This window comes from Amycolatopsis sp. NPDC114505, from assembly GCF_055633615.1.
Window position 1 is genome coordinate 222,679 of the sequence record NZ_JBVKDV010000004.1, and the last position, 461,373, is coordinate 684,051.

A 461,373-nucleotide genomic window follows, 5' to 3' on the forward strand; every position below is an offset into this window, starting at 1 on the left:
GAGAACGACCTCGTCATGGTGCACCTGCACGTGGCCGGGACCGCCATCGTCGACATCCTGCGCGTCGAGGACGGCCTGCTCGTCGAGCACTGGGACGTCAAGCAGCCCGGGTGATCACGCAGGTTCCCGACGCCGTCGCCAGCAGCTTGCCTTCGGCGTCGCGGATCTCCCCTTCGGCGAACGCGATCCGCGAACCCTCCTTCACGACGCGGCCGGTCGCGCGGATCTCGCCGCGGCCCGCGTGGATGGCGCGCAGGTAGCTCACCTTCAGCTCCACCGACGAGTAGCCGACGCCGGCCGGCAGCGTCGTGTGCACCGCGCAGCCGACCACCGAGTCGAGCATCGTGGCCGCGACCCCGCCGTGGACCATCCCGATCGGGTTGTACAGCGACTCGTCGGGCTCGATGACGGCGACGACCTCGCCGTGGCCGATCCGTTCCCAGGTCATCCCGAAGTGCGCGGCGATCGGCGGCCCCGGGATGCGCCCCTCGGCGATCGCGGTCAGGTACTCGAACCCGGTCATCGTGGCGCCGAGCCGGGCGGTCGGCAGCGGGTCCTGCCAGGTGATGGTCTTCGAGCGGGTCTGCGCCCCGGCGGCCACGTCGGTCATCTCGGCTCCTCGATTATGACAACTGTCTTAATCGCAGCCTCGCCCGCGCACCCGCCGGCGTCAAGCGGGGCGTGACCCAGGCCACCGGTGGTCGGCCCCCGGCCCGGGTGGAATCATCCGGGAGTGGACAACGACGCCGGCCGCAAGCTCATCGACCCCGAACGGGTGGCCGCCGCGGTCGACGGGCTGGGCGACCGCGCCGTCATCGACGAGTGGGCCCAGCGCTTCTCCGTGGTCGCCGACCCGTCGCGGCTGGCTCTGCTGGTGTCGATCCACTACGCCCGCGAAATCAGCGTCACCGACCTCGCCGCCGTCACCGGCATGACGGACACCGCGGTTTCCCAGGCCCTGCGGCTCTTGCGCGCCCACGGACTGGTCACCACCCAGCGCACCGGGCGCGTCGTGCGCTACCGGCTCGCGGACGCCACCGTGCACGAGCTGATCCACCGGGTACGGCCGCACCCGGAACAGCCCGTGACCGACGAGGACCGGTAGCGTGCGAGCATGACGGGATTGCCCGAGACCATCACCGCCTGCCTGTTCGACCTCGACGGAGTTCTTACCGGTACGGCCGTTCTCCACAGCCAAGCCTGGAAACGGACTTTCGACGAGTTTCTTCGCGCCCGCGACGGCGAAGGCTTCCGCGAGTTCACCGACCAGGACTACGCGACCTATGTGGACGGCCGCCCCCGCGCCGACGGGGTCCGTGAATTCCTGCGCTCGCGCGGGATCGAACTGCCCGAAGGCACCCCCGACGACCCCCCGGACGCCGCCACCGTCAACGGCGTCGGCAACCGCAAGAACGAGCTCGTCCTGAAGATCATCGACGAAAACGGGGTGAACACCTACCCCGGCTCGGTCCGCTACCTCGAAGCCGTGAAAGCCGCCGGCCTGCGGATCGCCGTCGTGACGTCGTCGGCGAACGGCAAGAAGGTGCTCGACGCCGGCGACCTGAGCAAGTACGTCGAAGCCCGCGTCGACGGCCTGACCATCCGCGAGCGGAACCTCAAGGGCAAGCCCGCGCCGGACTCGTTCCTGGCCGGTGCCGCCGAACTCGGCGTCGAACCCGCCCACGCGGCCGTGTTCGAGGACGCCCAGTCCGGTGTCCAGGCCGGGAAGGCCGGCGGCTTCGGCTACGTCGTGGGCGTGAACCGCGCGAACCAGGCCGACGCGCTGAAGGCGCACGGCGCCGACATCGTCGTCGACGACCTCGCCGACCTGCTGGAGGATTGATGACCGAGGAAGAACCCCGCGGCTACGAATGCGCGGCGTGGGAGCTGCGCTGGCGCGGGATGGACGTCGACGCCCTGCAGCGCACCGAGTCGGCGTTCGCAGTGTCGAACGGCCACATCGGGCTGCGCGGCACACTCGAGGAAGCCGAGCCGCGCGGCCTGCCCGGCACCTACCTCAACGGCTTCTACGAACAGCACGAGCTGCCGTACGCCGAAGCGGGTTACGGCTACCCCGAAGAGGGCCAGACCGTCGTCAACGTGACCGACGGCAAGATCATCCGGCTGCTGGTCGAGGACGAGCCCCTCGACATGCGCTACGGCGCCGCGACCAAGCACGACCGGGTGCTCGACTTCCGCAAGGGCACGCTCTGCCGCAGCACCGAATGGTCGTCGCCGACCGGGCGGCGGGTCCGGGTGCGCACCGAACGGCTGGTTTCGTTCACCCAGCGCGCGATCGCCGCCATCCGGTACGAGGTCGAGCCGCTCGACGAGGACCTGCAGCTGGTCGTCCAGTCCGACCTGCTGGCCAACGAACCGATCGAGTCCGACACCAGCGACCCGCGGGTGGCCGCCGCGCTGAACTCGCCGCTGGTCGGCGAGTTCCACCGCGCGACCGACTACAACGCCGTGCTGGTGCACCAGACCCGCCGGTCCGGGCTGCGGATGGCCGCGGCGATGGACCACAAGATCGAGGTGGACGACGGGATCCGCGCCCGCATCCACTCCGAGGAGGACCTCGCGCGGCTCACCGTCGCGGTCGACGTGCCGAAGGGCGGGCGGCTGCGCATCACCAAGTTCCTCGCCTACGGCTGGTCCGCGCAGCGCTCGGTGCCCGCGCTGCGGTCCCAGGTCGAAGCCGCGCTGGCGGGCGCGCGCCAGACCGGCTGGAAGGGCCTGGTCACCGAGCAGCGCCAGTTCCTCGACGACTTCTGGGCCACTTCGGACATCGAGATCGAGGGCGATCCCGAGCTGCAGCAAGCCGTCCGCTTCGCGCTGTTCCACCTCCTGCAGGCCGGTGCCCGCGGGGAAAGCCGCGCGATCGCCGGCAAGGGGCTGACCGGCCCGGGCTACGACGGGCACGCCTTCTGGGACACCGAGTCGTTCGTCCTGCCGGTGCTGACCTACACGATGCCGGACGCCGCGCGCGACGCCCTGCGCTGGCGGCACTCCACAATGGACAAGGCGCGGGACCGCGCGCACCAGCTGGGGTTGCGCGGCGCGGCGTTCCCGTGGCGGTCGATCAACGGCGCCGAGTGCTCGGCCTACTGGCCGGCGGGCACCGGCGCGTTCCACGTCAGCGCGGACATCGCCGACGCCGTGCTGCGGTACCTGAACGCGACCGGCGACGAGGAGTTCGAACGCGACTACGGCGCCGAGCTGCTGCTGGAAACCGCGCGGCTGTGGGCGTCGCTGGGCCACCACGACCGGCACGGCGCGTTCCGCATCGACGGCGTCACCGGGCCCGACGAGTACTCGGCCGTGGCGGACAACAACGTCTACACGAACCTGATGGCGCGCCGGAACCTGCTGGCCGCCGCGGATTCGTGCGAGCGGCACCCGGACGTGGCGGCGCGCTTCGGCGTCGACACGGTCGAGCTGGACACGTGGCGCGCGGCCGCCGCGGCCATGTACCTGCCCTACGACACGGAACTCGGCGTGCACCCGCAGTCGGAGGGCTTCCTCGACCACGACGAGTGGGACTACGAGCACACGGACATGGCGCAGTACCCGCTGCTGCTGCACTTCCCGTACTTCGACCTGTACCGCAAGCAGGTCGTGAAGCAGGCGGACCTGGTGCTGGCGCTGTACGTGTGCGGCGACTCGTTCAGCCCGGAGGAGAAGGCCCGCAACTTCGCCTACTACGAGGCGAGGACCGTGCGCGACTCGTCGCTCTCGGCGGGGACGCAGTCGGTGGTCGCGGCCGAGGTCGGGCACCTCGAGCTGGCTTACGACTACCTCGCCGAAGCCGCGCTGACCGACCTGCACGACGTGCACAACAACGTCCGCAACGGCCTGCACATGGCGTCGCTGGCCGGGGCTTGGCAAGGCGCCGTGGCCGGCTTCGGCGGGCTGCGCGACCACGGCGGGACGCTGGCGTTCGCGCCGCGGCTGCCGCCGCAGCTGGACCGGATCACCTTCCGGCTGATGTTCCGCGGCACCCGGTTCCAGGTCGAGATCGACCGTGACCAGGCGACCTACCACGTGCTGGACGGCGACCCGATCGACGTGCTGCACCACGGCGAACGCGTCACGGTCGCCGTCGAGCCGCAGCGGTTCGCGATCCCGAAGATCGACGCGGGCGACCCGCCGAGCCAGCCCCCGGGCCGCGCTCCCATGCGGCGCGACTCGGAGAAGGTCCGTCAGTACGCGGATCCGACCAACCCGGTCACCCTGGAAGGTCGCTGACGACGTCCCGTCCGGGTGGGGCCGGAACCTCTTCGGTCCCACCCGGGTTGACGTCCGGGTCGGGCGCGGTGGGCACGTCGTGGGTCAGCTGGCCGGGGGTCGGCAGCTTCGGGAGCTCGTCGTCTTCGTCGTCACGGGCGTGGATGCGCTGCTGCTCGCTCATGCTTTCCGGGATACCCGGTTTTCCCGGCCACGGCCAGGGGTCAGGCCGCGGCGACCTTGTTCGCCTTCTCCCGGCCGGCCTTCTCCCGCGCTTTGTCCTGCAGGGTCAGCAGCAGGCCGTCGCGGGTCGACCAGGGGCAGATCGCGACCTTGCCACCCGCGACCGTCAGCAGCGCTTCCGCCACGATCGCGCCCGCCAGCGCCTGGTGGGCGCGGCTGCGGGAGATGCCCGGCAGCTTCGCGCGCTTCGACGGCGGCAGTGCGGCGAGCCGCGGGATCCAGGCCCGCAGGTCGTCGAGGAGCAGTTCCTTGCACTTGTTCGGGCGGGCACCCGAAAGCCGCGCGAGCTGCTGCAGCACCTTGGAACACCCGATGACGCGCGGGTCGTCGACGTCCGCGGCGCCCAGCGTGGTGGTCACGACGTCGAGCGCGTGCGCGCGCAACGCCTTGACCTGCTTGGTCGACACGCGCTCGCCCGGCAGCCAGTCGCGGGTCATCGACCGCGCGCCCAGCGGCAGCGACCGCGCGAACGTCGCCTGGTCACCGCGGCCCGCGGCCAGCTCGACCGTGCCCCCGCCGATGTCGAGCACCAGCAGCGGCCCGGCCTCCGCGCCGTACCAGCGGCGAGCGGCGACGTAGGTCAGCTCGGCTTCGCGGCGGCCGGAGAGGAACCGCAGCTCGACGCCGGTCTCGCCGGCGACGTGCCGGACGACGTCGGCGGCGTTGGCGGCGTCGCGGATCGACGACGTCGCGAGCGGGTAGACGTGGCTCACGCCGTGGCGGTAGGCGGCGCTCATCCCCGCGGCGACGGCGGCCGTGACGGCGGTGATGCCGCGGGCGGAGAGGCGGCCGCGGTCGTCGAGCTCGCGGTCGAGGCGCAGCCGAGTCTGGTGGTTCAGCACCGGCTCGCGCGGCGATCCGTCGACCGGGACGACCACCAGGCGGGCGCTGAACGATCCGACGTCCAGTACGCCCACGGCGGGCTCTTCGATTTTTCGCACGGCTCGGCGCACCTCACTTCCGGACGGGTGGATATCCCCAGTTCGACAGGTTGAAACACGCAATACTGCCCGAAATCGCCGCGGTTCGCCGGGAATTGTCGGATTTACCTCCTCCGAAGGTGCTTTGTTGATGCGTAGGTCACAGTGAGGTAATCCGATCGAGTGAACCGGAGCACTCCTGGACACGATTCGGTAACGCCCCCTCCCCGCGTCCCGACTCACCGGTGTGCGGCAGGGGAACGAGAGCGAGCGGCATTCGACGCTCATCCGGCCGGCCGCCGCCGTGCTCGCGGTGGTGGCCGGGCTCGGCTGTGTCCTGCTCGGCGTCACCACGGTGCTCACCCCGGGCGCTCCCGGGGTCGCCGCGGACCGGCCGGTGACCGTCGGCGCCGGTGTCCTGCCGGCCGCCCTGGCGATCCCCGACCTGGGCCTCGCGCTGAACCACCTGGTCGACCTCGGGCACATCGGCGGCCGCCGGGAGCAGCCCGGCACGGCGCTGGGCGTCGGCTGGTTCACCGACAGCCCTGCCCCGGGCGCGCCGGGCGTCGCCGTGCTGTCCGGGCACGCCGGCTTCGGGTACTCCAGCGGCGCGTTCGCCCGCCTCGACGCGCTGCTGCCGGGCGCCGCCGTCGTCGTGCGCGACGACGAGGGCCGCGAGGCCCGCTTCCAGGTCCGCCGGACCGCGACGTTCCCCGCGGACGAGCCGGACAGCACGCTCGTCGCCCCGGACGGCCCCGGCCCGGAGCTGCGCCTGATCACCAGCGACGGGACCCACGACCTCGCCGGGATCGACTCGCCGCGGATCGCCGTCTACGCGGTCCCGGTCTGAGCGCTCAGCCGAGCAGCTCCTTCAGCTGGGCCACCGCCGACACCCGCGCCTCGCGGCCGGGCAGCATCGGGTTGACGACCAGCGTCGTCGCACCGGCTTCCCTGAAGGCCGCCAGCCGCTCCTTGACGTACCCGGCCGGGCCGACCAGCGAGATCGAGCGCAGCAGCTCGAGCGGCACGGCCGCCGCGGCTTCGTCCTTCTTGCCGTCGAGGTAGAGGTCCTGGATCAGCTTCGCCTCGGCCTCGTAGCCGTAGCGGCGGGCGAGGTCGTTGTAGAAGTTCTTGCCGCGCGCGCCCATCCCGCCGACGTAGAGGGCCACGAGCGGCCGCAGGTGGTCGAGCAGCGGCTCGACGTCGTCGCCGATCGCCAGCGCGGCACTGACGAACGTGTCCAGCTCGCCGAGCGCCGGGTCGCGCTTGGCCTTGCCCGCGGCCAGGGACTCGCCCCAGACGTCGGCGGCCTTCTCCGGGTGGAAGAAGATCGGCTGCCAGCCCTCGGCGATCTCGGCGGTGAGCGCGACGTTCTTCGGCCCGAGCGAGGCCAGCAGCACCGGGATGCGCTCGCGGACCGGGTGGTTGATCAGCTTCAGCGGCTTGCCGAGGCCGGTGCCCTGCTCCGGCGGCAGCGGGATCGTGTAGTGCTTGCCGTCGTGGACGACGCGCTCGCGGCGCCACACCTGGCGGCAGATCTCGACGATCTCGCGGGTGCGGGCCAGCGGCGCGTCGTACTTCACGCCGTGGAATCCCTCGATGACCTGCGGGCCGGAGGCGCCGAGCCCGAGGATGAACCGCCCGTCGGAGACGAAGTCGAGCCCGGCCGCGGTCATCGCGGTGAGGGTCGGGGTGCGGGTGTAGATCTGGAAGATGCCGGACGCGAGCTGGACGCGTTCGGTCTTCGCCGCCAGGTAGCCGAGCTGGCTGACGGCGTCGAAGGAGTAGGCCTCGGGCACGAAGGCGACGTCGAGCCCCACCTTCTCGAGTTCGACGATGTCGGCGACGCTTTCGGCGAAGCCTCCGGCGTAGTTGATCCCGGTCCCGATCCGCATGGCCACCTCCGTTGCTGAGCAAGCGCTTAGTCGCGGATCCTAACGGGACCGGCCGGGCCGCGCGCCGGCGATGTGCCCGCCGCCACTCAGCGGCCGGTGAGCGTGCGGACCACCAGCTCCGCCGAAGCCCCGGCCCCGAGCGTCGTGCCGGCGTAGCGGACGTCGGCGGCGAGCGTGCCGGCCGGCGGCTCGTCCCGGACCGTCAGCCACACCGTGACCATCAGCAGCCAGCGGACGACCAGGTAGACGAACAGCAGCACGCCGACGAGCGTGCCGAAGGCCGCGACCGCGGGCGAGCGGCCCAGGAGGTGCAGGTACAGCCCGCCGGCCTGCTGGAGCGCGGCGAGCCCGACGGCGGCGGCCCCGGCCGGGCGCAGCGTCGAGCGCAGCGCCAGCGGCCGGCGCGGCAGGCGGGCCAGGCACCACGCGATGACCAGCCAGTTCGCGGCGAGGCCGAGCAGCAGCGAGCCCGCGACGAGGACGAAGTGCGCGAACCCTCCGGTCAGCCCGGTCAGGTCCAGGAGCCGGCTGCCGGCCGCGCCGGTGAGCGCCGCCAGCCCGAAGGACACGGCCATCGCGAGCCCCACCCCGGCCAGCACGACGACGTCGGCGGCGATGCCGCGCAGCAGCGGCCGCGGGGTGCGCTCCTGGCCGAGCATCGACGTGACGGCGTCGCGGACGTTGCTGATCCAGCTCCAGCCGGAGTACGCGGCGACGCCGAGCGCGAGCAGCCCGATCCGGCCGCGTTCCCCCACGACGGTGTGCACGACACCGGTGACCTGCCCGCCGATCTCGGGCGGCAGCGAGCCGTCGATGACCCTGTCGAGCTCGGTCGCGAGCAACCGGTCACCGGCCAGCACGAACCCGGCCACCGAGACGGCGACCATGACCAGCGGGACCAGCGCGAGCAGGCTGAAGAAGGTGACCGCGGCCGCGTAGTGGTCACCGTCGCGTTCCCGGTATCGGGCCAGCGTCGACCCGGCCCGCCGGACCCCCTTGCCCACGACGGTTTTCCCCGCTCCACGTCCCACCGGCCGACCCTCTCATCCGCGTGCGTCTCCCGCAGTCCGACACCGCGGCGGGGAAAACGTCACGCGATCACGGCCGGATCTCGCGCGTTTGTTTCCTGTCGACATCAATCCCGTGGGTGCGGATTCCCGAATTCGGGGACCACCGTGCCCCGGACGTCGCCGAAACCGATGCGGGTGCCGGCCGGGCCGGGGGCCGTCGCGCTGATCACGACCTCGTCGCCGTCCTCCAGGAACGTCCGCTGCTGCCCGCCGGGGAGGTCGAGGGGTTCGCGACCGCCCCAGGACAGCTCCAAGAGCGAGCCGCGCTGGTCGCGGTCCGGGCCGGTCACCGTGCCCGAGGCGAACAGGTCGCCGGTGCGCAGGCTGGCGCCGTTGACCGTCAGGTGCGCAAGCTGCTGCGGCGCGGTCCAGTACTGCGTCGCGAACGGCGGGCTCGACACCAGATGGCCGTTGAGCCGGACCTCGAGCGCCAGGTCGAGGCCCCAGTTCTGGTCGGTGCGCAGGTAGTCGAACGGTTCCGGGTCCTGCGGCGGGCCCGCGACCCGCGCGTGCTCCAGCGCGTCCAGCGGGACGATCCACGGCGACACCGACGTCGCGAACGACTTGCCGAGGAACGGGCCCAGCGGCTGGGACTCCCAGGCCTGGATGTCGCGCGCGGACCAGTCGTTGACCAGGCAGACGCCGAAGACGTGGTCCGCGAAGTCCTCAGTGGACACCCGGGTGCCCGGAGTGGACGGGACGCCGACGACGAACCCCACCTCCGCCTCGATGTCCAGCCGTTGCGAGGGGCCGAACGAAGGATCGTCGGCGTTGCGCGGTTTGCGCTGCCCGTGCGGGCGGACGACCGGCGTGCCCGACGCGACGACCGTGCCCGCCCGGCCGTGGTAGCCGATCGGCAGGTGCTTCCAGTTCGGCGGCAGCTCGGCGGCGTCGGGCCGGAAGATCCGGCCGGCGTTGAGGGCGTGCTGCTCGCTGGAGTAGAAGTCGACGTAGTCGGCGACCTCGAAGGCCAGGTGCGTGGTCACCTCGGCCAGGGGCACGAGGTGCGGGCGCAGCTGGTCGGCGTAGCGGGGTTCGGTCAGCCAGGTCAGGACGCTCTCGCGGACCTCCCGCCAGGTGTCCGGCCCGGCGGCCAGCAGCGGGTTGAGAACGCCACCGGTGAGCAGCGGCGCGAAGGCCGCCGCGGTCTCGGCGGCCGCGGCGGTCAGGTCGAGGACGTGCGCACCGACGGGAACGCCGACCCGCCGCTCGGGCGCACCGCCGACCGAGAACACGCCGTAGGGCAGGTTGTCCAGGCCGAACGGCGTGTCGTCGGGGAGGTCGAGCCAGGTCACGTCTGCTCCTCAGGATCGATGGTGCGGGTTCCGCGGCCGGTGCGGAGGTCGAGCCCCCGCCGGCCCGGCGGCGCATGGCCGCCGGGCCGTTCGAGGCGTGATCGGAACGCCGGCACGCGTGATTGCGGAGTCGACACGCGTGATTGCCGGGTCGACACGTGATCGCCGAGCCAGCACGCGTGATTGCCGGGTCGACACGGGTTCCGCCCGGCGTTATTCCTCGCCTCCGCTCGAGCGGGCCGCGACCCAGGTGGCCACCACGTCCGCCAGGACCGGGAGCGGGAGGGTTCCGCTGCCCAGCACCGTGTCGTGGAACTCGCGGATGTCGAACCGCCCGCCCAGCTCTCGCTCGGCGTCGGCGCGCAGGCGCTCGATCTCCAGGCGGCCCACCATGTAGCCGAGTGCCTGGCCGGGGTGGCCCGCGTAGCGGTCGATCTCCGCCTCGATCTCGAGCTGGGCCATCGGCGTGTTCTCGACCAGGAAGTCGACCGCCCGCTGGCGGCTCCAGCCCAGCGCGTGCAATCCCGTGTCGACGACCAGCCGCGCCGCGCGCATCGAATCCTGCGTCAGCAGGCCGAAGCGGGACACGTCGTCCGAATACAGCCCCATCTCGTCGGCGAGCCGTTCCGCGTACAGGCCCCAGCCTTCGGCGTAGGCGTTGAAGATCGCGATCCGCCGCAGCAGCGGGACTCCGGTGAGCTGCTGCGCGAGCGTCAGCTGGAAGTGGTGCCCCGGCACGGCTTCGTGGAACGCGACCGACTCGCCCAGCGTCCGCTGCCGCTGGTCCGCCTCGTGCGTGTTGGCGTAGTACGTGCCCGGCCGCGAACCGTCGAGCGACGCGTCGATGTAGTACGCGATCGAGCCGCTTTCGGCCTCGGCGGCGGGCACCGGGGCGACCTCGCACTTCTGCTCCGGGATGCGTGAGAACCACTGCGGCGCCACGGCTTCCGCCCGTGCGATCGTCCGGCGGGCGGTATCCAGCAGCTCCTCGCCGTCACGCCAGCGCAGCGCCGGGTCCGTGCGGATCCGCTCGAAGATCTGCGCGAGCTCGGTCGTGCCGAACACCTTCTCGCCCAGCTCGCGGTACTCCCCCGCCAGCCGCTCGATGATGGCCAGCCCGGTGTCGTGCAGGTCCTGGGCCGTGCGCTCGGTCGTCGTCTCCGCGCGGATCAGCGCCGCGTAGCGCGCCGGCCCGCCCGGCAGGTCGCCGATGCCCGGCGACGTCTCCGGCCGCGAAACCGGGACGACCTCGTCGGCCAGGAAGTCGCGGTAACGCGCGTACGCCGGCCGCACGACCTCGTCCAGCAGCCGATCGCGCTCGGCCTCCAGCCCGTGGACCGGCACCCTCAGCGGGTCGGCCTCCGGGGCCGCGAGGTAGCGCTCGACGTACCCGACGCCGATGCGCGCCAGGAACTCCGGCGGCGTGAGGCCCTGCGCGAGCACGGCCCGCTGCCGCTCGATCAGCTGGTCCAGGTACGTGCCGATCGCCGCGAGCCGGCTCAGGTAGCCGCGGGCCTTGGCCTCGTCGTCGAGCACCGTCTGCGGCAGCATCATCAGCAGTTCCAGCGCCGGCGCCGCGAGCCCGTCGCTCACCGCGATGTCGGCGCGGCCGGAGTCGAGCACGTCGATCGTCGTGCGCGCCTGCCAGATCACGACGTCCCGCGTGACGCGTTCGGCCGGAGGCAGCGGGCCGAGCGCTTCGGCCCGTCTGATCAAGCCGGCGAACGCGGCGCGCTGCCGGGCACCCGCCTCGGCGGACTGGTCGGCGAGCTTGTCGTGCGCGCCGGGAAGGCCGTAGAGCGACGGCAGCAGCGGCTGCGCCTCGAACATCAGCTCCAGGCACTCGTCCGCGAGCGAGTCCGGGGTGTCGATCCGGCTCGCGACCCAGTCGGTGACGACCTTCGCCAGCGCCGGCAGCGGCAGCATCCCGTGGCCCAGCACGACTTCGTGGAAGTCGCGGATGTCGAACCCGTCGCCGAGCGCCGCCTCAGCCTCGGCGCGCAGCCGCTGGATCTCCAGCCGCCCCACCATGTACCCGAGGGCCTGGGCGGGCCAGCCGGCGTACCGGTCGATCTCCGCCTCGATCTCCATCCGCGCCATCGGCGTGTGGTCGACGAGGAAGTCGATCGCCTGCTGCCGGCTCCAGCCGAGGGCGTGCATCCCGGTGTCGACGACGAGCCGGCCGGCCCGCATCGAGTCCTGCGTCAGCATGCCCAGCCGCGCGACGTCGTCGGAGTACAGGCCCATCTCGTCGGCCAGCCGCTCGGCGTAGAGCCCCCAGCCCTCGGCGTAGGCGTTGAACATGCCGATCCGCCGCAGCAGCGGCAGGTCACGCAGCTCCTGGGCGAGGCTGAGCTGGAAGTGGTGGCCCGGCACGGCTTCGTGGAACGCGATCGCCTCGCTGGTGAACCGCGGGCGTTTGTCGGCTTCGTGGGTATTGGCGTAGTAGGTGCCCGGCCGCGAACCGTCGAGCGAGGGCTGCAGGTAGTACGCGATCGTGCCGCTCGCCGCGTCGGCCTCGGGCACCGGCGCGACCTCGCACTTCTCCGCCGGGATGCGCGAGAACCACTGCGGCGCCACCGCTTCGGCGCGGGCGATGGCGTCCCGGGCCGCGGACAGCAGCTCCTCGCCGTCGCGCCAGCGCAGCGCCGGATCGGTGCGCAGGCGCTCGAAGATCTCGGCGAGATCGGTGGTGCCGAACACCTTCTGCCCCAGCTCGCGGTACTCCGCCGAGAGCTGCTCGATGATCGCGAGCCCGGTGTCGTGCAGGTCCTGGGCCGTGCGCTCGGTCGTCGTCTCCGCGCGGATCAGCGCGGCGTACCGCTGCGCGCCGCCGGGCACGTGGCCGATCCCGGGCGCGGTGTCGGGCCGGCCGACCGGCTCGACCTCGGTGCGCAGGAAGTCGCGGTAGCGGGCGTAAGCGGGGCGGACGACTTCGGCGAGCAGCCGGTCGCGCTCGGATTCGAAGCCCTCGAGGGCCGCCGTCGTGCCGACCTTGAGCGGGTCGCTGTCCGGCGCGGCGAGGTAGCGGTCGACGTACTCGACGCCCACGCGCGCGAGGTAGGCCGGCGGCACGAGCCCGTCGGCCAGGCTCTCGCGCTGCCGCTCGGTCAGCGCCTCGAGGAACGCGGGGATCGCGCCGAGCCGGGCCAGGTAACCGCGGGCCTTCTTCTCATCGTCGAGCTTGTAGTACGGCAGGTACAGCAGCAGCCCCAGCGCGGGCGCGGTCAGCCCGTCGCTGACCGCGATGTCGGCGCTGCGGGCCGCGAGCCGGTCGGCCTCGACCTCGGCGGAGGCGACGATGACCTCGCGCGTCACGGCTTCTTCCGCGCTCAGGCTGTCACCGGGCAGCGCCCGGGCCCGGGCGGCCAGGTCGCGGTAGGCGGCGAGGAACCGTTCCTGCGCGGCCCGGCTCGGGTCGGCGAGCCGGTCGTGGTCGCCGGGCAGGCCGAAGACCGACGGGTACAGCGGCTCGTGCTCGAAGGTCAGCTCGACGAGCTCGCCGGCCAGGCCGTTGGCCGTGTCACCGTGCGCGGCCACCCAGTCGTCGACGGCGGAAGCGAGCGCCGAGAGCGGCAGCGCGCCCCCGGCGAGCACGAGGTCGTGGAACGCGCGGACGTCGAACCGGGACCCGAGCCGCTCCTCGGCGCCCGCGCGGATCCGCTGGATCTCCAGGCGCCCCACCATGTACGCGAGCGCCTGGCCCGGCCACGCGATGTAGCGGTCGATCTCGGCTTCGATCTCGACGCGGGCCATCGGCGTGTGCTCGGCCAGGTAGTCGACGGCCTGTTGCCGGCTCCAGCCCAGCGCGTGCATGCCCGTGTCGACGACCAGGCGGCCCGCGCGCATCGAGTCGGCGGTCAGCATGCCGAGCCGCGCGACGTCGTCGGAGTACAGCCCCATCTCCTCGGCGAGGCGCTCGCTGTAGAGGCCCCAGCCCTCGGTGTAGGCCGTGAAGCTGCCGATGCGGCGCAGCAGCGGCAAATCGGTCAAGCCGGTCGCGACGCTCAGCTGGAAGTGGTGCCCCGGCACGGCTTCGTGGAACGCGACCGACTCGGCCGAGTGCCGGAACCGTTCGGTGGCCTCGTGGGTGTTCGCGAAGTAGATGCCGGGCCGCGAGCCGTCGGCGGCCGGGCGCAGGTAGTACGCCGGGGGCGCGCCGGGCGCGGCCTCCTCCGGCACCGGCTCGACCAGGCAGGGCTGCGCCGGGACCGTGCCGAACCACTTCGGGGCTTCGGCGGTCGCGCGGGCGACGGCGGTGCGGGCGGTGTCCAGGAGCTCCTCGGCGCTGGTCCACCGCAGGGCCGGGTCGGTGCGCAGCCGCCGGAAGATCTCCGCCAGGTCGTCGGTGCCGAACACCTTCTGCCCCAGCTCGCGGTACTCGGCCGCCAGCGACGCGATGATGTCGAGCCCCGTGCGGTGCAGCTCCTCCGGGGTGCGGTCGGTGGTCGTGTGCACCTTCGCGAGCCGCGCGTACGTCTCTTCGCCGCCGGGCAGCCACTTCAGGCCGGCCTGCTCCGGGGGCCGGCCGTGCGGCCCGACCTCGGTGACGAGGAACTCGCGGTACTCGGCGAACGCGGGGCGGACGACGTCGGCCAGCAGCTCGTCGCGCCGGCGCCCGAACTCTTCGTCCGGCGCCGGCTGGCGGCGCAGCGGGTCCGCGTCCGGGTCGGCCAGGTAGCGGTCGAGGTGCGCGACCGCGGCCTCGACCAGGTGCGCCACCGGGACGCGCCCGGCGGCGATGCCCTCGGTGTGCCGCCGCGCGGCCTGGCGCAGGTACTCCGGGATCGCGGCCAGCCGCCCCAGCTGGGCCTCCGCGGCCTCGCCCGCCGTCACCGTCGTCATCGGCAGCGCCATGAGCAGCGACGCCGCGGGCGCGACCATGACGTCGGTGACCGTGAACTCGGCCATCCGGCTGTCGATCGACGCCATGCGGTCTTCGGCCGTCGCGATCAGCACCTCGCGGGTGACGCGGTCTTCGGCCGACAGCCCGCCGGCGTCCAGCGCGCGGGCACGCTCGGCGAACCCGGCGAGCCGGGCCCGGTGCGCCTGCTCGGCTTCGGCGGACTGGTCCGGCAGGCCGGGCTCGGCCGGGCGGATGCCCAGCAGCGCCGGCGTCAGCGGATCGGCGGCGAACAGCGCTTCGACGAACTCGTCGGCGAGTTCGGTGACCGCGGTCATGGCAGGACCCCCAGCTTCGGTGATGTGCTCCACGGCCGACCCTAACGGAGATCACCGACAGGAACGGTGTGCTGTTCGCCGGGGGCGGACCACCTCGGCGTGACCGCTCCGGCGAGGCGGTAGCGTTCAGGGGGTGGCCGTGACCGATCCCGTCGATACCCGCCTGCTCGCCGCGCTCGCCGACCTCGGCAAGGCGGCGGTGCACGAGCTGGCGGCCAAGGTCGGCATGGATCCGCGCGAGGTCGCCTACCGGCTGGTGGCGCTGTCCGGCAGCGGGCTGCCGCTGCTCGTCGGCGTCGAGAGCGACCCCCAGGGCCTCCGGGCGGCGATCGCGGGCTCGCCGCCGTCGTGGGCGAACCGGCCGCCGCAGCAGTTCCCGCCCCCGCCGTCCCAGCCGGTGCCTCAGCAGCAGTTCCCGCCTCCACCGCCGTCCCAGCCGGTGCCGCAGCAGTCGCCGATGCCACCGCCGGGCCCGCACGGGGTGCCGTCGGGTCCGTACAACGTGCAGGGTGCGCCCTCGGGGCCGTACAACGTCCAAGGGGCGCCGTCCGGGCCGTACAACGTCCAGGGGACGCCGTCCGGCCGGTACCCGGGCCCGCCGCCCCAGCCGCGTCCGCCCCAGCAGTTCGCGCCGCCGCCGGACCCGGTGGTGAGCACCTGGGGCCTGCCGCAGACGGCGTCGTGGGCCCGCGGCGACGAGCCCGCCCGCCCCGCGGCCCCGGCCGGCGGCAAGAAGGGCCAGATCCGCGAGGTCCTGGAGACCCAGGGCCTGGAGGGCGAGCAGCTGTCGGTGCAGCTGCTGGAGGTCCAGGACCCGGCCGACTACCTGTTCAGCGCGGCCGGCTACCGCCTGGAGGAGGGCGAGCGCTCGGTGGTCGTGCACACCGAGATCACCAACCGCGGGGCGATCCCGTTCGCGTCGCTGCCCGACAATTACCTCGAACTGCTCGCCGCCGACGGCACCGCGATCGGCAAGGCCCCGGTGTCGCTGACGTCGCGGCCACCGCACAAGATCGGCGTCCAGCCGGGCGAAACCCTGGGCGGCCACACCGTGTACGTCCTCCCGGACGCGACGCGGGTGGTGTCGGTGCGCTGGAGCCCGCGGCCGGAACCGGACGAGCGCACTCTGACCTGGTCGATCGAGGACTAATAGCTCTCGTCCTGCAGGATCTTCAGCGCGTTCGCGAGGTCGTCCGGGTACTCCGACTCGAACTCGACCCAGCGGCCGTCCGCCGGGTGGGCGAACGCCAGGGTCTTCGCGTGCAGCCACTGGCGGCTCAGGCCGAGGTGGCGGGCCAGGACCGGGTCCGCGCCGTACGTCAGATCGCCGACGCACGGGTGCTTCAGCGCCGAGAAGTGGACGCGGATCTGGTGCGTGCGCCCGGTTTCGAGCTTGATGTGCGCCAGTGACGCCGCGCGGAACGCCTCGACGACCTCGTAGTGCGTCACGCTCGGGCGGCCGCCCTGGACGACCGCGAACTTGTAGTCGTGGCGGGGGTGGCGGTCGATCGGGGCGTCGATCGTGCCGCGCGTCGGGTCGGGGTGGCCCTGGACGATCGCGTGGTAGCCCTTGTCGACCGTGCGCTCCTTGAACGCGCGCTTCAGCACCGTGTACGCGTGCTCGCTCTTGGCCACCACCATCACGCCCGTCGTGCCCGCGTCGAGCCGGTGCACCACGCCCTGGCGCTCGGCCGCGCCCGACGTCGCGATGCGCAGGCCGGCCGCGGCGAGGCCGCCGACCACCGTCGGGCCGGTCCAGCCCGGGCTCGGGTGCACCGCGACGCCGACCGGCTTGGAGATCACGACGATGTCGTCGTCGTCGTGGAGGATCTTCATCCCCTCGACCGGCTCGGCGATGATCTCGACCGGGTTCGCCGGCTCCGGCAGCGTGATCTCCAGCAGGCCGCCGCCGGACAGCCGGTCGGACTTGCCGGCGGGACGGCCGTCGAGCAGCACGTCCCCGGCTTCGGCCAGCTCCGCGACGACGGTCCGCGAAAGGCCCAGCAGCTTGGCGAGGCCGGCGTCGACCCGCATCCCGTCGAGCCCGTCGGGCACCGGGAGCATCCGCGCGCTCACGCCTTTTCCTCCGGCTGCCCGGCCTTCTTCTTGTCCTTGGTCGACGTGCCGTCGTAGTCCTTGCCCAGCAGGGACAGCAGCACGATCAGCGCGCCGCCGACGCAGATCGCCGAGTCGGCGATGTTGAAGATCGCGAAGCCCTTGCCGTTCGGGGCGAACGCCGAGATGAAGTCGACGACGTGGCCCTGCAGCCCGCCGGGCGCGCGGAAGACGCGGTCGGTCAGGTTGCCCAGCGCTCCGGCGAGCACGAGGCCGAGCCCGATGGCCCAGCCGATCGAGCGCAGCCGCCGGGACAGCCAGATGATCGCGATGACGACGGCCAGCGCGACCAGCGCGAGCACCCACGTCATGCCGGTGGCCATCGAGAACGCCGCACCCGGGTTGCGGATCACCTGCAGGTAGACGAGGCCGCCGAGGATCCGGACCGGCTCCTTGCCCTCGAGGTTGGCGGCGACCAGGTTCTTCGTCACCAGGTCGATCGCCCAGAAGACGACGGCGACGGCGAACACCCAGCCCACGCGGCGCTTCGGCAGCGGCTTGGCCGGCGCCTCCGAAGTCTCCGAAGTCTCCGGAGTCTCGGCCGCGGTCTCGGGCACCGCCTCGTCGGGCGCGGCGGTGTCGGGTTCGGAGTGGCTGGGATCGGTGCTCACCGCTCCATTCTCCACGGCTGGTCAGGGTGCGTCGGCGGCAGTGTCGCGGGGGCGCCGCAGGAGGACCGCGAACGCGGCGGCGAACAGCACGCCCGCCGCACTCAGCGCGCCGGTCACAGGCGTCAGTAACAGCACGCTGACCAGCGCGAACACCACACTCACGGCGAGCGTGAACCAGCTGCGCTCGTACGCCGCCAGCACCAGCAGCCCCAGCGTCGCCACGAACACGCCCCGGACGTCGCCGGACAGCCTCAGCTCCAGGGTGGCGACCAAGTCGAGCAGCGGGACGGCCGCCAGCGCGCCCAAGGTGCCGAGCGCGAAGCGGACGGGCCGCGGCGGGGTGCCGGCGCGGCGCAGGCTCCGCCAGTACCAGGCCGCGACGGCGAGCACCACGCAGGCGAGGCCGGCCGTCCAGCCGAGGGCCGCCGGGGGCACCACGTCCACCGCGAAGGCATTCGCCGTGGACCGGGCGCCGTCCGCGAGCCCGGTGCCGCCGATCGCACCGGTTCCCAGGTCGTGGAGCTCCTGCGTCATCCGGTAGCCGCGCATGTTCACGAACTCGCCGGTCACCGGGGCGGCCGGGACCAGCGCGACCACCGCCATCACGAGCTGGGCGAACCCCAGCGCCGCCAACGGGAACCAGAGTCGTCGTCCATCCCCCATCGGGGCAGGATAGCGCCCGCCAGCAGGACGGCGGCCGAGATCACCACGCCCGGCAGGTCCGCCACGGCGACGGCCACCCCGCCGGCGAGCACCGCCACCGCGAGCACCGGGAGACTGCGTTCGTACCAGGCGACCACGGCCAGGCCGAGCGTCGCGAGCAGCGGGCCGCGGGTGGGCGCGCCGAGGTCGAACCAGCTGAAGGCCAGCAGGTCCAGCAGGGGCACGGCGAGCACGACGCCGGCGGTCGCGAGGGCGGTCACCTTCGCTCCCCACCGCCGGGCGTAGCACGCCACCACGGCGGCGAACGCCGCGATGAGCGTCCACTGCCAGGCCGGTCCGCTGCCGCCGTAGGCCAGGACGGTGTCGGCGATGCTCAAGAACTGCTGCCCGCCACCGTGGTCTTCGACGGTGAACCCGAAGATGCTGTCGTAGGACGGCCCGCCCGGCCCGGCCGGGAAGTGCGCCGCCAGGTCCGCGGTCACGGCCGAGCGGTGCACCAGCTCGACCGTCACCAGGACCAGCTCGGCGAAACCCAGCAACGCCAACGGAACCCCGTGCCTCCCCATCGGCCCAGGCTAACGCTCAGCAGAACGGCGGCAGCTCCCGCGGGTCGCCGGCCGGGGCCCAGCGGCCGTCCACCTTCGCGTACTCCCAGCGCGCCCCGCGCGCGACGATCTGGCGCAGCGCCAGCACGACGCGGTCGACGTGCTCCTCGGTGCTGCCCAGGCCGAGGCTGACGCGGATCGCCTGCCGCCCGTCGCCGCCGGTGACGCCGATGAGCCGCTTGGCCGCGATGTGGGCGCAGAAAGCGCCGTCGCGCACGCCGATGCCGTACTCGGCCGACAGCACCGCGGCCACCCAGCCGGGGTCGAAGCCGTCGAGGACGAAGCTGAGCGTGCCGACGCGGTCGACCGGCGCGTCGAACAGCCGCAGCTCGGCGCAGCCCGGGATGGCCTCGAGACCCTTGCGCAGCCGGGTGAGCAGGGCCTGCTCGTGCGCCACGACGGCGTCCCAGTTCTCGCTGAGCGTCTCGCAGGCGACGCCGAGCGCGTACACGCCGACGGTGTTGGGCGAGCCCGCTTCGTGGCGCTCGGGCCCGGTGTTCCAGACCACCGCGTCCTCGGTGACGAGCTTGGTCGCGCCGCCGCCGGCGAGGTACGGCTTGGCGGCGCGCAGCCAGTCGGCGCGGCCGATCAGCGCGCCCGCGCCGAAGGGGGCGTACAGCTTGTGGCCGGACAGGGCGACGTAGTCGACGTCCAGCTCCTTGATCGAGATCCGGCGGTGCGGGGCCAGCTGGGCGGCGTCGAGCGCGATGCGAGCGCCGTGCTTCCGTGCCACCGCGGCGATCTCGGCCACCGGCAGGAGCTCACCGGTCACATTGGACGCTCCGGTGACGACGACCAACCGCGGTCCCTGCGGGGAGTCCGCGAGGGCTTCGTCCACAGCGGACACTGCCGCGAGACGCGTGCGCGGGGTCGGGATCCGCCGGACGTTCGGGCCCTGCCACGGCAGCAGCGCGGCGTGGTGCTCGGTGTCGAACACGACGACCGTGGTGTGCCGGGGCAGGCTGCGGGCGAGCAGGTTGAAGGAGTCGGTGGTGTTGCGGGTGAAGACGACGGTGTCGGTCCGGCGGGCGTCGACGAAGCGGCGCAGGACGTCGCGGGTGCGCTCGTAGAGCTTGGTGGAGACCTGCGACGCGAAACCGGCGCCGCGGTGGACGCTGGCGTACCAGGGCAGGAACTCGTCGACCTTGGTGCGGACGGCGTCCAGACAGGGTGCGCTCGCGGCGTGGTCGAGGTTGGCGTAGCCGATGGTTTCGCCGGTGACGAGCGGGACCCGCAGGGACGCCCCGGCGACGGCCGGAACGGCCTGCGGGACAACGAGTCCGGTGAAGTCGGGCGAAGTGCTGGTGCGATCGATGGCGAGAGTCATCGGTGCCTCCTCGGCGGTCCGGGGGACCCCGGCGAGGGGCCCGCGCTTGCCCGTCGCACGACGCGACCGGCCCGGTCTTCACCCGGGGCACCCCACCGCGGAAGGAGGGTTGCCGGCCAGCAAGCCGGGGCTGAACGCTGGCACTCATGACCTGAGCCAGAAGGTAACCGAGAACGCCGCCGCCGGCCAACCCCCGACTTGCATTCTGAGACGGCGCTCACACACCGTGAGGTCTCAGAGCTTCGCGCGGAAGCGTCCCGGCAGCTGCGTCACGGCGTTGTCGGCGAGGTGCGTCGCCGTGCCGGTGTACTGCTCGGCGCCCGCGGTGAAGCGCCAGCCGCCGATGGTCTTGCCGTCGACGGCCTCACCGCTGGCCGCCGCGACGGCAGTCGAGACCTCGGCGAACGACTTGCCGTCCCAGTTCGCCGCCGCCGGGGCGTCCGGCAGGGTCCAGAGCGTGAAGTGCACGTGGGCGCCGGTGCTGCTGCCCCCGCACGGCAGCGCGTTGCCGGTCGAGCCGAGCTCGGCCCCGGCCTCGACGTGCTCACCGTCGGTGACCGTGATGCCCTCCATGTGGTAGTAGCCGGTCCGCCAGCCGCCGGCGTGGTCGAGGGTCACCCAGTCCCCGCCGGCGCAGTGCTGCAGGTGGACGGTGCCGGCCAGCGGCGCGCGCACGGTGCGGTCGGCCGGGCTGAAGTCGATGGCGTTCTTGACGCCGGTGCTGCCGTCGTCGGAGTGGATGCCGGCCGAGTAGACCTGCTGGCCGGCCTTGAACGGCAGGGCGAGCGCCGGGAACGGGGCGATTTCGGCGGTCGCGGCCGGCGCGGTGGCCAGCCCGAGGATCGCGGTCATCGCGGCGGCGAGGGCCGCCCCACGCACGTGAAGTTTGGTCACCCTGCGTACTCCTTTGACTCTGCACTCACCCATTCGAACTAACGAATGGAGCGCACAGTAAGCCAAAAGAGGGAACGAAGGGAAGATCGTGTGAGATTTTTGTGGGACAAGCGCCGGACATCGGCACTGGTTAACGGCCCGACTCGCCCTTCCAGCGGGCCAGGCGGCCGGCCCGGTCCACCGCGCGGAGCCGTCGCTCGACGTCGTCGCGGACGCCGCTCGTGGTGACCACCAGCAGCTGGTCGAGCTCCTGGAGCCGGCTGGTCTTCTGCGGCGTGAAGCCGGCGCCTTCGCGCACGACCAGGCTGACCGTCGCGCCGACCGGCAGCCGCAGCTCAGACAGGTACACGCCGTGCAGCTTCGACCCCGGCTGGATGCGGACCTGCAGCAGCTCGGCGCCCAGCTCGTCCAGCGGCGCGGAGTCGACTTCGATCTCGTGCGCCTCGGAGCTCTTCGCCAGCCCGAGCCAGCGCCCGAGCGGCCCGAGCGTCGCGCCCTGGACCAGCGTCAGCACGATGACCAGCACGAACACCGCGTCGACCAGCCGTTGCGCGCCCGGCACCCCCTGCGACAGCGGGATCATGGCGAGCACGATCGGCACCGCGCCGCGCAGGCCCGCCCACGACAGGAACGCCTGTTCCCGCCACGGCAGCCGGAACGGCAGCATCGCCAGCACGACCGACATCGGCCGGGCCAGCAGCAGCACGACGGCCCCCGCGACCAGGCCCGGCAGCACCGACTCGAGCACCCGGCTCGGCGAGGCGAACAGGCCGAGCAGCACGAACAGCCCGATCTGCGCCAGCCAGCCGAGCCCTTCGGCGAACGACAGCGTGTCCGAGCGGTGCGGCAGCCGCGAGTTCCCGAGCACCAGCGCGGCGACGTAGGTGGCGAGCAGCCCGGACGCGTGCAGCAGCTGCCCGGACGAGTACGCGACGACGCACACCGCGACCGTGGCGACCGGGTAGAGACCGGTCGCCGGCAACGCGGCCTTGCGCAGCGCGAGGCCGCCGAGCCAGCCGAACGCGAGCCCGATCGCCAGCCCTGCCGCGAGTTCGTAGACGACCAGCAGCGGCAGTGTCCAGTCCACAGTGGTGCCTTCGGCCAGCACCACGACGGCGATGTACGCGGGCGCGTCGTTGATGCCCGACTCGAGTTCCAGCGCCCCGGTGAGCCGTTTGCCGATCCCGGCCGAGCGCAGCACGGAGAACACCGCGGCCGCGTCGGTCGAGGCGAGCACCGCGCCCCACAGCAGCGCGAACCGCCAGTCGAGGCCCAGCAGCCAGTGCAGGGCGGCGCCGGTCACCGCGATGCTCACCACAACGGCCACAGTGGACAGTGCGATCCCGATGCCCAGCGCCGGTTTCACCGCCGACCAGCGGGTCGTCAGCCCGCCTTCGGCGAGGATCATGACGAGCGCGGCGAGGCCGAGCGACTGGGTCAGCTCGGGGTTGTCGAACCGGATGCCGAACCCGGCTTCGCCGAGCAGCACGCCGATCGCGAGGTAGAGCAGCAGCGACGGCAGGCCCAGCCGGATCGACACGCGCACGGCGAGCACGGAGGCGAGCAGCACGACGCCGCCGACGCCGAGCAGCACGGGAAGCTGGTCCATGCCGCCTCCCTCCGAGTGCCGTGGGCCCTCAGAATAGTGAAGCGGTCGAGTTAACTCCTTCGTGTACCGCTGGGGCGCGCCGACGGCGTGGTGTGTTAAGGCCCACCGAGCGCGGCGAGATCGACACCGAGCGCCGCGAACGGCTTCTCCGCCGCCGGAAACACCTTCACCGCGCGATGCCCGTCGCGGCCGACCCAGCCGGCGCCGACCGCGCGCTCGAGCAGCGCGGCGGGTACGGCTCCGGCGAGGTGGTCGCGCCGCTCCGTCCAATCCAGACAGTCGCGCAGCGGCGACCGCCGCCCGGGCTCGACCGGCACGCCGAGCTCGGCCAGCACCTCGCGGCCGCGGCCGGTCAGCGCCAGGCCGCCGTCGGCGTCGACCAGGCCGGTGGCCAGCATGCCGTCGCGGACCGCGACGCCGAGCACGCCGGCGAGGTGGTCGTAGCAGGTCCGCGCGAACCCGAGCCGCTTTACCCGCAACGACGACTTCAGCCCGGTCACGGGCCGGTGCTCGGCGTGCTGGGCGAGGTGCTCGATCAGCTCGGCGACGCGCGGGTCGGCGATCCGGACGTAGCTGGCCCGGCCCTGCTTGACCCGGGCGACGAACCCGGCGTCGACCAGCCGGGTGACGTGCTCGCTGGCCGTGGAGAGCGCGATCCCGGCCGCCTTCGCGAGCTCGCCGACGGTCCACGCCCGCCCGTCGAGCAGGGCGAGGCACATGGTGGCCCGGCTCGGGTCGGCGAGCACCGCGGCGACCTCGGCGAGAGCGATCGTCTCCATGCGCCCACGGTACGGCGGCCACCCTTCGCCCGCGGCCGAAGCGTCGCACGGACGACACGCGTACCCAGGCGGACGACCCGCGTACCCAGCTGGACGACACGCGTACTCGGGCGGACGACACGACCCAAGTCCGGCGTGTCGTCCATCGGGGTACGCGTGTCGTCTGGCCAGGTACGCGTGTCGTCCGCGCAGGTACGCGTGTCGTCCGGGCGGGTGCGGGTCAGAGGGCTTTCAGGAACTTCGCGGCCAGGGTGACCGCCGGGCCCGAGTCGTTCGAGTCCTCCAGGACCACCGCGAAAGCCACGTTGGCGCGGTAGCCGACGAACCAGCCCGTGGCCTCCGAGCCGTCGCCGAACTGGGCCGTTCCCGTCTTGCCGAAGACGTTCCCGGCGCCCGCCGCGCCCCGGCCCGTTCCGCTGGTGACGACCGCGCGCATCATCGTCCGCACCTGGCCGAGCACCGACGCCGGCGGCGGCGAGTAGCCCTTGACGACCGTCGTCTCCTGGTCGTGCCACAGCCGGGGCGTGATCGCCTTGCCGGACGCGACCGTCGCCGCCATCACCGCGCCGCCGAGGCAGCTCGCCTGGATCCGGCCCTGGCCGAACCCGTCCTCGACCTGCTCGTCCTTGCTCGCCGCGGGCTCGACCTTGCCCAGCTCGGTGTCGATCCCCGGGATCTCGTAGTCGGCGTTGAGACCCAGCTCGTTCGCGGCCTTCACCAGACCGTCGGCGGGCAGGTCCAGCGCGAGCCGCCCGAACGTCGTGTTGCACGACCGCGCGAACGCCGTCTGCAGGTTCGTCGCGCCCAGCTCGAAGCCCTCGTTCTTGACCGTGCGCGTCCCGATCGTCGCGACGCCGGGGCAGTCGACCGGCGACTGCGCGGTCAGGCCGCTCTGCTGGACCGCGGCGACGGACGTCGCGATCTTGAACGACGAACCGGGCTCGTACAGCCCGCTGAGCGCCTTCGGTGACAGCCCGGCGGCGCTGTTCTGCGCGACGGCCAGGATGTCGCCCGAGCCCGTGTCGAGCGCGACCAGCATCGCCGAGCCCTTGAAGCTGTCGACCGCGGCCTGCGCGGAGTTCTGCGCGGCCAGGCTCAGGCTCGACGTCACCGTCTTCGCGTCGCCGTCGGCCTTCCCGAACAGCGTCTCCAGGCTCTTCCCGCCGGTGTCGACGCGCTCGACGGCGAAGCCGCCGCCCGTCGCCGCCGAGACCTGCCCGACCAGCGCCGAGTGCAGCAGCGGAGCGGGGTTGCCCTCGACCGTCCGCAAGCCGCCGGCCCCGTTGACCAGCAGGGGCTTGCCGTCGCGGTCGGCGACGGCGGTCGTGTCCGGCACGGCCGTGCTGACGACCAGCCGCTGCCCCGTCTCCAGCTTCGGGTGCAGCAGCGACGGCGCCCAGTGCACGAGCCACTTGCCGTCGGCCTGGGTCAGCTCGAACGGCACGTCGTAGGTCCAGGTGCCCGGCTTCAGCGCCCACGCCATGCTGAACGTCCCGCTGGTCCGCTTGGCCCCGGCCGGGGTCGGCTGCAGGACGGTCAGCTTGGCCACGACCGACCTCGGGCTCAGCGTGTTCCGCGCGTCCCGCAGGGCCACCGCGGCCGCGGGTGCGGCGTCGGTCAGCTTGGCCGCCGCGTCCGGGTTGTTCTCGGCCACGTCCTGCAGGTACTCCGTGATCGCCGAGTGCGGGTCGGCCGCGCCCGGGCTCTCGACGCTCGTGGCCCCGGCTTCCGCCTCGGGCGCCGAACCGCCGTTCAGCACGAAGAACGCGGCGACGACGACCGCCACGACCAGCAGCACGCCGCCGATCAGGACACCGCGTCTCTTGGCAGGACTCATTTCGCGTACCCCTCCCCCAAGGAACGCCACCGCCGTGGGTGACCGGCCGATCTTAGCGGTCACCCACGACAGCTCGTCAGGCTTTCGCGACCGAAACCGTCACCTTCGTGCCGTCGCCGACCGTGCCCGCGAAACCCTCGGCCACCTCGCCGTGGGTCACCGACGTCGCCAGCGTCTCCGACGCCAGGAAGTCCTCGTGCGTCCGGGCCGCTTCGACGACGTCGGCCGGCGACTCGACGGTCAGCGCGATCCGGTCGGCGACATCGAGCCCGGCGTCCCGGCGGGCCTGCTGCACGACCCGGACCAGGTCGCGGACCAGGCCTTCGGCCGCCAGCTCCGGCGTCACCCCGGTGTCGATCAGGACCAGCCCGGACCCGCCGGGCAGCTCCGCCGCCGCGCCGCCGCCCTTGGCGACCAGCCGCCGCTCGAACTCGCCTTCCCGCAGCGAGATCCCGGCCGCGACGACGGTGTCGCCCCGCAGCGACCAGTCGCCCGCCTTGACGGCCTTGATCACGGTCTGGACGTCCTTGCCCAGGCGCGGGCCGGCGGCGCGGGCGTTGACCGCGACCTCGAACCCGCCGTGCGCGGCGACGTCGGTGGTCAGCTCGACCGCCTTGACGTTCACCTCGTCGCGCAGGATGTCGGCGAAGGGCGCCATCGACTCGGCGTCGCCGGCCGCCACGACCAGCGACGACAGCGGCAGCCGCACGCGCAGCTTGTTGGCCTTCCGCAGCGACAACGCCGAGGACGCCACCTGCCGCACCCGGTCCATCGCGGTGACGAGCGCCGCGTCGGCGGGCAGGTCGAGCGCGTTCGGCCAGTCGGTGAGGTGCACCGAACGGCCGCCGGTGAGCCCGCGCCAGACGACCTCGGTGGTCAGCGGCAGCAGCGGCGCCGCGACCCGCGACGTCACCTCCAGCACGGTGTGCAGCGTGTCGATCGCGTCCTTGTCGCCGGCCCAGAAGCGGTCCCGCGAGCGCCGCACGTACCAGTTCGTGAGGACCTCGAGGAAGTCCCGCACGGTCTGGCACGCGCCCGCGACGTCGTAGTGGTCCATCGCGTACTCGACGTCGGTGACGAGCTCGTGCGTCTTCGCCAGCACGTACCGGTCGAGCACGTTCGGCGAATCCGTGCGCCACTGGCCTTCCACGCCTTCGGCATTCGCGTAGAGCGCGAGGAAGTAGTACGAGTTCCACAGCGGCAGCACGGCCTGGCGGACGGCGTCGCGGATGCCCTTGTCGGTGACGACCAGGTTGCCGCCGCGCAGGATCGGGCTCGCCATCAGGTACCAGCGCATGGCGTCGGAGCCGTCGCGCTCGAGCACCTCGTTGACGTCCGGGTAGTTGCGCAGCGACTTGGACATCTTCGCGCCGTCCGAGCCCAGCACGATGCCGTGCGCGACGCAGGCGCGGAACGCCGGCCGGTCGAACAGCGCCGTCGCGAGCACGTGCAGCAGGTAGAACCAGCCGCGGGTCTGCCCGATGTACTCGACGATGAAGTCGCTCGGGTAGTGGTGCTCGAACCAGTCGGCGTTCTCGAACGGGTAGTGCACCTGGGCGTACGGCATCGAGCCCGAGTCGAACCAGACGTCGAGGACGTCCGGCACGCGGCGCATGGTGGACTTCCCCGTCGGGTCGTCCGGGTTCGGCCGGGTCAGCTCGTCGATGTAGGGCCGGTGCAGGTTGTCCAGCCGCACGCCGAAGTCGGCCTCCAGCTCGTCGAGCGAGCCATAGACGTCGGTGCGCGGGTACTCGGGGTCGTCGGACTGCCACACCGGGATCGGCGTGCCGAAGTACCGGTTGCGGGAGATCGACCAGTCGATCGCGTTCTCCAGCCACTTCCCGAACTGGCCGTCCTTGACGTTCTCCGGGTACCAGGTGATCTGCTGGTTCAGCTCGACCATCCGGTCCTTGAACTGCGTCACCGCGACGAACCACGACGAGACCGCGCGGTAGATCAGCGGGTTCCGGCAGCGCCAGCAGTGCGGGTAGGAGTGGTCGTAGGTCTCGTGCCGCAGCAGCACGGCACCCTGCTGCCCGGCCGAGCCCGTGCCGTTCTTGAGGTCCCGCACGATGTTCGGGTTGGCGTCGAAGACCTGCTGGCCCTCGTAGTCCGGCACGGTGGCGTCGAACTTGCCGTGCGCGTCGACCGGCGTGACCGGCGGGATGCCGGCGGCGTCGGTGACCACCTTGTCGTCGGCGCCGTAGGCCGGGGCGATGTGGACGATCCCGGTGCCGTCGTCGGTGGTGACGTAGTCCGCGGCGAGGACCCGGTGCGCGTTGTCGGTCCCGACGAAGTACGGGAACGGTGGCGCGTAACGGGTTCCGAGCAGCTGGGTGCCGGTGTAGCGCGCGACGACCGCCGGCTCTTCGCCGAGTTCACGCTCGTACGCGGCGACGCGCGCTTCGGCGAGCAGGAACCGCTTGCCGTCGCTCTCGACGACGACGTAGTCCACGTCCGGGTGCACGGCCGTGGCGAGGTTCGACGGCAGCGTCCACGGCGTGGTCGTCCAGATCAGCAGGTAGGTGCCGTCGAGCTCGTTGTCGTTGGCCTCCAGGCGGAACCCGACGGTGACGGCCGGGTCCTGGCGGTTGCGGTAGACGTCGTCGTCCATGCCCAGCTCGTGGTTGGACAGCGGCGTCGCGTCGCGCCAGCAGTACGGCAGGACGCGGTAGCCCTCGTAGACGAGTCCCTTGTCCCACAAGCGTTTGAACGCCCAGAGCACCGACTCCATGTACGTGACGTCGAGGGTCTTGTAGTCGTTGTCGAAGTCGACCCAGCGGGCCTGGCGGGTCACGTAGTCGCGCCACTCGTCGGTGTAGCGCAGCACGGACTCCTGCGAAGCCGCGTTGAACTTCGCGATGCCCATCTCTTCGATCTCGGACGTCTCGGTGATGCCGAGCTGGCGCATCGCTTCGAGCTCGGCGGGCAGGCCGTGGGTGTCCCAGCCGAAGCGGCGCTCGACCTTGCGGCCCTTCATCGTCTGGTAGCGCGGCACCAGGTCCTTGACGTACCCGGTGAGCAGGTGGCCGTAGTGCGGCAGGCCGTTGGCGAACGGCGGGCCGTCGTAGAAGACGTACTCGTTGTCGCCGTGCTCGCCGGCGGGGCGCGCGTCGATGGATGCCTGGAACGTCCGGTCCGTCTCCCAGTAGGCGAGGACCTGCTTCTCCAGCTCGGGGAAGGACGGCTGCGACGGCACACCCGCGCTGTCGTCGAGCTTGGCCTGGGGGTACATCCGGGTGCTCCTCGGTTCGTCTCTCTCGTACGGACGACCGGCTCCCGGTCACCCACACGGGGACGAGACGCCTTGCGGCGTTCCGCGGTACCACCCCGCTTGCCCGGCATCGTGCTCTCCGGGCCGCTCGTTCGACGGCTGTCACGGGCCGCACCCGTCCGGTTCTACTGAGAGCGGTGACGCTCGGTTCTTCCGGAGGCTCCCCGGTGATGGCCGGATCGACGCCTTGCTGGTTACCAGGTTAACCGGCCCGCGCAACCCGGTTGTCACGAGGGGCGGGTACGCCGGCCAGCGTCACGCCGATCGCCAGCAGCCACAACGTTCCCGCGATCAGGCCGGCGGTACGGAGGCCGCCGGGCGACCCGTCGCCCGCCACGGCGCCGAGCACCGCCACCCCGAGCGCGCCGCCGGCTTGGCGGGCGGTGTTGGTGATGCCGCTGGCGACGCCCGCGCGCCCGGGCGGGGTGCCGCCGACCGCGGCCGTCACGACCGCGGTCGTCAGCAGGCCCATGCCGATCCCCAGCCCCAGCAACGTCGACAGGAGGGCCGGATAGCCGCTGTTTTCCTTGAGCAGCACCAGGTTCAGCATCCCGGCCGCCCCGAGCGCGAGCCCGGCCACCATCAGCGGACGCGGCCCGGACCGGGCCACCAGCCGGCCCGCGACCGGTGCCAGCACCGAGAGCGGCAGGAACAGCGGCAGCACTTCGAGCCCGGCTTCCAGCGGCCCGGCGTGCCGGACGCCCTGCAGGTACAGCGTCAGCACGAGGATCGTGCCGATGCCGACGAAGTTCATCGCCGCCGCGACGAAGTTCGCGCCCGCCGTCCGCCGGGCGACGTCCAGGGGCAGCATCGGGTGCGCCGAGCGGCGCTCGACGACCAGGAACGCACCCAGCAGGGCGACCGCGAGCACCCCGGCGCCAATGCTCCGGCCGATGACCGCGTAGACCCCGGCGCCGAGCGCGGGCGCGGCGGTGACGATGCCGGCGACGTCGACCCGCCGCCCGGGCACGCGGTCGACGCGCGGGACGAGCCGACGGGTCGCGACGGCGGCCGCGAGCACGACCGGGACGTTGAGCCAGAACACCGGCCGCCAGCCGGCCGCGGCGACGATCGCGCCGCCGATCACCGGACCCGCCGACAGCGCCAGCGCCGACACGCCGGCCCAGATCCCGAGGGCTCGTGCGCGCTCGGCGCGTCCCGGGTAGGCGTTGGTGATCACGGCCAGGGTGCCCGGCAGCAGCAACGCGGCGCCCAGTCCCTGCCCGGCGCGGGCGACGACGAGCCACGCCGCGTCGCCGGCGAGCCCGCACGCGGCCGACGCGGCGCCGAACAGCGCGAAGCCCGCGAGGACGACCCGGCGGTGGCCGAAGACGTCGCCGAGTGCGCCGCCGGTGAGCAGCAGCGCGGCCAGGACGACCGCGTAGCCGTCCACCACCCACTGCAGTGCGGCGAGGTTCGCGCCGAGCTCGGTCCCGATGGAGGGAAGGGCGACGTTGACGACCGTGACGTCCAGCTGCACCAGGAACATCCCGGCGCACATAGTGAGCAGGAGCATGTCCCCAGTGGACCGCGCGGACGCTTCCGTCGCGGTGGAAGTGTGCCGGGAGCATCCTGGAGGCATGGCTGGAGGCAGGGAAGGCGACGCCGACATCGCCCGCACCGCGGCGCTGTTCGCGGACCCGGCGCGGGTCCGCGTGCTGCTCGCGCTCGCCGACGGCCGGGCGCTGGCGGCGTCGGTGCTGGCGGCCGAGGCCCGGCTGTCCGCGCAAGGAGTCAGCGCGCACCTGGCGAAGCTGCGGGCCGCGGGCCTGGTGGTCGCCGAGAAGTCGGGGCGGCACCGGTTCTACCGGCTGGCCGGCCCGGAGCCGGCGGAGCTGATGGAGACGCTGGCGCGGTTCTCGCCGGCCCAGCCGGTGACGTCCCTGCGCGAGGGCACGCGCGCGGAGGCGTTGCGGACGGCTCGGACGTGCTACGACCACCTGGCCGGCCGGCTCGGGGTGGCGGTGACGGCGGCGTTGCTCGATCGGGAGGCGCTGTCCGGGGCGTCCGACACGCGGCGGCGGCCGGGAGACCGGATTTCGGCTCCGCTGCGCGAGCACCCGTACACGCTGGGTCCGTCGGCGGCCGCGGTGTTCGGCGAACTGGGCGTCGACCTCGACGCGGCGGCGGCCGGACGTCGTCCGCTGCTGAGATTCTGCCTGGACTGGAGCGAACAGCGGCACCACCTGGCGGGCGCGCTGGGCGCGGCCGTCGCGACGCGGTTCGTCGACGCGGGCTGGGTGCGGCGGCGCGGCCGGGCGCATCGCGCCGTGAAGCTCACGCCGGAAGGAGCGCGGGCGCTGGAGACCCATCTGGGCTTGGCCGGCCTCGCCGCCTGACGGCGTGTCGTCGCACCGCGCTCGCGTGTCGTCGGCTAGCGGTGGGCGGCGACCATGGTCGCGTCGGGGCGGCAGCGGTCACAGGGAGTGAACCCGAGCTGACGGGCTTCGCCGATGCCGATCGGGATCGTGTCGCGCGTGCCCAGCCAGACGCACGTCGTCAGGTGGTAGCGCGGGTGCTCGTCGACGACCACGACCTCGTCTTCGAGGTCGGCCAGGACGGCGATGTCGGCCGCCGCGGTCTCTTCCTCACCCGGGTCGCTCTCGGGTTCGGGCTCGGGCTCGTCCTTGGGTTCGGTCTTGGCCTCGGCCGGGGCCTCCGCCGCGGCGGGTTCCGCGGTCACCGGCTCTTCGGGCTCGGGCGTGTCGGCCGGATCCCCCAGGTCACCGGCGGCCGGGATGAGGACGGTCTGCTCCGCTTCGGCCGGGTGCTCTTCGGCCGGCGGCTCTTCGGAGACGGGCTCTTCGGCGGCGACTTCCCGCGGTGCGGGCTCGGCCGGGGCCGCGGCACGGCGCCGGCGGCGCAGCCAGTCGGCGACCAGCATCAGCCCGGCCAGCACGGAGAGACCGATGGAAACCCACGCCCACAGCGAAGAAGCGGTGATGAGCGCGGTGACGAGCAACCCCAGAGCCGCCAGTACCAGTACCAGCACGATGTAAAGCACGGTGAATTACAGCACGAACGGGGCAAGATCGTCGGCCGACCCGCCCACGTGCGGTACCGGATCGGCTCCGAGCCGTGATCCACCCCGCCGGCTCGTGCCGACGGGGTGGATCAGCGGAAAGACTCAGCCCGCCTCGGCCCGCGGGCCGAACGAGTAGCCCTGGCCACCGCTGGTCGAACCGGACGGCTGCCCGGAGTTCGACGAGGCCGACGCCGGGGCCGCGGAGCCGCGGTCGTCGAGCTCGCGGAGCTGGGACTCGAGGAACCCGCGCAACCTCGTGCGGTACTCCCGCTCGATCGTGCGCAGCTCTTCGATCTTCTTGCCCAGCCCACCCTTCTCGGAGTTGAGGCTGTTCATCGTCTCGGTGTACTTGCGCTGCGACTCGCGCTCGAGCGTCGTCGCCTTGTCGCGCGCCTGGCGCTCCAGCGTCTCGGCCCGGGTCCGCGCGTCGTTCAGCATCGTGTCGACGCGCGTGCGCGCCTCGTTGACCATCGAGTCGGACTTCGCCCGGGCGTCCGAGAGCAGCTGCTCGGACTTGGTGCGGGCCTCGGCCAGCATCCCGTCGGACTCGGTCTTCGCCTCGGCGGTCAGCCGGTCGGCCATCTCCTGGGCGAGGCCCAGGACCTTGGCGGCCTGCACGTTCGGCTCGGCGCTGTCGCCGACCATCGAGTGCGCCTGGGTCTGCTCCATGGCGGACTGCGGCGGCGGCACCGGCGCGAGGCGCCGGGACGGCTCTTCGCGCATCGGGGGCTGCGCGGATTTGGCGTTGTCGAGCTCGCTACGAGTCGACTCGAGCTCGGCGTCGAGCTGCTCCATCTGCTGGCGCAGCTCGTTGTTGTCCTCGATCAAGCGGGCCAGCTCGGTCTCCACCAGGTCGAGGAACGCGTCCACCTCGTCCTCGTTGTAGCCCCTCTTGCCGATGGGCGGCTTGCTGAACGCAACGTTATGCACGTCAGCGGGGGTCAACGACATCAGATCACCTCACGCACTCCATGGCCTGCAGGTCCCTCCAAGTTCTTCCCCGATCAACTTGGAGTCGCCAGTTGCATCGCGAAGAACACAACCAGCAGCAGAACCATAATCGACAAGTCCAGTCCCACGCCGCCGATTCGAACCATCGGAATGATTCGTCTGAACAGACGAACCGGCGGGTCCGTCACTGTGTAGATGGTCTCGAGCGTCACCGCAACCCCTCCGGCCGGATGCCACTCACGGGCGAACGTCCGGACGAGTTCGATCACGATCCGCGCCGTCAGCAGCAGCCAGAAGGCGAACAGCACGTACCAGACGACCAGCCACACAGCTTCCACGTACCTACTCTAACCGGGCGTCCTCGGAGAAGACGCAGTTGAGGGGGTCGACGCGGCATCGGGTCGACAAAATCACGTCTGCTTGCGCTCAGCGGTAAGCGCGACTTCACCCGCGCAGGAACAATCCGCCCTCGGCAATCCGCCGGCGGTCCTCCGCGGTGACGTCCACATCGGGCGGTGAGAGAAGGAACACCTTGTTGGTGACCTTGTCCATCGACCCGCGCAGCGCGAACGCCAGCCCGGCGGCGAAGTCGACGAGCCGCTTGGCGTCCGCGTTCTCCATCTCGGTGAGGTTGATGATCACCGGGATGCCCTCGCGGTAGTGCTCGCCGATGGCGCGCGCCTCGACGTAGCTCGTCGGGTGCAGGGTCGTGATCCGGCTCAGCGGGTCACGCATCGGCGGCCGGGCCGGCTCGGTGACCGGGCGCAGGCGTGCGACCGGTTCCGGCTGCCGGTCCATCGCCAGCGCGCCGTGGACGGCGGGCTCGGCCGCCGCCACGGAGCGTGATCGGCTGCGGCTGACGGGCTCGTCGTACGTGTCGTCGACGTCGCGGTACCGTGAGCGGGACGTCCGGGGCGCGGGCTCCTCGTACGAGTCGTAGTCGTCGTCGTAGCCGCGCCGGTAGTCGTCCTCGGCTTCGTAGCCGTCGTCGTCTGCGGGCACCATCCCGAAGTAGGCCTTCAGCTTCTGCAGCGCGCTCATGCCTCTCCCTAGCCCTAGCCGCTCCCGCACCAACGCTTCTCCACGCCGTCAGTGCCCCGCGCGGACGAACACTAAACGTGACGGCCGCGCGAGCTCCCTACGGCGAGGCTAAACCGCGTCCGCCGAGCAACGCGGTTCCGACACGCACACAGGTCGAGCCGTGCGTGATCGCCTGCTCGAGATCATGGCTCATCCCGGCGGAGACTTCTGCGGCATTCGGGTGATCTTCACGGAGCCGCTCACCGGCCAGAGCGAGCCGTTCGAAGACCGCCGAGGGGTCCGCGCCGAGCGGTGCGACGGCCATCAGGCCGCGAAGCCGCAGTTCACCCATGTGAGTGACGCGCTCGGCGAGCGCGCCGAGCTCGTCCAGCGGGCAGCCGCCGCGCTCCGGGTCGTCGTCGAGGCTGGCCTGGATCAGCACGTCGAGGGGTTCGTCACGTATCTCTGCGTCACGAACCGCACGCACCGCCTTCGCGAGCGCGTCGGCGAGCCGGGCCGAGTCGAGCGACTGCACTTCCTGTGCCCACCCGACCACGGAACGTGCTTTGTTCCGCTGCAGCCGGCCGACCATGTGCCAGCGCAGCGCCGCGTCCGGCCGGAGCCCGGCCACCTCCGCGGCCTTCGGGCCGGCGTCCTGGTCGCGGTTCTCGCCGAGGTCGGTGACGCCGAGGTCGGCGAGCAGCGCGGCGTCGGACGCGGGGAACGTCTTGGTGATGGCGACCAGTTTGACCTCGTCCCGGGCGCGCCCGGCGGCGCGGCAGGCCGCGGCGATCCGCTCTTCGACCTCGGCCAGGTTCGCGGCCAGCTCGGCCTTGCGGTCGACTGTGTTCATGCCGCCTCCGCGGGGAAGAGAACGTCGGCGGTCATGCCTCGATCCAGGTGATGCCCGCGATCCGCCCGGTGGTGCCGTCGCGGCGGTAGCTGAAGAGCGTCTTGTCCTCGTTCGTGCACCGCGGGTCGACGCCGATCTTGCCGACGCCGAGGTCCGCGAGCTGCTGCCAGAGCCCGGCGCGCAGGTCGAGGCCGGGCGTGCCCTGGCGGGTCTTGCAGGCGCTGCCCGGAACGTGCTTCTCGACGTCGGCGGCCATCGCGGCCGGGACCTCGTAGCAGTCGCCGCAGATGGCCGGGCCCAGCAGCGCCTCGATGCGGCCCACCTCCGCGCCCGCCGCTTGCATCGCGGAAACCGCAGCCGGAACGACGCCGACCCGCGTGCCGACACGCCCGGCGTGCACCGCCGAGACCACGCCGGCCTCGGCGTCGGCCAGCAGGATCGGGACGCAGTCGGCGACCAGCACCACGAGCGCAACACCCGGGGTCGCGGTCACCAGGGCGTCGGTCGCCTCGGCGGCCCGGGTCTCGGAGCCGTCCACAGTGGTCGCCGTGCGGCCGTGGACCTGTTCCATCCAGGCCAGCTTGTCCTCGGCCAGGCCCAGCTCGGCGGCGAGGCGCTTGCGGTTCGCGAAGACGTTGCCCTCGTCGTCGCCGACGTGGTCGCCCAGGTTGAACGTGTCGTAGGGCGGCCGTGACGCGCCGCCCGCCCTGGTCGTCACCACTCGCCGAACCCGCACGAATCCTCCTGAACATCGCTGAAGGCCACCCCCTGCCGACTCTAGTCAGCGGGTGGTGGCCTTCAGTGTGGTGTCTAGCGCCGCATGAACGGCGGCACGTCGACCTCGTCGTCCGACGGGTCGTCGTGCACCGGCATCGCGCGGCCGGGCAGGCTGCCCTGGGTCGCGTTGGAGCCCATCGGCGAGTAGCCGCGCGAGCCGCCGCCCGGCTGCGGGAGCCCGCCCGAAGCCGGGTTCCCCGTGGCCGAGGGCAGCGGCGAGTGCGACCGCGGCGGCGCGACCGGGTAGCCGGAGCTGCCGGACGACGGCACCGGGGTGGCCCCCGACGGCGGCTGCGAGTTCGAGACCTGACCCGCGGCGGCCGAGGCCGTCGTGGACGACGAGCGCGAACCGAACGCCGGCGGGTCGAGCTTCTTGTGCGTCGGCGCGCCCGCGTCGAACCCGGCCGCGATCACCGTGACGCGGACCTCGTCGCCGAGCGAGTCGTCGATGATCGTGCCGAAGATGATGTTGGCGTCCGGGTGCGCCGACTCCTGCACCAGCGAGGCGGCCTCGTTGATCTCGAACAAGCCCAGGTCCGAACCACCCGCGATCGAAAGCAGCGCGCCGTGCGCACCGTCCATGGAGGCCTCGAGGAGCGGCGAGTTGATCGCCTTCTCGGCCGCCTGGATGGCTCTGCCTTCACCGCGTGCGGACCCTATTCCCATCAACGCCGAGCCCGCGCCGGACATGACGCTCTTGACGTCGGCGAAGTCGAGGTTGATCAGGCCCGGGGTGGTGATCAGGTCGGTGATGCCCTGGACACCGGACAGCAGCACCTCGTCCGCGGAGCGGAACGCGTCCATCAGCGAGACGCCGATGTCGCCGAGCTGCAGCAGCCGGTCGTTGGGGATCACGATGAGGGTGTCGCACTCGTTGCGCAGCGACTGGATGCCGTCCTCGGCCTGCTTGCCGCGGCGCTTGCCCTCGAAGGTAAACGGGCGGGTCACGACGCCGATGGTCAGCGCGCCCAGCTTGCGGGCGATCTGCGCCACGACCGGGGCGCCACCGGTGCCGGTGCCGCCGCCTTCGCCGGCCGTCACGAACACCATGTCGGCGCCCTTGATGACCTCTTCGATCTCTTCACGGTGGTCTTCGGCGGCCTTCTGGCCGACCTCGGGGGCGGCGCCCGCGCCGAGGCCCCGGGTGAGTTCGCGGCCGATGTCGAGCTTGACGTCGGCGTCGGACATGAGCAGTGCCTGGGCGTCGGTGTTCACCGCGATGAACTCGACACCCTTGAGGCCGACCTCGATCATGCGGTTCACGGCGTTCACGCCGCCACCGCCGATGCCGACCACCTTGATCACCGCAAGGTAGTTGTGCGGGGGCGTCATCGAAGTCCGCCTTCCTGATCGTTGTGCCCGTACAGCCCGCCGGCCGGTGATCAACTCTCAACCTAAACCGCAGATTGAGAGTTATGTCAACTGCCGACGTTAGGCAGGACGGTAGGCACCAGGCACGCTCTAATCCAGTAGGCACGCCGTGTGTCGCAAAGGTGTTTTGCCACAACACGTTCGAGCGCGCAAGAGCGAGGAGTCGGGAGCACCGCTCCGGCCGCGTCTGCTATGGCGCTCCCGTCAGGCCGGGACGGGCATGCTCATGAGCACGTCGGTGGGTGCCCCGCTGGGCGATCCGCCGGCCTGCTCGAGGCTCACCGCCAGGTGGTCGGCGCTCCCGACGCCGTCGGCGACGACCAGGCCGCCGTCGGCCGCCGAGGCGATCACCCCGGCCGAGCGCGGCGCGTCCTTGCCGGTGATCAGCCAGGCCTCGTAGACCTTCCCGCCCGCCTGCGCCGGCAGCCCGGCGTCCATCACCATCACGCGGTTCAGCGACTTCGACAGCACGACCGTCACGCCGCCGCCGGTGGGCGCCTCGCCGTGCGCGGTCTTCGCGTCCGGGGCCGCGAGCAGCGCGGCGACCGGCGCGTACCGGTCCTTCGCCTGGTCGAGCTGGGACTGCGCGGACTGCAGCTCCTGCTGCTGGGTCAGCGCGATCCCGCCGAACATCCCGCCCGCGGCGAGCCCGACGACGGCGGCCGCGGCCGCCACGACGACGGCCCAGCGCGGGGCCCGCGCCGACCGGCGGTGCCGCTCGGGTGAGCCGGGGCGGGTCCGCGGCGGCAGCTGGCGGGTGGCGTGCATGGCGGTCATGACCCGGTCCTTGAACTCCGGCGGCGGCTCCTCGGCCATCGCCGCGCCCAGCCGGGCCGCGGTCGCGCGCAGCTCGGCGACCTCCTGCGCGCACGAGTCGCACTGCTCGAGGTGGCGGGAGAACTCCGCCCGCTCGATGTCGGACACCGCGTCGAGCGCGAACGCGCCCGCCAGGGTGTGCATCTCCGGCGTGCTCACGCGGTCACCCCCAAGCAGTCCCGCAGGCGGATCAGCCCGTCCCGCAGCCGCGTCTTGATGGTTCCTTGCGGCGTCGACAGCACTTCGGCCACCTCGCGATACGTATAGCCCTGGTAGTAGGCGAGCAGCACGGACTCGCGCTGCAGATCGGTCAGGAAGGACAGGCACTTGCGCACCTGGGAGCGTTCGAGCCGGGCGGTGACGGACTCGGCGACCTCGTCGAACGGCCGGCCGCGGGCGGCTTCGAAGGTCGCCTTCTGCTCCCGCTCGGTGCTGGCGCGGGCCGAGCGGACGCGGTCGACCGCGCGGCGGTGCGCCAGGGTCATCGCCCAGTTCAGCGCCGAGCCCTTGTCGGGCGCGTACCGCGTCGCGGTGCGCCAGAGCTCGACGAGCACCTCCTGGGCGACCTCTTCGGACTGGGCCGCGTCGCGCACGATCCGCCGCACCAGCCCGAAGATCGGCCCCGCGAGCTGGTCGTAGAGCAGCTCGAAGGCCCGCTCGTCGCCTTTTGCGACGCGCACCATGAGCTCCTCGGCGGTCGGCCCCGCCGGGACTTCGGCGGGCACCGGGACCATCGGACGCGAGCGGGCCGGCTCATCCATGCAGCTGTCCTCCGGCGTTCTGCGGGGTGCGCGCGATGACCGGCGCCTTCCGCAGCCACAACGCGACGCCGTGGCGGCGGATCAGCGCGGACACCCGCTGCGGCAGCAGGGGCCGGGCCAGGACCAGCCGGGCCAGCCACCGCGGGTCCACCGGTCGGCGAACCCCCCGCAGCGTAGCGACCAGCGGCGTCGAGGTCCCGCGGCGCAACGCCACGGTGAGGTCGAGCAACGCTTCCGGGTGGGGCAGGCGCATCCGGTACTCGCCGTCCATCTCCTGGAACGGCGAGACGTAGAACGCCTTGTCCGCGCGGGCGCGGCCGGCCTCGTCGGGGTGCAGCAGGTAGGCGTGCCGGCCGCCGTAGGTGTTGTGCACCTCGGCGACGACGCACTCCAGGCGCCCTTCGGGGTCGTGGCACCAGTAGACGCTGATCGGGTTGAAGACGTACCCGAGCACGCGCGCGGCGGCCAGCATGACGACCTTGCCACCGCGCAGGTCGACGTCGCGTTCGGCCAGCCAGGCGTCCAGCTTCTCCCGGACCCCGCGCGGGTCGCTCGCCTTGAAGTGGTCACGGGGGTCGAAGCGCGCGAACGGACGCGCCCACCACGGCAGCTCCGGCGGCGCGTCCAGATCGACGAGCCACAGGTACACCCGGTGCGCGAAGGAGTGCGGCGGGTCGATCCGCCGCACGTGCGCGACCGTGGCGTCGTAGAGCGCGTTCGTCACCAGGCGACCCCGAGGCTTTCGGCGGCGCGGGCACCCGAAGAACAGCCGTCCTCGTGGAAGCCCCAGCCGTGGTACGCGCCGGCGTAGGCGAACACGCCGTCGTTGAGCTCGGGCAGGCGTCGTTGCGCCGCAACGGATTCCGGCGTGTAGACCGGGTGCTCGTAGTGCATCTTGGCGACCAGCGCCTCCTTGCCGGTGCCCGCGCCCGGGTTGAGCGTGACGACGTAGCCGGTCGGCTCGTCCAGCCGCATCAGGCGGTTCATGTCGTAGCTGACCTGGACCGCGCCGGTCGGGGCGCCGCACACCGGCGCCCGGTAGTTCCAGCCCGCGCGGGCGTCGGCCAGCGACGGCAGCACGCTCGTGTCGGTGTGCAGCCAGGCTTCGTTCTCCGAGTAGCGGAACGCGCCGAGCACGTCGCGTTCGGCGCCCGTCGGGTTGGCCAGCAGGGACAGCGCCTGGTCGGCGTGGGTGGCGATGACGACCCGGTCGACGCGGTGCGGGGTGTCGGCGTCGTCGCGGATTTCGACGCCGCCGCCCGTCCGCAGCACCGAGCGCACCGGCGTGGACAGGTGCACCGCGGTGAGCTGCTTGGCCGCGCGTTCGACGTATTCGCGGGACCCGCCGACGACGGTCCGCCAGGCCGGCGAGTTCTTGACCGACAGCATGCCGTGGTTGCGGAGGAACTCGAACAGGTAGCGCGCCGGGTAGCGCAGCGTGTCGCTGCGGTCGGCCGACCAGACCGTCGAGACCAGCGGCAGCATGAAGTGGTCGGTGAAGTAGCGGGTGTAGCCGCCGATGGCGAGGAACGCGCCGAGGGTGACGTCGCCGGCGTCTTTCGCGTCCAGCAGGCGCTTGGCGTGCCGATGGAACTTCTTCACCTCGGCCAGCATCCGCAGGTAGCGGGGCCGCGCGAGGTTGCCCCGCTGGGCGAACAGGCCGGGCAGCCCCTTCGCGCCGGCGTACTGCAGGCCGCAGCCGTCGCACCGGATGCTCATCGACATCTCGGTGTCGCGGGTGCGCACGCCGAGCTCCGCGAACAGCTTCAGCAGCGTCGGGTAGGTGCGCTCGTTGTGGACGATGAACCCCGAGTCCACGCCGATGGTGCCGCCGTGGGCACTGGGTACGTCGTGGGTGTGCGCGTGCCCGCCGAGCCGGTCGTCGGACTCGAAGAGCAGGACCTCGTGCTTGCGTTGCAGCAGGTATGCCGCCGTCAGCCCGGCCACCCCGCTGCCGATGACGGCGATGCGTTCTCCCGTGATCTCCACACCGGTGATTCGCCGCCGCACCGGATGTGGATTGGATGGACCCGGCACCAATCCACCGCGCAGGAGAGAGCGAATCCCGGACATGCCGAACAGCACCGCGCACCGCCTCGCCTCGTTCGCCGAAAAGCTCCTCGGCGGGCAGCTCCCCGTGGGCTTGCGGACCTGGGACGGAACCCGCGCCGGCCCAGTGGACGCGCCCACCGTCGTCCTCCGCAACCGCCGCGCCCTGCGCCGCCTCCTCTACGCGCCGGGTGAGCTGGGTCTCGCCCGCGCCTACGTCACCGGTGACCTGGACGTCGAAGGCGATCTCGCCGACGGCTTCCGCCGGATCTGGGCCCTCACCCGCGCGGGTGAGCTGAACCGGGTGAAGCTCGGTCCCCGCGACTGGGCGGAGGCCGCCAAGCTCGCCGCGTCGCTCGGGGTCTTCGGCCTCCCGCCGAAGCCGCCGGCCGAGGAGGCCCGGCTGACCGGGAAGCTGCACAGCCTGCTGCGCGACAAGTCCGCCATCGCCCACCACTACGACCTGGGCAACGCGTTCTACCAGCTGCTCATGGACGAGTCGATGGCCTACTCCAGCGCGTACTTCACCTCCGACGAGCCGGGCTACGGACTGGCGGAGGCGCAGGCCGACAAGCTGGAGATGATCTGCCGCAAGCTGGACCTGCGTCCCGGCATGCGGCTGCTCGACATCGGCTGTGGCTGGGGCTCGCTGCTGGTCCACGCGGCCAAGCACCACGGCGTGCACGCCGTCGGCATCACGCTCTCGGCCGAGCAGCTGCAGCACATCCGCGGCCGGCTCGCCCAGCACGACCTCGAGGACCGCGTCGAGGTCCGGCGCCAGGACTACCGCGAGCTGCCGGACGCGCCGTTCGACGCGGTGGCGTCGATCGAGATGGGCGAGCACGTCGGCGAGGTCAACTACCCGACCTACACCGCGACGCTGCACAAGATGGTCAAGCCGGGCGGGCGCGTGCTCATCCAGCAGATGTCCCGCGGGAACGTCGCCCCCGGCGGCGGCGCGTTCATCGAGCGCTACATCGCCCCGGACATGACCATGCGCCCGGTGGGCCGGACGGTCGACCACCTCGAGACGGCCGGGCTCGAGGTCCGGGACGTGCACGCGATGCGCGAGCACTACGTCTGGACGGTCCGGGCCTGGGCCGACACCCTGGAGGAGAACTGGGCCGACGTCGTCGCGCTGATCGGCGAGACCGGAGCGCGGGTCTGGCGGCTGTACCTGGTGGGCGGAGCACTGGCTTTCGAGGAGAACCGGATGGGTGTGGACCAGATCCTGAGCGTGCGGCCGGACGAGCACGGCGTCAGCGGCATGCCGGCGACGCGGGAGTGGCTCCGATGACCCTCGGCGGCACGCTGCTGCTCACCGCCGGCGTCACGCTCGTGGCGGTCGTGGTGACCTTCGGGATCGCGCGGGCGCGCGAGCGCTACGACACCGTCGACACGTTCTGGGGACTCGGCTTCGCGATCGTCGCGCTGGCCGCGTTCCCCTTCGGCGACGGTCCCCTGCCGCTGCGGCTGGTGGTCGTGGTCTTGACGGTCGTCTGGGGCGGGCGCCTTTCGCTGCACCTGCACCTGCGCAACCACAAGCTGCCGGAGGACCCGCGGTACGCGCGGATGGGGTTCGCGCCGCTGAAGATGTTCGTCCGCGTCTACCTGTTCCAGGGCGTGGTGCTGTACTTCGTCTCGCTGCCGGTGCAGTTCGCGATGTTCGGGACGGGCATCGGGGTGCTCGGCTGGCTCGGCGTCGCGGTGTGGCTGGTCGGGTTCGGGTTCGAGACGGTCGGCGACGACCAGCTGCGCCGCTTCAAGACCGATCCCGCGAACAAGGGCAAGGTGCTCGACACGGGCTTGTGGCGCTACACGCGGCACCCGAACTACTTCGGCGACGCGTGCGTGTGGTGGGGCCTCTACCTGCTGGCCTGCTCGACGTGGCCGGGCGCGCTGACGATCCTCTCCCCCGTGGCGATGACCTTCACCCTGGCCCGCGGCACGGGGAAACCCATGCTGGAGAAGGGCATGGCGCGCACGCGCCCGGCGTACGCGCACTACGTCGAGCGCACCAGCGGCTTCTTCCCGCTGCCGCCCAAGAAGGTCATTCCCCGGTGAGCCCGTCGGTCAGCTCGCGCAGCAGGTCGAGGTGGCCGACGTGCCGGGCGGTCTCCTCGATCATGTGCGTGAGGACCCAGCGGACGTTGAAGGTCTCGTTCTTGTGCGTGACCTCGTCGTCCAGGTCGTGCTTCGCCACGATCTCGCGACTGCGGGCGGACTGCTTCTCGTAATCGGCGAGCAGCTGTTCTGTCGACGTCCCGGCCGGGACCCGGAACTCGGCGTCCGGGTCCTGCTCGAGCTTGGCCTCCCAGGTGTCCTCCTCGCCGTCGACGACCACGGCGAACCAGAACCACTCGTTCAGCGTGAGGTGGGCGAGCAGACCGGCGACGGTCGTCAGCTCGCTGGGCAGATGTTTTTCGCGCGCTTGAGCTTCGGTGAGCCCGCCGGACTTCCACGCGACGGTGGCGCGGTGGTAGTCGAGCAGGCTCGTGAGGATTTCGCGCTCGCCGCCGGTCAGCGGGACCTTCGGGCGCTCGGGTCGTTCGGTCATGGGCCGGACTCTGCCAGAGGGGTCCGACAACTTTTCCGCAAGATCATTTATCCGGTCGTCTGCTTCCGATGCCGAAGTTCGGCTGGTGAGCCACATCTGACCAGGGCGAATCGGCACACTTGCCGCCCGGAAGAGACGGTCTCACGCCACGCTCCGATGACAGAGTAGTAGCCGTCGTACCGGTACTCGGTCATTCCAGTCAGAGGTTGTGGGCAGGACGGTCCGCCATGACGGACCACCCGCACAGGACGCTTCAACTGCCAACTGGTGTATAGCGCAGCGTTACCAGAAGCCTCGAACGTCTGATCTACAACCTGCACACCACGCGAATCACGACCGCCGTGCCCGGTGTAAACGATAAAGTCACCGGAATCCAAGTCTGCGGATTCGCCGACGACAATCGACTCGGCTCCAAGTCGTCGGGTACCCGCGATACCGGCTTGCATCGCTCGATGAACTCCCGATGCACTCAGTTCGAGCCGTGAACCAAAAACTACACCCTCGGGGAAGACGGCTCCAGGAGGCAACGAGAGCCAGGGGCGCTCGGTCGGCCGCACCGGAGCAGGCTCGTCGTCGGCACGCACACGCTTCTTCCTCGCACGTAGCCGATTCCGCAGTTCGGAGAACCTCGCCGGGACGCCTTCGAACATCGCCGTTTCCAATTGCGAGGCAACCCAGATCGGCCTTTTGACGTAGGGAACCTCGTAAAATTCCGCAATGAGTTCGCATCGACGGTCGTGCCCGCGAGGGTAGGTGAGCACGATGATCCGAAGGCAAACTCCCGGCGCGAACCCGAACAACAGGATCGCCACGAGAAGCTCCGGCCACACCCGAGCAAAATCGATGAGTTCGGACATCAGGCGAACCGTCCGATCATTCCGGTGAACCGGACGTCTCGCCGCGCAGACTCGAGCACGGCGCCGAGTTCCACGCAGCCCTTCTCGGTCAACTCGTAGTATCTCCTCGGAGGACGCTTCTTACCGCGCGTGGCAGTTGAGTCCTCCCAGCCATCGGTCAGCCAGCCCTCGTCGAGCATTCGCGCGAGCATGGGGTACAGGACCCCGGAACGAACACCGGCGCGCTGCGACAAGTCGTATCCCCACTGCCGCGCCGATGACTGCTCCATCAGCGCGAGAGCCACTTGCACGAGCGAGTGCGTCTTCCGCATAGGTCTTACTCTACATAGGTAGGCCTACTGCCGCACGCAGCACCTCGACTCACGGCACCGCATTACCTTGCGCACGATGTAATCGTGGACTAGGTTCATGGGCGTGCCGGATGAGTTCCTCTTGGACGAGCAAGCCTGCTTCGCGCTCTACGCGGCGTCGCGCGCGGTGACGGACTCCTACCGTCCCCTGCTCGGCGAACTGGGGCTCACCTACCCGCAGTACCTCGTGCTGCTGGTGCTGTGGGAGTCCGACGCCCGGCCGGTCAAGGAGATCGGCGAGGCACTGCACCTGGACTACGGCACGCTTTCCCCACTGCTCAAACGACTCGAGGCCAACGGGCTGGTCACGCGGGCGCGCCTGCCCGAAGACGAACGCACCGTGGTGATCAGCCTGACCGAGGAGGGCCGGACGATGCGTACGCGCGCCGCCGGTGTCCCGTCGGCCATCGGCTGCGCACTGGGCCTCGACGACTCCGGGCGGCGGCAGCTGATCGAAACCCTGCGGCGGCTGACGGCGTCGGCCGCCGCCCACTCACTTGGAGGCCCTGATGCCCAGCCGTGACGCGACCACCCACTGGGTCGGCGGACTGCAGAACGGGAAGGGCGAGGTCACGCTCGACTCGTCCAACGCCGGCACGTTCTCCGTGTCGTTCCCGACCCGCGCGGGCAACCCGGACGGCCAGACGAGCCCCGAGGAGCTCATCGCGGCGGCGCACTCGTCGTGCCTGGCGATGAACCTGTCGGGTGTGCTGGAAGCCCAGAAGCTGACGGCGGACTCGATCGACGTGAGCGCGGAGGTGACCCTCGGCCCGGCGGCCGGCGGCGGCTTCGAGATCAGCGGCATCGCGATCACGCTGCGCGCGTCCCTGCCCGGCGTGAGCGCGGAGCAGTTCGCGGAGTACGCCGAGACGGCGGAGAAGACGTGCCCGGTGTCGAAGGCACTGGCCGGCACGACGATCACCCTGGACGCGGCCCTCGTCTGAGGCCCGTCGCGAACGGCCCCCTCCTTTTCGCCGAGGGGGCCGTTTCGCGTCCGCGCACCAGCCGCGTCAGTGCACCTTGGCTCGATAAGTCGACTTCTTCGCCTGGTTCCCGCAGATCTCCATCGAGCACCACCGCCGCGTCCCCGGCCGGGACGTGTCCAGGAACAGCGCGCCGCAGCGCTCGCCCGCGCACCTCCGGACGCGCGCGAACTCCGGGGACGTCGCCAACTCGAGCGCGTCCCGCACCAGCAGTGCCAGCATCGCCGACGCCGGATCCGCAGCCTGCCAACGCAACTCGCCCGACGTCGTCAGCGACGGCGCGGGTACCGGCAGCGCCGCGAAGCGGTTCAGACGCTGCCGCGTCGCGGGACGCACGGAGTCCGTGAGCAACGCGTGGATCGCCTCCCGCGCCGCCCACGCGTCGTCGGCCGACGACGGGCGCACCGGGACCGGGTACGGGCCGAACGCGTCGATCCACGCTCCCCACGCCGTCGCGTCCGGGAGCTCCTCCACCGCCGCGGGCGTCCCGCGGTAGCGCAGCGTCCGGATGAAGTCGAGGCACGGTCTGCCCGCTCCGGAGCGGAATCGGTCCGTCATGGGGATCACAGTACGCCGGAACCGGTTTGACTGGTACCGTCGGGAACCGATCAAACCGGTTCCACAAGGGGGCGCACATGACGGACACGAAGCAGGAAGCCCCACCCGGCTGGCTCGTGCTGCTGCTGGCCGTCTCCTGTGGACTGACCGTCGCCAACCTCTACTACGCCCAGCCGCTGCTCGCCGAGCTGCGGCACACCTTCGGGGTCGGCGAGGCCGCCGCCGGCGGGGTCGTCACCGCCACCCAGATCGGCTACGCCGCGGGGATGCTGCTGCTCGTCCCACTCGGTGACCGCCTCGAGAACCGCGGCCTCGTCGCGACGCTGCTCGCACTCGCCACCGCGAGCCTGGTCGCCATCGGCGTCGCGCCGGGGTTCGGCGTGCTGCTGATCGCCTCCCTGGTCGCCGGGGCCACGTCGGTCGTCGTGCAGATCCTCATCCCGTTCGCCGCCGACATCTCCCCCGACGCCATCCGCGGCCGGATCGTCGGGCGGGTCGTGAGCGGGCTGCTGTTCGGCATCCTGCTCTCACGCGTGGTCGCGAGCTTCCTGGCCGAGGTCACGAGCTGGCGCGTGGTGTTCCTGATCTCGGCCGGCGCGATGGCCGCGCTCGCCGTCGTGCTGCGGTTCATCCTGCCGCGCCGGGCACCCAAGACCGACGTCCACTATGGACAGCTGCTGCGCTCGACCCTCGCGATGTGGAAGAAGCACCCCGCGCTGCGGCACCGCGCGCTGTACCAGTCGGCGATGTTCGGGGCGTTCAGCGCGTTCTGGACGACGATCGCCTTCGTGCTCACCGCGCCGCCGTTCAACTACAGCCAGCTCGGCGTCGGGCTGTTCGCGCTGGCCGGCGCGGCGGGCGCCGCCGTGGCACCGCTGGCCGGACGGCTGTCGGACCACGGCCACGGCCGGCGGCTCACCGCGGGCGCGTTCGCCCTCTGCGCGGCCGCCTTCGCGCTCGCCGGGTTCGGCGCCCACAGCGTCGTGCTGCTGGCGATCGCCGCGATCGCGGTCGACATGGCCGTGCAAGCGACGCTGGTGACCGGCCAGCATGTGATCTACCAGCTCGACCCGTCGGCGCGCGCCCGCGTCAACAGCGTCTACCTCGGCACGTTCTTCATCGGCGGCGCGATCGGCTCGCAGGCGGGCTCGATCGCCTACCACCTCGGCGGCTGGACGGCGGTCGTCGTCTTCGCCGGCGCCCTCCCGCTGCTCGGCCTGGCCGGAATGGCGCGCACCCGAGTGTGAAATCGATGAATTCGATGCTGCCCGGCCATTGTCCACAGTGCAGCCGAAAAGCGTAGATCACTGCCACATTGGATTCAGTCAACGCGCGGCTTTCCGGCCGAAAATGTCCGGAAGTGACGAAGACCGGACAAAAACGGTAACTCTCCAGCTGATCGACACGACGACCCCGGTGCCACCCAACTGGAGGTCTCGGGATCATGGCCTGGAACCCTCGTCGTCGCCTGTCGGTCACCCTTCGAAGAAGTCGCAAGCAGCTGGCGCGGGGAGTGGTTCTCCTCCTCGTCGCGGCTCTGCTGCCGCCGGCCCAGAACGCCGGCCTCGCGCCGCTGCCGACGTCCGCCTCGCCCGGGGGCGGCGCGGTCGACGTCCCCGCCCACCCGGACGGGGTGTCCTTCAACCCCAACCAGCTCAAGGGAATCCAGGCGGCCGACCCCGGCACCGGGATCAACCTCATCCAGCCGCCGACGGCGAACAACACCGGCGAAGCCCGGCTGAACTACCCGATCGAGCTCCCGCCGGGCCGGGGTGACGCGCAGCCGCAGCTGTCGCTCGCCTACGACTCGGCGAACGCCGACGGCTGGGCCGGCATGGGGTGGGACCTGCGCCTGCCGTCGATCACCATCGACACCCGCTGGGGCGTGCCGCGCTACGACGCCGGGCTCGAAACCGAGACTTATCTGCTCGACGGCGAACAGCTCACCCCCGTGGCCAATCGGACGCCACTGCTGGCCAGAACCGCGGAAAAGGTGTTCCACACCCGGACCGAAGGACAATTCCGCAGAATCGTCCGGCACGGCGCCACCCCGCGCGAATACTGGTGGGAGATCATCGCCAAGAACGGGACGCGGACGATCTTCGGCGGCCCGGCCGCGGCCGGCACCGACAGCACCACGCTCACCGACGACGCGGGCGACATCGCCGTCTGGGCGCTGAGCGAAACCCGGGACACCCACGACAACTTCGTGCGCTACCACCACGTCCGGGTCAGCGATCCGGGCGTCACCGGCGGCACCGTGCCCGGCGTCGCGCTGTACGCGCAGAAGATCACCTACACCGGCCAGGGCAAGATCGAAGGCCGCTACAGCATCACCTTCACCCGGGACCGCGACCGCGGCGAGCCCCGGCGGCCGGACGTCCAGATCGACGGGCGGAACGGGTTCAAGCAGGTCACGGCCGATCTGCTGCGCCGAGTCGACGTCTTCCTCGACGACAAGCCGATCCGCGGCTACGAGCTGAACTACCGCACCGGCGCGTTCGCCAAGACGCTGCTGCAGTCGGTGACCCAGTTCGGCGAAGACGGCTCGCCGTTCACCACCCACACCTTCGACTACTACGACGACATCCGCTCCGCCGACGGCCGGTACCAGGCGTTCGGCGACGCGCTGGGGTGGAGCGTGCCGGGCGACTCGCTCGGGGAAAGCGTGCCCGGCGGACACGCGAGCGCGCTGTCGGCCACGACGTCGCGCAGCGCCGGCGGGCACCTCTACGTCGGGTTCAACCCGGCCGTGGCCCGCAAGTCCGGTTCGGCGGGCGCCAAGGTCGGGTTCAACGCCGGCAGCTCCGAGGGTCTGCTCTCGCTGACCGACGTCAACGGCGACTCGTTGCCGGACAAGGTGTTCCGGACCGGCGCCGGGATCTTCTACCGGCCGAACCTCGCCGGCCCCGGCGGCACGCCGAAGTTCGGCGACACGCCGATCAAGCTCCCCAACCTCCCCGGGATCGCCGCGGAGGAGACCCGGTCGACCACGTCCGGCGTCGAGGCGTACTTCGGCGTGGCCGCGCAGCTCGACCAGGTCTCGACCACCACCCGCACCGACCGCTACCTCACCGACGTCAACGCCGACGGCATCGCCGACCTCGTGAACGACGGCGGCGTCCTGTTCGGGCACCTCGACGCCCAGGGCAACCCGGCCTACAGCACGAACAGCAACGACACCCCGGTGCCGATCGGCAGCGGCGCCGCGAACGGGACCATCGTCGGCGACCAGACCGCCGAAATCGAGCGCCAGGTCGACGCCTTCCCGCTGCTCGACAGCGTGCGCCGGTGGGTCGCGCCCTACGACGGCACGGTGCGGATCGGCGGGGGCGCGCGGCTGACCTCCGACCCCGGTGCCGACCGCGCCGCCGACGGCGTCCGCGTGGCCGTGCAGCACGAGGACACCGAACTGTGGGCGCAGCGCATCACCGCGCGCGACCACGCCGTGTACGCACCGTCCGGTGTGGACGGTGTCGACGTGCACCGCGGCGACCGGCTCTACTTCCGCGTCCAGTCCGTCGCCGACGGCCGGTTCGACCAGGTCGACTGGGACCCGGACGTCACCTACACCGGCGTCACGCCGACGACCGACGTCAACGGCCTCGACGCCTACCGCTACCTCGCCTCCCGCGACTTCACCCTGGGCGGCCGGCCCTCGACGGTCACCGCTCCCCTGACCGGGACGCTGCACCTCTCCGGTGACGTCTCCAAGGTCGGCCCGACGACCGACGACGTCGCCGTGGTGATCACCCGCAACGGCACCGACGTCTTCAGCCGCACCCTGCCCGCGGCGAGCGGGACGACCGTGCCGGTCGACCTCGACATCCCGGTGTCGGCGAACGACACGCTGTCCTGGCGGCTCAAGGTGGACTCGCCGATCGACGCGGGGACGCTGAACTGGGTGCCGTCGGCGCACTACGTCGCGGCCGAGGGCGGCGTGCCGGTCGTCGACCAGCAGGGCAACCCCACGCTGGTCATCGACCCGCCGTTCGACCTGGACCTCTATCCCGTCGACACGTCCACCGCGCCGCAAGGGACCTACACCGCGGACCGCACCGGGGACCTCGTCGTCCGGCCCGAGCTGGCACTCACCGGGGACGCGCACGTCGTGTTCACCATCAAGCGCCGGGGAGCGCTGCTGGCCAAGCGCGTCCTCGACGTCGTGGCCGGCCAGGTGCCCGACACGCAGCTCACGGTGCCGGTGAACGAAGGCGACGAGCTGTTCTTCGACTACTCCACGCTCGACACCGGCCTGGCGGGCCGGGTCACCGGTCAGTCGGCGTCGGTCAGCACCGACGGCGTGACTTTCACACCGGTGCCGAGCGCGTTGCACTCCTCGGCCGAGCAGGGCGCCTTCGCCCAGCCCTACCGCGGCTGGGCGGCCATCGGCTACCAGGGCAACCGCGACCGCGCGACCGCGCCGATCAAGCAGTCCGACCTCGTGATCGACGCGAGCTACCGGGACAGGATCCCGGGCGCGCCACAGGAGTCCGACGTGCCCGGCTTCGACGGGCGGGTCAGCACGCCGAACGCCGTCGTGCTCGCCCCGCGGCCCGCGCTGGAGCGCTGGGGCAGCGACGACGGCAACACCTGGATCGCCGCCGGCTCGGCGGCCTCGTCCCGGTTCGGCACCGACCGGATCGACGTCGCCCAGGACGCCGACATCGCCGGCGCGACCGGCGTGTCCCGGGTCGCGCGCACGCAGCAGATCTCGACCACGTTCGGCGCGAGCGTGCCCGGCGTCCCGATCGGGGCCGGGGCCAGCGTGGCCCGCGGCCGCAGCTCCGGGCAGGTCGACTTCCTCGACCTCAACGGCGACCGCTTCCCCGACGTCGTCGGCCCGGCCGGGATCCAGTACTCCGACCAGACCGGCGGGCTCGGCACGACCCGCGGCAGCCTCGGCACCGGCAGCGTCCGCGAGTCCGACTCGACGGCGTTCACCGCGTCGGCCAACGCCGGCAGCCCGGCCCGCAGCGCCGCCAACGGCCGTGGCATGTCCGCGCCGTCGGCGGACAAGCCGGCCACCACGGCGCAGTCCGGGAGCGAGCTGCCGAGCCTCGGCATCGGCGGCAGCGTCGGCGGCGGCGAGTCCGACGCCGCGTTCGACCTGCTCGACATCAACGGCGACACGCTCCCGGACCGCGTCTACGCGGACGGGAACGCGGCGCTCAACCTCGGCTACCGGTTCGCGGCGCCCGAGCCGTGGCCGGGCGGCCCGCTCGCCGGCTCCAGCACCCGCAGCAGCGGCGCCAACCTCGGCTTCAACACCGACTTCTACGGTCTGGCCGGCGGGGTTTCGGCCACGAACGGCGAGTCCAAGTCCGAAGCCGGGCTCCAGGACGTGACCGGCGACGGCCTCCCGGACCGGGTGTTCTCCCGCAACGGCCAGCCGCTCTCCGTCGCGATCAACACCGGCAGCGGCTTCGCGCCACCGACGCCGTTCGGCGGCAGCCAGGCCGGGATCACCACCGACAGCAGCGCGAACCTCGGCGCCGGTGCCTACTTCACCTTCGGGTTCTGCCTGGGCATCCTGGGCGGCGCCTGCGTCGTGTTCAACCCGGGCGCCGACACCTCCCGGGGCATCGGGCGCAGCGAGGTCGCGCTGCGGGACGTGAACGGCGACGGGTACGCCGACCAGGTCCGCTCCACCCGCGACGACGAGCTGGTCGTCGCGGAGAACCGGACCGGGCGCACCAACCTGCTGCGCACGGTCAACCGCCCGCTGGGTGCGCGCTTCGAGCTCGACTACACCCGCGACGGCAACACGGAGAACCTGCCGCAGTCGCGCTGGGTGCTCTCGCGCACGACGCTGTTCGACGGCCACCCGGGTGACGGCCAGGACTTCCAGGTGTCCACCTTCCGCTACACCGACGGCCGGTTCGACCGGCTGGAAAGGCAGTTCACCGGCTACGGCCGCGTGGTCAGCGAGCAGCGCGACGGCGACACGGTCTACCGCAGCACCACCAGCGACTACCGCACGGACACGGTCTACGCGCGTGGCCTGCTCACCCGCACCGCCACCGCCGACGGCGGCGGGCACCTGTTCACCGAGACGCTCAACAGCTACGTCCTGCGGGACGTGGCCACGGGCAAGATCGCGGACCCGGCCAGCACCGTGGCCACGGTGTTCCCGCTCTTGTCGCGCACCGAGCAGCGCTTCTACGAAGGCGGCGCGGCCGCGGGCAAGACGACCGCCACCGAGAACGAGTACGACGCGTTCGGCAACCTGACCCGCGTCCTCGACACGGCGGACACCGGCGCCGCCGACGACGTCGAGACGAAGATGCAGTACACGGCGGCCGACGCCGCGTGCCGCGACCGCAACATCGTGGGCGTGCCGGACGTCGTGGACGTGGTGGCCGTCGCGGCCAAGGCGACGACCCGGCACCGGGAGTCCACAGTGGACTGCACGACCGGCGACGTCCGGCAGGTGCGCGCGGTGCTGGCCGACGGCTCGAAGGCCGTCACGGACATGGAGTACCTCGGCAACGGCAACCTCAAGGCCGTCGTCGGGCCGGCGAACAAGGCCGGTCAGCGGTACCGCCTCGACTACGGCTACGACCCCGTGGTCGGCGTCCACATCGAGACCATCGTGGACAGCTACGGCTACCGCACGGCCATCACGCACAACTACAAGTACGGCCTGCCGGAGACGACGCTGGACAAGAACTTCCAGCGCGTCCACACGAACTACGACCGGTTCGGCCGGGTGTCCTTCGTCGCGGGGCCGTACGAGATCCCGGAGAACCGGGTGACCGTGAGCTTCGAGTACCACCCCGAAGCGCCGGTTCCGTACGCCGTCAGCAGGCACATCGACAACACGGCCGGCAGCGTCCGGGACGACACCATCGACGTCGTCCAGTTCACCGACGGGCTCGACCGGGTGCTGCAGACCAAGAAGGACGCCAGCGTCGCGACCGAAGCCGGGGCGGACCCGGAAGCGGTGATGACCGTGTCCGGGCACACCGTGTACGACTTCGCCGGGCGCGCCGTCGAGCAGTACTACCCCGTCACCGAACCGAAGGGAGATAACAACTTCGCGTTCGACACCGCGGTCGACTCCGTCACGCCGACGCGGCTGGGCTACGACATCCTCGACCGCACGATCCGCACGGAGATCCCGGACGGAGGGGTGTCCAGCACCGCCTTCGGGTTCGGCGCCGACCGGTCCGGCACGACCCGGTTCGAGACGGTCAGCACCGACGCGAACGGCAAGCAGCGCCGCAGCTACTCCGACACCCGCGAGCTGACCACCGCGGTCAAGGAGGCCAACCCGGCCGGCGGCCAGCCGGTGATCTGGACCAGCTACGGCTACGACGCGATGGGCCAGATCACGTCCGTCGTCGACGACCGGAACAACACGACGAAGGCGACGTACGACAACTTCGGCCGGCGCACGGCCGTGGAGAGCCCGGACTCGGGGAAGGTCGAGACCGGCTACGACCTCGCCGACAACGTCACCAGCAAGGTGACGCCGACCCTGCGCGCCCAGCGCAAGGCCATCCAGTACGACTACGAGTTCACGCGGCTGACCGGGATCCGGTACCCGGTCTTCACCGGCAACGACGTCCAGTACACCTACGGCGCGCTCGGCGCCCCCGAGAACGGCGCGGGCCGGATCACGTCGATCCACGACGCCGCCGGCACCGAGACCCGCGGCTACGGGCCGCTCGGCGAGCTCACCCGGGAGACCCGGACGCTCGGCGGTGACGTGGGCACCAAGGACGACCGGGGGAAGTCGTTCACCACGACGACCCGGTACGACACCTGGAACCGGGTGCTGGAAACCACCTACCCCGACGGGGAGGAGCTGACCTACGGCTACGACACCGGCGGGCAGGTCACCCAGCTCACCGGGGTCAAGAACGGCACCCAGTACGCCTACCTGGCGCGGCTGGACTACGACAAGTTCGAGCAGAAGGTGCTGCAGGAGACCGGCTCCGGTGTCCGGACGACCTACCGCTACGACGCCACCGACCGGCGCCTGGCCACGCTGAAGTCGGCGCAGCCCGACGGGAACACGTTCCAGAACCTCTCCTACGGCTACGACAAGGTCGGCAACGTCACCACGCTGACCAACGACGTCGCGGTGCCGGGCGCCAAGGAGCTCGGCGGTCCCAGCAGCCAGACCTACGGCTACGACGACCTCTACCGGCTCACCTCGGCGACCGGGTCGTACCGCAACGACAACGCCAAGCTGAACCACTACCAGCTGGACCTGGCCTACGACACGCTCAACAACACGACGAACAAGACCCAGAAGCACGACCTCACGGCCACGTCGGGCGCCACCCAGCCGCAGAGCAAGACCAGCTACACACAGAAGTACACCTATTCGGCGCTGCCGCACGCGCCGAGCAAGATCGGCACCGACGTCCAGAAGTACGACGCCGGCGGGAACCTGATCGACATCACCGCCGGCAGGAGCGCCGATGCCGCGAGTGCTGACTCCGTGGTGCTGACGGCCGAGACCAGTGGCGGCAAGCGGACCCAGTTCGTCTGGGACGAGGAGAACCGGCTCGCGTGCGCCTACGACGACGAAGACGACACGGTCAAGCAGGAACCCGCGTCCTGTGACGACAAGGGCGACCAGCCCGACGTCCGGTTCGTCTACGACGACGCCGGCAACCGCGTCGCCAAGGAGGGCAAGCAGACCCACGTCGCGATCGGCACCACCTACAGCCGGGTCGACGGCAAGCCCGTCAAGCACTACTTCCTCGGCGACACCCGGCTGCTGAGCAAGAAGGCCGCCGACGCGGGGTACGAGCACGACCAGTTCTACTTCCACGCCGACCAGCTGGGTTCGGCCACGTACGTCACCGACGAACACGGCAAGCTCGCCTCGCACCAGGAGTACTTCGCCTACGGGGAATCCTGGGTCGAGGAGAACAAGGCCCAGGAACCGGTGCCGTACCAGTACAACGGGAAGGAGTTCGACAAGGAGACCGGGCTCTACTTCTACGGCGCCCGCTACTACAACCCGCGCACGAACCTGTGGCAGAGCGCCGACCCGGCCGCCGGGTCCTATCTGGACGGTGCGCCGAACGGCGGCGTGCACCAGCCGTTCAACCTGGCGTCCTACAGCTACGCCTCCGACAACCCCGTGCGGCTGTCCGACCCGGACGGGCGCAGCACGTGGAACCGCGTCATGGGCGGGCTGAAGCTGGTCGGCGGGTTCGCCGAGTCCGCCACCGGGGCTACGGTCGGCGTGGCGACGTCGTGGACCGGCATCGGCGCGGTCGCCGGAGCCGTGGTGTTCGTCCACGGCGCCGACACCGCGGCCACCGGGCTGCGGCAGCTCGTCTCCGGCGAGGACGAAAGCTCGCTGACCAGCCAGGCCATCCAGCACACGACCGGGCTGAGCAAGGAGACCGTCGACCAGGGCGAAGCCGTCGTCTCGCTCGGTGCCACGCTGGGCATGACGGCGGCCCTCAAGGCCCCGCAGATCGCCGCCGCCACCAGCTCCAACGGCTCGGTTTCCCGGGCGCTGGCCTCGACCGGCCTGATCGCGGGCGGGCTGTCCAAGCCGGGCGCGCTGCGCGCGGCGGCGATCGAGGTGCACGACCTGGCCCTGCTCGAGAAGGGCGGGCAGATCCGGCACACGATGTCCACCGTGGCGTTGCACGAGGCCCGGCTGGCCGACGGCACGACGCAGATCTTCGCGTCGGGCTCGAGCGGCCGGCTGTCCACGGCGCAGATCGCGCGGCTGGTCGAGCTCGGCGTGCCACGGGCGAACATCGTGCGCGGCGGCTTGCACGCCGAACGGAACATCCTCGCCGCCGTACCGGAAGGAGCGGAGCAGGTGCGGTGGGGCATCGCCTGGAGCACGGCCAACAAGCCGGTACCTTGTGGCAAGTGCGCCCCGTTCCTGAAGGGCATCATCGAAGGAGCCGAATGACCTCGGTCGACATCGGCTCGCTGGCCGCTTCGGCGGCCGGCGGGCCGGCCACCCGCTCTCCGGCCGACGGCTGGGCGGCCTGCGCCACGATCTGGGCGCGGGTCTACGTCCAAGCCGGCCCCGGGTGGGCGAAGTGGCCGCACCTGGCCGCCACGGCCGGCGCGGCGCTCACCACCGCGCTGGCCCGTGCGGCCGGAGCCGAGGTCTCCGGCGAGGAGGACATCGCCCGCCTGAGCGCGTTCGACGTCGAAGACGACGGGTCCGACGAGTGGCAGCACGTCCTCGACCTGACGACGATGCTGCTGGCCGCGTTGTCCGACGACGACGTCGAATCCACGCTCGAGAGCGCGGTGACGACCTACCTGGAGGGCACGTTCACCGTGCTGGCCAACGACCACGCCCGCACCGCCGGCCGCCCGCTCGGCCAGCCGGAGGCGGAAGAGGCACTGGCGGCCGACGAACGTTGGCAGCGCGCGGTCGGCTTCGTCCGCGCGCTGTGAGCTAGCCGAACACCGCCCGGTTCGCCTCGGCCCACTCCGCGTAGGTCGTCCCCGGGCGGCCGAGCAGGTCTTCGACGACACCGGTCGGGACCTGCGGGTGCCGCAGGGTTTCCTCGAAGCCGTCCATCAGCCAGTCGACGGCGGCTTCGGGGACCCCGTACCCGACCCACTGCGCACGTTGCTGTGCCCTGGTCAGCTCACGGAACCGGATTTCCTTGCCCAGCACGGACTCCAGCGTCGCGACCTGCCCCCGCAGGCTGATCGCCTCCGGTCCACTGAGGACGTACGTGGCGCCTTCGTGGCCTTCGGTGGTGAGCACGCGGGCGGCCACCGCGGCGATGTCCCCGAGGTCGATCGGGGTCTGCGTCGCGTCGCCGTAAGCCATCGCGGCCTCGCCCGCGGCGACCATGGGCGCCCAGTCGAGCGTGTTGTTCATGAAGACGCCGGGACGCAGGAAGGTCCATGCGAAACCGGCGTCACGGACCGCCTTCTCGACGGCGCCGTACTCGTTGCCGCTGGAGCCTTCGTGGTCGTCCCCGACACTGCTGCCCGACAGCGCGGCCACCCGCTTGATGCCGGCTTCGGTGGCGAGTGCGCAGAACTTCCGGACGGTCCGCGCCATCGGGGCGAGGTAGACGGCATCGACGCCGTCGAGCGGCAGGGTCGACGGCCGGGCCAGCGACCCGACCACCACTTCGGCCTCCGGCGGCAGCTTCGCGCGTTCGGGGTCGACGGTCAGCGCTCTGACCGGCGCTCCCAGCGCCAGCAGCTCGTCGACCACCAACCGGCCCACGCTGCCGGTCGCGCCCGTCACCAGGATCGTCATCGTCATGCCCTCCTCGTTCTCGTATGCCGTACGAGATCGTACGGCATACGGGAACCCTGGCGCACGTAAAACCAGACTTCAGGACGTGATGGTCGGCAGCTCAGGCGCCGCGACGTCGTAGACCTTGCCCTCTTGGGTGAGCAGCGCCGCCAGGACCTTGGCCTTGCGGTCCGTCTGCTCCGGTGTCCCCCAGCGGACGATCTTGCCGCTCGACAGCGTGAACTCCACGCTCGCCGGGGTCTTCGCCGTCGCCGTCGTGACCTGCTTCAGCAGCTGCTCCGGGATCACCCCGAGGACCGCCGTCACCGCCCGGGTCACCGGGTCGTCCGCCGACACCTTCGGCAGCTTGAGCTCCGGTAACCCCGCCGGTCGTGACGGCACCGTCTTGAACACCACGCCGCCGCCGTCGACGAGGTGGACGCCGTCGCCGCCCGGGCCGCTGTCGAAGAACGCGATCGCCGTCCGCTCGGTCACCGTGATCTCGACCGTGTTCGGCCACGACCGCGACACCTCGACCGTCGCGATGCCCGGCATCCCGGCCACCCGGTCGCGGATGTCGTCGGTGCTCAGCAGCAGCATCGGCTTGTCCAGCGGCACCGCCGCGACCGCGCGGATCCGGTCGGCCGCCACCGTGCGCGAACCGCTGACCGAGACGTCCTTCGCGCCCAGCATCGAGCTGAAGAACAGCAGATACACCAAGGCGATCACGGTCAGCACCGAGAGCAGGGCCACCCACCGGCGGCGGATCTCGACCCGCCGGTTGGGCCGGTTGCGCGGCGACGGACGCGTGGCCGCGCGGGTGCGGCGGCGCTCCTCGTCGGAGCGCCGCCCCCGGCGTTCCCGCGCCAGGGCGGCACGATCCCGTTCGTCCTCTTCGGACGGACGGCGGCGTTCCCTGGTCGGACTCATCGGCTCAGCGTTTGTCCAGCTCGGCGAGGATCTCCGGGCCCAGCTGCGTCACGTCCCCGGCGCCCATGGTGACCACGAGGTCGCCGGGCTTCGCCAGCCCGGCCACCAGCGGCGCGGCGACGTCGAACGCCGGCTCGTAGTGCACCGTCGCCGTCACCCGGTCCGCGATCAGCGCGCCGGTGACCCCGGGCTCGGGCTCCTCGCGCGCGCCGTAGACGTCCAGCACGACGACCTCGTCGGCCTGCGACAGCGCCTCGGCGAACTCCGCCGAGAACGTCTTGGTCCGCGAGTACAGGTGCGGCTGGAACACCACGATCACCCGCCCGGTCCCGGCCGCCGTCCGGACCGCGCGCAGCTGCGCGGACACCTCGGTCGGGTGGTGGGCGTAGTCGTCGTAGACGCGGACGTCGCCGGCGCGGCCCTTGAACTCGAACCGCCGCCGCACGCCGCCGAACACCGCGAGCCCCTCGACCAGCCCTTCGACGGGCGCGCCGAGCTCGATCCCGGCCAGCAGGGCCGCGAGCGCGTTGTTCGCCATGTGGTCGCCCGGCACCGCGACCTTCACGTCGATCAGCTTGGTCTTCAACGAGATCCGCACGACCCCGCCGTCGGGCTGCGGCTCGTAGGACATGACCTTGGCGTCGTCCGGCCCGCTGACCCAGTGGCCGTACCGCTGCACGCGGACACCGCGCTTCGCGGCGGCGTCGCCCAGCGCGTCGGCCCCTTCGTCGTCGGCGCAGACGATCAGCAGCCCGTCCGGGTCGAGCCGGTCGACGAACTCGGTGAACACCTTCGTGTAGGCCTCGGCGGTGCCGTGGTGGTCCAGGTGGTCCGGCTCGACGTTCGTCACGACCGCGACCGACGGCGAGTAGGCCAGGAACGAGCCGTCGCTCTCGTCGGCCTCGGCGACGAAGATGCCGCCCTCGCCGTGGTGGGCGTTGGCCCCGGACTCGTTGAGGTCGCCGCCGATGGCGAACGACGGGTCGAGCCGGCAGTGCTGCAGCGCCACGGTGAGCATCGACGTCGTCGACGTCTTGCCGTGCGTGCCCGCGATGCAGGCGACGCGGTGGCCCTCCATCAGCCCGGCCAGCGCCTGGGCCCGGTGTAGCACCGGGATCCCCGCGGCGCGCGCCGCGGCCAGCTCGGGGTTGGTCTCCTTGATGGCCGTCGAGACGACCACCGACGACGGCGGCTCGGCGAGCGCGGTCAGGTTCGCGGCGGCCTGGCCGACGAACAGCTCGGCGCCCTGGGCCCGCAGCGACAGCAGCGCGCGCGACTCCTTCGCGTCCGAGCCCGACACGAAAGCACCGCGGGCCAGCAGGATCCGCGCGATACCGGACATGCCGGCGCCGCCGATCCCGATCAGGTGCGCCCGGCGCAGCTCTTCAGGCAGTTCAGGCACCAGCGGCCTCCAAGACGATGCGGGCGAGGGTCTCGTCGGCCTCGCGGTGGCCCATGCCGGCCGCCGCCGCGCTCATCTTCGCGACGCGGTCGGCGTCGGTGACCAGCGGGACGACCAGCTCGGCGACCTTGGCCGGGCTCAGGTCGGCGTCGGCGATCATCAGCGCGGCCCCGGCGTCGACGGCGGGCCGTCCGTTGGAGGCCTGCTCGCCGTTGCCGATCGGCAGCGGGACGAACACCGCCGGCAGCCCGACCGAGGTCACCTCGGCGACGGTCATCGCGCCCGAGCGGCAGATCGTGACGTCCGCGGCCGCGTAGGCCAGGTCCATCCGCTCCAGGTACGGCACCGGCACGTACGCCGGCTTGCCCGGGAACTCCTGCACGACCAGGGTGTTCTTCGGGCCGTGCGCGTGCAGCACGCCGACCCCGGCGTCGGCCAGGTCCTTGGCCGCGCCGGACACCGCGGCGTTGATCGACTGCGCGCCCTGCGAACCGCCGAACACCAGCAGCGTCGGGGCGTCCGGGTCCAGGCCGAAGTGGGCGCGGGCCTCGGCCCGCAGCGCGGCGCGGTCCAGCGAGGTGATCGACCGCCGCAGCGGGATCCCGACGACCTCGGCCTTCGGCAGTGGCGTCCCCGGGACGGCGACGGCGACGCGGGCGGCGAACCGCGCGCCGACCTTGTTGGCCAGGCCGGCCGACTTGTTGGCCTCGTGCACGACGATGGGGACGCGCCCTCGCGCGGCCAGGTAGGCGGGCAGGGCGACGTAGCCGCCGAAGCCGACGACGACGTCAGCGCCGACCCGGTCCAGCACTTCACGGGTCTTGCGGACCGAGTCGCGGACCTTCAGCGGCAGCCGCAGCAGCTCCGGGGTCGGCTTGCGCGGCAGCGGGACCGGTGGGATCAGCTCCAGGTCGTAGCCGCGGGCCGGGACCAGCTTGTTCTCCAGGCCGCGCTCGGTCCCGAGGGCGATCACCGTCGCGTCCGGGCGCAGCCGCATGACGGCGTCGGCCAGGGCGAGGGCGGGTTCGATGTGTCCTGCGGTGCCACCACCGGCGACCACGACCACAGGCCCTTTGCCCGTGGCGGACCGCTCGGTTCCCTTGACGGGCTTACTCACCAATGACCTCTCCGGTTCGCGGTACTCCGGGTACCACGGCTCGCTGTTGTCCGCGCGGCCCCGCCGCGTGACGTGGCCGTGCTCGTCCGTGCCGCGCTGCGGCGCACCGGTTCGCGGACCGACCTGCGTCGTTCCTGCGCCGGGGCGGGCCGCGCCGCACGGGGCGCGGGCCTGGCCGCCTTCGCCCCGGTGCGCGCCGCCCCCTTGCGGGTGGCGGGCGGGCGGTACGGATCGGGCGCGGGCAGCCGCAGCAGGCGTCCGAATTTACCCGGCCCCTGTGTGCGCAGCGCGGCCACCGCCTCCGGTTCGTGCCGGGCGGCGTTCGCGAGCACCCCCATGATGAGCATGGTGATCACCAGCGAGGTGCCGCCGTAGGAGATCAGCGGCAGCGTGACGCCGGTGACCGGCAGCAGGCCGACGACGTAACCGATGTTGATGCCGGCCTGCGCCACGAGGAACACGGTGAGCGTGCCGGACACGATCCGGATCCACGGGTCGATGTTGCGGGTGGCGATCCGCAGGCCCACGACGGCGACCGCGGCGAACAGGGCGAGCACGACGACGCACCCGATCAGCCCGAGCTCCTCGCCGATCAGGGCGAAGATGAAGTCGTTCTGCACGTTCGGCAGGTAGTTCCAGCTGGCCGCGCCCTGGCCGAGGCCCTTGCCGAGCAGCCCGCCGTCGGCGAGCGCCAGCTTGGCCTGGTTCGCCTGGAAGCCCTCGGCGCTGGTGTCGGCGTCCGGCGAGAGGAACGACATGACGCGGGCGAGCCGGTAGGGCGCGATGAGGGCGAGCACGAGCACGCCGGCCAGGCCGCCCGCGAGGATCACGCCGAACAGCCGTTTCGGGGCGCCGGCGAACCACAGCAGCGCCAGCAGGACGACGGCGAGGGTGACCGTGCCGCCGAGGTCGGGCTGCAGCATGACCAGGGCGAACATCAGCAGCGCGATCGGCACCACGGGCACCAGCAGGTGCCGCCACTGGTGGATCACGTTGTACTTGATCACCAGGATGTGCGCGCCCCAGAACGCCAGCGCGACCTTCGCGGCCTCGACCGGCTGGAAGGTGAAGTCGCCGAGGCGGAACCAGCCCTGCGAGCCGTTGACCGTCGACCCCAGCGGGGTCAGGACCAGCACCAGCAGGCCCAGGCAGATCACCGTCGCGGTGGCCGACATCCGCCGGATCCGCTCCAGCTTGACGCGCATGCCCAGCCAGAACACCACGCCGCCGAGCGCGACGAACACCAGGTGCTTGGTGAACAGCGCGTACACGCCGCTGCCGGTCTTCGGGTTGTACGAGCCGACCGACGACGCCGAGAGCACCATGACGATGCCGATGACGGTGAGCACACCGGTCAGCGCGAGCACGAGGTGGAACGACGCCAGCGGGCGCGAGAGCCACGCGGTCAGCGCGGTCCGGAACGCGACGAAGCCGCTCTCCTTGCGCTCACGGCGCGGGCGCTTCGGCGGTGTCTTGGGCTTGGGCTCAACTGCCGTCACTCGGCTCCCCCGCTGCGTCGTCGCGGAGGACGTGCACCGCCGCGGCGAACGCGTCGCCGCGCTCGCCGTAGTTGCGGAACATGTCCAACGACGCCGCGGCGGGTGCGAGCAGCACCACGTCACCAGGCCGGGCCATCGCGCTGGCCGCACTCACCGCCGCAGTCATGGGTTCATGGTCACCCGGACGGAGGCTGTTCACCGGGACATCGGGCGCGTGTCGCGCGACCGCGGCGGCGATCACGGGTGAATCGACCCCGAGTAGCACAACTCCGCGCAAACGGCCCGCGATGCTGCTCACCAGTTCTTCGACGGAGGCGCCCTTGAGCTGGCCACCGGCGATCCAGACGATGCTCTGGTGCGCGCGCAGCGACCCGGCGGCGGCGTGCGGGTTGGTCGCCTTCGAGTCGTTGACGTAGCGGACCCCGGCGACCTCGGCCACCTCGACGGCCCGGTGCGGGGCCGGCTGGTACTCGCGCAGCCCCTTCAGCACGGCTTCCGGCGGGACGCCGTGGGCGCGGGCCAGCGAGGCCGCGGCGAGGGCGTTGGAGACGTTGTGCGGGCCGGGCGGGCGGACGTCGGCGAGGGTGGCGAGCTCCTCGGCGCTGTTCGCCGGGTCGGCGACGAAAGCGCGGTCGACCAGCAGGTCTTCGACCAGGCCCAGCTCTTCGGCGGCCGGGGTGTCGAGCCGGAAGCCGACGCGGCGGGCGCTCTCGGGCGCGTGCTCCTGCGCGATCCGGGTGGACCACTCGTCGTCGGCGTTGTGCACGGCGACCTTGGCGCGCGCGTACACGTGCCCCTTGGCGGCGGCGTAGGAGTCCATCGAGCCGTGCCAGTCGATGTGGTCCTCGGCCAGGTTGAGCACCACGGCCGCGTCCGGGGCCAGCGTCGAGGACCAGTGCAGCTGGAAGCTCGACAGCTCCACGGCCAGCACGTCGTAGCCCGCGCGCACCGCGTCCAGCGCCGCGTAGCCGATGTTCCCGCAGGCCACGGCGTTGCTGCCGGCCGACTTGAGGATCGACTCGAGCATGCCGACGGTGGTCGTCTTGCCGTTGGTGCCGGTGACCACCAGCCACGACGGCGGGTGCTCGCGCAGCTGTCCGACGCGCCAGGCCAGCTCGACGTCGCCGATCACCTCGACACCCGCTTCGGCGGCGGCGACCAGCAGTGGCGACGTCGGCCGCCAGCCGGGGCTGGTGACGACGAGGACGACGTCGGCGGGCGGCTCGGTCAGCCCGGGCACCAGCTCGGCGCCGAGGCCTTCGAGTTCGGCGAGGCGCTCGGCGTTGCCGTCGGTGACGGTCACGCGAGCGCCCAGCTCGGTGAGCACGGGCACGATCGACTTCCCGGTGACCCCCGCACCGGCGACGAGAACGTGACGACCGGCGATGTCCACGTTCCGACCTTCCTCCCCGCCACCGCCCTCAACGGAGACGCTTCGCGCCACTGGTTCTACCCTCCGAAGCCGAGCTGCTCGCTGTAGAACAGGCCGAGGCCGAACATGCAGCAGATCGCCGAGAGCAGCCAGAACCGGATGATGACCGTGGTTTCCGCCCACCCGGCGAGCTCGAAGTGGTGGTGGAACGGCGCCATCCGGAACAGCCTTCGCCGCGTCGTCCGGAACACCGCGATCTGCGCGACCACCGAGATCATCTCGACCATGAACAGGCCGCCGATGACGATGGCGAGCAGCTCGGTGCGGGTGGTCATGGACAGGCCGGCGACCAGGCCGCCGAGGGCCAGCGAGCCGGTGTCGCCCATGAAGATCTTCGCCGGGGCCGCGTTCCACCACAGGAACCCGACGCAGGCGCCGGCGGCCGCGGCGGCGACCACGGCCAGGTCGAGCGGGTCGCGGACGTCGTAGCAGGCCGGCGCCGGGCCGTTGGCGCAGTTCAGCCGCTCCTGCCAGAACGCGATCACGACGTAGGTCGCCAGCACCATGGCCGCCGAGCCGCCCGCCAGGCCGTCGAGCCCGTCGGTGAAGTTCACCGCGTTCGACCAGCCGGAGATCACGATGTAGCAGAAGATCACGAAGATCACCGACGGGAAGGTGATCAGCGCGAGGTCGCGGACGTAGGAGAGGCTCTCCGACGCCGGCGTGATGCCGCGCGAGTCCGCGAAGTTCAGCGCCAGCACCGCGAAGGCGATGGTGACGACCAGCTGGCCGACCAGCTTCGCCGTCTTGTTCAGCCCCAGGTTGCGCTGCTTGCGGATCTTGATGAAGTCGTCGAGGAACCCGACGATCCCGAGGCCCACCGCGAGCATCAGCACGAGCAGCCCGGAGGCCGTCGGCGCGCCGCTGCGGGAGTTGAACATCCAGTTGATCAAGTGCGCGGCGAAGTACCCGACGACCATCGCGATGATGATCGCGACGCCACCCATCGTCGGCGTACCGCGCTTCGACTTGTGTCCCTGCGGGCCTTCCTCACGGATCTCCTGGCCGAAGCCCTGCCGGGAGAACACCCGGATGAGGTAGGGCGTGAGCAGGATGGAGATCAGCAGGCCCGCCCCGGCCGCGATCAGGATGCTGATCACGCGTCACCACCGTTCGAGCGATTCTCGGAGTTGTCGGTTTCCCGGGGTTCGAGCAGGGCTTCGGCGACCCGCCAGAGACCGGCGGCCTTGGAGGCCTTGACCAGCACGACGTCCCCGGGACGGAGCTGATCATGCAGCAGGGCGATCGCGGCGCTCACGTCGGGTACCAGAGCCGATTCCTCGCCCCAGGAGCCTTCCTGGTGCGCGCCCTGGTGCATGGCCGCCGCCTCGGGGCCGATCACGACGAGCTTGGCGATGTTGAGCCGGACGACCAGCCTGCCGATCTCGTCGTGGGCGTTGACGGCGTCCGCGCCGAGCTCGCCCATCACACCGAGCACGGCCCAGGACCGGCGGCCGCTGTCCCGCGTCATCGCCGCGAGGGCCTTCAGGCCGGCTCGCATCGACTCGGGGTTGGCGTTGAAGGAGTCGTTGAGGATCGTCACGCCGTCTTCGCGGGTGACGACCTCCATGCGCCGCGCGGACCGGCGTTCGAGGCTCGACAGCCGCGTGGCGATCTCCGCCGGCGTCGCGCCCAGCTCCAGCGCGACCGCCGCGGCGGACAGCGCGTTGCCGACGTGGTGCTCGCCGTGCAGCGGCAGCTTCACGTCGGCCTCGCCGGCCGGGGTGACCAGCCGGAAGGAGGCGCAGGCCTCGTCGTCGAGGGTGATGCCCTCCGCGCGGACCTGCGCCGAGGCGCTTTCGCCGACGAACACGACGCGGGCCTTCGTGCGGCTCGCCATGGCCGCGACCAGCGGGTCGTCGAGGTTGAGGATCGCGACGCCGTCTTCCGGCAGGGCCTCGACCAGCTCGCCCTTGGTCTTCGCGATGCCGTCGCGCGAGCCGAACTCGCCGACGTGCGCGGTGCCGACGTTGAGCACGACGCCGATCTTCGGCGGTGCGATCTCGGCGAGGTGGGCGATGTGCCCCGGCCCCCGCGCGGACAGCTCCAGCACCAGGTGCCGGGTCTCCGCGTCGGCCCGCAGCGCCGTCCAGGGGTGGCCCAGCTCGTTGTTGAACGACCCGGGCGGCGCGACCGTCGGGCCGAGCGGCTCGAGCAGCTGCGCGATGACGTCCTTCGTCGACGTCTTGCCGGACGAGCCGGTGACGCCGACGACCGTCAGGTTCCCCTCGGCCAGGCGCTGCACGACGAACCGGGCGAGCTTGGCGAGCGCCGCGAGCACGGCCGCCCCGGAGCCGTCCTTGTCGCCGGTCAGCGCGACCGACCGTTCGTGGGCCTCGCCCGGCGCCAGCGGCGGGACGACGATCGCGGGCGCGTCGACCTCGCGCGCGGCCAGCACGGCCACGGCGCCGGCCTCGACGGCCTGCGCGGCGAAGTCGTGGCCGTCGACCTTCTCCCCCGGCAGGGCGACGAACAGGCTGCCGGGCGTGAGCTGCCGGGTGTCGAACTCCACGCTGCCGGTCACCTGCGCGCCCGGGTCGGCGCGGTGCAGCCGGCCGCCGACGACGTCGGCGATCTCGGCCAGGCTGAGCACGATCACACACTCACCTCGAGTTTGTTGCGGATGGCCGCGGCCAGCTCGTCGCGGTCGGAGAACGGGTGCACGACGCCGCCGGCCTCCTGGCCGGACTCGTGCCCCTTGCCGGCGAGGAAGACGATGTCGCCGGGCTCGGCGAGCGCGACGGCGTGCTCGATGGCCTGGCGGCGGTCGCCGATTTCGACGACCTCGCCGCCCTCGGCGGGCCCGACGGCGCGGGCGCCGGCGAGCATCGCGGCGCGGATCGCCGCGGGGTCTTCGGAGCGCGGGTTGTCGTCGGTGACGATCAGGACGTCGCTGCGGCGGGCCGCCGCCTCGCCCATCATCGGGCGCTTCGCGGTGTCGCGGTCGCCGCCGCAGCCGAGCACGGTGATGATCCGGCCCTCGGCGCGGGCGCGCAGCGCGTCCAGGCCCTGCGAGACCGCGGCCGGCTTGTGGGCGTAGTCGACGACGGCGGTGAACTCCTGGCCGACGTGGACCCGCTCCATCCGGCCCGGCACCTGCACCTGGGCCAGCCCGGCGACGATGTGCTCCAGGCTCACCCCGGCGGTGCTCAGGATCGCCGCCGCGAGCACGGCGTTGGCGACGTTGAACTCGCCGGGCAGCGGGATCCGCGCGGGTGCGCTGAGGCCGTCCGGGCCGTGCAGGGTGAACGTCTGCTCGCCGTGCGGGGTGGCCTGCAGGTCGGTGGCCTTCCACGCCGCGTCGGTGCCCGGGTCCGTGGTCACCGTGACGGTCTGCGGCGTGAGCAGCGCCTGGCCCCACGCGCTGTCGACCACGACGACCTCGGTGGTCGAGCGGCCGTCGAACAGCAGCGACTTCGCGGCGAAGTACTCCTGCATGTCCTTGTGGAAGTCCAGGTGGTCCTGGGAGAGGTTGGTGAACGCGCCGACGGCGAACCGGGTGCCGTTGGCGCGGCCCAGCGCGAGCGCGTGGCTGGAGACCTCCATCGGCACGTGCGTGACGCCGCGCTCCAGCATCACCGCGAGCAGGGCCTGCAGGTCCGGCGCCTCCGGCGTGGTGAACCCGCTGACCAGGCGTTCGCCCGCGATCCGGGTCTCGACCGTGCCGATCAGGCCGGTGGTCAGGCCGGCCGCCTGCAGACCGGCGTCGACCAGGTAGGACGTCGTGGTCTTGCCCGAGGTCCCGGTGACGCCGAGGACGGCCAGCCGCAGCGACGGCTCCCCGTAGATCCAGGCGGCGATCTCGCCGAGAGCGGCCCGCGGGTCGGCGTGGACGAGGATCGGGACGCCGGCGTCGCGCAGCGCGGGGCGCTCGGCCCCGTCGGCGTCGGTGAGCACCGCGACGGCGCCCGCGGCGATCGCCTGGTCGCTGAAGTCGGCACCGTGGGCCCGGGCACCGGGCAGGGCGGCGAACAGGTCGCCGGGCAGCACGTGCTGGGCGCGCAGGGTGGTGCCGGTGACGGTGAGCTCGGCGGCGTCGGGACGGTCGGCGATCAGCCGCGCGTCCGCCCTGGCGAGCAGCGTCGCCAGCGGGACCGGGTCGATGCGCGCCGGGCGCGGCGGCGCGGGGACCGCTTTCACCGGGCTTTCCGGCACCTGGGAACTGGACGAGGACACGGACACGGCCAAGAGGCTACCGGCGGGCGTCCGGGGGGCCCGCACGCGGTACGGCGATTGCGCGCGGCTGAGGCAGATGTGCTAGGCGGCGCCGCCCACCCCGTTGCGCCGCAACGCTTTCCCCGGCGCTTCGGACCGATGTGGACGCTGGACACGGCAAAGCCCCCTCACCCGGGTGAGGGGGCTTTAACGGATCGTGCTCACGGCACGATGAGCGGGACCTCCGGCGACGGGCCGTCCGACAGCGGGATCTGGTACCGCTGCGTCAGGTACGACGCGATGCTGTGGAACAGCGGCGCGGCGGAGTGTCCCACCGGCAGCGTCGTGTCGGGCGCGTCCAGCCGGATCCCGACGACGAACCGGGGGTGGTCGGCGGGCAGGATGCCGGCGAAGGTGATGTTGTAGAGGTGGTCGCTGTAACCCTTGTTCCGCGGGTCGATCTGCTGGCCGGTGCCGGTCTTGCCGGAGATCTGGTAGCCCTCGACCGCCGCCGTCGGCGCGGTGCCCTTCTGCAGGCCCTTGCCGTTCTGCACGACCGCGCGCATCATGTCGCGCACCGTCTTCGCCGTCTGCGGGCTCACCACCTGGACCTGCTTCGGCGCGGGCTCCGGCACGGTCGTCCCGTCCGGGTTCACCTTCGCCTTGACGATCCGGGGTTCGACGCGCAGGCCGTCGTTCGCGATCGCCTGGTACAGCCCGGCCATCTGCAGCACGGTCATCGACAGGCCCTGCCCGATCGGCAGGTTGCCGAAGGTGGTCGCCGACCACTGGCTGCGCGGCGGCACCAGGCCCGCGCTCTCCCCGGGCAGGCCGACGCCGGTGCGCTGGCCGAGGCCGAACTTCTTGAGCAGCTCGACGTAGCGGTCCTCGCCGATCTTCTGCGCCAGCAGCAGCGTGCCGATGTTGGAGGACTTGGCGAAGATCCCGGCGGTGGTGAACGTCTGCGTCCCGTGCGTCCAGGCGTCGTGCACGGTCTTGTTGGCGACCTGCAGCTGGCCGGGCACCTGGATGGTCGACTCCGGGGTCGCGATGCCGTAGTCGATCGCCCCGGTGGCGGTGACGATCTTGTTGACCGAGCCCGGTTCGAACGGCGTGGTCACCGCGGGGTTGGCCAGGCCGTCGTTGGTCCAGCTCGACTGGTCGTTGGGGTCGAACGTCTTGTCGTTGGCCAGCGCGTAGACCTCGCCGGTCTTGACGTCCATGACCACTGCCTGCCCGCCCTTGGCGTGCGACTGCTGGACGTAGTCCGTCAGCTGGCGCTGCACCTCGTACTGCAGGTCGGAGTCGATGGTCAGCTCGAGGTCCGACCCGGGGACCGCGGCCTGCAGGTCGCGCTCGGTGCCCGGGATGACGACGTTGTCGCTGCCGTTCTTCGTGTTGACCAGCATCCGGCCCGGCGTTCCCGCCAGGTCGTTGTCGCGCAGCAGCTCCAGCCCGACCAGGCCGTGCAGGTTGTGCTTGGACACGTCCGGGTCGTCGGAGCGCCAGTTCGCGGCGCCGACGATGTTCGAGGCCAGGCTCCCGCCCGGGTATTCGCGCAGGGCGCGCTTCTCGAGGCCGATCCACGCGAAGTTCTTGACGATGTCGGCGGCGACCGACGGCTCGACGTTGTGCTCGAGGTAGGTGAAGGACGCCTGCTTGTGGAACAGGTCCAGCAGCTGCTGCTCGGTCAGCTGGCCCGGCACCTTGGCGGCGATGTACTTCGCCGCCGCGGCGGTCTCGGCGTCGAAGGTCTTCTTCGTGCCGGGGTTCTTCGCCGCGAAGTCGTCCATGCTCTTGTGCAGCGCCTTGAGGTTCACCGACAGCGAGCGCACCTCGACGCTGAACGCCAGCTTGGCGCCGCTGCGGTCCACAATGGACCCGCGCTGGGCCGGGATGTCGATGGTCTGGGCGCGCTGCCGCTCGGCCGCGGCCGAGAGCGCCGCGGCGTCGAACCACTGCACCTGCACCAGTTTCACGCCGGCGACGAGCAGCAGCGCGACCAGGATGAGGCGCACCGCGGAGAACCGGCTGCGGTTCCCGCCGTTGCCCCGGCGCGCGGCCGCGCTGCGCGTCCCGGCGGCGTAGGTCCGCCGCGCGCTCCCGGTGGTGCGCGCGCGGGCCTGGCCCCGGCTCGAAGCCATCACTGGCCGCCCCCGGGCTGCGCCGGCGGTGCGGGCTGCTCCTCGGCGGGCACGGCGGGCTGGTCGCCCTCGATCGGCGCGCCCTGCTCCGACTGCGTGCCCGCGGCGGGCGCGGCCGGCGGCGCGACCGGCACCGCCGGGGCGTCCGCCTTGGCCTTCTTGGGCTCGCCGACGAGCGACGTCTTCCCGTCCGGGCCCACGAGGATGCGCGCCGGGTCGCCGCCCGGCACCATGCCCAGCTGCTGGGCCGCGGGGGCCAGCGACGCGGGCGACTCGGCCTTCGCGACGTCGCGCTGCAGCTGTTCCTTCGTCTCGGCCAGGTTCGAGTTGGTGGTGCGCAGCTGCTCGAGCCGGTAGGAGTCGGCGATCGCCTGCGTCGTCAGCCACAGCGTGGTGGCCACGCCGGCGGCCAGCAGGGCCATCATCAGCAGCACGAACGACGCGCGCGACTTCGGCAGCCGCAGCTTGAGCCGGACCTTGGGCACACCCGGCTCGGCGGTCTTCGGCGCCGGCCGCGGCTCGCGCTCCTTGAGCAGGTCGGCCCGCTGGGCCCGGCGCGCGTAGGCGCGCTCGGCCGCGGACGTGCGGCCCCGCGACGCGCGGCGCGGCGCGGCCGTGCCCGGCTCGGTGGTCCGCGGCTCTTCGACGGTGGTCCCGCGCGCCGGCTCGGCACGCTTGCGCGTCGCGGGCCCACCGGCCCGGCGCTTCGTGGGAGCGGTCATCGCGGCTCTCCGATCCTCTCTGCGGCCCGCAACCGCACCGAAGCGGCGCGCGGGTTCCGGTCGATCTCCTCTTCGCCGGCCTTTTCGGCCCCCCGGGTCAGGAGCTTCAGCTCCGGTCCGTGTCCCGGCAGCTCGACCGGAAGCCCCTCCGGGGTGCGGGACTTCGCGAGCTCGGCGAGCGCCTGCTTGACCGGCCGGTCTTCCAGCGACTGGTACGACTCGACGACGATCCGCCCGCCCATGGCGAGCGCGCCCAGCGCAGCGGGCATGGCCCGGCGGAGCACCTCCAGCTCGCCGTTGACCTCGATCCGCAGCGCCTGGAACGTGCGCTTGGCCGGGTGGCCGCCGGTCCGCCTGCTGGCCGCCGGCACGGCGTCGTAGAGCAGCTCGACCAGGCGGCCGCTCATGGTGAACGGCTCCTGTTCGCGCGCTTTCACGACGGCTTTGACGATCCGCTGCGCGAACCGTTCCTCGCCGTAGTCCCGCAGGATCCGGATCAGCTCGCCGGGAGCGTAGGTGTTGAGGACGTCGGCGGCGGTGAACCCGGTGGTCGGGTCCATCCGCATGTCGAGCGGCGCGTCCTTCGAGTACGCGAACCCGCGCTCGGTGCGGTCCAGCTGCATCGACGAGACGCCGAGGTCGAACAGGATGCCGTCGGCCTTGGCGATCTTCAGGCCGGCGAGGGCCTCGGGAAGCCCGTCGTAGACGGTGTGCACGAAGTCGACGCGGTCACCGTGACGGGCCAGGCGTTCGGCGGACTTCTCCAGCGCGGCCGGGTCCCGGTCCAGCGCGACGAGGCGCAGCCGCGGGAAGGCGTCGAGGAGGGCGTCGGAGTGGCCGCCGAGGCCGACGGTCGCGTCCACGAGGACGCCGTCGCGCTCGGCGAACACGGGAGTGAACAGCTCGACGATGCGGTCGAGCAGCACCGGGACGTGTTCGGGTGCCGTCATGTTCCCTCCCCCTTTCTCGCCTGGGCGGCCCGGGGGAAATATGGCGGATGCCGTCAGGTCCCTGTCCGCCCGCTGCCGACCTGGTACCGGGGAAGGTGCACCAGGGCTGTTGAGCGGACAGAGGCCTCACGGCATCCGGGTGGGCGTCTCCCACCGCGCGGACGGCGAACCTCTTCGTCCCCCGACGACGAAGGTGCACCGCGACCGCGCGTCTAGAAGACGCCCGGCAGTACTTCCTCTCGAGCCTTCGCGTAGCTGTCTTCGTGTTCTTCCAGGTAGCCCTGCCACGCTTGGGCGTCCCAGATCTCGAGCCTGGTGATCGCCCCGATCACCACGCAGTCCTTGCTGAGCCCCGCGTAGCGGCGAAGCTCGGGCGCGATGCTGATGCGCCCCTGCCCGTCAGGGCGTTGCTCGTCGGTCCCGGCGAACAGGTAGCGCTGGTAGGCCCGAACCGCCTCGTTGGTGAACGGGGCCTCGGCGACCTTGCGCGCCATCTGCTCGAACTCGGCGCGGGGGAAGACGAAGAGGCAGTGGTCCTGCCCCTTGGTGAGCATCAGCCCGCCGGCCAAGGCGTCGCGGAACTTCGCGGGCAGCGCGAGCCGCCCCTTGTCGTCCAGCTTCGGGGTGTGGGTGCCGAGGAACACGGCCTCCACCTCCCTACCGCGACCGGTGGCGGACCACCGACTGCGGCTACGGGGCTTCCCTTCCGCCCCACTGGCCACCACCGTACCCCACTTTTCACCACAGTCAACGCGTGAAACCGGCGACTCACTCCGTCGTGTGCTTTGTTTGCGCAGGTCAGCAGGGTGGGGGTCAGTGGGGGGTGCGGTGGGGGACGGTGGGCAAGATCCCCCGTGCCGGGGTCCGGAGCAACCTCAGCTGCACCCCATGCGTCCGCATAACGGCCGCGAAAGAACCCAGGGACGGGTAAGTGGGGCCGCGTGGGGAGCCCGGGTGGGGCCCGGTGGGGGCACGAGGTGGGTCCCGGTGGGGACACACACGTGATCAGCCGGGCATCACCCGTGATCCAGCAGGCATCACCCGTGATCCAGCGGGCATCACCGTGATGCCCCTCCAGTCACGCGTGATGCCCTTCCAGTCACGCGTGATGCCCCTCCAGTCACGCGTGATGCCCCTCTGGACACGCGTGATGCCCCCGCGGGCTCAGTCCTCGGGGGTGAGGAGGGCCGCGACGCGGGACGCGAGCCGTGCGCTGTCGACCGGCGTCACGCTCACCCACTCCTCCCCGCCCCGTCCCGGGGTCTTGGTCGCGCAGTACGCCCCGACGTCCGTGTCGAACCACGTCAGCCCGCCCACCCGCGAAACCCGCCCGGACGGCGCCCGCCGGCTCACGCTGAACTGCCCCGCCGCGAACACCGGCCGGGCCTGGATCGCCAGCACCTCCTGCTGCTGGACGGACTGGCCGGACTGACCCGAAGCCGGCCCCGCGCCCGAAAGCGCCGAAGCCGCGAGGTTGACGCCGTAGCCCGGCCCCGCCGTCAGCTCCGGCAGGACGTCGACGAGCGCCGCGCAGAGCTCGGTCGAACGGATCGAGTCCAGGCCGATCGTCTGCTCCGGCTGGGTCGCCAGCACCCCGCTCCGGCCGCGGGCCGCCGTCACCGCGCGGAACGGCGTCGGCGCCGTCATGTCCGCCAGCGCCTCGCACGCCACGAACACCTCACCGCCCGCCAGCAGGTCCAGGCGCGAGGCCAGCGCCGGTGCCAGCGTGCCGTCGTACAGGCCGCGCTCGGCGAGGTTCTCGTACACCGCCTTCCGCACCTCGGCGCGTTCCTCCTCGGTCCCGCCGACGCTGCGCACGGTCAGCGGCTCCGGCGGACGGTCGTGGCCGAGGTCGGTCCAGAGGATGTCGAACGCCGACGCGGAAACGCGGATCAAGCCGGCCCCAGCGTGGGCGGGTCGGCGAACGTCTCGGCGGGCACCTGCCCGTGCAGGGCCGCGTCGCGGGTCCGCATGACGTCGATCGCCTTCTGCCGCGCGGCCTCCGCCTCGGCGCGGCGAGCCGCCATCTCGTCGGCCAGCCCGGCCAGGACGAGCACGTTTCCGGACGACGCGGCCTCGCGGATCATCGCCGCCGGGTCGTAGGTCACCGGCGGCGGCATGTCCGCGCGGGCCCGCGCCGCCGCGTCCGCCTGCGCGCCGACCGCGCCGCCCACCGAAGCCGAGACGGCGGCGGAGTGCGAAAGCCACTGCGCGGCCCGGCCCAGCGCCGCGCGGGCCGCATCCCCCGCGTCACCGCGCCAGTTCTCCTGTGAAGAGGAGACCAGCGCGGCGAGGTCGGCGGTCGACTCGTGCAGCCGTTTCGCCAGCGCGTCCCAGCGCGCACCCGCCTCGCCCGCGGCGACCGGGTCGTTGCCGCGCTCGACCTCCGCGGCCATCGCTTCGTGGCTGTAGGCCTCGTACCTCGCGGTCGGCACCGGGGGTTCGGACACGACGCACCTCTCGGGTTCAGGGCAGCTTGGGCTCGACCAGCCCGGCCACCGTGCCCGCGCGGCGGCACGCGAGCGGGGTGTCCGAGAAGCCGGTGTTGCTGACGTCGATCTGGACGCTGGCCGAGTCGCCCACCCCGAGCAGCACGGCGCAGGTGCCGTCGGCGGCCTTCTTGTCCGCCACCTGCAGCGCCGGGTGCGCGCCGACCTTGGTCTTCGTGGCGGTCTTCTTCGCGACCTCGAGGTCGGCCAAGCCGTCGGTCTCGCTGAGGGTCACGGTGACGCCGAAGGTGCCGGGCACGGTCCAGTCGCACGCGCGGGCGCCGGCGATGTCCTTGGGCTTGCCGGGCACGCTGACCCCGGCGGCCGACCGCTCCTGCGGGTCGAGCAGCGCGCAGGGGTCGATCGCGGCGAGGCCGGTCCACGCGACGACGGGCGGCGGCCCGGCCGAGGCGGTGGCCTGCGCCGAGGTGTGCCCGGCGGCGGCCGGCTCGGCGGCTCGCTGCTGCCCGCACCCGGCGACCGGCACCAGGGCCAAGACGGCGAGTGCCCCCACATATCTCTTCCGCACCGCGTCAGCCACCCGAGCAGTCCACCCCGTCCGCCGCCTGCTCGTCGGCGTGCTGGTACTTCGCCAGCGCCTGGCCGATCCGGTGCTTGAGCGTCTCGAGCTCCTTGCCGAACGCCGTCAGCTGCTGCACGGCCGAGCCCCGCCCGCCGATGCCGTACTCCGCCATGAACTTGCCGATCTCGCCGGCGTACCCGCCGCCGAGCGGGACGCTCCGGCCGAGCACCTTGGCCTCGCGGACCATCTCGCCGACGAGGTCCTGCAGGGCACCGAGCTTCGCGTAGGCGTCGGTGGCCAGCTCGGGCGCGACCGCGAACCCGCGGACGTCGTACGTCTGCCCCCGCACCTCGCTCATGAGCGGTTACGCCTCTCTGAAAGCGGACACAGCCGGGCGATCCTTGACTAACAAGCATAGAACAGAGCAGAGCGTCAGCGGGAGCGCCCAGAATCGGGTGACAACACACCCGTTCGGGGTATCGTCGCTGCTTGCGCAGTGTCATCAACCGACGTGCCGGGCGTGATCCCCGGGCTTCGCGGGGTTCCGCCCCCGGGTTCGCCCGGGTTTGACACACTGGATGGAAGGCTGGTCGCTGCGCGCGGACAGCAGCGATGGGGGCCGTTCGGCCCGGCGGTGCGCACAGTGCGCGCGGCCATGCGCCACCAGGAGGTCGAGTGACGTCGAGAATCCAGTCTGCGACGCCCGGATCGGGCGAGCAGGCATCCGGGCGGCCGCCTTACCCGGCGGAGTCCACGGGCAACGGCCGGGCCGCCGGCCGCCCCGCGAGAGTGTCGCTGGACGAACTGCACGAGGCCGCGCGGCGGATCGCCGCGAACGTGGAGCGGGTGCTGGTCGGCAAGCCCGAGGTCATCCGGATCGCGCTGGTGACGCTGCTCGCCGAAGGCCACCTGCTGGTCGAGGACGTGCCCGGCGTCGGGAAGACGTCGCTGGCCAAGGCCCTCGCCCGGTCGATCGACTGCACGGTCAGCCGCATCCAGTTCACGCCGGACCTGCTGCCGAGCGACGTCACCGGCGTCTCCATCTACAACCGGCAGAGCGGCGGGTTCGAGTTCCGGCCCGGCCCGGTGTTCGCGAACATCGTGGTCGGCGACGAGATCAACCGCGCCTCGCCGAAGACGCAGTCGGCGCTGCTGGAGTGCATGGAAGAGCACCAGGTCACCGTCGACACCTCGACGTACCACCTCGACGAGCCGTTCATGGTGATCGCCACCCAGAACCCGATCGAGATGGAAGGCACCTACGCGCTGCCCGAAGCCCAGCGCGACCGGTTCACCGCGCGGGTCTCGATCGGCTACCCCGACCAGCAGGCCGAGCTGGCCATGGTCGACGAGCACGCCGGGCACAACCCGATGGACGACCTGCAGCCGGTTTCCGACGGCGAGACCGTGCACCGGCTGATCGAGACGGTCCGCGGCGTGCACATGGCGCCGGAGGTCCGGCGCTACGCCGTCGACGTCGTCGCGGCCACCCGCCAGGTCCCGGAGATCCGCCTCGGCGCGTCCCCGCGCGCGACGCTGCACCTCGTCCGCGCGGCACGGGCGCAGGCGGCGCTGTCGGGCCGCGACTACGTCGTGCCCGACGACCTGCACACGGTCGCGGTGCCGGTGCTCGCGCACCGCCTGGTGCTGACCACCGAGGCTCACGCGGCGCGCCGGTCGGCGACCGACGTCGTGCGGGCGGTGCTGCACCGGGTGCCGGTGCCGCAGGGCTCCCGGCCCGGTGCCAATCCGACCCAAAAGTAGGCCGGCCCCGGAGCGGAACTTGTCCATCGCCGCAAAAGCCATCCGGCCGTGACTGTGGTCGGGTTGGCACGAACTGCACCGTAACCGCACCGCGAAGGGGAGACAACGACGTGCTGCGTGCCCTGTCCGGCCTGACCACCCGCGGCCGCTGCCTGCTGGCCGCGGGGCTGGCGGCCGCGGTGTGTTCGTTCGTGCTCAACGAACGCGACCTGCTGCGGGTCGCCGTCTTCGTGGTGGCGCTGCCGCTGCTGGTCGCCGTGTTCATCTCGGCGACCCGGCTGCGCATCGGCGCCACCCGCGCGTTGCGCCCCCAGCGGGTCGCGGTCGGCGGCGCCGGCGAAGTCCAGCTGGAGCTGTGGCGCAGCGGGCGGCTGCCCGCGGGCGAGGTCCTCCTCGAGGACGGCGTGCCGTACGCGCTGGGCTCGCGGCCGCGGTTCGTCGTCGAACGCCTCCCGCACGACCGCCGGGTCGCGCTGCGCTACCCGCTGCAGCCGGTGCTGCGCGGCATCCAGCAGGTCGGCCCGCTGCGCGCGACCATCACCGATCCGTTCGGCCTGTGCGAGTTCGAGCGCGAGCTGATCGGGCACTCCCGGCTGGTCGTCGTGCCCCGGGTGGTCCCGCTGTGGGGCCTGCCGAGCGGCGCGGGCATCGGCGTCGGCGACGACGGCACGGTCCGGCTGCACGCCGGCCAGGGCGAGGCCGACGTGATCGTCCGCCAGTACCGCCAGGGCGACGACCTGCGCAAGGTCCACTGGCGCTCGACGGCGCGCCGCGACGAGATCATGGTGCGCGTCGAGGAACGGCCGTGGCGCGGCGGCACGACGGTGCTGCTCGACCACCGAGCGGCCGCCCACCACGGCAGCGGCCCGGCCGCCAGCCTGGAGTGGGCCGTGTCCTTCGCGGCGTCGGCCGCGCTGCACCTGCGCCGGTCCGGCCACCGCGTCCGCTTGGTCAGCGAGCACGGCGCGACGCTCGCGGACACCCCCGGCGACGGCGGCGACCACTACGACCACGTCGTGCTCGACGCACTGGCCGCGTTGCAGCCCGCCCACCAGCGCGACATCACCCTGGCGAGCGACCCGGCCGACGGCCAGGAGCTGATCGCCGTACTCGGCACGGTCAGTACGGAGGCGGTGCACGAGCTGGCCCAGTTCCGCCCGCGCGGCATCCGCAGCCTCGCCGTCCTGCTGGACACGCCGACGTGGTCGGCGGGGGTGACGGCCCCCGAGCAGAGGGCCGCGGCCACCGAGGACTCGGCGGCCCTGCTGCGCGCTTCCGGCTGGGGCGTGGTGATCGCCGGCCCGGGTTCACCGATGCCCCAGGTGTGGGCAGAGCTGTGCCGCAGCGGCGCCCGCCGCGGCACACTGATCGGCGGCCCGCGATGACGACGACCGCCCCGCCGCAGCCCTCCGGTTCCCAGCACCTCCTCGCCGAACGGCAACCCGCGATCGCCACCACCGCACCGCACCCCGCCTCGCGGTTCGCACTTTCCGGCGCCGCATGCAGGCCGGGCCACTCGCCCCGCCAGCACCTGCGCACCGCCGCCTCGCACCAACCCCCCGCCTCCCAGCACCTCCTCGCCGAACGGCAACCCGCGATCGCCACCACCGCACCGCACCCCGCCGCCCCGCGGCTCGCGCTTTCCGGCGCCGCACGCAGGCCTGGCCGCTCGCCCCGCCGGCACCTGAGCACCGCCGCCCAGCGCCGCGCAGCCGAGCACCCCATCGCCGACCGCCGGTCCGCGATGGCCACCACCGCGCCGCACCGCGCCTCGCGGTTCGCGCTTTCCGGTACCCCCCGCAGGCCTGGCTGCCTGCCCCGCCAGCACTTGCGCACCGCCGCACCGCACCGCGCCGCCGAGCACCCGACCTCCCAGCGACCCCTCGCCGAACGGCAGCCCGCACCGCGCCCCGCAGCCGAGCGCCACCCCCGGCCGGCAAGCCCGTCCACTCCCTTCTCCCCGATCGGCGGTCCGCGATGAGCACCGCCGCCCCGCCGCGCCCGTCCGGTGCCTCGGCGAAACGTCCCTCCTCCCAGCACCCCCTCTCGGCCTGGCGCGGCAGCCTGCTCGCCCCGTCGGCCGCCGGGATCGCGACCCTCTGTGCCGCCACCTCCGTGACCAGCGTCGTTTCCGGGCTGGCCTGGTTCGGCTACCTCTTCGTCGCCGTGCTGCTGATCGCCGCGACCGGGCTCGCGCTGCGCTCGCTGCAGGTGCCGACCGTGCTCGTCGGGCTCGGTCAGCTGCTCGTGCTGCTCTTCCTGATCACCGGTGCCTTCACCACGCACGGGATCCTGCAGGTCATCCCCGGCCCGGAGGCGTTCGGCGAAATCGGGAGCACGCTCTCGGCCGCCGCCGACCAGATTCGCGTCGGGCTGCCGCCCGTCGAGGGCAGTCAGCCGATCCTGTGCCTGGTGACGATCCTGGTCGGCCTCGTCGCCGTCCTCGTCGACACGCTGACGGTCGCCGCCGCGGCTCCCGCCGCCACCGGGCTCGTGCTGCTCTGCGTCTACGCCGTGCCGGCCGCCCTCTCCGAAGAAATGCTGCCGTGGTGGACGTTCCTGCTCGGCGGGGCCGCGTTCGCCGGCCTGCTGGCGGTCGACGGCAACCACCGGCACCGCCGCTGGCGGACCCGGGAAGCACCCGGGCGCAGCGGCAAGCCGGGCGTGCTGTCCGCGCCGGTCGCGGTGGTGGCCGCGGCGATCGTGCTCGGCCTGTTCGGCGGGGCGATCAGCTGGGTCGGCACGGTCGGGCGGATCCCGTTCGGCAACGGCGGCGACGGCCCCGGCGCGGGAGCCGGCGGCTTCGGCATCCAGCCGTTCACCGAGCTGCGCGGCTTCCTCGACCAGGGGTCCAACCGGGAGCTGTTCAAGGTCCGCGGACTCGGCACCGACAAGCGGCTGCTGCGCGCGATGACGCTGGACACCTACTACCCCAACAAGGGCTGGGGCCTGCACGACGAAGGCCGTTCGCAGCAGGGCGTCCCGGTCGGGCCGCAGCTGCCGCCCGCGCCCGGCGACGACGGCAGCGGTGCCGCGCGCCGGATCGACGTCGAGCCGTCGAGCTGGCGCGACAACTGGCTGCCGGTGTACGGCGCGCCGCGGGTGATCGACGGCGCCGCCAACGGCTACCTCTACGACCAGGTCAGCGGCACGGTGTTCACGACGCGCAGCGAGGTTCCGCCGTCCTACACCGAATACGCGTCGCTGAAGGAACCCACGGCCCAGGAGCTGCGGGTCACCCCGCGCGTCGACGACCTGCCGCCGCGCTACACCCAGATCGACCGCGTCGACGACCGCGTCCGCGCGAAGACGCAGCAGCTGATCGGCGCCGAGTCCAACGACTTCGACCGCGCGTCGGCGATCTGGCGGTACTTCACGGCGCAGAACGGGTTCGTCTACGACACCAAAACCGCGCCGGCGAACGACTCCGACGCGCTCGCGGACTTCATCCTCAACGGCAAGCGCGGCTTCTGCGAGCAGTTCGCGTCGGCGATGGCCGTGATGCTGCGGGTGGCGGGCATCCCGTCGCGCGTGGCCATCGGGTTCACCCCCGGCGTGCAGGTCAACGACTACCTCTCGATCAGCACCCAGGACGCGCACGCGTGGGTCGAGGCGTACTTCGGCGACAAGGGCTGGGTGACGTTCGACCCGACGCCGCTGTCCGACGGCCGCGGCATCACCCCGTCGTACCTGCAGGCCGGTACACAGGACGGCAACCAGCCCGACGACACCCAGGTGGCGCCGAGCACGGTCCAGTCGAGCGCCGCGCCGACCGGCGTGCCGCGCGACACCGACCAGAACCCGCAGGCCCAGGGCCCGCAGAACACCGACGAGGGCACCCCGGCCGTGGTGTGGGTCCTCCTCGGGGTGCTGGCCGCGCTCGCGCTGGTGGCGACGATCCTGGTGATCGCCGGCGGACGCAGGAGACGGCCGGATCGCGAACCCGCGTCGACCGGGCTCGGGGCGCTGCTCAAGAACTGGCTGCCGCTGATCGCGGCGGCGCTGTGGGTCGTGGTGCTCGGCGTGCTGACGTGGCTGGTGGCCTGGTGGTTCAGCCTGATCGTGGTGCTGCTGCTGGCTGGGCTGCTGGGCCCGTCGGCGGCGCGCGACGTCGGCCGGCGGCGACGGCTGCAGGAGATCGTCGGGCAGCGCCCCGGTGCGGCGGACGCGGCGTGGTCCGAGCTGCGGGCCGAGTGCGCCGACCGCGGGCTGCCGATCCCGACGAGCGACACGGTCCGCGTGGCCGGCCAGAAGCTGGCGGCGAAGCACCACCTGGACGACGAGGGCCGCGACGGCCTGCGCACGGTGATCGGCGTGGTGGAGAAGTCCTGGTACGGCGAGGACGGCGAGGCCGACCCGACGCTGCCCCCGGCGTTCGACCACCTCCGGCGGAGCCTGCACCGCAACGCCCCACTGTCCTGGAAGGGCCGGTTGTTCCCGAAGTCCCTTTTCCGCAACCGCGACTGACGGTCGTCAGGACCCCGAATGGGGGTCACCCGACTGGGCATAACCCGGCGTCACCGTCGCCGGAGCGGGACCACCGGAGTGGTCGAGCACACAAGAAGATCCGCGTCCCGCCAAGCGGCGGAACGCGGATCCCTTGGTCTTGCGGCGCTACTGCTCCTCGAAGCGCTGGCGGAAGCGCTCTTCCATGCGCTGGGTGAAGGAGCTCCGGCGGCCCGCCTGCTTGGCCCCGCGAGATCCCGATCCACCCCCGCCCTTGCCGTCCGATTCGGCGCCGTGCCGGATCGATGTGACGGCCAACATGACCCCGAAGAACATCACGAGGAACCCGAGCACGCTGATCAGCGGGATGTCGGCCACCCGGAACTGCGGCACCACCACGCCCAGCACCAGCAGGGCCACGCCCACTACGAACAGGGCGATGCCCTGGATACGCCGTCGGCGAGCGGGGCGACGCAACCGGGTGCCACGCACCGTGGATGCGAACTTGGGGTCCTCGGCATAGAGCTCGCGCTCGATTTGATCGAGCAGCCGCTGCTCATGCTCGGAGAGTGGCATCTTTCCTCCTCCGGCACAGCTGTCGCGGGCGCCGGGCCGCGCAACGTTCTGGACCCAACAGCCAACCCCAGGCGGGGTGGCACTGTCCAGGATACGAGGCCCGCGCCCGGACGACTACCCGATCCCGCATCCAGAAGGGATCGAATTGGGCTAAATCCCGCCGGAGCGGGGTTGCGGACGGTCACCGCCACCGAAAGTGACCGATTCACGGCCCGAGCGGCGATGTGGGGGATGGCTGTCGAGCCGAAGATCACGCGGCGTGCGCGAGGCGAAATGCGGGGTGCCGGCTCGAGCCGACGGATTCAGCGCGCGACACGAAGATCGGCGGAACCAGTACGCACTCAACCCCCAGAGCAAGCCCCATCACTCCTCCCGCGGCCCCAGCAGCGACGCCGGTCGCACGGCCGCGGAGCCGAACTTCGACCTCGCCACGTCCGCCGCCACCTCCGCGTCGCGCCACCTCGGCGCCGGGGACTCGAACACCAGCTGCTCCCCCGCCTCCCCCGTGTCGAGGCCCTCCACCCGCACCCCGATCAGCCGGACCGCTCCCGTCGGCGCGTGCTCCGCGAGCAACGCCACCGCCACCGCGTGGATCTCGCGCGCCACGTCGGTCGCCGAGACCAGCGTGCGGGCGCGGGTGATCGTGCGGAAGTCCGCGAACCGGACCTTGATCGAGACCGTCCGGCCGCGCACGCCCCGCGAACGCAACGTCGCCCCCACGCGCGAAGCCAGGCGCAGCAGCTCCAGGCCCAGCTCGGCCCGGGAATGGCGGTCGACGTCGAACGTGTGCTCCGCGCCGATCGACTTCTCCGGCGAATCCACGACCACCGAGCGCTCGTCGACGCCGTGCGCGAGGCGGTACAGGTGCTCGCCCACCGCCGTCCCCAGGGACTTCTTCAGCCGTTCGGGCGGGAACGCCGCGACGTCGGCGATCGTGCCCAGCCCCAGCCGGCGCAGGTGCTCCTCCGTGCGGGCCCCCACTCCCCACAGCGCCGACACCGGCAGCGGGTGCAGGAACGCCAGGGTCTCCGCCGCGGGCACGACGACCATGCCGTCCGGCTTCGCCATGCCCGACGCCAGCTTCGCGACGAACTTGACCTTCGCGACGCCGACCGAGCACGTGATCCCGTGCTCGGCCTCGACCCGCGAGCGGATCCGCGCCCCCAGCGACGCCGGGGTCGCGCCCAGGCGCCGCAACGCCCCGCTGACGTCCAGGAACGCCTCGTCCAGGCTCAGCGGCTCGACCAGCGGCGTCAGCTCGCGGAAGATCTCCATCACCCCGCGGGAGACCTCGCTGTAGAGCCCGCCGGTCGGCGGGATGTTGATCAGGTGCGGGCAGAGCCGCTTCGCCGTCGAGAACGGCATCGCCGAGCGCACGCCGAACTTGCGCGCGGGGTAATTCGCCGCCGCCACGACGGCCCGCGGCCCGCCACCGGACACGACGACCGGTTTGTCCACCAGCTCGGGCCGGGTGCGCAGCTCGACCGACACGAAGAACGCGTCCATGTCGACGTGCAGCATCCCGCAGCCGGTGTCGTCCGGCGGCGGTTCACCCGGCCGGACGCGGAACCGGCCCATCCCACCTGGCAGCTCAGCATTTCGCCCCACACCCCAGGACGCTACCGGCCACCACCGACAGTTTCGGATCAAGCGCGAGCACGACGGCCGGAACCCGCCGGAAAGAGGTCAGGCGAGGCGCGCGACCGCGTGCAGCCGGCTCGCGACGTCCCGCAGCGCCGGCACCCCGGCCGACACCCGCTCGAACTCGGCCAGCTCGTCTTCGCGGACGTCGCCGCCGACCAGGTCCGAGATCACCCGGTCGCCCTGCAGCAGCGTCACGTCCAGGCCCGCGGCCACGAGCTGGGCGCGCAGCCCCTCGGCGTCGAACCGGCGCAGCACCGTGTCACCCGGGACGATCCCGTCCGTGCTCTCGAGCAGCCGCTGGGCCTCGGAGACCCGGCCCGACAGCGCGCGGTAGAGCACCGCCGCGTGCCGGTTCGCGACCAGCACCGACACCGCCCCGCCCGGCGCGACCGCCGTGGCCAGCGCGCCGAGCACCGCGGCCGGGTCGTCGACGATCTCCAGCAGCCCGTGCGCCAGCACCAGGTCGGCCGAGCCGGCCTCGACGTGCCGGCCGAGCGCGTCCGAGTCGTCCGCGACGACCGTGATCAGGTCGGAGACGCCTTCCTCCTCGGCCCGGCGCTGCAGCGTGGCCAGTGCGTTCGGGCTCGGCTCGACCACGGTCACCCGGCAGCCCGCCGCCGCGAACGGCACCGCCCAGCCGCCGCTGCCGCCGCCCACGTCGACGACGCGGGGGTGCTCGGCGCCCCGGGCGCGGGCGGCCTTCAGCTCGGCCTCGAGCACCCGGCGGACGGCGCCCGAACCCCGGGCCGCCACGGTCTCCGTCTTCATGCCGCACAGGGTAGTGCCCGCCCCGGCCCGCCTCCCCGGCTCCTCCCTTCGAGTGAACGCCCCTTGCCCGGCGGCGCGCCTCGCCCGCACCCGTAGGCTGGTGAACGTGCACACGGTCGCCGTACTCAGCCTCAAGGGAGGCGTCGGCAAGACGACGGTAGCTCTCGGTATCGCGTCCGCCGCCCTGCGTAGGGGCACCCGGACGCTGGTCGTGGACCTCGATCCGCAGGGCAACGCCACGACCTCGCTCGACCCGCCGTACACCGACGCGACCCTCGCCGACGTGCTCGAGAACCCGACGCGCGAGACGCTGGAAAGCGCCATCGCGCCGAGCGTCTGGAGCGAGGACGTCGACGTCCTCGTCGGCACCGAAGAGCTGGAACTGCTCAACGACCCCGACGCCGACAGCGAGCGGCTCGCCAACTTCTCCCGCGCGCTGGACGAGCTGCACCGCACGCCGCTGCGCGAGACGCCGTACGAGCTGGTGATCCTGGACTGCCCGCCGTCGCTGGGCCGGCTGACGAAGTCGGCGCTGGTCGGCGCGGACAGCGCGCTGATCGTCACCGAGCCGACGATGTACGCCGTCGCCGGCGCGAACCGGGCGCTGGAAGCGATCGAGAAGATCCGCAAGGAGCTCAACCCGGACCTGCGCGCGATCGGCGTCCTGGTGAACAAGCTGCGCGTGCGGTCCTACGAGCACCAGTTCCGGATCGCCGAGCTGCGCGACAACTTCGGCTCGCTGGTGATGCCGACGGCGATCGCCGACCGGCTCGCGGTGCAGCAGGCCCAGGGCGCGTGCAGCCCGATCCACGAGTGGCACTCGCCGGGCGCGCAGGAGATCGCGCTGACGTTCAACATGGTGCTGGCGAAGATCCTGCGTTCCAACCGGGCGGGCCGCCACCGCATCGCCGGCGAAGAGCCCGAGGGGCCGGACTGGCCCGAGGGCCCGGCCCCGGAGACGCCCGAGGCCCCGGCCGAGGTGTCCGAATCCGCGGGGTGAGCCGTGCCCGAAGGTGACACCGTGTACCTCGTCGGGAAGCGCTTCGACCGGGCGATCGCGGGGAAGACGTTGCTGCGCGGGCAGTTCCGCGTACCGCAGCTGGCCACTGTGGACCTCACCGGCCGCGAGGTCCTCGGCGTCGGGACGGTCGGCAAGCACCTGTTCACCCGCTTCTCCGGCGACCTCACCCTGCATTCGCACCTGATGATGGACGGCATGTGGGACGTCTACCCGGCCGGCGCGAAGTGGCGCCGGCCCGGTCACCACGCCCGCGTGGTCCTGACCGCCGCCGACGTCCAGGTGATCGGCTTCCGCGTCCACGACCTCAAGCTCGTGGCCACGCCGAAGGAACGCGACCTCGTCGCCCACCTCGGCCCGGACCTGCTGGATCCACAGTGGACGGACGAGCACGCGGCCCGCGCGACGGCGGCGCTGGCCGCCGATCCCGGGCGCGAGCTGGGCCTCGCGCTGCTCGACCAGCGCGTGATGGCGGGCGTCGGGAACCTCTACAAGTGCGAGATCGCCTTCCTGCTCGGCGTGACGCCGTGGACGCCGGTGTCCGAAGTGGACGCCGGCCGCACGGTCGCCCTCGCGCGCAAGCTGCTGCTGGCCAACGCCTCCGCCGGGCGCTTCGACCAGAGCACCACCGGCCACCTCGACCGCAACCGCAAGAACTGGGTCTACGAGCGCACCCGCCAGGGCTGCTTCCGCTGCGGCGGCAAGGTCCAGGTGCGCACCCAGGGCCACGACGTCCAGCGGCGGCCGACGTGGTTCTGCCCGAAGGACCAGCACGGCCCGGCTCCGGCGCAGTAGACTCGGCGCCGTGACGTCGTTCAAGCTCCCGCTCTACGGGGCCGACACCGAACGCGGCGACCTCGCTCCCTGAGCCGCCCGCGCCCTTTCCGTCACCCTTCTTCCGCACCCCAGGGAGCACAGTCATGCCCGGAATCCGCCCCGGGCAGGCGCTGCGCGCGTTCGCGCACGCCCTGCCCAAGGTCGAACTGCACGTCCACCTCGTCGGCTCGGCGAGCCTGCCCACCGTCCGGGAACTGGCCCGGCGGCGGCCGTCCGCCGGCGTCCCCACCGGTGAACGCGAGCTCGCGGAGTTCTTCACCTTCCGCGACTTCGCCCACTTCCTCACCGTCTACCTCGCGGTCACCTCGCTCGTGCGCGACCGCCACGACGTCCACACGCTCGTGGCGGGCCTGGCCGCGGACCTCGCCGCGCAGAACTGCCGCTACGCCGAAGTCACCGTGACGCCCTACAACCACCTGCTCGACGGCGTTCCCGGCGACGACCTGCTCGCCGGGCTCGCCTCCGGCCGGGCCCGCGCCGCCGAACTGGGCGTCGAGCTCGCCTGGTGTTTCGACATTCCCGGCGAAAAGGGCACGAAGGCCGGGCGGGAGACGCTCGTGTTCGCGCTGCGCGAACGCCCCGAGGGCTTGGTGTCCTTCGGCCTCGGCGGCCCGGAGCTCGGTGTCGGGCGCGCGCGGTTCGAGCCGTTCTTCACCCGGGCCAGGGAAGCCGGGCTGCACAGCGTCCCGCACGCCGGGGAAACCACCGGCCCGGCCACGATCTGGTCCGCGCTGCACGACCTCGGCGCCGAGCGCATCGGCCACGGCACCAGCTGCGCCGCCGACCCGGCCCTGCTGGAACACCTTGCGGCACACCGGATCCCGCTCGAAGTCTGCCCGACGTCGAACGTGCGCACCGGGCAGGTCCCGAGCGTCGCCGCGCACCCGGTGCGGCGGATGCTCGACCACGGCGTCGTCGTCACGCTCAACACCGACGACCCGCCGATGTTCGGCGCCACGCTCACCGGCGAGTACGTCGCCGTCGCCGAAGCCCTCGGGCTGAGCGCGGCCGAACTGGTGCTGCTGGCGGAGAACGCCGTCGACGCGTCGTTCCTCGGCGAGGAGCGCAAGGCCGGTCTGCGGAGTGAGATCGGAGAAATGACATTGCCGGACACCGGGAACTTCGCCTAGCGTGGCAGTACACAAGAGAGGAGGTGGTCCTAAGTTGTATTCCAACAGGACTTGTGAGGTGGCTGTCCGCTAGCGGATGGCACGTGGAGGACTTTGAGCAGCGTTACAGCTGAGCCACCTTCGGCTCATCGCCTGCTCCACGTGATGCCTGATAGCGAATACCAGGCAGTCACCGTGCCCCCGGGGTTTTCGAGCACCAGTCCGGCTCGGGCTCAAGCGTTTGACGGCGCTTGAGAGACACCCCGGGGGTTCCTTAATGCGCTCATTTGTGCAGGTCAAACCGCCTGCCGACGCCGGACGACCGCCCGGCGATCCGGGCCCGGATTCGCTGAACGCAGAATGCCGTTCCGTCCCCCGGACGGCTGAAGGTCGCTAGCCTGGAAGCATGCTCCGGCCCGACTACCCGGTCACCACGGAACGCCTGCTCCTGCGCCCGTTCACGCCCGGCGACCTCGACGCGCTGAACTCCTTCCAGTCCCGCGCCGACGTCGCCCGCTACCTCTACTGGGGCCCGCGCAGCCGCGCCGAATCGGCCGCGGCGCTGGCGAAACGGGTGCACAGCTCGACGTTGACCAAGGAAGGGCAGTTCCTGGCCGTCGCGGTCGAGCTGGCCGCGACCGGGCAGCTGATCGGCGACCTGAACCTGGAGTGGCTCAGCAGCGAGCACCGGCAGGGCGAGATCGGGTTCGTCTTCCACCCGGACCACCACGGCAAGGGCCTGGCCGCCGAGGCGACCACGGAACTGCTGCGGCTGGGCTTCGAAGATCTGGGGCTGCACCGCATCATCGGCCGGTGCGACGGCCGCAACGAAGCCTCCGCCGCGCTGATGGAACGCCTCGGGATGCGCCGGGAAGCGCACCTCAAGGAGAACGAGATCGTCAAGGGCGAGTGGACCGACGAGCTGGTCTACGCGATGCTCGAAGACGAGTGGAAGGACCGCGACTAGTGGTCCCGTTCACGCGGGGGTGACGCTCCGGTCGCGGCTTTCGCGCGGTTTGGCAGCATGGGGGCGTGTTCTTCGACAAGATCGTCCGCCCGGCGCTGTACCGGCTCTCCTACCACGACCCCGAGCTGGTGCACGAGCGCACGATCGGCGTCCTGGCCCGGCTCGGCAAGCTCGCCCCCGCGGTCGGCGGCGCCCTGCGGGTCGACGACCCGGTGACCGTGCTGGGCCTGCGGTTCCCCAACCGCGTCGGCCTCGCCGCCGGGATGGACAAGAACGGCCGCGCGCTGCCCGCGTGGGCCGCGCTGGGCTTCGGCTTCGTCGAGGTCGGCACGGTGACGCGGCTGGCCCAGCCGGGCAACCCGAAGCCGCGGCTGTTCAGCCTCCCCGCCAGCGACGCGGTGATCAACCGGATGGGCTTCAACAACGAGGGCGCGGAAGCGCTTGCGGCCAAGCTCGCCCGCGACGGGAAGCCGGGCGTGCCGCTCGGGATCAGCATCGGCAAGTCGAAGGTCACGCCCCTCGCGGACGCCGTCGAGGACTACCGCTTCTCCCTGCGTGCGCTCTACCCGTACGCCGACTACTTCGCCGTCAACGTCAGCTCGCCGAACACGCCGGGGCTGCGGCAGCTGCAGGACCGCGCCGCGCTCGGCGAACTGCTCGGTGAGCTGCGCACGACGGCCGCGGAGCTCGCCGGATCGGCCACGCCGACCCCGATCCTGGTGAAGGTCGCGCCCGACCTGACCGACGACGCCCTCGCCGAGCTGCTGGAGGTCGCGCTCGAGCACGGCGTCGCCGGGATCATCGCCACGAACACGACGCTCGCCCGCGACGGCATCGCGCCCGCGGAGAGCAGCCTGGCCGGACAGGGGGGAGGCCTGTCCGGCCGGCCGCTGACCACCCGCGCGGCGGAGGTCGTGCGGTTCGTGCACGACCACACCGGCGGGAGCCTGCCGATCATCGGCGTGGGCGGGATCATGGGCCCGGACGACGCCGTCCGCCTGATGGACGCCGGGGCGTCGCTCGTGCAGCTCTACAGCGGGTTCGCGCTGCACGGGCCGGGCCTGGTGCGCCGGGTCAGCCGGGGTCTCGCGGCCCGGCCGTCGAGGTGAACCGGACGTAGCCGCGCCAGGATTCGTAGCGGTCCAGACCGGTCCCGCCGGTCATCGCGGCGCACCGGACCGCGAGCGGCCGGGACCCGTCGTCGAGCTCGACCCGCTCCAGCACGAACGGTTCCTTCAGCGTGGTGACGAAACGTTCGAACGCCGCCGGGGACAGCCGCCAGCTTTCGCCGTCGAGGCTGCTGCCTTCGGCGTGGTCCAGCACGCCCGGCTGCGGCGGTTCGGTGTCCAGCAGCACCATCCGGTAGCTCTCGGTGGTCCGGACCGGCCGGGTGAACCGGGCGCCGAGCTCGGTGAGCCGGGAGTTGAGCGGCTGGCCGCGCAGGTGCGCGCCGAACACGACGACGTCCTCACCCGGTTCCGGGTAGGGCGTCATGGGCTCGTCGGTGCAGACGGTCGCGAGGTCGAGGCCGATCTGGTCCTCGAACGCCCGCGTCAGGAAGGTGACGCCGAACGGGCGCTTGTCGCCCGGCAGCACCGGGACGGTGACCGCCGCCAGGTCGAGCAGGTTCGCGAAGGCGGTGCAGCCGGCGAGACGGTGGTTGACGGCGGCCGGGTCGGCCAGTGCCTCGGCGAGCTCCGGGTGGTCCGGCACGGTGGGCAGGAGGAGCGCGTCGAAGCCGTCGGGCACCCCTCCCGAGACGGTGACCGGTTCGAGGACGACTCCCGCCGCCGTCAGCCGCTTCACGGTGTTCTCGAACGCGATGGCCGCGGCGGGGCCCAAAGGCAGGTCACGCGCGTACGCGACGCGCGGGTGCTCACCGGCGCCGAGGCGGGTGTCGGCGGGCCAGCTGCGGGACGGGGAGATGCCGTCCGGTCCGGTCATCAGGGCGAGCGCGCGGCGGCCGGCGACCAGGCCGTCCGTGTACACCGAGACGGCGTCGGCGGAGCGGACGCCGGTCATGGGCAGCAGGCCGCGGGTCGGCTTGAGCGCGACGACGGCGTTCAGGGCCGCCGGGACCGCGCCCGCGGTGCTCAGCGCCAGGTCGACGATGCCGAGCGCGACGGCGACGGCGGCACCGCGGCCGCCGGTCTTCGTCCGGTCCCAGGCCGAGGCCACGGTGGCGCACCCGGTCTTGCCCAGCACGACGGCGCCGGCGGCGGTGAGCCGCGAGACGACCGTGGCGCCGGTTTCGGGGACCGACCGGCCGGACGGCTGCCCGGCGACGTCGATCAGCTCCGGCACGGCGAAGACGGTGCCCGCCAGCGGCAGGTCCTCCCCCGCCTGGACGCGCTCTTCGACGGCCTTGGCGTCGACGAGGACGTCTTCGACGGCGCGGAGGGTGGACCAGAGTTCGGGACGGTTGGCCTCGGTGATGCGTTCGAAGGCCGCGATGACGCGCTGCGAGGCTGTGGGCGGGGTCGGCGGGGTGGGATCCGGGTCCGGCGGGAGCGTGTTCACGGGGCGTCCTTCCCTCGGCGATCGAGAAAGTCCACTGTGTACGGTCGGCACCGGCGATCCTCAAAGCACGGCGGGCCTCCCGGCGAGTGACACCTCTACATGCATGACAGAAACGTTAGGTGGTCGACGTTTCCGTAGCCAGCGGTTTCCGATTACGCGCGGGTTTCGGGACCAAGGGGTGAACAGGGCGCGACGCCGGGGTGAAACGCACGATCACGCACGCCGGGTGACGAAGGGCGGAAACCGCCGGATCCGGCACCCGAACGGCCGAGTTTCAAATCCCAACGGCCCAGCGACGCCCGAATCCGCGTGATCAGGAGGTCGACACGCGTGATTCGGGGGTCGACACGAGCCCGCCGGCTGTGTCGACCCTTCAATCACGCGTGTCGACCCTTCAAACACGCCGGGGGGTGGGTCAGGAAAGTTCGCGCAGGGCCATGGCCAGGCCGGCCAGGCGGTCGGTGGCGTCGGTGAGGGCCTGTTTGGACGTCACGAGGCCGTCGCTCGACGCGGCGACCGTGTGGCCGGCCGCGGCGACCAGGCCGCGGTAGCCCTCGAGGCCGTCTTCGAGCTGTTCGCGGAGCTTGCCGACCGCCGCGTCCAAGGCCGCCTGCTCGCGGGCCGGGGCGGAGTTGCGGCCGCGCTCGATCGCCTGGATGCGGCCGGCCAGGCCGCGCAGGGCGGCCGCGGCTTCGGTCGCGGTCTGCCCCGCGTCCGCGACGGACACTTCGGACACCGGCACCGTGCCCACCGAGGACGGAACGGAGAGCTGACGCAGCAGCTCACCCAAGGAGGCCTCGCACTCCGCCAGCCGTTCCATCGGCTCGCGCGCGGCGGACCCCGCGGGCGGCAGCGGCGGCGGGCCGGCCGGTGCGGCCGGGAGCGGGGTGCGCTTCAGTTCACGCAGCTTGAGTCCGCTTCGGACGCCGAACGTGCCGAACACGACGGCTCCGGCGAACGCCATGATCGCCTGCGGCATCATCGCGGCGCCGGTCGCGCTCATCCAGCCCAGCCCGGCCGAGACCGCGAGGACGCCGCACAGGATCGTCAGCAGGATCCACAGCGTCATCGCGCGCGATGTCCGGCGCTTGCGACGCTCGTGCTTCGCGGCCGGGTGGTTCCAGCGGTCCCACTTCGCCCGGGCCTCGGCGAACGCCGGGACCTGGTTCGCCATGGTCGAGAACGTCGCCGACACGTCGGGCCGGCGCACCGGCGGCCGCTGCAGCGGGTTGGGCCGGGGACGCTGCGGTGCGGGCTTCCCGCCGGCCTGGTCGGCCGGCGGGAAGTACTTCTGCACCTTTTGGAGCTTTTCCTGGGCGCGCACGGCGTAGTCGGGCAGCTTCTCGATGTGCTTCTCCAGCTTCGCGCTGAACTCGCCGAAGTCGCGTCGTCTGCCCTGCTGCCCCATGCTCGCCCCCTTCGAACTCGCTGCCCGCGTCAGGCCGGGTTCTTGCCCTGTTCGGCCTGCACGCGCGCCTGGATCTCGCGCTGGATGTCGGCCGAGCTGCTGGCCGGCTGCTGGGCCGCCTTGCCGCCGTCGGTCACCTGGGCGACCGAGTCACCGCGCATCGACGAGCGGATCTGCTCGAGCCGCGAGTGCCCGGCCAGCTGCGTCGTGGAGGCCTGGACCTCCATCATGCGCCCCTGGACCGAGTTCTGCGCCAGCTCCGCCGAGCCGAGCGCCGTGGTGTAGCGCTTCTCGATCTTGTCGCGGACCTCTTCCAGCGACGGCGTGTTGCCCGGCGCCGCCAGCTGGCTCATCTGGTTCAGCGAAGCGGAGACCTGCTCCTGCATCTTCGCCTGCTCCAGCTGCGAGAGCAGCTTCGTGCGCTCGGCCAGCTTCTGCTGCAGCATCTGCGAGTTGCGCTCCACGGCCTTCTTGGCCTGGGCCGCGGCCTGCAGCGACTGGTCGTGCAGCGTCTTCAGGTCCTCGATGTTCTGCTCGGCCGTGACGAGCTGCGTCGCGAAGCTCTCCGCGGCGTTCTCGAACTCGACGGCCTTCTGCTCGTCACCCTTGGACCGGGCTTCGTCCGCGAGGACGAGGGCCTGCCGGGTCGAGGCCTGCAGCTTCTCGACGTCGCCGAGCTGCCGGTTGAGCTTCATCTCCAGCTGCCGCTGGTTGCCGATCACGGAGGCGGCCTGCTGCGTCAGCGCCTGGTGGTTGCGCTGCGCCTCCTCGATGGCCTGCTGGATCTGTACCTTCGGGTCGGCGTGTTCGTCGATCTTCGACGAGAACGCCGCCATCATGTACTTCCAGAACTTCACGAACGGGTTGGCCATCTCCTCCGCCTGCCTTCTTGCGTCCCACGGGCCTAGGTACTCGGGGTGTGGGGCGTCGCTCCCCTGCACATGCAACGCACCGACCCCGGCGTTGGGTTCCATCGTGTCAGGTCGGCCACGTCCGTTCCAGGCGACCCCGGGGGATTTCAGGGTTCGTCCCTGATCACCCCTGGTGGTACTGGGCCGTTCGTTACCAATCCGACCGCGGCCACGGCGGAAACCGACCGGTCGCGGAACGCGTCCGCCTGCCTCCGGTCGGAGTGATAACGCAAACGGCCCCGGGCGGGTTGCCCGGGGCCGTCTTCGCGTTCGATGCGCCCTACGCGGCGATCGTCGAGGCCATTTTCGGCTGCCCGATCGTCGTGCGCAGGGTCGTGTTCATCCGTGGCGCCGGGGAAACCCGCAGGTCGGCCAGGTCGTTGCCGATCAGCTCCGACATCAGGCGGCCGCCTTCGATGCCGGCCGAGGCACCGCGCTCGGGCACCTTCTCCCGGGGCGCGCCCTCACCGATCCGCTCGCCGACCGGTGCGACCTCGACGTTGTCGAGGGCCGAAACGTCCGCTGCCACTTTGTGCAGCAGTTCGCCGAGCGGAAGGTCCAAGGCCTGGCAGATGGACGCGAGCAGCTCGCTCGACGCCTCCTTCTGGCCCCGTTCCACCTCCGAGAGGTAGCCGAGGCTGACCCTGGCGGCGCGGGAGATGTCGCGCAGCGTACGACGCTGGTTGGTGCGGGCATGACGGAGCCGATCACCGATCGCCTCACGCAACAGCACGGTCATCACGCGCCTCCCTTCCGTACAAGTACCCCCTACGTTACCCAGAGCGGCGCCCCGAGCGCAGGAGTTGGTGTGCCCGTACGCCAAGGGCGAACGCCCGATTCACGTCAGATGTTCCCCGAGCAGGGAAAACGCCGCCCGGACCGAGTGGGTTCTGATCAAGTCCCGGTCGCCGTTGAGGGCCAGGGTACGGACTGTACGTGTTCCCGGCCCGGCGAGCCCGACGTGCACGGTCCCCGGCGCGACCCCGTCCTGGGCGGCCGGCCCGGCCACACCGGTGAGCCCGAGGCCCCAGGTGGCCCCGCACCGGTCCCGCGCGCCTTCGGCCAGCTGCGCGGCGACCTCGGGGTGGACGGCGCCGTGCTCGGCCAGCAGGGCGGCGTCGACCCCGGCCAGCGCGGTCTTCAGCTCGGTGGCGTAGACGACGAGGCCCCCGCGCAGGGCGGCGCTCGCCCCGGGCACGCGGGCGAGGGTGGCGCAGACGAGCCCGGCGGTCAGCGACTCGGCGGCCGCGACGGTCTCGCCCCGCCCGGTGAGAGCGGCGATCAGCGCGGCGGCTTGCTCGTCGCCTGGGCTTACGGCGGGTCGCGAAGGGGTCATTCGCGGGGCTCCGGCAGGGGTGCCGGGCGTTTCGGCCCCGGTCTTCGGCTCGGCTTCGCCGGCCTCCGAGGCGCTTCGCCGGCTGGCCTCGCCGGCTGCCGGGGTTCGGCCGCCAAGCTCGCCTGCTGCTGGATCACGGCCGCGGCCTCACCAGCCACCGAACCGGCCTCGCCAGCCCCGCCGGCTGCCGAACCACGGCCACCAGCCTCCCCAGCCGCCGAACCGTGCACTCCTGACTCGCCGACTGCCGGACCACGGCCACCAAGCTCGCCGGCCGCCGAACCGGCCTCGCCAGCTGCCGGACCGCGGCCGCCAGCCTCGCCGGCCGCCGAACCGGCCACGTCGGCCACTGTCAGCTCCCGGTGACGCGGCGCCCGGCGGCGCGCAACCGCACGGCCCTGACCAGGTAGTCCACGCCCGTCACCACCGTCAGCACCAAAGCCAGCCCCATCAGCGCCCACCGCACCGGGTCCGCCCCGGCCGGCAGTGGCAGCAGGTACGCCGTGATCGCGGCGATCTGGGCCATCGTCTTGGCCTTGCCGCCGCGGCTGGCCGGGATCACGCCGTGGCGGATCACCCAGAAGCGCAGCAGTGTGACGCCGATCTCGCGGACCGCGATCACGATCGTGACCCACCAGCCCAGCTCGCCCAGGATGCTCAGCCCGACCAGCGCGGCGCCGGTCAGCGCCTTGTCCGCGATCGGGTCGGCGATCTTGCCGAAGTCGGTGATCAGGCCGTACTTGCGGGCCACCCAGCCGTCCAGCTGGTCGGTCGCCGAGGCGATCGCGAACAGCCCGGTGGCGATCGCGCGCCAGGTGGTGTCGTGGCCGTCGCCGACGAACAGCGCCGCGATGAACAGCGGTACCAGGACCAGCCGCGACAACGTCAGCAGGTTCGCGAGGTTCAGGGTCGGAACCGGGGTCGGTTCGGGAACTTGCGCGGGTGCGTCGCCGGCGGCGTGGGTCAGGCCCTCGTCCGCGGCGTCGCTCGGGAGCGCACTCACCGGTCGGCGTCCGGTACCGCGCGGACGACCAGGTCCACGCCCGCCGAGTCCACGACCTCGCAGCGCAGGAAGTCACCCACCTGCACCTTCTCGGGCGCGTCGAGGATGACGCACTCGCCGTCGACCTCGGGGGCCTGGTGCGCGGCGCGGCCGGTGAGCTCGCCGTCGTCGTCCAGCTCGACGAGCACGTCGACGAAGGTGCCGATCCGGTCCTCGGCGCGCTGCGCGGTCAGCTCCTCGACCAGCGCGGAGATCCGGGTGACGCGGGCGGCGACCTCGTCGGCGTCGAGCTTGCCGTCGAAGCCCTCGGCCTCGGTGCCGTCCTCGTCGGAGTAGCCGAAGACGCCGACCGCGTCGAGGCGCGCGCCGGTGAGGAAGCGTTCGAGCTCGCTCAGGTCGTGCTCGGTCTCGCCCGGGAAGCCGACGATCACGTTGGTGCGGATGCCCGCCTCGGGCGCGTACTCGCGGATCTGCTCGGTCAGCGCGAGGAACGAGTCCGTCGAGCCGAACCGGCGCATCCGGCGCAGCACCTGCTCGCTGGAGTGCTGGAACGACAGGTCGAAGTACTCGGCGACCCCCGGCGTGGTCGCGATGGCCTTGACCAGCTGCGGGCGCGTCTCGGCCGGCTGCAGGTAGGAGACGCGGACGCGCTCGATGCCGTCGATCTCCGCCAGCCGCGGCAGCAGCCGCTCCAGCGCGGTGGCGCCGTCGCGGCCGAAGTCCTTGCCGTAGGACGTCGAGTTCTCGCTGACCAGGAACAGCTCCTTGACGCCGTGCTCGGCCAGCCACATCGCCTCGGCGACGACCTCGTCCGGCTGCCGCGAGACGAAGGAGCCGCGGAACGACGGGATCGCGCAGAACGAACAGCGCCGGTCGCAGCCGGAGGCGATCTTCAGCGCGGCCACCGGCGCGTCGTCGAGGCGCGTGCGCAGGACCCGCGGGCCCCAGCCGTGCTGCGCGTGGCCCGGGACCTCGACGGTCTCGGCCGCGGCGGGCCGCTGGACCGGGCTGATCGGCAGCAGCTTGCGGCGGTCGCCCGGGGTGTGCGAGGCGAGCTTGCGGCCCGCGACGACGTCGTCGAGGCGGTCGGAGAGCTCGGCGTAGTGGTCGAAGCCCAGCACCGCGTCGGCCTCGGGGAGGCTGTCGGCGAGCTCGTGGCCGTAGCGCTCGGCCATGCAGCCGACCGCGACGACCTTCTTGCCCGTGTCGGACGCCGCCAGCAGGGTGTCGACCGAGTCCTTCTTGGCCGACTCGACGAAGCCGCAGGTGTTGACCACCACGACGTCGGAGTCCTCCGGATCGGCCGCCAGCTCCCAGCCGCCGGCCGCCAGCCGGCCCGCCAGCTCCTCCGAGTCGACCTCGTTGCGGGCGCAGCCCAGGGTCAGCAGGGAGACGCGTCGGGTGGCGGCAGGGTCAGTGGCAGGAGAAGGCACGACGTTCAGGGTAGCCGCCGGTCCCGGGCGGGCCGACGACGGCGTGGCCCGGTCGCGACAACCGGGGCCGGGAGCTTCGCCGCCCGGACCCCCGAAAAGCAGTTGTGCCGGAGAAGCCGGCGCCGCGCGATGTGGCAGGGTTGACGATCGTGCCGTCCGCCTCCCCCGCCGTCCGCCGCGCGCGGATCGCCGACGTCCGCAAGATCAAGGCCCTGGTCGACTCGGACGCGGGTCGCGTCCTGCTGGAGAAGGACCTGGTCACGCTGTACGAAGCGGTCCAGGAGTTCTGGGTCGCCGAGGTGGGCGACGAGGTCGTCGGCGCGGCCGCGCTGCACGTGCTCTGGGAGGACATCGCCGAGCTGCGCACGGTGGTGGTCGACAAGGCCGTCCGCGGCCAGGGGGTCGGGCGCGTGCTCGTGGCCCGCCTGATCGACGAAGCGCGTGAGCTGGGTCTCAGGCGGCTGTTCGTGCTGACGTTCGAGACGAGCTTCTTCCTCGGGCACGGCTTCGTGGAGATCCAGGGGACGCCGGTCTCGCACGAGGTCTACGAGGAGATGCGGCGCTCGCACGACACCGGCGTCGCCGAGTTCCTCGACCTGCCGTACGTCAAGCCGAACACGCTCGGCAACTCGCGGATGCTGCTCCAGCTCTGACCACACGGGCGTCAGTACCACCCCTACTGCGCCCGAACTCTGAAAGTTTCCCGACAACATTCTTTCGGGCGGTGACGCGCGCCACCCGAGAGCCGATGCTGATCACGCACATCCGTCCCCTGATCAGCAAGGAAACAACACAACGATGCGTTCGACACTGCGGAACCTGGGGGCCACCATCGCGGTGGCCGCGACTGTCGGCGGAGGTGCCCTGCTGGGCGCCGGTACCGCGGCGGCCGTCGACATCCCGACGGTCACCGACCAGTACCTCTTCTCGACCTCGCTCTCGAACTTCGAGACGATCCGGGGACAGGCGCCCTACAACGGCCAGCTCGACTGGTCCTCGGACGGCTGTTCGTGGGCGCCGGACAACCCGTTCGGCTGGAAGTTCCTGCCGGGCTGCCACCGGCACGACTTCGGCTACCGCAACTACAAGAAGCAGGGCCGCTTCTCCGAGGCGAACCGCCTGAAGATCGACGACAACCTGTACTCGGACCTGAAGAGCGTCTGCGGCTCGAACGTGGCCTGCAAGGCCGCCGCGTGGACGTACTACCAGGCCGTGCGCAAGTTCGGCAGCTGACGCCGGCGGCCCGGGCCGCGCGACCGGCCCGGGCCCGTCAGGATAGGTGCATGGACATCGACCACCTGCTCAGCACGACCCGCGCGGTCCGCCGGAAGCTCGACCTCGACCGGCCGGTGGAACCCGAGGTCATCGAGGAGTGCCTGAACCTGGCGCTGCAGGCGCCGACGCCCGGCAACGTCCAGGCCTGGCGCTGGCTCGTGGTGCGCGACCAGGACGTGAAGAACCGGCTCGGCGCGATCTTCCGCGAAGTCGGCGAGGCCTACCTGGCGGAGCGGGCGAGTGCCGCGCCTTCGCGGGCGCTGGCCTCCGGGCGGCACCTGATCGACGTGATCGAGCGCGTCCCGGTGTTCGTGATCCCGGTCGTGGCCGGCCGCCCGGCCGGGGACAACGCGGTCGACGCGGCCTTCTACGGCGGCATCTTTCCGGCGGTGTGGAGTTTCCAGCTGGCGCTGCGCTCGCGCGGGCTGGGCTCGACGCTCACGACGTACCACCTGGCGCGGGAGGCCGAAGCCGCGGAGATCCTCGGCATCCCGGACGGCCACACGCAGGTCGGTCTGCTGCCGGTGGCGTACACGACGGTGCCGGACTTCAAGCCGGCGCCGCGCACACCGCTGTCCGAAGTGGCCTTCCTCGACCACTGGGGCACGCCCCTCAGCTGACCCGGACCGTCGCCGTCAGGCCGTCCTCGCTCACCGACACCAGCTCGACGCGGTTGGCGGCGAACGAGGTCGCCTGGGGGCCGGTGCGCGGGCCGCTGTGCAGCTCGGCCGTGGTGCTTTCGCCGCGGCCGGGCTCGCTCAGCAGGAAGGCGAGCGTCGCCTCGCCCTGCCAGATGCACGTCATATTCGGGCGGCACCGCGAGTCGCTCACCAGGCGCGTGTAGCGGACCGACAGGTCCTTCCCCTGGATCGCGGCTTCCTGGCCGAGGCGCAGGGTGACGTCGCCCTCCGGCGCGGTGCTGACGGTCGACGGCGCCGCCGGCCGGGCCGGGACCGGCTGCCCGGAGGCGACCGAGCTCCCGGCGCCCACCGCGACGACGGCGATGGCGAACAGTCCGGCTGCGATGCGCTGCGGGTCCATGTGCTCAGGACGGAACAGACCCGCCGGCGGGTTGCACTACTCGTCGTCCGGGTCGGCCGGGACCGGGTCGCCGCCGCGGATCATGAACAGGACGCCTTCCAGCTCCTCCGGCTTGATCAGCACGTCGCGGGCCTTCGAGCCCTCCGACGGGCCGACGATCCCCCGGCTCTCCAGCAGGTCCATCAGCCGGCCCGCCTTGGCGAACCCGACCCGGAGCTTGCGCTGCAGCATCGAAGTCGAGCCGAACTGGGACGTCACGATCAGCTCCGCCGCCTGCAGCAGGACGTCCAGGTCGTCCCCGATGTCCGGGTCGATCTCCTTCTTCTCGCCGGCCTTCTGCGCGGTGACGCCGTCCTGGTAGTCCGGCTGCGCCTGATCCTTGGCGTAGTTGACGACCGCGGAGATCTCTTCGTCGCCGACGAACGCGCCCTGGATGCGGACCGGCTTGCCGGCGCCCATCGGCAGGTAGAGCGCGTCGCCCATGCCGATCAGCTTCTCCGCGCCCGGCTGGTCGAGGATGACCCGGGAGTCGGTCAGCGACGACGTCGCGAAGGCCAGCCGCGAAGGCACGTTGGTCTTGATCAGGCCGGTCACGACGTCGACCGACGGCCGCTGCGTGGCCAGGACCAGGTGGATGCCGGCGGCGCGGGCCTTCTGGGTGATCCGGACGATCGCGTCCTCGACGTCGCGCGGGGCGGTCATCATCAGGTCGGCGAGCTCGTCGACGATCGCCATGATGTAGGGGTAGGGCCGGTACTCGCGCTCGGACCCCGGCGGCGCGGTGATCTCGCCGGACTTGACCTTCTTGTTGTAGTCGTCGATGTGCCGGACCTTGTTGACCTGCATGTCCTGGTAGCGCTGCTCCATCTCCTCCACCAGCCAGGCCAGCGCGGCGGCGGCCTTCTTCGGCTGGGTGATGATGGGCGTGATCAGGTGCGGGATGCCCTCGTAGGGCGTCAGCTCGACCATCTTCGGGTCGATCAGGATCATCCGGCACTCGTCCGGCGTCGCCCGCGCGAGCAGTGACACCAGCATCGAGTTGACGAAGCTCGACTTACCGGACCCGGTGGACCCCGCGACCAGCAGGTGGGGCATCTTCGTGAGGTTCGCGGTGACGAAGTGGCCCTCGATGTCCTTGCCGAGGCCGATCACCATCGGGTGGTTGTCCTTGACCGTGGTCGGCGCGCGCAGGACGTCGCCCAGGCGGACCATCTCGCGGTCGGAGTTCGGCACCTCGATGCCGACCGCGGACTTGCCGGGGATCGGCGCCAGCAGCCGGACGTTGTCGGTGGCCACCGCGTAGGCGATGTTCTTGGTCAGCGCGGTGATCTTCTCGACCTTGACGCCCGGCCCGAGCTCGACCTCGTAGCGGGTGACCGTCGGGCCGCGGGTGAAGCCGGTGACCTGCGCGTCGATGCTGAACTGCTCCAGCACGCCGGTGATCGCCTCGATCATGGCGTCGTTGGCCTTGCTGCGGGACTTCGGCGCGTCGCCGAGCTTCAGCAGGTCGGGCGGCGGGAGCTGGTAGTCGCCTTCGACGGTCCGCGTGACGGCGAGCGGCGGTTCCGGCGCCTTCTTCGGCTTCTTCTCGGGCACCTCGGCCGGCTTGGGGACGACTGTGCTCGCCTTGGGTGGCTTGATCGGCGTCGGCGGCTCGGCCAGCATCGCGTCGATGTCGAGCTGCTCCCCGTCGTGGTCGCCGCTGCTCTGGCGGCGGCGCGACGGCTTGCGCAGGCGCGCGGACTTCGGGTCGGCCTCGGTGACGGCGTCCTCGTCGGTGGCGAACCCGGACTGCTGCTCCGCCTCGGCGATCTCTTCCTCGTCGAGGCCCCAGTTGCGCAGCCTGGTCGGGATCTCCCGCACCGGCGTGCCGGTGAACACGAGCACGCCGAAGACCAGCGCCAGGATCAGGATCGGGACGGCCACCCAGGTGGTGACGCCCATGGTCAGCAGGCCGCCGGAGAAGGCGCCGATGATGCCGCCGGCGTACATCCGGCCGTCGTTCGTGCCCGGGAGCGCGGTGAAGATGTGCAGCATCCCGAGCACGGACAGGACGACCATGATCGTGCCGATCACCATCCGCGGCCGCGTCTCGGGGTGCGGCTCGGACCGCATCAGCGCGACGGCCACGACGGTGAGGACCAGCGGGAGCGTCACGGCCCCGGCACCGAGGACGGACCGGGTGGCGATCTCGACGCCGGCCCCGATCGGCCCGGCGGCCCGCCACCAGACCCCGACGGCCGCGACGATGGCAAGCGCGATCAGGCCGAGCGCGAGGCCGTCCCGACGGTGTTCGGCCTCGAGCTCGCGGGTGCGGCCGACGGTCCTGGCCAGCGTGCCGATGCCCTTGGCCAGCAGGTTCCAGGTGCCGCGGACGCCCTTGCCGAAGATCCCGGGCGTCTTGCGGCGCGAGCGGGGAGCCGGCTTGCGAGCGGACGACGTACGTGGCTTCGCGGGTGTACGCGGCTTACGCGCCGCTGCCCCCTTCGCGCCGCTTCCCGTGCTTCGCTTCCTCGTCGCCGACCCAGCCATGCCCTTTACGGTAACCGGCCGTGGCCGTTCGTCCCATGCGCCACTCTCGGCCCAGGGTGAACTTCTGCCTCACCGCGGTCCGTGAGCGACCATCCGGGTGAACCGATCCGGCCAGTGCGCATCCGGGTGAATCCGGCGTCTGCCATGCTCTGCCCCATGGTCGCGCTGCACTCCGACAACACCTCCCGCCGGGCCCCCGCCATCTGGCGGACCATGCTGAACATCGACCGCGGGCTGGTGAACCTCGTCGGCAGGCTCACCGTCTCCGGCCGGATCCCGGCGCGGCTGCGCGGCAAGCCGCTGCTGATGACCGCGAACCACATCGGCGTGTTCGACGCGTTCGTGCTGATGGCGGCGTGCAAGCGGATCGGCATCAACCCGCGGTTCATGCTGGCCGGCGGCATCCTGGACGCCCCCGTCATCGGGCCTGCGCTGCGGGTCAGCGGCCACCTGCGGGTCGACCGGAAGGTCGCCGCGACCGCCGTCGGGCAGTTCGCCGAGGCCGTCGAGGCGCTCAAGACCACGCGCGAGCCGATCATCGTCTACCCGGAGGGCCGGATCAGCCACGACCCGGGCCTGTGGCCGGAGCGCGGCAAGACCGGCGCGGCGCGGCTCGCGCTGGCCGCGGACGTGCCGGTGATCCCGATCAGCCAGTGGGGCGCGCACGAGGCCGTCTACTGGGGCACCGAGACCGTCAACGGCCCGGCCGACCTGATCCCGCTCGCCCGCTCCGGGCTCAGCGCTCCCCTGCGCCGGCCCCGCTTCAGGGTCCACTTCGGTGACCCGGTCGACCTGTCGGACGTCGAGCCGGAGCGGCCGGGCGCGGGGGTGCGCGCGCACGCGAAGATCATGCAGGCGATCACCGACGGCCTGGTCCCGCTGCGCGCGGGCGAGCTCGACCGGCCCCGCTTCCACGACCCGACGCGGCCGACGGACACCGTCAGCCCGTGGAAACCTCAGCGGCCCGAGTCCGGATTCTGAGCTGGGGTTTCGCGCACCGGCTAAACCCTTTTCCCGCCACGGACGTGAGTGCCGCGTTCTCGTCGGCGACGCAAAGGGCAGGTTTCCATGCGAAGGATCGCGAAGACCGTGGGCTCGGTTCTGGCTGTGCTCGGCATCGTGCTGACCACCGGAGCCGTCACGGCGGCACCGGCGAACGCCGCGGTGTCGTGCTCGGGGACGAAGACCTACGACAGCAGCAGCGGCACCCTCGGCTTGGGCGAGCTGACGATCTACTACAACAGCTCCAACGGCGGGACCAACAGCGCCTGCTTCTACCACCGCGGCGCCACCTACGGTGTGGCCGCGGAGACCTGGGTGAAGATCCAGCGCTGTGTCGAAACCAGCGGCGAAGGTCAGCTGTGCACCCCCGACCGCTCGTCGACTCCGGACACGGGCAACTACGCGTACTACGCGGGCCCCAAAGGTGTCACGGGCACGGCGAACCGCTGTGTGGCCGCCATCGGCTGGGTCTTTTGGCACGAGCAGTACTACGTGATCGACAGCGGCCGCCAGGGCTGCTGACGCCGTCCGGATCCTGAGACACCGGCGCGGGTGCCCCTAGAGTCGGCGGCGTGAGCACACGGATACTCGTCGTCTACTACAGCTCGACCGGGAACACCGCCGCCCTCGCCGAGTCGCTCGCCGCGGGCGCCCGCGAGACCGGGGCCGAGGTCCGGGTGCGGACCGTGCCGGAGACGGTGCCCGCCGAGGCGATCGCGCAGAACCCGCGCTGGCAGGCCTGGATCGACTCGGGCCCGCACCACGCGCTGGCCACGCTCGACGACCTTGTCTGGGCCGACGGCCTCGCCGTCGGCAGCCCGACCCGGTTCGGCGGCCCGGCGGCCCAGCTCAAGTCCTATTTGGACAGCACGGGCGGGTTGTGGGCGAAGGGGAAGCTGGCCGACAAGGTCGCGACGTCGTTCACGACGGCGTCCACCCGGCACGGCGGCCTGGAGTCGACGCTGCTGGCGATCAACAACGTCTTCTACCACTGGGGCGCGATCGTCGTCCCGCTCGGCTACACCGACCCGCACCTGATGGAGTCCGGCAACCCGTACGGCGGCTCGTTCGTGTCGCGCAAGTCGGCCGCGCCGGACGAGCTGGCCCTCGGCGCGCTGCACGTCCAGGGGCGGCGGCTCGCGACCATCGCGACGCACGTCGCGACCGGGCTGAAGCAGGCCGAATAACCGCGAAAAGCGCTTTGGCAGTGACGCGGCGGGCCTTACAGTCGCGAGGGTGACCACCGAGCTGCCCGTCCTCGCACCTCCCCGGGTCGCCCACCGCGGCCGCGGGACCACGCTCGTCCTGCTCGCGGCGCTGTTCTTCAGCACGTCGGGCACGCTGGGCAAGTCCGCGATGTCCGCCGGCTTCAGCCCGGAGCAGGTGGCCGCGATGCGGATCGGGCTCGCCGGGCTCGTGCTGCTCGCCGGGGTGGCGCTGGTGGCGCCGCGCAAGCTGCGGGTGCGCCGGAGCGAGCTGCCGGTGCTGGCCGGGTACGGCCTGCTGGGCGTCGCCGGGGTGCAGCTGCTGTACTTCGTCGCCGCGGGCCGGATCCCCGTCGGCATCGCGATCCTGCTCGAGTTCATCTCGCCGGTGCTCATCGCGCTGTGGGTGCGGTTCGTGCGGGAGCACCGGCTGCCGCGGTCGGTGTGGGGCGGCATCGCGCTGGCCATGGTGGGCCTTTCGCTGGTCGCCCAGGTCTGGCAGGGCGTCACGCTGAACGGCGTCGGGCTGCTGGCCGGCTTCGGCGCGGCACTGTGCTCGGCCGGGTACTTCCTGCTCGGCGAGCGCGCGGTGGCCGACATCGACCCGCTGGGCCTGGTCACCTGGGGCATGGTGATCGGCGCGGTGCTGATCAGCCTGGTCGCGCCGCCGTGGACGTGGCCGGTGGAGCTGCTCGCCGCCGACGTCGAGTTCGGCGCCTGGCGCCCGCCGGTGTGGCTGCTGATGACGCTGCTGGTGCTGGTCGCCACCGTGTTCGCCTACATCTTCGGGATCTCGTCACTGCGGCACCTGCCGGCGTCGGTGGCGAGCGTGCTCGGGCTGGTCGAGCCCGTGATCGTCACGGTCACGGCGTGGGCGCTGCTCGGCGAGGAGCTCACCTGGCAGCAGCTGCTCGGCTCGGCGATCCTGCTGGGCGGCGCGTTCCTGGTGCAGCGGAAGTCGGCGATCCTGACGAGCTGAACTCTTCACGGGGTGGCGCGCGAGTGCGAGAATTCCCCACCGTGACGTCTCAGGGATTGCGCCCCGAACTGCGCCAGCGGCACGTCCGGATGATCGCCCTCGGCGGCATCATCGGCGCGAGCCTGTTCATCGGCAGCGGCGCGGTGATCCACACCGTCGGCCCGGCGGCCGTGCTTTCCTACGCGCTGGGCGGACTGCTCGTCGTGCTCGTCATGCGGATGCTCGGCGAGATGGCGACGGCGGCGCCGGCACTCGGCTCGTTCATGGAGTACGCGCGCGACTCGCTCGGCGGCTGGGCGGGCTTCACGATCGGCTGGCTGTACTGGTACTTCTGGGTCGGCGTGGTCGCGTTCGAAGCGGTGGCGGGCGCGAAGATCCTGCAGGGCTGGATTCCCGGCGTGCCGCAGTGGGTGTTCTCGCTGGCACTGATGCTGCTGCTGACGGCGACGAACCTGGCGTCGGCGCGGTCGTTCGGCGAGACGGAGTTCTGGCTGGCGTCGATCAAGGTCGCCACCATCGTGGTGTTCCTGGTGCTGGGCTTGCTGTTCGTGCTCGGTCTCTGGCCGGGCGCGCACTTTTCGGTCGGCAACATCGGGCTCGACGGTTTCGTCGTGAACGGCGGGTTTTCCGTCGTCCACGGCGTGGTGATCGTGATCTTCTCGTATTTCGGCGCGGAGATCGTGACGATCGCGGCGGCGGAGTCGAGCGAGCCGGAGACGGCGGTCCGCAAGGCGACGTCGACGATCGTGTGGCGCGTGATCGTGTTCTACGTGGGTTCGGTGGCACTGCTGGTGATGATCACCCCGTGGCGCGAGATCCCGAGCGAAACGAGCCCGTTCGCGGCGGCGTTCGGCAGGTTCGGCGTCCCAGCGGCGACGACGATAGTAAGCGCGGTCGTCCTGACGGCGGCGCTGTCGGTGCTGAATTCGGGTCTGTACACGGCATCCCGCATGCTGTTCGCCCTGCACCGCCACGGCTGGGCCCCGGCGTGGGTGGCGGACACGAACCGGCGAGGCGTGCCGTGGAAGGCGATCCTGGTGTCGACGTCGGTCGGGTACGTGGCGGTGGTGATGAGCTACGTGTCCCCGGACAAGATCTTCTACTTCATCATCAATTCGGCGGGCGCGGTGGCGTTGTTCGTGTACGCGATCATCTGCGGGTCGCAACTGCGAATGCGGCGGCGGCTGGAGTCGGAGGCGCCGGAGACGTTGAAGCTGCGGATGTGGGGATATCCGTGGTTGAGCTGGCTGACGTTGGTTTTGACCCTGGTCGTGGTGGCTTCGATGCTGTTCGTGGACGAGGACACTCGGGCGCAGCTTTACCTGAGTTTGATCAGCCTGGCGGTGATCTTGGCGGTGTACGCCGTCATCCGCCGGCGATCCACTCGAAAACCAACCGAAGTCAAAACCGATTAGCATTCAGGTTCCTACGCTTGCCCATGCCGACCGACTCGCCCCACACCTCCACCACCAATCACGTACTGGCTTTACGCACAAGTCCGGTGTAACCAACAAGAGCAAGCGTTGCCAAAGCCCATATTCCCGCCTGCACAAACCATACGGCGGCAGTGAACGCACCACCCCAGGACGTGTCGACGTTGAGGTCACAGCGGCCGCGCACCCCGGTCGAGGAAAGCGGCAGTCCTCTGTCAAGACCGACACCGATCAGTTCGATTGACGTGCAGGGCACTCCGACAACGCTCCCAAACGAGGCAGTGCGTTCTACAGTGTGATGATTTCCGTCACTGACGTGCCCCGCCCACAGACCAAGCGCTGCCGCTATCAGCAGCGCCAACAGGAGTGCCGCAGCCGTACGACGCGTCAGGTAGCCGTAACCCGCCAGGACACCCCACAACCGATGAAACCGCCGGGCCCACCAGTTGCCGATCGCATCGGGTGCACGCTGATATAGGTCCCGTTGCTGCGAAATCAAGATCTTGCGGGCATTGCCATCGTGACCAGCAGTCCGTTCCACCTCCGCCAACTGCCGGTACGGCCCAGGGCGGTAGAATTTCGTGTGGAATCGAATAAGGTGCAGCCACTCCTTCCAATCGGTTGCGTCGAGTCCATCGAACGTAAATCTGTCAAGGTCAAGATTATTGGCGTCCGCACACATAAGGCCGGGCCGCCACGCAGCACACACGGTGCGAACTGACATTGAAATCGTCGCAACGTCCCCATCTCTGATATCGATCAGCAGATGACCAGCAACATTCACCACTTCGGCGGAGTCTAGGCCAATTCGGCCATCGACCTGCGCGTTGACAAGACGAACCGTGCCGACATCACCTGAGCCGGTAAGCCGCACACCGTGAAGGTGCACGTCACCCCCGACCTGCAGCCGATCGGCATGCAGGGCCGGGCCGCCGTCGTTGACGATCCCGACGGACTCGAAGTCAACATGGAAACCGACATGAGCACCGGCAAGACAAACGGCGCCGGCCTCACCAGAACCTGAGACTTGCATGCCACGGAGATCCAGCGTGCCACCAACCTGCAGCCGATCGGCATATAGTCCAGGTCCACTCTTGTTGATCACCTTCGCACCGTGAAGCGCAACTTGACTGCCGACCTGGGCACTGAGTAGACGAACCGCGCCAACCTTTCCGACACCGGAGGCCTGAAACTCCCGAAGAAAAAGCCCACCGCCGACCTGCAGACGATCGGCGAAGAGGGCAGGACCGCTGTCGTTCACCACATCCGCACCGTCGAGGTCTACGTACCCACCGACGCGGGCACCACGAAGCCGGATCACTCCCGACTGAGCCGCGCCAGAGGCCTGAATTCCCCGCAGCTTCAAATCACCGTCGACTCGCAAATCTTCGCCAAGAAGACGATTGATCCGACTGTCCTGCACAGCAATCCGAGGAAAGTGACTTCCAGTCAGGGAGATTGATTTGGTGACCACGCATCTTCTCAGTGAGATACCGGCAACGGCCGTGATTTGGTCAAGTCTCAGCTTGCCTATGATTCTGAGTCCCACCAGCCGAACACCTTGCGGATCAAGAGGACCCCGTCGCCCGAGAAGCAGTTCTCGCAGCAATTCCGCACGCACTTCGTGTGCAATCTCCTCGCCTTCGGACAACTCGTCAAGCGCGAGGGCACTGCATCTCAGCTCAACGCCACGTCGTGCAGCGTCGATTACTCTCTCTTCACGATCGGTCAGGTTGTCCAACACGGGTAGCGGCAAGAAGTCAGTCACTCCTACCAAGTCGGCATCGGAGGGCGCCGTGCTACATGACAACCACCAACGTGAACCTCGGACAGTCGACCAATTGCAGTCGAGACTGCTCTGGTGCTCACCGTGTCACAGCTAAACCCTGAGGGCTAGCCGCCGGCGATTCGGCTCAATGCCCCGAAAAACACGTCCGTGATCTTCGCCGGGTCCGGGGCCACGAAGGCCTGACCACCCGTGGCCGCCGTCAACTGGTCCAGCTCCGGTTTGTCCGCGTCTGGGCCGATGCCCACTCCGATCAGGGGGATCGGGCGGCGGGGGTCCTGCAGCTTTGCCAGCTCCGCCAACAACTCAGCGCGGGAAATCCCGTGTGGGTCCTCGTTTCTCCCGTCCGTCAGCACGATCACCAGGTTGAGCCGGCCCGGCTCCCACTCGCGGCGCGCCGTGCGGTACGTGTCCAGCACGCTGTCGTACAGCCCCGTTCCGCCGTTCGCCGTGGCCTTCACCTGGGCGAGCTTGTCCAGTGCGCCACTCGCCAGGTGCTGGGCCACCGAGGCCATCGGCAGCAGCTCGCGGTAGTCCTTGTCGCCGTCCAACCTCGTCGAGAACGCCAGCATGCGCAGCTGGGTCGTCGGCTTGAACAGGTGCAGTGCCTTCGCCGTCGCCTGCATCGACAGCTGCATCCGGTTCAGCCCGGTCCCCGGCACCTGCGCGTTCATCGACCCCGACACGTCGACGAGCACCTGCACCCGCGCGCTCAGGTTGATCCCGGACCACTGGTTGAGCAGCTCCTCGACGACCGACGCGGGTGGGAGGTTCGCCGCCCGGAAGCCGGACGTCGTCACGTGCGGGTCGTCGGCGTGCTCGCGCAGCGCCTGGCCGCCCGCCGCGCGCAGGCCCGTCTTCGCGATGGCGTCCGCGCCCGCGTCGCCGAGTGTCGCTTGCCGCAGCGCGTCGATGATCGGGCGTTGCTGCGGGGTGATCCCGCCCAGCTCGGCGAACGGGTAGTCCAATGTGGGCACCGCGGTCGAGTAGACGGCGACGAGCGGCGAGCTCGCGTCCTCGATGTTGTGGCGCAGCACGGAGTTCTCCGACGCGGGGAACGTCGTCACCGCCGCCGTGCCGCCGGTGCCGCTCGAGCCCGGCAGCCGCGCCATCAGGTCCGTCTCCGCGCCGAGCGTGTTGGCCGAGAACCGCCGCAGCAGCGCGACGTACGCGGCCGCCGGCTCGGTGGCCGTCTTGACGCTCTCCTTGAGGCCCAGCAGCGCCGCGACGCCGACCGAGTCCTGCGCCGGGTCGGACATCCCCGGGACGGCACCCGGCGACCCCAGGACGTCCGCCCAGGTGGCCGTGCGCTCGGGCCAGCCCATGCCCTTCGCGACGCCCTCGGCGACGGCCAGCACGACCGGCGAGCTGGCCACCGACGCCCCGGTCTCGGGGACGTCGGAAGCGCCGAACTGGCGGGCGCGGCGCAGCGCGAGGGTCGAGTCCGGCACCCACACCTGCGGCCGCGGGCTGCCGTCGGACAGGGCGAGCTGCTCGGCCGTGGCGGCCGGCTCCCTGGTCTGGACCTCGACGCTGCCGCACCGGAGGTCGAGACCACGCGCGACGAGCGAGAGCGCGGGCGCGATGTCGGCGGACGCGGTGACGAGGACCTTCGCCTGCTGCTCGCACGGGGGCTGGGCCGGGGTCATCCGCGAGACGGTGACCCAGGTCGCGGCCCCGAGGACGACCACGAGACCGGTCGCGAGGGCGGGCAAGAGCAGCCGGCGTCGTCGTCCGTCCGGCGAGTGACGTCCCATCGGGCGCGGCCTCTCTTCGGCGAGGCGGGGTGGGGATCAAGGCTAGCGCCCGGCAAACCACCGGTTCGTGGTCCGGATGGCCTAACAGCGGGCCTCATACCCGGGAGGGAGGCGAATCCCGTCCCGGAGTCGGATGTCCGCGCCCGATTCGCGCGCGACACTGGGGGCCTGACCGCTTGGGGGTACGCATGAAACCGACACGAGCCGACCAGCGCCGGGCGCGGCGGGCCCTGCTCCGCCAGACCGCCACCGTAGGCCTCGCCCTGCTCCTCACCAAACTGGGGCACTGAACGCACCGAAGGCCACCGTCCGGCGGACCGGATGGTGGCCTTCGGCGGCGGAACCTAGACCGGGATGACCGTCGGGACGATCATCGGGCGGCGGCGGTAGGTGTCGGCGACCCAGCGGCCGACCACCCGGCGGACCGCCTGCGCGATCCGGTGGGTGTCGGTGATGCCTTCGGCCTCGGTGCGCGCCAGCTCCATCTCCACCAGCGGCACGACGGCGGCGAGCGCCTTCGGGTCGTCGGAGAAGCCGCGGCCGGACACCGTCGGGGCGCTGACCGGGCGGCCGGTGGCCGATTCGATCGCGACGCTGATCGAGATGAACCCGCCCTCGCCGAGGACGAGCCGGTCGGACAGGGTCGACTCGCCGACGTCACCGACGGACAGGCCGTCGACGTAGACGTGGCCGACCTCGACGCGGCCGGTGCGGGACGCCTTGCCGTCGACCAGGTCGACGACCACGCCGTCTTCGGCGATCACCACGTTGTCCGCCGCGACGCCGGTGCGGATCGCCAGCTCGGCGTTGGCCTTCAGGTGCTTCCACTCGCCGTGGACCGGCATGACGTTGCTCGGCCGCACCGCGTTGTACAGGTAGAGCAGCTCCCCCGCCGACGCGTGGCCGGACACGTGCACCTTGGCGTTGCCCTGGTGCACGACGTTCGCGCCGAGCCGGGTCAGGCCGTTGACCACGCCGAACACCGCGGTCTCGTTGCCCGGGATCATCGAGCTGGCCAGCACGACGGTGTCGCCCGCGCGGATCGAGATCTGCCGGTGCTCGCCGCGCGCCATCCGCGACAGCGCCGAGAGCGGCTCGCCCTGCGAACCCGTCGAGACGAACAGGACCTTGCTCTCCGGCAGGGTGCTCGCCTGGTCGAGGTCGACCAGCAGGCCGTCCGGCACGTTGAGCAGGCCCAGCTCGGCCGCGATCCCCATGTTGCGGACCATCGACCGGCCGACGAACGCGATCCGGCGGCCGTGCCGGAGCGCGGCGTCGAGGACCTGCTGGACGCGGTGGACGTGGCTGGCGAAGCAGGCCACGATCACGCGCTGGTCGACGCGGCGGATGACGTCGTCGAGGACCGGGCCGATGTCGCGCTCGGGCATGACGAACCCGGGGACCTCGGCGTTGGTCGAGTCGACGCAGAAGAGGTCGACGCCTTCGTCGCCGAGCCGGGAGAAGCCGGCCAGGTCGGTGAGCCGACCGTCGAGCGGGAGCTGGTCGAGCTTGATGTCGCCGGTGTGCAGGACCACGCCCGCCGGGGTGCGGATGGCCACGGCCAGCGCGTCCGGGATGGAGTGGTTCACCGCGAAGAACTCGAGGTTGAACACGCCGACGTCGCGGCGCTCCCCCTCGCGGACCTCGATCAGCTTCGGCCGCTGCCGGTGCTCCTTGGCCTTCGCCGCGAGCAGCGCGTTGGTGAACCTCGAGCCGTAGATCGGCAGGTCCGGCCGCAGGCGCAGGAGGAACGGGACGGCACCGATGTGGTCCTCGTGCCCGTGGGTGAGCACCAGTCCTTCGATGTCGTCGAGCCGGTCCTCGATCGCGCGGAAGTCGGGCAGGATCAAGTCGACGCCGGGCTGGTCGTCCTCGGGGAAGAGGACCCCGCAGTCGACGATGAGCAGCCGGCCGCCGTACTCGAAGACGGTCATGTTGCGCCCGACCTCGCCGATACCGCCCAGCGCGACCACGCGCAGGGCTCCGGCGGGCAGTGCGGGCGGGGCGTTGGTGGGGCCTGGACCTGGGGGAAGTGAGCTCACCGAGGCAGGGTCCCAACGCTGGTGTGCGAGGTCGGCGCCACGTAGGCGGCCCTCGAATCTGCTTGTGCCACCCGCTCACCATGCCAGTCCCGGGCCGCCGTGTCGCCCAGGGGCACGCCGCCTTGCCCCAGATCACCGGCGATCAGGGCCGTCTGGTCGGCCGTCGGCGCGACGATCGGGAGCCGCGGCTCGCCGACGTCGAAGCCGCGCAGCCGCAGCGCCGCCTTGCTGAACGCGACCCCGCCGACCCGCGACATCGCGCGCAGCACCGGAAGCATGCCGCGGTGGTTGGTGCGCGCGGTGGACGTGTCGCCGTTCTCGTAGGCGTCGATCATCGCGCGGATCCGGCCCGCGACGACGTGACCGATGACACTCACCACGCCGGTGCCGCCGACGGAGATCCAGGGCAGGTTCAGCCCGTCGTCGCCGGAGTAGTAGGCGAGGTGGGTGTTGGCGATGACCTCGGACCCGGCGATCAGGTCGCCCTTGGCGTCCTTGACCGCGACGATCCGCGGGTGCTCGGCCAGCCGCAGCAGCGTGTCGACCTCGATCGGCACGACCGAGCGCGGCGGGATGTCGTAGAGCATCACCGGCAGGCCCGCGCTGTCCGCGACCGCGGTGAAGTGCGCGTGCAGGCCGGCCTGGCTCGGCCGCGAGTAGTACGGGGTGACGACCAGCAGGCCGTGCGCGCCGGCCGCTTCGGCCTGCTTCGCCTGCTCGATGCTGTGCGCCGTGTTGTTGGTGCCCGCGCCGGCCACGATGGTCGCGCGGTCGCCGACGGCCTCGACCACGGCGCGGATGAGCTCCTGCTTCTCCGCGTCGCTCGTGGTCGGGCTCTCGCCGGTGGTGCCGTTGATGACGAGGCCGTCGTTCCCCAGCTCCACGAGGTGCTCGGCCAGCTCCTGCGCCCGCTTCAGGTCCAGCGCGCCGTCGGCGTCGAAGGGGGTGACCATCGCGGTGAGCACGCGCCCGAACGGCCGTCCGGGCGCTGCGGTAGGTGGGTTGGACATGCCCAGACGGTACCCCGTCCCCCCGACGAAAAACGCGCCGACCTGGCCACCTCGGCGGAAGTGCGGAGGATTTCCGGAACCCGGCCGCTCGTCGCGGAACTTCTACTTGACCTTGGTCACGATCGGCGCGGTGATCGGCCCGCCGTCGGCCCGGGCCAGCAGGCAGTAGTACTCGCGGGTGGGGGTTTCCCCGCTTTCGGACGGCTTGCGCTGCCACTCGGCCTCGGTGGGGATCAGCGCGCGGTAGGTCAGGTCCTGCCGCTGGGTCTCGGGCACGATCGACGAGCGGAACGCGGTCGCGCAGGCCGCCTCCGCGCTCGCCTGGATCGCGGTCTGCCCCGGGTAGTCCGCCACCTTCGCGTCGTCGGCGTTCCAGTTCTCGATCGACAGCACGTTGCCGATCTCGAAGATCTCCTGCGCGTGGCTGCGGTTGCACTCGATCTTGTTGTCGTCCTGGCTGATGATCCCGCCGTCCTGGATGGTGGCGTTGTAGCAGCGGTAGTAGTCGGTGATGTCGACGCGCAGCTGGCCGTTGACGCCGAAGGTCATGGTCGGCTGCTTCTGCTTGTCGACCGCGGGCGTCTCGTAGGCCTTGCCGGCGAAGAAGCCGCCGACCAGTGCCCCGACGACCAGCACGGCGGCCAGGGACAGCCACAGGGCCCGCAGGTTCCGCTTGGGCGGCTGCGACGCGACCCGCGTCATCGGGCCGCCCTGCTGCAGCATCGCGGTGCCGTTCGGCGGCGTCGGCCGGACGCCCTGGGCCGTGGTCAGGAGGTTCTGCGCCTGGGCGGCGGTGAGGCGCGCGTCGGGGTTGGCGACGAGCAGGCCGAGGATGGCCGCGGCGATCGGGCCCTGGCCGCGGGTCAGGTACGGGATCTCGGTCATGATCGCGTGCAGCGTCGCGGCGGTGGTCGCGCGCTCGAACGGGATCGAGCCTTCGACGGCGAAGAACAGCGTCGCGCCGAGGGACCACAGGTCGGACGCGGGCAGGGCTTCGCGGCCCTCGACGCGCTCCGGCGCCATGAACGCGGGCGAGCCGACGATCATGCCGCTGGTGGTCAGCCGCGGGTCGTCGATGGCGTGGGCGATGCCGAAGTCGGTGAGCTTCACGCGGCCGTCCGGCGCGACGAGGATGTTCGCCGGCTTGACGTCGCGGTGCACGATCCCGGCGGCGTGCGCGGCCTGCAGGGCGGCCAGCACCCGCTCCCCCATCAACGCGGCCTGCGCGGCGGGCATCGGGCCGCGCTGGCGCACGAGGTCGGCCAGCGACGGCGCCTCGACGAGCTCCATCACGATGAACGTGGTGCCGCCGTCGGTGACGACGTCGTAGACGGTGACGACGGCGGGGTCGTTGAGCCGCCCGCCGGTGCGCACCTCGCGCAGCGCGCGCTCGGAGAAGACGGCGGCCGATTCGGCGTCGGGCAGCCGCAGTTCCTTGACCGCGACCTGCCGGCCGATGACCTGGTCCTGTGCCCGCCAGACGACGCCCATGCCGCCCCGGCCGAGTTCGCCGAGGAGGGCGTAACGGCCGGCGACAACCCGCTGACCAGGCGTGGCGGGCGCCTGCGGTGGGTACGGCCGGGTCTGTTCGTCGGTCACGGTGCTCCTTCAAGCGGCGGTCGCGCAGATGCTAGTCGGACCGTTCCGGAGCGTTCGGGGTTCCGCGGAATTCGTGACTCGACCGGTGACCACGGGACGCCGGGCGGGCCGTCGCTCAGCGGCGTGGGGCGTAGGCCTCGCCGCGGTACGGGATCCACCGGTAGCCCGGGGCGAAGTCGCTGAACGCGGCGCGCTTGCCGGTCGCGCTCCAGATGTCTTCGCTGACCACGAGACCGGGGAAGCGCGTCAGGTCGTTCTCGGCCATCAGCTCGTCGTACGTGCGGAACCGCTCGGTCTCCACCCCCGCCAGCGCGTACCGGTAGACCGGCGGAGCCGTGCGGAGCAGCCAGTAGAGCCGGCGCCCGGCGGCGGTCATGGCCGTCGCGTCCTCGGCGGACTCGATGCGCTTGTCGCCGAGGTCTTCGGGCGCGACCCCGCACCACCAGCCGCTGCCGCCGTCGGAGAAGACGCGGGCGGGGAACCCTTCGAAGTGGCGCGCGAGGTCCCGGGCGTGGGTCTCCCGCCCACCGCATTCGGCGTTGAGGGCGAAGATCCAGGCCATGGCCGCGGCCTCCCTGTTTCGTGGGCTCAACCGGTGAAGGTGAGATAGATCAGCACCAGGTTGAGCGCGATGATCACCACCGCGATCGAGGATGCCGCGATGGTCGTCAGCCTGCGGTTGGCGTCCGCGCCCATCAGATCACGGTCCGCCGTCAGCCGGATCAGCGGTACCAGCGCGAAGGGGATCCCGAACGACAGCACGACCTGCGAGACGACCAGAGCCGCGCTCGGATCGGCCCCGAGGGCGAGCACCACGATCGCCGGGATGAGCGTGACGAGACGGCGCAGGACCAGCGGAATCCGCTTGTGCAGCAACCCTTGCATGATCATCGCGCCCGCGTACGCGCCCACCGAGGTCGACGCCAGGCCCGACGCCAGCAGGCCGATCGCGAACAGCAGCGCGATGCCCGGGCCGAGGGCCACCGCGACCGCGGCGTGCGCGCCCTCGATGCTGTCGACGCCCGCCTGGCCCTGCAGGTTCGTCGCGGCCAGCAGCAGCATGCCCAGGTTCACCGCGCCGGCCAGCAGCATCGCCAGGCCGACGTCGGCGCGGGTGGCTCGCAGCAGGCGGCGACGCGTGGTGACGTCCGGGAGGCCGTGCCGGTCGCGAACCAGGCCGGAGTGCAGGTAGACGGCGTGGGGCATGACCGTCGCGCCCAGCATCGCGGCGGCGATGAGGATGCTGCCGGAGCCGTCGAACATCGGCACCAGCCCGCCGAGCGTGCCCGACGCCGACGGCGGCTCGACGAACAGGCTGGCCAGGAACCCGACCGCGATGACCAGCAGCAGGCCGGTGACGACCCGCTCGAACGTCCGCTGGCCGCCGCGGTCCTGGACCGCCAGCAGCGTCAGCGAGACCGCGCCGGTGACCAGGCCGCCGGCCACCAGCGGCAGGTCGAACAGCAGGTAGAGGGCGATGGCGCCGCCGACGACCTCGGCCAGGTCGGTGGCGATGGCGACGATCTCGGCCTGCACCCAGTAGGCCAGCCGCGCCGGCCGGGACAGCCGGGCGCGCAGGGCCTCCGGCAGCGACATCCCGCTGACCAGCCCGAGCTTCGCCGAGAGGTACTGCACGAGCACGGCCATCAGGTTCGCCGCGACGATCACCCAGACCAGCAGGTAGCCGTAGCGGGCGCCGGCGCTGATGTTGGACGCGACGTTGCCGGGGTCGACGTAGGCGATCGCGGCGACGAACGCCGGGCCCAGCAGGGCCGAGCCGGTGCGCAGGCGCGTCACGAGTCTCGGCCGGACAGCCTCGGTGACCGCCATGAAGCCTGCCTCTCAACCGGATGTCGGGGAACCCAAATCGAAGTTTAGGCGTGCCGAACTTTCGATTTCAAGGGTGACGGCTCCCACTCTCGTCCCCGGGGTACCCCGAACGGCTCAGGGATGCGCGACTTCGTGGCCGGACTCGCGCAGCGCCTTGACGGCGTGGCCGAGGTCGGTGGCGCGGACCAGGATGTGGTCGGTGTCGAACGTCGACATCGAGAACAGCGCGACCCCGGCCGCGGCCAGCTCCGAGGCCAGCGCGGCGATGATGCCGGTGAGCGTGAACTCCAGCGGCCCGCGGACCGAGAGCAGTCGCCAGCCGTCCTCCGCCGTGCCGCCGGCCGGTTCGCGCCCGGCCGGGCAGATGATGGACAGCTCTTCGGGCGTCCGGGTCACCGAGACGAACGCGGGCTCGCCGGGAGCGAGGAGCTCGGCGGGCACCGGGGCGTCGGCGGGCAGCCGCACGACGGCGTACTCACCAGGGCGGACATCGATCGCGAGACGCTTCATCAGCCTTCGAACACCTTCGGGCTCGTAGCGATCTCGGTGCCGTCCGGCAGCGTCGAGATGGTGAAGTCGGCGAACACGTTCGCCGCGGCTTTCTGCAGGTGCCGCAGGCATTCCACGGCCAGTCCCCGGATCTCGACGTCGGCGTGCTCGGTGGCGCGCATCGCGACGAAGTGGCGCCAGGCCCGGTAGTTCCCGGTGACGACGATCCGGGTCTCGGTCGCGTTCGGCAGCACCGCCCGCGCGGCCTGGCGGGCCTGCTTCCGGCGCAGCGTCGCGCTCGGGACGTCGGCGAACTTCTCCTCGAGACCGGCCAGCAGCTCTTTGTAGGCGTCGACGCTCGCCTGCGCCGCGGCGAGGAACTTCTCATGCAGCACGGGGTCGTTCGCGATGACGTCCGGCTCGACGATCTCGGCGTCGCGCTCGGGCACGTACCGGCGGGACAGCTGGGAGTAGGAGAAGTGGCGGTGCCGGATCAGCTCGTGGGTCAGCGAACGGGAGATGCCGGTGAGGTAGAAGGTCACCGATCCGTGTTCCAGCACCGCGAGGTGGCCGACGTCCATGATGTGCTCGAGGTAGCCGGCGTTGGTCGCGGTGGCGGGGTTCGGCTTGTCCCAGGACTGGTAGCAGGCGCGGCCGGCGAACTCCGCGAGCGCCTCGCCGCCGTCCGCGTCGGTCGTCCAGGGAACGTCCGCGGGCGGGAAGAACTCCGTCTTCGCGATCAGCTGCACCCTCGGTGACACGGTTTCGGCCACGTCCGCACTCCCTTCGCCGGCTCCCGTAAGCAGCCTAACCGCGCGCGGGCGCCCACTCCCGGGGGACACGTGACAGCACCGCTTCCTTGACTGACGCCACCCATGACGTCATAGTGGTGTCATGGACCTGACGCCGTACATCGCCAACCTTCGCGAGGACCTCGCGAACACGGCTGCCGCCGGGGACGAGCACACCCGGCGGGCGGCCGCGCTGCTGTCCTCCGCGCTCGAACCCGCCGTCCGCCTCACGCTGATGAATGCTCTCGCCGACCTCGCCGCCGAGGTCACGGCCGCTTTGCCCGGCCAGGTGGTCGACGTGCGGCTGGACGGCCGGGACGTCCGCGTGGTCGTCACCGGAGCCGCCGAAGAGGCGCCGCCACGCGAGACACCACGTGACACCACTCCGCCACCACCGATCGACGGCGGTGACATCTCGCGCATCACGCTGCGCTTGGTCGAGCAGATCAAGGGGCAGGCCGAGCGCGCGGCGCAGGCGCAGGGCGTCTCGCTGAACACGTTCGTCTCCCAGGCCGTCCAGGGGGCGCTGGGGCACGGTGCCCTCGGCGGGGGCGCCAAGCACCACGGCAAGGGCACCCGGCCCGGGTCGCACCTGCACGGCTGGGTCGAAGGCTGAGGGGATCGAAGATGAGTGACGAAGACACGACACCGGCCGAAGAGACGGCCACGCCCGCCGAGGAGCCGGCCGAGGAGCCCGCTGCCCGCGACGAGCTGGTACGGATCGACGAGTTCGAGACCGACGTCCCGCTGGAGCTGGACCTCGGCGTGACGATCGGGCGCGTCGAGGTCGTCCTGGAAGGCGACTCCGGCGCCCGCGTCGAGCTGCGGCACGACCAGGGCGAGCAGCAGCCGTGGGTCGCGGGGGTCAACAGCCTGCTCTCCTGGGTCGGCGAGCGCTTCGGCGACCAGCTGGGCGTCGACCCGTCGGGCGCCGACCCGGCCGAGGCCGTGCGGCAGAGCCGGATCGAGAAGCTCGGCAACCGCCTGGTCGTCCAGGCGCCGAAGGCGTGGCAGCTGCGCAACGTCGCGCTGTCGGTGACCGTGCGCGCCCCGGCGGGCTCGCACGTCGAGGTCCGGGCCGGCGCGGCGGACGTCACGGTGACCGGTTCGGCCGGGCGCGTCGACCTGCTGACCGGCTCCGGCGAGGTCAAGCTCGACCGCGCCGACGGCTCGGCGACGATCCGCACGGGCAGCGGCGGCATCAAGCTCGGCCCGACGCTGGGCGGGCTGCAGCTGCGCAGCGGCAGCGGCCACGTCGAGGCGTCGTCGATCGCCGGCTCCGCGACGCTGGCGACCGGCACGGGCGACGTCTGGCTGGGCGCGGTCTCGGGCGAGGTGATGGCCCGCACGGGCAGCGGCGACCTGTCGGTGGCCGAAGCGGCGTCGGGCACGCTCGACCTGATCACCGGCTCGGGCGAGGTCCGCATCGGCATCCGCGGCGGCACGGCGGCGGAGGTCGACCTGACCTCGAGCGGCGGCAAGGTGTCCAGCGAGCTGGACGTCGCCGACAGCGCCCCCGAGGGCGGCGTGAAGCTGAAGGTCCGGGCCCGCACAGGCTCCGGCAACGCCGTGGTGACGCGCGCGGCCGGCTGATGAAAAGGGGGTGACGGGCCGTTCCCGGTGGGGGTTACCGGGGACGGCCCGTTTCTTTTTGTCTACTGTGGACGGCGCCCCGCTTCAGCGCACCAGTTTCTTCAGGGCCGGGGCCAAGTCGCCGCGAGAACCCACTGCCACGCCGGACAAGCCGAGCCACTCCGCCATGTGCCGCAACTCCCCTGCCAGCTCCGGCAGCACTCGCGCCACGTCCGCGCCCTCCTCCGCGAACGCCCCTTGCACCCGAAGCACTCCCGCCGCGCGGTCGGACTTCAGGTCCACCCTCGCCACCAGCTCGCCGTCCAGCAGGAACGGGAACACGTAGTACCCGTACACCCGCTTCGGCTCCGGGACGTAGATCTCGATGCGGTAGCGGAACCCGAACAGCCGCTCCGTGCGGGCGCGCTCCCAGATCAGCGGGTCGAACGGGCACAGCAGTGCCCGCCCCGTCACCGAGCGCGGCGTGCGGGCCTCGATGTGGCGGTACGCCGTCGCCTTCCAGCCGTGGACGGTCACCGGCTCCAGGACTCCCGACTCCACCAGCTCCGACACCGCCTGGCGCGCCGGGGCCGGGCCGAGGCGGTAGTAGTCGCGCAGGTCCGTCTCCGTCGCCACGCCGAGGGCCCGCGCCGAACGCTCGATCAGGCCCCGCGCGCCCTCCTCCGCGGACACCGACCGGGACAGGACCTCCGGCGGGACCACCCGCTCGGTGAGGTCGTAGAGCCGCTCGAACGACCGGCGCGTGCCCGTGGTCAGCTGGCCGATGCCGAACAGGTACTCGCAGACGCGCTTGACCTCCGAGCGCTCCCACCACGAGCCCGGGCCGCGCCGCTGCGCGTCCGCCGCCACCTCGCGCTCGATGCCGCCGGCGCCGATCGGGCCCAGCTCCTTCACCACGGACAGGATCTCCTCGACCAGCCCCGGTGACTTCTCGATCAGCGGCCCATAGTGCTTCCACCAGCCGTCGCGCTTCGCGCCGGACCGGATCAGCGGCCAGTCCTCGACCGGGAGCAGGCTCGCCTCGTGCGCCCACGTCTCGACCAGCATCCGCGGCTGGCGGGCCGAGTGCGACCACGCCGCGCCGTCCAGGAGCGCGGGCTCGTACGCGCCCAGCCGCGAGAACACCGGCATGTAGTGCGCCCGGACCGCGACGTTCACCGAGTCCAGCTGCAGCAGCTGGACGCGCGAGAGCACGCGTTTCAGGTGCCGCCGGGACGGCTCACCGGAGGGGCGCGGGTCACTGAAGCCCTGGGCGGCCAGGAAGGTCTTCCGGGCCGTCGGGACGCTGATCGTCTGCATGGTGCCGTCATGGTGCCACCCACCACCGACAAAAACGCGGCCCCGGATATCTTCAGCGCATGAGCGACGCCGCTGTCCGCCCCGCCGACCTGTCCGACGCCGCGGAGATCGCCCGCATCCAGCGCGACACCTGGCACGCCGCCTACGAGGACCTGCTCGGCAAGAGCGCGCTGGCCGAGCTGGACGCCGCCGACCTCACCGGCACCTGGACCGAGACCATCGACTACCCCGGCAGCCAGGTCTACGTCGCCACCGAGGGCGAGTTCGTCGTCGGGTTCTGCGTCGCGGGCCGGGCGCCCGAAGGCGAGGTCGCGGCCGCCGACGGCAGCCTGCCCGAGGACGCCGGCAGCACCGGCCTCGTCGCCACCCTGCTCGTCGAGCCGCGGTGGGGCCGCCGCGGGCACGCCGGACGGCTACTCGCGACGGCCGCCGCGGGCCTGCGGGCCGACGGCGCCGGCCGCGGCATCGCCTGGGTCGCCCAGGGCGACCACGCCTCCCTCGGCTTCTACCGCCGGGCCGGCTGGAACCCCGACGGCACGGTCCGCACCCTCGACACCGGCGACCGCATGGTCCGCGAGGTCCGCCTCACCGGCACCCTCGACCTCGAGCTGGCCTGAGCCGGCGTCCCGGAAGATCACCCACCGCATCACGGTGTACATGAACACGCCCTCGCAGGCGCCCGCGAGCACCCGCGCGAGGTGGTATTCGACGCCCAGCGCCGTCAGGCCCGCGCCCACACCCAGCAAAAACGCCGCGTAATTGACAGCAATCGCACCGATGTAAAGCGTCAGCTGGATTCCGACCGCGGCGTGGGAATGGAAGTTGAACGTCCGGTTCAGAACGAAGCTCAGCCCGAACGCGCATCCGTAAGACAGCGTTATGGAAAGCCAGAGCGGCCAGCCGGCGAGGCCGTGGAAAACGGTCAGCAGCCCCAGGTCGACGCCGAACGTGAACCCGTTGATGAGGCAGAAGCCGAGAAACGTCGGGGCCACGACCCGCGACAACCCCAGTGGCAGTACCCCTACGATCGCCGCGCAGAGGGCACCGAATCGGTCAGCGGGCGTACGGGATTGCTCGGCGGCCACCCCGTCAGCGTTCCAGCGGAAGGTGACCGGAAACCGTCTTGCAGGTGATCTTCTGGTGCGACCCCCCTACCGCATAGGGGGGTTATCCCCCGTGACTCCAGGTTTCGCGCTGATAACTTGGAGGAACACGATCGAGCGCAGGAGGTGACACGATGAGCTGGATCCTGTTGACACTAGGGGTCGCTTTCGGTTCGGCCATCGTGCCGCTGATCAACGCCGAGGTCTTCCTGCTCGGGCTGTGCGCGAGCCAGCCCGGGCTGCACTGGCTGTGGCTCGGCGCGGCCGTGGCGGTCGGGCAGATCGCGGGCAAGACGCTTTACTTCCTCGCCGCGCGCGGCACGATCAAGCTGCCGAAGCCGCTGCACGACCGCCTCCACCGCGAGCGGCCGATGACGGCCCGGCGCGTGCGCTGGGAACTGCGGACCAAGCGGATCCGCGCCTGGATCGACCGCCTGCGCGACCGCTGCCACCGCCACCCGCACTGGATGGCGGGGACGTACGGAGTGAGCTCCCTGGTGGGCCTGCCCCCGTTCATGGCGACGAGCGTGCTGGCCGGCATGGTCCGGATGCGGCTCGTGACGTTCTTGACCACGGGGTTCGCCGGTAGGTGGATCCGCTTCAGCCTGATCGCCGCTTCACCCGCGGTGTTCGCGGGCTGGCTGCACCACTGAGCCGGACTTCAGCGGTCGGCGGCTTCCAGCTCCACGGCCTTCTTCATCGTCTCGCGGGCCCGGCGCCGGTCGCCCGCGATGTCGTACGCGTACGCCAGCTTGTACCAGACGCGCCAGTTCTCCTGGTCCGCTTCGACCTCCGCGCGGCGGTCCTGGAACCACGCGTCGGCCGCGTCGCGATCCACGCGGCCCGATGGACGGCGCGGCAGGTCCGAGACGTCCGGAAGTTCGCCCTCCGCGTCCAGCCGGCGGGAGAGGCGCTGGATCTGCACACCGTTGCGCCAGGTCACGACGACGATCCAGATACCCAGGATCGGCAGCAGCAGGACGCCGACGCCCAGCGCGATACCCGCGCCCGTTCCCGACGCGAACAGGGCGAACGCCCGGTCGGCGAGCAGGACCAGGTAGACCACCAGCGCCGCCGTCATCAGCAGCGCGATGTTGCGAGCCTTCACAGGTCGAGGACGTTTTCCAGCCCGACCGTCAGGCCGGGCCGCGCCACCACCGTGCGCACGCCGAGCAGCACACCCGGCATGAACGACGTCCGGTCGAGCGAGTCGTGGCGGATGGTCAGGGTCTCGCCCTCGCCGCCGAACAGGATCTCCTCGTGCGCCACCAGGCCCGGCAGCCGGACCGAGTGCACCCGGATGGCCTCGACCTCAGCACCGCGGGCGCCGTCGAGCTCGGACGTCGTCGCGTCCGGCCCCGGCGTCACGCCGGCCTCCGCGCGGGCCGCGGCGATCATCCGCGCGGTGTGCGCGGCGGTGCCCGACGGCGCGTCCGCCTTGCGGTTGTGGTGCAGCTCGATGATCTCCGCCGACGCGTAGAACTTCGCCGCCTGGGCCGCGAACCGCATCGCCAGAACCGCGCCGAGAGCGAAGTTCGGCGCGATCAGCACGCCCAGCGAGGGCTTCGGCTCCAGCAAACCACGCAGCTCGGCCAGCCGCGCGTCGCTGAAGCCCGTGGTGCCGACGACCGCGTGGATGTCGTGCTCCACCAGGTACTTCAGGTTGTCCATAACGGCGTCGGGGTGGGTGAAGTCGACGACGACCTGGGCCTCGGCCAGCGCCGCGAAGTCGTCCCCCGCGTCGAGCGCCGCGACGACCTTCATGTCCGCGGCGTTTTCGACGGCGTTCACCACCGTCGCCCCCATCCGGCCGCGCGCACCGAGCACACCGACGTTGATGGTCATGAAGCGATCACCTCGTGCAGGTCGTCAGGAAGGTCGTCGGCGTGAGCGTACGGCCCGACGACCGCCGCCGCCGAGACCCCGCCCGGCCGCGCGAACAAAGTGCGAGCGAGCGCACACACCTCTTCGGTGGTGACGGCGTCGATGCGCGCGATCGTCTCGTCGACGCCCAGGTAGTGGCCGTAGTTGAGCTCGCTCTTGCCGATCCGCGACATCCGCGACGACGTGTCCTCCAGCCCCAGCACGATCCCGCCGCGCAGCTGGCCCTTGGCACGGGCCACCTCGGCTTCGGTCAGGCCGTCGACGCCGACCTTGTCGAGGACCTCGCGGATGACGCCGGCGACGTCACCGAGCTTCTCCGGCTGACAGCCCGCGTACACGGCCATGTGCCCGGTGTCGGCGTAGCTCGCGACCGACGAGTACACCTGGTAGGCCAGCCCGCGCTGCTCGCGGATCTCCTGGAACAGCCGCGACGACATGCCGCCGCCGAGCGCCGCGTTGAGCACCGACAGCGCGAAGCGGCGCTCGTCGTGGCGCGACAGCGAACGCAGGCCGAGCATCACGTGCGCCTGCTCGGTGTCGTCGGTGTGCAGAGCCAGCTTCGGGAGGGTCTTGATCCGGGCGCGGCCCTCGCGCGGCGCGACCGGCGTCGCGTCGCCCGTCAGACGATCGCGAAGCGCCTTGCGCACCAGCCGGAGCACCTGGCTGTGGTCGATGTTCCCGGCGACGGCCAGCACCATCCGCGGCAGCGTGTAGCGGCGCTTGTAGAACCCGCGCAGCGCGGCCGGGGACATTTCGATGATCGACTTCTCGGTGCCCAGCACCGGGCGGCCCAGCGGGTGCTCGCCGAGGATGGCGGTCACGAACGTCTCGTGCAGCAGGTCCTCGGGGTCGTCGTCGCGCATCGAGATCTCTTCGAGGACGACGCTGCGTTCCATGTCCATGTCGCGGTCGGTGCAGAGCGCCTCGAACACGACGTCGGTGACCAGGTCCACGGCGAGCGGGAGGTCGGCGTCGAGCACCTGCGCGTAGTAGCAGGTGTGCTCCTTCGCCGTGAAGGCGTTGAACTCGCCGCCGACGGCGTCGATCTCCTCGGCGATCTGCGTGGCGTCACGGTTCTTCGTGCCCTTGAACAGCAGGTGTTCGAGGTAGTGCGCGGCACCGGCGACGGCGACCGGCTCGTCACGGGAGCCGATGCCGACCCACAGCCCGACCGTGGCCGAGCGGGACGCCGGGACGTGCTCGGTGATCACGCGCAGGCCGCCGGGCAGGACGCTGCGCTTGACGACCGCACCGTCCGGAGTGGACTCCAGCGTGCGGGTGGTACCGACGGGCTGCTCGTGCCCGGAAACCTGCCGTGCCATGGGTTCCTTACTTCCGCATGCCGTGAAGGCCCCCTCACCGGCCACAAACGCCGGCGAGGGGGCCTTCACGGACCTACAACGAGCTGTCTTACTTGGCGTCGGCCGTCTCGGCGTCGGCGGCGGGCGCCGGGGCCTCGGCAGCGTCGTCTTCCTGAACGACGATCAGGCTGATCTTGCCGCGGTTGTCGATGTCGGCGATCTCGACGCGGAGCTTGTCGCCCACGTTGACGACGTCCTCGACCTTGGCGATCCGCTTGCCGTTGCCCAGCTTGGAGATGTGCACCAGGCCGTCCTTGCCCGGCAGCAGCGAGACGAACGCGCCGAACGCGGCCGTCTTCACCACGGTGCCGAGGAAGCGCTCGCCGACCTTGGGCAGCTGCGGGTTGGCGATGGCGTTGATCAGGTCGATCGCCGCCTCCGCCGACGGGCCGTCGGCCGCGCCCACGTAGATCGTGCCGTCGTCCTCGATGGAGATGTCGGCACCGGTCTGCTCGGTGATCGAGTTGATCATCTTGCCCTTCGGGCCGATGACCTCGCCGATCTTGTCCACCGGGATCTTCACGCTGGTGACGCGCGGCGAGTACGGGCTCATCTCGTCCGGGCCGTCGATCGCCTCGGCGATGACCTCCAGGATGGTGAGGCGAGCGTCCTTCGCCTGCTTCAGCGCGGCGGCGAGCACCTCGGAGGGGATGCCGTCGAGCTTCGTGTCCAGCTGCAGGGCGGTGATGATGTCCTTGGTGCCGGCGACCTTGAAGTCCATGTCGCCCATGGCGTCCTCGGCACCGAGGATGTCGGTCAGCGCGACGTAGCGCGTCTCGCCGTCGACCTCGTCGGAGATGAGGCCCATCGCGATGCCCGCGACCGGCGCCTTCAGCGGCACGCCGGCGTTGTACAGGCCCATCGTGGACGCGCAGACCGAGCCCATCGAGGTCGAGCCGTTGGAGCCCAGCGCCTCGGAGACCTGGCGGATCGCGTACGGGAACTCGTCCCGCTTCGGCAGCACCGGCACGAGGGCGCGCTCGGCGAGCATGCCGTGGCCGATTTCGCGGCGCTTCGGCGAACCGACGCGGCCGGTCTCGCCGGTGGAGAACGGCGGGAAGTTGTAGTGGTGCATGTAGCGCTTGTGCGTCTCCGGGGACAGCGAGTCGATCTGCTGCTCCAGGCGAAGCATGTTCAGCGTGGTGACGCCCAGGATCTGGGTTTCGCCGCGCTCGAACAGCGCCGAACCGTGCGCCCGCGGGATCACGGCGACCTCGGCCGCGAGCGACCGGATGTCGGTGAGGCCACGACCGTCCATGCGGATCTTGTCCGTGAGGACGCGCTTGCGCATGACCTTCTTGGACAGCGCCTTGAACGCGGCGCCGATCTCCTTCTCGCGGCCCGCGAAGGCTTCGCCCTCGCCGACGCCGACCTTCTCCAGGACGGCGGCCTTGACCTCGTCGGTCGCGGCGTCACGGGCCTGCTTGCCGGCGATCTGCAGCGCGTTCGCCAGGTCGTCGGTCGCGATCGCGGCGACGGCGTCGAAGGCGTCCTGCTGGTAGGCCAGGAAGACCGGGAACTCGCCGGTCGGCTTGGCGGCGACGTCGGCCAGCTTCTGCTGGGCCTCGCACAGCACCTTGATGAACGGCTTGGCGGCCTCGAGGCCCTCGGCGACCGAGACCTCGTCCGGCGCCTTGCCGCCCGCGGCGATCAGGTCGAGCGTGTTCTCGGTGCCTTCGGCCTCGACCATCATGATCGCGACGTCATCGCCGACGATGCGGCCGGCGACCACCATGTTGAAGGTGGCCTTCTCCAGCTGCGACCAGGTCGGGAACGCGACCCACTGGTCCTCGATCAGGGCGACGCGGACGCCGCCGACCGGGCCCGAGAACGGCAGGCCGGCGATCTGGGTCGACGCCGACGCGGCGTTGATGGCCAGCACGTCGTACGGGTCGTCCGGGTTGAGGCTCTGGACGGTGATGACGACCTGGATCTCGTTGCGGAGACCGTCGGTGAACGACGGGCGCAGCGGCCGGTCGATCAGGCGGCAGGTCAGGATCGCGTCGGTCGAGGGACGGCCCTCGCGACGGAAGAACGCGCCGGGGATGCGGCCGGCCGCGTACATGCGCTCCTCGACGTCCACCGTCAGGGGGAAGAAGTCGAAGTGGTCCTTCGGGTGCTTCGACGCGGTCGTCGCCGAGAGCAGCATCGTCTCTTCGTCGAGGTACGCGACGACGGCGCCGGCGGCCTGCTTGGCCAGGCGGCCCGTCTCGAAACGAACGGTGCGGGTACCGAACTTGCCGTTGTCGATCACGGCTTCGGTCTCGTGCACGGTGACTCCGGTGGAGTCGGTCATAGGGTGTTTCTCCTCTTTAGTTCCTTCTATACGGCGCGAGTCTCCCACCCTGGGACCCATTTCGCCTGAGGACGCTCGAGGAGTGATGCCGGTCTTCGATCGAAGCCCCCGGGACTCTTCCCGGAAGCCACTACCGAGGACCGGCGGACGGTTCCCCGGGCGCGCTCGCGCCGTTCTTCTCTTAAAGCGAGGGGGAGCGACCGGCGGTCACTCCCCCTCGGGTTCAAGCTATCGGCGCAGGCCGAGACGCTGGATCAGCGCACGGTAACGCTCGATGTCCACCTTCATCACGTAGTTCAGCAGCCGGCGGCGACGGCCGACCAGCAGCAGGAGCCCGCGACGCGAGTGGTGGTCGTGCTTGTGAGCCTTGAGGTGCTCGGTGAGGCCGACGATCCGCTTGGTCAGCAGCGCGACCTGGGCCTCGGGGGATCCCGTGTCCGAGTCGTGCACGCCGTACTCGGCCAGGATCGACTTCTTTTCTTCGGTGGACAGCGCCACTTGTGTTGCTCCTCGAATGATCAGTGCCGTGCGGCCCCGGACGCGGAATGAACGCCGGGAAGTCGGTCACGGCCGCCACGGACTGCAGCCGAACCCGGTCACGACGTTACCAGCCCGCTGAACTGGGCCTTCAGGCGCCGTCCAGCTCGAAGGCACGGGCGACCCGGTAGCGGGTCGCGCCCCGTTCGCGTTCGCTGGTCATGAGCACCACCTCGGTGGCAGGCCAGCGGCGGCTGGTGAAACCCAGCAGACGTTGAGTGCAACGCCCGGCGAGCCCCGGTTCTTCCCGGGGGAACCGCGCCAGCGTGAGGTGGGGCACGTACGGCCTCGCCTCGGCACCGGCCCCCGCGGCGAGCGCGAGCGGCGTCAGTTCGCTTCCGGCGGCAGTCAACCACAGCACCCCGGGGAACGTCGCGGCCTTTTCCAGCCGGACGTCGACGGCGGGCCGCCCGGCCAGCCGGTCCGCGAGCCACGCGGCCCGGGTGCCCACGTCGTCTTGCCCGTAGTAGGCGAGGGTGACGTGCCAGCGCTCCGGCGGCTCCCAGCGCAGGCCGTCCTCCAGGTCACCGAGGGCTGTGAGGTTTTCGGCGACCGCTTCGACGACGTCGTCCGGCGGGACCAGCGCGCTGAACAGGACCGGCATCAGGCGCCGTTGTCGGCCCGGCGCAGCAGGTCGGCGATGGCCGGGAACTCGTCGTCGAGCCGCTTGGCGGCCTCGCCCAGGTCCTCGTCCTCGGCCAGGTCACGCAGGTAGGCGAGGACCTTCGCGTCTTCGTTGACGACCGGGATGTTGTCGCGGCCGACGGTGGGCCGCGAGTCGCGGACGTCCTCCATCGCGGCCAGCATCGCGTCGCGGTTGCCGGCGGCGACCTCGGGCACCAGGATCTTGCGCTCGAGCATGATCATCCTGGCGAGCACGACCGGGTTGCCGATCTTCGCCCGCCGCCCGCTCATCACCTGGCTGAGCATGGGGGCGCTGATCCCGAGGACCTCGGCCAGGAACGCCTGCGAAACGTCGAACGCGACGACCAGCCGGCGGACCCGGTCGCCGAGCGGCTCCCCGTACCACTCGCGCTGCAACGCGATGTTCCGCTGGACGATCTTGTGGTCCTCCACCTGTTCCGCTCCCCTAGACCGCTTCGACCCGACTACCTGCGCGCACCGTCCGTGAGCATCTTGCCATCGCTGCCACGTGCGTGACCGCGAAACCGCCCTATTCGCCCCCGGTCGGGGCGTCCGGGGGCACCTGCAGTGCCTTTCTCGTCTCGACGACGTCGTCGTCGATCTGCGTGACCAGCCCGGCCGAGTCGGCGAACCGCACCTGGTCGCGCAGCCGCGTCACGAAGTCGATCGCCACGTGCTGGCCGTAGAAGTCCTCGTCGACGTCGAGGACGAACGCCTCGACGGTCCGCTCGCGCCCGGAGAACGTCGGGTTCGTCCCCACCGAGACCGCGGCGCGCAGCCGGCGCGACGGGTCCGCCGAGCGGGTGAACCAGGCGCTGTAGACGCCGTCGGCCGGGACGGCAGCGAAGCGCGGTGTCGACAGGTTCGCCGTCGGGTAGCCGAGCTCGTGGCCGCGGCCGTCCCCGCGGACGACGATGCCCTCCAGGCGGTGCGGGCGGCCCAGCGCCTCGGCCGCGGCGACGACGTCCCCGGCGTCGATGCACGACCGGACGTACGTGCTCGAGAAGGTGATCGCCGACTGGTCCTCTTCGGACAGTTCCTTGCCCTGCAGCTCGGCGCCGTACGCGGCGAAGCCGAACCGGCGGCCGAGGGTGCGCAGCATCGCGACGTCGCCCGCGGCCTTGGCGCCGAAGGTGAAGTTGTCGCCGACGACCACCGCGGCCGCGTGCAGCCGGTCGACGAGCACCTCGTGCACGAACTCCTCCGGCAGCAGCCGGGACAGCTCCAGGGTGAACGGCAGCACGCAGAAGACGTCGATGCCGAGGCCTTCGACGATCTCCGCCTTGCGCCGCAACGTGGTCAGCTGCGCCGGGTGGCTCCCCGGGCGCAGCACCTCCGACGGGTGCGGGTCGAACGTCAGCATGACGCTGGGCAGCCCGCGTTCGGCCGCCGCGGCCACGGTCCGGCTGACCAGCTCCTGGTGCCCGCGGTGGACACCGTCGAACACGCCGATGGTGACCACGCACCGGCCCCAGCCGCCGGGGAGGTCCCCCAGCCCACGCCACCGCAGCACGTCGAACTCCCGTCTCTCAGAAGCCACCCTAGGCGGGCAGCAACACGACCACTGCCCGGGACACGCCTTCTTCGTCGGCGGCCAGGGCGAGCACCTTGCCGTCGGGACCGAAGAGCCCGTAGGTGCCCTCGACCCCGGCCGCCGGGATGCGCTGCCCGTGCCGGACCGCTTTCGCCGACGCGGCGTCCAGGTCGCGCCGCGGGAAGGCGGCGGCGACGGCGGCGTCGAGGTCGAGGCTCAGCTCGGGCGTCTCCTCGAGCCGGTCGAGGGTCTTCGCCTTGGCCAGGGTGAAGGGGCCGACCGTGGTCCGGCGGAGGGCCTGGAGGTGCCCGCCGACGCCGAGGTCGGCGCCCAGGTCGCGGGCCAGCGCGCGGACGTAGGTGCCGGACGAGCACTCGACGACGGCGTCGACCTCGACGTGGTCCTCTTCGTGGCGGACGCCGAGGACGTCGAAGCGGTAGACGGTGACCGGGCGCGGCGGGAGGACGACCTTCTCGCCGGCGCGGACGCGGGCGTACGCGCGCTTGCCGTCGATCTTGACCGCGCTCACCGCGCTGGGCACCTGCTGGATGGCACCGGTCAGCTTCTCGACGCCGTTCGCGACGGCGTCGTCGGTGACGTCCTTCGTGTCCGCCGTCGTGAGGACCTCGCCCTCGGCGTCGTCGGTCGTCGTGCTGCTGCCGAGGCTGAGGGTGGCCAGGTAGGTCTTGCGGTCCAGCGCCAGGTGGCCGAGTAGCTTGGTGGCGCGCTCGATGCCGAGCACCAGCACGCCGGTCGCCATCGGGTCGAGCGTGCCGGCGTGCCCGACCTTGCGGGTGCCCATGATCCGGCGGGCACGGGCGACGACGTCGTGCGACGTCATACCGGCGGGCTTGTCGACGATCACGAGACCGGGCGGCGGGGCGGGACGGCGGGGCGGTTTGGGGCTCGACACGCGGCAAACCCTAGCGGCCGCTTGTCGTGGTTCGATCAGGCCGCTCGGCCGGGCCACGATGGAGGCGTGACGGAGATCGAAGTCCGGGCCGCCCGGCCCGCCGAGTTCGAAGCGGTCGCCGCGCTCCGGTGGCGCTGGGTGGCCGAGCGGGACGGCCTGCCCGGCGACGGTCGCGAGGCGTTCGTGCGGGAGTTCGCCACGTGGGCGCGGGAGAACGCGGCCACCCACCGCTGCCTCGTGCTGGTGCGCGGCCGCCAGGTGCTCGGGATGGCGTTCCTGGCCATCACCGCGCGCGTGCCGACGCCGTCGGCGCCGTCGCGGGCCGCCGGGGACGTGCAGAGCGTGTACGTCGTCCCGGAGGCCCGCGACGGCGGCCTCGGCGGGCTGCTGATCGAAGGCGTCCTGCGGCTGGCCGGGGAGCTCGGGCTGGAGCGGGTCACCGTGCACTCGTCGGCGCGGGCCGTGCCGGCCTACGAGCGGCGCGGGTTCTCGGTGGCGCCGCAGCTCATGCAGGCGCTGGTCAGGCGGCCACGATCGGCGTCTCGGGCAGAGCGGCGTCCCAGCGACGGCGGGTGATGCGCACCGGCAGCTCCTCGCCGCGGGCTTCGGCGAGGAACAGCTGGGCGCGCGTCCGGCGCCACCACACGAGCAGCCGGGACGTGCCCAGCGCCAGGATCGCGACGATCGCCAGCAGCGAGAGCCGGAAGCTCCCGCCGGTCCACTGCAGCAGGACGCCGACGAGCAGGGCGGCGATGGTCGTCGCGACGAAGCCGCCGACGTTGACCACGCCGGTCGCCGTCCCGACGCGGGACAGCGGGTTGTAGTCGCGGGCGAGGGCGAAGCCGATCATCGACGCCGGCCCGCCGAGGGCGAGGAAGGCGAACGCGGGCACCAGCACCGCCACCGGCACCTGCCCGGGCCAGCTCAGCAGCACCGCCCAGATCAGCGCGGCCCCGCCGATGTACCCGCCGACCAGCGGCATCCGCAGCGACGGGTACCGGCCGATCACGCCGCCGAGCAGCGGGCCGCCGGCCATCGAGCCGAAGACGAAGACGGTGAGCAGCGCGCTCGCGGTGGCCATCGACTGCCCCTGGCCCTGCACCAGCCAGGGCACACCCCACAGCAGCGTCAGGGCGTTGGGGGCGAACATCGTGCTGAAGTGGACCCAGAAACCCAGGCGCGTCCCGGGTGTCCGCCACGCCTCGGCGACCTGGTGGGCGAGCTGGCGCGCGCAGACGGCTTCGCGGACCGGCGGTTTCTCCCCGGCCGGGACGTCGCGGACCCGGAGCGTCACGACCACCGTGTAGAGGACGGTGACGGCGCCGGCCGCGAGGAAGGTCGGGGTCCAGCCGGCGCTGTCGAGCACCAGCGAGAGCGGGACGGTGGCGGCGAGGTTGCCGATGTAGCCGACGGCCGCGGTGAACGACGTCAGCAGCGCGTACTGGCGGCCCGGGAAATGGGCGGCGACCAGGCGCAGGACGCTGACGAACGTGAGCGCGTCGCCGAGGCCGAGCACGCCGCGCGCGACCAGGCCGAGGCCGTAGGAGTGGGCGACGCCGAGCAGGAGCTGGCCGGCGCCGAGCACCAGCACCGCGACGGTGAGGACGCGGCGGGGGCCGTAGCGGTCGACCAGGACGCCGGTCGGGATCTGCATCGCGGCGTAGACGCCCACCTGCAGCACGGTGAACGTCCCGAGCGCGGCCGAGCCGACGCCGAAGCGCTCGGCCGCCTGCAGCCCGGCGACGCCGAAGGAGGTGCGGTGGAAGACCGCGAGGAGGTAGACGGTGACAGCGGCGAGCCAGATGAGCCAGGACCGGGCGGTGGCGCGGCCGGTGGCGGGCGGCACAAGTTCCTCCAGGGTTTCGGCGTTCCGATCATACGGACGCCTGCACTGCCGTCCCTACTACTTGTAGCGCCTAAGCAACGACGAAACATAGCTGTTATCCCGGTGGCGTTCGCCACATGGTTGTATCTGAATGTTCTTCACATTCGGGGGTGGTTTCGTGACCGGGCTGCACGGGGCGCACGCGGTGATCACGGGCGGGTCCAGCGGGATCGGCCTGGCGACGGCGGCGGCGCTGGCCGCGCGCGGCGCGTCGGTGTCGCTGGTGGCGCGGGACGAATCGCGGCTGCGGAAGGCTTCGGTGTCGCTGAAGTCACGCGGGGCCTCGGTGCGGACCGCCGTCGCCGACGTCTCGTCGCAGGCCGAAGTGGAGCAGGCGTTCGCGGAGCTGGTGGCCGCGGCGGGGCCGTGCGACGTGCTGGTCACGTGTGCGGGCCAGGCGCGTCCGGGCGAGTTCCTGGAGCTCGACGACGAGGTCTTCCGGCGGATGGTCGAGGTCGACTACTTCGGGACGCTGCACGCGGTCCGGGCGGTGGCGCCGTCGATGGTCCGGCGGCGGTCGGGGTCGATCGTGGCGATCTCGTCGGCGGCCGCGGTGCTGGGGATCTACGGGTACACGGCGTACGCGCCGGCGAAGTTCGCGGTGCGCGGGCTGATGGAGGCGTTGCGGGACGAGCTGAACCCGGCCGGGGTGCACGTCGCGTGCGTGTACCCACCGGACGTCGACACGCCGCAACTGGTGGAGGAGAACCGCTGGAAGCCGGCGGAGACGGCGGCGATCAGCGGGACGATCCGCCCGATGGCGGCCGAGGCCGTCGCGTCGTCGATCGTCCGGGCGGTGGAGCGGGAGCGGTACGCGGTCTACCCGGACCGGTCGGTGGCCCTGCTCGCGGCTTTGGGCCCGCTGGCCGCGCCGTTCCTGCGCCGGATGGTGGACCGCCGGGTCCGTCACGCCCGCCGAGCCCGTGCTTGAAGGGGCATCACGCGTGATCAGGGAGGCATCACGCGTGTCTGGAAAGGCATCACGCGTGATTGGAGAGGCATCACGGCGATGCCCGCTCAATCACGCGTGATGCCCGCCTGGACACGCGTGATGCCCGCTCAGTCACGCGTGATGCCCGTTCAAGCACGTCAGGCGGGGCGGATCGCGCCGGTTACCGCCCAGTTTCCGGAGCGCCAGCGGACCAGGACGAACGCCAGGCGGAGGACCATGAACAGCGAAAGTCCGGTCCAGATGCCCGTCAGGCCCCAGCCGAAGCCCAGGGACGCCCAGATCAGCGGCAGGAAGCCCAGTGCCGCGCTGCCGAGGGTCGCGTTGCGGAGGAAGGCCGCGTCGCCCGCTCCCAGCAGGACGCCGTCGAGGGCGAAGACCACCCCCGCGATCGGCTGCAGCGCCACGAAGAACCACCACGCGTGCGGGATCTCCGCCAGCACCCCCGGGTCGGACGTGAACGCGTGCGGCAGCACCCACGACAGCGCCGCGAACAGCACGCACAGGAAGCACCCCAGCAGCAGCCCGTACCCGGTGATCTGCGCCGCCACGCCCCGCGCCTGCCGCGCCGCGTTCGCCCCGAGTGCCGCCCCCACCAGGGACTGCGCCGCGATCGCGACCGAGTCGAGCACCAGCGCCAGGAACGTCCACAGCTGCAGCACCACCTGGTGCGCGCCCACCGCCTCGGTCGACGTCCGGGCCGCGACGGCCGCCGCCGAGACGAAGCACGCCTGGAACGCCAGGCTGCGCAGCACCAGGTCGCGGCCGAGGCCGAGCTGCGCGCGCATCACCGTGAAGTCCGGCCGCAGGCCGACCTTCTCCCGCACCAGGGCCGCGATGAACAGCGCCGCCGAGATCACCTGCGCGACGACGTTGGCGATCGCCGAACCCTCCAGCCCCAGCCCGGCCCAGTAGACGAGCACCGGGCAGAGCACGGCCGAGATCCCGTTGCCCGCCAGGACGTACCGCAACGGCTTCGCGGAGTCCTGGACCCCGCGCATCCAGCCGTTGCCGGCCATGGTGACCAGGATCAGCGGCGCCCCGAACAGCGCGATCCGGATCCACGACACCGCCGCCGACGCGACCTCGTCGCTGCCCGACAGCACCCGCGCGATCGGCCAGGCCAGCAGCTGCCCGGCGACCAGCACGAAGAGCCCGACGAACACCGCGAGCCACGTCGCCTGCACGCCCTCGCGGACCGCGTCGGCCCGGCGGCCGGCGCCGTGCAGCCGAGCGGTGCGCGACGTCGTGCCGTACGACAGGAACGTCAGCTGGCTCGACACCTGGGCCAGCACGACGCCGCCGAGCGCGAGCCCGGCCAGCGGCAGCGCGCCCAGGTGGCCGACCACCGCGGTGTCGACCAGCACGTACAACGGCTCGGCGGCCAGCACCCCGAGCGCGGGCACGGCCAGGCCGAGCACGCGCTTCGCGGGGATCCGCTCCGTTTCCTCCACGTTCACCACGATCCGGACTCTAACCGCCGGGACCGACAGTTCCGGCCGTCGGGAAGGTCACAGCAGCGGCGCCCGCTCCAGCGCCTCCCGCAACCCGGCCAGGACCTCCTCGGCGGTACCCGCGATCATGCAGCCCGCGGCCTGCCGGTGCCCGCCGCCGCCGAACTCCGCCGCCACCGCCGAGACGTCGATCCCGATGGAGCGCAACGAGATCTGCCACTGCGCCGGGTTCGTGACGTCCTGTTTGAGCACCGCCGCGACGGCCGCCTCGCGCACCGAGCGGACGACGTCGATCACCGACTCGACCTCTTCGGCGCGCACCGTCCGCGCGGCGTCGACGCGGACCACGGCGTGCACGAAACCCTTGCCCTGCGCGGCATCCGGTTCCAGAGAAGCCTCGCGTAGCACGGACGAGAGCATCGGCAGCCACGCGAACGGCCGCTCGTCGACGATCTTCCGCACCACCGCTTCGGCGTCGACGCCCGCCTCCAGCAGCCGGGCCGCCATCCGGTGCGTCTCCGGGCTCGCGCGGCGGAACCCGCTCGTGTCGGTGACGATCCCCGCGTAGATCCCGCGTGCGATCGGCTCGTCGAGCTCCACGCCCAGCGCGTCCAGGATCCGGAACACGAGGATCGCGCTGGCCTCGGCGGACTCGTCGACGACGTTGCAGGTGCCGTAGAACGTGTTGGTCGCGTGGTGGTCGACCACCAGCACCGAGCCGGCCAGCTCGACGCGCCCGGCGAGCCGGCCCAGCCGCTTCGGCACCGGCGTGTCGACGCAGACCAGCAGCGCCTCGCTGTCGGGCAGGTCGTCCGGGTGGGTCAGCAGGCCGTCCTCGTCGAGCCACCTCAGCGTCTCCGGGGCCTCGTCGGGCTCGCCGAAGGACACTCGGACGCGAGCGCCACGCTGGAGCAGCGCCCGGCCGAGGGCGAGCGCGCTGCCGAGGGCGTCCGCGTCCGGGCGGACGTGGCCGAGCACCGTCACGTCGGTGGCCGACGCGAGCAGGGCGGCCGCGTCCCGGATGTCCTGCGCCAAAGTAGGGGTCACGGTGCGTCACGCTACGCTCTGCGGGATGCCTGAGTACGTGATCCTGGTCCACCCGTCCGCCAATCGGGTCTACGCCGCCTCCTCCCCCGCGCTGCTGCGCGCCGAGCTGGCGGTGTTCGGCGCGGCGCTGTCGGCCGAGCTGTCCGGGATCGAGGAGGTCGAGCTCGGCGGCGTCGGCTACGTGCGCTTCACCAGTTCGGCGCCCCTGGGCGAGCCCGACCTCGCGCTGCTGTCGAACCTGTCGTCGCTGTACGCGCTGTTCGAGCTCGGTGACGGCGTCCTGCGCCCGGTCACCGTGACGCCGCTGGCGAAGGCCGACTCGGACCTGCTGACCATCCTGAAGTACGCCGGCAAGACCAACGAGACGTTCACGAAGCTCCTGCTGAACGTGACGCTGCTGGCGACCGCGGACCCGTTCTCTGGCAAGCCCAAGTACCTGCTGGACCCGCTGTGCGGCCGCGGCACCACGCTCAACCAGGCGATCATGTACGGCCTGCACGCCACCGGGCTGGACGTCGACGCCAAGGACTTCGAGGCCTACGAGGCGTTCATCAAGACGTGGCTGCGCAACAAGCGCGTCAAGCACACCGCCGACTCGGGACAGCTGCGGCGCAACAAGGTCCGCCTCGGGCGCCGGCTCGACATCGAGTACGCGCTGGACAAGGAAGACTACAAAACGGGCGACACCCGCAAACTCACCTACTTCCAGGCCGACACGCTGACGACCGACGAGGTGCTGCGGGCGAACTCGTGCGACGTGATCGTCACCGACGCGCCGTACGGCGTGCAGCACGGCAGCCACCGCGAAGCCGGTCTGCAGCGCAGCCCGCGCGACCTGCTCGCGGCGGCCGTCCCGGTGTGGACGCGCGTCCTGCGTCCCGGCGGGGCGCTCGGCATCTCTTGGAACACGACCGTGCTGCCGCGTGAGGAGCTCGTCCAGGTGCTGCGGAAGTCCGGGCTCGACGTCCGCGAAGGCGGGCCGTGGGAAGAGTTCACCCACCGGGTCGACCAGGCCATCCTGCGTGACCTGGTCGTCGCGGTGAAGCCCTCGTCTTGAACCGATAGAGCCTGAGTCGACAAAGCGCTACTGGGTCAGCTCACCCCGCGCCGGTGCCGGCGCTTGCCCGTTCTCCTCCGGAGCCACCGGGGCCGGCGCGGGCGGCGTGCTCAGCCCGCGCTTCACCGAGTCCAAGATGGACAGACCCTGGCCGACGAGCCCCGCGGCCATCTCGCCGAGACCGTCGGCGCCGTTGAGGATGTTGACGTTCGCACCGGACAGCCCGCGTCCCGCCTCCTTGACGATCTGCGGCAGCTGGTCGATGAGCATCCGGTCGAGCGCGACGCGGTTGTTCGACGCGGCCGCCTCCGCCTGCACGCGCATCTTCTCCGCCTCGGCCAGCGCCAGGATGCGGATCCGCTCGGCCTCCGCGTCGGCCGGCTTGATCACCTCGGCGACCAGCTGCTGCTGCCGCAGCTCGGCCTCGCGCTGGGCCAGCTCGGTGCGCGCGTCGATGACCTCCTGCTGCGCCTTCGCCTGCGCGAGCGGCCCGGCCTGGGCGGCCTCGGCCTGCGCCGCCTCGACCTCGGCGCGGTACTGCGCCTGCACGATCGACGTCTGCCGGGCGTACTCCGCCTGCGTCCGCTGCGACTTCTGCTCGGCCTCGGCCGCCGTCTGGTTCGCCACCGCCTGGGCGATTTGGGCGTCCCGCTGGATGGCGGCGTTGTGCGGCGCGGCCATCGCGGCGATGTAGCCGAGCTTCATGTCGTCGATCGACTGGATCTGCAGCGCGTCGACGGTCAGCCCGATCTTGGCCATCTCCACCGCGGAGCCGTCCAGCACCTCGGTCGCGAGCTTCTGCCGCTCGGTGATGATCTCCTCGACCGTCATCGACCCGATGATCGAGCGCAGGTGGCCGGCGAAGATCCGGCCGGTCAGCACGGACATCTGGTCCTGGTCGGACAGGAAGCGCTGCCCGGCGTTGACGATGCTCTCGGTGTCGTTGCCGACCTTGAACGCGATCACCGCCCGGACCGTCAGCGCGATGGCCTGTTTCGTGACGCACACTTCGGTCACTTCGGCCTCACACATGGAAAGCGTCAGGAACCGGACTTTCCGGAAGACCGGCATGACGAACGCGCCGTGGCCGGTGACGACCCGGAACGGCGACGACCCGCTGCTGTGCTTGCCCCCGGAGATGAGCATCGCCTCGTTGGGGGCGGGAACGCGATAACCGAACACCGCTGTCCTTCCGCGAACACTTAGGAAGCAGGATCCGAGGCGTCCCACGCCACGACGTCGACCGTGCGCCGGCCCCGGGTTTCCACGACCAGGACGGTCGTGCCCTTCGGCAGCTCCGTGTCGGACCAGGCCAGGAAGGTTTCCAGCCCACCCCGGATCCTGATCAGCACCTCCCCCGGGCCCCGCTGCCCGCGGGTGCCGACGAGGAGGACTCCGGTCCGGCCGGCCGGCGAAAGGTCGGAGTGCACGGGTGCCCGACCTCCCCTCGGTGGCCGCCTCGGTGCGGGTGAGCCCCCGCTGGTTCCCATTGTGCTCCCGGCGGACGCGGGCGGCGGGCACTGTGAGGTTCCGATCAGGAGGCAACCACGCGGGTCTCTCGCGCGTGGGGACGGATGTCCGGCTTGGCTATACTCCGGAGCGTGACGGTCGAGCAACGCCCCCTGCGCGCGGACGCCCGGCGCAACCGGGAGGCGCTGGTCGCGGCCGCGCGGGAGGTGTTCGGCGCCAAGGGCGTCGACGCCCCGCTCGACGAGATCGCCCGCCGCGCCGAGGTCGCGATCGGCACCCTCTACAACCGGTTCCCGACGCGAGCGGACCTCGTCGAAGCGGCGTTCCTGCCGACGCTCGAAGAAGCTCGAGCCGTGACCGAAGAAGCCCTCGCCCTCGACGACCCCTGGGACGGTTTCGTGCTCTTCCTCGAACGGTCGGTCCTGATGCAGGTCAGCGACCGGGGCTTCACCGAAGTCTGCTCACGGGTCTTCGATCCGGCGTCCGGACTGGAGAAAGCCAAGCACGCCAACGCTTCCCGGATGAACCGGATCATCACCCGGGCCCAGGAGGCCGGGGCGTTGCGACGGGACTTCCGCGGCGAAGACCTGGCGATCGTGTTCGCCGCGGCGACGGCGACCCCCGACTGGCGGCGCGCGCTCGGCATGGTCCTCGACGGGCTGCGCGCGCGATGAGCTGGCTCGCGGACACCCGCACGTCGTACGACACGGTCGCTTCGAGCTACGCGGAATTCGCCTCGGACGCCTTGTCTTCCCAGCCCTACATGCGGGCGGCGCTGACCCTGTTCGCCGCCGAGGTCGACGGCCCCGCGGTGGACGTCGGCTGCGGCCCGGGTCAGTTCACGGCGTTCCTGCACTCGCTGGGCGTCGACGCGTCCGGCATCGACCTTTCACCGGCGATGATCGACATCGCTCGCCGGACGCACCCCGGCCCGCGGTTCGAGGTCGGTTCGATGACGGACCTGGCCCTGCCGGACGCGTCGGTGGCGGGCGTGCTGGCGTTCTGGTCCCTGATCCACGTCCCGGACGACGACGTCCCGGTGACCCTCGGGCACTTCCGGCGCGTCCTGCGGCCGGGCGGCCTGCTGATGATCGGCTACCACGTCGGCGCGGGAACCCGGCTGAAGACCGAGGGCTACGGCGGCCACCCGATGCGGGTGAACGTCCACCTCCGGCAGCCGTGGTGGCTGGCGAAGCGGGTGCGCGCGGCGGGGTTCACGGTCGAGGCGGAGTGGTCGCTGAACCCGGAAAACAAGGTGTCGCAAGCGATCCTGTTCGCGCGCGCGTCAGCTTAGGCGCTGTCCCACGAACTTCAGGACGTCCGGCAGGATCCCGCGCCAGTACTCGTCCTTGTGACCGCCCGGCGAAAACTTCGACACCGCCGGGTTCGCGGCCTTCACCAGCTTGCGGTTCGCGCCCAGGAACGGATCCGCGTCGCCGCACCAGATGCCCAGCTGCTCCGCGCGCAGCTCTTCCGTGTGCAGCAACGGTTCCTCCGCGCGCCAGTTGTCCTCGCCGGAGAACACCTTGCGGCTGCGGGCATCCGGCCAGCTGACGAACAGCGCCGCGCTCGCCGTGGCGACCGCCTTCAGGTCCGGGTGGGCGCGGGCGAAGCGCAACGCGCCGAAGCCGCCCATGGAAATGCCGAACACCGCCGACGCCGGACGCAGGTCGCGGCCCGCCAGCCAACCCGGGACTTCGTCGGTGAGCATCCGCTGCGGGTCGTCGCCGGACCCGACGTCGGCCCAGTAGTGGTCGCCGTCGACCGCGGCCACCGCGAACGGCGGGGTGCCGGCGCGCACGGCCGCCGTCAGCGCGGCGGGGACGCCCAGTTCGAGGAACGTCCGCGCGCGAGCGCCGCGACCGTGCAGGGCCAAGCACACCGGCAAACCCGACGACGGAACGCCTTCGGGGGTGATCAGGACCAGGTCGACGTCCGTGCCGCGGGCGGCCGACGGCATGCGCTGGACCGTCACCGGCTCACGCACCGGGGACGGACCGGTCGGCGCCGGCACCGCGGGCGGGCCCGGCGGCGGCCCGGACGGGGAAGCCGAGCAGCCCGCCAGCAGCGCCAGTGCGCTGCCGGCGAGCAAGCCGCGGCGGGAGAGCACGGGTCAGCCCCGGCTCTCCTTCTCCGCGAACTCGTCGACCTCGACGTCTTCGGTGTCGTCTTCGTCGTCGGCGTCTTCGCGAGGCGCCTTGTACGGGTCGACATCGCCGGCGTGCTGGGCACCGGCCGAGCGACGCGCGACCTCCGCGTCGGCCTCGCGGGCCTTCGCGAGGAGGTCCTCGATCCGCTTCGACTCCTCGGGGATGGTGTCCGCGACGAACGTCAGCGTCGGGGTGTAGCGGACCCCGGTGCCCTGCCCGACCTTCGTGCGGAGCATCCCGCGCGCCGATTCGAGCGCGGCGGCGGCGCCGGCGAAGTCCGGGGGGACGTCCAGCTTCTCGCCGAGCACCGTGTAGTACACCGTGGCGTCGTGCAGGTCGCCGGTGACCTTCGTGTCCGTGATGGTCACGTAGTCGAGCCGGGTGTCCTTGACCTCGTGTTCGATCGCGGACGCCACGATCTGCGAGATCCGCTTGGCGAGCTTGCGAGCCCGAGCCGGATCAGCCATGTCGTTCTCCTAGAAAAGTCAGTCGTCCGGGCCGAGCAGCCGGCGGTGCGCGGAAAGCAGTTCGAACTCCGGCCTGCTCGCCACGTACCGCTCACACGAGTCGAGCACGTCACGCACGTGTTCGCCACCTTCGGCGACCACGGCCACCCCGATGAGGGTCCGGCGGTGCAGGTCGGTGTGCCCGGCTTCGGCCACCGAGACGTCGAAGCGCTTGCGCACCTCCGCCAGCACCGGACGGACCACGGATCGCTTCTGCTTCAGCGAATGGACGTCACCGAGCAGGATGTCGAGCTCGAGGGCTCCGACGAACATAGGCAATGGGTGGTGTCGTAGGAATGGGAAGCGAATCCCCGGGTGTGCGGCCGAAACCGCACACCCGGGGACACACGCCTTACGCGCGCGGCTTCTCGCGCTGCTCGTAGGTCTCGATCAGGTCGCCGACCTTGAGGTCGCCGTACGAGCCCAGCGTGAGACCGCACTCGTAACCTTCACGGACCTCGACCACGTCGTCCTTGAACCGCCGCAGCGAGCTGATCGGCAGGTTCTCCGCCACGACGGTGCCGTCGCGGAGCAGACGGGCCCGGGCGTTGCGCCGGATCTCGCCGGACATGACCAGGCAACCCGCGATCGTGCCGATCTTGGAGGACTTGAAGACCTCGCGAACCTCCGCGCGGCCCAGCTCGACCTCTTCGTACTCCGGCTTGAGCATGCCCTTGAGGGCCTGCTCGATCTCGTCGATCGCCTGGTAGATGACCGTGTAGTACCGGACGTCGACGCCCTCGCGGGTGGCCCGCTCGGTCGCCTTGCCCTGGGCGCGGACGTTGAACCCGAGGACGATCGCGTCGGACGCGGTCGCCAGGTCGATGTCCGACTCGGTCACGCCACCGACACCGCGGTGGACCACGTTCAGCTCGACCTCGTCGCCGACGTCCAGCTGGAGCAGCGAGGCTTCGAGGGCCTCGACCGTACCCGAGTTGTCACCCTTGATGATCAGGTTGAGGCTGTTCGTCTCCTTCAAGGCGGAGTCGAGGTCCTCGAGGCTGACCCGCTTGCGGCGCGACGCGTTGAGCGCGTTGCGCGTGCGAGCGGCGCGGCGCTCGGCGATCTGCCGGGCGACGCGGTCCTCGTCGACCACCAGGAAGGTGTCGCCCGCACCCGGCACCGAGGTGAACCCGATGACCTGGACGGGACGCGACGGCAGCGCCTCGGTGACGTCGACGTTGTGCTCGTCGACCATCCGGCGGACGCGGCCGTAGGCGTCACCCGCCACGACCGAGTCGCCGACGCGCAGCGTGCCGCGCTGGACCAGGACGGTGGCCACCGGGCCGCGGCCGCGGTCGAGGTGCGCCTCGATCGCGACACCCTGGGCCTCCATGTCCGGGTTGGCCCGGAGGTCCAGAGCGGCGTCGGCGGTCAGCAGGATCGCCTCGAGCAGGCCGTCGATGTTGATGTTCTGCCGCGCGGAGATCTCGACGAACATCGTGTCGCCGCCGTACTCCTCGGCGACCAGGCCGTACTCGGTCAGCTGCTGCCGGATCTTGTCCGGGTTCGCGCCTTCCTTGTCGATCTTGTTGATCGCGACCACGATCGGGGCCTTGGCGGCCTGCGCGTGGTTGATCGCCTCGACCGTCTGCGGCATCACACCGTCGTCGGCCGCCACCACGATCACCGCGATGTCGGTCGAGTTGGCACCACGGGCACGCATGGCGGTGAACGCCTCGTGACCCGGGGTGTCGATGAAGGTGATCAGGCGCGGGTTGCCCTCGAGCTCGGTCTCGATCTGGTACGCACCGATGTGCTGCGTGATGCCGCCGGCCTCGCTCTCGCGGACCTTCGTCTTCCGGATCGTGTCGAGCAGTCGGGTCTTACCGTGGTCGACGTGACCCATGATGGTCACGACCGGCGGCCTGACCTGCAGGTCCTCTTCGCCACCGGCGTCGTCGCCGTAGGTGATGTCGAAGGTCTCCAGCAGCTCGCGGTCTTCTTCCTCGGGGCTGACGACCTGAACCGTGTAGTTCATTTCGCCGCCGAGCAGCTCGAGGATGTCGTCCGACACGGACTGCGTCGCGGTGACCATCTCGCCGAGGTGGAAGAGCACCTGCACCAGCGAAGCCGGGTTGGCGTCGATCTTCTCGGCGAAGTCGGTCAGCGAAGCACCCCGCGGCAGCCGGATCGTCTCGCCCTGCCCCTTGGGCAGGCGGACGCCGCCGACGCTGGGCGCCTGCATGTTGTCCATGTACTCCTGGCGCTTCTGCCGCTTCGACTTGCGACCCTTGCGCGAGGGACCACCCGGACGCCCGAAGGCACCCGCGGTGCCACCACGGCCACCGGGGCCACCACGGCCACCGCCGCCGCCGCGGAAACCGCCGCCGCCGGCCGGGGCACCGGTGCCGCCACCCGGACGGAAACCGCCACCGCCGCCACCGGGACCGCCGCCGCCGGGGCCGCCGCGGAAGCCACCGCCGCCGCCACCGCCACCGGGACCGCCGCGGAAGCCACCGCCGCCACCGCCACCGGGACGACCGCCGCCGCCACCGGGGCCGCCACGGGCGCCGCCACCGGGACCACCGCGAGCGCCACCGCCGGGACCGGCCGGGCGCTGCGTGCGGCCCGGCATCATGCCGGGGTTCGGCCGCGGGGGCATGTTGCCCGGGCTCGGCCGGTTGCCACCGGCGCCGCCACCGGGACGGGGAGCCGGACGGTCACCGCCGCCACCGGTCCCGCCGGGACGCGGCGGGCGGTTGTCGCCGCCCTGGCCGCCACCCGGGCGCGGGCCCTGCGGACGCGGCGGGGCGCCGGAACCGACGCCGAACGGGTTGTTGCCGACCCGCGGGGTGCGCGGACCGGGCTTCGGACCGCCGGGCTTGGGGCCCTGCGGCTTCGGCGGGACGACCGAACCGGTGTTGCCCGAGGGCGCGGCCGGGGTCTCCTGCTTGGGTGCGGCGGGCGCTTCGGCCTTCGCGGCCGGGACCTGCTCCTGGGGAGCGGGCGCGGCCGGCTGCTGACGCGGGCCGGGACGCGGACCGGGGCCCGCGGGACGGCCACCCGGTGCGGCGGCCGGCTTCGAAGCCGGTGCCTGCTGCTGCGGGGCCGCCGCGGGGGCGGCCTTCGCCGCGGGCGCCTGCTGCTGGGGAGCGGGCGACGCGGGCTTGGGCGCGGGAGCGCCCGGCTTGGCGGCCGGGGGCCCGGGGCGCGCCGACGGACCGGGGGTCGGAGCGGGCTTCTTGGCGCCCTTGGGCGCGTACGCGTCCCGGAGACGGCGGGCGACGGGCGCCTCGACCGTGGACGACGCGGACTTTACGAACTCGCCTTGTTCCTTCAACTTCGCGAGAACGTCCTTGCTGGTAATGCCGAGCTCCTTAGCGAGCTCGTGTACTCGGGCCTTGCCTGGCACAGCTCTCCTCATCTAGGGGAGGCCAGGCGGAGAACCCGCTGACCTCGTCCTTATTGTCTCGCGTTCATGGCTTCAGCTTCACGGCTGACTCATGACGGGTCGACCTGCTTCCTTGGTTCCTCGCGAAGCCGGGTATGTCCCGGCCTCGTGGTGCGAAGTGGTGCGCCCGACGTGCTCGCCGACCTCGCGAACGTCGAGCGCCCCGGGAGCCCGCAAGGCTCTCGGGAAGGCTCGCCGCCGTTCGGCCTTGGCCAGGCAGTCCGGGTCGGGGTGCAGCCAAGCTCCCCGGCCCGGCAGCCGCCGACGTTCGTCGACGACCACCCGCCCGGCCACCGCGACCACGCGCAGCAGCTCACCGATCAATGCCCGCCGCTTGCAGCCGACACAAGTCCGCACCGGAGAATTCCGGTGGGGCTGGTGCTCGGCTACCCGCCGCGGGCGTTGAACCACTCCTGAGTCTAGCGCTTCGACCTTCACTCAGCCGAACCGGTTGCCGCGGCGGGCCGCGACGGACCGGCGTGGTCTTGATCACCCTCGTCGTCCACCGGTGCGGCGTCGCTGCGGATGTCGATCCGCCAGCCGGTCAGGCGGGCGGCGAGGCGGGCGTTCTGGCCCTCCTTGCCGATCGCCAGCGACAGCTGGAAGTCCGGCACCACGACGCGGGCGGTCTTCGCCCGCTCGTCCACTACTCGTACCGAAACAACCTTCGCCGGGGACAGGGCATTCCCCACGAACCGGGCCGGATCCTCCGAGTAGTCGATGATGTCGATCTTCTCACCGGCCAGCTCGCTCATCACGTTGCGCACGCGCGCGCCGACCGGGCCGATGCAGGCGCCCTTGGCGTTCACGCCCGCCACGGTGGACTTCACGGCGATCTTCGTGCGGTGCCCCGGCTCGCGCGCGACGGCGGCGATCTCGACCGTCCCGTCGGCGATCTCCGGGACCTCCAGCGCGAACAGCTTGCGCACGAGGTTGGGGTGCGAGCGCGAGAGCGTGATCTGCGGGCCACGGTTGCCGCGCGAGACGGTGACGACGTAGGCCTTGATCCGGCTGCCGTGCTCGTACGACTCGCCGGCCACCTGCTCCGCCGACGGCAGCACGCCCTCGGTGTCACCCACCTGGACCACGACCATGCCGCGGGCGTTGGCGCGGGCGTCGCGCTGGATCACGCCGGCGACGATCTCGCCCTCCTTGGTGGAGAACTCGCCGAAGGTCTTCTCGTGCTCGGCGTCGCGCAGCCGCTGCAGGATGACCTGGCGCGCGGTGGTGGCGGCGATCCGGCCGAAGCCCTCGGGGGTGTCGTCCCACTCCTCGTCGGTCTCGCCGTCGTGGGTCAGCGTGCGCGCCAGCACGCGCACCAGGCCGGTCTTGTGGTCGATGTCGATGCGGGCGTGCGACTGGTGGCCCTCGGTGTGCTTGTACGCGGTGAGCAAGGCCGTCTCGATGGCCTTGATCACCGTTTCGAAGGGGATGTCCTTGTCCCGTTCGATCGCCCGCAGCGCGGCGATGTCGACGTTCACTTCTGCCCCTTCTCCGTCTCGGCGGCGATCATGCCGGACGCGTCGTCTTCGAGCAGTTTCAGGTCCTCGGCGGGCGGCTGCTTGAACTCGATCTCCACGACCGCCTTCGCCACGTCGGCGTAGCGGACGTCGCGGATCTTGCCGCCTTCGAGGACGCGGGCGGCGTCCTCGCCCGCGTGACCGACCCGGCCCACGAAGGCCGTGCCCTCGGCCGGGGTGATCTTCACCAGGCGGAACCGCGCGCGCCGCCAGTGCCGCCGCTCGACGAGCGGGCGGTCGAGGCCCGGCGAGGTGACCTCCAGCGTGTACGCGCTCGCGAGCACGTGCTCGTTCTCGTCGAGCGCCGCCGAGACCTTGCGGCTGACCTCGGCGACCTCGTCCAGCCCGACACCGTCGTCGGAGTCGACGACGACCTTGACCAGCTGCCGCCGGCCGGCCTGCTGCACCTCGAACGAATCGAGGTCGAAACCCGCGGCGGTGACGGCTTCGGCCACTATCGGCTGAAGCCGGCTGGCGAGTTCTCCTGGCACGTGGGGCTCTCCTTGTTTCGGAACGCGGTGGCGCGGGTCGGTGGTGGACCAGCTTATCCGGTCGCCCCCTCGGCCCGCGCGAGCGGCGGGGCCACCTCGGGGCCTGGCAGGATGGGCCGACGTGACCGGAAGACCGACCGACCTGACCCGTCGTGCCGCCCTCCGCGCGGGGGCGCTGGCCGCGCTGGCCGTCCCCCTGGCCGCGTGCGGGCCCGGCTACGACGAGAGCCCCGACCCGTTGCAGCCGCTGCTGGCCGCCGCCGAGGCGGACGCCGCCGCCGCGCGGACGCTGGCCAAGGGCGAGAACGCCGACGCCGCCGGCCAGCTCGCCGACGCGCGCGCGGCCCACGCGGCCGCGCTGAAGTCCGAAGTGGACCGGCTGAACCGGCCGAAACCCTCGTCGTCGGCGACGCCGCCGGCGCCGGCCTCGCTGGGTGACCTGAAGGAGCGGCTGGCGACCGCGCGCAAGCAGGCCGAAGACCTCGTCGGCGGGCTGCCGCGCTACCGCGCCGGGCTCGTCGCGGCGGTGGCGGCGGGCTGTGCGGCGCTGCAGCGCACTGCCCCGGCGCTGGGCCCCGGCGAGGACGCCCCGGCGATCGCCGGGACCACCGGCGCGGTGCCGGCGGAGGCGGTGGACCCGCTGCAGACGGCGCTCGCCGCCGAGCACGCCGCCGTCTGGGTGTACGGCCTGGTCAGCGCGTTCCTGCCGGCCGACTTCGCCGAGGGCGAGAAGGCCGGCGCGGCGGAGCACGCCGTGCGCCGCGACCTGCTGCAGACGATGCTGTCCGCGTCCGGGGCGACGCCTGTCGCGCCCGAAGCGGCGTACGTGCCGAAGAAGCCGGTGACGGACGCGAAGTCGGCGTCACTGGTCGTCGCGACGGCCGAGGCCGACTGCGCGTCGGCGTGGCTGGCGGTGGTGAACCACACCGACGACGGGGCCCTGCGCACGACGGCCCTGCACGCGCTGGTGGCGGCTTCGCGACGCGGGACGCCGTGGCGGTCCGAGGCGGGCGAGAAGCCGGTGGCGATCGCGATGCCCGGCCAGGCGAGCTGAGCCCCTGCTGAAGCCGTGAAGGCCTGCTTACCGGCCTTCACGGCTTTCGGGAGAGCGGGTCAGCCCTTGAGGTCGGCCGACAGGCGCACGGCGTCGTCCGCGATGGCCTCGATCAGCTTCTTGTCCTTGTGCTTCGCGTAGAAGTCGGCCAGCACGATCGTCGTGTTCGTGCCGTCCACGCTCGACGCGTACGCCGCGTCCGAGCCGCTCACGCTCGGGACGTCGTCGCCGGTGAACGTCTTGTCCTTCACCAGGTCCGTGACGTTGCCGGTGCCGTCCTGCTCGGTCAGCGTCTTGAGCGCCTTCGCCTTCGTCGAGTCCGGCATCCCGACCAGCACCACCGACACCAGCGCCTTCGCGCCGCCCGACTCCGTCGTGTAGAGCGCGCGGACCAGCGACTGGCACTCGTTGTCCTGGAAGAAGTCGTGCGTCTTGCCGTACGACTTCGTGGCGCACTCGTTGGACTTCGCCGGCCCGGCGACCAGCGTGAACTGGTACTTCCCGGTGTTCTGGACCGGCGGCTGCGCGACCGGCCCGTCGGGCGTCGAGTCGTGCCGGATCAGGAACCACAGCAGCCCGGAGACGACGGCGATCGCGACCAGCCCGGCGCCCCTGATCAGCAGGGACCGGGTGTCGCGCGCCGGCGGTCCGGGCGCCGGGGGCCGGGGCTGCGGGGGAACCGCGCCCAGCGGGGCCGTGTCGGACGGGCCTGGGGTGAAATGCGCACCAACCACGGGGCCATACGGTAGTTCACCGTCCCGGAGCGGTTCACTCGAATGCGGGTAAGACGCGTTCGACGTCGTCAGCGGTGCTGTAGAGGTGGAAGCCGACCCGCACCCGGCCGCCGCGGACGCTCGAGACGATCCCCGCCGCCGCGACCCGCTCCGGATCGGCGTCGAGCGAGACGATCGCGCTGCCGCGCGGGGGCAGCCCGAGCTTCTCGAGCAGCAGGTCGGCCAGGCCGGTGTTGTGCGCCGCGACCTGCGCGAGGTCGAGGCCGCCGAGGTACTCCAGCGCGGCCGCGGCGCCGACCTGGGCGAGCCAGACCGGCGAGAGGTCGAACGCGCGGGCGTCGCCGGCCAGGCGCAGCGGGAGGCCGTAGACGGTGGCCCACGGGTCCTCCCCCGCGTACCAGTTCGCCGCGACCGCCCGGGTGCGCTCGTGCGCGTCCGGCCGCACGGCGAGCCACGCGCAGCCGCGCGGCGACAGCAGCCACTTGTACCCCGCCGCGACCACCCAGTCCGCCCAGGCGACGTCCAGGGGCAGCCAGCCCACGGCCTGGGTGGCGTCGAGCAGCACCGCCGCCCCGGCGGCCTCGGCGGCAGCCCGCAGCGCGGGGAGGTCCACGATCCGGCCGTCGGCGGACTGGACGACGCTCACCGCGACGACGTCGTGGCCCTCGACCCGCTCGGGCAGCAGCTCCAGCGGCACTTCGGTCACCGTGACGTCCTGAGCCGCGAACGGGAAGGTCACGCTGGTGAAGTCGCCCTCGGCGGCGAGCACGCGGGTGCCGTCCGGCAGCGCGGCGGCGACGTTCGCGACCAGCTGCGAGACCGACGCGCCGATCGCGACGCGCCCGGGTTCGACGCCGAGCAGCCGGGCGAACCCGGCCCGCGACCGGTCGACGTACTGGTCGAACTCCCCCGGCCGGGTCGCGCCGGTGCGCCAGCGTTCGACCGACTCGGCCACCGCGGCGGCCACCGGGGCCGGCGGGATGCCGACGCTGGGCGTGTTGAGGTAGCCGGGCGGGACGGCGAAGTCGGTTCCGAAGGCGCGCATGCCTTCGAGCCAAGCAGACCCGCGCGGGACAGTTCACCCCTTACAGCAGCGCGACGACGTCGGCGTAGCCCGGCGGGCTCAGCGGCAGCGCACCGCCGTCGCGGACCGCCAGCGCCGTCTCCGCGGCGGCCCGCAGCGCCATCCGGTAGGGCAGCGAGCCGAGGCTGACCCGCGCGACGCCCAGCTCCGCCAGCCCGGCGAAGGTGACCTTCCCGGGCAGGAACAGCAGGTTGACCGGCAGCCCGGCGGCGACGACCCGCTCGACGTCGGCAGGGTCGGCCAGGCCGGGCACGAAGACTCCGTCGGCGCCGGCCGCCGCGTAGGCCTTCACGCGTTCTTCGGCGGAGTCGATCGAGCGGTCGCCGGACCAGTGGGTGTCCGTGCGGGCGTTGAGGAACAGGTCCGGGACGCGGTCCTTCACCGCCTCGACCAGCGCTATTTGGTGTTCGACCGGCGCGAGCGAGCCGTCCGCACGGCCGTCTTCGAGGTTGACGCCGACGGCACCGGCGTCGGCGAGCTCGGCGGCCAGGTCGGCGACGGCGGCGGGATCGGCGCTGAAGCCGTCGGCGATGTCGACGCTGACCAGGACGTCCAGCCGGGCGAGGCGGCGGGCCAGTGCGACGGTGGCGTCCCGCGTCGACGGCGCGCCGTCGGGCTCACCGGCTGCCGCGGAGACGCCGAGGCTGGTGGTGCCGAGGGCGCGGAAACCCTGCGCGGCGAGGAAGGCGCCGACGCCGAACTCCCACGCGTTCGGCAGCAGCAGCGGGGACCCGGGTACGTGCAGGGCACGGAATTCGTCCATGGCCCGAACCTAGGCGCGCGACGCTTCGGCGGGCGCCGAACTCACGCGCTCGCGGGGGTGTGCTCCGCGTCGTAGGCGTCCCGGGCGTCCTGGACCGCCGTCATGTGCTGCCGGGCCCACTGGTCCAGCATCTCCAGCGGCTCGGACAGGTTGCGGCCCAGCGTCGTCAGCTCGTACTCCACCTTCGGCGGGATCACCGCGTACGCCGTGCGGGTCAGGATCCCGTCGCGGACCAGGCTGCGCAGCGTCTGGGTCAGGACCTTCTGCGAGATCCCGTCGACCCGGTGCCCGATCGCCGTGAACCGCAGCGGCCCGTCCTTCAGGGCGCCGACGATCAACACCGTCCACTGGTCGCCGATGCGGTCGAGCAGCTGACGGGTCGGGCAGTTGCGATCGTACGGGTTCGACAGCACGGCACGTCTCCTTACTTTCCCAGGGAGAGTAACACGCCGTTCAGGCGGTAGCGGCCATCAAGGTGGTGAACAGGAGGCGCAGGTGCCGGCGGCCGCGCTCCCAGCGGGCCTCCAGCTCCTCCTGGTCCCGCGTCGCCCAGCTCGCGATGAGGATGCCGCGCACCACGTCCATCGCCGTGTACACCGCGTGCAGGAACTCGTGGTGCGCCGCGTGCTCCGGCAGCAGCGCGCGGCCGAACTCGACCAGGCTGGACGTCGCGATCGGCTCGACCTCCGCCATCTGCCCGCGCAGCTCCGGGTCCGTGCGGGCGGCGACCCACAGCTCGACCGTCGCCGAGAACACCGGGCCCTGGTGCATCTCCCACATCAGCTGCAGCGCGTCGCCGACCGGGTCGCTGGACGCGCGGAGGCGGTCGAGCTCGGCCATCGCGACCTCGGTGCGCTTGCGGGCGAGGTGCCGGATCGCCGACGTCACCAGGTCGGCCTTAGTCGGGAAGTGGTGCACCTGCGCGCCGCGCGTGACGCCGGCGCGATCGGCCACCCGGGTGGTCGTCGTGCCCGCGTAGCCGTATTCGACGAGGCAGTCGATCGTCGCGTCGAGCAGCCGGACGCGCATCGCCGCGCTGCGTTCCTCCTGCGTGCGGCCGGTCGTTCCCCGTCGTGGCGCTGACATGCGCCCACTTTATGGGGCCGCGCGCACCCCGGCCGCGTCGACCAGCCCGGCGACCACCCGCCCGATGAAGCGGCCGAGGAACCGGCGATAGAACCAGCCGGTGCCGGGGATCTTCGCCGTGAAGGTCGAGTGCCAGTGGATCTCCGTGCCACCGCCGTCCACCGGGGACAGGTCCACGTAGGCGACGTAGTCCCGCAGGGGAAGGCCGTGGTCGAGCGCGTAGCCGAACCGCAGGCCGGGCTCGAGGGCGACGATCTCCTCGTACGAGCGGAGACCACCGGTCCGGAACAGCCGGATCGCACCGAGGCCTTCGGGCTCGTCGACACCTTCGCGGACCAGCTCGAACGACCCCAGCGGCGACCAGCGGGGCCAGCTCGCACCGTCCCGCAGCAACGCGTAGACGGTGTCGGCGTCCGCGTCCGTCGTCCCGCGGACCGAAATTCTCTGTACCATTTGGTACGTGTACCATCTGGTACATGATCGACACAAGCCCGCGCGCGAAGCTCCTCGACGCGGCGATCGACCACATCGCCCACCACGGTGGCGCGGAGCAGAGCCTGCGGACACTGGCCACCGGGATCGGCACGAGCCACCGCATGCTGATCTACCACTTCGGCTCCAAGGAAGGCCTGCTCACAGCGGTGGCGCGCGAGGTAGAGGCCCGGCAGCGGAAGGCACTGGCCGGCCTAGACCCAGCGGAGTTCTGGCGCCGGCTGACGGCGGACGACCTGCGCGCCAACGAGAAGCTCTTCTTCCAGCTCTACGGCCAGGCCCTGGGCGGCACCCCGGGAACGGCCGAGTTCCTCGACGGCGTCATCGAGGACTGGCTGGGCCCGATCGAGGCACTGCTGGCCGAGCGAGGCGTCCCAGAAGCCGACCGGCCAGCGCAGGCGCGCCTCGGCCTGGCCGTCACCCGCGGGCTGCTGCTCGACCTCGTGACGACGGGCGACCTGGACGTCGTGAACGCGGCGATGGAGCAGTTCGCGGCACGCTACTGACGCAAGGGTCACGGAGAACGAGGACGAGCGAGAACCCAGACCTCCCCCGCACCCCGATCCGAAGCCAGAACACGGCCGGCAGTGCCGGGTCAAGGCATCTTTCCCGCCTTGACGCGGTGCGGCCGGCCGTAGTCACAATCAAGCTTCGGGGTGCCGGAGACACCGACGGGCAGCCGTTCGACCCCGCGGACGTCGGTCACCATCGGCCTTACAAACCCCGAACACTGGGCGGACGCCGCCCGTACACCGTCCGGCCAGAGTTCTCCTCGTAAGCACGACACGAGGGAGACACCATGCGAGGAACCACCTGGACGCGGCTGGCGCTGGCGGGCGGCGCGAGCGCGGCCTGCCTGCTGGTGGCGGCGCCGCTGGCCTCGGCCCAGACCACGTCGCCGGCGCCGGTCGCGCCGATCACGCTCAGCCCCGAGGAGTCGCAGCAGGTCTGCGGCGACTGGGTGCCGAAGCTGCAGAAGAAGGCCGCCAACCTCGAGAAGCGGATCAACGGCGGCGCCGAGGTCGCCGGCTCGGTCGCCAACCTCAAGGCGCGGGCCCAGGACCAGCGCACCGCGGGGCACGAGGACCGGGCCAAGAAGCTCGACGACCGCGCCACCAAGCGCCAGGGCCGGATCGGCGAGCTGAACACGGCGAAGCAGAAGCTCGACGCCTTCGCCACCGCCCACTGCAAGCCGGCCAAGTGAGGGGCGCGAGGGTCGCGGCGGCGGTCGGGGCCGCCGCGCTCATCGCGCTCGGCTGCTCGGCCTGCCGCGACAACCTGATGGGCTCCCCGGACTCCGGGAGCGCGCCGGCGTCGTCCGAGCTGAGCGGCGTCGAGTCGACACTCAACGGCATCGAGTCGGACATGAACAGCGATGGCTCGCCCTGACCGGCTAGCGTCTCCCCTCTGACAGCGGCGGAGACGGGAGCAGGCATGGGGTCACCGGGGCGCGGCCTCGTCCTCGTGGTCGAGGACGAGGCCGCGATCGCCGAGCTGGCGGCGTTGTACCTCAAGCGCGACGGCTTCGGCGTGCACGTCGAGGCGGACGGCGGGCGGGCGCTCGACGCCGTCCGGCGGCTCAAGCCGGTGGCGATCGTGCTCGACATCGGACTGTCCGGAATGGACGGTATCGAGATCTGCAAGGCGCTGCGCGCGGCCGGGGACTGGACGCCGGTGCTGTTCGTCACCGCCCGCGACGACGAGCTGGACCGCCTGCTGGGCCTGGAGATCGGCGCCGACGACTACCTGACGAAGCCGTTCAGCCCGCGCGAGCTGGCCGCCCGGGTCCGGACGGTGCTGCGCCGCGCGTCGGGGGCGACGCCGGCCGCCTCGGTGCTGACCGTCGGCGGCGCGCGCGTCGACCTCACCAGCCGTCGCGCCTGGGCGGGGGACGCCGAGGTTTCCCTTACTTCGACGGAGTTCGACCTCCTGACGCACCTGCTCCGGCACCCCGGGCAGGTGCTTTCGCGCGACCAGCTGCTGAGCGCCGTCTGGGGGTACGCCGCGGCGGCGGGGACGCGGACGGTGGACGTCCACGTGGCGCAGCTGCGGGCGAAACTCGGCCTCGCCAGTCCGATCAGGACGGTGCGCGGCATCGGCTACGCGGCGGACCCGGCATGAGGTACCGCGGCACCCTGGCCGGGCGGATCACGCTGGTCTGCCTCGCCGTCGCGGGCGTGGCGGTGATCGTGGCCGGGCTCGTCGCGGCCCGGCTGATCCGGACCACGGCGGACAACGTGCTGCAGTCGTCGCTGGCCGCGCAGGCCGACGTCGTGGCGTCGCAGCTCGACGAGACCGGCATCGGGAACCGGCTCGGCGTGGGCAAGGTGGCCGACGTCGTGCGCGGGCAGGGCATCTCCGTGGTGGTCCGGCGCGCGGGCGGGCAGGCGGCCGGGGACGCGGTCGCCGTGCAGGCCGCGGGCAAGCTCGGGCTCGGCGCGGACCACTCCGGGCGCGTCACGGCCGGCGGCGCGCAGTACCTCGTCGAGACGCGGGTGGTCGGCACGCGCGGGGCGGCGTTCGCGCTGGTGCAGCCGGCCCGCAGCGCCGAAGCGACGCAACGCGCGCTGGTGCGCAACATCGCGCTGGCGCTGGGCATCGGGCTGCTGGTGGCCGCGCTCGCGGGCTGGGTTTCCGGCCGGCTGCTGGGCCGTCCCCTGCGCCGGGCCGCGCTCGCCGCGGGATCGCTGCGGGCGGGGCGGCGGGACGTCCGGGTGCCGGTGCAGGGGCCGCGTGAGGTGGCCGAGGTCGCCGGGTCGCTGAACTCGCTGGCCGACGCGCTGGCGGTGAGCGAAGCGCGGCAGCGGGACTTCCTGCTGTCGGTGTCGCACGAGCTGCGGACGCCGCTGACCGCCGTGACCGGGTTCGCCGAGGCGATCGCGGACGGCGTCGCGTCGGGGCACGACGCGATCCGCGCCGGGCAGACGATCCAGCGGGAGGCCGCGCGGCTGGAGCGGCTGGTGTCCGACCTGCTGGAGCTGGCGCGGCTGGGCGCCGACGAGTTCCGGCTGGACGTCACGTCGCTGGACCTGGGCGCGCTGGTCCGCGACTGCGCCGACGTGTGGCAGCTGCGGTGCGCGCGCGAGGACGTACGGCTGTCCGTTTCGGTGCCCGCGTCCCCGGTCCCGGTGCTGGCGGACGCGCGGCGGCTGCGTCAGGTGGTCGACGGGCTGGCGGAGAACGCCCTGCGCGTGACGCCGGCCGGCGCGCCCATGGTGTTTTCGCTGTCGGCGTCGCCGTCCGAGGCGTCCCTGTCGGTCCGCGACGGCGGCCCCGGTCTGGCCCCGGAGGACTACCCGGTGGCGTTCGAGCGCGGGGTCCTGAACGCCCGCTACCGCGACCGCCGCCCGGTGGGGTCGGGCATCGGCCTGGCCCTGGTCCACGGCCTGGTCACCCGCATGGGCGGGGGCCTGACCGCCGGCCCCGCCCCGGAGGGCGGCGCGGCGTTCACGATCACGTTCCCCCTGGCCGCCTCAGCAGCCACAGTCCCCCTCCGCCGCCCCTGAACACCGTGATGCCCCTCTAAACACGCGTGATGCCCCGCCAATCACAGGTGATGCCCCTCCGATCACACGCGATGCCCCGCGGCGCACGAACACCCGGTGTGCGGAGCCGGGCATCACACGTGATTGGCCGGGCATCACGCGTGATTGAGCGGGCATCACGCGTGATTGGAGGGGCATCACGGGCGGGCCGTAGGGTTTGGGCATGGAGATGCTGCACCTGCGCTACTTCGTCGCGGTCGCCGAGGAACTGAACTTCTCCGCGGCCGCGCGGAAGCTGCACATGGCCGCGTCGCCGCTTTCCCAGCGGGTCAAGGACCTCGAGCACGAACTCGGGCAGCAGCTTTTCGATCGCAGTACCCACCACGTCACGCTCACCGCCGCCGGGAACGCGCTGCTGCCGCTCGCGCGGGACGTCCTCGAGCAAGTGAGCGCCATCCCGTGGCGGCTGAAGGAGGCGACCGAGCCGCAGCGCAGCACCGTCTTCCTCGGCATGCCCGCCGGGGTGCACCCCGATCTTCGGGATCGCGTCAACGCCCTCGCCGGGCGCGTTCGCGACCGGTACGAGCTCAAGCGCTGGCCCGGGACCACCGCCGACCTCGTCCAGGGTGTGCACGAGGGGAAGCTCGCCCTCACGCTGGCCCGGCTGCCGGTCACCGACCCCGCGCTGGAACAGGTGCCGGTGATGTCGGAACGGCTCGGCGCCGTCGTGCCCGCCGATCTCTTCGCCGGGCGGGACTCGGTGAGCCTCGCCGAGCTGACCGAATTCCCGTACGTCGCCTCACCTGGGGAAATCACGCCGGCGTACTTCGACCAGCTCGACCACCAATTGGCCGAACTGGGCGTCAAGAAACGCATTCGCCTCACCAACACCGGTTACGGCGGGACGTCCGAAATCATTTCCAGCGGCGAGGCCTTTTCCATTTCCATGCTGGACGACAAGAGCCCGATGCACGGCTACCGGCTCGACAACGTCATCGTCCTGCCCTTCACCGACTTCCGCCCCCAGCTGGACACCGGCCTGCTCTGGCGCCGCGATCGCACCGACGGCGACCTGCGTGAGCTCGTCGAAGCCGCGAAAGACGTCTTCAAAGACCCGATCAGCACCTGAAAGAATGGTATGACCACCACGGTCATACCATTGTGCGCATCATGATCATTCCCTTTCACGCCGCTCGCGCCTACGTTCGTAAGTAGAGCGAAGAGCGCGAAAGGACGAAATGATGACGGACATCACCACCGGCCCCCTCGACGGCGTTCGGGTGATCGACCTCTCGACCGTGGTCATGGGCCCGTACGCGGCCCAGATCCTCGGCGACCTCGGCGCCGACGTGATCAAGATCGAGTCCCCCGCGGACACCGTGCGGGTGGGCCAGTACCGCACCACGCCGGGCATGACCCCGCTGAACCTGAACGTCAACCGCAACAAGCGCAGCGTGGCCCTCAACCTCAAGGACGAGACCGAGCGCGAGCAGGCCCTCAAGCTGATCGACACCGCCGACGTGCTGATCACCAACATGCGCCCCGGCGCGCTGAGCCGCCTCGGCCTGAACTACGCCGACGTCGCCGAGCGCAACCCCCGCCTGGTCTACGCCCACGCGCAGGGCTTCCGCGGCGACTCCGACCGCGCCGGCAACGCCGCCTACGACGAGACCGTGCAGGCCTCCTCCGGCCTGGTCGACGTCGCCAACCGCGCGCTCGGCGAGCCGGTCTACCTGCCGACGATCATCGGCGACAAGGTGTCGTCGCTGACCATCGCCTACAGCGTGCTCGCCGCGCTGGTGCACCGCGACAAGACCGGCCAGGGCCAGCAGATCGAGATCCCGATGACCGACACGCTGCTCGCGTTCAACCTGGTCGAACACCTCGCCGGGCACACCTACGAGCCGGCCGAGGGTCCCACCGGGTTCGCGCTGTCGATGACGAAGGGCCACGCCGCGGTCCGCACGAAGGACGGCCTCGCCTGCGTCATCCCCTACAACCCGAAGAACTTCCGCGACTTCTTCGCCGCCGCCGAGCGCCCGGACCTGGCCGAGGACCCGCGCGTCAACGGCGAGGCCATCGACCGCGCCGACAACGAGTGGCTGACCGGGCAGATCGCGGCCTGCGCCCCGGCGCTGACCACCGACGAGTGGGCCGAGGTCTGCGCGAAGCACAGCATCCCGATGGCGCCGGTGCTCGAGCTGGACCGGGCCCACGAGGACCCGTACGTCCGCGACGGCCACCTGCTCGACACCGTCGAGCACCCGAGCGAGGGCGCCATCCGCACGGTCGGCATCCCGGTGAAGTTCTCCGCGACGCCCGGCTCGATCCGCCGCCTGGCCCCGCTGGCCGGCCAGGACACCGCCGAAGTCCTCGCGGAACTGAACTGAAAGAAGCAAGACGATGGACGTACGTACCGAACGGATCGGCAGCACCCTGCTGATCACGATCGACCGGCCCCAGGCCCGCAACGCGGTCAACGCCGCCGTCGCGGCCGGGCTGGCCGCCGCACTGGACGAGCTGGAAGCCGATCCGACGCTGCGAGCGGGCGTCCTGACCGGCGCCGAGAACACCTTCAGCGCCGGCATGGACCTCAAGGCCGCGTTGAAGGGCGAGTCGCCGGAGATCCCGGGACGCGGGTTCGGCGGCCTCACCGAGGCCGAGCTGGCCAAGCCACTGATCGCGGCGGTCGAAGGGTTCGCGATGGGCGGCGGGTTCGAACTCGCGCTCGGCTGCGACCTCATCGTCGCCGCCGAAGACGCCAAGTTCGGCCTCCCGGAAGTGAAGCGCGGCCTGATCGCCGCCGGTGGTGGCGTGCTCCGGCTGCCGAAGCGGATCCCGCACCACCTGGCGATGGAGTTCCTGCTGACCGGCGAGCCCGTCACCGGCCGTCGCGCCGGCGAGCTGGGCCTGGTCAACCGCGTGACGCCGGCCGGGGACGCCGCCGCCGTCGCGCTCCAGCTGGCCGAGAAGCTGGCGGAGAACGCGCCCCTCGCGCTCGCCGCCGTCAAGAAGATCGTGCGCGCGGCGGATCCGAAAGCCGTGCAGCGCGAGGAAGTCAAGAAACTGATGCAGTCCCGAGACGTCCGCGAAGGCATGACCGCCTTCGCCGAGCGCCGCGCTCCGAAGTGGACAGGCGAATGAAGATCGAAGAAGTCCGGCAGCACGTGACCACTCCCCTGACCGCCCCGGCGTTCGCGCCCGTGGTCCCGAGGTTCACGAACCGCGAGTACCTGAACATCGTCTACCGCACCGACGCCGACGCCCTGCGCGCTGTCGTCCCCGAGCCGCTTCAGATCGAAGAACCGTTGGTGCGCTTCGAGGTCATGAAGATGGGCGACGTCTCCGGCTACGGCCCGTACACCGAGTCGGGCCAGGCGATCGAGGTCAGCTTCGACGGCGAACGCGGCGAGTACCTGCACGCGATGTACCTCGACAACTTCCCGGCGACCGCGTCCGGGCGCGAGGTCAGCGCGTACCCGAAGACCATCGGCCGCCCGGACCTCTACGCCGACAACGGTGTTCTCGTGGGCACCTTGGACTACGGGACGCTCCGGGTGGCGACCGCGACCATGGGCTACAAGCACCACGAGCTGGACGTCCGCGAAGCCGAGCGCCAGATCACGGTCCCGACGTTCATGCTCAAGACGATCCCGGGCTACGACGGCGCGCCGCGCGTGCAGGAGCTGGTCCGCACCGAGATCACCGACGTCGTGGTCAAGGAGGCCTACACCGGCCCCGCGCGGCTGCAGCTGTTCCAGCACGTCCTGGCCCCGCTGGCCGACCTGCCGGTGCTGGAGGTCGTCTCCGCGAGCCACATCCTCACCGACCTGACGCTCGCCCCGGTCAAGCCGGTCTTCGACTACTTGAAGGGAGCGCGGTCATGAAGAACGCCGCAGTCATCGGCGCCGGAACCATCGGCCTGTCCTGGACGGCGCTGTTCGCCCACCACAGCCTGACCGTCCGGGTCACCGACCCCCGGCCCGACCTCGCCGACGCCGTCGCCGACGCGCTGGCGAAGTTCGCCCCGCACCTCGGGACGACCGCCGAGGACCTGGCGAGCCGGGTGAGCATCGCCGCCGACGTCACCGAAGCCGTGCGCGACGCGGATGTCGTGCAGGAGAACGGTCCCGAGAACGTCGAGTTCAAAAAGGACCTGTTCGCGAAGCTGGTTGAGGAAGCCCCGAAGCACGCGCTGCTGCTGAGTTCGTCGAGCGCCATCCCGTCGACGGCGTTCACCGGCGAGATCGACGGCAGCCGTGTCCTCATCGGACACCCGTTCAACCCGCCGCACCTGATCCCGCTCGTCGAGGTGGTCCCCGGTGAGCAGACCAGCGACGAGTCCGTGCGAAGCGCCGTCGAGTTCTACACCGCCCTCGGCCGGACGCCGGTCGTGGAGCGCAAGGAGATCCCCGGCTTCGTCGGCAACCGGCTGCAGAACGCTCTCAGCCGCGAGGCGATCTACCTCGTCGAGCAGGGCGTCGTGACACCGTCCGAACTGGACGCGGTGATCACCAGCTCGCTCGGCATCCGCTGGGCGACCGTCGGGCCGTTCCTCGGCTCGCACCTCGGTGGCGGCCCCGGCGGCTACCGGCACATGGCCGAACACATCGGCAAGTCGATGAAGAAGATGTGGGCCGGGCTGGGAAACCCCAGCCAGAGCCCGGAAGAGCAGGAACGGCTCATCGAAGCCGTCGAAAAGGCTTACGGCTCCTCCACGTACTCGGAACTCGCCGAGACGCGCGACCGCAAGCAGCTCGCAGTGTTGACCGCAGTGGAGGAGAACTGACATGGAACCGCTCGAGGACAAGCTGACCGCCGACTTCTACGACTTCGAGGCGCTGCTCCCCGACGACGAGCGCAAGCTGCTCGTCAAGGCGCGCGAGTTCATGACGCACGACGTCAAGCCGCTGGTGAACGAGAACTGGGAAGCCGGCACCTTTCCGAAGGAACTCATCGGGATGTTCCGCGACAGCGGTCTCGCCGGTCTGCCGTACGAGGGCTACGGCGAGCACAAGCCCGCGGTCAGCCACCTGCTCACCGGCATGATGGCGATGGAGATGAGCCGCACCGACGCGTCCGTCGCGACGTTCTTCGGTGTCCACAACGGACTCGCGATGTACTCCATCTACAGTGGCGGCAGCCAGGAACAGCGCGACCGCTGGCTCCCGGAGATGGCGGCGATGGACAAGATCGGCGCGTTCGCGATGACCGAACCGCTCGGCGGCTCCGACGTCGCGGGTGGCATGCGCACCACGGCCAAGCGGGACGGTGACACCTGGATCCTCGACGGCGCCAAGAAGTGGATCGGCAACGCGACCTTCGCCGACTACGTCGTGGTGTGGGCGCGCGACGTCGACGACAACCACGTCAAGGGGTTCGTCGTCGAGAAGGGCACGCCGGGGTTCGTGCCGGAGAAGATCCAGGGCAAGACCGCGTTCCGGATCGTCGAGAACGCCGAGATCACGCTGACCGGCGTCCGCGTGCCGGAGGCGAACCGCCTGCAGGGCATCGACTCCTTCCGCGACGTCGCGGAGATCCTGCGCGCCACCCGCGGCGGCGTCGCGTGGCAGGCGCTCGGCGTGGCGATCGGTGCCTACGAAGCCGCGCTGGCCTACGCACAGGAGCGCAAGCAGTTCGGCCGGCCGATCGCGCGGTTCCAGCTGGTGCAGGACCTGCTCGTGAAGAGCCTCGGCAACATCACCGCGTCGTGGGGCATGCTCGTGCAGCTCGCCCGCCTGCAGGACGCGGGGATCTTCAAGGACGAGCACTCGTCGCTGGCCAAGGCGTTCGTCACGTCGCGGATGCGCGAGGTCGTCGCCTGGAGCCGGGAGATCTTCGGCGGCAACGGGATCGTGCTCGGCTACGACGTCGCGCGGTTCTTCGCCGACGCCGAGGCGATCTACTCGTTCGAGGGCACGCGCGAGATGAACACGCTGATCGTCGGGAAGGCGATCACGGGACAGTCCGCGTTCGTCTGAGCACTCAGCTCACGCAGCCGGCGGCCGCACTGGTCGCCGGCTGCTTCGTGGTACCGGGCGTCTGCGTCGCGGCCACCGGCTTCACACCGCCGGCCGTGTCGTCGCCCGAGGCCTGGACCGCGGGTGTGCTGATCGCGGTGCGCACGAACTGCTGCACCTGCGCCGGGTCGACCTTCACCGCGTCACCGTCGGACGGCGTGGCCAGCGACAGGCTCTGCACCGGGATCGTGGCGAACGCGATCGCCCCCGAGCTCATCCCCCGCAGCTGCTGCGCGAAGCTCAGCACGTCCCAGCCCCGGTCCAGCACCACGGACCCCTGCACCGCGTCGACCAGCGCGGACAGCTTCGCCGGGTTGGTGAACGTGCCCGCGCTGAGCACCTTCTGCGCCATCCCGGACAGGAACGCCTGCTGCCGCGCGATCCGGTCGAGGTCGCTGGTCAGGCCGTGGCGCTGGCGGACGAACGCGAGTGCCTGCGGCCCGGACAGCGTCTGCGTCCCGGCCGGGAAGTCCGCGCCGGAGTACTTGTCGTGCACCGGCGCCTTGAGGCAGACCTCGACGCCGCCGACGGCCTGCGACAGCGCGTCGAAGCCGGCGAGGTTGATGGCCGCGTAGTGGTTGATCGTCAGCCCGGTGAACTTCTCGATCGTCTGGATCGAGGTCTTCGCGCCGGCCTCGTTCGCCGCCATCTCCAGCTGCGCGCCGGAGAGGCCCTGGGACCGCAGCCCGGCCATCGCGGCGTTCTTGCCGCGGCTGTACGCCGAGTTGATCTTGTGCTTGCCGTACCCGCCCGCGATGTCCACATAGGAGTCACGCGGGATCGAGATCGCCGTCGCCGCGGCACCGCCGGCCGGGATGTGGACCACGATCATCGTGTCGGTGGTGTCACCGCCGTCGTCGCCGCCGCCGGCGTGGAGGGCGTCGAGCACGTTCTGCGGCAACGGGTTGCCGTACGCGTCGGTGCGCGCGTCGATCCCGACGAGCAGGACGTTCTGCGCGACCTTGAGCGGTTCGCCGGGAATGGTGTCTTCGTCCTCGACCTGCCCCGACGGCGAAATGACGTTGGCGGTCACGAGACCGTGGTCGAGTTTGCTCAGCTGCGACCAGGCGTACCCGGTGGCGCCGAGCACGAGCGCCGACACGACGCCGAGCGCGACCCGCACGCCGATGCGACGCCCCCGGGACGACAGCAGCACGACACTTCCCCTTGCTTCCCTGTGGTGAACCTCCGACCCCGCCTTCGAGGATCACCGGGTTAGCTGGGAATCAGCTGAGAAACTTGTTGAAAGCTCGTGACGTTGCCCGATCGGCCGAGCTGAGTCGAGCCGATCGGCCGATTTCGCGACGGAAAGTACCGGCGCGCACACGAGAACGTGCTGTGGCGGTGGCCACAGCTAGCGCGGCAGCCGGCGCCAGACCGCGCGCGGCAGCAAGCGCATTCCGAAGAAGACCGGACGGAGCACACCGGGCACCCAGACGACCCCGCGGCGCTTGCGCAGCGCGGCGACGGTCGCGTCGGCCACCTGCTCCGGCGTGCTGGAGAACGGCGCCGGGCTCATGCCCTCGGTCATCCGCCCGACGACGAAGCCGGGGCGGACGAGCAGGAGGTGGACACCCGAGCCCACCAGTGCGTCGGCGAGGCCGCTCGCGAAGCCGTCGAGGCCGGCCTTCGCCGAGCCGTAGACGTAGTTGGCGCGCCGCACGCGGACCCCGGCGACGGACGAGAACACGACGAGGCTGCCGTGGCCCTGGGCGCGGAGCAGGTTCGCGGCGTGGGTCAGGACGCCGACCTGGGCGACGTAGTCGGTGTGGACGATGGCGGCGGCGTGGGTGGCGTCCGCTTCGGCGCGGGCCTGGTCGCCGAGGATGCCGAAGGCGAGCACGACGACGTCCAGGGGCCCGTGCTCGGCGGCGACCTTCTCGAGGAAGGGACGGTGGGCGGCGAGGTCGTCGGCGTCGAACTCGGCCGTCTCGACGGTCTCGGCGCCGGCCGCGCGGAGGGTGGTCGTGGCGGCGGTCAGGTCCGCGCCTGGGCGGGCGGCCAGCACGACCTTCCCGTGGTCGCCGGCCAGGCGTTCCGCCACGGCCAGCCCGATCTCGCTGCGTCCGCCGAGTACCAGCACCGTTCCGCTCACGGGGGCAGTCTCGCAGCCGGCGGTGGCCGCGGTGCGGGCACCCGCCGGTCTCGGGCCGGAGGGGGTGACGATGCCGGGACGGACCCACGCGCGGGAGATCTCCCGCCGGTCTCGGCCCGGGGCAGACCCTGCCCGGGGAAATCTCCCCGCCGGTCTCGGCCCGGGGCAGACCCCTACCCGGGAGATCCCCCGCCGGTCTCGGCCCGGAGGGACCACGGCGCCAGGGCGGACCCGCGCGCGGGAGATCTCTCGCCAGTCTCGGCCGGGGCAGACCTCGGCCCGGGGAAATCTCCCCGCCGGTCTCGGCCCGGAGGGTCCACGGCGCCGGGGCGAACCCCGCCCGGGAAGGTCTCCCGCCTGCCGGGCCGCGGCGCCCGAACCTCGGTCGCTCGCACCCGGGATCCCCAGCGGCCCGGCGGAACCTCGCGAATCGGGTGGCTGGCAGCCAGCCTGCGGAACCGAGGCCCGGAGCGCGGGAACTGCGCTAGCGTGCCCGGGTGGGTCACGCTCCGGATTTCGAGACGGTCGTCGCGCGGCATCGGCGGGAGATCCAGGTGCACTGCTACCGGATGCTCGGCTCGCTGAGCGATGCCGAAGACCTCGCCCAGGAGACCTTCCTGCGCGCTTGGAAGGCCCGCGACCGGTTCGAAGGCCGGGCCAGTGTGCGGACCTGGCTGTACCGGATCGCGACCAACGCCTGTCTCGACGTCCTCGCCCGGCGGCCGCGACGGGTGCTGCCCGATCAGCTCGGGCCCGCCGGGGAGCCCGACGGTCCCATCGCCGCCGTCGATCTGCCATGGCTCGAGCCGGTCCCGGACCGGCTGCTCGACGAGGCCGGGCCGGACGCGCTCGTCGTCGAGCGGGAGACCATCGAGCTCGCCTACCTCGCGGCCGTCCAGTACCTGCCGCCGCGGCAGCGGGCCGCGCTCGTGCTGCGCGACGTCCTCGGCTGGTCGGCCAAGGAGACCGCGGACCTGCTGGAGACGAGCGTCGCGTCGGCGAACAGCGCCCTGCAGCGCGCCCGGACGACCCTGCGTGAGCGACTGCCCGCGCACCGTACCGAATGGACGGCCGGCGATCCGACGGCCGCGGAAACCGCGCTGCTCAAGCGTTTCATCGAGGCTTACGAACAGGGCGACCCCCAAGCGGTCGCCCGGCTGCTGCACGCGGACGCCCGCGCGGTCATGCCGCCGTACGAGCTGTGGTTCGACAGCGGCGCGGCGATCGTCCGGGCGTTGTCGCTGTCGCTCGACCCCGCGTCACCGCACTGCGTCGGCCGCTTCCGGATGCGGGCGACGCGCGCCAACCGCCAGCCCGCGGTGGCGACCTGGCTCCGGCGTCCGGGCGCGGCCGACTACACCTGGTTCGGGGTGTCGCTGCTGACGATCGAGGACGGCCTGGTCACGGAGCTGGCCGCGTTCGAGTCCGTCCCGGCCGCGGTGTGGGGACTGCCGGAGATCTGGCGCGACGAGTGAGCACGATGACCCCGGGTCGCCACAACCGTCACCGCGCACCGATGACCGGCGCGTGCATTCGGTAGTGCATCGCGCACCCCGGTCGGGCGTGAAAAAGCCCGGGCGGGTGATTCACGGGGAATCACCCGCCCGGGCGCACACCACTCGGAATGAAATTCTTCCGATTTCGGTGTTCGGCTTCCTGGCCGCCGGGAAGAGGTCACCGGCGGCGGGTCAAGCTGCTCGGTGCCGCTGCGGCGCGGTGCGCGTCAACCGGCGTCGGTCCTCGGCGGTGGTCCCGCCGAAAACACCGTGGTCCAGGCCGTTGTCGAGCGCGTAGCCGAGGCATTCGCCGCGGACCGGGCAGCGCGCGCACACGGCCTTGGCCTGCGCCGTCTGCCGGGCACCGGGGCCCATCGCGGAGATCGGGAAGAACAGTTCCGGGTCCTCGTCCTTGCAGGCCGCGAGGTCCGCCCAGCCCGTCATCGTGGCTTCCATTTCCTTCGTTCACCTCCCTCAGCTTCTACTGTTTCCCATTGTCGTGACGCGTCAACCGACTTGACCGCGGCGGACGCGCGAGCGTATCCGCCTGGGTCAAGGGGGTTTTGGCGTCGGTCCCCGGCTCACCCTCCGGGCAACCAAGACTGCAACACATGAGAGTACGCCTTCCTTCCCGGGATCTCGATGTCGATCACGTCACCCGATCGGCGAGATCGCGCTCCGGCGCGACCCGCGCGAGGGCCGCCCGCCCGTCGAGGGCGACGAGCTCCGCGGCCCGCCCGGCGGGGCGGTCTTCTCCGCACCCCGCAAGGCTTTCCGATCCGGCTCCGGCCGCCGCGGCCGCACCTTCCCGGCCCCGGCGGGTCCGGGTCCCGGCACCTTCGCCGTGAGCCCGGCCGGCGTCCGGAATCCGCCGTTCGCGGCCCGGCGCCCGCGTCTGCCGGTCGCCGCCGGCGAAGGCCGCCTCGATCCGGATCGAGAGCGGCGGGCGCCGGCTCGTGTCCACTGGGTCATCGAGCCCCGGGTACCCGAGATACCCGCACCCATTCGTCACCGGCCGTCACCATCCGGAGCAGGCCATTACTCCTCCTGTGCAGTCTTGATCGAATCGTTACACGTAGCGGTCACCTCAGCGCACTTGTTCCAGTGGAGGCGAGGGGTGGTGAGGGGTCCGTGTGCGCTGGCGACGATTTCGACGCGTTCTTCCGCGCCGACTTCCCCCCGCTCGTGGCGTTCCTGTGCAAGGCCGGGTTCGAGGCCGAGCTGGCCCGCGACATCGCCACCGAGGCGATGCTGCACGCGCTCGAGGCGTGGCCGACCCTCGAAGACCCGCGGGCCTGGGTCCGCCGCGTCGCCGGGCGGCTGCTCGACGACGCGCGCACGGACTGGACCCGCGCGGCCGACCCGCAGGACGACGAGAAGCTGGCCGCACTGGTCGACCAGCACGCGGGGCTCATCGACCTGCTCGCCTCCCTCCCCGGCCAGCAGCGGACGGTCCTCGCCTGGTCCCTCGACGGCTTCACGCCCACAGAGATCGCGACGGCGCTGCGCATCGCGCCCGCGACCGTCCGCTCCAACCTCCGCCACGTGCGGGAACGCCTCAGGCGCCACCGGGCCGCTCGACCCGGCGACCAGCGGGACAGGGAAGGGTGAGCACCATGCCGGCAACCGAGTACGGGGACCCCGCGATCACCGAGCTGCTGCGGGAGTCCAACGCCGCGCTGCACGACTCGCTGCGCGTCGGGCTCGACGTGGAGGGCACCCTGCTCCGGGTGCGCAGCCGCGCCCTCGTCCGTGAGATAGCCGCGGCGCAGCCCCCGGAGGCGTTCCCCGCCCACTGGCGGCGCCACGACGAGCCGGTCGCCGACGCGATCGGCGGCGACCACGCCGCGACCGCCCGTCTGCTCGCCACCATCCGGCCGCTGGTGGTGCGCTACTGCCGCGCCCGCGTCGGCCGGCACGAGCGTTCGTTCGCCTCGGCCGACGACGTCGCCCAGGAGGTGTGCGTGGCCGTGCTGACCGCGTTGCCCTCCTACCGCGACCAGGGCCGCCCGTTCCTCGCGTTCGTCTACGGCATCGCCCAGCACAAGGTCGCCGACGCGCACCGCTCGGCGGCCCGCAACCGCTCCGACCCGGTGCCGGAGGTCCCCGACGGCGTGTCCGAAGCGGACGGCCCGGAGCAGCGCGCCCTGCGGTTCGAGCTGAACGAACGGCTGGCACGGCTGCTGGACGTGCTGCCCGCGAAGCAGCGGGAGATCGTCGTGCTGCGGGTGGTCGTCGGGCTGTCCGCGGAGGAGACGGCCGCCGCGGTGGGCTCGACCCCCGGCGCCGTCCGCGTCGCCCAGCACCGCGCGCTGGCCCGGCTCCGACGATTGCTGAAAGGGGAAGAGGACTAGCGCCGCACGCGGTCGAGGATGAACTCCTCCAGCGCCGCCGCCGGGCCCTCCATCGATTCGCGGGCCAGCAGCATGAACTCGATTTCGCCGGGCTCGGGGAGGCCGTCGAGCTCGACGAGGTCGGCCGGCACCAGGCTGCGCGCGTGCAGGGTGACGCCCAGCCCGGCCGCCGCCGCGGCCCGCAGGCCGGTGAGGCTCGACGTCTGGCACGCTGCGCGCCACTCCAGGCCGGCGCGTTCGAGGCACTCCACCGCGAGCTGCCGCGTGATCGACGGCATCGGGTACTGCACCAGCGGCACCGGCCGGCCGGGCTCCAGCACCGTCGCCGCCGAGCCGATCCAGACCAGGGGCTCTCGCCAGAGCAGCCGGCCGTGGTGGGCGCCCGGGCGGCGCTTGCCCAGCACGAGGTCCAGCTGACCGGCGCGCAGCCGCTGCGCGAGGACGTCCGAAAGCTCGACGGTCAGCTCGACGTCGACCAGCGGGTGGCTGCCGCGCAGCCGGTGCAGGATCTCCGGCAGCTCGCCGAGCGCGAAGTCCTCCGAGACGCCGAACCGCACGCGGCCGCGCAGCTCGGCCCCGCGGAAGTGCCGCTCGGCGCGCTCTTCGGTGTCGACGATCGTCTGCGCGAAACCCAGCATCGCCTGCCCGCGCGCGGTGAGCTCGACGGTGTGCGTGTCGCGGGCGAAGAGCAGCCCGCCCGAGTCGCGTTCGAGGCGGCGGACGTGCTGGCTGATCGTGGGCTGGCCGACCCCCAGCCGCCGCGCGGCCGCGGTGAAGCTGCGCGTCTCGGCGACGGCGAGGAACGAACGGCACAGGCGCGGGTCCAGCACAGGGTCACTTTATCGTGATTCGCGATGACAGTCAGTCCGGTCATCGGGGTTCACAATGAGCGAGGTCTCGCCGAGAATTGTCGGGGAAGGAGATCCATGTCCCGGTTACGTCTCGACCCGTTCGTCGTCGCCATCCTCGCCACCGTCGGGGTCGCCACCCTCTTGCCCGCTTCCGGCGTCGTGGCCGACGGTTTCAGCACCGCCACCACGATCGCCGTCGGCTTGCTGTTCTTCCTCTACGGCGCCCGGTTGTCGACGCCGGAGGCCCTCGACGGGCTGCGGCACTGGCGGCTGCACGCGGTCGTGCTGGCCGCGACGTTCGTCCTGTTCCCGCTGCTCGGCCTGGCGCTGTTCCTGCTGCCGCCGTCGGTGCTGCCGGCGCAGCTCGCCGCCGGAGTGCTGTTCCTGGCCGTGCTGCCCTCGACCGTCCAGTCGTCGATCGCGTTCACCTCGATCGCCCGCGGCAACGTCGCGGCGGCGATCTGCAGCGCGTCGCTGTCCAACCTGGCCGGGATCGTGCTCACGCCGCTGCTGGTCGCGCTGCTGCTGTCGGGAGACGGCGCCGGCGTCGACGGGTCGGCCGTGCTCGGGATCGTGCTGCAGCTGCTCGCGCCGTTCGTCGCCGGACAGCTCGCGCGGCGCTGGATCGGCGCCTGGATCACGCGCAACTCCGCGCCGCTCAAGCTGTTCGACCGCGGGTCGATCCTGCTGGTCGTCTACACGGCGTTCAGCGCGGGCATGGTCGAGGGCATCTGGCACCGGCTCGACGTCGGCCACCTGCTGGTGCTCCTGGGCGTGTGCTGCGTGCTGCTCGCGGCGGTGCTGGGCGCGACGGGCTGGGGTGCCCGCGTACTGGGCTTCGCCCGCGCCGACCGGATCACGATCGTGTTCTGCGGCTCGAAGAAGAGCCTGGCGAGCGGGTTGCCGATGGCGACGGTGCTGTTCGGGCACGCGCAGGTGGGGCTGATCGTGCTGCCGCTGATGCTGTTCCACCAGATCCAGCTGATCGTGTGCGCGACGCTGGCCCGCCGGTACGCGGCGTCTTCGGAGCTCGTCCCGGCTTGACCGATGAGTTTTCCGGGCGGCGCCCGTCGGTAAGGGTGACCCTCTACCGGAAGGCGCCACCATGGCCAAGATCCTCTACCACATCACGATGTCCCTCGACGGCTTCGTCGCCGGCCCCGCCGACGACATGACGTGGATGTCCGGCCTGCCCGCCGGGCCGAGCCCGGTCGTTTCGCGGCTCCTCGGGCAGATCGGGGCGGTGGTGATGGGGCACAACACGTACGCGCCGGCGACGACGGCCGAGGGCAAGGTGTACGGCGGCAGCTGGGAGGGCCCGATCTTCGTGGTGACCCGCGACGCGGCGCCGTCACCGGGCTTCACCCTGGTCGACGACCTGGGCAAGGCGGTGGCGGCGGCGTCCTCGGCGGCCGGGGACGGGTACGTCGCGGTGCTGGGCGCCACGACGGCCCGCCGCTGCCTGGAAGCCGGTCTGCTGGACGAGGTGCTGGTGCACATAGCCCCGATCCTGCTCGGCGATGGGGTCCGGCTGTTCGACCACCCCGGCGGCACGCGGGTGCGGCTCGAGCCCGTGGAGCTGAGCACCACGGGGGCGATCGGGAACTTCTGGTACCGGGTGGCGTGACCCGGCACCGTCCACTGTGTACAGCGGGGAGCGAGCCGGTGCCCTCGTGGTGACGGCCGGCGCGGTGGCCTTCGCCGGCGCTTCAGCCACCGTCGCCCGCGCCGATCGGTCGGGCGGCGCAGGCCACGTTCGGGCCAGATCTGGTTCGCCTACGCGGCCTACGGTTCGCCGACGCCGCCGGTCACCACGACCCCACCCGAAACGACGGCCACCACGCCCGCGTTCCCCACCAGCAGTCCGGGAAACTGAGCGGAATCCGCACTCTCACCGCGGTCGAGGGGACGGCTTCCGCAGTTCTTCGGCGAAAATCGCGTCCACGCGGCGGTTCGCTCGGCGCAGGACTCGGGCCGCCGCGCGGAGGGCGTAGCCCAGCGCGAACGCGAACAGCAGACCCAGGCCGATGGCCGCGAGGTTCGCCACGAGCGTCTCCCGGTACTGGTGCGCCAGGTAGCCCAGGCCCGCCCCGGCGATGAGTGCGTCCAGCAGCGCCAACCGAAGCGCGTACGGGCCGTGCGGAGTGGCTCGCGGTATCGAGACCATCGCCCACCCTCCCGCCGTTCCGTTCAGCGGTGACGCCCTTGCAACCTAGACGAGGCTGCGCCGGTCGGTGGGCACTTCAACCTGTTTGGCCTACCGGATCTGCCCGGATGGCCGCTGTGATAGCTTGAAGCGAACTGAGTCTTCTGTGCGAATGCAAATCCCGGGGGCGGTAGCTCAGTTGGTTAGAGCAGGGGACTCATAATCCCTTGGCCGCGGGTTCGAGCCCCGCCCGCCCCACCCGAGGCGGCTCCGGCTGCTCGGTGCTGACGCACCTTCGCCGGTGCCCGCAGTATCTACCCGGGGGACAACCCCCGGACCCCCGGCACGTGGTGGTCGCGTTTCGCGGTTCGGCCACACCGTCCACAATGGACGTCAATGCATGCGGTCGTAGACCGCTGCCGTCTCGCCTTGGTCGCCCGTTTCGTGGTGGGTCAGGCGCCACTTCGACGCCGGTAGGCCGTCGTCGAACAGGCGGGGGCCGCCGCCCGCTATCTCCGGGCAGGTCATCAGGTACAGGCGGTCGAGCAGGTTCGCCGACAGCAAAGCCTTGATGATGCTTGCGCTGCTGTTGACCAGGATGTCACCCGATCCGGTGGCTTTCAGATCCGCGATGACGTCCGCGGCCGGGGCGTTCACCACGCGGGTGCGCTCCCACGGCGACTCGCTCACCGTCGACGAGAACACCACCTTTTCCACGTCCACCAGCCACTTCGCGTAACCGCGGTCGCGCGGGTCGGAGTTCTCGTCCGCGGCCACTGTCGGCCAGAAGCCCAGGAAACCTTCGGCGTTGAGACGGCCGAGCACCGCCGTCGTCGCGCCCTCCCAGATCCGCGTCAGGTGGCGGCGTGCGACGTCGGTGGTCGCGTACGAGACGATCGCGCCCATGTCGCCGGGCCCACCGGGGCCGCGGTAGCGCCCGTCGAGCGTGAGGCTCAGGTTCGCGGTGACTCTGCGCTCGGTCATGGTCGTCAGCTCTTTTCCTGGGTGAGCACTTCGGTGAGGTGGTCGAGCACCTGGTCCCAGCCCGTTTCGATCCCGGCGATGGCGGAGACGGCGCCGACCGTCGTCGCGGTGATGCGCAGGCCGAGCCGCAACCGGGTGCCGCCGGGCACCGGCGTCAACTCGAGGTCGTAGTGGCCGGTGAAGGACGCGGCGCCCGTGACCGCCAGGTCGAACGCGAGCCGCCCGGGCTCGCCGGCGAGGCGGACCCACCCTTCCGAGTGGTATTCGCCGTCGGCGTCGCGGTAGGCGAGCACCGCGCGCCCGCCGGTCCGCGGCTCGAGGACGCAAGCGGTGACCGTCATCGACGGCGGGACCCACCACGACGCCAGCAGCTCCGGGTCGGTCCAGTGCCGCCAGACGGCCTCACGCGGCACGGCCAGCAGCCGCTCGAACGCGAACTCCCGCCCGTCCGCCCACTGGTCGCGGTCCGCGGCCGCGGCGTCCTCTTCGATGGCCGCGCGGTACCGCATCACGACGTCCCGCTCGCCTTCGTGCGCTTCGGTCGCCTTCGCCAGCTCCGTCAGCTTCCCCGCGAAGGCCGCCAACGGCTCGGCCTCGAGGGCGTAGACGCGACGCTGCCCCAGCGGGAACACGGTGACGAGCCCGGCCCGGGCGAGGGTCTGGAGGTGCTTGGTGGCTTGCGGCTGCCGGAGGCCGGTCAGCTCGGCCAGCTCGCCGACCGACCGGGGACGCTCGGCGAGGAGCTCGACGATGCGCCACCGTGCCGCGTCCCCCAATGCTGCCGCGATCCCGTCTTCCATGCCCCCAGTATTCACAAGCCGAAGTATTTACAAGCCGAAGCATTCACATGAAAGAATATTCAAGTCAAGGAATATCACTCAGGGACTTTCCTGGGGCACCCAGCGCAACCCGTAGGCGTAGCCCAGCTGCGGAGCCTTGAACTCCTGCGCCACCTCGCACGCGCCGTCGAGCCTCAGCGCCGGGCCCGGTTTGGCGGGGTCGGCGAGCACCGAGGGCGGGACCCGGTCCAGGCGCCACACCGTCCGCGGCAGCCGCTGCGGGTCGAACCGGACCCGCACGGTGAACGACTCGCACGTCACCAGCGGCAGGAACGCGTACGACGGCCGGATCGGCAGGCCGTCCCGGACCCGGATCACCAGCGCGTACGTGTGGGTGTCCCCGCGCGCCAGCGGCCGCGGGAGGTCGAGCAGCCAGCGGAAGTGCCGCTGCCCCACCCGCTTGGCGTCGGTGATCCGGACACCGTGCTGGGCATCGGCGGCCACCAGCCGTTCGCCGTCGCCGCCGTCGTCGACGCGGGGCACGGTGAACTGCGCGGAGATCCGGCTCAGCCCGTCGCGCGTCGCGACGATCTGGCGTTCTTCGATCAGCTCCGGCCCGTCGGTGTCCAGCCGCACGATGGCGCGCAGCCGCTTGACGAACCAGCCCTGGTCCGGGTCGTCGGGCGCGCCGTCACCGGGCCGCAGGCCGGCCTCGATCTCGGCGGCCAGCCGCGCGAACGACCGGTCGATCCGGCGCCGGGCCGTGCGCGCGGACACCCGCAGCTGGTCCGCGAGCACCTCGACGCGGTCGCTGAGCAACGCGTGCTGCGCGCCGGGAGCGATGCCCAGCGCGACGTTGACCGCCAGCCGGTCGTCCGCCGGGAACTCGGCGATCGCGGCGGAAATGGCGTCACGCAGCACCCGCCGCGCTTCACGGTCGTTCGCCGTCCGGTGGATTTCACACCAGCCGGAAACGAGCGGCCCGAGCCGGCCGCGCAGCCGTTCGGTTTCCAATCCCCAGCCGCGGCGCAAAGTGGTGAGCTCGCGGAGCAACCCGTCCTCGTATGCCATGGGATTTCGATTGTGACACGCGGACTTCCGGGCGATCGGCGGTGCGGGCTGCGCCGATCAGGTGATTCCGGAGTGGCCAGTGGCTGGCCAGTTCCGGCGCTATTCGGCCAGGCGGCGGCCTTTTCCGGTTCCCCGGCTGACCGACCATTTCCCCGTCGACGACATCCGGGGAGGACAAGTTGCTCGACACCACTTTTCCGACGACCGGACCGGCCGACGTCGCCGGGGTCCGGAAGCTGGCCCGCGACGGCAGGCTGGCGGACTCGGCCTCGGCCGCCCCGCCCGGCGACCGCGCCCGCCTGCGCGGCGCGGTCTACTCCGTCGCCTGGCCGCTGGTCTTCGCCCGGATCACCAAGCCGCTGGAACGGCAGCGCCGGCACCCGGACTGCGCCCGCGGGCTCGAATGGCTGCGCCCCGACTGCCTCGACCGCTTCCACGACGACGTCGAGGCCGTCGTCGAGCACGCTTTGCGGCGCGCGACGGACCCGATCGAGAACTTCGACGGCTGGCTGGCGACCCGCCTCAGCCCGGCGACGGTCGACGCGCACCGGCGGCGGCGCGGCGAAATCGGGGCCCTGCAACGGCCCCGGCTGCCGGCCTGGCTGGGCGAAGCCCTCGGCGGCGACCGGTGGCTGTGCGACCTCGCCCTCCAGATCCTGGTGTGGGCGGGGGTGCCGGCGACCGCGGGCGCGGAGCTGTGGCCGCTCGACGGCTGGGCCGCCCGCCGCGCGGAGGTCACCGGGGCGCCACCGGCCGGCCGCGACACGCGCGACACGCTCGACCGCGAGGTGCGGACGGTCCTGACCGCGATGCGCAGCCGCCCGAAGTGGTACGCCGAGCACGTCGAGCGCCCCCTCGGGCACAAGCGGGCACCGGTCGCCCCGATGCCGGCGGACGGCGCGGCCGAGCCGGCCCCGCTGCGCCTGGTCGACCCGGACGAGGCCGACGACGCTCGCCTCGCCGGCCAGGCCGAGGAGGCATTGCGCGCGATCGAGGCCCGCCTGGACCGCGGCGAGGATCCGCGGACGGCGGTCACGGCGGTCGTCCGGCGGGTGTTCGGGTCGGGTGGGAGTGCGCTGGACCGGTTGCCGCACAACGGATCCACCCGCGACGACTGGCTGGCGGCGGCCCTCGCCGACGAGGCGACGCTCGACCGGATAGTGACGACGGTGCTGGCCATCCTCGGCCGCTGAGCGCGGTCGGCCGGGGTCCGACACGACCCTCACCGACAGGGCTGGGCTCGCGACGGCCGCCCCGACTCCTCGGCCACCGAACGCAGCGGCACCCGGCCAGGTTCAGGCACCACCCTGGCCGACCAGGCCGGGCTCGCAACAACCGCCCCGGACTTCCTCGGCCACCGAACCCGACCGCAAGCACCGGCCGCGATTCAAACGCCACCCTCACCGACGAAACCCGGCTCACAGCAACCATCCCGGGCATCCTCCGCGACCAACCGCAGCCGCGCGTCCAGGATGTCCGACAGCACCTCCGGTGGGCAGCCCTCGGCTCGCGCGCGCGTGCCGGCGGAGGTCAGCTCCGCCAGCAGCACCTCGCGCACCGCTGCGCGGGTCTCGTGCGGGAGTCTTGTGGGCGGGACAGCTGATGTGGCCACCCCGGCCTCCTTTCGCCCGGCGCCGGGTTCGGCCGGCCCAGCCTTCCCCTGACGGACGGCGTTCACCGCCACCACGACGGCGGGGGTACCGGGAGCCGCAGGGGGCAGCCCGGGTGGCGGCCCGCCCAGGAGTCGGCCAGCCAGCGGGTCAGCGACACCGGCCCGAGCAGGCTGTCCTCCCACACCGGGGTCAGCTCGCCCGCCCGGCGCAACATCGTCTCCGCGGTGGCACAGAAGGAGATGATCGCGGCGACGGCGGCGTCGGCCCGCTCCACCGGCCAGGCGACGGCGGCTCCGGGCAGCCGGGCCGGGATCGCCAGGCCCGTGCCGACAGTGCAGTTGCGAGCCAGCTGGACGGCGAGATCGAACTCGACCGATTCGGCGTGGCATTGCCGGACCCGCCAGCGAGGCGAGGCCGCGGCGGCGTGCAGCCCGGCGAGCCGGGCGGCGACCAGCCCGTCCCACACCGTCAAAAGCACCCCTCGGGTATCGGCCGGGTGAATTCCGGCGAGGTCGAGGGTGACGGCGCTGAGCCAGGCACACGGGTCCTTGACTTGACGATCAGCGGCGACGGTCACGGCAGCCAGTCTCGCACCGGAAAGCACGTCCGGCAGCAAGATGATCATGGTTCGCGGCAGGACCACCCGGTCGGTGGCGAACCGTTGAGCGGCTGGGTAATTCCTTCGGGCACTGCGGGTGACCGGACTGTGACAGGTGTGTCATCATGTCGGCGCTCAGTGCCGAGCACGCCCCCCTCGTTTTTCCTTCTCCGAAAGGCCGTCGCAGCGTGATCAAGACCAGCAAGAGCCGGGCCGGCGCTCAGCGGGTGACGTTCAGCCTCCCCGCCGGGGCACCCCCCGGCCGCGTGAGCGTGGTGGGCTCCTTCAACGACTGGACGCCCGGCCGCCACCACCTGACCACGCGCTCCAACGGCCGCCGGTCCGCGTCGGTGGACGTGACGCCGGGGACGGTCATCCAGTTCCGGTACCTCGGCGAGGACGGCCTGTGGTTCGACGACCCCGACCTGCCGGACCGCGCCGACGGCAACTGCGTCTACTCGACGAACTGAGGCGCGCGGCCGGCGGTCAGGACTTGCGGCGCGGCTTCCCGCGCTTGGGCGCGCCGCCGCCGGTTCGGCGGGCCGGGCGCTTCCCCGCCGACTTCGCCGGCGCGGGCTTGCGTTCCGGGCGCTTCTTCTCCTCCGGCGCCGGCTGCGTGCGTCCGCGCGTGCTGTTGACCGTGCGGCCGCGCACGATCCCGATGAACGTCTCCATCAGGTCCGTCGTCTCGTCCTCGAGCCACGACAGCGCGACGCTCGACTGCGGTGCGTCCGTGATCGTCCGGTACGTCAGGTCACGGCGGTGGTGCAGGCGGGCCAGGGACTGCGGGACCACCAGGACGCCGACCCCCGCGGCCACCAGCTCGATCGCGTCGGCCGTCGTCTCCGGGCGGGACACGGCGGGCCGGCCCGGGGGCGAAGGCCACTCGATCGTGTCGTCCGACGGATGCAGCACGACCTCGTCCGCCAAGTCCGCTGTGGACACTTCGTCCGCCGCGGCGAGCAGGTGGTCCTTGGCGACCACGACCACCGTCGTCTCGGTGTAGAGCGGGATCGCGTGCAGGCCGTCGCGGTCGATCGGGGACCGCAGCAGCGCCGCGTGCGCGCCGCCCTCGCGGAGCAGGCCCGTCGCGTCGGCCGCGGCGACCGGGACCAGCTCGAGCGGCACGTCCGGCTGCCGCTCGCCCCACGTCCGCACCCACTTGGCGGGGGTCGTACCCGGGACGTACGCGAGACGGAACGAGGTCACCGGGTCAGGCTACCGGGCGGGGCGCTGGCTACCCTGGACGGCATGACGTCGCACAAGACCTCCCAGACGATGAAGCCCGCGACGGCGGCGAAGAAGCTGGGTGTGTACCTCGAAGCCACGCCCCCCGAGTTCCAGGAGGGCGTCGTCTCGCGCGACGAGCTGAACGCGCTGCAGACCGACCCGCCCGAGTGGCTGCGCGAGCTGCGCCGCACCGGCCCGCACCCGCGCCCGGTCGTCGCGGCGAAGCTCGGCGTCTCCATCGGCGGCCTCAGCCGCGGCGGGATCACCGAGGCCCTCACCACCGAGCAGATCGACGCCCTGAAGGCCGAAAGCCCCGACTGGCTGGTGCGGGAACGCGCCACGCAGGCCGAGGTGCGCAAGGAAACCGTGCGGGTCCAGGAGAAGGACCACTGACCACGCTCGAGGAGGCCCGGCGCCTCGACGCCGCGGACGAGCTGGCCGCGTTCCGGGACCGCTTCGTCCCGATCACCGACCCCGGCGTCGTCGCCTACCTCGACGGGAACTCGCTGGGCCGCCCGCTGCGCGCCACCGCCGAACGGCTGCGGGAGCTCGTCGCCGACGAGTGGGGCGCGCGGCTGATCCGGTCCTGGGAAGAGCGCTGGCTCGCGCTGCCCGAACGGATCGGGGACGAGCTGGGCCGCGTCGCACTGGGCGCCGCTCCCGGCCAGACCATCGTCGCCGACTCGACGTCCGTGTGCCTGTACAAGACGCTGCGCGCGGCGGCCGCGCTCCGGCCGGGGCGCGACGAGATCGTCACCGACTCCGTCAACTTCCCCACCGACCGGTTCCTCGTCGAGAGCGTCGCCGCGGAGCTCGGTCACACGGTCCGGTGGATCGAAGCGGCCGACGTCCGCCCGGACGACGTCGCGGCGGTCACCGGGCCGCGGACCGCCGCCGTGGTGCTGTCCCATGTGGACTACCGCACCGCCGCGATCGCCGATCTCGCCGGGATCACGCGGCTGGTGCACGACCGCGGCGCCCTCACCGTCTGGGACCTCTGCCACAGCGTCGGCTCGATCCCGGTCGAGCTGGACGCCGGCGGGGCCGACTTCGCCGTCGGCTGCACGTACAAGTTCCTCAACGCGGGGCCCGGCGCGCCCGCCTTCCTCTACGTGAACGCCCGCCACCACGCGGACTTCGGGCAGCCGATCACCGGCTGGATGGGCGCGGCCGACACGTTCGGCATGGCCGAGCACTACGTGCCGGCGCCCGGCATCCGGCGCGCGCTGTCCGGCACCCCGCCGGTGCTGGGCATGGTGGGCGTCCAGGAAGGCGTCGCGCTGCTGGCCGAGGCCGGGATCGAGCGCGTGCGGGCCAAGGCCGTCGCGCTGGGGCGCTGGGTGCTGGCCCTCGCCGACGAGTGGCTCGTCCCGCTCGGCTTCACCGTGGCCTCGCCGCGCGAAGACGCCCGCCGCGGCGGGCACGTCACCCTGCGGCACCCGGACGCCGATCGGCTTTCCCGCGTGCTCATCGAGCACGGCGTGCTGATCGACTTCCGCCGTCCCGACGGCATCCGCGTCGGACTGAGCCCGCTGACCACCGGGTTCACCGAGGTCCGGGCGGCCATGGACCGGATCCGGGAGCTCGCCGGACAGTAGCCATGTACTTAGTAGCCATGTACTGTATTTGACATGAGCACCCCCGGCCACCTCGTCTGGCGACTGTCCATGAAGTGGCGGGCGGCCGTCGACCGCGCCCTCGCGCCGGTCGGGCTGACGCACGCCCAGTACGTCTTCCTGGCTTCGCTCTCCGGCCTCGAACGCGCCGGGGAAAGCCCCAGCCAGCGCGAACTCGCCGACCACACCGGCCTGGAAGCGCTCTACGTCTCGAAGCTCGCCCGCGCCCTCGACGCGGACGGTCTCGTCGAACGCACCCGCGACACCGCCGACACCCGGACGGTCCGGCTGAGCCTCACCGCCCGCGGCCGCGACGTCGTCGAGCCGGCGATCGCGACCGTGGCCGAGCTGCTCGACCGGCTTCTCGCGCCGCTCGGCGGCCGGGACGGGGACCGCACCGCGGCACTGACCCGCGAGCTCACGCTCCTGCTCGACACCCCGCTGGCTCCCTGAAGGGACACCCCATGGACCTCCACTACGAAGAATCCGGTTCCGGCACCCCGATCGTCTTCCTGCACGGCAACCCCGGCTCGTCGCACGGCTGGCGGAACGTCCTCCCCCACGTCGGCGGCGGCCGGCTGCTCGCGCCCGACCTCATCGGCATGGGCCGCTCGGCCAAGCCCGACATCGCCTACTCCTTCGCCGACCACGCCCGGTACCTCGACGCCTGGTTCGACGCGCTCGGCCTGGACGACGTCGTCCTCGTCGGCCACGACTGGGGCGGCGCGCTCGCCTTCGACCACGCCGCCCGCCACCCCGGCCGCGTCCGCGGGGTGGCGTTCTTCGAAGCCATCGTCAAGCCGCTGGCCTGGGATGACCTGTCGCCGCAGGCGGTCGAGCGGACGCGGAAGATCCGCACGCCGGGCGTCGGCGAAGAGCTGGTGCTGACGCAGGACCTGTTCATCCGGCAGGCGTTCACCGGCGGCGTGCGCACGCCGGTGGCCGACCTCGAGCCGTACCTCGCGCCGTTCCCCACCCCCGAGAGCCGCCGGCCGGTGCTCGCGTGGGCGCGGCAGCTGCCGCTCGGCGGCGAACCGGCCGAGCTGATCCCGCGCATCGAGGCCTACGACGAGTGGCTGGCCACCAGCACCGGCACGCCGAAGCTGCTGATGACGTTCGAGGGCTCCCCCACGCTGTCCATCGGCGAGAAGGTGGCGCGGTGGTGCGAAGAGAACATCGCCGCGCTCGACGTCGTCCCCGGCGGGGAGGCCGGGCACCACGCGCAGGAGGACCGGCCCGAGGCGATCGGCACCGGGATCTCGGCGTGGCTGGACCGCCGCGGCCTCCGGTGAGTCAGCGGTGCCGCAGCGGCGGGGTCGCGTCCACGCCGAGGACGCGGGCGGCGACCCACGCCAGGGAGTCGGCGGTGCGGGCGGGGGTGTCCGACGGCTGCATGACGTGGCTGAGCACCGTGCGCACGACGATGTCGATCACGACGGCGACCTGCTCGTCGGCGAGCGGGGGGCGGTAGGCGGCGACGCGCGCGGTGAGCATCACCTTCGCCCGCGTCAAGAGCGTGCCCGCTTCGGTGGTCAGCAGCGGGAGCAGCTCGGGGGCGGTGCCGTGCGTGGCGGAGGCGATCGCGCGCAGCAGGATGTTGTCGTCGGCCAGCTCGAGGACGGCGCGGACGGCGTCGTACATCGCCTCGACCAGGTCGCTCTCGTGCCGGTCGAAGGCCGCGACGACGACCGAGAGGAACCGGTCGAGCTCGTGGCTGACCATCGCCTCGGCCAGCGCGGCCTTCGAACCGATCTCGTTGTAGACGGTCTGGCGGCTCACGCCGACGACCTCGGCCAGCCGCGCCATCGTGACCGCCTGCCAGCCGGACCGCGCGGTCAGCTCGATCGCCGCGGTGATGATCGGCTGCCGGTGCTGACCACCTTCGGGCGCCGCCGGAAGTGCCGCACTCATGGTCGCCATCCTAGGCCGCACCCGCGAAGGCCAGCGCCTCCTCCTCCCATGCCCCCGCCACCACCCTCAACGGAGGCGCTTCGCGCCACTGTGTCGATCCAGGCGGCTCGCGCGGCCACGCGCCGGCGGTACTTCATGATCTCGCGCGGGCGGTCGACGGTCAGCGCGCCGACGAGCCGGTCGCCGCGCCGGTACAGCGTCACCCCGCGCGCGGACACGACCTCGTCGGCGCGCGGGGTGCCGACGAACTGGATCCGGTGGCCGTACCAGTCGGACCAGAAGTACGGCACGGCTTCGAGTGCCCGCGCCGACGCCGGGTCGAGCGCGTGGCGAGCGGCGGCCGCGCCCTGCTCGGCCGCGTTCGTCCAGTGCTCCGGCCGCATCGGCTCGCCGTCGAACAGCGGGTTCGCCACGTGCGCGACGTCGCCCGCCGCGTAGACACCCGGCGGTCCGGCCGACAGCGTCGCGTCGCACACCACGCCGCGGTCACGCTCGTGCAGCGTCAGCCCGCTGCCCTCGAGCCAGCCGGTGGCCGGCGCCGCGCCGATCCCGGCGACCACGAGGTCCGCGGGCAGGACTTCGCCGGTGGCCAGCCGGACGCCGTCGCCGCCGACGCCGGTGACCTCGGTGGCGAGCCGCAGCTCGGTCCCCGCTTCGCGGTGCAGCGAGGTCAGCTCCGCGCCGGCTTCCGGCCCGACCGCGCGGGCGAGCGGGACGGCCGACGCCTCCACGATCGTCACCGGCAGGCCGCGCTTGCGTGCCGCCGACGCGACTTCCGAGCCGATGAACCCGGCGCCGATCACGACCGTGCGCGCGCCGTCGTCCAGCGCCGCGCGCACCGCGAGGGCGTCTTCGGCCGTCCGCAGCGTGCGCGCTCCCGGAAGGCTTCGAGCGGTCGCGCCGGTGGCGATGACCAAAGCCTCGTAGGGCACGGCCGTGCCCGCGACGGTCACTTCGCGCGCGCCGGTGTCGAGGCTTTCGGCCGGAGCGCCCAGCATCAGTTCGACGCCGAGTTCGTCCCGCAGCGCGGTTTCGGAGTGGAACGGCTCGACGCGGCCGGGCCCGCCGGCGTCGAGGAACGCCTTCGACAGCGGGGGCCGGTCGTAGGGCAGGTGCTCCTCGGCCCCGGCCAGCACGATCCGGCCGCGGTACCCGGTGCGGCGCGCGGACTCCACCGCGCGCAGCCCGGCCAGCGAGGCGCCGACGACGAGGAGGGTCACAGCAGCTTCAACGCCAGCACGGGACAGGAGTCGACCGCCGCGGCGAGGTCCGTCCGGTGTTCCTCGCCGGGGCGCTCGTCGAGCACCACGACCGTGCCGTCGTCGCCCACCTCGAAGAAGTCCGGCGCCATCGCCTCGCACATGCCCAGGCCGTCGCACTTGCCGCGGTCCGCTTCGATCCGCATCACGCACCCACCCGGCCCGGTGCGACGAAGTCGACCTTCTCGCGCACGCCGCAGTCCGGGCAGCACCACGAGTCCGGGATCGCCGACCACGGCGTGCCGGCCGGGAAGCCCTCGCGCGGGTCGCCGAGCTTCTCGTCGTAGACGTAGCCGCAGCCCGGGCACATGCCGCCCTCGCTGGCGTCGCCACGGGTGTCGGCCGTCTCCCGGACATCCCTCGTGACGCGGGTCCCGTAGCGCGCGAGGAGCTTGTCCCGCTTGCCCGGCTGGAGGTTGGCCCGGGAGAGGTCGCCGTCGAAGTGGGCGAGCACGCGCGGGTCCATCACCCGGCGCCACAGCGGCGGGACCAGCGCCAGCACGATCATCCCGGCGTACCCGGTGGGCAGCACCGGCGACTCGGCGAAGTCGCGCAGCGTCTGGTAGCGCCGGGTCGGGTTGGCGTGGTGGTCGCTGTGCCGCTGCAGGTGGTAGAGCAGGACGTTGGTGGCGATGTTGTTGGAGTTCCAGCTGTGGCTGGGATCCACGCGCTCGTAGCGGCGCTTACCGGGCGCGCCGACGCGCTGCCGCAGCATGCCGTAGTGCTCCATGTAGTTGACGACCTCCAGCAGCGAAAACCCGATGACGGCCTGGATCACCAGGTACGGCAGGATTTCCACGCCGAGCCACGCGATCATCGCGGCCCAGAGGACCGCCGACATCAGCCAGGCGTTGAGGACGTCGTTGCCGAGGCGGTACGGGTGCTTGTCCCGGCGGGCGTAGCGCTTGCGCTCCAGGCGCCACGCCGACTTCAGCGAGCCGAAGACGGTGCGCGGCCAGAAGCGGTAGAAGCTTTCGCCGACGCGGCTGCTCGCCGGGTCCTCCGGCGTCGCCACGCGGACGTGGTGGCCGCGGTTGTGCTCGATGTAGAAGTGGCCGTAGAAGCTCTGCGCCAGCGCGATCTTCGACAGCCAGCGCTCGTGGCTTTCCTTCTTGTGGCCCAGTTCGTGCGCGGTGTTGATGCCGATCCCGCCGATGCAGCCGATCGACGCGGCGAGCCCGATCTTGTCGGCGACGCCCAGGTCGCCGCGGGCGATCAGCCAGAACGCGGCGGCGAAGCCGAGGTACTGCACGGGCAGGAAGGCGAAGGTGATCCAGCGGTAGTAGCGGTCCTGCTCCAGCCGTTCGAGGACGTCGTCGGGCGGGTTGCTCTGGTCGAGCCCGGCGAGCAGGTCGATGACGGGCACGATCACGAGGATCACGATGGGCCCGATCCAGAACCAGACGGACCAGCCCGTGGCCGCGTGCAGGCCGATGGCGAGAAACGCCAGGGACGGCACGACCAGGCCGATGAGCCACAGGTAGCGCTTGCGGTCGCGCCACCGCTCGGTCGACCCGGCGGGGATCGTCGCTCCGATCATCACACCCTCCTCCGTTGGCTGGGTTTACAGAACGATAGTGGATGTACAGCTCGATTGACAAGAGTTCGTCCGATGTAAAGCTCGGCGGAATCATCTCTCGCCGCTCGTGACGAAGATCATCTTCCCGGTGTGGCAGCACGCTCTGTTGTCACGAACAGGCCGTCAATGGCGGTCGCCCGGGCACCGCCCCTGCCCGTTCTTTCTCGTCCCGTGAACACCCCGGCGCGGCGAACCGGACTACTTCACTTTCACCCGTTCGGCCCAGTGTGCAAGAGCCGGAAAAACCGCCCGGGCCCGTTACCAGAGGAAATGCGGGTAATCGCCCGGACGCACTCGGTAAACACTGTTCAACAGCCGGCGGACAACCGTCCGGAGACCAGGCCAGGACCACCGCGGCTCAGTGGTTCGTGGTAAAAAACGGACCCTGATCGATTCCGCGGCAACACGGAGGGTGAGGCGAAGACGGGTGACGGCGGCAGCTGTGTCCCATCGTCGTGTCCGCTTCCTCGTCCGGGTCCCCGTTTATCGCCGACCGTCACTCAGGAGTTCGTGAACCGCCGTGCAGAACAAAGACGCTCAGGACGAGTCGGACAAGCCGTACGACAAGTCGATCCGCAAAAGGCTGACCAGGACCGTTCTCATTCCCAGCGTGACCCTGCTGGTGCTGTGGATCGCGGTCTCCTCCTACTTCCTCTTCAACGGCGTTTACGTCCGGCTGGTCGCGGCGTCCGTGCGCGAGGTGTCCATCCCCGCCGCCACGGCGCTCGCCGAGTTCCAGAAGGAACGCCAGACCGCGCTGCAGTACCTCGACGACCCGGCGCTCGGCCCGGGCCGGCTCCAGGTGCAGCAGAAGGCGACCGACGAAAAGCTCGGCGCCCTGCAGGACGCGTTCGCCGCGACGATCTCCAACGCGCCGGACGAGATCGCGGCCAAGGTCAACGCCCTGAAGTCCCAGTTCGACCAGCTGCCTGTGCTGCGCTCGCAGATCAGCTTCCGCAGCATCGACCGCGGCCAGGTCAACAACTACTACAACGGCGTGATGGACACGGCGTCGAACCTCTTCGACACCCAGGCCCGCGTCGTGCCCGACGCCGACGCGGCGACCGGTGGCATCACGGCGACCTCGGTCTTCCGCGCCGGGGACGCCATGTCGCGCGAAACGTCGCTCGTGTCGACGGCCTTCTCGGCCGGTACCTTCGCGCCCGACGACTTCGCCCAGTTCGCGCAGCTGTCCGGGACCTACCGGACGCAGCTGGCGCAGATCGAGCCGTTCCTCGACCCGAGCGTCCGCACCAGGTACCAGACGCTGACCAAGAGCACGGCCTGGCAGCAGCTGGCCACCGCCGAGGTGGGGATCGTCAAGCACGGCCCGTGGTCGCCCAGCGAACAGAACTCCGTGCCCGTGTCCGAAACGGACTGGCTGAACGCGACCAACCAGGTCGCCCAGGGGCTCAACGACCTCGCGATCACCCAGGCGGACAAGGTTTCCGCGGCCGCGATCGACTCCGGTGACGCCCAGCTGCGCAACGTGATCATCGGCAGCATCCTGGCGCTGCTCGCGTCGCTGGCGGCGATCATCGTCGCGGTGCGGGTGTCCCGCTCGCTCGTCGACCGCGCCCTGATGACACGCCTCGCGCGGCTGCGCAACGACTCGCTCGACCTCGCCCGCAACCGGCTGCCGGACATCGTGGCGCGGCTGAAGAACGGCGAAGCCGTCGACCTGAAGGAAGAGCTCCCGCAGCTCGACCACGGCCGCGACGAGATCGGCCAGGTGGCGGAGGCGTTCAACACCGCCCAGCTGACCGCCGTCAACGCCGCGGCGAGCGAGGCGAAAGCCCGCAGCGGCGTGCACAACGTGTTCCTCGGCATCGCGCACCGCAACCAGGTCCTGGTCCACCAGCAGCTGCAGATCCTCGACGAGATGGAAGCCCGCGAGGACAACTCGACGCAGCTGGCCTCGCTGTTCCAGCTCGACCACCTCGCCGCCCGCGCCCGCCGCACCACCGAGAACCTGATCATCCTCGGCGGCAAGCAGCCGGGCCGCCGCTGGCGCAAGCCGGTGGCGCTGATGGAGGTCCTGCGCGCGGCCGTCTCGGAAACCGAGCAGTACGCCCGGGTCCAGGTCGAGCAGGTGCCCGACGTCGCGATCGTCGGCGCCGCGGTGGCCGACACGATCCACCTCGTCGCCGAGCTGGTCGACAACGCGACGTCGTTCTCGCCGCCCGGGTCCCCGGTCGAGGTCACCAGCCGCGCGGTCGCGCGCGGGATCGTCGTCGACGTGTCGGACCAGGGGCTCGGCATGAAGGACGGCGTCCGCGACTGGGCCAACGCGATGATGGCCGAGGCGCCCGAGTTCGACGCGATGGCGCTGCGGGCCGACTCCAGCCTCGGCCTGTTCGTGGTCGCGCGGCTGGCGGCGAAGCTCGGCATGACCGTGACCTTCGACCCGTCCCGCTACGGCGGTCTCCGCGCCACCGTGCTGATCCCGTCCCAGCACCTGGCCGGCCAGCAGGAGGAGCTCCCCGCCGAGCCCGGCTCGTCCCCGGCGGAGACCACCGCGGTCCTCGCCCCGGTGGGCGCACCCGCCGCCGCGGAGAGCTCGAGCGGTTCCCTGGACTCGCCCAGCTCGTTCACCGGCCAGATCCCGATGAAGCGAGAGGCCAAGCCGAGGCCGTACCCGGCACGCGCGCTCACCCCGCCCGACCCGCTGCCCGCCGTGCCGGTGGCCACCCCGCCGCCCGCCGCGGAGCCGGCACCGGCGGCCGCCACACCGGCCGGCCCCACCGACGACCGGCCCCGGCTGCCCCGGCGCGAACCGCAGCAGAACCTCGTCGCCCAGCTCGAAACCGAACCCGACGAAAGCGACGACGTCGTCGCACCCGGCGAGGGGACCGCCCGCACGCTCGCGGCGTTCCACAAGGGCACGCGCCGGGGGCGGGTCCGGTCGGACGATGCCTGATCCCCGACAGCACACAGAAAAGTCCTTAGAGGAAAGTCAAGGTCTCTGACGCATGAACGAGTACGGGAACCCCAAACCCGATCTCAACTGGCTGCTCGACGACGTGGTCAACCGCGTGGTCGGCGCGCAGAACGCCATCGTGCTGTCCGCCGACGGGCTGCTGATCGGCAAGTCGGCCGGCATGAGCAAGGACGACTCCGACCAGCTGTCGGCCATCGCCTCCAGCCTGCAGAGCCTGGCCAAGGGGGTGAGCAAGCAGTTCAACCGCGGCCCCGTGCTGCAGAACATGATCGAGATGGAGCGCGGCTACCTGTTCGTCTCGGCCGCCGGCGCGGGCGCTTGCCTCGCCGTGCTGGCCGCGGACAACGTCGACGTCGAGATGATCGCCTACGAGATGAGCCGCCTGGTCAAACGGGTCGGCGACTACATGGTGTCGGCGCCGCGCGAAGCGGCGCAGATCCTGCGGGAGGCCACGTGAGTGACGAAGGCTGGTACGACGAGGCCGCCGGGCCGCTGGTCCGGCCCTACACGATCACCAGCGGCCGGACACCGTCCGACGCGGCGCGGCTCGACCTGTCGACGCAGGTGATGACGCTGCGCTCGGAGCAGGAGCCGGTCGGGCTGGGCCCGGAGCACGTCGCGATCGTGCAGCTGTGCCGCCACCCGGTTTCGGTGGCCGAGATCGCCGTCTACGTGAAGATCCCGCTGGGGGTCGTGCGCGTGCTCGTCGGCGACCTGATCGAACGCGGCCTCGTGATCACGCGCTCCCCCACCCACAACCCGGCGCAGTCGCCGGACCTCGAAACTCTCCAGGCGGTTCTCGATGGCCTCATCAAGTACTGACGGCACCGGGGCCGACATGGTCCCCACGCCCGTCAAGATCATCGTCGCCGGCGGGTTCGGTGCCGGCAAGACCACCATGGTCGGCTCGGTCAGCGAGATCCCGCCGCTGACCACCGAGGAGGTGCTCACCGAGGCGAGCGCCGGGGTGGACGACCTGTCCGGCGTCGAGCGGAAGACCACGACGACGGTCGCGCTCGACTTCGGCCGGATCACGATCTCGCCGCGGCACGTGCTGTACCTGTTCGGGACGCCGGGCCAGGCGCGCTTCTGGTTCATGTGGGACGACCTCGCGCGCGGGGCGATCGGGACGATCGTGCTCGTCGACACCCGGCGGCTGGAGACCAGCTTCGCCGCGATCGACTTCTTCGAGCGCCGGAAGATCCCGTTCGTCGTCGCGGTGAACTGCTTCGACGCCGCCCCGCGCTACACCGCGGACGAGATCCGGGAGGCCCTCGTGGTCCCGGATCGGGTGCCGATCGTCATGTGTGACGCGCGTGACAGGGATTCGAGCAAGCTCGCGCTGATCCGCTTGGTCAAGCACGCGATGACGGTGGTGCCGGTGCGGGTCTGAGACCTGCGCTTTGTCCGCTCCCTGTCCGGTCCGGACAGCGCCGGTGTCCGATGTGTCCGAGCGTGTCCACCTCGGACACCGGCAAACCCACATGGCCCAATTGGTTGGACCACCCGGGTGCAGCTTTTTAGTTGAGCAAGCATCAAACTGATAGCATCCGCACGTGACGATTCACGTGCCGAAGTTTCCTGAATATATAAGGGAAAACTATCCGGCACAGGGTCGTCTCTTCGGTGACTTTCTGTGCGGGCTTTGGGCCACCGCCTGTGAAGCGCTCGAGGTTCCGGTGGAGCAGTCCGTCCGGACCACGCGGATGCTGCGCGCCCTGCTGCCGCCGTGGGCGCACGAACGGATCGGGGCCGAGCCGGCCGAGCCGTCCTATGTGGCGGACGACGGCTTCCCCGCCGAGATGTCGGTGAACTGGTCCGGGGGCCATCCGGAGCTGCGGGTGCTGTTCGACAGCCTCGGCCACGACGTGGGTCCCCCCGCGGAGAGCGGTTTCCCCCGGCTGCACGAGGTCCGGGAGATCTTCACCCCGCGCGGTGGCCGGCCGTCGCCCGCTCCCCTGTGGCACTCCATCGCCTGGCGTCCGCCGTCGCGGATCGTCCACAAGACCTACTTCGGGCTCTACCTGTGGCCGCACAGCCAGCGCGAGGCGGCGGTGGCCGAAGCCATGGCCCGGCTCGGCATGGCGGCGGCGTGGGACACCACCCGGCGCCGGGTCGAAAGCGTCGAAGGCACCCGGGAGATCGAGTTCTTCGCGGTCGACCTGGCCGACGAGGCCGCGGCCAGGGTGAAGATCTACTACCGCAACCACGGCGCCGGCCTGGCCGAGGTGAACCAGGTCGCTTCGGTGGCGCTGCGCCACGACGCCGACGACGCGCGCGCCGCCTACCGAACCCTGACCGGTGGCCGGGAAGACGCCGGCAAAGCGGCCTTGAGCTGCTTCGCGTTCCGTTCCGGACAGGACCGGGCCGCCGAGTCCACGACCTACCTGCGCCTGCCCGATCTCGCCGCCAGTGACGAAGAAGCCGTCGAACGCACCGCGGAGCTGCTGCACCGCGAAGGCGTCGACCCGGGCCGGTTCCGCCTCCTCACCGCCGCGCTGGCGCCGGGACCGTTGTCCGGGACGGACATCCTCGAGCTGGTGAGCTACCGCACAGCGGGCCGCCGCGGCGACGTGACCACGTACTTCCGGTTCCCCGTGTACGACCGCTCCCGCACTCCTGTTGATCTTGCCTGAAGTCCCGGGAAAGATGATTTCCGCGCAGCACCAAGGTAAGGAGCAGACCGTGACCCAGCAGGACGTCGAGCGCGTGGCCCAGCACAACGAGCAGCGGCAACGGGAGTACGAAGGGTCGGACCTGATCCGGCTGCTGACCGACGCGAGCACCACCGACGACACGAAGAAAGCGGTGCTCACGTACCTGCAGCCGTGGTCGAACGCCTTCCAGCGGATGATCAGCGCCCGGGTCACCTTCGAGAGCGATCCGGAGCTGCGGGCCCTCGCCCTGGAACACCAGGAGGAGGAGATCGGGCACGACAAGATCCTGGCCCGCAGCCGCGCGGACGACCGGCAGCTGGTCTGGGACCCGGTGATCGAAGCGGGCGCGTCGTGGTTCGTCGACCAGTTCGGGATCCTGCCCGGGGTGCAGCGCGCGGTGCTGGCGCACCTGGCCCTCGAAGCCGGCAGCCTGGTGTTCAGCCAGGCCGGCACGCGGGCGTTCCCGCGGGACGAATACTTCGACCTGCACGACGAAGCCGACGTCGAGCACCTCGAGATGGGCTACGAACTGTTGCGCCGCCGCGAAGACTGGACGGTCGACGGCGTCGTCGAGGTGCTCGACCGGGCGTGGCAGGTGATCGGCGTCGTCTCCGACCGCATCGCCGAGTGCGCGCGCCGCGATACGGTGGCGGCATGACCACGACCGACCCGGCTTCGGCCGCTCGCGAAATCGCCGCCGAAGCCGCGCAGGCCTACCAGGAAGCCTTGGGAGAGCGCCTGATCGGCGCGTATCTGCTGGGCAGCCTGTCCTACGGCGGCTACGCCCCGGCGGCCAGCGACATCGACCTGGCGCTCGTCCTGACCGACTCCGACGGCGCGTCGATCGCGGACACGACGGCGGCACTGCAGGAGCGGAGTCCGTTGCACCGCAAGCTGTCGGTGTTCTGGGCGTCGTTGCCGGCGTTGCGCGAAGGCCGCGACGACGGCCGCTTCCCGGCGCTGGACCGCCTGCAGCTGGCCGACCACGGCCGCGTCCTGCTCGGCTCCGACGTCCTCGCGGAGATCGCCCGCCCGGCGGCTTCGGAACTGCTGCTGGAGAGCGCTTCCTTCGCCATCACCGTCCTGGCGACGCCTGAGGTGACGGCGGAGTTCCGCGAGCCGCGCCGGCTGCTGGTGGACACGGTGTGGTTCACGAAGGCGGTGCTGTTCCCGGTCCGCTTCCTGTACTCCGGAACACTGGCCTCCGGTCGTGCGGCGAACAACGACGAGGCGATCGAGTGGTACCTGGCCCGGCCGGACGCCCCGGCGAAGACGCTGGTGCGGCTGGCGTTGCGGGTCCGGGAGGGGCATCCGCTGGACGCGGACGAGCTGCGCCCGGAGCTGGCGGCGGGGCTGGTTCCGTTGTACCGCTACTACATCGAGGACCAGCTGCGGCAGCTGAAGGAGATCGACGCGCCGGCCGAGCTGGTGGCGGCGTTCGCCGACTGGGACGCACGGCTCGGCTAGCGCCGGAAGACCTGGGCCGCCCAGGCGGCGACCTGGCTGCGCGAGTCGAACTCCAGCTTGCGCAGGATCCGGTTCACGTGCCCCTCGGCCGTCCGGCGGGAGATGACCAGCTTGTCCGCGATCTCCTGGTTGGACCGCCCGTCCGCGATCAGGAGCGCCACCTCGTGCTCCCGGTCCGTCAGCGGTGTCGGCCGCGCCGGGCCGGGGGCCGGTGACGGCGTCGCGTCGCCCAGCGCGTAGGCGATCGCTTCCTCCAGGCCGAACTCGCGTCCCCGGCGGAAGGCCGCGTCGAACGGGCCCTCCCCCAGCCCCTGGCGCGCCCGCGTCTCGCACTCCCCGTGCGGGGCACCGAAGTACCGCGAGCCGAACATCGGGAACCCGACCGACTGCCAGATCGGCTGGACGGACCCGAGCATCGTCGCCGCCGGTTCCCAGTGGCCGCGGGCGGCTTCGTTCCAGGCCAGCACCTCGATCGCCAGCACGATGCCCAGCAGGTCGTGGAACTTCCGCTTGACGCGCAGGCAGTGCCGCCCGTGCTCGGCCGCCGCCGCGAAGTCGCCGCGGGCCATGGCAACCAGGGCCTGCACGAAGATCGCGTACGCCTGCGCCCACTGCTCGCCGTGGGCGACACCGGTCGCGCACGCCTCTTCGCACAGCTCGCCCGCGCGGTCGAGGTCACCCAGGAAGATCGACGCGACCGCCAGCTCGATACCGGCCAGCATCACGTTGCTGTTGAGCTCGCCGAGCTGCCGGTACCGGGCCTGCGCCTCCTCGAAGAGCGCCTTCGCGTCGCCGACGTCGTCGCCGACCAGGAGGTTGCAGCCGAGCCGGTGCGTCGCGTAGGCCAGCGCCACGTCGTCACCGGTCTGCCGGGCGTACGCGCGGCACTCCTCCAGCATCGCGACCGCACCGGCGTTGTCGCCCTGCAGCGTCGCGACGTACCCGTTGACCCACAACGCCTTCGCGCGTTCGCCGCCGGGTTCGGGGGAAAGCGCGAGCGCGCGGTCGAGCCAGTGCCGGCCTTCGCCGAACACCCCGCAGCCCGCCCAGTAGAACCAGAGCGTCGAGGCGAGGCGGAGGCCGGTTTCGAGCTCGCCCGGCACCGTGAGGCTGTACTCCAGCGCGGCCCGCAGGTTCGCATGCTCCAGGCGGGTCCGGCGGAAGGTCTCGGCCTGCTCCGGGCCGAACCACTCCCGTTCGCTGCGCACCGCCAGGTCGAGGTAGTGGTCTCGCATGGACCGCAGGACGGCGTCCGCCTCCCCGGACGCGGCCAGCTTCTCCCGGCCGAACTGCCGCAGCGGCTCCAGCAGCCGGAAGCGCCCGGCTTCGCGGATCAGCACCGACTTCTCCACCAGCCCGGCGAGCCCGGCCCGGACGTCCTCGCCCGGGCAGACGCGCTCGGCCGCCGGCAGGTCGAAGCCGCCGGCGAACAGCGACGTCCGGGCCCACAGGCGCCGTTCGGCCGGGTCGCACAGCCGGAAGCTCCAGTCGACGGCGGCCAGCAGCGTCTGGTGCCGGGGCTCACCGCCCCGTTTCACCGTCCCGGGCAGCCGGAAGCAGTCGCCCAGCCCGGATTCCAGCTCCGCCAGCGTCAGCACCCGCAGGCGCACGGCCGCCAGCTCGATCGCCAGCGGGATACCGGCCAGCATGCGGCACACCTGCGCCACGCGCTCCTGGTTCTCCGCGGTGACGGCGAACCCCGGGTCGACGGCGGCCGCGCGTTCGGCGAACAGCGTCAGCGCCGGATACCGCAGCCAGGCCCCGCCGGCCAGCGGGCGGCCGGGTTCCGGCAGCGGCAGCGGCGACACCGGCCAGAGGTGCTCGGCGGCGAGCGCGAGCCGCTCCCGGCTGGTCGCGAGCAGCCGCAGTCCGGGCGCGGCCCGCAGCAGGTCGTGCGCGAGCGCGGCGCAGGGTTCGAGGACGTGCTCGCAGTTGTCCAAGATGACCAGCAGCCGCCGGTCCCGCAGGTGCTCGGCGAGCACCCGCGCCGGCGCCCGGCCGGTTTCGTCGTGGATGCCCAGCGCTTCGAGCACGGTGTGCGCGACGAGCGCCGGATCCTGCAGCCCGGCGAGCTCGACCAGCCAGACGCCATCGGGAAACGCCCGCGACAGCCCGGCGGCGGTCTGCACGGCCAGCCGCGTCTTGCCGACGCCGCCCACGCCGGTCAGCGTGACCAGCCGGGCCCGTGTCAAAAGGTGCTTGACCTCGGCCACCTCGGACCTTCGCCCCACGAAGCTCGTGGTCTCCGCGGGCAGGTTTCCCGTCACGCCGGACTTCCCCACCCGTGCACCGTAAGGACGCCCGCGCGGGCCGGTCAATGCGGACCCCTCGGAGGAAGCAACCGCCCCGGGTGGCGGGGAGGTGGTTCGGGGGTGGGTGAGCTGGTGCGGCTGGTCGGCTCCTGACGACGCTCGGGCACTGGAGCCGCGCGGCCGCGACGGGGCGCCTCACGCGGCACACCCCGCCGGCTCCCCACGACGCCTCGGCCACCGGAGCTGGGCGACCACGGCCGGGCGCCTCAGGCCGCCCAACGCGGGCACGCCGCTACCCCCACCGGCACCGCCCGGCCGCCGACGCTGGGCGACCACGGCCGGACGCCTCAGGCGACGCAGCGCGCGTGTGCTGGTGAACCCACCGGCGCCGCGCGGCCACGACCGGGCGCCCGAGGCGGCGCAGCGCGGGTGGACCGACTCCCCACGCGCCGCCCGACCACCCGCGTCGCGCGGCCACGGCCGGGCGCCTCACGCGGCACAGCACAAGCGCGCCGCCCGACCCACCGGCGCCCAGCGACCCAGCCGGGTGGCTCAGGCGTCGGGGAGGCTGTACAGCGTGGGTGCGTCGCCGCCGTGCATTGCCGACAGGCTCGTGCGGCATGCCTGGCGGACCTCGCGGTTGGCCGCCGAGTCGGCCTGGCCGCAGCGGGGGCAGTACAGGTGGACCGCGCCCGGTGGTGTCTCGTCGACGGCCACGTCGACCGGGCACTCGCAGCGGCGGCACCAGCGGTGGCCGGTGACGACGAGGACGTGCAGCACGTTGCCCACGCACTGGTGCGCCCAGCACCGGTGGACGTAGCAGGTGCTGCGGGTGTGCGGGTTGAGGCCGTGCTCTTCCGCCGTGTCCTCGGCGGCCAGGATGGCGGCCAGCCGCCGGTCGTCGAGGTCGGCGTAGCGGTCTCTCGGCCCCGAGGTGGCCGGTCGCGGCTCCGGGACGTCCGCGGGGGCAGCGACGACCCGGAGAAGGGGACGCGACCGGCCGTGCACCATGGGTTGTCCGACCTCCTGCGGTCGTCGGGGGCCCGACCAGCTTGCGCCGGGGCACGCGCGGCCACACCCGTACAAGTACCTGACTCCATACCTGTCCCACCCTCACGTGCCGCGCCCGCGGCGCTACTGTCCGCCGTCGCGTCGGTCGCGGGGCGGCTTCACGGCCACGCCCGACGTCGAACCCGTGCGCACGTCGCCGGCCCTGCGCGGCGGAGCCGCTCAAGTCCGTCCGCGCGCTCGCTGTGGGTTCCACGCCCGTCTGAACGCTGTCACCGCAGCGTCAGCGACGTCTCCGACTCGACGCGGGTCAGCTTCTCCGGGTTGCGCACGTAGTACAGGCCGGTGATGCGGCCGCCCTCGACGCGGACGGCCATGACGCCGTCGAGCTCGCCGTCCAGGTGCAGGGCGAGCCCGGGGTTGCCGTTGACGACCGTGAGGGCGCTGGTGAGCTTCGCTTCGGTCCGGCCGATGCCGCCGGTCATGAACCGGACCACCCTGTCCGCGCTCGCGATCGGCCGCAGCGCCGCCTGCTTGACGCCGCCGCCGTCGCTGACCAGGACGACGTCCGGGGCGAGGACGTCGAGCAGGCCCTGCAGGTCCCGGGTCTCCATCGCGCGCTGGAACGACGCCAGCACGGCCCGGGTCTCGCCGGCGGAGACCGTCTCGCGCGGGCGGCGGGCGTCGACGTGCTTGCGGGCTCGGTGCGCGATCTGGCGGCAGGCCGCCTCGGTCTTCCCCACGGCGCCGGCGATCTCGTCGTAGCCGAAGTCGAAGACCTCCCGCAGCACGAAGACGGCGCGCTCGGTCGGCGACAGCGTCTCGAGGACGAGCATGAGAGCCATCGACACGCTCTCGGCGAGCTCGACGTCTTCGGCGACGTCCGGCGCGGTGAGCAACGGCTCAGGCAGCCACGGCCCGACGTAGGCCTCCCGGCGGCGCTTCACCGTGCGCAGCCGGTTGAGCGACAGCCGCGTCGTGATGCGGACCAGGTAGGCGCGCTGGTCGCGCACCTGCCCGAGGTCGATGTCGGCCCAGCGCAGCCACGTCTCCTGGAGGACGTCCTCCGCGTCGGCGGCCGACCCGAGCATCTCGTAGGCGACGGTGAAGAGCAGGTTCCGGTGGGCGACGAAGGCTTCGGTCGCGCTCACGCGCGCCCCCAGGCCACGAAGACGGCGATGGCGAGGTAGGTCAGGTTCAGCGCGACGAACTTCGCCTCGCCGTGGCGCAGGTGGGTGATCATGGCCCCGATCATGAGCAGGACCCAGCAGCCGGCGGTCACCGGGACCAGGGCGGGGGCGATGCCGAGCGCGGCGGGCAGGATCAGGCCGGCCGCGGCCAGGAGTTCGAGCACCCCCAGCGTCTTGACGAAGCCGACGCTGCGTTCGGCGGTCCATTCCCCGCCGGGCGCCGCGGCGAGCTTCGCCTTCGGCACGAACGTCTTGCTGGCGCCGCCGGTCAGGGCTACGACGGCGAGCAGGCCGGCGGCGATCCAGAGTGCGATGGTCATGAGGTCTCCTTTGGTCGGCCTCAAGACACCGGGTACGCCGTCGCTGTGACAGAGCATGACGCGGGTCACCCGGCCGGCCGCCCCGCGACCGGTTCCAGCAGCCGCCGTGGCGCGGCGAACGCGGCCGACACCGGGTCCGGCTCGCCCGCCTGGGGCTCGTAGCCAGGGCCCGGCTCGATGCGGATCTCCGGGACCGGGACCAGTGCCCCGCACTCCGCACAGCGGCCGTCCGGGTCGAGGCGGCCGCCGTCGGCGTCGTGGCGGGTCGTGCGCTTCTCGCCGGCCGGGGAGTAGAACGTGTCGCCCCAGCCCATCAGCGCGCGCACGATCGGCCACAGCGCGAGGCCCTTGTCGGTCAGCCGGTATTCGACGACGCCGTCGTCCTCGCGGACCAGCACGCCCTCCTGCACCAGGGACTTCAGGCGGCTGGTCAGGACCGCGCGCGGGATGCCGAGCTGGGTGGCGAAGTCGCCGAACCGCCGGACGCCGAAGAACGCGTCGCGGACGATCAGGAGCGTCCAGCGCTCGCCGACGACCTCCAGGGAGCGCGCCAGCGAGCAGTTGCGGTCCGCGTAGGTGCTGGGGAGAGCCATGCCCCCAGCGTACACCGGGTAGTTCGTTCATTGAACTGACTCGTGCTACGGTGAGGTAGTTCAGTGAATGAACTCCCCCTCTGGAGGGTCCCGTGTACCAGTTCCTCGTCTCCTTCACGGTCCGGCCGGACCACCACGACGACTTCGTCCGCCTGGCCGCGAAGACCGCACGCGACTCCCTCGCGCACGAGCCGGGCTCCCGCCGGTTCGAGGTCATCGCCGACGAGGAGAACCCCGACGTCTTCTACCTCAACGAGGTCTACGCCGACGTCGCCGCCTTCGACGCCCACGCCGGCGGCCCCCACTTCGGCGCGTTCTTCGCCGAGGCCGCCACCTACGCCGAAGGCCCGACCTGGCTCATGCGCGGCACCCTCGTCGGCGAAGAGGCGGGCTGAGATGGCGCTCTTCCTCGTCACCGGCGCGGCCGGCAAGACCGGCGGCGCGACCGCCCGCCTCCTGCTCGCCCGCGGCCACCGCGTCCGGGCCATGGTGCGCCGGGACGACGACCGCTCACGCGCGCTCGCCGCGGCGGGTGCCGAGGTGGTCCAGGCGGACTTCCTCGACCTCGACGGCGTCACCGCCGCCCTGCGCGACGTCAGCGGCGCCTACTTCTGCTACCCGATCCGCGAGGGGCTGCTCGAAGCGACCGTCAACTTCGCCCAGGCCGCAACGGAAAACGGCGTCCGCTCGCTCGTCGACATGTCGCAGATCTCCGCCCGCCGCGAGGCGCGCAGCAACGCGGCCCGGCAGCACTGGCTGGCCGAACGCGTGCTGGAGCGCACCGGCCTGCTGACGACGCACCTGCGGCCGACGTTCTTCGCCGAGTGGCTCACCTCGTGGTGGGAGCTGCGCGACGGCGAAGGCCTCCTGCGTCTCCCCTTCGGCGAAGGACGGCACGCGCCGATCGCCTCGGCCGACCAGGCGCACGTGATCGCCGCGGTCCTGACCGACCCCGAGCCGCACGACGGCGCCGCGTACACCCTGCACGGCCCGGTCGAGCTCGACCACCACGAGATCGCCGGGATCATGGCCGCCACCCTCGGCATCCCGGTGCGCTACGAGCCGATCAGCGTCGAAGAGTTCACCGCGGCCATGACCGCGCGCGGGCTGCCCGCGCACCTCGTCCAGCACCTCGGCAACGTCGCCGTCGACTACCGCGACGGCGTGTTCGCCGGCACCAACGACGTCGTCGAGGAGATCGGTGGCGTGACACCGCAGTCGGTCGAGCAGTTCGTCCTGGCGCAGAAGGACACCTTCACCACCAACGGCCCCAACTTCGTTTCCTGAGGAGCACCACCATGTCGTCCGTACTCATCACCGGCGCGTCCAAGGGCATCGGCCGCGCGATCGCGCTCGAGCTGTCCCGCCGCGGCCACGGGGTGATCGCCACCGCGCGGAACCCCGAAGCGCTGGCCGACCTGCCCGTCGACCGGCGGCTGCGCCTCGACGTCGCCGACCAGGACAGCGTCGACCGCGCCGTCCGGGACGCCGGCGAGGTCGACGTCCTGATCAGCAATGCCGGCGAAACCGTGCGCGCGCCGCTGGAAACCGTTCCGCTCGACGAGGTCGAACGGCTCTTCCGGCTCAACACCGTGGGCGCGCTGCGGGTCGCGCAGGCCGTGCTGCCCGCGATGCGCGAACGCGGATCGGGCCACCTCGTCTTCGTGTCGAGCATCCAAGGGCGGCTCGTGCTGCCGATCATCGGTCCGTACGCCGCCAGCAAGTGGGCCCTGGAGGCGATCGCCGAGACGCTCGCCATCGAGACGGGCCACTTCGGCGTCGACGTCAGCATCGTCCAGCCCGGCGCGGTTTCTTCGGGCGGCGGCGAGCGCGCGAAGGTCTTCTTCGGGGACGACGACCCGTACACCCCGCTGTACGACCAGCTTTCCGCCCTGCGCGGCGAGGTCGTGACGCCCGAAGAAGTGGCCGTCACGGTGGCCACGACGATCGAGCAGGCCGCGCCTCCGCTGCGCGTGCCGGTCGGGGCGCCCGCCGAGAAAGCCTTGCGGGCGCGGAAGGAAGCTCCGGAGAACGAGCCGTTCCTGTTCGCGAAGATCGACTGGTAGCCCGAGCCACGCGGCCGCTCCGGCGCTCGCCTGAAGTCCGGACCTACTTGAACGAGCAACTAAACGGGAGTACTACTGGCATCAGGAAGATCCATTCGTTCTTCAGGGGAGAGTTCATGCAGTTGGGGTTCAGCCTGCCGGTCTTCGGCAAGGCAGCCGCCACACCGGGCGGGATCGCCCGGTACGCGCGCGAGGCCGAACAGGCCGGGGCAGCCGGTCTCTGGGTCGGTGACCGGCTGCTCTCGCCGGTCACTCCCGTCGTCGCCTACCCGGGTTACGACACCATGCCCGAGGAGTTCCACACCGCCCAGGACCCGTTCACCGCGCTGGCCGTCGCCGCCGCCGTGACCGAGACGGCGATCCTCGGCTCCAGCACCATCAACGCCACCCAGTACCAGCCCGCGAACTTCGCGCGGCTGCTCACCAGCATCGACGTCGCCAGCAACGGGCGGCTGCTGCCCGGCCTGGGCATCGGCTGGTCGCCCGACGAGTACACCGCCGTCGGCATCCCGATGAACGAACGCGGGAAGCGGCTGGACGACCTGCTCGACCTGCTCGAGACCTGGTGGACCCGCGACCTGGTCTCGCACGACGGTGTCGGCTACGCCATCGCCGAGTCGCACGTCGACCTCAAGCCGGTGCGGAAGCCGCCGGTGCACCTGGCCGGGTTCGGCGAGAAGTCGCTGCGCCGGGTCGCCGAGCGGGCCGACGGCTGGCTGCCCGTCTGGTCGGTCCCCGAGCAGTTCCCCGCGGACGTGCTGATCTCGACCCTGGCCAAGATCCGCGCCGACGCCGAAAAGGCCGGGCGGGACCCGAAGGCCATCGGCACGGCGCTGCGCGTGAACGCCGCGCCGGGCACGGAACCGGAGCTCATCGCCGAGTCGGTGAAGAAGATCGTCGAGGTCTTCGAACCGGACCACACCTTCGTCGACATCAGCTACCTGACGAGCAGCGTGGACGAGCACCTCGACCTCACCGGCAAGCTGCTGGACCTGGTCGCCCGGGACTGATCGACACCGCGTCGCACTGTCCGGGCGGAGGTGGCCCGGACAGTGCGATACTGCGGGGTGTGCGCACCCAAGGGAAAGACGACAGCGTGATCCGCCTGGTGATCGTCGACGACGAGCCGATGGTGCTCGCGCACCTGCGTACGGTGCTGACCTCCGCCGGCGACATCGAGATCGTCGGGCAGGCGCAGGACGGCGCCGAGGCCGTCGAGGCCGCGGGCCGCTTCCGGCCCGACGTCATGCTGATGGACCTGCGGATGCCCGGCGTGGACGGGCTGACCGCGATCGAACGCATCGTCAAGCTCCCCAACCCGCCGTCGGTCGTCGCGCTCACGACGTTCGACACCGACAGCTACGTCCTCAAGGCGTTGCGGGCCGGGGCATCGGGCTTCCTGCTCAAGTCGACGCCCCCGGAGGACCTGATCGGGCTGGTGCGTGTCGCCGCCGACGGGCACACAGTGCTGTCCAAGGAGGCCGCGCGCCGGATGGTCACCGCGTCGGCCGGCGAGCACGAGCGTTCGCAGGAGGCCCGGGAACGCACGTCCGACCTCACCGACCGCGAGCTCGACATGCTGGTCTGCCTCGGCGAGGGCATGTCGAACGCCGCCATCGCGGCCAAGCTGCACCTGTCCGAGGCGACGGTGAAGAGCTACGTCTCGCGGATGCTGACCAAGCTGGGTTGCGCGAACCGGACGCAGGCTGGTCTGCTGGCTCACGAAGCGGGTCTCGCGGGCTGACTCAGGCGCTGCTGCGCGCCCCGAAACCCCACGCGCCGAAGACTTCGGCGAGTTCCGCGCGACCCGAGATGCCGAGCTTCCGGTAGCAGTTCGTCAGGTGCTTCTCGACCGCGCGCCGGGTCACGTTGATCTCCGCCGCGATCTCGCCGTTGGTCAGCCCGTCGAGAGCGAACGCGACCACCCGGCCTTCTGCCTCGCTGAGCGCCGCCGACGGTCCGGCGGCCGCGGTCGTTTCCTCGGCCGTACGGCAGGTGAGCCACGGCGCGCCGCAGCCCTCCGCGAGCCGGTAAGCCTCGCGGAACCGGTCGTCGGCCTCCGCCTTTCCGGTGCCGCGCAGCAGCGCGCCCTCCGCCAGCAGGGCGCGGACCAGCTCCAGCCGGTCCCCCGACGCCCGGGACGTCACGATCGACTCCGCCACCATGCGGTCGGCCTCGGCACCCGAGGACAGCGACGCCTTGATCCGCAGCGCGCGGCCGATCGGCGCCGGCGCGCCCCAGTGGCGGGCCCAGCGGACCTCGTCGTCGATCAGCTCGCCGGCCGAGACGGGGTCGCCGAGCCGCCGCTGCAGCCACGCGCTCCACGTCCGCCACGGGAAGAGCGCCGGGTTCCGCCAGCCCGCCCGGTGCAGGGCCGCGCCGCAGTCGAGGAACTTCGCCAGCGCGCCCCGGGGGTCCTCGACCGCCGTGGCGGCCCCGCGCAGCATCAGCAGCGCGGCCCGGACGTGCAGGCCGGTCCGCGCGAGCGCGTGCTCGTCGTAGTGCTCGACCAGCGTCGCGGCGAGCCGCTCGTCCCGGGTGACCACCGCGATCGCGACGAGCGCCATCACCAGCGACTCGGGTGCTTCGCCCAGGTTCCCGCCGATCAGCTCGTACGCCTCCCAAGCCGACGACCGGGCGCGCGTGAGTTGCCCGGTCTGGGCCAGCACCGCCCCGCGCGTGGCGATCAGCGAAGCCGGGCGCGCCGGGCGGCCGCGGACCGGTTCGCCCGCCGCGCTCTCCAGCCATGACGACGTCGTGTCGAGCGCCCCCGCGGTGAGCGCGGAGATGATCAGCAGCGGCGCGGTGCCCGCGAACTCCGCGGACGACGCGGGGGCGCAGCGCAGCAGCCGGTCGGTCAGCTCGGCCACGGTCGCCGCGGGCAGCCCGGCGCTCAGCGTGGCCGCGTGCAGCAGGACCGCCAGCAGCTCGCGTTCGGCGAGGGTGGCGAGCGGCGGCTCCGGGCCCAGCTCGCGCAGGCGGTCGACCGCGACGGCGAGCTGCGCGGGGTCTTCGCAGCGGGTGAGCCGGATCCGCGCCTCCAGGCGGAGCCCGGACTGCGCACCGGCGTCCTCTTGGGCGACCCCGGCGACGAGGACGGCGGCTTCCGGGCGGAGGAACGCCGAGAGCGGCAGCAGGGTGACCGCTTCGGCCCGTTCGCGCGGGGTGGGCAGCAGCCCGATCGCCTGCGTGAGGTGCCGGATCGCGGCGGAGATGTCGAACGCGGCTTCGGTGAGGGCCAGGTCCACCAGCCGCCAGCCGCGCTCCGGTCCGTCGGGCGGCAGGTCGAGCAGCGCGCGGCGCAGGTAGCGCGCCGCCGTCTCGGGCTCTCCGCGTTTCGTCGCGGCGTCGGCGGCCGTGCGCAGTTCCTCCGGCATCCACGGCGACGGCGACGGCGCGGGCACCTCGAGCAGCTGGACGGCGACCGTCTCCGCTGCGAACCCGGCCTCGTGGAACACGGTCGCCGCGCGCACCCGCAGCCGCAGGTCCTCCTGCGCGGTCATCGACGCTTCGATCGCGGTCCGCAGCACGGGTGCGGCGAACCGCGGCGGGCAGGCCGGGGCGAGCACCCCCAGCCGGTCCAGCGCCCGCACGGCTTCCGCGACGGCGACCGAGTCGGCGCCGGTGAGGTGTTCGACCAGCCACGGCTGGGCGTGCTCACCGAGCACCGCGATCGCCCGGGCGCAGTCGCCGACCTGCGGAGGCAGCACGGCGAGCTGAGCGGAAAGCCGTTCCCGCAGCACCGACGGCCCCCGGTGCGGCCGGCCACCACGCACGACTTCGGTGAGGTACAAGGGATTTCCGGCACTGGCCGCGTGACAGGCGGCGACGGCGCGCGGGTCACCGGCCCGGCCGTCGGACACCGCGCGCAGCACGGCCCCCACGCCGTCTTCGGACAGGTTCGCCGGCCGGATCCGGGTCTTCGCCAGCTCCCACAGCTCACGGATCGCGGGCCGGTCGGCCCCGGGGGCCCCTTCCCGCACGGCGACGACGAGCGCGCAGGGCAGCTCGTGGATCCGCCGCGCGCAGTGCCGCAGCCAGGTGAGCGACTGCCGGTCGGCGACGTGCAGGTCATCGACCAGCACGACGAGCGGCCGGTCGGCGCTGATGGCGGCGAGCAGGCCGAGCAGTCCGTGCACGGTCAGCACATCGTTGTGGTCACCGGGTTCCCACCCGGGCCAGCCCGGAGCCCCGGGGAACAGCCACCGCGCACCCCCGGCGGCCCCGGCGAACCACCGATCGGCGTCCGAGGCATCCGCTTCGGCGACGAGCGGTTCGAGAATCTGGCAGGCGATGCCGAAGTCGAAGTCTTGTTCAGTGCGGCTGGCGGCGGCGGTGAGCACCCGTGGGCCGTCGGGGTCGGCTTCGGCCGAGCGGAGGAGTTCCTTGAGCAGAGCGGACTTCCCGACACCGAGCTGCCCGGTGACGACGGTGACCGAGCCATCCCCCACCCGCGCGGCGGCGATGGCGTCCCGCAGCCGCCGCAGTTCGGCCTCACGTTCCGGTAGAGGCACGGTCAGCCCTCCCCGCCGGTGGTGGTTGGCGCCTCGGCGAGCTGCCGCTTGCCGTTGGTCGGGTGGAGCCCAGCCGTCCGCCGGGTCGCCGCGATCCCGGCGCCGGAGATCCCTGCCGCAACCAGCCTCGCCACCCGGCGAAGCCCAACCGTCTGCCGGGTCATCGCGATCCCGGCGCCGGAGATCCCCGCCGCAACCTCGGTCAGGTGCGGCCCGCACCACCGCACCCGGCCCCCAGCCACACCGCTCCCGCACTCCGCCGACGCCACGGCTACCCCTCCTCGCCGGCACCGGCGAGCGCCTCGGCCAGCTGGCGCCGGCCGTCGATGCCCAGCTTGCGGTACACGTTCGTCAAGTGGAGCTCGACCGTCCGGCGGGTCACCGCCAGCTCCACCGCGATCCCCGCGTTCGACGTACCCGCCGCGGCGAGCTTCGCCACCCTGCGCTGGGCCTCGGAAAGCCCGCCACCGTCCGCCGCCGGGCCGCCGGTCAGCTCCCGCAGCCGGTCGAGGATGTGACGCCAGCGGTAACGCGCCGCCAGGGTGCTCGCCTCCTCGAGGTGCTCGGCGGCCCCCGTTGCCGCCAGCTCTACCAGGGCCGTCGCGTGGCGCAGGTCGCTGCCGCTGCCGCGCAACAGCCCGGCCGCCTGCCCAAGGTGTCCCGCCCGGTCCGGGTCCGCCGGGCCGAGGGTGAGCGCCGCGGCCAGGTGGGCGCTGCCGACCGCCGCCCGGGTGCCCCACGCCGTCGCCGCCGCCAGCTCCTCGGCGAGCAGCAGACGGGCCGCTTCACGCTCGCCGCCGGCCACCACGCACTGGGCCGCGGCCGATCGCCACGGCAGGACTTCCGGATTTTCCCAGCCCCGTGCGGAAAGCCGGCGGCCGCACTCGCGCAGCGGGGCGAGCGCCGGGCCCGGCCGGCCTTCGCCGAGCAGTACCGCTCCCTGGGCGTACAACAGGAACGCGCTGCCGAGCCCGGGTCCCGGCTCGATCGCGTCGCGGTCGAGCGCCTGCCGGGCAAGGTCGGCGCGGCCGGCTTCGAGGTGCACCCGCGCCTCGGTCGCGACCACCCGGGCGCGCAACGTCGAGTGCCAGTGCCGGGGCGGCACCAGCTCGTGCGCGTCGGCCAGGTCGGCCGCCGCCTCGTCGAGGGCCCCCGCTGCGAGGTGCCGTTCGGCGCGCTCGGCGAGCGCGCGGGCGACCAGCGTCCGGGAGCGACGACGCCGTGCCTGCGCGAGCACGTCGTCGCCGTGGGGCGCGGCTTCGGCGAGGTCGCCGGTGAGGACCAGCGCGCGGACCGCCGCGGCGCGCACGGTCAGCGAGCTCACCTCCGCCATCGGCTGCGCCAGCGCGGCGCGCGCGAGCCCGCGCACCCGGGCCGGCTTCAGCCCGCGCCGGGCGAGCAGCACCGCGGCCACGGCCGCCTGCGCCGGGTCCGACGGCCGTTCGGGCAGCGGTGGCATGCCGTAGCCGCCGACCGTCGACCGGTCCTGCGGGTCGCCGTCGGCCAGCCAGTACAGGCCCAGCAGGGTGTCTCGCTCGGCCGCCGAGACGTCGGGGCGGCGGAAGGCGGCGGCGAGGGTGCGCGCACTCAGGCCACCCCGCGCGTTGAGCAGGTCCGCCGCCAGCAACCGGTGCCCGCCGGGGCCCGCACCGTCCACTTCGGACAGTACCTGGGCCAGGTGACGGTCGCCCGCGTCCTGGTCGAGCAGCAGCTCCGCGGCGCCGAGGTCGAGGAGGACGGCCGCGCGCCGTGCCGGTTCGAGTGGTTCCTGCAGGGCCCGCTTGAGCGACGCGATCGCCTGCCCGTCGCGGCCGCCGGCCTGCCCTAAGCGGGCGGCCGCGCGCAGCACCTCCACCACCCAGGGCTCACCGATCACGCGGGTCCGCCGCAGGATCGCGGCGACGGCGGCGTTCGCGACGCCGTGTTCGTGGCCCAGCTTCGCCGCCCGGGTGAAGAAGGCGTCACGGTCGCCCTCGGTCATCCCGCCCAGCACGCGCTGGCCGACGTCCGGTCCCGCCAGTCCGCCGTCCGCGGCGAGCAGGCCGAGCGCCCGCAGCCGCGCGAGGTCCCCGGCCAGCCGCTCCGGCGGGCACCCGGCCAGCTCGGCCAGCAGCGCCGGGCCGAACCCGTCCTGGCACACCGAAACGGCGCGCAGCACGGCGGCGAGCTCGGCGGGCAGGTCGTCGACCAGGCGCAGCAGGCGTTCCCCGGCGATCGCGGTGAACAGACCTTCCTGCTCCCGCGCGAAACCCGGTTCCATGCGCAGCCGGTTCAGGCCTTCGGTCAGCACCGCCGGGTTCCCGCCGCTGCCGCGCACGGCGTGCTCGATCAGCTTCGCGCCGGCCGCCGCGCCCAGCCGCTCGCGCACCAGGCCCGCCGCCGCGGCGTCGCCGAGCGGGCGCAGCCGGACGCGGTGCGCGGTGCTCGCGCGGGGACACCACGTGTCCAGCCCGCTGGCCTGGCTGACCACCAGCAGGACGGGGACCTCGGCCGGCAGCCCGGAAAGCGTGTGCAGCCACGCCCGCGACGCGGCATCGGCCCAGTGCAGGTCGTCGACGGCGAGCACGAACGGCCGGCCTTCGGCCGCCTCGGCCAGGTCCCGGCACAAGCCGCGCAGCACCCGGACGCCCGCGCCGTCCCCGATCGCCGCCGGGGGCAGCGCGGCGCCGAGCGCGGTGAAGACCTGGTGCAGCACGGTGAAGGGCTGGGTGCCGTCGGACGGGCAGCACGGCACGTGGGCGACGCGCAGCCGCGCCTGCCGGGCGGTCGCCGCGACGGCGGCCAGCAGCGCACTGCGGCCGGTGCCGGGCGCGCCGGTGACCGTGACGACCGCCGGACGTCCGTCGCGCACGTCGTGGACCAGCCCGGTCAGCAGCGCGGACTCCTCGTCCCGCTCGGCCAGCGATGGCCCGGGCACCCCGCGCTGGGGCGGCACACCGGCCGCCTCGGGGGGCGTCCGCTCGGTGCGCACCGCGCCGTCTTCGCTACCCGGCGAGCCCATGGGTCCTCTTCGGTGCCCCGGGGGCGGCCGAGCCCGCGCTCGCCCGCAGCGCGTCGGCCAGTTCGGCCCGGCTGTCGACGGCCAGCTTGCGGTAGACGTTGGTCAGGTGCAGCTCGACGGTCCGCGGCGAGACGAACAGGGTGCCCGCGACGTCGCGGTTGCTCGCCCCGCCGGCGACCAGCCCGGCCACTTCGCGTTCGCGCTGGGTCAGCACGTCGGCCCGCGGTTTCCGCAGCCGGCCGCCCGACTCCTCGAGCAGCTCCCGGGCGAGCGCGCCGATCGAGCACCAGCCCGAACAGGCGGACAGCATCGCGGCCTGGCGCAGGTGCTGGCGCGCGGCCTTGCGGTCACCGGTGCACGTCAAAGCCTTGCCCAGCAGGTATTCCGTCCGCGCGTACTCGACCCGGCACGGCGAGGTCGCCAGGACCCGGCCCGCCTCCGCCAGCAGCTCGACCGCCCGCGTCCCCGAAGCGACGACGCCGCGCGCGGCCAGCACCAGGCCGCGGGCGGTCGGCGTCGGCCAGCTTTCGGCGAGCTCCTGCCCGCGTTCGGCGTACGCGGCCGCTTCCGCGTGCCGGCCCTGCCGGGCGAGCAGCAGCGTCGCGGCGTACCACCACGGCGCGAACACCGGGTTGCCGATGCCGGCTTCGTCCTGCCGGCGGCCGGATTCGAACAGCAGCTCGAGCGCACCGTCCACATCGGAGCGCTGCACCCGGACCCTGGCCAGGCCGAGCAGCCAGAGGTGGTGCTCCGCCGGCGCGGCGGCCAGTTCGTCCGGGCGTGCCGCGCGCAGCAGCGCTTCGGCGGCGGCCGGTTCGCCGTCGTCGCACAAGGCGGTCGCCAGCGCGGTGCGGACCTCGAGGCCCGGGCGCTGTCCCGCGGTCGCCAGCGCCGCGACGCGGATGTCGGCGAGCGCGCCCTCGCGGTCGCCGCTCTCCCGCAGCGCGCGGTAGCGGGCGGCCAGCGCCCGGCCGAGCCCGGCCCGGTCGCCGCGCACGGCGGCCTCGGCCACCGCCCGGTCGAGGGCCCGCAAGGCGTTCGGCGCGTCGTCGACCAGCCGCAGGGTCCGCGCGGCGGCGAGCAGGTCGTCGCTCGACGCGGCCGCCACCGGCAGCCGGACCACGGCGCGGGCGCAGGCCGCGGCGACCTCGCTGCCGCGGCCGGCCAGCGCGAGGCCGGCGGCCCGGTCCACGAGGTCCCGGGCACCGGGGTGGCGGGCCGCGGCCGCGCGGGGGGCGGTCGCGGCCCGGTCCCGCAGCAGGCCGCGTGCGGCCTCCCGGGTCGTGGCCGCGGCGGCGAGGGCCGCCACGGGCACCGCGGGCGAGTTCGTGCCGAGCCGCGCGGCCAGCCGGTCGACCAGGCCGCCGAGCGGGGCCTGCCGCCGGCCCGCGGCGTCCGCGGCGGTGGCCGCGAGCGCGAACAGCACGGCGATCGCGCAGTGCGCCCGCGGGTCGCCGGCCTGGCCGGCGGCCGTGCGCAGCTCCGTCATCGCCGCTTCCGGGTCGAGCTCGAGCCGGGCGGCGGCCAGCGCCAGCCGGACGTCGAGCCGGCCCGGCTCGGCGGCGGCCGCGCGGGACAGGTGGGCGACCGCGGTCGCCGGGTCGCCGCGGTGCTCCGCGGCGGTCGCGGCTTCGAGCGCGAGGTCGATCATCCAGCGCTCGTCGAGCCGCGGCAGCGCGCCGAGGTGCGGGGCGACCTCGGCGGCGGGCCGCGCGTCGTCGTTGAGCACCCTGGCCGCGCGTAAATGCAGGTGAGCGAGTTCTTCGGCGGGCGTTTCCGCGAGCAGGCGGGATCGGACCGACCGGTCGAGCACGCTGCCGGCGAACAGATTCGCTCGTCGAATTCCGTCGATGGCGATCCGCACCGGGCGCGCGGGCAGCCCGCACAAAGCGGCCACCCTGGTCACATTCTGTTCGTCGAGGACGGCGACGGCGGTGGCCACGGTCCGCGCCTGAGCGGACAACCCGGCCAGCGCGTCGACCGGGCTCGACGCGGCGACTTCCCAGCGGTGGCAGCGGTCCTGGGCACCGATCTGCCCCAGTGCCCAGCTGCCGGGGCCCGCCTCGTCGGGGCGGCGGCAGAGGACGAGCAGAAACCGCTCTCCGCGACCGCACCGCAGCAGGAAGTCGAAGAACCGCACCGACGATTCGTCGCACCATTGAGCGTCTTCGACGACGATCACGACATTCTTTTTCCGCAATATCCCGGAAAGGAGAAACGACCGCAGCGTGCGGAATTTCCGGTGCAACGCGGAACCGTCTTCCGCGGGCATTTCCAGCGTGCGCGCAATGACCCCGCCGGGATCGGCGTGACCCGCGAACAGTTCGGTGAGCGTGTGGAACTCGGAGGGCTCGCCGACCGCGTCACCGGAAAGGCGAATAAAATTCGCAGACCGGCCCGTTTCCGTCGCTTCGAAGCCCTTCAGCAGGGCGCGGACGCCGCCGTCGGGCACCCCGTCCACCAGCGCGGCCTGCGCGGACTCCGTCCACGCGAGTGCCGCACACCGGGACAATGCGCCCGAATACCCGGCGAAGACCGGATTCGGAGTGGGATCCGACATGCCGCCATCGACCTTTCCTGCGAACCCGGCAAAACCGAGCCCTTTCCCGCAGCCCCCAGAGCCGCCGAAGGACCTGACCGTTCGAACGCTATTGACACCGCCGCCGGGATGAAAACCACCGTCGGTGCCCGATCTGTGCCACTTCCTCCACTAACGAGTGACCGTACCAGGCGCGACGCATGCTGTCAGCGAAGACCACCACCCGGACGGGTGACATACTTGTAGCATTACCGAGAGCCCAAAACTGGACATTTAACCAAGACTTGAGGTCCCCGTTGTTACCCGTGGGCCGACGGGGTGAAGGGGAACCAACGAAAGTTGTCGGTCCGTCCACCAGGGGGCAACTTTCGTCGCTAGTCCGGCCCGGAACCGGCGATCCCCGTCCGGGACGGGGACCCGGGAGCTACCGTGGAGCCCGTGTCGGACGTCACTCCAGGTACCCGGGCCACGCTGCGCGAGCAGCTTGGCACCCGCGCGGGGCCCAAGCACGAACTGGCGACCCTGCTGAGCCTGGCGGTGATCTTCGGCGCGCTCGACGTGGCGATCAGCGTCAACAGCCACCCCACCACCGGCTGGGCCGGCCCCCGCGCCGACCTGATCCTCCAGCTGCTGGTCGACGTCTCGGTGCTCGGGCTGCGGCGCTTCCCGAAGACGGTCGCGAGCATCGCGCTGGCGGTCACCTTCGCGACGGTGCTGGCCGACGCGTTCGCCCCCGGCCTGCTCTCCCCGGAGGACCCGGCAAGCCCGCTGATCCTGCCCCGCATCACGCCGGTCATCGTGATCTTCCTGGTCCGGACGCAGAGCCAGCGCGTCGCGTACACCTTCGTCGGCGCACTGGCGATCGTCGGCAGCGAGCCGTGGGCGCCCAGCTGGACGATCACCCCGGTCGGCCTGCTCAGCACGATCGGCCCGGCCGCGGTCGTCCTCTACCTGGGCGCGCGCAAGCAGCTGCTGCAGGAGCTGCGCGACCGCGCCGAGCGGGCGGAACGCGAGACGCACCTGCTGGCCGAGCAGGCCCGGTTCGAGGAACGCCGGCGGCTCGCCTCGGAGATGCACGACGTCCTCACGCACGGGCTCAGCCTGATGGTCCTGCACGCCGGGGCGCTGGGTATCAGCTCGAAGGAACCCGACGTCCGCAAGGCCGCCGAGGAGATCCGCGCGCGCGGCGCGATGGCGCTCGACGAGCTGCGCGACCTGGTCGGGGTGCTGAACACGACGTCGGCCGACATCTCCGAGCGGCTGGCGAGCCCGAGTCCTCGGACCGGACCGGCGGGCCCGCCGGAGCGGCTGCCCGACCCCGCCACGCTGGTCGCCGAGTCGGTCTCGGCCGGGATCCCGGTGGAGCTGGACGTCGAGGGCGAGCGCTCGCAGATGTCCCCGACGATCGCGCGCACGGTCCACCGGATCGTGCAGGAAGCACTGACCAACGCCCGCAAGCACGCGGCGGGCGCCGAAATCCGCGTCGAGCTGCGCTACCGGCCGGACGGTGTCGGCATCCGCGTCGTCAACACCCCGCCCAGGCGGCAGCCGGACGAGGTGCTCGCCGGCAGCGGCTCCGGGATGGGGCTGTCGAGCCTGCGCCACCGCGTCGAGCTGGTCGGCGGGACCCTGCAGGCGGGGCCGGCCCCGGACGGCGGGTTCCGGATCGCGGCGGACCTGCCGGCGTACGTGCCGACGACGGAGACCCGGCAGCAGGCCGCCCACCGCTGAACCCGGGCCAGGACTGGAGATTCTCCTACTAGTCCCGCGCTTAGGGTCGGGCCGGACGCGATCCTTCCCGACCAAGAACGTGGGGCCCACATGAAAGGCATCATCCTGGCCGGCGGCAGTGGCTCCCGACTGCATCCGGTCACGCTGGGCGTCTCCAAGCAGCTCGTTCCGGTCTACAACAAGCCGATGATCTACTACCCGCTCTCGGTCCTGATGCTCGCCGGCATCACCGAGATCCTGCTCATCTCGACCCCGCACGACCTGCCCGCGTTCAAGCGGCTGCTCGGCGACGGCGCCGAGCTCGGGCTGCGGCTCAGCTACGCCGAGCAGGCCCACCCGAACGGCCTCGCGGAGGCCTTCATCATCGGCGAGGAGCACGTCGGCGACGACACCTCCGCCCTCATCCTCGGCGACAACATCTTCCACGGGCAGGGTTTCTCGGACGTGCTGCGCGCCGCGACGCACGACCTCAAGGGCTGCGTCCTGTTCGGCTACGAGGTCTCCGACCCGCACCGCCACGGCATCGGCGAGTGCGACGCCGACGGGAACCTGATCTCCATCGAGGAGAAACCGGCCAACCCGAAGTCGAACCGGGCGCTCACCGGGCTGTACTTCTACGACAACGACGTCGTCGAGATCGCCAAGGGGCTCAAGCCGTCCGCGCGCGGCGAGCTGGAGATCACCGACGTCAACAACGTCTACCTCGACCGGGGCCGCGCGAGCTGCGTCGACCTCGGCCGCGGCTTCGCGTGGCTGGACACCGGCACGCACAAGTCGCTGCTGGACGCCGGGCAGTACGTGCAGACGATGGAGGCCCGCCAGGGCGTGCAGATCGCCTGCCTCGAAGAGATCGCGCTGCGCATGGGCTTCATCGACGCCGACCGGTGCTACGCGCTGGGCGAGCGGATCGGCAGCTCGGGCTACGGCGAGTACGTCATGGACTTCGCGCGCCGCGCGCGGCCGCTCACCACGGTCTGAACCCCGGAGGATCCTTCCCATGCGCATGGTGGTCACCGGCGGCGCCGGTTTCATCGGCTCGGCCTACGTCCGCAACGTGCTTTCCGGCCACTACGCCGGATTCGAGCCCGACGAGCTGGTCGTGCTCGACAAATTCACCTACGCGGGCAACCGCGCGAACCTGGCGCCGGTCGCCGGGGACGAACGCCTGCGCGTCGTCGTGGGCGACATCTGCGACCCCGAGGTCGTGGAGAGGGAGCTGACCGGCACCGACCTGGTCGTGCACTTCGCCGCCGAGTCCCATGTGGACCGCTCGATCGCCGGGTCGGCGGAGTTCGTCCGCACCAACGTCCTCGGCACGCAGACGCTGCTGCAGGCCGCGCTTGAGCGCGAGGTCGGCAAGTTCGTGCACGTCTCCACCGACGAGGTGTACGGCTCCATCGACGAGGGTTCCTGGCCCGAGACCCACCCGATCGCCCCCAACTCGCCGTACTCGGCGTCCAAGGCGTCCTCCGACCTGCTGGTCCGCTCGTTCTTCATCACCCACGGCCTCGACGCGTCGATCACCCGCTGCTCCAACAACTACGGGCCGTACCAGTTCCCCGAGAAGGTCATCCCGCTGTTCGTCACCAACCTGGTCGACGGCCTCCAGGTGCCGCTCTACGGCGACGGCCTCAACGTCCGCGACTGGCTCCACGTCGACGACCACTGCCGCGGCATCCAGCTCGTCGCCGAGCGGGGCCGCGCGGGCGAGGTCTACAACATCGGCGGCGGCACCGAGCTGACCAACCGGGAGCTCACCGAGCGGCTGCTCGAGATCACCGGCCGGGACCACACCGCGATCCGGCCCGTCGAGGACCGCAAGGGCCACGACCGCCGGTACTCGGTGGACATCACGAAGATCTCCACCGAGCTCGGCTACTCGCCCCGGGTCGGCGTCGACACCGGCCTGCGCGACACCGTCGACTGGTACAAGAACAACCGCGACTGGTGGGAGCCGCTCAAGGGCTGAGCTACTGCGTCCGCAGCTGGGGCCACAAGGCGTCCCACGCGGTGTGCCGTCCACTGAAGACGGTCATCAGCTGCGGCACGACGTCCTGGTGCCGGTCGAACGCCCCGGCGACCAGCGGACTCGCGTCGCCGACGAACAGGACGCTGTCGACGCTCTCGTCCGGGTGCCCGAAGTAGAAGTACCCGCGGTGCGCGCTGTAGACGTCCGGCAGTCCGCGTTCGGCGCCGAAGAGCTGGAGGTCGGCGGCGAAGGCGTAGCTGTCGGTCATGATCGCCGTCCGCGCGCGCTGCTCCGGCGGCAGCGAGGCGTAGACCTTGACGACGGCGTCGGAGAGCTGGCCGAGCTGACCGTCGGACTGCACGAAGACCTTCGCCGTCAACGGCACCAGCGGCACGTCGGGAATGCGCTGGGCCCAGGACTTCGGGTAGATCGGCAGCGCGACGAGCGCCTGGACGATCGACACGGCGACGAGCAGCCAGCCGGCCGCCTTCGCCGCGGTGGGCCACTTGACGTCCTGCAGGCCGACCGCGCCGGCCGCGAACAGCAGCGCGTACAGGCTGTAGACGTAGTAGGACCGGCCCGACGTCAGCAGGTACGCCACGATCAGCAGCAGGAACGCGACGCCGAGGAAGCGGTACGGCCGCAGGTCGCGGGCGATCAGCAGACGTCCGAAGCCGAACAGCGCGAGCGGGACGCCGATCACCAGGCCGGGCCCGGACAGCAGCTCGAGCAGGAACTCACCGGTGCCGGGGAACTCGGCCGCGACGACCTCGGACATCCGGGCGTACGGCCAGCCGTGGGTGGCCTGCCAGACCAGCGTCGGCACGGTCGTCAGCGTCGCGACCAGCGCGCCCGCCCACAGCAGCGGACGGCGCACGAGGTCGCGCGGCCCGAAGACCAGCGACGCGGCGGCGAGCGCCACCCACAGCGCCGGGACCAGGAACTTCGTCTGCAGCGAGACGGCCGTGACGAGCCCGGCGACGAACAGCAGCCGGTCGTCGCGCACCCGGACCCACCGCACGACCAGCCAGACGATGAGCGACCAGAAGAACGGGTCGATCGAGTAGGTCGCGAGGTAGTGGCAGATCAGCGTGGCGCCGGACATCGCGTACGCCGCCGCGGCGACGGTCTGGGCGACCCGGCGGCCGCCCAGCTCGCGGGCGGTCAGCGCGCTCAGCACGATCCCGCCGACGGCGGCCAGCGTGGCGGGCAGCCGCAGGGCGACCAGCGAGCCGGGGAACAGGTGGTCCAGCCCCGCGGCCAGGAACGGCACCAGCGGGGGCTGGTCGAAGTAGCCCCACGCGGGGTGGTCGCGGCCGGCCACCACGAAGTAGGCCTCGTCGAAGGAGAACCCGTAGTTCCGGCTGGCGATGAGGAGCAGGGCTCCGGCGACTCCCGCGATCAGGAGAACCGGGGTCCGCGCGAACGCCGGGCGCGTGCGGCCCGGCCGGCTGTCGGTGGTTCCACTGGTAAGGGTCATAGCTCAAGTAGACCCGGATGGACCTTGCGTTTTCGACGGCCGGGAGTCATCGACCCGAGCAACGAAAGTCGCGCGAGCCGCGCGGATCCGCAACCTTCGTAGTCACTCAGAAGTGATGTTTAAGCACGGAAAGTGAGGGTAGCGATTCCCCTAGACTTCGCTTCCGAACCGCCTCTGAGCTGCGGTTTCTCGCGATAATCCAGCCATGACCCAGGGCCGGCACATCATGTTCTTCAGCTTTCCGGGCGTCGGGCACATCAACCCGATGCTGGGCCCGGTCGAAGCGCTCGCCGCGCGCGGCCACCGGGTCACGTTCGCCGTCGCCGAGCAGTTCGCGAGCCTGCTGCGCGACAGCCCGGCCGACGTGCTGCCGTACCACTCGGACTTCCCCGCGGCGGTCACCAAGGTCGACAGCGCCGACGACGCGGTGACGATGATCATCGACCTGATGCGCGAGGGCTTCGCGGCGCTCGGACCGGCGCTGGAGCGGCTCTCCGGCGACCGGCCCGACCTGATCGTCCACGACACCATCAGCGGCAACGCCGCCCGCGTGCTCGCGCACGCCTGGGACGTCCCGCTCGTCGAGAGCTGTCCCGTCTTCATCGAGAACGACGACGACGAGATCCCCGGCTCGCCCCAGCCGCCCGAGGACCACCCCGCGGCCACCGATTTCGACCACCAGGACCCGCGGCTCGCGCGGTTCGGCGAGGAGTTCGGCGCGGACGTCTCGGCGTTGCTCACGCGGCACGGGCTGGACCCGAACCTGGCGATGGCCAGCCTGAGCGCGACCGGAGACGAGCCGCGTCTGGTCTACATCCCCAAGGCGTTCCACTACGGGAGCGAGACGTTCGGCTCGCGGTACCGGTTCGTCGGCCCGACCGCGGACTGCCGTCCGCTCGAAGGCCACTGGACCCCGCCCGGCGACGGCCTGCCGGTGGTGCTGATCTCGCTGGGCACGTCGATGAGCAAGGACCTCGGGTTCTTCACCGGCTGCATCGAGGCCTTCCGCGGCGAGCCGTGGCACGTGGTGCTGACGCTGGGCCGCGGCGCCGACCTGGCCGCGCTCGGCGAGCTGCCGCCGAACGTCGAGGCGCACAACTGGATGCCGCACCCGTCGGTGCTGAAGCACGCGACGGCGCTGGTCTGCCAGGCGGGGATGGGCAGCGTCCTGGAGGCGCTGCGCTACGAGGTCCCGGTCGTCGCGGTCTCCCACAGCGGCGAGACCCTGGCCAACGCCCACCGCGTCGCGGAACTTGGCCTGGGCCGGCACATCCCGGTCACCGGGGCGAGCGGGCCGGTCATCTTCGCCGCGGTCGAGGCGATGGCGGCCGACGACTCGCTGACCGCCCGCCTCGCGCTGATGGCCAAGGAGATCGAGCAGGCCGGCGGCGCGGCCGCGGCCGCCGACGCCCTCGAAGCCCTGCTCCCGTAAGCAGTCTGCCGCGGCTGGTCGTGAGTGAGAAACAGGGTTAGAACACTGTTTCTCACTCACGACCCCGCCGCGGCAGGCTCGAGAAGGGGGTCAGGCGGAGCGGCGGAAGCCCCGGGTGGCGACGATCGCGCCGGTGATACCGATCAGGCCGGCCGCGCCCAGCGCCGCCAGTCCGCCGATGCCCACCGGGTTGCCCAGCGCCAGGTTGCGCGACGCGTCCACCGAGTACGTCAGCGGGTTCACCGTCGCCACCGCGCGCAGCCACGCCGGCAGCGACGACAGCGGGACGTAGGCCGAGGACGCGAACATCAGCGGGAACATCACCATCGACGTGACGCCCTGCATCACCTCGACGTTCGAGATCCAGACGCCGATCGCCATGAACATCCAGCTGAGCGACCAGCCCACCGCGATGCACATCAGCCACGCCAGCAGCACGCCGGTGAAGCCGCCGCCGGGTGAGAACCCGAACAGCGTCGCCGCCAGCACCAGCATGATCGCCAGCTGCAGCGCGTGCCGCACGACGTCGGCGAGGCTGCGCGCCACCAGCACCGACGCCGACGCGATCGGCAGCGTGCGGAACCGCGCCACGACGCCGTTGCGCATGTCGTCGAGCAGGCCGACACCCGACTGCAGCGCCACCGACAGCGAGCCCATCACCAGCACCGCGGGCATCAGGTAGTCGATGTAGGACACCCCGGCCGGGAACGAGCTGGTGCCGGCCAGGCTCGCGAACACCTGGCTGAACAGGATCAGCATGATGAGCGGCTGCAGCAGGCCCAGCAGCACCAGCGCCCGCGACGCCACGACCGCCCGCAGCGAGCGGCCGGTGAGGATGATGATCTGCATCGGCACCGAGGTGCCCCGCCACGGACCGCCGCCCGGTCCGGCCACAGTGGACCGGTCCGGAGTGGACAGCGTCGTCGGTGCGCTCATGGGTCAGTGCCTCTCGGTGGGGGTGGGGGAATCGGCCGGCCCGCCGGAGAGCGCGAGGTACACGTCGTCGAGGCGGGGGTCGACCAGCGCCAGCTCGACCGGCTCGACCTTGACGTCGTCGAGCGCCCGGACCACCCGCACGAGGTCGGTGGACTTCTCCACCGGCACCGTCAGCGCGAGGCCGGCCAGATCGTCCACTCCGGACTCCCGGGGGGCCATCCCGGCGAGGCGGACCGCGTCCGCGGCGCGCTCGGTGTCGGCCGGGTCGGCCAGCGTGAGGGTGACCGTGCGCTTGCCGACCTGCGCCTTGAGCGAGGCCGCGGTGCCGGCGGCGATCACCTTTCCCTGTGCCAGCACGACGATCTTGTCGGCGAGCCGGTCGGCTTCGTCGAGCATCTGCGTGGTGAGCAGCACGGTCGAGCCGTCGCGCACGAGCTGTTCGACGATCTCCCACATGGCGATCCGGGCCGCCGGGTCGAGGCCCGTCGTCGGCTCGTCGAGGAAGATCACGTCGGGGTGGCCGACGAGGCTGGCGGCCAGGTCGAGGCGCCGTCGCATGCCGCCGGAGTAGGTCTTGGCCGGGCGCCCGGCCGCTTCGAGCAGGCCGAACGCCGTCAGCAGCTCGTCCGCCCGCTCCTTGGCCGCCTTGGTGGAGGCGCCGAGCAGGCGGGCGATCAGGATCAGGTTGCGGAAGCCGGAAAGCTGCTCGTCGACCGAGGCGAACTGGCCGGTGAGCCCGATGCGGCTGCGCAGTGCCACGGCGTCGCGCTGCACGTCCAGCCCGGCGACGCTCGCGCGGCCCGACGTCGGCGTCACCAGCGTCGTCAGCACGTTGACCAGAGTGGTCTTGCCGGCGCCGTTGTGGCCCAGCAGCCCGCACACGGTGCCGCGCGGCACCTGCAGGCTGACGTCGTCCAGCGCGCGGACCTTGCCGAAGGTCTTGGTGATCCCCTCGGCCTCGACGAACAGGCTCACGGCCGCTTCCTTCCGCTGCGCCGAATCGGACATGGCAACAGTTAACACAGGAGGAACGCCCTTTTCCCTGCTCACCGCGGGACCCGAGGGGTTCGCCTAGACATGGTTGACTGCCCGCCGCGCGCGACTAGCTTTCGATGCATGACTCCCCCGCCGGGAAGCCACATCGCCTTCCTCAACTATCCCGCCCACGGGCACGTCAACCCGACGCTGCCCGTGGCGGCCGAGCTCGTGCGCCGCGGCCACCGGGTGAGCTACGTCGTGGCCGAGCAGTACGCCGAGGCCGTGCGCGCCACCGGCGCCACCGTGCTGCCGTACGAGTCCCACGTGCCGAAGTCGTGGGACACCGTGGCGATCCCGGAAAAGATCACCGGTGACGTCGTCGCGGAGGCGGGGCTCGCCCAGGCGCTGGAAGGGTTCGCGCCGCTGCGGACCGCGCTCGGCGCGTTCGAAGCCGACCGGCCGGACGTCTTCCTGTACGACGCTTTCGGTTACCCCACCGGACGTCTGCTGGCGCGCAAGTGGGAGATCCCGGCCATCCTGTCGTGTTCGACGTTCGTCGCGAACGGGCAGTTTTCGCCCTACGCCTCGATGGCGGGCAAGGTCCCCGCGCCCGACCCGGACCACCCCGCGCTCGCCAAGGCCGCGGCGGTCGTCGGGGACGTGCTCGCCGAGCACCTGCCCGGCACGTCCGCGGCGGAGCTCGCGGAAGCCCGTGAGGACACCAAACTCGTGTTCCTGCCGCGGGAGTTCCAGCCCGGCGGCGACACCTTCGACGACGGGTTCGCTTTCGTGGGGCCGTGCCTCGGCGACCGCGCGGGCGGCTGGACCCCGCCGGACAGCCGGCCGGTGCTGCTGATCGCCATGGGCAGCTTCGGTTACCACCACCAGCGCGAGTTCTTCGCCTCGTGCCTCGAGGCGTTCGCCGGGTCGCCGTGGCACGTCGTCATGACGATCGGGCGCCTGGTCTCGCCGGCCGACCTCGGCCCGGTGCCGCCGAACTTCGAGCTGCACCCGTGGGTGCCGCAGCCCGCCGTGCTGAGCCGGGCGAGCGGGTTCGTCTCGCACGCCGGCATGGGCAGCACCATGGAGTCCCTGGCCCTGGGCGTCCCGCCGGTGGTCGTGCCCCGCACGCTGGAGCAGGAGATCGTCGCCGACCGGCTCGCCGAGCTCGGTCTCGGCGTCCGGCTGGCCCCGGACGACGTCGACGCGGCGTCGCTGCTGAAGGCCGTCACCGGCCTCGCCGAGGACGCCGGCGCCCACGAGCGCGTGGCGCGGATGCGCGAGCACATCACCGGCGCCGGAGGTGCCGCGGCGGCCGCGGACCGCGTCGAGGCCCGACTGACCGCCTGATCCCTGGGAGTGATTTCGAAGTGGACACCACCGAGCCGACCGCTGCCCCGGAGATCGCCCCGGACGGCGGCGCTTCCCTGCTGACCTGGCTGGAGAAGATGCGGGCGGACACGCCCGTGTGGCAGGACGAGGCCGGCGCCTGGCACGTGTTCCGCTCCGCCGACGTCCGCCGCGTCAGCACCGACGCGCAGCTGTTCTCGTCGGACACGACGCGCCTGACCTCGCCCGGCGACCAGGCACCCCCGGGCACCCTGCTGGTCATCGACCCACCCGAGCACCGCAAGCTGCGCCGCCTGGTCAGCCAGGCGTTCACCCCCAAGGTGGTCGCCGACCTCGCGCCGCGGATCACCGAGCTGACCCGGGAGCTGCTGGCCGCGGTCGAGCCGGACGCGACGGCGTTCGACCTGGTCGACGTGCTGGCCTACCCGCTGCCGGTGATCGTCATCGCCGAGCTGCTGGGCGTGCCCGCCGGCGACCGGGAGCTGTTCCGGGGCTGGGCCGAGGCGCTGATGGCCCTGCAGGTCGACGACCCCAGCACCGGCGAGAAGCTCGCCATCGCGATCGAGGAGATGGAGGCGTACCTCAACGCCCAGATCGCCGCCCGGCGCGCCGAGCCCCGCGACGACCTGCTGACCCGGCTCGTGGAGTCCTCGATCGACGGCGAGCGGCTGACCGACGAGGAGGTCGGCAACTTCACGGCGTTGCTGCTGCTCGCCGGGCACGTCACCACCACCATGCTGCTCGGCAACGTGCTGCTCTGCCTGGAGGACGCCCCCGGCGTCTACGAGCAGGTCCGGGCGGAGCCGGCGCTGGTGGAGCCGCTGCTCGAGGAGGTGCTGCGGCTGCGGCCGCCGTTCCCGCGGGTGGTCCGGGTGACCACGGAGGACGTCGAGGTGGCCGGCACGGTGATCCCCGCCGACTCGATCGTCTGGGCCTGGGTGGTGTCGGCGAACTACGACGAGCGCGAGTTCACCGACGCGTGGCGGTTCGACCTGACCCGCAAGCCGAACACCCACGCCGCGTTCGGGCACGGCATCCACTTCTGCCTGGGCGCGCCGCTGGCGCGGCTCGAAGGGCGGATCGCGCTGGAGCTGCTGTTCGAGCGGTTCGAGCACCTGCGGATCACCCCCGGTGCGGACGTGCCGTTCCACGCCGGCGGCGTGTTCGGCGTCCAGCAACTGCCGGTCACCACGACCGCGGGCTGACCCGCCGGCGAACCGCTCGCGAGCGCAGAGTGAACGGGCGGATACCGCACTACCGAAGGTGCGCCCGCGGGTGCCGTACCTCCGGCCGGGCGGACCCCAGTGTTAGCCCCCAACCCCCCGACCGGCATTGACGGGCCATAACCCGTTGGCTAGCGTACGAGACGTCGTTTGGTTTGTTTCCAACGAAACGGACCGAAGCGGATCAGTCCGGGTGGACTCGAGGATCCTTCTGGGGAAGGGCTCGAGGTTTCCGCTGGGGTGGTGTGAATAACCCATCCGGGCCGGTGCCGTTGACCCTCTTGAGGGGAGCTCGGGGGTCGTAGACGTCTTTTGTCCGTGGACAATGCCTACGAAACGTAGAACGAATCTGGGGGTTCGAACTCGATGAACACGCGTGTCGATTCCTTGGTCGAGCGGCCGGCGGCGGTTCCGCACGGTCTGCCGCCCGTCGCTGAAAGACAGAACCAGAACGTCCCCGCCTTCGACCTGTCCGATGTCTGCATCGCGAATCTGGGACCCGACCTCCGGGTGATCGAGGCCAATGGCGATTTCCTCCGCCAGCTGGGCCGAACCGCGTCCGACGTTTTTGGACAGAGCTTTGTGGACTTCGTGCACCCGAGTGCCAAACAGTTCACCCTCCAGCAGCTGGCGCGGCTGAACGAAGGCCGCCGCGACCGCTTCAGCGCCCGCCTGGTGGGCGTGCGGCCCGCGCAGCCGGTGCTCTCGGGCGGACTGACCGGCATCGCGGTGCGCAGCCAGTCGGGCCAGGTCACCACGATCGTCGTGCTGATCAAGCCGGACCGCGCCGCGGAGGCCCCGCGGCCGGCGATCGAGAAGACCAAGCTGCTCAGCGAGCTCGACGCGAAGGTCCTCGAGGGCGTCGCCGCCGGGATTTCGACCGTGCAGCTGGCCTCGAAGCTGTACCTGAGCAGGCAGGGCATCGAGTACCACGTCGGCGCGATGCTGCGGCAGTTCAAGTCGCCGAACCGCTCGGCGCTGGTCTCGAAGGCGTACTCGCAGGGCATCCTGTGCATCGGCCAGTGGCCGCCGAAGGTGACCCCGCAGTACATCCGCTGAGCACCGCTTTCCCCAGGGCCGGCCGGGCCGCCCGGGTTGGGTTCGATGTCCGGTTCATGCCGGTATCGACACCGGCCCCGGCGACCCGGCCGGCCCTTTTCCCGCGAGGCGGGAACCCTCCGGGAAATACCCTGAATGCGGGTCGCGAAGGGTGCGCCCGGCAGTACCCTGCGCTATCCTGCGAAGGCACGGATCGATTTGCGATGATGGGTCGGCGCAAAGAAAGGACCGAGGCAGTGGGTGTTTTCGGAAAAAAGGAAGACGATTCCAAGAAGAAGCCGTCGGACTCGAAGGCGGACAACGCCAAGGCTGACGACGAAAAGAACCGCAAGCGCCGCAGCCGCCTTTTGGGCGGCGCGTACGGCGGCGGCAGCGGCGGCTGAGCCGGCGCACCGCTGACCGGGTGAATCGGGTGGGACGAGGGCGACCTCGGACCACCCGATTCGCGTTTCCGGGGTCCTGCGCAGTGGGTTCACCGGGTTGTTGGTCAGTTTCCACCTGAAGTTCGGAGCGGCTACCCTGTGACAGGTACGGTCGCACCGGGAGTGACCGGAGTGCGGCGTCGTGGGCGATTCACGGGGTGGTCCGGTGTGGTCCGCAGGGGTTCGGTTCGGTAGGGGGTGCGGAGGTCGGGCGCTGTCACGGACAGTCGCTTGTCCGCTGCCGGAGAGCTTGCCGGTGCAGTTGCGCGGCCGGCCCGGGCTAGCTCACTCGGGGGAGTTCTGGCGGCAGGAAGCCGCACCGCAGCGAGCAGGCGAACGCCCCGCACCCGCGCCCGGCCACGGCCACGGCCCCAGGCACCCGCACCCGGCCGCGGCCCCAGGCACCCGCCCCGCTACGCCCCGAGGCACCCGCCCCGGCACCGCCCCACCTCGCCCAGCCCCGCCCCGGCACCGCCCAACCCAGCCCCGCCTCGCCCCGAGCACGAAAAAGCCGCCCCCACCAGACCTCGTCCGGTGAAGGCGACCTCCGAACCCCACCTCACCCCTTGGGCACGACCGGCTCAGCCCACTCCGGCACGTCCAGGATCTCCACCACCGCGCCGGCCACACTGACCCCCGGCGCGATCCCGACCATCAGCACGTGGTCGCCCGGCCGCAGCTGGCCCGTCCCGAGCATGTTCGCCAGCGACGCCACCTGGTCGCTCGCCCCCAGGTGACCCAGGCCGCGGCCGAAGTCCCAGTTCGACTTCTCCAGCGGGATCCCCAGCATCGCCAGCAACCCATCCTCGACGTATTTGCGCGAGCCGTGGTTGTACGCGATGCGGCTGACCTCGTCGATGCCGATGCCCGCCTCCGACAGCACCCGGTCGATCAGCTCCGAGCGCGTCTTCAGCAGGTTGAGGCCACTGTGGAGCATCGTGTCGCGGTTCTTGAACCCGAAGAAGTCGATGCGCTCGGCGAAGTCCATGAACCGGCCGATCGTCGCGCCCGGGGGGAACATCGGCTCGTCGCCGCGGTGCATGCCCTCCAGCTCGGGCACCGTGATCGAGCTCGCCGACTTCAGGCGCGCGAAGCCGGACGTCGTGTTCAGCACGACCGCCGTGGCGCCGTCGCCGATGACGAAGTCCGGGCGCAGGCAGCGCCAGCGGTTCACCAGCGGGGACGTCGAGTTGTCCGACGCGACCGTCATCGCCGTGCCGCCGCCGCGGGCGATCAGGTACGTCGAAGCCAGCTCCAGCGCCCCGAACATGCCGTTGCAGCCCTGACGCAGCTGCGCCGCGAGCAGGTCGCCGCCGACCAGGTGCCGCTGCAGCCAGAACTGCGGGAACCAGCCGTCCGGACCGGAGTGGTAGTTGTCCGCGTACAGCAACACGTCCAGGGACTCCGGGTCGACGCCCGCGCGGGCCACGGCTTCCTGCCCGGCCCACAGCGCCATGTCCGGGGCCGGGGTCTCGCCGGCGCAGGCCGCGCCGGTCAGCCCGGACGTCTCGGCGTCCTCGGCGGTCATCCACCCCTGCTCGATCGCCGCCTCGACGCCGGTGGTCGCCGGCACGTACGTACCGATCCCGCTGAGGTAGACCTCCGCCAGCTTCACTTCGCCTCCACTTTCGCTCCGAGCCACGATTCGACGGCGTCGGCCGCCCGGGTCTCCCCGCCGGCCAGCGCGACCTGGTCGCTCATCCACCGGACGCGCTCGGCGACCACCGGGTCGGACGCGGTCGTGGTGACGGCTTCGAGCAGCTCCGCTTCGGTGACCTCGGTGCGGGACACCACGCGGCCGAGGTCGAGCTCCGCGACGCGGGCCGCGGTCACCACCTGGTCGCTCTGGGACGGTGTCATCACCATCGGCACGCCGTAGTGGAGGCTCTCCATGGTGCTGCCGAGCCCACCGTGCGTGACGAAAACCTTGGTGTGCGGCAACAGCGCCGCGTGCGCGACGAACGGGTGCGCCTCGATGTTGTCGGGCAACGGCCCGAGCTCGGCCGGGTCGACCCACCGGCCGAGCGTCAGCACGACGTGCCACGGCTGCCCGGTGAACGCGCGCACGCACTTGCGGAAGAAGCCGACTTGTTCCCGGCTGCGCGAAGTGCCCAGCGAGATCAGCACGAGCGGCAGCCCGTCCTCGGGCGGGGTCCACTCCCCCGGCGGCGCCGTCCGGTCGAAGGACGGCCCGATGAACGCGAAGCGGTCGTCGAAGGTCTCGCCGCGGATCTGGAACGCCTTCGGCAGGTAGACGAGGTGGTAGCCGGGGTCGCCGTCGCCGGTGTCCACATCGGACAGACTGTGCTCGGCGAGCAGCCGCTGGGTGTCCGCCACGAACGCGGTCAGGTCGGGGTCGGTGAGGTCCGGCGGCCGGGCGGAGTCGGACTCGGCCTGTGCCTCGTTCAGGCGGAAGTGCTCGTTGGACGCGAACTCCGGGACCGACTGCACCACCGGCACCGACCACTTCCGCGCGATCAGCCGCGCGGTCTCGGACGCCGCCAGGTCGTGGATCACCAGGTCCGGCGGGTCGTCGGCGAACCGTTTCATCGCGGCCGGGAGCGGCGCGAGGCCCTCGCCCATGAACGCCAGCATGGCCCGCAGCGCGTACCCGTCGGACGCGGTGTCGCCCAGCCCGGTCGCCCACGGGAACGTCGAGGTGTAGGGCAGCACCTCCGCACCGGTCGCCGCCACCTTCGCGGCGAACTCGTCGACCACGGCGAAGGTGACCCGGTGGCCGCGGCGCACCAGCTCGGCGACGATCGGGAGGACCGGCGCGACGTGCGCGTACGCGGGGAAGCTGAAGACCGCGATATGCCTGCTCACCGCTGCATCGTCGGCCACCGCCGCCGCGTGTCGCACCGGCTACCACGCAACTTCTGGCTATTTCCCCCCAAAAGCGCTTTGAACGTTTCTACGCCGGGACGACTAGGGGCTTCCACAGAGTTTCCCGGCAAGATCCGTCAGTCCCGCGCGGCGTACCTATCCTGCAGACGACCGTTCGAGGGGGATCTCAACAGCTGTTGTAAAGCAACGAAATGCACGTCATCGCGGGAAAGGGCAGACCGCGACCCCTGGGGAAGGACCTTTCATGAAGACGAGCGTTGACGACCTGGCGCTGTTCGGCGGCCCGATGGCCTTCGAGAAGACCCTGGTGGTCGGGAAACCGAGCACCGGGGACCGGGCGAAGTTCTACGAACGGCTCGAAGTGGCCCTCGACAGCGGGCGCCTCACCAGCGGCGGCCCGCTGGTCAAGGAGTTCGAGGCGCGGATCGCCGAGCACGCCGGGGCCAAGCACTGCGTCGCGACCTGCAACGGGACGATCGCGCTCGAGGTGATGGCCCGGGCGGCCGGCCTCACCGGCGAGGTCATCATGCCGTCGATGACCTACGTCGCGACCGCGCACGCGATGCGCTACCTCGGCCTGACGCCGGTCTTCTGCGATCTCGACCCGGCCACCGGGTGCATCGACCCCGAGCAGGTCGAGCGCCTGATCACCGACCGCACGACCGGTCTGGTCGGCGTGCACCTGTGGGGCCAACCGGCCGCCATCCAGGAGCTGGAGAAGATCGCCGAGCTGCACAACCTGACCCTCTTCTTCGACGCCGCGCACGGCATCGGCTGCAGCTTCGGCTCCCAGCCCCTCGGCGGGTTCGGCAAGGCCGAGATGTTCAGCTTCCACGCGGCGAAGGTCGTCACGACGTTCGAGGGCGGCGGGATCGTCACCAACGACGACGACTTCGCCCAGCTCGCCCGCTACACCCACAACTTCGGCTGGGGCGAGGAGCACGTCACCGAGTTCGCCGGCACCAACGCCAAGATGAGCGAGGCGTCGGCGGCCATGGGGCTGACCTCGCTCGACGCGCTGCCCGCGACCATCGCCGCCAACCGCGCGCACTACGAGCAGTACACCGCCTTGCTGGACGGGCTGCCCGGCCTGGAGATGCACCGCTACGACGAGGAGAACCGCAACAGCTACCAGTACAACGTCGTGAAGGTCGACGAGGAGGAGTGCGGGCTGTCCCGCGACACCCTCCTCGACCTGCTGCGGGCGGACAACGTGCTGGCGCAGCGCTACTTCTCGCCGTGCGTGCACGAGTGCGAGCCCTACCGCACCGAGCGGCCGGTCTCGCTGCCCGCCACCGACGCGTTCTCCCGGCGCGTGCTGACGCTGCCGACCGGACCGTCCGTCACGAGCGAGCAGGTCCGCGAAGTCTCGGCCCTGGTGGCCTTCGCGATCGAGCACGCCCCGGAGATCCGCCGCCGCCTGGGTTGAAAGAGGTCGTGAGTGAGAAACAGTGTTCTAACCCTGTTTCTCACTCACGACCGCTCGGCGACCAGCTTCTCCAGGTCCGCGACCAGCTCGGCCGGGGTCGGCTGGGCCAGTGCGAGGTCACGCAGGCGGCGCGAGTTGGCCGCGAACTCCGGCTCCCCGACCAGCCGGGCCACCGCGGACCGCAGGTCGTCGGCCGTGAAGCCGTTGTGGGTGAACAACAGTCCCGCACCCTCGTCGACCAGCCGCTGCGGACGCAGGAGGTGGTCGGCGATCGGCGTGGTGACGGTCAGCTGCGGGACGCCGGCCACCAGCGCCGCGCCGTAGCTGCCGAACCCGCCGTGGTGCACGATCGCCGCGCAGCTCGGCAGCACGGTGTGCAGCGCGACCGACTCGACGACCCGGACGTTGGCCGGCACCTCCGTCAGGGCCTCGCGCTGCTCGGGCACCAGCGCGGCAACCACTTCGATGTCCAAAGTGGACAACGCGGCCAGTATCTCCGGGATCGAGACGTAGTCGCCACCGAAAGCGTCCGTGTTGGACGAACCCAGCGTCAAGCACACCCGCGGCCGCGACGGCGGTGTGCGCAGCCAGTCCCAGACCACGGCCCGCCCGTTGTAGGGCACGTGCCGCACCGGCAGGCGCCGGACGCCGGAGCGCGCGCCAAGCGACTCCGGCAGCGGGTCGATGGTCGCCTGGCCGGTGACGAGCCCTTCGTCGAAGTCCACCCCGTACGGCCGGCCGGTCAGCTCCAGCCAGTCGTAGAGCGGGTCTTCCTGCTCCTCGGCCGGCTGTTCGGCCATCACCTTCAGGAACGTCGCTCGCATGGCGCACCAGACGTCGGCCCAGCACAGCTGCCGGACGTGCGCCGCGCCGCACGCCTTCGCCGCGATCGCCCCGGCGTAGGTCAGCGCGTCCCAGACGACCAGGTCGGGCTGCCACTCCAAAGCGTGGGCGACCAGGTCGCCGACCATGTCGTCGTTGTAGATCGCGAACCCGGCCCACACGGTGAAGGTGTACCGCTGGTGCAGCGCCTCCCACGTGTGCGACGCCGGGTCCGTGTCGTTCCAGTTCGCGATGTCGGCTTCCTGGGCGTCGCGGTTCTGCTTCATGCCCTCGTGCATCGTGTTGTCCACGCCGACCGGCACCGCGGTCAGGCCGGTGCCGGTGACGACGTCGGTGAACCCCGGCGACGCGGCCACCCGCACCTCGTGCCCGGCCGCGACGAGCGCCCAGGCGGCCGGGACCATGCAGTACAGGTGGGACTTCTCGTCCAGCGTCACGAACAACACGCGCACGGCAGGCTGCCTTTCAGTGGTGGCCGGACAAGGTGCCCGTGAGCCGCGCGGAGATCAGCCGCAGCACCTCGGGCTGGTGGTCGGCGAGGAAGAAGTGCCCGCCGCCGAACACCTTCAGCTCGAACTCGCCGTCGGTGTGGTCCTGCCACGCGCGGGCCTCGGCCAAAGTGGTCTTCGGGTCGGCGTCGCCGGTCAGCACGGTGATCGGCGTGGCCAGCTTCGGTCCCGGCTGCCGGACGTAGGTCTCGGCGGCCTTGTAGTCGTTGCGGATCGCGGGCAGCGCCATCCGCAGGATCTCTTCGTCGCCCAGCACGGCCGCGTTGGTGCCGCCGAGCTTGCGCATCTCGGCGATCACCCCGTCGTCGTCGAGCTTGTGCACGGACTCGTCGCGGCGGCACGCGGGCGCGCGCCGGCCGGACGCGAACAGGTGCAACGGCGTCACGCCCGCCTGTTCCAGCCGGGTGGCGACCTCGAACCCGAGCGTCGCGCCCATGCTGTGGCCGAACAGCGCGAACGGCCTGCTAGTCCGCTCGGCCAGCACTTCGACGACCCGGTCCGCGAGCTCGGGCAGGTTGTCGATCCCCGGCTCGAGCCGGCGGTCCTGTCGGCCCGGGTACTGGACGGACAGGACCTCGACCGAGCGGCCGAGCCCGGCGGACATCGGGAAGTAGAAGCTGGCCGACCCGCCCGCGTGCGGCAGGCAGAACAGCTGGACGGCGCCTTCGTCCGCGTCGTGGTAGCGGCGGAGCCACAGCTCCGGGTTCTCAGTCATGCGTGAACTCCGTCCTCAGCGTGGTGTCCAGCCACCCGCGCACGGTCTCGGCGGTAGTGGCGGCGTGGTCTTCGACCATGGTGAAGTGGTTGCCCGGCACGTCGACGACGGTGTCGGCGGTGTCCCAGTGCGTCTGCCACTCCTCGGGGGCGAGCCGCCCGCCCGCGACCGGCGGCTCCGACGAGCGGACGAGCAGGAGCGGCACCGACAGCTTCGCGGGCGCCCAGCCCGCCATCAGCCGGAAGTACCAGCTCATCGCCGACAGCCGGGCGACGTCCATCGGCGCGAACACCTCCTCGCGGTCGAACATGCCGCCGAACAGCTCGTCGCGGAACCGGTCCAGCGGCGAGTCCTCGCGCGGCAGGTAGCTGTCGAGCAGCACGACGGCCAGCGGCGGCGTGCCCCGCTCTTCGAGAACCTCCGCGGCGGCGTGCGCGAGCATCCCGCCCGACGACGACCCGAGCAGCACGAACGGCGCACCGGCGGCGGCCCGCAGCACCGAGTCCGCCTGGACCTCGGCGACCGCGCGGACGCTGGTCGGCAGCGCCTCACCCTTGACGAACCCGGGCGCGGGCAGCGCGTGCACGTCGAGGTCACCGCGGAACGGCGAGGCGAAGCGGGCGTACTGGTGCACCCCGGCCAGCGCGACGTACGAGCTGAAGCAGATGAGCGTCGGCGGGCGCTCCCCGGCCGCGAGCTGCACCGACCCCGGCTGCTCGGCCAGGTCGGCGGCGGTGTCGAAGGTGGGCCGCAGCAGCGCCGCGTTCTGCAGCAGCTCGAAGCCCTCCTTCATCTTGCCGAGTTCGCAGGCCGTGCGGAACAACGCGCTGAGCGTCTCCCCGGAGTCCACAGTGGACGTCTTCGGCGCGGCGGCGCCGACGTTCAGCTCGGCCCGCAGGTGCGCGGCGAGGTCCGCGGGCGCCGGGAAGTCGAAGACCAGTGTCGGCGGCAGCCGCAGGCCGGTGGACGCGCCGAGGGCGTTGCGCAGCTCGACCGCGGTCAGCGAGTCGAAGCCGGCGACGAGGAACCCGACGTCCGGCCGCACGGCGTCGGGGCCGGCGTGGCCCAGCACCGTCGCCGCGGTGGCCCGGACCAGGTCCAGCAGGATCGCCAGCTGGTCCGGTTCCGGTTTCCCGGCCAGTGCGGCGCGCAACGCGGCCTCGCCGGACACCGGAGCGGCGGCCGAGGCGGCCCGGCGAGCGGGGCGCACGAGTCCCTTGAGGACGGACGCGACCCGGTCGCCCAGCCCCGTCAGGTCCAGCTTCGCCGGGACCAGCGCGGGTTCCGCGAGCGACGTCGCGGTGGCGAACAACGCCAGCCCCTGCTCGACGGGCAGCGCGTGGACGCCGCCCCGCGACATCCGCTTCCGGTCGGCCGAGTCCAGCGCGGAGCTCATCCCGGTCTCCCACAGGCCCCAGGCCAGCGCCTGGGCGGGCAGGCCGCGGGCGGCCCGGTGAGCGGCGAGCGCGTCGAGGAAGGCGTTCGCCGCGGCGTAGTTGCCCTGCCCGGGTCCGCCGAAGGTGGCCGACACCGAGGAGAAGAGCACGAACGCCGAGAGGTTCCGGTCCGCGGTCAGCTCGTGGAGGTGCCAGGCGGCGTCGACCTTGGGCCGCAGCACGGCGTCCATCCGGTCCGGCGTGAGCGAGGACAGGACGCCGTCGTCGAGCACGCCGGCCGCGTGCACGACCCCGGCGAGGTCGGGGATGTCCGCCAGCAGCGCGGCGAGCGCGACGCGGTCCGCGGTGTCGCAGGCGGCGAGCCGGACGTCGGCGCCGAGCGCGGTCAGCTCGTCCCGCAGCTCGGTGGCACCGGCCGCGTTCCGGCTGGTCAGCACGAGCCGCCGGACGTCGTGCGCGGTGACCAGGTGCCGGGCCAGCACGCGGCCCAGGCTGCCGGTGGCACCGGTGAGCAGCACCGTGCCGTCGGGCCCGAACGGACGCTTGCCGGTGGCGGCCTCGGTGGTGGCGCGGGTCAGCCGGGCGGCGAGCAGGGAACCTTCGCGGACGGCGAGCTGCGGTTCGTCGGCGAGGACCGCTGCCGGAAGGGCCGCGGCGGACTCGTCGTGGTCATCGAGGTCGATCAGCCGGACCCGGCCGGGGTGCTCGGACTGCGCCGAGCGGACCAGGCCCCAGACCGGCGCGCACGCCAGGCCGGGGACGTCGTCCCCGGCCGCGGCGGCGACCGCGCCGCGGGTCACCACGACCAGGCGGGAGGCGGCGAACCGGTCGTCGGCCAGCCAGTCCTGCAGCAGCGAGAGCACGTCGTGCGCGGCCGTCCGGGCGACGGTCGGCAGCTCGCCGGCCGCCGGGGTGCGGACGGCCAGGACCGCTTCGGGCACGGCCATGCCGAGACCGACCGCGGCACCGAGCGCCTTGAGGTCCACATAGGACTCGCAGGTGACGCCGGCCGCGTCGAGCACCGGCCCGACCCTGAGGCCGTCGTCACCGACGACCGCCCACCGCCGGGCCACGGCCTCGACCGGCCGCCTGTCCAGCGTGACGCCGTCCGCGTCGCGCACCGGCCCGACCTTGAGGCCGTCATCACCGACGACCGCCGACCGCCGGGCCACGGCCTCGACCGGCCGCCAGTCCAGCCGGAACAGCGACTCGTGCGCCTTCCGGAGCGGCCGCACCGCCCCGGCGGCGAGCGGGCGCAGCACCAGCGCGTCGATCGACGCCACCGGGCGGCCGGCGGGGTCGGCCAGGCTGAGCCGCACCGTGTCGTGGCCGTTCGGGGTGACCGTGACCCGGACCGCGGTCGCGCCGCTCGCGTGCAGCGTCACCCCGCTCCAGGAAAACGGGAGGTAGTTCCGGCCCGCCCACTCGGCGACCGTGCCGAGCACGTGCAGCGACGCGTCCAGCAGCGCCGGGTGCAGCCCGGACCGGGCCGCGTCCGCGTGCTCCTCGGGCCGCAGGGCCACTTCGGCGTGCACCTCGTCACCGAGCCGCCAAGCCGCGCGCAAGCCCTGGAAGGCCGGGCCGTAGCCGAAGCCACCGTCCGGGCCCTCGGTGTAGAGGCCGTCGAGGTCCAGGGGCTCGGCCCCGGCCGGCGGCCACTGCGTCAGGTCTTCGGGGACGGGACCGGGTTCGGCGGCCAGCCTGCCACTGGCGTGCCGGGTCCACGGTTCGTCGTCGAGTCGCGAGTGGACGGTGACTCCCCGCGAACCCGAGTCGTCCGGCGCACCGAGGACGACCTGCAGCTGGACGCCTTCTCGCTCGGGCAGCGGCAGCGGCGTTTCGATGACCAGCTCGTCGATGCCACCCGCGCCTGCCTGTTCGGCCGCGCACAGGACCAGCTCGACGAACCCGGTGCCGGGGAACAGTGTGCTGCCCGCGACTACGTGGTCGGCGAGCCACGGGTGCGTGCGCGGCGAGACGCGGCCCGTGCACACCACGACGCCGTCCTCGGCGTTCGTCACCGACGCGCCGAGCAGCGGGTGGTCGGGGCGGTCGAGACCCGCCATCGTGACGTCACCGGCCGGCGTCAGCGAGAACTCGGGCCAGAACCGCTCGTGCTGGAAGGCGTAGGTCGGTAGCTCCGCCGGGTCGCCAGGTCCGCCGAGGACAGTCCCCCAGTCCACTGTGGACCCACTGACGTGCAGCTTCGCCAGCGCGGTCAGCAGCTCGCGCGGCTCGTCACGGTCCTTGCGCAGCAGCGCGATGGTCAGGGCGTCGACGGTGGACGCGGCCATCGCGGTGAGGACGCCGTCCGGGCCCAGCTCCACGAACCGGGTCACGCCCAGCCCGGCGAGGGTGGTGACGGCGTCGGCGAACCGGACCGTCCCTCGCGCCTGGCGCAGCCAGTACTCCGGCGAGGTCAGGTCGGTCGCGGGTTCGCCGGTGAGCGTCGAGACGATCGGAATGGCGGGCGGCGCGAATGTCACTGCCCCGATGACCCGGCCGAACTCCGCGAGCATCGCGTCCATGGCCGGCGAGTGGAAGGCGTGCGAGACGCGCAGCCACCGCGTCTTGCGCCCGGCCCAGTGCTGTTCGACCGCCAGAACGCCGTCTTCGGCACCGGAAACCACCACGGCCGCCGGTCCGTTGACCGCGGCCAGCTCGACGCCGGCGGGCAGCGTCGGGACGACCTCGGCTTCGGTCGCCTCGATCGCGAGCATCGCGCCCCCGGCGGGCAGCGCCTGCATCAGGCGGCCCCGCGCGGCGACGACGGCGCAGGCGTCGGGCAGCGACCACACGCCCGCGACGTGCGCGGCGGCCAGTTCGCCGATCGAGTGCCCGGCGAGCCGGTCGGGGCGGACGCCCCAGGATTCCAGGAGCCGGAACAGCGCCACTTCGACCGCGAACAGCGCTGGCTGGGTGTACCCCGTCTGGTGGAGGAGGTCGGTGTCGACGACCTCCAGGAGCAGCCGGTCGAGGTGCGGGTCGAACTCGGCGCACACCTCGGCGAAGGCTTCGGCGAACACCGGGAACTCGCGGCGCAGCCCGGCACCCATGCCGAGCCGCTGCGCACCTTGCCCGGTGAACAGGAACGCGGTGCCGCCCTCGGCCCGCACGCCCGTGCTGACGCCGGGCGCAGGACGGTCGGCGGCGACGGCGGCCAGCCCCTTGACCAGCTCCTCGCGGTCGGCGCCCACGACGACCGCGCGGTGCGCGAACACCGTGCGAGCCGCCAGTGCGGTGCCGATCTCCGCGGGGTGGGTCTCGACATGGGCCAGCAGCCGCTGGGCCTGTCCCCGCAGAGCTTCCGGGGAGTGCCCCGACACGGTCCACGCCGTCAGCTCGCGCGGCTCGGCAACTTCCGTCGCGGCCAGGCTCGGCACGGACTCGACGATGACGTGGGCGTTGGTGCCGCTCACCCCGAACGACGAGACGCCGGCACGGCGGACGCGGTCGTCGTCCGGCCAGGGCACGGATTCCGACAACAGCCGCACGGAACCCTCGTCCCAGTCCACATGGGACGACGGCACGGCGGCGTGCAGGGTCTGGGGCAGCAGGCCGTGACGCAGGGCCAGCACCATCTTCATGACCCCCGCGACGCCCGCCGCCGCCTGGGTGTGCCCCAGGTTCGACTTGATCGAGCCGAGCCACAGTGGACGGTCGCGGTCCTGGCCATAGGTGGCGATGAGCGCCTGGGCTTCGATCGGGTCGCCCAGCGACGTGCCCGTGCCGTGCGCCTCGACGGCGTCCACATCGGACGGCGTCAGGCCCGCGTTCGCCAGCGCCGCCCGGATCACCCGCTGCTGCGAAGGACCGTTCGGCGCGGTCAAGCCGTTCGACGCGCCGTCCTGGTTCACCGCGCTGCCTCGCACGATCGCGAGCACCGGGTGCCCGTTGCGGCGTGCATCGGAAAGCCTTTCCAGGACCAGCATTCCGGAGCCTTCGCCCCAGCCGGTGCCGTCGGCGTCGTCGGAGAACGCGCGGCAGCGGCCGTCCGGCGACAGGCCCCGCTGCCGGCTGAACTCGACGAACGAGCCCGGCGTCGACAGCACGGTGACCCCGCCGGCGAGCACGAGCGAGCACTCCCCCGCGCGCAGGGCCTGGATCGCCCAGTGCATCGCGACCAGCGACGACGAGCACGCCGTGTCCACGGTGACGGCCGGGCCTTCGAGCCCGAGCGCGTAGGAGATCCGACCCGAGAGCACGGACGCGGCGTTGCCGGTGCCGAGGTAGCCTTCGGCGCTCTTCGGCGACAGCGCGAGCAAGGCGGGATAGTCCTGGCCGTTGGTCCCGGCGAACACGCCGACGGGCTGGCCCCGCAACGACTCCGGGTCGATGCCCGCGCGCTCCAGGGCCTCCCAGGACGTCTCGAGCAGCAGCCGCTGCTGCGGGTCCATGGCCAGGGCTTCCCGAGGCGAGATCCCGAAGAAGCCGGGGTCGAACAAGGCGGCGTCGTCGAGGAAACCGCCTTCACGGGCGTAGGACGTGCCCTCGCTGTCGGGGTCCGGGTCGTAGAGCGCGTCGAGGTCCCAGCCGCGGTCGGCCGGGAAGCCGCCGATCGCGTCGCGGCCTTCGGCGAGCAGCGTCCACAGCTCGTCCGGGGTGTGGACGCCGCCGGGGAACCGGCAGGCCATCGACACGATCGCGATCGGCTCGTCGTCGGTCCGGGCCGTGACGGCGACGAGCGCCGGTCCCGCGTCGCCGGCCAGGTGCGTGGCCAGGGCGTTCGGGGTGGCGTAGTCGTAGATCAGGGTGGCGGGCAGCCGCTGCCCGGTCGTCGCGGCGAGCCGGTTGCGGAGCTCGACGGCGGTCAGCGAGTCGAAGCCGAGGTCCTTGAACGCCCGGTCCGGCTCGACGGCCGCCGCGTTGGCGTAGCCGAGCACCAGCGCCACGGCGGTGCGGACGACGTCGAGCACGTCGGCCGGCCGGTCGGGGACGGGCTCGGCGACCGGCCGCGGCGGGACGAGCCCGGCGAACACCGGCGGCAGGACCGGGGCGGCGCCGAGCACGGCGAAGTCGAACCGGATCGGCAGCACCGCGGGCTCCCCGGCGCGGCAGGCCGCGTCGAACAGCCGCAGACCGTCCACAGTGGACAGCGGGATCATGCCGGTGGCACCCAGCCGGCGCCGGTCGCGGTCGGCGAGGGCGTCGGTCATGCCGCCGGTCTGCTCCCACAGGCCCCAGCCGAGGGCGAGCGCGGGGAGACCGCGGTCACGGCGGTGGCGGGCCAGCGCGTCGAGCCAGACGTTGGCCGCCGCGTAGTTCGCCTGGCCGGCCGGGCCGAGCGTGCCGGAGATCGAGGAGAACACGACGAACGCGGTCAGGTCCGCCTCGGCGGTCAGCTCGTGCAGGTTCGTGACGGCGTCGATCTTGGGCCGCAGCACGGCGTCCAGGCGCTCGGGGGTCAGCGCGGACACGACGCCGTCGTCGAGCACGCCGGCCACGTGGACGACGCCGGTCAGCGGCCGGTCGGCCGGGATGCCCCCCAGCAGCGCGGCCAGCGCCGTCCGGTCGGCGGCGTCGCAGGCCGCGACGACCGGTTCCGCGCCCAGCCCGGTCAGGTCCGCGACCAGCTCGGCCGCGCCGTCGGCATCGGGGCCGCGCCGGCTGGCCAGGAGCAGGTGCCGCACCCCGTACCGGGTGGCCAGGTGGCGGGCGACGAGAGCGCCCAACGCCCCGGTCCCGCCGGTGACGAGGACCGTCCCTTCCGGACCGAAGGACGCCGACGGGCCGGGCTCGGACGAGGTCGTCTTCGCCAGGCGCGCCGCCCGGATTTCACCGCCGCGCAGCAGGAACTCGGGTTCGCCGGTGGCGAGTGCGGCGGGCAGCAGCCGCGCGGACGCCGGGTCGTCGACGTCGGCGAGCACGAACCGGCCGGGGTTCTCGGCCGCGGCCGAGCGCACCAGGCCCCACACGGGGGCCTGCGCGAGGTCCTCGATCCCGTCGGCGACGGCGGCGTGCCGCGTCAGGACCACCAGGGTGCGGCCGTCGAACCGCTCGTCGGCCAGCCACGACTGCACGAGCCGCAGCGCGCGCCGAGCCGCCTCACCCGGCGTTTCGCACCGGAACGGGGCGACCAGGACGTCGGGCAGCGCGCCGGCTTCCGCGACGCCGTCGAGGTCGGGGTGGCAGGCCAGCGCGCCCAGCTCGGCGAACAGGGCGGCACCGAGTTCGCGGTGACCGGAGCCGAGCACGGCCCACGCCGCCGGGACCGGCTCCGCCGCTTCGACCGGCACCCAGTCGAGCTTCAGCAGGCTGTCGCGGGTCGCGCCGCCGACCGGGCGCGGCAGCTCCGGCCAGTAGGTCTCGCGCTGGAAGGCGTAGGTCGGCAGGGCCCGCGCCCGCGCGCCGGGGAACAGCTCGCCCCAGGCGGCTCGCGCACCCTGGACATACACACTCGCGACGGCGGCCAGCGCGGTCCGGACCTCGTCGCGGTCCTTGCGCAGCAGCGACGCGACCGTCACGCCGGGCAGGCACTCTTCGGTCATGGCGGCGAGCACGCCGTGCGGCCCCAGCTCCAGGAACCGGGTGGTCCCGAGGTCCGCGAGGGCCGCCGCGGCGGTGGCGAACCGGACGGGCTCCCGGACCTGGCGCACCCAGTAGTCCGGAGTGGTCAGCTCGTCGGAAATCGGAGCGCCGGTCACCGTCGAGACGATCGGGAGCCGCGGCCGCGCGTAGGTGATCCGCGCCGCGACCTGGGCGAACTCCGCCAGCATCGGGTCCATCAGCGGGGAGTGGAAGGCGTGGGAGACGGTGAGCCGCCGAGTCCGGCGGCCGAGGGCGGCGAAGTGCCGCTCGATCTCTCCCGCGGCCGCTTCTGTGCCGGACACGACGACGGCGTCCGGGCCGTTGACCGCGGCGAGGGAGACAGCGCCGGTGAGCAGCGGCGTCACCTCGTCCTCGGTGGCCTGGACGGCGACCATCGCCCCGCCGGCCGGCAACGCCTGCATGAGCCGTCCGCGCGCCGCGACCAGCTCGGCGGCGTCGGCGAGGGAGAACACGCCCGCGACGTGCGCCGCCGCGAGTTCGCCGATGGAGTGCCCGGCGAGGTGGTCGGGCGTCACGCCCCAGGACTCGAGGAGCCGGAACAGCGCGACCTCGACCGCGAACAGCGCGGGCTGGGTGTAAGCCGTCTCGTCGAGCCGCTCGCCCGAGTCGATGACCGTCTTGAGTGGACGGTCGAGGTGGCGGTCGAACTCCGTGCAGATCTCGTCGAAAGCGTTTGCGTACGCCGGAAAACGCTCGTACAGTTCCCGGCCCATGCCGGCGCGCTGGGCGCCCTGGCCGGTGAACAGGAACGCGGTCAGCCCTTCGGCGACCGCGCCGCGCACGAGCCCGGGCACGTCGTCGCCCTTCGCGAGCGCGCGCACGCCCTCGGCCAGTTCGGCCGCGTCGCCGACCAGCACGGCCCGGTGCTCGAACGCCGAGCGGGTCGTCGCGAGCGCCAGCCCGATCCCGGCGGGGTCACCCTCCACACCGGCGAGCCGGGCGGCCTGGGCGCGCAGCGCGGCTTCCGACCGTCCGGAAAGGACCCACGGAACGACGGCGGGCGAGGGGGTTTCCGGAGCGGCTTCCTCGGCCGGGGGTGCGGCCAGGAGCACGTGTGCGTTGGTGCCGCTCACGCCGAACGCCGAGACGCCCGCGCGGCGCACCCGCCCGTCCGCCGGCCACGGGACCGGCTCGGTCAGCACGCGGACGTCGCCGGCCGACCAGTCCACGCGCGACGTCGGCCGCTCGACGTGCAGGGTCTTCGGCAGGACGCCGTGCCGCAGAGAAAGCGTCATCTTGATGACGCCGGCCACGCCGGCGGCGGCCTGGGTGTGCCCGAGGTTCGACTTGATCGAGCCGAGCCACAGTGGACGGTCCGGCGGCCGGTGCTCGCCGTAGGTGGATAGCAAGGCCTGCGCTTCGATCGGGTCACCCAGGCTGGTCCCGGTGCCGTGCGCCTCGACGGCGTCCACATCGGACGGTGACAGGCCGGCGTCGGCGAGCGCGGCGCGGATGACCCGTTGCTGCGACGGGCCGTTCGGGGCGGTGAGCCCGTTCGACGCGCCGTCGGAGTTGATGGCCGAGCCCGCGACGATCGCGAGCACGGGGTGGCCGTTGCGCCGGGCGTCGGACAGCCGTTCCAGCAGCACGACGCCGGCGCCCTCGCCCCAGCCCGTGCCGTCGGCGCCGTCGGCGAACGCCTTGCACCGGCCGTCCGCGGCCAGGCCCTGCTGCCGGCTGAAGCCGATGAACGCGCCGGGCGTGGTCATGACCGTGACCCCACCGGCGAGCGCGAGATCGCACTCCCCCTCGCGCAGCGCGTGCGCCGCCCAGTGCAGGGCGACCAGCGACGACGAGCACGCCGTGTCGACGGTGACGGCCGGACCCTCCAGGCCGAGCGCGTAGGAAATCCGTCCGGAAAGGACACTCGCCGCGTTGCCCGTGCTCTCGTAACCGTCGCCGACGCCGGGCGCGAGGCTGAGCAGCCCCGGGTAGTCCTGGCCGTTGGTCCCGGCGAACACGCCGACCGGTTCGCCGCGCAGCGACTGCGGGTCGATCCCGGCGCGTTCCAGTGCTTCCCACGACGTCTCGAGCAGCAGCCGCTGCTGCGGGTCCATGGCGAGGGCCTCGCGGGGCGAGATGCCGAAGAAGGCGGCGTCGAACGCGCCCGCGTCGCGGACGAACCCGCCCTGGTCGACGTAGCTCGTGCCCGGGTGGTCCGGGTCGGGGTGGTAGACCGCGTCGAGGTCCCAGCCGCGGTCGGCCGGGAAGTCCGTCAGCGTGTCGGTGCCGGTTTCGAGTACCCGCCAAAGGTCTTCGGGCGTCTCGACGCCGCCGGGGAACCGGCAGGCCATCGCCACGATCGCGATCGGCTCGGGCGTCGCGGACTCGGCCTCCCGCAGGCGTTCCCGGGTCTCGTGCAGGTCGGCGGTGACCTTGCGCAGGTACCCGAGCAGCTTCTCCTCGTTCACGTCGCACCCCGCCCGCCGGCGAACCCGCGCGTCACGCGAGTCCCAGCTCGTTGTCGATGAAGTCGAAGATCTCGGTCTCACTGGCCGTCTCGAGCTTCTGCCGCGTGTTTTCCGCCGGGCCCGTGGCCAGCCGGCCCAGCAGCGCCTGCAGCCGCGTGGTGATCCGGGTGCCGGCGAGCTGCTCGGCGGTCAGCGCGGCGAAGGCCGCTTCGATCCGGTCGAGCTCGGCTTCGGCCGCCGCGGCCGGGTCGGCCGGGCCGAGCTCGCGGCCGAGGTGCTGGGCCAGCGCCGCCGGGGTGGCGTAGTCGAACCCGAGCGTCGCGGGCAGGGACAGCCCCGTGGCGGCGGCAAGCCCGTTGCGCAGCTCGACGGCGGTCAGCGAGTCGAGCCCCAGCTCCTTGAACGCGAGGCCGGGATCCACTGTGGACGGACTCGCGTACCCGAGCACGGCGGCGACCTCGGCGCGCACCAGCTCGAGCAGCGCGCGCTCCCGCTCGGGCCCGGTGAGCGCGTCGAGCTTCGCCCGGAGGTCCGGCTTCTCCACCGTGGTGAGGGCCCGGCGGGCCTCGGGCAGGTCGTCGAGCAGCCGCGCGGCGCGAACAGCGGTGGCGAACACGGCCCAGTCGACATCGGCCACGGCGACGACAGGCGCGTCTCCGCTCATGGCGCGGTGCAGGGCCGCGGTGGCGAGCTCGGGGGCCAGCGGACGGATCCCGCCACGTTCGGCGCGGGCGCTGGTCCCATCGGCCATGCCGGCACCGGCCCACGGACCCCACGCGATCGAGGTGGCGGGCAGGCCGAGCCCGGCCCGGTGCTCGGCGAGCGCGTCGAGCACGGCGTTGGCGGCGACGTAGTTGCCCTGTCCGGCCGCGCCGAGCGTGGCCGCCAGGGAGGAGAAGAGCACGAACGCGGACAGGTCGCGGGTCAGTTCGTGCAGGTTGATCGCCGAGTCTACTTTGGACTTGAGAACGGTCGCGAGCCGCTGCGGCGTCAGGGAGTCCAGGACGCCGTCGTCGAGAACACCGGCGGCATGCACGACGGCGTCGAGACCGGGAAGAGAGTCGAGCAGCTCGGCGGCGGCACCCCGGTCGGCGAAGTCACAGGCGGCGATCGTCACCTTGGTGCCCAGTGCGCTGAGCTCGGCTTCCAGTTCGGCGGCGCCGGGAGCGGCGGGACCCCGCCGTCCGGCAAGCACGACGTGCGGCGCACCGGTGCGTGCGAGCCACCGGGCGACCTCGGCACCCAGGGCGCCGGTACCGCCGGTGACCAGCACCGGGCCGGTGGGGGTCCAGGGCTCGCCTGTCTCTGCACTCGGGGCTCGCACGAGCCGCCGGGCGAAGGTGCCGGCGGGGCGGATCGCGAGCTGGTCTTCGCCATCGGTACCGGCGAGGGCGGCGATGAGGCGGGTCAGCTCGGGCTCGCCGGGGTCGGCGGGGAGGTCGGCGAGGCCACCCCACCGGTCCGGGTGTTCGAGCGCGGCGGTCCGCCCGAGGCCCCAGACCCCGGCGGCCAGGGGGTGCGCGGGAGTCTCGCCTTCGAGGGCGACGGCTCCGGTGGTGACGGACCAGAGCGGCGCGTCGACGCCGGCGTCGCCGAGGGCTTGGAGGAGGGTCGTGCTCAGCGCCAGGCCGAGGGGAACGGACGGCTGGCCGGGGGTGGGATGGACGGCCAGGCCCAGCAGCGAGAGGACGCCGGTGATCGGGCCGGGGGCGGATTCCGCTCCCAAGCTGCCTAGCGACCCGAGAGCAGGCTCGCCACCCAAGCCACCAGGCACGCCGAGCGACCCGAGGCCAGGCGCGCCGGCCGTTCCGGGCAGCGGCTCGCCGCCCGCAGCGGCGGCGGAGCCGAGGCCGAGCAACTCGGCCGCGACCGCGTCGCGATCCGGCGCTTCGAGCGTCACCGGCACCGGCTCGACACCCGCCTCCACCAGCGCCGGAAGCACCGCCTTGACCAGCGGCTCCTCCCCGCACCCAGCGGGAACCACCACGAGCCAACGACCGGACAACCCCACCCGAGCCCGCTCCGCCACCGGCCGCCAAGACACCCGATACTGCTTACTGTCGACCGGCGACATCACCGGCACCAAGGGCTCCGGCCAGAAAACCTGCCGCTCGAAGGGGTATGTCGGCAGCGGGATGTTCCGGCTCCCGGACACCAGCGACGTCCAGTCCACAGCACCCCCGCTGACGTGCAGCGAAGCCAGCGCCGACAACGCCGTCGACGGCTCCGGCCGATCCTTGCGCAACATCGGAGTCGCCCCCGCCAGTGCCGACAACGTCCCGTCCGGACCCAGCTCCACCAGCCGGGTCACCCCGGCCTCACGCAGCCTCGACACCGCGTCGGCGAACCGGACCGGCTCGCGCACCTGCCGCACCCAGTACTCCGGGTCCGTGACATCCGCGTCGGGACTCACCGTGGACATGACGGGGATGCGCGGCTCGGCATACCCGATCCCGCGCGCCACCTCGGCGAACTCCTTCAGCATCGCGTCCATACGCCTCGAGTGAAACGCATGCGAGACCCGCAAATCCCTAGACTTCACCCCGCGCCCGGTCAGCTCGGCCGCGATCTCGGCCAAAACCTCGGCGTCGCCGGACAGCACCGTCGACTGCGGCCCGTTCACCGCGGCCAGGTCCGCGCGGCCCGCCGCGATCTCGAGAACTTCCTGCTCCGACGCCTGCACGGCGAGCATCGCGCCGCCGGCGGGCAGCGCCTCCATCAGGCCCGCCCGGGCGGCGACCAGCTTGCCGGCGTCCGCCAGTGAGAACACTCCGGCGACGTGCGCCGCCGCCAGCTCGCCGATCGAATGGCCGGCCAGGTAGTCCGGCCGGACGCCCCACGACTCCAGCAGGTGGAACAACGCCACCTCGATCGCGAACAGCGCCGGCTGCGTGTACCCCGTCCGGTCGAGCGCCGCCGCGTCGCCGAACACCACCTCGCGCAACGGCCGGTCCAGCGCCGGGTCGAGCACCGCGCACGCCGCGTCGAACGCGTCCGCGAACACCGGGAACCGCGCGTACAGCTCGGCCCCCATCCCGACCCGCTGCGATCCCTGACCGGCGAACAGGAGGCCGGTCGCGCCGTCGCCGGCCTGTCCGGTGACGACGCCCGCGCCCGAGGCGCCCGAGGCGACCGCGGCCAGCCCGGCGAGCGGGTCGGCGCCCGTCACGACCGCCCGGTGGTCGAACACCGCCCGCGCGGCCAGCGACCGGCCGACGTCGGCGACGTCGGCGTCCGAGGCGGAGACGAACTCCAAGAGACGCGCGGCTTGAGCTCGCAGCACCCCTTCCGAGCGGCCCGACAACGGCCAAATCACGTCCGAACCCGAAGCACCGGCCACTTCGAATACTGGCGGCTGTTCGAGGATGACGTGCGCGTTCGTCCCGCTGAAGCCGAACGACGACACGCCCGCCCGACGCGGCCGCTCCGAACGCGGCCAAGGCGTGGCCGACGTCAGCAAAGCCACGGCGCCACTCGACCAGTCGACGTGCCGCGACGGACGGTCCGCGTGCAGCGTCTTCGGCAGCACGCCGTGCTCCAGCGCGAGGACCATCTTGATGACGCCGGCGATCCCGGCCGCCGCCTGCGTGTGCCCGATGTTGGACTTCAGCGAACCCAGCCACAACGGCTGCGAACGGTCCCGGCCGTAGGTCGCCAGCAACGCCTGGGCCTCGATCGGGTCGCCCAGCGCGGTACCCGTGCCGTGCGCCTCGACGGCGTCCACATCGGACGGTTGCAGGCCCGCGTTCGTCAGCGCCGCCCGGATCACCCGCTGCTGCGACGGACCGTTCGGGGCGGTGAGCCCGTTCGACGCGCCGTCCTGGTTCATCGCCGAGCCGCGCAGCACCGCCAGCACCGGGTGCCCGAGCCGCCGCGCGTCGGACAGCCGTTCGACCAGCACGACGCCCGCGCCTTCGCCCCAGCCCGTGCCGTCCGCGTCGTCGGCGAAGGCCTTGCAGCGACCGTCCGCCGCGAGCCCGCCCTGGCGGGAGAACTCGACGAACGCGCCGGGCGTCGCCATCACCGTCACGCCGCCGGCCAGCGCCATCGCGCACTCGCCCGACCGCACCGACTGCGCCGCCAGGTGCAGCGCCACCAGCGACGCCGAGCACGCCGTGTCGATGGTGACCGCCGGGCCACCCAGGCCCAGCACGTACGACACGCGGCCCGACACGACCGAAGCCGCGTTCCCGGTGCCGACGAACCCGCCGAAGTCCTCGCCCGAGCCCGCGAGCACGGCCGGGTAGTCCTGCCCGTTGGTGCCGAGGAACACGCCGACGTCCGGACCACCGGCCGGGTCGACCCCGGCGCGTTCCAAGGCCTCCCAAGCGGTTTCCAGGACGAGCCGCTGCTGCGGGTCCATCGCCAGCGCTTCCCGTGGCGAGATGCCGAAGAACGCCGGGTCGAACTCCGTGACGCCGTCGACGAACGCACCCGCGCCGGTGACGACGCCGGCCGCCGCGAGGCCCGCGACGTCCCAGTGCCGGTCGGCGGGGAAGCCCCCGACCGCGTCACCGCCGGAGATCAGCAGCTCCCACAGGTCCTCCGGGGACCGCACGCCGCCGGGAAAGCGGCAGCCCATCGCCACGACGACGATCGGGTCCTCAGTGGACGCCGCTGCCCGCTCGACCACCGGCGATTCGTCCGTCGTGCCCGCCAGGTGCGCGGCCAGGTCGGCGGCCGTCGGGTAGTCGTAGATCAGCGTCGCGGGCAGGTCCGTTCCGGTGGCCGCGCCGAGCCGGTTGCGCAGTTCGACGGCGGTCAGCGAGTCGAACCCGAGATCCTTGAACGACTTGTCCGCGGCGACCTCCTCGGTGTACCCGAGCACCGCGGCGACCTGGCGCCGGACCAGCGTCAGCATGTCCACATCGGACAGTTCGGCGTCCGGAGCGCCGGCCGCCTCGGGCAGTTCGGTCAGCAGGCGGCTCGGGCGCACGGCGGTGAGGCCGGGACCGAAGACCGGCCAGTCGACGTCGGCGAGCGCGATCGCGACGTCCCCGGCACCCAGTGCCCGGTCGAGCGCGGAGAGCGCGAGGCCGGGGTTCAGCGGCGAGAGCCCGCCGCGTCGCAGCCGGTCGCGGACGACTTCGTCGGCCGCCATGCCGGCGTCGGCCCACGGCCCCCAGGCGAGCGAAGTCGCCGGAAGCCCGCGCGAACGCCGGTACGCGGCCAGCGCGTCGAGGTACGCGTTCGCGGCCGCGTAGTTGCCCTGCCCGGCCGATCCGACGGTGCCCGCGAGCGACGAGAACAGCACGAACGCCGAGAGCTCGCGGCCGGCGGTGGCCTCGTGCAGCTGCCAGGCGGTGGTCGCCTTGGCGCGCAGCACCCGGTCGAGCTTTTCGGGGGTGAGCCCGTCGAGCACGCCGTCGTCGAGCACGCCCGCCGCGTGGACGACGGCGGTCAGGTCCGGCAGGGAATCGACGAGCGCGGTGACCGCGTCCCGGTCGGTGAAGTCGCAGGCCACGACCGTGATCTCGGGCATCGCCGGTTCGGTCGCAGCCGGGCCGCGACGGCTGGCCAGCACGACCCGCGACGCGCCGCGCTCGACCGCCCAGCGCGCGAGGTGCCCGCCGAGGGCGCCGGTGCCGCCGGTGATCAGCACCGTCCCCGTGACCGTCCACGGAGGACATTCGCCGGTCAGCGGTGCCCGCACGAGCCGCCGGGCGAAGACCCCGGAGGGCCGGACGGCGACCTCGTCTTCATCGCCGTCGGCGAGCACTCCGCACAGCCGGTCGAGCGCTCGTTCGTCGAGCGTCTCGGGCAGGTCGACCAAGCCGCCCCAACGACGCGGGTGTTCCACCGCGGCGGATCGGCCGAGTCCCCACACCTGCGCCTGCTCCGGGTGCGTGAGGGGGTCGGAGCGGCCGGTCGAGACCGCGCCGCGGGTCGCGCACCACAGCGGCGCGGACCAGCCGAGCGTCCCGAGAGCCTGCACTAGAGCGAGGGTGTCTTCCACCGCCAGCAGCGAAAGAATTCCGGCGGGTTCGTCTGCTGGCAGCGCGGCGCCGGCCGGGACATGCAGCACGTCCGCACCCCGGTCGCGCAGGCCCTCGACGACGTCGTCGGCACCGTCGCCCACCACGAGCCAGCGGCCGGACAACCGGGTCGCGGTCGTTCCGGTGACCGGGCGCCAGCCGACCCGATAACGCCAGTTGTCTACTGTGGACTCGTCGTGCGCGCGACGGCGCCACGCGGCCAGCGCGGGGACGACGTCGCTCAGCGGGGTCTCCGATGGCACGTCGAGCGCGGTGGTCAAGGCGGCGAGATCCTGCCGCTCGACCGCCGACCAGAACTGCTCCGCGCCGGTGTCCACGACCTCGGCGGACTCGGGCGAGGTGAGCCAGAAGCGTTCGCGCTGGAAGGCGTACGTCGGCAGGTCGACCCGCCGGGCGCCGTCGAGCAGCGCGGTCCAGGCGGGCGTTCCGCCCCGCACGTACAGCTCGGCCAGCGCGGTCAGGACCGACTCCCGCTCGTCACGCCCCGCGCGCAGCATCGCCACGACCGGGACGCCCGCCAGCCCGGCGAGGGTCCCGGCCGGGCCGATCTCGACGAACCGCGTGGTGCCCCGGCCTTCGAGCGCCGTCACGCGGTCGGCGAACCGGACCGGTTCGCGCACGTGTCGCACCCAGTACTCCGGGTCGGTCAGGTCGGCGGGTTCGCCGGTGACGATCGGGATCTTCGGCGCCGAGAAGGTCAGCCCGGCCACGACCTGGCGGAACTCGGCCAGCATCGGGTCCATCAGCACCGAGTGGAAGGCGTGCGACACGGCGAGCCGCTTGGTCTTGCGCCCGCGCGAAGCCAGTTCGGCCGCGGCCGCGAGGACGGCGTCCTCGTCGCCGGACAGCACGACGGAGTCGGCCGCGTTGACCGCGGCGAGGTTCACCCGCTCGCCCAGCAGCGGGGTGACCTCGGCTTCGGTGGCTTGGACGGCGACCATCGCCCCGCCGGCCGGGAGCGCCTGCATCAGCCGGGCGCGCGCGGCGACCAGCTCGCAGGCGTCGGCCAGCGAGAGGATCCCGGCGACGTGCGCCGCCGCCAGCTCGCCGATGGAGTGCCCGGCCAGGAAGTCCGGTTTCACGCCCCAAGACTCCAGCAGCCGGAACAGCGCCACCTCGACGGCGAACAGCGCGGGCTGCGTGTAGCCGGTGTCGTTCAGGGACTCATCCGAGATCGCTTCGGCCAGCGGGAAGTCGAAGCCCGCGCACACCTCGTCGAAGGCCGAGGCGAAGACCGGGAACTCGCGGCGCAGCCCGGCACCCATGCCGATCCGCTGGGAACCCTGACCGGAGAACAGGAAGGCGAGCTTGCCCGTCTTGCCCGCCACACCGTCCACAAGGGACGCGGACGGCGCGTCGGCGGCGAGAGCGTCCAACGCCGTCGCGGCCCCGGCGACGTCGGCGGCCAGGACGACGGCCCGGTGCTCGAACGCCGACCGGCCGGTGACCAGCGACAACGCGGTGTCCGCGAGCGGCTGGCCCGCCGTCAGGTGTTCCCGCAGCCGGGCGGCCTGCTCGCGCAGGGCTTCGCGGGAGCGGGCCGAGAGCGCGAGCGGCACCGGTCCGCCCACCGCGCCCGCCGCGGCGGGCGTGGAGTCGTAGCTTTCCAGGACCACGTGCGCGTTGGTCCCGCTGATGCCGAACGACGAAACGCCGGCGCGGCGCGGAGTCTCACCGGCCGGCCACGCGACGTTCTCGGTGAGCAGCTCGACCGCCCCGGCCGCCCAGTCGATGTGCGGCGAAGGCGAGTCGACGTGCACCGTCCGCGGCAGCAGCCCGTGCCGCATGGACAGCACCATCTTGATCACGCCGGCCACGCCCGCGGCGGCCTGGGTGTGGCCGATGTTCGACTTGACCGAGCCGAGCCAGAGCGGCCGGTCGCGGTCCTGGCCGTAGGTCGCCAGCAGCGCGTGCGCCTCGATCGGGTCGCCCAGGGTGGTGCCCGTGCCGTGCGCCTCGACGGCGTCCACTTCGGACGGTTTGAGCCCCGCGCTCGCCAGCGCGGCCCGGATGGCCTGCTGCTGCGCCGGGCCGTTGGGGGCGGTGAGGCCGTTCGACGCGCCGTCGGAGTTGACCGCGGAGCCGCGGACCACGGCCAGCACCGGGTGCCCGTTGGCCAGCGCGTCGGACAGCTTCTCGACCAGGACGAGGCCGACGCCCTCGGACCAGCCGGTGCCGTCGGCCGCGGCCGCGAAGGGCTTGCACCGCCCGTCGGGCGCGAGCCCGCGCTGGCGGCTGAACTCCAGGAACATGCCGGGGGTCGACATGACGGTGACGCCGCCGACGAGCGCGAGCGAGCACTCGCCGCGCCGCAGCGCCTGGGCGGCCCAGTGCAGCGCAACCAGCGACGACGAGCACGCCGTGTCGACGGTGACGGCCGGGCCCTTGAGCCCGAGCTGGTAGGCGACGCGGCCGGAGATGACCGCGGTCGAGTTGCCGGTGAGCAGGTGGCCTTCGACGCCGTCGGGGAGCGCGGTGAGGCCGGAGCCGTAGCCGGTGGACGTGCCGCCGACGAAGACCCCGGCTTTGGTGCCGCGCAGCGACAGCGGGTCGATCCCGGCGCGTTCGATGGTCTCCCACGCCGTTTCGAGCAGCAGCCGCTGCTGCGGGTCGGTCGCCAGCGCCTCGCGCGGGCTCATCCCGAAGAAGCCGGGGTCGAACTCCGCCGCGTCGTAGACGAACCCACCCTCGCGGACGTAGCTGGTGCCCGCCTGCCCGGCGTCGCCGGAGTACAGCGCCGCCGGCCAGCCGCGGTCGGTCGGGAAGCCCGCCATGCCGTCGCCGCCGGCGGCCAGGAGCTGCCACAGCTGGTCGGGGGTGCGGACGCCGCCGGGGAAGCGGCAGCCCAGGCCGATCACGGCGACCGGCTCGGCGTCCCGGTCCTCGACCTCGCGCAACCGCTGGTTCGCCGCCCTCAGGTCGGTGGTGACCTTCTTGAGGTAGTCGAGCAGCTTCTTCTCGTTGTCGGAGGTCACGCCCCGAACTCCTTGTCGATCAGGTCGAACAGTTCGTCGGCGGACGCGGCCGCGACGTCGTCCGACGGGGCTTCTTCGGGGGCGGTGCCGGTCCACCACGCGAGCAGGCTCTGGAGCCGCTCGGTGATCTCGTCGCGGCCTTCGTAACCCTCGGGCAGCGTCGCGAGCGAACCGCGCAGGTCGTCGACCAGGCTGTTCGCCGACGGCGCCGCCGGAGCGATCTCGGCGAGCAGGTAGCCGGCCAGCTCGAGGACCGTCGGGTAGTCGAACACCAGCGTGGCGGGCAGCCGTTTCCCGGCAACCGCGCCGAGCCGGTTGCGCAGCTCGACCGCGGTGAGCGAGTCGAAGCCCAGTTCGCTGAACGCCTTGCCGGCATCGATGTCCACTGTGGACGCATGGCCCAGCACCGCGGCGACCTGGCCGGAGACCAGGTCCACCACCAGGTCCTCGCGGTCCGCGACCGGGGTCGCGGCCAGCCGCTCGGCCAGGCCCGCCGGCTCGGCCTTCGCGACGGACACGGCCGCCCGCCGCGCCGGGGCGGTGACGAGCCCCCGGAACAGCGGGGCCACCGCGCCCGAGGACGCCAGCGCGGCCGTGTCGACCCGCATCGGCACCACGGCCGCCTCGCCGGAGGCCACGCCCTCGTCGAGGAGGGCGAGACCGAGCTCGGCTGACAGCGGCAGCAGCCCGGCGCGGGCCATCCGGCCCAGGTCCGTCTCGGTCAGGCCGCTGGTCATGCCGACGGCGGCCGACCACGGGCCCCACGCCAGCGCCACCGCGGGCAGCCCGAGGGCGTGCCGGTGGGTGGCGAAGGCGTCCACGAAAGCGTTTGCGGCCGCGTAGTTCGCCTGTCCCGCGCCGCCGAACAGGCCGGCGGCGCCGGAGAACAGCACGAACGCGGTGAGGTCGGCGTGGCGGGTCAGCTCGTCGAGGTGGACCGCGGCGTCGACCTTCGGCCGCAGCACCTTGTCGAGACGAGCGGCGTCCAGCGAGCCGACGACGCCGTCGTCGAGCACCCCGGCGGTGTGCATGACCGCCCGCAGCGGGTGCGCGGCGGGGATGCCGTCGAGCAGCGCGGCCAGCGCGTCGCGATCGGCCGCGTCGCAGGCCGCCACGGTGACAGTCGCGCCCAGTCCGGTCAGCTCGTCCCGCAACTGCTCGGCTCCCTCCGCCGCGAGGCCGCGACGGCTGGTGAGCAGCAGGTGCCGGGCGCCGTGCTCGGTGACCAGGTGCCGGGCCAGCAGCCCGCCCAGGCCACCGGTGCCACCGGTGATCAGGACCGTGCCGTCGGGGTCGAGCGGCGCGGGCACGGTCAGCACGACCTTGCCGACGTGCTTGGCCTGCTGGAGGTGCTTGAACGCCGCGGGTGCGCGGTGGACGTCCCACGCGGTGACCGGAATCGGCCGCAGCACGCCCTGGCCGAGCAGGTCGAGGACCTCGCGCAGCATCTCGGCGATGCGGTCGGGCCCGGCTTCGATGAGGTCGAACGCCTGGTAGGCGACGCCCGGGTGGGCGGCGGCGACGTCGGCGGGGTTCCGGACGTCGGTCTTGCCCATCTCCAGGAACCGGCCGCCGCGTGGCAGGAGCCGCAGCGACGCGTCGACGAACTCCCCGGCCAGCGAGTCGAGCACGACGTCGACGCCCCGGCCCTCGGTGGCCGCGAGGAACCGGTCCTCGAAGTCCAGGGTTCGCGAGGACGCGATCCGGTCGTCGGCGAGGCCGTGCCGGCGCAGCGCGTCCCACTTGCCGGCGCCCGCGGTGCCGAACACGTCGGCGCCGAGGTGCTTCGCGAGCTGGACAGCGGCCATGCCGACGCCGCCCGCGGCCGCGTGGACCAGCACGGTCTCCCCCGCCCGCACGCGGCCGAGGTCGACCAGCGCGTAGTAGGCGGTGAGGAACACGATCGGCACGGACGCCGCCTCGGCGAACGACCAGCCGTCCGGGACGCGGGCGACGAGCCGCTGGTCGGCGACGGCGAGGGGCCCGAACGCGCCGGGGAACATGCCGAGCACGCGGTCGCCGACGGCGAGTCCGGTGACGCCGGGGCCGACCTCGGTGACGACGCCCGCGCCTTCGAGGCCCATCTGCCCGGCCTCGCCGGGGTACATGCCGAGCGCGTTGAGGACGTCGCGGAAGTTGACGCCGGCCGCGCGGACGGCGATCCGCACGTGCCCGTCCGGCAGGGGCTCCACGACTTCCGGGCAGGGCAGCAGCGTGAGGTTTTCCAGCGTGCCCTTGTCGACGATGTCGAGCCGCCAGTGCCCGTCCTTCGGCGCGCTGAGCACACCGCCGGCCGCCTCGGCGCGGACCAGGCGGGCGGCGTGCGGCTCACCGTCGCGAATGGACACCTGTGGCTCGCCGGTCGCCAGCGCGGCCGGGACGGCACCGTAGGACGCTTCCTTGCCGTCGACGTCGACCAGCAGGAACCGGTCCGGGTTCTCGGCTTGGGCCGAGCGGACCAGACCCCAGACGGCGGCGTTGGCCAGGTCGGTCACTTCGCCGCGGTGCGCCACCGCGCCGGAGGTGACGAACACGAGCTTCGCGCCTTCCAGGGCGTCTTCGGCGAGCCAGCGCTGCACGGTGGCGAGCGCCGATCCGGTCGCCGCGCGCACCTCGCCGGGCAAGTCCGCCGCGCGGCCGGGCACGAGCGGCGCGAAGACGACCTCCGGTGGCGTGCCGCCCTCGGCGAGCAGCGCGTCGATGTCCACATAGGACTTCAGCGGGCCGGACGTGCCGAGCTGGACGCCGAGCTTGTGCGGGTCGGGACCGAGCACGGCCCACGAGCCGGTGTCCGGTTCGGACCCGGTGCCCAGCGGCGTCCAGTCCACCTGGAACAGCGAGTCGCGCAACCCGCTGGGCTCGGTCGTCAGCTGGTCCGCGGACACCTGGCGCATGGCGAGGGAGTCCACAGTGGCCACCGGGTGCCCCGCGGCGTCGGCGATGGTCAGCGCCAGTGCGTCCGCGCCGGCCAGGCTCAGCTTGACGCGGAGCGAGTCGGCGCCGGACGCGTGCAGCGTGACGCCCGACCAGGAGAACGGGAGCCTGCTCTGCCCGGACCCGGCCAGGGGCAGGTAGAGCAGGGCCTGCAGGGCCGCGTCGAGCAGGGCCGGGTGCAGGCCGAAGCGGCGTGCGTCGGCGCGGGCCGACTCCGGCAGGGCGATCTCGGCGAACACGTCGTCGCCGGCCCGCCAGGCGGCGGTCAGGCCGCGGAAGGCGTCCCCGTAGGCGAACCCGCCCGCCGCGTAGGTGTCGTAGAAGTCCTCCACCGCAAGGGATTCCGCCTTCGCTGGCGGCCATTCGGACAGCGGTTCGCCGGGATCCCCGGCTTCGACGGCGAGCAGGCCGGTGGCGTGCTGGACCCAGTCCTCGGTGCCTTCGATCCGCGAGTACGCGCTGAAGGTGCGTGTCCCGTCCTCACCGGGTGCGCCGACCGAGCACTGCAGCTGGATGCCGCCACGCGCGGGCAGCACCAGCGGCGCGGCCAGCGTCAACTCGTCCACTCGGGCGCAGCCGGCCTGGTCGGCGGCGCGGACGGCCAGCTCCAGGAACGCCGTGCCCGGCAGGAGAACCTGGCCCATGACCTCGTGCCCGGCCAGCCACGGGTGCGTGGACAGCGCGAGCCGGCTGGTGAACAGCAGCTCGTCGGAGCCGGCCACGGAGACCGCCGCGCCGAGCAGCGGGTGGTCGACCGCGGTGAGGCCGGCGGCCGTGACGTCCCCGAGGGGCAGGCCGGACAGGTGCGGCCAGAAGCGCTGGTACTGGAAGGCGTACGTCGGCAAGTCGACCCGGCGCGCGCCGGTTCCGGCGAACACGGCCGTCCACTCGGGACTCTGGCCGTGGACGTGCAGCTCGCCGACCGCGGCCAGCACGCTGACGCGGTCGTCCCGGCCCTTGCGCAGGGTGGGCACTGCCACGGCCGCGTCGACCATCGGTGTGAGGACGGCGTCCGGCCCGATCTCGACGAACCGGTTGATGCCCAGGCCGTGCAGGGTCGTGACGGCGTCGGCGAACCGCACGGCCGCGCGCACCTGGCCGACCCAGTACTCCGGCGTGACCACGGACGCGACCGCGCCGGTCACCGTGGACACGATCGGCAGGGCCGGTTCGGCGTAGGTGACCTGCTCGGCCACCTTCGCGAAGTCGGCCAGCATCGGATCCATCAACGGCGAGTGGAACGCGTGGGACACCGTGAGCCGCTTGGTCTTGCGGCCCAGTGCGGTGAAGTGCTGCTCGATCTCGTCGAGGTCGTCGCCGGAGACCACGATCGACATCGGCCCGTTGATCGCGGCGATGCTCACCGTGTCCGTGAGCAGCGGCGTGACCTCATCCTCGGTGGCCGACACAGCCAGCATGCCGCCGCCACGCGGGAGTGCCTGCATCAGCCGGCCGCGCGCGGCGACCAGCCGGCACGCGTCGGCCAGGGAGAACACCCCGGCGACGTGCGCGGCGGCCAGTTCGCCGATCGAGTGCCCGGCCAGGTACTCGGGGCGGACGCCCCAGGACTCGAGCAGACGGAACAGTGCCACCTCGACCGCGAACAGCGCGGGCTGGGTGTAGCCGGTCTCGTTCAGCAGGTCCTCGTCGCCGAAGACGATGTCGGCCAGCGGCCGGTCCAGCTCGGTGTCGAAGTGCGCGCACGCGGCGTCGAACGCCTCGGCGTACACCGGATATTCGGCGTACAGCTCGCGGCCCATGCCGAGCCGCTGCGCGCCCTGTCCGGTGAACAGGAACGCGATCCGGCCTTCGCTCGTCGGACCGGGGAGCGGCCCGTCGGCGAGATCGCGCAGACTCCGCCGCAGCTCCTCGGTCTCGGTGCCGATCACCACCGCGCGGTGCTCGAACGCCGAGCGGCCGGTGGCCAGGGACCAGCCGACGTCGGCCGGCCGCTCGTCGGCCAGGCGGTCGGCGAGCTGCGCGGCCTGCGCTCGCAGCGCGGCTTCGGACCGGCCCGACAGCACCCACGGCACCGGACCCGACCACACCGACTCGGCCGCAGCGGGCTCTTCGGGGGCCTGCTCGACGATCACGTGGGCGTTGGTGCCGCTGACGCCGAACGACGAGATCCCGGCTCGGCGCGGGTGCCCGTTGGGCGACCACTCGACGGCGTCGGACAGCAGCCGGACGTCGCCCGCGGTCCAGTCCACATGGGACGACGGGACGTCGGCGTGCAAGGTCTTCGGCAGGACGTCGTGGCCGAGCGACAGGACCATCTTCATGATCCCGGCCGCGCCGGCGGCGGCCTGCGTGTGCCCGATGTTGGACTTGACCGAGCCGAGCCACAGCGGCCGGTCGCGGTCCTGCCCATAGGTGGCGAGAACGGCCTGCGCCTCGATCGGGTCGCCCAGCACCGTGCCGGTGCCGTGCGCTTCGACAGCGTCCACTTCGGACGGTGCCAGCCCGGCGTCGGCCAGTGCCGCGCGGATGACCCGCTGCTGCGACGGGCCGTTCGGGGCGGTGAGGCCGTTCGACGCGCCGTCCTGGTTGACCGCACTTCCGCGGACCAGCGCGAGCACCGGGTGCCCGTTGCGGCGGGCGTCGGAGAGCCGTTCGAGGAGCACCATGCCGGCGCCCTCGCCCCAGCCGGTGCCGTCGGCGTCGTCGGAGAAGGCCTTGCAGCGGCCGTCGAGCGCGAGGCCGCGCTGGCGGCTGAACTGGATGAACCCGGACGGCGTCGACATGATCGTGACGCCGCCGGCCAGCGCGAGGGAGCACTCCCCCGACCGCAGCGCCCGCGCGGCGAGGTGCACCGCGACCAGCGACGACGAGCACGCCGTGTCTACCGTGACGGCCGGGCCTTCGAGGCCGAGCGCGTAGGAGATCCGGCCGGACACCACGGATCCCGCGTTGCCGGTCATGGTGTAGCCCTCGACGCCCTCGTCGTCGCCGAGCGCGAGCAGCGGGGTGTAGTCCTGGCCGTTGGAGCCGGCGAAGACGCCGACCGGGCCGCCGCGCAGCGACGCCGCGTCGATCCCGGCTCGTTCGATGGCCTCCCAGGCGGTTTCGAGCAGCAGGCGCTGCTGCGGGTCCATGGCCAGCGCTTCGCGCGGGTTGATGCCGAAGAACGCGGCGTCGAACCGGCTGGCGCCGTCGAGGAACCCGCCGCGGCGGGTGTAGGACGTGCCCTGGTGGTCGGGGTCCGGGTCGTAGAGCGCGTCGAGGTCCCAGCCGCGGTCGTCGGGGAAGTCGGTGATCGCGTCCGCGCCGCCGGACAGAAGGGCCCACAGGTCCTCGGGCGAACGCACGCCGCCGGGGAACCGGCACGCCATCGAGACGATGGCGATCGGGTCGTCCTCGACGGCCTTCGGCGTGACGTCCACAGTGGACGTCGTCTCGACCGGTTCGCCCAGCTCGCCCTTGAGGTGCGTGACCAGGGCGGTCGTGGTCGGGTAGTCGAAGATGAGCGTCGCGGGCAGCTTGAGTCCCGTTGCGACACTGAGGCGGTTGCGCAGGTCGACCGCGGTCAGCGAGTCGAACCCGAGGTCGGTGAACGCGCGGTTCGGCTCGACGTCACCGGGCCCGGCGTACCCGAGCACGCCGGCGACCTGGGTGCGGACGAACTCGAGCACGTCACGCTCGCTCAGCCCGACGGCCGGGGTGGTCTCCCCCGCGGCTTCGATCGCCTGCCGCGCCTCGGGGATGCCGAGCAGCAGCGGGCTCGGCCGGACGGCGGTGAACGACGGCACGTACCGCGCCCAGTCGACGCCCGCCACGGTGAGGGTGGTCTCGCCGTGGTCGAGGGCCTGCTGCAGCGCCGAGATCGCCAGCTCCGGGTCGAGCGCGTGGATGCCACCGAGCCGCTGCCGTTCGGCGACGGCGGTGGCGTCGGCCATGCCGGTGTCGGCCCACGGGCCCCAGGAGATCGAGGTCGCGGCCAGCCCCAGCGAGCGCCTGTGCTCGGCGAGCGCGTCGAGGTAGGCGTTGGCGGCGGCGTAGTTGCCCTGGCCGGACCCGCCCCAGACGCCTGCCGTCGAGGCGAAGGAGACGAACGCCGACAGGTCGAGGTCCTTGGTCAGCTCGTGCAGGTGGAACGCGGCGAGTGCCTTGGGCTTGAGCACGCCCATCAGCCGGTCCGGGGTGAGCGAGTCCAGGACGCCGTCGTCGAGGACACCGGCCGCGTGGACGACGGCGGTCGGCGGGTGCTCGGCCAGCACCGCGGCGAGTGCGTCGCGGTCGGCGACGTCGCAGGCCACGACGGTCGCCTCGGCACCGAGCGCGGCGAGTTCGTCGCACAGTTCGGCCGCGCCCGGGGCGTCCGCGCCGCGACGGCTGGTGAGCACCAGCCGTTCGGCGCCACGCCCGGCCAGCCAGCGGGCGACCTTCGCGCCCAGACCACCGGTACCACCGGTGATCAGCACGGTGCCTTCCGGCGTCCATTCGCGGGCCGGCGGCGTCGAGCCGAGCGGCGAGCGCAGGAGCCGTCGGGCGAAGACGCCGGACGCGCGGACGGCGACCTGGTCTTCGTCACCGGTGAGCGCCGCCACCACCCGGGCGGTCGCGCGGTCGTCGAGGTCGGCGGGCAGGTCGAGCAGGCCGCCCCAGCGGCCGGGGAGTTCGAGCGCGGCGACGCGGCCGAGGCCCCACACCGGCGCCTGGGCGGGGTTGCGGAGCGCGTCGGCCTTGCCGGTCGACACCGCACCGCGCGTGAGTGTCCACAAGGGAGCGTCGCCGATCGCTTGGATCAGGGTCAGCGTGTCGACGAGCCCGCGGTAGGACACGTCGGTCCCCAGCAAGGAGACGATCCCCGCCGGTTCGATGCCCCCGATCCGCTCGGCCAGGGTGGCTCGGTCGATCCCGGACTCCACCTCGACCGTGACCGTCTCGGCACCGAAGCGGTCCAGCGGCAACGCGGTCTCGTCGCCCGGTCGGCGCACGACGAGCCAGGTGCCGTCGAGGCGTGGCGAGGCGTCGGCCGTGACCGGCTGCCAGCCGACGCGGTACCGCCAATTGTCCACTGTGGATTCTTCACGGCGCTGCCTGCGGTAGGCGGCCAGCGCGGGCAGCAGGTCTTCGACGGCTCCCGCGTCGATGCCGAGCGTCTTCGCCAGCTCACCGGCGTCGTCGCGTTCGACGGCCGACCAGAACCCGGCGTCGGCGGCGTCCGAGGCCGCGGCGACGTCACCCGGGCCGGGCAGCGTCGGCCAGTAGCGCTGCCGCTGGAACGGATACGTCGGCAGGTCCACCATGAACCCGGTCAGCGCGAAGTCCACGTCGACGCCGCGCGCCCACAGCTCGCCGGCCGAGGTGAGGAAGCGGGTGAGCCCGCCCTCGTCGCGGCGCAGCGAACCGGTGACGACGGCGTCGTCGAGGGTTCCGGCGATCGCGGTGCCCAGCACGGGGTGCGCGCTGGACTCGACGAACACACCGAAGCCCTGCTCGCCGAGCGCGACGGTGGCGGGCGCGAACAGCACGCGCTGCCGCAGGTTGCGGTACCAGTAGGCGGCGGTCAGCTCGGTGGTGTCGAGCCAGTCGCCGGTGACGGTCGAGTAGAACGGGATCCGGGCTTCACGCGGGGTGACCGGCGCGAGGACGTCCAGGAGCTCGGCTTCGATCGCCTCGACGTGCACGGAGTGCGACGCGTAGTCGACCGCGACCTTGCGGGCCCGGACGCCGTCGGCGGCGTAGCGGGCCACCAGTGCGTCGACCTGGTCCGGGTCGCCGGAGACGGTGACCGCAGCGGTCCCGTTCAGCGCGGCGATCGACAGGCCGTCCGGTAGTTCGATCTCCTCGGCCGGCAAGGCGATCGACGCCATCGCACCGCGCCCGGCCAGCGACGCCCGGATCACCTTGCTCCGCAACGCCACGACGCGGGCACCATCCTCAAGGGACAGTCCACCGGAGACGCAGGCCGCGGCGATCTCGCCCTGGGAGTGCCCGATGACGGCGTCGGGCCGGACGCCGTAGGACTCCCACAGCGCGGCGAGCGACACCATGACCGCCCAGCAGGCCGGCTGCACGACGTCGACCCGCTGGAGGGCTTCCGCGTCACCCAGGACGTCGGCGAGCCGCCAGTCCACGAACGGTTCGAGCGCGGCGGCGCACTCGGCGAGCCGCTCGGCGAACACCGGCGCGGCATCGGCGAGTTCGAGGGCCATGCCGACCCACTGCGAGCCCTGGCCGGGGAAGACGAACACGGTCTTGCCGGGCGTCCCGGCGACCCCGCGCACGGCGGGATCGGTCAGGCCGGCCAGCAGCGCGTCCCGGCCGGCGCCGACGACGACGGCCCGGTGCTCGAACGCCGACCGCGTGGTGGCCAGGGAAGCGGCGACATCGGCGATGTCCTCTGTGGACAAGACGGCGGCCAGCCGTTCGGCCTGGCGCTGCACGGCGTCGGCCGTCCGGCCGGACAGCAGCAGCGGCACGACGGACTCCGAGCATTCGGGCCGCTCGGTGGCCGGCTGGGAGAACTGCTCCAGGATCAGGTGCGCGTTCGTGCCGCTCATGCCGAACGACGAGACGCCCGCCCGGCGCGTGCCCTCGGGCCACGGCCGCGTCTCGGTGAGCAGGCTGACGTCGCCCGCGTCCCAGTCGACGTGCGGCGACGGGACCTCCGCGTGCAGCGTCTTCGGCAGCAGGCCGTGCCGGATGGCCTGGACCATCTTGATCACGCCGCCGACGCCGGACGCCGCCTGCGCGTGCCCGACGTTCGACTTGAACGAGCCCAGGTACACCGGCCGGTCCGCGGGCCGCTCGCGGCCGTAGGTGGCGATGATCGCCTGCGCCTCGATCGGGTCACCCAGCTTGGTACCGGTGCCGTGCGCCTCGACGACGTCCACATCGGACGGTGTCAGCCGCGCGTTGGCCAGCGCCCGCCGGATCACCCGCTGCTGCGACGGCCCGTTCGGGGCGGTGAGGCCGTTCGACGCGCCGTCGGAGTTGATCGCGGAACCCTTGATCACCGCGAGCACGCGGTGGCCGTTGCGCTCGGCGTCGGAAAGCCTTTCCAGCAGCAGCATCCCGGCGCCCTCGGCCCAGCTCGCGCCGTCGGCGTCGGCTGAGAACGGCTTGCTACGCCCGTCCGCGGCCAGCGCCCGCTGGCGGCTGAACTCCACCAGCGAGACCGGGGTGGACATGACGGTCACGCCGCCGGCGAGGGCGAGGGTGCAGTCGCTCTCCCGCAGCGACTGGCAGGCCCAGTGGATCGCGACCAGCGACGACGAGCACGCCGTGTCGATCGAGACCGCGGGGCCTTCCAGGCCGAAGGTGTAGGCGACGCGGCCGGACAGCACGCTCGGCGAGTTGCCGGTGCCGAGGAAGCCCTCGAAGCTGTCGGTCGCGGCGCCGAGGAGGCCGCCGTAGTCCTGGTAGGTGATGCCGGCGAAGACGCCGGTGCGGCTGCCGCGCAGCGTGGCCGGGTCGATCCCGGCGCGTTCCATCGACTCCCAGGACACTTCCAGGAGCAGGCGGTGCTGCGGGTCCATCGAGACGGCCTCGCGCGGGCTGATCCCGAAGAAGCCGGGGTCGAACGCGCTCGCGTCGTGCAGGAACCCGCCCTCGCGGGCGTAACAGGTGCCCGGCGCGTCGGGGTCGGTGTCGTAGAGCGCCTCGAGGTCCCAGCCGCGGTCGGTGGGGAACGGCGAGATCGCGTCACGGCCCTCGGCGACCAGCCGCCAGAGCTCGTCGGGGTCGGTGATGTCGCCGGGGTAGCGGCAGGCCATACCGACGATGGCGATCGGCTCGTCGACCGCCCGGGTGACGGCCTCCTCGGCGACGTCTTCCTCGCCGAACAGCTCGGCGTGCAGTGCCTTCGCCAGCGCGACTGGGTTCGGGTGGTCGAAGACCGACGTCGCGGGCAGCCGCAGGCCGGTCACGGCGTTGAGCGCGTTGCGCAGCTGGACGGCGGTCAGCGAGTCGACGCCCAGTTCCTTGAACGCGCGGTCGGCGCCGACGGCCTCGGGTCCATCGTGCCCCAGGACCAGCGCGGCTTCGGTGCGGACGAGGTCGAGCAAAGCCCGGTGCCGGTCGGTCTCGGGCAGCCGCGCGAGCTTCTGGTGCAGGGCGTTGCCCGCGTCGGCCACCTGGGCGACCACACGGCGCGTCTTGGCCTTCGCCGGGGTGTGCTCGACGACGCGGAGCGCACCCCGCGTCCCCAGCAGGTCGAACGTCTCATCAGGCCGGCAGGCCAGCGCACTGTGCGCGACGGCTTCGAGCACCGCGGTCTGCGCCGCGACCAGGCCGGCGCCGCCCGCGGCGGTCAGGACCACGAGGTGGACGTCCAGCTCGGCGAGGTTGAGGGCGATGTCCGCGCGGTCGCGCAGGTCGGCCGGTCCCTCGGCGAGTCCGATGTGGACGGCCGTGGTCACGTCCGGGATGGACCGGAGCGCCCGCGCCAGTTCGTACCGGTCGGCGGGGTCGCAGGCGACGAGCTCGGCGCCCGGCACGGCTGCTTCGCCCAGCACGACGAGCCGCTGGACGCCCCGGTCCTCGACGAGGTGCCGCGCGACGGCGGCGCCCAGTTCGCCGGACGCGCCGGTGAGCAGCACGGTCCCTTCGGGCTTCCAGGCGTCCGGCGTGACCACGGCGGTCTGTGGCTCGTAGCCGACCTCGCCGCGCACCGCGAACCGATCCGCGACCGGCTCGACGGCGGCGCCGTCGACGAGGGCGAACCGCCCGGGGTGCTCGGCCAGCACCGGCTCCACGGCACCCCAGACGGCGGCTTCCACGACGTCGGGAACTTCGCCGTCGGTCACGGCCACCGCGCCTCGGGTGACGAAGACCAGCCGCGACGTGGCGAACCGCGGGTCGGCCAGCCAGGACGTGACGAGCGCCAGCGCCCGCTGCGCCGAAGCCCAGACGGCCCAGGTGAGGTCATCGGTGTCGTCGGGCCGGCAGGAGGCGAAGACGACCTCGGGCACCTCGCCGGCGGCCGCCAGCTCGGCGAACTCCTGGTAGGTGGGCAGCTCCGCCGGCCCGGGGTCACCGATCGCCGCGGCCGGTCGTGAGTGGGAAACCGGGTTAGAACACTGTTTCTCACTCACGACCCATTCGACGCGGTGGTGCGTGGTGGCCGCGCGACGGGTGGCGGGGCGCAGGGTGACGGCGTCGGCCGTGGCGACGACCTGGCCCGTCGGGTCGGCCAGCGTCAGCCGGACGGCGCTGCCCGTCCGGCGCAGGCGGACGCGCAGCTCGGTCGCGCCCGTCGCGTGCAGGCTGACGCCCGACCACGAGAACGGCAGCATGTCCGGCAGGTCGGCGAAGGCCAGCGCGTGCAGCGCCGCGTCGAGCAGCGCCGGGTGCAGGCCCCACTCCGCGGTGGCGGTTCCGGCGGGCAGGGCGACCTCGGCGTAGACGTCGTCGCCCACGCGGTACGCCGCCCGCAGGCCCTGGAACGTCGGCCCGTAGGCGAACCCGGCCGCCGCGCGCTGGGTGTAGAAGTCTTCGATCGGCAGGGCGCCCGCCGGCGGCCATTCCGTCAAGGTATCCGAAGTGGACAGACCGGCGGCGAGGGTGCCGGCGGCGTGCCGGACCCAGCCGTCGCCGCGGGTGTGGATGCCGAACGCGCGGCGGCCGGCGCCGTCCGGGGCCTCGACGCGGACCTGCACCGGCACGCCGCCGCGCTCGGGCAGGACCAGCGGGGCTTCCAGGACCAGCTCTTCGACCTGGTCGCAGCCGGCCTCGTCGGCCGCGCGCAGCGCCAGCTCCACGAAACCCGCGCCGGGGAACAGGATCTCGCCGTCGACGCGGTGTTCGGCCAGCCACGGCGCACCCTCGGCCGACAGGAGCCCGGTGAGCACGACACTGTCCGCGCCGGCCAGTTCCACCGCGGCCGACAGCAGGCCGTGCGCCGCACCGGACTGCCCGAGCGACGCGGGGTCGCCGTCGACGTCCGGCACCTCCAGCCAGTACCGCTCGCGCTGGAACGCGTAGGTGGGCAGCTCGACGCGCACGCCGTCACGCAGGACCCGCGCCCACTCCACCCCGGCGCCGTCGACCTGCAGCTCGGCGAGCGCCGACAGCAGCGTGCGGACTTCGGGACGGTCGGCCCGCAGCGCCGGCACGGCGAGAGCTTCATCGGAACACTCCGCGACCATCGCGGAGAGGACCCCGGCCGGGCCCAGTTCCAGGAACCGGGTCACGCCGCGCCCGGCCAGCGTCCGGACGCCGTCGGCGAACCGGACGGTCGCGCGGACCTGCCGGACCCAGTACTCCGGGTCGCCCAGCTCGGCCGCCGAAGCGAGCGAGCCGGTGACGTTCGACAGCACCGGCACGGCCGGCTCGTGGTAGGTCAGCCCCGCCGCGACCGCGCGGAACGCGGCGAGCATGCCGTCCATCCGGGCCGAGTGGAACGCGTGGCTCACCCGCAGCCGCCGGGTCTTCTCGAACCGCGTGGCGACCGCCAGCACGGCGTCTTCGTCACCGGAAAGCACGACCGACGACGGCCCGTTGACCGCGGCCAGCGACACGCCGTCGGTCAGCAGCGGCGTGACCTCGTCCTCGGTGGCCGCGACGGCCACCATCGCCCCGCCCTCGGGCAGCGCCTGCATCAGCCGCGCGCGGGCGGCGACGAGCGTGCACGCGTCCTCGAGGGACAGCACCCCGGCGACGTGCGCGGCGGCGAGCTCGCCGATGGAGTGACCGCCGACGAAGTCGGGCCGCACACCCCAGTCTTCGAGCAGCCGGTACAGCGCCACCTCGACCGCGAACAGCGCGGGCTGGGTGTACTCGGTCCGGTCCAGCAGCTCGCCGGCCTCGATGACGCCTCGCAGCGGCCGGTCCAGCTCGGCGTCGAAGTACGCGCACACCGCGTCGAACGCTTCGGCGAACGCCGGGAACTCGCGGTACAGCTCGCGGCCCATGCCGATCCGCTGCGCGCCCTGGCCGGTGAACAGGAACGCCGTGCGGCCGGGCGCGGCCGTCCCGCGCACCACCCCGGCGGACTTGGTCCCCTCGGCCAGCGCGGCGAGCCCGGCCCGCAGTGCGGCGTCGTCCTCCGCCAGCACGACGGCGCGGTGCTCGAACGCCGAGCGGGTCGTCGCCAGTGACCAGGCCAGGTCGGCCGGGTCGGTCTCCGGGAGCCCGAGCAGCCGCGCGGCCTGCGCCCGCAGCGCCTCCGCCGACCGGCCGGACAGCGCCAGCGGGACGAGCCCGGTGCGGCGCGGGCGCGGCAGCTCCGGTTCGGCCGCCGGGGCCTCTTCGATGATGACGTGCGCGTTGGTGCCGCTGACGCCGAACGCCGACACCCCGGCCCGGCGCGGCGGACCGCCGGCCGGCCACGGCATCGCTTCGGTCAGGAGCGAGACGCTGCCCGCCGTCCAGTCCACTTCGGACGACGGCCGCGCGGCGTGCAGGGTCTTCGGCAGCAGCCCGCCTCGGAGGGCGAGCACCATCTTGATCACCCCGGCGACCCCGGCCGCGGCCTGGGTGTGCCCGAGGTTGGACTTCAGCGAGCCGAGCAGAAGCGGGCGGTCGCGGTCCCGGCCGTAGGTGGCCAGCAGCGCGTGCGCCTCGATCGGGTCGCCGAGGCGGGTGCCCGTGCCGTGCCCCTCGACGGCGTCCACATCGGACGCTTCGAGTCCGGCGTCGGCGAGCGCGGCCCGGATCACCCGCTGCTGCGACGGGCCGTTCGGGGCGGTGAGCCCGTTGGACGCGCCGTCGGAGTTCACCGCGGAACCGCGCACGACGGCCAGTACGGTGTGGCCGAGCCGCTGGGCGTCGGAAAGCCTTTCCAGCACGAGCATGCCGACGCCCTCGGACCAGCCGGTGCCGTCGGCGCCGTCGGCGAACGCCTTGCAGCGGCCGTCCGGCGCGAGGCCGCGCTGCCGGCTGAACTCGACGAACGCGCCGGGGTTGGCCATCACGGCGACGCCGCCGGCCAGCGCCAGCGTGCACTCGCCCGAGTGCAGGGACCGGGCGGCGAGGTGCAGCGCGACCAGCGACGACGAGCACGCGGTGTCCAGCGTGAGGGCCGGGCCCTCGACGCCGAGGTGGTAGGCGATCCGTCCGGAAAGGACACTGCCCGCGTTGCCGGTGAGCAGGTGCCCGCCGAGGCCTTCGGGGGCTTCGCGCAGGCCGGCGGCGTAGCCCGAGACGCCCGCGCCGACGAACACGCCGGACCGGCTGCCGGCCAGCGACCGCGGGTCGATGCCGGCCCGTTCCAGGGCCTCCCAGGAGCTTTCGAGCAGCAACCGCTGCTGCGGGTCGGTGGCCAGCGCCTCGCGGGGGCTCATCTCGAAGAAGGCCGCGTCGAACTCGCCGGCGCCGGTCAGGAAGCCGCCGTCGCGGGAGTAGCTCTTGCCCTCGGCGTCGGGATCCGGGTCGTAGAGGCCCTCGACGTCCCAGCCGCGGTCCTCGGGCCAGGCCGAAATGGCGTCGCCGCCGTCGGCCAGCAGCCGCCACAGGTCTTCCGGTGAGGTGATCCCGCCAGGGAGGCGGCAGCTCATGCCGACGATCGCGATCGGCTCGTCGGCGTCCTCGACCCGCTGGACGGGGACGGTGGATGTTTCGGTGCCGAACAGCTCGCGGCCCAGGAAGTCCGCGAGGACGGTGGCCGACGGGTGGTCGAAGACGAGCGTCGATGGCAGCTTCAGCCCGGTGACCGCGCTCAGGCGGTTGCGCAGCTCGACGGCGGTCAGCGAGTCGAAGCCCAGGTCGCGGAAGGGCCGGTCCACCACGACCGACGCCGGGTCGGCGTGCCCGAGGGCGGCGGCGGCTTCGCGTTGGACGAGGTCCAGCAGCTCGCCGGCGGTCAGCTCCCGGGCCGGGGCGGCGGCGACCGCGACGTCGAGCGCGGCGCGGACCTCGGGCAGGTCGCCGAGCAGCGCGCTGGCGCGGACCGAGGTGAAGCCGGGGGCGAACCGCGCCCAGTCGACGTCGGCGACGGTCACGGCGGTGTCGCCGGCCTCGATGGCCTGACGCAGTGCGGTGATCGCGAGGTGCGGGTCGAGGGGCCGGAGACCGCGGCGGCGCAGGTGGTCCTCCGCGCCCTCGTCGGCCAGCATGCCACCGCCCGCCCAGGGGCCCCAGGCGACCGACGTCGCGGCCAGCCCGGCCGCGCGGCGGCGGCGGGCGAGGCCGTCGAGGTAGGCGTTCGCGGCCGCGTAGGCGCTCTGGCCACCGCTGCCCCAGACGCCGGCGATGGAGGAGAACAGCACGAACGCGTCGAGTTCGCGGTCGCCGAGGACGGCGTCCAGGTTCGCGGCGCCGGCGAGCTTCGCGGCGGTGAACCCGGCGAACTCGGCCACGCCGAGCCCGGCCAGAGGCGCGGACTGGGCGACCCCGGCGGCGTGCACGACGGCCCGCAGCCCGTCGAGGCCGTCGACCAGCGCGGCGACGGCCTCGCGGTCGGTGACGTCGCAGGCCGCGACGGTCACGGTGACGCCGAGCGCGGTCAGCTCGTCACGCAGTTCGGGCGCGCCGGCGGCGTCGAGGCCACGGCGGCTCGTCAGAACCAGGTGCTCGGCTCCGGTGCGGGCCAGCCAGCGGGCGACCTCGGCGCCGAGCGCCCCGGTCCCGCCGGTGATCAGCACGGTGCCACGCGGCCGCCACGACGTGCCGGACGTCGTCGCGGGAGCGCGTTCGAGGCGTGCGGCGAAGACGGCGGAGTCGCGGACGGCGACCTGGTCCTCGGTCCCGCCCAGGACGCTGGCCAGCCGGGCGACCGCGCGGTCGTCGAGGATGGCGGGCAGGTCCACCAGGCCGCCCCAGCGACCGGCGTGTTCGACGGCGGCGGTGCGGCCGAAGCCCCAGAGCGCGGCCTGGGCCGCGCTGCGGACGGTGTCGGCGCGGCCGACCGAGACCGCACCGGAAGTGGCGCACCACAGCGGCGCGGCGTCGCCGAGCGCCTGCACGAGCTCCAGGGTCGCGGCGAGGCCGACCGTGATCTCCGGGGCGTCCGGCGCGGGACGCTCGTCGAGGGCGAGCAGCGACAGCACGCCCGCGAAGTCACCGTCGATGCCGGGCAGGTCGGCGGGGCGCAGCGGGACGCAGTCGATCCCCGCGGTCAGCGCGGCCAGGACGTGCGGCTCGACGCCGCGCTCCGGGAGCACCAGCAGCCAGGTGCCCGGGGTTCCCTCGGCCGGCTTCAGCGGCCGCCAGTTCACGGCGTAGCGCCAGTTGTCCACAGTGGACAGATTCGCGCGGTCGCCGTGCCACCGGGCGAGCAGCGGCAGGGCGGTTTCGAGGCCGGCCAGCTCGGCCTCGGCGACGTCCAGGGTCGAGGCGAGCGCGCACAGGTCCGCGGTCTCGACCGCCGACCAGAACTCGCCGTCGACGACGTTCGCCGTCGCCGTTACGGCTTCGGGCGTGCGGGGCCAGTAGCGTTCGCGCTGAAACGGGTAGGTGGGCAGCACGACGAACGACGCCGGGCGCAGCACCGCGGCCCAGTCCGGGGCGTGCCCCGAGACGTAGAGGTGGGCCAGCGCGGCGAGCAGCGTCCGCTCCTCGGGCCGGTCCTTCCGCAGGGTCGCCGTCGCGGACAGGTTTTCCTGTGCCAGCGCGGCGAGCACCCCGTCCGGACCCAGCTCGACGGACCCGGTGACGCCCAGTCCGCTCAGCGCGGTGACGGCGTCGGCGAACCGCACCGGCTCGCGGACCTGGCGTACCCAGTACACCGGGGTCAGGATCTCGTCCCCGGCCAGTCGACCGGACACAGTGGACACCAGCGGGATCTTCGGCGCGTGGAAGGTCAGGCCGTCGGCGATGGCCGCGAACGCGTCCAGCATCGGGTCCATCAGCGCCGAGTGGAACGCGTGCGACACCGTGAGCCGCCGGACCTTCCGGCCCAGCGCGGCGAAGTGCCGCTCGATCGTCTCGACGGCTTCGACTTCGCCGGAGACGACTGTCGCTTGTGGACCGTTGATCGCGGCGAATCCCACGTCGTCGCCCAGTACGGCGGCGACCTCGTCCTCGGTCGCCTGCACCGCCAGCATCGCGCCACCTTCGGGCAGCGCCTGCATCAGGCTCGCCCGGGCCGCCACCAGCGTGCAAGCGTCCTCGAGGGACAGAACTCCGGCGACATGCGCGGCGGCCAGCTCGCCGATCGAGTGCCCGGCCACGTAGTCCGGCCGGACGCCCCACGACTCCAGCAGGCGGAACAACGCCACCTCGACCGCGAACAACGCGGGCTGGGTGTGCCCGGTCTCGTCGAGTGCCGAAGCGTCCCCGAAGACGACCTCGCGCAACGGCCTATCCAACGACGAGTCCACCAGCGCGCAGACCGCGTCGAACGCGTCCGCGAACACCGGGAACCGCTCGTACAGCTCCGCACCCATCCCGACGCGCTGCGAACCCTGGCCCGAGAACAGGAACGCCGTCTTACCGGCGTTCTGCTTGCCCCGCAGGAGGTTCGCCGCCGGACCGCCGGCCGCGAGGGCTTCGAGGCCGGTCGCCAGCTCGGCGAAGTCCGCGCCGAGCACGACGGCCCGGTGCTCGAACGCGGCGCGTCCGGCCAGGCCGGCGGCCACGTCCGCGACGTCGGCGTCGCGCAGCCGCAGCAGGTCCCGGGCCGCGTCCCGCAGGGCCGCCTCGGACCGTCCGGAAAGGACCCATGGCACGAGCCCGGCCTCGGTGCGCGGCATTTCGGCCGCGGGCACGCCTTCGAGGATGACGTGGGCGTTCGTGCCGCTGACGCCGAACGACGACACGCCCGCGCGGCGCGGTCCGTCGTGCTCCGGCCAGTCCCGTGACTCGGTCAGCAGCGCCATCGCGCCGCTGTCCCAGTCGATGTGCCGCGACGGCCGGTCGACGTGCAACGTCTTCGGCAGCAGTCCGTGACCGAGGGAGAGGACCATCTTGATGATCCCGGCGACGCCCGCCGCGGCCTGGGTGTGCCCGATGTTGGACTTCAGTGAACCCAGCCACAGCGGGTGTTCACGGTCGTGGCCGTAGGTGGCCAGCAGCGCCTGCGCTTCGATCGGGTCGCCCAGCGTCGTCCCGGTGCCGTGGGCTTCGACGGCGTCCACATCGGACGGTTCGAGGCCCGCGTTCGCCAGTGCCGCCCGGATCACCCGCTGCTGCGAAGGACCGTTCGGGGCGGTCAGGCCGTTGGACGCGCCGTCCTGGTTGACGGCGCTGCCCCGGACGATCGCGAGTACCGGGTGCCCGTTACGGCGCGCGTCGGACAGCCGCTCGACGAGGATGAGGCCGACGCCTTCACCCCAGCCCGTGCCGTCCGCGCCGTCGGCGAACGCTTTGCACCGGCCGTCCTCGGCCAGGCCGCCCTGCTTGCTGAACTCCAGGAACGCACCCGGCGTCGTCATCACGGTCACGCCGCCGACGAGCGCCATCGACGACTCGCCCGAGCGCAACGACTGCGCGGCCCAGTGCAGCGCCACCAGCGACGACGAGCACGCGGTGTCGACCGTGACCGCGGGTCCTTCCAGACCCAGCACGTACGAGATCCGGCCGGAGACGACCGAGCCGGCGTTCCCGGTCCCGGCGTGGCCGTCCGAGCTGCCTTCGCCGGCCTCGCGCAGCAACGCCGCGTAGTCCTGGCCGTTGGTTCCGATGTAGACCCCGACCTGCGAGCCGCGCAGCGACAGCGGGTCGATGCCCGCGCGCTCGAACGTCTCCCACGACGTCTCCAGCAGCAGCCGCTGCTGCGGGTCCATCGCGAGGGCTTCCCGCGGCGAGATGCCGAAGAAGCCCGCGTCGAAGTCGGCCACGCCGTCGAGGAAGCCGCCATGGCGCGTGTAGCTGGTGCCTTCGTGGTCGCGGTCGGGGTGGTACAGGTCGGCCAAGGGCCAGCCGCGGTCCTCGGGGAAGGTGCCGACCGCGTCGCGGCCGCCTTCGAGGAGGTCCCACAGGTCTTCGGGCGATCGCACGCCGCCGGGCAGGCGGCAGGCCATCGACACGATGGCGAGCGGCTCGTCCTCGACGGCCGTGGCGGACTGCGTCACGACCGGCGTCGCGGCGGATCCGGCCAGCTCTTCGCGCAGGTAGCCGGCGACGGCGGCCGGGGTCGGGTAGTCGAACACCAGCGTCGCGGGCAGCGCGCGCCCGGTCGCGGCGCCGAGGCCGTTGCGCAGCTCGACGGCGGTCAGCGAGTCGACGCCGAGGTCCTTGAACGCCCGCTCGGGGTCGACCGCGTCCGGGCCAGGATAGGCGAGCACGGCGGCGGCCTGAGTGCGGACGACGTCGAGCAGGAGCGCCTGCTGGTCCTCTGTGGACAGTGCGGCCAGCCGGGCGGCCAGGGGCTGCTCTTCGCGGGTGGGCATCGCGTCCCGCGCCTCGGGCAGGTCGCCGAGCAGCGGGCTGGGGCGGGTGGTGGTGAACCCGGGCACGAACTTCGCCCAGTCGACGTCGGCGACGATCGGGTTCGCTTCCCCGCCGCCGATCGCGCGGCGCAGGGCGGCGACGGCCAGGCGCGGGGCCATCGGCGGCACGCCGCCCCGGCGCATCCGGTCGGCGACCAGGTCGTCGGCCGCCATGCCGCTGCCACCCCACGGGCCCCAGGCCACGGAGGTGGCGGGCAGCCCGGCGGCGCGGCGCTGCCCGGCCAGCGCGTCGAGCCCGGCGTTGGCGGCGGCGTAGGCGGCCTGCCCGACCGCGCCGAGACTCCCCGCGAAGGACGAGAACAGGACGAACGCGGACAGCGCGCGGTCGCGGGTCAGCTCGTCGAGGTGGCGGGCGCCGTCGACCTTGGGCCGGAAGACGGTGTCCAGCTGCTCGGCGGTGACGCCGTCGAGCACGGCGTCGTCGAGGACGCCGGCGGTGTGGATGACGGCGTCGAGGTCGGGCAGTCCGTCGAGGAGCCCGGCCACGGCGTCGCGGTCGGCGACGTCGCAGGCGGCGACGGTGATCCGGGTGCCGAGCGCGGTCAGCTCGTCGCGCAACGCCGTCGCGCCCGGGGCGTCGAGACCGCGGCGGCCGGCCAGGACGAGGTGTTCGGCCCCGGCCTCGGCGAGCGTGCGCGCGACGACCGCGCCCAGCGCGCCGGTGCCGCCGGTGATCAACACGGTCCCGGCGGGCGCCCACGGCTCGGCGGCCGGGCCGGTGGCCCGGGTCAGGCGGCGGCCGAAGACCCCCGAAGAGCGCAGCGCGACCTGGTCCTCGGCCGAGGTCAGGACGGCGGCCAGCCGGTCGAGGGCTCGCTCGTCCAGTTCGGCGGGCAGGTCGACGAGACCGCCCCAGAGCTGCGGGTACTCCAGGGCGGCGACCCGGCCGAAGCCCCACAGCGGGGCCTGGTCCGGCGCGGTCAGCGGGTCGGACTGCCCGGTGGAGACAGCACCTTGCGTGGCGACCCAGACGGGGGCGGTCGTGGTGCGGACCAGCTCGATGGTGCGCAGCAGGGCTTCGGTGTCCCAGGCCAGCAGGGAAAGCACACCTTCCACTGCGGAGTGCTCGGCCAGCTGGTCGAGGGTGACGGGGACAAAGCCGCGGCCTGCCAAGGCGTCGAGCACCGGCGACGTGAAGTCCGCCGAAGGGACGACAGCCAGCCAGGTCCCGGAGAGCGGCTTCTGCGCCGGGGAAACAGGAGCCCAGCCGATCCCGTACCGCCATGCGTCCACAGTGGACTTTTCCTGGCGCTTCGCGCGATAGGCCGACAGCGCGGGCAGCAGGTCGCCGGCGGCGCCCTCGGGCAGGTCCAGCACCTCGGCGAGAGTCCCGGCGTCCACAGCGGACCAGAACTCGTCGTCCCCGGCTCCGGTGGGGACCGACGGCTCCAGCCAGTAACGCTGACGCTGGAAGCGGTACGTGGGCAGGTCGACCCGGTGGCCACCACCGAGGACGGCCGCCCAGTCGGGTCCGTGGCCGGACACGTGCATCCGGGCGAGCCCGGTCAGCGCGGCGGTCGTCTCGGGACGGTCGCGGCGCAGGAGCGCGGCCACGGCCGCACCGGCGGGCACGCAGTCCTGGGCGAGCGCGGCCAGCGCGCCGTCGGGGCCCAGCTCCAGGAAGCCGGTCACCCCGGCCTCGGTCAGCCAGCCGACGCCGTCGGCGAAACGCACAGCCTCGCGGACGTGCGAGACCCAGTACTCGGGCGAGGTCAGCCGGTCGGCGAGGGTGCCGGTGACGTTGGAGACGACCGCGATCTTCGGCGGGTGGAAGGTGAGGCCGTCGAGGACCCGCCGGAACTCGGCCAGCATCCCGTCCATGCGCGCGGAGTGGAACGCGTGGGAGACGTCGAGGCGTTTCGTCTTGCGGCCCAGCCCGGCGAACCGCTCGGCGGCGGCCAGCACGACGTCCTCGTCGCCGGAGAGCACGATCGACGACGGACCGTTGACGGCGGCGATCGAGACCCCGCCGGCCGGCACCACCTCGTCCTCGGTCGCCTGCACGGCGACCATCGCGCCCCCGGCGGGCAGCGCCTGCATGAGCCGGCCGCGCGCGGCGACCAGCGTGCACGCGTCAGCGAGGGAAAGCACGCCGGCCAGGTGCGCGGCGACCAGCTCGCCGATGGAGTGGCCCAGCAGGTAGTCCGGCTGGTAGCCCCAGGACTCGGCCAGCCGGTAGAGCGCCACCTCGATCGCGAACAGCGCGGGCTGGGTGTGCGCGGTCTCGTCGAGACGCTCACCCGAGTCGATCACCGTCCGCAGTGGACGGTCGAGGTGCCGGTCGAACTCCGCGCACACCTCGTCGAAGGCGGTGGCGAAGACCGGGAACCGTTCGTGCAGCTCGCTTCCCATGCCGAGGCGCTGGGAACCCTGGCCGGTGAACAGGAAGGCCAGCTTCCCCGGCCGGATCGCGCCACGCACCAAACCCGGCGCGACGCCGTCCGCGGCGATGGCGTCGAGGCCGCGCAGCAGCTCGTCCCGGCCCTCGGCGAGGATGACCGCGCGGTCGTCGAGAGCGGCCCGGCCGGTCCCCAGCGACCAGGCGAGGTCGGCCAGGTTTTCCGCTGAGGCAATGGTCCGGATGCTCGCGGCCTGCTCGCGCAGGGCGGCCGCGCCGCGCGCGGAGACCAGGAACGGCCAAGGTCCGGCCGCGGCCGGGACTTCTTCGGTCTCTTCCGCCGCGGGTGGTTCGGAGAGCAGGACGTGCGCGTTGGTGCCGCTGACGCCGAACGCGGACACGCCGGCGCGGCGGGGCGCGTCGCGCTCCGGCCACGGCATCGGCTCGCCCAGCAGCTCGACCGACCCGGCCGTCCAGTCCACGTGGGACGACGGCTCGTCCAGGTGCAGGGTGTGCGGGAGGTGCCCGTGCCGCAGGGCGAGGACCATCTTGATCACGCCGGCCGCGCCGGAGGCGGCCTGGGTGTGCCCGATGTTGGACTTCACCGCGCCGACCCGCAGCGGCCGGTCTGCCGGGCGGTTCTGCCCGTAGGTGGCCAGCAGCGCCTGCGCCTCGATCGGGTCGCCCAGCGTGGTGCCGGTGCCGTGCGCCTCGACGACGTCGACGTCGGCGGGCGAGAGCCCGGCGGCGGCCAGTGCCGCGCGGATCACGCGCTGCTGGGACGGACCGTTCGGGGCGGTCAGGCCGTTGGACGCGCCGTCGGAGTTGACGGCCGAGCCCTCGATGACGGCGAGCACGGGGTGGTTGCGGCGGCGCGCGTCGGACAGGCGCTCGAGCAGCAGCAGGCCGACGCCCTCGCCCCAGCCGGTGCCGTCGGCGGCCTCGGCGAACGGCTTGCAGCGGCCGTCACCGGACAGGCCGCCCTGGCGGGCGAACTCGAGGAAGACGGCCGGGGTCGACATGATCGTCGCGCCGCCGGCCAGGGCGAGGGAGCACTCGCGCTTGCGCAGGGCCTGGCAGGCGAGGTGCAGGGCGACCAGCGCGGACGAGCACGCCGTGTCGACCGTGACCGCGGGCCCTTCAAGGCCGTAGCTGTAGGCGAGCCGGCCGGACAGGACGCTGCCCGCGTTGCCGGTGAGCAGGTGGCCGGCGACCTCGCCGGTCTCGCTGCCCAGGCCGTACCCGGACGGCGTCGAGCCGACGAAGACCCCGGCGGACGTGCCGGTCAGGGAGCCGGGGTCGATCCCCGCGCGTTCGAAGACCTCCCAGGACACTTCGAGCAGCAGCCGCTGCTGCGGATCGGTGGCCAGTGCCTCACGCGGGCTGATCCCGAAGAACGCCGGGTCGAACGTCGTGGCGGTGTCGATGAACCCGCCGGTGCGCGCGTAGTCGCCGCCGGTGACGTCCCAGCCGCGGTCCGCCGGGAACGCCGACATCGCGTCGGTCCCGGCGGAGACCAGGTCCCAAAGATCCTCCGGGGAGGTCACGCCGCCGGGGAACCGGCAGCCCATCGCGACGATCGCGATGGGCTCCTTCTCCCCCGCCTCCAGGTCTTGGAGGCGTTGCCGGGTCTCGGCGAGGTCGGTCGTGACCCACTTCAGGTAGTCCCGGAGCTTCTCTTCGTTCACCAGCGCCCTCGCCTGTGGTCCTCCACCGGCGAGGGCATCTACGACCTGCCGAGCTCCCGGTGGATGAAGTCGAAAATTTCGTCGTCCGTCGCGCCTTCGAGCTGCTGGGCGGCCCGGGGACGCCCGTCGGACGCCCGGGTCTCTCCCAGCTTGTTCAGCATGGTCTGAAGTCGGCTGGTGATTTGCCCAAAGGCGTCATCGTCTGGGGAAACCCCTGAAACCAGCGCCTCGATCCGGTCCAGCTCACCCAGGACCGAGACCTCCTCGCCGACCAGGGCCGACAGCAGGAACCCGGCCAGCGCGGACGGCGTCGGGTGGTCGAAGACGAGGGTGGCGGGCAGCTTGAGCCCGGTCGCCGCGCGCAAGCGGTTGCGCAGCTCCACCGCGGTCAAGGAGTCGAAGCCGATCTCCTTGAACGGCCGGTTCGCGTCGATCTCCTCGGCGCCCGCGTGCCCGAGGACCCGGGCGATGGCGTCGCGGACGTGGTCGAGCACCACGCGCTCCTGCTCGACGGCCGGCAAGCCGGTCAGCCGGCTCGCGAAGTCCGCCGTCTCGGCCTCCGCCGGCCGGGCGTCGAGGGCCCGGCGGACCGCGGGGAGGTCGTCGAGCAGCGGGCGCGGCCGCGCGGCGGTGAAGCCCTGGACGAACCGCTCCCAGTCGACGTCGGCGACGGTGAGGACGGTCTCGTCGCGGTCGATCGCCTGCCCCAGCGCGAGCAGGGCCCGCTCCGGCGGCATCGCGCCCACACCCCGGCGGCGCAGGTGCTCCTCGGCGTCGTTGTCGCCCGCCATGCCCGCGCCCTGCCAGGCGCCCCACGCGACGGAAGTCGCGGTGAGCCCGCGGTCACGACGGCGCTGGGCGAGCGCGTCGAGGAACGCGTTGCCCGCCGCGTACGCGCCCTGGCCACCGCTGCCCCAGACGCCGGCGTTGGAGGAGAACAGGACGAACGCGTCGAGGTCGTCGAGGAGCTCGTCCAGGTGCGTGGCGCCGGCGACCTTGGCTCGGACGACCTCGGCGAACTCGGTCAGCTCGGTGTCGTCGAGCGCGGTGCCCTGGACGATCCCGGCCGCGTGGAAGACGGCCCGGACGGGCTCGCCCAGCCCGTCGAGCAGCGCTTTCAGGGCCGTCCGGTCGGCGACGTCGCAGGCGGCGATCGTCGTGTCCGCGCCGAGGGCGGTCAGCTCCTCGCGGAGTTCGGCCGCGCCGGGTGCTGCCTCGCCCCGCCTGCTGGTGAGCACCAGGCGCCGGGCGCCGCGGCCGGCGAGCCAGCGCGCGACGTGGGCGCCGAGCGCGCCGGTGCCGCCGGTGATCAGCACGGTGCCGTCCGGTCGCCAGTCGCGAGCCGGCACGTCGTCGCCGACCGGGGCCGGCACCAGGCGGCGGGTGAGCACCCCGGACGCGCGGACGGCGACCTGATCCTCGTCGCCGGCCGCGGCCAGGATCGACGTCAGCCGCTGCCGGTCACGCGCATCGGTCGTTGCGGGCAGGTCGACCAGGCCGCCCCAGCGGTCGGCGTGTTCGAGGCCGATGACCCGGCCCAGCCCCCAGACCTGGGACTGCGCCGCGTCGGTGACGGTGTCGGCGCGGCCGGTGGCCACCGCGCCCGCCGTGGCGAGCCACAGCGGGGCGGCGATCCCGGCGTCGCCGAGCGCCTGGGTCAGGAGCAGGGTGTTCGCGACGCCGCGCGGGAGCACCGCGTCTCCGGTCCCGTCGAGGGCCAGCAGGGAGAGGACGCCGTCCACCGGGGGGAGGTCGACCAGCTGCTTGCCGAGCGCGGCCCGGTCGGTGGCCCCGACGGTGATTGGGACGACGGTCGCGCCCTCGACAGCCTGACGCCCCGCCTCGATCCAAGGGTGGTCGCTGCCTTCGGGCGTCACGAACAGCCAACTCCCCGGCAGGGGTTTCTGTTCGGTGGCGAAGGGTTTCCAGGTGATGCGGTACCGCCAGCCATCCACAGTGGATTTCTCGAGCCGGGTGCGCCGCCAGGACGCGAGCGCGGGCAGGACGTCGCCGAGCGGTTCCGGCGCGACGGCGAGGGTGCCGGCGATCGACGCCAGGTCCTCGCGTTCCACCGCGGCCCAGAAGCTGTCGTCGACCGGGTAGCCGGTGGCCGCCACGGGCGTCTTGGGCTTCGGCCAGAAGCGCCGGTGCTGGAACGGGTAGGTGGGGAGGCCGACCGTGCGGGTCTCGGGGACGAAGGTCCGCCAGTCGACGTCGTGCCCCTGCGTCCACAGCTCGGCGACCGACGTCAGGAACCTGTGCCGGCCGCCTTCGCCGCGGCGCAGGGTGCCGACGACGACGCCCGGGGTGTCGTCGAGGGTCTCCTGGATGGCGGACAGCAGCACCGGGTGCGCGCTGACCTCGACGAAGAAGCGGTGCCCCCGCTCGACGAGCGCGCGGGTCGTGTCCAGGAAACGGACCGGCTCGCGCAGGTTCCGGTACCAGTAGCCGGCGTCGAGGGTGGCGGTGTCGACCGGCTCGGCGGTCACCGCGGAGTAGAACGGCACGTCACCCGTGCGGGGGCTCAGACCGGCCAGGACCTCGTGCAGTTCGTCGCGGATGCCTTCGACGTAGACGGAATGGGAGGCGTAGTCCACCGGGATGCGCCGGGCGCGGATGTCCTTTTCGGTGCACTGGGCGATCAGCTCGTCCAGGGCGGCCGGGTCGCCGCACACGACCGTCGATGTCGGGCTGTTGTAGGCCGCGATCGCGACGCCCTCCGGCAGCAGGTCCGTGACGCGGCCGACGTCGAGCGCGATCGAGGCCATGCCGCCCTTGCCCGCGAGTCCGGCGGCGATCGCCTTGCTGCGCAGCGCGACGACCTTCGAACCGTCCTCGAGGGACAGTCCACCCGCGACGACCGCGGCCGCGATCTCGCCCTGGGAGTGCCCGGCGACGGCGTCCGGCTCGATCCCGTGCGCTCGCCAGAGTGCGGCCAGGGACACCATCACGGCCCAGGACGCGGGCTGCACGACATCGACCCGCTTGAGGGCTTCCTCGTCGCTCAGGACGTCGGTCAGCGACCAGTCGACGTGCGGGGCCAGCGCAGCGGCGCATTCGGCGATCCTCCGCGCGAAGACCGGCTCGTCGAGCAGGTCGACGGCCATCCCGACCCACTGCGCGCCCTGACCGGGGAAGACGAACACCGTCTCCCCCGCGGCCCCGGCTGTCCCGGTGACGGTCGTGGTCGGTTCGCGGTGGTCGGCGAGGATGACCGTGCGGTGCTCGAAGGTCGACCGGGTGCTCACCAGCGACCAGGCGATCTCGGCGACGCTCCCGGGCACCTCGGCCAGCGCGGCGACGCGGTCCTGGACCGCTGCCTCCGAGCGGGCGGAGATCACCCACGGAGCTTCTTCGCCCTCCACTGTGGACTCGGTCGGCGCTTCGGGAACCTGCTCCACGATGATGTGCGCGTTCGTGCCACTGACGCCGAACGACGAGATCCCGGCGCGACGCGGTCCCTCGTGCTCGGGCCACGGGCGCGACTCGGTCAGCAGGGAGACCGCACCGCTGTCCCAGTCGACGTGCCGCGACGGCTCGCCGACGTGCAGGGTCGCGGGCAGCACGCCCTGGCGCATCGCGAGGACCATCTTGATGACCCCGGCGACACCGGCGGCGGCCTGCGTGTGCCCGACGTTGGACTTGATCGAACCCAGCCACAGCGGTTCTTCGCGGTCCCGGCCGTAGGTCGCCAGCAAGGCCTGCGCTTCGATCGGGTCGCCCAGTGTCGTGCCGGTGCCGTGCGCTTCGACCGCGTCCACATCGGACGGCGTCAGGCCCGCATTCGCCAGCGCCGCACGGATCACGCGTTGCTGCGACGGGCCGTTGGGCGCGGTCAAGCCGTTCGACGCGCCGTCCTGGTTGACGGCACTGCCGCGGACGATCGCGAGCACCGGGTGTCCGTTGCGACGCGCGTCGGAAAGCCGTTCGACGAGGACGACGCCGACGCCTTCGCCCCAGCCGGTGCCGTCGGCCTCGTCGGCGAAGGCCTTGCACCGGCCGTCCTTCGCGAGGCCGCGCTGCCGGCTGAACTCGACGAACAGGCCGGGAGTCGACATGATCGTGACGCCGCCGGCCAGGGCCAGCGAGCACTCGCCCGCGCGCAGCGACTGGGCGGCCAGGTGCAGGGCGACCAGCGACGACGAGCACGCCGTGTCGACGGTCATCGCCGGGCCTTCCAGCCCGAGCTCGTAGGCGATCCGTCCGGAAAGGACACTGCCGGCGCTGCCGGTGGCGAGGTAGCCGTCGACGCTCGCCTCGCCGAAGTGCAGCGCCGCGGTGTAGTCCTGCCCGTTGGTGCCGGCGAACACGCCGACCGGCGCGCCGCGCACGGCCAGGGGGTCGATGCCCGCGTGCTCCAGCGCCTCCCAGGAGGCCTCCAGCAGCAGCCGCTGCTGGGGGTCCATGGCCAGCGCCTCGCGCGGCGAGATCCCGAAGAACTCGGCGTCGAACCGGTCGGCACCGGCCAGGAAACCGCCTTCGCGCACGTAGGTCGTCCCGGCGTGGTCGGGGTCCGGGTCGTAGAGCGCGTCGGTGTCCCAGCCGCGGTCGGCGGGGAACTCCGAGACGGCGTCACGGCCCTCGGCGAGCAGCGCCCAGAGCTCGGCCGGGTTGCGGACCCCGCCGGGGAACCGGCAGCTCATCCCGACGATCGCGATGGGCTCGTCGGTGTTCTGCACCACCACTACCGACGCTTCTTCGGCTTCGCCCAGCAGTTCCGCGCGCAGGTACGCCGCCAGCGCGGTCGCCGTGGGGTAGTCGAACGCGAGGGTGGCCGGGAGCCGCAGCCCGGTGGCGGTGTCGAGGCGGTTGCGCAGCTCGACGGCGGTCAGCGAGTCGAACCCCAGCTCCTTGAAGGTGCGGCCGGCCGCGACGTCGTCGGCCGAGCGGTGGCCGAGTGCGTGCGCGACCTGTTCGCGCACCAGCTTGAGCAGGAGCCGGTCGGCGTCCGTCGTGGACAGTCCGGCGAGCTCGAGCGGGTCCGCGGCGGCGGGTGCGAGCTGCCGGACCTCGGGCAGACTGGCGATGAGCGGGCTCGGGCGGTGCGCGGTGAGCGCGGCCGCGAACCGGCCCCAGTCGACGTCGGCGACGGTGACCGCCGGGCTACCGCTCTCGATCGCGGCGCGCAACGCGGCGATCGCCCGGTCGGGCCGCAGCGGGGCGAGCCCGGTGCGCCCGAGGTGCTCTTCGGCGGCGGCCGCCGTGGCCATCCCGCCGTCGGCCCAGGGGCCCCAGGCGACCGACGTCGCGACCAGGCCCTGGGCGCGGCGCTGTTCGGCGAGGGCGTCGAGGGAGGCGTTGGCGGCGGCGTAGTTGCCCTGCCCGGCCGCACCGAAGGTGCCGGCGAAGGAGGAGAAGAGGACGAACGCGTCGAGCCCGGTGGTGAGTTCGTGCAGGTGCCGGGCGGCGACGGCCTTCGCGTCGACGACCTCGGCCAGGCGTTCCGGGGTGAGGGCTTCGAGGACCCCGTCGGCCAGGACACCGGCGGTGTGCACGACCGCGGTGAGTTCGCCGACGGACTCCAGGGTCGCTTCGAGCGCGGCGCGGTCGGTGACGTCGCAGGCCACGACGTCGACGCGGACGCCGAGCCGGGTCAGCTCGGCTTCGAGGTCGCCGGCACCCGGCGCGTCGGGGCCCCGCCGGCTCGTCAGGACGAGCCGCTCGGCTCCGGCGCCGGCCAGCCAGCGCGCGACGTGCTTGCCGAGCGCGCCGGTGCCGCCGGTGATCAGGATCGTGCCGCTGGGCTGCCAGGGCGTCGCCGGACGCGGGGTGCGGCGGACGAGGCGGCGGGCCAGTACCCGCGTCCCGCGGACGGCGACCTGGTCTTCGCCGGTCGCGCCGCCGAGGATCGCGCGGACCGTCTCCTCGTCGGCGTCGGCGGACAGGTCGACGAGGCCGCCCCAGCGGTGCGGGTGCTCCAGCGCGACCGTGCGCCCGAGGCCCCAGACCATCGCCTGGACGGGGTCCGGCACGTCCCCTTCGGCCGCGGCGACCGCGCCCCGGGTGACGCACCACAGCGGCGCGTCGATCTCGGCATCACCGAGGGCTTGGACCAAGGCAAGCTGACCTTCGACGTCCAAAGTGGACACAATGCCGTCGAGGTCGCGGCCCCGCAAGCGTTCGGCGAGGGAGGCACGATCGTCTTCGGCGGTGACCTCGAGGACGTCGTCGAAGAGGTTCGGGTCCGCGCCGGCGGGGACCACCGCGAGCCACCGGCCGCCGAGCCGAGCGTCACCGGGGTCGACGGGTGCCCAGGTGACTTCGTACTGGCCGGCCGGGGCCTGGCCGCGCTCGCGCCAAGCCGCCAGAGCCTGGAAGTCGCCGCTCTCGACGGCCGCCCAGAACTGCGCGTCCGGCGCCGGCCGGCTCTCCAGCCAGAAGCGCGTGCGCTGGAACGGGTACGTCGGCAGCGTGACGTCGCCACCGGAACGCCCGGGGTACGCCGCGTGCAGGACCGCCTGCCAGTCGACCGTGTGGCCCCGCGTGTGCGCGTCGCCGAGGGCGGTCAGCAGGCTCGCGTACTCGGCACGGTCCTTGCGCAGCAAGGGAACCGTGGGGAACGCGGCCAGCGCCGAGAGCACGCCGCCGTGGCCGAGTTCGAGCCCGCGCGTGACACCGAGCCCGGCGAGCGCGGCGGACGCGTCGGCGAACCGGACGGGCTCGCGGACCTGACGTACCCAGTACACCGGGGTCAGGATCTCGTCCCCGGCCAGTCGACCGGACACAGTGGACACCAACGGGATCTTCGGCGCGTGGAACGTCAGGCCGTCGGCGACAGCCGCGAACGCGTCCAGCATCGGGTCCATCAACGCGGAGTGGAACGCGTGCGACACCGTGAGCCGCCGGACCTTCCGGCCCAGCCCGGCGAAGTGCGCCTCGACCCCGTCGACCTCGCCGGAGACCACCACGGCGTCGGGTCCGTTCACCGCGGCCAAGCTCACGCCGTCGTCCAGAGCGGCGACGACCTCGTCCTCGGTGGCTTGCACCGCCAGCATCGCGCCGCCGTCGGGCAGCGCCTGCATCAGGCTCGCCCGCGCCGACACCAGCGTGCAAGCGTCCTCAAGGGACAGAACTCCGGCGACGTGCGCCGCGGCTATCTCGCCGATCGAGTGGCCCGCGACGTGGTCCGGGACCACTCCCCACGATTCCAGCAGCCGGAACAACGCCACCTCGACCGCGAACAGCGCCGGCTGTGTGTACCCCGTCCGGTCGAGCGCCGGAGCGTCGCCGAAAACGACTTCGCGCAACGGCCTATCGAGGGAAGAGTCCACCAGCGCGCAGACCGCGTCGAACGCGTCCGCGAACACCGGGAACCGCTCGTACAGCTCCGCACCCATCCCGACCCGCTGTGACCCCTGGCCCGAGAACAGGAACGCCGTCTTGCCCGGCTCCGCGAGTCCGGGAGTCGTCGCGGCGAGGCCGGCGAGCAGGTCGTCGCGACCGTCTCCCACGACGACGGTCCGGTATTCGAAGGCCGACCGCGCGGCCAGCGCCAGCGCGATGTCGGCCGGGTCGCCGTCCGGCAGCGCGCGGACGGCGTCACGCACCGCCTGCTCGGTCCGGCCGGAAAGCACCCACGGCACAACGCCTTCGGAAGGTACATTGTGGACGGACGGAACCGCGGGCGGCTCCTCGATGATGACGTGCGCGTTGGTCCCGCTGACCCCGAACGACGACACACCCGCCCGACGCGGCCGGTCACCGCGCGGCCACCCTTGTGCCTCGGTCAGCAGGCGCACCTCGCCGGACGTCCAGTCGACCCGGTCCGACGGCCGGTCGACGTGCAGCGTCTTCGGCAGCGTCGCGCCGCGCAGGGCGAGGACCATCTTGATGACGCCCACCGCGCCCGACGCCGCCTGCGTGTGGCCCACGTTGGACTTCACCGAACCGAGCCACAGGGGCCGCTCGCGGTCTTGGCCGTACGTCTCCAGCAACGCCTGCGCCTCGATCGGGTCGCCGAGCGTCGTGCCCGTTCCGTGCGCTTCGACGGCGTCCACATCGGACGGTGCCAAGCCCGCGTTGGCCAGCGCCGCGCGGATCACGCGCTGCTGCGACGGGCCGTTCGGGGCGCTCAAGCCGTTGGACGCGCCGTCCTGGTTCATCGCCGACCCGCGCAGCAGCGCGAGCACCGGGTGGCCGAGGCGTCGCGCGTCCGACAGGCGCTCGACCAGCACGAGCGCGACGCCCTCGCCCCAGCCGGTGCCGTCCGCCGCCTCGGCGAAGGACTTGCACCGGCCGTCGCCGGCCAGGCCGCCCTGCTTGGCGAACTCCTGGAACGCGCCCGGCGTCGCCATCACCGTCACACCGCCGGCCACCGCCATCGACGACTCGCCGGAGCGGACCGACTGGGCGGCCAGGTGCAGCGCCACCAGCGACGACGAACACGCCGTGTCGACGGTCACCGCGGGACCTTCGAGACCGAGCACATAGGACACCCGGCCGGACACGACCGCACCGGCGTTCCCGGTGAGCAGGTGCCCTTCGACCTCTTCCGCGGCCTCGGCGTGGCCGGTCGCGTAGCCCTGCGTGCCGCAGCCGACGAACACCCCGGCCGCGCTGCCGCGCAGGGAGCGCGGGTCGATCCCGGCGCGTTCGAAGACCTCCCACGCGCTCTCCAGCAGCAGCCGCTGCTGCGGGTCCATGGCCAGGGCTTCCCGCGGGGAGATCCCGAAGAAGCCGGCGTCGAACTCGTCGGCGTCGTGGACGAACCCGCCGACGCCGTCGACGTCCCAGCCTCGGTTCACAGGGAAGGCCGACAGCCCCTCGGCGCCGGCGGAAACCAGGTCCCATAGGTCTTCCGGCGAGCGCACGTCACCGGGCAGGCGGCACGCCATCGACACGATCGCGATCGGCTCGTCGACGTCCACCTGGGACACCAGCTGATCGGCCGCCACGGGGCCGGCGTCGAGCAGCTTGTGCCCCAGCAGCGCGGCGAGCCGCCGCGGGTCCGGGTGGTCGAAGAGGACGACGGCGGGCAGCTTGAGCCCGGTCGCCGCGACGAGCCGATTGCGCACCTCCAGGGCGATCAGGGAGTCGACACCCAGGTCGCGGAAGGCCCGGTCCGGCTCGACCGAGCCCGGCCCGGGGTAGCCCAGGACGGCGGCGGTCTCGGCACGCACGAGATCGAGCAACGCCTCCGCTCGCCCCGCCTCGGTCAGGCCGGAAAGCTTTTGCGCCAAGGAAGAGTCCGCCTCGACCGGCGTCGTCGCGAGGGCGTCGCGGACCTCGGGCAGCTCGTCGAGCAGGGGCCGCGGGCGGGCCGCGGTGAAGGCGGGGGCGAATCGCGCCCAGTCCATGTCCGCGACGGACAGGAACGTCTCGTCCGCGTCGAGCGCCTGACCGAGCACGGTGAGCGCGAGCGCGGGGTCCATCGCGCGGATGCCGCGGCGGCGCAGCTGCTCGCCCGAGTCGTCGCCGGTCATGCCCGCGCCGGCCCACGCGCCCCACGCCACCGATGTCGCGGTCAGGCCGCGGTCCCGGCGGTGCTGCGCCAGCGCGTCGAGGGCGGCGTTGGCCGCGGCGTACGCGCCCTGGCCGCCGCCACCCCAGACACCGGCGTTGGAGGAGAACAGGACGAACGCGTCGAGGTCCCCGGTGAGCAGGGCGTCGAGGTTGGCGGCACCCTCGACCTTCGCGCGCAGCGTCTCGGCGACTTCGGCGCGGTCGGTGTCGGCGAGGGCGGCCGAGCGGCCCACGCCGGCCGCGTGCACGACGGTGCGGGGTTCGATGCCGGCGAGCAGGGCGGCCAGCGCGTCGCGGTCGGCGACGTCGCAGGCGGCGATGGTCACCTCGACGCCAAGCGCCGTCAGCTCTTCACGCAGCTCAGCGGCGCCGTCGGCGTCGGGGCCGCGGCGGCTGGTCAGCACGAGGTGCTCGGCACCCGCGCCGGCCAGCCAGCGGGCGACGTGCGCGCCGAGGGCCCCGGTACCGCCGGTGACCAGCGCGGTTCCGCTCGTCCGCCACTCGCGGGCGGTGCGGCCGAGCGGCGCCGGGACCAGACGGCGGACGAGGATCCCGGCCGCGCGGATCGCGACCTGGTCCTCGCTCGCCTCGCTGAGCACCCGGGCCAGGCGGCCGAGCGCGCGGTCGTCGAGGGTTTCGGGCAGGTCGACCAGGCCACCCCAGCGGTCCGGGTGCTCCAGGCCCACGACCCGGCCCATGCCCCAGATCTGCGCCTGTGCGGGGTGGGTCAGCCGGTCGGAGCGGCCGGTGGAGACGGCGCCGCGGGTCAGCAGCCACAGCGGCGCGGACACGGCGCGGACCAGCTCGATGGTGGCGTAGAGACCATCGTCGGCGAAGGCGAGCAAGGACAGGACACCGGTGACGCCTTCGGTGGGCAGCTCGGGGAGCTGAGCGCCGGGTTCGACGGTCAGCAGGACCGGCTCGGCGCCGTGCGCGGCCAAGCCCTCGACGAGGGCGTCGGCCGGGTATCCGGAGGGGGCGACGACCAGCCAGCGGCCGGTGAGCTCCGCCGCGGGCGGGTTGGCCGGCTGCCACGCGATCCGGTAGCGCCAGTTGTCCACAACGGACTGTTCGGTGCGGCGCTTGTGCCATTGGGCCAGCGCGGGCAGGACGTCGGCGATCGCCGTCGTATCGACGTCCAATGACGCGGCGAGAGCGTCGGCGTCCCCACTGTCCACAGCGGACCAGAACTGGTCGTCGGCCGCGCCGGCGGTTTTCTCGGCGGCGGTCAGCCAGTAGCGTTCGCGCTGGAAGGGATAGGTGGGCAGGTCGGTGAGCCGCGCGCCGGGGAACAGCCCGGCCCACTCGACCGACGCGCCACGGCTCCACAGCTCGGCCAGCGACGTCAGGAAGCGCGGCAGGCCACCTTCCCCGCGACGCAGCGACCCCACGACGATGGGCTCGTCCAGAGTGTCTTCGACGGCGGCGGCGAGCACGGGGTGGGCGCTGACCTCGACGAACGTGGTGAACCCCGCCGCGGCCAGGCCGCGCACGGCCGTGTCGAACAAGACCGTCCGACGCAGGTTCCGGTACCAGTAGGCGGCGTCCATGACGCTGGTGTCGATCCGCTCGCCGAGCACCGAGGAGTGCAGCGGGAGCACGGCTTCGCGCGGGGTGATCGGGGCGAGCGCGGTGAGCAGCGGGGCCTCGATGGCCTCGACGTACGCGGAGTGCGACGCGTAGTCCACCGGGATCCGGCGCGCGCGGATTCCTTCTGCGGTGAGGGTTTCGACGAGTGCGTCGAGGGCTTCCGGCTCGCCGGAGAGCACGACCGAGCCCGGGCCGTTGACCGCCGCGACGCTGATCCGCTCGTCGAGTCGCGCGGTGATGTCCTCAAGGGACAAGGCGACGGAGGCCATCCCGCCCTTGCCTGCGAGTTCTTCGGCGATGAGCTTGCTCCGGAGGGCGACCACGCGCGCACCGTCCTCAAGGGACAGTCCACCCGCGACGACCGCGGCCGCGATCTCGCCCTGGGAATGCCCGACGACGGCGCCGGGCCGCACCCCCGCCGCCTGCCAGAGCGCGGCGAGCGAGACCATCACGGCCCAGGAGGCCGGCTGCACGACGTCGACCCTGGCCAGCGCGTCCGCGTCACCCAGGACGTCGAGCAGCGGCCAGTCGACGTGCGGCGCCAGCGCGGCGGCGCACTCGGCCATCCGGCCGGCGAAGACGGGCTCGTCGAGCAGGCCGACGGCCATCCCGGCCCACTGCGCGCCCTGGCCGGGGAAGACGAAGGCCGTCTTGCCCGGCGGCGCGGCGACACCCCGGACGACCTCGGCCGACGGCGTCGCGTTCGCGAGCGCGTCCAGGCCGCGGACCAGGTCCTCGACGGTGTCGCCGACCACGGCGGCGCGGTGTTCCCAGGCGGTGCGGGCGGTGGCGAGCGTCAGGCCGACGTCGCCCGGCCGGACGGTCCCGGTGACGTGCTTGCGCAGGAGGTCGGCCTGCTCGCGCAACGCCTCGGCGCTGCGTGCGGACAGGACCCAGGCCGCCGGGCCCCGCGGCGCTTCGGGTTCCTCCGGCGACGGCTCGGCCGCTTCGAGGACGACGTGGGCGTTGGTCCCGCCGACGCCGAACGACGAGACGCCGGCCCGGCGAGGCGCGCCGGTCTCGGGCCAGGCGGTGTGCTCGGTGAGCAGCTCGACCGAGCCGCGCGTCCAGTCGACCTGGCTGGACGGCTCGGTGACGTGCAGGGTGCGCGGCAGCTCGCCGTGACGCAGGGCCAGGACCATCTTCATCACGCCGGCCACGCCGGCGGCGGCCTGGGTGTGCCCGATGTTGGACTTGATCGAGCCGAGGCGGAGCGGGTGTTCGCGGTCGCGTCCGTACGTCGCGAGCAAGGCTTGCGCCTCGATCGGGTCGCCCAGTGTGGTGCCGGTACCGTGCGCCTCGACGGCGTCCACTTCGGACGGTTCGAGGCCGGCGTTGGCGAGCGCGGCGCGGATGACGCGTTGCTGCGAAAGGCCGTTGGGAGCGGTGAGGCCGTTGGACGCGCCGTCGGAGTTGACCGCGGAGCCGCGCAGGACGGCGAGCACGGGGTGGCCGTTGCGGCGCGCGTCGGACAGCCGCTCGACGAGCAGCACGCCGGCGCCCTCGCCCCAGCCGGTGCCGTCGGCGGCGTCGGCGAAGGACTGGCAGCGCCCGGACGCGGAAACCCCGCCCTGGCTGGTGAATTCGACGAACACGACGGGCGTCGCCATCACGGTGACACCGCCGGCGAGCGCCATCGAGCACTCCCCCGCGCGCAGCGCCTGCACGGCGAGGTGCAGCGCGACGAGCGAGGACGAGCAGGCGGTGTCGACGGTGACGGTGGGGCCTTCGAGGCCGAAGGTGTAGGCGATCCGCCCCGAGGCGACGGACACGGCACTGCCGGTGAGCAGGTGGCCGCGGACTTCGTCGGGCAGGCCGTCGAGGTCGGTGGAGCCGTAGGCCTGGTTGCTGCAGCCGATGAAGACGCCGGTGTCGCTGGCTCGCAGTGCGTTCCGGTCCAGCCCCGCGCGTTCGAAGGTTTCCCATGAGACTTCCAGGAGCAGGCGTTGCTGCGGGTCCATGGCGAGGGCTTCGCGCGGCGAGATGCCGAAGAAGCCGGGGTCGAAGTCGGCGGCTCGGTCGAGGAAGCCGCCCTCGGCGGTGTCGCTGCCGGCGAGTTCGGCGGCGGTCCAGCCGCGGTCGGCGGGGAAGCTCCCGATGGCGTCGGTGCCGTCGCGCAGGAGGTCCCAGAGCTGTTCGGGGCCGGTCACGCCACCGGGGAACCGGCAGCCCATGGCGACGACGGCGATCGGTTCCCTGGAGGCGGCCGCGAGCCGGTCGTTCTGCTCCCGCAGCCGCTTGTTGTCCCGCAAGGACGCCCGGAGCGCTTCGACGACCTTGTCCTTGTCCGAAGACAGTGCCACCAGGTACCTCCAGGTTCACGGCGTGGTCGCCTCGAGTGAAACGCATGCGGCACCCGCAAATCCCTAGACTTCGCTGCCCTCGGCGGGGTCGTGAGTGGGAAACAGGGTTAGAACACTGTTTCCCACTCACGACCAGCCGCGGCAGACCGGCTCAGTCGAGGTCGAGGTCGTCGATCAGGGCGAACATCTCGTCGTCCGTTGCCGACTCCAGCTTCTCCTCCACCGCCGTGACCGTGGTCGAAGCACCGTTCACCCTCGCCAGCAGCTCCTGCAGGCGGGTGCCGAGAGTCGCCCGGGCCGAAGAATCCGCCAGCAGCTCCGGCAGCGCGAACTCCACCCGGTCCAACTCGGCCAAAGCGGGGAGGATCGCCGCCGGGACGTCCGGGACCAGCTCGGACCTCAAGTACTCCACCAGGACCGTTGTCGACGGGTAGTCGAACAGCAACGTCGCCGGCAGCCTCAACCCCGTTGCCGCGCCCAGCAGATTCCGCAGCTCGACCGCGCTCAGTGAGTCGAAGCCCAGCTCCAAGAACCCTCGGTCCGGCTCGATCGCGTCCGGGCCCGCGTAGCCCAGGACCGTTGCCGCGTGGGTGCGGACCAGGTCCAGCAACGCTCCGTCGCGTTCCGCCTCCGACATTCCCGCCAGCCGGTGGGTCAGGCTGTCCGCCGGGTCGGCCGGGGCCGTCGTCGCGCGGACCGCTCGCCTCACCGGGGTGCGGATCAGGCTGCGGAGGATCACCGGGATCGCGTCCTCGCCGACGCGGTCGCGCATCGCCTCCACCACCAGCCGGACCGGCAGCAGGACCGCCTCGTCGAGGGTGCAGGCCACGTCGAACAGGTCCAGCCCCTCCTCCGACGGCATCGGCTCGACGCCGCCGCGGGCCAGCCGCGACAGGTCCGCCTCGCCGAGCTTCCCCGTCATGCCGCTGCGCTCGGCCCAGAGGCCCCACGCCAGCGACAGCCCCGGCAGCCCCTGCGCCCGGCGCACGTGCGCCAGCGCGTCGAGGAACGCGTTGGCCGCCGCGTAGTTCGCCTGGCCCGTGCCACCGAATGTACCGGCGAGCGACGAGAACACCACGAACCCGGCCAGGTTCATCCCGGCCGTCAGCTCGTGCAGGTGCCAGGCCGCGTCGACCTTGGGCCGCAGTGCCGTGTCCAACTGGCGGGTCGTCAGCGCCGACACGACGCCGTCGTCGAGGACGCCCGCCGTGTGCACCACCGCGGTCAGCGGGTGCTCCGCGGGCACCGACGCGAGCAGCGCGGCCAGCGAGTCCCGGTCGGCCACGTCGCAGGCGGCCATGGTGACGTCCGCACCCCACGCCGTCAGCTCTTCGACCAGCTCACGAGCGCCTTCCGCGGCCGGCCCGCGCCGGCTGGTCAGCACCAGCCTGCGCGCGCCCCTGGCGGTCACCAGGTGCCGGGCGACCAGCGTGCCGAGCGTCCCGGTGGCGCCGGTGATCAGCACCGTGCCCTCGGGGTCCCACTCGGGGACCGGGGCCGGGGCGGTGGCCGGGACCCGGGCGAGGCGGGGCACCTGGATCGCGCCGATCCGGACCGCGACGTGCGGCTCGCCGCACGCCACCGCGGACGGGAGCGCCGCGTAGGAGACTTCGCGGTCGTCGAGGTCGACCAGCACGAACCGGCCGGGGTTCTCCGACTGCGCCGAGCGGACCAGGCCGACGACCGCCGCCGTCGCGAGGTCGGTGATGCCTTCGCCGACCCGCGTCGCGATCGCGCCCCGGGTGACGAACACCAGCCGCGAACCGGCGAACCGCTCGCTCGCCAGCCACTCCTGCACCTGCTCCAGCGCGCCGTGGGTGGCGGTCCGGACGGCGCGCGCGACGTCCTCGTCGTGCTGCGGGCCACTGGTCATCACGACCACCTCGGGCACCGGGGCACCCGCCGCCACGGCCGCGCCGAGCGCGTCGAAGTCCGGGTAGGACTCCACCGGGACACCTGCGGTGCCGAGGGCCTTGGTGACGCGGACGCCGACGTCGTGGCCGACGACCGCCCAGCGTTCGGCCGCCGAGTGGCTGACCGGGGTGATCGGGGCCATCACCCAGCCCACCCGGAACAGCGACTCGTGGTACGCCGACCGCGCGACGTCGAGCTGCTCGGCCGAGACCGGCCGCAGCGTCAGCGAACCGATCGTGGCCACCGGCAGGCCGTCCTGGTCGGCGACCGCCAAGGCCACCGTGTCGTCGCCCTGCCCGGTGACGCGCACCCGCAGCGCCGACGCACCGCCGGCGTGCAGGGTCACGCCGGACCAAGTGAACGGCAGGACCGCACGGCTTTCGTCGCGCAGGGCGACGGTGTGCAGGGCCGCGTCCAGCAGCGCCGGGTGCAGGCCGAAGCGTTCGGCTTCCGCCCGTTCCTCCGCGGGCAGGTCGACTTCGGCGAAGATCTCGTCGCCGGCGCGCCACGCGCGGTGCAGGCCCTGGAACGCGGGCCCGTAGGCGAACCCGTTGGCCGCGATGCGGTCGTAGAGCCCGTCGAGGTCGATCGGCTCGGCGCCGGCCGGCGGCCACGCCCCGGTCAGGTCACCGGCCGCGGGGGCCGCCGCCGCGGCGAGGGTGCCGCTGGCGTGCGTGGTCCACGGCTCGTCCTCCATGGCCTCGCCGGGACGGGAATAGATGTCGATCGAGCGGGTGCCGAACCGGTCCGGCCCGCCGACGGCGACCTGCAGCCGGACGCCGCCGGTCTCCGGCAGCACCAGCGGGGCGGCGAGGGTCAGCTCGTCGACGCGTTCGCAGCCGACCTTGTCCGCCGCGTGCACGGCCAGTTCCATGAACGCCGTCCCCGGCAGCAGCACGCTGCCGAGCACGACGTGCTGGGCCAGCAGCGGGTGGCTGGTCGCCGACAGCAGGCTCGTGAACAGCGCGCCGTCCGAACCGGCCAGCGACACCGCCGCGCCCAGCAGCGGGTGGTCCGGTTCGCTGAGCCCGGCGCCGGTGACGTCGCCGGCCACGGCCGGGACGTCCAGCCAGTACCGCTCCCGCTGGAACGCGTACGTCGGCAGTTCGACGTGCCCGCCCCCGGCGAGCACCGCGGCCCAGTCGACGTCGGCGCCGGCGGTGTGCAGCCCGGCGAGCGCGGTGAGCAGGGACCGTTCTTCGTCGTGTCCCTTGCGCAGCAAGGCACCCACGCTCAGCTCGGCCGGGCCGGCGCCGTCCGGGACGAGCGCGGCGAGCACCGCGTCCGGGCCCAGCTCGACGAACCGGGTGACGCCTTCCGCGACCAGCCCGCGGATGCCGTCGGCGAACCGGACGGCCTCGCGCACGTGCCGCACCCAGTACCCCGGCGTGGCGACGTCGCCGGTCGCCACGACCGGGATCCGCGGCTGGTGATAGGCCAGTTCCTCCGCGACCGCGGCGAACTCGGCGAGCATCGGGTCCATCAGCGGTGAGTGGAACGCGTGCGAGACGTGCAGGCGCTTGGTCTTGCGGCCCAGCGCCGTGAAGTGCTCCTTGAGCGCCAGCACGGCTTCGGTCTCCCCCGAGACGACGACGGCTTCGGGTCCGTTCACCGCGGCCAGGGACACCCGCTCGTCGAGCAGCGGGACAACCTCGTCCTCGGCGGCGGCGATCGCCACCATGGCCCCGTCCGAAGGCAGGGCTTCCATCAGTCGGCCGCGGGCGGCGACCAGCTTCGCCGCGTCGGCCAGGGACAGCACCCCGGCGACATGGGCGGCGGCCAGCTCACCGATCGAGTGCCCGGCGAGGAAGTCCGCGTGGACTGCCCAGGTTTCCAGGAGCCGGAACAACGCCACTTCGAGGGCGAACAAGGCGGGCTGGGTGAAGCCGGTGCGGTCGAGCCGGGCGGCGTCCTCCCCGAAGACGACGTCGAGCAGCGGCAGGTCGAAGTGCGCGCACACCGCGTCGAAGGCGTCGGCGAAAGCCGGGAACCGCTCGTACAGCTCGCGGCCCATGCCGAGCCGTTGCGCGCCCTGGCCGGTGAACAGGAACGCCGTCCGGCCGGTGCGCGCGGTGTGCACACCGGGCCGATCCGCCAGCGCGGCCAGTCCGTCACGCAGTTCGCCGAGGCTCTCGCCGACGACCACCGCGCGGTGCCCGAACTTCGCGCGGGCGGACAGGGAACGGGCGACGTCGGCCGCGTCCACTTCGGACTCGGTCGCCGCCAGCAGGCGCTGGGCCTGGCCACGCAGGGCGGCTTCGGACCGCGCCGACACCGGCCAGACGCTGAACCGCTGCGGCGTAACGACTTCCGCGACCGGCTCGGACGAGGGAGCCTCCTCGATGATCGTGTGCACGTTGGTGCCGCTGACGCCGAACGAGGACACCGCCGCGCGGCGCGGGTGGCCGTTCGCGGCCCATTCGACCGGCTCGGACAGCAGCCGCACCTGCCCGGCGGACCAGTCGATGTGCGGCGACGGCGTCTCGGCGTGCAGCGTCCGCGGCAGGACGCCGTTGCGCAGCGCCTGCACCATCTTGATCACGCCCGCGATACCGGACGCGGCCTGGGTGTGCCCGATGTTGGACTTCACCGAACCCAGCCACAAAGGACGTTCGCGGTCCTGGCCGTAGGTGGCGATGAGCGCCTGCGCTTCGATCGGGTCGCCCAGCGTGGTGCCCGTCCCGTGCGCCTCGACGGCGTCCACATCGGACGGTGTGAGGGCCGCGTCGGCCAGTGCCGCGCGGATCACCCGCTGCTGCGCGGGCCCGCTCGGCGCGGTCATGCCGTTGGACGCGCCGTCCTGGTTGACCGCGCTGCCCCGCACGACCGCCAGCACCGGGTGCCCGCGCCGTCGTGCGTCGGACAGCCGTTCCACCAGCACCATGCCGACGCCCTCGGCCCAGCCCGCGCCGTCGGCGTCCGCGGAGAACGCGCGGCACCGGCCGTCCGGCGACAGCGCGCGCTGCCGGCTGAACTCGACGAACGTGTCGACCGACGAGATCACCGTGACGCCGCCGGCCAGCGCGAGGTCGCACTCGCCCGACCGCAGGGCCTTGACCGCCCAGTGCAGCGCCACCAGCGACGACGAGCACGCCGTGTCGACCGTGACCGCAGGGCCCTCGAACCCGAAGGTGTAGGCGATCCGGCCGGACGCGACACTGCCCGCGCTGCCGGTCGCCAGGTGCCCCTCGAACTCGCCGGGCGCGTGCCGCACGCGGGCGCCGTAGTCGTGGTAGTTGGAGCCGACGAACACGCCGGTCCGGCTGCCGCGCAGCAGCGCCGGGTCGATGCCGGCGCGCTCGACGGCCTCCCACGACGTCTCCAGCAGCAGCCGCTGCTGCGGGTCGATCGCGGGTGCCTCGCGCGGCGCGATCCCGAAGAAGGCCGGGTCGAACTCCGCCGCGTCGTGCAGGAAGCCGCCGCCGCGCGTGTAGAAGGTGCCGGGCTTGTCCGGATCGGCGTCGAAGAGCCCTTCGACGTCCCAGCCGCGGTCGGCCGGGAACTCCCCGACCGCGTCGACGCCGTCGGCGACGAGCCGCCACAGCGCGTCGGGATCGGTGACGCCACCGGGGTAGCGGCAGGACATCGCGACGATGGCGATCGGCTCGTCGGCGACCGCGGTCACCGGGGCGGCGGTTTCGGTCACGGTGTCGTCTACGTCACCCACCAGCTCGCGCCGGACGTGCGCGGCGAGCGCGACGGCGGTCGGGTGGTCGAAGACCAGCGTGACCGGCAGCCGCAGGCCGGTGACCTCGCCGAGCCGGTTGCGCAGGTCGACGGCGGTGAGCGAGTCGAAGCCGAGGTCGCGGAAGGCGCGGTCCGGCTCGATCGACTCGGGGCCGGGGTAGCCGAGCGCCACCGCCGCCTGGGCCTGGATCAGCTCGAGGACCAGCCGGTGCTGCTCGTCCTCGCCGAGCCCGGTCAGGCGCTCGGCCCAGCCGGCTTCGACGGCCTCGGTTTCCCGCGCGGTGGCTTCGGGGATGCCCAGCAGCGCGGCGCTCGGCCGGCCCTGGGCGAGGGTCTTGCGGTAGCGGTCCCAGCGGATGTCGGCGACCGCGAGCACGGTCTCGCCGGAGTCCAGCGCCTGCTGCAGCGCGTGGATCGCCAGCTCGGGCGCCATCGCGGGCAGGCCTTGCGCGGCCAGGCCCTCGCCCCGGCCGCCGCTCCACGCGCCCCACGCCACCGCGGTCGCGGGCAGGCCCGCGGCGCGGCGCTCGCGGGCGAGCGCGTCGAGGTAGGTGTTGGCCGCGGCGTAGCTCGCCTGGCCCGGCCCGCCGAGCGTGCCCGCGAGCGAGGAGAACAGGACGAACGCCGAAAGGTCGCGGTTCGCGGTCAGTTCGTGCAGGTGCCGGGCGGCGTCGGCCTTGGGCCGCACCACGTTCGCGATCCGCTCGGCGGTGAGGCCGTCGAGGACGCCGTCGTCCAAGACGGCGGCGGCGTGCACCACCGCGGTCAGGTCCGGCAGGCCGGCGAGGAGCTCGGCCAGCTGGGCGCGGTCGGCGACGTCGCAGGCCGCGACGATCAGCTCGGTGCCGAGGTCCGCCAGTTCGGCGGTCAGCTCGGGGAGGTCCCGGCCGCGCCGGCTGGTGAGGACCAGGCGCTCGGCTCCGGCGCCGGCGAGCCAGCGGGCGAGGTGCGCGCCGATCCCGCCGGTGCCGCCGGTGAGCAGCACGGTGCCGGACGGCTGCCACGGCGTCGTCGTGCCGCGGGCCGGTTCCGCCCGGACGAGCCGGCGGCCGAAGACGCCGGACGCGCGGACGGCGACCTGGTCCTCGCCGGGCGACCCGAGTACGGCGGCGAGCCGGGCGACGACGCGGGCGTCGAGGTCGGCCGGGAGGTCGACGAGGCCGCCGAAGCGCTGCGGGTACTCCATGGCCGCGATCCGGCCGAAGCCCCAGGTCAGGGCCTGCTCGGTGGCGCGGATCGGGTCGGTGGCGCCGGTGCTGACCGCGCCGCTGGTGGCCCACCAGAGCGGCGCGTCGCTGCCGGCGTCGCCGAGGGCGTGCAGCAGCGTCAGGTTCGGGACGAGACCGTCGAGCAGGGAGAGCACGCCCTGGAACGGTCCCGCCTCGCGAAGCAGCTCGGCCCACCGCTCACGGTCCACTTCGGACGGTAGCTCCAGCGGCCGCGCACCGAGGCCATCGGCGAGGCCGTGCGGGTCGGGTCCGACGACGAGCCAGCCCGCCACGGTGGTGTCGGTCGCGACGGTGAGCGGCGTCCACTCGACCCGGTACCGCCAGCTGTCCACAGTGGACCCGGCGTGCCGCTTCGCGCGCCAGGCGGCGAGTGCCCCGAAGTCGGACTGCTCCACGGCGGCCCAGAACGCGTCGTCCAGCGGGTCGGTGGCGGCGGGGACGTCCAGCCAGTAACGCTGGTGCTGGAAGGCGTAGGTGGGCAGCGGGATCGTCGCGGCGCCCGGGAAGACCGGCGCCCAGTCGACGTCGACGCCGCGGACGTGCAGTTCGGCCAGCGACGTGCGGAAGCGCGTCAGGCCGCCCTCGTGACGCCGGAGCGTGCCGGTGGCGACGGCGTCCGGGACGGCTTCGGCGATCGCCGACGTGACGACCGGGTGCGGGCTGACCTCGACGAAGACGGCGTGCTCGCGCGCCGCCAGCGCCTCGATGGTCTGGGTGAACAGGACCGGCTGACGCAGGTTGCGGTACCAGTAGCCGGCGTCGAGGGTCGCCGTGTCGATCGGCTCGGCGGTCACCGTCGAGTAGAACGGGACGTCGCCGGTCCGCGGCTCGACCGTGGCCAGGACGGCACGCAGTTCGCCCTCGATCGCTTCCACGTGCACCGAGTGCGACGCGTAGTCCACCGGGATCACGCGAGCACGGACGCCGTCGGCCACGCAGCGCGCGACCAGGGCTTCCAACGCCGCCGGGTCACCGCAGACCACCGTCGAAGCCGGGCTGTTGAAGGCCGCGATCGAAATCCGGTCGTCGAGCAGGGCGGCCAGGCGAGACGCGTCCAACGCGATCGACGCCATCCCGCCCCGGCCCGCGAGTCCCGCCGCGATCGCCTTGCTGCGCAACGCGACCACCCGGGCACCGTCCATCAGCGACAGTCCACCCGCGACCACCGCGGCGGCGATCTCACCCTGGGAGTGCCCGACGACGGCGTCCGGCTCGACACCGTGCGACCGCCAGAGCGCGGCGAGGGAGACCATCACCGCCCACGACAGGGGCTGCACGACATCGACCCGGTCCAACGACCCGTCGCGCAGTTCGGAGAACGGCGACCAGTCGACAAAGGACTCCAGCGCCGCCGCGCACTCCGCGAACCGCTCGGCGAACACCGGCGACGAATCCAGCAGCTCCACGGCCATCCCGGCCCACTGCGCGCCTTGGCCCGGGAAGACGAACACCGTCCGGCCCGCCGCGGAGGCCACGCCGGTCACCACGGACGCACTCGGCGTCCCGGTGGACAGGGCGTGCAAGCCGGCCAGCAGCTCTTCGCGGTCGTCGCCGAGCACGACGGCCCGGTGCTCGAACGCGGTCCGTGTCGAGGCCAGGGACCAGCCGGTGTCGGCGATGTCCGCGGGGCCGAACGCCGCCAGCTTTTCCGCCTGCGCGGCGACGCCGGCCGCCGAGCGGGCCGAAAGCACCCACGGCACCGGCCCGGCCACCGGCTCGCGCACGGTTTCCGGCTCGGGCGCGGGGTCGTGTTCGAGCACGACGTGGGCGTTGGTGCCGCCGACGCCGAACGAGGACACGCCGACGCGGCGCGGTCCCGGCTTGTCCGGCCACGGCGTGGCCGCGGTGAGCAGTTCGAGCGAACCGGCGGACCAGTCGACGTGCGGCGACGGGTGTTCCGAGTGCAGCGAGCGCGGCAGGACGCCGTGCCGCATGGCCAGCACCATCTTGATGATGCCCGCGGCGCCCGCGGCGGCCTGGCTGTGCCCGATGTTCGACTTGACCGAGCCGAGCCACAACGGCGCTTCGCGGTCGCGGCCGTAGGTGGCCATCAGGGCCTGGGCCTCGATCGGGTCGCCCAGCGTGGTGCCGGTGCCGTGTGCCTCGACGGCGTCCACTTCGGACGGTTCGAGGCCGGCCGCGGCGAGGGCGGAGAGGATCACGCGCTGCTGCGAGGGGCCGTTCGGAGCGGTGAGGCCATTGGACGCGCCGTCCTGGTTGGTGGCGGTGCCGCGGACCACGGCCAGGACGCGGTGGCCCTTGCGCTTCGCGTCGGAAAGCCGCTCGACGAGCAGCATGCCGACGCCCTCGGCCAGGCCCATACCGTCGGCCTCGGCGGAGAACGGCTTGCTCCGGCCGTCGGCGGCCAGCGCGCGCTGGCGGCTGAACGCGACGAACGGTGCCGGGGTCGACATCACGGCGACGCCGCCGGCGAGCGCGAGGTCGCACTCCCCCGACCGCAGCGCCTGGCCGGCCAGGTGCAGGGCGACCAGCGACGACGAGCAGCCGGTGTCGATCGTGACCGCCGGGCCTTCGAGCCCGAAGGTGTAGGCGACGCGCCCGGACGTGACGCTGCCCGTGCCGCCGGTGACGAGGTGGCCTTCGACGCCTTCGGGGACTTCCCGCAGCCGCTGGCCGTAGTCGTGGCCGCTGGCGCCGACGAACACGCCGGTGCGGCTGCCGCGGACGGCGGCCTGGTCGAGCCCGGCGTCTTCGAACGCCTCCCACGAGGCTTCCATGACGACGCGCTGCTGCGGGTCCATCGCGAGGGCTTCGCGCGGGCTGATGCCGAAGAAGCCCGGGTCGAACTCGGCCGCGTCGTAGAGGAACCCGCCGGCGCGGGTGTAGCTGTGCCCGGCGCTGTCGGGGTCGGCGTCGTAGAGCGTGCCGGGGTGCCAGCCGCGGTCGCCGGGGAACTCGCCGATGGTGTCGGCCTCGGCCATCATCAGGTCCCACAGCTGCCGCGGGCTGCCGATGCCGCCGGCGAACCGGCAGCTCATGCCGACGATGGCCAGCGGCTCGTCGGTCGCGGTGACCGGCGCGGCGACGGCGGTGGCGGCGGAATCGCCGAAGACCTCGGTGCGGACGTGCCGGGCGAGGGTCGTCGCGTTCGGGTAGTCGAACACGAGGGTGGCGGACAGCTTGAGGCCGGTGGCGGCGGTGAGCCGGTTGCGCAGCTCGATCGCGGTCAGCGAGTCGAAGCCCAGCTCGCGGAACGCGCGCGAGGCGTCGACGTCGTCCGGCCCCGCGTAACCGAGCACGGCGGCCGCGTGCTTGCGGACCAGCGCGAGCAGCTCGCGGTCCTGGTCCACTTCGGACAGTGCGGACAGCTTGGCGCGCAAGGCACCCGCCGCGCCGGTCTGTTCCTCGGTGACCTCCGACTCGGCGGCCAGCACGGCCGCGACCTCGGGCACCTCGGACAGCAGCGGCCGCGGGCGAGCGGCGGTGAAGACCGGGACGAACCGCTCCCAGTCGATGTCGGCGACGGCCAGGAACGGCTCGTCGTGGTCGAGCACCTGACCGAGCCCGAGCAGGGCCGGTTCCGGGGCCATGAACGGGATCCCGCGCCACTTGAGCTGGTCGGCGACGACGTCGGAGACCATGCCGTCGCCGGCCCAGATGCCCCAGGCGACCGAGGTGCCGGCCAGCCCGCGGGCGCGGCGGCTCTCGGCGAGGGCGTCGACGAAGGCGTTGGCGGCGGCGTACGCGCCGTGGTCGCCACTACCCCACACGCCGGCGACCGAGGAGTACAAGACGAACGCGTCGAGGTCGGCCTCGCCGAAGAGCGCATCGAGATGACGGGCCCCGGCGAGCTTCGCGCGGGCACCCTCTTCGAACTCGGGCAACGTCGTGTCGGCCAGCGGGGCCAGCAGGCCGACGCCGGCGGTGTGGACGATCGTGCGAATGCCCGGCAGGCCGCTGACCAGCGACGACAGCGCCTCGCGGTCGGCGACGTCGCAGGCGGCGATGGTCACCTCGACGCCGAGGGCCGTCAGTTCTTCGCGCAGTTCGGCAGCCCCGGGGGCGTCGGGACCGCGGCGGCTGGTGAGCACGAGGTGCTCGGCCCCGCGGCCGACGAGCCAGCGGGCGACGTGCGCACCGAGGCCGCCCGTGCCGCCGGTGATCAGCGCGGTGCCACTCGTCCGCCACTCGGGGGCGGTGCCGTCGACCGGCGCGCGGCGCAGACGACGCTGGTACAGCCCGGACTCACGGACGGCCAGCTGGTCTTCGTCGCCGATGCCGGAGAGGACGGCGCAGAGCCGGGCCGCGGCCTGCTCGTCGAGGTTCTCCGGCAGGTCGACCAGCCCGCCCCAGCGGTCGGGATGCTCGAGAGCGAGGACGCGGCCGAGGCCCCAGGTCGTGGCCTGACCCGGGTGCGGCAGCTCGTCACCGGGCACGACGACGGCCGTGCCTTGGGTCGCGAGCCACAGCGGCGCGGTGACGCCGGCGTCGCCGAGAGCCTGGGAGAGCAGGAGGTTCGCCGCGAGACCGGCCGGCAGCACCGGGTGCGCGGCGTGCGCACTCTCGTCGAGCGCGAGCAGGGACAGCACCCCGGCGACGTCGGACTCGCCGCGCAGCCGCTCGGCCAGCGACGCGCGGTCGTCGGTCTCGTCGATGCGCAGGGTGCGGACCGTCGCGCCGGCCTTCTCCAGTGCGTCGAGGCAGACGTCGGGCGCGTGCACGACCAGCCAGGTGCCGGACAGCGCGGGAACCGACTCGGCGATCGGGTGCCAGGTGATCCGGTAGCGCCACTGATCCACTGTGGACAGTTCGGTGCGACGGTGGCGCCAGTCCGCGAGCGCGGGCAGCACCTCCTGCCACGGCGTTTCGGCGGTGACCCCCAGCTCGTCGGTGAGGGCGCCGTCCTCGACGGCGTTCCAGAACTCCCCATCCGACTCGGTGGCCGCTTCGACGGGGGTCTCGAGCCAGTAGCGCTGCCGCTGGAAGGGATATGTCGGCAAAGCGACCGGCCGCGCGGCCGGGTGGACGGCCGACCAGTCGACGTCGCATCCCTGCGTCCACAGGTGCGCCACCGAGGTCAAGAACCTGGTCAGGCCGCCTTCGCCGCGCCGGAGCGTGCCGACGACGGCCGCCGAACCGGGGTCGAGCACGTCGTCGAGGGTCTCCTGGATGCCGCCGCCGAGGACGGGGTGCGGGCTCGACTCGACGAAGAACCGGTGCCCGTCGGCGATGAGGGTCCGGGTGGCGTCCTGGAAGCGCACGCGCTGCCGCAGGTTGCGGTACCAGTAGGCGGCGTCGAGCGTCTCGGCGGCCGCACCGGTGACGCTGGAGACGAACGTGACCCGCGGGGCGCGGGGTTCGAGGTCCGCCAGGGCTTCGAGCAGTTCGGTTTCGAGGACTTCGACGACGGCGGAGTGCGAGGCGTAGTCCACCGGGATGCGACGCACGCGCAGCCCGTCGGCTTCGGCGCGGGCCAGGAGCTCCTCGACCGCGGCGATCTCGCCGGAGATCACCACGGACGCGGGTCCGTTGACGGCCGCGATGGAGACACCGTCCGCGAGCAGCGCTTCGACCTGCGTTTCGGGCGCGGCGACCGACGCCATCGCACCGAGCCCGGCGAGCCGTCCCGCGATCAGCTTGCTGCGCAGCGCGACGACCTTCGCGCCGTCGGACAGCGACAGCGCATCGGCGACGACGGCGGCCGCGATCTCACCTTGCGAGTGCCCGACGACGGCGTCCGGCGTGACGCCATGGGCCGCCCACAGCGCCGCGAGCGACACCATGACCGCCCACGACACCGGCTGCACGACGTCGACGCGTTCCAGGGCCGCCGCGTCGCCGAGGACGTCGGTGAGCTTCCAGTCGACGAAGGCTTCCAGGGCCGATTCGCACTCGGCCATCCGGGCGGCGAACACCGGCGATCCACCGAGGAGGTCGACGGCCATCCCGGCCCACTGGGCGCCCTGGCCGGGGAAGACCAGCACGGTGCCGCCCACGGCCTGGGCCTCGCCGCCGACGCCCGCGGCCGTGCCGGATTCGGCGATCTCGCGGACACCCGCGAGCAGCGTGGGCAGGTCCCGGCCGACCACGGCGGCGCGGTGCTCGAACGCCGAGCGCGTGGCGGCCAGGGACCAGCCGATGTCGGCGAGGTTGGCGTCCGTCAGCTCGGCCAGCTCCGCCGCGCGAGCCTTCAGCGCGGCGTCGGACCGTCCCGACAGCACCCACACCGCGGTGTCCACAGTGGATTCTTCGATGTCGGCGGGTTCCTCGGTGACGCCTTCCAGCACGACGTGGGCGTTGGTGCCGCTGCCGCCGAACGAGGACACCCCGGCCCGGCGCGGCGCGCCCGTCTCCGGCCACTCCTGCTGCTCGGTGAGCAGCGAAACCGCACCGTCGGACCAGTCGACGTGCGGGGTCGGCTCGCCGACGAACAGCGTCTTCGGCAGGACGCCCGCGCGCAGCGCCAGAACCATCTTGATCACGCCGGCGACCCCGGAGGCCGCCTGGGTGTGGCCGATGTTCGACTTGACCGTGCCCAGCAGCAGCGGGCGTTCGCGGTCGCGGCCGTAGGTCGCCTGCAGGGCCTGTGCCTCGATCGGGTCGCCCAGCTTGGTGCCGGTGCCGTGCGCCTCGACGACGTCGACCTGCTCCGGCGCCAGCCGCGCGTTGGCCAGGGCGGCCTCGATCACGCGCTGCTGGGAAAGCCCGTTGGGGGCGGTCAGGCCGTTGGACGCGCCGTCCTGGTTGATCGCGGTGCCGCGGATGACCGCGAGCACCGGGTGGCCGTTGCGGCGCGCGTCGGAGAGCCGCTCCAGCAGCACGACGCCGACGCCCTCGCCCCAGCCCGTGCCGTCGGCGTCGGCGGAGAAGGCGCGGCAGCGGCCGTCGGCGGAGAGGCCGCGCTGGCGGCTGAACTCGACGAAGTTGCGGGGGTTGGCCATCACGGTCGCGCCGCACGCCAGTGCCATCGTGCACTCGTCGTTGCGCAGCGCGGAAACCGCCAGGTGCAGCGCGACCAGCGACGACGAGCACATCGTGTCGACGGTGACGGCCGGGCCCTCCAGCCCGAAGGTGTAGGCGAGCCGGCCGGACAGCACGGCGGCCGAACCGCCGGTGAGCAGCAGCCCTTCCAGGCCCTCGGGCGCGGTGACCATGCCGCCGGCGTAACCCTGGTTGCTGGCCCCGACGAACACGCCGGTCGAGCTGCCGCGCAGGGCCGCCGCGTCGAGCTTCGCCCGTTCGAAGGCCTCCCAGGTGGTCTCCAGCAGGAGCCGCTGCTGCGGGTCCATCGCCACGGCTTCGCGCGGCGAGATGCCGAAGAACGCCGGGTCGAACTGCGCGGCATCGGTCAGGAAGCAGCCGTCGCGCACGTAGCTGCGGCCGATCCGCTCGGGGTCGGGGTCGTAGAGCTCCGGGTCCCAGCCGCGGTCGGCGGGCCACGGCGAAACGGCGTCCCGGCCCTCGGCGAGCAGGTCCCAGAGCTGCTCGGGGTCGGTCACCCCGCCCGGGAACCGGCAGCTCATCGACACCACGGCGATCGGTTCCGCGCGGCGCTCGGTGACGTCGTGCAGGCGGCGGTTGGCCAGCTTCAGATCGGCCGTGACCCGCTTGAGGTAGTCACGGAGCTTGTCCTCGTTGCGCATCTGCGTCCGCTCCTGGTTTTCGGTCACGTCAAGAGATTCCGAGTTCTCGGTCGATCGCCGCGAACATCTCGTCGTCGGTCGCCGTGTCGAGTTCGATGCCGTCGTCTTCTGGGGCGTCTTCGCCGGCGTCGTCCCACTTCCACAGCAGCTTCCGCAGCCGCGCGGTGACCAGCTCGGCGGGAAGGGCGGCCAGCGCGGCCTCGATCCGGTCCAGCTCGTCGTCCGCGGTCTCCTCGGTGAAGAGCCCTTCGAGCAGGTGCTTCGCGACGGCGGCCGGGGTCGGGTAGTCGAAGACCAGCGTGGCGGGAAGCTTCAGCCCGGTCGCCGCGCTGAGCCGGTTGCGCAGGTCGAGCGCGGTCAGCGAGTCGAACCCGAGCTCCTTCAACGTCTGCGTGGGCCGGACGGCGTCGCGGCCGGGGAAGCCGAGCACGGTGGCGGCCTCGCCGCGGACCAGGTCGAGCACGACCCGCTCGCGTTCGTTTTCCGACGCCGCCCGCAACCGCTTCGCCAGCTCGCCGTCACTGTCCACAGGGGACTCTTGCTGCGCCTCCGGCAGCTCCCGCAGCAGGGGGCGCTGCCGCGACGCGGTGTAGAGCGGGGTGAACTTCGCCCAGTCGATGTCGGCGACGACGCCGGTCGGGCTACCGGTGTCGACCGACGGCTGGATCGCGGTGACGGCCAGCTCGGGCCGCATCATCGGGACGCCACGCCGTTCGAGCTGCGCGCCGACGTTCTCGTCGACCATGCCGCCGCCCGCCCAGGCACCCCAGGCGATCGACGTCGCCGGGACCCCGCGGTCGCGGCGCTGGTGGGCGAGCGCGTCCAGGAAGGCGTTCGCGGCGGCGTACCCGGCCTGGCCCGCGTTGCCCCAGACCCCGGCGCCGGAGGAGAACAGGACGAACGCGTCGACGTCTCCGCACAGCTCGTCGAGGTTGCGCGCGCCCCGGACCTTGGCTTCGGCCAGCTCGGCGAAGTCGGCCAGGGTGAGGGCGGTGATCGGCCGTTCGACGTCCACCGCGCCCGCGGTGTGGACCACGGCGTTGACCGGCGGCAGCTCTTCCAGGAGTTCGCGCAGGGCGTCGCGGTCGGAGACGTCGCAGGCGGCGACCGTCACCTTGGCGCCGAGTGCGGACAGCTCGCCCGCGAGCTCCGTGGCACCGGGCGCACCTTCGCCCTGGCGGCTCACGAGCACCAGGTGCTCGGCGCCGTTCGCGGCGAGCCAGCGGGCCACCTGCCCGCCGAGCGCGCCGGTACCGCCGGTGACCAGCGCTGTCCCGTGCGGCCGCCAGCGGACGGGCGGGGACGCCGCGGCGCGGACCAGCCGCCGGGCGAACAGCCCGGACGGCCGCAGCGCGACCTGGTCCTCGCCGTCGCGGCCGGTGAGCACGGCCGCGAACCGGCCGGCGGTCGAGGCGTCGGGGACGGACGGCAGGTCGACGAGGCCGCCCCAGCGGTCGGGGTGGTCGAGCCCGAGGATCCCGCCGAGACCCCAGGCCATCGCCTGGGCGGCGTTCACCAGGGGCTCGCCGGGGCCGGTCGAGACGGCACCGCGGGTCGCGAACCACAGCGGGGCCGCGATCCCGGCATCGGCCAGCGCCTGGGTGAGCAGGACGTTGCCGGCGAGCCCGGCGGTGAGCACGGGGTGCGCGGCGTGCGGCTCGTCGGCCAGCGCCAGCAGGGAGACGACGCCGGTCGGCGGCGCTTCGACGGCCAGCAGCTCCGCCAGCTCCTCACGGTCCTCCGTGGACACTTCGAGCAGCCGCACGTCCGGGCCGAGCAGGTCCCGGAAGTCGTGGCCGGCGGGCACCACGGCGAGCCAGCCGGCGTCGAGCGTGGCGGCCCGTGGGGTGGTCACGGGGCTCCACCGGACCTCGTAGCGCAGATCGTCCACAGTGGATCGGACGACCGGGGCCGCGGCCTTCGGTTCGACCCAGAACCGCTGACGCTGGAACGGGTAGGTCGGCAGCGAGACCGTGCGCTTGACCGGGTGGAGGACCGCCCAGTCGACGTCGTGGCCGTGCGCCCACAGCTGGGAGAGGGAGGTCAGGAACCGGCGGAGGTCACCCGCGTTGCGGCGCAGGGTGCCGACGACGGCGGCACTCTCGTCCGTCTCGTCGAGGGTTTCCTCGATGCCGCCGCCGAGTACCGGGTGCGGGCTGACCTCGACGAAGAACCGGTGCCCGGCTTCGATGAGCGTCTTGGTGGCGTCGTGGAACCGCACCGGCTGCCGCAGGTTGCGGTACCAGTACCCGGCGTCGAGGGCTCCGGTGTCCACCGGCGTGCCGGTGACGCCGGAGATGTACGTGATCGCCGAGGTCCGGGGCCGGACCGGCGCGAGGACTTCGTGCAGCTCGGCCTCGATCGCTTCGACGGCGGCCGAGTGCGAGGCGTAGTCCACCGGGATCCGGCGGACCCGCAGCTCGCGGGCCTCGGCGTCGAGCACGAACGCGTCCAGTGCGTCGACCTCACCGGAGACGACGACCGAGCCGGGGCCGTTCACCGCGGCGACGCAGATCCGGCCGTCGTACGGCTCCAGCAGCGGAGCGACCTCGGCTTCCGGGGCGGCGACCCACGCCATCCCGCCGTGTCCCGCGAGCCCGGCGGCGATCGCCCTGCTGCGCAGCGCCACCACCCTGGCACCGTCCTCGAGGGACAGTCCACCCGCGACGACGGCGGCCGCGATTTCCCCTTGCGAGTGCCCGACGACCGCGTCCGGTTCGACGCCGTGCGCGCGCCAGAGCGCCGCCAGGGACACCATCACCGCCCACGACGCCGGTTGCACGACGTCGACCCGTTCGAGGGCGTCCGCGTCGCTCAGGACCTCGGTCAGCGACCAGTCCACGTGCGGGGCGAGCGCGGCGGCGCACTCCGCGATCCGGGCCGCGAAGACCGGCTCGTCGAGCAGGCCGACCGCCATGCCCGCCCACTGCGCACCCTGGCCGGGGAAGACGAAGACGGTCTCGCCCGCGGTCGCGGTGCTCACGGGGCCGCCCGCGGCCAGTTCGCGCAGCCCGGCCCGCAGCTCGTCCCGGTCGCCGACGACCGCGGCCCGGTACTCGAACGCCGACCGGGTGCTGACCAGCGACCAGCCGACCTCGGCGACGCCGTGCTCGGTCTCCGCCAGCGCTGCCGCCTGTTCACGGACGGCCGCCTCGGACCGGGCCGACAGAACCCACGTACCGACGGTGTCCGGCAAGGCCTCCACCGGCGTCGCTTCGGGCGCCTGTTCCAGGATCACGTGCGCGTTGGTGCCGCTGATGCCGAACGCCGACACGCCCGCGCGCCGCGGTGCGCCGGTCTCCGGCCACGCCCGGTCCTCGGCCGCCAGCTCGACCACGCCGGAAGACCAGTCGACCTCCGCGGTCGGTTCGTCGAGGTGCAGCGTCTTCGGCAGCTGCCCGTGGCGCATCGCCTCGACCATCTTGATCACGCCGGCGACCCCGGACGCGGTCTGGGTGTGCCCGAGGTTCGACTTCAGCGAGCCGACGAGCAACGGCCGTTCGCGGTCCGGCCCGTACGCGGCGATCAACGCCTGGGCTTCGATCGGGTCGCCCAGCGGGGTCCCGGTGCCGTGCGCTTCGACGACGTCCACTTCGGACGGTCGCAGGCCCGCGCCGGCCAGCGCGGCGCGGATGACCCGCTGCTGCGACCCGCCGTTCGGGGCGGTCAGGCCGTTGGACGCGCCGTCGGAGTTGATCGCCGACCCGCGCAGCACCGCGAGCACCGGGTGTCCGTGGCGGCGCGCGTCGGACAGCCGCTCGACCAGCAGGACGCCGACGCCCTCGGCGAGGGCGAACCCGTCGGCGGCGGCGGCGAACGGCTTGCAGCGGCCGTCGGGCGCGAGGCCGCGCTGGCGGCTGAAGCCGAGGAACTGGCTCGGCGTCGACATCACCATCGACGCGCCGGCGAGCGCCATCGAGCACTCGCCGGAGCGCAGCGACTGCGCCGCGAGGTGCAGGGCCACCAGCGACGACGAGCACGCCGTGTCAACCGTGACGGCCGGGCCCTCCAGGCCCATAACGTAGGCGATCCGGCCGGAGGCGACGCTGGACACCGCGCCGGTGACCAGGTAGTCCTCGCCCTCAGTGCCACCCGAGCCGTACGCCTGGTCGGTCATGCCGACGAACACGCCGGCCGGGGTGCCCTGCAGTGCGGCCGGGTCGATCCCGGCCCGCTCGAACACCTCCCAGCAGACCTCCAGGAGCAGCCGCTGCTGCGGGTCCATCGCGACGGCTTCGCGCGGCGAGATCCCGAAGAACGCCGGGTCGAACCGGGTGGCGTCGGCGAGGAACCCGCCGTGGCGGGCGTAGGTGGTGCCGGGCCGGCTCGCGTCGGCGTCGTAGAGCGAGCCGAGGTCCCAGCCACGGTCGGCGGGCAGGCCGGAGATCGCGTCGACGCCGTCGGTCAGCAATGTCCACAGCTGTTCGGGCGTGGTGACGCCGCCGGGGAAGCGGCAGCCCATCGCGACGATGGCGATCGGGTCGTCATCGGCCGCCGCGACCGTAGCCGGGATGGCGTCCACAGTGGACTCCGGAGCGACCTCGGCGAGGAGGTGCTCGGTCAGCAGCGCGGCGGTCGGGTGGTCGAACACGAGGGTGCTCGGCAGTTTCAGCCCGGTCGCCGCGCTCAGCCGGTTGCGCAGCTCGACGGCGGTGAGCGAGTCGAAACCGAGGTCCTTGAACGCGCGCCGGACGTCGACGCTCTCCGGGCTCGAGTGCCCGAGCGCGGCGGCGACCTGCCGGCGGACCACAGTGGACACGAACTTTTCGCGCTCCGGCCCGGTGAACGCGGCGAGCTGATCACCCCAGCCCGACGTTGCCGGGGACTGTTCGCGGAGCTGCTTGACCGCGGGCTGCTCGGCGAGCAGCGGGCTCGGCCGGACGGCGGTGAAGACGTCGGCGAACACCGGCCAGTCGATCTCGGCCAGCGCGACGAACGCCTCGTCGTGGTCCAGGGCCTGCCCGAGGCCGGCCAGGGCGAGCTCGGGCTCGATGACCGGGACGCCGCGGCGGGCGAGGACGTCGTGCAGGGTTTCGGCGATCATGCCACCGCCCGCCCAGGGACCCCAGGCGATCGACAGCGCGGTCCGGCCGAGCGCCCGGCGGCGCAGGGCTAGTGCGTCGAGGTAGGCGTTCGACGCGGCGTAGGCGGCGTGGTCGGCGACGCCCCAGACGCCGGAGATCGAGGAGAAGAGGACGAAGGCGTCCAGCTCGCGGTCGCCGAGGAGGCCGTCGAGGTGCCGCGCGCCGAGCACCTTGGCCCGCAGGACCTCGGCGATCGCGGCCGGGTCGGTGTCATCGAGCGTCGCGAGTGTGCCGACGCCCGCCGCGTGGACGACGGTCCGGAGGTCGTCGAGGCCGTCGACCAGCTCCCGGAGGGCGAGCGCGTCGGTGACGTCGCAGACCACGACGCTCACCCGCGTGCCCAGCTCGGCCACGTCCGCGTCGCGGCGGCCGGTCAGGACGACGTGCTCGGCGCCGCGCTCGATGAGCCATCGGGCGAGGTGCCGGCCCAGCGCACCCGTGCCGCCGGTGACCAGGGCCGTGCCGCCGGTCCCCCAGGTCCGGGCCGGAGTCTTGCCGCGGACCGACGCGGGGACCAGCCGGCGGGCGAACACCCCGGACGGCCGGATGGCCACCTGGTCTTCGTCCCCGGCCAGCACGGCGGTCAGCTTTTCGAGGGTTTCGGCGTCCGGCGTTTCCGGCAGGTCGATCAGCCCGCCCCAGCGGCCGGGGTGTTCCAGCGCGGCCACCCGGCCGAGGCCCCAGACCGCGGCCTGCGCCGGGTCCGGCGCGGGGTCGGTGTCGAGTGCGACCGCGCCGCTGGTCAGGCACCACAGCGGCGCGTCGATCCCGGCGTCGCCGAGCGCTTGGACCAGCACGGCCGCGCTGGTGACGGCGTGGATCGGGTCGTCGGAGGTCGTCAGCGCGAGGACGCCGTCGGGCGTCAGTCCGGTCAGCCGCTCGGCGAGGGAGGTGCGGTCGTCGTCCGCGGTGACGAGCACCTCGACGACATCGAGCCCGGCGAGCGCGCCCGCGGTGGGCGTGAGCACGAGCCAGGTGCCGGTGAGCGGGGTGGCGGGCGGCTCGGGCAGCGCGCGCCAGGCGATGCGGTGACGCCAGGTGTCCAGGTCGGTTTGGTGTCGCCAGCGGGTCAACGCGATCCGCGCGTCGCGCCAGAGCGTGTCGTCGGCGAGACCGAGGGTGTCGAGCGCGGTCCAGAACCCGCTGTCGTCGTCGGACTTGGTCGCCGATTCGAGCCAGAAACGCTGCCGCTGGAAGGGATACGTCGGCAGGCTCACGGTGCGCCGGCTCGGGTAGAGCACCGACCAGTCGACGTCGTGACCGTGCGCCCACAGCTGGGCCGCGGACAGCAGGAACCGGCGGAGGCCGCCTTCGCCGCGGCGCAGCGTGCCGACGACGGCCGCCTCTTCGAGGGTCTCCTGGAGCCCGCCACCGAGCACGGGGTGCGGGCTGACCTCGACGAAGAACCGGTGCCCGCGCTCGGCGAGGACGTCGGCGGTGTCGCGGAACCGCACCGCCTGACGCAGGTTGCGGTACCAATAGCCGGCGTCCAGGGTCACGGTGTCGACCGGCTCGGCGGTCACGGTCGAGTAGAAGGGAATGTCGCCGGTACGCGGTTGGATCGAAGCCAGGACCTCGCGCAGTTCGGCTTCGATCGCCTCCACGTGCGCGGAGTGCGACGCGTAGTCCACCGGGATCACCCGGGCGCGGACACCATCACTCTCGCAGCGTGCGACCAGTTCGTGCAGGGCGGCGGGATCGCCGCACACGACGGTCGACGACGGGCTGTTGAACGCCGCGATCGAGATCCGGTCGTCGAGCAGGGCTTCGACGCGTTCGGCGTCCAGCGCGATCGAGGCCATTCCGCCCTTGCCCGCCAGCCCCGCGGCGATCGCCTTGCTGCGCAACGCGACCACACGGGCACCATCCTCAAGGGACAGTCCACCCGCGACGACCGCCGCGGCGATCTCACCCTGGGAGTGGCCGACGACCGCGTCCGGCGTGACCCCGTACGACTGCCACAGTGCCGCGAGCGACACCATGACCGCCCACGACATCGGCTGGACCACGTCGACCCGGTCCAACGCGCCTTCGCGGAGGACGTCGAAAGGCGACCAGTCGACAAAGGACTCGAGCGCCGTCGCACACTCGGCGAACCGGTCCGCGAAGACCGGGGACTCGTCGAGCAGCCCGGCTGCCATGCCGACCCATTGGGCGCCCTGGCCGGGGAAGACGAAGACCGTGCGTCCGATCGGACCGGTGACGCCGGTGACCACGGAGGCTCCCGGGGTCCGTGCGGCGATCTCGTCCAGGCCCTGGAGGAGGTCGGCGCGTTCGCCGACCACAGCGGCCCGGTGCTCGAACGCGGTGCGCGTCGACGCGAGGGACCAGCCGACTTCGGCGACGCCGTGCGGTGTCTCGGCCAGCGCCGACGCCCGGTCCGCGACCGCGGCTTCCGTGCGGCCGGACAGCACCCAGACGCCCAGTCCGTCCTCTTCGGACACCACGGGCACGGCTTCCGTTGCCTGTTCGACGATGACGTGCGCGTTGGTCCCGCTGATGCCGAACGACGACACCCCGGCTCGGCGGGGTGCGCCGGTCTCCGGCCACGACTGCTCGGCCGAGGCGAGGGTCACGGCGCCGGCGGACCAGTCCACCTTCGGGCTGGGTTCGTCGGCGTGCAGGGTCCGCGGGACGACGCCGTGACGCAGGGCCTGGACCATCTTGATCACGCCGCCGATGCCCGCCGCGGCTTGCGTGTGGCCGAGGTTCGACTTCAGCGAGCCGAGCAGCAGCGGCCGTTCGCGGTCCTGGCCGTAGGTGGCGATCAGCGCCTGGGCCTCGATCGGGTCGCCGAGCGGGGTCCCGGTGCCGTGGGCCTCGACGACGTCCACTTCGGACGGTGTGAGTCCGGCGTCGGCGAGCGCGGCGCGGATCACGCGTTGCTGGGACGGGCCGTTCGGGGCGGTCAGGCCGTTGGACGCGCCGTCGGAGTTGACCGCCGTGCCGCGCACGACGGCGAGCACGGGGTGACCGAGCCGCCGGGCGTCGGACAGGCGCTCGACCAGCACGACGCCGGCGCCCTCGGCCCAGCCCGTGCCGTCCGCGTCGGCCGAGAAGGCGCGGCAGCGACCGTCGCGGGAGAGGCCGCGCTGGCGGCTGAACTCGACGAGCATCCCGGGGCTGGCCAGCACGGCCGCGCCGCCGGCGACCGCCAGCGTGCACTCCCCCGCGAGCAGCGCGCGCACGGCGAGGTGCAGCGCGACCAGCGAGGACGAGCACGCGGTGTCGACGGTCAGCGCCGGGCCTTCCAGGCCGAGGACGTAGGCGATCCGGCCCGACGCGACGCTGCCGGTGGTGCCGGTGAGCAAGTGCCCGTCGAAGCCTTCGCCGCCTTCGAACAGGCGCGGGCCGTACTCGGACGTCGTGGCGCCGACGTAGACACCGGTGCGGCTGCCCTTCAGCGACGCCGGGTCGATGCCCGCGTGCTCGAAGGCCTCCCACGTGGTCTCCAGCAGCAGCCGCTGCTGCGGGTCCATGGCGAGGGCTTCGCGCGGCGAGATGCCGAAGAAGTCCGCGTCGAACCCGGCGACGTCGGCGAGGAAGCCGCCGTGGCGCGCGTAGGACTTGCCGGCCTTGCCCGGGTTGGCGTCGTAGAGGTTGTCGAGGTCCCAGCCGCGGTCGGCGGGCAGGCCACCGATGACGTCCCGGCCGTCGGCGACGAGCTGCCACAGCTCGTCCGCCGACCGCACGCCGCCGGGGTACCGGCAGCTCATCGCGACGATCGCGACGGGCTCGTCGGCGGGGGCCGCGACGGCCGGGGAGGGCGCGGACGGCTCGCCGCGCAGCATCGCGGCCAGGCGGGCGGGGGTCGGGTGGTCGAAGACCGAGGTGGCGGGTAGTTTCCGGCCGGTCGCGGCGGAGAGGCGGGTGATGAGCTCGACGCCGATGATCGAGTCGAAGCCGAGGTCCTTGAACGTGGCCGCGGGGTCGATGGCGTCCGGGCCGGGGTGGCCGAGGACCAGGGCCGTGTGGGCGCGGACGGTCTCGAGGAGGTCCTGCGGGTGTGCCTCCGGCCCCCGGTTTCCAGCGTAGCGGTGGGTACCGACAGTTTCGGCGGAGCCGTTGGGGCCCGCGGTATCGGTGGTGGCGGCGGAGCCGTTGGAGCCGGCAGGGTAGGCGGGGTCGGCGGAGCCGATGGAGCCAGCGGAGCTGTTGGCGCCAGCGGCGTCGTTGGAGCCGGCGGTGTCGGCGAAGCCGGCGAAACCGTTGGACCTAGCGGTGTCGGTCGTGTCGGCGGGTTCGGCAGAGCCGCCGGAGCCAGCGGTGTCGGCGGTGTCGGCGGAGCCGCCGGCGAGCCAGAAGCGCTCGCGCTGGAAGGCGTACGTCGGGAGATCGACCGGGCCGCCGCTGGAGAACGTCGCCGTCCAGTCGACGCCGCCGCCTCGGGTCCACAGCTCCGCGACCGACCTCGCGAAGCGCGCGGGGCCGCCGTCGCCGCGGCGGAGCGTTCCGACCGCCGCGGCTGGGCGGTCGTGGTCGGCCGCCGCTGCCAGGATGCCGCCTACCAGTACCGGGTGGGGGCTTACCTCGGCGAACACGCCGATCCCCGTGTCCAGGGCGGCTCGGATCGCCGGGTCGAACAGCACCGGCTGCCGCAGGTTCGCGAACCAGTGGCCGGCGTCGAGCCGTTCCGTGTCGAGCAGGCCGCCCGCGGTCGAGGAGTAGAACGGGATCTGCGCTGCTCGCGGCCGGATTCCGGCGATCAGGTGTAGCAGCTCGTCTTTCAGGGGCTCGGCCTGTGCGGAATGCGACGCGTACGCGATCGCGATCCGGCGGCAGCGCACCTCGCGCGCGGTCAGCTCGGCCTGCAGCTCGTCGAGGGCGTCGAGGTCGCCGGAGACCGCCGTCGTCGCCGGGCCGTTGACCGCGCCCACCGACAGGCGGCCGGGGTACGCGGTGAGGAGTTCGGTGACGGCCGCTGCCGGCAGGTCGACCGACAGCATGCCGCCGTTGCCCGCCATCCGTTCGGCCAGCAGCTTCGCCCGGAGCGCGACGATCCGCGCCGCGTCGTCCAGGGACAACGCGCCCGCGACGACGGCGGCCGCCAGTTCGCCCTGGCTGTGCCCGAGTACGGCGGCGGGTTCGACCCCGTGCGCCCGCCACTCGGCGGCCAGGGACACCGCGACCGACCAGAACACCGGCTGCAGGACGTCGGTGCGGTCGAGCGAAGGTGTGCCCTGGCGGAGGACATCGAGGACGTCCCAGTCGAGGTGCGGCGCGAGCGCGTCGCGGCACTCGGCCAGCCGCGCGGCGAACACCGGCGACCCCTCGAGGAGCTCGGCGGCCATTCCGGCCCACTGGCCGCCCTGGCCGGGGAAGACGAAGACGACGCGGTCGTCGCTCGTGGCGGTGACGCCCTGGGTGACGCCCATGCCGTCCGCGATCGCGCGCAGGGCGTCCCGGCTGTCGGCGACCGCGCGGTGCTCGAACGCCGTGCGGCGGTTCGCCAGCGACCACCCGATGTCCACAGGGGACAGTTCCGGGTGGTCGTCCACATGGGACAAGAGCGCGGTGGCCTGCGCCCGCAGGGCCGCGGCGGTGCGGGCCGAGAGCAGCCACGGCGCCGCGGTGTCCGTCGTCGAGCGGGGTGCGACGGGGTCGGCCGACTCCAGCACGACGTGGGCGTTGGTCCCGCCCATGCCGAACGAGCTGACCCCGGCGATCCGGCGGCCGGACCACTCGGCGTTCTCCGTCACGACGTGGAGGTTCAGCTCTGACAGCGGGATCGCCGGGTTCGGCGTCGCGAAGTTGAGGCTCGCGGGCAGCGTCGCGTGGCGCAGCGCGAGCAACGCCTTGAGCAGCCCGGCGATGCCCGCCGCGCCCTCCAGGTGCCCGATGACCGTCTTGACCGACCCGACCGGCAGCGGCTCGGCGCGGCCGGCGGCGAAGACCTCGCCCAGCGCGGCCGCCTCGATCGGGTCGCCGACCCTGGTCCCGGTCCCGTGCAGCTCGACGTAGCCGACGGCGGACGGCTCGATCCCGGCGTCGGCGTGGGCGCCGCGCACGACCGCGGCCTGGGCCCGGGCGTCCGGGACGGTCAGGCCGTCGCCGGCGCCGTCGTTGTTGACCGCCGTGCCGCGGATGACGCCGAGGATCTCGTCGCCGTCGGCCTGGGCGCGCGCGAGCGTCTTGAGGACGACGAGCCCGCCGCCCTCGCCGCGCACGAAACCGTTGGCGCGGGCGGCGAAGGTGAAGCACTCGCCGTCCGGGGAAAGCCCGCCGAAGCGAGCAGTGGTGACGGCGTTGCCCGGCGAGAAGATCAGGTTGACCCCGCCCGCCAGCGCGACCGGGCATTCGCCGCGGCGCAGGCTCTGCACCGCCAGGTGGACGGCGACGAGCGAGGACGACTGCCCGGAGTCGACGGTGAAGCTGGGGCCGTGCGCGCCGAGCAGGTGGGAGACGCGGTTGCCGAGCAGGCTGCGGTGGACGCCGGTGATGGTGTGGTGCGTGATCGCTTCGGGGTCGCTCGCGTGCACGAGCGCGGCGTAGTCGTCCCACATCGCGCCGACGAACACGCCCGCGGCGCTTCCGCCGAGGCTCGCGGGCACGATCCCCGCGTGTTCCAGGGCCTCCCACGCGAGCTCCAGTACCAGCCGCTGCTGCGGGTCCATCGCGGTGGCCTCGCGCGGCGAGATGCCGAAGAACGCGGCGTCGAAGCGGTCGACGTCGTCGAGGAACCCGCCTCGGCGGACCCCGGTCGCCGCGGCGTCCCACCGGCCGGCGGGGACGTCGGTGATGGCACTGCGGCCTTCGGTCAGCAGCCGCCAGAAGGCGGCGGGCCCGGCCGCGCCCGGGAGGCGGCAAGACAGCCCGACCACGGCGACCGGCTCGCCCGGAGTGCTCGCAAAACCCGTCATCTCACGCTCCATCGGCGGGCGGCTTCCTTCCTGTGGCGACTGCTCGGCGTCCACGGCAACACAGGCGCGACAACGCTGTCCACGGCGGACAGGTCAGGTCTAGTGCGGTGCCTAGAGGACTCAGGAGGTCCAGCTGACGGGAAGGGCGTGCACCCCGTAGTGCAGCATGTCGTCGCGCAGCGGGACCTGCTCCTGCGGCACGGCCAGCCGCAGTGCCGGGAAGCGCGTGAAGAGCGCCTTGAACCCCACCTGCATGGTGAACCGGGCCAAGTGCTGGCCGATGCACTGGTGCACGCCGTGGCCGAACGCGACGTGGCCCTGGGTGACCCGGCCGATGTCGAGCCGGTCCGGGTCCGGGAAACGCTCGGGGTCGCGGTTGGCCGCCGGGAGCGCGACGACCACCGTCTCGCCCGCGCGGATCACCTGCTCCCCCAGCTCGACGTCTTCCAGCGCCGCCCGGCTCGCGCCGAGGTGCGAGACCGTCAGGTAGCGCAGCAGTTCTTCGACGGCGTTGGGCCACAACGCGGGCTCGGCCCGCAGCCGCTCGAGCTGGTCGCGGTGCTCGAACAGCGCGAAGGTGCCCAGCGCCAGCATGTTCGTCGTCGTGTCGAACCCGCCGCCGACGAGCGCCCAGGCCAGGTTCACCAGCTCCGGCCGGTCGAGCTCGCCGGTGCGGGCCAGCTCGCCGAGCATGTCCTCGCCCGGGTTCTCGAACGCCGCGTCGACGAGCCGTTCCAGCGTGCCGCCGACGACGGTGATGGCGGCGATCAGCTCTTCCAGCGAGTACCGCATCCGGGCCACGACGTTGAGGTGGTGCAGCAGTTCCTCGCGGTCCGCCTCCGGGACGCCGACGAGTTCGCACATCAGCCGGGTGGCCAGCGGCTCGGCGTAGGCGGTGACCAGCTCGGCTTCCGTGCCCCGCGCCGCCATCGCGTCCAGCAGCTCGCCGGCGATCCGCTCCGCGGCCGGCACCAGTTCCCGGGTGCGTCGCACGGTGAAGTACTTCGCGATCAGCTTCCGGTAGCGCGCGTGGTCGGCGCCGTCCATCTTCGGGAACGCGCCGGGCGCGGCCGGCTCGGGCTCGTAGGTGTCCATCGGGAACGGCGGGGGCACGGCGAGCGCGACGAGGTCGTTGCGGTGGCTGAACCGGGCGTCGGCCAGCACCGCGCGGACGTCGGACAGCTTCGTCACCAGCCAGCCGGTGGCCGGGCCGGGACTGACGTCGAACGCCAGCGGGCTGATCCCCGGCCGGGCCCGGTACTCGTCGGGCGGGTCGAACGGGCAGCTCCGCTTGACGGGCAACGGCGACGGCTCGGTCACTTCCGGCTCCCTCCGGCCGGGTGCGCGGCGGCGACCCTGGCCTCGATCTCGTCGGCGGCGCGGGCGGCCCCGCCCGCGGCGTGCACCTCGCGCCGCATGAGCCCGACGCGCCGGCGCACGGCATCGTCGCGGTCGACGGCGAGCACGGTGTCCCGGATCAGCTCGGCGGTCACGGTCTCCTTGTCCAGCGACGCACCCAGGCCGAGCCGCCGGATCTGCCGCGCGTTGATGTGCTGCTCGGGGTGGTGCGGCACGGCGATCACCGGGACGCCGAAGGACAGCGCCTCCATCAGGCTGCCCATCCCGCCCTGGCACAGGAACACCGAGCAGTGCGGCAGGACGTCGCCGTGCGCGACCCAGCGATGGACCTCCACATTGGACGGAAGCGGTCCCAGCGTCGCCGGGTCCACGCGCTTGCCGAGGGTGAGCACCACCTGCCACGGCACGTCCGCGAACGCCTCGGCGCAGGTGCGGAAGAACTCCGGCCGGTCGTTGACGGTCGTGCCCAGGGTGATCAGCACGACCGGCCGGCCGTCGGCGGGCGGCCGCCACGACGCCGCGGCCGGCCCGGCCGACGGTCCCACGAAGGCGAACCGCTCGTCGAAGGTCTCGCCCGCCGGCTGGAACGCCCGCGGCAGGAACACCAGCGTGAACTCGTCGCCGCCGGTGAAGAACTCCTCCAGCGTCAGGTCCGCGAGGCCGTGGGCGGCCAGGTGCTCGCCCAGCCTCGTGACGAACCGGGCGATCGCCGGGTGGGCCGGGTCGACCGCCTCGCCGTAGGTCTGGTTCTCCTTCGTCAACGAGAAGTGCTCGTTCGACGCCACCGTCGCCGAAAGCTGCACGGCGGGCACCTTCCGCTTCCGGGCCAGCAGCCGGCCCGGCGCCCACAGCGTCGTGTCGTAGACGAGCAGATCCGGCGCGGGCAGGCGTTCCACGCCGGGCAGCACGGCCATGCTCTGCTCGAGCAGGTGCAACGGCGCCCGGGCGGCCTCCTCGGCGTTCGTGATGTCCGGCTGCGCGGTGGACAGGTCGCAGCCGTAGTCCGCGGCGCGGGCGCCGGTCGCGGCGACCCGGTCGGCGAACTCGCCGGAGGTGAAGCAGGTGACCTGGTGGCCGCGGCGCACGAGCTCGGCGACCACCGGCAGCGCCGGCGTCATGTGGCCGTAGGCGGGATAGGGCAGGAAGGTGATGTCGGGCATGACCGGCTCCTACGCGGCCGGCAACGGTTCCGCGGGCCGGCGCTTGTACCGCTCGATCAGCGTCAGCGCGGGCGAGGTGGCCACGGTGGTCACCAGCGTCATGACCACCAGCATCGCGAACATCGTCGGGCTGATCACCTTGAGGTCGAGGCCGATGTTCAGCACCGCCAGCTCGGTGAGCCCCCGGCAGTTCATCAACGCGCCCAGCGACCACGCGTCCCGCCTGCCGATGCCGGACAACCGCGCGGCGGCCAGGCTGCCGCCCCACTTGCCCAGCATCGCCACGACGACGATCAGCAGGCACCAGAGCCACAGCGCCGGGTCGGTGCCGATCAGGTCGAACTTCGTGCGGAGTCCCGTGTAGACGAAGAACAGCGGCAGCAGCAGCGTGACGGTCAGCGCGTGCATCTGGTCGGTGGCCTGGCGGATCGGCAGCGAACCGCGCGGCGTCACGGCGCCGAAGAGGAACGCGCCGAAGATCGGGTGGATGCCGATCGCGTTGGTGGCCAGCGCGGACAGCAGCAGCCCGGCCAGCAGCACGGACACCACCGCCGTCGTCGGCAGCGCCTTCTGGCCCTGCTCGGTGGGCGCGAACAGCCGGCGCAGCAACGGGCGCACGACGAACAGCATGAGCGCGAAGAACGCGATCGTGAGCCCCACGGTCACCAGGGTGGCGGCCATCGAGGTCGCGCTCGCGATGGCGACGACGAGCGCCAGCAGGCACCACGCGGTGATGTCGTCGACGGCGGCGCAGCTCAGCGCCAGCGCGGCGATCGGCAGCTTCGTCATCTTGCGGTCGGTGATGATCCGCGCCAGCACCGGGAACGCCGTGATGCTCATCGAAATCGCGAGGAACAGGGCGAACGGCAGCCGCGCGACGCCGGCGCCGAGCGTCGGGTGGAGGACGAACGCGAGCACCACCCCGGACAGGAACGGGATCGCGACGCTGACGTGGCTCACCAGCACCGCTGCCTTGCTGCGGCGGCGGACCAGCTCGACGTCCAGCTCGTAGCCGACCAGGAACATGAAGATGACCAGGCCGATCTGGGCGAACGTGTTGATCGTCGAGGCCAGGAAGTCGGGGAAGATCCAGTGGTAGGCCGCGGGCCACACCCAGCCGAGGAACGACGGCCCGAGCAGGATCCCGGCGAAGATCTCGCCGATCACCGTCGGCTGCGCCAGCCGCTTCGCGAGCGCGGAAAGCAGCCGGCAGGCCAGGAAGATCACCGGCAGCGCGAACAGCAGCTTGGCGACCGGGTCGGCCGCGCCGCCGGTGTGCCCGGTCGGCGCGTGGCCGTCACCGCCCCCGGTGCGCAGCAGGAAGAACGCGGCCGCGACCGGGAGGACCACCATGGCCAGGTAGGAGATCCACGTCCGGCCCTTCGGGGTGGCCTCGGGCGCGGGTGACTCGGTGGTGCGCTCGTCGAGCGATGACATGACGGGTCTCTCCGATCGGACGCAGCCGGTCGTGAGTGGGAAACAGTGTTCTAACCCTGTTTCCCACTCACGACCGGGAGGTACTGCCTAGAACAGGGCCAGTGCCGAAGAAGAGGCCTTGAGGCTGCCGAGGTGCCCGTGCCACAGGTGCGTGGGGTCGGCCTCGACGGCGGCGACGTACTCCTTCATCGCGGTCAGGGCCGCCGGCTCCTCGGCGTCGTAGACGTCGCCCTGGAGCATCTGGATGACGTCCTTGCGGTACCGGTCGTCATCGATGAACGCGGTGAACAGCACGTTCAGCCGGTAGTACATCGAGATGAAGTCGTACCAGATGTTGACGCCCTTGCGGAGGGTGTTGACGTAGTTGTCGAACCGCTCCCGGCGGAAGTCGCCCGCCTTGTGCGCGGCGATGACGTCCTTGGCCGCGAGACGCGCGCTGTTCATCGCGACGCTGACCCCGCTGGAGAAGATCGGGTCGACGAAGCGGGCGGCGTCACCGATGAGCACCAGCGCGTCGCCGGCGATCTGCTTCATGCCGTAGCTGTAGTCGCCCTCGGTCTTGAACTTCCGCACGCGCTTGGCGTTCTTCAGCGCGTCCAGCATCTCCGGCCGGGTGCCGACGGAGTTCCAGAAGAAGCCCTCGAGGTCGTCCTTGTGCTCCTTGAACTTCTCCTTCTGGGTGACGACGCCGATCGAGGTGATGGTCTCGGTGATCGGGATCTGCCAGACCCAGGTGTTCTCCTGCGGCAGGAAGTGCACGTGGATGTAGTCGGCGTCCTCGGGACGCCGCGCCAGCGACGCGCGGTCCAGGCCCTCGAACCACGTGTGCACCGCGTACTGGTTGAAGACCTTGTCCGGCACCTTGACCTTGAGCTGCTGACCCAGCAGGGTCTGGCGGCCGGAGGCGTCGAGCACGACGCGGACGGCGACTTCGAGGGGCTGCTCGCCGATCTTGGCCTGCAGCACCGGGCGGTCGCGGTCGGTGAAGTCGACGCGGTTGACGCGGACGCCCTGGTAGACCTTGGCGCCGAGCTCTTCGGAGTGCTTGAGCAGCAGCGAGTCGAACTGGCCGCGGTCGACGTGCCAGGCGTAGACGCGGTCGACGCCGTCCTGGTCACGCTCCTCGTAGGCGATTTCCGCGACGCCGAGTCCGTGCGAACCGGCGTCGAAGTCCAGCGTGCTGGTCGGACGCGTGTCCGAAGACGTCCACGCGGCGCCGTACTTGCGGGGGAAGCCGGCCGCCTCGACCTTGCCGATGACCCCGATGTCGTGCATCACGGGGATGACCGCGGGGACGAGGGACTCGCCGACGTGCTCGCGAGGGAACGTTTCGCCCTCGAAGACCACCACCGAAAGGCCGGCCTTCGCCAGGTAGGACGCCGCCGTGGAACCGGCCGGGCCACCGCCGATGATGCCGACATCGTAGTCGTAAGACACAGGTTCTCCGTTCAAGATCCGAGACAGGGGTCAGGCGACCGGGGCACGCAGCGAGGTCACCAGGTCGGCGATGCTTTCGATGTCCTTGAAGTGACGGGCCACCATCTCCGTGGGGGGAACCCGCACGGAGAACTCCTCGCGGAGGTAGGCGACCAGCCGGGTGGTTTCGATCGAGTTGAGCAGGCCCCAGTCCAGCAACGGCGTGGTCGTGGTCAGTTCCCCCACGTCCTTGCCGTCCAACAGGTGCTTCTCGACGAACTCAACGAGCTTCCGCGTGATGTCCACGCGCTCGTCGTCTGCCATGTTCTTCCTCCAGTGACGGCACAGCTCCACGCACGGATGTGCTGGAATTCGGGAAAGGTCAGTCGGTTCCGGCGTCGTGCGTGGCCTTGTTGCGCGCGCCACGGCGGGGACGCTCGAGCCGCTCGGTCTCGGCGTTGATGTGCTTGCGCGGGGCGAAGGCGACGTACCGGCCGCCGGACATCTTGGCCTTGAAGTTCTTCATCCAGCCGTGGTGCCCGAAGTTGCCGTGCTTGTCGAAGCCGACCAGCGAAATGCCGCTGCGGTCGTAGTGGCCGCCGACGAGCAGGCACCACTGCCGGAAGTCGGGGTACTCGTTGGTGAGGTGGCGGTAGGTGAGCACGAACGCGAGGTAACGGCGGAAGTCCATGCCGTCGAGACCCTCTTCGTCGTAGACGCGGGAGATGGCCTGGGTGCTCTGGCCGAGCATCTCGGGGATCGGCGAGGCCGAGCAGACGAGCCAGTGCGACTCGTCGGTCATCGGGCTCTTGATCATGTTCTGCTCGACTTCCCAGCGGAAGTTCGTGTTCAGCTTGCCGGTCTCGATCATCTGCGCCTCGGAGATCTCCTGGGGCACGTAGATGAGCATTTCGTTGGTGGTCTCGAGCTCATCGATCTCGGCCTGCGTGAACGGGCAGGGCTTCACCGCGATTTCAGTGGTCCCATAAACTCCGTACACCATGTCTTCGAGGTTTTCGGGCATGCGCATGAGCGACCGTCCTGAATGGTTTTTTGTGTCGTCGGCTTGGTTTCTAACACGGAACCGTCTTGGGAAACGCTCAGTAGAATTGGGACTTCTCCGTGGAGTCCATCAGCGCGACGGTGTTGCTGGACGGGTTGACCACCGTGCTCACCAGGTCGAAGTAGCCGGTGCCGACCTCGCGCTGGTGCCGCGTCGCGGTGTAGCCGGCGGCCTCGGCGGCGAACTCGCGCTCCTGGAGCTCGACGTAGGCCGTCATGCCTTCGTCGGCGTAGCCGCTCGCCAGCGCGAACATCGAGTGGTTCAGCGAGTGGAACCCGGCGAGGGTGATGAACTGGAACTTGTAGCCCATGTGCCCCAGCTCGCGCTGGAACTTCGCGATCGTCGCGTCGTCGAGGTGCTGCTTCCAGTTGAACGACGGCGAGCAGTTGTAGGCCAGCAGCTGGTCGGGGTACTCGGCCTTGATCGCCTCGGCGAACCGGCGCGCGACCTCGAGGTCCGGCTTGGACGTCTCCATCCACAGCAGGTCGGCGTAGGGCGCGTAGGCGAGGCCGCGGGCGACGCAGGGCTCGATGCCGCCGCGGACGCGGTGGTAGCCCTCGGGGGTGCGCTCGCCGGTCAGGAACGGCTTGTCGCGGTCGTCGACGTCGCTGGTGATGAGGTTCGCGGCCTGCGCGTCGGTGCGGGCGATGACGAGGCTCGGGACGTCGCAGACGTCGGCGGCCAGGCGCGCGGCCTGCAGCGTGCGGACGTGCTGGGAGGTCGGGATGAGCACCTTGCCGCCGAGGTGGCCGCACTTCTTCTCCGCGGCCAGCTGGTCTTCCCAGTGCACGCCGGCGGCGCCGCCGGCGATCATGCCCTTCATCAGCTCGAAGGCGTTGAGCACGCCGCCGAAGCCGGCTTCGGCGTCCGCGACGATCGGCGCCAGCCAGTGCGGGGCGTCCTTTTCGTCCTCGGCCCAGCTGATCTGGTCGGCGCGCAGCAGCGCGTTGTTGATCCGGCGCACGACCTGAGGGACGGAGTTGGCCGGGTAGAGGCTCTGGTCCGGGTAGGTGTGGCCGGAGAGGTTCGCGTCGGCGGCGACCTGCCAGCCGGAGAGGTAGATGGCCTTGAGGCCGGCCCGCACCTGCTGCACGGCCTGGTTGCCGGTCAGCGCGCCCAGCGAGTGGACGTAGTCCTCGGTGTGCAGGAGGTTCCAGAGCCGCTCCGCGCCCAGCCGGGCGAGCGTGTGCTCCTCGGTCACGCTGCCGCGCAGCCGCAGGACGTCCTCGGCGGAGTAGTCCCGGCGGACTCCGCGCCACCGGGGGTCCTCGGCCCAGGACCGGGCCAGTTCGGCCGCCGCGGCTTCGCGGGGCGGCGCTGCGGTGACGGTCATGTCGTTCTCCTGACGTACGACGACGCGCGGCTTCGTGGACGAATCCATTTAGCACCCGGCAACCCCTGCCGAGCGCCACCGCGGGACGAGGACGGAGCATTTCCCTAGTTCTTGCCGGTCGCGCCCCGCCGAGTCCGTGACCGGGGCCGATACTCGGTTCGCGAGCCACGGTGCGAACGGAAGGCGTTTGATGGCGAAGGATCTGCGGACATTCCTGGCCGAGCTGGACCCGGACCAGATCAAGGTCGTGCGCAAGCCGGTCGACCCCGAGTTCGAGGTCACCGCGCTCGTCGACCGCATGGAGGACGACCCCGCCTACCCCGGCTTCCCGGCGGTGCTGTGCGAAAACGTCGGCGGTTCCGAGATCCCGTTGCTCATCAACCTGCACGGCACCTACGAGCGGCTCGCGCGCAGCATCGGCTCCGACGTCCACTCGATGGTCCCGGAGTACGCGTTGCGCGAGGGGTCCGGGATCAAGCCGGTCACCGTGGACACCGCGCCCGTACAGGAAGTCGTGCTCACCGGCGACGACATCGACGTCGGCCTGCTGCCCCTGCTCAAGCACCAGGAACTGGACGCGGGCAAGTACATCACCTCGGCCGTGACCATCTGCCGCGACCCGGACAGCGGCAAGATCAACGCCGGCATCTTCCGCCACCAGCAGCAGGGCCGCGCCCAGGTCGGCATCCAGGTCAACCCGGCCCACCACACCGCTTACGTGCTGCGCAAGCTGCGCGAGCAGAAGAAGCCGATGGAGGTCGCGCTCGTCATCGGCCACCACCCGGCCCTGCTGATGGGCGCGGTGTCCAAGCTGGAGGGTATCGGCGGCGAGCTCGACGTCGTCGGCGGCCTGCTGGGCGAGCCCCTCGAAATGGTGCCCTGCAAGACGGTCGACCTCGAGGTGCCGGCTCGCGCGGAGATCGTCATCGAAGGCGTGATCGACACCGACCCGGACGCGACGGCCGTCGAAGGCCCGTTCGGCGAGTACCCGCGGTTCTACACCCGCACCGGGCCGCAGCCGTACGTCAAGATCACCGCGATCACCATGCGCCGCAAGCCCATCTTCGTCGACGTCTTCAACGCGCACACCGAGCACAGCATGCTCGGCGGGCTCCCCCGGATGGGCAGCATCTACCGCCGGGTCAAAGAAGCCGTGCCGACGGTGACCGGCGTGCACCTGCCGTTGTCGGGCATGGCGCGGTCGCACCTGTACCTGTCGATGAGCAAGCGCGTGGAAGGCGAGCCGAAGCTCGCGGCGTGCGCGGCGCTGGCGGTGGACCCGTTGCTGAAGCACGTGTTCGTGGTCGACGACGACGTCGACGTCTTCAACGAAGTCGAGACGCTGTGGTGCCTGGCGACGCGCTTCCAGGCCGACCGCGACCTGACGATCATGCCCGGCTTCCTCGGCGGCCAGCTCAACCCGGTGACCTACGGGCACAACCGGGAGGAGAAGGGCCCGATGGAGACCAAGCTGATCTTCGACTGCACGAAACCCGTGCCGCCGGCGGTGTTCCCGCCCTCGTGCCGGGTCCCGCCCGATGTCGTCGCGCGAGTGGACCACCGCGCACTGCTGGAAGACGGGGACGCACTGGCGTCCTACTTGGACTGAAGGTCGCCCTCACCGGTCCACCGCCGGTGGGGGCGATCTTCCACCACCCACGAAGAAGGCCCCCTCCGGCGGAGGGGGCCTTCTCAGTAGGTCAGTGGGTCGACGGGCCGTGCCAGCGTTCGACCAGCTCGTCCGGCGGCTTGATCCCCAGCAGGTCGCACAGCCGGCCGACCTGGTGGTCCACCAGGTCGCCGAGCGACTTCGGGCGCCCGTAGAACGCCGGCATCAGCGGCGCGATGATCCCGCCCATCTCCGTCACCTGCGTCATCGCGCGCAGATGCCCGAGGTGCAACGGCGTCTCGCGCAACGCGACCACGAGCTTGCGCCGCTCCTTCAACGTCACATCGGCCGCCCGCACCAGAAGACTGTCGTTCTGCGACCACGCGATCGCCCCGAGGCTTCGGACCGAGCACGGCAGCACGATCATCGCGTCGATCGGGAACGACCCGCTCGAGATCGGCGCCGCGATGTCACCGGGCCGGTACGTGCGGTCCGCGAGGGCTTCGACGTCGCCGGGCTTCCAGTCCGTCTCGAAGGCGATCGTCTGCCGCGCCGCCGGCGTGACCACCAGGTGCGTCTCGACCTCGGGCATGCCCTTGAGGATCTCCAGCAGGCGGATGCCGTAGATCGCCCCGCTGGAGCCGGACATCCCGATCACCAAACGGAAAGGCTCAGTCATGCTTCGCCCGCCTCTTCTCGGCCTGACGTTCCTTGACTTCCTCCACCGGGCTGCGCCGGGCCTCCTCCTCGACCATCCGCCGCCACTCGGTCAGCGAGACGTCGGGGCGGTACAGGCGCTCCGGCGGGGCGTCGGTGACCTCCACCATCAGCCGGTCCTCGTCGTTGAACATGCCGTGGAACACCCAGCGGGCCCACGTCCAGTAGTAGAGCCAGAACTTGCGGTTGCGCCACTTGCCCTGGTTCATCACGGCGAGCTGGACGTACGTGTGGTCCTCCGCCGTCGCGGCGACCCACCACTCGAAGTGCGACCACTCCGCGTACTTCACCCGCAGCGTGCCCGGCAGCCGCAGCGACACCTTCGTCTTGTTGCCCTCGCGCCGCCGGTACCACTTCTTCTTGGGGAAGTCGCCGAGGCCGGGGAACGAGGCGCTGTAGTGCATCTTGTCCTTGCGGCGGGTGATCCACGGCCCGTCGCGGATCACCTTCATCTCGCTCCACACCGGCATCTTGACGCGCTTGGTCCACAAGGCGTTGCGGTGCAGCCATTTCGCGTGACCGTCGTCGAAGCCGTTCTCCGCGCCGAAGCGCCAGTTGCCCTCGCGCACGGTGATGCGGCCGACGACGACCGCGTCCGGGTCGAGCAGCTCCTCCGGGACGTCCTCTTCGAACGGGCGGGCCGGGCCGTCGCCGAGCCACACCCAGACCAGGCCGCGGGCCTCCTCGACCGGGTAGGTGCGCACGGTGACCTTGCCGCAGATCGGCGACTCGGGGCCGTCGGTGATCGCCGCGACCAGCACGCCGGTCTCCAGGTCGAACGTCCAGCCGTGGTAGCAGCAGCTCCACGTGCCGGGGAACTCCTGCGACGACATCTTGTGGCTCAGCGGGACCCCGCGGTGCGGGCACCGGTCGTGCAGCGCGCGGACCTCGCCGCCGTCGCGGATCAGCATGATCTTCTCGCCGAGCACCCGGACCGCGTGCGGCTTCTTGCCGATCTTGCGCGACCACGCCACCGGGTACCAGTACTCGCGGAAGCCGAGCGCCGCGGCTTCGTAGCGCGGCCAGGTCGACCAGTCCCGGCGGCCGGGGCCACCGACGGTCGCCTGCCGGCGCGCCGGGCGGACCTGTTCGTCCACCGTCTTTCGGGGGTTCGGGTGGCGGAGCCCCCGACCTGGGGCGGAGCCCCAGTTGTCATCGACGGTGTCGGTCATCAGTTGTCTCCTCGACTGCTCGCGGGAGGCTCACACAGTTCGGCGCGCTGCCGCGTCGTCACGTCCACCACGACGCCGACCAGCAGGTCGACGAGCCGCCGCATGGCGGGCAGGTCCGCGACGCCCATCGAAAACCCTTCGAACGGCCCGGGTACGGCCGCCATCGGCAGGCCGATCCGCGCGGTCGGGATGCCGTGGCGGCGCAGCACGCCGCCGTCGGACAGCCCGCTGCCCGGCTTGCCCGGCACGTGCGGGCGGCCTTCGACCTCTTCCCAGGCCCGGACCAGCCGGGTGACGACCGGGCTGTCGGCGGGCGTGGCCGACCCCGCCTGGCCGGCCACCAGCTCGACCTCGATCCCGACGGCGGGCTCCGACGCCCGCAGCTCGGCGACGATCGCCTCGAACTGGCCGGCCACGGCGTTGACCGTGGTGCGCGGGTTGACCCGCAGGTCGACCCAGAACTCGCAGGTCGCCGGGTTGAACGCCGGCTTGGTTCCATCGCCGGCCCGGATCGCGGTGACGGCGCCCTGCGGCGCCACCTGGCCCGAGGAGTTGCGCGCGGTGTACTCGGCGAACCAGCTCTCCAGCCGCCCGACCATCCGGGCGGCGGCGACGATCGCGTTGTTGTAGCTGCCCTTGTGCCGGCTGCCGGTGTAGCCGACCGAACCGCGCACGACGACGCGGAAGATCGCGAACCCGACCTCTTCGTGCACCACCGAGTAGCCCGGCTTGAGCACGATCGCGAGGTCCGAGGAGCACTGGCCGTGGTCCATCAGGAACTGGGTGCCGACGCCCATGCCGGAGTTGCGCCGCGAGGACAGCTCCCCCGCCAGCACGGGCATGCTGCCGCCGACCAGCGCGACCACCAGCTGGCCGTCCAGCGGCACGCCGGAGCGGTGCACGGCGAGCGCGGCGGCCAGCGCGCAGCTGGCGAACGCCTTGGGGTTCTCCGCGCCGAGCCCGACGACCTTGTCGCCGTAGCGCTGCGCGGGCAGCGTGAAGTCGTCGCGGGGCCGTTCCCCGAGCCACGGTGCGTCCTCCCGGCCCGGCGCGAACGCGGTGTCGAGCGGCGCCAGCACGAGCAGCTGCGCACCCGTGCGGCCGGTGCCGACGCGGGTGACGAGGTTGGCCTGGCGTTCGTCGATCGCCTGCACGCGGCTGTCGATCCCGGCCGAGGTCATCACGTCGCGGAAGTACTCGGCCAGCTCCCGCTCGCAGCCGGTCGGGCTGGGGATGTCGGTGGCCGCCTGGCACAGCAGCGCCAGCTCTTCGTCGTCGACCGAGGCGCGGGCGGCCTTGACCCATTCCCGCTGCCAGCCGGACAGCTGCGTGATGTCCGGGTCGATCGGGTCGGGGGTCATGAGGTCTTGATCTCGGTGCCGGACACGTGGTGGTGCCCCCACAGGCTGGTCGGCCCGGCCAGCTGCCGCGTCGACCAGTCGGCGGTGTCCACGTCCAGGCCGTCCCAGCCGTACTCGATCTCCCAGCCCGAAGGCGTCTCGAGGTAGAACGACACGGCCCGGTCGTTGGTGTGGCGGCCCAGCGTGCGCGTGACGATGCGGCGGTCGTAGGCAACATCGATGGTCGAGCCGACGTCGTCGAGCGTCGTCGTCTCCAGCATGATGTGCCGCAGGCCGGGCTCGTCGGTGTCCACCAGCGCGATGGAGTGGTGGCGCGGGTTGCAGTGCAGGAACGCGATGAAGCCCTTGAACGTGTCGCTGACGCCGAAGCCGAGCGTGTCCACCAGGAACGCCAGCGTCTCGGCGTAGTTCGTGACGCCGACGACGGCGTGGCCCATCCCGTGCTCGCCGGTCCGGTAGCCGGTCAGCGTGCGGGTCAGGCGCAGCGGCCGGAAGTCGGCCTCCTGCCCGTAGAACAGCTCGTGGCGCAGCCCGGACGGGTCTTCCAGCCAGGCCATGCCCGCGACGCGGCGGTCGGCGCACTCGGCGGCGGTCGCCTGGGTCACCGCGACGCCGGCCGCGGCCAGCTCGTGTTCGAGCGCGGCGAGGTCGGCGGCGCTCGCCAGTTCCCAGCCCAGCCAGGACAGCGCTTCGCTCTCGCCGTGGCGCACGTCGAAGCGGTAGGCCCGCTCGTCCATGCGCAGCAGCAGGCGCCCGTCGTCGATCCACTGGCCGGGCAGGCCCAGGACGTCCGCGGCGAACGTCTCCCAGGCCGGAAGCTCCCTTGTGGACAGTCCGACGTAGGCGAGACTGCGGATGCGCATGGGGTTCGTCCTCCTGCTGGTCACTCCGCACGGCCCAGGAAGTCGAGGACCACGCGGTCGTGCTCCTCGGGCTGCTCCCACTGCGGCCAGTGCGCGGCGTCGGCGACGCTGTGGAAGGCCGCGCCCGGGATGAGTTTCGCGATCCGGCGGCCCACGTCGGGCCCGCTGCCGGGGTTGTGGTCCGACCACAGCACCAGCGTCGGCACGCTCACCGTCGTCAGCCGGTCCTCGGAGATCTTCCGGTTCGGCCCGGAGCCGAACCCGAAGGAGTTCTCGAACACCGTGCGCAGCGCGGCGTTGGTCGCGGGCTCGGCGTAGATCCGGCGGCGGACCTCGACCAGCTCGTCGGTGACCCGGTCGGGGGTGGCCATCAACCACTCGAGCCGGGTGCGGATGGTCTCCGGGGTCGGGTTTTCGATGGCGGCCAGCGAACGCGCGCGCAGGGCCTCACGCCCTTCGGCGGGCCGCTCGTTGACCGAACCCGGCGCCCACTTGATGCCCGCGGTGGTGTTCAGGACCAGCTTCCCGACACGGTCGGGGTGCTCCAGCGCCAGGGTCAGCGCGACCCAGCCGCCGAGCGACTCGCCTTCGATGTGCGCGCGCTCGATGCCCTGGGAGTCCAGCAGGTCGAGCACCTGCTCGACGTAGGTGCCGACGGCGTCGTGGGTGAACTCCGGCTTGGCCGAGAAACCGTGCCACAGCAGGTCCACCGCCATCGTGCGGTAGTGCCCGCCCAGCCGGTTCACGTTGCGCGCGTACGCCTCGGCGTGCCCGCCGACGCCGTGCAGCAGCACGAGCGCCTCACCGTCGCCGGCCTCGATGACGCGGCTGGGGTAGCGGTCGCCGAGCACGTGGGTCCGGCTGCCGAGCAGCTCGGTCCAGATGGTCACCTCGGTCACTCCCAACGGTTCGGCGGGACCGGCCGGAACCGGTGGCACTGGTGTTCGTGGCAGGGGCGGCAGGACTCGAACCTGCAACCGTCGGTGTTGGAAACCGCTGCTCTGGCCAATTGAGAGCTACACCCCTTCGCGACCGGTTTCCCGGTGCGAGATCATTATGCGGCGGATTTTTTGGGGAACTTTCTAGCTTCTCCCGAAGCGGTCCGGCGTGAAGACGTCGACGAGCTCGTCGCCCACGCCGTCGACGATGCGACCGGCGAGCGCGCGGCCGAACAGCGGCCCGAGGGTGACCCCGGCGCTCGCGACGGCCTCGTAGTACCCCGGGACGGCCGACAGCGGGCCGACGCTCGGGAGTTCGTCACGGGCGCACCGCGCGTCCACCACCTCGGCCGTCCGCACGGTCGCGGTGCCCAGCAGCGGGACCACCTTCGCCGCCCGGTCCAGGAGGTCTTTGACGTACTCGGGTTCGGGCTCGCCCGAGCGCGGGGGCAGGCCTCGGTCGACGCGGTCCGAGCGCAGGACGACGCGGCCGGGCCCGTCCGGGCGGATGCTGACCTCGGGTGCGCGCAGGATGAAGTCGAGCGGGTCGCCGTCGACCAGCAGGTGCGCGATCAGGCTGCGCCGGGGTTCACCGAGGAACGGGCGGGCGCCGGCCAGCGCGCCGATCTCGTCCGCGGCCGAGCCGGCGGCGTTGACCACGGCGTCGGCCTCGATCCGGCGGCCGTCCGCGAGCCCGACGCCGCCCGACACCGACGTCACCTCGGCGTTCAGCTCCAGCGTGGCGCCGAGGGAGACCGCCTCGTCCAGCAGGTGCCGGGTGAACGCGACCGCGTCGATCCAGCCTTCGGCCGGGAGGACGGCGACCGTGCCCGTCGAGGGGAAGACGACCGACGAACCGAGGGCGCCGGCCGCTTCCGCACCCGCGTGCCGGTCGACCGGGCAGCCCCACTCGTCGAGCTGGGCGAGGTAGCCGGCGAACGACTCGTCGTCGGTCCAGGCCACCGTCCCGGTGCGGTGCCACCACGGCGCGGGTGCGAACTCGCCGGCCAGCGCCGCGTGCTCGGCGATGCCGGCCTGGTTGAGCTCGAAGTACGACTTCGGGAAGCGCCGGTACGCCGTCGCGGTGGCGAACCCGATCTCCGTGGTGCCCGAGGCGGGCCGGTCCGCGCGGTCGACGCAGTGCACGCGGGCACCGCGCCGGGCGAGGTGGTAGGCCACCGAGGCGCCGATGACCCCGGCGCCGACGACGACCACCGTCGGCGGGGCCATCAGTAGAGCCCTTCCGGCGCGGCCTGGCTCACCTGCAGCGGGCGGACGTTGTAGACGCCGTCGACCGGCCATTCGCCCTTGGTGTCGTAGCGGGTCGCCTCGTCGCGCTCCATCAGGTTGGGCAGGAACAGGTCCTCGTGCAGGACGGTCAGCTTCAGCTGGCCCGACTGTCCTTTGTCGACAGTCCGGCGGAAGTCTTCCGGATCCACCACGGACATCGTCACCTGCGGGTACGTCGGCGCGTAGGGCAGGATCGCGCCGCCGTCCTCCGGGTGCAGGCTGACCGCGTTGCCGAAGGTGTTGCCGTAGCCCGAGCGCACGAGCCCGCCGTCGAGGGCCTTGACGAAGTCCTGGTACATCTGCGGGCTCATGTGGGTGCCGCCGAGGCGGACGCCGTCGAGCGCGGCGACCAGGTCCGGGTGGCGCGCGATCAGCTTCTGCAGCAGCGCGGGCGTGGTGTTGAGGTAGTGGACGTGCTGGGAGCGCAGGCAGTCGACGATCTGGCCGAGGACGTGCTCGGTGTACTCCCCCAGCTCCTTCATCTTGCCGGCGCGGATGAGCTGCTTGATCCACCGCGGGTCCATGTCGATGCCGTAGACGAGCCCGGCGAGCTGCTCGGAGAGCTCGATCGCGCCGTTGCCGATCTGGTGCGGGCCGCTCGGCGTCGCCTGCAGCCAGGTGCGGCCCGCTTTGTACCCGTCGAAGAGGTACGACCAGCGTCGCCATTCGACGCGGTGGGTCATCATGTCTTCGGTGTAGAACACGCGCACGGGGTCGCCGGTGGTGCCGCCGGACTCCCAGACGCGCCCGATCAGCGGGCGCGGCACGGTGCGCGGGACGAGGTCGCCGGGGTCCAGGCCGCGCAGGTCGCCGGGTGGGAACGGGCCGAACTCGGCGAGCTGGTCATAGCGCGTGATGTCCATCGGGTCGAACGACAGCTCGGTCGCGCGCTTGAGCCAGTAGGGGCTGCCGAGTTCGGGGTTGAAGTGCCGTCGCACCACGTGCCGCGTCCACGCGTCGAGGTCGAGGGACAACCAGTGGTCGGTCAGGCTGGCACGTTCGTGCGTGCGGGTGCTCACGGTCTCTCCTTGCTTCACGCGCTGGGGGCGACGAGGTCGACCGCGTAGTCGTAGATCGCGGTCATGGCTTCGGTGACGTGGTGCGGCTCGGTGATGCGCACGACGGGGAACGGGAAGTCGAGGACGCCGGCGGGCAGCGTGGGGCCGAGCACGAAGGCGAGCCGGACGCCTTGGTCCTTCATGCCGGCGCAGACGTGCGGCAGGCTCATCGTGGTGGTCTTGTTGCGCCGGAACAGATCGCGGACGTCGTCGGCCGTCGTCAGCGCGCGTTCTTCGAGGAACGAGCACACCGGGATCCGCGGGTCGGCGACGGTCATGGCTTCCACCGTCGGGGCCATGAAGTCGGTCGCGTACTGGCGCAGCGGGGAGTGGACGGCGAACGGCTGGCCGTCGATGACGCTGATCATGCCGGGCGGGCTCTGCGCGACGAGCTTGTCGAGGGCCTCGGCGGTGCCGCTGAGCATGAGCAGCCGCGCGGTGCCGTTGGAGAGGACGCCGAAGTCGCCGCCGAGGTACACGCCGGGGCGCCGGTCGCCGTAGTAGAACGTCGGGTCCTCGGTGACCGGGAGGAAGGCGATGGCCGCGCCCTGCGCCGGCGGGGCGGGGACGGGCAGCGGCGTCTTGGCCTCGCGGACCAGCAGGTCGAACAGCGTGCGGCGGTCCACGGCGCCCGCGACGGAGCTCGCGATCAGGCCGCCGAGGCTGATGCCGCCGGCGACGGCCGGGTGGATGTCGGACTCGGCGAGCACGTCGTGGATGCCGAACGCCAGCGCGGCCAGCCGGATGCCGGCGAGGCTGAAGCGGTCGTGGTCGCTGCGGGGCTCGAACTCGCCGCGCAGCAGGGCGCGCGGTTCGATGCCGGTCCAGTCGCGCACCTGCTCGTAGGAGCGGCGCATGGCCGGGTACGCCTCGTAGAGGTGCGCGCCGTGTTCGGGGTCGGGATCGGAGATGTTCGCGCCGAAGAGATATCCCAGAGTCACCGAATTCCCCTAACGTGTCCGACACGGCTGCCGCGACGCTACGCACGCTCTTGGGGGCGAAGCCGGGCTAGCATGGGGTCTCTAGGCAAAACCTCAGCTCCGGGCGCGGGACTCCTTAAGAGTTCCCCCAGGGTTCGCCTGCTAGGGCGGCTGTCGCGGGCGCGGCGGGTGGAAAAAGGTGGCAGCCGGCCCATCCAGGCTCGCCACCCTATTCGCCGGAGGTATCAGAACGTGGAGTATGGCGTCTCGCTGTTGCCGGACTGCGACCCGGAGACCACGACCGCCTCGCAGTACTTCCAGGATGTGCTGCGGGTCAGTGTGCTCGCCGATCAGCTCGGCCTGAACTACGTCAAGATGACCGAGCACTACCTGCGCTCCTACGGCGGATATTCCCCCAGCCCGCTGGCGTTCCTGTCGGCCGTGGCCGCGCGCACCGAGTCCATCCGCCTGATGACCGGCGGCATCCAGGCCTCGTTCCACCACCCGATCCAGATCGCGGCGCACGCGGCACAGGTCGACGTGATGAGCGGCGGCCGCCTGGACGTCGGTTTCGCGCGGGCGTTCCTGCCGTACGAGTTCGAGGCGTTCGGCGTCGACATGGACACCAGCCGCGAACGGTTCCTCGCCACGATCGAAGCGGTCGTGCGGCTGTGGAACGAAAAGGACGTCACCGAGAAGACGCCGTTCTTCGAATACGAGAACGCGAACTCGCTGCCGGCCCCGGTCCAGGAGGACGGCCCACCGGTGTGGGTGGCCGCGCTGGCAACCCCGGCCAGCTTCGACTGGACCGGCCGCAAGGGCTTCAACCTGCTGATCAGCTCGACCCAGCTCAACGAGATGGCCCGCAAGCGCGAGTACGTCGAGCTGTACCGCAGTTCGTTCCTCGAGAACCACGGAGATTCCGGCCGCAAGCCGAAGTTCGCGGTGAGCATCCCCCTGCTGATCGCCGACACCGACGAAGAGGCGCGCGACCTGGCGGTGCCGTTCATGGTGAAGTCGTTCAACGCCTTCAAGGAGGCGATCCTGTCCTGGCACAACGTGGAATCCCCGGCATACGAGGGCTACACGGCAATGGCCCGCCAGATGGCGAGCTTCGACCTGGAAACCGACGGACTGGAGTCCAAGGCGGTCGTCGGCTCACCGGAAACGGTACTGGGCCGCATCGAAGAGGTCCGCGACGTACTGGGCCCGGACGTGATCTTGTGGAACCTCGACTTCGGCGGCCAGTCGTACGAAACAATGTCCCGCACGTTGAACCTGTTCGCGGACAAGGTGATGCCGGCCCTCGGATGACCCCTCCCAGGGGTGAAGAAGCGGAAGGGCCCGGTGGCCGCAAGGCCACCGGGCCCTTCCGTCAGGCAACCGACGAACGAGGCCCCAGACTCCCCCCTGCACCCCGATCCGAAGCCCAAACACGGCCGGCGGCACCGGGTCAAGGCATCTTTCCCGCCTTGACGCGGTACCGCCGGCCGTAGTCACAATGGAGCTTCGGGGTGCCGGTCAGCCGCTGAACCCCAACCCACCCTGAGCAGCGATCATCGTCAGCCGAATACCGCGCAGCGCCTTCTCCAACCCAGGAGCAACCTCACCAACCCGGTCGGTCAGCTCCTCGATGCGCTCCTTGTACTCACCCTTGCTCTCCTTGCGCGTGACAACACTCGGCACCGTCCCAGCGGCAGCCAGCGCAACGAGCGCGGCGTCATCCGCACCGACCTGCGAAGCCGGGGTAGACCCGTGCAGCACCTCGACGGCGTGCTCCTGCAGCGCCTTGGCCAGCGCCGGGTCGGTGACGGTCACGTGGGTCTTCGGCACAACGCCCATGACCTTCTTCTCCTCGACCGTGAGCAGCTTCTGCTCCACGAGCTGCTCCTCGATCGCCTCGAGGGTCTCCTTGTAGTCGTGCCGCAGCCACGACTTCCAGCTGCGCTTCTCGTTGCCGATCTGCGCCAGCAGCCGGTCGAGCACCGGGTCGCCCGTCGGATCCGACTTGACCAGCACGGCGTCGCCGTCGTCGTCGGCGATGTTGCCGCGCAACGCCAGCTCGGTCAGCACGCCGGCGCGGGTCAGGAACGCCGTGCGGGTGCGGTCGTAGAGGTCTTCCTTCTCCAGGTCGTAGGCGAGCAGGTAGGCGCGGTAGTGGACGGCGGTCGGCGTCTCGGTCATGTCGGTCACCCGTTTCTGTGTCGGTCGGCGGTACGGGCCGGGGTCCCCGCGTCCGGCCGGATTTCCCCCTGGCGGACGCGCCTGGCAGTGCGTGCTTACCCGATCTTGGCCGCTCGGACACCCGCGAAAAACGGCCAAAGGTTGACAGTCGGTGACGGAAGGTTGTCGGCTCACAACCTTAGTTGTTCCGGCGTCCGGAGTAGCGGGGCTTAGCAGTCTCCCCAGACGTCGGCCGATCGGGTGGACTCGCGCCCCACCAGGCCGTTAAGAGGTAGAGGCCACTCTCTTTCCACTATCCGCAATGGACGGCTCATGACCGCTCGAACTGCCAGGCGTGGGGTGCTGCTCCTCTCCCTCCTCGGCCTGCTCGCCCCCGGGGTGCCCGCCGGCGCCGCACCGCAGCCGGTTACGGCCGCATCCACCCTCCAGCAGATCGTGCCCGCCCCGGTGTCGGTGACGCCGGACCCGGCCGTCCGGTACCTGCTCGGGCCGGCGACGGTGGTGTTCACCTCCGGCGGCGCCGACGCCCGCCAGGTCGGCGACTACCTCGCCGGGCTGCTCCGCCCGGCGACGCGGTTCCGGGTCCCCGTGATCCCGGCACCCGCGCTCCCCGGCGTCCCGAAGGCGCTCCCCGGGATCTCGCTGCTGCTCGGCGGCGCCGACCCGCGTGTCGGGGCCGAGGGGTACCAGCTCGACTCCACCGCGACCGGTGTGACCATCCGGGCCGCGAAGCCCGCCGGGCTGTTCAACGGCGTGCAGACGCTGCGTCAGCTCCTGCCCGCGTCGCTGAGCGGGACGCTCACGGTGCCCGGCGGCCACATCCTCGACTACCCGCGGTACCCCTACCGCGGCGCGATGCTCGACGTGGCACGGCACTTCCTGCCGGTGGCCGACGTGAAGAAGTACATCGACGACATCGCGCTGTACAAGGTCAACAACCTGCACCTGCACCTCACCGACGACCAGGGCTGGCGGCTGCAGATCACCGGCTGGCCGAACCTGACCGTCAAGGGCGCGAGCACCGGCTCCGGCGGCGGGGCCGGCGGTTTCTACACCCAGGCCCAGTACCGCGACATCGTCGCCTACGCGCAGAGCCGGCACATCACGGTCGTGCCGGAGATCGACATGCCGTCGCACTTCGGCGCGGCGCTGGCGTCGTACGCCGAGCTCAACTGCGACGGGGTCGCCGGGCCGGTCTACACCGGGCTCACCCCCGCGCCGCGGTCGGACCTGTGTGTCGACAAGCCGATCACGTACAAGTTCATCGGCGACGTGCTCGGCCAGCTCGCGGCGCTGACCCCGGGTGGCTACCTCGACGTCGGCGGCGACGAGATCCAGGACCTCGACGACGCGCAGTACACCGCGTTCATGGCGAAGATCGCGCCGATGGTGGCCAAGCACGGCAAGAAGCTGCTGGGCTGGGCGGAGATGCTCACCGCGACCCCGCCGCAGGGCGCGACCGGCGAGTTCTGGATCTACGACGGCACCCAGAACGAGGTAGGCGAAGCCAGCCAAAAGGGCGCGAAGCTGATCATGGCGCCGTGCGTCTACACCTACCTGGACATGAAGTACGCGCCCGACGTCCCCGCCGGTGACCTCGGCCTGGAGTGGGCGGGCGACATCAGCGTCCAGGCCGCGTACGGCTGGGACCCGACCGCGGTGGTGCCCGGCGCGCTGAACTCGAACATCGACGGCGTCGAAGCTCCCTTGTGGACGGACACCGTGCGCAGCCTCGACGACGTGCGTCTCTTGGCGTTCCCCCGGCTGCCCGCCATCGCCGAGATCGGCTGGTCGCCGCAGGCGAGCAAGGACTGGACGTCGTTCTCGTCCCGGCTGGCGGCGCAGGGACCGCGCTGGAAGGCGCTCGGTGTGAAGTACTACGCGGCCCCGGAAATCCCGTGGCCGAAGAACTGACCCGGCGGGAGAAGCCGACGATGGCGAACAAGGACGGGCAGGTCTGGGAGGCCTACTGGAAGGACCTCCCGGACCGCGTGGGCGCGGCGTTCTGGGACTGCGAGCCCGCCGACGGAGCGGCCGCGCACGCGGAGCTGTTCAAGGCGCACTTCGACCCGGCGCTCCCGCTGGTCGACCTGGGCTGCGGCAACGGCACCCAGACGAAGTACCTGGCCGGGCTGTACGACCGGGTCGTCGGCGTCGACATCGCGGAAGCGGCGCTGAACCGGGCGCGGGCGGAGAACGCGGCGGACAACGTCTCGTACGAGCTGCTCGACGTGCTCGACGGCGCGGCCGTGGCGGAGTTCCATTCGCGCTACGGCGACGTGAACATCTACCTGTCCGGCGTGATCCACCAGCTGCCGGTCGAGAAGCGGGTGGCGTGCGCGCGGAACCTGGCCGCGCTGGCCGGGACGCGCGGGTGCGTGTTCAACCAGGAGCTGACGCCGGCGAGCTACACGTACATGCAGCAGCTGATCGCGGACCCCGCGAACGACCTGCCCAAGCTGGAGCGCGTGTCGATCTACTTCGGCATCGGCCTCCAGCCGGCGGCGGGCGAGGCGGAACTGGAGACGGTGTACGAGGTGGGCGGCTTCACCATCCTCGACGGCGGCGAGCTCCTGCTGCGCACGACGGAGACCCTGGCGGACGGCTCGGGCTTGAACCTCCCGACCCACTACGTCATCGCACGAGCCTCCTGAGGGCATGAGAAAAGGGGCGGTCCCGGAGTCGGGACCGCCCCTTCCTCGTTTCCCGGTCGGGACGGGAACGTCAGTGTGCGGCGGCCAGTGCGGCGCGGTCGGTCTTGCCGTTCGCCGTGCGGGGCAGCTCCGCCACCGCGCTCACCTCGTCCACGATCATGTACTTCGGCAGGTGGGCCGCGCAGTGGGCCTTCATGCCCAGCAGTGTCACGCGCTCGCCCGGGCGGGGGACGATCACCGCGCGCAGGCGGGCGTCGATGCCCGCTCCCGCGACGATCACCGCCACCTCGGCCACCGCCGGGTGGCGGGCCAGCGCCGTCTCGATCTCGCCCAGCTCGATGCGGTGGCCGCGGAGCTTGACCATCGCGTCGCGGCGGCCGGCGTACTCCAGCTCGCCCGCCTCGTCGTACCGGCCCACGTCGCCGGTGTGGTAGCCGCCCAGCTGCGGCGCCGCACCCCAGTACCCCAGCATCACCGTCGGACCCTCGACGACGATCTCGCCCTCGGGAGACAGCGTCAGCGTCGCCCCCGAGCACGCCCGCCCGATCGGCAGGCCACCGGTCCGCGCGAGATCTGCCGCCGTCACTTCGTAGCTCGTGACGACGTTCGTCTCGGTCGGCCCGTACCAGTTGAACAGCCGGACGTCCGGCCACGCGCGACGCAGCGTCTGCACCCCGGCGATCGGGAACGGCTCCCCGGCGAACACGCAGACCCGCAGGGACTCCGGCGCCGGCCGGGCGAGCAGGCCGCCGTGGCGCATCATCAGCAGGAGAGCCGACGGCACCGAGTACCAGACGCTGATCCCGCGCCCGTGCAGGAACTCCGTCAGCTCGGCGGGCGAGTACGACAGGTCCGCGCCGGCCAGGTCGACCGACGCCCCGGCGAAGAACGCGCCGTAGAGGTCGAACACCGACAGGTCGAAGTTGAACGGCGCGTGGTTGGCCAGCCGGTCGCCCGCGTGCAGCCCGGTCTCCGCCGCGGCCCACCCGACGAACGCGAGCGCGTTGCGGTGGCTGATCAGGACGCCCTTCGGCGCTCCCGTCGAGCCGGAGGTGTAGAGGATGTACGCGGGCTCGTCCGGCCCGACGTGCTCGAGCGGCGGGCTCGGCCGGTCCACAACGGACAGTGCGTCGAACGAGCTCAGCGGCGGCGGGTTCGGGCCCCAGTCGGCCGTCTCGCCGGTGACCACCAGCGCGGGCGTGCAGCCCTCGGCGATGAGCCGCACCCGCGAGACCGGGTTCGACGGCGCGACCGGCACGTAGACCGCGCCCAGCCGCAGCGACGCCTGCATCAGCGCCACCACCTCGACGCTCTTCTCCGCCCAGATCAGCACCCGGTCACCGCGGCGGACGCCGGCCGCGGACAACCCGGCGGCCTGGCGGTCGGCCAGCTCGTCGAGCTCGCGGTAGGTCACGGTCGTGGCGCCGCAATGCACCGCCGGGGCGTCCGGCGTGCGCTCGGCAGCGTCAAGAACCAGCTGGTGCAGCAGTTCCACCCTGTTCACATCCCCAGTTCCATCGCGACCAGCTGCCGTTGCACGTCGGAGGCGCCGGAGAAGATCGTGCCGCCGATCGCGTCCCGCAGCGCGGCTTCGATCCCCTGCTCGCGCAGGTAGCCGCGGCTGCCGAACAGCTGCACGGCGTCGGTCGCGCTCGCCACCGTCCCCTCGGACACCGCGAGCTTGGACAGCGCCGCGAACAGCGTCGCGTCTTCGCCCTGGTCCAGCGCCCAGCAGGCCCGGTACAGCAGCAGGCGGGCGCTTTCGGCCCGCAGCTTCATCTCCACGATCCGGTTGGACACCGACTGGAACTCCGCGAGCCGCTTGCCGAACTGGCGGCGGTCGCGCACGTGCGCCAGGCAGCGCTCGATCAGCCGGTCCTGCACGCCCAGGTACAGCGCGAACAGGCAGGCCCGCTCCCAGCCCATCGAGTGCTGGAAGATCGCCGAGCCCTGGCCCGGTTGGCCGAGCACGGCGTCCGCGGGCACAAAACAGCCGCTGAAGGTGACCTCGGAGGCCACGCAGCCTTCCATCCCGAGCTTGGCGAACGGCTCGCCGAAGGTGATCCCCGGCGAGCGGGCGTCGACCACCAACGCCGTGATGCCCCAGTGGCCGGCGGCCGGGTCGGTGACCGCGTAGGTGACGAGGACGTCGGCGACGGGACCGTTGCTGACGAAGCTCTTGACGCCGTCGAGCACGAACCCGCCCTCGACCGGGGTGGCCGTGGTCCGCAGCGCGCCGACGTCGGACCCCGCTTCGGGCTCGGTCATCGCATTGCCCGCGATCAGGTCGCCGGCGGCGAGGCCGGGCAGGAGCCGCTCGCGCAGGCCCTCGGGGGCGAAGTCGACGATGGGCATCGTGCAGGCGAACAGGTGCGCGGCCGCGCCGAAGACGAGGCCCGTGTCCGGGCAGCCGCGCCCGGCGGCTTCGAAGACCCGCGCGGTGTCGAGCGCGGTCAGACCGCCACCGCCGTGCTTCGCGGGCACGCTGGCGCCGAGGACGCCGAACTTGCCCAGCAGGGCCCACTTCTCGCGGCTGAACACGTACTCGGGTGCGGCCGGGAAGGCCGCCCGCGTGTCGGCCACCGTCCGGTCGTAGCGCTGCCGCTGGTCCGCGGTCCAGCCGAACTCCATCCGCCCACCTCCACCAGGGTTCGCGCCCGAGGCTAGCGGCGGGACGTCTGGCGAAATCCCAGAATGCGCGGTGCGAGCATGGCCAGGTGACCCGACACGTCGTGCTCTGCACCCTGCCCGGTTACGGGCACGTGACCCCCGTCCTGGACGTCGTCGGCGAGCTGGTCCGGCGGGGCCACCGGGTCACGGTGGCGACAGGCAGCGCCTTCGCCGACCGGATCGCGGCGACCGGCGCCCAGCCGCTCGTTTACCACGGACCGGCCGACGACCCGGGTTCGCACCGCCTGGCGGCCGCGCTGACCGGCGCGTCCAGCTGCCTGGCGCCGCTGGAGCCCGTCCGGAAGCTGCTGGCGGACGACCCGCCCGACGTGCTCGCCTTCGACTCGACCATGTGGATCGCGGGCCGGGTGCTCGCCCACGACGTCGCGTGCCCGACCGTCCAGCTCTCGGCGTGTTTCGCGTCCAACGAGCACTATTCGCTGCCGGCGCACGTGGCCCGCTACCCCGAAAAGTCCACAGTGGACGAAGAGCCCTATGACTTCTTGGCCGACCTGAACGCCCTCCTGGCGGCCGAGGCGCCGGGACAGACGGCGGAACAGTTCCTTGACGACGGACGCGACCACAAGCTCGTCCTGATCCCCCGCGACTTCCAGTACGCGGGCGAGACGTTCGACGCGCGGCACGCGTTCACCGGCCCGTGCTTCGGCCCGCAGCGGCCGCTGACGGGCTGGGAGCCGCCGTCGAACGGGAACCCGGTGCTCCTGGTGTCCCTGGGGACGTCGGCGTTCAACGACCAGCCGGACTTCTTCCGCCAGTGCGCAAGCGCTTTCGCGGACCTGCCGTGGAACCTGGTGATGACCCTGGGTGGCGGCGTGGACCCGGCTTCGCTGGGCGCGTTGCCGCCGAATGTCGAGGCGCGGCCATGGGTTCCGCACCCGGCGGTGCTGCGGCACGCGTCGGCGTTCGTGACGTCGGCGGGTATGGGCAGCGTCATGGAGGCGTTCTACTGCGGGACCCCGTTGGTGCTGGTGCCGATGCACGGCGAGCAGGAGGTCAACACCGAGCGGGTGGTGGAGCTGGGCCTCGGCGTGCGCCTGCCCCGGGAGGACCTGACGCCGGAGTCGATCCGCGACGCGGTCCTCGCAGTGGCGGCCGACGAAGGCATCGGCGCACGCATGCGGGCCATGCGGGACCACACGCACGAAGGCGGCGGCGCGGTCACGGCCGCCGACCGCATCCTCGGCGCGGCAAAAGGTCGTGAGTGAGAAACAGGGTTAGAACACTGTTTCCCACTCACGACCTCTTGCCGCGGGAGACCGCTCAGCCCGAGTCGCGCTTGCCCATCAGGGAGAACGCCACCACCAGCGCCACCGCGACCCACGTCAGCAGCGTGCCGCCGCCGGTCAGCGGACCGAGGTACGTCGCCGAGTCCGTCTTCAGCTGGGCCGTGCTCAGCTGCTCCGCCGCCGACGCCGGGAAGTACGCGAGGATGTCGCGCTGGACCCACGCCGGCAGCAGCGCGCCGAGGATCGCCGGGGCGAAGATGAAGCCGATGGCCGTCGCGATGGCGCCCGCCGCGCTGCGCATCATCACGCCGAACGCCAGCGCCAGCAGCGCGAACGCCGCGAACTCCGCGCCCCAGCCGAGCAGGCTGCGCAGCACGCCCGGGCCGCCGAGGCCCAGCGTCGGGATGGCCGGGTTGATGCCGAGGACCAGCTGGCCGATGAAGAACGCCGCCGCCGCGAACAGCGTGCCGAGCACGAACGCCAGCAGCCCGACGACCACGGCCTTCGAGACCAGGACCCGGCCGCGGTGCGGGGTGATGGCCAGCGTGAGGCGCATCATCCCGGTCGAGTACTCACCGGACACGGCGAGCACGCCGAGCACCGAGATGAGGATCAGGCCGAGGTTCATCCCGACCATGGCGGTACCCGCCGAGTCGAAGTCCGCCGTCTGGCCCGCGGGCAGGTTCTTGTAGTCCTGCTCGGTCAGGAAGCTGAACAGCACGGAGAACCCGACGCTGACCACCGCCGCGGCGATGACGACGAGCCAGGTCGACCGGACCGACCTGAGCTTGGTCCACTCCGCGGCGAGCGTGTTGCCGATGCCGGGCGAGGTCTTCGTTTCCGGCAGCGAAGCCGTTGCGGTCGTCACGTTACTCAGTCCCTTCCGACGCGAGCGCCCGCACCGTCTCGAGCACCTTGTGCTCCTCCGGCGCCGCGCCGTTGTGCGAGCGGTACTGCACGCTGTCCTTGGTCAGATCCATGAACGCGGCCTCGAGGCTCGCGCGGACCGGCGTGAGCTCGTGCAGCCCGAGCCGGCGCTCCAGCGCGAGGTCACCGATCTCCGGCGAGTCCAGGCCGACGACGTTGAGCGAGCCGTCGTCCAGCTTCGTCACCTTGCCGCCCGCCCGCTCCAGGGCTTCGGCGAGCTCGGCGGCCTGCGGCGAGACCACGTGGACGTGGCTGCGCGCGCTGCGCTGGGTGAAGTCGGCGATCGGCATGTCGGCGATGAGCTCGCCGCGGCCGATCACGATGACGTGCGCGGCGGTCTCTTCCATCTCGTTCATCAGGTGGCTGGAGACGAAGACCGTGCGCCCTTCGGCGGCGAGGTCCTGCATCAGCGTCCTGATCCAGTAGATGCCCTCGGGGTCGAGGCCGTTGACCGGCTCGTCGAACAGCAGCGTCGGCGGGTCGCCCAGGAGGGCGGTCGCGATGCCGAGCCGCTGGTACATGCCGAGGGAGAAGTTGCCGACCTTCTTGCCGGCGACCTCGGTGAGACCGACGGTGTCGAGCACCTCGTCCACCCGCTTGCGCGGGATGCCGCCGGCCTGCGCCACCCACTGCAGGTGCCGGTACGCCGTGCGGGCGCCGTGGACGGCCTTCGCGTCGAGCAGCGCCCCGACCTCCCGCATCGGCGCGGGCAGGTCCCGGTAGGCCTTGCCGTTGACCGTGACCGAGCCGCCGCTGGGGGCGTCCAGGCCGAGGATCATCCGCATCGTGGTCGACTTGCCCGCCCCGTTGGGCCCGAGGAAACCGGTCACGACGCCGGGCTTGATGTCGAACGACAGGCCGTTGACGGCCGTCGTGTCCCCGTATCGCTTCGTCAGATCTCGTGCTGTGATCACGCGCCTGCTCCGTATTCGATGCTGTAGTGCTTGAGGACGAGTCAACCCGCTGCCACCGCTGTCGTGCTACTGCACAAGGTGGCTTGTCGCCACAACCAAAGTTGCAACCCCCGTACGGGTGTGATCTTCCCAGTACCCAGGGCGACCGGCAACTCGGGAATGTCAACTTTCGATGGTCCGAAGACGACTTTCGAGGACTCACGACGCTGATCGCCGTGTGCTTGAATCGATGACAAGAAATTTCGTCGTCTACCGTTCCAAGGAGTTTCCCATGGCCAAAGAACAAGGCGGCCGTCCGTTCGTTTCCCTCGTCATGGGGCTGATCCTGGTCGCGGGCGGGGTCGCGATCATCATCAACGCGGGCGAGCACACCATCGGCGTGATCGGCGGCGGCGTCACCATCGTCGTGGGTCTGCTGTTCTTCGTCCGCAGTGCCACGTCGCGGAAAACGACGGCCGCGGGACGGCGTCGATTCTTCATTTCCTGAAAACAGTTCCAGGGGCGCGAAACGGCCGCCCTGGTGTCCCGGTCGGGGGGTCACCAGGGCGGCCGCTCGCCGTTTCAGGCCTCGTCCGGGCCGAGCGCCATCCGCACGAGGTCGTCGACGTCCAGGTCGCCCAGTTCGTCGTCCTCGGGGTCGGCCACGACGGCCGGCTCGCGCCCGCTCAGCTTCAGCAGCGCGTCCAGTAGCCCGGCCTCGCGGAAGCGCGCGACCGGGATCGAAGCCAGCGCCGCGCGGATCTCCCGTTCGTCGTCCGCCTCGCCGGCGTCGTCCGGGAACAGTTCCTCGCCCACGTACCCGGCCAGCGCCGCCGGGGTCGGGTAGTCGAAGATCAGCGTCGCCGGCAAGCGGATCCCGCTCGCCGCGCTGAGCCGGTTGCGCAGCTCCACCGCGGTCAGCGAGTCGAAACCCAGCTCCTTGAACACCCTCAGCGGGTTGACGGCCTCGCCGCCGCCATAGCCCAGCACCGCGCCCACCTGCGCGCAGACCAGGTCCAGCAGCGCCTGCCGCCGGTCCTCGCCGGACGTTCCGGCCAGCCGCTGCCGCAGGTCGGGACCCGCCTGCGGGGACCCGCCGGCCGTCCGGCGCCGCGCGGCGGTCCGGACCACTGCGCGCAGCTGCTCCGGGACGTCCGCCGAGCCCAGCACGCGCGCGTCGACCAGCATCGGCACCAGCACCGCGTCGGGCGCGCCCAGCGCCGCGTCGAACAGCGCCAGGCCCTGGTCCGCGGGCAGCGGCGGCAGCCCGGACCGCGCCATGCGGCGCACGTCGGCGTCGGACAGCGCGGCCGTCATGCCGCCGGTCGGCAGCCACGGGCCCCAGGCCAGCGCCAGCGCGGGCAGTCCCGCCGAACGCCGGTGCCGGGCCAGCCCGTCCAGGAAAGCGTTTGCCGCCGCGTAGTTGCTCTGCCCGGGCGCCCCGAGCACGCCCGCCGCCGACGAGAACAGGACGAACGCGGACAAATCGAGGTCCCGGGTCAGCTCGTCCAGGTTGGCCGCCGCGGCCACCTTGGGCCGCAGCACGGCGTCCAGCCGCTCGGGGGTGAGCGCTTCGACGAGCCCGTCGTCGAGCACCCCGGCCGCGTGCACCACGGCGGTCAGCGGGTGCTCCACCGGCACGTCGGCCAGCAGCTTCGCCAGCGCTTCCCGGTCGGCCGCGTCGCACGCCACGACCGAAGTCTCGGCTCCGAGCGAGGACAGCTCGGCCCGCAGTTCGTCGACGCCCTCGGCCGCCGGACCGCGACGGCTCGCCAGCAGCAGGTGCCGGACGCCGGACTCCGCGAGGTGCCGGGCCAGCAGGCGGCCGAGTCCGCCGGTGCCGCCGGTGATGAGCACGGTGCCGCCGGGGTCGAGCGGCGCGGGCACGGTCAGCACGACCTTGCCGACGTGCTTGGCCTGGCTCACGTGCCGGAACGCCGCGGGCGCGCGCCGGACGTCCCAGGTGGTCACCGGGATCGGGGTCAGCACCCCGGCCTCGAACCACTCCAGCAGCCGGTCGAACAGCTCGCGGATCCGGTCGTACCCGGCTTCGACCAGGTCGAACGCCTGGTAGCGGACGCCCGGGTGGTCCGCCGCGACGCGCTCGGGGTCGCGCACGTCGGTCTTGCCCATCTCCAGGAAACGGCCGCCCCGCGGCAGCAGCCGCAGCGACGCGTCCACGAAGTCGCCGGCGAGCGAGTCGAGCACGACGTCGACGCCGCGCCCGCCGGTCGCCGCGCGGAACTCCGCCTCGAAGTCGAGGGTCCGCGACGACGCGATGTGGTCGTCCGCGAGGCCCGAAGCCCGCAGCGTGTCCCACTTCCCGGCGCTCGCGGTGCCGTACACCTCGGCGCCGAGCTGCCGCGCGAGCTGGACCGCGGCCATGCCGACGCCACCCGCCGCCGCGTGCACCAGCACGCTCTCGCCCGCCCGCAGGTCGCCCAGGTCGGTCAGGGCGTAGAGCGCGGTCAGGAACACCACCGGCACCGAAGCGCCCTGCGCGAACGACATCCCGGCCGGCAGCCGGCAGAGCATCCGCTCGTCGACCTCCGCCACCGGCCCGAACGCGCCGCCGAACATGCCCATCACGCGGTCGCCCGGCGCGAACCGGGTGACGCCGTCTCCCACGGCCGTCACGACCCCGGCGCCCTCCAGCCCCGGTGCGGTGGCCGGGCCCGGGTACATGCCGAGGGTGTTGAGCACGTCCCGGAAGTTCACGCCGGCCGCGCGCACGGAGATCCGCACCGCGCCCGGCGCGACCGGCCCGGCGAACTCGGGGCAGGGCACGACGGTCAGTCCGTCGAGGGTGCCGCGCTCGGCGATGTCGAGCCGCCAGTCGCCGGCCGGGACGGTGAGCGCGTCGGATTCCTTCGCCAGCCGCGCCACCCGCGCCACGCCCGCCCGGACCGCGACCTGGTTCTCCCCCGCCGCCAGCGCGGTGGCGGGCTCGGCCGAGCCGTCGGAGTCCACCAGCACGAACCGGCCGGGGTGCTCCGACTGCGCCGAGCGCACCAGGCCCCAGACCGCCGCGAGGGCGGGATCGGCCGTCCCGTCGCCCTCTTCGGTGACGACGGCGCCGGAGGTCAGCAGCGCGAGCTTCGCCGCGGCGAAGCGGTCTTCGGCGAGCCAGGTCTGGACGAGCGCGAGCGCGTCGTGCGTCGCCTCCCGCACCGGCCGCGTCGCGAAGGGCAGCACGACGACGTCCGGGACCTCGGTGACGTCGGCGAGCGAGTCGACGACCGCCCAGGACGGCCCGGCGAGGTCGCTGTCGTGGACGGGCCAGGTGAGCCGGTACAGCGCGTCCGGCCGGGCCACGAGCTGGTCCGGCGAGAACTCCCGCAGGGCCAGGGACTCCACGGTCGCGACGGCCCGGCCGGCGGAGTCGGCGATCGTGATCGCGAGGGACTCGGCGCCGGTCTTGGTGAGCCGAACCCGCAGGCCACGCGCCCCTTCGGCGTGCAGCGACACCCCGCGCCAGGAGAACGGCAGCCGGCCGTTCGGAGCCGGGGCGAACGGCAGGAACGCCGCCGCGTGCAGGACCGCGTCGAGCAGCGCCGGGTGCAGCCCGAACGCCGACGCGTCCGCGTTCTCGGGGAGCTCGACCTCGGCGTAGACGTCCTCGCCGTGCCGCCAGGCCCGGCGCAGGCCCTGGAAGACCGGCCCGTAGCCGAACCCGCTGTCCGCGAGCCGGTCGTAAAGTCCTTCGGTGTCCACGGTTTCCGCGCCCGGGGGCGGCCACTCGGTGAGGTCGTCGCCGCGCGCCGGGACCGCCGGGGTCAGCACGCCGCTCGCGTGCAGCGTCCACGGGCTGTCGGGGGCCGCGTCCTCGGCGCGCGAGTGGATGGTCAGCGAGCACGCCCCGGACTCGTCCGGCGCGCCGGTGAGGACCTGGAGTGCGACCCCGCCGGTCGCGGGCAGCACCAGCGGCGCCCCGAGCGTCAGTTCCTCGAGCTGCGGGCGGCCGGCGCGGTCGCCCGCGTCGACGGCGAGCTCGACGAACGCCGTCCCGGGGAAGAGCACCGAGCCGCCGATGCCGTGGTCGGCGAGCCAGGGGTGCGTCCGCAGGGAAAGCCGGCCGGTGCCGAGGAACCCGGCGGACCCGGCCAGCTCGGCGGTCGCGCCGAGCAGCGGGTGGGGGCTGGCGGCCAGCCCCGCGGTCGCGACGTCGCCGGAGCGGCCCGCGCCCGCGGGCCAGAACCGGCGGCGCTGGAAGGAGTAGGTCGGCAGCTCGGCCCGCTCGCCGGCCGGGACCAGCGTCGTCCAGTCCGGGGAGAAGCCGTGGACGTGGGCCTCGGCCACGGCGGTCAGCACGGCCTCGACGTCGGGGCGCTTGCGCCGCTGGGTGGCGGTGACGAACACGGGCCGGTCCACGCAGTCCCCGACCATGGCGGCGAGCACGGCGTCCGGCCCCAGCTCCACGAACCGGGTGACGCCCTGGGACGCCAGCCCGCCGACGCCGTCGGCGAACCGGACGGCGTCGCGCACGTGCCGGACCCAGTGCTCGGGTCCGGTGGCGGTGACGAGCCGGCCGGTGAGGTTCGAGACCAGCCCGATCTTCGGGTCCTGGTAGGACAGTCCGGCCGCGACCTCGCGGAACCGCGTGAGCATCGGGTCCATCAGCGGGGAGTGGAAGGCGTGGCTCGTGCGCAGCCGCTTCGTTTCCCGGCCCAGCCGCGTGAAGTGCGCGGCGATGCCGAGGACGTCCTCTTCGACGCCGGACACGACGACCGACGCGGGCCCGTTGACGGCGGCGATCCCGGCCGACGCGGTGAGCAGCGGCCGGACCTCGTCCTCGGTCGCCCGCACGGCCACCATCGCGCCGGTCGCGGGCAGCTCCTGCATGAGCCGGCCGCGCGCGGCGACCAGCGTGCAGGCGTCGCCGAGGCTCAGGACGCCGGCCACGTGGGCGGCCGCGAGCTCACCGATCGAGTGGCCCATGACGAAGTCCGGGGTCAATCCCCACGACTCCAGCAGGCGGAACAGCGCCACCTCGACCGCGAACAGGGCGGGCTGGGCGAAGCGCGTCTGGTCGAGCCGATCGCCACCCTCGGCGATCACCTCGCGCAGCGGCAGGTCGAACCGCGCGCAGGCCGCGTCGAAGGCGTCGGCGAACACCGGGAACTTCTCGCGCAGAGCGAGTCCCATGCCCGCGCGCTGGGCGCCCTGGCCGGTGAAGAGGAACGCCGACCGGCCCTCGTCGGAGACGCGGCCGCGCACGACGCCGGGGCCTTCGCCGCCTTCGGCGAGCAGCCGCAGGTTCGCCACCGCGGTGTCGCGGTCGGGTGCCAGGACGACGGCCCGGTGGTCGAACGCGGTCCGGGCGGCCAGCGCGGAGCCGATGTCGTGCGCCGCCACCGGAAGCACCGCGGCGGCCTGCGCGGTCAACGCCGCTTCGGTGTGGCCGGACAGCGGCCAGAGCAGCGACGGCGTTTCGTCCACAGTGGACGTGACGTGGGCGGGCGCCTGTTCCAGCACGACGTGCGCGTTGGTCCCGCTGAAGCCGAACGCGGACACCGCCGCCCGGCGTGGCCGGTCCACCGAGGGCCAGGCGACCGGCTCGGTGAGCAGCCGGACGTGCCCGGCGGTCCAGTCGACCCGCTCCGAAGGGACGTCGGCGTGCAGCGTCCGCGGCAGCACCTCGTGGTTCAGGGAGAGGACCATCTTGAGCACGCCGGCCACCCCGGCGGCGGCCTGGGTGTGCCCGAGGTTCGACTTGACCGCGCCGAGCCACAGGGGCCGCTCGCGGTCCTGCCCGTAGGTGGCGAGCAGCGCCTGGGCTTCGATCGGGTCGCCGAGCCGCGTGCCGGTGCCGTGCGCCTCGACGGCGTCCACCTCGGACGGCGCCAGCCCGGCGTCGGCGAGGGCGGCGAGGATGACGCGTTGCTGCGAAGGGCCGTTCGGGGCGGTGAGCCCGTTGCTCGAGCCGTCCTGGTTGACCGCCGAGCCGCGCAGCACCGCCAGCACCCGACGGCCGTTGCGCTGCGCGTCGGAAAGCCGTTCCAGCAGCAGGATCCCGGCGCCTTCGGACCAGCCGGTGCCGTCGGCGGCGTCGCCGAAGGCCTTGCAGCGGCCGTCCTCGGCGAGCCCGCGCTGCCGGCTGAACTCCACGAACCCGGCGGGCGTGGACATCACGGTGACCCCGCCGGCCAGCGCCAGCGAGCACTCGCCGGACCGCAGCGACTGCGCCGCGAGGTGCAGCGCGACCAGCGAGGACGAACACGCCGTGTCGACGGTGACCGCCGGGCCTTCGAGCCCGAAGGTGTAGGAGACCCGGCCGGACAGCACGCTCGCCGCGTTGCCGGTGCCGAGGTGCCCGGCGACGTCGTCGGCCGAGTCCCGCAGCAGGGTCGAATAGTCCTGGCCGTTGGTCCCGGCGAAGACACCGGTGCGGCTGCCGCGCAGCGCCGACGGGTCGATCCCGGCGCGCTCGAAGGCCTCCCAGGCGGTCTCCAGCAGCAGCCGCTGCTGCGGGTCCATGGCGACGGCTTCGCGCGGCGAAACCTCGAAGAACTCCGGGTCGAACCCGGCCGCGTCGGCGAGGAAGCCGCCTTCGCGGGTGTAGCAGGTGCCGGGGTGGTCGGGGTCCGGGTGGTAGAGCGTGTCGAGGTCCCAGCCGCGGTCGCCGGGGAACGGCGAGATGACGTCGCGCCCGGCTTCGAGGAGCTCCCACAGCTGCTCGGGCGTGCTGACCCCGCCGGGGAAGCGGCAGCTCATCGCCACGATCGCGATCGGCTCGTCGGCGCTCGTGCGCGTCGACCCGGCGGGGACGAGGTCGGCCGCGCCGAGCAGGTGCTCGGCCAGCGCACGCGGGGTCGGGTGGTCGAAGACGATCGTCGAAGGCAGGGTCAGGCCGGTCTCGCGGCCGAGGGCGTTGCGCAGCTCGACCGCGGTCAGCGAGTCGAAGCCGAGGTCGGCGAACGGCCGGTCCGCGCGCACGGTCGCCGTCGACGCGTGCCCGAGCACGGCGGCCACCTGGGCGCGGACGAGGTCGAGGGCGGCGGGCAGCCCGGTCAGGCCGGCCGGTGTGCCGCCGCGTTTCCCGGTGAGCCCGGCGAGCAGCGGCCGGGTGTGGTCCAGGTCGTCGACGGCGAAGTCGATCGGCACCACCACCGCGTCGGGTCCGGCGATCGCGCGGTCGAACAGGCGCAGCGCGTCGCCGGCGGGCAGCGGCCGGATGCCGCCCTGGCGCATGCGGGCGACGTCGGAGTCGGTCAGCTGCCCGGTCATCCCGCCGTCCGGGACCCAGGGACCCCAGGCCAGCGACACCGCGGGCAGCCCGTTCGCCCGCCGGTGCTCGGCGAGCGCGTCGAGGAAGGTGTTGCCCGCCGCGTAGTTGCCCTGCCCGGCGCCCCCGAGAACCCCGGCGGCGGAGGAGAACAGGACGAACGCGGACAGTCCTTCGGTGAGTTCGTGCAGGTGCCAGGCCGCGTCGAGCTTGGGCCGCAGGACGGCGTCGAGGCGCTCGGGCGTCAGCGAGGAGACGACGCCGTCGTCGAGCACCCCGGCCGCGTGCACCACCGCGCTCAGCGGGCCGATCTCGCCGAGCAGCCCGGCCAGTGCTTCCCGGTCGGCGACGTCGCAGGCGGCCAGCACCACGTCGGCGCCTTCGGCCGCCAGCTCGGCCTGAAGCTCTTGCGCACCAGGCGAATTCGCTCCACGGCGGCTAGCGAGAACGAGCCGGCGGACGTCGTGAGCGCGCACCAGGTGGCGGGCGAGTTCGCCGCCGAGCGAGCCGGCCCCGCCGGTGACGAGCACGGTGCCTTCGAGGCGGCCGACTCCGTCCGAAGTGGACTCGACGAGCCGCGGGACGGTGACTTCGCCGTCGGCGTAGGTGGCTTCCGGCTCTTCGACGGCGAACGCGGCGGGCAGTTCGGCAGCGTCGGCCAGGACGAACCGGCCGGGGTGCTCGGCCTGCGCGGAGCGGACCAGGCCCCGCACCGCGGCACCGGCGAGCCCGCGGGTGACGAAGACGAGCTTGGAGTTCGCATAACGGTCGTCGGTCAGCCAGGTCCGCAGCACTTCCAGGGCTTCCCGCGCCAAGCGGTGGGCGGCTTCGACGACGTCACCCTCGGCCTCGCACCGGAAGTAGACCACCGGCGGGACATCGGAGCCCAAGGCGTGCCAGTCGACGGCCGGGCTGGTGGCGGTCGCCGGGACTCGCTCGACGCGGTACAGGGCACCGGCCGGCTTGACGGCGCGCTGCCCGTCCAGCCAGTAGCGCTCCCGCTGGAAGGCGTACGTCGGCAGGTCGACGACGCGCCCGCCGCGGCCGGCGAACACGGCCGCCCAGTCCGGGGAGAACCCGGCGATGTGCATCCGTCCGACGGCTTCGGTGAAGGTGCGCACCTCGTCCCGGTCCCGGCGCAGCACCGGCACCACGACCGCGTCCGGCACGCAGTCCCCCGCCATCGCGGCGGCCGCACCGCCGGGTCCGGGCGTGACGAACCGGGTCACCCGGTGCTCGGCGAGCCAGCGCATGCCGTCGTGGAACCGGACGGTGGCGCGGACGTGCTCGACCCAGTACGCCGCGGACGCGACGTCCGACGGCTCGCCGGTCACGTTGGACACGACGGGAATCTTCGGCTCCGCATAGGAAACGGTCTCGGCGACCGCACGGAACGCGTCCAGGATCGGGTCCATGTGCGGCGAGTGGAAGGCGTGGCTGACCCGCAGCCGCTTGGACCCGGCGAACCGCGCGGCGATCTCCTCGACGGCGTCGACGTCACCGGAGACGACCACGGACTCGGGCCCGTTGACCGCCGCGAGGGCGACCCGCTCGCCCAGCAGCGGCCGGACCTGCTCCTCGGTGGCGCGCAGGGCGGCCATCGCGCCGGCCTCGGGCACCGACTGCATGAGCCGCGCCCGCGCCGCGACCAGGCGGCACGCGTCGGCCAGCGAGAACACCCCGGCGACGTGCGCCGCGGCCAGCTCGCCGATCGAGTGGCCCATGACGAAGTCCGGGGTCAGGCCCCAGGAGACGAGCAGCCGGTGGAGCGCGACCTCCACGGCGAACAGGGCGGGCTGGGTCACCTCGGTGCGGTCCAGGTCGCCGCCCTCGAAGATCAGCTCGCGCAGCCCGGCGAAGCCCGCGCAGACCTCGTCGAAGGCTTCGGCGAAGACGGGGAAGGCCGCGTACAGCTCGCGGCCCATGCCCGGCTGCTGCGCTCCCTGGCCGGCGAACACGTAAGCCGTCTTGCCCGGGGTGGTTTCGCCGACGGACGCCAGCTCGGCGAGACCCTCCCGCAGTTCCTCGGCGGTCTCCGCCAGCACGACGGCCCGGTGCTCGAACGCCGCCCGTGTGGTGGCCAGCGAATAGGCGATGTCGACCGGCCGGTGTCCGTCCACCTGCGACAGCAACCGGGCCGCCTGCTCACGCAAGGCTTCCGGGCTCTTCGCCGACAACACCGCGGGGACCAGCCCCGCCGGCCCACCTGGCTCAGCGGGTTCGAGGACGGGTGCCTGCTCGATGATCGTGTGCGCGTTGGTGCCGCTCACCCCGAAGGACGAGACCCCGGCGCGGCGCGGCCGCTCACCCGCCGGCCACGCGACGGCCTCCCGCAGCAGCTCGACCTCGCCGGCGTCCCAGTCCACTTTGGACGACGGAACCTCGGCGTGCAGGGTGCGCGGCAGCAGCTCGTTGCGCAGCGCCATGACCATCTTGATCACGCCACCGACCCCGGCCGCGGCCTGGGTGTGCCCGAAGTTCGACTTCGCGGAGCCCAGCCACAGCGGTGCCCCGCCGGCGCGTTCCCGGCCGTACGTCGCCAGCAGCGCCTGCGCCTCGATCGGGTCGCCCAGCGTGGTCCCGGTGCCGTGGCCCTCGACGACGTCGACGTCCGCGGCGCTCAGCCCGGCGTCGGCGAGCGCGGCGCGGATGACGCGCTGCTGCGAAGGCCCGTTCGGCGCGGTGAGCCCGCTGCTCGCGCCGTCGGAGTTGACGGCCGAGCCGCGCACCACCGCGAGCACCGGGTGGCCGTTGCGGCGCGCGTCGGAAAGCCTTTCCAGGAGCAGGAAACCGGCCCCTTCGCCCCAGCCCGTGCCGTCGGCGGCGTCGGCGTAGGAGCGGCACCGGCCGTCCGGGGAAAGGCCGCGCTGCCGGCTGAACCCGATGAACGTCACCGGCGTCGACATCACCGCGACGCCGCCGGCCAGCGCCAGCGAGCAGTCGCCGCGCCGCAGCGCCTGCGCGGCCCAGTGCAGCGCGACGAGCGACGACGAGCACGCCGTGTCGACGGTGACCGCCGGGCCTTCGAGCCCGAAGGTGTAGGCCACCCGGCCGGAGGCGATGCTGGCCGCGCTTCCGTTGCCCACATAGCCTTCGAGGCTCGCGGGCAGGTCGGTCAGGCGCGTGGCGTAGTCGTTGTACATCACCCCGGCGAACACGCCGGTGCTGCTGCCGCGCAGCGACGCCGGGTCGATGCCGCCGCGTTCGAAGGCCTCCCAGGCCGTTTCGAGCAGCAGCCGCTGCTGCGGGTCGATCGTCTGCGCCTCGCGCGGGGAGATGCCGAAGAACTCCGGGTCGAACCGGTCCGCGTCGTGCAGGAAGCCGCCCTGTCGGGTGTAGATCTTCCCGGCGCGCTCCGGGTCGGGGTCGTAGAGCGCGTCGAGGTCCCAGCCGCGGTTGACGGGGAACCCCGAGATCGCGTCGCGGCCCGAGGCCACGACGTCCCAGAGGTCCTCCGGCGAGCGGACGCCGCCCGGGTAGCGGCAGCTCATCGCCACGATCGCGATGGGCTCGTGCTCCCGGTCCTCCGCGTCGCGCAGCCGCTCGCGCGTCCGGTACAGGTCCGCGGTGACCTTCTTGAGGTACCCGCGCAGCTTGTCGTCGTCGCTCATGCCCGCTCTCCATGGGTGGCTCGCACGGCGCGTTCGAGCACGTCCGCCGCCCGTTTCGCGCCCCCGGACGCCGCGATGGCGGCCCGCATCCGGGCGACCTCGGCCGCCACGGCGGCGTCGGCGGCGACGGCCAGGACGGCGTCGCGGACGTCGTCCCCGGTCACGTCGTCGAGCAGCGCCCGGCCCAGGCCCAGCCGCTCGACCTGCCGGGCCGTCACCCGCGCTTCCGGGCGCTGCGGGACGGCGACCACGGGGACGCCGTGGCCGAACGCGTCCATCAGGGAGCCCGTCCCGGCCTGGCAGACGACGACGTCGGTGTGCGGGAGGACCGCGCGGTGGTCGAGCCAGGAGTGCAGCTCGACGTTGTCGGGCATGGCCGCCGCGACGTCGTCGCCGACGTGCCCGGCGGTGGTCATCACGACCCGCCAGCCGGTGCCCGCGAACGCCTGCCCGCAGGCGGTGAAGAACCCCGGGTTGCTGTTGGAGGAGGTGCCCAGCGACACCAGCACGACCGGGACGTCGCCGCCGGGCGCGGCCCAGCTGTCCGCGGCCGCGCCGTCGTCGCCGGTCGGGCCGACGAACACGAACTCGTCGCCGAAGCACTCCGGGCGGGGCTGGAAGGCGCGGGGCACGAACACGAGGTTCGCCACGACGTCCCCGCCGCCGGGCGGGAACTCCGGCGGGGTGTCCAGGCCGGCCCTCGCGAGCAACGCCGTGATGCGCTCGCCGCACGCCGCCAGCACGGGGTGGGCGGGGTCGAGCGGCGGGCCGTCGAGCTCGGTCTCGCTGCCGTTGAGGGGAACCTCGTCGTTGCCGCCGAACCCGGCGAACAGGCGCACGACGCCGCAGCCGGCGCGCCGCGCGACCAAACCGCCGACGTCGGTGCTCAGCACGTCCTGGACCACGAGGTCCACCGGGCGGTCCGCGAACGCCGCCCAGGCGGTGGTGAGCGGGGCGTAGGCCTCGTCGAGGTAGTGCGCGAGGACCTCGGCGAGGTCGTCGGCGGTGTGCACGTCCGGCATCGACTCCGGGAAGGCGGACGGGTAGGGCACCACCGTCGCACCGGTCTCCGCGACCACGCCGGCGAACCGCTCGGCGACCACGTACGACACGTCGTGCCCGCGCGAAAGCAGCTCGCGCACGACGGGCAGCGTCGGCCGGAGGTGACCGAAGCCCGGAAAACCGAAGAAGGCGACATGCCCGCCGGAGACGTCCACGCCGGCCACCCTAGGTCGGCCGGGAGCACCCACCGGGTCGTGCACAGCGAATCCAATGAATCGCCTAGTGTCCCTTCGGCGACGCCGAAAAGACCAGCATTCCTCCTAGTTTCTCCTCGCTACAAATAGGACGTCCCGTCCGCCGGCCACGCGAGGTGAAATCCATGGAGCGTCACACTGGAACCGGCTTGCTCCGCAAACCGGACGTGACGTTGCCACACCGGCTCGCCAAGTCCGCCGCCGCCACCGACGGCGTCGCCACCCCGAACGACGTCGTGGCCAAGTGGATCGACGACCGCAACCTCGCCCACCGCCACGAGGTCCGCCGCATCGAGTTCGGCCAGCTCCGGCAATGGGGTTTCGACCCCGGCTCCGGAAATCTCCGGCACGAAAGCGGCCGGTTCTTCGGCGTCGAGGGGCTCGAGGTCGACACCGACCACGGGCCGGTCACGCACTGGTCGCAGCCGATCATCAACCAGCCGGAAATCGGTATCCTGGGCATCCTCGTCAAGGAGATCGACGGCGTCCTGCACTGCCTGATGCAGGCGAAGTCGGAGCCGGGCAACGTCAACGGTGTCCAGGTCTCGCCGACGGTCCAGGCGACCAAGAGCAACTACACCCGCGTCCACGGCGGGCGGCCGGTCCCCTACCTGGACCACTTCCGCGACCCGGACCCGGAAACCGTGCTCGCCGACGTCCTGCAGTCCGAGCAGGGCTCCTGGTTCTACCGCAAGCGCAACCGGAACATGATCGTCGAGGCCGCGGAGTTCCCCGGCGAGGACGAGCTGCCCGACGACTTCCGCTGGCTCACCCTCGGCCAGCTGCACGAGCTGCTCAAGCAGGACAACCTGGTCAACATGGACGCCCGCACGGTGCTGTCCTGCATGCCCGGCGGGCTCGAAGGCCACGAGGCCGACGCCGTGAGCGACCTGGCCGCGGCCGTGGCTCGCTCCTCGGCCCAGCCCACCGGCAGCCTGCACACCCGCACCGAGGTGCTCAGCTGGATCACCTCGCGCCAGGCCCAGCACGTCGTGCGCACCAGCTCGCTCCCGCTGAGCGAGGTCGCGAACTGGGTCCGGACGCCCGCCGAGATCTCGCACGAGCTCGGCCTGTTCTTCAGCATCATCGCCGTCGACATCACCACCGACGGGCGCGAAGTCGCGCAGTGGACCCAGCCGCTCGTCCGGCCGCACGGCGCGGGTGTGGTGGCCCTGCTGGTGAAACGCGTCGACGGCGTGCTGCACGCACTGCTCAACGCGCGGGTCGAGCCCGGTTACCTCGACGTGGTGGAGCTCGCCCCGACCGTGCAGTGCACCCCGGACAACTACGTGCTCACCCCGGCCGCGGACCGGCCGCCGTTCCTCGACATGGTGCTCGGCAGAAGAGAAGACCAGGTGCTGTTCTCCGCCCAGCTTTCCGAAGAGGGCGGCCGGTTCCACCACGCGTACAGCGACTACCAGATCATCGAGGTGCCCGCGGACTTCCCGGACGCCGGGCTGGCCGACTTCCGGTGGCTCACCCTGAACCAGCTCAACGAGCTGCTGCGGCACAGCCACTACGTCAACGTGCAGGCCCGCAGCCTTATCGCGTGCCTGCGGGGGCTGCGGTGAGCCGGGCCCTGCGGCTCGGCGCGCTCGGCTGCTCGTCGATCGCCGCGCGGCGCACGCTGCCCGCCGCGGCCGCCGTGGCCGAGCTGGCGCTGACCGCCGTCGCGGCCCGCTCGCCGGAGAAGGCCGCGGAGTTCGCCGGGCGCTTCCACGCCACCGCGACGACCTACGACGAGCTGCTGGACCGCTCCGACGTCGACGCGGTGTACGTCTCCCTGCCGACCAGCCTGCACCACGAGTGGACCAGGAAAGCATTGCTGGCCGGGAAACACGTGCTGTGTGAGAAGCCGCTCACGCTCAACCTCGAGCAGGCCGAGGACCTGGCCGAGCTGGCCACGAAGCAGAACCTGGTGCTGCGCGAGAACTTCACGTTCATCCACCACCCCCAGCACACGCGGGTGCGCGACCTGCTCGACGCCGGCCGGCTCGGCGAGCTCCGGACGTTCACCGCGTCGTTCGGCATCCCGCCGCTGCCCGCCGACGACATCCGCTACCAGCCCTCGCTCGGCGGCGGGGCGCTGCTCGACGTCGGCGTCTACCCGCTGCGCGCGGCGCTTTTCCTGCTGGGGCCCGATCTCCGGGTCACCGGCGCCACCCTGCGGTTCGACGAGGGCGGCGTGGACGTCGCCGGGCACGCGCTGCTCACCTCGGCCAGCGGCGTCACCGCGTCCCTCGACTTCGGTTTCCAGCACAGCTACCGCTCGCGGTACGAGCTCTGGGGCAGCGCCGCGGCGCTGTCGCTGGACCGCGCCTTCACGCCCCCACCGGGCCGGCAACCGGTGCTGCGCATCGAAGAACAGGACCACGTCGAAGAGCTCTGGCTCCCCCCGGCGCACCAGTTCGAGCTGTCGCTGCGCTCGTTCGCCGTCGCCGCGCTGGCCGGGCGCGACGACTCCGAAGCGGCTTGGCTCTCCTCCTCCGTGGACACCGCGCGGCTCGCCGACGAAGTGTTCTCGAACGCGGCCGGGGTGGCCGACGACCGGACGGTGACCCGCTGATGGAGATCATCGGAACCGGCTTCATCGCGCACCACACCCGCCGGTACTTCGGCGACCGGTACCCGGACGTCACGCTCATCGCGGCGGGCGTGTCGACCGTGCTCGTCAGCGACGTGTCCGCGTTCCAGCGCGAGTCCACGCTGGTCTACGACGTGATCGACCGCTGCCGGGCCGCCGGCCGCACGGTGATCTTCCTGTCCACCGCCTCGACCGGCATGTACGGCGCCGACCAGTCGGTCGGCAGCGAGGGCGGCGCGGTCTTCCCGCTCACGCCCTACGGCCGTCACAAGCTGTGCCTCGAACACGTCTGCGCGCTGTCGGGCGCGCGGTGGCTCGTCCTGCGGCTCTCGCACATCGTCGGGCCGGGGCAGTCGTCGCACCAGCTGCTGCCGTCGCTGACCCGCCAAGTGCTCTCGGGTGAGGTCACGCTGCACTCCGGGGTCTCCCGCGACCTGCTCGACGTCGGCGACATGATGCGGATGATCGACTCGCTGCTCGGCCAGGGCATCCGGGACGAGGTCGTCAACGTGGCGTCCGGGCGGTCGGAGGCCATCGAGGACATCGTCGACGGCCTGGAGGAGCGCCTCGGCGCGCGCGCCGAGCGCAAGCTGGTCGAGATGCCGGCCAAGCGCGGCGACGTGCGGATCGACAAGCTGCGCGGGCTGGTCACCGGGTTCGACGACTTCGGCATCGGCCCCGGCTACCTGAAGACGCTGCTGGACCGCAACATCGACGAGCTGGCCGAGAGCGCCCGCCGTCACCTCCGGGCCGCGGCCACCGTCTGACGCTCGTCCGTCCCCTGTGGACGATCGTTTTCCCCGTGGCGGCACGACGTCCGGTGCACCGTACTGGGGGCTGGGCGCACCGGACGTCGTACCTTCGCAGGCGGGAGGGGGGAGTGCTCCCGCCGGGTCTTTTCAGCCGAGCACCGCCCGCGCGGCGCCCAGTGATCAGCTAACCGGTCCGGGCCGTGGTCCGGCTAGCGGAAAAGGTCGCTGCCCCTGACAACCTAAGTTGATCGCTCCGGATGAGTACGCCACGAATGGAGTAGGAAGCATCTCCGGAATTGCGTTCTTCGTGTTCCCGGTGGACATTTGCCACGCATTGCTCCGAATGGCGCACCTGTACGGGAGGGCAGGCTCGGCGGCCGCTCGTACCACACCTGACCTGGTGGTGTTGACCACGTCGGCGCCACGTACTTAGCGTTCGGCTTCCCCCACCCCGCGGACACGTGTCGCCGCCACGCACGTCGCCGCCCTCCCCGAGGAGGCGCCATGCTGTCCAGGCGTACCTTCGTCACCGCCGGTCTCGCGGCCGCCGTGACCAGCGCGCCACTGTGGTCTGCCGTCACCGCGCCGAAAGCGCGGGCCGCGGCGACCCTGCCGTTGACGTTGAAGAACAATTCCGGCAACGGAACCGTCTACGCCTACATCAGCGGCGCGGACAGTTCCGGCTGGCCCGGCTTCGTGACGGCCGACGGCCAGTTCCACCGCCTGTCCAACCCGTCCTCGCCGGTGACGCCGATCCCGGACTACGCCATCCCGCTGGGCGGCTCCGGGTCACAGGTCACGGTGACACTGCACGACTACATCATCGGCGGCCGGGTCTGGTTCTCGGCGGACAAGAGGATCCAGTTCTTCGTCAACCCGGGCCCCGGGCTCGTGCAGCCCGGCTTCACCAGCTCGGACCCGAACTGGCAGACGAACTGGACGTTCTGCGAGTTCACCTACAACAGCGCGAACCTCTACGCGAACATCAGCTACGTCGACATGGTGGCGCTGCCGGTGTCGATGGCGACGACGGGCGCGGCCGGCGCGCAGTCGGTCAGCCCGCTGCCGGACGGCGCGCTCGGGGCGATCGCGGACGGCCTGCGCGCGCAGCACAACACGGACGGGGCCCCGTGGGACCGGCTGGTCGTCACCGACACGTCCGGCAAGGTGGTGCGGGTGCTCGCGCCCGGGCACTCCCCGACCGACTTCGGCGGCTACTGGACCGGCTACCTGAACGCCGTCTGGGACCACTACCGCTCGACCCCGCTGACGATCAACGGCCAGGGCAGCATCGGCTCCTACACGGGCACGGTCAGCGGCGACACGATCGTGTTCGCCGGCCTGAACACCAACGGCGTGCCGTTCACCAAGCCGAGCGCGATCGACATCTTCGGCTGCGCGAGCGGACCGCTGTACAACTCCGGCGTGGACGCCCGCGGCGCGATCGCCGCCCGCCTCGCGGCCGCGCTCAACCGCAGCAGCCTGCTGGTCGGCGGCGGCAACAACCAGCCCGACGGTGTCCCGCCGTCCCAGTACTACAAGGACCCCACGACGAACCACTACGCGCGGCTGGTCCACCAGCACGCGACGATCGGCTACGCCTTCCCGTACGACGACGTCGGCCCGACGGGCGCCCAGCCGGTCGACGGCCACCTCCAGGACCCGGCGCCGACGTCCTGGACGGTCGCGCTCGGCCCGGGCGCGGGCGGCGGCACGACACCCCCGCCCGGTGGCACGAGCGCCTACTCGACGATCCAGGCGGAGTCGTTCAGCGCCCAGAGCGGCACCCAGAACGAGGCCTGCAGCGAAGGCGGCACCGACGTCGGCTGGATCGCCGGCGGCGACTGGCTGAAGTACTCCGGCGTCGACTTCGGCTCGAGCTCCCCGCGCCAGTTCGTCGCCCGCCTGGCCTCGGGCGCGGCCGCCGGGGTGAGCGGCGCGATCCTGGCCCGCGTCGACAGCACGTCGGGCCCGGTGCTCGCGGAGATCGACTTCGCCAACAACGGCGGCTGGCAGAACTGGCAGACGGTGCCGGCGAACATCGTCGGCTCAGCGACGGGAGTGCACGACGTCTACCTGACGTTCGGCGGCGGTTCGTCGGACTTCGTGAACATCAACTGGTTCACCTTCGCCCGCTGACCACCGGGGGTCTGGCCGCGGTCAAGCGGGGGCGCGGCCAGGCCTCCCGGGTTCAGCCAGCCGGGACGGACGGCGGCCAACACCAGCAAACCCGCCGCCAGCACGATGTACAACGCATGAGCCGCGGCCTGCAGCACCGGCGGATAGCTCTCCGGAAGGACCACCAAGCCGACGATCGGGGCATCGGCCCGGTCACTCACCCGCCAGCCGAACACCAGCAGGTACACCGCCACCAGCGCCGCCGCCGGCAACCACGTCCGGGACCGCCACGCGCCGCAGGCCGCCATCACGAAGAACGGCACCAGCCACACCCAGTAATGCGTCCACGTCCACGGCGTCACCAGCACCATCGCCACCCCGACCACGCACACCGCCAGCAGCTCACGCCCCTGCCGGTGCGCACGCACCGCGACCCACAACGCCAGCAGCGCGACCACCACCGCCACCGGGATCCACACCGGGCCGGCCACATCCGCGACACCGAGCAACCGGGACACCGCACCCCGGATCGACTGGTTCTCCGGCGAGATCGCGCTGGCCGCGGTACCCGTGATCCGCGACGGATCCGCCACGTTCGCCGACCAGAACACCCCCGAATCGTGCGGCAACGCCACGAACCCCGCCAGCACGGTCAGCACGAACGTCCCCGTCGCCACCGCCGCGGCCCGGAACCGGCGCGTCAGCAGCAAGTAGACGATGAAGAACCCCGGCGTCAGCTTGATCCCCGCCGCCAGCCCGACCCCGACGCCGCTCCACCAGCGATCCCGGCCGGTCAGGTCCGCCAGCACCAGCAGGACCAGGATCAGGTTCACCTGACCCACCGTGAAGTTCATGAGCACCGGCTGCAGCGGCAACGCCAGCGCCGTCAACGCCGCCGTCGCCGCGACCCGGCCGTGATCGGCCGCGTACCCCTGCTTGCCCAGCGCGATCCAGACCACCGCCAGCAGCGCGAACAGGTTCGCCAGCACCGCCACCATCGGCAACAGCAGCTGCGGAACCGCGGACAGCACAGCGAAAACCCCGGCCGCGAACGGCGTGTACTTGAAGGTGCCGCCGATCATCGGCAAGTGCGAGATACCCGGCTCGTACAGCGGCTGCCCCGCCCGCACCGCCCGGCCGGTGGCCACGTACGACACGAAGTCCTCGAGGTACACGCCGGTCGCGGTCCAGAGCCCGGTCCACACGGTGTACCCCACCACCGCCACCAGCAGCACGACGCCGGAAAGCACCGTCCACCACACCGGCGCCGGCAACTTGCGCTCGACCCGCACATCAGCAACGACGGTTGTCACCGCTATATCCCTCCCTAGATACGCGGGCCAGTCTAAACAGCGACGATCACTCGATCGGGTTCGGCCTTCCGCAGCGGGCTCGGATCGATCTTTGCCCCTCGGCGCGTCGCCGAGCGGGTAGGCTCGACTCAAGATCTCCTCCGGAAGTCACCGTCAGCGCGGACCTGAGGGAGCAACCGACGTGGTCGAGACGCACGACATCGTTCGCCCGCCCGCCGAGCTCAGCGCGGCGCTCGCGGCCATCGGCAGCGCGACGGCCAGCGGCGAGCTCAGCCGCATGGGCATCCGCAGCGCCTTCATCCGCGGCCCGGTCTCGGTGACCCCGGGCGTGCGCGTGGCCGGTCCGGCGCTGACGCTGCAGTTCCTGCCGAAGCGGGAGGACCGCTACCCCGTCGACGAGTACGAGGAACCGGAAAAGCAGCTGCACCGGCACGTCATGTACCACGCGCGGCCGGGCGACATGATCGTCGTGGACGCGCGCGGGGACATGGAGAGCGGCGTGTTCGGCGAGATGATGCTGACGTTCTTCAAGGGCCGCGGCGGCGCGGGCGTCGTGGTCGACGGCTGCCTGCGCGACACGGGCGAGGCCAAGCAGCTCGGCCTCGGGCTGTGGATCCGCGGCGCCACCCCGAACTTCCACACCCAGACCGGCATCGTCCCGGCCGCGGTCAACGTCCCGGTGGCGTGCGGCGGCACGCTGGTCGAGCCGGGCGACATCATCGTCGCCGACGACGACGGCGCGGTCGTGGTACCGGTCAAGCTCGCCCCGGCCCTGGTGGCCCACGCCCAGGAACACGCGGAATGGGAGGAGTTCTCCCGCATCCGCCTGTCCGAGGGCGGCGACATGCGGCTGTACTACCCGCTGTCGGACGAGGCCCGGCCCGAGTACGAGCGCTGGCGGGCGGAAAACGGCCGCGCCTAGCTCCACAGCCGGTCGTGGCTCGACTCTCCGTCCCAGTGCTTCGTTTCGGCGAAGAACACCGGGTCGCGCGGGTCGAGGTGGCGGCGCAGCACCTCCTCGTCGAGGTCGCCGAACCCCAGGCCCGGCGTGTCCGGCACCGTGATGCGGCCGTCCTGGATCAGCGGGCGGGGCAGGCCGGTGACGAGGTCGCTCCAGAACTCCACCTCGGCCGCGTGGTGTTCGAGCGCGAGGAAGTTCTCCGTGGCGGCGGCCAGGTGCACGCACGCCATCGTCGCGATCGGCGACGCCGCCAGGTGCAGCGCCATCGCGACCCCGCGCTCCTGCGCGTAGTCGCCGAGCCGCTTGGTCTCCGCGATCCCGCCCGCCGTCGCCGGATCCGGGTGCACGACGCGGATGGCACCCGCGTCCAGCAACGGACGGAAGCCGTCGAGCAGGTAGATGTCCTCCCCCGTGCACGTCGGGACCGCGACGGCCTCGGTCAGCTGCCGCCACTGGTCGGTCAGCTGCCACGGGATCAGGTCCTCGATCCACGCCAGCGTGAACGGTTCCAGCGCGCGGCCGATCCGGATGCACGAGTCGAGGGCGATGTGGCCGAAGTGGTCGGCGGCCAGCGCGACGTCGTAGCCGACGACCGAGCGGACGATGTCCACATAGGACACCAGGTGCTCGACGCCGCGCGCGGTGACCTGGATGCCGGTGAACGGGTGCATCGTCGTGACGTCCGAACGGGCGCCCGGCGGCGCGATCAGCGCCCCCGGCACGTCCCACAGCAGGTCGACGCCGACGTCCATCTTCAGCATCGTGAACCCGCGCTGCTTGCGTTCCAGCAGCCGGGCGCCCATCGCGTGCGGGTCCGGCAGCGACGGAGTGTCCGCGTAACACCGGATCTCGTCCCGGAACCGGCCCCCGATCAGCGCGTACGCGGGTACTCCGTACGCCTTGCCGGCCAGGTCCATCAGCGCCATCTCGACGCCGGAGACCCCGCCGCCCTGGCGGCCGTGGAACCCGAACTGCTTGATCTTGCGGAAGATCTTGTCGACGTTGCAGGGGTTTTCCCCGACGAGACGGCTCTTGAGCATCAGCGCGTAGGTGGCGCTGGCGCCGTCGCGCACCTCCCCGTAGCCGACGAGGTCCTGGTTGGTGTCGATCCGGATGATCGACGAGCGGAACGGCACCCCGGCCAGGTTGGCCACCCGCAGGTCGGTGATGCGCAGGTCACTCGGCCGGGACGCGGTCGCGACGTGGTCCTCGCTGATCATCCCTTCACCGCCCCCGCGGTGAGGCCCTCGGTCAGGAACCGCTGCCCGAACCCGTACATGAGTACGACCGGGATGCTGACCAGCAGCGAGGCGGCGGCCAGCTGCCCCTGCGGCACGACGTCGCCGAAGATCATCGACTGCATGCCGACCGGCAGCGTCTTGTTCTCGTCCTTGGTGATGAACACGAACGCGAACAGGAACTCGTTCCACGCGTTGGTGAGCGTGAACAGCGCGACCGCGAGCAAGCCCGGCTTGGCCAGCGGCAGCACGATCCGGCGGAACGCCCCGAGCCGCGTGCAGCCGTCGACCAGCGCGGCCTCCTCGAGGTCGGCCGGGATCGACTTGAAGTAGCCGACGAGCAGCCACGTCGCGAACGGCAGGGTGAACGTCGGGTAGGCGAGCACCAGCGACCACAGCGAGTCGTTGAGCCCGATCCCGCTCATCAGCTGGTACAGCGGGATGAACAGCAGCGCGCCCGGCATGACGTAGGTGAGCAGGATCGTCACGGTGAAGCTCTCCGAACCCCGGAACTTCAGCCGCGCCAGCGCATAACCCGCCAGTGCCGCGCAGACCAGGGCGATCACGGTGGACGCGACCGACACCAGGATCGTGTTGACGTACCAGGTGCCGAACGCCCCGGTGAACAGGTTGGTGAACTGCTCGGTGGTCCACGGGGCCGGCCAGAGGTCGTCGGTGCGCGCGACGATCTGGTCGTCGGACTTGAAGGCCGTGACCGTCATCCAGTAGAGCGGGGCGAGCACGAAACCCAGCAGGGCCACCAGCGCGACCCCCGAGCCGGTGACGCCGACCACGCGGGCGGCCAGCCGGTTGCCCCGGATGGCGAGCACCGAGACGACCCGGCCGACGGCGGCCGCGAGCACCACGAACACGCCCAGCACGAGCGCGGCCTTCCACACGATGTGCGGCGACGCCCAGACCAGGACGAGCGCCGAGCCCGCGACGATCACCCACGGCAGGGCCCGGCGCTGGGCGGGACCCAGCCGCCGTCGCCCCAGGTCCGCGGCGCCCGGCTGGTCGGTGCGCCGCATCATCCGCACGAGGATCACCACCAGGACGGCGATGATGGGCAGCATCACCAGTGTGACCGCGGCGCCCGCGCCCGGCTGCAGCTGCTGGATGGCCTTCGAGTAGGCCACCATCACGTACGGGGCGGTGGCATCCCCCGGTCCGCCCTGGGTCATCAGCCAGATCAGGTCGAAGTTGTTGAACGTCCAGATCGACGACAGCAGCACCGTCACGATCATGACCGGCCGCAGCCCCGGCAGCGTGATGTGCACGAAGCGCTGCCACGGCGACGCGCCGTCCACCATCGCCGCCTCGTGGAGCCCGCTGTCGATGGCCTTGAGCCCGGCGAGGAACGTCACCGTGAAGAACGGGACGCCCTTCCAGACGTTGACCAGGATGACCGCCGGCAGCGCGAGCGCGGGATCGGACAGCCACTCCGCGGGCCACTTGTCGACGAGCCCCATCGCGGCGAGGGCGGGCCCGATCCCCGAGTCGGTCAGCAGGACGTTGACGCTGCCGAAGATCGGGTCGAGCAGCGACCGCCACGTGAACGCCGTGACGACCGTCGGGATCACCCACGGCAGCAGGATCACCCCGGCGATGAGCGCCCGCCCGCGCCGCATGTGGTGCAGCATCAACGCCGCGATGAGCCCGAGGACCACCTTGAAGATCTCGGCGTAGGCGGTGAAGACGAACGAGTTGAGCACGCCCTTGTGGAACAGGGCGTCGCCGATGAGCGCGGTGTAGTTGCCCAGCCCGGCGAAGACCGTTTCCGCGCCGTGGCGTTCCGTGAAGCTGGTGAAGACCGAGCTGACGATCGGCACCAGGATCAGGCCGGCGACCAGCACCAGCGTCGGCCCGATGAACACCGCCGCGAGGCGCCAGTCCCGCCCGAGCCGCCGCTGCGTCGGCGTGAGCGACGACGAGCTCGGCGCCGGCCGGGCCGGCGCCGTCGGTGTCCTCTTCGGACGCACGACCGTCATTGCTTGTAGCCCTGCTGCTCGAAGATCTGCACGATCCGGGCGTGGGTCGAGGCGACGGCGTCGGCCGGCCGGGTACCCTGGATGACCGACTGCATCATGTCGGTCAGCAGGTAGGCGGCGATGGACGCTTGCTCGCCGGGGCTCGGGGCCTGGGGGAACGCGTAGCCGGTCCGGGTCTTCAGCGGGAGCTTCACGCGGGTCTGCTCCCGCAGCGCCGCGAAGGCCGGGTCACCGGTGGTGTAGTACGGGTCGGAGTCCCACACCTTGTCCCACGCGGGGTTGACCAGGCACGGTGCTTCCTTCGCGACCCCGAGCAGCGCGCTCCCGCTGACCATGAACTTCGCCACCAGCTTGGCGAGGTCGGGGTTCTTCGCCCCCTTGAACACGACGAACGAGTTGGACTGGCCGTACGCGAGCGGCTGGTCGATCGCCGGTCCGGTGGCGCCGTTGAACGGGTGGGTGTTGGCGTAGACCGGGTTCTTCTTGGTCTTCGAGTCAGCGTAGACGCTGAACTGGTTGAGCGTGAGCCCCAGGATCTGGGCCAGCCAGTTCTCGTTGTTGCTCGAGTCGGTCCAGCTGCCGATCCCGGGTGGCAGCATCGGCGCGTACTTCGGGTTCGTGTAGATGTCGCCGATGAACGTGACGGCGGCGACCGTCTCCGGCGAGTTGAACACCACCTTCGTGCCGGTGTTGTCCGCGATCGCGCCGCCGTAGGTGCTGATGACGTTCTGGATGAAGCCGTTGGCGTCCCCGGAGCGGTTCACCGTGAGCCCCCAGCCGAAGCGCCGCTTGGCCGGGTCCGACACCGCCAACGCGTTGTCGCGCAGCTCTTCCCACGTGTAGTGGGGCTTGAGCGGGAGACCCTTTTCCGCGTACCAGTCCTTGCGCAGGTACATCCCGGACGCGATGAAGTGGTACGGGATCGCGAACCAGCGCCCGTCGAACACGCAGTAGTTGGTCGCCTCCGTCGCGGGCTCCCCGTAAAGCGCTTTCATCTCGGTGACCACGTCGGTGACGTCGGTCAGGGCGCCGAGGTTGTGGAGCTGGCCGACGAACCGCAGATCGCTCATGAAGGCCAGATCGCGGTTGGTGCCCGCCTTCACCTCGGCGTCCATCTTCGCGACCATGTCGCCGGCGTCCCCGGAAACCAGGTCGTTGCGGACCGTGGTGCCGGTGGCCTGTGCGAACACCTGCAGCGACTTGTCCAGCGCCTTGTTGGCGGCCTCCGAGTACAGCTTCTGCGACAGCATCCCCACCGACCCGCCGCGCAGCGCCGCCGCCTGGTCAAGCAGTGCCTTGGGCACCTGGACGTCGACCTGCGGCGCGGGTGCGGGACCGCTCCCGCAGCCGGCGAGACCGAGCACGCCCAGCGCGCTCACCCCCGCGCTCATCCCGAGGAAGGTGCGCCTCGACAGGTCAGTTTTCTCTTCCATGACAACTCCTCGTACCGACGGGGCGACGTTGCGACCGGCGGGGGCAGCGAGGCGAGTGCCACGCTGCGAGTTTTCAAAGCTGCGAGCTTCAAGCTGGGTTGTTCACGCGGCGAAGGACGCCGTGCTGCTGATGCGGTGTCCCGGCAGCCCGTCGAACAGGCCGGCCGAGCCGCGGGGCCGCCACAGCGGTACCGGGCCCGCGCCGGGCACGGGGTCGAGCGCCAGTGCGGCCGCCCGGTCCGCGGAGTCGAGCGCCCGCAGGACGACCATCGCGTTGGCCACGCTCTGGGCGACGCTGCCGACCGGCCGCACGCCGAACTGCACGGCGTCGGCGAAGTCGGCGAGCTCCGCGCGGTAGCCGTTGTCGCTGCCGCGGAAGACGGTCGTGTGGGCGGTGGCGTCGGGACTGCTGCGCGTCACGCGGCGCTCCGACTCGGATCCGCCGAGCACGAGCACGCCTTCGGTGCCGTACAGCCGCATGTCGTTGGGTTCGGGCGGTACCGGGATCTCGGGGAAGGACGCGGTGTAGTTGCCGATGGCGCCTCCGGTGAAGACGAGGTTGAGCGTGAGGTCCGACGGTGCGTCGATCGTGCTGTTGGCCGCCTGCACGGCACCGTGCACCCGCGCGACGTCGCCGCAGAGCAGCCGGATCTGGGCGATGTGGTGCACGCCGAAGTCGAGGTGCACGCCGCCGCGGTACTGCGGCCGCTGCCGCCACGGCGTGCCGGTGAACCCGCCCGCCCGGGGCACCGACCGGCCGGCGTGCCGCCACGCCATCAGGTGCGGGCGCCCGATCGCGCCGTCGTCGAGCAACGCGCGGGCGTAGCGCAGGTCGTCGCGGTAGAAGTAGTTCTCCCCCACCATGAAGGTGCGGTCCGGGTGTCCGGCCGCCAGGGCCAGGAAGGCCGCGGCCTGCTCCTCGTCGCCGCCGGCGGGCTTCTCGCAGAACACGTCCTTGCCCGCCGCGAGCGCGTCGCACGCGACTTCGTACAGGTGCGGGATCGGCACCGAGATCAGCACGGCGTCGACGTCGTCGCGGGCCAGCAACGCGGCCCGGTCGGCGACGGCCCGGGCCGGATCGACCCCGCTGTAGCCGGCGAACCTCGTGCGCTGGTCGGCGGAAGAGTCGGTGAACGCGGTGACGGCGAACCGGTCGGCGAGCCCGCACAACGCCGGCCAGTGCAGCTTCTCGACCGCGAGCCCCGTACCGATCAGCCCCAGCCGGATCGGCGGGATCGCAGGTGCTGCCATGCCTCGTCCGTCCTCGTCGACAGTTGGCGGAACTCGGTCGTGCAGGGGTGCTAACGCCGCTTGGCGGCCCGCTTGCTTCGCTGCTTCTTCTCCGCGAGGAGCGTGGAGAAGTTGTTGCTCAGGTGCTTGCGCATCGCCTCGCGGGCCTTTGCCGGGTCGCGCGCCACGAGCGCCTCGTAGATCTCGGTGTGCTGGGCGGTGGCGCGGCGCAACCCGGCCGGTGCCTCGTTGGTGACGCGCCGGCTGGCCGTGCCGAGCCAGCGGGCGGAGTACATGATCCGGTCGAGGATGCGGTTGTCGGCCGCCCGGCAGATTTCCATGTGGAATTCGTGGTCGACCTCGAGGTAGGCCTCGGGATCCGTTTCGAGCGCGGCCATGCGGTCGATCTCGCCCTTGAGCCGCGCCAGCGTCTCGTCGGTGATGCCGGCCGCGGCCATCGCGGCGAGCTCGGGCTCGAGCAGTGCCCGCATTTGATACAGCTCCTGGAGCAGTTCGTCAACGGTCTCCGTCGGCAGCCACTCGATCAGCAACGGGCTCAGGTAGTCCCACTCCGCGCGCGGGCGGACGACGACGCGGCGGCCCTGCGCGACCTCGACGATGTCCAGCGAGGCAAGGATCTTGAGCGTCTCCCGCGCCACCACGCGGGACACCCCGAACTCGTTCGAGATGTCGAGCTCCGACGGGGCCCGGCCATCTTCGATTTCACCGCTGACGATGCGCCGGGTCAGGTGGGCCGCCACCTGCACCGGAAGAGTCCGGACCTTGACAGCGTCCGGAGACTCTTGTCTCCTTGGCATGTCATCAGCTTATAGGACAAGTTGGACTTCGCGACAGACCTTTCACCGGCAATACTCAGCGGCGGGAGAGCAATGCGGATCGTGAACGTCACGACGGCGGTGGTGGCCTACCACGGTCAGGCCACCCTGGTGCGGATCGACACCGACGAAGGCCTGAGCGGCTTCGGCGAGGCCAATCCCGACGCCGGCGCGGGCGCGGTGGTCGGGATGATCGACTCCCTGACACCCCTCCTGATCGGCGAAGACCCGCGCAACGTCGAGCGGTGCTGGGAGAAACTGCGGCGCAGCAAGGTTTTCGCGGGCGCCCAGAGCGGGGTGTTCGTGATCGCGCTGTCCGGGATCGAGCTCGCGCTGTGGGACCTCGCGGGCAAGGCCGCGGGCCAGCCGGTCTACCGGCTCCTCGGCGGGAAGTTCCGCGACCGCATCCGCCTCTACGCCGACTGCGGCGACGGCGACGACCCGGCGGGTTCGGTCGCCGGGTGCGTCGACCGGGCCCAGCGGATGGTCGCCGAAGGCTTCACCGCCATCAAGTTCGACATCGACAACCTCAAGCACCCGGCCAAGTTCGACACTTTCAACCACACGATCAACGCCGCCGAGCTGCGCTCGATGGTCGAGCGCGTGGCGGCCGTCCGGGAAGCGATCGGACCGGACGTCGACCTGGCCATCGACCTGCACGCCCGCTACGACGTGCCGAGCGCGTGCCGGATCTCGTGGGAGCTCGAGCCGTTCCACCTGATGTGGCTGGAGGAGCCGCTGCCGGCGGAGAACGTCGACGCGCTGGTGCGGGTGCGCGAACAAACTCGCACGCCGATCTGCGCGGGCGAAAACCTGTACCTGCGCTGGGGATTCCGCGAGCTGCTGGAACGCGGCGCCGTGGACGTCATCGAGCCCGACGTCCCGAAGTGCGGCGGCCTGGCCGAGGCCAAGAAGATCGCCAACCTCGCGGAGCTGCACTATGTTCCGTTCGCCCCGCACCTGGTGTCGACGCCGCTGGGCACGATGGCCACGTCGCACCAATGCGGCGCGATCCCCAACTTCCTCGTCCAGGAATGGCACGCCCTCGAGGAACGCGCGGTGTGGGACAGCTACGTCCACGCCCCCGACGGGAGCGGCTCGATCGTCAAGGACGGCTACATCACGCTTCCCGACACCCCCGGCATCGGCGTGGAGCTCGACATGGACGGCGTCCGGGCCCACGCCGTCGAGGGCTACGGAGTGTTCGAGTAGCGCAGCAGGTTTCCCGACGGGTCACGCACTTCCAGCACGTCCGCCGAAAGCGCGTGCGGGTAGCCGGCCGCGGCGAGCCGGCCGGCCAGCGCGTGCACGTCGTCCGCCGTGGGCAGCAGCAGGTCGACGCCGACGAGGTGCGCGGTGTCCACGGGGACGGGCTCGCCACCGTCCGGGCTGAACCGGTTGGTGAGGACGAGCAGTGCCCGGTGCTCGCTCACCCCGATCGCGAGGAACATGGTGCCCAGCCTGCCCTGGACGTCGAAACCGAGCAGGTCGACGTAGAAGGGCTCGGTGGCCTTCAGCTCGGCGTCGGTCACCTTCAGCTGGACGTGCCCCATTTCGGTCCCCGCCGGCAGCCCGGTGAACGGCTCGTCCGCGCCGGGCTCGTCGGTGAAGTCGGTCAGCTTCATCGGATCGGCGACGACCGCCGGCTGGTCGCCCTGCCAGCGCCACTCGTCGCGCGGGCGGGCGCAGGTGACCTCCACGCAGTGACCGTCCGGGTCCACGACGTAGCACGAGTGCGCGACGCTGTGGTTCGCCAGCTCGAACTCGGCGTGCTCGGCCGCGTAGTGCTTCACGAACCGGGCCAGGTCGGCGGGCGCCGGAACCTGGGGCGCGAAGTGGCTGAGCCCCGGGCTCGACGCCGGCGGGAGGCCCGCACCGGGTCGTTCCCGCAGGACGGCGAGCACCAGCCCGGGCACTCCCACCCACGCGCTCCCGGCCTCGCGGTCGAGGATCTGCAGGCCGATGGACCGCGTGTAGTAGTCCAGGCTGCGGTCCAGGTCGGCGACGGTCAGTTCGACGGCGCCCAGCGTCAGCCGGCCGGTGGTGGTCATCGGGCCAACCTCGAAACGGCGGACATGCCCTTGAAGAACAGGATCAGCTTCACCGGCCGGCCGTCGACGAACATCATGTCGAGACCCTTCTGCGACGCCGCGGCCGCTTGGGCACCGCGCGGGAACATCGTTTTCTCGTAGCGCGCGAGCGCGGTTTCGACGTCGGAGCCGCCGAGGATCTCCCGCGCCAGATCGGCGCCGTCGATCAGCGCGATGTTGGCGCCTTCGCCGGCGAACGGCGACATGAGGTGCGCGGCGTCGCCGACCAGCGTCACGCCGGGGACCCGCTCCCAGGTGAGCCCCGTCGGCAGGGCGTGGATCGGCCGCGGCCAGACGGCGTCGTCGTCGCACTCGCGGATCAGGTCGGTCAGGGCCGGGACCCAGCCGGGGTACTCGCGCAGCAGCCCCGCGCGCACGGATTCCGTTTCGTGCCAGTCGATTCCACTGTCGGTGACCCAGTTCTCGGGGACGCGCAGGCCGCAGCCGAACGCGATGGTGTTCCCGCCGTGCCCGCCGATGTACCTGTTGTCGGACAGCGCGAAGAAGCTTCCCCGCCCGGTGAGCGCGAGCGCTTCCGGATGCTCGACGGCCGCGTCGGTCAGGCGCAGCTCGACCACGGTGATCCCGGTGTAGTGGGGCTTCACCGGAGTCAGCAGCGACCGGATCCTCGACCAGGCGCCGTCGGCGCCGACGACGAGATCGGCGCGGACCACGGAGCCGTCCGCGAACTCCAGCACATGCCCGGCGTCGACGGACCGCGCGGCGACGACCTTGCGCCCCCAGGCGATGGTGTCCGGGTCCAGCGACTCGAGGAGCAGCTGCCGCAGCTCCGTCCGATCGATCTCCGGCCGCCCGCTGCCTCCCGCGGGTTCACGCCGGTCGACGTGCACCCGCCCGGTCTTGTCGAGCAGGCGCATGTCCTCCCCGCCGACGTGGGTCCGAGCGCGGAACGCTTCGTAGAGGCCGGCTTCCTTGAGCGCGAGCTGCCCGGTGTCCTCGTGGATGTCGAGCGAGCCGCCCTGCCGCCGGGAATCCGGTGTGGCATCGGCTTCGTAGACGGTGACGGGGATGCCGTTGCGCTGGAGGATGCGCGCGCAGACGAGGCCGCTCAGGCCCGCGCCCACGATGGCGATGGTGTTTTCGGACGTGGTGATCACCCCTAGGTCATGGAGCCGACCGCGGCTCTTAACGAACGCTATTCGTTACGATCGTTGTTCGTCAAGTTGCAGAACAAGGCTCGCGACGAATACCGTTCGCCAGTGCCCCACCGTGATCCGTTCAGAGCCCCCGAGGTCGAGAGCCGCCGCACCAGACCGGCCAAGCCGCCCCTGAGCCGCGACGCGATCGTCGAGGAGGCACTGCGCCAGATCACCGCGGAAGACGGCGGCCCGATGAACCTCCGCAAGATCGCGAAGGCACTCGACACAGGCCCGGCATCGCTCTACGTGTACGTGAACGACATGAGCGAACTCCAGGCGCTCGTGCTGGACCGCGCATTGGCGGACGTCAAGATCGACGAGACAGAGGGCTCGTGGCGCGACCGCCTCGAAGGACTCCTCCGCTCGTACGCCGAAGTCCTGATGAGCAGCCCGGCGGTAGCGCTGATGGCGTTCCGAACGACGGCGGTGGGCCCCAACGCACTACGCATCGCCGAAGCCCTCCTGGAGCTCCTGGCCGAAGCGGGCGTCGACCAGAAGACCGCGGCGTGGGCCATCGACATGCTGACGATGCTCATCACCTCGGTAGCGGCAGAGCAGGCACTCGGCGCGGACCCGGGAGCCCCGGACGGCCCGGTAGCCCAGGCGATCAACCGAGCCCCGGCGACGGAGTACCCCCGCATCCACGCGGCGAGGACGGAGATCATGTCGGGCACCGGCGAGGAGAGGTTCGCCTGGTCGGTGGACATCCTGATCCGCGGAATCCTCGCGCGAGCCCAGTCCTAGGAGCCAGCGGCTCACCAGCTGCCCCATCACCGCCCACCGCGCCGCCGGCCTTGACGCTCGTCAGCCGTTGATCCCCCGCGCCACCGCAAGCTGCAGCTCCTTGTGCTGCCGCTCGCGAGCCAGGTCACCGGCGTACTGCGGAATGAGCACGTCCTCCACCGCGCGCTCGACCGCGACCCACGTAGGGACCCACCCGACCCGTTCCTTGCACCGCACGTCCTGGGTGGCAACGGCGATCTCGTGCGCGGACGCACGGCCCGAGCCGAAGGCGGGATCGTTCACGGCGGCGTCCGGACCGTCGTAGCGAAAACCCGCGTCGGCCATGCACCGCGACCACTTCGCGGCGGCCGCGGCCACCGGCGGCGTGGTCCGGGTGATCTCGTAGCCGCGGTTGCTCAACCCGAAGCTCACCGGCTCCTGACCGGGCCTCGCGTCGGGCGCGATCGCCCGGTCCGCCTCACCGGCACAGCCCCCGGGCGGCACGTCCCGGCCACCGACCTCACCGGTGCGCGCACCAGTGATCACCGCAACGACGTCCGGCGGCGGCTGGGCGGGCGCCTCGGAGCGGGCGGCGAACACGGCCGGGTCGCGGTAGCCGTAGGTCGCGGCTTCGACCGGGTCGACGAGACCATGCCGCCGCAGCTTGACGGCGTCCCGCACGGGATCGACCGCTTCGAGGGCGAAGCCGATCCCATGGGCCGTGAGGCACCGCTCGATCAGGGTGGTGCGCGCTTGGATGACCTCCAGCTCCTCGACGGGCGTCAACAGCGACCGGTCGAGGGGGAGGTCGAGACCGTGCACCGTCGAAACGTCGGCAGGCACTTTCGCGAGCGCCGCGCCGAGATCAAAGCCGGACGTGGCGGCGGGCGCCGCCGAGCACCCGGAGAGAGCGGCCACCGCCACGAAGGCACCGGCGCGGCGCCGCCATCGGCCGGACGTGACCACGGCGTTTCCGCGCTAGTCCTGGTCGCGGTGAAGTCGTGCCCGCTGTACATCCCGAACGACTGCGAGGCGACGCTGCCGTTGCAGCCGCTGTTGTAGTAGACGGTCGCGGTCCAGCCTGCGTTGTTGATGACCGAGGCGGCGTTGTTCTTCACCTGGACACCGCGGCCGTTCGTGCCGCCCCACCGGAACACCTCGTTGTCGAGGTTGCCGTCCGAATAGGCATAGTTGGCGAGGGCGCCTTCGAAGTTGCTGTTGAAGTAGAAGCACAAGTTGAAGTCAGGGCAGCCGTAGAGAGTAGCCGCGGAGGCGGTCGGAGCCGCGAGGGAGGTTCCGGCGACGAAGGCCACAAGCCCGGTCAAAACCCATTTCGCGCGCATGAATCTCCCATCGACGGAGGCGTCCGGCCAAGCTCGCTGACCACGCCGGCCGTGAGCGGCCGGTTGAGTCACCGGCCGCAACATCACCCGGATGCACCAGCACACACCGGCTCACCCCCGCGGCCGACCCAGGCCACACCACGGCGAGCAATCAATCCTCTGCTTCTGGCGTGCACGTCGCGCTCGCCATCGCGCTCACCGGCACCGATGGCGCGATGGCGGCAGCGGAAACCGCCGACCACCAGCGTTCCGAGGTCACACTGTCCGCGACGTCCTGGGGTTAGGTCGACTCAGCGACGTGTCGTCCAAGGAATGCCCGGAAGGCAAGTGGCCAGGCGGTAGTGGTCTGCCGGAGACGTTCGCGTTCACGCCGGGTATGCCGGGCATCGTCTCGTACACCTACTAGGTCCAGAAAGACGGAGGTGCTCACCGTACCGGCGGACAGTGCGGGTGCGGGAACGATGACGTGGACCCCGCCGAACCGAGGCAGCTACGCGGTCATCGAGCAAGGCAACACAGCCGACGGCACGAGGTCGGGTGGAATCGGCTACTCGGTGTACGTCAACTGACCACGTAACCGGCGGCCCCGCTTCCTGGCGGGAGCGGGACCGCGTGCTCTGCAGCAGCACGCTCTTCCGAACCAAATCGCCCTTACCCCGAGGTAGCAAAAAAGCCCAGGTCACAGACCTGGGCTTTGCTCCCCCGCTTGGACTCGAACCAAGAACCCTCCGGTTTATTGGTACGAGCCGTTTCGAGTCGACGTCAGCCGATCTAGCTGGGATGTTTGCAATCGCCCATGCCCTCAGTCGACATCATTCGACCTCGTTCGACCTGCAATATCGCCCTTAAATCGCCCCTAGTTCGACAACCAGGCCGCCGCGCGCCCGCCCCGCATCGCCAATGACGCCATCCGCGTTGCGCCACGCGCTCCGCGCGGTTGCCTCGAAACGATAGCTGGCCACCGGTACTCCACGGCCGCCAAGTCGCTGCCTTGCCGAAGATTTCGTGTCATTCGACGATGTGCACCCCTACGTGCCTGGATCCGAACAGGCAACCGAGGACAGGGGGTCGGACGATTTCGCCACGCGGTCAGCGTGGCGCAAACGATGCCAGCCCCAGCCCGTCGGCGCTGGCTCTGACCGGAGTGGATTCCCTAGCACAGCTCGACACGAATTACCCGTCATCCCGACTCATCGTCTCGCGACGTTCCGTCGGAGAGGAAAGCCAACACCTCACTGACAACCGCGTCGCTGTCTCGATCGCTACTCAGCTCAAGGCGCACTTTGCGGCCGTCCCCGTTCTCCGCCTCCAGCGATACGCGGGTGCCTCGTGGCCGCTGCCCGAGCCAGGTGAAGATCGACCTGACCAGCACTGTGGCTGCGCCCCCACTAGCCACGGCAACGCCGAGGACGTCAGGAATACCGCCCATCCGACCAGGCTCGATCGCCCTGCCCCCGAGCTCGACGCGACCTCGCAGGTCATCCACCCGCCGCAGCCAATCCGAGAGACCTCGCAGGTCATGAACCGAGCCACCGTCACCAGCACTCAACCGGATTTGCATCAGACCTCGCTCCTGGCATCTCGAGCATCGCAAACGTGACCATCGCGCTCGACGACGTGATCGTTAGCCCTCCGCTGTAACAGCAACGCACGCAACCGGCGACATCTCTCACACACGCGCCACCGCGGCGCAGGGCGGGAGTTTGACAGCGGTGCCTGAACCAGATCTGCAGCGATCTTCAGCCGTACTCGTCGGAACAAGCGTGTACGCCGCCAGTGTGACCGGCCTACACAACCTGCCGTCGGTGGACAATAATCTCACCGACCTGACGTCGGCATTGACCGATCCCGCCGTGCTTGGCTTACCTCCGAGTCAATGCGTCACGATCCGTAACGCACCCGACGCGCGCTCGGTCTTCCGCACACTGCGGCAGTACGCGATGTCGACCGATGACACACTCATCGTCTACTTCGCCGGCCACGGCCTCCTGTCGCACAACAACGATCTCTATCTCAGCCTCAGCGGCACTGACCCTGACGAGCTCCAGGTCAGCGCGCTCCGCTACCAGCTGCTGCGCGAGATACTCGTTGACAGCCGTGCCACCAACCGCATTCTCATCCTCGACTGCTGCTTCAGCGGGATCGCAGCGGAGGGAATGAGCACTTCGCCAAATCTCAACATCGCCGGCACGCACATCTTGGCCGCGACGCCCCCGACCGAGATGGCACTGGCGCCCATAGGCGAAAGAAACACTGCCTTCACAGGGGTGTTTCTCGAACTGCTTCGCCGCGGAGTCCCTGGCGGCCCCACCAAACTTACACTCAGCGAACTCTTCCGGCACCTTTGGAGCGCACTCGACGAACGGGGCCTTCCCAAGCCACAGCAACGGACCACCGGGCAGATTGCGGACCTGGCCGTGTTCCATAACCCGGCGGCCAACGACCCGCAAGACGTCGGCATCACGTTGATCGAACCTTTGCCTCCAACGGCGCGACCGACATCTCGCAGGCCGTCGCGACGGACGAGCGTCGCACTCTCGACAGCAGCGACCATTGTTGCATTGGCGTCGGGCCTCACCTATGCGATCGCTGCACAGTCAGACACTCCGTCGCAGTCTTCTCCACCGCTGACCTCAAGTGTCAGCGAGTCTTCAACGGTCTCCGTAGCACCCGCGGCATCACTCCCGAAGACTGCATCTCCCAGCCCACCGGTGACATCCGCATCCAACAAGCAGGCTCCTGACGCCTCGCTCGTGATCCGAAGCACATGGCCGACGATGCGAGGTTGCGACGGCGGAACCGCGGTCGCGATGTCCTCCGAAGGACCAGCCCTGACCACCTTTCCAGCTGGTGGTGCCGACCTACGCGAGCAGGTCGTCGCGCGCGGTGGGGCCTTCTGGCTATCCGGGTTCATCTACATGTTCATGTCCGCCGAGGCGGGCAAGACAGTCGACATCCTGGAGATCACGCCGTCATTGAAGCCGGCGAGCCACACCCCAGCGGCATGGGTTTACCTGCCCCAGGGAGGCTGCGGCGGTCGCGGTAGCCGAGTGTTCGATCTCGACCTCGATACTAAGAAACTCGTCGACAAGGGCATTGACGCCGGCGCGGACGGAACGCTCGACCCCAGCGTGAATCCTGACGCCAAGCTCACACGAACCGAGCCGCTGGGGCAAACCTTTTCTGTCAGCCAGGACAGCCAAGCACTGGTCCGCATCGACGCACACGGATGCAAGGCGAACTACACGTTCAATCTCAACGTCACTTACTCAATCGCCGGCGACACGGCCGTGCACGTGCAGTCGTTCGGGCCATTCAGGTCAGACGCATCCTCAGGCGACACGCCAGTATACGCCACGGAATCACCCGACGGACAGAACTGGCAATTCGTCAAAACGGGTGACGCGCAGACTTACTACAAGTGTAAATAAGCCTGCCACGCGTCTCACAGCCGCGTAGTAACTGACGAGATAATGCTATGGCTCATCTCGTGTTTCAGCCAGGCTGAGCCACATACGGCCTTACCAACGCGTTCGATCTCCAGGGTTCGCCGCTGCGCCATTTGGGTGGTCGATCGACTGCGTCGGGAACAGGCGCCGCTCATTGCGCGATCACTAACGGTGTCGCACCTCAAGGCTGGTGCGCTCTCAAGTTGGGAGACATGGTGGGGCGGGTCTTGTGTGTGCCCGGCACCGGGCAGCGGGTTTCCGAAGAACAGACGCTTGAGCGCGTCTGGACCCCCACGCTTCTCGACGGGCGCATCGGTGCCGGTCAGGGTGACGCGGCCACCACCGAGGACGTAACGACAGGGTCCGACCTGTTCCGCTCGCCCGACGAACGCGTGGCCTTCAGCGCCCCGGTGTTCACCACCGCCGACGTCGGCCGCGGACTTGGGGGAGGACCCCTGCTCCCCTGGTGGAGGGATGCTGCCCGAGTGGACCCGACGGTGGTTCTACCGGACCGGGACACCCCGGTTTGGGCACCAGGATCAGCACAGGTAGCCCAGCGTCAACGTTCCCGATCACGTTTCTTCCGCAGCTTGGCGCAGCGAGCGCTCGTGTTCGAATCCAAACAGGCCCAGCGCGACGCCCAAAACCTGGAGCTGCGAGCGAATACCCGCGCCCCGGTCGCCATGCTGATCACTCGGGAGACTTGGATAGTGGGACGCTCGCTCGGCTCCGTCGCTGCCGACGAGAGCCGCTCCGCAATGGCACTGCGCGGCATCGGCTGGCCCGCCTCTGGCGACGATTCGGGTTCGCGGTGAACAACGCGGCGGCCCCCAACGGCACCCTCGCCGTCACCGCCCACCCCACCGAGAACGTTATTGGCGCTGCCGTTGTGGGAGGTTTGCATGCGCGATGACGAACAGCCTCGGCGGTACCTGATAGCGACCGCCATCGCGCACTACCCAAACCAACCCGACTGGGATCGTCCGGGCCTGGTCACCGCACGCGACGAAATCATCGGGCTCTTCACGCGCGATCTGGGCTACCAGCATGTCAGTGAACTGGGCCTCAACCCCACTCGCGGATTACTGACCAAGCTCCTGCGGGACTTCTGCCGGGATAATGACCGTCGCGCGGATGACTTACTCGCCGTCTTCATCGGCGGCCACGGCGAAATCCTCGACGCCACACACGAGCATGTGCTGCTCACCGCGGACACGTCACCGGACGACATCGAGGACGCTCTGCCGACCGCCGAGCTAGCCCGGAAAATGCTGCTTGGCACCAAAGTCCGCAGAGTACTGCTGATGTTGGACTCCTGCTACTCCGGCCAGGGTGGCAATGAACTGACCGCGGCCGCGATCACATCCATGACCAGCAACTGGGCCGAGGATCACGGGTCCGGTCTAGTGGTGATCACGTCGGCCCAGCCGGCCGAGCAAGCCGAGTCCGGCGCCTTCCCTCGGTTGCTGCACTCCGCGATCCACGGCCTCCCCACAGCAGGCACCAACCCCGACAGCCTTCCGCTGGACTCCGTGATCACCGCAATGAACACCAACGCGGACAAACCCGCCTACCAGACGATCGGGTCGAGCATCGCTGGTCTGACCGGGCAAATCCCGCCGTTCCTGCCCAACCCTCGCCACAATCCGGCCATGACCGAGGTTGACCTGGCGATCCAACACGCCAGCGAATTCGAGGCCCAGGACAAGCGCCGTGACCTCGAGTTCCGCACCCGGCTGTTGGTACGCGCGATGGGCGGGCACGACGCGCGAGGATGGTGGTTCGCCGGACGGCACGCCGCGCTGTTGGACCTCACCGCCTGGTTACATCACCCCAGCCCGGCTCGGCCGCTGCAGGTGGTCACGGGCAAACCTGGATCGGGGAAGACAGCCGTGCTTGGCCTGATCGCGACCCTCACCCAACCCAGGCGACGTGTCACCGTCCCGATCCACTCTCTCGCACTTCCTGCCGCGGCCGTGCCCGAACTGGGCACGCCGCAGGTAGCGATCTACGCCCAAGGCCTCAGCACGGATCAGGTCCTGGCTGGAATCGCTGCCGCTGTGCGCTCCGACGCCGTCACGCCTGGTCAGCTACTGGACGACCTCGCCGACCGGGACGCGCCACTGACTGTGTTGATCGACGCGCTCGACGAAGCCGCCGACCCCGACCATCTCACTCGCCGTCTGCTTCGTCCACTAATTGATCACGCCCACGGACGGCTTCGCCTGTTGGTCGGCACCCGCGATGTCCTGCTCGAGCGCTTGGGCGCACAAGACACCGACGTGATCGACCTGGACACTGAGCGCTACGCCGACCGAGAGGCCATCACCACCTACGCCGTGCGAGGATTGCTCGAAGCCACGCACAACAGCCCCTACCTCGACGAATCCCCCGAGCTGATCCGCGCCGTCGCAGACGCCATCGCCGAAGCCGCCTACCCCTCATTCCTGGTCGCACGAATCGCCAGCGCCACACTAGCGTCAGACCAAGAGTCCGCCGACCCCCGCGATCCGGCGTGGCGGCGCAACCTGCCGCGGCTGCCCAGCGATGCGATGCGGCGCGATTTGGAGACCCGGCTCGGCGCGATGGCCGAGAAGGTGCGCCATCTGCTGCGTCCGCTCGCCTTTGCCGAGGGACAGGGGCTGCCCTGGGAGGACGTATGGGCTGCTGCCGCCTCCCGGGCGTCCGGCGTCGAGTACACGGACGAGGACCTGTTGTGGCTGCGCGACCATGCCGGCTACTACGTCGTGGAAGCTACCGAGGACGGACGTTCCGCCTACCGGCTCTACCACCAAGCGCTCGCCGAACACCTCAGCGAGGGCGTTGAACCTGTCGACATGAATCAGGCGATCGTTGACGTCCTCTGGAACCGGGTCCCGCGCGCCGTCGACGGCCACCGCATATGGGGCGGAGCCCATCCGTACACTTTGCGCCACCTTGCCACCTACGCAGCACGAGTCGGCGCCATCGACGACCTGATCAGCGACGCCGACTATCTTGTACACGCAGAACCGGAAACGCTGCTGGCTGCCCTACGCAATTCAACCACTGACGACGGCATTCTGACGGCGGCGGTATATCGCTGTTCCGCCGACCTCCATCGCCGCCTGCCATCGAATCGGCGCCGCCAAGTCCTCGCTGTCGATGCTGCGCGCTTTCAGGCTGTCCGGCTGCAAGGCGACCTCTCCGCCTCGCTGCCGTGGCAACCACGCTGGGCAACCGGGCAACAGGTCAACCTCGGGCTCGAACGAGTCTTCTCCGGTTACACCAACTTCGTCAGCGCCGTTGCGTACGCGACGCTTGACGGCCGTCCCGTCGCCGTCACCGCGAGCATGGACGGTTCTGCTCGAGTCTTGGCACTCAACACCGGCGAAGAACTCGCAGCCTTCGGCGGTCATGCCGGCGCCGTATTGGCAGTCGCGTGCGGCAGCCTCGAAGGACGCTCCGTTGCCGTCACCGGCGGCCAGGATGAGACAGTGCGAGTCTGGGATCTCGCCACCGGAGAGGAGATCACTACCTTCACCCAGCACATCGATCACAACGCCGACGACGAGCCCACGATCCACATTGGCGGAGTCTGGGCGGTTGCCTGCGGCAGCTTAGGTGGACGCCCCATTGCCGTCTCCGGTGGCCACGACAGCACCGCGAGAGTCTGGGACCTCGCCACGGGGGATGAGATCTCGACCTTCACGGGCCACACAAGTACGGTCGCGGCAGTCGCGTGCGGCACCCTCGACGAACGTGCCATCGCCATAACCGGCAGCTTGGACGGCGGACCTGCATTTGTGTGGGACCTCGCCACCGGCGAAGAGATTACGGCGTTCTCGGGCCATACCGACTCAGTCCTGACAGTGGCATGCGTCGATCTGGATGGCCGCTTGGTTGCCGCCACAGGCGGACGAGATGGTTCCGCTCATGTTTGGGATCCCGCTACCGGCGATGTAACGACGACGTTCGAAGTCCACACCGGCTTTGTGAATAGCCTAGCGTGCAGTACGATCGACGATCGTGTCGTCGCTATCACAGGCAGCCACGACGGCATTGCGAGAGTCTGGGATATCGCCACCGGCCACGAAATTACGACGTTCACGGGTCACTCCGGTCCCGTGATGGCCGTAGCATGCGGTGTCCTGAACGGTCGACTGGTCGCCATCACCGGCAGCACTGATCGAACCGTACATGTCTGGCAGCCGACTGCTCGACGATTCCTACCGACCAGACAGGAAGGACACTCCTCTCTTATCAGAACGCATACGCTGTCAACACTGAATGGCCGACGTATTTTGGTGACAAGCAGTTATGACAACACTGTGCGACTCTGGGACCTCGCAACTGGATATTTACTGACTGGCTTCACGCTCGGCCCCGGGCTTCTCTGGGAGATGACATGCGGCACTCTGGAAAGCCGCCTGGTCGTAGTTTCTACCGACCTCTACGGTTTAGCGCGGGTCTGGGACATCAGGACCGGCGAAGTGATCACCACTTTTGCCACCCGGCACGACTCGGCTGTAACAGCAATCGCCTGCACCAACCTGGATGACCGTCTTGTTGCTGTCACCTGCGCCAGCGAGAGCCCAGCGCGGGTCTGGGACCTCACCACCGGCGAACAGATCGCCGCCCTCTCCGTCCATTCCCAACCCTCCGACTTCATAGACGGTGCACAGGCAGTGGCCTGCGGCAGACTTGGAGGACGCCCGGTGGCCGTCACCGGCAACGACGACAACACAGCGCGAGTCTATGATCTCGCCACTGGTGTACATATCGCGACCTTCGCCGACCATGTCCACCACGCCGACCGCGCCAACCGTGTGACGACGGTAGCCTGCAGCAGACTTAACGGTCGCCCCGTCGCCGTTACCGGTGCCAGCGACGCTACCGCACGGGTCTGGGATCTCGCGACCGGTGAAGAGATTACGATCTTCACCGGACACACTGCCCCCGTGAAGTCGGCGACGTGCAGCACTATCGGAGACAGCCCTGTCGGCATCACCGGCAGCGAGGACGGAACCGTTCGGATTTGGCACCTTGCCACGGGTGCGGAAATTGACGTGCTCCACTTTCAAGACACGCCGCGCGCCGCAGTAACTGCAAGAGGTGAACTTGTTGTCGTTTCAGGTTGGGAGATCAATGTTCTTGACCGCGTTCTCCATGCATCCCATACTCGGTGAGACCTGACGACAGGGAATGTGTGTATTCCCGCTTCAGACTGGGGATTGTCGGCGGGCCGTTCCGCTGCGTGCCTGGACATCCAGCTCTCGTAATCTCTCAGGCCAACGAGGCTGACGGCGACCCGTTCAGGCGGCGCTGGAACGGGCGCCGAAGATCGGATATCTCCAGCGTGGCCGGCTACAGTGCCGGTCGGCGGCTCGGGCCAGGAGGAACGAGCTGAGAATCCAGTGTCGGACGCACTGGATCCAGTGAGGCCTCGGGCCACGCCTGCGGTGCCGGGCCGAGAGCACGTCGGGCTGCCCGGACCGCCACGGTGGCGTTGGCGCCACCGCCGATCACCGCGCCGATGCCGAACGGGACCCCGGCCAAGCACGATGATCCCCTGCTTGGTGCCGTACTTGGTGACGAAGTTCCTGCCCAGGATACAGTTGATCTGGCGTAGCGTAGCCGTAGGCACCCTGCCGACGAGCTGACGAGCCCAGCGCTGACCGATGCGCTCCTCGACCTTCCCGATGGTCTTCGAGCAGGACTCACCGAGCAGGCTTCCCATGAACCCGTGGCCGGAGCGGCACGTGCTGGTGATAGCGCTGGTGCTCGACAGCACACGGCCTAGCCGCGGTCGGCAGGTGAATGCCGGGCAGATTTTGTCATGGTCACGGCTGCTTCGGCCTCACCCCCAGTGAGCGTGGCAATTACCCACCACGTCGGTCGCCTCGTCGGCCAGGTAGGCCAAGCGAGCGGTCGGCAGACCTTCGATCGCGCAGGACCAATGGGCCATTCGGGTGATCAGCAGTCCGCGGGGGAACGAGGCCAGCCCGACCGACGATCACTAGCCGTAGTGCCCCATTCAGGGGTGCACTCTCGTGTGGGGAGACATGGTGGGGCGGATCGTCTGCGTGCACGGCATCGGCCAGCAAGCCGCCGGCGAGGAACTGCTGCTCCGTGACTGGAGGCCGGCCCTGCTCGACGGCCTCACTCGCGCCGATCACCGCGACGCTGTAAGCGCCAGCGACGTCGTGATGGCGTTCTACGGGAACCTGTTCCGCCCAGCCGGGGAACGCCTGGCCGTCGGCGATCCCATCTTCACCGCCGATGACGTCGACGCCGGTCTGGAAGAGGAACTCCTGCTGGCGTGGTGGCGGGAGGCCGCGCGGGTGGATCCGAAGGTTGCGCCGCCGGGGGCGGACACGCTCGTGCGAGCGCCTGGCTCGGTGCAGGCGGCGCTGCGGCAGCTGTCCCGTTCCCGCTTCTTTGGGGGCCTGGCGTTGCGAGCGATGGTGTTCGACCTCAAGCAGGTCAGCCGCTACCTGCAGGACCCGAACCTGCGGGAGGTGGCGCGAGCCTCGGTCGCGAAGTTAATCACCCAGGACACGCAGGTGGTGGTGGCGCACTCGCTCGGGTCGGTGGTCGCGTACGAGACGCTCGCGGCGATGCCCGGCCATCAGGTGCGGGCACTGGTGACGCTGGGGTCGCCGCTGGGGATCGCGAACCTGATCTTCGAGCGGCTGGACCCGGCCCCGCATGGCGGGCTCGGCGCCTGGCCTGGCTCGGACGAGCTGGCCTGGACGAACATCTCCGACCAGGGCGACGTCGTCGCGTTGGAGAAAAACCTTCGGCCCCGGTTCGGGCCGCGAGTGGACAACGCCGTCGTGCACAATGGCGCCCACGCCCACGCCGTCACCGCCTACCTCACCGACACGCTCACCGGAAAGGCGATCGCGGACGGCCTGCATGCCCGCTGACACCACCGGCCCGCGTCGCTATCTGATCGCCACCGCCATCGCCCACTACGCGAACGCCCCGCAGCTGGATAGACCTGGCCTGGTCGAGGCCCGCGACCAAATCATCACCCTGTTCACCGAGGAACTCGGGTACGAGCACGTCCACACTCTCGGCCTCGATCCGACCCGAGAGCAACTACCCCGCCTGCTGCGCACCTTCTGCCGCGACGAGGCCCGGCACCGCGACGACATCGTGGCCGTCTACATCACCGGCCACGGCGAAGTCCTCGATGACACCCACGAACACGTTCTACTGACCGCCGACGCCGATCCCGACGACGTCGAAGACGCGCTGCGCACCGCACAGCTGGCTCAGAAAATGCTTCAGAAAACCCAGGTCCGGCGGGTCCTCCTGATGCTGGACACCTGCTACTCCGGCCACGGCGGCAACGAACTGACCGCCGCCGCCATCACCGCTATGATCCACAGCTGGGGCGACGAACCCGGATCTGGGCTGGCCGTGATCACCTCTGCCCAACCAGCTCAGGAAGCCGGCGCCGGCGCGTTCCCGCGTCTGCTGCGCGAGGCGGTCCACTCATTGCCGACCGCCGGATCGAATCCGGCGGCGTTGCCGCTGGATGCGCTCGTCACGGCGATGAACGCGAGCACGGACAAGCCTGGCTACCAGACGATCGGGTACGGCATTACCGGGCTGACTGGCGAGGTCCCGCCGTTCCTGGCCAACCCGCGCCACGACCCGCGGATGACTGCGGTCGACCTGGCTATCCAGCAAGCGGCCGAGTTTGATACGCAGGCCGACCGGCGTGACACCGAGTTGCGGACCCGGCTGCTAGTGCGGGCAATGGGCGGCAGCACCAACGGCACAGGCGACTGGTGGTTCGCCGGCCGGCACGCCGCACTCCTCGAGGTCACCGCCTGGCTGCAGCACCCCGACCCGGCGCGGCCGCTGCAGGTCGTCACCGGCAACCCCGGATCCGGGAAAACCGCAATCCTCGGCCTCATCGCCACCCTCACCCACCCCCAGCGCCGGGCCACGGTTCCCCTGCACAGCCTCGCGCTACCCGCCGCCGCGGTCCCGCCGGTCGGGGCTGTAGATGTGGCGATCTACGCCCAGAGCCTGAGCACCGACCAAGTGCTAGCCGGGATCGCCGCTGCCGTACGCTCCAGCGCCGACACTCCCGGCCGGCTCTTGGAGGACCTCCAGGCAAGGACACGCCCCTTGACGGTGCTCGTCGACGCCCTCGACGAAGCAGGCGACCCCGACCACCTCGTCCGCAGCCTGCTGCGCCCGCTGGCCGAGCACGCCGCAGGACGGCTACGGCTGCTGCTGGGCACCCGGGACTTCCTGCTCGACCGGCTCGGCCTGCACCGCGACACCGCGATCGATCTGGACTCCGACCGCTACGCCGACCCGCTCGCCCTGACCACCTACGCCGCCCGCGGCCTACTCGAGGCCCACCCTCACAGCCCCTACCGCGATCAGCCGCCGGAGCTGCTGGGCGCCGTCGCCGACGCCGTCGCCGCGGCCGCGCACCCCTCGTTCCTGGTCGCGCGGATCACCAGCGTCTCCCTCGCCGCCCAGCCCTACGCCGCCGATCCTCGCGATCCAGTCTGGCGCCGGAGCCTGCCGCAGCTGCCCGGCGAGGCGATGCGCCGCGACCTGGACACCAGACTCGGCCCCAAAGCGGCCATGGTGCGGGACCTCCTGCGCCCGCTGGCCTTCGCCGAAGGCCAAGGCCTGCCCTGGGAAGACATCTGGGCCACCGTCGCTTCCCGCGCCGCCGGCACCACCTACACCGACGACGACCTAATTTGGCTCCGCCAGCACGCTGGCTCCTACATCGTCGAAGCAACCGAAGACGGCCGTTCCACCTACCGGCTCTACCACCAAGCCCTCGCCGACCACCTCCGCGAAGGTATCGATGTCATCGCAATGCACGAAGCCGTCACCCAGGTCCTGCTGAATCGGATACCGCACACGCTCGAGTGCCACCGTGACTGGACCCGTGCGCACCCGTACGCCTTGCGCCACCTAGCCACCCACGCCGCTTGGGCAGATCAGATCGACAACCTTGTTGCCGATCCTGGATACCTCGCGTGCGCAGAACCAGACCCTCTTTTGCTTGCTCTGCGTCAAACCAGCACCGACGAGGGCGCTCGCACTGCCGCGATCTACCGAAACTCGGCCGACATCCACCGCCGCTTGCCGCCACTTCAGCGGCGCCAGGTTCTCGCCACTGACGCCGCACGCTTCCAGGCCACTCGACTCCACCACGAACTGGCCGCCTCTCTCACCTGGCAACCGCGATGGGCGACCGGTCGCCAAACGAACTACACGCTCCACAGCACCTACACCGGTCACACCAGGATGGTGGGCGCCATTGCGTGCTGCGTCCTCAACGGCAACACCGTTGCCGTGACCGGCGGATACGACGGCAAAGTGCAAGTCTGGAACCTTGCCACCGGTGAGGAAATCATGACCCTCATTGGCCACGAGCAATGGGTACACGCGATTGCGTGCAGCGCGCTTGATGGCCGCCCCGTGGCCGTCACCGGCGGTCACGACAACACCGCACGAGTCTGGGATCTCACCACCGGCAACAAAATCACCACATTCACCGGACACACCAGCTCGGTGTACGCCGTTGCCTGCAGCACGCTCGACGGCCGACCCGTCGCTGTCACCGGCAGTCGATACGGCACTGTGCGAGTCTGGGACCTTGCCAGCGGCGAAGAAACCGTCACTTTCACCGGACACGCCAATTCGGTACGTGCAGTCGCTTGCACGACGCTCGACGGGCGCGCTATTGCGTTAACCGGCAGCAACGACCGCAGCGCGCGGGTCTGGGACCTCGCCACTGGTGAAGAAATCATCACCTTTACGGGCCACAGTAACTGGGTACTGGCAGTGGCCTGCACGATACTCGACGACCGCCCCGTGGCCGTCACCGGCAGCCACGACAACACCACACGGGTATGGGACCTCACCACCGGCAACGAGATCACCACGCTAAAAGGCCACAATAATTGGGTACTGGCAGTGGCCTGCAGCACACTCGACGGCCGCCCCATCGCAGTCACCGGCAGCCACGACAACACCGCACGAGTCTGGGACCTCACCACCGGCAACGAAATCATTTCCTTCACTGGAAACATCGATTCCGTATGGGCGGTGACCTGCAGCACGCTCAACGGAGACCTGGTCGTGGTCACTGGCGGCGAAATCGCGCGAGTCTGGCAGCTCCCCCGAAGGGCTACCCAATCGCCGATACGCACAGGTCATTCCGCGCAAATCACCGCGGTGGCCTGCAGCCAGCTCGACGGTCGGACCGTTACTGTCACAGCCAGTCACGACCACACTGCACGGGTCTGGGACCTCGCCACCGGCGAAGAAATCACCACATTCACCGGACACAGCCAGCCAATACGCGCGGTCTCCTGCAGCACACTCAATGAACGAGCCGTCGCTGTCACAACCAGCGACGACTGCACAGCCCGGGTCTGGGATCTCGCCACCGGCGAAGAAATTACCAAATTCACTGGACACAGCCAGTCAGTGCGAGCGGTGTCCTGCAGCACACTCGACGAACGAGCCGTCGCCGTCACAACCAGCTACGACCGCACCGCCCGAGTCTGGGACCTTCTCACCGGCGCGGAAGTTACAGCCGTCGCTGGTCCGATGGTGGGGGTTGCTTGCAGCACGCTCAACAATCGCGCCGTTGCCGTCACCGGCAGCAACGACGACAACTCCGACGCGCGGATTTGGGACCTCGCCACCGGCGAGGACATCGCAGACGTCTGCCCGGTCAAAGCCGTGGCCTGCGGCAGGCTCGACAATCGTGCCGTTGCCGTGACCGGCGGCAGTGGCGACGACTACACGGCGCGGGTCTGGGACCTCGCCACCGGCGAGCAGATCACGACCTTCACTGGTCATACCAACTCGGTGCGCGCAGTGGCCTGTGGCGAGATTCAAGGTCGCCCCGTCGCGGCCACCACCAGCGATGACAACTCCGTGAGGATCTGGGACCTCGCCACCGGCGATGAAGTCGGTGTAGTCAATTTCCGCGGCGTCCGATGCGTGGAATTCGGGCCTGCAGGGGAGCTTGCAGTCGGCGCAGGCTGGGACCTCATCGTCCTCGGCTACATGATGAAAGGCTGATCAAACCGCAGTTTGATTGCATACACTGAACCCGCGACACGCACCACCAAATTAGACCGCTTGACCATGTGTCCCTCATCCGTCATCCTCAACGGCCGCCCCTGTCTCCCAATTTAGAGTTGACATGACTGCCGTAACGCACGATCGGCATGCGATTATCAACCATGCATTCAACAATCGCATGCCACGTCACATCCGATCTTCCATCGAAGCCAGCTTCGCTGACTCATGCATAAGAGTCATTATGCATTACTAATGGTGGCCTACACCGACCTGCTGGCTGCACTTGGAGTCTCACTGGCAGACTCTGCCTCCCGTTGAAGTTCGAATCAGGATGGCGCAACAGCGGCAAAGTCGGTCAGAACCGCGAGTACGGCCGACACATCGATGTCTTGATCTGCGCCGTCCCCTGAATCGCTTCATTGCGGAGGCGGCGGTTCGGACCAGCTCCAGCACGGCATCGACCCCGGAGCCGTTTCGATCTCGATGTCGAAATCGTCCCAGCCGCCGTCCAACGGAAGCGTCGGAGCTGCATTGGGACGGCGACGCACGAGGGCCAACCCATTGATCCGCTTGCGTGCGCCGGTCTCCTCAACGGCCTTGGGTACCAGATCTTGGAATGCCCAGCGTGGCCGGTAGCGGGCTGTGCCGGCGCAGGGTGAACGTCGAAGCAAAGGTGACCCAGTCGATGTCGGCGACGGTGACCACTTTCGGATCAGGCTCATCAACCGAGGTATCCAGTGCCAGCAACACCCGAGCCCGCCTGATCGACGACGCCGGATGCACGCCCGTGACGGTCAGCCGAAGCAGCTCTTCACGATCCCGCGCCAACAACACGGCCGGCCGCTTTATCAGTGAGGCCATGACAACGGTCCTTGTCCCGCCGGGAAAGGGACCTGCCGGGACAACAGCCGCCCAGCCACGCGCGCCACAGCTAAGCAGCGACACGCCCCTAGACATAAAGTCTGACACATGTGATCACAAAGAAAGTCCAATGACATGGGCTGTAACGCTGCGAGCAATCGTGCGACTTGATTCATATCAGTACCACGTGAATCCACGCTACGAGGTGACCATGAAGACGGCCAACCGGATAGCCCTCGCCAGTCTAGCCGTGTCGATTTTGAGCGCTGGGGTAGCCGGCTGGTCAGCCGTCGAGGCTCAGCGGAGCGCCAACGTATCCCGTAGCGCAGAGGATCGACAGCGCACCGCCGATGAACGCGACCAAGCGTCGCACGTCGTAACATATGTAACGGGAGGACATGCGTGGCTACAGAATCTAAGCAGCCTACCCATTGAGCACGTAATCTTCATGACCGAACCCGCAAAACCCGACACCTACTACACTCAAGACGGCAACCTTGCACCTTGCCTAGAGCTACAAATTCCAGACGAAATTACACTAAACCCAGATTCCTGGATCTACTTCGAAGACTCCAAAACTGTGAGCTGGAGTCGAAAAATCGAAGAAGGAACACTGGAAAAGCGTCCACACGTCGGAACAATGGGCGGAATGGACGACCCGGACACGCTACGTAGGCCAGTGGATAAATGCTAATAACCTTAGCACTGAACGTTCACATCGCATCAATACAGTGCCGATAACAGTGATTATGTCACCCCATCGCGAATCCTATCCATCCCCGACTTTGCGGTCCGCAGTCAAGAAGTCGCAAATAGTAGTCACACGCCAGGAGGCCCTCCACTCCGAGCCGGTATTCACACCAATGGGCCAAGGTGGGCAGCAACGACGACGGACCGTGGCATGGTGGCTCGACCGGCTGGCGTCGAGCGCGGTCGACCAGCTGCGACGACATGGAGGTATGACCGATGAGGAACGCGTGGACGTTCAGCAACCCGATCTCGAGGTCGTCGGCGAGGCCGGCAGCGGTCACGAGGCCCTCGACCAAGCGGAGACGCTGGCCTTTCCTTAGGGGCACTGAGACTGATCGGGTTTGCCGAGGCCGGCATCGCGGGCCTTGGCGACGACGGCGGCGCGGTCGCGGACCTGGAGTTTGAAGATGATCGCGGAGACGTGGTTGCGGACTGTCTTGTCGGACAGTACGAGGCGGCGGGCGATCTCGTGGTTGCCACATCCGGTGGCGACGAGGTCCAGGACCTCGCGTTCGCGAGGGGTGAGTTCGGGGAAGGCGTTGGCGGCGTAGGTGCGTCGAGTGGTGGTGAAGAAGCTGACGATGCGTCTGGCGACGGCGGCGCTGTAGAGGACATCGCCCGCCGCGACGGCGAGGACGGCTCGGATGATTTCGGCGCGGTCAGCGCCTTTGAGCAGGTAGCCGCGTGCGCCGGCGCGCAGGGCGCCGAAGACAAGTTCGTCGTCTTCGTGCATGGTGAGGACGACGATGCCCACGCTTGGGTGCCGGGAGAGGATCAGGCGGGCGGCGGTGGTGCCGTCCATGCCGGGCATGGTCAGGTCAGTGAGGATCACGTCGGGTGTCGCGCGGGCGACGATCGCCAGCAGTTCTGTTCCGTTGGTCGCTTCTCCGACGATCTCAATCTCGGTGGTGGCGGCTAGTGCCGCGGTCAAGCCGTACCGGAACATCGGGTGGTCGTCGGCGATGATGACGCGCACCCGCTGGTCGCGGCTCACCGGTTGTCCAAGGGCAAAGTAACCACGACGGTGGTTCCACTGGTCGTGGAGTCGATGGCGCAGGAGCCGTTGAGAGCCTCGGCGCGGCGGCGTATCGAGTCGAGCCCAACGCCGGGTGCTCCAGTGTGGGCCCCGCCCTCGCCGTCGTCGGCGACCGACAGGCGCAGGGCCCGGTCGCGGGTGGTGAAGTCGACGTGGACGCGATGGGCGAAGGCGTGCCGGGCGACGTTGGTGAGTGCTTCGGTCACAATGCGGTAGGCGGCGGTCTCCACATTCGGTGGCAGAGCGCCGACGTCGGCGGCTGTCACCTTGACGGTGATCGGGCCGGACAGCGATGCGGCGTAGCGACTGACGGCATCGGTCAGGGTGAGCCGGTCGAGCGCGGCGGGTCGGAGGTCCTCGATGATGCGGCGGATGTCTCGGACCGCGGTGGTGACCTCGGTGTCGATTCGGTCCAGCAGGGTCTCGCAGACGGCCGTGTCGTTGTTTCGGACGGCGTCCGTGAGGGCCTGGAAACCAAGGCTGACGCCGGACAGTGACGGTCCGAGCCCGTCGTGCAGGTCGCGGCGCAGCCGGTCGCGCTCGGCACGGGTGGCGCTCACGACCCGGTCATGCTCGGTCTTGAGCTCTTCGGTGAGTCTGGTCGCCTGTAGCACGACAGCGACCTGGGCGGTGAGTGCGGTATGCAGGCGCCGTTCGGCGGGCCCTGGCGATCGCGGTGGGCGGTAGCGGGTGGCCAGGTGTAGTGTGCCGAGGTTTTGGCCGCCGAAGCGGAGACTGCCGATTTCGTAGGGGCAGGGGGCCGCTCCGACGCTGCTGATGACGTGGCCATCATCGGCCACGACCGCTGCCCCGGTCGCGCCGACCGACCCGGCGACGCTGTGTAGGGCGGTTTGCAGCAATTCTGTCTCGTCAGCCTCCGCGACCTGGTCGCCGAAATGGCCGAGTGCGTGAACGGGGTCGGGGCGGCGGCCGTAGATGAACCGGTCCACTGCCCGTTGCAACCGCTCGCGCGCCGGTGCGAGGCCCACAGCCACAACGGTGGCGGCTGCGGCACCGGGTAGCGGCGTCTGGCCCAGCACTTGCGCACCCAGTGCGGTGAACGTCAGGTAGACGGCGAGGACCGCCACGGTCAGCCCCGTGTAGACGAGGCCGCGTCGCAAGACGATCTCGATTCCCAACAGCCGATACCGCAACACCCCGACCGCTATCGCCCCCGCAAGAAGAGGCAGTACGGGGATGGGGATGTCAGCGGGGACAAGCAAGAGACTTGCGCCGCTGACGACGACGGCGGTCAGCAGCAACGCCCGCTGCTGACGCTCCGGCGGACGGGCTCCCAACACGCGTCGGAAGGTCGCCACCACCCCGCCGGCGATCGCGATGGCCACCAGCGTCTCCGCCCCCGACGACAGCAGTGTGACCAAGTACGCGGACACCGGGAGCATAGTCGGCCGCGGGAAGCTGGTGGCCATGAGCGACAACGTCAGTGCGGCAGTGCCTGCCGTCCCGATCCAGGCCAGATATCGCCAGCTCGGCGACGGTGGCCGGCCCGATGGATATACCGCGGGGAGCACCGCGAACGGTAGGACGTAGGCCGGAACCCACAGCCAATCTCCGGTCCAGACGAGCCACTGCGCCATCGGGACGTCGAACACCAATGCCACTTGCCCCGCCACGGTGCCCAGCCGTGCGGTCGCCAGTGCTGTCGCACACCCCAGCAGCATCCACCCGATCGGATTCCGTGGCCGGGTTCGCACGATCACGAGACCGGCGAGCAATAGGCCGACCAGACCGAGATAGGTCCCGATCCGAGGCATGTCGAAACCCGGCGACCACCATGCAGGCCACACCTCGATGGCAACCACCGCAGTGGTCACAACCAGGTCGGCAGCGGTCACCACGACGGCGACCCGGCCGAGCTTTCGCCTCGCACGCTCCATGGAAATCACCTGCCTCCGAGCCGCTGAAGCAGCCTGATTCTCCACCGCGGCATGTCCTGACGGCTACCAGTCAGGTCCCGAGGATCACGGGCAGTTGTCCCGACACGGTCAGGACTATCACCTCATGCGAAAACCGAGCCGGGCGCCGCACCGTTGTACCCGTAATCGAACCACCTCGGTGGCGAAACGGGAAGGAGTCCGCATGCATAACAAGCAAACGGGGCGTAGGCCGCCGCATATTCAACATGGAAATCGGAATCCAAGATAAATAGGCCCAACGAATGTCCGGTCACCAATTTGAATCAGCTCTTGCCGATCAGTACGCTCGCAACATACGCGCCTGCCAATCCGGCCACAACAGCCAGAAGGACGAACCGGATCGATCCTGGGATGCATTACCTCAGGACGTAAATCAATCCATCGGGGACCGCGGGTACACATCCTGACCGATGACGAGGATGCCGGCCGAACCCAGTGTGAATTCCGAATACCAGACATCAGCTATTTTCACGTCGAAGGAGAACCACCATGTTCCGCAGCAAACTTCACCGGTCAGCCAGCCGGTTGCTCCTGTTCGCCGCCCTGACGACAGCGATGGTCAGCACCCCCGCCGCAGCTTCGGCAGCCGTGCCCGAGTCGACACCGGACAACCCGTCGTCGGCTACGTCACAGGCCGTCGTACAGAAGGAGGTGGCACGGATCAAGGCAGGCGGTCTGCGCTCGGCCGCCGTACCTCCGAGCGTCTGGAGAGCCGACAGCAGCAGCGACACCTGGAACGGTGGATGCCGGGCTTCGGCTCACGCGGACTATTACCCGGCAAGTGACCAGGCCGTGATGAGCACAACCGTGACCAGTCCGTACTGGTTCGCGGCCTGCCGTGGGTACGCGCAGCTGTGGATCGAGACTTCGAGTGGCTCGTTCCCGAGCGCTGCGAATTACGCCATGGCCTGCGCGGTTCTCGACCCGACCTGCGCGTCGACGCAGACGACGACGGGCGACTACGGCAGCGCAACCCCGGCGCTGACGGCTTTCGTCGCCGCCGTCAACGACGCTCTTCAGGCCGCCGGGCTGCCGCCGACCTACACCCGGGCGATGGCCGTCAAGGGCGTGCACCTGACATTCGCCGACGCCGGCTGACTTCAACGGCCGAGGGGTCGAGTCGGTCACCCGGCCCCTCGGCCGACGGGTTGATCCTTGCGTCGGCATAGCCCGATCGACGGCAATTGCGCAAGAAAACCTAACGTGAAACCGAACAACAAGACGATCGAGCGAGGGGTCAATGTTATGACACCGACTGGGGTCGACGCTCAGCGCGACCAGCAAGAAGAAACACTCGACGACGCCATTCGCGTAGCAGCCTACGCAGCGGCAGCCCTGGGCGTACCAGGACTTTTCAGTCTAGGGATCGACGAGGCCGGTCTCTCGGCGATCTGGTTCACGATGGTGACGACGATCGCGAAACGTTGTGAAAAATACATCTCCTCAGCCGCTGCCGGACGGACTGTCGGCGCTGCGCTCTCAAACGTCGCCGCCTTCGCTGTCGGTGCGAAGATCGTCAACTGGGCGATCATGGGAATCCTGGCCGCCATCCCCGGCGCCGCCGCCCCGGCAGCTGCTGCGACCAACGCGGCACTCAACGTCATCTTCACCTACCGCCTAGGAAAGGAATGCACCCGACGATTCTCCGACCCAGACTTCACCGGAGTCGAAATCGTCGATTTCGGGCGACGCCTGATCACGCTGCCCAGTCGGTCGGAGATCAGCGACCTCAAGCGCTTGCTCATCGGCGACATCTCCGACTGGACCAAGCAGCGCCTCACGCCATGGCGCGTATCGAACTAGAGACGGGCAGATGTACCGATGTCGGACAAGGCGGGCGCGACGCCCGGCTGTTCCTAGCTGGCACCGCCCACCGCGGCTCCGACCCCCGCCGAGCGCGTCTGCCGGGCACGCCTGCCGGGCGGCGCCACAACGGCGGAGGTAACACCATGACCAAAGTGACAGCGCAGATGTCCGTATCACTTGACGGCTACTATGCCGGACCCAGGACAGCGGCGACGGCGACTGGGCGGCCTCGGCGGAGGCCGCCAACTTCTTCCGGGTCACCGGCAGGCCGCCGCTGTGAGCGAGCGACCACCGAACACCTGGACCAGAGCCTGGTCGGAGTCGACCCTGCCGCCCAGTCTTCAGTAGCCGCTGAGCAGGCCCCGCGCGCTTATGCCGATGTCTGCAACGCTGCAAAACGGCAGACCAGCGCCACGCCAGTTGGGGCATCCAGACGAATTCCGAGATAACGCGAAACGCTCCCCATTCCGTCCACGACATAGCTAGCGTGGTACGTCAAGACCCTCGCGACCGCGAACCTTGTGGATCTCGAGGACACCGAATCAATCACGGCACGGGAGTGGGTAGACGATGCGATGGAACGAGCTCGCCCCTGTTGTCACCGCCGTCGCCGCAATGATCGTGCTCGTCGGCGGGTACGTGCGGTTCGTGCTCCAACGCGCCCTCTACCCGTGCGTTGAGTTCGACGTTGACTTCGTCGCGCTACAAATCAGCGGCGCACAGAAGGTCGGCGACATCGTATTGACTATCAAGAACATCGGTCCTGGAGTCGGTTATGTAAGCCATGTACAGGGACGGGTCAGATACGCAATCGACGGCGAGACCGGACCGAACCGCGACGGCGTCGAACCAGTCTTCAGTCACCTCATCCAGCCGCAAACCGGTCCTGGACAGACAAATCGAATGATTCTCGGCAACGGCGGCTTCGTGTTCGCGCCGAACTGGGCACGCGCGTTCGTCCAACCAGGTGTCACGCAGCTGTATCGCAAACCGTTGTTGGTGCCCGGCGAAGCTGTTCTGATCCACGTGTGGGCGGCGTTCGAGTACCACATCCCCGTAGGCCCTCTCAGCCGCCTACTCGCCAGGATTCTGATCCACCACGCCAAGACGCCGAGACACCTCGATTACACAGTTCGACGTACGTTCTGCGTTGATCAGGCTCCTTGATGCACGGAGGAACCAGGCGAAATTGTCGACGATCTGGATAATTCGTTCGGCAGCTCTTCCTTCAGACGAGTAGATCCAAGCGGCGTGGCTGCCGCAGGCGTGCGGGCGCGGTGCTGCTCCTCGCGGTGATCTTCGTGCTGGCCGCGCCCGGCTTCGCTCGTAGGGTGGGGGAGAGGCCAGGAAGGTGTTGAAGATCAGTTTGGATGATCAATCTCAACATCGCCTTGTGGCTTGACCTTGTTGGTGCACCTCGCGCCGGGACCAGTCTTTCTGGGTCGCAGATGACAGCGGCGGCTCTTACTTCGTCTCAATGCCTGAGCCGATAGAAGGAGGTGCTGTCGTGGCGAGCAGGCGAGAGTCCCTGGTCGTACATGGTCGTGTCACGCGCGCCGGTGGGCGGCCGCTGGTCCGCGTCGTGGTTGTCGCTTTCGACCGTGACCTGCGATCTAGACAGGAGCTCGGCCGGGTCCGCACTGACGCCGAGGGGAACTACCGCATCGCCTACACGCAAAAGCAGTTCGCGCGGTCGGAGAAGCTCTCGGCGGACCTGCTGTTGCACGTCGTGCGCGGCGAGGACGTTCTCCACCAGTCACGGATCGTCTTCAACTCCGGCCCGGACGCCGAGGTGGATCTCGTCGTCGCCGACGAGAACGCGGTGTCGGAGTACGACGAGCTCCTTGACGAGCTGAAGGGCCTGCTCGAGCAGCACGAACTGGCCGAGCTCATCCAGGACGAGGAGCATGACGACATCACGTTCCTCGCCGGCGAGACCAGCCTCGTCGAGTCGCATATCACCTTCGCGGTCCTCGCTCACCGCCTCGAAGCGCAGACCGGGATCGCGCCCGCGGCCTTCTATGGACTCTTCCGGTCTACCCTCCCCACAGATCTCCCGGGCCTGCTCGCGGTGGAGCGCGACCTGTGCCAGCAAAGCTTGGAGTCGGCGCTGGCGAGGAACATTGTCCCCGCGACGCTGCGCGATCAGGTCGACGAGATCATGCACAGGCTGGATGAGCTGCGAATCGATCTCGCGACGACGCCGTCCGGCGACGTGAACCGTCCTGCCCTCGCCGACATCCTCGACATGGCCGGGGCGGAACCGGCCGTGCGCACCGCGTTCATCACGCGCTATCTGGGCCACGAAGGGATGATCGCGGAGTTCTGGGAGCAGGTGCGCGGCGACGCCGGCTTGGGCGCGCACGCCGACGCCTTCGAGCGCACCCTGCAGTTCTCCGCGCTGAGTGGCAACCACTTGCCGCTCGTGAGCCGATTGAAGCAGGACATCCGGCGACCGCGCGAGCTCGCGGCCTTCACGGAAGGCGACTGGCTCGGCCTAATCGAGGGTACCGGTGGTAGCGGAGTTCCCGCTTCGATCACCGGCAGCGACAATCAGGAACGCGCGCGGACGTACGCGCGCCTCATGATGCGTGCGGTTGAGGACGCGTTCCCGACCGCGGCCGTCACCACCCGCCTCGTGGCTGAGGCCGCGCCGCACAACGCGGGAATGATCGCCTTCCTGCAGCAGAACAAGTCCTTCGACATCATCGCCGACCGACTGCCGAAGTACCTCGCCGACAATCCCGGCGCGCTCGCCGGCCTCCCCGACCAGGACGGGACCACGCGCAGCATCGGTCGGCTCCAGCGGGTGTACCGGTGCGCGCCGCGATACGAGCAGGCCGGTGCGCTGATCGCGGATGGCATCGACTCCGCGCTCGGCATCGCCCGCATCGGCAGGCGCACCTTCGTCCGCGCCTACGAGGCCCGCCTGGGGGGGCCGGGCCGAGGCGCTGCGCGTCTTCGACCGCGCGGCCCGCACCAGCGCGACAGCGCTGCACCTGCTCGCCGAGTTCGGCGCCCGGTTCAACCGCGACGCGCTCGCCATCGTCGCCGCACCGGCGGGCGAGCCGCCGCCCGAGGTACCCGACTGGGAGACGCTCTTTGGGTCGCTCGACATGTGCGCCTGCGACCACTGCCGCTGCGTGTACAGCCCGGCCGCCTACTTCGTCGACGTCCTGAACTTCCTGCACAAGCGGGCACCCGCGGGCACCGTCCTGCTGGGCCGCCGTCCAGACCTCGGCGAGATTGAGCTGACCTGCGAGAACACCAACACGCCGCTGCCTTATGTGGAACTGGTCAACGAGGTTCTCGAGGCGGCCGTCGCTCCGCTGCCGCCGTTCGCGGCGTTCGACCTGCCCGCCGGTGCCGTCGCCTCTCTGGACAATCGAAGGATCACCCGGACGATCGCGAACGCGTTCGCTCCCGTGTTGGCGCCGTCGGCGCGGGTCATCGTCCAGGAGCCCGGCGAGCGCTGGACGATCGACGACCAGGTCGCCTCCTACGCGCTGCGCCTCGACGGCGGTCGCCCGCGCGTCTGGCTGCCGCGCCGCAACCCGCCCGGCACCAGCCCAGTAAGTGCCGGCGCCACTGGCAGGGAACCGGCGGAGGCGGCGGTGTCCGGGCTGGGCTCGCCGAGCTGGGCGGCCGTGCGGACGCCGGGAATCGCCGCGAGCCCGGCGACTGCTTCCGGTACCGCCACCGCGCACCTCCGGCACCAGGAACACGCGCCGGAGACGCCCACGTGGGGAGCCGCGAGCGCACCCGAACTCATCGAACACTTGTTCGGATACTGCGAGACGGTGCGGGCCCTGTCAAGCCGAGCGGATCAACCTCACCCGTGCAATGACACACCCGCAGCGCAGGGCGCTCACCCTCACACCTACCGTCACCGATCAGAGTGTTGACCAGCGCAAACACGGCGGGATTAGGCCAGCCGGGTTACCGTCGAGACAAGTAACGATGTCTCGACCCCCGGGGAGGCCGGCCATGGCTGCGCGTGACTCCTCCCGGCGCCGGACTGGGTCGAGCCGATGCTGGCCAAGGCCGACGGCGGTAGGCTACGTGAGGGCCCGGGTCTTCCTCGGCGCGCAGGCGCGCGGCGACCGCGGCGAGCCAAGCTCCGAACCAGCCGCCAAGGCGGAGCTCGAGAGCGCGCTGACCGACCAGCAGCGCCGCGATGTGCGGGCGTCCGTCGTCCCTGATCTCGAACTCGACGTCCACCGCCGCGCGGTCCGCGACGCGACGTTGGACGCCACGGCGGAACTGGTGACCGAACACGGGCTGACGTCGGTGACCATGTCCCGGATCGCCGGCAAGACCGGCATCGGGCGGGCGACGCTGTACAAGTACTTCCCCGACGCGGACGCGATCCTGCTCGCCTGGCACGACCGCCAGATCGCCACCCACCTCGAACGGCTCACCGACGCCGCGGACATCACCAGTTCAGCGGGCGAACGGCTGACCGCGGCACTGGAGGCGTACGCGCTCATCCAGCACGAGTCCCACAGTCACCACGGCGGCGATCTCGCGGCCGCACTCCACCGCGGCGAGCACGTCGCGCAGGCCCGGCAACGACTGCGCGACTTCATCCGGAACCTCGTCGCCGACGCCGCAAAGTCCGGCGACGTCCGCGACGACATCGCCGCCACCGAACTGGCCGACTACTGCCTGCACGCCCTCACAGCGACTACCGGCCTGCCGTCACAAGCCGCCGTCCGCCGGCTCGGGACCGTCACCATGACCGGACTACGTCGCCCCTGAACCGCGCGGCCTGGCGGAGGTCAACCTCCGGGATGCCGATGATTTCCACGACGGTCTCCGGCGGGTAGTCGGCCAGGAACGCGTGCATCTCCGCCCAGTCCTCGGCGAACTCGTTGATGGACTCCTGATCGATGCGGCCGTCCGCGACCAGCAGGTGCAGCAACGGAGCGAGATCGGTACCGGGCTTGATCTGGAGGAAGAGGTCGGCCTTGTCGGCGGTGGCGGTCCGGCGCGGGTCGACGACGATGAGTTTCGCACCCGCCTTGAACCTGGTCCATCAGCCGCAGGAACAGGATCGGGTGACAGTCGGCCATTTTCGCGCCGATCACGGAGAACGTGTCGGCGCGGTCGATCGGCTTCAACATTGCGCCAAAAGGATGACTTTCTCAATGTCAAATTCGACCACTTCCCAGCCATTAAGATCTTCTCTGCCGACAACCAGCGAGTCGCAGTATGCAGCGATTCTTGCTGGTCACGCGGGCTATCGTGCTCTAGCATAAGGATGGCCCGAAGGCATGAACAGTCACAGGAACAGCCAGTCGCCTGTAACAGAAACCTTAGTCAAGACGACTATCGGCGGAGATACTTCCAGGTGACGAGGTAAATCGTCACCTGCCCGAACCGGTGCTCTTCGGGCTGCCACCTGGAATCGATCACCGAACGTGGACAACGTCAAATTTCCCTACGAGGGGACGAAGCAGTGGCAGACAATATGATCACACCGGATCCGCATGACGAAACCGAGAATCATAAACCGCGACCGGGCCGATTGCTCGACGCCTGCCGGATCGATCTCCCGCCCGATGATGTCATCGAGGAGATCGAGTACGAGAGATTCTTCCGGCTCAATCTGATCTACGGGGATCTACAGGGCCCGATCGTGATCAACCTGGCCGGTCCGGACGAAGCCGCGGGGCAAGTCCAGCGCATCGGCCACGTGCCGCTGTCCGACGACCCCGCCGATTGGGAGCGAGTGTCACGGGGTGTGCCGGACCAAGACGCGATCACGGCCGCCGTCGCAGCCGCCGACCCCGTAGACGTCCGTTCCTTACCACTGGCCATCTACATGCCATTCACGCAACAGTGGAAGCTCGATGGATACACCCGAGGCAGGGTCGTCAACTCCTTCACGCTGGGCCCGAGCGAGGAGCAGACGGTCGAGGTATTCACCTGGGACCGGTTGCGAACCGGTTTCGAATCCACCGACTCGTTCGACTCTGAGCAGAACACTGAAAGTTCCGGTAGCCGCCGCGACGCCGTAGACGTGTCGCGGGACATCTCGCAGCAGTCCGGCTTCGAGATGACCAGCGGCGGGAAGGTCGGGTTTACCGTTGGCGTGGTCAATGCCGACATCACCGCCGGGATGACTGCCAGGACGGGCGTCAACACCGCCGAGAAGCAGACCCGCAACTCGATCGTCGAGGCCACGGCCCGCTCTACGAACCGCGTCCGAATCAGCCGCACGCTGAAGGTCACCGAGTCCCGCGAGTCGGGCCGAGAAGAGCGGGTCACCCGTAAGCTGCGCAACCCGAACCTCTGCCACACCCTGACGGTGCCGTTCTTCGAGGTGCTCGCGAACTACCGTGTCGCCACATACGTACGTGCCGAGGACGTGCGCCTGACCGTGCTCATCCCCAGCTCGCAGCTGACCCGGCTGCGCGGATTCGACCGCAGCGCGATCCGAGTGCATGAGACTGCCCTACGCCTAGCGCTACTCGACCGCTCGCTGGAGCCCGGGTTCGCGGCCGCTCGCTTGCTCGACGCCCGCGACCGAGCCTGCACCATTCTGTGCGAGGGCTGCTCCTGCGGCGACGGCGAGACTTCCAACACCGGCTCAGTCGAGTGGAACGCCGTCGCCGCCGCGGCCCGCGCGGTCGCTGATGCGGTCACCCTGATCCGCGGCACGCCGATCATTTTTCCACTCTCGATTCCTGGCGCGATCATCGCCGATGTGACATCCGTGGCGGACATCAAGCGGTACTTGTTCGCCAAGGCCCTCGCCGCGCATGCACCGCGTCTACTCACCGACTTGGCCGCAGTCGGCATCCCGCCCGGTACCACGCCGCCAGGTGCCAGCCAGGTGGAAGCGATCCATCAGGTCCTCGCAATGCTATCTGCCGACGCCGTTGCCGGACTGGCCCACGACGATTCAGTCGGCACTACCGTGTATTGGCAGATCCAGGCCATCGTTTTCAGCACGATCACGCACGAGCTGATCAGCTCGTTCGCAGTGACCGCAGTCATCAAAGGCAACACTGGCAACCTGGACACATACGACGACCGTGGGCTGCTTGGCGCCATCGGCGCCTTCACCATCGCCTACGACGCGTGGGCCAAGGCGCAGGCCGAGGAGCGGCAGCGCGATGAGAAGCAGGCAGAACTCGCTCGCATCGCCCAGGAAGAGCGGCAACTGCGCATCCTCGAGTCGTATGGCCTGCGTGAGACCGCTGACGCCGAAGAGCGGCTCCAGGCGCTGCTGGATCACCTCAACGACGAACGGAACATCGACCACTACCGATTCGCAGTGTGGAACGAGCGCTCCGGCGGCGCAGACGACGCGGTCATTGCGCTGGCGCTCGGCGGGCTGATCGACCCGACTCCAGTCGGCATCGTCGGCGACCAGCTGGCCGTCCCGGTTCGGCTCGAACGGGAGCCGCGGCTGCTAGCGTTCTTCACCGACAGCGTCGCCGACCTGATCGAGGCAACAGTTCGCGATGAGCGGCGACACATCCTGCCGACGGCCGCGCTCTACGCCGAGGCGGTGGTCGGGCAATGCTGCGCCTGTGAGGAGGAGGTTCGCGACCGCCGCGCCGAGGAGAACCGCCGGCTTGTGCTGGACAACCGACTGCTCGCGCTGGAGGCCGATCGCCTCAAGGCGCGCCTGGCCGCGCACCCACCGCTGCTGGACCGGGACCTGCCACCAGCTCCACGCATCGACGTCACCGTGGGTGGCCCGCCCACCGGTACCCCCTGACCATGGCCGGCGACGAGCGGGGTTGGGCCCGTGCGCATCCCGAGCCGCAGGTCGACAGTGGCGGTGACCGCTTGGTGCTGTGGAACTATCCGGTCGCTCGGGCAGAGCTGACCGCCTCGCACGAGGCAGCGATCCGGCGCTTCGCCACCGTCGGCATGCTTGCGCCTGGGCTGTCCTCCATCGAGTTCTCGGTGCGAGGACACGCCAGCGCCAGCGGTGAGGAGACGGCGAACGCCCAGCTATCGCTGCAGCGAGCCGAAGGCGTCGGTAAATTCCTGCGAGCACTGGGTTTTCGCACCGTCGATGTCAGCTCGGCCGGATCAGCCGAGCCCGCGGACCCAGCGCCGACCGGCCAGTCCTACGCCCGCAACCGCCGGGTCGAGCTGACACAGTTCGTGCCGAGTCCGCCGGCTCCGGTGCCGCCTCCACTGACTCTCGGTGGTCAGCAGCCCTCCCCGGTCGCACCCGGCGAAGCACCCACAGGCACGGGCGCCTCCGCCGCGTTCGAGGGGACGTTCTCAGCCGACCTCGGCACCCTGGCCACCGCAACAGTTGTTGTCGGCGTCAAGATCGAGGGCACGCTGAAGGGCAAAGCGTTCTCAGGCAATGGCGCCGTAGGTGCGAGTGCGGCGCTCAAGGATGGCAAGTGGAGCATCAAGCTCGAGGAGAAGCTCAAAAGCGACTTCAAAGCCAAACTCGGCATCGACCCGCCCTCCGGAGGCAAGCCTGCGAAGGTCAAGCTCGGCGTACAAGCCGAGAAATGGCTGCTCGAACCCGAGGTGGGAGTTCAATCCGACCCAAAGTTCGTATACGTCACGTTCACGCTGCGCAAGGCGAAACTTCCGGACGTGAAGTACGACAACCTCACCGCGACGCTCGAGTTCACCGGCAAGCTGAAGCTCGAAATCGGTCCCTCCCCTGCACTGGCCGCGCGTCTCGCCCCACTGGCTGCGCCGGCCGTCGAGGTCGTTGCTGTAGGCGCCTCCGCTACCGCCGCAGTCGCCGGAGTACTGGTCGTCGCCGCGGTGATCATCGGCGGCACCATCTACGCAGCCGAGGAAGCGGCGAGGGCCGGGCTGTTCTACGCGCAGGTGCTCGCCCGCCGCGACGGCGCGGCCAGCAGGGCGGCCCTTGAGGCACTTGGCACCGGCTCACTCGCCGACTTCAAAGAGCGTCAACTGACCTGGCGCAAGCAAAACGCGGACACCGGCATCGCGTTCGCCGCAGGAGCGGGCGCCGTCGAGAACCTGCTGCGTGCACTCGGCCCAGACCAGAGGAAAGCCCGCGCCGCCACCTGGGCCGCCACCTACGCGAAGTCTGCCGGTGCGGATGGCTTTGCCGTGGTCCGCGAGCGTATCTTCCCGCGACTCGGCGGCTACGATAAGCAGGAGCACGATCTGAACGCCGAACTCGGCGAGCTGTGACCCCGAATTTTGGAGCTCTCACGACCGGAGCAACAGACGCAATGTCCAGTGACACAGGCCTGCTCGGATAGGCCACCTGAGCAGGCCCGGAAACGTCGAGCAACGAAACCGCGCGATCGCTCAGGCATCTAGCGCAAAATCCGACTCATCGCAGAAGCGGGAGTAGCAGGGGTCTGAAGCCGCCGGTGTCGAGCAGGCTGCGGGCGGGAACGCCGTGGGTGATCGTCGTCGTGATGACGGCAGTGAGTTCGATCACTGCTGGCGCTGCCATCGGGTGTCGGTAGGCGGATGAGGCGCTGGGCCGCAAGCGTTGAGCAAGTCTTGGCAAGACCCTAACGGCCGAGATTAGCTGCGGCGCAGATTTTACCTTTCGAGGGACTCTCTGGCCGCTTCGATGATGGCCCACAGGCCGCTGTCAGTGCGTTGGTAGTAGATTCGGCGTCGCTCCTTGGCCCCCGACACCGTGAGCATGCCGAGCGACGCGAGCCGACGCAGCTCGGCGCCAACGGCGCTCTGAGGAATCACTTCGCTCGGAGGCTCAGACTGGTAGAACGTGCGCTGCGGGCGGTCGAGGATCCACAGCGCGAGCTTGAGCCGGCAGGGCCTCCCGAAGAGGAGCCGTCCCACCTCGTCGGTTTCCACGAGCCCTCCGGGCATCTAGTATCAACTTTCAAGATAGTTGATAGTGTTGGCCGGGCAAAGCACGACCTAGTACGACGCATGACGGTGCGGTAGACCATTCGAGGGAACAGCAACACGAAGGAGCGGAGCGTGGACGTCACGGTCAGCTCTACCCGCCAGCTCGGCCTCGACGAGGAAGTCCACGTTCGACGCCTGCCTGGTCAAGGCCTCGCGGCCGTCGCGCACTACTTCCTGGAGCAGGGCGAACACGAGCGCAGGCAGCTGGCGGGTCTCGGCTGCCTCCACGACTTCGCGGCTCTCGACGCCATGTTGGAGCTGCCGGAGGACGCGGACATTCCCCGGGAATCGGTCTCCGGACGGATCGAGCGCATCGTCGCCCGGTTACCGCAGGCCGCAGTGGCGCAGAGCACGGAGAGGTTGTGTCGGCTTGCCCGGCCTCCAGTGCGGGTTAGGCGGGTGACGGTCACGGTCCGGCGATCGTGGACGACGGCGTTGCACCGGGTTCTCGAGTTCAGCCAGTTTGCCGAGCGCGTCCTGCTGTGCACTGCGAGTCCCACCGACGAGCAGGTGCTCGAGGCTTCCTACGGCGGTGTGGGCGTGGCTCTCGCGGGGAACGACACGAACTGGGCGCTGGAGCCGGACGCCTTCGTCGTACAGCAGCATTCAGCGGCTCGATGGGCGTTCGCCGAGCGCGTGTACGGCCTTCATCTGTCGGCGACGCCGGTCCGCTAGGCAGGCAGCTTCGCCCAGCGGATCAAAGCCGGCTGTGGCTTGAATGCCTTGGGGTTGCGCAGCTGGTCGTTGAACAGCTCGTGATGGTCCACCGCGACCTGGCAGCGCTTCTTCCACCAATTGGCCCGATCGGCGCGTCGGGGGAGCTCCCGCAACAGGGTGTGCATGAGGCGGCTCCACACCGCGATGTTGTGCGAACGGGCTTCGAGCTTGTCCTCGGCCGGGTCGAGCAGGCGAGTGAGCTTCTGTCCGTGGCAGATCAAGCAGGAACACGACGGCGGCGCCGAGTTGGCGAACTTCTCGGCGAGCGACGTCGTCCTGACGAAACTCAACAACTCGTCGACCAGCACGCTCGGCGGATATGGGCCGTCACCGGGCGCCGACTGGGCCTTCTCCCCCGGCGGCACGAGATGCCGGCGAGTTGAGGTCAGGCCAATCGCGCCGGCGAAGGCGTCGTGACAGAGCCCGTCGATCGCCGAGAGGTCGGCGCCCAGTCGCATGAGGTACGGAACCTCACGCTCGAGGCGGCGCAGGTTCTCGGGTGCTCCCTTGAACTTGGCCAGCGGGTCGAACTGACCTCCCAGCCGCAACCCGATCGGAATCCTGGCGGCCCGCAGCAGCGCGCTGAACTGGTCGATGAATGTGTCGTTGATCCACGCGACCGCTGCGGCGACGACGAACACCGTGTCGTCGCGCTGTAGCTCGGATACTTGGCGTACCTGCGCTTTTAGGCTGGCCGCATCGCCGGCAGCGACGAACAGCGACGGGGTGGTGGCAACCGAAGCACCGCGGGCCAGCTGGTCGTCCAGGACCGCTCCCAAGCTGCTGTCAAGCGTGTCCGCTAAGGCGAATGGAGCCTCCGGGGTGGCGCAACGCTTGCAGTAGACCTCCGGATCCGGGACGAGTACAAGGTCGTCGAAGCCCAGGTCGCGGTACCCGGCAATCTTCAATGCAGCGTTGTCGCCACCGACCCATACCCCACCCCACGTGGGATCGACGGCCCCCAGGACTCGATGCAACTCGCGGGTGCTCGCGGCAGTTAGGAGGCGATCGAAAAGCACGCCGACGCGGCCGGGTGGCCGGAGCCGTTCGGCATCCTTGATCGCGGCGTTGAGAGCGCCGCTTTCGCGCGATTCGGCACGGTCGTCGTCAGCCACGCGTGCCCCCTTCGAGAGTGGAGGTGAGCTCTGCGCCGGGCTGCCCGGTGAGGCCGAATACCTCGGTGAATTCGGCAGTCGTCAACAGAGTGCGAGCAGCCAGGTCGTCGAGACCATCCTGCTGTCGGGTGATCCATTCCTGCGCCGCCCGAAGTGGCAGCCGCGGATGCTCCGGCGGAAGTACACCCGGTTCGTCCGTCCGGTAGCCGAGGCTGGAGAGCTCGACGTTGAGAGTGCGGTAGCGCCAGTCCGTGATCACGCCCAGGTCGTGAGCGCGCCGGACAAGCGCCGCCATGGACACCTTCCACCGTTGTTTCAGCGCGCCGAGCTCGGCGATGTCCAGGTCGCTCTTGAGGTCCGCGACGATCTGCGCGGCCGGCATCAGGAATTCGGCGGCGAACTCGTCGGCCTCCTTCTCCTGGTCCGGGCCGGGCATCGGATGACAGACGATGTGCCCGAGCTCGTGCGCCAAGGTGAACCGCTGCCGGTCCGGCGGTGTAGCAGCGTTTAGCAGGAAGACCGGCGCCTCGGCGTCCGGCCACTGGCTGACGGCGTCCCACGCGGCCGACGGCGTCCGACGCTGGACCACGATGCCGCCGGCCTGCTCGAGCAGGTCAACCATCGACTCCACCGGGCCGGGTGGTACCTGCCACCGCTTGCGCACCTCAGCTGCGGCGTCGCGCGCCGTGTCGATGACGGACACAGGGCAGCGGAAGAACGCGTTCACCGGCTGAACGCCGGTGCCTTGGAGAAGATGACGGGTCTGGATCCGCGCGAGGTTGAGGTAGGCGTGCACGCGCCGGCCGGCAGCAGCCGACAGCGATTGGCGTTTGCGGTGGTGCACGCACGTGGTCCCGAGCCCGAAGGCGCTGCCAGACATCGTGAGCAACTCGATGGGATAGCCCAAGACGGCGGAAAACAGTTCCAACCGCCGGCCACTAACCGAGGTGGCTCCCGCCTCGGCTTTGGAAACATAACCCTGCGTGATCTTCGGGCCGTCGGCGCGCCGGGCGCTTAACTCCCTGGCGACGTCGGACTGGGTCAGCTCACGTGAGTCCCGGGCGAGCGTCAGCATCACTGGGTTCGCGATGGATTCGACCACGGGACACCTCCTTGCCTCCAGAGGCTACCACGTCGCATACCCTCACAAAAACTACTGAAAAAATTCCGCCTCCAATCCACGCGACCTACACCGTCGCTCACGCCGGATGTGCAGACGGCCCGTCACGCAGAGCCCGAACACAGAGAAGCCCAGGCCGCCGGCCTTGGCTTTGCGCCTCGCCTGGACTCGTACCAAGCTCCCTCCGGATTGTTGGTTCGAGCCGTTTCAAGTCGACGTCAGTCGATCTAGCTGGGATGTTTGCAATCGCTCATGATCTCAGTTGGCGTCAGTCGACCTCATTCAACCTGCAATATCGCCCTTAAATCGCCTCTAGTCCGACAGCCAGGCCGCGGGCGTGTCCGCCCTGCGGTCGCCGACGACACCACCGGTGTCGCGCAACGCAGACCGGCGGTCGCCCACGAAGTAGATCGTCTGACCATCTGAGTACGTTGCGAGCCCGACGGCGCGGAGGTGGATGCTCGAAGGTCACGATCCGTCGCCACTTATAACGGGACCTCAACCGTCGACGACTAGAGGGCCATGGGTACTGGACGGGTGAAGGCCCAGGCGCAGCGGATCGTCACCGCGGCGATTGTGATAGCTGTCGGCGTATTGGCCGTATTGGGCGTGCAACTACTCATCGCCGGAGAATCGGACAAGCCCAGCGGCACCGTCGCCACCTGCGATGCCGCGGACTACCCCGCCGCTACCGTCGACATCGACGCCGAGATCAGCGCCGACCGATTGACCACGCCTCGGCTGACGGCCACGACGACGGTGCACCTGCCGCACTCCTGGTACGCCTCGAACGATCTGCTCGGTCACCGCGATGAAACCGCGTACCGATCGGCGATGCGGTGTCTGTTCGGCGACGGCAGCACCGGATCGGCAGTGTCCCGGAATCAACCTCCTTCGGTGGAGATGACCAGCGGCGACGTCACTGTGACGGATACAGTCTGGTTCGACCTCACGAAACCCGGCAAAGCCACGTTGGACCTGGTGGACCTCGAAGCACAGGACAACGGCGACTGGTGGCTTACGGTCAACGCGCGCTGGGGACTTACTCAGGCGACCACCTGGAACGTCACCGTCAAGGCGCCGGCCAGCTGGTTGGATGGTGCGACTCCGTGGCCCGAACCCGCCACCGCGGAACCCGGCGAACTCTCGTGGTACTTCGGGACGACTGTCCCGATGGCAGAGACCCTGCTGACGACGGTCTCGCTCGCCCCGCCGGCTGGCTCCGGCCTCAGCATCTGGCAGGGCACTTCCGCAGGACGCATCGTCGGCTGGACTCTGCTCGACTGGCCGCAGGCGACGTCGTATTCGATATTGGTCCTGCTGTTCATCGGCTGGGCCCGCAGGCAACGGCTCGAGCCGGGTGAGCACATCACCGAGACCGCGAACAACGCACGCCGCGTGTCTCTTCCGGTCTTTCTGCTCCAGATCGCGGTCCTGGGCATCGACATCACGTGGATCACCCTGGACGCGCTCGGGCAGCGGGTACCCGACTGGTCGGACGCGGCCTGGGCGGTCGACATCGCGGCCTGCGCCTTCGCGTTGCTGTTCGCCTGGCGATTCTGGCTTCGTGGCACGATCGTGCTCCGGTCGGCCGTCGCCTTCGCCGGAATTCTCGTCGCCGCTCCCCTCCTCTCCGGCGACCTCACCTTCGAGCACATCGACCCCGTGCACGCCGTCGTGTTAAGCACTCTCGAGACGAGCTTGGTGTATCTGGTTGCACTGCTGGTCGTCGCCGCGGTCCTGAACGCGGTGCGCGTGCTGTTGCGGCCGTCTCGGAAAGCAACGACGGCTCACCTGCTGTGGATTGCCGCGTCGCTGTTCAGTGCGAGCTTGCTATTCGAGGGGTACTGGGTCGGTGAGCACAACTTCGACTTGTCGCAGTGGCTGGCAGATCCCGCGCCGGCCACCGGCGCGCTGCAGTTCGCCTTCCGCTACTCCCTGTGGAACATGGTGTTCGACAGCCAGTGGCTCTACCTGCTGGTCCCCACGATCGCCGCCTATACCGTCGCACTCAGATACCTGCGGAAAAACCCAGCACCGCCGAGGAAATCCCTGCTGACGGTTGCCTCCTTGTTCGTCGCACTCGGCCCCGCCGCGTGGTACCCCTCCTACGCGGGGTTTTCGCTGCCGGTTTGGATCGCGGTCGTTGCCACGTTCCGTCTGCTGTGCAAAACCAAGTCACCGGTGCTCGATCTGAAGCTCATGGCGGGCGAGCCGATCCGGCACTGGGTCGCGCGGCACGGCGCCGCGCAGGTCGAGACACACGCGAAAGCATGGCTTACGCGCAGCGACGGAAAGTCGCCGACGCAGTTGTTGCCCCGGCGAGTGACCCCAGTCGATATCGCCTTCGCCTTGGGCGCGGGGAAGACCCCGCACGGCAATGTCAAGGTCATGGTCCGGTCGGTGTTATGGCCGGCAATCGCGGCGAGCCTAGCTCTTTGCTTCCTCCGGGAATTCATCCGCAGCGATTTCAGCGAAACCATCAACTCGTCTGTCCTGCTGCTTTGGGTGCAGGATATCTCGTGGGAATTCCTGAAATGGATCTTCGCGGCGGTCGCCGCCGGCACGTTCTGGCAGTACCTGCCCGGCAAGCGGGGCCCGATCAAGGTGCTGCCGTTGGTCGCCGGGGTCGGCGTCGCTCCCTTGCTGGCCTTCGCCGCTCCACAGGTCCTCGGCGGTGAATCGTCGTTCGACAACCTGATCGAGCTCGCGACCTTCACGATGGTGATGACGTTCATCGGCTGGCGAATGGACCTGCACGTCCTGCGAAATCTCGACAGCCAGCGCTACTCGACCTGGAAGGAAAGCCTGGCCATCTACGGCGTCGGCAACATGTCTTCGCGCATCACGGCCTCGCTGGCTCCACTCACGGCAGTGATCACGCTCGCCTTCACACTCATCGCAGGGCCAGACACCGGGTCCAAGACCGAAGTGAAGCAGGCGCCGTCCACCAGCTCTGGCGGACGGGTTCTCGCTCCGCCGAGTCGATGAGCCGCATCGTCGATCACTTCGCCGATTCCGGACTTCTCGCGAATTCGCCACCGTTCATCACGAAGCGCACCTGCTCGACCCCGCGAACCGCAGCTCGGAGATCCCGGCGACAGGAGCAGCTGAGCTTCAGTCCCCGACACTCGCCGCAGTCGGAGCTGTACGCGAATATTATCGCTATAGACTTGCTGACGGAACCATGCGCGGGCACTCGGGCCAGGTCGGCCTACTCTCGCTTTAGGGCGTTGGTGAGGCCGGCGACCACGGCGGTGGTGAGGATCCAGCCGGCGCCGGTCAGCGCCCAGGCCCACAGCTGCGCCGGGCCGTGGGTCAGCCACGCTTTCCGCTGCCCGAGGTCGACCACCGGAACGAGCACGTCAATCGTGTAGGCGAACGCGTTGAATTCCGGCACCGCCGGCGCAGCCGGCGTCAGCTCACCAGGGTAGGCGGCACCGAAGACTAGACCGCCGAGCGCGAGCAACCCCATCAGCCACACCCCGGCCAGCCACGGCCGGTAGCCGTGCCCGACCGTGGCCCCCAGCAGCAGGCTCCACGCCTTCCCCAGCAGCCCCAGTTGCCGACGTCGGCGCCACTGTTTTGCCATACCGACGCGTCGAGCGAGTTCGACGTGCCCCGCGCGCCGGTAGGCCACGGCGAGCCGGTCGTACACCCCCGGCGTGTAGCCCTGGTGGCGCTTCAACCAGTCGAGTCGATCCCGAAGCCGCACCTCGTCATTGGCTAGTCTTTCGTAGAGGAAATCGCGCAACCGCAACGAACTCGGCCACGAGACCGGGTCGTCGTGAAAGGCGCCCACCTGGGCGGCGGTCAAGTCGACCAGGCCTTGCGGCGCGCTTGCCAGGCAGAGCGACAGCTCCAGTGCGTGCACGCCCTGCAGATCGAGCGCCACACCAGACGGGTTCTCCAGCTTCGCCCCGGTGAAATCCAGCCGCCCGCCAATCCGGGCGCCGCTCAGCCTCAGCTCACCTTCGACACTGAACCCGTTCTCCCCGAGCAGATCCTGCTCGACCGTGAGCCCGCGGGCGAGCAACGCGCAACCACCCGAGGCGGACAAGTGCCCAGCGTCGAACGAGAGGGTGCTCATTCGGGCCCGACTGAAGACCACCTCGCCCTCCGCCCGGAATCCCCTCCCACAGAAGACTTCCTGCTCGACGGCGAGGCTCACGGCGTTGAGCGCCGTCCCTCCCCGGTTGACCAGGCGAGCGGAGCCGAGGTCGACGGTGCCGGTCACGTGACCGCCGATCAGCCGCACCTCGCCTTTGGCCGTGAAACCGCGCCGTAGGAACAAGTCCTGGTCGACCCGGATACCGTCGGCCAGCAGCACGGCCTCGCCGGGTGCGGTCAGCTGTGCCCCGCTGAGGCTCAGCGTCCCCGCGATGTGGGCTCCGGCCAACCTGACCGTGCCCTCCGTGACTAGGTCGCGCGCGGACAGGTCGCCGGCGGTCGTGAGCCCGGTGGCGTTGAGCGCGGGCCCATCCAGGTTGACCAGGTGGGCGCCGTCGAGCTCGATCGAGCCGCCCACCCGGCTTCCGACGAAGCAGACCTCGCCGGTCGCGGTGAACCCCTGTCGGCAGAACACGCTCTGATCGATGGTGAGCCCGTCCGCGGCGAGGGCGTACCCGCCGGGGCTCGCTAGCGCGGCCCCGTCCAGGTGCAGCTGCCCGCTGACGTGCGCGGCGACCAGGCTGATCTCCGCGTCCACGGTGACGACCCGGCGCAGGTCGAGGCTGCCCCGGACCTCCAGGAGATCGGCCTGGATCCCGGCCAGCGAACACCCCGGCATCCGCACGGTCATCGCCCGTGCTTCCCGCAGGTTGATCGGGCTGTCGAACGAGCACTCCCACAACAGCATCGGACAACTGAGGGTCGCCGCTTCGAGATCGAGCTCACCGCTCACCGCGGCACCCGCAAGCCGCGCTCCGCGCACCTCAGCCCCGTCGGGCGAGCGTCGGCCCGTGAGCACCTCGACGAGAAGCTCGGCCCGGATCGCCCGCTCCGGCGGAGGACATTCGCGCAGGTCGACGAGCTCACCGGTCGGCAACGCTTTGACGAGTCTCCGCTCGGCCTCGGTCAAACTTTCCTCGGGCAGCACGAGGTCGAGGCTAGACGACGGGACAGCAGCGGATCCGGTTATGCGCGCTGCGTTATGCGGCAGCTGGGCGCATGTCCTGGAAATTATGGCGGTAGCCGTCCGCCCCGGCGATGATGTCTAACTGCATTTCGGGTCGCTGCTGGGGTCCAACGCCGATCTTGACTGGTCTCATCCGACCTGCCCGGCGGGTCGGGCGAACGACTGGCGCGGGTGGCCAGCCCATCACCTTGTCATGCCGGCACGGTGCGACCTGGCAATCTCACACCGACAAGCACTGTGGTGATCGCGCAAGCGACCCACTGACCTCGATGAGACCGTCGACCCTCCGCGACAACCCCGGGTACGTCACAAGGCGTTAGCGCATGCCAGGCACGTAACCAGACCGCCGCAACTCCCCCGGGACCAGTCCCCTCCCGTCCCCGGTCGGTTCAGTGGCTAATCATCCGTCGGGTGGCAGGACCGTCTCCTGCGTCCGCAGCCCCACAGAGAACACCTCGCCTCCGGATTATTGGTTCGAGTCGTTTCGAGTCGAGGCAGGTCGATCTAGCTGGGCTATTTGCAATCGCTCATGCCCTCGGTCGACGTCAGTCGACCTCGTTCGACCTGCAATTTCGCCCTTAAATCGCCCCTAGTTCGACAGCCAGGCTGCCGCGCACGCTTGCCCGCTGTGCGGCGTGCGGCGTGACGTACGACTCCACCGAGCGGTTGAAGGCGATCCTGCACCGCGCAGTGGGCCGGGAGCTGACCACGGCCGAGATCTCGGACGCCGTCCCCCAACTGCTGCACTTCCGCGACTCGCTCAGCGCGAAGACGATCCACACCTGGGCCTGCAACTGCCAACTCGTCGCCCGGCGCCGAAACGGTCGCGGCTGGCCGCTGTACTGGTGTGCGCGGTCGTCGACTTGGCACTCGCGATGCCGACGCGGACCCAGCGACCGCGACACGCCGAGGAACTGTCGGCTGTGGTGTGATCGAGTCCTGCCCTGGATGATGATCTCCTCGCGCGGGGTTCCGGCGGCGAGCGGTGTCGTGGTCGAGGTTGGGTTCGGCGGTTGCAGGCTCCGGATAAACCACGAGACGACTCTGGACATGACCAGCGGCGCACAGATGTGCTGGCACTGCGAGAACCAGCCCGGCGGCGGCTGGTGGGCGCTGGTCGACCCCTACGTCGACACGCAGGTCAGCGAAGCCCAGGCTCGGCCCCGCCGCGGCCGAGGAGCTCTTCGGCGCCGAGGTCGCCACCCGGCTGACCGCGGAAGCGTTCGCGCACGCCTCCCGGCTGTTGCTGCACCACACGCGGCGGCTGACCCTGTTCGGGCTCGACGGGCGTCAGCTCATGCGGCGCTACCTCGACGAGCAGGTGCGCGGCGACGGCGCGACCAGTCCCCGTCCTCGTTAGCAGCGCACAAGCTTTGACCCGCAGCCCAGGCCCGGGTCAGGCGAAGTCGAAGTCGTAAGTGGTGGCCGCTCCTTCGCCTGGTGCGATCGTGAGTTCGAGCTTGTCCTCGGAGGCGGTCGGTCGGGTGATCGTGATCGCGAGGCCCGGCTGCCGGATGATCGCCTTTCCGGTGGCGTCGGCGTGCACGGTCACCACGTCCGGCGGGACCGGCGGCGCGGTCGCGGACGGCCTGAAGAACACCCGGTAGCGGGCCGGAGGCGATTCCCCGGCGGCGATCGTCACCTCGGCCCAGCCGTCGAGGTGGAGTCCGGAAACCGAGATCGCGTTGCCGTTCTCGGTGATCGTGGCCTGCGCGGCCATCTGGGTGTTCTCGGCGTACCGATCGAGCGCAGCCATGATGTCCTTCGGCGAATTCAGCAGCCGCGAGTTGCGTTCCAGGAAGATCAGTTCGCGTTGCGTGAGGGTCCGCGAGACGACGGCTCCGTCGATCTTGAGCAGGAACACCGAGCCGATCTGGATACAGGCGTTCTGCTCGGTGCCGAGCGCGGTGATGAGTTTGGCCACCGCGTCGGCCTGTTTCGCGTCGACTTCGGCCTGGGGCTTGTGAAGCACCGCCAGCTCGGTCGCTCGTTCCAGCCGTGCCATGAGATCGGTCATTTCGGCCGAGCTCAGCGTCTTCTTCGTCCGTCCGAGCATCACCTTGAACCTGGAGCCGGTGATCGGTAGCCTGTCCTCGATCACTTCGATGTCGAAGGCGTCGAGAACGCCCACCACGGCCTCGTGGACCGCAACGGCGGCGGAGCCGTCGGCGAGGTGGATCGTCACCGGCAGGATCCGGGCGGTCGGCGCCGGCAGCAGCTCCAACGGCTGGACCAGGATGGGCCCGGTGGTCCGGGAGAGCTGGTAGCGCAGTTCCATGGCGGCGGCAGCTTCCGCCGACGAGCCAGTGCTGTCCCGATGAACGAGCTGCCAAGCCGTGTCGCCGACGAACTGTTCGAGTTGCGCGGCGGAGATGGCGGGCGCGCCGCTGCGCCACGATGCCGACGCCCACCGCAACAGGGGCGCCAAGGCCGTCCCCGACGGATTCGTGCTTCGGAAGCGCTTGGCCGCCGCGCTCACCAAGACATCCGAAATCGCTTGGTCGTTCCGGGCCAGAAAATCGGTGATCTCACGGTGGGTTCCCGGGTCCGGCAGGAGAAGGATTGCTTTCGTGGGTTCGTTGGTCGCCTTGAGAAAGACCGCGACCGCGGCGCGAAAGCGCGCCTCGGGGCCGGTCACGCCGTGCACGGCGTCGTTCATCCGGGATACGACCTGCTCTCCGGCGGTTTCGAGCGCCGCGGCGTAGATTTCCGCCTTGTCGCCGAAGAACTGGTAGAGGACAGGCCTGCTGACCGCCGCGCGGTGGGCGATGGTGGCGACGGTGGTGGCCGCGTAGCCGAACTCGGCGAACAACGTAGCCGCGCCGGACAGAATTCGAGCCCGCCGGGCGGCAGTGGGATCCTGGGGGCGGGTTGTGCCGGCAGTGGTCTGATCGGGAGTGGTCATCGGTGTCCTTTGGCTGGGGAGTGCCGAGCGGGTCAGGCGGGGGTGAAGTGACGAACGACGTCCGCGCCGGTGTCGGCGAGCCAGAAGCCGCCTTCCGACGACGGGAGGATTGCCCACAAGGATTTCGCCTCCGGCACGTCGGTCATCGTTATCCGGCCCGAGGTGGTGATCTTGCCCAGCCGGGTTGGGGTGGTGAACCACAGGTTGCCGTCGTGGCCGGCGACTATCTCTTGCGGACGCTGGTCACCGGGCACCGGGTAGTGCGAGATTTCGCCGGACACGGTGATGCGGCCGATGCCGGTGCGTTCGCTGAACCAGTGCGCTCCGTCCGGGCCCGCGGCGATTCCCCACGGCGTGGCGTCTTCGGGCAGGTTCCACGTCGAGATTCGGCCGGCGGCGTCGACGCGTTCGATGATGTCGGGTCCACGGGCGGTGTTCACCACGGAGAACCACAGGCCTCCGTCGGGTCCAGTGGTGATGCTCGTCGCGGGGAACTGGTAGTCGATGCCGTGCCGAAGCGTGGCGACGACCTCCGGTTGCCGTCCGGCGGCCACGCGCTTGATGCTCGGCGCCGCGCTGTCGGTGTACCAGACCGCTCCGTCGGGGCCGAGGATGAACGAGACGGGCAGGCCGAGAGACGAGCCCTGGCCGGTCTGCCAGCCGGTCATCCGCCCGCCAGCGTCGACTTCACCGATGATTTCGAACCCGACGAACCACATCTTGCCGTCCGGTCCGCGGAGGATCTCGCCGGGATCGTTCGACTGGCCGGGGATGCGGAACTAGTCCACGTGACCTCCGGCGTCGACGCGGGCGATGCCGCTGATCGACTTTTCGGTGATCCGCAGCGAGCCGTCGTCGGCGTAGGCCATCGCGCTGGGATGCGCCTGGGGCGGAAGCTCGATGGTGCGGTCGTGCGTCGCTTTCCGCTCCGGCGGCGCCGGCTCGGCGTCCGGGTCGGCGCAGCTCGTGAGCAGCGCCGCGGTTACGAACATCGCGAGGGTCGCGGTGGTTTTCACAGCTGGTCCGTGCACGTGAGATCGTCGGGTGGCGGGGTGCCGATGTATTGGGTCCACTGCGCTTCGGTGAGCTCGTGCCCTGCCGTGTCGCAGGCGATCCGAACCCAGGAGCCGGGATCCATCTGCCAGCTGACGAGGTAGCCGGTATCCATCGACGCTTGGTCGTTCCAGTTGTCCTCGGTGGCCGTGATCAGCCGGCTTCCGTCCGGTGAAAACGCTAACCCGATCGAAGCTTGCTTGCTTCCCTGCGGCGGGGTCACCGAGCCGAGGAGGTACCCGGACGGGTAGTCGAGCAGCTGCACGGTGCCCATACCGGCGGCTTCGTTGACTTCGGCGACGAGTTTCGTCCCATCGCTGACCGGGCCGACGGTCATCGCCGCCGCGCCTTGGATCGTCCCCTTGCGTGTGGTGCCGTCCGGAGTCCAGGTCTCGAGAGTGCCGGATTTGCGCTGAACCAGGAGCCGGTCGGTCGTGTAGGCGATCCCGACGACGTCCAGGCCTTCGATGGTGTGCGTGGTGCCGTCGGCGAGGTCGGTGACGTGGATGACGGTGCTCGAAGCGGCTCCGGAGGAAATCTCGCCGAGGTCCACGACGGCCACATGGGATGCCTGCGGATCGGCCGCCACCCAGCTTTGCGGCAGGCTCGGTGTGCTGTCCGCGGTGGGTGCCATCTCCCTGGGGCCATCGAAATGTCGGATGACCTCGCCGGTCTCGGCCGCGCGCATCTCGATTGCGCCCGATCCGTGGACTTCGAGGACGGACCGACCATCAGGGGTGAGTTGGACACGGGAAACCTGATCTGGCAGGGCCAGCGAGTTCAGGACGGCGGGCCAGGTGCCGACGACCGCGAGTCCGGGCGAGGGATCCAAGATTTGAGCGCTGTTGTAGATCGTGTCGATCAGGATGATCCGGCTTCCGTCGGCGGTCCACACGGGCGGCGCGAAGGTCGGAATGCTGGTCTTGGGGGCGCTGCGCCAAAGGTCGCTGGTGCGCGGTTCGCCGAAACGCTGAACAGCGAGTGTGGCGAACTCGCCGTCGACCACGGCGACACCGGGGCCGTTCGGTTGCCCGCCGATGCTCGGCCCGGGGCAGGCGTTGCAGGAAAACGGGATTTTCGCGCTGGTTTCGTCGGCGATGCGCGATATCCGGTCGAGGTTCCAGACGGCCAAGGTGTCGGCTGAGGCCGCGACGAGCCGGTTGCTGTCTATGCCGAGGAAAGTGAGGGTTGCGGGTGTGATCGACGTGAGACCGCCGAGAGCCAGCGGAGCCGGTGGCGTTGCGGTTCGGTCGACGGGCTGGGAGATGTAGACGGTGCTGCTGGTGGCATAGGCGACTTGGTCGCCCTCGTCGTTGAGGGCGAGCGCTACGGGCAGGCCTTCTCGGACCTGCGCGGTCTTCGGGGGCTGGTCGATCGACGGTGTTCCTTCGGTAGCCCAGACGGGCAGCGAAGCGGCGCCGTTGGTGTAGCTGAAGTACTGGCCGTCGGCCGACATCGCCGAGCCGTAGTTGTACATTCCGAACCTGAGCGTCGATCCCGCCAGCCGGTCGAAGGCCGGGAGTGTTCGCCGTTCCCAGGTCCCGGAGCCCCCGGCGAAGAGCACGACCTCGTCGTCGTCGGTGAACACGATCGAGTCCGGCGGGAAGTCGAACGACTCGAGCTCCTGTCGCTCGGTGCGTCCGGAAGTGCGGTCGAACAGGTAGAGCGTCGATTTGCCAAGGCTGGCGTTCCAGCCCGACATAGCGACATACCGGCCCGACGGCGAGATGCCGGCCGCGTGCGGGCGTTGTCCTGGCGTGATCGGCATGGGGGTCGCGGGAGCCCCCGGCCACGTGACCGCTGCGCCGGTGTCGCTGATTGCCGCTACGACGCTGCCGTCCCCACTGGTCGCCACCTTCTTGATCGCGTCGGGCAGGCGGAGAATCGGCTGGGGGCTCTGCCGGCTGGTTGTCTCGTGCGGAAGCCAGCGCTGCACGACGCCACGCTGGGTGCCGGTGATGACCGCTCGCCCGTTCAGCGAAGCCGACGTGGCCGTGACGTCTCCGTCGGCACCAAAGGTGCGCTCCAGGTGGGGGCTGCTCGTCACGGCGCGGAACAGGGCCGCGCGCGTCTCCGGTCCGGGGTTCTGGCGGTAGGCCTGCACCGCGAATAGCTGGGCGAGGTCGGTGCTGGTGCCGAGCAGGCTGCCGGACACGTCCGCGAGCTTGCTCGCCAGTGCGATGCGGTCGCCCTTGGCCGCGTCATGCAGGTAGATGAAGACCCCGGTCGCCGCGCAGGCCACCACGACCGTGATGGCGGTGACGAGCCGTCCGAGGCGCCACTGGCGCGCGAACCGGTCGGCCTGGGAAAGGGTTTCGGCGAACCTGACCGTCTCCGGATCGGCTTCGTTGCCGTTGTAGCGGTTGGCTTCGGGTGCCACGAGGCGCCAGCCTCGGCGCAGGGTGGTGCGGAGCTTGTCGCCCATCGCCGTCACCTGACCGAGCTGTTCGGTACCGGTCATGACGCCGGTGACGGCGGTACGGGGGCGCAGCCCGTGGAACGTCTTCCGCAGCCAGCCGATCCCCAGCCGCTGGGCGGTGTGGCGCTGCCGGAACAACTCGCGCAGCCCGATGGCGAACGCGGCGCCAAGAGAGCCGCCGTCGATGGCGGGGGAGGAACCGGCGTTGTCGGACAGCACGAGGCGCCACAGCACGCAGCGGCCCTGGCCTGGCCAGGGTGTCCTTTCCCAGGCGTGGGTCAACGACTCGGCGAACGCGGGCCCGGCCTGCGTGCCGCCCATCGTCCGCGGGTCGGGGAACAACCCTTCGGGACCGGCCGGGTATTCGCGGAGCTCGATCACCCCCGAAGCGCCTTGGTGCGACCCGGGCTCCTCGCCGGAGTCCCCGAACACGACCGAAACGCCGACCACGGGCCACTTGAGCGGCGTTAGCCCGGACAGCAAGGTGGCCGTCAGCGCGATCATGGTGCGTGCGGCGTCGCCGGCTTGCGCGTCACCGACCGGGATCCGCAACGCCGCCAGCACCCGGTCGATCCGGCGTCGAGTGCCTTCGGCGCAGTCCGCCAAGCCCCGAGGGGAGACCAGCCCCGAACCCGGTGCCGTCCGGGTGAGCAGCAATCCCGAGCGCTGCCACCGGAGCGCGAGGCCGGCCAAAGCGGCAACCTCGTCCCGGTCGGCTTCGGAGTCCAGCGACAGCGACCGGGCGACCAGGAACGCGGTGTTCGCTTCGGGGATGGGCTCCCGCTCCGGTGCCGGACTGTGGTCGTTGATCCAGTCGCGCACTTCCTCGGCGCGGCCGTCGAGCAGCCATTCCCGATCGCGCAGAACTGCGTCCTGGCAGGCGTTCCACCAGCCTTGCCGTCCGGTGAGCCCGCGCACCACCGATTCGAGGCTGGTGCCGGGCTGCGTCAGGGAATGCGCCAGGTCGTTCACGGCCGCGAGCCCGTCCGGCGTCTTCGTGCTCGACGTCCGGTTCGTCATGACAGGGCCTCGTCAATCAGCGCGGCCAGTTCGGTACGCGCGAGCAGAGCCACCGCACGCCACGCTTTCCGGGTGGCCTCGTTCGCTGCTGCCGTCACCGATGCCTCGACGACCTCGGCATCCCAGTTCCCGATCCCGTCGGGTCCGGTGGGCGCCGCCATCTCCCAGCTGTCACCCGCGGCGAGGCCGGGCAGGTCGGCCAGGGCCGACGGTGGGCCGAACGACGACGGCGCCAGCGGGACGAGCAGCACTTTCTCGCCGTCCGCGGACCGGTATCGAAGGGGAACGACCAAGGGCGACGACGTCTTGAGGCGCAGGACGAGTTCGACGCGGAACGCGGCCCGCGACCGGTGTACGTGGACCTCGACGCCGTGCTCCACCGAAGTCGCCCGGACGACGATGTCGTCCTCGCTGCCGGCCAGTAGCGGGGCGCGCTCAGGCAGGCCGGGCAGGGCGGTCCAGCCCGCAATCGAACGCAGCTGCGGAAGCCAGCCGTCGCCGGAGGGCTGCGTTTTCGTGTGCCGGTCTCCGGCCGCGGTCGTGACTTCGGTGTCGCGCGGTGCCAGGCTCATGCCGACGAACGAAGCCCAGTACCGCTGCCAGAAGTTGTACCCGGTTCGCGCGCGGAAGACCGCCCGCCCGGTCGCCGTCCGGCGGGTCTCCGTCAGCGAGTCGAGGTAGCGCCGGGCGAATGCCGAGCCGGTCACGCTCCGGCCTCCGGCTGCGCATCGGTGGCCAGGGTTGGCACCGGGGGAGCTTCGGTCCCGGCACGGCCGAGGTGCGCGAGCAGGGCCGGCGCCGACGCACCCACCGCGACCGCGGCGTAAGCGCCGGTCAGTTCGGCGTGGAAGACGTACCCGGCGCCGCAGCCGAGCAGGATCCGCGTCACCGCAACGGCCCCGTCGGCAGCGGGATCGATGAACCAGCTGAAGAGCGCGGGCGCGGGAAGGCCGGCGAGTGCCGCGCTGCGACGGCTCTCCTGCCAGCCTCGAAGCTGCTGCCACATCGCGATCAGCTCGACGATGAGGCCGCCCAGCGCCCCGTAGCCCAATGCCGTGTACCAGGTCAGCATTCCGTCTCCTCGTCCGCGCGTCTGCGCGTCTGCGCAGACCAGAGTCGGGATCGTCGCCAGATCCGTAACAGCGGTCACCCGACCGTTATGTCGGGCGCCGTGGTGCACTGCACCGGACGTGAACTCCTCCCACGACAGCCTGACCTCGGCATCTAACTGCACGATCGGGTGAAAGCTGTCCGGAAGTGCTAACGAACTTCCGCCATTCGGTCATCGTCCGAAGATGACCGCTCGGGTGTGCGGGGGGCGGTCGGTGGTCTCCCGCCGACCCCATTCACCGATGCCTACCTAGTTCTCGTCCACGCCGCCGGAGTAGGAGCCCGCGGAGGCACACACAGCGCACGCTCCAGCCGACGTTGACCACGTCCCGCAGACCAGTGTTCGCGCCCGTCACCGGGACTCGAACCTGAAGCCTCCCGGATTATTGGTTCGAGTCGTTTCGAGTCGACATCAGTCGGTCTAGCTGGGATGTTTGCAATCGCTCATGCCCTCAGCCGACGTCGGTCGACCTCGTTCGACCTGCAATTTCGCCCTTAAATCGCCCCTCGTTCGACGGCTTGTGCCGCGCTCAACTACACGCTAAGGCCGCCTCGCTCCGCTTACGGGAGGCAATGGCCATCGTCGACATGGACGCTAGGCCGTTTGGGTGGTCGACGTTCTTCGCCGGAACGGGCACCGCGTCACATGCGATCACTAGCCGTGGCGCACCCGTAGACTCGTGCGCTCTCGCGTTGGGAGGCGTCGTGAGGCGGATTGTGTGTGTGCACGGCATCGGGCAGCAAGTCGCCGGTGAGCAATCGCTCTTGCGAGACTGGGCCCCCGCGCTCATGGACGGGCTTACCCACGCTGGCCACCAAGGCGCCGTCTCCGCCAAAGACGTCTCAATGACCTTCTACGGAGACCTGTTCCGCCCGGTCGGCGAACGGCTGGCGGTAGGCGATCCGGTATTCACTGCAGCAGACGTCGAGCACGGCCTGGAAGAAGACCTGCTACTAGCGTGGTGGCAGGAGGCCGCACAGGTGGATCCCAAAGTTGCGCCACCCGAGGCGGACACGCTGGTACGAGTGCCTGGCTCCGTACAAACGGCACTACGACAGCTGTCCCGATCTCGGTTTTTCGGCGGACTGGCCATGCGGGCATTGATATTCGACCTCAAACAGGTCCGCCGCTACCTCCAAGACCAGGAGTTGCGAGAGGCAGCACGCGCCGCGGTCAGCAAGCTGATCACCGCGGAGACCCGGGTGGTCGTGGCCCACTCGCTGGGCTCGGTGGTCGCCTACGAGACCCTGGCCGCGATGCGAGACCACACGGTCCGCACACTGGTCACCTTTGGGTCGCCCCTCGGCATCGCCAACCTGATCTTCGACCGCCTGGACCCGACCCCACGCGACGGACTTGGCACATGGCCGGGTCCAGACAACCTGTCATGGACGAACGTGGCCGACCACGGCGACGTCGTCGCACTCGAGAAGGACCTTCGACCGCGCTTTGGCTCTCGAGTGAGCAACGCCGTCGTCCACAACGGCACCCACGCCCACGCCGCCACCGCCTACCTCACCGATAAATTCACCGGTGCGGCCATCGCAAGAGGCCTACGTGCCCGCTGACTCCGAAGGACCGCGGCGGTACCTGATCGCGACTGCCACTGAGCGCTACCCGAAAGCGCCGCAGTGGGACCGGCCCAGATTAGCCCGGGCTCGCGACGAGATCATCACGCTTTTCACCGACGACCTCGGCTACCAGCACGTCAGCACGCTGGGATTGAATCCGACCAAGGACCAGCTGACCACGCTGCTGCGCGCGTTCTGCCGCGACGAGGCCCGGCGACCCGATGACATCCTGGCTGTATACATCGGCGGCCACGGCGAAGTCCTCGACGACACCCACGAACACGTGCTATTAACCAGCGACGTCGATCCCGACGACGTCGAAGACGCCCTGCAGACTGCGCAGTTGGCACGCAAAATGCTTCACGGAACGCGGGTCCGGCGGGTGCTGTTGATCCTCGACACCTGCTACTCCGGCCAGGGTGGAAACGAACTCATCGCCGCCGCCATCACCTCCATGATCCGACGGTGGGGTGACGACCACGGGTCGGGCCTGGCCGTAATCACCTCCGCGCTTCCGTTCGAGCAGGCCGGAGCAGGGGTGTTCCCGCAGCTCCTGCGCGACGCTGTCCGCGCCCTACCCACGGCTGGATACAACCCTGTCACGTTGCCGTTGGACTCGGTGGTGAAGGCGATGAACGCCAGCGTCGACAAGCCCGGCTACCAGACGATCGGCCACAGCATCGCCGGTCTCACCGGTGAGGTCCCGGCTTTTCTACCCAACCCGCGTCATGACCAACGGATGACAGAGGTCGACCTGGCTATCCAGCGCGCAAGCGAGTTCGAGGTCCAGGCCGAACGCCGCGACGTTGAACTCCGAACTCGGTTGCTGGTCCGTGCTATGGGTGGCAGCAGCAACGGCACCGAAGGCTGGTGGTTCGCTGGCCGCCACACCGCACTTCAAGAAATTACCGCCTGGCTTGATCAGCCGGCCACTTCCCGACCGTTGCTAGTGGTCACCGGCAATCCGGGATCCGGTAAGACCGCTGTCCTTGGCCTGATCGCCACCCTCACCCATCCCCGTCGGCGTGCCACGGTGCCCCTGGACAGTCTCGGGTTGCCCGCCGCAGCCGTACCTGCGTTGGGGACGGTGGATGTCGCGATCTATGCCCAGAGCCTGAGTACCGACCAGGTACTGACTGGAATCGCCGCCGCGATTCAATGCCACGTTGCCACGCCCGGCCAGCTCCTCAAAAAACTCAAGAGCGGCGGTAGGCCGCTGACCGTGCTCATCGACGCCCTCGACGAAGCCACCGACCCAGATCACCTCACCCGTCGTCTGCTGCGGCCTCTAATCGACCACGCGGCTGGGAGACTACGACTATTGGTCGGCACCCGAGATTTCCTACTAGAGCGACTCGGTCTAGATCGTGAGGGCGCGATCGATCTAGACGCCGTCCGCTACGCCGACCTCGCGGCCTTAACCACCTACGCCGCCCGCGGGCTGCTCGACGCAAGCCCGAACAGCCCTTACCGTCATGAGCCGCCGTCGTTGTTGCGAGCTGTCGCGGACGCAGTCGCCACGGCCGCTCACCCCTCATTCCTGGTTGCGCGGATTACCAGCGCCACCCTTGCCGCCCAGAGCCAGAGCGCCGACCCGCGTGACCCGGCGTGGCGCCGAACCCTTCCTCGGTTGCCAGGCGACGCGATGCGCCGTGACCTTGAGAGCAGACTCGGTGACAGCGTCGTCAAGGTACGTGACCTGCTCCGTCCGCTGGCCTTCGCCGAAGGTCAAGGCCTGCCCTGGGAGGATATCTGGGCCGCCGTCGCCTCCCAGGCGGCCGGCATCACTTACACCGACGACGACCTCCTCTGGTTGCGCGAACATGCTGGCTCCTACGTCGTCGAAGCCACCGAGGATGGCCGCTCCACCTACCGGCTCTACCACCAAGCCCTCGCCGACCACCTCCGCGAGCATGCTGACGACGCCGCAGTGCACAAGGCCATAACCGAGGTCCTTGTGACCCGGGTGCCCCGCACGCTCGATGGATCCCGTGACTGGACTCGCGCACACCCATACACTCTGCGCCACCTAGCCACCCACGCTGCCCTCGCAGGCGAGATCGAGGTGCTGCTATCCGACGCCGACTACCTTGTGCACGCAGAACCCAATGCACTCCTGCTGGTCCTGAATCGGAGCAACCCATACCCCGCCGCACTCACTGCCGCGGTCTACCGCTGTTCGTTCGACAGCCATCGACAGCTACCGCCCCCACGGCGGCGCCAAGTTCTGGCCGCCGACGCCGCACGCTTCCGTGCCCCGCGACTCCAGCGTGCCTTATCGGCGCCGCTGACATGGCAACCGCGCTGGGCGACCGGACGCTATTCTGCCCATGCTCTCCACGTCACCCTCGCTGGTCATACTTACTGGGTGCGGGCCGTGGCTTGCAGCACTCTCGACGGCCAACCAGTCGCCGTCACCGCAGGCCACGACGGGACCGTGCGTGTCTGGGACCTGCCTACCGGCAATGAGCGCGCCACATTTACCGGCCACACTCACTGGGTGCTAGCGGTGGCTTGCAGCACTCTCGACGGCCAACCAGTCGCCGTCACCGCAGGCCACGATGGGACCGTGCGTGTCTGGGATCTGGCTAGTGGCAACGTGCTGACCACCTTCACCGGCCACACCCTTCCAGTGAGAGCGCTGGCTTGCACCGTCCTTGAGGACAAGCCGGTCGCCGTCACTGCAGGCCAGGACAACACCGCGCACGTTTGGGGCCTGGCCAGCGGCGACGTACTGACCACCTTCACCGGCCACACCGGTCTGGTGGAGGCGGTGGCTTGCGCCACTCTCGACGGCCGGCCAGTCGCCGTGACCGCCAGCCAGGACAACACCGTACGGGTCTGGGACCTGGCCACCGGCGACGAGCTCACCACCCTCACCGGCCACACCCTCCCAGTCCTGGATGTCGATTGCACCATCCTCGACGGCAAGCCAGTCGCCGTCACCGCCAGCCGCGACAAGACCGCGCAGGTCTGGGACCTGGCCACCGGCGAGCAGCTCACCACCCTCACCGGCCACACCCTCCCGGTGAGGGCGCTGGCCTGCACCACCCTCGAAAACCAACCAGCCGCCGTCACCGCCAGCGACGACAACACCGTACGGGTCTGGGACCTGGCCACCGGCGAGCAGCTCACCACCCTCACCGGCCACACCGACCTGGTAGAGGCGGTAGCCTGCACCACCCTCGAAAACCAACCAGTCGCCGTCACCGCCAGCCAGGACAACACCGCGCGCATCTGGCAGCTCTCTGCAGAAATGGCTAACTCGCTCGTAGTGCGAGCACACTCCGCCGAAATCGTCGCCTTGGCGTGCACCACCCTCAACAGCCAGCCAGTCGCCGTCACCGCCAGCCGCGACAAGACCGCGCGCGTCTGGGACCTGGCCACCGGCGAGCAGCTCACCACCTTCACGGGCCACACCGGCCCTGTGAGGGCGCTGGCTTGCACCACCCTCAACGGCCGGCCAGTCGCCGTGACCGCCAGCCAGGACAACACCGTACGGGTCTGGGACCTGGCCACCGGCGACGAGCTCACCACCCTCACCGGCCACACCCTCCCAGTCCTGGACGTCGATTGCACCATCCTCGACGGCAAGCCAGTCGCCGTCACCGCCAGCCGCGACAAGACCGCGCGCGTCTGGGACCTGGCCACCGGCGAGCAGCTCACCACCCTCACCGGCCACACCGGCCCTGTGGAGGCGGTGGCCTGCACCACCCTCGAGCACCAACCAGCCGCTGTCACCGCCAGCGACGACGGCACTGCGCGGGTCTGGGACCTGGCCACCGGCGAGGAGCTCGCCACCCTCACCGGCCACACTGGCCCTGTGAAGGCCGTGGCATGCACCACCCTCGAGCACCGCGCGGTTGCAACCACCGCCAGCGACGACGCCGCGCGAGTCTGGGATCTCTCTACTGGCCAAGTAGTCACTACTTTCACTGGCCACGCACACTGGGTGCAGACGGTAGCCTGCGCCACTCTCGACAGCCGGCCGGTCGCCGTCACCGCCAGCCTCGACGAGACCGTACGCGTCTGGGACCTCGCCACCGGCGATGCTCTCACCGCCCTCGACTTCCGAAGCGTCGGTGCCGTGGCGATCGGGCCTGGCAGGGTACTTATGATCGCGGCAGGTTGGGATCTCATCGCGTTCGACCGCATCGCGGATCGTCGACTTGCTCTGTATCGACGGCACTGATGACTCAGGAGGCCGTCCTGCTCCGACAGCGTCTCCGCATCGACGGAGATGCATCCGAACTGAAGTTGACTTCGCCCTCATGAAGCACGCCAACCCGCCAGTCTACGGACACTACGCCGTTCAGCTTGTGTATCAAGTCACCTGCCAGAACGTAGCCCAGCCGCGGAGCATCCAGTGCCGAGCGAGTTTGCTGCATTAGACCCACTCACGGCGTGTCGAAGCGCAGTCGGCCTGGACACTCTCGATGCTTCACATATAAATGTCATTATGCGTGTCACACGACTAGCCGGTTACCTTGTTGCCCGACAGCTTATTTTCGCCGATCCCATCTTCCATATCACCCTCGACCGCAACGGCGCTCTCTATCAATCCATCTGCGCGCTTTTCATATAGCACGTGATATTCTGCAGAGTACTTCATGAAGACAGCGAGCTGATCTAACTCATTTTCGCCACACGCCACTCTCGCAGCAAGGAATTCATCATTCAGGCGCCGCATTGCATTCATATCTGATCGTCGACGCCTACTGTGCAAGTACGGCTTGAACGTGACATTCAGGCCACCGACCACGGCAACGGCCAGCAACAAGCACCTTCCAAGCAAAGTCTCCGATGATGCAAGTCCGACCGCCAACACAGCGGGAGCCACTATCGTTGTTAGATTATAGAATACCGCATTACCGCGATGAATAATACGCCAACGCTTCATTCGACTGCAGTCGCTTTGCATTCTCTGCGCAAGCTGATCAAGTAGTTTATCAATATCGGCCATGCGCCCGCCTCTCACCTCATAACTACAGCTCTCTAGAGAGTCGAGGACTTGAGACGACCTGTTACCCACCCTGCGTGCATGCATCCGAACGGGGGCACGACGAAATCTGACCCATCGGATCATGCGATGTGTAAAACCACGAATCAGCAGCATGGCAGCTATCTACCTTGACAGCAGGCACCCTGTCCGATAAAGGTGATTAGTCAGGTTGTGGATTTAGACCCCGCTGTGTCGCAGTTTGCTGCCGCATACTCTTGTCCTCAGCCGAACACGCGAGCCACCGCTCCAGGAGCCGCGGCGCTGCGCGTCCGCGTCGGGACGCGCGAATGCCCGACTACGACGCCGATGCCAGCAGCCACCGGGTCCAGCTCGACTACACCTCGACCGAAGGCTGTGCCCGGCCTGCCGCTGCATCGCACTGCTGCGCCGCGACTCAGCGGCGGTGGCCGACGAACGGGCCCAGACGAGCCACAACCGTCAGCAGGCTGCTGCTGACCGAGCCGCTTGCGGCAGTGCAGCTGCACCAACATGCACCGCCTGGCGTCAAGTCCATGCGCCGGCGCGCGGTTGGTCGCGCTGTGGTCCAGGTAGCCGGCGTCGACGGGAACCAGTTGCTCGACGTCACAGCGCACCTCGTCCGCCCCCTCGCGCGAAGAGGTAGCTAGTGCGATCGAGCGTGCCAAGGCGATCTCGCGGCTGCGGTCGGTGGTCGTCGACCGGCGACTGATGTGTCGGTTCGACCCCGACGGCGGCTGTCCCCTGTCCACGTGGCTCTACGCCTGGGATGACGACGCGCACGATGAGCCTGGCCAGGTCGCCGCGACCACTCCTCGTGACGAACCCAAGCTCGGCGGCGACGTCGGCGGAGTTGCGGGCCGGCGACCCGGGCCGCTGGCGACCAGGGTGTAGGCCCCGGCGCGGATCCCGGCCTGCGCACTGAGCTCGGAGTCCCTGCCGCGATACACGGTCCCGTGGCCCTGCCCGCAGGGCGACACTCCCGGTGGTGACTCAGACCGTGCCGTCATGGCTCATCCGGACGAACGAGCCCTCGTTGTTGCCGCCGAATGGCAGATGAGGGTCCTGGAGCCAGGCTTGGCCGAAGCTTTCGATACTCGAACCCAAGGTCGACCCGATGCCGATCCGCTTACCGGTTCCGGTGGCCGTGCCTTCAGCTCCTTCATCCAGGTACCCCGCTCTGAGCCAGTTGGCCGGCCTTGACGACTCGTACGCATGGCAGGCGTACGATAATGTGATGAACGAGAGCTTCGGCGAGTCGGTGCGAAAGGCGCGATCAGCCCGTCGCTGGACCCAGCGCGACCTGGCTCAGCGTCTCGGCGTCGGCCAGCAGGCGGTCAGCAACTGGGAGCGCGGCAGGTCGTACCCGCCCGCAGACGTGGCGTCCCAGGCCGCGAAGTTGCTCCAGCTGGACGTCGACGGCCCCGAAGAGCGCCGCGACGCGCGCCAACCCCGCGCCGCGGCCGCCACAATCAATCCACCAGCTCGCCCGCTGAGCCCTAGCCTGCCACTTCAGGAGCTCCCGCCCGACGTCTTCGAGCAGTTCAGCGCCGACCTCATGCAGGCTTTGCACCCGAGTTCGCAGGTGCATCGGTACGGCGGGCAAGGCCATACGCAGGATGGGATCGACGTCATCGTCACCCACGCTGACGGGACATCGACGGGGATCCAGTGCAAACGCGAGCAGTCGTTCGGTCCCGCGAAGGTGAAGAAGGCGGTCGCCGCGCTGAAGGCTGAGGTCGATCGCTGCTTCATTTTCCTGACCCGCATCGCGAGCCCACAGGCACGGCAGGAGATCGCCAAGCACCAGCCGAAGTGGGCTCTCTGGGACATCGATGACCTGTCTCGTGCAGTGCGATCCCTTCAGGATCGCGATGCCGCCGTCCGACTCGTGGACACCTACTTTCCTGGCTGGCGAGAGCCGTTCCTCGGCGTCTCCTCCCCCGGCCCGTGGCTGACCGCCGACGAGTTCTTCCGCCCGTTCGCGAAGGGCAGCATCTACTCCCACGAGTGGGACCTCGCCGGGCGCGCGAGCGAACTGGCCGGCTTGTCGGGTTTCGCCACGGACTCCGAGCAGCACATCGCCGTCATCGTCGGGCGTGGCGGGATGGGCAAGACCCGACTGCTCCGTGCCGCAACCGAGGAGTTCGAGACGACAAGGTCGGCCACGATCCGATTCCTCTCGACGGGCGTGAGCGTCACGCCGAAGGACTTCGAGGTGCTCCCACCCGACCAGGGACTCATGGTCGTCATCGACGATGCGCACGATCGGTCCGATGTCGGCACGCTCATCGCAGGGATCAGGCGGTTCCGGCCGAGTGCGAAGGTGTTGCTGTCGTCGCGACCGTACGGGCTTCCGCAGCTACACAGCGACCTCCGGCAAGTTGGCGTGCGACAGTCGGAGGTGCCGACGTGGGAACTCGGCGATCTGACCATCGCCGACGCCGAAACGTTGGCAGGCGGCGTGCTCGGACCCGATCTCGGACCGCGAGTGGCGCCTCGGCTGGCGGCCCTGGCGGCAGACTGCCCGCTCTTGATCGTCGTCGGCGCCGCGTTGATCGCGAAAGGAGACCTTGCTCCTGACCGGTTGGAAGCCAGCTCGGACATCCGCTACGAGATCCTTCAAGCGTTCGGGGATGCCGCCGCCGCCGCTCCGGGTGGGGATGCGGAACTTCGGCGCGAAGTGCTCAAGCTCGTGGCCGTCCTACAGCCCTTCCGGCTCGATCAGCCCGAATTTCAAGCCGTCGCGGCCGCGGTGATCGGCAGGCCGTACGACCAGGTAGTACGGCACTTGCGAGCTCTGCAGGACAGTGGCGTGCTACTCCGCCGAGCTCAGTCCGTGCGAATCGTTCCCGACCTACTCGGCGACGTGCTGCTCGCCGACGCCGCCATCGACGGGCCGTGGGGTACATCGACCGGCTACCTGGAGCGTGTATGCGACGCGGCCTCCGGAGCTCCGTTGGCCCATGCCGTCGTGAATGCCGGCCGAGTGGACTGGCAGACCAGGCGCCCCAACAAGAACGCGGCTTCAGCCGTCGATGTTCTCTGGTCTGCGCTGACCCATGAGTACGAGGCCGGCACGACATCTGTGCGGCTTCAGACCCTGCAGGCTGTCCGCCAGGTTGCCGTCTTCCAGCCAGGGCACGCGATTGCGATGGTTCACACAGCGTTGAATGTCCAGGCTGCAGCCGGTAGGAGCGCCGATTCGGCGGACGTCTCCGTGTACGAGGACGCCATCTTTGAGATCCCGGCAATCCTGTATCGCACCGCGTACAGCTTGGATCACCTGGCCGAAGCTGCCGACTTGTTGTGGGAACTGGCACGCGACGACGACCGGCCACCGCACCAGCGTCCGGAACACCCGATGCGCCTCCTGACTGAACTCGCCGAGTACGCAGTCGGTAAGCCTGCGGGTTTCCAGGACGGCATGATCAGCGCGGTTGAGCGCTGGCTGCGCGACGATCGAGTCGCCGAGCACCGCTACTCGCCATTTGCCGTGCTGGAACCCGTTCTGGCCACTGAGTTCGAACAACGACGTTCGAACGGGCTGTCCCTCGAGCTACGAGGCTATTCGCTCAACCCGGAGTGGGCTCGTCCCCATCGCGACCGTGTCATCGATCTTGCACTGAAGGAAGCACGCGAGGGCGATGTCCGTCGTGCCGTGCGAGCCGTAGAAGCCCTTGGTTCCGCGATCCACTATCCGAGGGGGATGTACGGCCGCCAGGTCGGCGCCGAGGAACGCGCTAGGTGGACGTCCGCTTTTGTCGAAGTTCTCCACCACCTCACAGGACTTGCCGGCCACCCAGAGCTCGACCCAGTCGTGGTTGTCGCTGTGCGTCAGGCTGTGCGGTGGCACGCGCGATACAGCACCACGGAGACACGTCCAGCGGCCCTCGCTGTCCTTGCGGCTCTACCTGATGACATCGAGCATCGCCTTGCGAACGTGTTGCACGACGGCTGGCGTCCGTCCAATTACGACTCCGACGACTACGATAAATGGCAGGAGAAGAAGGAAATCCACTTCGAAGAGGTAGCCGACGACGTGACTGGTCGTTGGTCATCAAACGAAGTGATCGATCACCTTGACCATAGACTCGCCCTCGATCGTTACGCGTACGGACCCATGGCGGCCAGCCCGATTCCGTTCGTGTGGTCGCTCGTGAGACGCCACCCAGATGTAGGTGTAACTCTGCTTCGCCGTCTCATCTCGGAGAGCACCAGTGCGGATCCGACGGCCTCCGGATCGATTGGCGCCTTACGCGATCTGGTCCCCACAGCACTGGGCATGGTCGCCGACTCCCTTCCCGACGAAGCAATGAACCTTGCCCGAGCACTGGTCGATACACCGAGCATCGTCGACACCCGAGCCGTCGCGCACGCTTTCGGGTGGGGGCGCGGGCGCCGATCCACCATGCTCGAGGGTGAACCAGCCCTGCTCCTCGACCTGATCGCCCACGACGATCAGGAGGTACGTCGGCTGGCCGTGGCAGCTGCGGGCTCGATCGACAGCGACCAGCAACTGGCTCTCCAGTTGATCACTCACGTCCGATTCGCCGATTCCCCCTCTATAGCTGACGAAGTCGCCGCGCTGCTCGCGTCACCTAGCGCCGCGCGATGGAAAAACCTGACGGACGCAGAGATCGATGACCTCTTCGACCAGCTACGCCAGTGCCCATCCATCGACGACTACCACATCACCACTCTCCTGGCTGAACTGTCGGCAGCACGACCTGAACAAGTCCTCGACCTTCTTCTCCGCCGCGCCGAGACATACGAACACCACTCGTCACCTAAGGACTACGACGCGCTTCCGTCTCATTGGGACACCCCGCTGCACTTCCAGGACAGCAGGGACTTCGAGCGACTGCTACGACGCGTCATCGCGTGGATCGCCGAGGCGCCGCAGTCATGGACCCGAAGCCAGACAGGCGCAGAAATCTTCAACGCAGTCGCTGGACCGTATGAAGAACAGGTATCGAAGTTGTTGTCCGAAGCCGCAAACTCGGGCTCCGGAGAGCAGGTACTCGCCGTGGCCGCGATCCTGGGACACGCACCGCGAGATTTCATTTGGAACAACACCGAATTCGTCGTCGCCTGCATGAGAGCGGCAGATCGACTCGGTAGCGACTACCTCGGAGCGATTTGCGGTGGAGTGCACTCGGCCTTGATCCGGGGCACTCGCATCGGCACACCTGGTCAGCCGTTCCCGGAAGATGTCGAACAACGTGATAAAGCCAACGAGATCGCATCCACTCTGTCGCGTGGTTCCGTCGAGCACCAGTTCTACCAATCTCTCGCTTCGGCCGCGGAACGCGAGATCAGCCGGGAGATCGGCCGAGACGAGGAGCTCGATGACAGTCGCAACTGGTAGAAACAGCAGATATCCCGATTCCGAGCGAGGCGAGCTGATGCTCACGATCCCGGAAGACCACCAGTTGATCAACAGTTACGGGCAACTGCGCGGCCAGCATCTGTCGATGGTCGAACGTGACGAGCAGTTGCTCGCGCTCATGCGCCATCTTCTCGCCAGAGGCGCGCCGACCTTCGTGGCCGCCACGTCGGCAAAGCTCAAGGGCTCTCGGCGCCTGCAGTTCGCCATGGATGGCCGCCGGTACGTCCTCGAAGTCGCATGGCCTGATCGACCTGTGTCACCCGAGATGATCAGGGAATTCCTGACTCTCGCGGATCGTGCTCCAGCGGATCAGCGTCATGTCCTCGTGTGCATGTCGGGGATCGAGCAGGGCGCTGTGCCAGAGGTGAGTTCTGCCGGCTTGCTGCTCGACCGCGTCCACGTGGAGGCGATGGTCTGCGCTTTGATCAAACCCGCCGAGCTGCTCAATCTCGCCTTCTCACGGGCATACGTAGACGAGCGGTCCTTCGTCTCTCTCACCGACTTGCTGGTCGACCAGTCGCAGCCTGAGCCGCCTGCTCGCATGTTCCGGCCCGATCAAATGCCGCTGCCCTGGGAGGTCATCCAGGCGACCGGGGCCGGAGTTGCGGCAGATGTGGTCCAGGTCGGCGACGCCGGGTGGGCTCGGCCTCTGGGACTGTCCGTGCTGGGTGGCTCCGGCATGTTGCTGGTGACGACCGAAGAAGGCGTGCTGGAGCTTGATCCAGCACGTGGAACTACTTTCTGGTCTCTGCGGTTGGCGGGCTGTCACGGCGCCCCGCTAGTCCTGCCTGACCAGTCATACTTGGTCATGTGCCACGGCACGGTCGCGCGTTACCTCGATGGAGAAGTCGAACTTCTCGCGGGCGGGTTCACCGCATCGTCCGTGTTGCTCGCCGGTTCGGACGGCGAGCCCTGGGTCCTGTCCGGTTCCGGCGGGTCGAGTCGCGAGGCGGGTGGTGACTTGGCGTTGACCCGGCTGGGCCAACGCGTGGGCGAGCAGCACCGCTTCGACGTCGAGTTTCCCGCCGCCGTTCGTGCGGCTGGCTGGTTGGAGCGTCGCCGTTTCTTCCTGGCTGCTGGTGGACACAGTGCCGTCGTCGACCTCAGTCGCTCGACGATCGTGAACGATGTCGATTGGATCGCCGCCAGCCACCACTACCCTGGCCACTTGCTGGTGGTTGATCCGAACAGAGTCATTACCGCATCACCTGATGGCTCGGGCATCCGCGTAACCCTGCAAGCCACCGATATCAGAGAACGATCTCACGCCACGGTCGCCGAACTCGCCGTGAACTCGATCTACGGTCTCGCTTCCGCCGGCGACGACCAGGCGTACGTGCTTGCCGACGTGCGGGGCAACGAAACCCAGCCTGCTCCGATCCTGGTCAGGCTCTCCGGATGGCCGCCTCGAACCACCGATGAACCGAAGTTGTCCGCTGTCCTGCGTGACGACGACGAGAGCGACCTGTTCGCCCGATACCGACGCATCCAAGACAGCGCCAAGGGTCAAAGACGGGACTACCGCCTCGACCCGCGTCCGATCGATGATGGTGCCCAGGCTCACGTGTTCGGGGCAACTCACAAGGAGACCGAAGTACGGGTTGCGTTCAAGCGACTGAAGACGACCGATCCCGCTGCGCGAGCCCGAATGAAACGGGAAATCACCGTGGCCCAGCGACTCGGCGGACACCTCGGGGTTATGCCGGCGCTCGATCACAGCGACACGTGCGACTGGTTCGTGATGCCGCTGGCCGACGGGACGGCAGAAACACTGCTGCATGTCGATCAGTTGTCGAACTCGTCTTCACTCAGGAACATGATCAGTTCCATTTGCGCCGCACTCCGTGCAGCTCATGACCTCGGCTATCTTCATCGCGACATCAAACCGTCCAATGTGCTCAAGGTTGACGACCGGTGGATCCTCGCAGATTGGGGTCTTGTTAGACACCCACGAGGGCAAACAACCAATCCCGACCGGACCCGATCCGGGGTGCTGTTTGGCACCGAGGGCTTTGCTGCACCTGAATTATCGAGCAACGCCCACACGGCGGGGCCTCCTGCTGACGTCTACAGCATCGGGCAGATGATCGGTTGGGCCGTTCTCGGCCGGTGGCCGCGAGCCAACATCCCCCTGATCCCGTCCGACGGTCCCTGGCGCGGCATCGTCGCTGCCGCAACCCACTCTGATCCGGACCTCCGCCCAGCTAACGTCGACGCACTTCTTGCTTTGATCGCGGAAGAGTTCGATCATTGACATCACTGGGACAACGCAAAGTACCCCAGCAGGGCAACAGCATCTCGGCTCCGTCAGCTCAGCGCGATGGGCATAAGCCGGTTTCGCAACGAGCCCGGCGGACCGCCGTCCGTGGTCAAGGTGCCGCCTCCCTGATGTACGCCGCAGGCTCACGCGCGTTGCACTTGCCGCTGGGAGTGCCGGTGAGCTGCCGACTCGAAGGACACCCGTAGCACACGCAGCGCGACAGCCTGCATGATCGCCGAGCCGGTGCGGGACTCGCCGGTGATACCAGGGTGCGCGGCGAGGAACTCCCCCGGAGTTCGGGCCGAAGCCGTGGACCGCGTTGTACACGCCGTCGGGCACGCCGGCTTCGGTGATGATTCTCGGCGAACAGCGTCACGCTGGGGGCGTTTCCTCCGACGGCTTGACCACAAGGGCGTTGCCAGCAGCCGATGTCGGCGCGACCTTGCAGGTGAGCAGCAGCGGGAGCTTTCACGGCACGATCACCGCGACTACGTCGAGCGGCTTGCGCAGCGCGTGGTTCAGCACCCGCCCGGGGTCTTGGTGAGGAAGGAGTCGAGACCGGCCGAAGCGATGGTGTTGGCGGCAGCGCGAGAGTTCGCGGCAGTGGGGAAACACATCGAGACGGCGGGCCAGGTCGAACGGCTTGCCGGTGTCGCCAACCTCGGCGGCAAGCAGATAGTCAAAGCGCTCGTCGATCCGGTCGGCGATCCCGGCGCAGCACGACCACGCGCTCGGCGGCCAGCTTCCCTCCCCATGCATCGTCGATGGGCAGTACAGCGACTTGAACCGCGCGGCGCCCAACCAGGCTACAGGCGGTCACGATATTGCGCCCGTCGTAGCGAATGCGCTGGCAGCCCTCACCGAGTGCGGCGGGCTGGATCATGCCCGCACTCGACCCGCGGCCCGGCCTATGCAGCTGCATTCCGCTGACTCCCGTTCGTGAGAGTGCGCCTCACGTGCGTTCTGCGGGATCTATGCAAGCCGCTATTCAGCATCAGTTACATACCGTGTCTGCCATGTGACGTGTCAGTTCGTAACAGACGGTCGCACTGGTCCGACGTAGTTGGCGGCGTGATCATGTGCCGTGAGGCCGCCGCGCTGCCGTCTGCGAGCACGCTGGCGGCCGTTCTAGTGAAGGTCGCCTGGTCGACTAGCGGTGCTTCTGGGGGAATGCCAAGTTGGACAAGATGGCCACCGCAGCGGAGTCCGGAGATACAGAGGGCCGCCCTGCTGCTACGCGGACCCAGCACGCCATTCGATTGCTCGTTCTCCTGGACGGATGCGGCACGCCAGCCATGGATGGAGACCCGCCTGGCACGGTCAAGTCCGTCCGAAGCGAGCTGCGGCTCCAGGCGATGGACTTCTGGTTGCGAAACCCGGACTACCTTGCCGACGAGCTGGTGTCGATGGTGGAAGCGGGCACGGCCGACCCCAGCTACCTGGTCACGGCACGATCACTCCTGGACGATCCTGAGCCTGACCTGCGCTGGTACCCCATGCCGAGGTGGTTCTTCGGCGCGTACGAGCAGCTCGACGACGCGTTCTCCCTCCTGGAGACTTACGGCCTCGCCACGCTGCGCCGCACCGGACAACCAGGTAAGCAAAGCAAGCGCAACCTCTTCTTCCTGACGCCAGCCGGGGCGTCCGCAGTCACGGAGCTTGCGACGGATCCGATTCTGGGGTGGTACGCCGAGCAGGTGAAGCTGGTCGCTCTCGTCGCGGGAGACGACGGCGGGCAGGCACTAAAGGACCGGCAATACCGCCAAGCCACGTACGCGGGAACGGATCTAGGAGTCGCTATCGCGCCGATCGCGCCGCGGGTGCGCGAGCGGCTCAACGCGCTAAATGCAGCGAAACCTGTGTTGGCCCCTGAAATGGTCGGTCAGGAAGGGGAAGAAGCGTGAGCGCCCTGGGCAAGAAGGTTGTTGACGTCCTGGCCAGGAGGCGGACAGGCGGTCCGATCAGCCTCTCCGTCGACGAGGTCGACCAGATCCTCAGCGGGCTTGGCATCCCGCTCGGCGGTACTAAGGCGGTTCCCGTGTCGCTGCGCGCGACCCGGATGCATTTCAGCGGCACGAAGTGGCTCAAGCCGGATCACCCCGATGCACAAGGACACCCGCTGATCGACGCCGCCGATCTGCCCGAGTGGATCCGGCCCGTCGTCGACGACCTCTCTCTCACGGCTGGCTCGGAAGAGGACGGCCCGGCGCCGGACATAGATGAGCAGGCAAGACCAAAGGCGCAAGTCCCGTTTCAATTCGAATGGTCGCCGCAGCCCGGTGTGAACGGGATCGGCTCGGGACGGAATCTTCGCGGCAAGTCGACCCTCTTGAACGTTCTCATGTGGTCGTTGACCGGCAGGTGTCCGCAGTTCCAGAACGACGTCCGGAGCTGGATTGAGCACGTTGAGGTCGACTGGACGGTGGGTTCCGAGCGATTGCAAGTGGCATTCGACGCTGTGGACGGAGTGGCCACCGGGCAAGTGACTAAGGTTGCAGCGATCGACGGCGACACCAGCTCCACAGTCCTCGGGCAGTTCGATGGCGCGGACTTCGAAGGTGTCATGGGGTCGCTAATGATGACTCGGTTGCGGCTGGAGAACATCCCCGTCTGGACGGACACAGCGGCGCGGGTGCACGCGTGGCCCGCGTACTCCAGCTCGTTCGTGGTCCGCGCGAACCAGCTCGACCCGATCGTCGGCAACGAACAGACCATCGGCGTCCGGATGATGCAGATGTTCATCGGCACGGACTGGGCACCGGTGCAGGCTGCCGCCATGACAGCGCGACGCGGCATGGACAAAGCACGATCCGCCGCGAACGAGAAGGCGCAGGCAGCCGGTGAAGCAGTGGAAGCGAGCCGAAGCGCGGCCGAGACGCAGGTCAAGGATATCCGAGCAAAAATCGCAAAGCTGCCCGCTGGAACACCGGATGTACAGGTGATGCTCAACGCCGCAACCCGCGCATCAGACCTCGCACGAAAGGTGCACGAGCTTGAGGCGAAGCTGATCGCGCAGACTTCACTCGCCGGAACGGCACGTCAACAGCTCAAAGCGCTGAAGGCCCATGTGCACACCAGCTACGAGGACGCGCTCGCGGCCAGGTTCTTCCACCGCATGCGTCCTTCGGTGTGCCCACGTTGCGCTGCACAGGTCACCCCTGAGCGGCAGGCGGCGGAACCGGACAAACACGAGTGTTCGGTGTGCACCAGTGAACTAAATCTTGAAGCCCTCCAATCCGATGTCATCGTGGCCGTATCCGTCCCGGACGAGCTCGTGGCCGGCATGGTCGCAAGGACGTCCGGGAGCGAGTCCGCGGATGCCGAAGAGGGCCCCCTGGATGGGGTCGACGCGGCACAGACCGCGGTGACCGCTGCCGAGGCCGCTGTGGCGGAGCTGACCGCGGAGATCGCGGCGCTGACGAAGGAACGTGACGCGGTGGCTGCGCGAGTCGAACTGGGGAGTGAACTTCTTTCAGCCACGAGCGACCGTCGCGCGCTCGAACTGAACCTAGCCCGCGCCGAAGGCGCGCTCGGGGCATTAACCCGATCGAGCGACCCGGCGACAGTCGACCCGGTCGACCCGGTGCAGCTCGCCGTCGTGGATGCGGCCGAACAGGCGCTGAAGAAGTGGGTGAAGAGCGACCAAGACCCGATGCTGGCCCGGATCTCCGCCGATATCGAACGCCTGACGCAGAGCTTCGGCGCCGAGAACCTCAGCGGCTTCAAGCTCAGCGGCGCAGCCAACATGGAGCTCCGCGAGAACGACGTCAAGCAGACGTACTCCGGGCTGACAGACGGCGAGAAGCTGAGAGTCAAGATCGCGACCGCCATCGCACTCATCCAGCACGGCTACGTCGGGGGGATCGGCCGTCACCCAGGTTTCCTGGTCCTCGACTCGCCGTCCGCCGAGGAAATGCCGGAAGAGGACCTCGCCACCATGGTTAAAGCACTGCGGGACGTCGCGGGCGAGGCGGAGATGCAGATCTTCGTCGCTACCCGCAACGCTGCCCCACTCGTCGAGCTTCTTCCGGATGCCAACCGGGTTGTCGCGGAGGGTAACTCCTACGTGTGGTGAGAAGCTGGGTGGGTTAACCGCGGACGAGAGGAATGCTATGAGCGGCGGTGCGGCCGTTGAGCTGGAGGGAGACCTCACGGAGTTGCTTTCGGCAGGCTCGGGAGGACCGCCTTCCGAGGGCGCTTTCGCCACACTCGGTGGCTGGGAGCGACTGGCTCGGGACGCCGCTGATCTCGCCGATAGCCCAGTGCTGCCGCCGCTGGTCCACTTGGTCGCGCACGAGGCCGCGAACTCAAGCGGCCGAACCAGCAGCTACTCGGAAGCCATGCGCCGCGTGTCGACCGCTGTCACCTCCACCACGAACCCGGTCATCCTCTCCGACAGTCTGGAGGCTCTGCTCACTAGCGGACCGGCGCTGAACGAGGTTGGCGCGGTTCTGGCCAAGGCCCTAGAAGACGCTGTACACGAATTCCTCAACTTGCCGGATCCGGACAACCGCGCCGCCCTGCGAGCGGCAGACGCCCTCGAGGCCCGCACCCGGCTTGCCCTGTGCGAGATCGGATCGCCATTCGCGTTGTTGGCTCTTCTGGAGCGCTTCGACGCGCCGATGCCCAAGCCGCTCGGCACCGCGGTCGTCCGCGCCATCAGTGTCGCCGTCGACCACTGGCCACACGCCGCGAGCCTCGCCGGCGTCGTACGCCTCGTTGCTGGGATTGACGCACCAGTCGGCCGGTCACGTCCAGGCGCCGATCCTGAAGACATCGCCTCCGACGCCGCGTGGGTGCTGGCGGGAATCGAGCTGGTCGGCGCACTCCGCGCCACGGACCTGCTGGTCATGCTGCGCAACCTCGAAGCGTCCGCCGGGTACTTGCGGGTCGCCTGGGACACTTACGAACGTGAAGACGCCAGCATCCTCTTGACCGTGGTCGAAGTGCTGTGTGCGCTCCTCGACGAGTCTTCGCCGAGGCCGGATGTAGGGGCCCTGTCGACCTCCCAGCTCGAACCACTCGCCTTGGCCGACCTGATTGAGCGGGTTCGTCGGATCAATGTGACGGCTATGGGCCTCAACCACTGGTACGGGGATCCGAAGCAAGCAGCATTGCTGGCGTGGACTCAGTTGGCCGACGACCTGGGCCGGCTCCGGGAGGAGTTCGAACGAGACAGCTTCTATAAGGCCGAGGTGGTCGTTGACGACCTGCTCCAGATCTACGTGGGCTCGCGCTCCACCGCGGTGGTCTCCCACGAGGAGGACATCGACGGCCTGCTCAGGCTCGTCCAGCCGGTCATCGAATCGGGATTCGCCAGGACCGCGGGCCTGCTGAGCAACCTTGAAGATCACACCCACGCCTTGGAGCAGGAAGCCGCAACCGCGGTGGGTGACCGCGCACGCAAGGTCGCCGAGAAGCTCGCCGCCGCGCAGGCGGTCCTTCAGGCGGCGAAGGCGCAAGCATTGGCCGGTGCAGGGCCGGGAAAAGGCGGTAGCGGCACGGCGACCGCGTCGCTGCCGCAGCCACTCAACCAGTTGGTCCTACCCGGATCCACGGCCGCGGTCGAACTCGCTGAGAAGCTGTCACCCGAAGCCCTCGCCGAACTGGCCAAGGTGGTCAACGACGCTACCATCGGCAGGCACAGCCTCAACCTGGTCGAGGCGGAGGTATACGCCAAGCTCCAGACTTGTTTGGAAGCCAGCCCCGACTACGCCGGAGAGCCAAAGGATGCCGTCGACGACGTCCTCCGGCTGATCATCCAGTTCGTCAGCTCACGGACCAACGCCCAATCGGACCTGTATCCGTACCTGTTCGACCCGAAGGCCGTCGAAGCCGACATCCACGAGGATCTTTACAACTATCTGAAATCCAGCAGCCTTGGCGCGATCACCGAGTTCGAGGTCCAGCACGTCGGCGGCGGCCGGATCGACCTGAGAATTAGGTTCAACGGATTCAGCGTCTGCATCGAGATGAAGGTCGATTCGATGAAACAGGCCTTGAGCGACAAGCAGGCGTACCTCAAGCAGGCGATTACTTATCAAACCACGGATATCCGGATCGGATTCCTGGTCTCGCTGCGCCACAAGGCATTCGATCCCACCGGAGCGCCGCCACACCTGAGTGCGCTCATCGATCACACGGTGTTCGACGTGCCTGGCGACTCGTTCCCAAGGCACATCGTCACCGTAGGGGTTCCCGGCAGCCGAACAAAACCGTCAGAAATGAAGTAGGTCGTACTTGCACCCTTGATATCAAGCTAGTTTGACGACAGCTTTTCCGATAATGTTCTCACGTCGAGCGATCTCCGCAGGCGGGCCCGCACCGGAGACGCGGATGCCCCCAATTTTCCCATTCGTGCCAGCGATCGGATCAGCACGAGCTCCCGCGAGACTCGCAATCTCATCCACCTGCGCGCATCATGTCCTCGAGCGCAGCCACATTCGCCGTGTTGGCGGCGCGGCGCTTCCGGTAGTGGCGCTCGGCGACCTGCCGACTGTTACCCAACTGGTCGGCGATCGCCGTTGTCGGCAAGCCCGCTTCGTCGAGGACGGTGCCGACCGTCTTACGGAACACGTGGCTGGTCACCCACTCGTACCCTACTGCGGTCACCGCCTCGCTGAGCCGGTTGATGACGTTAGACGGGTCGAGGAAGCCGCCAGCGAAGGAGGCGAAGATCGTGCCGTCCGCTGCCGCGATCCTGCGTCGTTGCAGAACCGGCAGGGCCCACGCCGGTACACCGAGAACGAGCTCATCCTGGTTGCCCTTGCGCTGGGGACGGCGGACCAGACCGGCTCCGGCGACACGAATGATGTGGTGGGTCGCCGCCACGGTCTTGGCGTCGAGGTCGATGTCGGTGCCGAGGATCGCCAACGCTTCGCCGATCCGGACGCCGGTGGCGAGCATGATCTCCATCAGATCCGCCAGGTCCAGCCAGAGCTGGCCGCGGGGGCCGAGAGGTCGGCCGCAGGCGTCGGTTTGGCGGGTCAGTGCGTACGCGCGCAGCTTGGCGAGCAAGTCGACGCGTTGTTCGGCGGTGAGCGCTTCCACCTTCTTCTGCTCGCCGTTGCGTGTCATCCGGCCGATTTTTCGGACCGGGTTCTCGTCCATGGCGCCGTGCCTGACCGCGTAGTCGCACGCGCCCGACATCGCGGCCTTCAGGGTCTTCGCGGTGTCGTAACTCTTCTTCTTCCGGGCGTCCCTGATCACCTTGCTGCAGCGGGTGACGTTGACCTCGCAGCACTGCAACTGCCCCAGCGGGGGGGTCGCCCAGTTCTTGAGCACACTGCGGTAGAGCCGGACGGATGTCGGCGAGAAATTTCCCAAACTTGCCTCTTCGTCGAGCTCATCGAGGTACAGGGTGATTACTTCCTCAAATCGGGTCGACCGGCTTATTTCTCCGTCGGTCGACTTCGTCGTGAGGTCGCCGAGAGCTTCCTTCAGCCGCTTGATGGCCAGGTCCTTGCCGACCGCTTGCCGGCGCACCCGCTGCAGGGTTCCGTCGCTTGTCCTGAAGTAGGTGCTCGCGCGATAGCGCACACCCTGCCTCTTGGTTTTGGGTAGCTTCTCGACCGCGATGACGCCGTAGGCGCCTATCGGTGTCGACAGCCTGCCCACAGCAAAACTCCTTCAAAGAGTCAGTTACGAGATGATTCGAGCGCTTCGAATTTTTGATCGACATTGACGCTAGCATCCCTGACACGAGCGCAGGTAGCGGTCTAATTCGAAATCAGGAACCAGGTAATACCGCCCTGCTTTCAGAGACTTAATACTGCCTTTATGAATTAGGTCGAGTACTGTCTCGTAGGGAATTCCGAGTTGCGCCGCGACTTCCCTCGGCGTCCAGGCGCGACGCGACAACCGTTCCTCGCTCATGGCATGCACCTCCTTAATGCCGACCACCGCACGGTCGCGATGGCAGCACATCCCGGGTCTTCGTTCTGGTGGCGCGTCCGCGAGGCGGGCGCGTACAAGCCGGCGACGGCTGCCGGTTTATGCGCTGGGTGGTACTCAGGCTGTCGACGAGGGTGCGCCGCCACGCCAGTGCGTATGGCAGGCAGTTCGCCTCACTTCGATGGCCGGGCGCGCAGCCGGGTTCGCGGCGGCCACGGGCGCTCCACGCCATCGAGTCCGCGCTCGCGAGGACGTCGCCGAAGCGCCGGAGTCCTGAGGTTTTGACGCCGAAGCCGTGCAGTCGTAGTCCTCGTTCGGCCAGGGCGCGGACGATGTCGTCGACTTCCTGGCTGGCTCGGCGCCGGCACACGCTGCCCAGCCCGACGAGCCGTTGCGCGGCCAGGTCGACGTCGTGACGTTCGTACAAATCGGCACAGCGCTGGTAGTCGGCGACGGTTTGGCCCTGCAAAACCAGGATGAACGACAGCTCGGGCTCCAGCTCACGCAGCTGCAGGTAGCTGTCGACAGTGCGCCGCTGATGGCCAGCGACGGTGAGGCCGGTGCGGGCCAAGATCTCCGGTTCGGTCATCCAGTCCTGTGGCGCTGCCCAGTCCAGACTGCCGATCTCCGCCCGGTAGCGGCGGCCCGCCCTGACGTAGGCGTCCGGAGTGGTGCGCCACCGCCCATGGATCGTCAGCTCGGTAAATCCGCCGGAGTCCAGAGCCCACGGTCCTTGGGCTCGCGGCATCGTCTTGCGGCCGGCGAGGCGGCGGTGCGAGACGAACAGGCGGACGCCGAGCGGCCGGGCGAGCCATGCTGGCTGATGCGTTACCAGGTAGAACTTCATCGAGCCGCCAGCCGCAACCGCGTCGCTCGGGCAACCGCCTGTGCGCCGACCGCGACCGCCGTCGCCGAGGTTTTACCGGCGACTTGGCCGGTAATCGGTGCCCAGGTGCCGAAGGCCAGCGGGACGAACACGACGCTGTCAACTACGAGGCCGGCGGCATTCGAGCCGATCATCGCGAGTGCACGCCTTCGCCGGCGCGTCAGCCGGGCGTAGATGTACGCGTCGGTGGTTTCCGACAGGAGAAAGGCGAGAGCACTGGCGGCCGCGACGGCCGGGGATCCCAGCAGCCATGACAGACCGGTGCCGCAGCCGATCGCCACGGCGACCCCGATTGGGCCGAACGCCTCGTGCACGTGATCTCGGATTCCGAGGGCCGCTCCAGCGCACACGGCTCCGACCGGGACAGTGAGCAATGCCAGGTCGAGCGTCGCGCCCGACGTGGCGGCGACGTTCGTCGCGAGGATCACCCGACGTAGCCGAACGCAGCCGCTGATCGGCCCCGGCGTGCTGCACCTGCTGGATCACCAAGGCAGTCCGTCACCGTGCCCGGCCTTGCCGTGGTCATGCCGTTCGCCAGCGCAACGGAGCAGCATGCGGCTTCTCGGCGGTCCTGGAGGACGCGTGGTCGACCACGGGTGGGGCGACTTTGCGGAAGACGATGACGTCCTCGTGCGCGATCAGGTGCAGCGGCAGACCGGCCTCGCGTTGCTTGCGGATGAAGTCGCGCTGGAAGAAGCTGCCGCGCACGACCAGATCGTTTTCCGCGACGCGGGCCAGGAGGGCGACGCACCGTTCGACCGGGTCGAGGCCGGCCGCGACGCCGCAGTTGATCACCTGGGACGGGAGGTCGATCAGCTCGGCGTGCTCGCGCCACGGCCGGACCGTGATCACCACGTGTCCGCCCGGGCGCAGCACGCGCGCGCAGGCAGTGAGGATGCGGGTGAAGCCGACCAGAAGGCGGTGATGGCCGATATTGGCGAGGTTGCCGCGGTCGAGCGCGCTGCCGTAGCGGTAATGGCGCTTACTGACCCTCCCATCAGCGGTCTCCCGGTCCGTCTTGACCAAGCCGTGCACCGACGGCCCGTACGGCGGGGACGTCACCACCAGCGCCACCCGGCCGACGCACTTGTCCGGCAGGAGCATCTCGAGCTGGCGGGCATCACCGCGGATGACCTGGCCGTCGTGATCGTGCCCGCGCTTGCAGGCGAAGCGCAGGTTTGCGCGGGCGATGTCGGCCCAATGCGGCTCGTATTCGACGCCGACCGCTCGGCGGCGGAGGTCGATCGCCTCGACCAGGGTGGTGCCGATCCCGCACATCGGGTCCAGGACGAGGTCGCCGGGCTGCGTGTAGTGCTCGATGGCGTGCGCGGCGACGGCGGGCAGCATCTTGGCCGGGTGCGCGGTCGACTCCGGCACGTACCGGCCCTTGCGCTGCGCGGCCGGCGAGGTCTGCGCGGTCGCCCACACCGACAGCGGCAAGCCGCCTTCGCCCGTCGGCGCGCCGACGGATGGGTCGGTGTCGAGGGCGTCGATCAACGCCCTCGACAGCGGCATGGTCGGTTCGTCAGCCAGAGACGGCGGCGCGGTGGTCATGGTGACGCTCCTGGGTTCCGGGCGGCTGCTCATCGGAGGTCCTCGGACGGCTCGACGTCGGCGCGGGCCTGTGCGAAGACGAGTACGTCCCCGTGCACGCGTGCGTGCACGGCTCCCGATCCGGGGTTTCGCGCGCTGTGGTCGCCGTGCTTGTCGTCGGGCTCGGGCGGCGGCTGCAAGCGACCGTTCTTGATCGGGACGTGCAGGGTGATGATGTGCTGCAGGTAGAGCAGGTCGGCGTTTTGCGCGGCGGCGATGAGCGACTCGGACGGGTCGGTCAGCCGGCCGGTTGACCAGTTGCTGGAGGTGTAGACCGCGAAGACCCCGCCGAAAGTGAGCGCGCGAGCCGCCACGAGCGTGAACGTCTCGATCGAGCCGTTAGCTCCGAGTTCCGGACGCAACGAGGTGATGACCAAGTTGCTTCGCTGTACGTCGCGTGCGGCGCGGTCTTCGAGGTCCGCGGTGACGCTCTCCGATGAGGAGGTCGTCGGTACGAGCTGCCGCACCGCGGCGTCGTGGCGAAGCGCGCGCACGGCCTGATGCGCTGCCGTCAGCTCGTCGTCAGCTTCTCGTTCCGCGTCCGCCCTCGCGGTCGGCCACGGCGCGAGTACGACTCGATCTTCAGGGGCGGAGAAGCTCGTGGTGATGGCTTCGATGATCGGCACGGGCCAGGTGGCAGTCGGGCCGATCGGCTCAGGCCCGGCTGTCCATACGGTCGGCGGGATCGGCGCGAGTTCGCGGATGCGGTTCGCGGGTTTGGTCGTCTTCGTGGAGCGGCGCGGCCGCGTGCTTGTGCCAGCGGGGTCGGGTGCGCCCGGGTAGGGGATGCCGTTGGCGGGTCGGGGGCGGTGTGGGCGGGTCGAGTCGTCGCGGTCGGACGGTCGGTTGGCCGGGGACGGCGTACGTCGGGTCACGGGCGGAACCTCCGGATGCGGGTCACCGACCGGACGGGTCGGTGACCTTCTGCGCGGTCGCCGGCTAACTCCGAAGACGAGGTCGGCAAGAGACACTGCCGCGCCGAAAACGAGTTCTCAACGGACCTCAGGCCGGGCCGCGACGAGCGTGACACCGCAGGTCTGGAGCTCAGTTCGACCCGCGCATTTCGGCCCGCGCACGCAGGCATGACGTGGCTCTGAAGCGGTTCTGACACGGCTCTGACCTGGGCTTGAAGCGGTTTTGATGCGGCCTGGCGGGCTTCCTGGCGACGTCACTTTCCGCTCGCTCAGGAGTGCCGTCATGGATCAGCCCACCGCACCGCAGAAGCCCGTACCCCGGCCCGCCGCTGCGCGACCTCGCGCCGAGCTCGGCGTGTTCGACACCGCCCGCGCCGCATTCGCCTGGCTCGTCACCGGCCCGCACCCGGTCGCCCTCGACGGCCGGAAGGTGAGCGGTCTCCCGGCGCGGCTGGTGCCGCTCGATGAGGTGGGCGCGCTGACTGTCTCCAAAGGATGTCCACAGGAGACCCGGGACGCGGTGTGGACCGCGCTCGTGACCCGCTCCCGTGCCGAAGCCGGCACGTGGACGGTCGCCTGCGTCGGACTCGCGCTGCCGGTGCTGCTGCCGGTCGCCGCGAAGCTGACCAACCGGTTCCGCGGCGAGGTCCACGACATCCACGCCGCGGTGCTGACCGGATTCCTCGAAGCCCTGGTCGACGTCGATCTCACCCGGCCGGCCATCCTCGTGCGGCTGCGCTGGGCCGCCTACCGCGCCGGCCACCGCGCCTTGCGCGAGGCGCTCGACGCCGCGGCACCGGTCGCCGACCTCGGCGCACGCGCCCCCGCAACCGAGCAGGCTGGCGGACACCCGGATTTTGTTCTGCTCGCCGCGGTCGAGGCCGGCGTCCTGACTTCCGCCGAGGCCGCGTTGATCGGTGACACGCGCTTTGGCGAGCTGTCGCTGGCCGAGGCCGCGCGGGCGCGCGGTCAGGCGTACAAGGCGACCCAGCAAGCGCGCCATCGCGCCGAACGCAAGCTCGCCGACTACCTCGACACCGACCTGCCAACGCGACGCGCACGGCCGCGCAGCAGCAGCCGAGGGCCGGAGAAGACGCAGCGGCCGATGTCTCCCCGCTCACCGAAATCCGGAGTTGGTGACCGCGGGACGCGAGTGCCCGCGCGTCCTCGCCCATCCCGGTCCACTTCGGAACCGGGCGCCGTTCAGGAGGCGTCCTCATGCGACTGATCTCGCGCCGCCCCGGCCATCACACCCCCGCCCTGCGCCCGCCGAACCGGCGCAACCACCGGGCGTCCGTCCGGCTGACGGCTCGTGCGGTGAGCTGCCGGCGGACTGAATTTGTGCCGGAAGCTCCGATGTCTACGCGACGACCACGTCGCCCGGTTTTGCTGCTCGGCTGCACGCTGGCCGCCGCGGCGCTGCTGCTCGGCGGGTCGACCGCGCATGCGGAGACCGTGCAATATGTCGCGCTCGCGCAGTCGGTCGACCAGGTTTTGTCGAACATCCGGACATGGATCATGGGCATCCTCGCCGGCGTCGCGCTCGTGTTCCTCACCATCGGCGGACTCCGCTACCTGATGGCCTCCAACGACCCGGGCGAAATCGAGAAAGCCAAGGGCGCGTTCAAGGCAGCCGGCATCGGGTTCGGGCTCGCCGCCCTCGCGCCGCTCGTCGTCGAAATCCTCAAGACGATCGTCGGCGGGGTGTAGCCGATGTCCGCCCCCACACCACGCCGCACGGTCGCACCCAGTGCACCAGCCTTGGCACGTCGTCCGCGGCGCGCCGTGTGGCTCGCCATCGTCGTGGCGCTGCTGGCGACCGTGCGGAGCACGGTCGCCACCAGCGCGGCCACCGCCGGTCCGCAGCACATCGCCGCGGCGCAGGTCGACCCGCCGCTGCCGCTCCCGCCCGGCGCGAGCTGCGCACCGGGTTCGGCCGAACCGGCCTGTCACCTTCCGAGCGCAAGCTCGGCGCCGTCGATTCCGGCGACGCCCTTGCCGCCGCTTACCGCGCTGCCGTCTCCGCCGCCGTGTTTCCCCGGCTCTCTTACGCCGGAGTGCGCGCCACCGGCCGACACCACCGCGCCGTGTCAGGGACCGAATTGCATCCCGCAGCCGTCCACCCTCGTCCCCGCTACGCAGCCGCCGGCGCCGGTACCGAACCTGCCGGGAGATGGCGCCGAGTGCGGACTGACCTCGCTGACCGGGTGCATGGTCGTCGCGGCTGGCGCGTTGTTCGCCGCCGTTGTCGCCGCGGGGCTCAACCCGTTGCTGGATCTGCTCGGCAAGACGCTGCTGACCACTCCCGAGCCGGACCAGCTGCCCGGCCTGGGTGCGGTCTGGACCGGCTCGTGGCACATCCTGCTCACCGCCTACGTGATCTTGGTGCTGCTGGCAGGGCTAATCATCATGAGCTACCAGACGCTGCAGGCCCGCTACGCCGTCAAGGAACTCGCGCCCCGGCTCATCGTCGGTTTCCTCGCCGGCACGCTGTCGCTGTTCTTGGTGACCAAGGGCATCCAGGTCGCCAACGCGCTGTCGGCCGCGGTGCTGGGCGAGGGCACCGATCCGGCGCAGATGACCGGCAGCCTGATCACGATGGTGCAGGGCTCCCTGCACGGCGGCGGCATCTTCCTCGGCATCCTCGGGCTGGGCCTGGTGGCGATGCTGCTGGTCCTGCTCGTCGTGTTCGTCGTGCGGGTGATCGTAACGATCCTGCTGATCGCCGCCGCACCGATCGCGCTGATGCTCCACGCGCTCCCCCACACCGAAGGCATCGCCTACCTCTGGTGGAAAGGCTGCGGCGGCGTATTGGCCATCCAAGTCGGACAGTCGCTGACGCTCGTGGTCACGGTGAAAGTCTTCTTCGCCCCGGGCGGGTTCACGATCTTCGGGCCGAGCATCTCCGCGCTGATGAACCTGCTGCTGTGCATCGCGCTGATGTACGTGCTGATCAAAATACCGTTCTGGTTCCTCGCCCCGCTGCGCTCCGGACGCCCCTCGATGCTCGGACGGATCGCGCGCGGCGTCATCGCCTACAAGTCGATGGGTCTGCTTGCCGGCGCGGGCGCAGCCGGCAGCCGCGGCACCTCGCGCGCACGCATCGGTGGGTCGAGCGCACTGCCGGATCCGCCGGCGACGCGGTCCGGGCAGTTCATGCTGCCGATGAAACTGCGCCGCACCACCAGCGCGGCCCGAACCTCACGCCGAGGATGGGACGAACTCCCCCGCGCCGGCGCGCTCGACGGAACGCCCGTCCCGGGCCAGCTGTCACTGTTCACCAGCCGAACCGGCGACTCGACGATCCGGGCGAACCCTCGTGCACTGCCGCTGAAGGATCTGCCGAACCCGCTGCCCGCGGACCAGCGCGGCTTGCCGATGACCGTGCGCCGCGATCCCGACCGAACCCCGCGACGCTCGCTGGCCGACGACCTCGCCGCACCGACGCCGACCACGCGCCCACCGCGGCAACCGGGACTGCTGACGCCGGACGGACGGGTCAGCCGCAACGCGCGACCGCCCGCGAAGCTGCCCAACGCGCTGATCGCGCCGAGCGCGGGCATGCTGCCGATCCACCTGCCACCACAGACTCCGCGGCACACGCGACGCAGCCTCGCCGACGAGCCCAGCAGGACCATCCGCACGCCGCAGACCGGGCCAGGCCTGATCACGCCGTCGGGGCAGATCAACCGCGCGGCCCGCGCTCACCGTCGTCTTGCGCCCGACGCGTTCAGCGGCAACCGGCCACTCGCATCCGGGCAGTACCCCCTCCCGCTCGGCCTCCGGCGCCAGCCGAAACCCCAGCACCCGACACCGCCGGCGTCGGTGCGGAAGCCGGTCGGCACGCAGTTGCCCCTGCCGCTGGACCTGCCGCCGCGACGCCGCCGTCCCAAGTCGAAGTGAGGTAGCGAGGTCATGTCCCGTCCCGTGCGCATTCCCGCCGACGTCGACCGCCCCGACCGCGTGCTCGGCCCGCTCACCGCGCGGCAGCTGGCGATCCTCGGCGTCACAGGCCTCCTGCTCTACGCCCTCTACGGCGCCACCCGCACCGTGCTCCCGGTGCCGCTGTTCCTGCTCGTCACGGCCCCGATCGGGCTCGCGGTCACGGTGCTCACGCTCGGCCGCCGCGACGGCGTTCCCCTCGACCAGCTGGTGCTGGCCGCGCTGCGCCAGCGCCTCACCCCGCGCCGCCAGGTGTCGGCCCCGGAGGGCGTCCGGCCGGTGCCAGCATGGCTCGCCGGGGAGCACACGCGAGACGACGTGGCGCCGATGCCGCTGGAGCTGCCCGCGCGCGGTGTCGAGGACGGGGTCACCGCCGGCGTCGTCGATCTGGGGGCCGACGGGCTCGCGGTGATCGCCGCGTGCTCGACGGTCAACTTCTCCCTGCGGACCCCCGCCGAGCAGGAGGCACTCGTCAGCTCGTTCGCGCGGTACCTGCACTCGTTGACCGCGCCGGTGCAGTTCCTGGTTCGGGCCGAACGGCTCGACCTCGCCCCGCAGATCGACGAGCTGCGCGCCCGGGCGGGCGGACTCCCCCACCCCGCGCTCGAATCCGCCGCCCACGACCACGCGAACTTTCTCGCCGAGCTCGGCCGGCACGCGGACTTGCTGCGGCGCCAGGTGCTGCTTGTGCTGCGCGAACCGACACGGTCGCCGGTCACGGGCAGTATCACCTCGACCGTGCGGCGCCTCCGGAGCCAACCCGACGCCATCCCGGTCGATCACGGCGCGCGCCAGGCCGCCGAACAGCGGCTCGCCCGCCGCCTCGCCGAAGCGGTCGAGCTGCTGACCACGGCCGGGATCGCCGTCACCGCCCTCGACGCCTCCACTGCAACCGGCGTGCTGGCCGCGGCCTGCAACCCCGACACCTTCCTCCCGCCCTCGGCTGCGCTGGCCGGCGCCGACGACATCGTCACCGCCGCTTCGCTGACCGACCTCTACGACGACGACAGCGAAGGCAGGTAAGCGCGATGTCCCGCACCCAGCACCCGGGTTCCGCTGCGGCGTTTACGCCGGACTCGCTGTCGATCGGCGCACGGCACCTGGAGGTCGGCAACGAGTGGGTCGCCTCCTTCGGCGTCACCGGCTACCCGCAGGAGGTCTACCCCGGCTGGCTCGCCCCGCTGCTGACCTACCCCGCCCGGCTCGACGTCTCCGTCCACGTCCAGCCGGTCGACCCCGTCACCGCGGCCAGCGGCCTGAAGAAGCAACGCGCCCGGCTGGAATCCTCGCGCCGCCACCACGCGCGCCACGACCAGCTCGACGACCCCGACCTCGACGCCGCGGCCGACGACGCCGCCGACCTGTCCCGGCGGATCGCCCGCGGCGAAGGCCGGCTCTTCAAGTTCGGCCTCTACCTCACCATCCACGCACCCGAAGAGCAGGCGCTCGCCGAGGAGGTGTCGACGCTGCGGTCGTTGTGCGCCTCGTTGCTGCTGGACGCCAAACCCGCGACTTACCGGTCGCTGCAGGGGTGGGTCACCACGTTGCCGCTCGGGCTGGACTCGCTAGGTCTGAAAAGGACGTTCGACACCGCCGCCGCGTCCGCCGCGTTTCCCTTCACATCACCCGACCTGCCCGCAGTCGATCCGACGTCGACCTCGCCCAGCGGCGTGCTCTACGGCTACAACGTCGGCTCCCAGGGCCTGGTGCACTGGGACCGATTCGCCTGCGACAACCACAACTCCGTCGTCCTCGGCCGGTCAGGCTCGGGCAAGTCCTACCTGGTCAAGCTGGAGACGTTGCGGAGCCTGTACCGGAATATCCAGGCGTTCGTCATCGATCCCGAGGATGAGTACACCCGCCTCGCCGAGCAGGTCGGCGGTGCCTACGTCCACCTCGGCGCTGGAGGTGTCCGGCTTAACCCCTTCGACCTGCCCATTCACATCACCGCCTCCGGACGGCGAACCGCCCCGCAGGACGCGCTGAACCGGCGTGCGCTGTTCCTGCACACCGTGCTCGCCGTGTGTCTGGGCGCCGAGCTGGCCGCCGGCGAACGCGCCGTACTCGACACCGCGATCCTCGCGACCTACGCGAACGCCGGCATCACCGACGACTCGCGCACCTGGACGCGGCCTGCGCCGTTGATGCGGGACCTGCGCGACACCCTCGCGGCCACCTGCGATGTCGTAGCCACGGACCTCGCCGCTCGGCTGCACCCGTTCGTCGACGGCGCCTTCGCCGACCTGTTCGCCGGGCCCACCACCACGACACCCGAGGGACACCTCGTCGTGTTCTCCCTGCGGGACCTGCCCGACGAGCTCAAGGCGATCGGCACCTTGCTGACGCTGGATGCGATCTGGCGGCGAGTATCGAACCCCGCCGACCGTCGCCGGCGGCTGGTGGTCGTCGACGAGGCGTGGCTGCTGATGCAGTCACCGGAAGGCGCGAAGTTCCTGCACCGGATGGCAAAGACCTTCCGCAAGCACTGGGCCGGGCTTACCGTCGCCAGCCAGGACATCGAAGACTTCCTGCGCAGCGACCTCGGCCGCGCGATCGTGGCCAACGCCGCCACCTCCGTGCTGCTGCGCCAGTCCCCGCAAGCGATCGACCAGATCGCGGCGACCTTCAACCTCTCCGAAGGCCAACGCCAGTTCCTGCTCACCGCCGAGCGTGGGCAAGGTCTGCTCGGCTCCGGCACCGAATGGGTCGCCTTCCAAGCCCTCGCCTCGCCGACGGAAAACGTCCTCATCACCACCGACCCCGCTGAACTCGCCGAGATCGCCCAGGACTTCGGCGACCCCGCGATGGACGACGTCGTCGACCTCGGCCCGGAGGTCGCCTCGTGATCCGGAACGAGGGATGGGTCGGCGGATACCTGACCGATCCGTGGGGCGCGGTGCACCGGCTGCTCGCCGGCGTCATCGACGAGGCGGTGAGCTGGACACCGATCGTCCTTCCGGTGCTCGCGCTCATCGCGGCGGGCCAGGCCGTTGGTCGGCGCTGGTGGCGGAGCCGGTGCCACGCCGCGCTGCTCGCCGACGCGCGGTGCGTCACTGTGCTCGCGCCGCCCACCGTCGATCCCGCCGGAGGCGTCCTGCTGTGGTCCAACCTCGTCGGCCTGCTCCGCCCGAGCTGGCGACGCTGGTTCACCGGCCAGCCGCACCTCGCGTGGGAATACCGATTCTCCGAACACGGCGTCACCCTGCAGCTGTGGGTCCCGGGCGTGATCCCGCCGGGCCTGGTCGAGCGCGCGGTCGAAGCTGCGTGGCCGGGCTGCCACACCCGGACCATTGCGGCCGAGCCGCCGCTGCACGAAGCCAGTACCGGCCGACGGCCGGTCACGGTCGGCGGCCAGCTGCGACTCGCGCGACCCGAAGCGCTGCCGATCCGCACAGGGTTCGACGCCGACCCGATCCGCGGCCTGCTCGGCGCCCCGGTCGGCCTCGGCCGCGACGAATACGCCAGCGTGCAGATCCTCGCCCGACCGGCCACCGGCCGGCGAGTCAGCCGAGCACGCCGCGCCGCGCGCCGCGTCCACGCCGGCGCGTCCGGTCGGCTCGGCGGTCGCGTCCTCGACCTGCTCACGCCGGGCGCGTCGGCAGCTCGTTCGGGGCGGTCACGTGATGCGCAGCGGATCAGCCGGGATCCGCAGCTGTCGCTGGAGTACTCCGCGCAGAACCGGGCGATCGTCAGCAAGCAGCGTGGCTCGCAGTACGAGGCCGTCGTCCGCTACGCCGTCACCACCCATCTCCCGGCCGACGCCGCCGACGCCGACGTCCGGCGGACCCGGGACACCGCTCGCGGCCGTGCGCACGCTCTCGCCGCGAGCTTCGCCGCCTACACCGAGCACAACCACTTCCACCGCGTCCGCCTGCTCCACCCAGCTCAAGCCCTCGGCACTCGACGCCTTCATCGCGGCGATCTGCTCTCCGTGCCGGAGCTGGCCGCGCTCGCCCACTTGCCGGTCGACGCCGAGATCCCGGGCATCGAGCGCGCCGGCGCCAAGGCCGTCTCGCCACCGCCGGGCGTCGCGGTGCCCGGGCCCGAGGTCAAGCCGCTCGGCGTCGCCGACAGCGGCCACGCCCGCCCGGTCGGGCTGCGCGTGCCCGACGCCCGCCACCACCTGCATGTGCTCGGCGCCACCGGCTCCGGGAAGTCGACGCTGCTCGGGAACCTGATCCTCGATGAAGCGGACGCCGGCCGCGGCATCGTGCTCATCGATCCCAAGGGCGACCTCGTCACCGACGTCCTCTCCCGGCTCCCGCGCGAGTCCGCGGACCGCGTCGTGCTCTTCGACGCGGATTCTCGACAGCGGCCACCGTGCCTCAATCCGCTCGAGGGTGGTGAGACCGACCGCGAGGTCGACAACCTCGTGTCGGTGTTCCGCCGCGTGTACTCCGCGTTCTGGGGTCCGCGGACCGATGACCTCATGCGCGCCGCCTGCCTGACCCTACGTGCCCAGGAGGGCGTGCCCACGCTCGCCGACCTGCCCAAGCTGCTGACCAGCGAGGCCTTCCGGACGCGGATCACCTCCGGGCTGACCGACCCGGTGCTCGCCGGGTTCTGGGAGTGGTACGACGAGCTCACCGACTCCAGCCGCAGCCAGGTCATATCCCCGCTGATGAACAAGCTCCGCGCCTTCCTACTGCGACCGTTCGTCAAGGACGCCATCGCCGGCGGCCGATCCACCGTCGACATGAGCCAGGTTCTCGATAACGGCGGGATCTGCCTAGTCCGGATTCCGAAAGGTTCGCTGGGGGACGAGACGACCCGGCTCGTCGGGTCCTTGGTCGTTGCCCGGACCTGGCAGGCGACCACCGGCCGGGCCCGCGTTCCGCAGCGCGAGCGCCCGGACGCGTCGCTGGTGATCGACGAGTGCCACAACTTCCTCAACCTGCCCTACCCGATCGAGGACATGCTCGCCGAAGCCCGCGGGTTCCGGCTGGCGATGACGCTCGCGCACCAGCACCTCGGACAGCTCCCCCGCGAGCTCAAGGAAGGCATCTCGACCAACGCGAGGTCGAAGATCTTCTTCAACGCCTCCCCCGAGGACGCCCGTGAACTCGCCCGCCACACCGCGCCGCGGCTGTCCGAACACGACCTCGCCCACCTCGGCGTCTACCACGTCGGTGCCCGGCTCGTCGTCAACGGCGCCGAAACCGAACCGTTCACCATGATCACCTCACCGATGCGACCCGCCGTGCCCGGGCGAGCCAAGGAGATCCGGTCAGCTCTGCACTGCGTCGATAGGTCCGAGGAGAGTTTCCATCGATCTGCGCTCAAAACAGTGTCACCGAACGGAAGACCAGTCAACGACGACGATCACATAAAGATGGCTCGAACACATCACATCGACCCTCGCCGGATCCAGTAGCAATCAGGTTGCAACAACTCTTGCAAGGTAACGTCGATCCAGCAACGGGAATACAACAAATGGCGCCACCGCCAAAAAAACAGCTAACACAGCCCATAAAGAACCCAAGCTACTGCCGTCTCGCATCAATAAACGCCCAAGGAACGACAGCGCGACAAATATCATGAAAAAGCTAGCAGGCAACAACATCCAGGGATGAAGCACATGACTCGGCTTACCCTTGCCAGGACGACCGAAGGAACGAGGATCTCTGCCATATAAGCGCATCCTCTGGATTCTTCGCTCCTTCTGGCCGAGATCAAGTCTTCTCCACTCATCAACCAGAACTCCACCCGCCTCGCGGATAGCCCTGACGCCCCAGTAGTTCGAAAACAAGCACGACTCGTTGCAAATCATCCCAAGGAGGCTTATAGCAAGCAGGGCCACGGTGCCAGCAGCGGGATACGGGAGCTTGTCAGCGTTGGACACCAACACGGTGATCGACCCAATCAAGAAACCATTCAGCGTCATTAACCAAGTAACCCGCTGTGAGATCAAGTCGTGTTCGAACTTCACTCGCTCAGCAAATAACTCCTCAAGCGGCTTGCCGGACGGAGACAACGCGTCGTTGATGGTCATGATTCGATCATATTTTCACGATCATCCAACCTCAATAACCTTCCCCCTTCTGCCGGATTATCGACACTCTGGATCCGGCGATCGCTAAACTGAACGGAGCAACTGGTGATCACTGTGACCAGTCGGCAGCACATGCTTCGCCAGTGCCGTTCCGGCGGAACCATCACGCGTGCAGCCAACTCGGTGGAACATCAAGCCGCACTCGCCGCGCGCCTCACTGCCCGGGACAAATGGCTCCTGGCCCTGCTCTTCGAGCACCGCGTCCTGACCTCCGCCCAGATCCAGAACGCCGCGTTCCCCTCCAGCCGCTCGACCCGCCAGCGCTTGCGTGAGCTGTACCTCTGGCGCGCTGTCAGCCGGTTTCAGCCCTTCCGGCAGCTGGGCTCCGCGCCGATGCACTACGTCCTCGGACCCGCTGGCGCGGCCGTCCTGGCCGCCGAGCACGGCCTGGAGGTCAAGGACCTCGGCTACCGGCACGACCGCGCGATGGCGATCGCCCACAACCAGCGTCTCGCCCACACCGTCGGCGTCGGCGACTTCTTTACATCCCTGATCGCGCGCAGCCGACGGCGTGACCCTGTTCGGAGTGGTGAGGGGGTCACGGCGTGGTGGTCGGAGAGCCGCTGTGCCCGCCACTTCGGCGACCTCGTCATTCCGGACGCCTACGGCCGCTGGTCCAGTGCCGCCGGTGAGCTGGAGTTCTTCCTCGAGTACGACACCGGCAGCGAGTCGCTGACCAAGGTCTCCCGCAAGTTGCTCGCCTACGCCCGGCTCGCGGACTCCACCGGCATCGCCACCCCGGTGCTGTTCTGGCTGCCGACCAGCCGCCGCGAGGCCGGCGCCCGTTCCGCGCTCGCCCGCATCCACGCCGACCTCGACCAGACCGCCGACGTCCCCGTCGCCACCGCAGCCACCGACCTCCTCGACTCGGGCGCACCGTGCCCGAGTCCGGCCGACAAAATCTGGCTCCCGCTCAACGCGAGGTCCTCGAAGCGAACTTCGCCGCGGTACGCACTGGGCGAGCTGACGCGCGCCTGGCCGAACCTTGCCCCGGCGGCGACCTCCGAGCCCGACGAAGCGAGCTACTCGACGTCCGGCCAGGCCGTTGCCTACCGGCTGCCGCCACCTTCGTCCATCCCGCCGGACACCACACCCAGCCGAACTCGCCGTCCCGGGTCCTGATCACGCGCGGAGGACTCATGGGATCGAAGATCGCCATCGGCGTTGTCGTCGTGCTCGCGACGTTGCCGGTGCTGCTCGGAGCCGTACCGCAGGCCGTCGTCACCGCGCTCACCGGGACCGGGAGCACAACCTGCACACCCAGCGGGAGAACTGCCGGCACTGTCCCTGGCTTCGGGCCCGACCAGCTCGCCAACGCCGCAATCATCACCTCTACCGGCAAGCAGCTGCAGGTCCCCGAGCCCGGGTGGGTCATCGCGGTCGCGGTCGCCATCCAGGAATCCACCCTGCGCAACCTCGACCACGGCGACCGCGACAGCCTCGGCCTCTTCCAGCAACGCCCATCCCAAGGCTGGGGCACCCCCGAACAGATCATGGACCCGACCTACGCCGCGACGCAGTTCTACCGGCACCTGCAGGCTGTATCCGGCTGGCAGCAGATAAGCCTCAATGACGCGGCCCAGGCCGTCCAGCGGTCCGGCACGCCGGACGCGTTCGGGCAACACCAGTCGACCGCGGAGGCGATCGTGGCCGCGGTCGCCGGAGTGGCCTGCGAGCACACCGGTGCCGGGGACTGCGCGAACATCGCCGCGCCGACCCCTGCCGCGCTCACGGCCATCAACTACGCCTGCGGACAACGCGGCTTGCCGTACGTGTGGGGCGGCAACGGCCCGCTGGACGGCGACGCCGGATTCGACTGCAGCGGCCTGACCCGCGCCTCCTACGGCGCCGCGGGCATCCCATTGCCGCGGACCTCGCGCGAGCAGTACGCCACCGGACCGCACGTACCCGCCGGCGCACCGCTGTTGCCCGGCGACCTCGTCTTCTACGCCACCGCCGGGCGCGTCCACCACGTCGGCCTGTACATCGGCGGCGGCAACATGATCGACGCCCCCGACTTCGGACAGACCGTCAAGGTGGAGCCCTACCGACACCCCGGCGACGACTACGTCGGCGCGACCAGGCCAACCACAACCCGTTGAGGCGTCCGCGTAAGCACTTCTGGGCGATACATGTGTCTTGTTTGGACGATGGCTTGACATGAAGGGGTTGACGGAGCGTCCATAGACATGTAGCCCGAACCACTGGATGCGCACCGGCGGGCGACCGCCCCGGCCGGGGCATGACCATCCACCGCATCTTCCGAGACGGAGCTCGTCATGCCCGAAACCCAGAACCTGTTGTCGAACGACACCAAACCCGAGACCGCGGAAGCGAAGGTACGCCACACGCTCGAAGCCAACCCCGGCACGACAACCGCGAACCTCGCCAAAACTGCCGGAGTTGGACGCTCAACGGCTTCGAAGCTCCTTTCCCGCTGGGCCAAGGAAGGACTGGTCATCCGAACCACCGGCGACGACCAGTCAGTCCCCGTCACGTGGACGCTGCGCGACGAACAGAACGACGACGCTGCCGCCGAAGTCGCAGCAACCGGTGAAGACGTTGCCCCCATGGAAGATCAGAAGAGCGACGCTCCCGCCGGAGACGTCGAGGAACGAGAAGCGGATCCCTCGCCATCGCCTGCCGTCGGCGTCAGCGCTGTCTCCGACCCGGCACCCTCCGGGGACCCGACGGCCGACACACCGAACAAGGAGCGACTGCCGAAGGGCGCGCTTTACGAGCTGGTAAGGGAGTTCCTGCAGGCCCGTCCTGGCGAAGAGTTCGGACCCGCCAAGATCGGCACTGAGTTGGTCCGCTCCAGCGGCGCGGTGAACAACGCCCTGGAGAAGCTCGTCACCAACGGACTGGCGACAAAAACGTGCGAGGCACCCAAGCGCTTCACCTCCACCTGACCGTCAGCTCAACCAAACGGGGGCGGATCACCATCATGGTGATCCGCCCCCGTTGGTACTGGAACCCCGACAGGGAAGGTCAGTGTGTCGCCTGCTGGTTCACCTCAGCCGGATGGGTAAATACGCACTCGTCGTCGCAGTTCTGCGCGCCAGCAGTCGCAATGAACGGACAGTCGCCTCGGTGGGCTTTGGTGAAGGTGACACTACCGTCAGGGCGCTCGAGTATGTGCAGCGCGCCGCCATGGTGGTACGCCCAAACGACGTCGTCCGGGTCGATGCGCTTCTCGCCATCGAAGCCGTAGGTCGTGGCCAGCAAGGCACTGATCGCGCCGTGGACATGGGGTGAAATGATCTGAGTGGTCGGCGGAGCAGCGAGTATTTCGGCGGCCCTACTGAGAAGACGCTCGGTCAGCGGGCCGAGAGCGGTGGCAGCGTGGACGTCTGCGCTCGGTAGCGGCGTGTCGTGCCACCAGTTGCTGGGAGCATCGGCGGCGAGGCTTGTCCACGTCATTTGGTCGCTGAGTACCTCGGCGACAGCGAAGCTCTGGTTGATGTAGTAGTCGCGCTCGACGCGCGCGCGGAGCGTGCGTCCGGCGAACTCGACGACGCGAGTGTGGTGGTAACTGGTGGCGGTAGCGCCGGTGGCTTCATCGCGTTCGGTCATCGAGGCATCCATCGTGATCTCCTCCATATTGGTGTGACATGCTGTTCTTTCGAAGTTCTTTTAGGTCGTCGTGGTCGAGGCGAAACCCAGTAGCCGAGCCAACTCTGGTGCGATCACGGCAGCGCGATCACAAGGGACGAAGAACGACATCTCCACGTACGGCGAACGAGTGTTCAACTGGATGCGCGATTGCCCGTCGTCGAGTCGGCACGAGGTGACGCTCGGCGGCCCGGGCACGAGACGCACTGGCCCGCCGAACTCTTGCGCCAGGTCGAGCGCGGCTGCGCGTTCTTGCGCCAGTCGCTCACGGCGTCGGGCGTTGCGTGCCCGGATGCGGTCAGCCCAGTACCGGTAAGTGGGAAGCACGTCCTCTTCGAGGCGGTCGGCCACTTCCTTGATCGGTGTGCGAGTCTCCACGACCAACGGGCGTGGGCGATAGTCTCTGGGCATGAACCAGCCCGGCGGGTACTTCAGACGAGGGTGGTGGACGTACCCGGCAGGCTCGACCCACCCGGTCGCGAATTCGTCCTCGTCATACGGCAACACGGGTTCGATGGTGTACGCCCACGGCCGCCAGTTCCTTACCGGATCAATGCGAAGGGCATCAACTGCCGGGCCGAGGAGCACCATGCAGCCGTACAAGCTGGTCACGTAGCCGGAGTTGCGCACATAGGTCACCAGGCCCCACGACCCATCCAGCTCGGACGTCAAATCGAGTACTGCGCCGGTGATCCATTCTTGGCGGGTAACCATGTTCTGTTCGCCTTTCCGTTGATGTTCGAGTAGTCAGCGGTGTGGAGGTACACAGGTGCAGCGCCCGACGCGCCTACCGGCGAGCGGTCGCGCGCAATGCCGTGGTCGCGGCGTAGCCGATGGCGCGGGCAGCGGCAGCCGGGTCGGTCAGCACGTGGACGATGGCCCCATCGAGCGGGGTGTCGGTGTCGCTGGTGGTCAGCCACAGCACCGCGCACCCGGACGCGCGCAACCGGTCGAGCTTCCTCTGCCCGTCATGGCGGGGATCGGCGCGGAAGTTGCCGTCGGACACGATGACCACCAGCCGGGCCGCGCCCGGGCGGGACAGGCCGAGGGACCCGTCGAGGGCATCCAGCGCCCGGGGGATGTCCTCGTAGTTGTCGTTGGAGCGGAACTCGGTGACCTCGGCCGGCGGCTTGCCCGGGCGGGTCAGCGGGCGCACGTGGTGCCCGAAGATCACGCTCGCGCTGTCTGCGGGCACCCGAGTGTGCCGGGCGGCGTTGGCCAGGATCCAGGCCGCCGAGGCAACGTGAGCGCGCGCCCAGCCCATCGAGCCGGACACGTCACACGCGATCCCGACCCGCAGCGGCGGCACCGTGACCGGTGTCCGGATGGTGCGGGTGAACGGCTCGGCGGTCACCACGGCCCCAGCGGCACGCTGGGCTTCGGCGGCACGCACACCCCGCATCCGCAGCCGTCCCGGCGGTACCTCCGAGGTGGAGCGCACGGCGACGCGTTCGCGGGTTCCGGCGGTGTCCAGCGCCCGCGCGAGCACCCGCGCAGCCGTGCACTCTTCGGGTGTGGGCGGCCGGGTGCCCGTCGTCCTGGTGTCGCCGCCACGGGGGCCGCCGGTGCCGAACACCCGCCGCGCCACCGCCCCCGCCTTTCGTTCGGCGGCGTCGTCGCGTTCCTTTTCGGCGGCAGCGACGGCGGCAGGGTCCTGGGGTGCCGTCTCCCCTGCGACGTTCGCCGCCACCCCACCCAGCACGGCGGCAATAGCGTCCGCCAACGGCGACGGGACGGCCGGGGTACCGGGTGCGGACGGGCCGCCGGGCGAGGCCGGGGTGCCGGACGAGGCGGGTTGCGTGGCCGGGTCCGGGCTGGTCGGGTCGGTGCTGAGGATCTCGCACCACTGCCGCCCGAGTTCGAGCATTTCCTCGCCCGCGTCGTCGGCGGTCCGCAGCGCCTGCCGCCATACCGCCCGCAGCTTGCCGAACACCTCCGCGCCGAGCACGTCCTCGACCACCCGGGCGACAGGGGCGACCTCGGCGCGGGTGAGCACTCCGCCGTCCGCGCGTCCCAGCAGGAGCGCGGCGGTGTGTGCGGCGTCGGCGGGGGTCATCTTCGGGGCGGTGGCGGGGTCGGCGTAGAGGTGCAGGTCGGTCGCAACGATGCCCTTCACACATGCGCGCAGCCAGTGCCGGTCGTCCGGGCGGCGGCGGATGTGCGCCGCTTCCATCCGGGGCTCTTCCAGCAGCATCGCGGCGACGACGGCGGGCAGGGCGTCGTCCGGGGGTTCCCACGCGGTGTGTTTGGCGTGTCCGCATTCGTGGGTGAGGGCACCCCATGCCGGGGCGTAGCGGGCGCGGTCAGACAGGTTGGCCGGGTCCACGGTGGCGGGGTCCACGCCGAGGTGTTCGCCGTCGACTTCGATCACGGCGCGGCTGGGGTAAAAGCACGCGGGGGCGCCTCCGCCCGCGCCGGGGGCGACGGTGACCACGAGGTCGTCGCGGTCAGCGAGCACGGGGACCTCGTCGGCGAACGCGGCGGACAGGGTCAGCCACTCCGGGCGCGCGGGGAACACGGCGGCACCGGTGGCGGTCGGGTCGGTGATGAAGTGGGCGCTCATGACGAAGTCCTTTCGCGACGGTTGGCTGGTCGTGACGGTTCAGGGTTTGGTGGGGATGCGGGCACCGAGGGCGAGCGGGGCGACGGTGCGGCCGAACACGTCGCGCACTACGGCGGCGACGGTCGCCCGGTCCTCTTCCGGCGCGATCCCGACCAGGTTTCCGGCGGCGGCGTCGAGGTCCCACGCGTCGGCGAGCTTCTTGAACGCCAGCAGCTCCCGCAGCTGGGGCGCCCAGCCGATCTCGCCCTTTTCCTGCCGGGTCGCGAGGTTGCGGGCCACCCGCACGGCTTTCTTGTCCACTCCCAGTTGTTCGGCGAGGGCGTAGTCGCTGGAGACCTGGATGTGTACGGAGAAGCGGGAGGAGAGGGCGTCGGTGAGGATGGCCCCGTGGACGCCGGGGTTGTGTCCGGCGACGACGTAGAACCCGGTTGCGGCGGTGACGACTTCGCCACCGTTGGCCTTGATCAGGATTTCGCGGCGTCCGTCCATCGCGGGGTAGACCACGGCGAGCACGGTCGGCGGGATCAGGGTCGCGTCGTCGATGAACAGCGGCACCCCGGCGCGCATCGCGCGGACCAGCGGCCCGTGGACGAACACGAAGTCGCCGTCGGGGGTTTTGGTGTAGTCGCCCACGAGGTCGGCGACCACGGTGTCGCCGTCGCCCTGCACGGTGAGGCAGTCGTTGAACGCCGCCTCCACCACCGAAGTTTTTCCAGTGCCGGGTGGGCCGTACAGCAGGGCGGCGACCCCGGCGTCGCGCAGCCGCGCCAGTGCGGTCACGTCCGGCATGCCGGACAGCAGCCGGGGGTGGTAGTCCATGCCGTTCGGACGTTTGACCGGTCCGGTGATCGTGCGCGCCGGTCGGGTGGTGGTGCTGCCCGTCGTGGATGGAGCGGGGCTGGTCGGGGGCGCGGTGGGTGTTTTCGGGCGTGGCGCGCGGGGTGTGCGGGGTGGCGCGGGGGTGATGGCGGGCGCGGCGGCGGCCGCCGTGGTCGGCGTTGCCCGGTAGCTCAGTGGTGCGGCGGCGGCGAGTTCGGCTTCTCCCCGGTCGGCGAGTGCTTTGCAGGCGTTGCCGACGGCGCCGGATGAGCGGTTCAGGGTGGCCGCGATACCGCCCGGAGTGTGAATGGTTCCGGGGTTGTCGGCCAGGACTTTGGCGACCATGGCGCGGAGTTCGCCGTTGCGGAGCCGGGTCGCCGTCCCGCCTGCCGGGGTGGTCGGCCCGGTGGTGGGTGCCGTGACGGGCGGGGTGGGCGTGGTCATCGCGGGTACTCCTTTCCAAGTGGATGGCGCGGATGATGCGGCGGATCAGAATGATTCGTCGCGTTTCTTATTGATTTCCGGATTCACCGGGTGACACAACAAAAGTAACTCGATAAACCAGCCGCGCGCAATCCTTTTCCACACCCCATTCGGGTGACGAATTCTGATCCAAATAGAAGAATCTCAAGCATTCCCACCGAACCGTTTGTGCAGGCCGCAGCACTGAGCAGCCGCCGACTAGTCCGCACACGAAGAGGAATGTCCATTTCATTTGAAATAAAACTAAGAAAGAGATGACTGTAGACACGAGGTGAGATAGCCGGCGGAGCTGGACCGTGGTGACCTGATCACAGGAGCGGGATCGACGGGGCGGGCCTGATGTGCTTACCTGCTTGTCTCCAAGCGAGTCTGGGATATCAGCGGATCCCCGCATGTAGGCCCTGACCTGCCCATACCCGCACACGCGGAGGATCCGCCTTAGACGGTCCACGGAACGCCAGCCCGATCGGCACCCGGGTGGGCACTCCCGGCGGCGGGCGGTCGCGCGAAAGGCGGATCCTCTGGACGGCCGGTTCCAGCGAATGGGTCGATCAGAGGGTCGATGCGGCGCTGCGTCGGCCCATGGGAAGCGTTGCGGAACCTCGACGGCGACGCAGGGAATGATGTCGACTCTGAACGGAAACACCGGGAGACTTTTCTGCGCGATGACTATCAGTGCGTCGACATTAACATCCGTCGCGGCTGCTCAGCTATTTCAGCGTAGAGGTACTTTTACTGCGTCGACACGATGTTTCAGTCTTTCGGACTTGCTATTCCGACGTGGAGTTCTTGTAGGCGCTCAGCGAGCTCGATTGTCGCGGCAGTCGGTGTTTCGTCAATCTCGGCGAGGCGTGCTTCGAGCAGGCGCAGCGTCCTGGCTATCGCGTCGTGCCGGCCGAGGTTGTGTTCGAGTCGCATGATGTCGCGGTAGAGCAGCTCGTTGTGCGGGTCGACGTCCCGCGCCGATTCCAGAAGCTCCAGCGTGGACTCGGGATCGCTCTGGACCCTGGCGCGGGCCAGGGCGGCGACGGCGTCGAGGGCGTCGCGGCGGACGCCTTCCCGTAGCGCGGTGAGCCATTCGGCTTCGACGCCGGCAGCCAGCTCGCCTCCGTAGCTGGCGACGATCGCGGCGTGGACCGCGGCACGCTGGTGGTCGTCAGTTGTAGTGCGGCGGCGGGCGAGCGCGCCGGCGAACGCCCAGTAGTCGACCTCGACGACCGCGGGGTCGAGGCGATACCGGCCGTGCTGGACGACCACGAGTTCGCTGATGTGGGGCGTTGTGGCTTTGTCGATGGTGCTGCGGAGGCGGGACAGGACGGTGCGCAGCACGGCAGCCGGATCCCGCGCTGGGCGGTGAGCCCACAGGCTGTCGATGATCGCCGCCCGCGGAACGCCCTCCGGATGCAGCGCCAGGTAGATCAGCAGCTCCCACAGCCGCCGCGACAGGCTGCCGGTGACTTCGACGACGTCCTCCGGGCGTGTGACGTCCGGTCGCCATGACAACGTCGGCTGCCCGAACACCGACAGCATCAGCGGCGTCGCCACGTCGCGCTGTGCTTCGGTGGTAGGTGCCGTCACCGGCTCGGGTGCTGCTTCGAGCTGGTCAGGTGCTGGAGGGCCTGCGATCTCCAACTCGTGGCTGGACCCGACCGCGGGCTCGGGCTGTTCGTCCCGAACGCCGTGTGCGGCGTCGAAGAGGGTGAACAGCTCGCGGGTCGCGGATTCGGGGAGGGAAAAGGCTCGCCGGCCGCGCATCGGCTCCCCCGGGCCTGGTGACGTCGCGGTGATCACGCCCGCGGCGTCCACATAGACCGTGACGCCGGGATGCCATTGGCCGAGCAGGAGCACGGTCGTGCCAATGTCGCCTTCGGCGAGGACGTGCTGCAGCCGTGCGCGATCGGGCTCACCTGTCGGCGCGCCCGCTAGGAGGATCCTGCGGACGCTCTCCGGCGTGCTGTCGAGGCGTGCGAGCGCGGACGCGAGGTCATCGACGACGTGGACGCCGTCCGGCAGGTCGGCGCCGTTGTCCGGCAGGCCGAGCAAGCTACGCAGATCCGGAGCCGGCGCGACGACCTGCGGGCCGCGGGTGGAGGTCATGGCCGTGAGCAGCAGCGCGCGGGCCGCGGCGTGGCTGCCGGGTCCGATGAGACCGAGGCCGTGCGTCGCCGCGAGGTCGAGAGCCAGTTCGGCGGCGACCTCAT

323 protein-coding genes, 2 tRNA genes, 4 pseudogenes and 1 riboswitch (2 of these 330 cut by a window edge) are annotated in these 461,373 nt (G+C 71.2%); of the genes and pseudogenes, 128 read left to right on the plus strand and 201 right to left on the minus strand.

What is annotated here, in order from left to right; genetic code table 11:
* Positions 1-114: the 3' end of a nuclear transport factor 2 family protein gene (locus ACZ7OU_RS39265; protein ID WP_470246274.1), read on the plus strand. The gene continues 204 nt to the left of window position 1, outside the view; the window shows 114 of its 318 coding nt (coding positions 205-318); its start codon lies off the left edge, out of view; the stop codon is at positions 112-114.
* Here the strand turns inward: ACZ7OU_RS39265 and ACZ7OU_RS39270 are convergent.
* Positions 98-610 (minus strand): PaaI family thioesterase, encoded by a 513-nt coding sequence (locus tag ACZ7OU_RS39270; protein WP_470246273.1) that lies wholly within the window; start codon positions 608-610, stop codon positions 98-100. The genes ACZ7OU_RS39265 and ACZ7OU_RS39270 overlap by 17 nt on opposite strands.
* Positions 611-733: 123 nt before the next feature.
* Between ACZ7OU_RS39270 and ACZ7OU_RS39275 the strand changes: the two genes are divergently transcribed.
* Genes ACZ7OU_RS39275 through ACZ7OU_RS39285 form a run of 3 tightly spaced genes read left to right on the plus strand, consistent with a single transcriptional unit; the run spans position 734 to position 4,248 of the window.
* On the plus strand, positions 734-1,105 hold the full coding sequence (locus ACZ7OU_RS39275; RefSeq protein ID WP_470246272.1) for an ArsR/SmtB family transcription factor: 372 nt from the start codon (positions 734-736) through the stop codon (positions 1,103-1,105).
* Between the two features lie 9 nt (positions 1,106-1,114).
* Positions 1,115-1,843 carry an HAD family hydrolase gene (locus ACZ7OU_RS39280; protein ID WP_470246271.1) on the plus strand — a complete coding sequence of 243 codons (729 nt, stop codon included), beginning with the start codon at positions 1,115-1,117 and terminating at the stop codon, positions 1,841-1,843.
* Entirely contained in the window at positions 1,843-4,248 is a 2,406-nt protein-coding gene (locus tag ACZ7OU_RS39285) for a glycoside hydrolase family 65 protein (protein ID WP_470259196.1), read from the plus strand. The genes ACZ7OU_RS39280 and ACZ7OU_RS39285 overlap by 1 nt, the downstream gene beginning before the upstream one ends.
* Here ACZ7OU_RS39285 and ACZ7OU_RS39290 read toward each other — a convergent pair.
* Both ACZ7OU_RS39290 and ACZ7OU_RS39295 read right to left on the minus strand, forming a co-directional pair.
* Positions 4,229-4,411 carry a hypothetical protein gene (locus tag ACZ7OU_RS39290; RefSeq protein ID WP_470246269.1) on the minus strand — a complete coding sequence of 61 codons (183 nt, stop codon included), beginning with the start codon at positions 4,409-4,411 and terminating at the stop codon, positions 4,229-4,231. The genes ACZ7OU_RS39285 and ACZ7OU_RS39290 overlap by 20 nt on opposite strands.
* A gap of 40 nt (positions 4,412-4,451) precedes the next feature.
* Complete coding sequence (locus ACZ7OU_RS39295; protein ID WP_470259197.1) at positions 4,452-5,411, minus strand: Ppx/GppA phosphatase family protein; 960 nt, start codon at positions 5,409-5,411, stop codon at positions 4,452-4,454.
* A 226-nt stretch (positions 5,412-5,637) separates the two neighbouring features.
* On the opposite strand from ACZ7OU_RS39295, the gene ACZ7OU_RS39300 reads away from it, so the two are divergent.
* Complete coding sequence (locus ACZ7OU_RS39300; RefSeq protein ID WP_470246267.1) at positions 5,638-6,240, plus strand: class F sortase; 603 nt, start codon at positions 5,638-5,640, stop codon at positions 6,238-6,240.
* Between the two features lie 4 nt (positions 6,241-6,244).
* On the opposite strand, the gene ACZ7OU_RS39305 is transcribed toward ACZ7OU_RS39300, so the two are convergent.
* The 4 genes from ACZ7OU_RS39305 to ACZ7OU_RS39320 form a co-directional block, all read right to left on the minus strand.
* Complete coding sequence (locus tag ACZ7OU_RS39305) at positions 6,245-7,285, minus strand: LLM class F420-dependent oxidoreductase (protein WP_470246266.1); 1,041 nt, start codon at positions 7,283-7,285, stop codon at positions 6,245-6,247.
* An 86-nt stretch (positions 7,286-7,371) separates the two neighbouring features.
* On the minus strand, positions 7,372-8,289 hold the full coding sequence (locus tag ACZ7OU_RS39310) for a YhjD/YihY/BrkB family envelope integrity protein (protein WP_470259198.1): 918 nt from the start codon (positions 8,287-8,289) through the stop codon (positions 7,372-7,374).
* 131 nt (positions 8,290-8,420) lie between these two features.
* Positions 8,421-9,650, minus strand: a complete 1,230-nt coding sequence (fahA, locus tag ACZ7OU_RS39315) for a fumarylacetoacetase (RefSeq protein WP_470259199.1) — start codon at positions 9,648-9,650, stop codon at positions 8,421-8,423.
* Between the two features lie 213 nt (positions 9,651-9,863).
* Positions 9,864-14,831 carry a DUF885 domain-containing protein gene (locus tag ACZ7OU_RS39320; protein ID WP_470259200.1) on the minus strand — a complete coding sequence of 1,656 codons (4,968 nt, stop codon included), beginning with the start codon at positions 14,829-14,831 and terminating at the stop codon, positions 9,864-9,866.
* Between the two features lie 133 nt (positions 14,832-14,964).
* Between ACZ7OU_RS39320 and ACZ7OU_RS39325 the strand changes: the two genes are divergently transcribed.
* Positions 14,965-15,981, plus strand: a complete 1,017-nt coding sequence (locus ACZ7OU_RS39325; RefSeq protein ID WP_470259201.1) for an AsnC family protein — start codon at positions 14,965-14,967, stop codon at positions 15,979-15,981.
* On the opposite strand, the gene ACZ7OU_RS39330 is transcribed toward ACZ7OU_RS39325, so the two are convergent.
* From ACZ7OU_RS39330 to ACZ7OU_RS39380, 11 genes are all read right to left on the minus strand, one after another.
* A complete protein-coding gene (locus tag ACZ7OU_RS39330; RefSeq protein WP_470246260.1) occupies positions 15,978-16,907 on the minus strand; it encodes an RluA family pseudouridine synthase in 930 nt (309 codons plus the stop codon). The genes ACZ7OU_RS39325 and ACZ7OU_RS39330 overlap by 4 nt on opposite strands.
* A complete protein-coding gene (gene lspA / locus ACZ7OU_RS39335; RefSeq protein WP_470259673.1) occupies positions 16,904-17,503 on the minus strand; it encodes a signal peptidase II in 600 nt (199 codons plus the stop codon). The genes ACZ7OU_RS39330 and lspA overlap by 4 nt, the downstream gene beginning before the upstream one ends.
* Before the next feature lie 75 nt (positions 17,504-17,578).
* Positions 17,579-18,220 carry a hypothetical protein gene (locus ACZ7OU_RS39340; protein ID WP_470259202.1) on the minus strand — a complete coding sequence of 214 codons (642 nt, stop codon included), beginning with the start codon at positions 18,218-18,220 and terminating at the stop codon, positions 17,579-17,581.
* Positions 18,160-18,786, minus strand: coding sequence for a hypothetical protein (locus ACZ7OU_RS39345; protein ID WP_470259203.1), 627 nt, complete (start codon positions 18,784-18,786; stop codon positions 18,160-18,162). Before ACZ7OU_RS39345 ends, ACZ7OU_RS39340 begins: the two co-directional genes overlap by 61 nt.
* A gap of 16 nt (positions 18,787-18,802) precedes the next feature.
* A complete protein-coding gene (locus ACZ7OU_RS39350) occupies positions 18,803-20,152 on the minus strand; it encodes an aminotransferase class V-fold PLP-dependent enzyme (protein ID WP_470259204.1) in 1,350 nt (449 codons plus the stop codon).
* A gap of 37 nt (positions 20,153-20,189) precedes the next feature.
* A riboswitch (SAM riboswitch) is annotated at positions 20,190-20,304 on the minus strand.
* Between the two features lie 82 nt (positions 20,305-20,386).
* A complete protein-coding gene (locus ACZ7OU_RS39355; RefSeq protein ID WP_470259205.1) occupies positions 20,387-21,046 on the minus strand; it encodes a M23 family metallopeptidase in 660 nt (219 codons plus the stop codon).
* A 130-nt stretch (positions 21,047-21,176) separates the two neighbouring features.
* On the minus strand, positions 21,177-22,655 hold the full coding sequence (locus tag ACZ7OU_RS39360) for a potassium/proton antiporter (protein ID WP_470246254.1): 1,479 nt from the start codon (positions 22,653-22,655) through the stop codon (positions 21,177-21,179).
* A 95-nt stretch (positions 22,656-22,750) separates the two neighbouring features.
* Complete coding sequence (locus tag ACZ7OU_RS39365) at positions 22,751-23,434, minus strand: ArsR/SmtB family transcription factor (RefSeq protein ID WP_470259206.1); 684 nt, start codon at positions 23,432-23,434, stop codon at positions 22,751-22,753.
* Positions 23,435-23,654: 220 nt separating this feature from the next.
* The gene (locus ACZ7OU_RS39370) at positions 23,655-25,271 is read right to left on the minus strand and encodes a penicillin-binding transpeptidase domain-containing protein (protein ID WP_470259207.1); all 1,617 of its coding nucleotides are present in this window, start codon (positions 25,269-25,271) and stop codon (positions 23,655-23,657) included.
* A 76-nt stretch (positions 25,272-25,347) separates the two neighbouring features.
* Positions 25,348-28,506, minus strand: coding sequence for an isoleucine--tRNA ligase (ileS, locus tag ACZ7OU_RS39375; RefSeq protein WP_470259208.1), 3,159 nt, complete (start codon positions 28,504-28,506; stop codon positions 25,348-25,350).
* 241 nt (positions 28,507-28,747) lie between these two features.
* The gene (locus ACZ7OU_RS39380; protein ID WP_470259209.1) at positions 28,748-30,061 is read right to left on the minus strand and encodes an MFS transporter; all 1,314 of its coding nucleotides are present in this window, start codon (positions 30,059-30,061) and stop codon (positions 28,748-28,750) included.
* A gap of 64 nt (positions 30,062-30,125) precedes the next feature.
* Between ACZ7OU_RS39380 and ACZ7OU_RS39385 the strand changes: the two genes are divergently transcribed.
* Positions 30,126-30,884 (plus strand): ArsR/SmtB family transcription factor, encoded by a 759-nt coding sequence (locus ACZ7OU_RS39385; RefSeq protein WP_470259210.1) that lies wholly within the window; start codon positions 30,126-30,128, stop codon positions 30,882-30,884.
* Between the two features lie 35 nt (positions 30,885-30,919).
* On the opposite strand, the gene ACZ7OU_RS39390 is transcribed toward ACZ7OU_RS39385, so the two are convergent.
* From ACZ7OU_RS39390 to ACZ7OU_RS39440, 11 genes are all read right to left on the minus strand, one after another.
* Positions 30,920-31,549, minus strand: coding sequence for a hypothetical protein (locus ACZ7OU_RS39390; protein WP_470259211.1), 630 nt, complete (start codon positions 31,547-31,549; stop codon positions 30,920-30,922).
* Between the two features lie 123 nt (positions 31,550-31,672).
* Positions 31,673-32,521, minus strand: coding sequence for a DivIVA-like cell division protein Wag31 (gene wag31 / locus ACZ7OU_RS39395; protein WP_470246247.1), 849 nt, complete (start codon positions 32,519-32,521; stop codon positions 31,673-31,675).
* Between the two features lie 53 nt (positions 32,522-32,574).
* Positions 32,575-32,850 carry a YggT family protein gene (locus ACZ7OU_RS39400; protein WP_072477845.1) on the minus strand — a complete coding sequence of 92 codons (276 nt, stop codon included), beginning with the start codon at positions 32,848-32,850 and terminating at the stop codon, positions 32,575-32,577.
* 115 nt (positions 32,851-32,965) lie between these two features.
* Positions 32,966-33,562: a cell division protein SepF gene (locus tag ACZ7OU_RS39405; RefSeq protein WP_470246246.1), complete on the minus strand. Its 597-nt coding sequence runs from the start codon at positions 33,560-33,562 to the stop codon at positions 32,966-32,968.
* A 97-nt stretch (positions 33,563-33,659) separates the two neighbouring features.
* Entirely contained in the window at positions 33,660-34,394 is a 735-nt protein-coding gene (locus ACZ7OU_RS39410) for a YggS family pyridoxal phosphate-dependent enzyme (protein WP_470259212.1), read from the minus strand.
* Positions 34,395-34,425: 31 nt separating this feature from the next.
* Positions 34,426-35,130 (minus strand): peptidoglycan editing factor PgeF, encoded by a 705-nt coding sequence (gene pgeF, locus ACZ7OU_RS39415; protein ID WP_470259213.1) that lies wholly within the window; start codon positions 35,128-35,130, stop codon positions 34,426-34,428.
* A 74-nt stretch (positions 35,131-35,204) separates the two neighbouring features.
* Positions 35,205-36,503, minus strand: a complete 1,299-nt coding sequence (gene ftsZ, locus ACZ7OU_RS39420) for a cell division protein FtsZ (RefSeq protein WP_470246243.1) — start codon at positions 36,501-36,503, stop codon at positions 35,205-35,207.
* Between the two features lie 243 nt (positions 36,504-36,746).
* Complete coding sequence (locus tag ACZ7OU_RS39425; protein WP_470259214.1) at positions 36,747-37,517, minus strand: anti-sigma factor; 771 nt, start codon at positions 37,515-37,517, stop codon at positions 36,747-36,749.
* Positions 37,514-38,119: an ECF RNA polymerase sigma factor SigK gene (gene sigK, locus ACZ7OU_RS39430; protein WP_470259215.1), complete on the minus strand. Its 606-nt coding sequence runs from the start codon at positions 38,117-38,119 to the stop codon at positions 37,514-37,516. The genes ACZ7OU_RS39425 and sigK overlap by 4 nt, the downstream gene beginning before the upstream one ends.
* Positions 38,112-38,846 (minus strand): DUF1365 domain-containing protein, encoded by a 735-nt coding sequence (locus tag ACZ7OU_RS39435; RefSeq protein ID WP_470259674.1) that lies wholly within the window; start codon positions 38,844-38,846, stop codon positions 38,112-38,114. The genes sigK and ACZ7OU_RS39435 overlap by 8 nt, the downstream gene beginning before the upstream one ends.
* Positions 38,840-40,108 carry an NAD(P)/FAD-dependent oxidoreductase gene (locus ACZ7OU_RS39440; RefSeq protein WP_470259216.1) on the minus strand — a complete coding sequence of 423 codons (1,269 nt, stop codon included), beginning with the start codon at positions 40,106-40,108 and terminating at the stop codon, positions 38,840-38,842. The genes ACZ7OU_RS39435 and ACZ7OU_RS39440 overlap by 7 nt, the downstream gene beginning before the upstream one ends.
* A gap of 82 nt (positions 40,109-40,190) precedes the next feature.
* Between ACZ7OU_RS39440 and ACZ7OU_RS39445 the strand changes: the two genes are divergently transcribed.
* On the plus strand, positions 40,191-41,465 hold the full coding sequence (locus tag ACZ7OU_RS39445; protein ID WP_470259217.1) for a class I SAM-dependent methyltransferase: 1,275 nt from the start codon (positions 40,191-40,193) through the stop codon (positions 41,463-41,465).
* Entirely contained in the window at positions 41,462-42,232 is a 771-nt protein-coding gene (locus ACZ7OU_RS39450; protein ID WP_470259218.1) for a DUF1295 domain-containing protein, read from the plus strand. The genes ACZ7OU_RS39445 and ACZ7OU_RS39450 overlap by 4 nt, the downstream gene beginning before the upstream one ends.
* Here the strand turns inward: ACZ7OU_RS39450 and ACZ7OU_RS39455 are convergent.
* The 3 genes from ACZ7OU_RS39455 to ACZ7OU_RS39465 are packed head-to-tail and all read right to left on the minus strand — an operon-like array spanning position 42,219 to position 43,893.
* A complete protein-coding gene (locus ACZ7OU_RS39455) occupies positions 42,219-42,725 on the minus strand; it encodes a DinB family protein (protein WP_470259219.1) in 507 nt (168 codons plus the stop codon). The two genes, ACZ7OU_RS39450 and ACZ7OU_RS39455, sit on opposite strands and share 14 nt — an antisense overlap.
* A gap of 47 nt (positions 42,726-42,772) precedes the next feature.
* Positions 42,773-43,582 (minus strand): YDG/SRA domain-containing protein, encoded by an 810-nt coding sequence (locus tag ACZ7OU_RS39460; RefSeq protein ID WP_470259220.1) that lies wholly within the window; start codon positions 43,580-43,582, stop codon positions 42,773-42,775.
* Complete coding sequence (locus ACZ7OU_RS39465) at positions 43,582-43,893, minus strand: PadR family transcriptional regulator (RefSeq protein WP_470259221.1); 312 nt, start codon at positions 43,891-43,893, stop codon at positions 43,582-43,584. The genes ACZ7OU_RS39460 and ACZ7OU_RS39465 overlap by 1 nt, the downstream gene beginning before the upstream one ends.
* A gap of 103 nt (positions 43,894-43,996) precedes the next feature.
* On the opposite strand from ACZ7OU_RS39465, the gene ACZ7OU_RS39470 reads away from it, so the two are divergent.
* Positions 43,997-44,455, plus strand: a complete 459-nt coding sequence (locus ACZ7OU_RS39470) for a MarR family winged helix-turn-helix transcriptional regulator (protein WP_470246498.1) — start codon at positions 43,997-43,999, stop codon at positions 44,453-44,455.
* Positions 44,442-44,876 carry an OsmC family peroxiredoxin gene (locus ACZ7OU_RS39475; RefSeq protein WP_155546023.1) on the plus strand — a complete coding sequence of 145 codons (435 nt, stop codon included), beginning with the start codon at positions 44,442-44,444 and terminating at the stop codon, positions 44,874-44,876. Before ACZ7OU_RS39470 ends, ACZ7OU_RS39475 begins: the two co-directional genes overlap by 14 nt.
* Before the next feature lie 66 nt (positions 44,877-44,942).
* Here ACZ7OU_RS39475 and ACZ7OU_RS39480 read toward each other — a convergent pair whose 3' ends face one another.
* Positions 44,943-45,473: a CGNR zinc finger domain-containing protein gene (locus tag ACZ7OU_RS39480; RefSeq protein WP_470246236.1), complete on the minus strand. Its 531-nt coding sequence runs from the start codon at positions 45,471-45,473 to the stop codon at positions 44,943-44,945.
* A gap of 77 nt (positions 45,474-45,550) precedes the next feature.
* On the opposite strand from ACZ7OU_RS39480, the gene ACZ7OU_RS39485 reads away from it, so the two are divergent.
* The 3 genes from ACZ7OU_RS39485 (at position 45,551) to ACZ7OU_RS39495 (ending at position 55,874) form a co-directional block, all read left to right on the plus strand.
* Complete coding sequence (locus tag ACZ7OU_RS39485; RefSeq protein WP_470259222.1) at positions 45,551-46,720, plus strand: MFS transporter; 1,170 nt, start codon at positions 45,551-45,553, stop codon at positions 46,718-46,720.
* Positions 46,721-46,986: 266 nt separating this feature from the next.
* Positions 46,987-55,374: a SpvB/TcaC N-terminal domain-containing protein gene (locus tag ACZ7OU_RS39490; protein WP_470259223.1), complete on the plus strand. Its 8,388-nt coding sequence runs from the start codon at positions 46,987-46,989 to the stop codon at positions 55,372-55,374.
* A complete protein-coding gene (locus ACZ7OU_RS39495; RefSeq protein ID WP_470246233.1) occupies positions 55,371-55,874 on the plus strand; it encodes a hypothetical protein in 504 nt (167 codons plus the stop codon). The genes ACZ7OU_RS39490 and ACZ7OU_RS39495 overlap by 4 nt, the downstream gene beginning before the upstream one ends.
* Position 55,875: 1 nt before the next feature.
* On the opposite strand, the gene ACZ7OU_RS39500 is transcribed toward ACZ7OU_RS39495, so the two are convergent.
* The 17 genes from ACZ7OU_RS39500 to ACZ7OU_RS39580 form a co-directional block, all read right to left on the minus strand.
* Entirely contained in the window at positions 55,876-56,700 is an 825-nt protein-coding gene (locus ACZ7OU_RS39500; protein WP_470259675.1) for an NAD(P)H-binding protein, read from the minus strand.
* A gap of 78 nt (positions 56,701-56,778) precedes the next feature.
* Positions 56,779-57,609 (minus strand): cell division protein FtsQ/DivIB, encoded by an 831-nt coding sequence (locus tag ACZ7OU_RS39505; RefSeq protein ID WP_470259224.1) that lies wholly within the window; start codon positions 57,607-57,609, stop codon positions 56,779-56,781.
* 4 nt (positions 57,610-57,613) lie between these two features.
* A complete protein-coding gene (gene murC, locus ACZ7OU_RS39510; protein WP_470259225.1) occupies positions 57,614-59,011 on the minus strand; it encodes a UDP-N-acetylmuramate--L-alanine ligase in 1,398 nt (465 codons plus the stop codon).
* Positions 59,004-60,128, minus strand: a complete 1,125-nt coding sequence (gene murG / locus ACZ7OU_RS39515; RefSeq protein WP_470259226.1) for an undecaprenyldiphospho-muramoylpentapeptide beta-N-acetylglucosaminyltransferase — start codon at positions 60,126-60,128, stop codon at positions 59,004-59,006. The genes murC and murG overlap by 8 nt, the downstream gene beginning before the upstream one ends.
* Complete coding sequence (gene ftsW, locus ACZ7OU_RS39520) at positions 60,125-61,627, minus strand: putative lipid II flippase FtsW (RefSeq protein WP_470246229.1); 1,503 nt, start codon at positions 61,625-61,627, stop codon at positions 60,125-60,127. The genes murG and ftsW overlap by 4 nt, the downstream gene beginning before the upstream one ends.
* Complete coding sequence (gene murD, locus ACZ7OU_RS39525; RefSeq protein WP_470259227.1) at positions 61,614-63,020, minus strand: UDP-N-acetylmuramoyl-L-alanine--D-glutamate ligase; 1,407 nt, start codon at positions 63,018-63,020, stop codon at positions 61,614-61,616. Before murD ends, ftsW begins: the two co-directional genes overlap by 14 nt.
* A 56-nt stretch (positions 63,021-63,076) precedes the next feature.
* Complete coding sequence (gene mraY / locus ACZ7OU_RS39530) at positions 63,077-64,159, minus strand: phospho-N-acetylmuramoyl-pentapeptide-transferase (protein ID WP_155546014.1); 1,083 nt, start codon at positions 64,157-64,159, stop codon at positions 63,077-63,079.
* The gene (locus ACZ7OU_RS39535; RefSeq protein WP_470259228.1) at positions 64,156-65,658 is read right to left on the minus strand and encodes a UDP-N-acetylmuramoyl-tripeptide--D-alanyl-D-alanine ligase; all 1,503 of its coding nucleotides are present in this window, start codon (positions 65,656-65,658) and stop codon (positions 64,156-64,158) included. Before ACZ7OU_RS39535 ends, mraY begins: the two co-directional genes overlap by 4 nt.
* On the minus strand, positions 65,655-67,199 hold the full coding sequence (locus ACZ7OU_RS39540) for a UDP-N-acetylmuramoyl-L-alanyl-D-glutamate--2,6-diaminopimelate ligase (protein ID WP_470246496.1): 1,545 nt from the start codon (positions 67,197-67,199) through the stop codon (positions 65,655-65,657). Before ACZ7OU_RS39540 ends, ACZ7OU_RS39535 begins: the two co-directional genes overlap by 4 nt.
* A 236-nt stretch (positions 67,200-67,435) precedes the next feature.
* Complete coding sequence (locus ACZ7OU_RS39545; RefSeq protein WP_470246226.1) at positions 67,436-69,358, minus strand: peptidoglycan D,D-transpeptidase FtsI family protein; 1,923 nt, start codon at positions 69,356-69,358, stop codon at positions 67,436-67,438.
* Positions 69,358-70,080 carry a cell division protein FtsL gene (gene ftsL / locus ACZ7OU_RS39550; protein ID WP_470259229.1) on the minus strand — a complete coding sequence of 241 codons (723 nt, stop codon included), beginning with the start codon at positions 70,078-70,080 and terminating at the stop codon, positions 69,358-69,360. The genes ACZ7OU_RS39545 and ftsL overlap by 1 nt, the downstream gene beginning before the upstream one ends.
* Positions 70,077-71,030, minus strand: coding sequence for a 16S rRNA (cytosine(1402)-N(4))-methyltransferase RsmH (rsmH, locus tag ACZ7OU_RS39555; RefSeq protein WP_470246224.1), 954 nt, complete (start codon positions 71,028-71,030; stop codon positions 70,077-70,079). Before rsmH ends, ftsL begins: the two co-directional genes overlap by 4 nt.
* Before the next feature lie 212 nt (positions 71,031-71,242).
* Positions 71,243-71,674 carry a division/cell wall cluster transcriptional repressor MraZ gene (mraZ, locus tag ACZ7OU_RS39560; RefSeq protein WP_364382812.1) on the minus strand — a complete coding sequence of 144 codons (432 nt, stop codon included), beginning with the start codon at positions 71,672-71,674 and terminating at the stop codon, positions 71,243-71,245.
* Between the two features lie 520 nt (positions 71,675-72,194).
* A complete protein-coding gene (locus tag ACZ7OU_RS39565; protein WP_470259230.1) occupies positions 72,195-72,926 on the minus strand; it encodes an ESX secretion-associated protein EspG in 732 nt (243 codons plus the stop codon).
* A complete protein-coding gene (locus ACZ7OU_RS39570; RefSeq protein WP_470246222.1) occupies positions 72,923-73,480 on the minus strand; it encodes a PPE domain-containing protein in 558 nt (185 codons plus the stop codon). Before ACZ7OU_RS39570 ends, ACZ7OU_RS39565 begins: the two co-directional genes overlap by 4 nt.
* A 16-nt stretch (positions 73,481-73,496) precedes the next feature.
* Positions 73,497-74,060, minus strand: a complete 564-nt coding sequence (locus ACZ7OU_RS39575; RefSeq protein ID WP_470259231.1) for a DUF3558 domain-containing protein — start codon at positions 74,058-74,060, stop codon at positions 73,497-73,499.
* Positions 74,053-74,400 (minus strand): hypothetical protein, encoded by a 348-nt coding sequence (locus ACZ7OU_RS39580; RefSeq protein WP_470259232.1) that lies wholly within the window; start codon positions 74,398-74,400, stop codon positions 74,053-74,055. Before ACZ7OU_RS39580 ends, ACZ7OU_RS39575 begins: the two co-directional genes overlap by 8 nt.
* A 317-nt stretch (positions 74,401-74,717) precedes the next feature.
* Here ACZ7OU_RS39580 and ACZ7OU_RS39585 point away from each other — a divergent pair, with 317 nt between their 5' ends.
* The 3 genes from ACZ7OU_RS39585 to ACZ7OU_RS39595 all read left to right on the plus strand — a co-directional run bounded on the left by ACZ7OU_RS39585 (position 74,718) and on the right by ACZ7OU_RS39595 (position 80,273).
* On the plus strand, positions 74,718-75,806 hold the full coding sequence (locus ACZ7OU_RS39585; RefSeq protein ID WP_470246219.1) for an AAA family ATPase: 1,089 nt from the start codon (positions 74,718-74,720) through the stop codon (positions 75,804-75,806).
* Between the two features lie 110 nt (positions 75,807-75,916).
* Positions 75,917-77,191 carry a DUF58 domain-containing protein gene (locus tag ACZ7OU_RS39590; protein ID WP_470246218.1) on the plus strand — a complete coding sequence of 425 codons (1,275 nt, stop codon included), beginning with the start codon at positions 75,917-75,919 and terminating at the stop codon, positions 77,189-77,191.
* Between the two features lie 592 nt (positions 77,192-77,783).
* Complete coding sequence (locus tag ACZ7OU_RS39595; protein WP_470259233.1) at positions 77,784-80,273, plus strand: transglutaminase TgpA family protein; 2,490 nt, start codon at positions 77,784-77,786, stop codon at positions 80,271-80,273.
* 147 nt (positions 80,274-80,420) lie between these two features.
* On the opposite strand, the gene ACZ7OU_RS39600 is transcribed toward ACZ7OU_RS39595, so the two are convergent.
* The 3 genes from ACZ7OU_RS39600 to ACZ7OU_RS39610 form a co-directional block, all read right to left on the minus strand.
* Positions 80,421-80,828, minus strand: coding sequence for a DUF3040 domain-containing protein (locus tag ACZ7OU_RS39600; protein WP_470246216.1), 408 nt, complete (start codon positions 80,826-80,828; stop codon positions 80,421-80,423).
* A 363-nt stretch (positions 80,829-81,191) separates the two neighbouring features.
* The gene (gene dinB, locus ACZ7OU_RS39605) at positions 81,192-82,406 is read right to left on the minus strand and encodes a DNA polymerase IV (protein ID WP_470259234.1); all 1,215 of its coding nucleotides are present in this window, start codon (positions 82,404-82,406) and stop codon (positions 81,192-81,194) included.
* 108 nt (positions 82,407-82,514) lie between these two features.
* Entirely contained in the window at positions 82,515-83,240 is a 726-nt protein-coding gene (locus tag ACZ7OU_RS39610; protein WP_470259235.1) for a methyltransferase domain-containing protein, read from the minus strand.
* A gap of 106 nt (positions 83,241-83,346) precedes the next feature.
* Between ACZ7OU_RS39610 and ACZ7OU_RS39615 the strand changes: the two genes are divergently transcribed.
* The 5 genes from ACZ7OU_RS39615 to ACZ7OU_RS39635 all read left to right on the plus strand — a co-directional run bounded on the left by ACZ7OU_RS39615 (position 83,347) and on the right by ACZ7OU_RS39635 (position 88,280).
* On the plus strand, positions 83,347-84,240 hold the full coding sequence (locus ACZ7OU_RS39615) for a ParA family protein (protein WP_470246214.1): 894 nt from the start codon (positions 83,347-83,349) through the stop codon (positions 84,238-84,240).
* A gap of 3 nt (positions 84,241-84,243) precedes the next feature.
* Complete coding sequence (locus ACZ7OU_RS39620) at positions 84,244-85,053, plus strand: DNA-formamidopyrimidine glycosylase family protein (protein ID WP_470246213.1); 810 nt, start codon at positions 84,244-84,246, stop codon at positions 85,051-85,053.
* A gap of 125 nt (positions 85,054-85,178) precedes the next feature.
* Positions 85,179-86,225 (plus strand): adenosine deaminase, encoded by a 1,047-nt coding sequence (gene add / locus ACZ7OU_RS39625; protein WP_470259236.1) that lies wholly within the window; start codon positions 85,179-85,181, stop codon positions 86,223-86,225.
* Between the two features lie 385 nt (positions 86,226-86,610).
* On the plus strand, positions 86,611-87,171 hold the full coding sequence (locus tag ACZ7OU_RS39630; protein WP_470259237.1) for a GNAT family N-acetyltransferase: 561 nt from the start codon (positions 86,611-86,613) through the stop codon (positions 87,169-87,171).
* Between the two features lie 65 nt (positions 87,172-87,236).
* On the plus strand, positions 87,237-88,280 hold the full coding sequence (locus tag ACZ7OU_RS39635; protein ID WP_470259238.1) for a quinone-dependent dihydroorotate dehydrogenase: 1,044 nt from the start codon (positions 87,237-87,239) through the stop codon (positions 88,278-88,280).
* Here ACZ7OU_RS39635 and ACZ7OU_RS39640 read toward each other — a convergent pair.
* The 7 genes from ACZ7OU_RS39640 to rimO all read right to left on the minus strand — a co-directional run bounded on the left by ACZ7OU_RS39640 (position 88,246) and on the right by rimO (position 95,782).
* Complete coding sequence (locus tag ACZ7OU_RS39640; protein ID WP_470259239.1) at positions 88,246-89,691, minus strand: allophanate hydrolase-related protein; 1,446 nt, start codon at positions 89,689-89,691, stop codon at positions 88,246-88,248. The genes ACZ7OU_RS39635 and ACZ7OU_RS39640 overlap by 35 nt on opposite strands.
* 415 nt (positions 89,692-90,106) lie before the next feature.
* The gene (gene pspM / locus ACZ7OU_RS39645; protein ID WP_470259240.1) at positions 90,107-91,099 is read right to left on the minus strand and encodes a phage shock envelope stress response protein PspM; all 993 of its coding nucleotides are present in this window, start codon (positions 91,097-91,099) and stop codon (positions 90,107-90,109) included.
* A 29-nt stretch (positions 91,100-91,128) separates the two neighbouring features.
* The gene (locus ACZ7OU_RS39650) at positions 91,129-91,971 is read right to left on the minus strand and encodes a PspA/IM30 family protein (RefSeq protein WP_470246207.1); all 843 of its coding nucleotides are present in this window, start codon (positions 91,969-91,971) and stop codon (positions 91,129-91,131) included.
* Positions 91,972-92,290: 319 nt separating this feature from the next.
* Positions 92,291-92,749: a helix-turn-helix domain-containing protein gene (locus ACZ7OU_RS39655; protein WP_470246206.1), complete on the minus strand. Its 459-nt coding sequence runs from the start codon at positions 92,747-92,749 to the stop codon at positions 92,291-92,293.
* A gap of 99 nt (positions 92,750-92,848) precedes the next feature.
* Positions 92,849-93,346, minus strand: a complete 498-nt coding sequence (locus ACZ7OU_RS39660) for a CinA family protein (RefSeq protein WP_470259241.1) — start codon at positions 93,344-93,346, stop codon at positions 92,849-92,851.
* A gap of 352 nt (positions 93,347-93,698) precedes the next feature.
* On the minus strand, positions 93,699-94,349 hold the full coding sequence (pgsA, locus tag ACZ7OU_RS39665) for a CDP-diacylglycerol--glycerol-3-phosphate 3-phosphatidyltransferase (protein WP_470259242.1): 651 nt from the start codon (positions 94,347-94,349) through the stop codon (positions 93,699-93,701).
* Complete coding sequence (gene rimO, locus ACZ7OU_RS39670) at positions 94,346-95,782, minus strand: 30S ribosomal protein S12 methylthiotransferase RimO (protein WP_470246203.1); 1,437 nt, start codon at positions 95,780-95,782, stop codon at positions 94,346-94,348. The genes pgsA and rimO overlap by 4 nt, the downstream gene beginning before the upstream one ends.
* Positions 95,783-95,931: 149 nt before the next feature.
* Between rimO and ACZ7OU_RS39675 the strand changes: the two genes are divergently transcribed.
* The 3 genes from ACZ7OU_RS39675 to ACZ7OU_RS39685 all read left to right on the plus strand — a co-directional run bounded on the left by ACZ7OU_RS39675 (position 95,932) and on the right by ACZ7OU_RS39685 (position 97,677).
* Complete coding sequence (locus tag ACZ7OU_RS39675) at positions 95,932-96,435, plus strand: amino-acid N-acetyltransferase (RefSeq protein ID WP_470246202.1); 504 nt, start codon at positions 95,932-95,934, stop codon at positions 96,433-96,435.
* Positions 96,436-96,580: 145 nt separating this feature from the next.
* Entirely contained in the window at positions 96,581-97,015 is a 435-nt protein-coding gene (locus ACZ7OU_RS39680; protein ID WP_470246201.1) for a phospholipase, read from the plus strand.
* Between the two features lie 50 nt (positions 97,016-97,065).
* Positions 97,066-97,677 (plus strand): nitroreductase family protein, encoded by a 612-nt coding sequence (locus ACZ7OU_RS39685; protein ID WP_470246200.1) that lies wholly within the window; start codon positions 97,066-97,068, stop codon positions 97,675-97,677.
* On the opposite strand, the gene ACZ7OU_RS39690 is transcribed toward ACZ7OU_RS39685, so the two are convergent.
* Together ACZ7OU_RS39690 and ACZ7OU_RS39695 are read right to left on the minus strand one after the other, a co-directional pair.
* Positions 97,670-98,098, minus strand: coding sequence for a hypothetical protein (locus tag ACZ7OU_RS39690; protein WP_470259243.1), 429 nt, complete (start codon positions 98,096-98,098; stop codon positions 97,670-97,672). The genes ACZ7OU_RS39685 and ACZ7OU_RS39690 overlap by 8 nt on opposite strands.
* A 36-nt stretch (positions 98,099-98,134) precedes the next feature.
* On the minus strand, positions 98,135-100,630 hold the full coding sequence (locus tag ACZ7OU_RS39695; RefSeq protein WP_470259244.1) for an FtsK/SpoIIIE family DNA translocase: 2,496 nt from the start codon (positions 100,628-100,630) through the stop codon (positions 98,135-98,137).
* A 156-nt stretch (positions 100,631-100,786) separates the two neighbouring features.
* Between ACZ7OU_RS39695 and ACZ7OU_RS39700 the strand changes: the two genes are divergently transcribed.
* The 5 genes from ACZ7OU_RS39700 (at position 100,787) to ACZ7OU_RS39720 (ending at position 105,231) form a co-directional block, all read left to right on the plus strand.
* A complete protein-coding gene (locus ACZ7OU_RS39700) occupies positions 100,787-101,611 on the plus strand; it encodes a lysophospholipid acyltransferase family protein (protein WP_470259245.1) in 825 nt (274 codons plus the stop codon).
* 87 nt (positions 101,612-101,698) lie between these two features.
* On the plus strand, positions 101,699-102,154 hold the full coding sequence (locus ACZ7OU_RS39705; RefSeq protein ID WP_470259246.1) for a hypothetical protein: 456 nt from the start codon (positions 101,699-101,701) through the stop codon (positions 102,152-102,154).
* Between the two features lie 50 nt (positions 102,155-102,204).
* Positions 102,205-102,819 (plus strand): NAD(P)H:quinone oxidoreductase, encoded by a 615-nt coding sequence (gene wrbA, locus ACZ7OU_RS39710; RefSeq protein ID WP_470259247.1) that lies wholly within the window; start codon positions 102,205-102,207, stop codon positions 102,817-102,819.
* Between the two features lie 49 nt (positions 102,820-102,868).
* Entirely contained in the window at positions 102,869-103,816 is a 948-nt protein-coding gene (locus ACZ7OU_RS39715; RefSeq protein WP_470259248.1) for an EamA family transporter, read from the plus strand.
* 89 nt (positions 103,817-103,905) lie between these two features.
* A complete protein-coding gene (locus ACZ7OU_RS39720) occupies positions 103,906-105,231 on the plus strand; it encodes an amino acid permease (protein WP_470259676.1) in 1,326 nt (441 codons plus the stop codon).
* Between the two features lie 58 nt (positions 105,232-105,289).
* Here ACZ7OU_RS39720 and ACZ7OU_RS39725 read toward each other — a convergent pair whose 3' ends face one another.
* The 9 genes from ACZ7OU_RS39725 to thyX form a co-directional block, all read right to left on the minus strand.
* A complete protein-coding gene (locus tag ACZ7OU_RS39725) occupies positions 105,290-106,990 on the minus strand; it encodes a hypothetical protein (RefSeq protein ID WP_470259249.1) in 1,701 nt (566 codons plus the stop codon).
* A gap of 152 nt (positions 106,991-107,142) precedes the next feature.
* Positions 107,143-108,792 carry a VWA domain-containing protein gene (locus ACZ7OU_RS39730; RefSeq protein WP_470259250.1) on the minus strand — a complete coding sequence of 550 codons (1,650 nt, stop codon included), beginning with the start codon at positions 108,790-108,792 and terminating at the stop codon, positions 107,143-107,145.
* A 344-nt stretch (positions 108,793-109,136) separates the two neighbouring features.
* The gene (locus ACZ7OU_RS39735) at positions 109,137-110,834 is read right to left on the minus strand and encodes a ribonuclease J (protein ID WP_470246192.1); all 1,698 of its coding nucleotides are present in this window, start codon (positions 110,832-110,834) and stop codon (positions 109,137-109,139) included.
* Positions 110,831-111,844, minus strand: coding sequence for a 4-hydroxy-tetrahydrodipicolinate synthase (gene dapA / locus ACZ7OU_RS39740; protein WP_470246191.1), 1,014 nt, complete (start codon positions 111,842-111,844; stop codon positions 110,831-110,833). The genes ACZ7OU_RS39735 and dapA overlap by 4 nt, the downstream gene beginning before the upstream one ends.
* 102 nt (positions 111,845-111,946) lie before the next feature.
* Positions 111,947-113,443: a serine/threonine-protein kinase gene (locus ACZ7OU_RS39745; RefSeq protein ID WP_470259251.1), complete on the minus strand. Its 1,497-nt coding sequence runs from the start codon at positions 113,441-113,443 to the stop codon at positions 111,947-111,949.
* Positions 113,444-113,558: 115 nt separating this feature from the next.
* Complete coding sequence (locus ACZ7OU_RS39750) at positions 113,559-114,005, minus strand: hypothetical protein (RefSeq protein WP_470246189.1); 447 nt, start codon at positions 114,003-114,005, stop codon at positions 113,559-113,561.
* Positions 114,006-114,031: 26 nt separating this feature from the next.
* A complete protein-coding gene (locus tag ACZ7OU_RS39755) occupies positions 114,032-115,273 on the minus strand; it encodes an Nramp family divalent metal transporter (RefSeq protein WP_470246188.1) in 1,242 nt (413 codons plus the stop codon).
* Positions 115,274-115,387: 114 nt separating this feature from the next.
* On the minus strand, positions 115,388-115,783 hold the full coding sequence (locus ACZ7OU_RS39760; protein ID WP_470259252.1) for an ACT domain-containing protein: 396 nt from the start codon (positions 115,781-115,783) through the stop codon (positions 115,388-115,390).
* Positions 115,783-116,535, minus strand: coding sequence for an FAD-dependent thymidylate synthase (gene thyX, locus ACZ7OU_RS39765; RefSeq protein ID WP_470259253.1), 753 nt, complete (start codon positions 116,533-116,535; stop codon positions 115,783-115,785). The genes ACZ7OU_RS39760 and thyX overlap by 1 nt, the downstream gene beginning before the upstream one ends.
* Before the next feature lie 121 nt (positions 116,536-116,656).
* On the opposite strand from thyX, the gene ACZ7OU_RS39770 reads away from it, so the two are divergent.
* Together ACZ7OU_RS39770 and ACZ7OU_RS39775 are read left to right on the plus strand one after the other, a co-directional pair.
* Positions 116,657-117,169 (plus strand): toxin-antitoxin system HicB family antitoxin, encoded by a 513-nt coding sequence (locus ACZ7OU_RS39770; RefSeq protein ID WP_470246186.1) that lies wholly within the window; start codon positions 116,657-116,659, stop codon positions 117,167-117,169.
* Positions 117,170-117,180: 11 nt separating this feature from the next.
* Entirely contained in the window at positions 117,181-118,146 is a 966-nt protein-coding gene (locus ACZ7OU_RS39775; protein WP_470259254.1) for a DUF4097 family beta strand repeat-containing protein, read from the plus strand.
* Positions 118,147-118,230: 84 nt separating this feature from the next.
* Here ACZ7OU_RS39775 and ACZ7OU_RS39780 read toward each other — a convergent pair whose 3' ends face one another.
* Positions 118,231-119,445, minus strand: coding sequence for a winged helix-turn-helix domain-containing protein (locus tag ACZ7OU_RS39780; protein WP_470259255.1), 1,215 nt, complete (start codon positions 119,443-119,445; stop codon positions 118,231-118,233).
* Positions 119,446-119,504: 59 nt separating this feature from the next.
* Here ACZ7OU_RS39780 and ACZ7OU_RS39785 point away from each other — a divergent pair, with 59 nt between their 5' ends.
* A complete protein-coding gene (locus ACZ7OU_RS39785) occupies positions 119,505-120,062 on the plus strand; it encodes a GNAT family N-acetyltransferase (protein WP_470246183.1) in 558 nt (185 codons plus the stop codon).
* Between the two features lie 72 nt (positions 120,063-120,134).
* Here ACZ7OU_RS39785 and ACZ7OU_RS39790 read toward each other — a convergent pair.
* Positions 120,135-120,530 (minus strand): annotated as a pseudogene (locus ACZ7OU_RS39790) (GtrA family protein); the annotation flags it as partial.
* 152 nt (positions 120,531-120,682) lie between these two features.
* Here ACZ7OU_RS39790 and ACZ7OU_RS39795 point away from each other — a divergent pair.
* The gene (locus tag ACZ7OU_RS39795) at positions 120,683-121,201 is read left to right on the plus strand and encodes a hypothetical protein (RefSeq protein ID WP_470246182.1); all 519 of its coding nucleotides are present in this window, start codon (positions 120,683-120,685) and stop codon (positions 121,199-121,201) included.
* Between the two features lie 8 nt (positions 121,202-121,209).
* Here the strand turns inward: ACZ7OU_RS39795 and ACZ7OU_RS39800 are convergent, their stop codons facing one another.
* The 9 genes from ACZ7OU_RS39800 to truB all read right to left on the minus strand — a co-directional run bounded on the left by ACZ7OU_RS39800 (position 121,210) and on the right by truB (position 129,718).
* Positions 121,210-121,656 (minus strand): tetratricopeptide repeat protein, encoded by a 447-nt coding sequence (locus ACZ7OU_RS39800; RefSeq protein WP_470259256.1) that lies wholly within the window; start codon positions 121,654-121,656, stop codon positions 121,210-121,212.
* Entirely contained in the window at positions 121,653-122,393 is a 741-nt protein-coding gene (gene dapB, locus ACZ7OU_RS39805; protein WP_470259257.1) for a 4-hydroxy-tetrahydrodipicolinate reductase, read from the minus strand. Before dapB ends, ACZ7OU_RS39800 begins: the two co-directional genes overlap by 4 nt.
* Complete coding sequence (locus ACZ7OU_RS39810) at positions 122,390-123,754, minus strand: M16 family metallopeptidase (RefSeq protein ID WP_470246179.1); 1,365 nt, start codon at positions 123,752-123,754, stop codon at positions 122,390-122,392. Before ACZ7OU_RS39810 ends, dapB begins: the two co-directional genes overlap by 4 nt.
* Positions 123,755-123,842: 88 nt before the next feature.
* Entirely contained in the window at positions 123,843-126,089 is a 2,247-nt protein-coding gene (locus ACZ7OU_RS39815) for a polyribonucleotide nucleotidyltransferase (RefSeq protein WP_470246178.1), read from the minus strand.
* 228 nt (positions 126,090-126,317) lie between these two features.
* Positions 126,318-126,587, minus strand: a complete 270-nt coding sequence (rpsO, locus tag ACZ7OU_RS39820; protein WP_003084034.1) for a 30S ribosomal protein S15 — start codon at positions 126,585-126,587, stop codon at positions 126,318-126,320.
* Positions 126,588-126,717: 130 nt separating this feature from the next.
* Positions 126,718-127,230: a 2'-5' RNA ligase family protein gene (locus ACZ7OU_RS39825; RefSeq protein WP_470259258.1), complete on the minus strand. Its 513-nt coding sequence runs from the start codon at positions 127,228-127,230 to the stop codon at positions 126,718-126,720.
* Positions 127,230-127,703, minus strand: coding sequence for an XRE family transcriptional regulator (locus ACZ7OU_RS39830; protein ID WP_470246176.1), 474 nt, complete (start codon positions 127,701-127,703; stop codon positions 127,230-127,232). The genes ACZ7OU_RS39825 and ACZ7OU_RS39830 overlap by 1 nt, the downstream gene beginning before the upstream one ends.
* A 97-nt stretch (positions 127,704-127,800) precedes the next feature.
* Complete coding sequence (locus ACZ7OU_RS39835) at positions 127,801-128,784, minus strand: bifunctional riboflavin kinase/FAD synthetase (RefSeq protein ID WP_470246175.1); 984 nt, start codon at positions 128,782-128,784, stop codon at positions 127,801-127,803.
* Positions 128,785-128,812: 28 nt separating this feature from the next.
* The gene (gene truB / locus ACZ7OU_RS39840; RefSeq protein WP_470259259.1) at positions 128,813-129,718 is read right to left on the minus strand and encodes a tRNA pseudouridine(55) synthase TruB; all 906 of its coding nucleotides are present in this window, start codon (positions 129,716-129,718) and stop codon (positions 128,813-128,815) included.
* Positions 129,719-129,784: 66 nt separating this feature from the next.
* On the opposite strand from truB, the gene ACZ7OU_RS39845 reads away from it, so the two are divergent.
* Positions 129,785-130,294 carry a GNAT family N-acetyltransferase gene (locus tag ACZ7OU_RS39845; RefSeq protein WP_470259260.1) on the plus strand — a complete coding sequence of 170 codons (510 nt, stop codon included), beginning with the start codon at positions 129,785-129,787 and terminating at the stop codon, positions 130,292-130,294.
* On the opposite strand, the gene ACZ7OU_RS39850 is transcribed toward ACZ7OU_RS39845, so the two are convergent.
* Complete coding sequence (locus ACZ7OU_RS39850) at positions 130,239-131,564, minus strand: MFS transporter (RefSeq protein ID WP_470259261.1); 1,326 nt, start codon at positions 131,562-131,564, stop codon at positions 130,239-130,241. The genes ACZ7OU_RS39845 and ACZ7OU_RS39850 overlap by 56 nt on opposite strands.
* Before the next feature lie 157 nt (positions 131,565-131,721).
* Here ACZ7OU_RS39850 and ACZ7OU_RS39855 point away from each other — a divergent pair, with 157 nt between their 5' ends.
* Positions 131,722-132,534 (plus strand): SDR family oxidoreductase, encoded by an 813-nt coding sequence (locus ACZ7OU_RS39855; RefSeq protein WP_470246171.1) that lies wholly within the window; start codon positions 131,722-131,724, stop codon positions 132,532-132,534.
* 158 nt (positions 132,535-132,692) lie between these two features.
* On the opposite strand, the gene ACZ7OU_RS39860 is transcribed toward ACZ7OU_RS39855, so the two are convergent.
* A complete protein-coding gene (locus ACZ7OU_RS39860) occupies positions 132,693-134,012 on the minus strand; it encodes an MATE family efflux transporter (protein ID WP_470259677.1) in 1,320 nt (439 codons plus the stop codon).
* Between the two features lie 51 nt (positions 134,013-134,063).
* A complete protein-coding gene (locus ACZ7OU_RS39865; RefSeq protein WP_470259262.1) occupies positions 134,064-135,053 on the minus strand; it encodes a DHH family phosphoesterase in 990 nt (329 codons plus the stop codon).
* 25 nt (positions 135,054-135,078) lie between these two features.
* On the opposite strand from ACZ7OU_RS39865, the gene ACZ7OU_RS39870 reads away from it, so the two are divergent.
* Positions 135,079-136,110: a TRM11 family SAM-dependent methyltransferase gene (locus tag ACZ7OU_RS39870; protein WP_470259263.1), complete on the plus strand. Its 1,032-nt coding sequence runs from the start codon at positions 135,079-135,081 to the stop codon at positions 136,108-136,110.
* A 27-nt stretch (positions 136,111-136,137) separates the two neighbouring features.
* Here the strand turns inward: ACZ7OU_RS39870 and ACZ7OU_RS39875 are convergent, their stop codons facing one another.
* Together ACZ7OU_RS39875 and ACZ7OU_RS39880 are read right to left on the minus strand one after the other, a co-directional pair.
* Positions 136,138-137,292 carry an SPFH domain-containing protein gene (locus ACZ7OU_RS39875; protein ID WP_470259264.1) on the minus strand — a complete coding sequence of 385 codons (1,155 nt, stop codon included), beginning with the start codon at positions 137,290-137,292 and terminating at the stop codon, positions 136,138-136,140.
* 20 nt (positions 137,293-137,312) lie between these two features.
* Positions 137,313-137,540: a hypothetical protein gene (locus tag ACZ7OU_RS39880; RefSeq protein WP_470259265.1), complete on the minus strand. Its 228-nt coding sequence runs from the start codon at positions 137,538-137,540 to the stop codon at positions 137,313-137,315.
* Positions 137,541-137,711: 171 nt separating this feature from the next.
* Between ACZ7OU_RS39880 and ACZ7OU_RS39885 the strand changes: the two genes are divergently transcribed.
* Both ACZ7OU_RS39885 and ACZ7OU_RS39890 read left to right on the plus strand, forming a co-directional pair.
* Entirely contained in the window at positions 137,712-138,254 is a 543-nt protein-coding gene (locus ACZ7OU_RS39885; RefSeq protein ID WP_470246166.1) for a TetR/AcrR family transcriptional regulator, read from the plus strand.
* Positions 138,251-138,874 carry a class I SAM-dependent DNA methyltransferase gene (locus ACZ7OU_RS39890; protein ID WP_470246165.1) on the plus strand — a complete coding sequence of 208 codons (624 nt, stop codon included), beginning with the start codon at positions 138,251-138,253 and terminating at the stop codon, positions 138,872-138,874. Before ACZ7OU_RS39885 ends, ACZ7OU_RS39890 begins: the two co-directional genes overlap by 4 nt.
* On the opposite strand, the gene ACZ7OU_RS39895 is transcribed toward ACZ7OU_RS39890, so the two are convergent.
* The 7 genes from ACZ7OU_RS39895 to rimP all read right to left on the minus strand — a co-directional run bounded on the left by ACZ7OU_RS39895 (position 138,866) and on the right by rimP (position 145,641).
* Positions 138,866-139,690, minus strand: a complete 825-nt coding sequence (locus ACZ7OU_RS39895; protein ID WP_470246164.1) for an alpha/beta hydrolase — start codon at positions 139,688-139,690, stop codon at positions 138,866-138,868. The two genes, ACZ7OU_RS39890 and ACZ7OU_RS39895, sit on opposite strands and share 9 nt — an antisense overlap.
* Before the next feature lie 3 nt (positions 139,691-139,693).
* Entirely contained in the window at positions 139,694-140,197 is a 504-nt protein-coding gene (gene rbfA / locus ACZ7OU_RS39900; protein ID WP_470246163.1) for a 30S ribosome-binding factor RbfA, read from the minus strand.
* Positions 140,198-140,215: 18 nt separating this feature from the next.
* Positions 140,216-140,509 carry a DUF503 domain-containing protein gene (locus ACZ7OU_RS39905; RefSeq protein WP_470246162.1) on the minus strand — a complete coding sequence of 98 codons (294 nt, stop codon included), beginning with the start codon at positions 140,507-140,509 and terminating at the stop codon, positions 140,216-140,218.
* Positions 140,510-140,588: 79 nt separating this feature from the next.
* The gene (gene infB, locus ACZ7OU_RS39910; protein WP_470246161.1) at positions 140,589-143,591 is read right to left on the minus strand and encodes a translation initiation factor IF-2; all 3,003 of its coding nucleotides are present in this window, start codon (positions 143,589-143,591) and stop codon (positions 140,589-140,591) included.
* A gap of 78 nt (positions 143,592-143,669) precedes the next feature.
* Positions 143,670-143,987, minus strand: a complete 318-nt coding sequence (locus tag ACZ7OU_RS39915; protein WP_470246160.1) for a YlxR family protein — start codon at positions 143,985-143,987, stop codon at positions 143,670-143,672.
* A gap of 77 nt (positions 143,988-144,064) precedes the next feature.
* Positions 144,065-145,111 carry a transcription termination factor NusA gene (gene nusA, locus ACZ7OU_RS39920; protein WP_470259266.1) on the minus strand — a complete coding sequence of 349 codons (1,047 nt, stop codon included), beginning with the start codon at positions 145,109-145,111 and terminating at the stop codon, positions 144,065-144,067.
* On the minus strand, positions 145,108-145,641 hold the full coding sequence (rimP, locus tag ACZ7OU_RS39925; RefSeq protein ID WP_470246158.1) for a ribosome maturation factor RimP: 534 nt from the start codon (positions 145,639-145,641) through the stop codon (positions 145,108-145,110). Before rimP ends, nusA begins: the two co-directional genes overlap by 4 nt.
* Positions 145,642-145,762: 121 nt before the next feature.
* On the opposite strand from rimP, the gene ACZ7OU_RS39930 reads away from it, so the two are divergent.
* Complete coding sequence (locus tag ACZ7OU_RS39930) at positions 145,763-146,695, plus strand: ferritin-like domain-containing protein (protein ID WP_470246157.1); 933 nt, start codon at positions 145,763-145,765, stop codon at positions 146,693-146,695.
* A 59-nt stretch (positions 146,696-146,754) separates the two neighbouring features.
* Here the strand turns inward: ACZ7OU_RS39930 and ACZ7OU_RS39935 are convergent, their stop codons facing one another.
* The 6 genes from ACZ7OU_RS39935 to ACZ7OU_RS39960 all read right to left on the minus strand — a co-directional run bounded on the left by ACZ7OU_RS39935 (position 146,755) and on the right by ACZ7OU_RS39960 (position 150,815).
* Complete coding sequence (locus ACZ7OU_RS39935) at positions 146,755-147,429, minus strand: hypothetical protein (protein WP_470246156.1); 675 nt, start codon at positions 147,427-147,429, stop codon at positions 146,755-146,757.
* A gap of 34 nt (positions 147,430-147,463) precedes the next feature.
* Positions 147,464-148,474, minus strand: coding sequence for an aminotransferase class V-fold PLP-dependent enzyme (locus ACZ7OU_RS39940; RefSeq protein WP_470246155.1), 1,011 nt, complete (start codon positions 148,472-148,474; stop codon positions 147,464-147,466).
* A 40-nt stretch (positions 148,475-148,514) separates the two neighbouring features.
* Positions 148,515-149,276 carry an isocitrate lyase/PEP mutase family protein gene (locus tag ACZ7OU_RS39945; protein ID WP_470246154.1) on the minus strand — a complete coding sequence of 254 codons (762 nt, stop codon included), beginning with the start codon at positions 149,274-149,276 and terminating at the stop codon, positions 148,515-148,517.
* Between the two features lie 41 nt (positions 149,277-149,317).
* Positions 149,318-149,689: a winged helix-turn-helix transcriptional regulator gene (locus ACZ7OU_RS39950; RefSeq protein WP_470246153.1), complete on the minus strand. Its 372-nt coding sequence runs from the start codon at positions 149,687-149,689 to the stop codon at positions 149,318-149,320.
* A gap of 40 nt (positions 149,690-149,729) precedes the next feature.
* A complete protein-coding gene (locus ACZ7OU_RS39955; RefSeq protein WP_470246492.1) occupies positions 149,730-150,305 on the minus strand; it encodes a TetR/AcrR family transcriptional regulator in 576 nt (191 codons plus the stop codon).
* Positions 150,306-150,371: 66 nt separating this feature from the next.
* The gene (locus tag ACZ7OU_RS39960) at positions 150,372-150,815 is read right to left on the minus strand and encodes an SRPBCC family protein (protein WP_470259267.1); all 444 of its coding nucleotides are present in this window, start codon (positions 150,813-150,815) and stop codon (positions 150,372-150,374) included.
* Between the two features lie 23 nt (positions 150,816-150,838).
* Between ACZ7OU_RS39960 and ACZ7OU_RS39965 the strand changes: the two genes are divergently transcribed.
* The 11 genes from ACZ7OU_RS39965 (at position 150,839) to ACZ7OU_RS40015 (ending at position 160,320) form a co-directional block, all read left to right on the plus strand.
* A complete protein-coding gene (locus ACZ7OU_RS39965) occupies positions 150,839-151,360 on the plus strand; it encodes a TetR/AcrR family transcriptional regulator (protein WP_470259268.1) in 522 nt (173 codons plus the stop codon).
* A gap of 293 nt (positions 151,361-151,653) precedes the next feature.
* On the plus strand, positions 151,654-152,058 hold the full coding sequence (locus ACZ7OU_RS39970; protein WP_470246150.1) for a hypothetical protein: 405 nt from the start codon (positions 151,654-151,656) through the stop codon (positions 152,056-152,058).
* Positions 152,055-152,243 (plus strand): hypothetical protein, encoded by a 189-nt coding sequence (locus tag ACZ7OU_RS39975; protein WP_470246149.1) that lies wholly within the window; start codon positions 152,055-152,057, stop codon positions 152,241-152,243. Before ACZ7OU_RS39970 ends, ACZ7OU_RS39975 begins: the two co-directional genes overlap by 4 nt.
* 45 nt (positions 152,244-152,288) lie before the next feature.
* Positions 152,289-152,975, plus strand: a complete 687-nt coding sequence (locus ACZ7OU_RS39980; RefSeq protein WP_470246148.1) for a response regulator — start codon at positions 152,289-152,291, stop codon at positions 152,973-152,975.
* On the plus strand, positions 152,972-154,360 hold the full coding sequence (locus ACZ7OU_RS39985; RefSeq protein WP_470259269.1) for a sensor histidine kinase: 1,389 nt from the start codon (positions 152,972-152,974) through the stop codon (positions 154,358-154,360). Before ACZ7OU_RS39980 ends, ACZ7OU_RS39985 begins: the two co-directional genes overlap by 4 nt.
* A 202-nt stretch (positions 154,361-154,562) precedes the next feature.
* Positions 154,563-155,468: a LysR family transcriptional regulator gene (locus tag ACZ7OU_RS39990; protein ID WP_470259270.1), complete on the plus strand. Its 906-nt coding sequence runs from the start codon at positions 154,563-154,565 to the stop codon at positions 155,466-155,468.
* A gap of 112 nt (positions 155,469-155,580) precedes the next feature.
* Positions 155,581-156,729, plus strand: a complete 1,149-nt coding sequence (locus ACZ7OU_RS39995; protein WP_470259271.1) for a CaiB/BaiF CoA transferase family protein — start codon at positions 155,581-155,583, stop codon at positions 156,727-156,729.
* Between the two features lie 13 nt (positions 156,730-156,742).
* A complete protein-coding gene (locus ACZ7OU_RS40000; RefSeq protein ID WP_470259272.1) occupies positions 156,743-157,483 on the plus strand; it encodes a crotonase/enoyl-CoA hydratase family protein in 741 nt (246 codons plus the stop codon).
* Positions 157,480-158,226, plus strand: a complete 747-nt coding sequence (locus ACZ7OU_RS40005) for an acetoacetate decarboxylase (protein WP_470259273.1) — start codon at positions 157,480-157,482, stop codon at positions 158,224-158,226. Before ACZ7OU_RS40000 ends, ACZ7OU_RS40005 begins: the two co-directional genes overlap by 4 nt.
* Positions 158,223-159,128: a 3-hydroxyacyl-CoA dehydrogenase NAD-binding domain-containing protein gene (locus ACZ7OU_RS40010; RefSeq protein WP_470259274.1), complete on the plus strand. Its 906-nt coding sequence runs from the start codon at positions 158,223-158,225 to the stop codon at positions 159,126-159,128. Before ACZ7OU_RS40005 ends, ACZ7OU_RS40010 begins: the two co-directional genes overlap by 4 nt.
* Before the next feature lies 1 nt (position 159,129).
* Positions 159,130-160,320 carry an acyl-CoA dehydrogenase family protein gene (locus ACZ7OU_RS40015; RefSeq protein WP_470259275.1) on the plus strand — a complete coding sequence of 397 codons (1,191 nt, stop codon included), beginning with the start codon at positions 159,130-159,132 and terminating at the stop codon, positions 160,318-160,320.
* Between the two features lie 4 nt (positions 160,321-160,324).
* Here ACZ7OU_RS40015 and ACZ7OU_RS40020 read toward each other — a convergent pair whose 3' ends face one another.
* Together ACZ7OU_RS40020 and ACZ7OU_RS40025 are read right to left on the minus strand one after the other, a co-directional pair.
* Entirely contained in the window at positions 160,325-161,515 is a 1,191-nt protein-coding gene (locus tag ACZ7OU_RS40020) for an LCP family protein (protein ID WP_470246140.1), read from the minus strand.
* Positions 161,516-161,713: 198 nt separating this feature from the next.
* The gene (locus ACZ7OU_RS40025; RefSeq protein WP_470259276.1) at positions 161,714-162,454 is read right to left on the minus strand and encodes an SDR family NAD(P)-dependent oxidoreductase; all 741 of its coding nucleotides are present in this window, start codon (positions 162,452-162,454) and stop codon (positions 161,714-161,716) included.
* A gap of 497 nt (positions 162,455-162,951) precedes the next feature.
* Here ACZ7OU_RS40025 and ACZ7OU_RS40030 point away from each other — a divergent pair, with 497 nt between their 5' ends.
* Positions 162,952-163,929, plus strand: a complete 978-nt coding sequence (locus ACZ7OU_RS40030; protein ID WP_470259277.1) for an RNA polymerase subunit sigma-70 — start codon at positions 162,952-162,954, stop codon at positions 163,927-163,929.
* 213 nt (positions 163,930-164,142) lie between these two features.
* Here the strand turns inward: ACZ7OU_RS40030 and ACZ7OU_RS40035 are convergent, their stop codons facing one another.
* Positions 164,143-164,406 carry a WhiB family transcriptional regulator gene (locus ACZ7OU_RS40035; protein WP_470246137.1) on the minus strand — a complete coding sequence of 88 codons (264 nt, stop codon included), beginning with the start codon at positions 164,404-164,406 and terminating at the stop codon, positions 164,143-164,145.
* A 193-nt stretch (positions 164,407-164,599) separates the two neighbouring features.
* A complete protein-coding gene (locus ACZ7OU_RS40040; RefSeq protein WP_470259278.1) occupies positions 164,600-164,914 on the minus strand; it encodes a hypothetical protein in 315 nt (104 codons plus the stop codon).
* 167 nt (positions 164,915-165,081) lie between these two features.
* Between ACZ7OU_RS40040 and ACZ7OU_RS40045 the strand changes: the two genes are divergently transcribed.
* Together ACZ7OU_RS40045 and ACZ7OU_RS40050 are read left to right on the plus strand one after the other, a co-directional pair.
* Complete coding sequence (locus ACZ7OU_RS40045; RefSeq protein ID WP_470246135.1) at positions 165,082-165,561, plus strand: RNA polymerase sigma factor; 480 nt, start codon at positions 165,082-165,084, stop codon at positions 165,559-165,561.
* Between the two features lie 146 nt (positions 165,562-165,707).
* Positions 165,708-166,304, plus strand: coding sequence for a sigma-70 family RNA polymerase sigma factor (locus ACZ7OU_RS40050; RefSeq protein WP_470246491.1), 597 nt, complete (start codon positions 165,708-165,710; stop codon positions 166,302-166,304).
* On the opposite strand, the gene ACZ7OU_RS40055 is transcribed toward ACZ7OU_RS40050, so the two are convergent.
* Positions 166,301-167,134 carry a LysR family transcriptional regulator gene (locus ACZ7OU_RS40055; protein WP_470259279.1) on the minus strand — a complete coding sequence of 278 codons (834 nt, stop codon included), beginning with the start codon at positions 167,132-167,134 and terminating at the stop codon, positions 166,301-166,303. The genes ACZ7OU_RS40050 and ACZ7OU_RS40055 overlap by 4 nt on opposite strands.
* 96 nt (positions 167,135-167,230) lie before the next feature.
* Here ACZ7OU_RS40055 and ACZ7OU_RS40060 point away from each other — a divergent pair, with 96 nt between their 5' ends.
* Positions 167,231-168,199 (plus strand): bile acid:sodium symporter family protein, encoded by a 969-nt coding sequence (locus ACZ7OU_RS40060; RefSeq protein WP_470259280.1) that lies wholly within the window; start codon positions 167,231-167,233, stop codon positions 168,197-168,199.
* A gap of 61 nt (positions 168,200-168,260) precedes the next feature.
* A complete protein-coding gene (locus ACZ7OU_RS40065; protein WP_470259281.1) occupies positions 168,261-168,782 on the plus strand; it encodes a dihydrofolate reductase family protein in 522 nt (173 codons plus the stop codon).
* Positions 168,783-169,046: 264 nt separating this feature from the next.
* On the opposite strand, the gene ACZ7OU_RS40070 is transcribed toward ACZ7OU_RS40065, so the two are convergent.
* Positions 169,047-169,274, minus strand: a complete 228-nt coding sequence (locus ACZ7OU_RS40070; RefSeq protein ID WP_470259282.1) for a hypothetical protein — start codon at positions 169,272-169,274, stop codon at positions 169,047-169,049.
* Positions 169,275-169,485: 211 nt separating this feature from the next.
* On the opposite strand from ACZ7OU_RS40070, the gene ACZ7OU_RS40075 reads away from it, so the two are divergent.
* Positions 169,486-169,559: transfer RNA gene (locus ACZ7OU_RS40075), tRNA-Ile, on the plus strand.
* A gap of 135 nt (positions 169,560-169,694) precedes the next feature.
* Here the strand turns inward: ACZ7OU_RS40075 and ACZ7OU_RS40080 are convergent.
* The 3 genes from ACZ7OU_RS40080 to ACZ7OU_RS40090 form a co-directional block, all read right to left on the minus strand.
* Positions 169,695-170,285, minus strand: coding sequence for a dihydrofolate reductase family protein (locus tag ACZ7OU_RS40080; RefSeq protein ID WP_470259283.1), 591 nt, complete (start codon positions 170,283-170,285; stop codon positions 169,695-169,697).
* A gap of 5 nt (positions 170,286-170,290) precedes the next feature.
* Positions 170,291-171,085, minus strand: a complete 795-nt coding sequence (locus tag ACZ7OU_RS40085; RefSeq protein ID WP_470259284.1) for a metalloregulator ArsR/SmtB family transcription factor — start codon at positions 171,083-171,085, stop codon at positions 170,291-170,293.
* Between the two features lie 78 nt (positions 171,086-171,163).
* The gene (locus ACZ7OU_RS40090; RefSeq protein WP_470259285.1) at positions 171,164-172,135 is read right to left on the minus strand and encodes a hypothetical protein; all 972 of its coding nucleotides are present in this window, start codon (positions 172,133-172,135) and stop codon (positions 171,164-171,166) included.
* A gap of 179 nt (positions 172,136-172,314) precedes the next feature.
* Between ACZ7OU_RS40090 and ACZ7OU_RS40095 the strand changes: the two genes are divergently transcribed.
* The gene (locus ACZ7OU_RS40095; protein ID WP_470259286.1) at positions 172,315-173,328 is read left to right on the plus strand and encodes a hypothetical protein; all 1,014 of its coding nucleotides are present in this window, start codon (positions 172,315-172,317) and stop codon (positions 173,326-173,328) included.
* Between the two features lie 194 nt (positions 173,329-173,522).
* Here ACZ7OU_RS40095 and ACZ7OU_RS40100 read toward each other — a convergent pair whose 3' ends face one another.
* Both ACZ7OU_RS40100 and ACZ7OU_RS40105 read right to left on the minus strand, forming a co-directional pair.
* The gene (locus tag ACZ7OU_RS40100; protein ID WP_470246125.1) at positions 173,523-173,747 is read right to left on the minus strand and encodes a hypothetical protein; all 225 of its coding nucleotides are present in this window, start codon (positions 173,745-173,747) and stop codon (positions 173,523-173,525) included.
* 62 nt (positions 173,748-173,809) lie between these two features.
* Complete coding sequence (locus ACZ7OU_RS40105; RefSeq protein WP_470246124.1) at positions 173,810-174,325, minus strand: hypothetical protein; 516 nt, start codon at positions 174,323-174,325, stop codon at positions 173,810-173,812.
* A 209-nt stretch (positions 174,326-174,534) separates the two neighbouring features.
* Between ACZ7OU_RS40105 and ACZ7OU_RS40110 the strand changes: the two genes are divergently transcribed.
* Positions 174,535-174,816 (plus strand): early set domain-containing protein, encoded by a 282-nt coding sequence (locus ACZ7OU_RS40110; RefSeq protein ID WP_470246123.1) that lies wholly within the window; start codon positions 174,535-174,537, stop codon positions 174,814-174,816.
* Between the two features lie 16 nt (positions 174,817-174,832).
* Here ACZ7OU_RS40110 and ACZ7OU_RS40115 read toward each other — a convergent pair whose 3' ends face one another.
* Positions 174,833-175,555, minus strand: coding sequence for a LysR substrate-binding domain-containing protein (locus ACZ7OU_RS40115; protein WP_470259287.1), 723 nt, complete (start codon positions 175,553-175,555; stop codon positions 174,833-174,835).
* A 42-nt stretch (positions 175,556-175,597) separates the two neighbouring features.
* Between ACZ7OU_RS40115 and ACZ7OU_RS40120 the strand changes: the two genes are divergently transcribed.
* The 4 genes from ACZ7OU_RS40120 to ACZ7OU_RS40135 are packed head-to-tail and all read left to right on the plus strand — an operon-like array spanning position 175,598 to position 178,484.
* Positions 175,598-175,969, plus strand: coding sequence for a DUF5997 family protein (locus tag ACZ7OU_RS40120; protein WP_470259288.1), 372 nt, complete (start codon positions 175,598-175,600; stop codon positions 175,967-175,969).
* Positions 175,966-177,174, plus strand: a complete 1,209-nt coding sequence (locus ACZ7OU_RS40125) for a kynureninase (RefSeq protein WP_470259678.1) — start codon at positions 175,966-175,968, stop codon at positions 177,172-177,174. Before ACZ7OU_RS40120 ends, ACZ7OU_RS40125 begins: the two co-directional genes overlap by 4 nt.
* A 33-nt stretch (positions 177,175-177,207) precedes the next feature.
* The gene (locus ACZ7OU_RS40130) at positions 177,208-177,645 is read left to right on the plus strand and encodes a MarR family winged helix-turn-helix transcriptional regulator (RefSeq protein ID WP_470259289.1); all 438 of its coding nucleotides are present in this window, start codon (positions 177,208-177,210) and stop codon (positions 177,643-177,645) included.
* 11 nt (positions 177,646-177,656) lie between these two features.
* Positions 177,657-178,484 (plus strand): haloalkane dehalogenase, encoded by an 828-nt coding sequence (locus ACZ7OU_RS40135; protein WP_470246119.1) that lies wholly within the window; start codon positions 177,657-177,659, stop codon positions 178,482-178,484.
* 1 nt (position 178,485) lies between these two features.
* On the opposite strand, the gene ACZ7OU_RS40140 is transcribed toward ACZ7OU_RS40135, so the two are convergent.
* From ACZ7OU_RS40140 to ACZ7OU_RS40155, 4 genes are read right to left on the minus strand one after another with little or no spacing between them, the layout of a single operon-like run.
* Positions 178,486-179,112, minus strand: coding sequence for a TetR/AcrR family transcriptional regulator (locus tag ACZ7OU_RS40140; RefSeq protein ID WP_470259290.1), 627 nt, complete (start codon positions 179,110-179,112; stop codon positions 178,486-178,488).
* Entirely contained in the window at positions 179,100-180,323 is a 1,224-nt protein-coding gene (locus ACZ7OU_RS40145; protein WP_470259291.1) for an NAD(P)/FAD-dependent oxidoreductase, read from the minus strand. Before ACZ7OU_RS40145 ends, ACZ7OU_RS40140 begins: the two co-directional genes overlap by 13 nt.
* Positions 180,320-180,508: a ferredoxin gene (locus tag ACZ7OU_RS40150; RefSeq protein WP_470246116.1), complete on the minus strand. Its 189-nt coding sequence runs from the start codon at positions 180,506-180,508 to the stop codon at positions 180,320-180,322. Before ACZ7OU_RS40150 ends, ACZ7OU_RS40145 begins: the two co-directional genes overlap by 4 nt.
* The gene (locus ACZ7OU_RS40155; protein ID WP_470246115.1) at positions 180,508-181,902 is read right to left on the minus strand and encodes a fatty acid desaturase; all 1,395 of its coding nucleotides are present in this window, start codon (positions 181,900-181,902) and stop codon (positions 180,508-180,510) included. Before ACZ7OU_RS40155 ends, ACZ7OU_RS40150 begins: the two co-directional genes overlap by 1 nt.
* A 559-nt stretch (positions 181,903-182,461) precedes the next feature.
* Here ACZ7OU_RS40155 and ACZ7OU_RS40160 point away from each other — a divergent pair.
* The 7 genes from ACZ7OU_RS40160 (at position 182,462) to ACZ7OU_RS40190 (ending at position 189,006) form a co-directional block, all read left to right on the plus strand.
* On the plus strand, positions 182,462-184,861 hold the full coding sequence (locus tag ACZ7OU_RS40160) for a sensor histidine kinase (RefSeq protein WP_470259292.1): 2,400 nt from the start codon (positions 182,462-182,464) through the stop codon (positions 184,859-184,861).
* Between the two features lie 52 nt (positions 184,862-184,913).
* Positions 184,914-185,339, plus strand: a complete 426-nt coding sequence (locus tag ACZ7OU_RS40165) for a roadblock/LC7 domain-containing protein (RefSeq protein WP_257919794.1) — start codon at positions 184,914-184,916, stop codon at positions 185,337-185,339.
* Positions 185,336-185,704 carry a DUF742 domain-containing protein gene (locus ACZ7OU_RS40170; protein ID WP_470246113.1) on the plus strand — a complete coding sequence of 123 codons (369 nt, stop codon included), beginning with the start codon at positions 185,336-185,338 and terminating at the stop codon, positions 185,702-185,704. Before ACZ7OU_RS40165 ends, ACZ7OU_RS40170 begins: the two co-directional genes overlap by 4 nt.
* Before the next feature lie 16 nt (positions 185,705-185,720).
* A complete protein-coding gene (locus ACZ7OU_RS40175) occupies positions 185,721-186,275 on the plus strand; it encodes a GTP-binding protein (RefSeq protein ID WP_155547369.1) in 555 nt (184 codons plus the stop codon).
* Between the two features lie 286 nt (positions 186,276-186,561).
* A complete protein-coding gene (locus tag ACZ7OU_RS40180) occupies positions 186,562-187,518 on the plus strand; it encodes a tryptophan dimethylallyltransferase family protein (protein ID WP_470259293.1) in 957 nt (318 codons plus the stop codon).
* A gap of 49 nt (positions 187,519-187,567) precedes the next feature.
* Positions 187,568-188,197: a hypothetical protein gene (locus ACZ7OU_RS40185; RefSeq protein ID WP_470246111.1), complete on the plus strand. Its 630-nt coding sequence runs from the start codon at positions 187,568-187,570 to the stop codon at positions 188,195-188,197.
* Complete coding sequence (locus tag ACZ7OU_RS40190) at positions 188,194-189,006, plus strand: hypothetical protein (protein ID WP_470259294.1); 813 nt, start codon at positions 188,194-188,196, stop codon at positions 189,004-189,006. The genes ACZ7OU_RS40185 and ACZ7OU_RS40190 overlap by 4 nt, the downstream gene beginning before the upstream one ends.
* On the opposite strand, the gene ACZ7OU_RS40195 is transcribed toward ACZ7OU_RS40190, so the two are convergent.
* The 5 genes from ACZ7OU_RS40195 to ACZ7OU_RS40215 all read right to left on the minus strand — a co-directional run bounded on the left by ACZ7OU_RS40195 (position 189,003) and on the right by ACZ7OU_RS40215 (position 194,369).
* Positions 189,003-191,288, minus strand: a complete 2,286-nt coding sequence (locus tag ACZ7OU_RS40195; RefSeq protein ID WP_470259295.1) for an ATP-binding protein — start codon at positions 191,286-191,288, stop codon at positions 189,003-189,005. The genes ACZ7OU_RS40190 and ACZ7OU_RS40195 overlap by 4 nt on opposite strands.
* A gap of 522 nt (positions 191,289-191,810) precedes the next feature.
* Positions 191,811-192,269 (minus strand): hypothetical protein, encoded by a 459-nt coding sequence (locus ACZ7OU_RS40200; RefSeq protein WP_470259296.1) that lies wholly within the window; start codon positions 192,267-192,269, stop codon positions 191,811-191,813.
* Between the two features lie 269 nt (positions 192,270-192,538).
* Positions 192,539-193,357, minus strand: a complete 819-nt coding sequence (locus ACZ7OU_RS40205; RefSeq protein WP_470259679.1) for an RNA polymerase sigma-70 factor — start codon at positions 193,355-193,357, stop codon at positions 192,539-192,541.
* Positions 193,358-193,413: 56 nt separating this feature from the next.
* A complete protein-coding gene (locus ACZ7OU_RS40210) occupies positions 193,414-193,776 on the minus strand; it encodes a DoxX family protein (protein ID WP_470246106.1) in 363 nt (120 codons plus the stop codon).
* A gap of 65 nt (positions 193,777-193,841) precedes the next feature.
* The gene (locus ACZ7OU_RS40215; protein WP_470246105.1) at positions 193,842-194,369 is read right to left on the minus strand and encodes a winged helix-turn-helix transcriptional regulator; all 528 of its coding nucleotides are present in this window, start codon (positions 194,367-194,369) and stop codon (positions 193,842-193,844) included.
* 92 nt (positions 194,370-194,461) lie between these two features.
* Between ACZ7OU_RS40215 and ACZ7OU_RS40220 the strand changes: the two genes are divergently transcribed.
* From ACZ7OU_RS40220 to ACZ7OU_RS40240, 5 genes are all read left to right on the plus strand, one after another.
* Entirely contained in the window at positions 194,462-194,764 is a 303-nt protein-coding gene (locus ACZ7OU_RS40220) for a putative quinol monooxygenase (protein ID WP_470259297.1), read from the plus strand.
* Position 194,765: 1 nt separating this feature from the next.
* Entirely contained in the window at positions 194,766-195,656 is an 891-nt protein-coding gene (locus tag ACZ7OU_RS40225) for an NmrA family NAD(P)-binding protein (protein WP_470259298.1), read from the plus strand.
* 11 nt (positions 195,657-195,667) lie between these two features.
* On the plus strand, positions 195,668-196,435 hold the full coding sequence (locus ACZ7OU_RS40230) for an SDR family oxidoreductase (protein WP_470259299.1): 768 nt from the start codon (positions 195,668-195,670) through the stop codon (positions 196,433-196,435).
* 116 nt (positions 196,436-196,551) lie between these two features.
* Positions 196,552-197,445, plus strand: a complete 894-nt coding sequence (locus ACZ7OU_RS40235) for a TIGR03619 family F420-dependent LLM class oxidoreductase (RefSeq protein WP_470259300.1) — start codon at positions 196,552-196,554, stop codon at positions 197,443-197,445.
* 86 nt (positions 197,446-197,531) lie between these two features.
* Complete coding sequence (locus ACZ7OU_RS40240; RefSeq protein ID WP_470246489.1) at positions 197,532-198,179, plus strand: response regulator transcription factor; 648 nt, start codon at positions 197,532-197,534, stop codon at positions 198,177-198,179.
* 1 nt (position 198,180) lies between these two features.
* Here the strand turns inward: ACZ7OU_RS40240 and ACZ7OU_RS40245 are convergent, their stop codons facing one another.
* The 4 genes from ACZ7OU_RS40245 to ACZ7OU_RS40260 all read right to left on the minus strand — a co-directional run bounded on the left by ACZ7OU_RS40245 (position 198,181) and on the right by ACZ7OU_RS40260 (position 206,510).
* Complete coding sequence (locus ACZ7OU_RS40245) at positions 198,181-200,949, minus strand: ATP-binding protein (RefSeq protein ID WP_470259301.1); 2,769 nt, start codon at positions 200,947-200,949, stop codon at positions 198,181-198,183.
* Between the two features lie 2 nt (positions 200,950-200,951).
* Positions 200,952-201,083, minus strand: coding sequence for a hypothetical protein (locus ACZ7OU_RS40250; protein WP_470259302.1), 132 nt, complete (start codon positions 201,081-201,083; stop codon positions 200,952-200,954).
* A 137-nt stretch (positions 201,084-201,220) separates the two neighbouring features.
* Positions 201,221-203,950, minus strand: coding sequence for an AAA family ATPase (locus ACZ7OU_RS40255; protein WP_470259303.1), 2,730 nt, complete (start codon positions 203,948-203,950; stop codon positions 201,221-201,223).
* A complete protein-coding gene (locus ACZ7OU_RS40260) occupies positions 203,934-206,510 on the minus strand; it encodes a helix-turn-helix transcriptional regulator (RefSeq protein WP_470259304.1) in 2,577 nt (858 codons plus the stop codon). The genes ACZ7OU_RS40255 and ACZ7OU_RS40260 overlap by 17 nt, the downstream gene beginning before the upstream one ends.
* A 417-nt stretch (positions 206,511-206,927) precedes the next feature.
* Between ACZ7OU_RS40260 and ACZ7OU_RS40265 the strand changes: the two genes are divergently transcribed.
* The 3 genes from ACZ7OU_RS40265 to rfbB all read left to right on the plus strand — a co-directional run bounded on the left by ACZ7OU_RS40265 (position 206,928) and on the right by rfbB (position 210,189).
* Positions 206,928-208,220, plus strand: coding sequence for a sensor histidine kinase (locus ACZ7OU_RS40265; RefSeq protein WP_470246097.1), 1,293 nt, complete (start codon positions 206,928-206,930; stop codon positions 208,218-208,220).
* Between the two features lie 90 nt (positions 208,221-208,310).
* Positions 208,311-209,198, plus strand: coding sequence for a glucose-1-phosphate thymidylyltransferase RfbA (gene rfbA, locus ACZ7OU_RS40270; RefSeq protein ID WP_470246096.1), 888 nt, complete (start codon positions 208,311-208,313; stop codon positions 209,196-209,198).
* A gap of 19 nt (positions 209,199-209,217) precedes the next feature.
* Complete coding sequence (gene rfbB, locus ACZ7OU_RS40275) at positions 209,218-210,189, plus strand: dTDP-glucose 4,6-dehydratase (protein ID WP_470259305.1); 972 nt, start codon at positions 209,218-209,220, stop codon at positions 210,187-210,189.
* 1 nt (position 210,190) lies between these two features.
* On the opposite strand, the gene ACZ7OU_RS40280 is transcribed toward rfbB, so the two are convergent.
* On the minus strand, positions 210,191-211,669 hold the full coding sequence (locus tag ACZ7OU_RS40280; protein WP_470259306.1) for an ArnT family glycosyltransferase: 1,479 nt from the start codon (positions 211,667-211,669) through the stop codon (positions 210,191-210,193).
* A gap of 205 nt (positions 211,670-211,874) precedes the next feature.
* Between ACZ7OU_RS40280 and ACZ7OU_RS40285 the strand changes: the two genes are divergently transcribed.
* A complete protein-coding gene (locus ACZ7OU_RS40285; protein ID WP_470259307.1) occupies positions 211,875-213,101 on the plus strand; it encodes a macrolide family glycosyltransferase in 1,227 nt (408 codons plus the stop codon).
* A 90-nt stretch (positions 213,102-213,191) separates the two neighbouring features.
* On the opposite strand, the gene ACZ7OU_RS40290 is transcribed toward ACZ7OU_RS40285, so the two are convergent.
* A complete protein-coding gene (locus tag ACZ7OU_RS40290; protein ID WP_470246092.1) occupies positions 213,192-214,037 on the minus strand; it encodes an ABC transporter permease in 846 nt (281 codons plus the stop codon).
* Positions 214,038-214,040: 3 nt separating this feature from the next.
* Complete coding sequence (locus ACZ7OU_RS40295) at positions 214,041-215,045, minus strand: ATP-binding cassette domain-containing protein (RefSeq protein WP_470246091.1); 1,005 nt, start codon at positions 215,043-215,045, stop codon at positions 214,041-214,043.
* Positions 215,046-215,153: 108 nt separating this feature from the next.
* Between ACZ7OU_RS40295 and ACZ7OU_RS40300 the strand changes: the two genes are divergently transcribed.
* The 4 genes from ACZ7OU_RS40300 (at position 215,154) to ACZ7OU_RS40315 (ending at position 219,030) form a co-directional block, all read left to right on the plus strand.
* Positions 215,154-216,365 (plus strand): macrolide family glycosyltransferase, encoded by a 1,212-nt coding sequence (locus ACZ7OU_RS40300; RefSeq protein WP_470259308.1) that lies wholly within the window; start codon positions 215,154-215,156, stop codon positions 216,363-216,365.
* Between the two features lie 98 nt (positions 216,366-216,463).
* Entirely contained in the window at positions 216,464-217,570 is a 1,107-nt protein-coding gene (locus ACZ7OU_RS40305; protein WP_470259680.1) for a cytochrome P450, read from the plus strand.
* A gap of 384 nt (positions 217,571-217,954) precedes the next feature.
* Complete coding sequence (locus tag ACZ7OU_RS40310) at positions 217,955-218,647, plus strand: helix-turn-helix transcriptional regulator (RefSeq protein WP_470259309.1); 693 nt, start codon at positions 217,955-217,957, stop codon at positions 218,645-218,647.
* A 236-nt stretch (positions 218,648-218,883) separates the two neighbouring features.
* The gene (locus ACZ7OU_RS40315) at positions 218,884-219,030 is read left to right on the plus strand and encodes a hypothetical protein (protein WP_155545886.1); all 147 of its coding nucleotides are present in this window, start codon (positions 218,884-218,886) and stop codon (positions 219,028-219,030) included.
* 598 nt (positions 219,031-219,628) lie between these two features.
* Here ACZ7OU_RS40315 and ACZ7OU_RS40320 read toward each other — a convergent pair.
* Both ACZ7OU_RS40320 and ACZ7OU_RS40325 read right to left on the minus strand, forming a co-directional pair.
* Positions 219,629-220,684 carry a ketoacyl-ACP synthase III family protein gene (locus ACZ7OU_RS40320; protein WP_470259310.1) on the minus strand — a complete coding sequence of 352 codons (1,056 nt, stop codon included), beginning with the start codon at positions 220,682-220,684 and terminating at the stop codon, positions 219,629-219,631.
* On the minus strand, positions 220,681-221,895 hold the full coding sequence (locus ACZ7OU_RS40325; protein ID WP_470259311.1) for a macrolide family glycosyltransferase: 1,215 nt from the start codon (positions 221,893-221,895) through the stop codon (positions 220,681-220,683). The genes ACZ7OU_RS40320 and ACZ7OU_RS40325 overlap by 4 nt, the downstream gene beginning before the upstream one ends.
* Positions 221,896-222,160: 265 nt before the next feature.
* On the opposite strand from ACZ7OU_RS40325, the gene ACZ7OU_RS40330 reads away from it, so the two are divergent.
* Positions 222,161-223,345: an aminotransferase class I/II-fold pyridoxal phosphate-dependent enzyme gene (locus ACZ7OU_RS40330; protein ID WP_470246086.1), complete on the plus strand. Its 1,185-nt coding sequence runs from the start codon at positions 222,161-222,163 to the stop codon at positions 223,343-223,345.
* A 44-nt stretch (positions 223,346-223,389) separates the two neighbouring features.
* Here the strand turns inward: ACZ7OU_RS40330 and ACZ7OU_RS40335 are convergent, their stop codons facing one another.
* The 15 genes and pseudogenes from ACZ7OU_RS40335 to aceA all read right to left on the minus strand — a co-directional run bounded on the left by ACZ7OU_RS40335 (position 223,390) and on the right by aceA (position 316,477).
* Complete coding sequence (locus ACZ7OU_RS40335; protein WP_470259312.1) at positions 223,390-224,640, minus strand: activator-dependent family glycosyltransferase; 1,251 nt, start codon at positions 224,638-224,640, stop codon at positions 223,390-223,392.
* A 13-nt stretch (positions 224,641-224,653) separates the two neighbouring features.
* Entirely contained in the window at positions 224,654-225,412 is a 759-nt protein-coding gene (locus tag ACZ7OU_RS40340; protein ID WP_470259313.1) for a thioesterase II family protein, read from the minus strand.
* Positions 225,405-235,766 (minus strand): annotated as a pseudogene (locus ACZ7OU_RS40345) (type I polyketide synthase); the annotation flags it as partial. The gene ACZ7OU_RS40340 and the pseudogene ACZ7OU_RS40345, both read right to left, overlap by 8 nt.
* A 34-nt stretch (positions 235,767-235,800) precedes the next feature.
* Positions 235,801-244,716: pseudogene (locus ACZ7OU_RS40350) on the minus strand (type I polyketide synthase); the annotation flags it as partial.
* A gap of 20 nt (positions 244,717-244,736) precedes the next feature.
* Positions 244,737-268,976, minus strand: coding sequence for a type I polyketide synthase (locus ACZ7OU_RS40355; RefSeq protein WP_470259314.1), 24,240 nt, complete (start codon positions 268,974-268,976; stop codon positions 244,737-244,739).
* A gap of 38 nt (positions 268,977-269,014) precedes the next feature.
* Entirely contained in the window at positions 269,015-282,331 is a 13,317-nt protein-coding gene (locus ACZ7OU_RS40360; protein ID WP_470259315.1) for a type I polyketide synthase, read from the minus strand.
* 151 nt (positions 282,332-282,482) lie between these two features.
* On the minus strand, positions 282,483-296,765 hold the full coding sequence (locus tag ACZ7OU_RS40365) for a type I polyketide synthase (RefSeq protein ID WP_470259681.1): 14,283 nt from the start codon (positions 296,763-296,765) through the stop codon (positions 282,483-282,485).
* 28 nt (positions 296,766-296,793) lie between these two features.
* Positions 296,794-308,709, minus strand: a complete 11,916-nt coding sequence (locus tag ACZ7OU_RS40370; protein ID WP_470259316.1) for a type I polyketide synthase — start codon at positions 308,707-308,709, stop codon at positions 296,794-296,796.
* A gap of 120 nt (positions 308,710-308,829) precedes the next feature.
* A complete protein-coding gene (locus ACZ7OU_RS40375; protein ID WP_470259317.1) occupies positions 308,830-310,029 on the minus strand; it encodes a cytochrome P450 in 1,200 nt (399 codons plus the stop codon).
* Positions 310,026-311,228: a macrolide family glycosyltransferase gene (locus ACZ7OU_RS40380; protein ID WP_470259318.1), complete on the minus strand. Its 1,203-nt coding sequence runs from the start codon at positions 311,226-311,228 to the stop codon at positions 310,026-310,028. The genes ACZ7OU_RS40375 and ACZ7OU_RS40380 overlap by 4 nt, the downstream gene beginning before the upstream one ends.
* A 9-nt stretch (positions 311,229-311,237) precedes the next feature.
* On the minus strand, positions 311,238-312,665 hold the full coding sequence (locus tag ACZ7OU_RS40385; RefSeq protein ID WP_470259319.1) for a cation:proton antiporter domain-containing protein: 1,428 nt from the start codon (positions 312,663-312,665) through the stop codon (positions 311,238-311,240).
* Between the two features lie 87 nt (positions 312,666-312,752).
* Positions 312,753-314,102 (minus strand): NAD(P)/FAD-dependent oxidoreductase, encoded by a 1,350-nt coding sequence (locus ACZ7OU_RS40390; RefSeq protein WP_470259320.1) that lies wholly within the window; start codon positions 314,100-314,102, stop codon positions 312,753-312,755.
* Between the two features lie 30 nt (positions 314,103-314,132).
* Positions 314,133-314,405, minus strand: a complete 273-nt coding sequence (locus ACZ7OU_RS40395) for an acyl carrier protein (protein WP_155545874.1) — start codon at positions 314,403-314,405, stop codon at positions 314,133-314,135.
* A gap of 58 nt (positions 314,406-314,463) precedes the next feature.
* Positions 314,464-315,111, minus strand: a complete 648-nt coding sequence (locus ACZ7OU_RS40400; RefSeq protein WP_470246075.1) for a hypothetical protein — start codon at positions 315,109-315,111, stop codon at positions 314,464-314,466.
* 70 nt (positions 315,112-315,181) lie between these two features.
* The gene (gene aceA / locus ACZ7OU_RS40405; RefSeq protein WP_470246074.1) at positions 315,182-316,477 is read right to left on the minus strand and encodes an isocitrate lyase; all 1,296 of its coding nucleotides are present in this window, start codon (positions 316,475-316,477) and stop codon (positions 315,182-315,184) included.
* 190 nt (positions 316,478-316,667) lie between these two features.
* Between aceA and ACZ7OU_RS40410 the strand changes: the two genes are divergently transcribed.
* The gene (locus ACZ7OU_RS40410; protein ID WP_470259321.1) at positions 316,668-318,086 is read left to right on the plus strand and encodes a UbiD family decarboxylase; all 1,419 of its coding nucleotides are present in this window, start codon (positions 316,668-316,670) and stop codon (positions 318,084-318,086) included.
* Between the two features lie 91 nt (positions 318,087-318,177).
* Here the strand turns inward: ACZ7OU_RS40410 and ACZ7OU_RS40415 are convergent, their stop codons facing one another.
* From ACZ7OU_RS40415 to ACZ7OU_RS40455, 9 genes are all read right to left on the minus strand, one after another.
* Positions 318,178-318,765, minus strand: coding sequence for a UbiX family flavin prenyltransferase (locus ACZ7OU_RS40415; RefSeq protein ID WP_470259322.1), 588 nt, complete (start codon positions 318,763-318,765; stop codon positions 318,178-318,180).
* Positions 318,758-319,975, minus strand: a complete 1,218-nt coding sequence (locus ACZ7OU_RS40420) for a Rieske 2Fe-2S domain-containing protein (protein WP_470259323.1) — start codon at positions 319,973-319,975, stop codon at positions 318,758-318,760. Before ACZ7OU_RS40420 ends, ACZ7OU_RS40415 begins: the two co-directional genes overlap by 8 nt.
* Positions 319,975-321,336, minus strand: a complete 1,362-nt coding sequence (locus ACZ7OU_RS40425) for a M20 family metallopeptidase (RefSeq protein ID WP_470246070.1) — start codon at positions 321,334-321,336, stop codon at positions 319,975-319,977. Before ACZ7OU_RS40425 ends, ACZ7OU_RS40420 begins: the two co-directional genes overlap by 1 nt.
* Complete coding sequence (locus tag ACZ7OU_RS40430) at positions 321,333-322,199, minus strand: VOC family protein (RefSeq protein WP_470259324.1); 867 nt, start codon at positions 322,197-322,199, stop codon at positions 321,333-321,335. The genes ACZ7OU_RS40425 and ACZ7OU_RS40430 overlap by 4 nt, the downstream gene beginning before the upstream one ends.
* Before the next feature lie 20 nt (positions 322,200-322,219).
* On the minus strand, positions 322,220-323,089 hold the full coding sequence (locus ACZ7OU_RS40435; protein WP_470259325.1) for an alpha/beta fold hydrolase: 870 nt from the start codon (positions 323,087-323,089) through the stop codon (positions 322,220-322,222).
* Positions 323,090-323,146: 57 nt separating this feature from the next.
* Positions 323,147-323,225 (minus strand) — tRNA-Trp (locus ACZ7OU_RS40440).
* Positions 323,226-323,281: 56 nt separating this feature from the next.
* A complete protein-coding gene (locus ACZ7OU_RS40445) occupies positions 323,282-324,367 on the minus strand; it encodes an NAD(P)/FAD-dependent oxidoreductase (protein WP_470259326.1) in 1,086 nt (361 codons plus the stop codon).
* The gene (locus tag ACZ7OU_RS40450) at positions 324,367-325,446 is read right to left on the minus strand and encodes a hypothetical protein (RefSeq protein WP_470259327.1); all 1,080 of its coding nucleotides are present in this window, start codon (positions 325,444-325,446) and stop codon (positions 324,367-324,369) included. Before ACZ7OU_RS40450 ends, ACZ7OU_RS40445 begins: the two co-directional genes overlap by 1 nt.
* A gap of 14 nt (positions 325,447-325,460) precedes the next feature.
* Positions 325,461-326,426, minus strand: a complete 966-nt coding sequence (locus tag ACZ7OU_RS40455) for a hypothetical protein (protein WP_470259328.1) — start codon at positions 326,424-326,426, stop codon at positions 325,461-325,463.
* Between the two features lie 231 nt (positions 326,427-326,657).
* On the opposite strand from ACZ7OU_RS40455, the gene ACZ7OU_RS40460 reads away from it, so the two are divergent.
* Positions 326,658-327,719: an LLM class flavin-dependent oxidoreductase gene (locus ACZ7OU_RS40460; protein WP_470246064.1), complete on the plus strand. Its 1,062-nt coding sequence runs from the start codon at positions 326,658-326,660 to the stop codon at positions 327,717-327,719.
* A gap of 207 nt (positions 327,720-327,926) precedes the next feature.
* On the opposite strand, the gene ACZ7OU_RS40465 is transcribed toward ACZ7OU_RS40460, so the two are convergent.
* The gene (locus ACZ7OU_RS40465) at positions 327,927-328,589 is read right to left on the minus strand and encodes a GOLPH3/VPS74 family protein (RefSeq protein WP_470259329.1); all 663 of its coding nucleotides are present in this window, start codon (positions 328,587-328,589) and stop codon (positions 327,927-327,929) included.
* A 312-nt stretch (positions 328,590-328,901) separates the two neighbouring features.
* Between ACZ7OU_RS40465 and ACZ7OU_RS40470 the strand changes: the two genes are divergently transcribed.
* Both ACZ7OU_RS40470 and ACZ7OU_RS40475 read left to right on the plus strand, forming a co-directional pair.
* The gene (locus tag ACZ7OU_RS40470; protein ID WP_470259330.1) at positions 328,902-330,503 is read left to right on the plus strand and encodes a beta-N-acetylhexosaminidase; all 1,602 of its coding nucleotides are present in this window, start codon (positions 328,902-328,904) and stop codon (positions 330,501-330,503) included.
* Positions 330,488-331,243: a class I SAM-dependent methyltransferase gene (locus tag ACZ7OU_RS40475; protein ID WP_470259331.1), complete on the plus strand. Its 756-nt coding sequence runs from the start codon at positions 330,488-330,490 to the stop codon at positions 331,241-331,243. The genes ACZ7OU_RS40470 and ACZ7OU_RS40475 overlap by 16 nt, the downstream gene beginning before the upstream one ends.
* Before the next feature lie 70 nt (positions 331,244-331,313).
* Here ACZ7OU_RS40475 and ACZ7OU_RS40480 read toward each other — a convergent pair whose 3' ends face one another.
* Both ACZ7OU_RS40480 and ACZ7OU_RS40485 read right to left on the minus strand, forming a co-directional pair.
* Positions 331,314-332,747, minus strand: a complete 1,434-nt coding sequence (locus tag ACZ7OU_RS40480; RefSeq protein ID WP_470259332.1) for an AMP-binding protein — start codon at positions 332,745-332,747, stop codon at positions 331,314-331,316.
* Positions 332,744-333,874: an acyl-CoA dehydrogenase family protein gene (locus tag ACZ7OU_RS40485; RefSeq protein WP_470259333.1), complete on the minus strand. Its 1,131-nt coding sequence runs from the start codon at positions 333,872-333,874 to the stop codon at positions 332,744-332,746. Before ACZ7OU_RS40485 ends, ACZ7OU_RS40480 begins: the two co-directional genes overlap by 4 nt.
* An 86-nt stretch (positions 333,875-333,960) precedes the next feature.
* On the opposite strand from ACZ7OU_RS40485, the gene ACZ7OU_RS40490 reads away from it, so the two are divergent.
* A complete protein-coding gene (locus ACZ7OU_RS40490) occupies positions 333,961-335,139 on the plus strand; it encodes a macrolide family glycosyltransferase (RefSeq protein WP_470259334.1) in 1,179 nt (392 codons plus the stop codon).
* A 55-nt stretch (positions 335,140-335,194) separates the two neighbouring features.
* Here ACZ7OU_RS40490 and ACZ7OU_RS40495 read toward each other — a convergent pair whose 3' ends face one another.
* The gene (locus tag ACZ7OU_RS40495) at positions 335,195-336,028 is read right to left on the minus strand and encodes an ABC transporter permease (RefSeq protein WP_470246056.1); all 834 of its coding nucleotides are present in this window, start codon (positions 336,026-336,028) and stop codon (positions 335,195-335,197) included.
* 1 nt (position 336,029) lies between these two features.
* Entirely contained in the window at positions 336,030-337,001 is a 972-nt protein-coding gene (locus tag ACZ7OU_RS40500) for an ABC transporter ATP-binding protein (protein ID WP_470259335.1), read from the minus strand.
* Between the two features lie 271 nt (positions 337,002-337,272).
* Between ACZ7OU_RS40500 and ACZ7OU_RS40505 the strand changes: the two genes are divergently transcribed.
* Positions 337,273-337,488 carry a hypothetical protein gene (locus ACZ7OU_RS40505; RefSeq protein WP_155545855.1) on the plus strand — a complete coding sequence of 72 codons (216 nt, stop codon included), beginning with the start codon at positions 337,273-337,275 and terminating at the stop codon, positions 337,486-337,488.
* A gap of 74 nt (positions 337,489-337,562) precedes the next feature.
* Here ACZ7OU_RS40505 and ACZ7OU_RS40510 read toward each other — a convergent pair.
* Together ACZ7OU_RS40510 and ACZ7OU_RS40515 are read right to left on the minus strand one after the other, a co-directional pair.
* Positions 337,563-347,816: pseudogene (locus ACZ7OU_RS40510) on the minus strand (SDR family NAD(P)-dependent oxidoreductase); the annotation flags it as partial.
* Positions 347,813-349,078, minus strand: a complete 1,266-nt coding sequence (locus ACZ7OU_RS40515) for a macrolide family glycosyltransferase (protein WP_470259336.1) — start codon at positions 349,076-349,078, stop codon at positions 347,813-347,815. The pseudogene ACZ7OU_RS40510 and the gene ACZ7OU_RS40515, both read right to left, overlap by 4 nt.
* Positions 349,079-349,197: 119 nt before the next feature.
* On the opposite strand from ACZ7OU_RS40515, the gene ACZ7OU_RS40520 reads away from it, so the two are divergent.
* The 4 genes from ACZ7OU_RS40520 to ACZ7OU_RS40535 all read left to right on the plus strand — a co-directional run bounded on the left by ACZ7OU_RS40520 (position 349,198) and on the right by ACZ7OU_RS40535 (position 354,547).
* The gene (locus ACZ7OU_RS40520; protein WP_470259337.1) at positions 349,198-350,643 is read left to right on the plus strand and encodes an NDP-hexose 2,3-dehydratase family protein; all 1,446 of its coding nucleotides are present in this window, start codon (positions 349,198-349,200) and stop codon (positions 350,641-350,643) included.
* Complete coding sequence (locus ACZ7OU_RS40525; protein ID WP_470246051.1) at positions 350,622-351,638, plus strand: Gfo/Idh/MocA family protein; 1,017 nt, start codon at positions 350,622-350,624, stop codon at positions 351,636-351,638. The genes ACZ7OU_RS40520 and ACZ7OU_RS40525 overlap by 22 nt, the downstream gene beginning before the upstream one ends.
* Complete coding sequence (locus ACZ7OU_RS40530) at positions 351,638-352,423, plus strand: NAD-dependent epimerase/dehydratase family protein (protein WP_470259338.1); 786 nt, start codon at positions 351,638-351,640, stop codon at positions 352,421-352,423. Before ACZ7OU_RS40525 ends, ACZ7OU_RS40530 begins: the two co-directional genes overlap by 1 nt.
* A 489-nt stretch (positions 352,424-352,912) precedes the next feature.
* On the plus strand, positions 352,913-354,547 hold the full coding sequence (locus ACZ7OU_RS40535; RefSeq protein ID WP_470259339.1) for a beta-1,3-glucanase family protein: 1,635 nt from the start codon (positions 352,913-352,915) through the stop codon (positions 354,545-354,547).
* Here the strand turns inward: ACZ7OU_RS40535 and ACZ7OU_RS40540 are convergent.
* Positions 354,481-355,839, minus strand: coding sequence for a glycosyltransferase 87 family protein (locus ACZ7OU_RS40540; protein WP_470259340.1), 1,359 nt, complete (start codon positions 355,837-355,839; stop codon positions 354,481-354,483). The two genes, ACZ7OU_RS40535 and ACZ7OU_RS40540, sit on opposite strands and share 67 nt — an antisense overlap.
* Positions 355,840-356,020: 181 nt before the next feature.
* Between ACZ7OU_RS40540 and ACZ7OU_RS40545 the strand changes: the two genes are divergently transcribed.
* Complete coding sequence (locus ACZ7OU_RS40545; RefSeq protein WP_470259341.1) at positions 356,021-356,761, plus strand: ribonuclease activity regulator RraA; 741 nt, start codon at positions 356,021-356,023, stop codon at positions 356,759-356,761.
* Here the strand turns inward: ACZ7OU_RS40545 and ACZ7OU_RS40550 are convergent.
* The 5 genes from ACZ7OU_RS40550 to ACZ7OU_RS40570 form a co-directional block, all read right to left on the minus strand.
* Positions 356,758-358,020 (minus strand): mandelate racemase/muconate lactonizing enzyme family protein, encoded by a 1,263-nt coding sequence (locus ACZ7OU_RS40550; protein ID WP_470259342.1) that lies wholly within the window; start codon positions 358,018-358,020, stop codon positions 356,758-356,760. The two genes, ACZ7OU_RS40545 and ACZ7OU_RS40550, sit on opposite strands and share 4 nt — an antisense overlap.
* Positions 358,017-360,029 (minus strand): ABC transporter permease, encoded by a 2,013-nt coding sequence (locus ACZ7OU_RS40555; RefSeq protein WP_470259343.1) that lies wholly within the window; start codon positions 360,027-360,029, stop codon positions 358,017-358,019. The genes ACZ7OU_RS40550 and ACZ7OU_RS40555 overlap by 4 nt, the downstream gene beginning before the upstream one ends.
* A complete protein-coding gene (locus ACZ7OU_RS40560) occupies positions 360,026-361,462 on the minus strand; it encodes an extracellular solute-binding protein (RefSeq protein WP_470246044.1) in 1,437 nt (478 codons plus the stop codon). Before ACZ7OU_RS40560 ends, ACZ7OU_RS40555 begins: the two co-directional genes overlap by 4 nt.
* Before the next feature lie 102 nt (positions 361,463-361,564).
* The gene (locus ACZ7OU_RS40565) at positions 361,565-362,713 is read right to left on the minus strand and encodes a Gfo/Idh/MocA family protein (protein WP_470259344.1); all 1,149 of its coding nucleotides are present in this window, start codon (positions 362,711-362,713) and stop codon (positions 361,565-361,567) included.
* 50 nt (positions 362,714-362,763) lie between these two features.
* The gene (locus ACZ7OU_RS40570) at positions 362,764-363,510 is read right to left on the minus strand and encodes a FadR/GntR family transcriptional regulator (RefSeq protein ID WP_470259345.1); all 747 of its coding nucleotides are present in this window, start codon (positions 363,508-363,510) and stop codon (positions 362,764-362,766) included.
* Positions 363,511-363,582: 72 nt separating this feature from the next.
* Between ACZ7OU_RS40570 and ACZ7OU_RS40575 the strand changes: the two genes are divergently transcribed.
* A complete protein-coding gene (locus ACZ7OU_RS40575) occupies positions 363,583-364,740 on the plus strand; it encodes a mandelate racemase/muconate lactonizing enzyme family protein (protein ID WP_470246041.1) in 1,158 nt (385 codons plus the stop codon).
* Here ACZ7OU_RS40575 and ACZ7OU_RS40580 read toward each other — a convergent pair.
* Positions 364,722-365,579, minus strand: a complete 858-nt coding sequence (locus tag ACZ7OU_RS40580; protein WP_470259346.1) for a VOC family protein — start codon at positions 365,577-365,579, stop codon at positions 364,722-364,724. The two genes, ACZ7OU_RS40575 and ACZ7OU_RS40580, sit on opposite strands and share 19 nt — an antisense overlap.
* A complete protein-coding gene (locus ACZ7OU_RS40585; protein WP_470259347.1) occupies positions 365,576-366,736 on the minus strand; it encodes an FAD-dependent oxidoreductase in 1,161 nt (386 codons plus the stop codon). The genes ACZ7OU_RS40580 and ACZ7OU_RS40585 overlap by 4 nt, the downstream gene beginning before the upstream one ends.
* A 102-nt stretch (positions 366,737-366,838) precedes the next feature.
* Here ACZ7OU_RS40585 and ACZ7OU_RS40590 point away from each other — a divergent pair, with 102 nt between their 5' ends.
* Positions 366,839-367,522 (plus strand): TetR/AcrR family transcriptional regulator, encoded by a 684-nt coding sequence (locus ACZ7OU_RS40590; RefSeq protein WP_470259348.1) that lies wholly within the window; start codon positions 366,839-366,841, stop codon positions 367,520-367,522.
* 60 nt (positions 367,523-367,582) lie between these two features.
* On the opposite strand, the gene ACZ7OU_RS40595 is transcribed toward ACZ7OU_RS40590, so the two are convergent.
* The 3 genes from ACZ7OU_RS40595 to ACZ7OU_RS40605 form a co-directional block, all read right to left on the minus strand.
* A complete protein-coding gene (locus ACZ7OU_RS40595) occupies positions 367,583-368,323 on the minus strand; it encodes a hypothetical protein (RefSeq protein WP_470259349.1) in 741 nt (246 codons plus the stop codon).
* Positions 368,284-368,844 (minus strand): peptidase inhibitor family I36 protein, encoded by a 561-nt coding sequence (locus ACZ7OU_RS40600; RefSeq protein ID WP_470259350.1) that lies wholly within the window; start codon positions 368,842-368,844, stop codon positions 368,284-368,286. The genes ACZ7OU_RS40595 and ACZ7OU_RS40600 overlap by 40 nt, the downstream gene beginning before the upstream one ends.
* Positions 368,845-370,024: 1,180 nt before the next feature.
* Complete coding sequence (locus ACZ7OU_RS40605; RefSeq protein WP_470259351.1) at positions 370,025-370,405, minus strand: effector-associated constant component EACC1; 381 nt, start codon at positions 370,403-370,405, stop codon at positions 370,025-370,027.
* A gap of 151 nt (positions 370,406-370,556) precedes the next feature.
* Between ACZ7OU_RS40605 and ACZ7OU_RS40610 the strand changes: the two genes are divergently transcribed.
* The 5 genes from ACZ7OU_RS40610 (at position 370,557) to ACZ7OU_RS40630 (ending at position 383,363) form a co-directional block, all read left to right on the plus strand.
* Complete coding sequence (locus ACZ7OU_RS40610; protein WP_470259352.1) at positions 370,557-372,275, plus strand: caspase family protein; 1,719 nt, start codon at positions 370,557-370,559, stop codon at positions 372,273-372,275.
* Positions 372,276-372,505: 230 nt separating this feature from the next.
* Complete coding sequence (locus tag ACZ7OU_RS40615) at positions 372,506-373,108, plus strand: hypothetical protein (RefSeq protein ID WP_470259353.1); 603 nt, start codon at positions 372,506-372,508, stop codon at positions 373,106-373,108.
* A gap of 87 nt (positions 373,109-373,195) precedes the next feature.
* Positions 373,196-377,461 (plus strand): hypothetical protein, encoded by a 4,266-nt coding sequence (locus ACZ7OU_RS40620; protein ID WP_470259354.1) that lies wholly within the window; start codon positions 373,196-373,198, stop codon positions 377,459-377,461.
* 876 nt (positions 377,462-378,337) lie between these two features.
* Positions 378,338-379,204, plus strand: coding sequence for a hypothetical protein (locus tag ACZ7OU_RS40625; RefSeq protein ID WP_470259355.1), 867 nt, complete (start codon positions 378,338-378,340; stop codon positions 379,202-379,204).
* A complete protein-coding gene (locus tag ACZ7OU_RS40630) occupies positions 379,194-383,363 on the plus strand; it encodes a caspase family protein (RefSeq protein ID WP_470259356.1) in 4,170 nt (1,389 codons plus the stop codon). Before ACZ7OU_RS40625 ends, ACZ7OU_RS40630 begins: the two co-directional genes overlap by 11 nt.
* A gap of 591 nt (positions 383,364-383,954) precedes the next feature.
* Here ACZ7OU_RS40630 and ACZ7OU_RS40635 read toward each other — a convergent pair.
* The 3 genes from ACZ7OU_RS40635 to ACZ7OU_RS40645 all read right to left on the minus strand — a co-directional run bounded on the left by ACZ7OU_RS40635 (position 383,955) and on the right by ACZ7OU_RS40645 (position 387,911).
* Positions 383,955-384,227, minus strand: a complete 273-nt coding sequence (locus ACZ7OU_RS40635) for a hypothetical protein (RefSeq protein ID WP_470259357.1) — start codon at positions 384,225-384,227, stop codon at positions 383,955-383,957.
* A 1,066-nt stretch (positions 384,228-385,293) separates the two neighbouring features.
* Entirely contained in the window at positions 385,294-385,971 is a 678-nt protein-coding gene (locus tag ACZ7OU_RS40640; protein WP_470259358.1) for a response regulator, read from the minus strand.
* Positions 385,968-387,911 carry a sensor histidine kinase gene (locus ACZ7OU_RS40645; RefSeq protein WP_470259359.1) on the minus strand — a complete coding sequence of 648 codons (1,944 nt, stop codon included), beginning with the start codon at positions 387,909-387,911 and terminating at the stop codon, positions 385,968-385,970. Before ACZ7OU_RS40645 ends, ACZ7OU_RS40640 begins: the two co-directional genes overlap by 4 nt.
* A 528-nt stretch (positions 387,912-388,439) precedes the next feature.
* On the opposite strand from ACZ7OU_RS40645, the gene ACZ7OU_RS40650 reads away from it, so the two are divergent.
* The 6 genes from ACZ7OU_RS40650 to ACZ7OU_RS40675 all read left to right on the plus strand — a co-directional run bounded on the left by ACZ7OU_RS40650 (position 388,440) and on the right by ACZ7OU_RS40675 (position 394,517).
* Entirely contained in the window at positions 388,440-389,048 is a 609-nt protein-coding gene (locus ACZ7OU_RS40650) for a hypothetical protein (protein WP_470259360.1), read from the plus strand.
* Positions 389,049-389,153: 105 nt separating this feature from the next.
* Positions 389,154-389,753 (plus strand): hypothetical protein, encoded by a 600-nt coding sequence (locus ACZ7OU_RS40655; RefSeq protein WP_470259361.1) that lies wholly within the window; start codon positions 389,154-389,156, stop codon positions 389,751-389,753.
* A 573-nt stretch (positions 389,754-390,326) separates the two neighbouring features.
* On the plus strand, positions 390,327-390,923 hold the full coding sequence (locus ACZ7OU_RS40660) for a hypothetical protein (protein WP_470259362.1): 597 nt from the start codon (positions 390,327-390,329) through the stop codon (positions 390,921-390,923).
* Between the two features lie 340 nt (positions 390,924-391,263).
* On the plus strand, positions 391,264-393,006 hold the full coding sequence (locus ACZ7OU_RS40665) for a carboxypeptidase-like regulatory domain-containing protein (RefSeq protein ID WP_470259363.1): 1,743 nt from the start codon (positions 391,264-391,266) through the stop codon (positions 393,004-393,006).
* Positions 392,900-393,661 carry a hypothetical protein gene (locus ACZ7OU_RS40670; RefSeq protein ID WP_470259364.1) on the plus strand — a complete coding sequence of 254 codons (762 nt, stop codon included), beginning with the start codon at positions 392,900-392,902 and terminating at the stop codon, positions 393,659-393,661. Before ACZ7OU_RS40665 ends, ACZ7OU_RS40670 begins: the two co-directional genes overlap by 107 nt.
* Before the next feature lie 157 nt (positions 393,662-393,818).
* A complete protein-coding gene (locus ACZ7OU_RS40675) occupies positions 393,819-394,517 on the plus strand; it encodes a TetR/AcrR family transcriptional regulator (protein WP_470259365.1) in 699 nt (232 codons plus the stop codon).
* Here the strand turns inward: ACZ7OU_RS40675 and ACZ7OU_RS40680 are convergent.
* Positions 394,489-394,680, minus strand: a complete 192-nt coding sequence (locus tag ACZ7OU_RS40680) for a hypothetical protein (RefSeq protein ID WP_470259366.1) — start codon at positions 394,678-394,680, stop codon at positions 394,489-394,491. The genes ACZ7OU_RS40675 and ACZ7OU_RS40680 overlap by 29 nt on opposite strands.
* A 549-nt stretch (positions 394,681-395,229) precedes the next feature.
* Here ACZ7OU_RS40680 and ACZ7OU_RS40685 point away from each other — a divergent pair.
* Together ACZ7OU_RS40685 and ACZ7OU_RS40690 are read left to right on the plus strand one after the other, a co-directional pair.
* Positions 395,230-397,491, plus strand: coding sequence for a hypothetical protein (locus tag ACZ7OU_RS40685; protein ID WP_470259367.1), 2,262 nt, complete (start codon positions 395,230-395,232; stop codon positions 397,489-397,491).
* 2 nt (positions 397,492-397,493) lie between these two features.
* Positions 397,494-398,915, plus strand: a complete 1,422-nt coding sequence (locus tag ACZ7OU_RS40690) for an OmpA family protein (RefSeq protein ID WP_470259368.1) — start codon at positions 397,494-397,496, stop codon at positions 398,913-398,915.
* Positions 398,916-399,278: 363 nt separating this feature from the next.
* On the opposite strand, the gene ACZ7OU_RS40695 is transcribed toward ACZ7OU_RS40690, so the two are convergent.
* Positions 399,279-399,557 carry a hypothetical protein gene (locus ACZ7OU_RS40695; protein ID WP_470259369.1) on the minus strand — a complete coding sequence of 93 codons (279 nt, stop codon included), beginning with the start codon at positions 399,555-399,557 and terminating at the stop codon, positions 399,279-399,281.
* Positions 399,558-399,686: 129 nt separating this feature from the next.
* Between ACZ7OU_RS40695 and ACZ7OU_RS40700 the strand changes: the two genes are divergently transcribed.
* The gene (locus tag ACZ7OU_RS40700) at positions 399,687-400,289 is read left to right on the plus strand and encodes a hypothetical protein (RefSeq protein ID WP_470259370.1); all 603 of its coding nucleotides are present in this window, start codon (positions 399,687-399,689) and stop codon (positions 400,287-400,289) included.
* Here the strand turns inward: ACZ7OU_RS40700 and ACZ7OU_RS40705 are convergent.
* The gene (locus ACZ7OU_RS40705) at positions 400,286-401,446 is read right to left on the minus strand and encodes a hypothetical protein (protein WP_470259371.1); all 1,161 of its coding nucleotides are present in this window, start codon (positions 401,444-401,446) and stop codon (positions 400,286-400,288) included. The genes ACZ7OU_RS40700 and ACZ7OU_RS40705 overlap by 4 nt on opposite strands.
* Positions 401,439-402,548, minus strand: a complete 1,110-nt coding sequence (locus tag ACZ7OU_RS40710) for an ImmA/IrrE family metallo-endopeptidase (protein WP_470259372.1) — start codon at positions 402,546-402,548, stop codon at positions 401,439-401,441. Before ACZ7OU_RS40710 ends, ACZ7OU_RS40705 begins: the two co-directional genes overlap by 8 nt.
* Positions 402,549-403,103: 555 nt before the next feature.
* On the opposite strand from ACZ7OU_RS40710, the gene ACZ7OU_RS40715 reads away from it, so the two are divergent.
* Positions 403,104-405,557, plus strand: coding sequence for a DUF6185 family protein (locus ACZ7OU_RS40715; protein ID WP_470259373.1), 2,454 nt, complete (start codon positions 403,104-403,106; stop codon positions 405,555-405,557).
* Positions 405,558-405,780: 223 nt separating this feature from the next.
* Here ACZ7OU_RS40715 and ACZ7OU_RS40720 read toward each other — a convergent pair whose 3' ends face one another.
* From ACZ7OU_RS40720 to ACZ7OU_RS40755, 8 genes are all read right to left on the minus strand, one after another.
* Positions 405,781-407,664, minus strand: coding sequence for a hypothetical protein (locus tag ACZ7OU_RS40720; protein WP_470259374.1), 1,884 nt, complete (start codon positions 407,662-407,664; stop codon positions 405,781-405,783).
* Positions 407,665-408,281: 617 nt separating this feature from the next.
* Entirely contained in the window at positions 408,282-408,755 is a 474-nt protein-coding gene (locus ACZ7OU_RS40725) for a hypothetical protein (protein WP_470259375.1), read from the minus strand.
* 344 nt (positions 408,756-409,099) lie between these two features.
* Complete coding sequence (locus ACZ7OU_RS40730; protein WP_470259376.1) at positions 409,100-410,608, minus strand: TetR/AcrR family transcriptional regulator; 1,509 nt, start codon at positions 410,606-410,608, stop codon at positions 409,100-409,102.
* A 32-nt stretch (positions 410,609-410,640) separates the two neighbouring features.
* Complete coding sequence (locus ACZ7OU_RS40735) at positions 410,641-411,381, minus strand: Vgb family protein (protein ID WP_470259682.1); 741 nt, start codon at positions 411,379-411,381, stop codon at positions 410,641-410,643.
* Positions 411,382-411,387: 6 nt separating this feature from the next.
* Positions 411,388-411,624: a hypothetical protein gene (locus ACZ7OU_RS40740; protein ID WP_470259377.1), complete on the minus strand. Its 237-nt coding sequence runs from the start codon at positions 411,622-411,624 to the stop codon at positions 411,388-411,390.
* A complete protein-coding gene (locus ACZ7OU_RS40745) occupies positions 411,621-415,052 on the minus strand; it encodes a WD40 repeat domain-containing protein (RefSeq protein WP_470259378.1) in 3,432 nt (1,143 codons plus the stop codon). Before ACZ7OU_RS40745 ends, ACZ7OU_RS40740 begins: the two co-directional genes overlap by 4 nt.
* Before the next feature lie 44 nt (positions 415,053-415,096).
* On the minus strand, positions 415,097-415,807 hold the full coding sequence (locus tag ACZ7OU_RS40750) for a hypothetical protein (RefSeq protein WP_470259379.1): 711 nt from the start codon (positions 415,805-415,807) through the stop codon (positions 415,097-415,099).
* The gene (locus tag ACZ7OU_RS40755) at positions 415,804-416,172 is read right to left on the minus strand and encodes a hypothetical protein (protein ID WP_470259380.1); all 369 of its coding nucleotides are present in this window, start codon (positions 416,170-416,172) and stop codon (positions 415,804-415,806) included. Before ACZ7OU_RS40755 ends, ACZ7OU_RS40750 begins: the two co-directional genes overlap by 4 nt.
* Before the next feature lie 884 nt (positions 416,173-417,056).
* Between ACZ7OU_RS40755 and ACZ7OU_RS40760 the strand changes: the two genes are divergently transcribed.
* Both ACZ7OU_RS40760 and ACZ7OU_RS40765 read left to right on the plus strand, forming a co-directional pair.
* Positions 417,057-417,779 (plus strand): hypothetical protein, encoded by a 723-nt coding sequence (locus ACZ7OU_RS40760; protein ID WP_470259381.1) that lies wholly within the window; start codon positions 417,057-417,059, stop codon positions 417,777-417,779.
* Positions 417,769-421,974: an AAA family ATPase gene (locus ACZ7OU_RS40765; RefSeq protein WP_470259382.1), complete on the plus strand. Its 4,206-nt coding sequence runs from the start codon at positions 417,769-417,771 to the stop codon at positions 421,972-421,974. The genes ACZ7OU_RS40760 and ACZ7OU_RS40765 overlap by 11 nt, the downstream gene beginning before the upstream one ends.
* A gap of 282 nt (positions 421,975-422,256) precedes the next feature.
* Here ACZ7OU_RS40765 and ACZ7OU_RS40770 read toward each other — a convergent pair whose 3' ends face one another.
* Positions 422,257-422,745: a hypothetical protein gene (locus ACZ7OU_RS40770; protein WP_470259383.1), complete on the minus strand. Its 489-nt coding sequence runs from the start codon at positions 422,743-422,745 to the stop codon at positions 422,257-422,259.
* 1,252 nt (positions 422,746-423,997) lie between these two features.
* Between ACZ7OU_RS40770 and ACZ7OU_RS40775 the strand changes: the two genes are divergently transcribed.
* A complete protein-coding gene (locus ACZ7OU_RS40775) occupies positions 423,998-428,131 on the plus strand; it encodes a helix-turn-helix domain-containing protein (protein ID WP_470259384.1) in 4,134 nt (1,377 codons plus the stop codon).
* Between the two features lie 37 nt (positions 428,132-428,168).
* On the plus strand, positions 428,169-430,406 hold the full coding sequence (locus tag ACZ7OU_RS40780) for a protein kinase domain-containing protein (RefSeq protein WP_470259385.1): 2,238 nt from the start codon (positions 428,169-428,171) through the stop codon (positions 430,404-430,406).
* Between the two features lie 474 nt (positions 430,407-430,880).
* On the opposite strand, the gene ACZ7OU_RS40785 is transcribed toward ACZ7OU_RS40780, so the two are convergent.
* Positions 430,881-431,213 carry a hypothetical protein gene (locus ACZ7OU_RS40785; RefSeq protein ID WP_470259386.1) on the minus strand — a complete coding sequence of 111 codons (333 nt, stop codon included), beginning with the start codon at positions 431,211-431,213 and terminating at the stop codon, positions 430,881-430,883.
* Between the two features lie 386 nt (positions 431,214-431,599).
* Here ACZ7OU_RS40785 and ACZ7OU_RS40790 point away from each other — a divergent pair, with 386 nt between their 5' ends.
* Genes ACZ7OU_RS40790 through ACZ7OU_RS40800 form a run of 3 tightly spaced genes read left to right on the plus strand, consistent with a single transcriptional unit; the run spans position 431,600 to position 436,645 of the window.
* The gene (locus ACZ7OU_RS40790; RefSeq protein WP_470259387.1) at positions 431,600-432,316 is read left to right on the plus strand and encodes a hypothetical protein; all 717 of its coding nucleotides are present in this window, start codon (positions 431,600-431,602) and stop codon (positions 432,314-432,316) included.
* A complete protein-coding gene (locus ACZ7OU_RS40795; RefSeq protein ID WP_470259388.1) occupies positions 432,313-434,487 on the plus strand; it encodes an ATP-binding protein in 2,175 nt (724 codons plus the stop codon). Before ACZ7OU_RS40790 ends, ACZ7OU_RS40795 begins: the two co-directional genes overlap by 4 nt.
* A 37-nt stretch (positions 434,488-434,524) precedes the next feature.
* Complete coding sequence (locus ACZ7OU_RS40800) at positions 434,525-436,645, plus strand: hypothetical protein (protein WP_470259389.1); 2,121 nt, start codon at positions 434,525-434,527, stop codon at positions 436,643-436,645.
* 169 nt (positions 436,646-436,814) lie between these two features.
* On the opposite strand, the gene ACZ7OU_RS40805 is transcribed toward ACZ7OU_RS40800, so the two are convergent.
* The 6 genes from ACZ7OU_RS40805 to ACZ7OU_RS40830 form a co-directional block, all read right to left on the minus strand.
* The gene (locus ACZ7OU_RS40805; RefSeq protein ID WP_470259390.1) at positions 436,815-438,029 is read right to left on the minus strand and encodes a tyrosine-type recombinase/integrase; all 1,215 of its coding nucleotides are present in this window, start codon (positions 438,027-438,029) and stop codon (positions 436,815-436,817) included.
* Positions 438,030-438,098: 69 nt separating this feature from the next.
* Entirely contained in the window at positions 438,099-438,338 is a 240-nt protein-coding gene (locus ACZ7OU_RS40810; RefSeq protein WP_470259391.1) for an excisionase family DNA-binding protein, read from the minus strand.
* Positions 438,301-439,152 carry a deazapurine DNA modification protein DpdA family protein gene (locus ACZ7OU_RS40815; RefSeq protein WP_470259392.1) on the minus strand — a complete coding sequence of 284 codons (852 nt, stop codon included), beginning with the start codon at positions 439,150-439,152 and terminating at the stop codon, positions 438,301-438,303. The genes ACZ7OU_RS40810 and ACZ7OU_RS40815 overlap by 38 nt, the downstream gene beginning before the upstream one ends.
* Positions 439,149-439,619, minus strand: a complete 471-nt coding sequence (locus ACZ7OU_RS40820) for a VUT family protein (protein ID WP_470259393.1) — start codon at positions 439,617-439,619, stop codon at positions 439,149-439,151. Before ACZ7OU_RS40820 ends, ACZ7OU_RS40815 begins: the two co-directional genes overlap by 4 nt.
* Positions 439,620-439,713: 94 nt before the next feature.
* The gene (locus tag ACZ7OU_RS40825) at positions 439,714-440,778 is read right to left on the minus strand and encodes a TRM11 family SAM-dependent methyltransferase (protein ID WP_470259394.1); all 1,065 of its coding nucleotides are present in this window, start codon (positions 440,776-440,778) and stop codon (positions 439,714-439,716) included.
* Positions 440,775-441,410: a hypothetical protein gene (locus ACZ7OU_RS40830; protein ID WP_470259395.1), complete on the minus strand. Its 636-nt coding sequence runs from the start codon at positions 441,408-441,410 to the stop codon at positions 440,775-440,777. Before ACZ7OU_RS40830 ends, ACZ7OU_RS40825 begins: the two co-directional genes overlap by 4 nt.
* Before the next feature lie 643 nt (positions 441,411-442,053).
* Here ACZ7OU_RS40830 and ACZ7OU_RS40835 point away from each other — a divergent pair.
* From ACZ7OU_RS40835 to ACZ7OU_RS40860, 6 genes are all read left to right on the plus strand, one after another.
* Positions 442,054-442,926, plus strand: coding sequence for a sigma-70 family RNA polymerase sigma factor (locus ACZ7OU_RS40835; RefSeq protein WP_470259396.1), 873 nt, complete (start codon positions 442,054-442,056; stop codon positions 442,924-442,926).
* A 128-nt stretch (positions 442,927-443,054) separates the two neighbouring features.
* Positions 443,055-443,408: a pilin gene (locus ACZ7OU_RS40840; RefSeq protein WP_470259683.1), complete on the plus strand. Its 354-nt coding sequence runs from the start codon at positions 443,055-443,057 to the stop codon at positions 443,406-443,408.
* A 51-nt stretch (positions 443,409-443,459) separates the two neighbouring features.
* Positions 443,460-445,601, plus strand: a complete 2,142-nt coding sequence (locus ACZ7OU_RS40845; protein WP_470259397.1) for a TrbL/VirB6 family protein — start codon at positions 443,460-443,462, stop codon at positions 445,599-445,601.
* Between the two features lie 12 nt (positions 445,602-445,613).
* Positions 445,614-446,663 carry a PrgI family protein gene (locus ACZ7OU_RS40850; RefSeq protein WP_470259398.1) on the plus strand — a complete coding sequence of 350 codons (1,050 nt, stop codon included), beginning with the start codon at positions 445,614-445,616 and terminating at the stop codon, positions 446,661-446,663.
* A gap of 5 nt (positions 446,664-446,668) precedes the next feature.
* Positions 446,669-448,486 (plus strand): VirB4 family type IV secretion system protein, encoded by a 1,818-nt coding sequence (locus ACZ7OU_RS40855; protein WP_470259399.1) that lies wholly within the window; start codon positions 446,669-446,671, stop codon positions 448,484-448,486.
* Positions 448,483-451,014, plus strand: a complete 2,532-nt coding sequence (locus ACZ7OU_RS40860) for a type IV secretory system conjugative DNA transfer family protein (protein WP_470259400.1) — start codon at positions 448,483-448,485, stop codon at positions 451,012-451,014. The genes ACZ7OU_RS40855 and ACZ7OU_RS40860 overlap by 4 nt, the downstream gene beginning before the upstream one ends.
* Before the next feature lie 3 nt (positions 451,015-451,017).
* Here ACZ7OU_RS40860 and ACZ7OU_RS40865 read toward each other — a convergent pair whose 3' ends face one another.
* A complete protein-coding gene (locus ACZ7OU_RS40865; protein WP_470259401.1) occupies positions 451,018-451,632 on the minus strand; it encodes a hypothetical protein in 615 nt (204 codons plus the stop codon).
* 105 nt (positions 451,633-451,737) lie between these two features.
* Here ACZ7OU_RS40865 and ACZ7OU_RS40870 point away from each other — a divergent pair, with 105 nt between their 5' ends.
* The 3 genes from ACZ7OU_RS40870 to ACZ7OU_RS40880 all read left to right on the plus strand — a co-directional run bounded on the left by ACZ7OU_RS40870 (position 451,738) and on the right by ACZ7OU_RS40880 (position 454,604).
* Complete coding sequence (locus tag ACZ7OU_RS40870; protein ID WP_470259402.1) at positions 451,738-452,814, plus strand: replication-relaxation family protein; 1,077 nt, start codon at positions 451,738-451,740, stop codon at positions 452,812-452,814.
* Positions 452,815-452,831: 17 nt separating this feature from the next.
* Positions 452,832-453,794, plus strand: coding sequence for a C40 family peptidase (locus ACZ7OU_RS40875; RefSeq protein WP_470259403.1), 963 nt, complete (start codon positions 452,832-452,834; stop codon positions 453,792-453,794).
* Between the two features lie 177 nt (positions 453,795-453,971).
* Positions 453,972-454,604 (plus strand): MarR family transcriptional regulator, encoded by a 633-nt coding sequence (locus ACZ7OU_RS40880; protein ID WP_470259404.1) that lies wholly within the window; start codon positions 453,972-453,974, stop codon positions 454,602-454,604.
* 79 nt (positions 454,605-454,683) lie between these two features.
* Here the strand turns inward: ACZ7OU_RS40880 and ACZ7OU_RS40885 are convergent, their stop codons facing one another.
* From ACZ7OU_RS40885 to ACZ7OU_RS40905, 5 genes are all read right to left on the minus strand, one after another.
* Entirely contained in the window at positions 454,684-455,280 is a 597-nt protein-coding gene (locus ACZ7OU_RS40885) for a hypothetical protein (protein WP_470259405.1), read from the minus strand.
* Between the two features lie 48 nt (positions 455,281-455,328).
* Positions 455,329-456,021, minus strand: a complete 693-nt coding sequence (locus ACZ7OU_RS40890; protein WP_470259406.1) for a hypothetical protein — start codon at positions 456,019-456,021, stop codon at positions 455,329-455,331.
* Between the two features lie 73 nt (positions 456,022-456,094).
* Positions 456,095-457,870 (minus strand): vWA domain-containing protein, encoded by a 1,776-nt coding sequence (locus tag ACZ7OU_RS40895; protein WP_470259407.1) that lies wholly within the window; start codon positions 457,868-457,870, stop codon positions 456,095-456,097.
* A 39-nt stretch (positions 457,871-457,909) separates the two neighbouring features.
* Positions 457,910-459,133: an AAA family ATPase gene (locus tag ACZ7OU_RS40900; RefSeq protein WP_470259408.1), complete on the minus strand. Its 1,224-nt coding sequence runs from the start codon at positions 459,131-459,133 to the stop codon at positions 457,910-457,912.
* 792 nt (positions 459,134-459,925) lie between these two features.
* Positions 459,926-461,373 carry the 3' portion of a BTAD domain-containing putative transcriptional regulator gene (locus ACZ7OU_RS40905; protein WP_470259409.1) on the minus strand. It continues 997 nt past the right edge of the window, so 1,448 of the gene's 2,445 nt are visible here — the last part of the coding sequence; its start codon lies beyond the right edge, outside the window; its stop codon occupies positions 459,926-459,928.

Bases quoted from the DNA above. Each gene is read 5' to 3' on its own strand.
- ACZ7OU_RS40135 (WP_470246119.1), top strand. From the start codon at position 177,657: ATGGACCTCCACTACGAAGAATCCGGTTCCGGCACCCCGATCGTCTTC.
- ACZ7OU_RS40280 (WP_470259306.1), bottom strand. From the start codon at position 211,669: ATGACCCTTACCAGTGGAACCACCGACAGCCGGCCGGGCCGCACGCGC.
- ACZ7OU_RS40875 (WP_470259403.1), top strand. From the start codon at position 452,832: ATGGGATCGAAGATCGCCATCGGCGTTGTCGTCGTGCTCGCGACGTTG.
- ACZ7OU_RS39455 (WP_470259219.1), bottom strand. From the start codon at position 42,725: ATGACCGAACGACCCGAGCGCCCGAAGGTCCCGCTGACCGGCGGCGAG.
- ACZ7OU_RS39285 (WP_470259196.1), top strand. From the start codon at position 1,843: ATGACCGAGGAAGAACCCCGCGGCTACGAATGCGCGGCGTGGGAGCTG.
- ACZ7OU_RS40200 (WP_470259296.1), bottom strand. From the start codon at position 192,269: ATGGTGCACGGCCGGTCGCGTCCCCTTCTCCGGGTCGTCGCTGCCCCC.
- ACZ7OU_RS40155 (WP_470246115.1), bottom strand. From the start codon at position 181,902: ATGATCGGAGCGACGATCCCCGCCGGGTCGACCGAGCGGTGGCGCGAC.
- ACZ7OU_RS39955 (WP_470246492.1), bottom strand. From the start codon at position 150,305: ATGCGCGTCCGGCTGCTCGACGCGACGATCGACTGCCTCGTCGAATAC.
- ACZ7OU_RS39405 (WP_470246246.1), bottom strand. From the start codon at position 33,562: ATGAGCGCGCTGCAGAAGCTGAAGGCCTACTTCGGGATGGTGCCCGCA.
- ACZ7OU_RS40890 (WP_470259406.1), bottom strand. From the start codon at position 456,021: ATGGTTACCCGCCAAGAATGGATCACCGGCGCAGTACTCGATTTGACG.
- ACZ7OU_RS39655 (WP_470246206.1), bottom strand. From the start codon at position 92,749: ATGACCGTGCTGTTGCGTGAGGCGATCGGTGATCGGCTCCGTCATGCC.
- ACZ7OU_RS39320 (WP_470259200.1), bottom strand. From the start codon at position 14,831: ATGACCGCGGTCACCGAACTCGCCGACGAGTTCGTCGAAGCGCTGTTC.
- ACZ7OU_RS40825 (WP_470259394.1), bottom strand. From the start codon at position 440,778: ATGAGCAGCCGCCCGGAACCCAGGAGCGTCACCATGACCACCGCGCCG.
- ACZ7OU_RS39965 (WP_470259268.1), top strand. From the start codon at position 150,839: ATGATCGACACAAGCCCGCGCGCGAAGCTCCTCGACGCGGCGATCGAC.
- ACZ7OU_RS40550 (WP_470259342.1), bottom strand. From the start codon at position 358,020: ATGATCAGCGAGGACCACGTCGCGACCGCGTCCCGGCCGAGTGACCTG.
- ACZ7OU_RS40635 (WP_470259357.1), bottom strand. From the start codon at position 384,227: ATGGCCTCACTGATAAAGCGGCCGGCCGTGTTGTTGGCGCGGGATCGT.
- ACZ7OU_RS40685 (WP_470259367.1), top strand. From the start codon at position 395,230: ATGATCACACCGGATCCGCATGACGAAACCGAGAATCATAAACCGCGA.
- ACZ7OU_RS40285 (WP_470259307.1), top strand. From the start codon at position 211,875: ATGACCCAGGGCCGGCACATCATGTTCTTCAGCTTTCCGGGCGTCGGG.
- ACZ7OU_RS40725 (WP_470259375.1), bottom strand. From the start codon at position 408,755: ATGTCCAGAGTCGTCTCGTGGTTTATCCGGAGCCTGCAACCGCCGAAC.
- ACZ7OU_RS40575 (WP_470246041.1), top strand. From the start codon at position 363,583: ATGCGGATCGTGAACGTCACGACGGCGGTGGTGGCCTACCACGGTCAG.
- rsmH (WP_470246224.1), bottom strand. From the start codon at position 71,030: ATGACGGCACCCGAACACGTCCCGGTGCTGCTCGACCGCATCGTCGAG.
- ACZ7OU_RS39305 (WP_470246266.1), bottom strand. From the start codon at position 7,285: ATGCGGATCGGGACCGGGATCAACTACGCCGGAGGCTTCGCCGAAAGC.
- ACZ7OU_RS39720 (WP_470259676.1), top strand. From the start codon at position 103,906: ATGATCGCCCTCGGCGGCATCATCGGCGCGAGCCTGTTCATCGGCAGC.
- ACZ7OU_RS40660 (WP_470259362.1), top strand. From the start codon at position 390,327: ATGCGATGGAACGAGCTCGCCCCTGTTGTCACCGCCGTCGCCGCAATG.
- dapA (WP_470246191.1), bottom strand. From the start codon at position 111,844: ATGTCCAACCCACCTACCGCAGCGCCCGGACGGCCGTTCGGGCGCGTG.
- ACZ7OU_RS40365 (WP_470259681.1), bottom strand. From the start codon at position 296,765: ATGCGCAACGAGGACAAGCTCCGTGACTACCTCAAGCGGGTCACGGCC.
- ACZ7OU_RS40775 (WP_470259384.1), top strand. From the start codon at position 423,998: ATGAACGAGAGCTTCGGCGAGTCGGTGCGAAAGGCGCGATCAGCCCGT.
- ACZ7OU_RS39650 (WP_470246207.1), bottom strand. From the start codon at position 91,971: ATGGCCAACCCGTTCGTGAAGTTCTGGAAGTACATGATGGCGGCGTTC.
- rfbB (WP_470259305.1), top strand. From the start codon at position 209,218: ATGCGCATGGTGGTCACCGGCGGCGCCGGTTTCATCGGCTCGGCCTAC.
- ACZ7OU_RS40615 (WP_470259353.1), top strand. From the start codon at position 372,506: ATGGTGGGGCGGGTCTTGTGTGTGCCCGGCACCGGGCAGCGGGTTTCC.
- ACZ7OU_RS39385 (WP_470259210.1), top strand. From the start codon at position 30,126: ATGGCTGGAGGCAGGGAAGGCGACGCCGACATCGCCCGCACCGCGGCG.
- ACZ7OU_RS40420 (WP_470259323.1), bottom strand. From the start codon at position 319,975: ATGACCGACACCGTCGATGACAACTGGGGCTCCGCCCCAGGTCGGGGG.
- ACZ7OU_RS40300 (WP_470259308.1), top strand. From the start codon at position 215,154: ATGACTCCCCCGCCGGGAAGCCACATCGCCTTCCTCAACTATCCCGCC.
- ACZ7OU_RS40165 (WP_257919794.1), top strand. From the start codon at position 184,914: ATGAACGAGTACGGGAACCCCAAACCCGATCTCAACTGGCTGCTCGAC.
- ACZ7OU_RS40470 (WP_470259330.1), top strand. From the start codon at position 328,902: ATGACCGCTCGAACTGCCAGGCGTGGGGTGCTGCTCCTCTCCCTCCTC.
- ACZ7OU_RS40895 (WP_470259407.1), bottom strand. From the start codon at position 457,870: ATGAGCGCCCACTTCATCACCGACCCGACCGCCACCGGTGCCGCCGTG.
- ACZ7OU_RS39775 (WP_470259254.1), top strand. From the start codon at position 117,181: ATGAGTGACGAAGACACGACACCGGCCGAAGAGACGGCCACGCCCGCC.
- ACZ7OU_RS40465 (WP_470259329.1), bottom strand. From the start codon at position 328,589: ATGACCGAGACGCCGACCGCCGTCCACTACCGCGCCTACCTGCTCGCC.
- ACZ7OU_RS40340 (WP_470259313.1), bottom strand. From the start codon at position 225,412: ATGACTGAGAACCCGGAGCTGTGGCTCCGCCGCTACCACGACGCGGAC.
- ACZ7OU_RS39990 (WP_470259270.1), top strand. From the start codon at position 154,563: ATGGAGATGCTGCACCTGCGCTACTTCGTCGCGGTCGCCGAGGAACTG.
- ACZ7OU_RS40005 (WP_470259273.1), top strand. From the start codon at position 157,480: ATGAAGATCGAAGAAGTCCGGCAGCACGTGACCACTCCCCTGACCGCC.
- ACZ7OU_RS39780 (WP_470259255.1), bottom strand. From the start codon at position 119,445: ATGCAGACGATCAGCGTCCCGACGGCCCGGAAGACCTTCCTGGCCGCC.
- ACZ7OU_RS40385 (WP_470259319.1), bottom strand. From the start codon at position 312,665: ATGTCATCGCTCGACGAGCGCACCACCGAGTCACCCGCGCCCGAGGCC.
- ACZ7OU_RS40065 (WP_470259281.1), top strand. From the start codon at position 168,261: ATGGCCAAGATCCTCTACCACATCACGATGTCCCTCGACGGCTTCGTC.
- ACZ7OU_RS39905 (WP_470246162.1), bottom strand. From the start codon at position 140,509: ATGTTCGTCGGAGCCCTCGAGCTCGACATCCTGCTCGGTGACGTCCAT.
- ACZ7OU_RS39290 (WP_470246269.1), bottom strand. From the start codon at position 4,411: ATGAGCGAGCAGCAGCGCATCCACGCCCGTGACGACGAAGACGACGAG.
- ACZ7OU_RS40395 (WP_155545874.1), bottom strand. From the start codon at position 314,405: ATGGCAGACGACGAGCGCGTGGACATCACGCGGAAGCTCGTTGAGTTC.
- ACZ7OU_RS40290 (WP_470246092.1), bottom strand. From the start codon at position 214,037: ATGAGCGCACCGACGACGCTGTCCACTCCGGACCGGTCCACTGTGGCC.
- ACZ7OU_RS40080 (WP_470259283.1), bottom strand. From the start codon at position 170,285: ATGACCGAGCGCAGAGTCACCGCGAACCTGAGCCTCACGCTCGACGGG.
- ACZ7OU_RS40400 (WP_470246075.1), bottom strand. From the start codon at position 315,111: ATGCGCATGCCCGAAAACCTCGAAGACATGGTGTACGGAGTTTATGGG.
- ACZ7OU_RS40370 (WP_470259316.1), bottom strand. From the start codon at position 308,709: ATGACGGGTTTTGCGAGCACTCCGGGCGAGCCGGTCGCCGTGGTCGGG.
- ACZ7OU_RS40210 (WP_470246106.1), bottom strand. From the start codon at position 193,776: ATGACCATCGCACTCTGGATCGCCGCCGGCCTGCTCGCCGTCGTAGCC.
- ACZ7OU_RS39870 (WP_470259263.1), top strand. From the start codon at position 135,079: ATGCCTGAGTACGTGATCCTGGTCCACCCGTCCGCCAATCGGGTCTAC.
- ACZ7OU_RS39995 (WP_470259271.1), top strand. From the start codon at position 155,581: ATGACGGACATCACCACCGGCCCCCTCGACGGCGTTCGGGTGATCGAC.
- ACZ7OU_RS40380 (WP_470259318.1), bottom strand. From the start codon at position 311,228: ATGCCCGACATCACCTTCCTGCCCTATCCCGCCTACGGCCACATGACG.
- ACZ7OU_RS39610 (WP_470259235.1), bottom strand. From the start codon at position 83,240: ATGAAGACGGAGACCGTGGCGGCCCGGGGTTCGGGCGCCGTCCGCCGG.
- ACZ7OU_RS39445 (WP_470259217.1), top strand. From the start codon at position 40,191: ATGCCGAACAGCACCGCGCACCGCCTCGCCTCGTTCGCCGAAAAGCTC.
- add (WP_470259236.1), top strand. From the start codon at position 85,179: ATGCCCGGAATCCGCCCCGGGCAGGCGCTGCGCGCGTTCGCGCACGCC.
- ACZ7OU_RS39595 (WP_470259233.1), top strand. From the start codon at position 77,784: ATGAGCACCGCCGCCCCGCCGCGCCCGTCCGGTGCCTCGGCGAAACGT.
- ACZ7OU_RS39450 (WP_470259218.1), top strand. From the start codon at position 41,462: ATGACCCTCGGCGGCACGCTGCTGCTCACCGCCGGCGTCACGCTCGTG.
- ACZ7OU_RS40230 (WP_470259299.1), top strand. From the start codon at position 195,668: ATGTCGTCCGTACTCATCACCGGCGCGTCCAAGGGCATCGGCCGCGCG.
- ACZ7OU_RS40520 (WP_470259337.1), top strand. From the start codon at position 349,198: ATGGAGCGTCACACTGGAACCGGCTTGCTCCGCAAACCGGACGTGACG.
- ACZ7OU_RS40255 (WP_470259303.1), bottom strand. From the start codon at position 203,950: ATGGGCTCGCCGGGTAGCGAAGACGGCGCGGTGCGCACCGAGCGGACG.
- ACZ7OU_RS40060 (WP_470259280.1), top strand. From the start codon at position 167,231: ATGTCCCGGTTACGTCTCGACCCGTTCGTCGTCGCCATCCTCGCCACC.
- ACZ7OU_RS39485 (WP_470259222.1), top strand. From the start codon at position 45,551: ATGACGGACACGAAGCAGGAAGCCCCACCCGGCTGGCTCGTGCTGCTG.
- dapB (WP_470259257.1), bottom strand. From the start codon at position 122,393: ATGACCATCAACGTCGGTGTGCTCGGTGCGCGCGGCCGGATGGGGGCG.
- ACZ7OU_RS40780 (WP_470259385.1), top strand. From the start codon at position 428,169: ATGCTCACGATCCCGGAAGACCACCAGTTGATCAACAGTTACGGGCAA.
- ACZ7OU_RS40190 (WP_470259294.1), top strand. From the start codon at position 188,194: ATGACCACGACCGACCCGGCTTCGGCCGCTCGCGAAATCGCCGCCGAA.
- ACZ7OU_RS40505 (WP_155545855.1), top strand. From the start codon at position 337,273: ATGGCCAAAGAACAAGGCGGCCGTCCGTTCGTTTCCCTCGTCATGGGG.
- aceA (WP_470246074.1), bottom strand. From the start codon at position 316,477: ATGACCGTCACCGCAGCGCCGCCCCGCGAAGCCGCGGCGGCCGAACTG.
- ACZ7OU_RS39345 (WP_470259203.1), bottom strand. From the start codon at position 18,786: ATGGGGAGGCACGGGGTTCCGTTGGCGTTGCTGGGTTTCGCCGAGCTG.
- ACZ7OU_RS40215 (WP_470246105.1), bottom strand. From the start codon at position 194,369: ATGGCTCTCCCCAGCACCTACGCGGACCGCAACTGCTCGCTGGCGCGC.
- ACZ7OU_RS40555 (WP_470259343.1), bottom strand. From the start codon at position 360,029: ATGACGGTCGTGCGTCCGAAGAGGACACCGACGGCGCCGGCCCGGCCG.
- wag31 (WP_470246247.1), bottom strand. From the start codon at position 32,521: ATGTCGTTGACCCCCGCTGACGTGCATAACGTTGCGTTCAGCAAGCCG.
- ACZ7OU_RS39475 (WP_155546023.1), top strand. From the start codon at position 44,442: ATGCCCAGCCGTGACGCGACCACCCACTGGGTCGGCGGACTGCAGAAC.
- ACZ7OU_RS40295 (WP_470246091.1), bottom strand. From the start codon at position 215,045: ATGTCCGATTCGGCGCAGCGGAAGGAAGCGGCCGTGAGCCTGTTCGTC.
- ACZ7OU_RS39350 (WP_470259204.1), bottom strand. From the start codon at position 20,152: ATGACTCTCGCCATCGATCGCACCAGCACTTCGCCCGACTTCACCGGA.
- ACZ7OU_RS40565 (WP_470259344.1), bottom strand. From the start codon at position 362,713: ATGGCAGCACCTGCGATCCCGCCGATCCGGCTGGGGCTGATCGGTACG.
- dinB (WP_470259234.1), bottom strand. From the start codon at position 82,406: ATGGGCCGGTTCCGCGTCCGGCCGGGTGAACCGCCGCCGGACGACACC.
- ACZ7OU_RS39770 (WP_470246186.1), top strand. From the start codon at position 116,657: ATGGACCTGACGCCGTACATCGCCAACCTTCGCGAGGACCTCGCGAAC.
- ACZ7OU_RS40560 (WP_470246044.1), bottom strand. From the start codon at position 361,462: ATGGAAGAGAAAACTGACCTGTCGAGGCGCACCTTCCTCGGGATGAGC.
- ACZ7OU_RS39410 (WP_470259212.1), bottom strand. From the start codon at position 34,394: ATGAACACAGTCGACCGCAAGGCCGAGCTGGCCGCGAACCTGGCCGAG.
- pspM (WP_470259240.1), bottom strand. From the start codon at position 91,099: ATGGGGCAGCAGGGCAGACGACGCGACTTCGGCGAGTTCAGCGCGAAG.
- ACZ7OU_RS40430 (WP_470259324.1), bottom strand. From the start codon at position 322,199: ATGCGCATCCGCAGTCTCGCCTACGTCGGACTGTCCACAAGGGAGCTT.
- ACZ7OU_RS40810 (WP_470259391.1), bottom strand. From the start codon at position 438,338: ATGTGCTGCCATCGCGACCGTGCGGTGGTCGGCATTAAGGAGGTGCAT.
- ACZ7OU_RS40410 (WP_470259321.1), top strand. From the start codon at position 316,668: ATGGCGAAGGATCTGCGGACATTCCTGGCCGAGCTGGACCCGGACCAG.
- ACZ7OU_RS39810 (WP_470246179.1), bottom strand. From the start codon at position 123,754: ATGGCACGGCAGGTTTCCGGGCACGAGCAGCCCGTCGGTACCACCCGC.
- ACZ7OU_RS39695 (WP_470259244.1), bottom strand. From the start codon at position 100,630: ATGGCTGGGTCGGCGACGAGGAAGCGAAGCACGGGAAGCGGCGCGAAG.
- ACZ7OU_RS40205 (WP_470259679.1), bottom strand. From the start codon at position 193,357: ATGCTCGGGTCGGCCGCCGACGCGGAGGACGTCCTCCAGGAGACGTGG.
- ACZ7OU_RS40175 (WP_155547369.1), top strand. From the start codon at position 185,721: ATGGTCCCCACGCCCGTCAAGATCATCGTCGCCGGCGGGTTCGGTGCC.
- ACZ7OU_RS39755 (WP_470246188.1), bottom strand. From the start codon at position 115,273: ATGGCGGTCACCGAGGCTGTCCGGCCGAGACTCGTGACGCGCCTGCGC.
- ACZ7OU_RS40790 (WP_470259387.1), top strand. From the start codon at position 431,600: ATGGCCACCGCAGCGGAGTCCGGAGATACAGAGGGCCGCCCTGCTGCT.
- ACZ7OU_RS40730 (WP_470259376.1), bottom strand. From the start codon at position 410,608: ATGACCACTCCCGATCAGACCACTGCCGGCACAACCCGCCCCCAGGAT.
- ACZ7OU_RS39760 (WP_470259252.1), bottom strand. From the start codon at position 115,783: ATGAAGCGTCTCGCGATCGATGTCCGCCCTGGTGAGTACGCCGTCGTG.
- ACZ7OU_RS39730 (WP_470259250.1), bottom strand. From the start codon at position 108,792: ATGGGACGTCACTCGCCGGACGGACGACGACGCCGGCTGCTCTTGCCC.
- ACZ7OU_RS40000 (WP_470259272.1), top strand. From the start codon at position 156,743: ATGGACGTACGTACCGAACGGATCGGCAGCACCCTGCTGATCACGATC.
- ACZ7OU_RS39785 (WP_470246183.1), top strand. From the start codon at position 119,505: ATGAGCGACGCCGCTGTCCGCCCCGCCGACCTGTCCGACGCCGCGGAG.
- ACZ7OU_RS40865 (WP_470259401.1), bottom strand. From the start codon at position 451,632: ATGACCATCAACGACGCGTTGTCTCCGTCCGGCAAGCCGCTTGAGGAG.
- ACZ7OU_RS40530 (WP_470259338.1), top strand. From the start codon at position 351,638: ATGGAGATCATCGGAACCGGCTTCATCGCGCACCACACCCGCCGGTAC.
- rbfA (WP_470246163.1), bottom strand. From the start codon at position 140,197: ATGGCTGATCCGGCTCGGGCTCGCAAGCTCGCCAAGCGGATCTCGCAG.
- ACZ7OU_RS39660 (WP_470259241.1), bottom strand. From the start codon at position 93,346: ATGACCCCTTCGCGACCCGCCGTAAGCCCAGGCGACGAGCAAGCCGCC.
- ACZ7OU_RS39980 (WP_470246148.1), top strand. From the start codon at position 152,289: ATGGGGTCACCGGGGCGCGGCCTCGTCCTCGTGGTCGAGGACGAGGCC.
- ACZ7OU_RS39365 (WP_470259206.1), bottom strand. From the start codon at position 23,434: ATGGAGACGATCGCTCTCGCCGAGGTCGCCGCGGTGCTCGCCGACCCG.
- ACZ7OU_RS39825 (WP_470259258.1), bottom strand. From the start codon at position 127,230: ATGCCGGTCCTGTTCAGCGCGCTGGTCCCGCCGGACGACGTCGTCGAA.
- ACZ7OU_RS39370 (WP_470259207.1), bottom strand. From the start codon at position 25,271: ATGAGTCCTGCCAAGAGACGCGGTGTCCTGATCGGCGGCGTGCTGCTG.
- ACZ7OU_RS39690 (WP_470259243.1), bottom strand. From the start codon at position 98,098: ATGGACCCGCAGCGCATCGCAGCCGGACTGTTCGCCATCGCCGTCGTC.
- ACZ7OU_RS40630 (WP_470259356.1), top strand. From the start codon at position 379,194: ATGCCCGCTGACACCACCGGCCCGCGTCGCTATCTGATCGCCACCGCC.
- ACZ7OU_RS39500 (WP_470259675.1), bottom strand. From the start codon at position 56,700: ATGACGATCCTGGTGACGGGCGCGACCGGCAGCGTGGGCCGGTTGGTG.
- ACZ7OU_RS40330 (WP_470246086.1), top strand. From the start codon at position 222,161: ATGAAGACGAGCGTTGACGACCTGGCGCTGTTCGGCGGCCCGATGGCC.
- ACZ7OU_RS39580 (WP_470259232.1), bottom strand. From the start codon at position 74,400: ATGAGCGAGGTGCGGGGGCAGACGTACGACGTCCGCGGGTTCGCGGTC.
- ACZ7OU_RS40815 (WP_470259392.1), bottom strand. From the start codon at position 439,152: ATGAAGTTCTACCTGGTAACGCATCAGCCAGCATGGCTCGCCCGGCCG.
- ACZ7OU_RS40580 (WP_470259346.1), bottom strand. From the start codon at position 365,579: ATGACCACCACCGGCCGGCTGACGCTGGGCGCCGTCGAACTGACCGTC.
- ileS (WP_470259208.1), bottom strand. From the start codon at position 28,506: ATGTACCCCCAGGCCAAGCTCGACGACAGCGCGGGTGTGCCGTCGCAG.
- ACZ7OU_RS40570 (WP_470259345.1), bottom strand. From the start codon at position 363,510: ATGCCAAGGAGACAAGAGTCTCCGGACGCTGTCAAGGTCCGGACTCTT.
- ACZ7OU_RS39460 (WP_470259220.1), bottom strand. From the start codon at position 43,582: ATGTCCGAACTCATCGATTTTGCTCGGGTGTGGCCGGAGCTTCTCGTG.
- ACZ7OU_RS39280 (WP_470246271.1), top strand. From the start codon at position 1,115: ATGACGGGATTGCCCGAGACCATCACCGCCTGCCTGTTCGACCTCGAC.
- ACZ7OU_RS40090 (WP_470259285.1), bottom strand. From the start codon at position 172,135: ATGGCATACGAGGACGGGTTGCTCCGCGAGCTCACCACTTTGCGCCGC.
- sigK (WP_470259215.1), bottom strand. From the start codon at position 38,119: ATGGATGAGCCGGCCCGCTCGCGTCCGATGGTCCCGGTGCCCGCCGAA.
- ACZ7OU_RS40760 (WP_470259381.1), top strand. From the start codon at position 417,057: ATGACCTTCTACGGAGACCTGTTCCGCCCGGTCGGCGAACGGCTGGCG.
- ACZ7OU_RS39750 (WP_470246189.1), bottom strand. From the start codon at position 114,005: ATGGCCTGGATCTTCGCCCTCAACGCCGAATGCGGTGGGCGGGAGACC.
- ACZ7OU_RS40150 (WP_470246116.1), bottom strand. From the start codon at position 180,508: ATGCGGATCGAAGCGGACCGCGGCAAGTGCGACGGCCTGGGCATGTGC.
- ACZ7OU_RS39495 (WP_470246233.1), top strand. From the start codon at position 55,371: ATGACCTCGGTCGACATCGGCTCGCTGGCCGCTTCGGCGGCCGGCGGG.
- ACZ7OU_RS39270 (WP_470246273.1), bottom strand. From the start codon at position 610: ATGACCGACGTGGCCGCCGGGGCGCAGACCCGCTCGAAGACCATCACC.
- ACZ7OU_RS40625 (WP_470259355.1), top strand. From the start codon at position 378,338: ATGGTGGGGCGGATCGTCTGCGTGCACGGCATCGGCCAGCAAGCCGCC.
- ACZ7OU_RS40650 (WP_470259360.1), top strand. From the start codon at position 388,440: ATGTTCCGCAGCAAACTTCACCGGTCAGCCAGCCGGTTGCTCCTGTTC.
- ACZ7OU_RS39960 (WP_470259267.1), bottom strand. From the start codon at position 150,815: ATGGTACAGAGAATTTCGGTCCGCGGGACGACGGACGCGGACGCCGAC.
- ACZ7OU_RS40755 (WP_470259380.1), bottom strand. From the start codon at position 416,172: ATGCTGACCTGGTACACGGCATTGGGCTACGGGGCGCTGGGCGGCCTC.
- ACZ7OU_RS39945 (WP_470246154.1), bottom strand. From the start codon at position 149,276: ATGGACGAATTCCGTGCCCTGCACGTACCCGGGTCCCCGCTGCTGCTG.
- ACZ7OU_RS40085 (WP_470259284.1), bottom strand. From the start codon at position 171,085: ATGGAAGACGGGATCGCGGCAGCATTGGGGGACGCGGCACGGTGGCGC.
- ACZ7OU_RS40605 (WP_470259351.1), bottom strand. From the start codon at position 370,405: ATGCAAATCCGGTTGAGTGCTGGTGACGGTGGCTCGGTTCATGACCTG.
- ACZ7OU_RS40425 (WP_470246070.1), bottom strand. From the start codon at position 321,336: ATGACCCCCGACCCGATCGACCCGGACATCACGCAGCTGTCCGGCTGG.
- rfbA (WP_470246096.1), top strand. From the start codon at position 208,311: ATGAAAGGCATCATCCTGGCCGGCGGCAGTGGCTCCCGACTGCATCCG.
- ACZ7OU_RS40645 (WP_470259359.1), bottom strand. From the start codon at position 387,911: ATGGAGCGTGCGAGGCGAAAGCTCGGCCGGGTCGCCGTCGTGGTGACC.
- ACZ7OU_RS40885 (WP_470259405.1), bottom strand. From the start codon at position 455,280: ATGGATGCCTCGATGACCGAACGCGATGAAGCCACCGGCGCTACCGCC.
- ACZ7OU_RS39680 (WP_470246201.1), top strand. From the start codon at position 96,581: ATGCGTTCGACACTGCGGAACCTGGGGGCCACCATCGCGGTGGCCGCG.
- ACZ7OU_RS39795 (WP_470246182.1), top strand. From the start codon at position 120,683: ATGAGCTGGATCCTGTTGACACTAGGGGTCGCTTTCGGTTCGGCCATC.
- ACZ7OU_RS39465 (WP_470259221.1), bottom strand. From the start codon at position 43,893: ATGCGGAAGACGCACTCGCTCGTGCAAGTGGCTCTCGCGCTGATGGAG.
- ACZ7OU_RS39685 (WP_470246200.1), top strand. From the start codon at position 97,066: ATGGACATCGACCACCTGCTCAGCACGACCCGCGCGGTCCGCCGGAAG.
- ACZ7OU_RS40235 (WP_470259300.1), top strand. From the start codon at position 196,552: ATGCAGTTGGGGTTCAGCCTGCCGGTCTTCGGCAAGGCAGCCGCCACA.
- ACZ7OU_RS40880 (WP_470259404.1), top strand. From the start codon at position 453,972: ATGCCCGAAACCCAGAACCTGTTGTCGAACGACACCAAACCCGAGACC.
- ftsL (WP_470259229.1), bottom strand. From the start codon at position 70,080: ATGACCGCTCCCACGAAGCGCCGGGCCGGTGGGCCCGCGACGCGCAAG.
- ACZ7OU_RS39505 (WP_470259224.1), bottom strand. From the start codon at position 57,609: ATGAGTCCGACCAGGGAACGCCGCCGTCCGTCCGAAGAGGACGAACGG.
- ACZ7OU_RS39630 (WP_470259237.1), top strand. From the start codon at position 86,611: ATGCTCCGGCCCGACTACCCGGTCACCACGGAACGCCTGCTCCTGCGC.
- ACZ7OU_RS40120 (WP_470259288.1), top strand. From the start codon at position 175,598: ATGACGTCGCACAAGACCTCCCAGACGATGAAGCCCGCGACGGCGGCG.
- ftsZ (WP_470246243.1), bottom strand. From the start codon at position 36,503: ATGACGCCCCCGCACAACTACCTTGCGGTGATCAAGGTGGTCGGCATC.
- ACZ7OU_RS40620 (WP_470259354.1), top strand. From the start codon at position 373,196: ATGCGCGATGACGAACAGCCTCGGCGGTACCTGATAGCGACCGCCATC.
- ACZ7OU_RS40260 (WP_470259304.1), bottom strand. From the start codon at position 206,510: ATGTCGGATCCCACTCCGAATCCGGTCTTCGCCGGGTATTCGGGCGCA.
- ACZ7OU_RS39360 (WP_470246254.1), bottom strand. From the start codon at position 22,655: ATGGACCAGCTTCCCGTGCTGCTCGGCGTCGGCGGCGTCGTGCTGCTC.
- ACZ7OU_RS40445 (WP_470259326.1), bottom strand. From the start codon at position 324,367: ATGGCCCCGCCGACGGTGGTCGTCGTCGGCGCCGGGGTCATCGGCGCC.
- ACZ7OU_RS39600 (WP_470246216.1), bottom strand. From the start codon at position 80,828: ATGCCACTCTCCGAGCATGAGCAGCGGCTGCTCGATCAAATCGAGCGC.
- ACZ7OU_RS40840 (WP_470259683.1), top strand. From the start codon at position 443,055: ATGTCTACGCGACGACCACGTCGCCCGGTTTTGCTGCTCGGCTGCACG.
- ACZ7OU_RS40690 (WP_470259368.1), top strand. From the start codon at position 397,494: ATGGCCGGCGACGAGCGGGGTTGGGCCCGTGCGCATCCCGAGCCGCAG.
- ACZ7OU_RS40415 (WP_470259322.1), bottom strand. From the start codon at position 318,765: ATGACTGAGCCTTTCCGTTTGGTGATCGGGATGTCCGGCTCCAGCGGG.
- ACZ7OU_RS40770 (WP_470259383.1), bottom strand. From the start codon at position 422,745: ATGGCCGATATTGATAAACTACTTGATCAGCTTGCGCAGAGAATGCAA.
- ACZ7OU_RS39890 (WP_470246165.1), top strand. From the start codon at position 138,251: ATGAGCTGGCTCGCGGACACCCGCACGTCGTACGACACGGTCGCTTCG.
- ACZ7OU_RS40035 (WP_470246137.1), bottom strand. From the start codon at position 164,406: ATGGAAGCCACGATGACGGGCTGGGCGGACCTCGCGGCCTGCAAGGAC.
- ACZ7OU_RS39985 (WP_470259269.1), top strand. From the start codon at position 152,972: ATGAGGTACCGCGGCACCCTGGCCGGGCGGATCACGCTGGTCTGCCTC.
- ACZ7OU_RS40600 (WP_470259350.1), bottom strand. From the start codon at position 368,844: ATGCGCGCGAAATGGGTTTTGACCGGGCTTGTGGCCTTCGTCGCCGGA.
- ACZ7OU_RS40310 (WP_470259309.1), top strand. From the start codon at position 217,955: ATGAACACGCGTGTCGATTCCTTGGTCGAGCGGCCGGCGGCGGTTCCG.
- ACZ7OU_RS40225 (WP_470259298.1), top strand. From the start codon at position 194,766: ATGGCGCTCTTCCTCGTCACCGGCGCGGCCGGCAAGACCGGCGGCGCG.
- ACZ7OU_RS39340 (WP_470259202.1), bottom strand. From the start codon at position 18,220: ATGGGGGATGGACGACGACTCTGGTTCCCGTTGGCGGCGCTGGGGTTC.
- ACZ7OU_RS40850 (WP_470259398.1), top strand. From the start codon at position 445,614: ATGTCCCGTCCCGTGCGCATTCCCGCCGACGTCGACCGCCCCGACCGC.
- ACZ7OU_RS39815 (WP_470246178.1), bottom strand. From the start codon at position 126,089: ATGACCGACTCCACCGGAGTCACCGTGCACGAGACCGAAGCCGTGATC.
- ACZ7OU_RS40015 (WP_470259275.1), top strand. From the start codon at position 159,130: ATGGAACCGCTCGAGGACAAGCTGACCGCCGACTTCTACGACTTCGAG.
- ACZ7OU_RS39480 (WP_470246236.1), bottom strand. From the start codon at position 45,473: ATGACGGACCGATTCCGCTCCGGAGCGGGCAGACCGTGCCTCGACTTC.
- ACZ7OU_RS39380 (WP_470259209.1), bottom strand. From the start codon at position 30,061: ATGCTCCTGCTCACTATGTGCGCCGGGATGTTCCTGGTGCAGCTGGAC.
- ACZ7OU_RS39705 (WP_470259246.1), top strand. From the start codon at position 101,699: ATGCGAAGGATCGCGAAGACCGTGGGCTCGGTTCTGGCTGTGCTCGGC.
- ACZ7OU_RS40130 (WP_470259289.1), top strand. From the start codon at position 177,208: ATGAGCACCCCCGGCCACCTCGTCTGGCGACTGTCCATGAAGTGGCGG.
- ACZ7OU_RS40010 (WP_470259274.1), top strand. From the start codon at position 158,223: ATGAAGAACGCCGCAGTCATCGGCGCCGGAACCATCGGCCTGTCCTGG.
- ACZ7OU_RS40485 (WP_470259333.1), bottom strand. From the start codon at position 333,874: ATGGAGTTCGGCTGGACCGCGGACCAGCGGCAGCGCTACGACCGGACG.
- ACZ7OU_RS40140 (WP_470259290.1), bottom strand. From the start codon at position 179,112: ATGGCGACCATGAGTGCGGCACTTCCGGCGGCGCCCGAAGGTGGTCAG.
- ACZ7OU_RS39545 (WP_470246226.1), bottom strand. From the start codon at position 69,358: ATGGCTTCGAGCCGGGGCCAGGCCCGCGCGCGCACCACCGGGAGCGCG.
- ACZ7OU_RS40305 (WP_470259680.1), top strand. From the start codon at position 216,464: ATGCGGGCGGACACGCCCGTGTGGCAGGACGAGGCCGGCGCCTGGCAC.
- ACZ7OU_RS40855 (WP_470259399.1), top strand. From the start codon at position 446,669: ATGTCCCGCACCCAGCACCCGGGTTCCGCTGCGGCGTTTACGCCGGAC.
- ACZ7OU_RS40535 (WP_470259339.1), top strand. From the start codon at position 352,913: ATGCTGTCCAGGCGTACCTTCGTCACCGCCGGTCTCGCGGCCGCCGTG.
- ACZ7OU_RS40900 (WP_470259408.1), bottom strand. From the start codon at position 459,133: ATGACCACGCCCACCCCGCCCGTCACGGCACCCACCACCGGGCCGACC.
- ACZ7OU_RS40800 (WP_470259389.1), top strand. From the start codon at position 434,525: ATGAGCGGCGGTGCGGCCGTTGAGCTGGAGGGAGACCTCACGGAGTTG.
- ACZ7OU_RS39700 (WP_470259245.1), top strand. From the start codon at position 100,787: ATGGTCGCGCTGCACTCCGACAACACCTCCCGCCGGGCCCCCGCCATC.
- ACZ7OU_RS39940 (WP_470246155.1), bottom strand. From the start codon at position 148,474: ATGCGCGCCTTCGGAACCGACTTCGCCGTCCCGCCCGGCTACCTCAAC.
- ACZ7OU_RS39970 (WP_470246150.1), top strand. From the start codon at position 151,654: ATGCGAGGAACCACCTGGACGCGGCTGGCGCTGGCGGGCGGCGCGAGC.